Source organism: Paenibacillus sp. 19GGS1-52, assembly GCF_022369515.1.
Lineage (GTDB): Bacteria > Bacillota > Bacilli > Paenibacillales > Paenibacillaceae > Paenibacillus_AQ.
Map to the genome: position 1 here is coordinate 6170495 of NZ_CP059724.1, position 461373 is coordinate 6631867.

The 461373-nt window shown below is 45.9% G+C and carries 388 protein-coding genes, 1 tRNA gene, 3 rRNA genes, 5 pseudogenes and 6 riboswitches (2 of these 403 only partly in view); of the genes and pseudogenes, 85 read left to right on the forward strand and 312 right to left on the reverse strand.

All coding sequences use genetic code 11. The features are described 5' to 3' along the window. From H1230_RS28480 to H1230_RS28500, 5 genes are all read right to left on the reverse strand, one after another. A protein-coding gene (locus H1230_RS28480) for a DEAD/DEAH box helicase family protein (RefSeq protein ID WP_239713140.1) crosses the window boundary here: on the reverse strand, positions 1 to 2156 show its 5' portion. Its footprint begins 277 nt before the window's first position; the window shows 2156 of its 2433 coding nt (coding positions 1–2156); it begins with the start codon at positions 2154 to 2156; the stop codon falls past the left edge of the window. Continuing rightward, a complete protein-coding gene (locus H1230_RS28485) occupies positions 2140 to 2466 on the reverse strand; it encodes a nucleoside triphosphate pyrophosphohydrolase (protein WP_239713141.1) in 327 nt (108 codons plus the stop codon). Before H1230_RS28485 ends, H1230_RS28480 begins: the two co-directional genes overlap by 17 nt. Positions 2467 to 2654: 188 nt before the next feature. Next, complete coding sequence (locus tag H1230_RS28490) at positions 2655 to 3425, reverse strand: SWIM zinc finger family protein (protein ID WP_239713142.1); 771 nt, start codon at positions 3423 to 3425, stop codon at positions 2655 to 2657. A gap of 22 nt (positions 3426 to 3447) precedes the next feature. Further along, entirely contained in the window at positions 3448 to 6141 is a 2694-nt protein-coding gene (locus H1230_RS28495; protein ID WP_239713143.1) for a DEAD/DEAH box helicase, read from the reverse strand. 100 nt (positions 6142 to 6241) lie between these two features. Then, entirely contained in the window at positions 6242 to 7141 is a 900-nt protein-coding gene (locus H1230_RS28500) for an aminoglycoside phosphotransferase family protein (RefSeq protein ID WP_239713144.1), read from the reverse strand. Between the two features lie 108 nt (positions 7142 to 7249). On the opposite strand from H1230_RS28500, the gene H1230_RS28505 reads away from it, so the two are divergent. Beyond that, a complete protein-coding gene (locus H1230_RS28505; RefSeq protein ID WP_239713145.1) occupies positions 7250 to 8341 on the forward strand; it encodes a copper amine oxidase N-terminal domain-containing protein in 1092 nt (363 codons plus the stop codon). On the opposite strand, the gene H1230_RS28510 is transcribed toward H1230_RS28505, so the two are convergent. The 10 genes from H1230_RS28510 to H1230_RS28555 all read right to left on the reverse strand — a co-directional run bounded on the left by H1230_RS28510 (position 8306) and on the right by H1230_RS28555 (position 22925). Beyond that, positions 8306 to 9313 carry an HD domain-containing phosphohydrolase gene (locus H1230_RS28510; protein WP_239713146.1) on the reverse strand — a complete coding sequence of 336 codons (1008 nt, stop codon included), beginning with the start codon at positions 9311 to 9313 and terminating at the stop codon, positions 8306 to 8308. The genes H1230_RS28505 and H1230_RS28510 overlap by 36 nt on opposite strands. Before the next feature lie 68 nt (positions 9314 to 9381). Beyond that, positions 9382 to 9858, reverse strand: coding sequence for a GNAT family N-acetyltransferase (locus tag H1230_RS28515; RefSeq protein ID WP_239713147.1), 477 nt, complete (start codon positions 9856 to 9858; stop codon positions 9382 to 9384). A 145-nt stretch (positions 9859 to 10003) separates the two neighbouring features. After that, complete coding sequence (locus H1230_RS28520) at positions 10004 to 12364, reverse strand: beta-galactosidase (protein ID WP_239713148.1); 2361 nt, start codon at positions 12362 to 12364, stop codon at positions 10004 to 10006. A gap of 94 nt (positions 12365 to 12458) precedes the next feature. Then, on the reverse strand, positions 12459 to 14039 hold the full coding sequence (locus H1230_RS28525; RefSeq protein ID WP_239713149.1) for an ABC transporter substrate-binding protein: 1581 nt from the start codon (positions 14037 to 14039) through the stop codon (positions 12459 to 12461). 63 nt (positions 14040 to 14102) lie between these two features. Beyond that, positions 14103 to 15032 (reverse strand): carbohydrate ABC transporter permease, encoded by a 930-nt coding sequence (locus H1230_RS28530; RefSeq protein WP_154121790.1) that lies wholly within the window; start codon positions 15030 to 15032, stop codon positions 14103 to 14105. A 17-nt stretch (positions 15033 to 15049) separates the two neighbouring features. After that, positions 15050 to 15970 carry an ABC transporter permease gene (locus H1230_RS28535; protein WP_239713150.1) on the reverse strand — a complete coding sequence of 307 codons (921 nt, stop codon included), beginning with the start codon at positions 15968 to 15970 and terminating at the stop codon, positions 15050 to 15052. 278 nt (positions 15971 to 16248) lie between these two features. Continuing rightward, positions 16249 to 17820 (reverse strand): response regulator, encoded by a 1572-nt coding sequence (locus H1230_RS28540; protein WP_239713151.1) that lies wholly within the window; start codon positions 17818 to 17820, stop codon positions 16249 to 16251. A 27-nt stretch (positions 17821 to 17847) separates the two neighbouring features. Next, the gene (locus H1230_RS28545; RefSeq protein WP_239713152.1) at positions 17848 to 19587 is read right to left on the reverse strand and encodes a sensor histidine kinase; all 1740 of its coding nucleotides are present in this window, start codon (positions 19585 to 19587) and stop codon (positions 17848 to 17850) included. Between the two features lie 118 nt (positions 19588 to 19705). Next, positions 19706 to 22081, reverse strand: coding sequence for a beta-galactosidase GalA (gene galA / locus H1230_RS28550; RefSeq protein ID WP_239713153.1), 2376 nt, complete (start codon positions 22079 to 22081; stop codon positions 19706 to 19708). A gap of 160 nt (positions 22082 to 22241) precedes the next feature. Beyond that, positions 22242 to 22925 carry a helix-turn-helix domain-containing protein gene (locus H1230_RS28555; protein ID WP_239713154.1) on the reverse strand — a complete coding sequence of 228 codons (684 nt, stop codon included), beginning with the start codon at positions 22923 to 22925 and terminating at the stop codon, positions 22242 to 22244. Positions 22926 to 23106: 181 nt separating this feature from the next. Here H1230_RS28555 and H1230_RS28560 point away from each other — a divergent pair, with 181 nt between their 5' ends. Next, on the forward strand, positions 23107 to 23724 hold the full coding sequence (locus tag H1230_RS28560; RefSeq protein WP_239713155.1) for an NAD(P)H-dependent oxidoreductase: 618 nt from the start codon (positions 23107 to 23109) through the stop codon (positions 23722 to 23724). Positions 23725 to 23800: 76 nt separating this feature from the next. On the opposite strand, the gene H1230_RS28565 is transcribed toward H1230_RS28560, so the two are convergent. Then, positions 23801 to 24379 carry a DUF1003 domain-containing protein gene (locus tag H1230_RS28565; protein WP_239713156.1) on the reverse strand — a complete coding sequence of 193 codons (579 nt, stop codon included), beginning with the start codon at positions 24377 to 24379 and terminating at the stop codon, positions 23801 to 23803. 412 nt (positions 24380 to 24791) lie between these two features. Here H1230_RS28565 and H1230_RS28570 point away from each other — a divergent pair, with 412 nt between their 5' ends. After that, positions 24792 to 26516, forward strand: a complete 1725-nt coding sequence (locus tag H1230_RS28570; RefSeq protein ID WP_239713157.1) for a cellulase family glycosylhydrolase — start codon at positions 24792 to 24794, stop codon at positions 26514 to 26516. A 321-nt stretch (positions 26517 to 26837) separates the two neighbouring features. Here H1230_RS28570 and H1230_RS28575 read toward each other — a convergent pair whose 3' ends face one another. The 7 genes from H1230_RS28575 to H1230_RS28605 form a co-directional block, all read right to left on the reverse strand. After that, positions 26838 to 27554 carry a DUF554 domain-containing protein gene (locus tag H1230_RS28575; protein WP_239713158.1) on the reverse strand — a complete coding sequence of 239 codons (717 nt, stop codon included), beginning with the start codon at positions 27552 to 27554 and terminating at the stop codon, positions 26838 to 26840. 42 nt (positions 27555 to 27596) lie between these two features. Then, positions 27597 to 28250, reverse strand: coding sequence for a M48 family metallopeptidase (locus tag H1230_RS28580; RefSeq protein WP_239713159.1), 654 nt, complete (start codon positions 28248 to 28250; stop codon positions 27597 to 27599). Between the two features lie 35 nt (positions 28251 to 28285). Then, on the reverse strand, positions 28286 to 29083 hold the full coding sequence (locus tag H1230_RS28585; protein ID WP_239713160.1) for an ABC transporter permease subunit: 798 nt from the start codon (positions 29081 to 29083) through the stop codon (positions 28286 to 28288). 34 nt (positions 29084 to 29117) lie between these two features. Further along, positions 29118 to 29915, reverse strand: coding sequence for an ABC transporter permease subunit (locus H1230_RS28590; protein WP_239713161.1), 798 nt, complete (start codon positions 29913 to 29915; stop codon positions 29118 to 29120). A gap of 6 nt (positions 29916 to 29921) precedes the next feature. After that, positions 29922 to 30806, reverse strand: a complete 885-nt coding sequence (locus H1230_RS28595) for an ABC transporter ATP-binding protein (protein WP_239713162.1) — start codon at positions 30804 to 30806, stop codon at positions 29922 to 29924. Positions 30807 to 30827: 21 nt separating this feature from the next. Then, positions 30828 to 31451 (reverse strand): TetR/AcrR family transcriptional regulator, encoded by a 624-nt coding sequence (locus H1230_RS28600; protein ID WP_239713163.1) that lies wholly within the window; start codon positions 31449 to 31451, stop codon positions 30828 to 30830. A gap of 327 nt (positions 31452 to 31778) precedes the next feature. After that, the gene (locus H1230_RS28605) at positions 31779 to 34628 is read right to left on the reverse strand and encodes an S-layer homology domain-containing protein (RefSeq protein WP_239713164.1); all 2850 of its coding nucleotides are present in this window, start codon (positions 34626 to 34628) and stop codon (positions 31779 to 31781) included. Between the two features lie 395 nt (positions 34629 to 35023). Between H1230_RS28605 and H1230_RS28610 the strand changes: the two genes are divergently transcribed. Beyond that, positions 35024 to 36187 carry a YibE/F family protein gene (locus H1230_RS28610; protein WP_239713165.1) on the forward strand — a complete coding sequence of 388 codons (1164 nt, stop codon included), beginning with the start codon at positions 35024 to 35026 and terminating at the stop codon, positions 36185 to 36187. Positions 36188 to 36514: 327 nt separating this feature from the next. On the opposite strand, the gene H1230_RS28615 is transcribed toward H1230_RS28610, so the two are convergent. Continuing rightward, positions 36515 to 36889, reverse strand: a complete 375-nt coding sequence (locus tag H1230_RS28615; protein ID WP_239713166.1) for a hypothetical protein — start codon at positions 36887 to 36889, stop codon at positions 36515 to 36517. Further along, positions 36861 to 37121 carry a substrate-binding domain-containing protein gene (locus tag H1230_RS28620; protein WP_239713167.1) on the reverse strand — a complete coding sequence of 87 codons (261 nt, stop codon included), beginning with the start codon at positions 37119 to 37121 and terminating at the stop codon, positions 36861 to 36863. The genes H1230_RS28615 and H1230_RS28620 overlap by 29 nt, the downstream gene beginning before the upstream one ends. 241 nt (positions 37122 to 37362) lie before the next feature. Here H1230_RS28620 and H1230_RS28625 point away from each other — a divergent pair, with 241 nt between their 5' ends. Further along, complete coding sequence (locus H1230_RS28625; protein ID WP_239713168.1) at positions 37363 to 38544, forward strand: nucleotidyltransferase domain-containing protein; 1182 nt, start codon at positions 37363 to 37365, stop codon at positions 38542 to 38544. Positions 38545 to 38973: 429 nt separating this feature from the next. On the opposite strand, the gene H1230_RS28630 is transcribed toward H1230_RS28625, so the two are convergent. The 6 genes from H1230_RS28630 to H1230_RS28655 form a co-directional block, all read right to left on the reverse strand. Then, positions 38974 to 40770, reverse strand: a complete 1797-nt coding sequence (locus H1230_RS28630) for an ABC transporter ATP-binding protein (RefSeq protein WP_239713169.1) — start codon at positions 40768 to 40770, stop codon at positions 38974 to 38976. Between the two features lie 13 nt (positions 40771 to 40783). Next, entirely contained in the window at positions 40784 to 41242 is a 459-nt protein-coding gene (locus H1230_RS28635; protein WP_239713170.1) for a lasso peptide biosynthesis B2 protein, read from the reverse strand. Next, positions 41239 to 41538 carry a lasso peptide biosynthesis PqqD family chaperone gene (locus H1230_RS28640; RefSeq protein WP_239713171.1) on the reverse strand — a complete coding sequence of 100 codons (300 nt, stop codon included), beginning with the start codon at positions 41536 to 41538 and terminating at the stop codon, positions 41239 to 41241. Before H1230_RS28640 ends, H1230_RS28635 begins: the two co-directional genes overlap by 4 nt. A gap of 4 nt (positions 41539 to 41542) precedes the next feature. After that, the gene (locus H1230_RS28645) at positions 41543 to 42475 is read right to left on the reverse strand and encodes a phosphoenolpyruvate carboxykinase (ATP) (RefSeq protein WP_239713172.1); all 933 of its coding nucleotides are present in this window, start codon (positions 42473 to 42475) and stop codon (positions 41543 to 41545) included. Between the two features lie 123 nt (positions 42476 to 42598). Then, on the reverse strand, positions 42599 to 42724 hold the full coding sequence (locus H1230_RS28650; RefSeq protein WP_154121807.1) for a paeninodin family lasso peptide: 126 nt from the start codon (positions 42722 to 42724) through the stop codon (positions 42599 to 42601). A gap of 29 nt (positions 42725 to 42753) precedes the next feature. Next, positions 42754 to 44679, reverse strand: coding sequence for an asparagine synthase-related protein (locus H1230_RS28655; protein WP_239713173.1), 1926 nt, complete (start codon positions 44677 to 44679; stop codon positions 42754 to 42756). A 455-nt stretch (positions 44680 to 45134) separates the two neighbouring features. On the opposite strand from H1230_RS28655, the gene H1230_RS28660 reads away from it, so the two are divergent. The 5 genes from H1230_RS28660 to H1230_RS28680 all read left to right on the forward strand — a co-directional run bounded on the left by H1230_RS28660 (position 45135) and on the right by H1230_RS28680 (position 51435). After that, the gene (locus H1230_RS28660) at positions 45135 to 45656 is read left to right on the forward strand and encodes a hypothetical protein (RefSeq protein WP_239713174.1); all 522 of its coding nucleotides are present in this window, start codon (positions 45135 to 45137) and stop codon (positions 45654 to 45656) included. Positions 45657 to 45666: 10 nt separating this feature from the next. Beyond that, a complete protein-coding gene (locus tag H1230_RS28665) occupies positions 45667 to 47373 on the forward strand; it encodes a GMC family oxidoreductase N-terminal domain-containing protein (RefSeq protein ID WP_239717619.1) in 1707 nt (568 codons plus the stop codon). 225 nt (positions 47374 to 47598) lie between these two features. Continuing rightward, on the forward strand, positions 47599 to 49116 hold the full coding sequence (locus H1230_RS28670) for a spore germination protein (RefSeq protein ID WP_239713175.1): 1518 nt from the start codon (positions 47599 to 47601) through the stop codon (positions 49114 to 49116). Positions 49117 to 49125: 9 nt separating this feature from the next. Continuing rightward, complete coding sequence (locus H1230_RS28675; RefSeq protein WP_239713176.1) at positions 49126 to 50304, forward strand: Ger(x)C family spore germination protein; 1179 nt, start codon at positions 49126 to 49128, stop codon at positions 50302 to 50304. Between the two features lie 27 nt (positions 50305 to 50331). Next, positions 50332 to 51435: a GerAB/ArcD/ProY family transporter gene (locus H1230_RS28680; protein ID WP_239713177.1), complete on the forward strand. Its 1104-nt coding sequence runs from the start codon at positions 50332 to 50334 to the stop codon at positions 51433 to 51435. Here the strand turns inward: H1230_RS28680 and H1230_RS28685 are convergent. From H1230_RS28685 to H1230_RS28715, 7 genes are read right to left on the reverse strand one after another with little or no spacing between them, the layout of a single operon-like run. Beyond that, positions 51432 to 52259, reverse strand: a complete 828-nt coding sequence (locus H1230_RS28685) for an MBL fold metallo-hydrolase (RefSeq protein WP_239713178.1) — start codon at positions 52257 to 52259, stop codon at positions 51432 to 51434. The two genes, H1230_RS28680 and H1230_RS28685, sit on opposite strands and share 4 nt — an antisense overlap. A gap of 29 nt (positions 52260 to 52288) precedes the next feature. After that, on the reverse strand, positions 52289 to 53575 hold the full coding sequence (locus H1230_RS28690) for an MFS transporter (RefSeq protein ID WP_239713179.1): 1287 nt from the start codon (positions 53573 to 53575) through the stop codon (positions 52289 to 52291). Between the two features lie 18 nt (positions 53576 to 53593). Further along, complete coding sequence (locus tag H1230_RS28695) at positions 53594 to 54472, reverse strand: SMP-30/gluconolactonase/LRE family protein (protein ID WP_239713180.1); 879 nt, start codon at positions 54470 to 54472, stop codon at positions 53594 to 53596. Positions 54473 to 54490: 18 nt separating this feature from the next. Beyond that, positions 54491 to 55591, reverse strand: coding sequence for an alanine racemase (locus H1230_RS28700; RefSeq protein WP_239713181.1), 1101 nt, complete (start codon positions 55589 to 55591; stop codon positions 54491 to 54493). A 20-nt stretch (positions 55592 to 55611) separates the two neighbouring features. Then, positions 55612 to 56364 (reverse strand): SDR family NAD(P)-dependent oxidoreductase, encoded by a 753-nt coding sequence (locus H1230_RS28705; protein WP_239713182.1) that lies wholly within the window; start codon positions 56362 to 56364, stop codon positions 55612 to 55614. Between the two features lie 26 nt (positions 56365 to 56390). Then, positions 56391 to 56765 (reverse strand): Rid family detoxifying hydrolase, encoded by a 375-nt coding sequence (locus H1230_RS28710; RefSeq protein WP_239713183.1) that lies wholly within the window; start codon positions 56763 to 56765, stop codon positions 56391 to 56393. A gap of 41 nt (positions 56766 to 56806) precedes the next feature. Further along, entirely contained in the window at positions 56807 to 58687 is a 1881-nt protein-coding gene (locus H1230_RS28715) for a beta-N-acetylhexosaminidase (RefSeq protein WP_239713184.1), read from the reverse strand. 195 nt (positions 58688 to 58882) lie between these two features. On the opposite strand from H1230_RS28715, the gene H1230_RS28720 reads away from it, so the two are divergent. The 7 genes from H1230_RS28720 to H1230_RS28750 all read left to right on the forward strand — a co-directional run bounded on the left by H1230_RS28720 (position 58883) and on the right by H1230_RS28750 (position 68987). Beyond that, a complete protein-coding gene (locus H1230_RS28720; protein ID WP_239713185.1) occupies positions 58883 to 60289 on the forward strand; it encodes an extracellular solute-binding protein in 1407 nt (468 codons plus the stop codon). 179 nt (positions 60290 to 60468) lie between these two features. Further along, positions 60469 to 62199 carry a polysaccharide deacetylase family protein gene (locus H1230_RS28725; RefSeq protein ID WP_239713186.1) on the forward strand — a complete coding sequence of 577 codons (1731 nt, stop codon included), beginning with the start codon at positions 60469 to 60471 and terminating at the stop codon, positions 62197 to 62199. After that, the gene (locus tag H1230_RS28730) at positions 62177 to 63115 is read left to right on the forward strand and encodes an ABC transporter permease (protein ID WP_239717621.1); all 939 of its coding nucleotides are present in this window, start codon (positions 62177 to 62179) and stop codon (positions 63113 to 63115) included. The genes H1230_RS28725 and H1230_RS28730 overlap by 23 nt, the downstream gene beginning before the upstream one ends. Positions 63116 to 63241: 126 nt before the next feature. Beyond that, entirely contained in the window at positions 63242 to 64111 is an 870-nt protein-coding gene (locus H1230_RS28735; protein WP_239713187.1) for a carbohydrate ABC transporter permease, read from the forward strand. A gap of 91 nt (positions 64112 to 64202) precedes the next feature. Continuing rightward, complete coding sequence (locus H1230_RS28740) at positions 64203 to 65828, forward strand: extracellular solute-binding protein (protein ID WP_239713188.1); 1626 nt, start codon at positions 64203 to 64205, stop codon at positions 65826 to 65828. Between the two features lie 105 nt (positions 65829 to 65933). After that, a complete protein-coding gene (locus H1230_RS28745) occupies positions 65934 to 67730 on the forward strand; it encodes an NHL repeat-containing protein (protein WP_239713189.1) in 1797 nt (598 codons plus the stop codon). Between the two features lie 12 nt (positions 67731 to 67742). Beyond that, positions 67743 to 68987, forward strand: coding sequence for a DegT/DnrJ/EryC1/StrS family aminotransferase (locus H1230_RS28750; RefSeq protein WP_239713190.1), 1245 nt, complete (start codon positions 67743 to 67745; stop codon positions 68985 to 68987). A 92-nt stretch (positions 68988 to 69079) separates the two neighbouring features. Here H1230_RS28750 and H1230_RS28755 read toward each other — a convergent pair whose 3' ends face one another. The 12 genes from H1230_RS28755 to H1230_RS28805 form a co-directional block, all read right to left on the reverse strand. After that, positions 69080 to 70153: a dihydrodipicolinate synthase family protein gene (locus H1230_RS28755; protein ID WP_239713191.1), complete on the reverse strand. Its 1074-nt coding sequence runs from the start codon at positions 70151 to 70153 to the stop codon at positions 69080 to 69082. Then, complete coding sequence (locus tag H1230_RS28760; RefSeq protein ID WP_239713192.1) at positions 70153 to 71169, reverse strand: NAD-dependent epimerase/dehydratase family protein; 1017 nt, start codon at positions 71167 to 71169, stop codon at positions 70153 to 70155. The genes H1230_RS28755 and H1230_RS28760 overlap by 1 nt, the downstream gene beginning before the upstream one ends. Before the next feature lie 108 nt (positions 71170 to 71277). After that, positions 71278 to 71736: a hypothetical protein gene (locus H1230_RS31560; RefSeq protein ID WP_345773384.1), complete on the reverse strand. Its 459-nt coding sequence runs from the start codon at positions 71734 to 71736 to the stop codon at positions 71278 to 71280. Continuing rightward, complete coding sequence (locus tag H1230_RS28765; protein WP_345773385.1) at positions 71721 to 72593, reverse strand: hypothetical protein; 873 nt, start codon at positions 72591 to 72593, stop codon at positions 71721 to 71723. The genes H1230_RS31560 and H1230_RS28765 overlap by 16 nt, the downstream gene beginning before the upstream one ends. 151 nt (positions 72594 to 72744) lie before the next feature. Then, positions 72745 to 80685 carry a right-handed parallel beta-helix repeat-containing protein gene (locus H1230_RS28770; protein ID WP_239713193.1) on the reverse strand — a complete coding sequence of 2647 codons (7941 nt, stop codon included), beginning with the start codon at positions 80683 to 80685 and terminating at the stop codon, positions 72745 to 72747. Between the two features lie 426 nt (positions 80686 to 81111). Then, a complete protein-coding gene (locus H1230_RS28775; protein ID WP_239713194.1) occupies positions 81112 to 86433 on the reverse strand; it encodes a GH92 family glycosyl hydrolase in 5322 nt (1773 codons plus the stop codon). Positions 86434 to 86459: 26 nt separating this feature from the next. Continuing rightward, the gene (locus tag H1230_RS28780; protein WP_239713195.1) at positions 86460 to 88103 is read right to left on the reverse strand and encodes an S-layer homology domain-containing protein; all 1644 of its coding nucleotides are present in this window, start codon (positions 88101 to 88103) and stop codon (positions 86460 to 86462) included. 26 nt (positions 88104 to 88129) lie between these two features. Then, positions 88130 to 91579, reverse strand: coding sequence for a PA14 domain-containing protein (locus H1230_RS28785; protein WP_239713196.1), 3450 nt, complete (start codon positions 91577 to 91579; stop codon positions 88130 to 88132). Between the two features lie 506 nt (positions 91580 to 92085). Continuing rightward, positions 92086 to 93807 (reverse strand): methyl-accepting chemotaxis protein, encoded by a 1722-nt coding sequence (locus H1230_RS28790; RefSeq protein WP_239713197.1) that lies wholly within the window; start codon positions 93805 to 93807, stop codon positions 92086 to 92088. 133 nt (positions 93808 to 93940) lie between these two features. Continuing rightward, the gene (locus H1230_RS28795) at positions 93941 to 94675 is read right to left on the reverse strand and encodes a PIG-L family deacetylase (RefSeq protein WP_239713198.1); all 735 of its coding nucleotides are present in this window, start codon (positions 94673 to 94675) and stop codon (positions 93941 to 93943) included. Further along, entirely contained in the window at positions 94672 to 94983 is a 312-nt protein-coding gene (locus H1230_RS28800) for a DUF1806 family protein (protein WP_239713199.1), read from the reverse strand. The genes H1230_RS28795 and H1230_RS28800 overlap by 4 nt, the downstream gene beginning before the upstream one ends. An 18-nt stretch (positions 94984 to 95001) precedes the next feature. Then, entirely contained in the window at positions 95002 to 97389 is a 2388-nt protein-coding gene (locus tag H1230_RS28805; protein WP_239717623.1) for a GH36-type glycosyl hydrolase domain-containing protein, read from the reverse strand. A 107-nt stretch (positions 97390 to 97496) separates the two neighbouring features. Here H1230_RS28805 and H1230_RS28810 point away from each other — a divergent pair, with 107 nt between their 5' ends. Beyond that, positions 97497 to 98075, forward strand: coding sequence for a class I SAM-dependent methyltransferase (locus tag H1230_RS28810; protein ID WP_239713200.1), 579 nt, complete (start codon positions 97497 to 97499; stop codon positions 98073 to 98075). A 91-nt stretch (positions 98076 to 98166) separates the two neighbouring features. Here the strand turns inward: H1230_RS28810 and H1230_RS28815 are convergent, their stop codons facing one another. After that, complete coding sequence (locus tag H1230_RS28815) at positions 98167 to 99534, reverse strand: amino acid permease (protein ID WP_239713201.1); 1368 nt, start codon at positions 99532 to 99534, stop codon at positions 98167 to 98169. A gap of 183 nt (positions 99535 to 99717) precedes the next feature. Between H1230_RS28815 and H1230_RS28820 the strand changes: the two genes are divergently transcribed. From H1230_RS28820 to H1230_RS28835, 4 genes are all read left to right on the forward strand, one after another. After that, positions 99718 to 101517: a stalk domain-containing protein gene (locus tag H1230_RS28820; RefSeq protein WP_239713202.1), complete on the forward strand. Its 1800-nt coding sequence runs from the start codon at positions 99718 to 99720 to the stop codon at positions 101515 to 101517. 137 nt (positions 101518 to 101654) lie between these two features. Then, a complete protein-coding gene (locus H1230_RS28825) occupies positions 101655 to 101939 on the forward strand; it encodes a TetR/AcrR family transcriptional regulator (protein ID WP_239713203.1) in 285 nt (94 codons plus the stop codon). Between the two features lie 158 nt (positions 101940 to 102097). Further along, positions 102098 to 103873: an ABC transporter ATP-binding protein gene (locus H1230_RS28830; RefSeq protein ID WP_239713204.1), complete on the forward strand. Its 1776-nt coding sequence runs from the start codon at positions 102098 to 102100 to the stop codon at positions 103871 to 103873. Continuing rightward, complete coding sequence (locus H1230_RS28835; RefSeq protein ID WP_239713205.1) at positions 103860 to 105635, forward strand: ABC transporter ATP-binding protein; 1776 nt, start codon at positions 103860 to 103862, stop codon at positions 105633 to 105635. The genes H1230_RS28830 and H1230_RS28835 overlap by 14 nt, the downstream gene beginning before the upstream one ends. A gap of 135 nt (positions 105636 to 105770) precedes the next feature. On the opposite strand, the gene H1230_RS28840 is transcribed toward H1230_RS28835, so the two are convergent. From H1230_RS28840 to H1230_RS28900, 13 genes are all read right to left on the reverse strand, one after another. Next, positions 105771 to 107537 carry a HEAT repeat domain-containing protein gene (locus H1230_RS28840; RefSeq protein WP_239713206.1) on the reverse strand — a complete coding sequence of 589 codons (1767 nt, stop codon included), beginning with the start codon at positions 107535 to 107537 and terminating at the stop codon, positions 105771 to 105773. A 35-nt stretch (positions 107538 to 107572) separates the two neighbouring features. Then, complete coding sequence (locus tag H1230_RS28845) at positions 107573 to 109135, reverse strand: hypothetical protein (protein ID WP_239713207.1); 1563 nt, start codon at positions 109133 to 109135, stop codon at positions 107573 to 107575. A gap of 163 nt (positions 109136 to 109298) precedes the next feature. After that, entirely contained in the window at positions 109299 to 110057 is a 759-nt protein-coding gene (gene yaaA / locus H1230_RS28850) for a peroxide stress protein YaaA (RefSeq protein ID WP_239713208.1), read from the reverse strand. A gap of 198 nt (positions 110058 to 110255) precedes the next feature. Continuing rightward, positions 110256 to 110597 carry a cupin domain-containing protein gene (locus H1230_RS28855; RefSeq protein ID WP_239713209.1) on the reverse strand — a complete coding sequence of 114 codons (342 nt, stop codon included), beginning with the start codon at positions 110595 to 110597 and terminating at the stop codon, positions 110256 to 110258. 314 nt (positions 110598 to 110911) lie between these two features. After that, positions 110912 to 112078, reverse strand: a complete 1167-nt coding sequence (locus H1230_RS28860) for a DUF4317 domain-containing protein (RefSeq protein WP_239713210.1) — start codon at positions 112076 to 112078, stop codon at positions 110912 to 110914. 220 nt (positions 112079 to 112298) lie between these two features. Continuing rightward, a complete protein-coding gene (locus H1230_RS28865; protein ID WP_239713211.1) occupies positions 112299 to 112901 on the reverse strand; it encodes a class I SAM-dependent methyltransferase in 603 nt (200 codons plus the stop codon). Positions 112902 to 112940: 39 nt separating this feature from the next. After that, a complete protein-coding gene (locus H1230_RS28870; protein ID WP_239713212.1) occupies positions 112941 to 113510 on the reverse strand; it encodes an SF0329 family protein in 570 nt (189 codons plus the stop codon). Next, positions 113492 to 116572, reverse strand: a complete 3081-nt coding sequence (locus H1230_RS28875) for an EAL domain-containing protein (protein ID WP_239713213.1) — start codon at positions 116570 to 116572, stop codon at positions 113492 to 113494. Before H1230_RS28875 ends, H1230_RS28870 begins: the two co-directional genes overlap by 19 nt. A gap of 519 nt (positions 116573 to 117091) precedes the next feature. Further along, the gene (locus H1230_RS28880; protein ID WP_239713214.1) at positions 117092 to 119542 is read right to left on the reverse strand and encodes an InlB B-repeat-containing protein; all 2451 of its coding nucleotides are present in this window, start codon (positions 119540 to 119542) and stop codon (positions 117092 to 117094) included. Positions 119543 to 120996: 1454 nt separating this feature from the next. Continuing rightward, a complete protein-coding gene (rlmD, locus tag H1230_RS28885) occupies positions 120997 to 122568 on the reverse strand; it encodes a 23S rRNA (uracil(1939)-C(5))-methyltransferase RlmD (RefSeq protein WP_239713215.1) in 1572 nt (523 codons plus the stop codon). Positions 122569 to 122612: 44 nt separating this feature from the next. Beyond that, positions 122613 to 123503, reverse strand: a complete 891-nt coding sequence (locus H1230_RS28890; RefSeq protein WP_239713216.1) for a diacylglycerol kinase — start codon at positions 123501 to 123503, stop codon at positions 122613 to 122615. 202 nt (positions 123504 to 123705) lie between these two features. After that, positions 123706 to 124476 (reverse strand): sirohydrochlorin chelatase, encoded by a 771-nt coding sequence (locus H1230_RS28895; protein WP_239713217.1) that lies wholly within the window; start codon positions 124474 to 124476, stop codon positions 123706 to 123708. A 3-nt stretch (positions 124477 to 124479) separates the two neighbouring features. Beyond that, a complete protein-coding gene (locus H1230_RS28900) occupies positions 124480 to 124770 on the reverse strand; it encodes a YerC/YecD family TrpR-related protein (protein ID WP_154121874.1) in 291 nt (96 codons plus the stop codon). A gap of 435 nt (positions 124771 to 125205) precedes the next feature. On the opposite strand from H1230_RS28900, the gene H1230_RS28905 reads away from it, so the two are divergent. Further along, complete coding sequence (locus tag H1230_RS28905) at positions 125206 to 125766, forward strand: tyrosine protein kinase (protein WP_239713218.1); 561 nt, start codon at positions 125206 to 125208, stop codon at positions 125764 to 125766. Between the two features lie 140 nt (positions 125767 to 125906). On the opposite strand, the gene corA is transcribed toward H1230_RS28905, so the two are convergent. Then, positions 125907 to 126866: a magnesium/cobalt transporter CorA gene (gene corA / locus H1230_RS28910; RefSeq protein ID WP_239713219.1), complete on the reverse strand. Its 960-nt coding sequence runs from the start codon at positions 126864 to 126866 to the stop codon at positions 125907 to 125909. A gap of 181 nt (positions 126867 to 127047) precedes the next feature. After that, on the reverse strand, positions 127048 to 128340 hold the full coding sequence (gene ltrA, locus H1230_RS28915) for a group II intron reverse transcriptase/maturase (protein WP_239713220.1): 1293 nt from the start codon (positions 128338 to 128340) through the stop codon (positions 127048 to 127050). Positions 128341 to 128705: 365 nt separating this feature from the next. Here ltrA and H1230_RS28920 point away from each other — a divergent pair, with 365 nt between their 5' ends. Next, positions 128706 to 128852: a hypothetical protein gene (locus tag H1230_RS28920; RefSeq protein WP_239711185.1), complete on the forward strand. Its 147-nt coding sequence runs from the start codon at positions 128706 to 128708 to the stop codon at positions 128850 to 128852. Between the two features lie 97 nt (positions 128853 to 128949). Here the strand turns inward: H1230_RS28920 and H1230_RS28925 are convergent, their stop codons facing one another. From H1230_RS28925 to H1230_RS28980, 12 genes are all read right to left on the reverse strand, one after another. Further along, positions 128950 to 129852, reverse strand: a complete 903-nt coding sequence (locus H1230_RS28925) for a response regulator (protein ID WP_239713221.1) — start codon at positions 129850 to 129852, stop codon at positions 128950 to 128952. A gap of 3 nt (positions 129853 to 129855) precedes the next feature. Then, positions 129856 to 131145, reverse strand: a complete 1290-nt coding sequence (locus H1230_RS28930) for an ATP-binding protein (protein WP_239713222.1) — start codon at positions 131143 to 131145, stop codon at positions 129856 to 129858. A gap of 83 nt (positions 131146 to 131228) precedes the next feature. Next, positions 131229 to 131879 carry an amino acid ABC transporter permease gene (locus H1230_RS28935; protein WP_239713223.1) on the reverse strand — a complete coding sequence of 217 codons (651 nt, stop codon included), beginning with the start codon at positions 131877 to 131879 and terminating at the stop codon, positions 131229 to 131231. A 313-nt stretch (positions 131880 to 132192) separates the two neighbouring features. Beyond that, a complete protein-coding gene (locus H1230_RS28940; protein ID WP_239713224.1) occupies positions 132193 to 132843 on the reverse strand; it encodes an amino acid ABC transporter permease in 651 nt (216 codons plus the stop codon). A gap of 397 nt (positions 132844 to 133240) precedes the next feature. After that, complete coding sequence (locus H1230_RS28945) at positions 133241 to 134092, reverse strand: glutamate ABC transporter substrate-binding protein (protein WP_481857098.1); 852 nt, start codon at positions 134090 to 134092, stop codon at positions 133241 to 133243. 28 nt (positions 134093 to 134120) lie between these two features. Next, the gene (locus H1230_RS28950) at positions 134121 to 134849 is read right to left on the reverse strand and encodes an amino acid ABC transporter ATP-binding protein (protein ID WP_154121880.1); all 729 of its coding nucleotides are present in this window, start codon (positions 134847 to 134849) and stop codon (positions 134121 to 134123) included. A 313-nt stretch (positions 134850 to 135162) separates the two neighbouring features. Then, the gene (locus tag H1230_RS28955) at positions 135163 to 136155 is read right to left on the reverse strand and encodes an inorganic phosphate transporter (protein ID WP_239713225.1); all 993 of its coding nucleotides are present in this window, start codon (positions 136153 to 136155) and stop codon (positions 135163 to 135165) included. 13 nt (positions 136156 to 136168) lie between these two features. Next, complete coding sequence (locus tag H1230_RS28960; RefSeq protein WP_154121882.1) at positions 136169 to 136786, reverse strand: DUF47 domain-containing protein; 618 nt, start codon at positions 136784 to 136786, stop codon at positions 136169 to 136171. 203 nt (positions 136787 to 136989) lie between these two features. Next, positions 136990 to 138081 (reverse strand): DUF3048 domain-containing protein, encoded by a 1092-nt coding sequence (locus H1230_RS28965; protein WP_239713226.1) that lies wholly within the window; start codon positions 138079 to 138081, stop codon positions 136990 to 136992. Positions 138082 to 138365: 284 nt separating this feature from the next. Further along, a complete protein-coding gene (locus H1230_RS28970; RefSeq protein ID WP_239713227.1) occupies positions 138366 to 139142 on the reverse strand; it encodes a DODA-type extradiol aromatic ring-opening family dioxygenase in 777 nt (258 codons plus the stop codon). Positions 139143 to 139228: 86 nt separating this feature from the next. Beyond that, positions 139229 to 140059, reverse strand: coding sequence for an alpha/beta hydrolase family protein (locus H1230_RS28975; RefSeq protein ID WP_239713228.1), 831 nt, complete (start codon positions 140057 to 140059; stop codon positions 139229 to 139231). Between the two features lie 186 nt (positions 140060 to 140245). Continuing rightward, positions 140246 to 140449 carry a hypothetical protein gene (locus H1230_RS28980; RefSeq protein ID WP_239713229.1) on the reverse strand — a complete coding sequence of 68 codons (204 nt, stop codon included), beginning with the start codon at positions 140447 to 140449 and terminating at the stop codon, positions 140246 to 140248. A 182-nt stretch (positions 140450 to 140631) separates the two neighbouring features. Here H1230_RS28980 and H1230_RS28985 point away from each other — a divergent pair, with 182 nt between their 5' ends. Further along, on the forward strand, positions 140632 to 141294 hold the full coding sequence (locus tag H1230_RS28985; protein ID WP_239713230.1) for a DUF1129 family protein: 663 nt from the start codon (positions 140632 to 140634) through the stop codon (positions 141292 to 141294). Between the two features lie 37 nt (positions 141295 to 141331). After that, a complete protein-coding gene (locus H1230_RS28990) occupies positions 141332 to 142279 on the forward strand; it encodes a hypothetical protein (protein WP_239713231.1) in 948 nt (315 codons plus the stop codon). A gap of 62 nt (positions 142280 to 142341) precedes the next feature. Here H1230_RS28990 and ilvA read toward each other — a convergent pair whose 3' ends face one another. The 36 genes from ilvA to H1230_RS29165 all read right to left on the reverse strand — a co-directional run bounded on the left by ilvA (position 142342) and on the right by H1230_RS29165 (position 191700). Beyond that, complete coding sequence (ilvA, locus tag H1230_RS28995) at positions 142342 to 143604, reverse strand: threonine ammonia-lyase IlvA (RefSeq protein ID WP_239713232.1); 1263 nt, start codon at positions 143602 to 143604, stop codon at positions 142342 to 142344. A 158-nt stretch (positions 143605 to 143762) separates the two neighbouring features. After that, the gene (locus H1230_RS29000; protein WP_239713233.1) at positions 143763 to 145916 is read right to left on the reverse strand and encodes a methyl-accepting chemotaxis protein; all 2154 of its coding nucleotides are present in this window, start codon (positions 145914 to 145916) and stop codon (positions 143763 to 143765) included. Between the two features lie 327 nt (positions 145917 to 146243). Further along, the gene (locus tag H1230_RS29005; protein ID WP_239713234.1) at positions 146244 to 147557 is read right to left on the reverse strand and encodes an SEC-C metal-binding domain-containing protein; all 1314 of its coding nucleotides are present in this window, start codon (positions 147555 to 147557) and stop codon (positions 146244 to 146246) included. A gap of 287 nt (positions 147558 to 147844) precedes the next feature. Continuing rightward, the gene (gene purD / locus H1230_RS29010) at positions 147845 to 149110 is read right to left on the reverse strand and encodes a phosphoribosylamine--glycine ligase (RefSeq protein WP_239713235.1); all 1266 of its coding nucleotides are present in this window, start codon (positions 149108 to 149110) and stop codon (positions 147845 to 147847) included. Between the two features lie 18 nt (positions 149111 to 149128). Beyond that, positions 149129 to 150676, reverse strand: a complete 1548-nt coding sequence (gene purH, locus H1230_RS29015) for a bifunctional phosphoribosylaminoimidazolecarboxamide formyltransferase/IMP cyclohydrolase (protein ID WP_239713236.1) — start codon at positions 150674 to 150676, stop codon at positions 149129 to 149131. A 490-nt stretch (positions 150677 to 151166) separates the two neighbouring features. Continuing rightward, positions 151167 to 151784 (reverse strand): phosphoribosylglycinamide formyltransferase, encoded by a 618-nt coding sequence (gene purN, locus H1230_RS29020; RefSeq protein WP_239717628.1) that lies wholly within the window; start codon positions 151782 to 151784, stop codon positions 151167 to 151169. Further along, the gene (gene purM / locus H1230_RS29025) at positions 151784 to 152824 is read right to left on the reverse strand and encodes a phosphoribosylformylglycinamidine cyclo-ligase (protein WP_239713237.1); all 1041 of its coding nucleotides are present in this window, start codon (positions 152822 to 152824) and stop codon (positions 151784 to 151786) included. The genes purN and purM overlap by 1 nt, the downstream gene beginning before the upstream one ends. A gap of 221 nt (positions 152825 to 153045) precedes the next feature. Then, complete coding sequence (locus H1230_RS31475; protein ID WP_275591017.1) at positions 153046 to 153174, reverse strand: hypothetical protein; 129 nt, start codon at positions 153172 to 153174, stop codon at positions 153046 to 153048. Beyond that, a complete protein-coding gene (gene purF, locus H1230_RS29030; RefSeq protein WP_239713238.1) occupies positions 153158 to 154654 on the reverse strand; it encodes an amidophosphoribosyltransferase in 1497 nt (498 codons plus the stop codon). The genes H1230_RS31475 and purF overlap by 17 nt, the downstream gene beginning before the upstream one ends. Beyond that, positions 154639 to 156885 carry a phosphoribosylformylglycinamidine synthase subunit PurL gene (purL, locus tag H1230_RS29035; protein ID WP_239713239.1) on the reverse strand — a complete coding sequence of 749 codons (2247 nt, stop codon included), beginning with the start codon at positions 156883 to 156885 and terminating at the stop codon, positions 154639 to 154641. Before purL ends, purF begins: the two co-directional genes overlap by 16 nt. Continuing rightward, entirely contained in the window at positions 156863 to 157552 is a 690-nt protein-coding gene (gene purQ / locus H1230_RS29040; protein ID WP_239713240.1) for a phosphoribosylformylglycinamidine synthase subunit PurQ, read from the reverse strand. The genes purL and purQ overlap by 23 nt, the downstream gene beginning before the upstream one ends. A 5-nt stretch (positions 157553 to 157557) precedes the next feature. Continuing rightward, on the reverse strand, positions 157558 to 157803 hold the full coding sequence (purS, locus tag H1230_RS29045) for a phosphoribosylformylglycinamidine synthase subunit PurS (protein ID WP_019913657.1): 246 nt from the start codon (positions 157801 to 157803) through the stop codon (positions 157558 to 157560). Between the two features lie 174 nt (positions 157804 to 157977). After that, entirely contained in the window at positions 157978 to 158868 is an 891-nt protein-coding gene (locus H1230_RS29050; protein WP_239713241.1) for a phosphoribosylaminoimidazolesuccinocarboxamide synthase, read from the reverse strand. 368 nt (positions 158869 to 159236) lie between these two features. Continuing rightward, complete coding sequence (purB, locus tag H1230_RS29055; protein WP_239713242.1) at positions 159237 to 160532, reverse strand: adenylosuccinate lyase; 1296 nt, start codon at positions 160530 to 160532, stop codon at positions 159237 to 159239. A gap of 6 nt (positions 160533 to 160538) precedes the next feature. Then, entirely contained in the window at positions 160539 to 161738 is a 1200-nt protein-coding gene (gene purK, locus H1230_RS29060) for a 5-(carboxyamino)imidazole ribonucleotide synthase (protein ID WP_481857194.1), read from the reverse strand. A gap of 47 nt (positions 161739 to 161785) precedes the next feature. Next, complete coding sequence (gene purE, locus H1230_RS29065; protein WP_239713244.1) at positions 161786 to 162271, reverse strand: 5-(carboxyamino)imidazole ribonucleotide mutase; 486 nt, start codon at positions 162269 to 162271, stop codon at positions 161786 to 161788. 245 nt (positions 162272 to 162516) lie between these two features. Next, positions 162517 to 162618: riboswitch (purine riboswitch) on the reverse strand. A gap of 234 nt (positions 162619 to 162852) precedes the next feature. Beyond that, positions 162853 to 163287: a universal stress protein gene (locus H1230_RS29070; RefSeq protein ID WP_154122848.1), complete on the reverse strand. Its 435-nt coding sequence runs from the start codon at positions 163285 to 163287 to the stop codon at positions 162853 to 162855. Positions 163288 to 163339: 52 nt separating this feature from the next. Next, on the reverse strand, positions 163340 to 163603 hold the full coding sequence (locus tag H1230_RS29075; protein ID WP_154122849.1) for a DUF1294 domain-containing protein: 264 nt from the start codon (positions 163601 to 163603) through the stop codon (positions 163340 to 163342). Between the two features lie 113 nt (positions 163604 to 163716). Then, positions 163717 to 164964 carry an MFS transporter gene (locus tag H1230_RS29080; RefSeq protein WP_239713245.1) on the reverse strand — a complete coding sequence of 416 codons (1248 nt, stop codon included), beginning with the start codon at positions 164962 to 164964 and terminating at the stop codon, positions 163717 to 163719. Between the two features lie 41 nt (positions 164965 to 165005). Continuing rightward, the gene (locus H1230_RS29085; protein ID WP_239713246.1) at positions 165006 to 167144 is read right to left on the reverse strand and encodes a DNA topoisomerase III; all 2139 of its coding nucleotides are present in this window, start codon (positions 167142 to 167144) and stop codon (positions 165006 to 165008) included. Positions 167145 to 167252: 108 nt separating this feature from the next. Further along, on the reverse strand, positions 167253 to 168029 hold the full coding sequence (locus H1230_RS29090) for an acyl-[acyl-carrier-protein] thioesterase (protein ID WP_239713247.1): 777 nt from the start codon (positions 168027 to 168029) through the stop codon (positions 167253 to 167255). Positions 168030 to 168257: 228 nt separating this feature from the next. Then, a 5S ribosomal RNA gene (rrf, locus tag H1230_RS29095) occupies positions 168258 to 168374 on the reverse strand. A 79-nt stretch (positions 168375 to 168453) separates the two neighbouring features. Then, positions 168454 to 171383: ribosomal RNA gene (locus tag H1230_RS29100) — 23S ribosomal RNA — on the reverse strand. Positions 171384 to 171738: 355 nt separating this feature from the next. Continuing rightward, positions 171739 to 173296: ribosomal RNA gene (locus tag H1230_RS29105) — 16S ribosomal RNA — on the reverse strand. The 16S, 23S and 5S rRNA genes sit together here, the layout of an rRNA operon. A 400-nt stretch (positions 173297 to 173696) precedes the next feature. Then, complete coding sequence (locus tag H1230_RS29110) at positions 173697 to 174506, reverse strand: transglutaminase-like domain-containing protein (RefSeq protein ID WP_239713248.1); 810 nt, start codon at positions 174504 to 174506, stop codon at positions 173697 to 173699. Between the two features lie 14 nt (positions 174507 to 174520). After that, positions 174521 to 174601, reverse strand: a riboswitch (cyclic di-GMP riboswitch). Between the two features lie 75 nt (positions 174602 to 174676). Then, positions 174677 to 174757, reverse strand: a riboswitch (cyclic di-GMP riboswitch). A 117-nt stretch (positions 174758 to 174874) separates the two neighbouring features. Then, positions 174875 to 175534, reverse strand: a complete 660-nt coding sequence (locus tag H1230_RS29115; protein WP_239713249.1) for a class D sortase — start codon at positions 175532 to 175534, stop codon at positions 174875 to 174877. 19 nt (positions 175535 to 175553) lie between these two features. Further along, entirely contained in the window at positions 175554 to 175958 is a 405-nt protein-coding gene (locus tag H1230_RS29120; RefSeq protein WP_239713250.1) for a GtrA family protein, read from the reverse strand. After that, the gene (locus H1230_RS29125) at positions 175948 to 176931 is read right to left on the reverse strand and encodes a glycosyltransferase family 2 protein (RefSeq protein WP_239713251.1); all 984 of its coding nucleotides are present in this window, start codon (positions 176929 to 176931) and stop codon (positions 175948 to 175950) included. Before H1230_RS29125 ends, H1230_RS29120 begins: the two co-directional genes overlap by 11 nt. 44 nt (positions 176932 to 176975) lie before the next feature. Next, positions 176976 to 180800, reverse strand: a complete 3825-nt coding sequence (locus H1230_RS29130) for a glycosyltransferase family 39 protein (RefSeq protein WP_239713252.1) — start codon at positions 180798 to 180800, stop codon at positions 176976 to 176978. Then, positions 180797 to 182809 carry a glycosyltransferase family 39 protein gene (locus tag H1230_RS29135; protein ID WP_239713253.1) on the reverse strand — a complete coding sequence of 671 codons (2013 nt, stop codon included), beginning with the start codon at positions 182807 to 182809 and terminating at the stop codon, positions 180797 to 180799. Before H1230_RS29135 ends, H1230_RS29130 begins: the two co-directional genes overlap by 4 nt. A 147-nt stretch (positions 182810 to 182956) precedes the next feature. After that, positions 182957 to 184357 (reverse strand): NCS2 family permease, encoded by a 1401-nt coding sequence (locus tag H1230_RS29140; RefSeq protein ID WP_239713254.1) that lies wholly within the window; start codon positions 184355 to 184357, stop codon positions 182957 to 182959. 123 nt (positions 184358 to 184480) lie between these two features. Then, positions 184481 to 184580, reverse strand: a riboswitch (purine riboswitch). Positions 184581 to 184855: 275 nt separating this feature from the next. Further along, positions 184856 to 186397, reverse strand: coding sequence for a glutamine-hydrolyzing GMP synthase (guaA, locus tag H1230_RS29145; RefSeq protein WP_239713255.1), 1542 nt, complete (start codon positions 186395 to 186397; stop codon positions 184856 to 184858). Positions 186398 to 186612: 215 nt separating this feature from the next. Next, complete coding sequence (locus tag H1230_RS29150; protein ID WP_239713256.1) at positions 186613 to 188871, reverse strand: transglutaminase TgpA family protein; 2259 nt, start codon at positions 188869 to 188871, stop codon at positions 186613 to 186615. Beyond that, positions 188840 to 189736, reverse strand: a complete 897-nt coding sequence (locus tag H1230_RS29155) for a DUF58 domain-containing protein (protein WP_239713257.1) — start codon at positions 189734 to 189736, stop codon at positions 188840 to 188842. The genes H1230_RS29150 and H1230_RS29155 overlap by 32 nt, the downstream gene beginning before the upstream one ends. 2 nt (positions 189737 to 189738) lie before the next feature. After that, positions 189739 to 190281, reverse strand: a complete 543-nt coding sequence (locus tag H1230_RS29160) for a hypothetical protein (RefSeq protein ID WP_239713258.1) — start codon at positions 190279 to 190281, stop codon at positions 189739 to 189741. Between the two features lie 81 nt (positions 190282 to 190362). After that, positions 190363 to 191700, reverse strand: coding sequence for a polysaccharide deacetylase family protein (locus H1230_RS29165; RefSeq protein ID WP_239713259.1), 1338 nt, complete (start codon positions 191698 to 191700; stop codon positions 190363 to 190365). Between the two features lie 112 nt (positions 191701 to 191812). Between H1230_RS29165 and H1230_RS29170 the strand changes: the two genes are divergently transcribed. Continuing rightward, positions 191813 to 192481 carry a DedA family protein gene (locus tag H1230_RS29170; protein WP_239713260.1) on the forward strand — a complete coding sequence of 223 codons (669 nt, stop codon included), beginning with the start codon at positions 191813 to 191815 and terminating at the stop codon, positions 192479 to 192481. Here the strand turns inward: H1230_RS29170 and H1230_RS29175 are convergent. Next, positions 192456 to 193733: an MFS transporter gene (locus H1230_RS29175; RefSeq protein ID WP_239713261.1), complete on the reverse strand. Its 1278-nt coding sequence runs from the start codon at positions 193731 to 193733 to the stop codon at positions 192456 to 192458. The two genes, H1230_RS29170 and H1230_RS29175, sit on opposite strands and share 26 nt — an antisense overlap. 122 nt (positions 193734 to 193855) lie before the next feature. Here H1230_RS29175 and H1230_RS29180 point away from each other — a divergent pair, with 122 nt between their 5' ends. Further along, positions 193856 to 194806 carry a helix-turn-helix transcriptional regulator gene (locus H1230_RS29180; protein ID WP_239713262.1) on the forward strand — a complete coding sequence of 317 codons (951 nt, stop codon included), beginning with the start codon at positions 193856 to 193858 and terminating at the stop codon, positions 194804 to 194806. A 168-nt stretch (positions 194807 to 194974) separates the two neighbouring features. Then, positions 194975 to 195277 (forward strand): zinc ribbon domain-containing protein, encoded by a 303-nt coding sequence (locus H1230_RS29185; protein ID WP_239713263.1) that lies wholly within the window; start codon positions 194975 to 194977, stop codon positions 195275 to 195277. A gap of 99 nt (positions 195278 to 195376) precedes the next feature. Here H1230_RS29185 and H1230_RS29190 read toward each other — a convergent pair whose 3' ends face one another. Beyond that, positions 195377 to 196936, reverse strand: a complete 1560-nt coding sequence (locus H1230_RS29190; protein WP_239713264.1) for an IS1182 family transposase — start codon at positions 196934 to 196936, stop codon at positions 195377 to 195379. 389 nt (positions 196937 to 197325) lie between these two features. Here H1230_RS29190 and H1230_RS29195 point away from each other — a divergent pair, with 389 nt between their 5' ends. Continuing rightward, positions 197326 to 198654, forward strand: coding sequence for an IS3 family transposase (locus H1230_RS29195; protein ID WP_239712333.1), 1329 nt, complete (start codon positions 197326 to 197328; stop codon positions 198652 to 198654). Positions 198655 to 198755: 101 nt separating this feature from the next. Here H1230_RS29195 and H1230_RS29200 read toward each other — a convergent pair whose 3' ends face one another. The 4 genes from H1230_RS29200 to bcp all read right to left on the reverse strand — a co-directional run bounded on the left by H1230_RS29200 (position 198756) and on the right by bcp (position 205791). Then, positions 198756 to 200267 (reverse strand): DHA2 family efflux MFS transporter permease subunit, encoded by a 1512-nt coding sequence (locus H1230_RS29200; RefSeq protein WP_239713265.1) that lies wholly within the window; start codon positions 200265 to 200267, stop codon positions 198756 to 198758. Further along, complete coding sequence (locus H1230_RS29205; protein WP_239713266.1) at positions 200264 to 200716, reverse strand: MarR family winged helix-turn-helix transcriptional regulator; 453 nt, start codon at positions 200714 to 200716, stop codon at positions 200264 to 200266. The genes H1230_RS29200 and H1230_RS29205 overlap by 4 nt, the downstream gene beginning before the upstream one ends. Before the next feature lie 200 nt (positions 200717 to 200916). Continuing rightward, positions 200917 to 205200, reverse strand: coding sequence for a 2-hydroxyacyl-CoA dehydratase (locus H1230_RS29210; protein ID WP_239717631.1), 4284 nt, complete (start codon positions 205198 to 205200; stop codon positions 200917 to 200919). 126 nt (positions 205201 to 205326) lie between these two features. Continuing rightward, on the reverse strand, positions 205327 to 205791 hold the full coding sequence (gene bcp, locus H1230_RS29215) for a thioredoxin-dependent thiol peroxidase (protein ID WP_239713267.1): 465 nt from the start codon (positions 205789 to 205791) through the stop codon (positions 205327 to 205329). 102 nt (positions 205792 to 205893) lie between these two features. On the opposite strand from bcp, the gene H1230_RS29220 reads away from it, so the two are divergent. After that, entirely contained in the window at positions 205894 to 206946 is a 1053-nt protein-coding gene (locus tag H1230_RS29220; protein WP_239713268.1) for an LCP family protein, read from the forward strand. A 135-nt stretch (positions 206947 to 207081) separates the two neighbouring features. Next, positions 207082 to 208398: a glutamate-1-semialdehyde 2,1-aminomutase gene (locus H1230_RS29225; protein ID WP_239713269.1), complete on the forward strand. Its 1317-nt coding sequence runs from the start codon at positions 207082 to 207084 to the stop codon at positions 208396 to 208398. Between the two features lie 543 nt (positions 208399 to 208941). Here the strand turns inward: H1230_RS29225 and def are convergent. The 9 genes from def to H1230_RS29270 all read right to left on the reverse strand — a co-directional run bounded on the left by def (position 208942) and on the right by H1230_RS29270 (position 216698). Further along, on the reverse strand, positions 208942 to 209538 hold the full coding sequence (def, locus tag H1230_RS29230; RefSeq protein ID WP_239717633.1) for a peptide deformylase: 597 nt from the start codon (positions 209536 to 209538) through the stop codon (positions 208942 to 208944). 81 nt (positions 209539 to 209619) lie between these two features. After that, positions 209620 to 210912 (reverse strand): stalk domain-containing protein, encoded by a 1293-nt coding sequence (locus H1230_RS29235; protein ID WP_239713270.1) that lies wholly within the window; start codon positions 210910 to 210912, stop codon positions 209620 to 209622. A 103-nt stretch (positions 210913 to 211015) separates the two neighbouring features. Continuing rightward, positions 211016 to 211306, reverse strand: a complete 291-nt coding sequence (locus H1230_RS29240; RefSeq protein ID WP_239713271.1) for a hypothetical protein — start codon at positions 211304 to 211306, stop codon at positions 211016 to 211018. Positions 211307 to 211318: 12 nt separating this feature from the next. Continuing rightward, positions 211319 to 212203 (reverse strand): inositol monophosphatase family protein, encoded by an 885-nt coding sequence (locus H1230_RS29245; RefSeq protein WP_239717635.1) that lies wholly within the window; start codon positions 212201 to 212203, stop codon positions 211319 to 211321. 82 nt (positions 212204 to 212285) lie between these two features. Further along, the gene (gene fabI / locus H1230_RS29250) at positions 212286 to 213056 is read right to left on the reverse strand and encodes an enoyl-ACP reductase FabI (RefSeq protein ID WP_239713272.1); all 771 of its coding nucleotides are present in this window, start codon (positions 213054 to 213056) and stop codon (positions 212286 to 212288) included. Between the two features lie 138 nt (positions 213057 to 213194). Further along, positions 213195 to 214214, reverse strand: coding sequence for a UV DNA damage repair endonuclease UvsE (gene uvsE, locus H1230_RS29255; RefSeq protein ID WP_239713273.1), 1020 nt, complete (start codon positions 214212 to 214214; stop codon positions 213195 to 213197). Next, positions 214211 to 214528 carry a hypothetical protein gene (locus tag H1230_RS29260; RefSeq protein WP_154121061.1) on the reverse strand — a complete coding sequence of 106 codons (318 nt, stop codon included), beginning with the start codon at positions 214526 to 214528 and terminating at the stop codon, positions 214211 to 214213. Before H1230_RS29260 ends, uvsE begins: the two co-directional genes overlap by 4 nt. Before the next feature lie 32 nt (positions 214529 to 214560). Next, complete coding sequence (locus H1230_RS29265; protein ID WP_239713274.1) at positions 214561 to 215652, reverse strand: D-alanine--D-alanine ligase; 1092 nt, start codon at positions 215650 to 215652, stop codon at positions 214561 to 214563. A gap of 20 nt (positions 215653 to 215672) precedes the next feature. Continuing rightward, complete coding sequence (locus H1230_RS29270; RefSeq protein WP_481857099.1) at positions 215673 to 216698, reverse strand: amidase domain-containing protein; 1026 nt, start codon at positions 216696 to 216698, stop codon at positions 215673 to 215675. A 206-nt stretch (positions 216699 to 216904) separates the two neighbouring features. Between H1230_RS29270 and acnA the strand changes: the two genes are divergently transcribed. Then, a complete protein-coding gene (acnA, locus tag H1230_RS29275) occupies positions 216905 to 219649 on the forward strand; it encodes an aconitate hydratase AcnA (RefSeq protein WP_239713275.1) in 2745 nt (914 codons plus the stop codon). A 384-nt stretch (positions 219650 to 220033) separates the two neighbouring features. Here the strand turns inward: acnA and H1230_RS29280 are convergent, their stop codons facing one another. Continuing rightward, the gene (locus tag H1230_RS29280) at positions 220034 to 221806 is read right to left on the reverse strand and encodes a cellulase family glycosylhydrolase (protein WP_239713276.1); all 1773 of its coding nucleotides are present in this window, start codon (positions 221804 to 221806) and stop codon (positions 220034 to 220036) included. Between the two features lie 185 nt (positions 221807 to 221991). Next, a complete protein-coding gene (locus tag H1230_RS29285) occupies positions 221992 to 222735 on the reverse strand; it encodes an IclR family transcriptional regulator (protein WP_239713277.1) in 744 nt (247 codons plus the stop codon). 246 nt (positions 222736 to 222981) lie between these two features. On the opposite strand from H1230_RS29285, the gene H1230_RS29290 reads away from it, so the two are divergent. Continuing rightward, positions 222982 to 224010, forward strand: a complete 1029-nt coding sequence (locus H1230_RS29290) for an alpha/beta hydrolase (RefSeq protein WP_239713278.1) — start codon at positions 222982 to 222984, stop codon at positions 224008 to 224010. 83 nt (positions 224011 to 224093) lie between these two features. Further along, positions 224094 to 225230, forward strand: coding sequence for a Fe-Mn family superoxide dismutase (locus tag H1230_RS29295; RefSeq protein WP_239713279.1), 1137 nt, complete (start codon positions 224094 to 224096; stop codon positions 225228 to 225230). A 99-nt stretch (positions 225231 to 225329) separates the two neighbouring features. Here the strand turns inward: H1230_RS29295 and folE are convergent, their stop codons facing one another. From folE to H1230_RS29325, 5 genes and pseudogenes are all read right to left on the reverse strand, one after another. Beyond that, positions 225330 to 225923 carry a GTP cyclohydrolase I FolE gene (gene folE / locus H1230_RS29300; RefSeq protein WP_239713280.1) on the reverse strand — a complete coding sequence of 198 codons (594 nt, stop codon included), beginning with the start codon at positions 225921 to 225923 and terminating at the stop codon, positions 225330 to 225332. A gap of 52 nt (positions 225924 to 225975) precedes the next feature. Beyond that, positions 225976 to 226239 carry a YneF family protein gene (locus tag H1230_RS29305; RefSeq protein WP_239713281.1) on the reverse strand — a complete coding sequence of 88 codons (264 nt, stop codon included), beginning with the start codon at positions 226237 to 226239 and terminating at the stop codon, positions 225976 to 225978. 105 nt (positions 226240 to 226344) lie between these two features. Continuing rightward, positions 226345 to 228101 (reverse strand): annotated as a pseudogene (gene queG, locus H1230_RS29315) (tRNA epoxyqueuosine(34) reductase QueG). Between the two features lie 41 nt (positions 228102 to 228142). Beyond that, complete coding sequence (lepB, locus tag H1230_RS29320) at positions 228143 to 228760, reverse strand: signal peptidase I (RefSeq protein WP_239713284.1); 618 nt, start codon at positions 228758 to 228760, stop codon at positions 228143 to 228145. A 182-nt stretch (positions 228761 to 228942) separates the two neighbouring features. Then, positions 228943 to 229362, reverse strand: coding sequence for a GNAT family N-acetyltransferase (locus tag H1230_RS29325; protein ID WP_239713285.1), 420 nt, complete (start codon positions 229360 to 229362; stop codon positions 228943 to 228945). 479 nt (positions 229363 to 229841) lie between these two features. Here H1230_RS29325 and H1230_RS29330 point away from each other — a divergent pair, with 479 nt between their 5' ends. Further along, a complete protein-coding gene (locus tag H1230_RS29330) occupies positions 229842 to 230450 on the forward strand; it encodes a superoxide dismutase (RefSeq protein ID WP_239713286.1) in 609 nt (202 codons plus the stop codon). A gap of 166 nt (positions 230451 to 230616) precedes the next feature. On the opposite strand, the gene mutY is transcribed toward H1230_RS29330, so the two are convergent. Both mutY and acpS read right to left on the reverse strand, forming a co-directional pair. Continuing rightward, complete coding sequence (mutY, locus tag H1230_RS29335) at positions 230617 to 231933, reverse strand: A/G-specific adenine glycosylase (protein ID WP_239717639.1); 1317 nt, start codon at positions 231931 to 231933, stop codon at positions 230617 to 230619. 42 nt (positions 231934 to 231975) lie between these two features. Then, on the reverse strand, positions 231976 to 232380 hold the full coding sequence (gene acpS, locus H1230_RS29340) for a holo-ACP synthase (RefSeq protein ID WP_239713287.1): 405 nt from the start codon (positions 232378 to 232380) through the stop codon (positions 231976 to 231978). A 582-nt stretch (positions 232381 to 232962) separates the two neighbouring features. On the opposite strand from acpS, the gene H1230_RS29345 reads away from it, so the two are divergent. Further along, positions 232963 to 233781: an alpha/beta hydrolase family protein gene (locus H1230_RS29345; RefSeq protein ID WP_239713288.1), complete on the forward strand. Its 819-nt coding sequence runs from the start codon at positions 232963 to 232965 to the stop codon at positions 233779 to 233781. An 89-nt stretch (positions 233782 to 233870) separates the two neighbouring features. On the opposite strand, the gene nadE is transcribed toward H1230_RS29345, so the two are convergent. From nadE to H1230_RS29360, 3 genes are all read right to left on the reverse strand, one after another. Continuing rightward, complete coding sequence (gene nadE / locus H1230_RS29350; protein ID WP_239713289.1) at positions 233871 to 234680, reverse strand: ammonia-dependent NAD(+) synthetase; 810 nt, start codon at positions 234678 to 234680, stop codon at positions 233871 to 233873. Between the two features lie 116 nt (positions 234681 to 234796). Next, positions 234797 to 235231: a BrxA/BrxB family bacilliredoxin gene (locus H1230_RS29355; protein WP_239713290.1), complete on the reverse strand. Its 435-nt coding sequence runs from the start codon at positions 235229 to 235231 to the stop codon at positions 234797 to 234799. Between the two features lie 139 nt (positions 235232 to 235370). Continuing rightward, on the reverse strand, positions 235371 to 237089 hold the full coding sequence (locus H1230_RS29360; protein WP_239713291.1) for a two-component system sensor histidine kinase NtrB: 1719 nt from the start codon (positions 237087 to 237089) through the stop codon (positions 235371 to 235373). Positions 237090 to 237266: 177 nt separating this feature from the next. On the opposite strand from H1230_RS29360, the gene H1230_RS29365 reads away from it, so the two are divergent. Continuing rightward, positions 237267 to 238526, forward strand: a complete 1260-nt coding sequence (locus H1230_RS29365; RefSeq protein ID WP_239713292.1) for a BaiN/RdsA family NAD(P)/FAD-dependent oxidoreductase — start codon at positions 237267 to 237269, stop codon at positions 238524 to 238526. Between the two features lie 92 nt (positions 238527 to 238618). Here the strand turns inward: H1230_RS29365 and H1230_RS29370 are convergent, their stop codons facing one another. The 5 genes from H1230_RS29370 to H1230_RS29390 all read right to left on the reverse strand — a co-directional run bounded on the left by H1230_RS29370 (position 238619) and on the right by H1230_RS29390 (position 243845). Beyond that, on the reverse strand, positions 238619 to 239506 hold the full coding sequence (locus tag H1230_RS29370; RefSeq protein ID WP_239713293.1) for an anti-sigma factor: 888 nt from the start codon (positions 239504 to 239506) through the stop codon (positions 238619 to 238621). After that, entirely contained in the window at positions 239499 to 240080 is a 582-nt protein-coding gene (locus tag H1230_RS29375; RefSeq protein ID WP_239713294.1) for an RNA polymerase sigma factor, read from the reverse strand. The genes H1230_RS29370 and H1230_RS29375 overlap by 8 nt, the downstream gene beginning before the upstream one ends. Before the next feature lie 81 nt (positions 240081 to 240161). Next, entirely contained in the window at positions 240162 to 241439 is a 1278-nt protein-coding gene (locus H1230_RS29380) for an ABC transporter permease (protein ID WP_239713295.1), read from the reverse strand. Beyond that, a complete protein-coding gene (locus H1230_RS29385; protein WP_239713296.1) occupies positions 241418 to 242221 on the reverse strand; it encodes an ABC transporter ATP-binding protein in 804 nt (267 codons plus the stop codon). Before H1230_RS29385 ends, H1230_RS29380 begins: the two co-directional genes overlap by 22 nt. A gap of 280 nt (positions 242222 to 242501) precedes the next feature. Next, positions 242502 to 243845, reverse strand: a complete 1344-nt coding sequence (locus H1230_RS29390; RefSeq protein WP_239713297.1) for an MFS transporter — start codon at positions 243843 to 243845, stop codon at positions 242502 to 242504. Between the two features lie 345 nt (positions 243846 to 244190). Between H1230_RS29390 and H1230_RS29395 the strand changes: the two genes are divergently transcribed. Beyond that, positions 244191 to 244658 (forward strand): MarR family winged helix-turn-helix transcriptional regulator, encoded by a 468-nt coding sequence (locus H1230_RS29395; protein ID WP_154121041.1) that lies wholly within the window; start codon positions 244191 to 244193, stop codon positions 244656 to 244658. 98 nt (positions 244659 to 244756) lie between these two features. Here H1230_RS29395 and H1230_RS29400 read toward each other — a convergent pair whose 3' ends face one another. Then, the gene (locus tag H1230_RS29400) at positions 244757 to 245311 is read right to left on the reverse strand and encodes a GNAT family N-acetyltransferase (RefSeq protein WP_239713298.1); all 555 of its coding nucleotides are present in this window, start codon (positions 245309 to 245311) and stop codon (positions 244757 to 244759) included. A 125-nt stretch (positions 245312 to 245436) separates the two neighbouring features. Then, positions 245437 to 245727 carry a hypothetical protein gene (locus tag H1230_RS29405; protein WP_239713299.1) on the reverse strand — a complete coding sequence of 97 codons (291 nt, stop codon included), beginning with the start codon at positions 245725 to 245727 and terminating at the stop codon, positions 245437 to 245439. A gap of 201 nt (positions 245728 to 245928) precedes the next feature. Here H1230_RS29405 and H1230_RS29410 point away from each other — a divergent pair, with 201 nt between their 5' ends. Beyond that, the gene (locus tag H1230_RS29410; protein WP_239713300.1) at positions 245929 to 246408 is read left to right on the forward strand and encodes a GAF domain-containing protein; all 480 of its coding nucleotides are present in this window, start codon (positions 245929 to 245931) and stop codon (positions 246406 to 246408) included. Between the two features lie 96 nt (positions 246409 to 246504). Here H1230_RS29410 and H1230_RS29415 read toward each other — a convergent pair whose 3' ends face one another. The 3 genes from H1230_RS29415 to H1230_RS29425 form a co-directional block, all read right to left on the reverse strand. Next, positions 246505 to 248934: a glycogen/starch/alpha-glucan phosphorylase gene (locus tag H1230_RS29415; RefSeq protein WP_239713301.1), complete on the reverse strand. Its 2430-nt coding sequence runs from the start codon at positions 248932 to 248934 to the stop codon at positions 246505 to 246507. A 109-nt stretch (positions 248935 to 249043) separates the two neighbouring features. Continuing rightward, positions 249044 to 250147 carry a glucose-1-phosphate adenylyltransferase subunit GlgD gene (glgD, locus tag H1230_RS29420; RefSeq protein WP_239713302.1) on the reverse strand — a complete coding sequence of 368 codons (1104 nt, stop codon included), beginning with the start codon at positions 250145 to 250147 and terminating at the stop codon, positions 249044 to 249046. 23 nt (positions 250148 to 250170) lie between these two features. Next, positions 250171 to 251334, reverse strand: a complete 1164-nt coding sequence (locus H1230_RS29425; protein WP_239713303.1) for a glucose-1-phosphate adenylyltransferase — start codon at positions 251332 to 251334, stop codon at positions 250171 to 250173. A gap of 465 nt (positions 251335 to 251799) precedes the next feature. On the opposite strand from H1230_RS29425, the gene H1230_RS29430 reads away from it, so the two are divergent. From H1230_RS29430 to H1230_RS29440, 3 genes are all read left to right on the forward strand, one after another. Further along, positions 251800 to 252486: a response regulator transcription factor gene (locus H1230_RS29430; RefSeq protein WP_154121034.1), complete on the forward strand. Its 687-nt coding sequence runs from the start codon at positions 251800 to 251802 to the stop codon at positions 252484 to 252486. Further along, positions 252483 to 254123: a sensor histidine kinase gene (locus tag H1230_RS29435; protein WP_239713304.1), complete on the forward strand. Its 1641-nt coding sequence runs from the start codon at positions 252483 to 252485 to the stop codon at positions 254121 to 254123. The genes H1230_RS29430 and H1230_RS29435 overlap by 4 nt, the downstream gene beginning before the upstream one ends. A gap of 182 nt (positions 254124 to 254305) precedes the next feature. Beyond that, entirely contained in the window at positions 254306 to 254872 is a 567-nt protein-coding gene (locus H1230_RS29440) for an FAD-dependent oxidoreductase (RefSeq protein ID WP_239713305.1), read from the forward strand. A gap of 187 nt (positions 254873 to 255059) precedes the next feature. Here H1230_RS29440 and galU read toward each other — a convergent pair whose 3' ends face one another. The 9 genes from galU to H1230_RS29485 form a co-directional block, all read right to left on the reverse strand. Further along, positions 255060 to 255983, reverse strand: a complete 924-nt coding sequence (galU, locus tag H1230_RS29445; protein ID WP_275591033.1) for a UTP--glucose-1-phosphate uridylyltransferase GalU — start codon at positions 255981 to 255983, stop codon at positions 255060 to 255062. A gap of 21 nt (positions 255984 to 256004) precedes the next feature. Beyond that, the gene (locus H1230_RS29450; RefSeq protein WP_239713306.1) at positions 256005 to 256988 is read right to left on the reverse strand and encodes a glycosyltransferase family 2 protein; all 984 of its coding nucleotides are present in this window, start codon (positions 256986 to 256988) and stop codon (positions 256005 to 256007) included. A gap of 83 nt (positions 256989 to 257071) precedes the next feature. Next, positions 257072 to 259252, reverse strand: coding sequence for a glycosyltransferase family 39 protein (locus H1230_RS29455; protein WP_239713307.1), 2181 nt, complete (start codon positions 259250 to 259252; stop codon positions 257072 to 257074). 280 nt (positions 259253 to 259532) lie between these two features. Then, complete coding sequence (locus H1230_RS29460) at positions 259533 to 260345, reverse strand: phosphotransferase family protein (protein WP_239713308.1); 813 nt, start codon at positions 260343 to 260345, stop codon at positions 259533 to 259535. Between the two features lie 18 nt (positions 260346 to 260363). Then, positions 260364 to 260987, reverse strand: coding sequence for a hypothetical protein (locus tag H1230_RS29465; protein WP_239713309.1), 624 nt, complete (start codon positions 260985 to 260987; stop codon positions 260364 to 260366). Between the two features lie 92 nt (positions 260988 to 261079). After that, a complete protein-coding gene (locus H1230_RS29470; protein ID WP_239713310.1) occupies positions 261080 to 262186 on the reverse strand; it encodes a GerAB/ArcD/ProY family transporter in 1107 nt (368 codons plus the stop codon). Positions 262187 to 262417: 231 nt separating this feature from the next. Next, the gene (locus tag H1230_RS29475; protein WP_239713311.1) at positions 262418 to 263656 is read right to left on the reverse strand and encodes a Ger(x)C family spore germination protein; all 1239 of its coding nucleotides are present in this window, start codon (positions 263654 to 263656) and stop codon (positions 262418 to 262420) included. Continuing rightward, positions 263569 to 265119: a spore germination protein gene (locus H1230_RS29480; protein WP_239713312.1), complete on the reverse strand. Its 1551-nt coding sequence runs from the start codon at positions 265117 to 265119 to the stop codon at positions 263569 to 263571. The genes H1230_RS29475 and H1230_RS29480 overlap by 88 nt, the downstream gene beginning before the upstream one ends. Positions 265120 to 265274: 155 nt before the next feature. Further along, entirely contained in the window at positions 265275 to 265784 is a 510-nt protein-coding gene (locus H1230_RS29485; protein WP_239713313.1) for a DUF2569 domain-containing protein, read from the reverse strand. Positions 265785 to 265829: 45 nt separating this feature from the next. On the opposite strand from H1230_RS29485, the gene H1230_RS29490 reads away from it, so the two are divergent. Then, positions 265830 to 266147, forward strand: a complete 318-nt coding sequence (locus tag H1230_RS29490; protein WP_239713314.1) for an MGMT family protein — start codon at positions 265830 to 265832, stop codon at positions 266145 to 266147. Here H1230_RS29490 and H1230_RS29495 read toward each other — a convergent pair. From H1230_RS29495 to H1230_RS29535, 9 genes are all read right to left on the reverse strand, one after another. Further along, the gene (locus tag H1230_RS29495; RefSeq protein WP_239713315.1) at positions 266144 to 266845 is read right to left on the reverse strand and encodes a DUF1361 domain-containing protein; all 702 of its coding nucleotides are present in this window, start codon (positions 266843 to 266845) and stop codon (positions 266144 to 266146) included. The genes H1230_RS29490 and H1230_RS29495 overlap by 4 nt on opposite strands. A gap of 127 nt (positions 266846 to 266972) precedes the next feature. Further along, positions 266973 to 268751: a SulP family inorganic anion transporter gene (locus H1230_RS29500; protein WP_239713316.1), complete on the reverse strand. Its 1779-nt coding sequence runs from the start codon at positions 268749 to 268751 to the stop codon at positions 266973 to 266975. A 107-nt stretch (positions 268752 to 268858) separates the two neighbouring features. Then, complete coding sequence (locus H1230_RS29505; protein ID WP_154121020.1) at positions 268859 to 269185, reverse strand: ArsR/SmtB family transcription factor; 327 nt, start codon at positions 269183 to 269185, stop codon at positions 268859 to 268861. A gap of 114 nt (positions 269186 to 269299) precedes the next feature. Continuing rightward, positions 269300 to 269677: a hypothetical protein gene (locus tag H1230_RS29510; protein ID WP_239713317.1), complete on the reverse strand. Its 378-nt coding sequence runs from the start codon at positions 269675 to 269677 to the stop codon at positions 269300 to 269302. Positions 269678 to 269737: 60 nt separating this feature from the next. After that, positions 269738 to 271339 (reverse strand): phospholipase D-like domain-containing protein, encoded by a 1602-nt coding sequence (locus H1230_RS29515; RefSeq protein WP_239713318.1) that lies wholly within the window; start codon positions 271337 to 271339, stop codon positions 269738 to 269740. Between the two features lie 171 nt (positions 271340 to 271510). Beyond that, positions 271511 to 272686, reverse strand: a complete 1176-nt coding sequence (locus tag H1230_RS29520) for a pyridoxal phosphate-dependent aminotransferase (RefSeq protein ID WP_239713319.1) — start codon at positions 272684 to 272686, stop codon at positions 271511 to 271513. A 28-nt stretch (positions 272687 to 272714) separates the two neighbouring features. Continuing rightward, on the reverse strand, positions 272715 to 273011 hold the full coding sequence (locus H1230_RS29525; protein WP_239713320.1) for a putative quinol monooxygenase: 297 nt from the start codon (positions 273009 to 273011) through the stop codon (positions 272715 to 272717). Positions 273012 to 273035: 24 nt separating this feature from the next. Beyond that, positions 273036 to 273671 carry a nitroreductase family protein gene (locus tag H1230_RS29530; protein ID WP_239713321.1) on the reverse strand — a complete coding sequence of 212 codons (636 nt, stop codon included), beginning with the start codon at positions 273669 to 273671 and terminating at the stop codon, positions 273036 to 273038. Between the two features lie 37 nt (positions 273672 to 273708). Then, a complete protein-coding gene (locus tag H1230_RS29535; protein WP_239713322.1) occupies positions 273709 to 274137 on the reverse strand; it encodes a MarR family winged helix-turn-helix transcriptional regulator in 429 nt (142 codons plus the stop codon). A gap of 132 nt (positions 274138 to 274269) precedes the next feature. Between H1230_RS29535 and H1230_RS29540 the strand changes: the two genes are divergently transcribed. Then, the gene (locus tag H1230_RS29540) at positions 274270 to 275049 is read left to right on the forward strand and encodes a carbon-nitrogen family hydrolase (RefSeq protein ID WP_239713323.1); all 780 of its coding nucleotides are present in this window, start codon (positions 274270 to 274272) and stop codon (positions 275047 to 275049) included. A gap of 20 nt (positions 275050 to 275069) precedes the next feature. On the opposite strand, the gene H1230_RS29545 is transcribed toward H1230_RS29540, so the two are convergent. Continuing rightward, positions 275070 to 275966, reverse strand: coding sequence for a lipoate--protein ligase family protein (locus tag H1230_RS29545; RefSeq protein ID WP_239713324.1), 897 nt, complete (start codon positions 275964 to 275966; stop codon positions 275070 to 275072). A gap of 194 nt (positions 275967 to 276160) precedes the next feature. Between H1230_RS29545 and H1230_RS29550 the strand changes: the two genes are divergently transcribed. Beyond that, positions 276161 to 277042, forward strand: a complete 882-nt coding sequence (locus tag H1230_RS29550; protein WP_239713325.1) for a CHAD domain-containing protein — start codon at positions 276161 to 276163, stop codon at positions 277040 to 277042. A gap of 84 nt (positions 277043 to 277126) precedes the next feature. Here the strand turns inward: H1230_RS29550 and H1230_RS29555 are convergent, their stop codons facing one another. From H1230_RS29555 to H1230_RS29585, 7 genes are all read right to left on the reverse strand, one after another. Continuing rightward, positions 277127 to 277465, reverse strand: a complete 339-nt coding sequence (locus H1230_RS29555) for a thioredoxin family protein (protein WP_239713326.1) — start codon at positions 277463 to 277465, stop codon at positions 277127 to 277129. 23 nt (positions 277466 to 277488) lie between these two features. Continuing rightward, positions 277489 to 277899 (reverse strand): MerR family transcriptional regulator, encoded by a 411-nt coding sequence (locus H1230_RS29560; RefSeq protein WP_239713327.1) that lies wholly within the window; start codon positions 277897 to 277899, stop codon positions 277489 to 277491. 96 nt (positions 277900 to 277995) lie between these two features. After that, on the reverse strand, positions 277996 to 279189 hold the full coding sequence (locus tag H1230_RS29565) for a Ger(x)C family spore germination protein (protein WP_239713328.1): 1194 nt from the start codon (positions 279187 to 279189) through the stop codon (positions 277996 to 277998). Beyond that, entirely contained in the window at positions 279186 to 280277 is a 1092-nt protein-coding gene (locus H1230_RS29570) for a spore germination protein (RefSeq protein WP_239713329.1), read from the reverse strand. The genes H1230_RS29565 and H1230_RS29570 overlap by 4 nt, the downstream gene beginning before the upstream one ends. A gap of 27 nt (positions 280278 to 280304) precedes the next feature. After that, a complete protein-coding gene (locus H1230_RS29575) occupies positions 280305 to 282047 on the reverse strand; it encodes a spore germination protein (RefSeq protein ID WP_239713330.1) in 1743 nt (580 codons plus the stop codon). A gap of 144 nt (positions 282048 to 282191) precedes the next feature. Beyond that, positions 282192 to 282830, reverse strand: coding sequence for a ThuA domain-containing protein (locus tag H1230_RS29580; protein ID WP_239713331.1), 639 nt, complete (start codon positions 282828 to 282830; stop codon positions 282192 to 282194). Between the two features lie 49 nt (positions 282831 to 282879). Then, the gene (locus H1230_RS29585) at positions 282880 to 283602 is read right to left on the reverse strand and encodes an SDR family NAD(P)-dependent oxidoreductase (RefSeq protein ID WP_239713332.1); all 723 of its coding nucleotides are present in this window, start codon (positions 283600 to 283602) and stop codon (positions 282880 to 282882) included. A 231-nt stretch (positions 283603 to 283833) separates the two neighbouring features. On the opposite strand from H1230_RS29585, the gene ytxJ reads away from it, so the two are divergent. The 3 genes from ytxJ to H1230_RS29600 all read left to right on the forward strand — a co-directional run bounded on the left by ytxJ (position 283834) and on the right by H1230_RS29600 (position 285770). After that, on the forward strand, positions 283834 to 284160 hold the full coding sequence (gene ytxJ / locus H1230_RS29590) for a bacillithiol system redox-active protein YtxJ (protein WP_239713333.1): 327 nt from the start codon (positions 283834 to 283836) through the stop codon (positions 284158 to 284160). Continuing rightward, positions 284157 to 284399 (forward strand): glutaredoxin family protein, encoded by a 243-nt coding sequence (locus H1230_RS29595; RefSeq protein WP_239713334.1) that lies wholly within the window; start codon positions 284157 to 284159, stop codon positions 284397 to 284399. The genes ytxJ and H1230_RS29595 overlap by 4 nt, the downstream gene beginning before the upstream one ends. Positions 284400 to 285021: 622 nt before the next feature. Next, positions 285022 to 285191, forward strand: a riboswitch (cyclic di-AMP (ydaO/yuaA leader). Positions 285192 to 285317: 126 nt separating this feature from the next. Beyond that, complete coding sequence (locus H1230_RS29600; protein ID WP_239713335.1) at positions 285318 to 285770, forward strand: hypothetical protein; 453 nt, start codon at positions 285318 to 285320, stop codon at positions 285768 to 285770. Between the two features lie 37 nt (positions 285771 to 285807). Here the strand turns inward: H1230_RS29600 and H1230_RS31790 are convergent, their stop codons facing one another. From H1230_RS31790 to H1230_RS29630, 7 genes and pseudogenes are all read right to left on the reverse strand, one after another. After that, on the reverse strand, positions 285808 to 286455 hold the full coding sequence (locus H1230_RS31790) for a CPBP family intramembrane glutamic endopeptidase (protein ID WP_481857195.1): 648 nt from the start codon (positions 286453 to 286455) through the stop codon (positions 285808 to 285810). A gap of 477 nt (positions 286456 to 286932) precedes the next feature. Beyond that, positions 286933 to 287289, reverse strand: coding sequence for a nuclear transport factor 2-like protein (locus tag H1230_RS29605; RefSeq protein ID WP_239713336.1), 357 nt, complete (start codon positions 287287 to 287289; stop codon positions 286933 to 286935). Positions 287290 to 287473: 184 nt separating this feature from the next. Continuing rightward, positions 287474 to 287662: a hypothetical protein gene (locus H1230_RS29610; protein ID WP_239713337.1), complete on the reverse strand. Its 189-nt coding sequence runs from the start codon at positions 287660 to 287662 to the stop codon at positions 287474 to 287476. A gap of 62 nt (positions 287663 to 287724) precedes the next feature. Further along, a pseudogene (locus H1230_RS29615) lies at positions 287725 to 287826 on the reverse strand (DUF817 domain-containing protein); the annotation flags it as partial. Positions 287827 to 287899: 73 nt separating this feature from the next. Next, a complete protein-coding gene (locus H1230_RS29620; RefSeq protein WP_239713338.1) occupies positions 287900 to 288100 on the reverse strand; it encodes a helix-turn-helix domain-containing protein in 201 nt (66 codons plus the stop codon). Between the two features lie 11 nt (positions 288101 to 288111). Continuing rightward, positions 288112 to 288594, reverse strand: a complete 483-nt coding sequence (locus tag H1230_RS29625; RefSeq protein WP_239713339.1) for a DUF2975 domain-containing protein — start codon at positions 288592 to 288594, stop codon at positions 288112 to 288114. 215 nt (positions 288595 to 288809) lie between these two features. Next, positions 288810 to 289304, reverse strand: a complete 495-nt coding sequence (locus tag H1230_RS29630; protein ID WP_275591270.1) for an O-acetyl-ADP-ribose deacetylase — start codon at positions 289302 to 289304, stop codon at positions 288810 to 288812. Between the two features lie 195 nt (positions 289305 to 289499). Here H1230_RS29630 and H1230_RS29635 point away from each other — a divergent pair, with 195 nt between their 5' ends. From H1230_RS29635 to H1230_RS29665, 7 genes are all read left to right on the forward strand, one after another. After that, positions 289500 to 289829 carry an ArsR/SmtB family transcription factor gene (locus H1230_RS29635; RefSeq protein ID WP_239713341.1) on the forward strand — a complete coding sequence of 110 codons (330 nt, stop codon included), beginning with the start codon at positions 289500 to 289502 and terminating at the stop codon, positions 289827 to 289829. Between the two features lie 66 nt (positions 289830 to 289895). After that, a complete protein-coding gene (locus tag H1230_RS29640) occupies positions 289896 to 291461 on the forward strand; it encodes an MFS transporter (RefSeq protein ID WP_239713342.1) in 1566 nt (521 codons plus the stop codon). A gap of 659 nt (positions 291462 to 292120) precedes the next feature. Continuing rightward, a complete protein-coding gene (dgt, locus tag H1230_RS29645; protein ID WP_239713343.1) occupies positions 292121 to 293557 on the forward strand; it encodes a dGTP triphosphohydrolase in 1437 nt (478 codons plus the stop codon). Positions 293558 to 293620: 63 nt separating this feature from the next. Next, positions 293621 to 294250, forward strand: coding sequence for a hypothetical protein (locus H1230_RS29650; RefSeq protein WP_239713344.1), 630 nt, complete (start codon positions 293621 to 293623; stop codon positions 294248 to 294250). Between the two features lie 357 nt (positions 294251 to 294607). Beyond that, positions 294608 to 295147 carry an ATP-binding protein gene (locus H1230_RS29655; RefSeq protein ID WP_239713345.1) on the forward strand — a complete coding sequence of 180 codons (540 nt, stop codon included), beginning with the start codon at positions 294608 to 294610 and terminating at the stop codon, positions 295145 to 295147. Next, complete coding sequence (locus tag H1230_RS29660; RefSeq protein WP_239713346.1) at positions 295144 to 296643, forward strand: PIN domain-containing protein; 1500 nt, start codon at positions 295144 to 295146, stop codon at positions 296641 to 296643. Before H1230_RS29655 ends, H1230_RS29660 begins: the two co-directional genes overlap by 4 nt. Beyond that, a complete protein-coding gene (locus H1230_RS29665) occupies positions 296621 to 297043 on the forward strand; it encodes an ASCH domain-containing protein (protein ID WP_239713347.1) in 423 nt (140 codons plus the stop codon). The genes H1230_RS29660 and H1230_RS29665 overlap by 23 nt, the downstream gene beginning before the upstream one ends. A gap of 49 nt (positions 297044 to 297092) precedes the next feature. Here H1230_RS29665 and H1230_RS29670 read toward each other — a convergent pair whose 3' ends face one another. From H1230_RS29670 to H1230_RS29700, 7 genes are all read right to left on the reverse strand, one after another. Continuing rightward, positions 297093 to 297629 (reverse strand): GNAT family N-acetyltransferase, encoded by a 537-nt coding sequence (locus H1230_RS29670; protein WP_239713348.1) that lies wholly within the window; start codon positions 297627 to 297629, stop codon positions 297093 to 297095. Positions 297630 to 297652: 23 nt separating this feature from the next. Beyond that, positions 297653 to 298633, reverse strand: a complete 981-nt coding sequence (locus tag H1230_RS29675) for a hypothetical protein (protein WP_239713349.1) — start codon at positions 298631 to 298633, stop codon at positions 297653 to 297655. Between the two features lie 513 nt (positions 298634 to 299146). Then, the gene (locus H1230_RS29680) at positions 299147 to 300898 is read right to left on the reverse strand and encodes a TniQ family protein (RefSeq protein ID WP_239713350.1); all 1752 of its coding nucleotides are present in this window, start codon (positions 300896 to 300898) and stop codon (positions 299147 to 299149) included. A gap of 60 nt (positions 300899 to 300958) precedes the next feature. Continuing rightward, entirely contained in the window at positions 300959 to 303013 is a 2055-nt protein-coding gene (locus H1230_RS29685; protein ID WP_239717642.1) for a TniQ family protein, read from the reverse strand. A 16-nt stretch (positions 303014 to 303029) separates the two neighbouring features. Continuing rightward, a complete protein-coding gene (locus tag H1230_RS29690) occupies positions 303030 to 303932 on the reverse strand; it encodes a TniB family NTP-binding protein (RefSeq protein WP_239713351.1) in 903 nt (300 codons plus the stop codon). After that, a complete protein-coding gene (locus H1230_RS29695; protein WP_239713352.1) occupies positions 303925 to 306006 on the reverse strand; it encodes a Mu transposase C-terminal domain-containing protein in 2082 nt (693 codons plus the stop codon). Before H1230_RS29695 ends, H1230_RS29690 begins: the two co-directional genes overlap by 8 nt. A gap of 13 nt (positions 306007 to 306019) precedes the next feature. After that, complete coding sequence (locus H1230_RS29700) at positions 306020 to 306745, reverse strand: TnsA endonuclease N-terminal domain-containing protein (protein ID WP_239713353.1); 726 nt, start codon at positions 306743 to 306745, stop codon at positions 306020 to 306022. Positions 306746 to 306968: 223 nt separating this feature from the next. Between H1230_RS29700 and H1230_RS29705 the strand changes: the two genes are divergently transcribed. After that, positions 306969 to 307457 carry a helix-turn-helix domain-containing protein gene (locus H1230_RS29705; protein ID WP_239713354.1) on the forward strand — a complete coding sequence of 163 codons (489 nt, stop codon included), beginning with the start codon at positions 306969 to 306971 and terminating at the stop codon, positions 307455 to 307457. Positions 307458 to 307775: 318 nt separating this feature from the next. On the opposite strand, the gene H1230_RS29710 is transcribed toward H1230_RS29705, so the two are convergent. After that, positions 307776 to 308705: a S16 family serine protease gene (locus H1230_RS29710; protein ID WP_239713355.1), complete on the reverse strand. Its 930-nt coding sequence runs from the start codon at positions 308703 to 308705 to the stop codon at positions 307776 to 307778. 660 nt (positions 308706 to 309365) lie between these two features. After that, positions 309366 to 310202, reverse strand: coding sequence for a hypothetical protein (locus H1230_RS29715; RefSeq protein WP_239713356.1), 837 nt, complete (start codon positions 310200 to 310202; stop codon positions 309366 to 309368). A gap of 168 nt (positions 310203 to 310370) precedes the next feature. On the opposite strand from H1230_RS29715, the gene H1230_RS29720 reads away from it, so the two are divergent. Then, positions 310371 to 310748 (forward strand): ubiquitination-like system serine protease family protein, encoded by a 378-nt coding sequence (locus H1230_RS29720; RefSeq protein ID WP_239713357.1) that lies wholly within the window; start codon positions 310371 to 310373, stop codon positions 310746 to 310748. Positions 310749 to 310751: 3 nt separating this feature from the next. Here H1230_RS29720 and H1230_RS29725 read toward each other — a convergent pair whose 3' ends face one another. From H1230_RS29725 to H1230_RS29740, 4 genes are all read right to left on the reverse strand, one after another. Further along, on the reverse strand, positions 310752 to 312125 hold the full coding sequence (locus H1230_RS29725; RefSeq protein WP_239713358.1) for a HesA/MoeB/ThiF family protein: 1374 nt from the start codon (positions 312123 to 312125) through the stop codon (positions 310752 to 310754). A 57-nt stretch (positions 312126 to 312182) separates the two neighbouring features. Continuing rightward, positions 312183 to 313040 carry an E2/UBC family protein gene (locus H1230_RS29730; RefSeq protein ID WP_239713359.1) on the reverse strand — a complete coding sequence of 286 codons (858 nt, stop codon included), beginning with the start codon at positions 313038 to 313040 and terminating at the stop codon, positions 312183 to 312185. A 332-nt stretch (positions 313041 to 313372) separates the two neighbouring features. Beyond that, on the reverse strand, positions 313373 to 313915 hold the full coding sequence (locus H1230_RS29735; protein WP_239713360.1) for a hypothetical protein: 543 nt from the start codon (positions 313913 to 313915) through the stop codon (positions 313373 to 313375). Between the two features lie 74 nt (positions 313916 to 313989). Next, a complete protein-coding gene (locus H1230_RS29740) occupies positions 313990 to 314868 on the reverse strand; it encodes a hypothetical protein (RefSeq protein ID WP_239713361.1) in 879 nt (292 codons plus the stop codon). Positions 314869 to 315160: 292 nt separating this feature from the next. Between H1230_RS29740 and H1230_RS31795 the strand changes: the two are divergent. Beyond that, positions 315161 to 316150: pseudogene (locus tag H1230_RS31795) on the forward strand (transposase); the annotation flags it as partial. A gap of 497 nt (positions 316151 to 316647) precedes the next feature. Here the strand turns inward: H1230_RS31795 and H1230_RS29755 are convergent. The 7 genes and pseudogenes from H1230_RS29755 to H1230_RS29785 form a co-directional block, all read right to left on the reverse strand. Then, a complete protein-coding gene (locus H1230_RS29755) occupies positions 316648 to 316842 on the reverse strand; it encodes a hypothetical protein (RefSeq protein WP_239713362.1) in 195 nt (64 codons plus the stop codon). Positions 316843 to 317201: 359 nt separating this feature from the next. Further along, positions 317202 to 318485 carry an ABC transporter permease gene (locus H1230_RS29760; protein ID WP_239713363.1) on the reverse strand — a complete coding sequence of 428 codons (1284 nt, stop codon included), beginning with the start codon at positions 318483 to 318485 and terminating at the stop codon, positions 317202 to 317204. Then, positions 318478 to 319380 carry an ABC transporter ATP-binding protein gene (locus H1230_RS29765; RefSeq protein WP_239713364.1) on the reverse strand — a complete coding sequence of 301 codons (903 nt, stop codon included), beginning with the start codon at positions 319378 to 319380 and terminating at the stop codon, positions 318478 to 318480. Before H1230_RS29765 ends, H1230_RS29760 begins: the two co-directional genes overlap by 8 nt. A gap of 2 nt (positions 319381 to 319382) precedes the next feature. Next, complete coding sequence (locus tag H1230_RS29770) at positions 319383 to 320312, reverse strand: ATP-binding cassette domain-containing protein (RefSeq protein ID WP_239713365.1); 930 nt, start codon at positions 320310 to 320312, stop codon at positions 319383 to 319385. Between the two features lie 16 nt (positions 320313 to 320328). Continuing rightward, positions 320329 to 320724, reverse strand: coding sequence for a GntR family transcriptional regulator (locus H1230_RS29775; protein ID WP_239713366.1), 396 nt, complete (start codon positions 320722 to 320724; stop codon positions 320329 to 320331). Positions 320725 to 320783: 59 nt separating this feature from the next. Beyond that, positions 320784 to 321521 carry a hypothetical protein gene (locus tag H1230_RS29780; protein ID WP_239713367.1) on the reverse strand — a complete coding sequence of 246 codons (738 nt, stop codon included), beginning with the start codon at positions 321519 to 321521 and terminating at the stop codon, positions 320784 to 320786. Positions 321522 to 321997: 476 nt separating this feature from the next. Continuing rightward, positions 321998 to 322961 (reverse strand): annotated as a pseudogene (locus H1230_RS29785) (tyrosine-type recombinase/integrase). A 146-nt stretch (positions 322962 to 323107) separates the two neighbouring features. Between H1230_RS29785 and H1230_RS29790 the strand changes: the two are divergent. Beyond that, positions 323108 to 323719, forward strand: coding sequence for an HD-GYP domain-containing protein (locus tag H1230_RS29790; protein WP_239713368.1), 612 nt, complete (start codon positions 323108 to 323110; stop codon positions 323717 to 323719). 113 nt (positions 323720 to 323832) lie between these two features. On the opposite strand, the gene H1230_RS29795 is transcribed toward H1230_RS29790, so the two are convergent. From H1230_RS29795 to H1230_RS29825, 7 genes are all read right to left on the reverse strand, one after another. Beyond that, positions 323833 to 324297: a DUF420 domain-containing protein gene (locus H1230_RS29795; RefSeq protein WP_239713369.1), complete on the reverse strand. Its 465-nt coding sequence runs from the start codon at positions 324295 to 324297 to the stop codon at positions 323833 to 323835. 25 nt (positions 324298 to 324322) lie between these two features. Beyond that, entirely contained in the window at positions 324323 to 325243 is a 921-nt protein-coding gene (gene ctaG / locus H1230_RS29800; protein ID WP_239713370.1) for a cytochrome c oxidase assembly factor CtaG, read from the reverse strand. Positions 325244 to 325342: 99 nt separating this feature from the next. Further along, entirely contained in the window at positions 325343 to 325666 is a 324-nt protein-coding gene (locus H1230_RS29805; RefSeq protein ID WP_239713371.1) for a cytochrome C oxidase subunit IV family protein, read from the reverse strand. Between the two features lie 4 nt (positions 325667 to 325670). Then, entirely contained in the window at positions 325671 to 326297 is a 627-nt protein-coding gene (locus H1230_RS29810) for a cytochrome (ubi)quinol oxidase subunit III (protein ID WP_239713372.1), read from the reverse strand. Then, complete coding sequence (gene ctaD / locus H1230_RS29815) at positions 326294 to 328138, reverse strand: cytochrome c oxidase subunit I (RefSeq protein ID WP_239717645.1); 1845 nt, start codon at positions 328136 to 328138, stop codon at positions 326294 to 326296. Before ctaD ends, H1230_RS29810 begins: the two co-directional genes overlap by 4 nt. A gap of 130 nt (positions 328139 to 328268) precedes the next feature. Continuing rightward, positions 328269 to 329315 carry a cytochrome c oxidase subunit II gene (gene coxB / locus H1230_RS29820; RefSeq protein WP_239713373.1) on the reverse strand — a complete coding sequence of 349 codons (1047 nt, stop codon included), beginning with the start codon at positions 329313 to 329315 and terminating at the stop codon, positions 328269 to 328271. A 397-nt stretch (positions 329316 to 329712) separates the two neighbouring features. Continuing rightward, positions 329713 to 329901 carry a hypothetical protein gene (locus tag H1230_RS29825; RefSeq protein WP_019913840.1) on the reverse strand — a complete coding sequence of 63 codons (189 nt, stop codon included), beginning with the start codon at positions 329899 to 329901 and terminating at the stop codon, positions 329713 to 329715. Positions 329902 to 330487: 586 nt separating this feature from the next. On the opposite strand from H1230_RS29825, the gene H1230_RS29830 reads away from it, so the two are divergent. Further along, entirely contained in the window at positions 330488 to 330826 is a 339-nt protein-coding gene (locus H1230_RS29830) for a DUF4870 domain-containing protein (protein WP_239713374.1), read from the forward strand. Positions 330827 to 330928: 102 nt separating this feature from the next. Continuing rightward, on the forward strand, positions 330929 to 331885 hold the full coding sequence (locus tag H1230_RS29835) for a diacylglycerol/lipid kinase family protein (RefSeq protein WP_239713375.1): 957 nt from the start codon (positions 330929 to 330931) through the stop codon (positions 331883 to 331885). A gap of 199 nt (positions 331886 to 332084) precedes the next feature. Here H1230_RS29835 and H1230_RS29840 read toward each other — a convergent pair whose 3' ends face one another. From H1230_RS29840 to H1230_RS29855, 4 genes are read right to left on the reverse strand one after another with little or no spacing between them, the layout of a single operon-like run. Then, positions 332085 to 332663: a xanthine phosphoribosyltransferase gene (locus H1230_RS29840; protein ID WP_239713376.1), complete on the reverse strand. Its 579-nt coding sequence runs from the start codon at positions 332661 to 332663 to the stop codon at positions 332085 to 332087. A 46-nt stretch (positions 332664 to 332709) separates the two neighbouring features. Next, positions 332710 to 333015, reverse strand: coding sequence for a hypothetical protein (locus H1230_RS29845; protein ID WP_239713377.1), 306 nt, complete (start codon positions 333013 to 333015; stop codon positions 332710 to 332712). A 28-nt stretch (positions 333016 to 333043) separates the two neighbouring features. Beyond that, complete coding sequence (locus tag H1230_RS29850; protein ID WP_239713378.1) at positions 333044 to 333844, reverse strand: TrmB family transcriptional regulator; 801 nt, start codon at positions 333842 to 333844, stop codon at positions 333044 to 333046. A 36-nt stretch (positions 333845 to 333880) separates the two neighbouring features. Next, positions 333881 to 334663, reverse strand: coding sequence for a zinc ribbon domain-containing protein (locus H1230_RS29855; RefSeq protein ID WP_239713379.1), 783 nt, complete (start codon positions 334661 to 334663; stop codon positions 333881 to 333883). 412 nt (positions 334664 to 335075) lie between these two features. Here H1230_RS29855 and H1230_RS29860 point away from each other — a divergent pair, with 412 nt between their 5' ends. Next, the gene (locus H1230_RS29860; protein WP_481857101.1) at positions 335076 to 335807 is read left to right on the forward strand and encodes a GTP pyrophosphokinase; all 732 of its coding nucleotides are present in this window, start codon (positions 335076 to 335078) and stop codon (positions 335805 to 335807) included. 109 nt (positions 335808 to 335916) lie between these two features. Here H1230_RS29860 and H1230_RS29865 read toward each other — a convergent pair whose 3' ends face one another. Both H1230_RS29865 and H1230_RS29870 read right to left on the reverse strand, forming a co-directional pair. Beyond that, a complete protein-coding gene (locus H1230_RS29865) occupies positions 335917 to 336705 on the reverse strand; it encodes a hypothetical protein (protein ID WP_239713380.1) in 789 nt (262 codons plus the stop codon). A gap of 33 nt (positions 336706 to 336738) precedes the next feature. After that, positions 336739 to 339825: a DEAD/DEAH box helicase gene (locus H1230_RS29870; protein WP_239713381.1), complete on the reverse strand. Its 3087-nt coding sequence runs from the start codon at positions 339823 to 339825 to the stop codon at positions 336739 to 336741. 407 nt (positions 339826 to 340232) lie between these two features. Here H1230_RS29870 and H1230_RS29875 point away from each other — a divergent pair, with 407 nt between their 5' ends. After that, positions 340233 to 340907, forward strand: a complete 675-nt coding sequence (locus H1230_RS29875) for a hypothetical protein (protein WP_239713382.1) — start codon at positions 340233 to 340235, stop codon at positions 340905 to 340907. Between the two features lie 169 nt (positions 340908 to 341076). Here the strand turns inward: H1230_RS29875 and H1230_RS29880 are convergent, their stop codons facing one another. Next, positions 341077 to 343527, reverse strand: coding sequence for a glycoside hydrolase family 31 protein (locus tag H1230_RS29880; protein WP_239713383.1), 2451 nt, complete (start codon positions 343525 to 343527; stop codon positions 341077 to 341079). 171 nt (positions 343528 to 343698) lie between these two features. Here H1230_RS29880 and H1230_RS29885 point away from each other — a divergent pair, with 171 nt between their 5' ends. Beyond that, complete coding sequence (locus tag H1230_RS29885; protein WP_239713384.1) at positions 343699 to 344457, forward strand: TspO/MBR family protein; 759 nt, start codon at positions 343699 to 343701, stop codon at positions 344455 to 344457. Between the two features lie 194 nt (positions 344458 to 344651). Here H1230_RS29885 and H1230_RS29890 read toward each other — a convergent pair whose 3' ends face one another. The 5 genes from H1230_RS29890 to H1230_RS29910 all read right to left on the reverse strand — a co-directional run bounded on the left by H1230_RS29890 (position 344652) and on the right by H1230_RS29910 (position 348962). Continuing rightward, positions 344652 to 345032: a RidA family protein gene (locus H1230_RS29890; RefSeq protein ID WP_239713385.1), complete on the reverse strand. Its 381-nt coding sequence runs from the start codon at positions 345030 to 345032 to the stop codon at positions 344652 to 344654. Between the two features lie 78 nt (positions 345033 to 345110). After that, positions 345111 to 345776: an oxidoreductase gene (locus H1230_RS29895; RefSeq protein WP_239713386.1), complete on the reverse strand. Its 666-nt coding sequence runs from the start codon at positions 345774 to 345776 to the stop codon at positions 345111 to 345113. A 20-nt stretch (positions 345777 to 345796) separates the two neighbouring features. Beyond that, entirely contained in the window at positions 345797 to 347071 is a 1275-nt protein-coding gene (locus H1230_RS29900) for an MFS transporter (RefSeq protein WP_481857102.1), read from the reverse strand. Positions 347072 to 347175: 104 nt separating this feature from the next. Further along, positions 347176 to 348588, reverse strand: coding sequence for an ATP-binding protein (locus H1230_RS29905; protein WP_239713387.1), 1413 nt, complete (start codon positions 348586 to 348588; stop codon positions 347176 to 347178). Positions 348589 to 348695: 107 nt separating this feature from the next. Then, entirely contained in the window at positions 348696 to 348962 is a 267-nt protein-coding gene (locus H1230_RS29910; protein WP_239713388.1) for a hypothetical protein, read from the reverse strand. A 496-nt stretch (positions 348963 to 349458) separates the two neighbouring features. Between H1230_RS29910 and H1230_RS29915 the strand changes: the two genes are divergently transcribed. The 4 genes from H1230_RS29915 to H1230_RS29930 all read left to right on the forward strand — a co-directional run bounded on the left by H1230_RS29915 (position 349459) and on the right by H1230_RS29930 (position 354034). Next, on the forward strand, positions 349459 to 350358 hold the full coding sequence (locus H1230_RS29915) for an FMN-binding protein (protein ID WP_239713389.1): 900 nt from the start codon (positions 349459 to 349461) through the stop codon (positions 350356 to 350358). A 49-nt stretch (positions 350359 to 350407) separates the two neighbouring features. Further along, positions 350408 to 352294 (forward strand): FAD-dependent oxidoreductase, encoded by a 1887-nt coding sequence (locus H1230_RS29920; RefSeq protein ID WP_239713390.1) that lies wholly within the window; start codon positions 350408 to 350410, stop codon positions 352292 to 352294. A 293-nt stretch (positions 352295 to 352587) separates the two neighbouring features. Then, complete coding sequence (locus tag H1230_RS29925) at positions 352588 to 353037, forward strand: hypothetical protein (protein ID WP_239713391.1); 450 nt, start codon at positions 352588 to 352590, stop codon at positions 353035 to 353037. A 16-nt stretch (positions 353038 to 353053) separates the two neighbouring features. Further along, positions 353054 to 354034: a polyprenyl synthetase family protein gene (locus H1230_RS29930; protein ID WP_239713392.1), complete on the forward strand. Its 981-nt coding sequence runs from the start codon at positions 353054 to 353056 to the stop codon at positions 354032 to 354034. 465 nt (positions 354035 to 354499) lie between these two features. Here the strand turns inward: H1230_RS29930 and H1230_RS29935 are convergent, their stop codons facing one another. From H1230_RS29935 to H1230_RS29980, 10 genes are all read right to left on the reverse strand, one after another. Next, positions 354500 to 355384, reverse strand: coding sequence for a UbiA-like polyprenyltransferase (locus tag H1230_RS29935; RefSeq protein ID WP_154120938.1), 885 nt, complete (start codon positions 355382 to 355384; stop codon positions 354500 to 354502). Between the two features lie 18 nt (positions 355385 to 355402). After that, complete coding sequence (locus H1230_RS29940) at positions 355403 to 356725, reverse strand: aspartate aminotransferase family protein (protein WP_481857196.1); 1323 nt, start codon at positions 356723 to 356725, stop codon at positions 355403 to 355405. A gap of 102 nt (positions 356726 to 356827) precedes the next feature. Then, a complete protein-coding gene (locus tag H1230_RS29945) occupies positions 356828 to 358753 on the reverse strand; it encodes a peptidase U32 family protein (protein ID WP_239713394.1) in 1926 nt (641 codons plus the stop codon). 67 nt (positions 358754 to 358820) lie between these two features. Beyond that, entirely contained in the window at positions 358821 to 359612 is a 792-nt protein-coding gene (locus tag H1230_RS29950; RefSeq protein WP_239713395.1) for an energy-coupling factor transporter transmembrane component T family protein, read from the reverse strand. Then, positions 359605 to 360480: an energy-coupling factor transporter ATPase gene (locus H1230_RS29955; RefSeq protein WP_239713396.1), complete on the reverse strand. Its 876-nt coding sequence runs from the start codon at positions 360478 to 360480 to the stop codon at positions 359605 to 359607. The genes H1230_RS29950 and H1230_RS29955 overlap by 8 nt, the downstream gene beginning before the upstream one ends. Beyond that, positions 360456 to 361322, reverse strand: a complete 867-nt coding sequence (locus H1230_RS29960) for an ATP-binding cassette domain-containing protein (RefSeq protein ID WP_239713397.1) — start codon at positions 361320 to 361322, stop codon at positions 360456 to 360458. The genes H1230_RS29955 and H1230_RS29960 overlap by 25 nt, the downstream gene beginning before the upstream one ends. A gap of 29 nt (positions 361323 to 361351) precedes the next feature. Next, positions 361352 to 361903 (reverse strand): Gx transporter family protein, encoded by a 552-nt coding sequence (locus tag H1230_RS29965; RefSeq protein ID WP_239713398.1) that lies wholly within the window; start codon positions 361901 to 361903, stop codon positions 361352 to 361354. Continuing rightward, a complete protein-coding gene (locus H1230_RS29970) occupies positions 361887 to 362276 on the reverse strand; it encodes a NusG domain II-containing protein (RefSeq protein WP_239713399.1) in 390 nt (129 codons plus the stop codon). The genes H1230_RS29965 and H1230_RS29970 overlap by 17 nt, the downstream gene beginning before the upstream one ends. Before the next feature lie 145 nt (positions 362277 to 362421). Further along, positions 362422 to 363954, reverse strand: coding sequence for an HD-GYP domain-containing protein (locus H1230_RS29975; RefSeq protein ID WP_239713400.1), 1533 nt, complete (start codon positions 363952 to 363954; stop codon positions 362422 to 362424). A 490-nt stretch (positions 363955 to 364444) separates the two neighbouring features. Beyond that, the gene (locus tag H1230_RS29980) at positions 364445 to 365386 is read right to left on the reverse strand and encodes an alpha/beta hydrolase (RefSeq protein WP_239713401.1); all 942 of its coding nucleotides are present in this window, start codon (positions 365384 to 365386) and stop codon (positions 364445 to 364447) included. 453 nt (positions 365387 to 365839) lie between these two features. Here H1230_RS29980 and H1230_RS29985 point away from each other — a divergent pair, with 453 nt between their 5' ends. The 4 genes from H1230_RS29985 to sigJ all read left to right on the forward strand — a co-directional run bounded on the left by H1230_RS29985 (position 365840) and on the right by sigJ (position 369414). Further along, positions 365840 to 366271 (forward strand): YhjD family protein, encoded by a 432-nt coding sequence (locus tag H1230_RS29985; RefSeq protein ID WP_239713402.1) that lies wholly within the window; start codon positions 365840 to 365842, stop codon positions 366269 to 366271. Positions 366272 to 366510: 239 nt separating this feature from the next. Beyond that, positions 366511 to 367032 carry a hypothetical protein gene (locus H1230_RS29990; RefSeq protein ID WP_239713403.1) on the forward strand — a complete coding sequence of 174 codons (522 nt, stop codon included), beginning with the start codon at positions 366511 to 366513 and terminating at the stop codon, positions 367030 to 367032. Positions 367033 to 367316: 284 nt separating this feature from the next. Then, positions 367317 to 368504: an NAD(P)/FAD-dependent oxidoreductase gene (locus tag H1230_RS29995; RefSeq protein WP_239713404.1), complete on the forward strand. Its 1188-nt coding sequence runs from the start codon at positions 367317 to 367319 to the stop codon at positions 368502 to 368504. Between the two features lie 43 nt (positions 368505 to 368547). Continuing rightward, positions 368548 to 369414 carry an RNA polymerase sigma factor SigJ gene (gene sigJ / locus H1230_RS30000; RefSeq protein ID WP_239713405.1) on the forward strand — a complete coding sequence of 289 codons (867 nt, stop codon included), beginning with the start codon at positions 368548 to 368550 and terminating at the stop codon, positions 369412 to 369414. Positions 369415 to 369928: 514 nt separating this feature from the next. On the opposite strand, the gene H1230_RS30005 is transcribed toward sigJ, so the two are convergent. The 16 genes from H1230_RS30005 to H1230_RS30070 form a co-directional block, all read right to left on the reverse strand. After that, on the reverse strand, positions 369929 to 370807 hold the full coding sequence (locus tag H1230_RS30005) for a carbohydrate ABC transporter permease (RefSeq protein ID WP_239713406.1): 879 nt from the start codon (positions 370805 to 370807) through the stop codon (positions 369929 to 369931). Between the two features lie 32 nt (positions 370808 to 370839). Continuing rightward, positions 370840 to 371730 carry an ABC transporter permease gene (locus tag H1230_RS30010; RefSeq protein WP_239713407.1) on the reverse strand — a complete coding sequence of 297 codons (891 nt, stop codon included), beginning with the start codon at positions 371728 to 371730 and terminating at the stop codon, positions 370840 to 370842. Between the two features lie 36 nt (positions 371731 to 371766). Continuing rightward, on the reverse strand, positions 371767 to 373416 hold the full coding sequence (locus tag H1230_RS30015) for a type 2 periplasmic-binding domain-containing protein (protein ID WP_239713408.1): 1650 nt from the start codon (positions 373414 to 373416) through the stop codon (positions 371767 to 371769). A 201-nt stretch (positions 373417 to 373617) separates the two neighbouring features. Continuing rightward, entirely contained in the window at positions 373618 to 374784 is a 1167-nt protein-coding gene (locus H1230_RS30020) for a response regulator transcription factor (RefSeq protein ID WP_239713409.1), read from the reverse strand. Then, positions 374781 to 376511 carry a sensor histidine kinase gene (locus tag H1230_RS30025; RefSeq protein ID WP_239713410.1) on the reverse strand — a complete coding sequence of 577 codons (1731 nt, stop codon included), beginning with the start codon at positions 376509 to 376511 and terminating at the stop codon, positions 374781 to 374783. Before H1230_RS30025 ends, H1230_RS30020 begins: the two co-directional genes overlap by 4 nt. A 234-nt stretch (positions 376512 to 376745) precedes the next feature. After that, the gene (locus H1230_RS31800; protein ID WP_481857197.1) at positions 376746 to 376949 is read right to left on the reverse strand and encodes an SMI1/KNR4 family protein; all 204 of its coding nucleotides are present in this window, start codon (positions 376947 to 376949) and stop codon (positions 376746 to 376748) included. A 140-nt stretch (positions 376950 to 377089) separates the two neighbouring features. Continuing rightward, a complete protein-coding gene (locus H1230_RS30030; RefSeq protein ID WP_239713411.1) occupies positions 377090 to 377569 on the reverse strand; it encodes a DUF7668 domain-containing protein in 480 nt (159 codons plus the stop codon). An 84-nt stretch (positions 377570 to 377653) separates the two neighbouring features. Continuing rightward, complete coding sequence (locus H1230_RS30035) at positions 377654 to 378052, reverse strand: hypothetical protein (protein WP_239713412.1); 399 nt, start codon at positions 378050 to 378052, stop codon at positions 377654 to 377656. 237 nt (positions 378053 to 378289) lie between these two features. After that, the gene (locus tag H1230_RS31805) at positions 378290 to 378409 is read right to left on the reverse strand and encodes an HGGxSTG domain-containing protein (RefSeq protein WP_481857103.1); all 120 of its coding nucleotides are present in this window, start codon (positions 378407 to 378409) and stop codon (positions 378290 to 378292) included. Between the two features lie 96 nt (positions 378410 to 378505). After that, entirely contained in the window at positions 378506 to 378721 is a 216-nt protein-coding gene (locus tag H1230_RS30040) for a hypothetical protein (RefSeq protein ID WP_239713413.1), read from the reverse strand. A 13-nt stretch (positions 378722 to 378734) separates the two neighbouring features. Continuing rightward, positions 378735 to 379064, reverse strand: coding sequence for a helix-turn-helix domain-containing protein (locus tag H1230_RS30045; protein WP_239713414.1), 330 nt, complete (start codon positions 379062 to 379064; stop codon positions 378735 to 378737). Between the two features lie 560 nt (positions 379065 to 379624). Further along, positions 379625 to 380254: a hypothetical protein gene (locus tag H1230_RS30050; protein ID WP_239713415.1), complete on the reverse strand. Its 630-nt coding sequence runs from the start codon at positions 380252 to 380254 to the stop codon at positions 379625 to 379627. Next, complete coding sequence (locus H1230_RS30055) at positions 380255 to 381031, reverse strand: hypothetical protein (RefSeq protein ID WP_239713416.1); 777 nt, start codon at positions 381029 to 381031, stop codon at positions 380255 to 380257. It lies immediately after the preceding gene. Positions 381032 to 381277: 246 nt separating this feature from the next. After that, on the reverse strand, positions 381278 to 381511 hold the full coding sequence (locus tag H1230_RS30060; RefSeq protein WP_239713417.1) for a hypothetical protein: 234 nt from the start codon (positions 381509 to 381511) through the stop codon (positions 381278 to 381280). A 530-nt stretch (positions 381512 to 382041) separates the two neighbouring features. Then, on the reverse strand, positions 382042 to 382506 hold the full coding sequence (locus tag H1230_RS30065; protein WP_239713418.1) for an ankyrin repeat domain-containing protein: 465 nt from the start codon (positions 382504 to 382506) through the stop codon (positions 382042 to 382044). 23 nt (positions 382507 to 382529) lie between these two features. After that, a complete protein-coding gene (locus tag H1230_RS30070) occupies positions 382530 to 382769 on the reverse strand; it encodes an HNH/ENDO VII family nuclease (protein WP_239713419.1) in 240 nt (79 codons plus the stop codon). A gap of 119 nt (positions 382770 to 382888) precedes the next feature. Here H1230_RS30070 and H1230_RS31485 point away from each other — a divergent pair, with 119 nt between their 5' ends. Continuing rightward, positions 382889 to 383014, forward strand: a complete 126-nt coding sequence (locus H1230_RS31485) for a hypothetical protein (RefSeq protein ID WP_275591037.1) — start codon at positions 382889 to 382891, stop codon at positions 383012 to 383014. 153 nt (positions 383015 to 383167) lie between these two features. Here the strand turns inward: H1230_RS31485 and H1230_RS30075 are convergent, their stop codons facing one another. The 3 genes from H1230_RS30075 to H1230_RS30085 form a co-directional block, all read right to left on the reverse strand. Then, complete coding sequence (locus H1230_RS30075; RefSeq protein ID WP_239713420.1) at positions 383168 to 383566, reverse strand: hypothetical protein; 399 nt, start codon at positions 383564 to 383566, stop codon at positions 383168 to 383170. A gap of 19 nt (positions 383567 to 383585) precedes the next feature. Further along, the gene (locus tag H1230_RS30080; RefSeq protein ID WP_239713421.1) at positions 383586 to 385586 is read right to left on the reverse strand and encodes an RHS repeat-associated core domain-containing protein; all 2001 of its coding nucleotides are present in this window, start codon (positions 385584 to 385586) and stop codon (positions 383586 to 383588) included. 1026 nt (positions 385587 to 386612) lie between these two features. Continuing rightward, positions 386613 to 386831, reverse strand: coding sequence for a LexA family protein (locus H1230_RS30085; protein ID WP_239713422.1), 219 nt, complete (start codon positions 386829 to 386831; stop codon positions 386613 to 386615). A 236-nt stretch (positions 386832 to 387067) separates the two neighbouring features. On the opposite strand from H1230_RS30085, the gene H1230_RS30090 reads away from it, so the two are divergent. Further along, positions 387068 to 389968 carry a DNA methyltransferase gene (locus H1230_RS30090; protein ID WP_239713423.1) on the forward strand — a complete coding sequence of 967 codons (2901 nt, stop codon included), beginning with the start codon at positions 387068 to 387070 and terminating at the stop codon, positions 389966 to 389968. Between the two features lie 52 nt (positions 389969 to 390020). Here H1230_RS30090 and H1230_RS30095 read toward each other — a convergent pair whose 3' ends face one another. The 27 genes from H1230_RS30095 to H1230_RS30225 form a co-directional block, all read right to left on the reverse strand. After that, the gene (locus H1230_RS30095) at positions 390021 to 392000 is read right to left on the reverse strand and encodes a hypothetical protein (protein ID WP_239713424.1); all 1980 of its coding nucleotides are present in this window, start codon (positions 391998 to 392000) and stop codon (positions 390021 to 390023) included. Beyond that, entirely contained in the window at positions 391954 to 393129 is a 1176-nt protein-coding gene (locus tag H1230_RS30100; protein WP_239713425.1) for an AAA family ATPase, read from the reverse strand. Before H1230_RS30100 ends, H1230_RS30095 begins: the two co-directional genes overlap by 47 nt. Before the next feature lie 17 nt (positions 393130 to 393146). Continuing rightward, entirely contained in the window at positions 393147 to 393410 is a 264-nt protein-coding gene (locus H1230_RS30105) for a hypothetical protein (protein ID WP_239713426.1), read from the reverse strand. Positions 393411 to 393422: 12 nt separating this feature from the next. Beyond that, a complete protein-coding gene (locus H1230_RS30110) occupies positions 393423 to 394502 on the reverse strand; it encodes a hypothetical protein (RefSeq protein WP_239713427.1) in 1080 nt (359 codons plus the stop codon). Between the two features lie 940 nt (positions 394503 to 395442). Continuing rightward, positions 395443 to 395862 (reverse strand): prepilin peptidase, encoded by a 420-nt coding sequence (locus tag H1230_RS30115; RefSeq protein ID WP_239713428.1) that lies wholly within the window; start codon positions 395860 to 395862, stop codon positions 395443 to 395445. Between the two features lie 164 nt (positions 395863 to 396026). Continuing rightward, positions 396027 to 398417 carry a CARDB domain-containing protein gene (locus H1230_RS30120; RefSeq protein ID WP_239713429.1) on the reverse strand — a complete coding sequence of 797 codons (2391 nt, stop codon included), beginning with the start codon at positions 398415 to 398417 and terminating at the stop codon, positions 396027 to 396029. A 96-nt stretch (positions 398418 to 398513) separates the two neighbouring features. Beyond that, positions 398514 to 399407 carry a copper amine oxidase N-terminal domain-containing protein gene (locus H1230_RS30125; protein WP_239713430.1) on the reverse strand — a complete coding sequence of 298 codons (894 nt, stop codon included), beginning with the start codon at positions 399405 to 399407 and terminating at the stop codon, positions 398514 to 398516. After that, positions 399394 to 399711 carry a hypothetical protein gene (locus H1230_RS30130; protein ID WP_239713431.1) on the reverse strand — a complete coding sequence of 106 codons (318 nt, stop codon included), beginning with the start codon at positions 399709 to 399711 and terminating at the stop codon, positions 399394 to 399396. The genes H1230_RS30125 and H1230_RS30130 overlap by 14 nt, the downstream gene beginning before the upstream one ends. Positions 399712 to 400143: 432 nt before the next feature. After that, the gene (locus H1230_RS30135) at positions 400144 to 400401 is read right to left on the reverse strand and encodes a type II toxin-antitoxin system death-on-curing family toxin (protein WP_239713432.1); all 258 of its coding nucleotides are present in this window, start codon (positions 400399 to 400401) and stop codon (positions 400144 to 400146) included. Then, positions 400401 to 400547 (reverse strand): hypothetical protein, encoded by a 147-nt coding sequence (locus H1230_RS30140; RefSeq protein WP_239713433.1) that lies wholly within the window; start codon positions 400545 to 400547, stop codon positions 400401 to 400403. The genes H1230_RS30135 and H1230_RS30140 overlap by 1 nt, the downstream gene beginning before the upstream one ends. 191 nt (positions 400548 to 400738) lie before the next feature. Then, the gene (locus H1230_RS30145) at positions 400739 to 403567 is read right to left on the reverse strand and encodes a hypothetical protein (protein WP_239713434.1); all 2829 of its coding nucleotides are present in this window, start codon (positions 403565 to 403567) and stop codon (positions 400739 to 400741) included. A gap of 76 nt (positions 403568 to 403643) precedes the next feature. Further along, positions 403644 to 404246, reverse strand: a complete 603-nt coding sequence (locus H1230_RS30150) for a hypothetical protein (RefSeq protein WP_239713435.1) — start codon at positions 404244 to 404246, stop codon at positions 403644 to 403646. A gap of 141 nt (positions 404247 to 404387) precedes the next feature. Further along, positions 404388 to 405500, reverse strand: a complete 1113-nt coding sequence (locus H1230_RS30155; protein ID WP_239713436.1) for a COG1470 family protein — start codon at positions 405498 to 405500, stop codon at positions 404388 to 404390. 19 nt (positions 405501 to 405519) lie between these two features. Continuing rightward, the gene (locus tag H1230_RS30160; RefSeq protein ID WP_239713437.1) at positions 405520 to 406143 is read right to left on the reverse strand and encodes a hypothetical protein; all 624 of its coding nucleotides are present in this window, start codon (positions 406141 to 406143) and stop codon (positions 405520 to 405522) included. Between the two features lie 12 nt (positions 406144 to 406155). Further along, entirely contained in the window at positions 406156 to 406839 is a 684-nt protein-coding gene (gene cpaB, locus H1230_RS30165) for a Flp pilus assembly protein CpaB (RefSeq protein WP_239713438.1), read from the reverse strand. Positions 406840 to 406859: 20 nt separating this feature from the next. Further along, entirely contained in the window at positions 406860 to 407279 is a 420-nt protein-coding gene (locus H1230_RS30170; RefSeq protein ID WP_239713439.1) for a hypothetical protein, read from the reverse strand. Between the two features lies 1 nt (position 407280). Beyond that, positions 407281 to 407706, reverse strand: a complete 426-nt coding sequence (locus tag H1230_RS30175; protein WP_239713440.1) for a DUF4320 family protein — start codon at positions 407704 to 407706, stop codon at positions 407281 to 407283. A gap of 10 nt (positions 407707 to 407716) precedes the next feature. Further along, positions 407717 to 407956, reverse strand: a complete 240-nt coding sequence (locus H1230_RS30180) for a hypothetical protein (RefSeq protein WP_239713441.1) — start codon at positions 407954 to 407956, stop codon at positions 407717 to 407719. 25 nt (positions 407957 to 407981) lie between these two features. Continuing rightward, positions 407982 to 408860: a hypothetical protein gene (locus H1230_RS30185; RefSeq protein WP_239713442.1), complete on the reverse strand. Its 879-nt coding sequence runs from the start codon at positions 408858 to 408860 to the stop codon at positions 407982 to 407984. Between the two features lie 12 nt (positions 408861 to 408872). Further along, positions 408873 to 409748 carry a type II secretion system F family protein gene (locus H1230_RS30190; protein ID WP_239713443.1) on the reverse strand — a complete coding sequence of 292 codons (876 nt, stop codon included), beginning with the start codon at positions 409746 to 409748 and terminating at the stop codon, positions 408873 to 408875. After that, a complete protein-coding gene (locus H1230_RS30195; RefSeq protein WP_239713444.1) occupies positions 409745 to 411817 on the reverse strand; it encodes a TadA family conjugal transfer-associated ATPase in 2073 nt (690 codons plus the stop codon). The genes H1230_RS30190 and H1230_RS30195 overlap by 4 nt, the downstream gene beginning before the upstream one ends. Next, entirely contained in the window at positions 411814 to 412065 is a 252-nt protein-coding gene (locus tag H1230_RS30200) for a hypothetical protein (RefSeq protein WP_239713445.1), read from the reverse strand. The genes H1230_RS30195 and H1230_RS30200 overlap by 4 nt, the downstream gene beginning before the upstream one ends. A gap of 15 nt (positions 412066 to 412080) precedes the next feature. Then, positions 412081 to 412293 (reverse strand): hypothetical protein, encoded by a 213-nt coding sequence (locus H1230_RS30205; RefSeq protein WP_239713446.1) that lies wholly within the window; start codon positions 412291 to 412293, stop codon positions 412081 to 412083. Then, positions 412293 to 412697 carry a hypothetical protein gene (locus H1230_RS30210; RefSeq protein ID WP_239713447.1) on the reverse strand — a complete coding sequence of 135 codons (405 nt, stop codon included), beginning with the start codon at positions 412695 to 412697 and terminating at the stop codon, positions 412293 to 412295. Before H1230_RS30210 ends, H1230_RS30205 begins: the two co-directional genes overlap by 1 nt. A 616-nt stretch (positions 412698 to 413313) precedes the next feature. Beyond that, positions 413314 to 413784 (reverse strand): SMI1/KNR4 family protein, encoded by a 471-nt coding sequence (locus tag H1230_RS30215; RefSeq protein WP_239713448.1) that lies wholly within the window; start codon positions 413782 to 413784, stop codon positions 413314 to 413316. Between the two features lie 22 nt (positions 413785 to 413806). Continuing rightward, positions 413807 to 418960 (reverse strand): polymorphic toxin-type HINT domain-containing protein, encoded by a 5154-nt coding sequence (locus H1230_RS30220; RefSeq protein ID WP_239713449.1) that lies wholly within the window; start codon positions 418958 to 418960, stop codon positions 413807 to 413809. Between the two features lie 54 nt (positions 418961 to 419014). Then, positions 419015 to 422938, reverse strand: a complete 3924-nt coding sequence (locus H1230_RS30225; protein WP_239713450.1) for a DNRLRE domain-containing protein — start codon at positions 422936 to 422938, stop codon at positions 419015 to 419017. Between the two features lie 207 nt (positions 422939 to 423145). Between H1230_RS30225 and H1230_RS31810 the strand changes: the two are divergent. Next, positions 423146 to 423267, forward strand: a pseudogene (locus H1230_RS31810) (IS256 family transposase); the annotation flags it as partial. 175 nt (positions 423268 to 423442) lie between these two features. Here the strand turns inward: H1230_RS31810 and H1230_RS30230 are convergent. The 10 genes from H1230_RS30230 to H1230_RS30275 all read right to left on the reverse strand — a co-directional run bounded on the left by H1230_RS30230 (position 423443) and on the right by H1230_RS30275 (position 435850). Then, the gene (locus tag H1230_RS30230) at positions 423443 to 425584 is read right to left on the reverse strand and encodes an FtsK/SpoIIIE domain-containing protein (RefSeq protein ID WP_239713451.1); all 2142 of its coding nucleotides are present in this window, start codon (positions 425582 to 425584) and stop codon (positions 423443 to 423445) included. Between the two features lie 7 nt (positions 425585 to 425591). Next, on the reverse strand, positions 425592 to 425843 hold the full coding sequence (locus H1230_RS30235) for a hypothetical protein (protein ID WP_239713452.1): 252 nt from the start codon (positions 425841 to 425843) through the stop codon (positions 425592 to 425594). Position 425844: 1 nt separating this feature from the next. Continuing rightward, positions 425845 to 426951 carry a M23 family metallopeptidase gene (locus H1230_RS30240; RefSeq protein ID WP_239713453.1) on the reverse strand — a complete coding sequence of 369 codons (1107 nt, stop codon included), beginning with the start codon at positions 426949 to 426951 and terminating at the stop codon, positions 425845 to 425847. A gap of 12 nt (positions 426952 to 426963) precedes the next feature. After that, positions 426964 to 428817, reverse strand: a complete 1854-nt coding sequence (locus H1230_RS30245; protein ID WP_239713454.1) for a TraG/VirB4 family ATPase — start codon at positions 428815 to 428817, stop codon at positions 426964 to 426966. Then, positions 428783 to 430834 (reverse strand): P-loop NTPase family protein, encoded by a 2052-nt coding sequence (locus tag H1230_RS30250; protein ID WP_239713455.1) that lies wholly within the window; start codon positions 430832 to 430834, stop codon positions 428783 to 428785. The genes H1230_RS30245 and H1230_RS30250 overlap by 35 nt, the downstream gene beginning before the upstream one ends. Continuing rightward, positions 430803 to 433283: a hypothetical protein gene (locus tag H1230_RS30255; RefSeq protein WP_239713456.1), complete on the reverse strand. Its 2481-nt coding sequence runs from the start codon at positions 433281 to 433283 to the stop codon at positions 430803 to 430805. Before H1230_RS30255 ends, H1230_RS30250 begins: the two co-directional genes overlap by 32 nt. Then, entirely contained in the window at positions 433280 to 433597 is a 318-nt protein-coding gene (locus H1230_RS30260) for a hypothetical protein (RefSeq protein ID WP_239713457.1), read from the reverse strand. The genes H1230_RS30255 and H1230_RS30260 overlap by 4 nt, the downstream gene beginning before the upstream one ends. A gap of 7 nt (positions 433598 to 433604) precedes the next feature. Then, entirely contained in the window at positions 433605 to 434048 is a 444-nt protein-coding gene (locus H1230_RS30265) for a hypothetical protein (protein WP_239713458.1), read from the reverse strand. A gap of 21 nt (positions 434049 to 434069) precedes the next feature. Beyond that, entirely contained in the window at positions 434070 to 434789 is a 720-nt protein-coding gene (locus H1230_RS30270; RefSeq protein WP_239713459.1) for a metal-dependent hydrolase, read from the reverse strand. 80 nt (positions 434790 to 434869) lie between these two features. After that, entirely contained in the window at positions 434870 to 435850 is a 981-nt protein-coding gene (locus H1230_RS30275; protein ID WP_239713460.1) for a hypothetical protein, read from the reverse strand. 976 nt (positions 435851 to 436826) lie between these two features. Between H1230_RS30275 and H1230_RS30280 the strand changes: the two genes are divergently transcribed. The 3 genes from H1230_RS30280 to H1230_RS30290 all read left to right on the forward strand — a co-directional run bounded on the left by H1230_RS30280 (position 436827) and on the right by H1230_RS30290 (position 438325). After that, complete coding sequence (locus H1230_RS30280; RefSeq protein WP_239713461.1) at positions 436827 to 437804, forward strand: type II toxin-antitoxin system SpoIISA family toxin; 978 nt, start codon at positions 436827 to 436829, stop codon at positions 437802 to 437804. Between the two features lie 52 nt (positions 437805 to 437856). Then, on the forward strand, positions 437857 to 438048 hold the full coding sequence (locus H1230_RS30285; RefSeq protein ID WP_239713462.1) for a hypothetical protein: 192 nt from the start codon (positions 437857 to 437859) through the stop codon (positions 438046 to 438048). Positions 438049 to 438163: 115 nt separating this feature from the next. After that, positions 438164 to 438325: a hypothetical protein gene (locus H1230_RS30290; protein WP_239713463.1), complete on the forward strand. Its 162-nt coding sequence runs from the start codon at positions 438164 to 438166 to the stop codon at positions 438323 to 438325. 373 nt (positions 438326 to 438698) lie between these two features. On the opposite strand, the gene H1230_RS30295 is transcribed toward H1230_RS30290, so the two are convergent. The 20 genes from H1230_RS30295 to H1230_RS30390 all read right to left on the reverse strand — a co-directional run bounded on the left by H1230_RS30295 (position 438699) and on the right by H1230_RS30390 (position 452278). Continuing rightward, on the reverse strand, positions 438699 to 440687 hold the full coding sequence (locus H1230_RS30295) for a hypothetical protein (RefSeq protein ID WP_239713464.1): 1989 nt from the start codon (positions 440685 to 440687) through the stop codon (positions 438699 to 438701). 2 nt (positions 440688 to 440689) lie between these two features. After that, the gene (locus H1230_RS30300; protein ID WP_239713465.1) at positions 440690 to 441241 is read right to left on the reverse strand and encodes a hypothetical protein; all 552 of its coding nucleotides are present in this window, start codon (positions 441239 to 441241) and stop codon (positions 440690 to 440692) included. Between the two features lie 271 nt (positions 441242 to 441512). After that, a complete protein-coding gene (locus tag H1230_RS30305; protein ID WP_239713466.1) occupies positions 441513 to 442181 on the reverse strand; it encodes a hypothetical protein in 669 nt (222 codons plus the stop codon). Between the two features lie 215 nt (positions 442182 to 442396). Continuing rightward, positions 442397 to 442804 (reverse strand): hypothetical protein, encoded by a 408-nt coding sequence (locus H1230_RS30310; RefSeq protein WP_239713467.1) that lies wholly within the window; start codon positions 442802 to 442804, stop codon positions 442397 to 442399. 24 nt (positions 442805 to 442828) lie between these two features. Continuing rightward, positions 442829 to 443146, reverse strand: coding sequence for a hypothetical protein (locus H1230_RS30315; RefSeq protein WP_239713468.1), 318 nt, complete (start codon positions 443144 to 443146; stop codon positions 442829 to 442831). 34 nt (positions 443147 to 443180) lie between these two features. After that, complete coding sequence (locus H1230_RS30320) at positions 443181 to 443453, reverse strand: hypothetical protein (RefSeq protein ID WP_239713469.1); 273 nt, start codon at positions 443451 to 443453, stop codon at positions 443181 to 443183. 26 nt (positions 443454 to 443479) lie between these two features. Beyond that, a complete protein-coding gene (locus tag H1230_RS30325; RefSeq protein WP_239713470.1) occupies positions 443480 to 444280 on the reverse strand; it encodes a DNA adenine methylase in 801 nt (266 codons plus the stop codon). After that, the gene (locus H1230_RS30330) at positions 444216 to 444599 is read right to left on the reverse strand and encodes a hypothetical protein (protein WP_239713471.1); all 384 of its coding nucleotides are present in this window, start codon (positions 444597 to 444599) and stop codon (positions 444216 to 444218) included. The genes H1230_RS30325 and H1230_RS30330 overlap by 65 nt, the downstream gene beginning before the upstream one ends. Continuing rightward, positions 444554 to 446473, reverse strand: coding sequence for a DNA cytosine methyltransferase (locus H1230_RS30335; RefSeq protein WP_239713472.1), 1920 nt, complete (start codon positions 446471 to 446473; stop codon positions 444554 to 444556). The genes H1230_RS30330 and H1230_RS30335 overlap by 46 nt, the downstream gene beginning before the upstream one ends. Positions 446474 to 446601: 128 nt before the next feature. Beyond that, positions 446602 to 446832 carry a DUF6906 family protein gene (locus H1230_RS30340; RefSeq protein ID WP_239713474.1) on the reverse strand — a complete coding sequence of 77 codons (231 nt, stop codon included), beginning with the start codon at positions 446830 to 446832 and terminating at the stop codon, positions 446602 to 446604. A gap of 3 nt (positions 446833 to 446835) precedes the next feature. After that, on the reverse strand, positions 446836 to 448053 hold the full coding sequence (locus H1230_RS30345; RefSeq protein WP_239713475.1) for a replication protein: 1218 nt from the start codon (positions 448051 to 448053) through the stop codon (positions 446836 to 446838). A gap of 28 nt (positions 448054 to 448081) precedes the next feature. Beyond that, on the reverse strand, positions 448082 to 448291 hold the full coding sequence (locus H1230_RS30350) for a hypothetical protein (protein ID WP_239713476.1): 210 nt from the start codon (positions 448289 to 448291) through the stop codon (positions 448082 to 448084). 478 nt (positions 448292 to 448769) lie between these two features. Then, the gene (locus H1230_RS30355; RefSeq protein WP_239713477.1) at positions 448770 to 449444 is read right to left on the reverse strand and encodes a Rha family transcriptional regulator; all 675 of its coding nucleotides are present in this window, start codon (positions 449442 to 449444) and stop codon (positions 448770 to 448772) included. A gap of 202 nt (positions 449445 to 449646) precedes the next feature. Beyond that, positions 449647 to 449922, reverse strand: coding sequence for a hypothetical protein (locus tag H1230_RS30360; protein WP_239713478.1), 276 nt, complete (start codon positions 449920 to 449922; stop codon positions 449647 to 449649). Between the two features lie 74 nt (positions 449923 to 449996). Then, positions 449997 to 450194 carry a hypothetical protein gene (locus tag H1230_RS30365; protein WP_239713479.1) on the reverse strand — a complete coding sequence of 66 codons (198 nt, stop codon included), beginning with the start codon at positions 450192 to 450194 and terminating at the stop codon, positions 449997 to 449999. A 58-nt stretch (positions 450195 to 450252) separates the two neighbouring features. Continuing rightward, positions 450253 to 450456, reverse strand: a complete 204-nt coding sequence (locus H1230_RS30370) for a hypothetical protein (RefSeq protein ID WP_239713480.1) — start codon at positions 450454 to 450456, stop codon at positions 450253 to 450255. 132 nt (positions 450457 to 450588) lie between these two features. Beyond that, entirely contained in the window at positions 450589 to 450834 is a 246-nt protein-coding gene (locus H1230_RS30375; RefSeq protein ID WP_239713481.1) for a hypothetical protein, read from the reverse strand. Next, positions 450831 to 451226 (reverse strand): hypothetical protein, encoded by a 396-nt coding sequence (locus tag H1230_RS30380; RefSeq protein WP_239713482.1) that lies wholly within the window; start codon positions 451224 to 451226, stop codon positions 450831 to 450833. The genes H1230_RS30375 and H1230_RS30380 overlap by 4 nt, the downstream gene beginning before the upstream one ends. Before the next feature lie 596 nt (positions 451227 to 451822). Further along, complete coding sequence (locus H1230_RS30385) at positions 451823 to 452029, reverse strand: hypothetical protein (RefSeq protein ID WP_239713483.1); 207 nt, start codon at positions 452027 to 452029, stop codon at positions 451823 to 451825. 57 nt (positions 452030 to 452086) lie between these two features. After that, positions 452087 to 452278, reverse strand: a complete 192-nt coding sequence (locus H1230_RS30390; protein ID WP_239713484.1) for a helix-turn-helix domain-containing protein — start codon at positions 452276 to 452278, stop codon at positions 452087 to 452089. A gap of 164 nt (positions 452279 to 452442) precedes the next feature. Between H1230_RS30390 and H1230_RS30395 the strand changes: the two genes are divergently transcribed. The 3 genes from H1230_RS30395 to H1230_RS30405 all read left to right on the forward strand — a co-directional run bounded on the left by H1230_RS30395 (position 452443) and on the right by H1230_RS30405 (position 455039). Beyond that, positions 452443 to 452787 (forward strand): helix-turn-helix domain-containing protein, encoded by a 345-nt coding sequence (locus tag H1230_RS30395; RefSeq protein ID WP_239713485.1) that lies wholly within the window; start codon positions 452443 to 452445, stop codon positions 452785 to 452787. Positions 452788 to 452987: 200 nt separating this feature from the next. Beyond that, positions 452988 to 453839 carry an ImmA/IrrE family metallo-endopeptidase gene (locus H1230_RS30400; protein ID WP_239713487.1) on the forward strand — a complete coding sequence of 284 codons (852 nt, stop codon included), beginning with the start codon at positions 452988 to 452990 and terminating at the stop codon, positions 453837 to 453839. A 24-nt stretch (positions 453840 to 453863) separates the two neighbouring features. Continuing rightward, entirely contained in the window at positions 453864 to 455039 is a 1176-nt protein-coding gene (locus H1230_RS30405; RefSeq protein ID WP_239713488.1) for a site-specific integrase, read from the forward strand. A gap of 94 nt (positions 455040 to 455133) precedes the next feature. On the opposite strand, the gene H1230_RS30410 is transcribed toward H1230_RS30405, so the two are convergent. The 3 genes from H1230_RS30410 to H1230_RS30420 all read right to left on the reverse strand — a co-directional run bounded on the left by H1230_RS30410 (position 455134) and on the right by H1230_RS30420 (position 456458). Then, a tRNA-Thr gene (locus H1230_RS30410) sits at positions 455134 to 455205 on the reverse strand. 106 nt (positions 455206 to 455311) lie between these two features. After that, positions 455312 to 456085, reverse strand: coding sequence for a sugar phosphate isomerase/epimerase family protein (locus H1230_RS30415; protein ID WP_239713489.1), 774 nt, complete (start codon positions 456083 to 456085; stop codon positions 455312 to 455314). Between the two features lie 64 nt (positions 456086 to 456149). Then, on the reverse strand, positions 456150 to 456458 hold the full coding sequence (locus tag H1230_RS30420) for an MTH1187 family thiamine-binding protein (RefSeq protein ID WP_239713490.1): 309 nt from the start codon (positions 456456 to 456458) through the stop codon (positions 456150 to 456152). A 618-nt stretch (positions 456459 to 457076) separates the two neighbouring features. Further along, positions 457077 to 457308, forward strand: a riboswitch (cobalamin riboswitch). A 187-nt stretch (positions 457309 to 457495) separates the two neighbouring features. Between H1230_RS30420 and H1230_RS30425 the strand changes: the two genes are divergently transcribed. The 3 genes in view from H1230_RS30425 to H1230_RS30435 are tightly spaced (at most 55 nt apart) and all read left to right on the forward strand, a layout consistent with a single transcriptional unit that may run on beyond the window. Beyond that, entirely contained in the window at positions 457496 to 459481 is a 1986-nt protein-coding gene (locus H1230_RS30425) for an anaerobic ribonucleoside triphosphate reductase (protein WP_239713491.1), read from the forward strand. After that, on the forward strand, positions 459478 to 459993 hold the full coding sequence (gene nrdG, locus H1230_RS30430) for an anaerobic ribonucleoside-triphosphate reductase activating protein (protein WP_239713493.1): 516 nt from the start codon (positions 459478 to 459480) through the stop codon (positions 459991 to 459993). Before H1230_RS30425 ends, nrdG begins: the two co-directional genes overlap by 4 nt. Positions 459994 to 460048: 55 nt before the next feature. Beyond that, positions 460049 to 461373: the 5' portion of a ribonucleoside-diphosphate reductase subunit alpha gene (locus H1230_RS30435; RefSeq protein ID WP_239713494.1), read on the forward strand. 1009 nt of this gene lie beyond the right edge of the window; 1325 of the gene's 2334 nt are visible here — the first part of the coding sequence; the start codon lies at positions 460049 to 460051; the stop codon falls past the right edge of the window.

A 461373-nucleotide genomic window follows, 5' to 3' on the forward strand; every position in this document is an offset into this window, starting at 1 on the left:
ATATACTTATGAAAGAACGCTGCCATCTCTTTGGGCGTTACAGGCTGATTCCATCTTTCCGCGCCTCGTTCTAGCATATAGAGTAGCACTATCATTTTGTAGCTCTTGGTCATCACTGTTTTCTCAACATCCTGTAACCAAGCAGCATAACGGTTGTAGACGTCAGTCTCACGTCCTTCAAGCAGTTCAGCCCAATACAGAAACCCAACGTATGAACCAAATTCATTTCGGTAAGCTTGACTATTAGAGTGGCCATTTAAGTGCAGTTCAAGATAACTAGGGATACGCCCCAATTCCCATTTCAACTCCATAAAATCATGCTTCAGCTTTTCTCGATGAGGAAGTCGTTTACGACTCAGCTCTCTCAGTAAATTTACCACTCGGGTGTCCAACTGGATAACACAGCCGACTGGTGTCGTAGGTATGATGTCCTCCTGCTGTTTGCGATTATCATTCTCCATGTTGTCTGAGAACAGGCGTAGCTTAAGGTCGGCATTTCGATAGTTTCCGATCAGGTCAATAATGGTACAGTGCGTTTTCCCTTCAAATAGCCGGAGGCCCCGTCCTACTTGCTGAGTAAATATCGTCAAAGATTCTGTAGGACGCACGAAGAGTAAGGTATCCACACTGGGGATATCCGTACCTTCATTAAATAAGTCTACCGTAAAAATAATCTCCAATTCTCCGTTACTAATTCGATTAATCGCCTCGAAACGGGACATCTCCACAGTACGAGAATGCAAACTCAAAGCCGTTACTCCTCGTTTCCGAAACTCATCGGCCAAAAAATCAGCTTGCCTTATAGAGGAGCAGAAACCGATGGTACGGCTCTGTTTATGATGGCTCCATGCCTCATAAATCTTCAGTGCCTGAGATTCCTGAAGCTGTATATGAAGAAGCTGCTCTTCATCATAACGAGTGCCGAGCCAGCGTATTGTTGAATAATCCGTTTCATCATATATCCCGTAATATTGAAAAGGCGATAGCCATTGCAGTCGTATAGCTTCAATAAAATGAATCTGATACGCTACATTACCATCGCATAGAGCATACACATCCTTGCCATCCATCCGATCAGGTGTGGCCGTAATTCCAAGTAAAAAGGAAGGTTGAAAATAGTTGATTACCGATAAATAAGAAGAGGAGGCCGCATGATGAAATTCATCTACAATTATGAGATCAAAGGCATCGACAGAGAAGGATTCCCGATGTTTTTTCATACCAAGGGTAAAAATGGAGGCAAAGACGCAATCGGTATCGCCTTCCTTATGCTGACCGTTATACAACCCCATAGAGCGTCCCGGCAAGGTTCTCGCAAAAGACTGACGCGCTTGCACTAAAATCTCTTCTCGATGCGCAATAAATAGCACTCTCGCAAATCGGCGGGCAAAGAATGCAGCAAGATAGGTCTTCCCGAGTCCTGTTGCCATGACGACCATCGCTTTATCGTATTGTTCTTCCAGTATTCGTTCAAGCGCATCAAGCGCGGCTTCTTGGGCAGGACGAGGCATTAGCTTGTGCCCTTGCTCTATATCATCCTCTTCGGAAGTTCCCGGCATAAGTCTTGTTTCAATCTCTGCTTCTTCCATCTCCGTGATTCGACGAATCAGCTCCGGGTTACTTTGATGGTACCTCTGATATTCCTCTTCATACATGCTAATAGAATCGGTGTTCACTCTAAGCGTCGTTTCATTGTAGAAGTTCTCTAAGAACTTCTCAAGAGCCATCTGAAACGTATAAGGCTCCGCCTGTGCATTCATGGCCAGATTCCATTCATATCCGGTACGCAATGCTGAAAATGAAAAATTGGAAGATCCAACAATAAGCAGTCCTTCACCATTATCGTAATCGAACATATATGCCTTTGGATGAAAGGAGGTTCCTAAACTTCGCCATAACCTTGCCTCAATCCGATCATCTAATCCAATTAATTTCCTTAGCCCTTCGGGCTGAGTGATGTACAAATAATCGCCGGCAAGCATTTTCACCTCTGCCCCACGTTCCACCGCAGCCTGTAAATGCGGGGCCAGAAGCCTGACGCCTGATTGCATCAAAAATGAGGTCATAATATAAATACCGGAAGCGTTGCGCATTCCAGCAATAAGCTCGTCAGCCAAGTTATCCGTAATAAGCTTTATATTAAGCTTCGACGACATCGATTAGGAACACCCGATCAGAGAATCCTCCCCGTTTATTCGCCTTGTTCACACGAAGTTGTTCCAGATCGGCAGGAGTAGAACCGTGCGTCACCGCAAGCGCATGAATAACCTCCAGCATATCTGCCAGTTCTTCCAGAGCTTGCTCCTTACTTTCAGCAGCAAAATATTCCTCGTTCTCTTCGCGCAACTTGATACGCAACTCTTTAATATATTCCTGCTCATCTAGTATTCTGGAATGGAAAGTCTTGCCGTCTGCAGCAATAATAGTAGGAATTCCATCTCGGACCAATTTGTTATATGTAGGCATTTCAACACTCCTTATAATTGGAATTCTTTAGGACATATTTCCATAGTACTATTTTGCGGAAGAAAATAATATCCATTTATGCAAATAATAACGCGGACAGAGAATCCGCTATTCGTGGATATTGGCGCTTATTTGCTCAGATTTGGCTCAATAGCGGATTCTCTGTCCGCCAAATCTATTTGAACTCCCTACTTCCCCTTCTTGTCCGCATCCACGCCATCCCTCGCATCCATCTCTATCCCAAACACATCCGCAAGATCGGCGTCCACCATCACCCGGCGGCCTCTACCCTTCGAGGAAGACTTCGTAAGCATGGACTGTGATTTCTGCGTAAGCGATACGGAGATCAACTCCTCGATCTTGACACCCCGCAGGACAAAGAACAAGGCAGAATCCTCATCGAACCGTGCCCCAACGCCATACAGCGCTGCAGCCACATGCTTGCACATCTTTGCCGGATCGGGGCAGTTGCATGTCAGCTTAATCTCCTTCGGAGCAGGAAACAAACCTTTACCCTTCACCGTGAACAGCTCCGATAAGCCCTTTGGAAATTTGCCTGTCATCAGTTCCTGCAGCGAATCAATTTTTCCAGCACACTCCTTGACTAGCGTATCCCATGTTTTTGGCGAGAGCGGAGCAATTGTGATTTCAATCTTATAGGGCTTGGAGGTGCTGCCCTGCACAAGGGCTGTAACTTTGCCCGGCGTAATCTGCAAGTCGAGCACTGCGCCATGGCGAACATAGCTGCGTCCGCGCGCGATCCGGTTCACATAGTCGGAATAACTCTCCAGATTCTGGCTCCATGCCTTGCCCCACCAGGTGTTCGTTATCGCTCTGCCGGTGATCACAACGGGTGCGACAGCAGGATTTTTCTTGCGCAACTTCTCCACAGCTTTCTCGGCGTTTATCTTCTTCTGCGCCACCGGTACATATTCCGGATATTCATCATAAAAGGCCATGTTGGTTTCCCCCTCCCGAAGATTAGATGGTCAGCCTCATTAAATCCATGATCTGCTCGTTATTCATTTCCGTAATCCAGCTCTCCTGGATATCCGGTACAATCTCACTGGACAGCTTCATCTTATCTTCAATCATCAGGTCGATCTTCTCCTCGACCGTTCCCTGCGTGATGAACTTGTGCACAATGACATTCTTCTGCTGCCCGATGCGGAAAGCGCGGTCCGTGGCCTGATTCTCAACAGCGGGGTTCCACCAGCGGTCGAAATGGATGACATGATTAGCGGAGGTCAGATTGAGTCCAACCCCACCCGCTTTGATGGACAGCACCATAAACGGCACATATTCCTTCCCTTGAAATTCAGCGACAAGCTCCTTGCGCTTGCTTACCGCTGTCCCTCCATGCAGCACCAGTCCCTTATGCTGAAAGATCTGTTCCAGAAACGTCCGCAGTGATTCTGTAATTTCCTTAAACTGCGTAAAAATAATCACCCGTTCCCGCTTCTCATAGATCGTTTCGCAAATTTCCCGCAGCCTGGCGTATTTCCCGCTTTCTTCCTCGGCGTAAACCTGCTGGCCCAAATACTGGTCCGGATGATTGCAGATTTGTTTGAATTTCATGAGCGTGGCCAGCACAAGCCCTTTGCGCTGGATGTCTTCCTCAGTCGACTCTATCTTCTTCTTCAGATCCATTACAAGCTTATTGTACAATACGACTTGTTTTTTAGTCAGCGTCGCATAGGTTTTCATTTCGATTTTGTCCGGCAGGTCGGTAATGATCGATTTATCCGTCTTCAGCCTGCGCAGAATGAACGGGCTGACGACCTGCTTCAGGCGTGTATAGCCATCCACCGATTCGCGCATGCTCTTCGTGAATCGAGTGAATTCCTTGGCCGTTCCGAGCAGGCCCTTGTTCAGGAAATCGAATAGCGACCATAAATCGGACAAGCGGTTCTCAATCGGCGTACCTGTCATAGCGATCCTATAAGAAGCCTTGATCTGCTTCACCAGCTTCGTCTGCTTGGTGCCCGGATTCTTGATGGCCTGCGCCTCGTCCAGAATCAATGTATCCCAGACCCGGTTCGTGATCCACTCATATTTGGCTAACATACCGTAGGTCGTAATAAATAGCTCATTCGCTTCCAGACTTCCGTCATCCTCGGTGATTTCCTTATTCTCCGAAGGGTGATACACCCTATATTTCAACGATGGAGCGAATTTGCCCAGCTCGCTCATCCAGTTTCCGATTAGAGAGGCTGGCACAACCAGCAACGTCTTCTCTCGTTTCCGTGTGCGCATCACATTCAGCAGCGCGATGACCTGAATGGTTTTGCCGAGACCCATATCATCAGCCAGACATGCGCCAAGACCCAGCGACTTCATCTGATGAAGCCAATTAAGGCCCCGCTCCTGATATACACGCAAGTTGGCCTGGAAATCATCACCTGCCGAGGCAAGCGCTTTGACCTCCTCCGGGTGGGTCAAGGAGTGCAGCACCGCTGCAAGCCATTGTCCATTCGTTACCTCTAGCTCAACGTTCTCCTCCGAAATATCGAGCATTGTACGCGCGTTTAGTTGCAGCCGCATCGCATCAACCAAGCTGAGTCCTGATTCATCCATTAATTCATGGGCCTGTTCATAAGCTTGAAGCGCTTGTTGTAGCCTTTTATGGTTAACCTCTACCCATTTGCCTTTCAGGAAGGAAAGCCCTTCCTCTTCTGCCAGAAGTTTCCTTATCTCCTCAGCAGAGATGGCCTCACCGCCCAGCCATAGCTCAGCATCAAACCCTAATAACGCATCCGCATTCATATAGGAAGGCGGCTTGTCACCTACACTGACCGTTAATTTAAGGGCATTCGCTCTATTACTCCACCACTTCGGTATACGGCAGATCACACCCGCTTCCTCATACAGCCATATCTCTCTAAGAAACGTGTACGCCTCGCCCGCCGTCAGTCCAATGGGATAGAAAATATCTCCCGACTCTACCAGCTCTGCGATGAAGGTACTTGTCTCTGATGCTTTGTTAACTGTAGAGAGCAGCTCCAGGAGCTTCATACTATTCTCGCCGTACTCCAATAACGCGTTCTTAAGCGGCAAATGACGTGATTTCCCTTCTGCAGACAGCAGAGCGGCATAGGTTGACATGAAGGAGAAGGGATACTCTTCGCCCTCTTTTTTATTCTCCACCAGATGGAAATAGACTCGTCCCACCAGATGAACAGGATAATCACCCGCCCGGAATAACTCGGCAATATGCCCTTCATGCTGCTGTACTGTAAATCCAAAAGCTTCATGCAGCCTGTTCCAGGCCTGCTCCATCCAGCCATGATCCAAATACTGCGAGCCTGCCAAATAAGGCGCATTGGCCAACAGCATCTGTATTTCCTCATCTTCAAGCTCTGCCTTGGCTTGTCCTCGCAACACTTCAATGTCCGGATTCCGGGCCAGCTTCCTCACAAACGTGGCTGCTATATGCATGAGATAACGAAGCGAATCTGACGTTGCCTCTGTGTCTCCTATAAGCCCTAGTCTGAACCAGAATAATTCAGCATGCTGCTCATACTGCTTAAATATTTCTGTCAGTGCAACAAGGTCATTGCTATCGAGCAACTGATCACTTGCCTGCCAATCCAACTCAAACAGCCCACCTGGGTGAAGGATCGCCATGAGCTGTTTATTGCGGCTATCGCCCCGCCCTTCCGTATCCGTGATCATCTAGCATCCACTCCATGTATACGTATAGTATGCTCATTGAATTATTAGCTTCATTAAATTATTAACTTCAATTATAGCATACCGTCCTCATTCAAATCCCTCATACATACCAATCTGGAATAACTCTCTTAAACCCGTCATAATCCGCAAGGGCCACTTTACAGCGCTCCCTCATGCCTTCGATGTCAACTGCGCCATACGGGATCGCCCATACAATGGAGAACAGCGAGGAATAGGCCACATAAAGTGCCATTCTTGCCCAAAATTCCTTAGGCGGTTCCCCCTCGAAATAGCCATGAATTCTCCCTCTGGCAAAAGGAATACTCCGCTCTCTATCGAAGGCCTGCAGCTTATAGAACTCTTCCACATAGTCGCCGCTGTCGCAGCGGTTGAAATCAATGACGCCAATTTGATCTTGAGGGGTATAGATTAAATTACCAATATGGAAATCTCCGTGCTGATAGACCTTTTCGACATTGCTGAGCAGGCCAATATTCCCTCTAATAAAGGTAAGTGCGGTTTCATCCCCCTCTACACGATAGGGGCCGTTTTCATAATTTTTGACCCTGGCGAGGATTTTGGCCTGCATGTTAGCTTCCCAGTTGGACAGGTTGTTGAGATTCGGAATGGAGTGTATCTTCTTCTGCGCCTTTGCGGACTGAACACCTAACTGATATTGCTCTGCTTCAGACAACAACAAGATACGCTCCTCCAAGGGATGCCCTTCCACCCACGTGAGTAGCATATAAGTATTCTGTCCATCATTACATACTCCAAAATCAATCACCCGTGACATAGGAAAATCGAGCTGATTCACCCGTTCAATAAGCTCGTATTCAGCCTGCTTGCGCTCAAAGGCCTCGCGACTCGACAGCCGCAACAGCAGCTTCTGGCCCTCCCCAGCCTCGACATAGTATTTCTTATCACTCGACCAGCCTTTAAGCACCGGCTCGATCCTCGTCCACGCTTCACTATTCGGAATTCCGGTTATAGCGTCCATCCGACTCCATCCTCTCTTTCGTTCACTAAGCTTGACCTATATGCAACCTTTGCCTCTCCCCACTCGTTTGAGGACTGAATCCTATTGTTGAAAGGTTGATGACATCTTTTGACCAAAAAATCTATAATAACTGCCGCCCTCGGTACGATGCTGGTTGCGGCTGCAGTATTTCCTAATCCGGCTGCACTAGCAGCTGATACACTAAGTAGCCAACCTATAACAACCTTCACCCTTGCGCAGAAGAATTCCACTGCCCTTATGGTTAAGGGCTATGCTACCGTTCCACTCAAGGATCTGGCTTCTAGCCTCGGCTGGCAGATTACATTAAACTCCAAAGGGTTCTATGAGCTTAAAAAAGGCACTACAGTGTTGGCCCTCAAGCCAAATGAAGCGCAAGTTCTTCAAGGAACACAAGCAACGGTACTGCCTGTACCGGTACGCTTGGTCAATCAAAGATTATATGTTCCCGTTCGGGCTGTAACCATGCTGCTTGGTGCCGAAACTATTTGGGAATCCAGCACAAAAACAATTAAAATTGTCGCTAAGGGTAGCGAAGCAACAGCTCCACAGGTGCATTATACTTTTAATAAAGATATGGAAGGCTGGACTTCAGGCATCGCTGATCTGCCCGTTGACCATGGTCAGGCCGATTATCAGCTTAGAAGCGGAGTCGGAGTTATCCCGTTAACTGCTGCTACTGCAACCAGAGGATTTATGCTCAGCGGCATGAACCGCAGCGATGATCTGTTTATGTTCATCACCCGTACACTAGGTTCAACCGAAGGGATTACGCCCAATACGGACTACACAATCTCTTTAAGCTTTGATATGGCTACCAGCGAAGGCGGAGAGCAGATGGGTGTCGGTGGCTCACCAGCCCAATCCGTATATGTAAAGGCAGGAATTGTGAACACAGCCCCTAAAGTAATCGCGAATGACGCCAGTTCTACAGGAACGCCACACCTGGCCCTGAACCTCGACAAGGGTGTCCAATCCGTCGGCGGCAAAGATTTGCTGTTGCTAGGAAACGTCGAAAAGCCCACACCAGAATCAGCGGGCTATGAGCTAAAACATTTTGAACAGGAATTCTCAGTGAGCAGCAATGCGAGCGGCAAGCTTTACGTTATTATAGGCACTGACTCCGGCTATGAAGGCTTGACGAGTCTATACTACACCAATATCAACATCAGCTTTCACTAAGAATTCTTCCATAAACGACTCTACTAATTCTTCATTAAACTTAGTACCCTTTTGAGTCTGTAAATAAGCTAACGCATCCTCATGCGTCCAAGCTTCTTTATAGGCTCTTCTGCTGATTAAAGCGTCATACACATCCACTAGGGAGACCACTTGGGCTTCAAGTGGAATTTCATTTGCTTTTAAGCGATGAGGGTAACCCGTACCATCCCAGTTCTCATGATGAAACTCGACAATGGTTTTAGATATCTGCAATTCCTGTTGGAACAGATCGTCATCTAATTCATGAGAAATCTTGTTTAAGATATCGACACCAATCAGCGGATGGGTCTCAATAATGATTCGTTCATAGTACGTCAGCTTCCCCGGCTTGTACAATATACCTTCGGGTATCCCAGATTTACCTATGTCGTGCATAATGCTTGCATTGGTAACATGCTGCATATATTCCTCCGTCAACTGAAGATTCCATTTGCTATTGTGGACTCGAATCAGACGAGAAGTGAACTGCTGTACTCGAACAAAATGCTCTTCAATAGAAGGATCACGAATCTCGCAGGATATGGCCAAGACTCTAAATATTTCCGTTTGAATTCTTAATTTCCTTGATTCGGATACGTATATCCCCTCAGAGATATGTTCCAAGTTACGAAATACGCCGACATAATATTTAGTATTCTCAATCTCTATGGGGCTAATCGTACAATAAGAATGCCAGAGCGACTGATCCTTGGTAAGATTAATAAAAACACCTGACCATGATTGACCTTCTGCCAGCAATTTTTTCATACAATCATACGTTTTCAGTGGAGTATACCCAGATTTTAATATTCTTGTAGGTAAACCAATGATATCATCCCGAAGGTAACCGGTCTCCTGTTCAAACTTTTGGTTAATATCCAATACCCTATGATCCTCATTCGTTACGACGACTGCATCTCCCAAGAGGAGAAAATAGCTGATTCCACTTAACATAGACACCTACCTTAATAAACATATAGACTATGGTATGATACCTAAATTATTGTAGATATACCAGTAAACTAATTATATGACATCCACAATGTATTTCCAACTACCTCAAACCCCTGCTTGTACCAAAAATTCTTGGATCTTCCTAAACTGTATACATACATTTTCTGTTTGGGATGTTGTTCTTTGAGCCAGTCTATGAAATAGGCAGCATAACCCTGGCGTTCAAATTCTTTTAGAACATCCAAAGCTTCGATAAATATAATATTTGTTTTATTCTTAATATCAATATAGAAATCCTTCTCTAGATGTTTCTCATCCGGAGTGAAATAATCCTGTTCCGCTTTATGAATTAATGACTTCCCGCTAGCGTATTCCCAAATCACGGCATACCCTACCATCGTATCTTCAGCTTCAATTGCATATATTTCTTCAGGCAGCTCCGAAAGATCCTTTTCACTTAATTCTCTGGCATGATACCCGGATTTCAACTCACTCAATTGTGCTTTCATTTCTTGATCGAAGCGTTTGGTCGTAATTGTAGTCATTATTTATCTCCCTTTGCTTTATTACATCCTCCGAATACGATACAGCATTCAGTGGCTTCTGGGTACTTATTATTCACCGGAGGCAGCACAATAGCCGCCCTTTGTGTAAATGAACACAACTGGCGGCTATTGTTCAAACTACTAATTATCTTGAAATCACACTCGTTAGCGCTACTCGATAAACCGTTTCAGCCGTTATACTGTGGAACATAGCTATCTGTTCTCCCTCAAAATGTTGCTCCATCGCCATACCCGCATCAGCTACCACACTCATGACACCTTTGCGCAGCGGAGTTGTTTCCAGTACGATTTCACCCTGCTGCAGCACCTCCCGAAACCGGGATAGACCGATCTCCCAAGGCTGTCCGTTATAGAAATGGTCATGAAATAATTGTCCTCCCGCGAAGGCGTAACCTACATTACCTGTGTAATCGATCTTGAGAATAACTTCCTCCATGTCTTCCAAAATATTTCTATCAAAGTCGAGTGTGATTTTGTGATCATGAATACGGCCCTGCTTCAATTCAAGTTCCTGCTTGGGAACATGAACATGATAGCTGCTGAACATGCCGTCTTGACTGTGCTCCACGGAACATGCAGTGGATGCCGCAGTCCATGCTGGCACAGACTCCATTCCATCCGTATATTCCCTAAATGAGAAATCATTAAGTCCAGCACTGAATAGTTCAACTCCAGTACTTGTTCCGACGAGCGGGGCTTCCGAGAAAAGAATCCGTGTTGCGCCGTCGGTCTCCAATTCCCATAGGGTGGCGGCTTCCCTGAAGGTCATTACATAGAGGCGAACCTCCATGCCTGCCGTTTGCTTAATGCGGATTAGCGCGGAGCGGTCATGCGGTATACTCACACAGTATCCACCGTCCTCTTCTCTATCCAATTCCCCTGTATCCGTCTCTATGGCAGCTATACCTTGCGCAGCCAACAGGAATTCTCCGTCAATCCCTTCCGGCATCCGGAAGAAATAGGTGATCTGACTAGCAGACTCCATGACAGTAACTGGTTGAGCGGTGGCATAACGAAGGTTCAAGCTACCCATTGTGAAGTTAAAGGGAAACAAGATTGAAGCATTCTTAGAGATGGTCATGGATTGCTTCTGTGGAAATTTGATAATCTCATCCGTAAGCTCAATGACGAAACGGACATCTTCATGGGTATCCATTTCCACGTGATCCTGATAGTTGTTAATGAACACAAAACCGGATTTCCCATCCGTACGTACCGCATAACGCAAGGTTTCTGTGTTCTCCGGGGTAATATTCACCGCGCTCTCAGGCAGCACAGTCGCCAGCGGAGCAAGACGTGCACCGAACTGTCGCAGAAAATAATGCAAGGGACGCAGCAAGCCGTTCGATGCTCTAATCTGACCAAACTCTCCAATAGGAGCTTGGAAATCATAGGTGATACGTGGTGTTGTACTTTCATTGAGGTAAGCTAATGCGCCTACCGGATTTGTACCTCCGTGGAACATATAGTAACCAATAAAATTGCAGCCCCCGCCGATTTTCATCAGACTCATCGCGGCTACACTTTCCGGCTCCACCTGAAAGCGGGACAGATACCAGGTCTGCATCCCGCCACCCATTTCACAACAGGCAAAGGGGTATTTGGTTCTAGGGTACGGTGGAGCGAAATCTCCCGTACAAGCTACATCATCATGATAACTGACAAAAAGGTACTCTTGCGTCGGCTGCTGCTGCAGACTTTGCTCAGTAATACTCCAAGGGGTATAGGCGTAGCCGCCATACAATGGCAGCACCTCATCCTCCAGAAATGGCGCATCGCCCCAGCCTGTACTCGTGTAGAACGGGGCAATCATACCGGCATCTTCAGCGTATTGCTTGAGTAGACGCATATGCTCCGACCCTCCGCTGCCTCCACTCAGGTACTCGTCGCCTTGCTTCGCAGTCAGCTCCCATAAAGCGGCTGCAGCATTGAACTCGTTCTCCAGCTGAATGCCAATAACAGGTCCACCATCCTTGAACATCTGGCCTGTAGCTTGCTTACCGATCTCTTCGTACAGGCGACGCACATAATGAAGATAACCCGCGTCATTGGAACGGACATCGAATGAACGGCCGAATAGCCAATCCGGAAGCCCACCGTTACGAACCTCCCCATGACAAAATGGGCCCACGCGCAGAATGACATAAAGTCCATTACGAGCGCACAGCTCAACGAACCTGCGCAAGTTGCGATTTCCTTGCCAGTTGAACTCTGCCTCGATCTCCTCATGATGGTTCCAGAAGATATAGGTAGCCATAATATTAATTCCCGACATTTTCATTTTCTTGATTTCCGTCTCCCAATCCGCTTCTGGGTATCGGGAATAATGGAATTCGCCGCACATAGCGAAGTAAGGTTGTCCATTTAGCTCCATGTAATAATTAGTAAAGCTAAAGTGATCTCCCTGGGGATTACTTCCACCCAGTCTTAATGACGCGGGATAAATGTCTTTAGGTGAACTGCCTGCATGAATGGAATATTCCATGTCCGATGCTCCTTTTCGATCAAATTAAAAACAAGAAGAGCTGCCCCAAAGTCATCCTTTGGAACAGCTCTTGAGCTCGTGAGTAGGTAACCTTTTATTTATGGGTGGTCAGGAAGGCATCAACCTGAGTTTGCAGTTCTGTCTGAACCTTATCAATACCAGCAGCTTTCAACTGCTTGATCAGGTCAGCTTGACCCTTATCAACATCTGGAATCAATCCGTATTCCAACGGAATTGCATATCTAAGCATTACGTTGCCGATATTGGCTACTTCATTCTTCACGTTAGTATCATTGAAGACGAAGGTTTCCAGCGGGAAGTGATAAATGCTGGACTGCCAGCTGTTGAACATATCATCGGCTTCTACCGGATATGAAGCATCTTGACGGTTAAGCGGTGAGTTCCAGCCCCAGTTCGAGAAGCCAGTGTAGCCAGCGGCATTCGGACCTGCAGTATACTTGTCGTCACCTTGTGGAACGTAGTTCGTGCCTGAGATACCGTACATCGTCAAATCATGAATTTCCTTGTCATTCTGCAGAAGGTCAATCAGCATCAAAGAACGTTCAGCATTCTTGGAGGTTGCATGGATCGCCATACCATTTTGTGTAGAAATGGCTGCGATTTTTTTCTTGTCCGGTGTGATATCGGCAATAGCCAGCTCGATTTCTGGTTTGTCCCGACGCATTTCGGCTAAGTTAGCGGCAACCGTACCCAGGTTCTGTGCATAAGAAGACACTTTGCCTGCTTTAATATCCTGCCATACATCGTTTTTGTTGCTGACTACATTCTTGGACCATACGCCATTGTCTGCGAGATCCTTGTAGTAGGTGAGCAATTGTTTGTATTCAGGAGTATCGTAGATGTTGAATATTTTACCCGTTGTATCATCTAGATCATAAGCTAGTGGAAGCAGGTTAGCGTCAACTAGATTCCAGTTATTGTTCTGTTCCAGCGTTGCTTGGTCAAGCTCATGCCATTTCCAGCCGTCTGCTGCCTTGGCACCATAAGCGGTGATTCCTTTTTCATTCTTAGCAACCGTTTTCAAATAATTACCGTAGGATTCCAGGTTGGTAATCTCAGGAAGATTGTATTTCTTGCGAAGATCTTCGCGGTATAGAACCACTTTGTCGGTAACTTCAACATTGTTATTAGGAACCATGAACAGCTTGCCATCCACTTTTGCTTGTTCCCACGAAACTTTTGGCATAGCTTCCCAAGTCAGCGGCATGTATTTCGACAGCATATCATCTGTCAATTCCATGAATCCGCCTTTCAAGGCCTGGTCATTATAGAATGCCCAGTTAGCGGTGTAGGCGATATCAAAATCTTCATTTGCGGCAAACTTCAGTGGGTATTTCTGTGAATAGTCGGACCAGTCAAGGAATTCCACTTCAACGGTTGCATTGATCTTTGCTTTCAGTTTCGTATTCAGTTCAGCGAATACTTTGTCGTAGTCAGCAGGCTGACCACCGATCATCAGCATTTTTAATTTAACTTCTTTAGATGTGTCTACAGCTCCGGGAGCTTCCGTAGCTGCCACATTTTCTGTCTTCGTGTTGGTCTCGGCAGCCGTATTATTCGCATTATTGTTACCTCCACCGCAAGCACTAAGCAGCGTCGATAACATAAGAACGAAGGCCAGCGAAAACGTTAACTTCTTTTTCTTGTTGATCATGACGAGTGTTCCCCCTAATCAAGTGTTTTTTTAGTTTCTATTGATAACCAGGTTTCCCTGAGATCATCCTTTTACGGAGCCAAGCGTAAGTCCTGATACAAAATATTTTTGAATAAACGGATAAGCGACCAAGACAGGTCCAGTAGCCACGAGCGTCATCGCCATCTTCAAACTTTCGGTAGGCAGATCCATATTAACCACGACACCGGTCTCCATCATTGCCTTACGCATGCCATCCATATTGCCTAGCATTTTGTATAAATAGTATTGTAACGGCATCAGATCGGAATTAGAAATAAAGAGCAGCGCGTTATACCAATCATTCCAGTAGGCCAGAGCTATAAACAGTCCGATGGTGGCCAGTGCTGGCTTGGACAGCGGAACGATAAGCTTGCGGAAAATCAGGAAGTCACTGGCACCATCGATCTTCGCCGATTCATTAATAGCATCTGGGATGCTGCTCATGAACGACTTCATGACGATGATGTAGAACACATTCATCAGTAGCGGTAGAATCAGCACCAGAATCGTATCCTTTAAGTGCAGATTATTCACAATCATCAGATACCACGGTACTAGTCCTCCACTGAACAAGGTGGTGAAGAAGAAGAAGAAGGAGAAGTGATTGCGCCATTTAAAATCTCTACGGGATAAGACATAACCCGTCATAGCTGTCAGGAATAATCCGCACGATGTGCCGACAACGGTGACGAATATAGTCACGCTATAGGCTTTTAGCATATCGGCAGGATACTTGAACAGAAGGCTGTAGGCTTCGGTGGAGAATGCTTTCGGGAAGATCTGAAACCCATATTGGATAATCGAGCTTTCCTCGGTTAGAGAGGATGAAAGAATTAGCACAAATGGGAAAAGACAGAATAGGGCAAGCAGCGTAAGCGTTACATATCCGATAACAGAGAGCAGGACACGGTCCGCATGTTTGCGTTTGGCGCCCGCTGGCTTAACTTCTAAATTCGCAACCGTTGAACTCATAGTATGACCTCCCTTTCCTAGAATAAAGCTCGATCTTTGTCGTATTTACGCACTGCATAGTTAGCAAATATTATAGTTCCGAATCCGAGCAGCGACTGGTAGAAGCCTGCAGCAGCAGACATCCCAATTTCGTTCGAGGTCGTTAGTGACCGGAATACGAAGGTATCAATAACGTCTGTTGATGAGAACAGCAAGCCGTTGTTGCCGACCATGTTATAGAACATTCCGAAGTCTCCCCGGAAGATGTTTCCAATCGCTAGCAGAACCAGAATGATAACAGTAGGCATCAGATTTGGCACGGTAATTTTCATGATACGTTGGAAGATGTTCGCTCCATCAATCTCTGCGGCTTCGTACATTTCGGTATCAATACCAGTTATAGCTGCCAGATACATGATCGAACCATAACCTAGCGCTTTCCAAGCGGATACTACAACCAGAATGAAAGGCCAATACGAAGGTGTGTTATACACATCAATTGGAGTCATGCCTAGCCCTTTGAGCAGCACATTCAATGTACCTACATCATAGTTGAACAGGTTATACGCAATCGCCCCAACCACAACCCATGAGATAAAGTATGGAAGAAATATTGCGGTCTGAGCCAGCTTGCGGAACCATTTGCCCACTGCCTCAAATAACAGAATGGCGGCGAAAATCTGCAACACATTATTAACGACGATAAATGCGATATTGTATAATGCTGTATTTCGCGTTACACGCCAAGCGTCACCTGAATTAAAGAAAAATCGGAAATTATCAAGTCCGTTCCAGGGGCTCCCGAAGACACCACCTGTGTAGCTGTATTGCTTAAAAGCCAGTATGATACCTGCCATAGGTAAGTACGCAAACACCAGGAAAAATATCACAGCGGGTGTTAGCATGAGTAGCAGCGTTTTATATTTTTTTACATCACTCCAGAAGCCGTATCGGTTCATCTCTACTCCCCTTTCTTTGTCTCTACATGCTTCATTATAAAGGGGTAATCAGTGCCTGTGGATTCAGCCAAACAACTAAAAGCAATACTAATTCACCGATCGCGAATTTTTTCGAGGTTTATATACGCAAGAAGAAACGGCTTTGCCGTCCTTTTAGGGATGGTACCCGTTTCTTCGAGAAATATAAGGATAAGTTATCGTGTGAAGCATATAAATTCTTAGATTTCAAAAAAAAGGACCTGCGGTCTGCATATGACCGAAAGCCAGCTTGCCTATTTCTATATTTTGTTCTTCTTCCGAAACTCCCCTGGTGTCATGCCTGTTGTCTGCTTAAACTGCCGATTGAAGTAAATCATGTTCTTATAACCCATCCGCTCTGCAATCTCATAAATCTTCAGGGTTGGGTCCCTAAGCAGCTCGCATACACAGTTTGTCTTGCGCTCATTCACGTAATCGCTAAACGGCACCTTGGTTTCTTCTTTAAAGAGAAAGCCCAAATAATTTGGTGTGAAATCAAAATGTGCTGCGACCTCTTTGAGCGTAATCTTCTTCTCCAGATTCTCTTCTACGTAACGCATGATCTCATCAATCAGCTTGCGCTTTTGCCGCTGCCGCTTCACATACAGCAGTTCTGACAGCTCGAAGAATCTCCGTCTTAGCCAAGAAAGGATGTCATGAATCGTCTCGAATTGGAATAAAATATCCGGCTGGTGCAACTCCCACTGCAAGATCTCGTACAGGTTCTCGTTCTGCTGCTGGAGCGCTGCATGCAGATTGGAGGTGATACGAACGATTAACTCATACACATCTTTCTTCCGGGCTACTGGCATATCCCCATTAAACAGCTCCAGCAAATGATCGTCAATGGCTACCAGATCATATTCGATGATCGCTTCCAGCAAGTGTTCCACTGTTGTGTCAATACGCCCTCCTCGAGTATCCCGCGGAGACGACTCCATCGTGTCGCGAATCAGCCGGTTCTTGCCAAGCAGCCATTTGGCGCTAAGCGCCGCCTCTGCTAACCGATAGGACTCATGCAGTGCCGCATCATCATAGGCGTAGCGCCCTACTCCGACCGTAACGGTATATGCCGAAGCCTTCGCAACCTTCTGGATGAGTTCCTCCAGTTGATTCAGGAAGAGCTCCTTTGGAATGGCTGAAAGGAGGACAAACCGGGTCGGGTAGACCGCAATCAGAGTCCCAAGCTTCGCCTCTGTAGCGAAGGACTTAATAATCAAAGCAATCTGCCGGGTCTTAATCCGCGATTCCTCCTCAGAGAGATCCCGCAGCTTCCATTCCAGATCATCGATTTCCACGATCGCAACCGCTGAACCGCCGAGCAGGAGCGGATCGAGCACAGTTCGTAGATGTGACTCAGCTGGGCCCGGTGACTCGTCATCGAACCAACGAAGCAGCAGCTCTTCATTTACCAGCGACAGCGCCTCCGAGAAGGAGCGGTCCTTTTCCCTTTCCTGCTCCATCTTCTCGCAGAGCGAGCGTAACATCTCATATAGATCCTTATCTTCGACAGGTTTGAGCAAATAACCGGAGGCGTTGATCTGTATCGCTTCTTTAGCATAGCTAAAGTCCTCATGACCACTGATAAAAACAATCTTCACGTTCGGGTTTACAGCCTTCGCCTTACGTGCGAATTCGATTCCTGTCATAATCGGCATGCGGATATCCGACAGAATAATATCGATCCGTTCCTCCTCCATGACCTTGAGGGCAAGGAAGCCGCTATTCGCTGTACCCGCTACCTGGATGTCCATTTCGCTAGCAAGCACCCGGCGGCGCAGCCACTCCAAGTCTACGGCTTCATCGTCTACCAGCAATACGTTAATACTCACCCTAAGACCCCCTTCTCTTGATGTATTTCATGATGTGGTACTCTCGTCAGCATCGTTACGATCCCGAACATCCGCTGGAAAAAGAAGCTGTACAGTCGTCCCCGCTCCATAAATACTCGCGATAGTCACACCATACGCATCGCCATACCTTAGCTTTATCCGTTCATCTACATTCTTCACACCATAGCCGCCAGCCTGAGTGGGTCCTGTCATCAATTTTCTAACGGTCTCTGGACGCATGCCAATCCCATTATCAATCACCTTCAGCTCAATGCGGTCGCCTATCCGTTTTCCTGTCAAGCGGATCGCAATCGTCTCCCCAAACCAAGCATGCTTGAACACATTTTCCACAAAGGGCTGCAGAACCAGCTTAATAATCTGCATGTCCAGAATATCTGGATCAACATCGACATAGATGGTAAATGCATCGGCGTACTTTACTCGCTGAATTTCAAGATAGGTCTCTACCTGCTCCAGTTCTTTCTTCAGCAAGATGTACACGTTCCCCTGATTTAGCGTCAGTCGGTAGAAACGGGAGAGACCCTGTACCATGCCCGTTACTTTTTCTATCTCACCAAGGTTTGCCAAGCTATTGATCGTCGAAAGTGTATTATACAGGAAGTGGGGGTTAATCTGAGCTTGCAGTGCCTCGAGTTCCGCCTGCTTCTTCTGGATGCCCTGCACATATACGCTGTTGATCAGCTCCTGAATATTGATCGCCATGAGATTGAATGCAGCAGCAATTTGCACGAATTCATCGTTGCCGGAGAAACGTATACGCTTCTGAAAGTTACCCTCCTGGAATGATCGGACGAGACCTACAATCCGCGACATTTTCCGCCCAGACAAACGTGCAACGATAAAACCGATAAAAGTCATGACTATGAAGCTGATTGCGCACACTCCCAGAATGACCTTTTGCAGCCTGCCAGCATCTCTTGTCAAATACGTGTGAGGCACCAGGGTTTCAATTACGAAATCCGACCCTGGGATCTTCTCATGGAGACTTAAATAAGACTCTTGGGTATCTCCCTGTTCAGCCGTGCCGCTTTGGTATAGGGGGTCCCCTGTCAACTGATCTATCAACCGGAGTGTAACACCATCTTCTACCGGAAAAGCGGAGAAACCACCGAGCAGGTCACCCAAGGACGCCGTTATCCGGACATAGCCGATCACGGTCTTATAGTCACTGAAAGAGACTAGCCTACGAATATGTGAGATGTTGCCCAGTTTCTGGTCTGTATCAATCTGAATCCAGATATTGTCCCGCTCCGAATCCTTCAAGGCTTGGTACCATTTGGTGCCAGCGATATCTTCAAAGGGCAGAATGTAATAATCACTGTCCTTAATAGGTTCCTCCAAGTTGTCACCCGACACGATGTTCAAGTCACTATTCAACGTATAGAGCATGAAACGGATATTGTTCCCAAAGAGCTGTAAGGGCGATTTCAGCTGGGGAACGATCTCATCCATCATCGTGAGGTAGATATCGAGCCGATCCCCCTTCTTCTGGAGCGCACGCTGAAACGGCAGGCTGCCGAACAACGTATCCGACATCCGCTGGATTTCATCCATCTGATAGCGGATATTGTTCCTCGCCTGCTCCATACCGGTGCGGATATTCGTTTCGGCCATTTCAGTCCGTGACTCGGTCAGCATGGAATAAGAAATGTACCCAATAAGCACGTCCGTCAGCAGCACAAGAAGTAAATAGGGAATCATCATTTTGTAGGTGAAAGGCATAAAACGCTGCTTCTTGATCGCCATTATTGCTTACTTCCTCTATGTCGAATTTGGTATGTTTATCTTAACGTTCCGGGCTGCAGAAATAAATAGGAGACTGAACATTACCAATACCTCTTTCATAATTCCTGCTAAGCCCAGGCTACTGTGTCACATGCGCCTGCAGCTCTACTTCCGCTGCCACCAGCCCCGTTGAGACAGCCTTCAAGCGGATTGGACCTCCAACGTGCAGCGACTGAATGAGTGCCAGACACCTGCCGTTGAACGTTCTGCGAATCGTTGCCTTGTCCGGTTCATGACTGCTCGGGTTGCCATTGCCTACCCCAAGAATATGGCCTGCGCCTTCCACCTCGAACCTAATCTCGTTGTCGGCAGTCGGAACGAGATTCCCTTGTTTGTCCAGAACGGCAACACGGATGGGAATTGTATCGGAACCGTCTGCCGCCAGCGACTGGCGATCAGGAACCAATTGGATCTGATACGGCTGTCCAGCAGTAACCACCACTTGCTCGACAACTGGTTGACCGTCCTGGTTCCCGATCGCTTTTAACTCACCTGGTTCATAAACGACCTTCCATGACTGATGCTCTATCCGGTTCACCTGCTGCTCCCCCAGACTTCTGCCATTCAGGAATAGCTCAACTGTCTCGGTATTGGAGAATATCCGTACATCAATCACTTTACCTTCTTTCCCCTCCCAATTCCAATGCGGGAACACATGCACCAGCGGCTCATCTGTCCATACTGCCTGCATGTAATAATAGATATCTTTAGGAAATCCACAGGTATCCATGACTCCAAAATGCGAGTTGATGCACGGCCAGAGGTAGGGGGTGGGCTCGCCCCGATAGTCGAAGCCCGTCCAGATAAATACGCCGGTCAGGAACCTGTTCTGCACTACATCGCTCCATGCTCTCTCTGGACTGCAGCCCCATGAAGGAATGTTCGTCCCATATTCGGAACAATACCCCCGCACCGGATCATCCTCATAGATTCCCCTCGTTACCGTAAAGCTGGCACTTTCACTGCCAATCATCCGACGGTTCGGATGCTGTTCATGATCACGAATGTCCAGATGCTCTCGTTGTCCGTAATTGTAGCCCGTGATGTCAACGACATCCGTATAGCCCCCTTCATTCCAGCCATGATTCATCGCAGCTGAGGTTGGCCTTGTCGGATCAAGCCTTCTGGTTGTAGCCGCCAAGGTTTGTAAGATCCGGGTACCCCTGACGGTTCCTTCCAAGATCTCCTCGTTCTCCAGATTCCATATGATGACGCAAGGGTGATTACGATCTCGGTAGATTAGCCGCTCCAGCTGCGATAGACCATTCGGGGTGCTGTCGAGCTTGCGGTTCTCGTCCATGACCAGCAGTCCGATTCTGTCACAGATGTCCAGAAGCTCAGGCGTTGGCGGATGATGGGCACTGCGGTAAGCGTTAGAACCCATCTCCTTCAGCAGCTTAAGCTTATATTCGATTAGGCTGTCTGGAAGAGCTACGCCCACACCAGCAAAGTCCTGATGGTTGCAGGTACCTTTAATCAGAAGCGGCTCTCCATTCAGAAAAAAGCCTTCGCTCGCATCAAAGTGGATCGTGCGAATCCCAAAGATAGTCTCATACCGGTCCGTCTCCACACCAGCGGACTTCACCACTGAAATCGCCTTATATAGATAAGGCTCATCCGGGGACCAGAGAATGGGATGTGGCACCGTGAATGTCTGCGCAAGTTCCAGCTCACTATACCAATCGGCATAAGCCTGCACCTCTCCGGAGTGAACCAGGCTACTCCCTGCATCATAAATCTCCGTAGTGAGTGTGCAGTCTCTCCCTTGCGTTTCTTCATTACATATTCGGGTTCTGATATTCACAACAGCCTGTTCCTGATCAACCTCAGGCGTTGTAATATAAGTACCGTGCTCTGCTATATGCAGGCGTTCATTCTGCTGCAGCCATACATGACGATAGATGCCGCATCCCTCGTACCACCAGCCCTCGAATTCTGTAGCATCCACTTTCACCAGAATGACGTTTCTGCCTTCGGTTCCATACCGAAGCATATCCGTTAAATCATAGCTGAAGCTGCTGTATCCCCCTCTATGCTCGCCAAGCAAATGCCCGTTAACCCACACGGTGCTTGTCCCAGAAACTCCGTCAAAGCGAATCATCCACTTTTTCCCTATGCCTGCTGCCGGAATGTCAAAAGTCTTGCGGTATAATCCTACTCCTCCCGGCAGATAGCCGTGGCTGCCGCCTCTGGCCCCGAGCGAATCATCCTGCACGTACTGCTGTTCCACACACCAGTCATGTGGAAGCGCAAGCGGCGTCCAGTGGAGCGGCTGTGTATCCATGCCTTTATCGTCATAGGCGATATCCAGCCATTCCCCGTCATCCACGGAAGCGCAGTCGGTGATCCCACCTGTCATGCCTCCCTTGACCGAATGCGGAATGCGAATATCTCCATGATGGAAATTCCAGTGGTCATCGAACAAAGTTTTCTTTCTCGTATATACAGGATTCATTTCATGCCGCCTCCTACTAGACTATATACATATTGTATTTGAAAAAAGTCTGAAATAGTTAGCACAATGCTAGGGTTCGATAGCACTATATGAACATAGGGATAAGTCCAAGTGCAAAAAGAGCAAAGTTCAGGCCCTTGTTTCGGTCTGAACTTTGCTCTTATACCTCAAAAGAGGTAAAAAACACATCCTTGAGAATCGTCTTCGCTTTCTTTAAACCACGAGGATCCAACTGTTGAAGCATCTCTACGATTTCATTCATTTCCGCAGATTCTATAGCTTCAAAACCTTCCTCTACGGAATGGCTTAACCGTTCTGCTTCAGCTTGCGTAGCTGAGAACTCTGGATTAATCCACGACGCTTCCAGGGTATCCTCAAGTCCTCTGCTCACAAACAACAATTCTTCCACGTTGTATTTCTGCAAAAAATGATTTATTCCTACATTCATGCGCTTATGTAATGCTTCATGCAAATGAAAAATCTCTTTACCCAAGGGAGTTGTACGAAAATACACTTCTTTTTTATTATCTGGCAGAAACTCTATGCTTAGGATTTGTTTAAGCAGCAATTTCCGGGTAACTTTGGACACGCTGCCTTTAGGAATTCCAAATTTCTTCGAAATGGTTGTTCCATTTACCGGCTCAAGCTGGCCAATGGCATCTATTACATGAAGCATCATGACTGTAGAATCCTCAAGGAAATTAAGAATAGCAGGATTACTGCAGTTCTGTCGCAACCACTGCTTCTCTTCGTCATCCTCCATTTGAAACCGTTTCTGAAACTTGGGTATAGTATCCATCACTTTTTTTATTAAACTATCTTTGTCATCTGAAGAATGAATCATAGAACGATCTCCTTATAAGCTCAACTTATCTATATACATATGTTATCCAGTTTAACAAGAAACAAAAGATAAATAAAGTTTCTTGGAAACAATATTGACAAAATAGAAGTGTCGGTAATATTATATCCTTAGAAACTATTTAGTATCCAAGAAACAATAAAACGAAGAGGAGCTTTTTAATATGAAATTCTTAATTGTCTTCGACCATCCGTACGGGGCTTCCTCCTCTGAGAATACTCCACACCATAGAAGTTATTCCGCTGCCCTATTGGCCGCTGTTATGCGTGGACTCAGCACTAAGGGTCACACATCTGATCTCATTGATCTGCATGCTGACGGATTCAACCAGGTTACCTCGGCCGAAGAACTTGCCGCATGGCGGCAGCAGAAGACCAAAGATCCCCTCGTAGCTTCTTACCAAGAACGACTTATAGCTGCGGATCATATAGTCTTCATATTTCCGATCTGGTGGGAATCCATGCCCGCGCTTACCAAAGGCTTCCTCGATAAGGTATTTGTAAAAGGTACGATTTACGACGAGCCTAAGCCAGGACGTCCCTTCGTCCACATGCTTCCGAATAACAAGGGGGTCTCCCTGTTGACGGTAATGAGTACGCCAGATTTTATCTATCGCTGGGTCTTCGGCAACCCCATTACCAAGATGTTATTCCGCGGAACCTTTCGCAAGATGGGTATCCATAAGCTTCGCTGGTACAATTATACGGGGATGTCGAGACGCAGTTTAGAACAACGAATGTTATATCTAACAAAAACAGAGCAACGCTTCGCACGCTTATAACTCCTCTCAACAAAAAGAAACGGCCTTGCCGTTCTTAATATGGGCGGCACCCGTTTCTTCGAGAGATATAGTCAATTCAATTCGGTGTGTCACTGGAACTATTGGTTCCTGTTTGCTCATCGAGTTTGTTTTCAATTTCGGCAAGGCGATGATCAATTTTGTGTAATAACCTCTGAATAGCTAAATTCTCTTGCTCAGCCTTGAAATTGATCGCAAAATCCATAATCGATTCTTGCTTATCTCTCGCAGCCTGGCGATTCTGGCTCATCAGAATGACCGGGGCTTGTAAGGCGGCCAAACATGAAAGAATCAGATTCAACAGAATAAACGGCGATTTATCAAAATGAACCGTAAAACCAATGATATTCCAAACCATCCATAACAATAAGAAAGAAATAAAAATAATAATAAACGGCCAGCTACCACCAAACGAAGCGATTTTATCTGCAAGTCGCCCCGACCAACTTGTCCCCTTCGCTTGCTCTTCATCCAAATGGGCTTCAATATCACCCTTGTATTCCTTCACCATTTTGGTAACCCGTCTAATGTGTACTTCACTCAGTTTTTTTCCCGGAGCCACATTTAGATCTTCAACTACGTTTTTCTCATCTCTCATTAAATCTGTTGTTAATTTCCCATCCTGCTTAGCTGACATTTCCTCACCTCGCGCTTCTAGTTTATCATTATTTGTTTCAATATCTACCTACTGTGTTTAAGAGTAATTACCAGATGCTAATCACACATGAATTAAAAAGGAGCGACTTACTATGAACCTATTGCTAATTATCATAATAGTTATACTATTATTTGGTGGCGGCGGATTTTTCTACAGCAGAAGAAGATAAACAAACGATTATAATGCCAAAAGTAAGCATAAAGCATTCCTCACCTCTTTCATAGGTGGAGAGTGTTTAAGCTTACTTTTTTTGTTTTTATTAGAGTTTCTTAGATACAAACACTAATTATTGCCTGATTTTACCACTAATTGTTAAGGTATTCTCTGAGAAAGCTCTGTGATATCTTATAAAAAGTAAACGCTTTCAATAATATTTAAAAAGGAGAATATAATGACCCAACGAACTCTCAAATCTTTGTTTTCACTGGCCCTAGTCGCTGTCCTTCTACTCTCATTGTTTCCATCCAGTATTGCTGCAGCAGCCTCAAACCCTAAGCAACAACCTAAAGTGGCTTCTAAGAGCAAAATTCAGTCCTATGTTGATGATATGCAGCCTGGCTGGAACCTCGGCAATACGTTCGATGCCACGGGTGCTGACGAAACCTCGTGGGGAAATCCGCGTGTTACCAAAGAGCTCATTAAACAGATCGCCAAGCAAGGTTACAAAAGCATCCGGATTCCCGTTACATGGGATCAGCACATAGGCGCTGCTCCTGCGTATACGATAGATCCGGCATACCTGAAACGTGTAGAAGAAGTCGTTGGCTGGGCGCTCGATGCCAATCTCTATGTGATGATTAACCTCCATCATGACTCCTGGCTATGGGTAAGCTCCATGGAGAAGCAGCATGATGAAGTGCTGGCGCGTTATAATGCGGCTTGGACCCAGATTGCCAACCAATTCAAACAGAAGTCCAACAAGCTGATGTTTGAGAGCATCAATGAACCACGTTTCTCTGAAGGGGGAACCGTAGATGAAGCGAAAATGGAGCAGATGCTGAAGGAGCTCAATACATCGTTTTATCAGATTGTCAGAAAGTCCGGAGGGAAAAATGCGGTGCGCCCGCTCGTCCTGCCGACACTTCAGACCTCTCCTACCCAAGATAGAATGAACAGTCTTTATAATACGATCACAGAACTAAACGATCCCAACCTGATCGCTACCGTCCATTACTATGGTTTCTGGCCTTTTAGTGTCAATATTGCGGGCTACACTAAGTTTGAAAAAGATACTCAAAATGATATCACTCAAACCTTTGATAATGTCTACAATACGTTTGTCGCCAAAGGTATTCCTGTGATTGTAGGTGAATACGGACTGCTTGGCTTCGATAAGAGTACAGGGGTCATCGAACAGGGCGAGAAGCTGAAGTTCTTCGAATTCCTGACCCACTATCTCAAAGAAAAGGACATTACCTCCATGCTGTGGGATAACGGCCAGCATTTCAACCGTCTGAGCTTCAAGTGGTCAGATCCTGAGCTGTATAACGTAATGAAAGCAGGCCTGAAGGCTCGTTCCTCCAATGCGGAAAGCGATCTGATCTATCTGGCTAAAGGTACCCCCATCCATGATACCAAGATCAACCTGAGCTTAAACGGAAACAAACTGACTTCCCTGAATGTAAAGGGCAAAGCACTGAAAAAAGGCGCGGACTATGCACTAAACGGTGAAGTTCTGACGATTAAAGCCAGCGCACTGACCAAACTGACGGCAACAGGTACTTTAGGCGTTAACGCCATTCTGACAGCTAAATTCAACAAAGGCACGGACTGGAATTTCAAAGTAATTCTATTTAACACGCCAATACTAAGCAATAGCGAAGGTACGACAGATGCCTTTACTATTCCAACAGCCTTTAACGGTGATCAACTGGCTACTATGGAAGCTGTGTATGCTGCTGGAGGCAATGCCGGCCCACAAGACTGGACTTCCTTCAAAGAATTCGGCAATACCTTCAATCCTTCCTACGATACCCATGAGATTAAGCTGCTGCCCGCCTTCTTTAATGAGGTGAAGGACGGCGAAGTGATTCTCAAATTCCACTTCTGGAGCGGCGAGGTTGTTACGTATACGATCACGAAGAGCGGAGCGAGTATTGTAGGTAAAGCTTCCTAACGATATGCAGTGGATAAGCTGAAAGACAGCAAAAGGCATTCTCTAAGGGAAATACTTAGAGAATGCCTTTTGCAGGCTCTGCCTCAACATTAGTAAGCACACACATTTTGATATAGCGGGAAATTCTCCCTCTAATCCTGACGTTTGGGGGCTCCAGATCGGAATAGCGGGAATTACTCCCTCTAATATGTGGGATTCGGTGCTAAACAGACTTATTCCCAATATTTAGCGGGAGAAAATCCCTATAATCCTCAATTTCGAGCTTTAATCGGACAATTAGAGGGAATTTTTCCCTTTATATTCAAATAAAACCCAATCGAATTACCCTAAATATGTGTTATACCCGTAGATCAGCGTAACCAACAGCACCGCAACAAGTATACCCGGAAGAAGATTGGCCACCTTCACTTTGATGATCCCCAGCAAGTTCAACCCTATCGCCATGATCATAATGCCGCCAACCGCGGTCATTTCGGTGATGCAATCATTCATTAAGACATCGGGCACGAACCGGGTGATCTGTGTCGCCAGGAGCGCGATCGCCCCTTCATAGACAAAGACGGGAATGGCGGAGAACAATACACCCATCCCGAGCGTGGAGGTCAAGATGATGGATATGAATCCATCCATGATCGCTTTCGTGTACAGGATATCATGATTCCCCTTAATCCCACTGTCCAAAGCACCAAGAAAACCCATTGCTCCCACTACGAACACCAGACTGGCCGTAACAAATCCCTGTGCGATACTCCCCGGCTCATTGGAGCCCACTCGCCGCTCCAGCCAGTGACCCGCACGGTTGAATTTATCTTCGAGGTCAATCCATTCACCCACGACGGCCCCAATGACCAGACTCAGAATAACAATTAGGAAATTCCCGCTTTTGAAGCCCATTTGTATGCCCAGAACAATAATAGCCAAGCCGATTCCATTCATAACCGTGTTCTTCATACTGTCAGGTATCCGGCGCAACAGCCTGCCGAGTAAAGTCCCCAAGATAATCGCAATTCCGTTAACTAAAGCCCCCAGTAGAACCATTGCCAGTAACTACCCCCATTTTATCTGTATACCTATTGATTGTTACAGTGTCATCGCTTCCCCATGTCTGGCCAGAAAGTCTTGCTTCTCTTTATAATCCGGCATAATGCTTCCCAACCGTCTCCAGAACGAGCGATCATGATTCATATGCAGCAGATGACAGAGCTCATGGATAATCACATAATCAATCACTTCAACGGGGGCCATAGCCAAACGGTAATTGAAGGTGAGCTTCTTATCTGAGCTGCAGCTTCCCCATTTGGTTCTAGATTCGACCACCTCAATGGATTTGGGCTTGACTCTCAGTTCTGCTTGATAATCTTTAATGCGTTCGCCTACAATCTTCTTACACTTGGCAAAATAGAATTTCTTGAGCTCTTTCTTCAGCTCCTCTTCCGATAACTCACCCGTCTGGATTAACTCATGCAGCAGATACTCCTTGCCCAGATACAGAAACTTCCCCTCATCCTGATATTCTTTGGCTTGTGGGGTTGCGCGGGCGGCCTCAAGGATCTGGGATTGCTCCAGTATCCATTTTCCGTGCTTTCCCACCACGCTCATAATCATCTCTTCACTTGCTTCTTTGGGAGCTTTAACCGTGATATGCCCTACCGTATCCAATTGAATGGAAATCTTCTTGGCATTTCCGTACTGAACATTAAAGCTTATCGTATGATTCTCAAATTCAATCTTCATGCACACCATCGTTTCTATAAAGTTATGTTTAACCCTTACACATTCAAATCTCTTGTTCGGAAAAAGGTATAGGTCACCAAGAACAGCACAGCAATCATCGCCACCGACAACACGACAAAAACAACATCCAACCCTCCGCCATACATCACATTTTTCGCTTCAAAATATTTAAAGGGCGTCATATATTTCAAGCTGGCCAGCTTATCATTCAAATCGATAGCCATCGATAACACGAACGTAAGCAGCAGTATTCCAGTAGCTAATGAGGCCGCTGAGTTGGGTTTCTTTTTGACCGCTGCAAGGGCAGTCCCAATCCCCATAAACAATAGCTGCACAATAAACATACCCAGCATCGTCATCGTGATATCTCCAGCAACCGCTTCACCTTTGCTATATTGCCCTACTATGATTATGGACGAAACCAGTGTAACCACATTTATGATGACGATATTCACGAATGCGGCCAGCAACTTGGCAGTGATGATGTTATTTCTGGACACAGGCTTTACGAATAAAAATTCCGAGGTCTTATCCCGCTCTTCCTTAGAGAGGATGTTCGCTCCCAGCATAGCCGCATGAATAGTAGCCATTAATAACAGATAGAGGTAGAGGATTCCATAATAACCGCTGGCTTTGTCTAGGTCCAGGTTGCCAATACCCAGTATAGCTTGCAAGGACTTCGGCATCTCTGACATCATACCACTCATGGATTGACCCGATGACGATAAACCAGCATATTTACTCATTCCTGAAACCACCATCAAGAACACACCTATGCTCCAAAATAGTAGTGATTTACGATTGGCTCTCATTTCTCTCCAAAATATATTCATTCCCTACCCCCTCCTCTTCCCCCACTATCCTGAGCTAAACCGTATGAATATCCTTGTTGGAATACACGATATAACTAACTGCAATCGCAATCACAATAAGGGCCAAAGCTACAATCAAATACGTTGTTTCATAGCTCGAATTCAGCAGAATATAGGCCGTATCTACATATTTAAAGGGAGAAATATAGCGCAGGCTCTCCTGATCTGCTGTTCCGCCAATCATCCCAATAAAGTAGAATGCAAAGACCGTGGCCAGTGAAACCGTCAAGACGGATTTAATCTTCCGAACGACGACAGAGATCACTATTCCTAACGCCAGAAAGATAAGCTGAACGAAGAACAGCGATAGGCTGAGCAAAATGAATGTTTGCATACTATAATTTTCCACCTTAACTTGGGAGGCCATCATTAACGCAGCAACACCGTACACTATATTAGTCAGGACCAAGGATACAAATGCAGCTGAGAGCTTAGCAGTAACAATGGTTGTACGTGTGACTGGTTTGGTTAAGAGGAAATCCGCCGTTTTTTCCCGAACCTCTTTAGAGACAATCGAAACCCCTATATTCATCGCCTGAATGGCTCCGATCAGCATAATAAATGTTAAACCATACGAGTAGAACCCCAGCAGTGTAAATAAATTATCCAAGTTCATGCCTAATGCTGTTCTTAGGGACTCCGGATAGCCTTCCAGCAGTTTCGTGAAGTCCGCCGCATCCTTAGCAAATGTGGGGAAGATAGACATAAATAACACCATAATCGCGATTAGTGATATTGACCAAGTGATCGTGGACTTACGGTAGGCTTTTAACTCATGCCAAAAGATATTCATAACGTTCTAGGCCTCCTTTACATAGTAGTGCATAAAGATCTCCTCCAGGTCCGGCTCTTCGATCCATACGTTGGCGATTTCCGTTTCAGCAATTTTTTTCAACACGATATTGAGGTTGCCTTTAAATAGGAAGCTGACGCTGTTACCCTCCACCTCTAATTTACTCACACCCGCTACATCAAAGTAACTCTTATCCAGGTTAGATTTCGTGTGAATCTTGAATTTCTTATAGTTGTTTTCTTGCAGGGTACTAATCTTCTCCACCGTAACGATCTGACCTTCTTTAATGATTGCGACCCGACTGCATAACCGCTGAACTTCACTTAAGATATGGGAGGAAAATAATACCGTCGCGCCTTTTTGATGCTCGATCTCCAGCAATTCAAAAAATTTCTGCTGCATCAGCGGATCTAAGCCGCTCGTGGGTTCATCCAGAATAATAAGCTTCGGCTCATGGAGCAACCCTTGGACAATCCCTACCTTCTTTTTATTTCCCAAGGATAAATCATCAATTTTCTTCGTGAGATCCAGATCCATGATTTCCGCAAGTTCCTTGATTCGTTTCGTACAGTCCTTTTTATAGAAGCTGGCTGAATATTTCAACAGGTCGATCACCTTCATATTGTCGTAATAGAACACTTCAGATGGCAAATAGCCGATCTGCTTCTTGATTTCCGGAGCGAATTCAATACAATCCTTACCAAAGATCTTCGCATTTCCGCTGGTTGGATAAATTAATGACAATAAGGTTCTGATGGTCGTCGATTTCCCGGCACCGTTGGGGCCAATGAAACCAAAGATCTCGCCCTCTTCGACATTAAAGCTGATGTCTGTAATCCCTCTGGACTTGCCATAAGTTTTGGTCAGGTTATTAATTTCGATTACATTCATGATCTGTTCCTCCCTTGATTCCTATTTATAAAAAGCATTTCTCAAAATCTCGCTATAACTATCCATTTCCGCTGTGATTTCCTCTATCTTCATTTGATCCAGTGGAATAGTTGCCACTTTATCCTGCAGATGATAGGCGAAGCCCTCCATGGTCCAAAAAATAATCTGCATCGTCATCGTGATGTCGATTCCCTCTTTGAATTTAGAATAATCAATATCTGCAAAAAATTCTTTGTAGCCCTGATCCAATAATTCTTTTTTCCTGCGCTCTAAATCCACTTTGACTTCACTGGCATCTTCGGGATAGGCCGCCTTGATAAAATCGAAGGCATCGGGATATTTTTGAAAAAGACCAAACTTAAGGATGGCCACCTGCCTGTAGCGAATGAAAATGTCATTTTCACTCCAATCGATCTTGGCTTGTATTTCTTCGAGCAGCATTTCCATAAAATGATCGTACAGAAATAAGTACAGGTCCTTCTTATTATTAAAGTAGTGAAATAATAACCCCTTTGATATTTCAGCTTCCTTCACAATTTCATTTGTAGATGCATTTTGATACCCCTTTTTGGTGAACTCCTTCAGGGCTGCATTTAATATTCGATCCTGCTTCTCCGGGTGTAGATTTAGAAATTTCGCAAACAATGGATTCACCTCGCGATAGTATTGACTACTCTGGTCAAAAACATTGTAAATCGATTGACCCTAGTGGTCAATAGCTAAAATGGGGTTGTCAAAAGTGACGCTCGAAGTCGGGTGGCTTTCACTGGCCCATAACCTGTTATACCTGTTATATTTGTTATATCTGTCATCCCTGTCATCCCTGTTCAACCCGCAACTCCCCCGTTGATACAGCTCTCAGACGGATTACACCATCTTCCTGTACATAATGAGATACTCATTTAACTGCACATAAAAGCCGTACGGAACCACAGTGTGGCGTTCCGTACGGCTTTTATGTGGGTTGAACCTTTATTCCATATATTTCTTCATAAGATTATAAATAATAACGGCCGCTTCCGCCCGAGTGGCGCTTTGTTTAGGATTTAACATCCCATTTCCGCTGCCAGTGATAATTTCTTCGCGGAGGATCGCTGCAATGGATGCTTTGGCGTATGCTGATACTTTGGAAGCATCCTTAAATTCATCCAACTCATGGACTGATAGTGTAATCTTTATTTTGCCTGATTTCTGCAAGGCTCTCGCCACCATAACCATTAAATCTTCGCGTGTGATTTCTGCGCTCGGTAGGAACTGATTGTTGCCCATTCCAGAGATGATATCGTTCCCCTTCGCAATCGCTATGGCTTCACTATAATAAGCATTAGCTGCTACATCGGTGAAATTGCTATTGGCTTGTCCCTGCAGCTCCAAACCCTTAACCAACAATAGAATGAAATCTGCTCTTCTTATTGCTTTCCCCGGTCCAAAAGATGTTGCCGAAATTCCTTTGATAATCCCCTTGCTGGCCAACTCCTCAATGGCTTGCTGCGCCCAATCATATTTACCGGCAACGTCACTAAAGGATGGGTTTGCTGGTGCAGGAGTTATAGTCGGCGTTACTATTGGTGCTGCTGTAGAAGATACTGCCGGTGATGGTATTGGCGTTTTTGTGGGTACTGTTGTGGATACCACTATCGGTTCTGGTATTGGTGCTACTGTTGGTGTTGGTGTTGTTGCTGAAACGACATCCGAAGCTACTGATTCTCCCGCTCCATTCACTGCAGTGACTTTATAACTATACGTAGTTGAGGCGGATAGATTGTCATCCAGGTAAGATAGCTCAGTCACGGGTACGGTGTTGCACAGTACAAAATCCTCGCTGCCGGCCTTGGATCGGTAAATATTATAACCTGTTGACTCAGCAGTAGCATTCCAAGTCAGTGTGATACCGCTTGACTTTCCGGCACTAGCCTTAAGTCCGGTCGGGGCAGCGGGAACGGCTGCGTTAGAAGTGCCTTTGCGAATTGTGTAAGAATCTACCTCCGTCATAACGTCCGTCGCTGGATCAATCTTATAGGTACTGATGGACAAACTTTGGTTTGTAACGCTGACATGGGAAAAGCTTGGTGCATAAAACTGTTCACGCTTAGCAGAGTATGGTTCTGGAACTGCTTTTAAATCATAATATTTACTGCCGCTGGCCGAGTTCACCGTAACATACAAGGTTCCGGTTGGGTTAACTACATCCCCGTTCTCATTCAGCTGCTGGTCCTTTTTCGGTACATCATTCTCCATTTGATAAGTCCGAACATAGCTATGGTCGTGGCCCATCAGAACAACATCAATGTCGAGTTCATCAAAAACTTTAGTCAGCGAAGCTCTCAAATCAGTTATATAGCCTTCTGTTGAATGATTAGCAGCGCTGTAGATCGAATGGTGGAACATAACTACTTTCCAGGTAGCATTAGGAGTGGCCGCTATCGCTTCCTGCATAAAAGCTTTGTGACCAGTTCCCACGTTATTGTTGGTATTCAACATCATATAAAGGGTATTCCCGTGGGTAAAGTAATAATCACCGCCTGCATCAGTAATTCCATAGTCCGTTGACTCATTGGGCTGGTTATAATGTTTCATATAATTAATGTTGTTATCGTGATTTCCTGAAACTGTAGCCAGGGGATACCGTTTCAGCTCAGCAGGTGAGAAAAACCCGGAATATTGGACCTCGTTGTCAGCTACATTAACCTGATCTCCTACAGACATCAAAAAGCTTGCGTTAGGGTATTTGTAGATGGATTTAGTTAACGTATCTTGCCAGCCCGTTGTGTCTCCGGCGACATTCTCACTGCTGCTCGCCCCGATTTGCGGGTCTCCATACAGCAGGAAATCATAGGCAGCGGATTCATGCGTGGTGAAGCTATAAACCGAACTCCATTCCTCCCCGTCACTAACACGGTATACATATTCTGTAGATTCCTGCAGGCCTGTTACGGTTACTTTATTGGAGGCAAGAGCGTCCGTCCCAACCGCTAAAGTACCGGTAAAAGTCTCATGCATATCTGGGAATGCCGCTGTGGTCATGTCATTCTTCTTCGCAATTTGCACTCTGCTCGCGCTTGTTGAAGATGTATTCGTTGGTACCCAGGTAAAGTTTAATTCCGTAGCATCTCGCCCCGGAGTCATGACCAAATCAGCGACAGAATTGACAATGACCAAAGCCAGTGTGGCGGTAACGCCTTGGTAAGCAGCGGTCAAAGTCACACTTCCCACGGAAGTCTCTGGGGCCACCAATAACATACCATCTACTACTTTTACATCCAATGGTTTGGAACTTGTCCACTCTACATCATCTGTTAAATCGACCTTGCTGCCATCAGCTTTATAGCGAAATGCCTCCACCACTGAATTTTGTCCTGGACGTAGCTGCTTCTGCTCTGCGTTAAGCTTCAGAAAATAAACCGCGGAGTTGCCTCCGATAGTCGGACTGCCATTCAATGGATCTGCATAATCTCCTCCTGACCAAGCAGCTTGCGGAACAAACTTATATTGGACCACACCTCCAGTATGATTGAGGTCTTCCGTTGTCAACTTGTAAGAAAACACGTTCTGTTCAACATCATCTACATAAACAGAGCCCGTTGCAGTCATCGGGCGAAATGCCTTCCAATCCGCGAAATTACCATTAATGTACATCTCACTTTTCGTAGAGACGGTTTGTACTGTAACCGTCCCATCTTCTTCAAACACTGGACTACTTACAGCTGTGCTCTCCTCTGCCGCCTGAACCGATAATACTCCACCTTGTGTAAACAGACCTGCAAATAAAATCACGATCAGTGCCATTGCGAATAACTTGTGAATCTGAAACTTAGTAACCAAATCCTCATCTCCCGCCATTCCATATTTTTGATCTATAAAGCTGACTTTGCAGTGGCATAACGTTAATCCCATGCTCTGTTGCGTTCATGAAGATCATCTTATGTATCGCTTTAGGGCAAACGTTTGCATTAAAAGACATGCTCCTTGATTTAGATTAATTCGTATTTATTCGCTACATGTTAAACATTTGTCAGTTTTGAGTAAATGTGTTCTAAAATTCACATTCCATTCTCATCTTAATGCTCTATTTGTTAACTATTGAAATCTAAATCTCCTGATCAAACGTAAGGCACAGAACGTGATTTAATATTCATTTTACAAAAAAATGAATTAGCACTTACATATCCTGCCTATAGTAGACAAGTCTTGATTTGATAACAGGAGTGAATTTATTTATGACGAAGTCTAAATGGCTACCGCGAGGTATCATCGTAGGTTTGTTGCTGGTATTCTCTGTATTTCTATATATGCTCAATGCAAATGGACCTCAATCTTACTTACAACAAAGCGGCAGCTCCTACCTTAAATATGAGAAAGCCACAATCATAAAGGTCGCTAGCGAAACAGTTGAGCAGGATGAAGTTTTGGGTGGCTTATATCGGGGGTCACAAATGTTGGAGGTCCGAATCCTCACGGGTGAGCATAAAGGTGAACTTCACACCATCAAGAACTTTCTAAGTGACCGCTACAATGTATACGGCAAAGCAGGAATGAAAATAGTGGTATGTGTAGAAACAGCCAACCCCAGCATGTATGAGGTACGCGTGTACAGTTACTACCGTGCGCCTACGCTATATTTCTTCGCGTTTCTGTTCATTGCCATCATGTGGGCCATTGGTGGAAAAAAAGGGTTGAAATCCGTCGTCGGACTAGCGTATACGATGATTTGCATCATTTTCTTTTTCATTCCACTGCTGCATCACGGATTCTCACCTATTCTGGCCTCTGTAATCATGGTGATTATTACGACCTGCGCGAACCTCTTCTTGATTCATGGCTGGAATTCGAAATCTGTATCGGCCGTCATTGGAACTACAATAGGGGTTGTATTTGCTGGTTTGGTCTCCAGCGTGGCCGGAGCTTTCGCTCATATATCCGGATTAAATTCGGAGGAGGCTGAAACGTTAATTGTCATTGCCCGCGATACCCATATGCAGGTCAAGGATCTCTTGTTCGCCGGAATCTTAATTGCTTCGCTGGGAGCGATCGTAGACGTAAGCATTTCCGTTTCTTCTTCCATCCATGAGGTGTATACGGTAAATCATTCGCTACGGAAGAAAGAATTGTTCAGATCAGGAATTAATGTCGGCCGTGATATGATGGGAACGATGTCGGACACCCTTATACTTGCTTTTACAGGCAGCTCCTTACAGGCATTGATACTGATCTATTCCTATCGTGTCCCTTTTACGCAACTGACTAATATGGAGATGATCGCGATTGAAGTCATTCAGGGGTTGTCCGGAAGTATTGCCGTAGTATTGACTGTCCCTATCGTCGCATTTATTTCATCCCGGCTTATTCCTCTGATGAACAAAACGTTGTCTACGACAAAATAAGAAGAAACTCTGGTTCGTTTCTGCCTGATCGTTCAAGAGCGAGCCGATTGGCAAGTCCGGTTAACGGATCATTGTTTTCGAACTATCATATTGGGTATTTTCGTTGATCAGCATCCATACATCTTCTCCATTAGTATGCCGGAAGCGACACTCCATTTCAAAGGAAGGCCGTATGCCTGTTCAGCTGTTATTTGACAATGGCTCGTGCCTTTGCCAAGTCATCGGGATGGACGATGTTCTTTATTAGGCGAAGAAATTAGCCAGTTAAAAAGTTGTATTAAAAGCATTCAGTTCCGTAGATACATCCCCGAACCCAAGAAGGAAGGATCACTCCATACCTTGGAAGGCGGAAAAGAAGCGGGGATCACTGGCTCCATACTCCGTTTTTTTCCAGTATCCGAGCTGCTCTCCAGATTGAATTGATAACCTTGATAGGTATCCTTCGATTTCAAAGGGTATAATCAATCCTACGATCAATCTTCGGAAAGGAGTGTTAAACAGCCAATTCATCTCTGTCGTCTCATTATTTTTATAGGATTGCATGAGAACGTCAAGATTGAAATTTGGAGACATCATATTACCCAAATATTGAATAATCTGCGTCGGATCATCCATGTCCAATACATTTCGGTATACTAGAATGGCTGACAGCTGGATTGGCATTGCCCGCTCATTAGCAAGGATATGCAGCAGCAATTCCACCGCTTGAGACCCTAGATCGTATACTGGCAATTGAAATGTCGTCAAAGAGAGACGAATCGATCTCCTTGGATACATCATCGATGCCTATGACGGCTGCATCCTCAGGAACCCTGACATGCAACACCTTAAAATGATTGATCAATTCGATCGCCATCAGATCATTTACCGCGATCACGGCTGAATACGGGAGTCCCTGTTGCACCATGGACACTGCAATCTCATACGTGTTCATTTGCAGGACATCATGGAACCCGTCTTGGTCGTTCCCTAACTTATACTTTTGGAGCGCTTGGCCAACATGATGTTCCTTCGCCTTTTGAGAGATACTCTTTCATTCATATTCACCCACTAATGTTGTATGCATGATTGGAATTGACAATTTTCTGTTAGCGATGTTACGCTCACAGTACGTTCGAGCGTTCTTTAAACAGAACGAATTCTATCTTGTTTGGATACTAAGAAGGAGAGTTCCTATGACTGACCGGTATGCTCTTGATAAAGGGCGCTTATCTTCGGAATTATTGCTTCTACTTACGCTTCTTGCCACGGACAACATCGACGAGACAGCGGGTCAAGAGCCGGAACTGTTCGCAGATATAGACTGGGAGCTGTTTATTCAACTAACCTTGCATCATCGCGTATATCCATTCTTATATCCCAAGCTTAGCCGTATGCGTGAAGAGTGTGTGCCTACCCTGGTTATCCAGCGGTTGAAGAACGAATACCGCCGCAATACCGTGCAGATGCTTCAGCTTAGTGGCGAAATGGGGCGAATTGGCGATGAGCTGGCTCGCTTGAATATACGCTCTTTGTTTCTGAAAGGGCCCGTACTTGCTCTAGATTTATATGGAGACATCTCACTCCGCACCTCGCGTGACCTCGATTTCATCGTGCCCTTGGAACAACTAGCCGAAACGGAAGCACTGCTGGTCCAGCTCGGGTATGTAAAGGAAGAGGAATTCGAGACTATCTTAGGAGATTGGAAATGGAGACAGCATCATACGACCTTCAATCACTCCGTAACTACTATCAAAGTTGAAGTCCACTGGAGATTGAACCCAGCGCCTTCCAGAGAGCCTGATTTCGATGAGCTATGGACACGCGCGAGGGCAAGCAGTCTCGGGCGGAATGTCTATTATCTAGGCAAAGAGGATCTGTTCCTGTTCCTGAGCGCTCACGGAGCCAGACACGGCTGGTCAAGACTGCGCTGGCTGCTAGATATTAAGCAGTTGTTAGCGCAACAGCCAGAGCCTGGCGCGTTGATCCAGCTCCTTCAGCGGTATCATTATAGCAATATGGGGGGTCAGGCTCTGCTATTGGCGGCCGCTTTACTAAAGGCACCGATAGATCCCGCCTTGTCAGGCTTGACAGATAGCCCTAAGGCCCATCGGTTGGCAGAGCTTTCCATGTTCTACATTGAGCGTTTGGTCAACCTGAATAATCCTCCGTTGGCGCCGGAAGTGGAGCGGCATTACAAATATTATCAGCCAGCGATTCTAACGCGTCCGCAGCAGCTCCTGTACGTACTGGGATTTCTGTATCCCTATGCGGCGGACGCAAAGACACTGCCACTGCCTCAGCCGCTGCATTTTTTGTATTTCCCGTTGCGCCCCTTTTTATGGGGCTGGAGAAAAGCGATTGGTGAGGACAAGTAAAGCTTGCTCCACTATCCATGGATAAGTTCGATCAGAATCGTCCGGACTGAAAAGCCCCTATTCACTCGGAATCAGGCGATTTGAGAGTTTGGCGGACTCGAGGGACGCTATTGATTCAGTTTCTTCCCAAAAGAACCTGTTTTTGATTCAATAGCGTTTCCTGAGTCCGCTTCCTGTTTCGTTCACCCCCTCAAAAGGGAAATAGCGGCTCTACAGTCCGCCTGGGTCGAACTGCAAAACTTTTTTTATAAGATATTGTCTCAACGCGGTGAGAAACAGAAGTTTTCGCCATATCAAGAAGAAAACGAGTGAAATTCTTATCTTTCAAGTAAAAAGGCCCCTTCTCTTTTCGGATGAATCCGTAAGAGAAGGAGCCTTTTTGCTGCTCGGATATGTGTTTTTCATTAGATAAATTAGAGTTTCGCCCTTCTACATAGCCTCATTTTGACTGCTTAACAATCGGCTAAACATCCCGCCCTTTTCTAAAGCTAGTCCTGAATACAGACCCTGCTGTACAACATGACCATCGTCAATAACCAAAATCTGATCCGCTCCCCGGATTGTAGATAGACGGTGGGCAATCACGATAATCGTTACGGAGTGCTTCAACCGATCCAAGGCTTCCTGAATTTTCTTCTCGTTCTCCGTGTCCAGCGCACTCGTCGCCTCATCCAGAACCAATATGGAAGGCTTGCGGATAATCGCCCGCGCGAGTACGAGACGCTGCCGTTCCCCACCAGACAGGCGAATACCCCGGTCCCCAATTAGCGTATCTAGTCCCTGCGGCAGTGCACGAACAAATTCAGCAGAAGAAGCGAACTCCAAGGCTTCCCATAGCTCTTCCTCGCTCGCATCTGGTTTAATCATGGTGAGGTTCTCCCGAATGGTAGCATTATAAAGGAATGGGTCCTGTGCTACATAGCCAATTGACCGTCTGTAAGACAGAAGCCGCTCTCCCGAGATCGGTTTGCCGTCGGCCAGAATCTCCCCTGATTCCGGCTGCATAAGTCCCATAAGCAGATCAACAAGCGTGCTCTTCCCTGCTCCCGAACGTCCAACTACAGCCGTCATGCGATTGGCGGGAATAAAGACATTTACCTGCTGCAGCGAATAATGCGGCTCCTGCGGATGATAACGGAAATCGACATCCCGCGCTTCCAGACCCCGCTTCAGCGTCAAAGGGACAATGTGCTGCTTGCTTTCCTCCTCACTACGTTCAGCGGCCTGCTGGCATTCTTCCTGCAATTGCTGCAACTGTTTAAACGAAGGAAGAACCGAAGACAGCTGCTCCATCAAGGACTGCAGCGTAGCGAAAGTCGGCCACAGCCGGGCAAAGATCAGGATGACCAGCAACAGATGTGGACCCTCTGCATGCATAAACCGGAAAGACACGAAGATAAACACGGCGATCAGCAGTGTAGATGACATTTTGTACAACAGCTGGGAATTGGAGCGCATCCGTGTATAATCAAGCTGCTCCTGCTTGACCTCCCCAGTGAAATCATGAAGCCAATTCAGTCGGGAAAGCTCCAGATTGTTGCTTTTGATATCTTTGATACCGTTCAATTGGTCCGTGATTCCACCCAAATAAACTTTACCGAGTAAGGAACTGCGGCTGCCCAGCTTTCTGGCCTTACGGATAAATCGGCGGGAGAATACGGATAGCAGGACCGCACAAACCAGAACGGAGAGGGTCATCTTGGGGGACAGCCAAAAGGCGAAGCCAATTTGGACTAGGGTGAACAGAAGCGAAGTAATAAACTGCAAGAAACTGCTTATGCCTGCGAGCACTCTCGCCAGTTCCGTTGTCATCATATTGATCAGGTCCGAAGTCCGTTTTTTGAGAAAAAAAGACCACTCGGCCCGCAATAGTGCGCTGTATACTTCATACCGCAGCTTCCGGCCATAATTCTGCTGAATTTCTACGTTGCGGATCGCGACTGACCGTGAGATCACATTCTGGCAAAGGGCGATCAGAATGTAGACTCCAAGCACAAGCAGAAGCGCCGTGGACTGTGGCAGCTCTGTGATAAAATCAAACATAGGTAAATTATAACCCGCTCCTGTACCGCCAAGCTGAATGCCCGCCATTGCCAGCATGGGCACGAGCAGCAGAATGGCCGAACTTTCCAGCAGTCCGCTGATGAGCATGCCTAACATATTAAGGTACAGTTTAACTCCAGACAAAGCAAACAGCTGGCGGATGTAATAGATTATTACTTGCATGGGCACACCTCGATTACTCGGCTTGTAAGACTTTTGCAAACTTCTCCACAACGACAAAACCCTGCATCATATCGTCGCCAGAGACATAATAAGCCCCACTGCGCAGCCAAGCATGCGCAATCATTTGGCCTTTTACGTCTCTCGCAACCCCCAGATACAGTGTGCTTTCTATTCCGCGCTTCTCTAGCATGTCCAGTCCGGCCACCGCTCTGACCATACAAGTACTCTTCCAAGGCGTATATCTGCTGATTATTCGAATAGCGCTAGTAATATGCTTAATACTAGTAATATCGCTGTCTTTGGAGACCGAAGAGGTCTCATTAGACTTTAGACCGAGCCTCGTCGCGGTCTTGGAGAACGGAAACAATAGCTGAATTCTCGCCAAGGTCAATCTCAACAAGGCTTCTGGAATCAGCGCCAACACAGCTTTGTCATAAGTTAACAGCCGACGAATGCGCCGAAGCGTACTCATGGCCGGCTGACGAATTCGATAAGATCCTCTTCCAGCAAATGCTGCAGGAAGGAAAACACATCCCGCTCAGCAAGTTCGGCCGAAACTTCAAAATTGTCCTTAATGGTCTCTACCACGAGGCTAACAGGAGCAGGGGATGCCAGCGCATTCCAGATCTCTCCGCCAACCTCTCCAAGGTTATAGTACTTTCCGTTCTTCACATTCAGCATAACCTTCTCACCGTCCATGTCGCTGGCAATATTGCCAGCCTGTTGCACAAGAACAGATTCGAGGGACAACATATTTGTATTGTTCATTGATTTATCTCTCCTCCACTTGATTATGGATCGTTTCAAGAACAAGCGCAGCTTGCTCCGGAGCGCTAAAGCCCTGCTCTGGCCGGGTAAGCCGATAAATCGGCAATCGGTTGACGAATGAGGCGATCAGGCTGAAATGCCATTCCATGATACCGAGGTGACTCACGACATGCTTCTGATACGTATGATTAAATATCGTATGGAATCGTTCCATTCCTTGGATAGGCTGTACAGTTATTGGACTGTCAGACGAAACCGCTAATTCGAATACACCGGCGAGCGGCAACGGTTCGGCGTGAAAGCGGTCATGTACCGGAACTGCGAATTTAGCTTCTCTTTGGAAAAGCGGGCGATAAGAGGACGAACTCATTCCCAAATAGTCCAAGCTTTGCTGCCATAACTTCTGCTGCGGATAGCCTGGAACTGCTAACGGATGTCCATTTTGCACCATAACGGGAATAACGTCGTCGCTGATAAGCCGGTAGTTCTGATCCATTAAATAGGAAGCGAGTGTCGATTTGCCTGCTCCGGAACGGCCCACCAGCGCGTAGGCTTTTTTATCGATGACAAGCGCACTACCGTGAAGGGGGAGAACTCGTCTTTGCATAAGCAGAATCCCCATACAGCTTCCCAGAATAAACAAACGAATACAATCCTCGTCAGCATGGGCAGCGGGTGATACCACTATTGTATTGCCGTCTTGAACAGAAAAAATAGCTGTATCCTTGATCTCGAACATGACTTCGTTACCCAGCAACCCTAGACTGAGGGAAACCTTAGGTATGTTTGCCCATCGCTCAGCCAAGTCCGCTTGAATGACTGATATGCTGCCGATGAGTCCTGGTTGATCGGTTAAAGGAAGTTCCGGCAATGGTAATTCACTATAAATTTGTAGACCAAAGGCTTTATAGGCAAGGCGCTGAACTGTATTGACCATACTGTTCACTCCATATTGTCAATTTCACCCGCTATCTTCCACGGATGATGTATAAAAAGAAAACCCCCATCCCCCTCCCAACATGCTTAGGGGGATAAGGGCGGGGCCGGACTAACGGCCATTTTACGAGTAGTGTACAACTTCAGTTGGATCAGCCTGGAAAGAGTCAGCAATTCTTTCTCCTGGTCCAGCCATAGTCATTTTGATATCAAGAACTTCCAAAGAAGGCGTGTTATATTCTTTTTTCATTATTTTCACCTCCCTTCAAGTGTGATCTGTCAGGACATACGCTTCAGAAAACGATAAAATACAAGTCCTCGTGATAGAAGGCGGAAGTCTGTACTATAAATCATAGTGGGATCAGGCTTGCTGCCAAGCCGTTCTAGACATCTAGCAAGATCTACATGGTTCAAATAGGACGATGCACGGGGATCTCTAATCATTTCTTTTAGCTCCCTAAGGAAAGAGGGCCACTCCGGCATCATGCGGTGAATCCCATCCGCCCCCTGCAACCCGCGCCGCTTACGATTCATTCTGACCTTGTCCGGAAGTCGTCCCTTCATTGCCCTGCGAACTAAGGAACGGTCTACTCCGTTCTGAACATATTGTTCTTCTGGCACAGACAGACAGAAACGGATCACACGCAAATCATTGGTGGGATCGCGATCCCATACTCGATACTTCAACGACAGCTTGGTGGCGACGGTTCCGTTCACATTCCAAATATGCGGCTGCTCAAAATGATCTTTTCGAATACCATAGATCGTCTGCGAATTCTCACTATCCATGTTAAATTCCCTTAGTCGTTGATTCACGTCCGTTCGCTTAGCGAAGTCGGGATGAATTAGTTTGGGCAACGGATTGGGCCTCTTAGACAACAGCCGAGTAAGAGATGGAAAAACTTTCCCGCCGACAATCTGCAGTACCTTTTTTCTGTCCGCATTCATGGACTGATTATATTGCCTGTACTCCTGATAAAAGGAGGGCCAATGTAGCTCACGAATCAGCTTGGCTTGATAATCTAGCGCAGTGCCCCAGGAAATGCTCCAATTCCCTCTTTGTCCGCTAAGCAGAACACCGATCCCCTTCATTTGCGCCTGCTCGAAGATCCCTTTAAGCCAATAGGAGTTCTCAATGAATTTGTAAGGCATCTCCATGATATCCAACCATTCATCAATCTCGGAATAAGGGCTTAGCTTGGGAAAGTTCAGAAAGTTCGACTCAATATTCCCCACATGATCGATGGTCTCTTGGATAAAGGGCCGTTCATCGGCCACTCGATTGGATAGATTGAAATCGGTGAAAGTGTCTACTGGATAGTAACTGAATGTATGTAATGGTTTCCTGCGACGATGAAGCTCTTCGGCAGCGAAGCTGACGACCGAACCAGAGTCCAGTCCACCACTTAAATTGGCACCAACTGCAAGGTGAGTACGAAGCCTATCTCGCACGGCTTGCCCAAGAACTTCACGGAAAGCCTCCTCGTATTCACCGTTAGAACTTAGACGAAGTTTTTGCGTATGCAGTGTGTAATATTGCGAGAAAACAATCTTCTCATTGGTGATAGAAACCCAATGCCCCGCAGGAAGCTGTTCGATCGATTGATAAACGCTCGAGAAGCAATTCAGGGTATCAATTCGACCTTCGATCGCTAGAAACTCGGATGCCCACTCTTCGTTAAGCTGTTTGCTTACACCCTGCAGGGTCAGTAAAGGATGAATGACCGTACAGAACGAGAACAATCCGGCGGAACGGTGAAAATAGAGCGTCCGGCTGCCGGAGAAATCTCTGGCCCCGAAGAGAGCACCCTTTCTTTCATCCCAGATCATAAAGGCAAAGTCCCCAACCAAATGAACCGGTGTCTGATCTCCCCATTTCTCATAGGCCAACAGGATCAGTAAGCTGTCTGGTATCGTTCTCCTATCTTCATAGGGTACCTGAAGCTGCTCGAACAATTCGTCTCGGTTATCGATGATAGCGTCAGCTGTAATGGCCAGCCCCCGTTCGGCATCGTAAAAGGGTAGCGACTCGTCCAGAGACTGCGGTGTGATCCACTGGGCATGGCAGCCGAAGAAGATACCTTTCTTCTGCCAGACACTTGTCTCATCGGCCGGATAACGCTTCAACTCTTGCATGAGCTGCAGCCCTTGTTCGGGATCAAGGATATGCTGCTGTAGATGATAGATACCCGCGATTGCGCTCATTTCAGATCCCCACCTTATATGGAAAGCTGCCTTTCGACAGCTTCTTTGAAAAGACCCCGATGGGGACTTCCTTAGTTCTTAATTAAGAACACTACTTACTATATAAGATAACGTTCTTACTAATAAATGTGAATTCTACCTAAGAATACTTTTATGTATCCTTTAGCGTATTGCCATGAATGTGCAAATGTGTTATGCAACTTTTTGATGATCCGGTTTGTATCACAGTGTCTGAATAATAACTCGGTTGAATAGATATAATTCAGGCGAAATTCTACTGGCAGACTAGAAATCTATTCGTTAAAGGAGGAATTATTATACACGCAGCCCATACCTATGCCGCAACCGTCGATGCCCAAACCTTTACAACGTTCCTGGCGCTTGTCGAAGCGATCGTTCCAAACACAGCGATGCCTTGCGATTACGGGGAAGAGCGATCGGCAGGTGCAGTTGATTTGTGCATTCATGAATATATGATCTGGGAACTCGATCACAGTCTTTCGCTTACATTAGGATTGTATCTGACCGTCGTCCCCCTATCCACTTCTACCGCTATGATGCTCAATGCAGGTGCAGCTGAATTCGTTGCCTCGGGACAGGCGCAGGATACTCTTAACTACTCGATTTGGGGGTGCAGTCCGTTCTCCTCGCTTTCCCCGGCTGATCGGATTCGGGTTCTCGCCATGCTGGAACAATTGAAGGTCGATCTTGGAACCTTACCTCCTCCATACCGGGATGACGGAGGTCTTGTCAGGTATATGATTGATTTTCTCAACAGGCAGACGATGTTCGGGAATTACTCGGAGTGGTCGGCTTACGGGACGACCCGGCTTAGGACGCCGACCGAAAGAAGGCTGGAATATTTCCCGCTCAGTTGGAGACAGGTGGGCTACCCTGGAGTTGTTCCCGGCTATCGCGCCCTTCTCGGTTATTTGTTGACTATCGAGCGAAAAGGAGGGGAATCTACCATTGGATAATTCAGAGTGTATGTTCGATGCTGACGTAATCGTCATCGGGTCCGGCGGCGGTGGCGCTGTTGCGGCCAAGGAACTCGGAGAAGCAGGATTGAAGGTACTGGTACTGGAAGCCGGACCTTGGTACGGCAACAAACAATGGCAGAATCCGAATCGTGAGCGTGGCGGGGAATGGAGCTCCGATTATAACGATTTGGATGTGGGGATCTACAAGAAGATCTACAATGCGTATGAGAACAACATGAACGATGGGGTGTCCGGCGTTTTCCGCTTTGGGCCTGCCGATCGCCGCCGTACGCCTTGGCACCGGGTCATGCGCCAGAAGGGTGACATCTGGCAGGTATCCGGAGTAGGAGGAACGACCCAACATTATTGGACGCAGTCGCCACGCGCTTTTCCCGTTGCGATCGACAATATTTGGCCGATCAGCTACCGGGAGCTGATCCCCTATTATGAGAAAGCCGAAGCCACGCTGCCCGTTCAGTTCTCGCCTACAACGCCCAAAGAAGAACTTTTTTATTACGGTGCTCAGAAAGCAGGTTGGCAGCTGAATCCAACACTTAATGTCACAACTCCGGGTTATCGTCCCAATCCGAATGCCATCCTACCTACTAACGAACATCTGATGGATCCCCAATACTCGTTAGAGCAGCTATCCAATATGGAAGGATGTACCTTGAAGGGCAATTGCGTCAACGGATGCTCCGTCGGTCCTTCGGTGGACAAAATTGCCAAACGGAGTACCTTAGTCAGCTACGTTCCACTCGCTCTCAAAACTGGAAATGTCGCGATTCGCCCCAATTCCTTTGTGATCAAAATCTTAACGGCGCAAGATCCCAAAGAAGGACTTCGCGCGACAGGCGTACAGTTTCGGGATACGTGGACGGGAGAAATCGGTGAGTTAACAGCCAGAACAGTCGTCATGGCCGCCGGCTGCATCGAATCGCCACGCCTGTGGCTGAACTCGGGGTTACCCCATAATGAATGGGTGGGGAGAGGTCTGACCAATCATTGCTTCGACTGGGTTGCGGGCGTTTTCGCTGAAAAGGATCTTATGAGTATTATGGGCATGCCGTCTGTCTATCCATATGTAGGTCATACTTCAGGAGCCAGAGTCGATATTCCCGGAATCGGAATCTTCCAAGTCTCTTGCCTAAGCCCAGGTTTAATGTCCTATTTGACCTACGGTTTCAGCGAAGCGGGATATGACGCCCTTAACCCGCCCGAACCGGGGGCGCCGTGGAATATTCGCGGACGGGTCGTCGGTCCTCAGCTGAAAGAGCTGATGAGGAATTATACCCGAACGATGAGCATGCTGCTTCTTACGGATGACGAAACACTCTACCGCAACAGGGTAGAGGTCGATCCACTCCTGAAAGATGAGAACGGTCCGATTCCGGTCATTTATTATACCCCTAGCCCCAAGACGCTGCAAAGGCGCGATCAACTGGCCAGATATGCTTCTCAAACGCTGCAGCAAGCCGGTGCCAAACAGATTATTCGTTCGGATACACCCTTCAGCTTCATGCTCCATCTTGAAAGCACGATGCGCATGGGGTATGTCACTGATACAAACTGCGAGGCTCTTCAAGTTAAACGATTGTTCATTGCCGACAACAGCGTTCACTTTAACGGAATCGGCGGTCCGAATCCGACGCTGACGACGCAGGCGCTGGCCACTCGAACGGCAGAGAAAATCGCCACCAAGTATTTTGCTTAACTGCCCGTCGAGACAGCATAATATAGGATTGATCCTGATAAAGCGACTATAAATAAGAAGACGATGGCCTTTCCCACAACTCTCATGCTACACTCTCTTTTCGCAATCATGTGTTTTGTTATGCAAGAAGTATGCTCGGCGTCCATAAAAATATACCCTTTGACCCACCTCTCTCCGAATAATCCAATAGTGGATGGGAAAGGTTAAATTGGAAAGGGGTGGCGTATGAAATCGAAAAAAGGAGTATCGGGGCCATTTGAAAAAAAACTGAAGGAACTTAATTATACAATCGAATCGAAGATTGGCGACAATTTGGATGACAACGAATTAACTATCAAGCAATTGTTCGCCAATTGTTCCGATCTTGTCGTGCGTAGGCTGCATGTATTTGGCTCAATCCCTGGCATGGCGGTTTATCTCGAAGTCTTGGTCGATAATCAGCTTTGGGACGTCGGTTTCTTGGAGCCTTTGATGCTGCATGAACCTGTTTCCATTGATAGCCCTCTTAAGCTCTATGAACAGCTGAAGTATAAGTTAGCTTCTATCGTACAGCCCCGTATCGCCATGAATATGAATGAAATTGTGCAACGCATCGTCAGAGGAGAAGTCGTCTTATTCGTTGAATCCTTCACGGAAGCATTCTCCTTTGGACTCAAAGACAAGCTGCATCGCCAGCTGGAGGAACCGGCTTCTGAGGCGGTCATTCGGGGACCGCGATATGGATTTATCGAGAAGCTCGACATCAATCTTGCCCTCATTCGCCATCGAATCCGGACACCCCTACTGAAGACGGAAAAGCTCTACGTAGGAGGACTTTCCCAGACTGACGTGGCGATTGTCTACATTGAGCGTATCGCCCCACAGAGCATAGTCGAAGAGGTGAAGAAACGATTATCTAGCATCGATATGGATAGTGTACTGGAATCCGGCTATATCGAGGAATTGATCAGCGACCATCCCAATTCGCCCTTTCCCGTCATGCAGTCGACCCAACGGCCGGATTTGGTTTCGGGTTCCCTGGTGGAAGGTAAAGTAGTGCTTCTCGTAGACGGTTCGCCGATGGTTCTCATTCTGCCCATTACGTTCTGGTTCGGGTTTCAGACGGCCGAGGACTATTATATGAACTTCATATTCGCTACGATGCTGCGCTGGCTGAGATATCTATTCGCTTTTTTTGCGCTTGCGCTCCCTTCCTTATATATTGCGGTTACGACCTTCCATCAGGAAATGATTCCGACAAGTTTGGCCTTGAGCCTTGCAGCGGCGCGGGAAGTCGTGCCATTTCCGGCAATCGTGGAGGCTTTGATCATGGAAACTACCTTTGAAGCGCTCCGCGAGGCAGGAGTCCGTCTTCCCCGTCCCGTCGGCCAGACCATTAGTATCGTGGGTGCGCTTGTCATCGGACAGGCTGCCGTTCAGGCAGGCATTATTTCCGCTCCCCAAATCATCATCGTATCCATTACGGGAATCGCCTCTTTTCTCATTCCCAACCCTGGCATGAGCCAGGCAATTAGCCTTATAAGGTTTCCGCTTATGCTGTTCGCGGCAACTTTTGGCTTATACGGCGTTGTAGTCGCCTTAATTGCCGTCTTGATCCATCTGGTGAATCTGGAATCCTTTGGCGTCCCCTACATGACGCCGATCGCACCGTTTAGCTTCTCGGGATTGACGGATTCATTGTTCCGAGCCCCCTGGCGGATGCTGTTAAAGCGTCAGCATCATACAAAGCAACGACTGGAGTGAGCAAAGAAAATGACCAGAGCTTTAATGGCCTGTAAATGCTTGGCTATTCTCGTCTTTCTTGGGTTGATAACCGGCTGCTGGGACCGCAAAGAAATGGACGATCTTGCTTTGATCATGGCCAGCGGATTCGATATTACGGATGATGGACAGATCGAAGTTACCTTGCAGATCGCTCTTCCTACGGGAATTCCGAGCGCCGTGCAGACCGGGGGGAGCGGCAAAAAATCAGTCGTCGTTCTCTCAGCCAAAGGCAGTAGCGCGTCGGAAGCTGCGGGGCGATTGCAGCAACAATTGTCTCGGATCCTCTATTTCGGACATAGGGGAGTCATCGTGTTCGGAGAAGAATACGCTCGACATGGCCTAAATCAGGTACTGGATGCGTTTAGCCGGTTACCCGAGAGCCGCTACAATGGTTACGTGGTGACGTCTTATGGCAGCACAGCCAAAGAAATTTTGAACCAACCCTATCAGCTAGAGCTCATTCCGAGTATCGGCATCAACAAAATGCAATCAAGCAAAATGGGATTCTCCGTCAAAATCGACCAATTTCTAGATGCCTTGTCCTCGCAAGGAAGATCGCCGGTTACCTCCGCCATTAGGATCCTTCATAAAGACAGCGATAAGGAAACGTTCTCGATTGACCGAGCTGCCGTTTACCTGGGTAACAAATTATCCGGATTTCTGGAACCCGATGAATTGAAACTATTGCGTTGGTGGATAGGGGAAACCCAGCAGGTGAAGTTCACTATACAATTGGAACCGGAAGAAGCAGATTACAAGGGGACATTAGGTGTCGAATTACTACAAAGCGGCATAAAGATACGGACTGCTGTGAAGAATCCAATTCCCGAAGTATGGGTCTCATTCCATGCTTTGGTTCGAGCGATCGATAATGATACGAAACTAGACCTGAGCAGTAGCAATATTATGAAACGAGTAGAAACACAATTGTCGAAACAAATTCAAACCGAAATCGAGAGCATGTTAGTACATGTACAAAAAAATTTGAAATCGGATATCTTCGGCATTGGAGAGGAAATTCATATTGAGCATCCTTATGCTTGGAAAAAAATAAGAAGTAAATGGACCGACATTTATCCCCTCGTTCCCGTGACCGTCGATGTTAACATCGACATCGAACGAACGGGCAAAACGCAAACACCCGTGCATATAAAAAAAACGGATTGACCATCAACCGGAGGAGGGCTGTTCACGATGAAGATGAAATTGACGGGTATACAGGTTTTCTGGATGATCATGATCATGGACTTGGGTATGACATTGGTCATGACGCTCACTCCAAGCCTGCAGGCCGCGAAACAGGACGCGTGGCTTTCTATTATCGTTGCTGGATGCATCGCGTTGCTGGTCGCGTTGCTGGCAACACAGGCTGCACACCTCTACCCCGGACAGACTTTAATCGAATACAGTCAGAAGATTCTCGGCACGTGGCTCGGCAAAGCTGTGATTGTAATTTATTTGGTTCAATGGTATACGATCATCCCGATTGTTCTCCGCCAATTCTCCGATTTAGTCCAAATCAAGCTGCTTCAAGGGACGCCCAAAGAGGCGATCCTACTCCTGATGGTCTTGTTGATCGTCTACGCGACTCATGGAGGGATCGAAGGCATCGGCCGCTGCAGCGAGTTTCTGGGGCCGATCATACTGTTCATGGTCTGTCTTGCCCTGGTCGCGAGCACCAACAACATTCACTGGAAAAATATCCTCCCAGTCTATGCGGACAGCGGAATGATGGGAATAATGGGCGGTGCGCTGGCTCCAGCCTCTTACCTCGGCCATTCCGTCGAATATCTCATGTTCGCATCATTTATGAGTCAGCCGCGCAAAGGAGCACCTTACGCATTCGGGGCGGTCATGACCGCGACTTTCTTTGTAGTGATAACCACGATGATGGTCATCTTCACTATAGGAGTTAATCTTACTCCTTCGATGTGGTACCCTTTTTTCGAAATGACTCAAAAAATCTCATTGTTCGGTTTTATCGATAATTTCGACGCGGTTCCAGTCGTGATATGGATCGCCAGCGTGTTCATCAAATTGTCCGTGTATCTCTTCATTGCAAGCTATGGAACCGCGCAATTCTTGCACGTCCGCAACTGGAGGAGCATGCTCTGGTTCATTGCCCCAGTTATTTTTGTATTTGCGTTAATCCCCCAAAATGTTACGGAGGCAACAACGCATTATTTAAATCATTACTGGGTGCCATTTGTGCTGCCTGTTAATATGATCATTCTGCCCTTGCTTTTGGTTATCGTTGGAAAATGGAGACAGCCAAACAGATCAACTCCGGCATCTTAAATATGCAGGGTCAGCCCATCATAAGCTGTAATGAAACCCAACCTCGCAGCGTGCGGAGCAAGGTCATCATGTATCACTTTTCCATTATGAGAGAAATGATTAATCACAAACTGGGTCTGTTGATCCACACATCCCTGTCTGAGCATTTTCTCTTTGATTTCTATAATATTAGGAAGTCCCAAATGCCCGTGTTCCCAAGGCGTTAATCCAAATGTACAATCCAAACTCACCAAATTAAAAAAGGTTTGCTCCAGATAATCAGCAGTTTGTGGCGGAAACATACCTGTATCATGCCCATAGAGCAGCCTCTTCCCATCCTTCTCTATGCAATAGATGTAACAGTCTTCATTGGGCATGTGGTCGGCCAGTAGCGGAGTTATCGTATACGCTCCTATAGTAAAGGGTACAAAGAGTTTCACCTGTACAGGCGTAATATAATCCTCAATATGATCTATACCACTTCCATCCATGGCCTGCTGCAGCATGCTACTGATTGTGCTGTTGCCATATACGCAAATGTTGGGCACCTCCCCAAAATAGGCATAAGGCTCAGCTTTCAAGATCATATCCGCCGGATAGAAATGATCTTCATGAGAATGAGTAATCAGGATATGCCCAATCGCTGAGAAATCGAGATTATATTGCAACGTATGATAGTAGGTGTCCGGTGGCATATCAATGAGTAGGCAGTCATCAATTATACTTTGTGAGCGAGACCGGATATTCTTGCCCCCATATTTTCTGGCCTTCTCACAGGCTGCACACTTGCAAAAGAGAGCAGGCCATCCATCAGCAGCGGCAGTGCCTAAATATTGTATTTTCATAAGAATCCTCCTTCTATGGGCTATTCCCATCAACTTTGTTTAGTGAAATTCCGCCACTTATTACTGGAGATCATACAGATCACTGCCCCTACTGTGGCCATAATACACCACGATGATCGGGTAATCCCCCAACCGAATTGCTGAGCGATTGCACCGACCCCATAACTCGAAATAGCACTTCCCAAATAGGTTGTCGAATTCAGCATCCCTGAGATCGTGGACACTCTTCTGCTTTCACTAAAATATAAGGGGACCAAACTGACTAGCATTGAGTTTACACCGAGCATCGCTGAGGTGACTATTCCGAGCATAATCAGTGAAATCAGCAAATTGTCCTGCCCATAAATGATCAACATCAGCAGAGCCAGTACTGTTACAACAAAAAGAAAGGCTGCAGTGACTAATTCATTCATAAATATTTTTCTATTGAAATAATTAGATATATAGACACCAGCAAGATTAATAATGGGCAGAACCATGGTTAACCTTATTGCAAGACTCGAACTCGTGTTAAACCCTTCTGCAAGGTAGGTTGGCAGCCACGTCATAATCCCATCCTTCAAAATGCCATGAAGCATCGCCCCGATGGAAATCATCAGTAACCCTGAGGCCAGAAATACGGTGTGAAACGACGTCTTATGAACAAGAGTGTTTCTCCCGACTGCTGATTGGAAATCATCTTCCTCTGCGAACCCATCGCTCTCCGCCTTATATTCGAGCTTTGATATGACTACATACCATATAACTGCTACGGGAAACATAAGGATAGCAGCCAGGATAAATACCATCCGCCAGTTAGAATATTCAATGAGCATTGAACACATAAAGTAGGTTAATAAAGTTCCCGCGGGTACGGTAGTGGAGAGGTTAACAAAAGCTTTAAAGCACTCCTTGCGGGGCAATCGATCGGAGATCAGTCTGGCAATAGGAGACCAGGTTAAGGACTGCATAAGTCCGTTCAGGGACCATAACACAATCATAGCTTCATAGGATGAACTGACCCCCATGGCTAAATTTAATATGGAGGATGTTGATACACCTATAAAAACGAGTTGCTTCGGTGCTACCTTATCACCTAGAATTCCGCTGATAAACTGGCCGATCCCATAGGCAAAGAAAAATACTGCTCCCACTAAGCCTAGCTCGGACTTAGTGAAATTCCCGGCGATAATCATCTCGCCCATACTTGCAGAGAAATTTAACCGACCTACATAAGTCGAGACGTAAGTAACCCAACTAATGAAGAACAACATTCTTATGCTTCTAGCATCAGCAAGCTTTTTAGGATTGTAGGCGGCAACCATAGCGTTCTCCATTCCATCGCCCGTCATTAACTATAATTTGTAGACATGCGCAGGCATTCCACTTACACCGGGAGTATATCTGAATATGCCGCCTGCAAGCGGCTCTCTCAGCAACTGCTCCTCACTGAGGTTAACTCTTGCTGATGTAATATAAAGCTCCTCCCACTGATCTCCTCCGAAACAGCATGAAGTCACCTGAGAGACAGGCAGCAAGACCCTCTCCAGACACTCACCTAGGACGGGGTTCCAGCGGCTGACACAACTTCCTCCCCAATGAGCCACCCACAGCATTCCCTCTCTATCCATAGTCATCCCATCAGGGAAACCTTGCCCGGGCGGGATATGAAAAGCTGTACGGCGGTTCTCGATATTTCCGCTGTGGACATCATAATCGAAATGATCTACGCGGCCGGTTACGGTATCAATATAATACATGGATGTTGCTTCTGCATTCCAGGCTAGGCCATTGGAGCAACCGACCTCTGTAAGCATCCTGAGGACCTTTCCCTCTCTGTCCAAACGGTAAAGAGCACCGAGAAGATCATCACCTTCTATTGGCATGGTCCCGGCCCAGAAGCGTCCAGCCGGATCACACTTCCCATCATTAAAACGGTTCTCTGGCCGGTCCGATTCAGGATCGGCAATAAACTCGAGCTCCTCACTCTCCAAATCCAAGAAGTAGAGACCGTTCTGCAGAGCACAAATCAGTCGCCCATCCTCCGCAGGCACAATAACACCAATTCGGTCGCCGACCTGAATCACCCGACTTACTCCCGTACCGGGAGTGAACAGATGAATACATAGTCCCTCGATATCTACCCACACAATCTGCTTGCTGTCCGGCAGCCACAGTGGGCCTTCACCCAGCAGCGCCAGTTCCTCCACCAGCAATTCCGGTTGATTAGCCAAGCATAAGTCCCCTCTCTCTTACTTTACTTTCCCTCTTGCCGCAATCGGCCATATTTCCTGAACCAGATCATCCTGTACAATGTTTAATTCATCCAACATATTAACTACAGCACAGCAATGAACGGGAATGATCTCCAGCTTGTCTCCAACCTTGAGCCCCTGTTCCGAAGGCGGCAATACCAGTACCCCATGTTCTTCGTTGAACCAGGATACGTTAATCTCTGGGTGTCCAATGACGTAACCACGTCCTGTTCCTAAGACGGAGTCTTCTCCGTCCATCGTGAACACTTTGGTTCCTCCATCGATGACCGCCCGATCGGGAGCAGGCCGGCTGATCACGGTTGCCAGGACGCTCAAAGCACATTGCTCTATCTCAAGCGCCCCAGCTTGGACCTGTGTTAAATCTCCGAAAACATAAGTGCCGGGGCGAATTTCTGTGACCCCCTGCATCAATGAAGCGAAACGGCTCACCGGGGTCGATCCCCCGCTGACCGTTTCAATAGGAAACCCGCAGCCACGCAAGGTATCTGCCGAAGAGGACGCGACCGCAGCTTCATGTACCGCGATGCTCTTCCGTTCCTCATCCGTTTGTGCATCATAAGAATGACCGGCGAACTCCAGCACTCCGGTCACCACAATCCCTTGGAGCGGGGCAAGAGCACCAGCCAGCCGTTCCAGGCTTTCTCCCGGCTGTACTCCCACTCTGCCATAGCCGGGATCAATCTCGATCCATATATTAATCACCATGCCCGCTTTCAAAGCAGCTTCCGATATGGCTGAGGCCACTTCATAGCTATCGCATGCCACGGTGAGCTTCACACGTTTAGCAAGCTGGACTAACCGTTCCAGCTTGGATTGGCCGACAATAGGATACGCAATTACAATATTGTTAATCCCACCGTCCGCCATCACCTCGGCTTCTCCAAGCTTGGCCACAGTTACACCTACTGCCCCAGCCTCTACTTGCAGGCGGGCAATTTGTGGAGTTTTATGTGTTTTGACATGCGGACGCAGTGTAATTCCGGCCTCGTCCGCAATGGCTTGGTAACGGTTGATATTAGCAAGCAATTTCGTACGATCAACAATAATACAAGGTGTGTCCAATTCGTATTTATTCACAGCTTTTCTCCTCTCCTTCCTCAGAATGCCAGCTGTCCGCCGTCCACGACAATACATTCACCATGAATGAAAGCTGCATCGTCCGAAGCAAGAAAGGCGAATACTCCGGAGATGTCTTTCGGTTCACCAACACGGCCTAGTGGAATATGGCTGTGGATATAATTACTAACGAACTCAGGGTCGTCAATCGCCTCTGACATCGGTGTCTGAATGTAACCCGGACATACGGCATTCACTCGAATTCCCGCAGCTCCCAATTCTACCGCCATCGTCTTGGTCAGCAGAATAATCCCACCCTTCGAAGCATTGTAATGCGCATATTTGGCTTCACCAACTAGACCATTCGTGGAGGACATATTAATAATGACACCCTTGCCCCGCTCTTTCATCCGGCGAGAGACACGCTGTGCGACATAGAACATACCGCTCAGATTGACATCAATCATTCTCCGCCAATTGTCATCCCTGATATCTAGGAAAGACTCTTCCCAAGCAACACCAGCATTATTGGCAAGAATATCAATGACGCCACGCTCCTGAACGATACGCTCAACAACATCTTCTACCTGATCAGGCTGAGAGACATCAAGCACTTGGTACGAAACAGAATAGCCTAATGCTTTGAATTGTTCCTCCGTCTTGAGCAGCAGCGATTCCTGAATATCCGCTAGGACGACATGCGCGCCTTCTGCCGCGAAGCGCTCGGCAATCGCAAGTCCGATACCCTGGCCTGCACCTGTCACAAGCGCTGTATGATTTACAAATCGTTTCATTAAAAACCTCCACCTTCCCGTTACCGTTACTCCGCCTTGTATGCAATAGCGTCAATTTCGACCTTAATTCCGTCCAAGCCGGCTTCCACACAAGTGCGCGCTGGGAAAGGCGTCTTGAAGTAGGTTCGATAAACCGCATTAAACCGCTCGAAGTCAGCAAGGCTGGCTAAATAGACACTTACTTTAACGATATCATCCATCGTGTAGCCACCCGCTTCTACAATCGCTTGTATATTATCCAGCGTCAGCTTCGTTTCATCTTCAATGTTGCCACTCCTGATGCTTCCCTCTATATCCAGTGGCCCTTGCCCCGAAACAAACAGCATATTTCCAGCAGCGATTCCTTGGGAATACGGACCACTTCCGACAGATGCCCCTTTTGTACTAATCGCTTTTCTCATGGCTTTTCTCTCCTAACCGTTGATTAATATTAATAATCCGTTTACTGTGAAATCCGGCTTGGCGTCGGCATATGTTTATATAAATAACAATCGACGAGGCCTTCCTGGCCCTGATGCAAAAGCCGCTTCTCTTCGAGTTCCTCCAAACGGTCGACAGTACCCGCAAGATAAGCGGATATCCGCGCAATAGCAGTGTTCAGACTCATAAACAGGCCACCATAACGCAAATCGATAATATCCCAACCAAACGCCTTGTTCACCACATGCCAGCGTTCCAAATGATATGAACGGAGCCGCTCAACCCTTGCCCGAATTTCCGGAAGCAACTCCCGCACAATAACCTCAAGTTCCTGCTTATTTCCGCTTAGGTAAGCGTCCGTAATTCGAATGCCCGCGTCTGCCTTCAGAGCAAGCACACTACACAGCCGTTCGAGCACTTCAAACACAAAGCCGTACTTGCCGTTACGAGTAGCATACAGGGCCATCTGCTCCTGAAGACTTGTATAATGTCCGGCCATATCCAGTCCACGTAAATTCTCATCGAACAAACCCATCATTACATTCTGCCAGAGCATATAACGAGAAGGGTTATACGTCTCGTGATTGCCTAGCTTGATTCCCGGCGGTTCATCTACGTTCTTGATTGCCATGAAGTCTTCCATTCTGGCTCCGGTGCAATAATAAAAACGTCGACTTAACTTGGCTTCATCGAAATCTTTAGCATATCCATGTTCAGCGAACAGCTGGAGACCGAGCAGCGCAGAGAACCAATCACACTCTGTTCCATCATCTCCCCACAGGGTGGCGATCACCTCTGTTACCCCTTCACGTTTGCACACATTCAGCGCTGCATGGGTTGAATCAAAGGTAGCTCCGTAATTCAGCACATACCCCTTCCAGTTCCAGATGCCTCCAGCGAAAATCGGCGTCGATCCAAATCGTTTATGCCGGCGAATCCATTCCGTATAGAAATCCTCGTCATAATGGTAATAATCCCAATAAACAAATTGGACGTTATCGGGCATCCCTTCAATAACCTCGTCGGAGATGATACAATCCTTATCATAATAGTCCCCCTTAACCGAACCGGCACGGAAATACATGTCACTCCACATCATAGGGACCAATCCCAGCCGTTCAACAATCTCCATAACCTTGTTCAGATGAACATTCATAATGTCAAATTTGGAATGCAGCCCGTTCTGAACCAGATACTCGCCAAGACCCAGTTTCCAGGCCTCGTCCATTCCGATATGAATACGCTTGGAGCGAACCGAATCCGATGCAGCAAGAAGCATCTGCTCAATAAATTCATAAGTACCTTCATGGCCGACCAGCAGGGTCTCATGATCATCGCGGATATCAGCAAATGCATTCCACTTCAACACATCCGCCAAATGGCTGAGCGTTTGAATACATGGAATCATTTCGATGCCGAATTGATAGGCATAATCATCCATCTCCTTGATCTCATCCTGTGTATACCGTCCTCTCATATACCCGAAGTACGGCTGCTCCTTTAAATCAAAGCTATCCTCGGTATACAGCATGATCATATCAAGACCCATTAGTGCCATTCGCCGTAAAAAATCTTTTACCGATTCGCTGCGAATGACCGCCCCTCCCTGAGAGACATCAAACATCGGTCCGTTCATTTCAAATTGCGGCTCTTCCTCAATGTGGAATATACTTTCGCTCCGCAGGGCTTCCACAAGCAAACCAAGAGCCCGGAAGAAATGAATTTTTCTATTAAAATAAATGCGTAGGCCGTTCCTATCGGCTTGAACGATAATCCGCGAGTCTGCATGGCGAATGACTTCTACTACACGGCCTTCACTTGTGAGCTCAATACCTGCTTCAGTGGCCAACTCCTCCAACCCTTCAGCTAATCCGTCCAAATCACCGGCAAACCATAATTTCAATTTAGAAACCTCCTTTTTCTATATACTGAAAATTAATTTTGCTCATTGAATACAAAATAATATAGCACCCAAAACTTAAGGATGTCAACGCATAAACAGGCATTATTGTTCCAAACCTGTACCAAATACCGCAGACATAATATAATATGACTATCTAGACAACATTTTTTGTCCACTGAAATTGGAGGGGTATGGTTGATTAATAAAGAATTCCGATATATTGAACTGGCAGGAATTTTACGAATGGAGATTCTGTCCGGCTTTTTGAAGCCCGGTCAATTTCTTCTGCCCGAGAAAGAGCTCTGTCAGGTATACAGCATCAGCAGAAACTCATTGCGTCAAGCCTTGGATTTATTAACAAATGAAGGGATTCTTATTAAAATGGTCGGCCGGGGCACGATGGTAGCCAAAGACCTGGACATCACGAAACATGAAACTAATGTTCTCAATATCATCTGTCCTCAGCATTCCTCATACGTTATAAAGGCCCTTCCCATCTTAATCGAGATGTTTAAGGAACATTATCCCAATGTTGAGTTTCGGCAGTTCCAAACAGAGTTGCGCAATGAACAGCTGTTAAAGGATTTATCCGGTTTCGGAATCCGCGCCGACCTTGTCATTATGAGTGATAATGATATGCAGCGAGTCCCGCTGGATGAGTTTCTGCCGTTGGAGGACATCATGCCAGAGCAGGACTTTAACAATGATCATTTGGTGAATGTATTCCGCCATCGAGAACGGTTGTACGCCGTGCCCCTCACTTACTCCCCGATCTTCCTGGCCTGCAACCCAAAGCTGTTTGCGGATAATGGTTTGGAAATGCCGACAAAGGATTGGAGCTGGGAGCAGTTCGCCGAAGCAGCAAAGCGTATGACCCGAGACTCTAATGGGGACGGATTAAATGATATATATGGTTTAGGGTTATCCTCATCCTTGTACCGCTGGCCTGTGCTGGCCAGAAAGCATAGCTACTTGATGAAACAGGAAGCCTCTGGCCAGCTAAATACGGATGGACTCGCGGAATTCCTCGAATTTATTAGGAATTTGATTTATAAAGACGAAATTTCCCCGAACATCGCTATGAATGATTGGGAGTTGCTAGCTCAGCTGTTTGATGAGGGGCGTTTAGGGATGTTCCTGACTACGACACTCACCACAAGTATGCGCAACGAGAACTTTCCGGTAACCGTTATTCCGCTGCCCAAGAGTCCACTAGCAGTTAAGGGCAACCTCACGATTGCGAACGGGATGATGATTCCGCAGACTAGTGGTAATCCAAATTTAGCTAAGCTGTTTGTACAATTTTCGATGCGATTGGACTTTCAGGTGCGCATGGCTAGAGAAGCCAAATTCCTCTCCATCTACCCTCAAGTGAACGAAGAAGTATGGACAGAATTGGAACTTAGAGCACTGGGTCTGAACGAAGATAACCCGGAGCAGCTTTTCTTTATGAATGAAATCCTGCCTGATTCGACAGTAGAAGTTATTTCCCAAGAGATGGTTAAATTCTGGGCAGGCTTTGAGACGCCCGTTGAATTGACTGCAAGATTGAGAGATATATTCATAACGAGTGATATCGTTTCCAAAGAAACCGCGAAGTAACAATGCGGTTTCTTTTTTTATTTAAATGTAAATTTAATTAACATTGATTATTGACTTTTAGCAATATTATCGTGATATAATGGAACCTGTACTAAACCTATACCATTAGATTCCTTTATTATGTTATATTATCTATCACATGAATTGCAGTTGTTGTAATCGCGAAGGAGTGACCTCAGATGAACATTAGCAAATTAGCAATTGTAAATGAGCGGTCCGTTCGCTTGCGAAGATGGCAGTATGGCGTTAATGCATTCGAAGGGTATACAGCGGAGATCCTGCAGCAGCTTCGAATTCCCTTCCATAGCTTTGAGTCGCTGGATGAAGCCTTGGCTTATCGACCAGACCTGCTAATCGCCGCCATTTGCGAAGAAAGTGCAGAGAACGGCAGGAAGTTGAAATCCTATGCAGAGAATGGAGGCACGGTTATTTCTTATGCGGGGTTAAACGGTCTGGCTAAGGAGCTGGGATATCATGAAGAACGCCCTCTCGGGGTAGGATATGCGTCACTTCCAGAGTTCAGCGATACCCCGTTGCGATCTCTGTCAGCCAAGCCTTGGAGCCCACACACCGGAGGTCAGCCCAACTTGAAACAGACGGGGCTTCTGCATAAGGATAGCCCGGCGGGAGTTGAGTGTGGGCCTGCCCTGCTATCCATCCCCGTCGGCAAAGGATCGATTGAGCGCTGGTCAGTGAATATCCCCGCTTCAATCGTTGCCCTACAGCAGGGAACAGGACCTGTCTACGATGATGGTTCAGCAGCACCGGATGGAACGATTCCCATAAGAGAAGACATTCTAAAAGCGGATGACCGCTGTGCCATGGACTGGGAATATGACCGTCTGCAAACCCCGACGGGCATGAGCTACTATGCTTATCCCTATGCGGATTGGTGGCGACAAGTGCTGATCGGGCATCTGATCTCCATCAGTGCCGCCAAAGGCACCTCCCTTCCGTTCCTTGATTATTGGCCTGATGGGATTCCAGCCGTATTGGCCATCTCCCATGATAGCGACTTGAATATAGACGTGCACGCCGAGACAACACTGAGATTACTCCGGCAAGAAGGCATCCGAACTACTTGGTGCATGCTGGAGCCCGGTTATTCACCGCATTATTACGAAGAAGTGAAAGCCGATGGCCACGAGATTGCGCTTCATTACAATGCCTTGGAAATAGACGGCGGAATTTGGGGGGAGGAAGCCTTCTATAAGCAGAGTCAGTGGTTGAAGCGCTCCGCTCAGCTTCGAACAATTCCTTCCAATAAGAACCACTATACCTGCTTCGAGGGTTGGGGAGATTTATTCCACTGGTGCGAACGCAATGGGATTGAAGCGGATCAGACCAGGGGCCCGAGTAAAAAAGGAAACATTGGCCTGATTTTTGGTACCTGTCATCCCTACTTTCCGATCAGCGATTTCACCGAAGGCAACCGTTTCTATGATGTACTGGAGATCGGCTTCCTCAGCCAAGACTTGAACCATCCAGATTTGTATGATTCCAGTGTTGTCGATCCGTTTCTGAATACCATCCAAGCAGCCGAAGGAGTTGCACACTTTCTCTTTCATCAAGCCCATATTCACAATTATGAATCGGTCAGACAGGCAGTACATGAAGTAGTGGATGGAGCCAAGAAACGCGGCTTCGCATTATGGACGATCAGCGAGATAAACAACTGGGAGCGAGCGCGTCGGAACTTGTGGATCGTCGGTATTGATGATGCCGGATATCCCCTTCTAGAAGGAGCCGCATTACCGCAGCCAACGGCAGTTTATGTACCTGTGACCGTCAACGGTCCATCAGACGATGGAATCTATGAGCGCAAATTCGGAGTTAAATGCAGAAAATATATAGTGGGCGAGAGGGGGATTGAAATTGCCGAAGAAAATGACCGCAGTCAGCCGGTTTAATTCAGAACATTCCACCAAGTCGTTGCGAACGAAGCTTTGGAGTGAGCGGTATATTTTCCTGTTGCTCCTGCCCGGATTAATTTATTTTTTAACATTCAAAATCATCCCCATCTTCGGTAATGTGATTGCCTTCCAGGAGTTCAACCCCTTTAAGGGAATATGGGCAAGCGATTGGGTAGGATTCGCCAATTTCAGACGAATATTTGAAGACAGTGAAGTGCTTCGGGTGCTGCGCAATACATTATATATTTCCTTTATGCAGATCGTATTTGTCTTTCCGGCTCCGATTCTCCTGGCCATCCTGCTGAATGAGGTAGCTAATGAGAAAGTCAAAAAATTCATTCAATCTATCGTCTATTTACCCCACTTTTTTTCCTGGGTCGTTATTATCAGTATCTCCATGATCTTTCTGAAGCCCGAAGGCATTATCAATCAGGTGCTGCAAAGCTTCGGCTATGACTGGGTTTCGTTCATGACCAAACCACATCTATTCGTCCCGATTGTCATTGTAGAGCTCATATGGAAGGAAACAGGCTGGTCAACAATTATTTTCTTGGCTGCACTTGCTTCAATTAATAATGAGCTTCTGGAGGCGGCCGTCATGGATGGGGCTAACCGCTGGAAAAGAATCTGGAGCATCATCATCCCCTCGATCAGCGGAACCATTATCATTTTGATCATATTGCGATTGGGTACAGTACTTGATTCCGGCTTCGAGCAAATCTTCCTGATGCTTAACCCCTTCAATAAAGAGATTGGAAATGTACTTGATACCTTCGTCTACGAGAAAGGGATCAAGCAGAGCGATTACAGCTTCAGTACTGCGGTAGGTCTGTTCAAGGGCGTTGTCGGACTCGTCTTAGTCTTGGGGGCTAATCGCATAGCCAAGAGATTCGGCCATGACGGATTATTTTAAAATATAAGAATTTATATGCTCCACGCAATAATTTATCCTTATATTTCTCGAAGAAACGGGTGCCGTCCATATAAATGACGAAGCCGTTTCATCTTGACATCAACGCTGTGGAAGGGAGTGTCAACTATGCATTATAAGACAAGGTCTGACAAATGGTTTGACGTGATTAATTATATTTTTCTGGGCTTAGTAGGACTATGTATGATCTTTCCCCTTTTGTATATTTTCTCAGTCTCCTTCTCTACTATGGAAGATTTTGTGCAGAGGGATATTATTTTATGGCCTTCCAATTGGGACCTTGGCGCTTACAAGTATATCTTTGCTACGAAAACTTTTGGCCGAGCAATGCTCGTCAGCATTTGCCTTACCGCAGTGGTTACCTTCTTCAATCTGTGCATGACAAGCACGATGGCTTACGCCATCATACACCGCTTCACCGGTTCCAAACTGGTCCTCCGTATGGTTGTATTCACACTGTTATTCTCCCCTGGTCTGATCCCAAGCTATTTGATGGTACGCAACCTAGGACTAATCAATACGTACTGGGCGTTAATTCTTCCAGGAGCGATCAGCACCTTCAACCTCATTGTCATCCGTCAATTTTTCCAGGGCCTGCCTAAGGAACTTTTCGAAGCAGCCAATATTGACGGGGCTAATGAATTGCAGATTTTCTGGCGAATCGCCTTGCCTTTATCCAAACCGGCATTAGCCGCCTTCACCTTATTCTATGCTGTGGATGCCTGGAACGCTTACTTCAATGTCATCTTGTATATGAATGACACGACAAAATGGACCATTCAGGTCGTGCTTCGGCAGTTGGTCATCGTCTCTCCACCAGACAACAATTTGTTATCCAGCCTGCTGCGGGATCCGCCTCCGTCGCAAACCATTCAAATGGCGGCTGTGTTGATAGCTACACTACCTATACTGGTGATTTATCCATTTCTACAAAAGCATTTTGCTAAAGGGGTGATGCTCGGATCAGTGAAAGGATAGGAAGTTGACGGGACGGCAGATGGATTGAACTGCAAGGCCATGCGTGGGGTTAAACACCCGATAGACACTTAAATACGGAGGGGATCTACTAATGAAAAATCTACAAAAGATGATATTTCGTTCACTTACTCTGATTCTTGTATTGACTACGGCAGCATGTTCCTCAGGCAATAATTCGGAGAGTTCCCCTTCTAGCAATACTAACGCCACTGCCGTACCGGCAGGAGACTCCGCGAAATCTAACGAGAAGTACACCATCTCGATGATGGACATGACCTATGGTAAGATCCCGCCGAGTGATGGAGCCGCTGTGCAGCAAATCAATGAGAAGTTTAATATTGATTACAAACCGACAATTGTGCCTTATGACGGATATCTTGAGAAGATGTCTACTACTATTGCCGGGGGTGACATGCCTGACATTCTCGGAATCGAGGAATATGTAGCTGCCGGTTCCCTGCAAAAGTGGGCGGATCAAGGCGCATTCCTGAAGCTGAACGATTATATCACCAAATATCCGACTCTTGCTTTAATCCCCCCTGAAATCTGGGCCGCAGTAACTAATAAGGATGGAACCATCTGGGGCATTCCCCGCTATTATCCTAACACTCCGACTCAGAGCTGGGCGATTCGCCAGGACTGGCTGGATAACCTCAAATTAAAGGTACCTACCAGCTATGAAGAACTGGCTGCCGTTGCCCTGGCCTTCACCAACGACGACCCGGATCAGAACGGTAAAGATGATACGTATGGGTTGGTCATGAATCCAGGAGGTCATCCGAACTATGGAATGGGTGCCTATTGGGATATAGATACCTGGTACCACAAGGATGCAGACGGCAACTTGATTCCAGGTTATATCGGCGAAGGCCGCAAGGAAAGTGTAGCTCTGTTTGCTGATCTGTATAAGCAAGGGGCGATTACCAAGGGTTTCGGCGCCAACGCAAGTATTGAGGTCGGACAGGCCGATTTCTATAACAACAAAGCCGGTATCTACGTGGCCGGAATTCGTGGAATGGACGCCAATCTGGCCAACTCCTTGCTTTCCGTTGCCCCTACTGCCAAATTATCTGCAATCCCGCCATTTAAAGCGCCGGATGGTACACAGGGTTTCACCGCACAACGTGGATACTACCGGATTACCGTTCTGAATGGTAAGCTAGCCGGTGATGAAGGCAAGATCGACCGTATCCTTTCCTTGATAGACTTCGGGCGCACCTTTGTTCCGATAGATGAACAAAATCCTGATAATGAAATTTTTGATTTCCGCTCCGGTAAAGTCGGCACAGGCTATACCAATGAGAATGGGGTGAACACCTTTACCGAGCCGGATCTAGGCTTGATGCCATCCACCTACCTTCCTGACTCCGTTATGTGGGCTCCAAGTGTGCTCGATAACAAATATGCAGACACCCAAACCAACCCGCTTTTAAAGCCCATTGTCAAGGAACTCGAACAACAATACGTCGACTATGAACAGTATGTAGACCCAAGTTATTTCGGCTACTCCGCAACTCTTAACAGCGGTAAAGGTTCGGATGCGGTGAATAAAGTAATCGACACGCAAGTGAAAATGATGATGGGGGAAACACCGCTCTCAGACTGGGATAATATGGTCAATAAATTTCTGAGCAGTGGCGGCTCCGACATTATTAATGAAATGAACGAAAGCCTGAAAGGCAAAGAAATGATTGGCTATAAAAATATGAGCAAATAATCAAGGCGGAATCTTCTATTTCGCTGCCGCTTTAATGGACCGACAACCCAAGGCCCTTTGTAGGCCTTGGGTTGTTCTTATTCCTTTAAGACAAGGGGGCTTATCGTGAATCAACCCTTATACACACACGTAGGGCAGCCTTGCCACAATTTTAATATTCTGGCAACAACAGTTCTAATAGACCCGCTGGACGGCCGGGAGAAGCTGGTGCTCTCCAATTACGCCATGGGCGAAATCGGGAATCTCATTCTTATCGATACGCTGACAGGTGAAAGCGAAAGCATCAGTCTCCCTGCCGGTCCAGGGGCCTGGGGCTTGGTAAACTGGCACAACGAGAAGCTGGTAGTTGGTACCTGTGTGGATCAGGCTTATTTGCATGTTCTTGATTTGCATACGCGGAAATGGGCTCAGACCCTTGAGTCTCAGGGCGAGGCCTACTTCTGGACAATGACACTCGGCTCCGACGGGAAAGTCTACGGAGGTACCTACCCTGGATGTTCCTTGATGCAATACGATCCGCAGGACCATACTCTAGTTAACCTTGGCCACTTGACCGACAACGGAAATAATCAGTATAGCCGTCCCGTTTGGGGAGAAGCTCCCGGTTATATTCTCGTCAATTACGGATATGATACCTCCGGAATGAAAGCCTATGTGATCAGCGATGGACAATTTATCGATTTTGGCGCTCCGGGTGAGCAGATCAAATGGGTTACAAGCAGCCTTATTTGTACGGAGCTTGAAGACAAGCTTGCCTATTACGATGCAGGCAGTCTGCTTCTAGTACACGGAGCTGTCCCAGAACAGCAGATTCCCCGGCTGACCCTTACCTTATCCAATGGGCAAACTATTCCTATTAAACCATTAAGCGACAACCGCTTAGCTGGAGTACGAGGACAAGAATATTTCATCACTAAAGCTCCGGCATACTCTCATTCTCATGGTTATACCGAGCTTGAGGCGGTCGAATTAAAGCATATACCCGTGGATGCACCCTCTACAGCTATCTTCACGCTGCAATCCGATGGCCAGGGGCTGCTGTGGGGCTCCAGTGGATTTGGCCAGACGATCTTCAGTTTCAATCCCGCAACCGGCACCTTCTGGAATTCGCCATCTGTGTGCAATGCTGGGGGCGAGGTATATGGAATGAGGTTCATGAATAACCGATTGTTTCTAAGCGCATATGTAGGCGGTGACCATGTAATATATGATCCCTCCAAGCCTTGGGATCAACTGAATAACGTTAATCCCCGCACTCTGCAACCGGTAGCGCCGGAACTTATTCGTCCTGAGGGAAGAAGTGTGCTCGGCCCCGACGGAGGATTCTGGACAGGCTGGTCTGCCCAATATGGTGTATATGGCGGCGGCCTGTCACGGGTTGACCCGGCTACACTTGAAGTCGAGACCTGGTATGATCCTGTACCAGGGCAGCAGGTTTCCGCTCTGGCGGCTGACGAGAAATATATCTATTTCACAACCAATGGTGGGGCCAGCGGATTAGCCCCTCAGCAGGTGCACAGCCGTTTCGTGGTTTGGGTCCCAGGGAAAGGATCGGTCCATGAAGAGATATTCCGCGAGGATCAGGAAGCGGGCAACGCGATGGTTACTCTTGGTGGCAAGGTGGCTTGTGGCGCTGGAGAAGAGATCCTTATCTTCGATCGTCAACAACAGAAGTTCGTTATTACCCTATCGCTTAGAAAGAGATGCCAATGGCTCGTAGCCATTGATGATCGGACAGCAGGCGCTTTCTGTGACGAAGAATATTGGGAGATTGATGTGGAGACGGGCGCTCAGCACTTCGTATCCCGTCTTCCGGGCTCTGTAAGAGCTTCGTCCCTACACGACGGCCAACTTTATTTTGCTGTGGGCTCAGACTTGTATCTATTAAACAGATCATCCTAGGAGGGGTAAGATATGTTAGAAAATTTAGCGATCAACGGTGGACCACAAATCAAGACAACGCCATTTGGAACAGGTAATCGGTTCGGAGATGCAGAGCTACAAGAGCTAAAAGAAGCACTGGAGCAAGGAACGCTGTTCTATCATTATGGTCATAAGGTCAAACAGTTTCTGCAGAAGTTTAACGAGATGTACGGCGTAAAATACAGCGTCGCGACTTCCTCGGGTACTGCGGCGATTCATGTTGCTCTAGGAGCGGCAGGAATTACTGCCGGAGACGAGGTCATCACCAGCCCGATCACGGATCAGGGCACAGTCATCGGCATTCTGTACCAGAACGCGATTCCCGTATTCGCGGATGTTCTTCCGGATACGTATAATTTGGACCCCATTTCGCTCGAGGCATGCATTACTGAACGCACCAAAGCGATTGTAGTCGTTCATCTGGCTGGTAATCCCTGTGATATGGATGCCATCATGGCCATCGCAAACAAATATAACCTAAAGGTCATCGAAGATTGCGCACAAAGCTACCTTTGTTATTACAAGGGGAGGCTGACCGGAACCATTGGTGATTACGGTTGCTTCAGCACGAATGATTTCAAGCATATCTCCACCGGAGATGGCGGAATGGTAACGGTAAATTCGGGACAGGAGGAAGACTATTCCATTACCCATGCCTTTGCCGACAAAAACTACCAGCGTTTCGATCACGCAGTGAGTCGGGATATTCATCATATCGCTCCCAACTATCGTATGACTGAGCTGCAAGGCGCTGTAGGCATCGCTCAGTTGGACAGGCTGGACTGGATTTGTACAACACGCAACACATACGGAACAATGCTGATAGACGGTCTTTCCGGACTTGCCGGCATTTATCCGCCGAGAATCACTGAAGGCGGAGTAAGCTCCTTCTGGTTTTTTCTATTTCGTTTGGATACAGCTATGCTAAAAGGCTCCGTGGACGATTTTGTGGCAGCATTAAATGCGGAAGGCATTTCTTGTGTGCGAGGTTATATTCCCCAGCCCGTGTACCTCCAGCCTCTATTCCAAACAAAGGAAGCTTATCCGGGAACAAATTATCCATTCAATCTCTCAGAGGTTTCCTACGAGGAGGGCATTTGCCCACAAGCCGAGAACGTTCTGCAATCTTCTGTCCGCATGGGGATCAGTGAATTTTATACCGTTTCCGATATCGAAGAGATGATTGCCGCCATTCGAAAAGTAGCGGCTCATTTTATAAAGGAAGGGTTCAACTAAAATATTTAATAATCCGCCAAGTCTATTTCTCAATAGGACCTGGCGGATTTTCTTGTAAAGCGCGATATAAGTCTTAGATTACGCACCTGGGGTTAGTCCTGAGCGAGCCATTCCTTAAGGTGAGCGGTGACGAATTCGTCATCATGAAGATGCGGGTACTGGCTATAGACCCGATCAATTTCCTCTGCTTGCCCGGGTGATAGAATTTCATCAGGATTCAAGCACCATATGCCTTTTAACAAACCTTGTCTCCTTAGCACCTCATGAATACCGGGTATACAGCCTTCAAAATGATGTGCCGGATCAAAAAAAGCAGCATTGGAATCTGTCACTTGAATGTTTCGGGTTAACCATTCCTTCGAGATGGCTTCATCGTTTCGTATCGCTTTGATTTCTTCTAATAACTCCACCGCTTTATTCGTCCATACCGCCCAATGACCAAGCAATCCCCCTACGATAGTTTTTGCTATGATCCTACCATTCACTTCAAACCGATAGGTGGTAAGCAGGTCCGTAATAATGTTGTCATCATTCCCTGTATAGAGGGCAATTTCATTCCATCGGCTTGAATTGCACACGGCTCGCACCACATCGATGGTCTGATAGCGATTAAATGGCGCCATCTTGATCGCAACGACCCCCGGGATCTCCGCGAACCTGCACCAAAACTCATAGCTGAAGATTCGGCCTCCAACCGAAGGCTGCAGATAAAACCCGATAACCGGCAACTTCTCTGCTACTTGCTCCGTCCGTTTGAGAATATCCTCCTCACTCCAATCGATCAGTCCACCCATGCTAAGTAGCGCCACGTCATAACCTAGCCCTATCGCAATATCCGTCTCCTTTAACGCTTGTTCCGTAGGTCCGCATATCCCCGCGACTTTGATAAAGGGACGCTGAAGTCCGGCCTTAGCCACCTCTTCCGCAGCCATTCGCAACACCGTCTCATACAGGTTGTGCTCCTTGTCGCGAATCTCGAATTGGGTCGAATGCACACCGATGGCTATTCCGCCGGCTCCTGATGCTATATAGTAGCGTGTTAACGCCCTTTGATGCCTTTCATCAAGCCTGCGGTTTTCGTCCAGAGCCAGAGGGTGAGCCGGAATAACAAGGCCCTCGTGCAGGGCACGCAATAATTCAGCAGATAATGTTGTTTCAACTTTCATTAGAATTTCCCCTTTCGCTCTTGGAAATGTGTAGGCTTATTCAGGATTTTCCCGCCTTGTCGAATCCATTCCGCCGTCCAATCGATCATTTGCAGCAAAGAGACACTGGGATAGCCAAACAACTGGTGCGATTTAGCCGCATTGTTCAATAACGCAGTCTCTGACTCTGTGCCTTCGAATATAGCGGCTTTGCCAAAACGCTTGGCAAATTCAGACCCTGCCCAGCGAATGGACATTGTCTCAGGCCCAGTAATATTTATTAGGTTCGGCGGGCTAGTGCACTCTGTTAAACACCGAAGCGCCATAGCGTTGGCATCCCCTTGCCATATTACATTTGCAAAACCCATGGTCAAGTTTATCGGACGTCCTTCATAGACTGCCCGCGCTAGCTCTAATAGAACACCGTAACGCAAATCAATGGCATAGTTTAATCGATACATTACCATAGGAGTCCCATTCTTAAGGGCATGATATTCGAAGATCCGCTCCCGTCCTAGACAGGACTGGGCATATTCTCCAATCGGTTCGGGCATCACGGACTCATCCGCCCCGCCACTACCGATAGTAGTAAACGGATAAATATTCCCGGATGAGAACACAACGATGCGAGAGTCTTTATACTTTTCAGCGACCCTGCCCGGCAAATAAGTATTCATCGCCCAAGTAAAGCTTTCTTTACCTGTCGTACCAAATTTATTTCCCGCCATATAGATGACATTCTCAACATTCGGCAGACGCATCAAATCCTGATCATTTAGCAGATCACATGCAATGGTCTCGATTCCAACATCCTCCAGCTCACGCCGCGCCAAGTCATCCGAAAATCTGGAAATTCCGATTACCCGCTTGGACAGGCCACCTTCCAGGATCGCATTCCTCGCGAGCTTGGCTAAGCTCGGCCCCATCTTGCCTCCCACACCCAATATGGCAATATCACCCTTTACCTTCGCCAAATCATTGATCAAAGCGTTCGATGGTTCAGCCAGCTTTGCTTCCAATTCCGTAACTGTTATCACCCTTGTCACCCCTTCCATATGTGTTCCTGTATCTATCATACTGAAAGATTTCATATAAAGACAGGTCTTTATGTAGTCTTTAAATAGATACAAAACGGGGTGACCCGTTCAGAGGGCAAGATCAACCAAAAAGGAAAACCGAAAGATTTGACGGGGTCTTCCTTTAGGCGCTTTTTCCATTCCAGAGATTTCTACAAGGCCGTTATCAATCCAGAGCAGGAGCAGCCGATGCGCACTTCGTACTGTTATCTCTAACAGGAAGGCCAAATCATGAACCTTATATTCATATTTACCATAACGGGCCATTTGACTTAGAAGCTTGCTAAGGTAGGCACTCGTCATTCCCGCCTCTTCCGCTTTTCTCATGAGTTCTGCATCCACAGGGGGCAATACCTTGTGCATAGAATCCGCCATTTCGAGGGGTCCAATCAGCGTCTGGTCTTCCCTGACGATAAAGCAGGTATTTCCTCCGGCTTCCTTGGACTTGCGAAGCGCAACCCTTGCGTGCGTGCCGGCTTCATTTGCCGAAATTCCAAATCCAATACCGATGCTTAAGGAGATCCCCAAAGATTTATTAGCTTCCTTGCCAAGAGGAATCGTCTTATACCCCCTGTTTCTCTCTCAAATATCCCCCGAGTAGTGAAGAAGAGGTACTCATCTCCTCCAATCGGCGTTAAATAACCATCCAGCGATTCAACGTACCCCAGCACCATTCTGTGGATATCCAGCTTCAACTTCTGAACCTCATGTTCACTGTTATGCTTCATGACCAGCCTGCCAAAATCATCCACATTAATCATGCCAACCACAATTTGCAATTCCTTCCCACGGCGCGATTCAGTAGACAAAAGCGCCCGTTCTAAGGATACAACAATATCCTGATCCGACGGCATCAGCCATTCGTTCGCAACCTGAAGCTCTGTCAATTGCTGTGCCACACGTTCTACTCCGGTTAAAGCCATAGAGAAACCTTCCCCTTCCGACTGCTTGCGGTGAAAAGCAAGAAGCTCTTCAGGCGCTGAATAAGCCGGCCCATCATAAACAACCACTTGAATATGATCCAGCTCCAGATCACGCAGTGTAGAGGTAACCATAGTTTTGGTTAGCGTGTCTACGGATAGGCTGCCTTTCAGTTTCCCCAATGCCATGGAATGAAAAAGCGCCTTAAACAAAGCTGCCCCAGTAAGTGGAACATAATGTATAGGTATGGAAGTTGATACCGCTTCTTTCACTTTCCAATGCGCCAGCGCTCCTGACAAAAGGATCACCTCAACCTCCTTGCTCATCTGCTCGGCGAAGAGTGCCGCTTCTTCCTCATCGCTCACGATCTGCACAATCGGATCGAAAGTCGGGAACGACTGGACCATACGCATTATTTTTCCAACCATGACTGGTGTACCGATAATTCCGATCTTAATTTGCATTGATATGTATCATTCCTCTGCCCTTCAGGCTTGAACTTCTATTTCCATTATATCGAGCGATGCCGAACTAGTACAACTTGAGCAGTAACAAAAACAACAGCCAAGGAAACGTTCCCTCGACTGTTGTTGTATTGAATGCTTAATTTACATCTCACTTGTTGTAAACAGTGTATATAAGCACTGCGATTTCAGCCCTTGTAGCATTACCCAGCGGGTTGATGCGGTTGCCGCTTCCCTTTATGATGCCCTCATTTACAAGATTTGAAACGCTGGTTCTAGCATACGAAGCAATCTTTGCAGAGTCGCTGTATCCTGCGAGTACAGCGGTATCTCCTGTTACAGACAACTTACCTGCTACATTAAGGGCGTTATTAACCATAACCATCATGTCCTGCCTCGTGATAGAGGCTTTCGGATTAAACGTGTTGTCCCCCACTCCTTCTATTACCCCTAATTTTCTAGCGATCCCTACGGCTTCATAGTAATAATCCTTTGTGCTTATGTCATTGAAGTTGGCATCTACATTCGCGCTGAGTCCAAGTCCGTTGACAAGGAGCTTTATAAAGTCAGCTCTGGTTATGTTTGCTCCCGGTGCATAAGTTGTATCAGAAGTACCCCTAATAATCCCCTTTGATGCAAGTACGGCTATTTGATTCTCAGCCCATTCATACTTAGCTGTGTCTTTGAATGTCTTGTGTACAAATGCTACTGCATACGTGCTAAAGTGTGTAGTCGTAAATGTAATTTTGCCTGAAGCAGGGTCATACCTTCCACTTGGAACAGCTGATGTATGACCCAAATCATCCACATACCACACCACAATATGCTCTGCATCTTTCAATTCTTGAGCCGTAGGGGTATAGTCCATAGATACGGTCACCGGAGCTTCAGAATTGTTCCAAGCCACCGTTTTCCCATCGACCAGGACTGTAAGTTCAATCACAGGTCTGTCTCCTATTACCGCCTGCAGTTCTTTGCTCATCTTCGACTTATCCGCATGTTCTATGCTGAGTTCTATATAAGCAGCATTTCCTATGGAATTCTGAGCCAGCATATTTGAAGGGACCGTTAGGGTGCCATTAGGCGTTTCTATTTTTATCCTTTTATCTGCTCTGGCTGCTGTAAGTGCATTTGCAGGCAACTTCAGCACATATTTTGCAGCTCCGTCTACCTTGCCAACCTTAATAGTTATAGTTCTTACACCGCCGTTATCCTCATTAACCTTATTAAATAGTTCAGCAAGCTGATCTGACGTAAATTCAACATTTACTGCACCGTTGGCATCTAAGTTACCTTTTTCAGCAACGGCAATATTGTTATTGTTGTTGTTGTTGTTGCCATTGCCGTCGTCATCTGTACCATTTGGCGTATATTCATACGCACCTAAATCAGGTGCACCCACTCTGCTGCGCCCCAGGATATCAACAATCGGCGCATTTTCAATTACCCCTTTGTTAATACTGTCGCTGCCCGAAGTTACATCCAGAATATTAGCAAATATCCTCTGAGCCTGTTCATAATCATCTGTTGCGCCAGCGATTGAACCTTTAAAGGTTACATTTCCCGCGAACATATTGGTGTATCTGTTATTAGTCTCCGCTGCATTTTCGGCTGCCATAAATTCATTGATCGGCATTACGCTAGAACCGAACTGGGCATTAGCAGGAAATGTTGTGTAATCATACATGTTATTCTTGAATGTGTTATCAACTACCATATGGGTTGTTGACTGATCGGAATTTGTTCTTATGGTGTTGTACTGATAACCGATAATCACCGGCTGTACATTCCCATCAACAGAGTTATATTCCTGTGTACGGTCATTATAGAAGATGTTGTTCTGGAATAGGTTATTCCGTACGTTCCAATCCATATACAAATCGTTCGCCCAGCTGTTGTAGAACGTATTGTTAGTCACTGTGAAGCCTTGGATACCCACAAGGATCAAGCCGTATTTAGATTCAGAGAACACACTGTTCTTAATTACAACATCAGTAGATTGAATATCGTAATTGTCACCAGCATAGAACTGCATGCCGCCGCCAGGTGAATCCGAAACTTTAAGGCCATCAAATACAAGGTTGGAACTGTGGCCTATATAAGCACCATGGTCTGCCTGGCTCTTTCTGGTCTGGCCGATATCCCATATATTGATGTCTTTGAACTGAGAATTTGTAGTACCGTTAATCAATAAGCCCTGTACACCAGAAGTGATCTCTTCCGGAGTATCAATATCCCAGATGTTCAGATTCTTCAATACAAGGTTGTCACTGTCCAGAGTCCAGATCCCGGCACCTTTGAAACCTGTAATATAGAGTCCTTCAATTGTAATGTAAGAGCTGTTGGTAATCTTCGTCATGAGCTCATCTGTAGCTGCTTCATTACGATCTTCATAATTATCCTTGCTTGTAAAGATAGGGCCGGGAAGCGAGCCATTTATTAAATCAAGAGGGTCGTTTGGATCCGTACTGGCCTTGATGATAATAGGTGCATCAGCAACTCCATGTTTGTCATTAATATCATACCGTCCGGTGTAAATCCCTTTATGAACAATGATGGTATCACCCGAATCGGCTGCGTTAATGGCTTGTGCAAATGTCCGGAACGGATGCTCTGCCGTACCGTCACCACTCAACGATCCAGCATTGTCGCCTGCCAGGTGGATGGTCTTTAGGCTGTATGGTGAATAATAAGCACCTACGTCCTGACCCAAAGTCGTGTAAGGCGTTCCTGCATAATCCATTGAAGGAGCCGGAATATCCTTGGTAGAACCATCTGCAAAGGTGTCGGAAATTGATTTCACACCGTTTCTCGCTGCAGGACTTCCCTTCGCAAGATTGAAATCACCAGTTACCGCATCTTTGAACATAGGATCTCCAATATGTCCTCCTGTTTCATCCCCGTTTGCAACAGTCTCCGTAAAGGTTTGATCTGCATCATAGAAATGGGTGATCTTCTCGTCTGCAGCAGCATCATACAAATTGTATTCAGAGATGAATCCCGAATTCTTATCGATGGCATTGAATGCCCCCTGACCTCTGGAGCTTCTGGAGAAGATATTGTTGATAATATCAAGATTAGCAGCATGCCCATCAGCTTGTGTTACATCAATGCTGTATCCGCTATTATTATAGAAGGTATTGTTAAAGATGAAGAAACTGGATTCACCTGTTCCCAGAACTCCCTTTGCCGAATTGGTGATCAGGCAGCTGTTAAGGTTCAGGGTAATTTGGTTGTTAGCTTCGATGGCACTGGCACTTGCATGATCAACCTTGGTCTGGGAAATAGTTACCGGGCTCACCTTATTAGCGCCATCCAGAACTATGCCTTTTTCCACATGATTCAGCTTAACCTTGTTAATGGTCAGATCAGAACTATCCAAGGCGCGGATACCTGTTGTTACATTTGTAATCGTTAGATTGTTCAAAATAGCTTTCGGAGCCGCATTCAAAGTGACTGCTGTGTTTCCCTCTCCGGAATTTACTGTAAAACCCTCAATAGTAACTCCAGTTGCGGTGTCCAATATAATGTTACCATTCAGAATAACGGCTCCATCTGCTGAGATTACATACTCATTTACTTCCTGTCCCGATCGGTTGGCCAGCGCTATGTTCTCATTATAAGTGCCTGCTTTGACAATAACCCGTTCCCCATTCCTCAAAACATTCAGCGCTGCACCTATCGTCTGAAACGGTGCCTCCGCTATTCCTGAGTTTGCATCATCGCCGGTCGAAGCATCCACATAATAGCTCACCTCGACGGCTGTCGCTGCATAGGCACCAATGTCTGAAGGAATCTTCCTGGCAATTCCGTTGATATCCTTAGCCGGAGTAACAGCATCCGTAATCCCTGCACCTACAGCTGGACTCAGCTTATATATTCTGTAATCCCTTGCCCTGACGTTGATGAATTGAGCAGGTGCTTTAACTGCATGCGCCTCTGTAATTGCATTCAAGTCTGTTTGGGCTATAACATCCGCATTGTATAGATTATAATCAAACTCGTTATTTGCGTAGCTTTCTATCATTGTAGAGAATATATTATTTTTCAAACTATTGCCGGTGGAATCGGTACTGAAGTCAACGTCTTTCACATTTCCATACAGCGTATTATTGTAAATCTTGTTAGTAGTAGATTCAGTGGTTAAATAAACAGCCGTCTGTCTATCTGTAATGACGTTGTTTGTAATGGAACTATTCACACTATTGTTTAAAAGAATAGCATCCGCAGCTTTCGGGGCAAAAATATTATTTGTGACCACTGCCCCATCTGTTTGTTTTAAAGTTAAAGCTCCATGAATATGGCTGCCGTCAATGGTTACTTTCTGACCGGACAACGAAATATTACTGGCAAAGGTAAGATTGTTCATAGAGACGGCTTTATCCACCGAGCCTATAACATTCACAGTCCCCTTTAATATCACTTCGCCATTATACGGCGTTACATAAACATCTCCGTCTCCGGCTGATGCTGCCATATCAATGGTCTCGTTAGCCTCATAGCTACCCGCCATAATCTGGATATTTTTAGCTCCTGCATTCACTGCAGAAGTAATAGAAGGATATGGATGTAAAGGTGAGCCGTCTACCGTTCCGGTATTCCCCCCTACAAAAGCAAAGGTTTGATCAAAGGCATAGGCTCCGGCTTCGTTCTGTGTCCTTGCATGCCCGGTTATGTCGGCTGTTGGTGCCGTAATACCAGAAATAATGCTTGCATCCGCCGCACCGATTGCAGGGTTCGCAGCAAATATAATTCGGGCATCATTTAACACATTTGCAAAAGTGACCTCACCGGACTTCCCGTTAACTTCAAGCGCTCTGCCCTGATTGGCCCATGCCGTTGCGCTCTGCAGTTCAGCCAGTGTAAGGACGGGGCCTTCTCCTCCACCAGCGTAAGTAACTCTTTCCGAACCGGCAATAGAGTAGACGTTGTTATCGAATACAACATTCTGGGAAGCGTCAACAATGGATTTCCCACCCTCAAGCTGTGTACGGATAGGTTTGGTAAATATATTATTTTTGAATACTAAATCCGTTGAAATGTTAATTGGAGCAGCTACAGGATCGTATGTGCCCTGCACCGGGTAAATATCATACCTCCCGCTTCCACCACCAGCATCGTACCTATCCGCAAAAGTATTATTGTAGAATAGAAGATCCGTGCTTCTGCCCCATAAGTTAATGCTGCGAGCTGCTCCGTAAATTACATTGTTGAATATCTTCCCATAGCTGCCCGCTTGTTCCCTGACCTCCTGGAAATACAGTCCCCAGCCATCATTGGAAACTATGACATTATTGGAAAACTCTAAATTACCAAAGCCGATATTCACCAAATCTCTTGTTGCAATGGCCGTGCCAGTGTTCTGGAAACGGTTGTGGGTAACTGTAATGTTAGAGCTGGCCTGTCTGCCTGCCGTATGGTTATCTATCCGCACAGCTGTACCGCGGGACCCATTCTGTGAGGCATTCGGGGCAAAGGTCAGACCTTCAATGTGGATATACTGGCTATGTCCCAGATATATAATATAATCCGGATTCTCCGACGTTAAGACTACCTTTTCATTCTGATAGCTCTTGAAGCTAATCGGTTTGTCCGCAGTACCTGCATAGGTCTGCAAAACAATAACACCGTTATACGTGCCTTCCCTAAAGTACACAGTATCCCCTGCTTTCAATTTAGCAATAAGGCTACTAGATACTGTTCGCTTAGGGCTGTCTATGGTTCCCAGATTAGAATCGCTTCCATTCGGAGAAATATAATAGTCATTCATAATAAAAGCCTCTGTACTAAAGCTCCATGATACATCCGCCGGGAGATAATTCCCGTTCGTACTCATCAGATTTTTCTTTACAGTAACGTTATAAGTAGCATCGAAATTCAGCAGAGTCTCTGGAGTAAAGGTAATCGCAGTACCTGTTCCTTCATCTAGTATGTTGAAACTGCCAGGTACAGGTACCGTATTCCCGTCAACTACTGTTGTAACAGCAATATTATTGGAGAGATTGCCGTTATCCGCATTTACTCTTTCCGATAAGGTGATCTCTATAGCAGAGTTTACTGTTATACCACTCCCCTGCGGGGTCTGATTTACGATATAGAAAGCCGAAGAATCTCCTCTGTATTCGTACGCACCGATATCGGTTGTACCCAAGCGGCCTCTGCCATCACGATCAAATACTGGGGCGTTCACATCCGTTCCCATATTGATAGCGGCACTTCCTAATTGCAGGTGATAGTCTGTAGCACTCACAAACAAAGGATTGCCAACTATACTATTGGCCTCATTCACAGGTCCCCCCGTCCCTAAGCCGGTACTGGTACTGTCATATAAGTTATAGTCAACCGTATTATTAGATTCGACATCAAAGAAGTAAACGGCCTCACCCACTGTTACAATTGCAGCAGGACCTTCCGCCCTGAAGATATTGTTTGCGATGGTATCGCCAGTATCTGTTCCATTCAGGATAATATTTGCTCCATCACTAGAATGGGAAACAAATACATTGTTCATGATAAGCGTATTGGTAAAGCTACCATCCTCATTCAGGATGCCTTTGTTATTGTCGAATATATTATTGTAAATTCTATTATCTGTGGAATCCTTTAATAGAATACCTTTTTGATCAGGCTGAGTGAAGGTATTATTATAGAAACTTGATCCTTTGGTATTGCCGGAGATTTCCATTCCGTAGGTTGCTGTTGTAACCGTCGAACCGGAGATGTCGCTATTGATCAGACCGTCTGCCAGAAGTGCGGAACTTCCGCTGCTCGCCAGCGATAACCCTTCAATTGTCACATTGGCAATATTTATTAGAGAAATGGCCGGACTTGGGCCACCATCGATGCTGACTACACCTGTACCCAGCTTTTGAATCGTAATGGATTTGGTGTCTGGTGCACCGGTTCCTGTAATCGAGAGATTCCCCGCATAACTGCCCGGTTTAACAAGTAGTGTTACGCCCGGCACAATCGCTGCATCCGCATCTTCTAGGTTGTTAAATGCAGTGGACTCACTTAAACCGTCCCCACTACCCGCAGCATTTGCATCTAAGTAAAAAACCTTGCCATACGTATACGCGCCAATGTCGGGAGGGCCTAATCGCTCATTTCCGTCACGGTCATTTTGCGGCATACCTGTAGGGGTGCCCGCATCAGCACTGGGGCTTCCTTCTTTTAGATGGTAATCCGAGGCAGCTACAAAAGTATCTGCAGCTGTGGCCACAACATCTGTGCCGGAAGTTTTAAGGCTATCACTTGTAACGCTGTTATACCCAACAGTATTACCCGCACCCAAAGCAATAGCTGGATTTCCCAAGAAGATATTATTAGTTATGATGCTATTTTCATAGGTTCCACCGTAAAAATGTTCGCCAGCGCCTGCAAACACATTATTGCTGATAATACTATTTGTTGAGGTACTTGATTCAAAATGTAGAGTCCACCACTCTGTAAATATGTTGTTCGTGATCGTTGTATTATTTATTCCATAGCCGTAAAAGGAATTATCAGAACCTTCAACATAGTTACTATCAATCACTAAATTTTCATTGTCAGTGTTAAGGTAAAAAGCAGCATAAGTAGTACTGTTGGCGCCAAAGTAACTATTTTGAACTTTAACATTTTTCACTCCGCTTATTCCTGCTACATAGCTATCACCTGACTCAGGTGTACCGCCAAAGGCAAAATTAATATTGCTAATATTTATATATTCGCTGTTCGTGACACTAAGTGTGAAGTTCTTCCAGAACGGAGCATTTACATAAGCACTACCCGTTATATTGGTCCCAACTTCTCCGCGAATCGTAATCGGAGCATTTGTGTTTCCCGTTAAACCGTTCAGAACAAGTGCTTCTGTATATTCACCCGCTTTAATGACTAGCGTATCACCGGACTGTAATTGTGAAACACCTTTTGCTAACGTTAGGTAGGGTGCATCAATGCCTCCAGTGTTGGTATCCACTCCGTTATTGGAGACATAATACGTAGTACCCCCGCCTGTGTCTTCTGCAAGCACAATCCCCTGTGGCATGACTGTAAATATAGACATGATAACCATCAAAACCGCAATTAACCCGTTGAAAGTTTTCCTCATCTTAGAACCTCCTACTGTTATTTTATTTTCTGCATGCTGAAAACTATTTCTCGACTTTGAATTGAAAGTAATATAGCACCCCGAACTAACCAGTGTCAACGAGGAATTGTTCCAAACCTATACCAAATTTGAGTCCGATTGTCATGAAACTTAACATTTATTATTGACATATCTTAATATTATCATAATATATTGGTATTGGTACTAAACCTATTCTATTTATTTAATTAATTTTTTATTTTATGTAACTATATCTGACATTATGATTCGTGAGAGTTTCATTTGAAAGGGAGTGGGGAACAAGTGAGCGATAACTGGAGGTTGGCTAAAAGAAGCGCTCGAATACGGTTGATGGGCACACAAAAAAAGTCAGTCTCCTATAACTCGAAGACTGACTTTTTTCTAGTGCTCATAGCTTTAAAGTGCTTAGTTCACCTTGGAAAATTTCATCTTATCCAAGTTACCTACATACATTAGGCTTGATGTAGTCGAACCCGTAAATACGACACAAATAGTTTGTTTACCGGTCAACAATTGACCAAGGGCTGCGGCGGCTGTTTTGTAGGTTCCCCAGCCGCTACCCGTATTCGGCAGGTTAACCGTACCGATGATATCACCATCTTTATTGTTCAACCTGATTTCTGCTACGACGTTTGCAGGTGCTTTTTGGGAAGGCGCGTCGTAGACAAACTCAACATGATTTTTACCTTGAGTTCCGAAATCAACATCATTGTAAGTAATCCACATTCCAGTAAAAGTGTTCTTGACCACCGTTCCCCCGTTATTTGCTTCGGTGCCTAAAGGTTTGCTATTAAACGTGTTAACAGCCGCTGTCCATTCAGTCTTGTTCTCAAGCTCTACGGTCACATCAGGGTCCGGCACCTCTGCTCGTAATGAGAAGCTGGCGTTATCGAAGTTGCCGATGTATTTAAAAGTTGAGCTGGTCGTGCCAGTTAATACGAGATACACGTCTTGAACACCGGTAAGTGTCTCAGTCAAGTCACCGATGGCCGTTTTGTAGGTACCCCATCCACTGGCTGTCGGTGGTGTAGCAATCTTGCCGACTAACTTACCGTTTACGCCGCCGAGTCGAACTTCAACTGCCGAATCGACTGCACAGTTTCCGCTATTGCTTGCATATTCGATGGACAATTGATTAACACCCACGCTGCCGAAGTCCATCCCTTTGTAAGCAAGCCAAGCTCCGTTAAATGTATTCGCAACCTGTTTTCCACTCTTTCCGCCTTCCGTTTTCAGCGGAGTATTGCCGTTGTCCGTATTTAGATCGGTTGACCACTCATCGTAGGTTTCCAATTCCAAGGCTGCAAAGTCGTTTCTAATCTTTTGGTATCCGAATGTAAGACGATCGAAGTTGCCAATGTAAGGAAGCGCACTCGTCGTGCTGCCCTTCATGACCACATACAGTTTTTGGTTACCGGTTACTGTTCTATTCAATTGGGCTTCTGTGGTGATATACGTCCCCCAAGTGCCGCCCGTATTCGACAGGTTGACCGTACCCACAAGTTCACCAGTGAGACTTCCCAATCTGATTTCGAGTGTGCTGCCTGCCGGCACTTTATTCGTAGGCGCATCATATTCAACCGTAATACGGTTTGCACCTGTAGTGCCGAAATCATAATTATCAAAGGCAAGCCATGCGCCATCAAACGTGTTCTTGACAACCGTTCCTCCGTTATTTGGTTCGCTGCCTAACGGATTGTTATTAAAAGTGTTGTTAGCCAATGACCACTCGCTTCGGTTCTCAAACTGCAGCGTCAGGCCGTCATCTACAGGCTGATCATCACCGGGTGCATCCGGTTTATCTACCGGCAACGGCAGCGGCTCAGGCAGTTGTTCCGGATCTGGCTGTGGTTCTTCAACCGGTGGCTTCGGCGTTGGATCAAGCACGGGTTCCGGCTGCAATTCAATCGGTTCCGCCAGCCAGAGTGAATCATATATATTGCCGTTGTATGCATCCACCAAGTAGATATTCACCTGATATTTGCTGGCATTCACATTGTATAGCTGTGCAAGCTGGAAGCTGCCAGTAGTGACAGGTACAGCCGTAGACATCACTGCACGTTTATTCCCATCCATAAATTGGAAGACCGCAACAGCTGAATCCCCATACGCCCCTTTTAATGTGCCTGCAACATTGACTACCATATTCTCGCTTCGGTTAACCTCGCCTGCCTTGAGATCATAAACATCCCACTGTATGTCCGAAGTATAGGCAGCATTCGACACTAGCACTTGCCCAGCCAAAGTGTTCAAGGTCTTATTGGCCTTGACTCTCACCTGTACTTTGCCTGCCTCGTAATTCAGCGGACCCACGGTCTGCGGAATCACGGTGGCTGGCTTCCAGTTCAGACCTCCATCTGTGCTGTATTCATAGTCGGCTGCTTGATCGAAGCCCTGCACAGGCGTCCATCCGAAGGTATTGGCTTTATCATCCACTATAGGCTCAGTTGGGGCACCCGGAGTGGACATCTTCTTCACTGCTTCGAGGCTGAATTCGAAAGCGATATCCGAGCTGGTTGCATTCGCCTGATGAACCTCTGCAGACAAGACGTTAGTCCCTTTGACCAGATAGGCCGGATCAATTATATATCCATTCCGATCCCGCTCATCATTAACGGTTGCACTCGCAAGAGTCTCATATTTCACTTCACCAGATGCCATGTTGCTGCGGATAATCTCATGACCGTTCAAGTACACTACGGCTCCATCATCACGAATCAGATTGGCATCCAGTTCGAGAATACCCTCCACATCGTCTACCTCAAACGTTTTTCTGAAATAGGTGGTTGGGTACTTTTTATTTCCATCTGGTCCATAGCTGACCTTTGTCTTCACCTTGCCCAGATTGTCATAACCCAGCATGGCAGGCCCGGAAGCCCAAGTGCTGTCATTATATTCCGCTGTTGTCCAGCCATTGCCTGCAGACAGGCCTTTGTCTAGATATTTCCAGTTCGATTGTTCGGCAATCAGTTCTTGATGGACCAGCTTGTTATCGATCTCTGCTGTGTAATCCTTTGTTGGCGGTGCCGCGCTTGGGGTTGCACCCCAACTGGTATTTGGCACTGCATCCATATCAAATTCCAAAGTACCGCCTGCCATAATATCATCGTAATTGATCCAGGCTTGATTGAAGTCCTTGCCATTCAGCTGCGCAGATTGAATAAAACGATTGTCACTGGACACATGATCGGCCTTGATCGTAAAGGTCTTGCCGTTGTCCAAATGCAGCTTCATCTCCGAGAAAATAGGGGACCCGATCACGTAATAGGGACTTCCCGGGTTCCCAGGGAACAAGCCCATGGCACTATACACAAACCAGGAGGACATTCCGCCTGCGTCGTCATCCATGGATTGCAGATATCCTTCCGGATCATCACGGTATACGCGGGATTCCATCGGATAGGCATAAGGCCCATGGTTATGGTATTTCTGCGTTACGACTTCAGTCGTGTATTCCCGTGCATAATACTGGGTCAAATAAGGAAAGCCCAGATAATCGAATAGATAAGGGGCATTCAAATCCGGTTCATTGATCGCCATATATTCGTCAATAGCGAAGAAATGCTGCAACTCTTTCGCCATTTCTCTCTTACCGCCCATTAATTCAGCCAGTCCGTAAACATCCTGAGGCACTGACCAGCGATATGTCCACAGGTTCCCCTGATAGGCATACTTGTCGACCGCTGTAACATCTCCCTTGGCTACTGTAGTTGCATTGGGCGTGAAGAAACCTCGTTTGTCTCCGTTCTCGTCCACTTGATCTGGATTCCATAGATCTTTATAGGACAAGGTAAGATCCTTATATTTCTCATACGTTTCTTTATCCCCGATCATTTCGGCAAGCTTCATTGGAAAATAAGCACTATCTGCTTTTTCCAGCTTACCAGAAATATCTGTCTCACTGATCGAGAAATTGTCTGCATCTACAGCCATTCCCTTAAGTGCTGCATACACATCAAAGTCGGTAAACCCTTTCGCATAAGCATCAAGAATTACTGCACCATTGAACTCATTTCTCACAGTCGGACTCGGCCAGTAACCTGCCCCCCACTGCGTATACGAACCTCTGGTATCGTACAAGTCTACCAATGACTTCACCATATTCTCATATTTCTGCGGCTCCAGCAGTGAGAACAAGGAATATTTACGGAAATCATCCCAGGTTGTCCAGCCATTGTAATACTCAAAATCATCACCTAGTTCTGAAGCTTGGCGAATCGTAGTCTCATCTCTTCCGGCCTTAAACGTACCATTGGAGCTGGTCACATTATTCGGGTGAAGGAAAGAATGATACAGCTGTGTATAAAAAACAGTCTTGTTCTCTTCATCCGCATCCGTAATCTCAACCTTGTTTAGCAACTGACTCCAAGTGTCTCTCGACTTATTATGCTGCGCGTCGAAATCCCAATCTTTAATATCGTTATTACGTTCGATTTTGGCCTGATCCACACTAATCGTCGAGAGACCGACTTTGGCTTGAATCACTTTATTGTCTTTCGTATTGAAGTTTACCCACACTCCGCTGTTCGAGCCAGTACGGCTAGCTACCGTTCCTACCGCATCACCCTGCCAAGAGGAATAAGAGTCAAAGTCATGATCGAATTGAATGGAGTAATACATTGTGTAGTAGCCATTTCCGCACACATTTTTCGATTGGATCATGCCTGTAATTTCATTATTGCTCTCCACTTTCAGGTTGGCATCTACCATTCCCGCGTAAGAGTTGGACAGATCAATCAGCACAGATCCAGTATCCACCTCTGGGAACGTGTAGCGATGGAAGCCAATATTGGCTGATGAGGTAAGTTCAACCCCAATGCCGGATGCGAGCTTCACGCCATAATAACCTGGAGAGGCTTGTTCGGTGCTTTTGTCGTACTTCTGCTTATACTCATTGCTGTTCTTCGTAAAAGAGCGGGTTTCCGGCATCATCAGGATGTTGCCGCCTGCACCGCTACAGCCTACGCCGCTAAACCGCAGATGCGAGAATCCTTTTAAATATTTGTCTTGATAGTAGTATCCACTAAAGGCTCCCCCATCACTATCCGGACCAAGCGCTACCAAGCCGAACGGAGTTGTTGGCCCCGGATTCGTCTGACCGTTGTCGCCTAGCGTGTTAATGAATGGGTCTACATAATCCACAGGCTGCAGATTAGTTGCTGGATATGCAGGGGTCTGCGTAGATTCCACCCCGTACACTTCCAGTTCATACAAGCGAGCCGTATTATTGTCGTATGCTGCCTTATCGATATATAACCTGATGTACTGGGCAGAGAACACTGGCACATGCCGATCAACGATCGTCTGCACATTATTTGTTACCACATCGACATCTACCCAGGTTTCACCATCCACACTCTTCTGCAGACGGAAATCCTTGGTATTCCAGAATGGGCTATTGCCCGATTCACCGATTGCAGCATTCTTCATAACCCATTCGTTAATATTAAAAACTTGGCCCAAATCCAGCACTAACCATTTCTTTTTAACACTGGTATTGTCGCTCCACTTCGTATCGTTCTTGCCATCGACAGCGAAGCTCGCAGCTTCATTATTGTTCGTCTGCCCCGAAGCTGTCACCTTCGCATTCAGAGCCACATTTCGAGTTGCCACATCCTGTATAGAGGAGTCAGAAGCCGCCGAAACGGTATCCAAGGCTAACGGATTCAACATGCTGCTATATAGGAAGATTACTGTCATCACTATTGAAATAAGCTGTTTCCTCATTACGATTGGGTCCTCCTTCTTATGTTTTATAAAGAACCGTTCGGCAACAGCCGATTGATCATGACCGCAACTTCAGCCCGGGTAAGCAATTTCTGCGGATTAAAATGAGTACCGTCTCCCTGAATCAATCCCTGCGACCAGGCTTTATTTACAGATGCTGCGGCCCAGGCAGCAATCTCTTTCACATCAGTAAATGAAGGCTCGCCTTTCCCTGACTCTGTAAGAGTAAAGTATTGTACTGCACGAACAAGCGCGACCACTGCTTCTTCACGTGTAATCTTATCATTCGGTCTGAATGTGCCGCCGTACCCAGAAACAATACCTAGTGATGCGGCTGCAGCTACCTGTTCGGTATAGTACTGATTAGCCGCCACATCCGAGAATGGATTTACTGCGGCTTCAGTCGAAACCTTCCCCGTCCAGCCGATGGTCCGCATAAGCATGGTGGTGAATTCGGCACGGGTTATACTCCGATTCGGCTCATAATGCTGCTCATCCACACCGTTCGCGATATGTTTGGCCGCCAGAGACTTCACAGACTTTTCTGCCCAATGTCCCGCTAAATCTATAAAGGTCTTATTAAATTCAAGAATCGTATAATAGGAAAAGTGCTCCGCTGTGAAAGTAAAAGTACCACTGTTAAGGGTGCCTCCTACATACTCAACTTTATTACCATCCGCATAATAGACACCAGCAAGATCAGTAGAGAGTAATTTACCCTGTTCTTCCGTCAATTTCATAGTAACTATTGCGGGCTTGACCAAATTATGAATATCGAGGGTCTTGTTACCAGAGATAACTTGGATAACAACAGAGAGGATCACTCCAGTTGAAGAATAATCAGAGTTCGACTGAAGTGATTGTTGAACAACACTTTTCGCTTCATCCGTCCAGGCTGTGTTCAGAACAAGGCGAATCCGTGATTGCAGTTCGTCCGTTGCAGAGATGGAGCCTGCCGGGAAACGAACCGTACGATCTCCGGATGCGATGATTAAATCTAAATTCTTATCCTTAAGCTCTACTAATGATTTCGTTGGGAATTCCAGTACACTACCAGAGTTGCTGGCAGCTACTGGCAGCTCGATGGTTACTGAAATGCTTGCCTGCAGTATGGCTTTAGCCATTGTTTCGCTGCCGATGAGATAACGTCCATCTTTGGCTAGTTCTGGCTGAAGGATAGTGTCGACAGCTTTACCGGCATCGGAAGGAATTGCTGCGCTCGCAGGAACAGTTACGCTTCCGTCATTCGAACCCGTTGCCGGCGGAGTTGACGTTGGTGTTGGAGTCGGTGTTGCCGGCGGATCTACCGGTACCTCTCCATTAGGGTTTACTACCGAGAACTGTTTGGTTTGCGTTGAGTTGCCGCTGCCAACAACTACCTCATACACCCCAAACGGAGCAAAGTCCTCATTTGTCGGAATAGCTACACTAGTAGCATAGCTATTATTTGAAGGTGTTATGGCATCAATATAAAGAAGTGTCTTATTGGGCCTTACAATCTTAATTACAACATCGTTGGCATCGCTCGCAACCGTCCCGGAAATCTGCATTGCATCGCCGCGAACGACTTCCTTCGCACTCAAATTGAGCGTGAAGGAAGCTGCTGCGTAGCCGGAAACTGGTGAGAGCATGAACAACAACGCCAGAATGGCTGCTACATATTTTTTCACCGTATTCAGTCCTCTCTTTCTTTCCGCTATTGCAGCAGAATAGATTTCGCCAGTTGGAGCGGTGTGTTTAGATCATTATTAAATTGATCAAGTACAAACACTTTCACTTTATATTCCGTTCCTGTTTCATTGAAATATTGAGAGATTGTGATCTTGCTTTGCTTAAGCGGAACTGCATTCATGAGAATAGGCGTATCTCCCTTTAACAGTTCAAACACCACATAAGCGGCACCACTATATTCGGCCAACTGCTCGGCCGTAACGTCTACTTGTATTTGATCAGTTCTCTTTATTTGGCCTGTAATTGAATAGGTGGTGTGAATATTGTTCACGGTGAACGGCTTATCCGAAACCAGCGGTGAACCGGCGGCAATTCCAGAAGCTTCATCTGCTATAACGCGTACCCTTACCGCGCCCACTGGATAGTCCTTATCTTCTAGCAGCTGTGGATTCTTAGTTGCAGGCAGCCATTCCACTCCACCGTCTACACTGTACTCGTAATCGGATAGCTTGGAATATCCAGGGACATTCGTCCAACCGAACGTGTTATGTCCATCGTCCACTACGGGTCCAGTCGGTGCCATCGGTACCGTTCCTACGATGCTGGCAGTCGAATTGTCCCGCTTATCAACGGCTTTGACGGCAAACTCGTAGTTCTCAGCCACAGTAGTCTCGACCGTATAGTTGTATTTCTCTTGGCCCTCTGCTGCCGGAACATATACGCTCCAGTTCATACCCATTTTCCCGTTGACTTCATAAATTCTAAACCCTCTAACTCCGTCCTCTGCATTAAGGTCCTGCGGTTTGTTCCAGGATAGAACGGTCTTGCCATCATTGGCCTTGTTCGCTACCAACTGCTCAACAGGCTGCGGCTTATCATCATTTCTGACAATCGTATAGGTATCAAACGGCGTAGCCTGACCCGATTTATATGAATCAATGGTGAAGCTGTTTTCCGTCATCCGAACGCCCGAGTAGATCGGAACTTTCGGTTGCTCATATACCGCCGCATAATATCTGTCTACTCCGTCTTTGAGATCGTAGTACTTGGTACCTGCTGAATTGTTAATCATATAGAGCGTACCGTCAGGATTGAGCGCATTGCCCTTCTCATCTGTCTTTACATCCGCCACTGGCTTGTTGTCATACATCTGATAAGACCTCATAAAGGTATGGTCATGCCCCTGCAGCACTACATCGATCCCCAGTTCATCAAAAACAGGGTAAAGGGTTTGTCTCATCGCCAGAATGTCGCTGTCCAGCGCATGATTGCCGAGTGAATAGATCGCTTTATGGAAAGCGACAACCTTCCACTTCTTATCCGTTTGAGCTACTTCCTTCTTCAACCATTCAATTTGTTGTCTAAACGACTCCTTCTGACGATCATCCCAGCCAATATCCATGGTATTCAGCACCATAATATGGGCATCGCCGTAGTCATACGAATATACGCTGCCCGGTGGTAACGGATTCTTGATGGAATCATTTGGATAATTGAAATGGTAGTAATAGTTATCGTTGTAAGGTCCTTCGTGATTGCCTACGGCCGCCATCAATGGCAGCTTCATCAGCAAATCTTGCGGTTTCCCGAAGTAATCAAGCCATTGCGATTCAAGCGAACCGGCATCCACCTGATCACCTGTCATCACTAGAAACTTGGAATCCGGGTAATGCTCCAGCCCTTGCTTAAGGGTATTGGCCCAGACTACATAGTCCTGTGTGTTGGAACCTTGTGAATCTGTCATATAGAGGAATTCATAATTCTTCTCATTCTCTGCTTCCGTCGTAAAGCTACCAGCCTTACTCCAGTTCCCCTCGTTGCCCACTCGGTATTTATAAGCGGTACCCGGGGTCAATCCATCCACCAATACCTTATGGCTGATAAATGATCCCTTGGTTGAACTCGTGATGTTGAGATTTAATACCTTGGTTTCTTCCGGCTTTCCTGTGAAACGGATCGTTCCTGAGGAACCGAATTCCTGATCTGCTGGCACAACCTCTACAATGCTTTCTATGATATTGGTTGGTGCACTTTCCGGCTTCTCATAGGCTGTATACCAGGCAAATGAACGATTCGTTTTCGCACTTCCATTGAATGACATCGCAATGGCGATCGGCGAATAATCCGCTACATCATTAACCGGATTAAGTCTGAAGCTGTCTATAGCTTTCTCATTGGCAAATTGCAGTCCGGCTTGTCCATCATACGAGACATGCACATTTTGACTCGATGTGATCGGAGTTGCCAAATTCATTATAAGAACAGATGGATCTACACCCAGCTCCACACTCAGAACCTGAATGGGCTGATTATCTGCTGTAACGGTCAGGTGATCCGACAAAGTGGCTGGCAATTCCTTCAATGCAGAAGCCATGGCCAGCATTATGCTCGTTCCTTTTTGCAGAACACTGCCTGCAACGGGTCCTGTATACTCCTTGGGCAAGTAGAAAGCTGCGCTTGGCACGATTTCTTTAGTCATACTTGGCGTAGACCAGCGCAGATATAGATTGGAACCCCCCATATCTTCAAAATATTCAATTTTGAAGTTGTATTTCTTCCCACCCTCCAGTGAGATGGAGTTACTCGCCAACTCCTTATCCCAATCATTCACCCAGTGGTCAATGACGAGCTTATCATCAATCCACAGACGAAACCCGTTGTCACCAATGATGTGAAAGGTATATGCATCTGTCTGTGGCGGCATAATCTGTCCGGTCCAACGGGCATTAGCATGATCTTGTGAACCCGTCCAGCTCTGCAGCACCGGGTCCAGATTAGTAAAATTAATTTGTGGGTCTATCGTCGTCGCTTTATAGTCACCAAATCCAAAATCACTATTCCCAGTGTAATATTCACCAAGCAAGCCCTGTCCTTGCACCGCTAGATCTGTATTCTCAGGCTCTGAGTATCCATAAGCCTGAAATTCGTAGATATTGGCAGCATACAAACCAGTCGAAACATCCACAGCTCCTGGATTCGTGATATTGAGTTTGAAATATCTTGCTGTAACCGGTGCTTCCAGATCATGAGTTGTTGTGCCATAAGTATTATTGGTAACCGTAACTACAGGTGTCCATGACACATCATCATCGCTGGTTTCTATGGTGAAATCCCGGGTGTTGTTACTGTCCGGTTCTCCCGCCGCACCCGCATGAGCTAGTACAAACTGGTGTACCGTAGCTTCAGCACCTGTATCAATCTTCAACCAATAGGGGTTCTCTTCAGTAGGTAAATTTGAATTCCCTTCGTAACCCCATTTACCGCTTGCTATATTTCCGTCAATGGCTCGAGATGGGGCATATGCTTCAGACACGTAACCATTCGCGGTTGCAGTTACTCCAGCCGCAGCAAAGACGTTCGTATACACAGTCTCTGCATTAGCCGGCTGGACCGGAACATAACCTGCAGAAAACAACGAAGTCAAAAGCACGACGGTTGCAAGCACACGGGTTGTCAGTGCGTTACTCCTTTTCACTTCTTTATTCCTCCTAATGAATGTATTGATTTCATTAGAACAATATAGGGTCTAAACTAGATTCATTCAATTCATGCATTGTAAATTCAAATCAATTCTATGTTAATTCGCGAGGGGAATTCTCGTCTTCGCTGTAGATTTCATTTAGTTAACGGCACCTTCAAATCTCGTTACTGATTATATATGTAATAAAATGTATAATTTTAGGGGGAGGCTGTTGCCTTGTAGTAGCTCTGGAATATTCAATAAAAAGCAGTCCTGCCAACAATAAAATCGCTGAATCAAAATTCCCGAATGAAAAGCTGCCCACAAAAATAGAGCCTAGTCCAATTGTTAGCTCAGTGTATAAATTCGACGTTTATTCCCTATTAATGGATGAATAAATATTCAATAAAATGAAGATATTTTTGTATTTTTATCCTTCCACAACGTAAAAAAAGAGCAATAAGAACCGGAAGCTACTTAAGCTCCTGATTTTCTCATGCTCTTTTTTGTTGAATATTCCCTTAAACTTTAAATCGTTCCACCAAAAGATTTAGTTCACCCGACATTTTCTCCAACAATTCCACAAATGTCGAAATGCCTTTCATATCTTGAACCTGATCCTCAGCCGCCATAGATACAACCTGCACTCGTTCTGTAGTCTGTATAGAAATGAGTGCCGACTCCGCTACCGAAGCCTCAACCTGCTCCGAACCTGCTGCCACTTCCTGCGATACGGCTGAAACCTCCTGCGCCTGTTCGCTCACTTTTTTCACTTCATTTATTATCCGCAGGAAAGATTCTCTTGTGTCACGGACAATCGATACGCCATGTTCAATTTCCTTACGTTCCTGCTCCATCGCTTGAATAACCGAGCCCATTTCTTGTTCTATCTCATCTGATACTGTAGAAATAGTATTTACCGAAACTTGAGACTCCACAGACAATTTGCGGATTTGATCCGCTACTACTGAGAACCCTCTTCCATATTCACCAGCCCGAGCGGCTTCAATGGCTGCATTTAGGGCAAGTAAATTCGTCTGTTCGGCAATATTCCGGATAACACTAACCATCTCTCGCACTTCATCCGTACTAACGGATAATGCCTGCAGTTTTCCAGAGGTCTGATTGGAGTATGAGGTGATCTCTTGCATCTGTTGGATAATATGCGTTATATAGGCTTCACCTTCTTCGGCAGCGACCGCAGTGATCTGAGTAGAATCGGCCACTATTGCTGTTGAATAGGCTATTTTCTGAATTCCATCACTTACCTCCTGCATGGAACGTTCCACTTCATTTCCTCTAGCTACCTGCACTTCAGCTTGGGAGGCTGTTTCCTTCATTTGTTCTGAAATCTGGATGCTGGCCGCGCTCACCGACTCCGTGGATAAACCGATTTGCTTGGAGGCTGTATAAATATCTTTCGAAGTATGACGGATCACCCCGATCATGATATTTAATTCGCTAACCATTTGGCCAAAAGAGACGGATAATCGTCCAACCTCATCCTTTTGCTTCACTTCCAATTGCACGGTGAGATCACCGTCCCTTACTTTTTGCATATTTTCGGTTAATTCTTTAATAGGCTGAGTGATATATCGTGAGAATAAATACGTTAGGGCAGAGGTACCTAGGATGAACAGTACAATAATCCAGACAGTCCGACTCCGATTGTGCTGCATGAGTTCATAAATACTGGACGCATCAAAGTCTGCACCAAGAATGCCAATCATATTTCCAGCTGAATCTTTAATAGGTAAATAAGCGGAGAGGAGTTCACCATACGTCGCATCTTGGTAAAGATCGCCGATCTGTGTTTGTTGGTTATCAAAGGCTTTGACCAACAGCTCTGAAGGCTCAGGTTCGTTTTGTCCCAATGGGGAAAAATCAGCAGCGGCAGAATCCAGCGGCATTCCATCTACTATGTATGTATATTGAGTTTTTCCGTTGTTTTCCGCTTTGGCCATTGTATATAAGTATTTTAAGCCGTTCACTTCACGGATATTGCTAAGCTTCTCTCTAAGCTCTTTATAATAATTATTTTCGCCCGACTCTGGATTAATCGTTATGTACTTGGCCATATCTATTTCTTTCAGTGCATTTTCACCAATTTGTTGCGCTTGCAAGCCTATAGACTTCTGCACCAGATTCTCAGATGAATTTAAGAAAATCAATCCCAATAATGAACTTGTTACCAATAGTAAAATAGTGAAAAATAACATCATTTTTAGACGCAGACTTCTCATTAATTCGCTCCTTTTCCTTCTACATCAAGACTTTCAAACAAGTATAACTGCATTTTCAAAAAAAGAAAGAGCCTAAGTGAAGGATTTTTACGTCCTCCTCAGGCTCTTGCTCCATGCAGCTCTGATAACTTCCCTAGTATTGCTCGACGCAGGTCGCTACAAACAAATCATCCTGCTGCTGCGTCATAGTCGCTCTACTGCCTTTTAAAAAATACTCATATCTCCCGAATTTCGCCAATGCTTCCTGATCGTCCTGCCATACCCACTCATCAATTTCCGTCTGGCAACGGTGGTCGCGAAAGGCAGCCAGCTTGGCCTCCAAATGGGCAAATACGTCGATTTTGACGACATCCTGTCGAGTATAGCCGAATCCTTCCGGGTGCTCCATCGTATCGCCATAACTGATGAAATATAAAGACTCTTTACGCCCGGTGATCTCCGCTGCGGCAGTCGCCGCTTTGCCGATCGCGCAATGATCCGGATGTCCGCCAAGCTTCTCATGAAAAGTAAGGATAACGTCTGGATTCACTTCGTTGATAAGCTCTGCAATCCTGTTGGTTAATTGGACTTCGTCGGTAAACTCCACTGTTTTGTCGCGGATATCAAAAAAAATAAGCTGCTGGATGCCCAAGCTATCACAGGCACGGCGCAATTCCAGTTCACGAATGGCTGGCATCGTTTCACGGTTGATGTAAGCCGGATTGCCCATACGACGCCCCATTTCGCCTCGTGTAGCGCTCACTAGCGTAATGTCGACTCCCTCACTAGCGTATTTCGCGAGTGTGCCTCCGCAGATAAAAGTTTCATCATCAGGATGAGCAAACACGGCCAGCAGCTTCCGAGTTGTTGCTTTATGGGTCTTGTTCATTCCGGAAACGGCTCCTTTCCCAAATGCAGAGCGACGTTCATTCGCCCCTTATCGTCATACCCGGCTAATAGCAGACGACCCTGTCCATCCCGTTCATAGTGCGTGAGTGCTTCCATCCGCAGCCAGCCCAACTCATCGAACCGCAGAGCTACCCGAAATGAATCTTCCCCGGCAATAAAGGCTTCCGTAACCTTAACCTTGTAATTGCGGACAAAGACAAAGGAAGTCGCCTCGCTGTGAATATAGACTTCTTCGCCAACGTAGGCCTGAAGTTCAGCCTCCACTTGGTTCCTGCTTATTAAGTTCATTATGATTGGTTTCCTTTCTTAACCATTCAGGGACGGGATTTTGACCAGTACGCTATATTCTGCACCTGCTGTCAAATCCTTGATGATCCCATCCACAATATGATTGCCATTGACATACACTTCAGTTTTTTCAACGCCTGATTCGCGCTTGATGTCGATATGCAGTTCTGCACCTCTAAAGGTACGTTTGACCGTGACCTCTTGCCATTCCGAAGGAAGCTGTGGATGGATCTGGATGCCTGCTTCATTCCCTTTTAATCCAAATAAACCATCGATCAGACAGCGATACACCCACGGAACCGTGCCTGTATTGAACAAATGACTGGAGCGCCCAGCTGTATTGGGATACTGTCTATAAGCACCACGATAATAATTGGGTATAAACACAGGCAACTGGCCTCGTCTGATCACATCCGCAGGGTCTGGTCCTGGAAGCATCTTTCGCAGCAGACGATACGCATCATCTTGCTCTCCCACTTGGTACAATGCATAGATATAAAAGGCTGCAGCATGGTTATAGACAGCTCCATTTTCCGCCGTTCCCGGGAACTTCTGTGTAACTCGGCCCACATCCTCCCGCATTGCAGTGTAAGCTGGGGCCAGTTTCTCAACACCATAAGGTGTCTCTAATTGCTCCTCAACCGCCTGCATTAATTTCTTCTGCTTCACTGGATCGGCAGCACCACACAATAGTGCCCAGCCCTGAGGATTTATGAAGATACGACCTTCCTTATCGGTGCTAATGCCAAAGACAATATTGTCATCCGTGATTCCACGCGCGTACCATTCGCCATCCCATAAATATTTGTTAATGACCACATTCGTCTCATTCGCAGCCAAGCGGAACCTGTTGCTGGTTTCCAGTTGTTCACTTTTCTCGCAAATATCAGCCCATATGATAAATGCATAAGCCGAAGCCATCGTCAGCCAGCCGGAAACACCTTTTCCTTTATAACCAACCATATTCATCGGGTCACACCAGTCGCCTTGATCGATAAAGTTCAAACCCCGTTCATCTCTCGCACCCATCAGCCAGTCCATCGCCCGATTGATGTGTTCGAATACGGAAGCCACTTCCTCACCATCCGCAAAAGGGACCTTTTCATACAGAATGGTATAATCATTCGTTTCATCCAAATAGGTACTTAGGCAAATAGGCAGCCACACACAATGATCCGTATGAGGAACCTGATTAATATATTTCAACTCCGCCGCTTCATGCAAAATAATACCATCCGGCATGGCACCGCTTGCATTTTGCTGGCTTAACGCTGTCACGAATGCTGCTCTGGCTATCTGTGGCTTAATATAGCTCATGCCCATATTGTCTTGCAGGTAGTTCCGGGTTTGGGGATCCGTGGTAAGACGGTTGGTTTGACCATGATAATACATTTGCCGCGGCAACCAATGGTTCACAAAATTGTCCAAGTCAGCATCCGGCGTCTTGATCTCAATACACCCTCTGCCTTCCCTTATGTATTCTGCATATTCCCGTTCAGCTTGGACAAAACCATCCTCACCACTCGCATTTCGATCTACGAACAAGCTTTGGCGGATCTGCGCAATCTCTGCTTCGTCTTTAGCTGGACCAAATATAAACCGATAGGCCTGCTCTTCACCTGGCTCCAGATGCAATCGATATTGCAGAACCGCAACCGGCGATTCATAACGGGATTCTCCTTTGGACAACACTTCATTCTGGATCGATGATGGGGAGGTAATACCGCCTTCTCCTTCAAAAGCCTCTTGGTTCACTTCCCAGGCGGAAGGCTCTTGATCTGCTAATAGGAAAGTCTTGTCTTTCAACAGCTTAATCTTAGCGTAATCCTGATATTTCTGATAAGGTGTAATCGCAGAAGCTACAATCCCCTGCAACTCTTGCTTATACTCACCCGATTGATTCATCCAGGACATATAACCAATGGTAAAATAGGGATAGATGCTGATGTTCCGTTTCGTTTGCGAAAGATTTGTGACTTTAACCCGCCATAGTTCCATGGCATCCTCTTTAGGTAGACTCAGAGTCATTTCTATACCAATACCATCGCTTTCGATCTTCCAGACTATATTATTTTTGCCTACAGCAAAGGTATATTTATCAGGTAATGTGCGAACCGGCTCATAAGGGACAGAGAACACTTTCCCATTCTCTTCATCCTTCACATAGACAAAACGGCCGGGATGATGCGCATAATAAGGCTGCTCCGGTTGCATAAACGTCTTCGCTTCCAAATTTGGCGCATACGAATATTTGGCAGGTTCCGGCTGCATATACTGAGCTACAGCATAGCCGCGACAGTTCATATGAATCATCATCTTCTCATTCCATAGAAATCCCGAAGCCTTGGGAAGGCTAGTAGGACTCAGCAGTTCATAATATTCATTGTCATCCGTTGCTCTTATCATCATCGTGCCTCTCTTTCTTCATTTAACTTATCATCTTTGAATTATACCTTATCTCCACTATGACTGTCATAGACAAGGTAGCTAATTCATCGTAAGGAGCGACAAATATGATCATATTCCCAATCATTCCGTGGCTGATCTCCAGCGTGTTCTTCTTATCGATGCTGTCCATTGTAGCCGTCAGCTGGAAGAATGGAATATCGCCGATGCCCACCTCAAGACCTGTACGGAAGGCGGTTATACAAGAGGTGAACCGGATTCCTGGATACGTAAACGTTGTAGAAGCCGGCTCCGGCTGGGGAACGCTGGGTCTGGATGTCATTCGCCATTGTCCAGGAAAAAGGCTGACAGGTATTGAAAATTCCAGCATCCCCTTATGGTCCTCCCAACTGCTAGCCCTGTTTGGTACACGTTGGCTGCACGCAGCGAACAGTCGGGATAAGCTCCATGGAAGGCTTCGTTACCTACGCGGGAATATTTACAGCAGCTCATACGGTCATGCGGATATCGTCCTCTGTTATTTGTTCCCTGGAGCGATGAAGCAGTTGGTGGACAAGTTCAAGCATGAACTGTTGCCTGGTGCGGTGGTCATCAGCGTCTGCTTTACCCTTCCCGGCATGATGCCTGTCCGCACAGTAACTTGTAACGATACTCTGCGGACCAAGGTGTATGTGTACACTTTTTAAACTACTATCCACACAAAAAACAAGCAAGCTCAGGAATTAACCTGAATCTTGCTTGTTGGGATCTCTATAGTTCAACCTTGTTGTTCTTCCTCTACTCTTCAACCTTCTGCCGTTTCCCTATGCCGAAGACATAATAACCCACAATGACAATCAGGAGGAAAGTAGCCCCAACAATTAATGATGTATGCGTATCCGGGTTGAACCACATTCCAACCAACACCAGCGACAAGAAAATGATCGTAATGTAGTTGCTGACAGGGAAGAATAAAGACTTAAAGGGATGATCCTTCATCTCATCCTTCCGTGCCTTCCTGAATCTAAATTGACTGAAGGCCAAGGCCAACCACGGCACCATCCCCGGAAGAATACTGGCACTGTAAATATACAGAAACAGCTTGGAGTCAGGCGCGATGTAATTAAATAAGACGCCCAATAACAGCAAGGATATGGTAGTAATGATACTATTTCGGGGGACACCACTTTTCGATACTTTCCCGAAGAACTTAGGAGCTTGTCCATTTTTGGCCAAGGTATATAGCATTCTCCCCGCACTGTAAATCCCGCTGTTGCAGCCCGACATCGCTGCCGTGAGCACCACAAAATTGATGATGCCTGCAGCAGCTACAATGCCTACCTTGGCAAAGGTCATCACGAAGGGACTGCCGTTCTCGCCCACTTCATTCCACGGATAAATGGTGACAATGATAAAGATAGCACCCACGTAGAAAATTAATATGCGCCAGATAATATTTTTGATCGCTTTTTGCAAAGTGACTTTAGGATTCTCTGCTTCACCGGCTGTAATCCCAACTAATTCTATGCCCTGATAGGCAGCCGTCACGATGCAGAGGGCAAACAGAAATCCCTTCAAACCACCTGCGAAAAAACCGCCATGCATATAAAGGTTCGAGAGCCCAATCGGCACCCCGCCATTCCCTAAACCGAAGAAAATCATCCCTGTTCCCACAACCAGCATAACGCCAATGGCGACAACCTTGATCATGGCGAACCAAAATTCAAACTCCCCATAAAATTTCACTGCCGCTAAATTCGCCGCTGCAATAATCCCTACACCCGCGAGCGCAGGCAGCCATTGCGGAATGTTCGGGAACCAATAGCCCACATAAATTCCAATCGCCGTAACCTCCGCCATCCCTACCGTTACCCATAGGAACCAATAACTCCAAGCGGTCAGGAAACCGGCCAACGGATGAATATACTTATGGGCAAAAGTAGCAAAGGAGCCCGTCACCGGTTCAAGAACCAGCATTTCCCCCATGATTCTCATCACAAAAAACATAATAATCCCAGCCAGCAGATACGCCAGCAGCACAGAAGGTCCAGCCCATTGGATTGTACTTGCCGAGCCCATGAACAAGCCTACACCGATGGTGCCTCCAAGTGCGATCAGTTCAATATGCCGCGCCTTAAGTCCTCTAGTTAGTTGTTTTGTTTCCAAAAAAACGCTCCCTTTCGTGTGTGTAACACCTATCATAATATGTAAGTATATCAGACTGCTGTGACATTCATTAACGCATTGCAGAATTACTCCGCCGAATCAGGTATATGCTTACTTTATTTGCAACTTTTTGGAAAATAAAACGTCTACATTGAAATAAGTAGCCTAAGGAGGACAACGGAAATGTTAAATATATTCAAAGTCAGCAGATGGATTAGTCTGACCGTTGCAGCATTTATATTGACTACCCCCATCACGCTTTACGCCGCGGGAACAGAAACCACCCAGCCTGTCAACACGAATACTACGCTGCCAGTCAGCGCGAACGAACGTCTGGTGCTTGATCCTGGGTTTGGCTATCAGAGCATTTGGGAACCGCTTGCCAAACAGCTGTACGCCAAAAGTCCAGTGAAGGCTTATCTGCCAACCCGCTTACCGGACTCCGATTGGAATTATTACGCCATAACAAGCAGTTTGCTAGAAGATGGATACCAAGTTGATGTTCATAAAAGCACTCAACTTCCTTCTGCGGGAAGCACTTTGCCATCCTCCACTACAGCACCTAATTCAGGCCCACTTCTGTTCAGTCTCTCTGCCGGGAAAGCATCGACACAAGGAACCGGCACCATTCTCCTACAGCAAAAGGGAGGCTGGAATTTCTATGCCGACCCAGCGGCCGCTGGGAAAGAGAATGACAAGCAGCAGCTAGTCCAGGCTTTTGCTGGTGCAACCAAATTCAGCATTCCGTTCACCGATGCCAAAGGCACGGTACAGGTAACAGGCTCTGGTACAGACAGAGTTTACTCCGCCTATTGGACTTATGACAACAAGACAGGATATACGTTCGAGAGCAGAACTTCCCTAGCTGACTTTATCTCCCTGTTGTACAGCTTCAGACCTGTTATTAATCTACTGGACAGCGCCGATGTGATATTGCTTCCACTGGAGAATGAGTGGCTTATGGGCATAGGTCGGACCACCGCCTTCCATTCCAAAATGAACCAATCAACCACGCTGAGCAGCGCACCTGCAATCATTAAAGGCTCCGTTTACCTGCCGCTCAAGAATATCGTACAGTTTATACAAGGGAATATGCAGTATGTTCCCGACGAGAACGCCATTCATTTCTCGGAGAACGGCTACGTCAATCCATTGAAGCTTAATCTGAAGACAGGGGCGGTCTATAGCCAATCCAAGAAGGTCGCCACAATCTCTGTTCAGAATAAAGGCGGCACTGTTCTGGTTCCGTTAAGCTTTCTACGGGATCAGTTCGGTTTGAAGCTTAGCTACAACAGCAGTACCAAGAAAGTGCTTCTACAATACAGCACTTGGTTCGCAAATTATCGTGTTCAGGAACAAGCGACCAAAGCGGAAGCGACCCTTACTGTACTCAGTCAAGGAGGCCCCCCGTTTGTATATGAGAACAGCAGACTCGGTTCGACAGGCTCATGGAACTACCTAGGAAACAAGCCCCCGCAAGGGTATAATTCTTTAAAATATACAATTTATGAGGTTACCATCCCGCTGCTTCCCGGAGCTAACGCATTCGTATATCGTGATCATGCGAAGAAAACAATGATTGATTCCATCCCTATTACTGCAGATTTGTCGCCGGCAGATATCCCCTTTACCCACAGTGGCAATGTGCAATACGATTCACTGAAGATGGATCTTAAGCTGACATCAAATGGCGGCAAAGTCTGGCCGTCCGGTTATGCCGAAGCCTCTTCCTACGTCGATCTCAGCGGTACTATTCTGCCGGGCAGCCCCGATTTCGCCGCACTGCGTTTAACTTACCATAAAGTTAATGGCGCAGAGAGCCCCCCTGTCTCATTTCCCGTGGCTGATAACGGCAGCTTCGCCTACCGTTTCAAGCCTGACCAAGGCCCTGGGACGTATGTAGTTACCGTCTACAACCCGCCGGAATCGCTCTCCAAAGGTGATCTGGCCGGCATTGTCTCCTTTGTTGTTGAAATGAAATAGATTGGTCTGGACATTCCAGCATAAGAACCCGAACCATTGAGATTTCAATGCTTCGGGTTCTTTGCTGAAAGCTGAACTATAAAATCGTTGATCACGTGCCACTAGTATATATGAAGTGAAAGAAAAACCTTATCCCCATGGCGATTTACGAAATCAGCTTAATAGAAGCTGGCATTCAACTTATTAACAAAGATGGCATCAAAAGCTTTTCCTTGCGCAAGGTCGCTGCAGAATGCAGTATCAGCCACACCGCCCCCTACAGCCATTTTAAAAATATAGACGAGTTGATTACTGCCATGGGAGAGCATGTAACGGAGCAATTTATGGATACACTGCGCACATCTGTTCAAGGAAAAGAAGGCAGTCATGAGACCGCCAAAAAAAACGGTCTGAAGAAAAAGCATATTATGAAGAGGCTTTAGGCCACTAATAAAAAGCCTGCCATAAACGCAGGTTCAATTCAGTGATGTAAAGTTCAACCCTATGTAACAAAAAATTAAAACACGGGGCTCCACTGGCTGTTTATTATGGTATAATCGCGTTGATTTGTTGAGTACATAAACAGAAATCAGGTGATTAGATGTTCGAATTAAAGTGGTTATGGCAGAACCTGGAAGGAAACCGGACGCGGTACATTCTCGCACTTTGCCTCTCGGTAGTGGGCTCATCGCTCACGATCGTGAATCCGTACATAAGCCAGCGCATTGTCGATACGTTCATCGCCGGAGATCACGCGCAGCAGAATCTCACACAAGAACGAGGGCTATTGATCGCACTCTGCCTGGGTATGATCGGCTTTTCCCTCCTTCGTACGGGTCTTGCTTATTTGACAATGATGCAGTATGAGCATTCCTCGCAAAACATGCTATACCGCATCCGCATTTATCTGTACAACAAAATCCAGGGACAGGATATGCACTATTACGACCATAACCGTACTGGTGACCTCATGACCAAGATGACAGGCGATCTGGACATGGTAAGGCACTCGATGGCGTGGATTATCAAGACGATCATCGAATCGGCAACGATTTTTATTGCTTCAGTTATCTACTTCTTCACTATTGATGCTGTACTGACACTGTGGCTGCTCATCCTTTCGCCCCCGATTTTCATTGTGGCCTACATCTTTGCGAAGCGCGTCCGCCCGATGTATATCGACCTTCGCGAACGGCTCTCGCAGCTCAACTCCACCACGCAGGAAAATATCTCTGGCAACCGTATCGTCAAAGCTTTTGCCCGCGAGGAGTACGAGATTGAGAAATTTGCCGACAAAAACGCCAACTATTCCAAAGCAAACAAAACGGCTGCGCTCGTCTGGCTCGATTACTTTCCTTACCTGGAAACCTTCGCTCAAGGTTTTAACGTGATCCTGATGATTGCCGGCGGGCTCTTTGTCATGAACGGCCGCATCACCTTTGGCGAATTCGCTGCCTTCTCTTCATTGATCTGGGCTGTTTCGAACCCCATGCGCAACATCGGCATCATCATCAATGATATTCAACGCTTCTTCGCCAGCTTGGCCAAAATCGTGGATATCTATTATGCCCGGCCTAACATCGTCAATGAGCATAAGTCCATCGGCAACCGCCGTTATGATGGCCGCATCGAATTTGATCATGTCAGCTTCAAATACGACAGTGCGACGGTACTGGACGATGTCAGCTTTAAGGTTGAACCCGGTGAAACCGTGGCTATCATGGGCTCGACGGGATCGGGCAAGACGACAATCGTTAACCTAATCCCACGTTTATATGATGTGTTCGAAGGGCATGTGTTAGTGGACGGCGTAGATGTACGTCAGCTAGAGCTCGACGAGCTTCGCGGAAACATCGGCGTGGCAACTCAGGACGTTCTCTTGTTCTCGGATACAATCGACGGAAACATCTCTTTTGGTGACCCTGACCTCCCGGAAGAGGATACAGTAGAATATGCACGGCTGGCTGACGCGCATGAATTCATCATGAAGATGTCCGAAGGCTATGACACTATTGTAGGGGAACGCGGAGTGGGTCTCTCCGGTGGGCAGAAGCAGCGTATCGCGCTGGCCCGCTCCATGGCGGTCCGCCGGCCTATCCTGATTCTGGATGACACGACCTCTGCCGTTGATCTTGAGACTGAACAGCATATTCAGAAAAGTCTGCGTGAGCTTGATTTCGCCTGCACGAAGATCATCATCGCACAACGTGTATCCACTACCGCGAAGGCCGATCGTATCCTCATCATGGAAGACGGGCGTTTAATCGAAGAGGGTACTCATGCCGAGTTGCTGGCAAAACGGGGTTATTACTACGAGGTGTTTATGCTGCAAACCGAGGGCATTGGAAGGCAGGTGATCGCTCATGGCAAGGAATAAATTCGATATTGATGAGAATCTGGAGTCCCCCTTTGACATCAGACACTTCCGGCGTGCAATGGTATATATCAAGCAGCAGCAAAAGCCCATGGTTATCGCTCTTGTGCTTAGTACCCTTTCGGCGGCGGCGGCACTGTCTGCACCGCTCATCCTGCAGCATGTCGTTGATGTGACGATTCCCGAGAAAGCCGTCCTTGCACTTTTAGGCTGGTCAGCACTAATGCTGGTAACTATCGTGGTCAGCGTTATATTCGCTACCATCCGCTCACGCATCATGACTCGCGTCGGGCAGGACATTATCTCCGAGATTCGCATGGATCTGTTCAAACATTTGCAGGAGCTGCCTTTTAAATATTACGATGACCGCCCGCAAGGCAAGATCCTCATTCGAGTCGTAAACTATGTAAACGCGGTATCGGATGTGTTATCCAATGGTATCATCAACTTTATTCTGGAAATTGTGAATTTAATCTTTATTGCTGCATTTATGTTCGCCGTCAATGTTCGGCTCTCGCTGATTATTCTTGCAGGACTGCCTGTCTTCCTCGGCATTATGCTGATTATCAAGACCCGGCAGCGGCGAGCATGGCAGGCTGTGTCCAACAAAAGCTCCAATCTGAACGCCTATATGCAGGAGAGCATCAGCGGCATTGGTGTGACACAAATCTTCTCCCGCGAGCAGCGCAATGAGGGTATCTTCACTGGCCTCGCTGCCAATTTCCGCAAGGAGTGGATAACGGCTGTACGTTACAATGCCCTTATTCCGTTTACAGTCGATAACTTAGCTACGATCGTTACATCGTTAATTTATCTGATAGGCTTATTGGCACTGGACCCCAAAGATGTGACCTTCGGCGTCATTCTAGCGATGAGCAGCTACGCCGCTCGTTTCTGGCAGCCGATCCTGAATCTATCGAACCTGTACAACAATTTCATCAACGCCGTCTCTTACCTGGAGCGCATCTTCGAAACGCTGGATGAGCCGGTTACCGTCAGCGATATTCCAGAGGCAAAGGAATTACCACCCGTTCAGGGCGATGTGACCTTTGACAACGTGACCTTCGCCTACGATCCGGGGCACAACATCCTGGAGAACCTCTCCTTCGATATCAAGGCAGGAGAAAGCATAGCCCTGGTAGGACCGACAGGCGCAGGCAAAACAACAGTCGTCAACCTAATCTCACGCTTTTACAACCTTACTGGCGGCAAGATTCTTATCGATGGCCAAGACATCTCCCAGATTACGCTGAAATCTCTGCGCAGCCAAATGGGGATTATGCTGCAGGACAGCTTTATTTTCTCCGGCACTATCCTGGACAATATCCGCTACGGCAGACTGGATGCTACCAAGGAAGAAATCATCGCTGCCGCGAAGACGGTATGTGCCGACGAGTTTATCCGCGAATTCGAGCAAGGTTATCTGACAGAGGTCAACGAGCGCGGCTCGAAGCTGTCGCAGGGGCAACGCCAGCTCCTTTCGTTTGCACGGACGCTGCTGGCCGACCCGCGCATTCTCATCCTGGACGAAGCTACCTCGTCCATCGACGCCAAGACCGAACGTCTGCTTCAGCAAGGCCTCAATGAACTGCTCAAGGGACGAACCTCGTTCATTATCGCACATCGGCTGTCCACCGTGAAGAACTGCGACCGCATCATGTATGTGTCTGACAAAGGCATCGCGGAATGTGGTACGCACGATGAGCTTATAGCGCGTCGGGGCTTCTACTATAGACTCTACACAGCACAGAAGATGGAGGCATAGAGCTTCTTTCTAGACTAAGGAAGATTCTTGGGCACAAGACGAACCCCCGATTCCAGAGCGGAATCGGGGGTTTTCTATTATTTGCACTTGGACCGCCGCTTCTCTGGCCTCCATATCCCCAAATTTTCATAGAGATTAATCTATCGCTGTCCAGATATTTAGCGCACGCGAGCGGATCATAATATTCGTGTGATTTCTATATAATCTCAAACGGTCTGCACACTCCGGACTCCACAATAGAGCACTTCCAGCCACTTCCAGCAAAGAAAGCCCAAGAAACTGAGATTCGTAGCCCCTTTCAGACCCGAGCCTATCTACAATTTCTAATAGGGTTTCCGGTTGCCAATACCCTGTGCTGTCTTTTAAATTATGCGCAACCTGCTTATAAGCATCGCCTAGAAGATATGGTTGAGATGAAATACAATTCATCATTTTATTTAGATAAACGGCTGTTCCCTCGGCGTTATTCCAATCAATTACTGCTATATACAATTTCATCACTACTTGCTGCAAAGTCTCATCGGTAGCCAGACTATCGATCAGGTTCAGATACAAAGGTATAAGATTCATACGTGTGTACCGGGGCAATGACGTCAGTCTGTCTGCAAATTTCAGGAGGCGCTGCAAGTGAGGTACATCTCTCTTAGTATTGGCATTCCACTCCTCATTGATTGGAGCACTAGCCAACTCTTTAAATACAGCAGTCACCACCTCATTGACCTTGCCGTCGCGGCAGGTTTCAGTGAGCGTGTTCATGGCAGCATTCCATCTGGTGCTGTCTTCCAAATTCGTAATAGCCTTTGCCGTAGCAGTGGCAATGGCTTCTTCATTGCCGTTTGTCCACTGCATCATACAACTGAAAGCATGTCTGCCAACATCCGCATCAGGATGACTGGAAATTTCGATAATTAATGCTAAATAGCGCGGTCTATAGTCTAGCGGAAGTTCATTAGGCCGCTCAGACAATAAACTTTGTGCGATATCACTTTGTGAATAAGAAGCCATGGAACTTAACATATCCCACCCGCGTTCATCATCCAGAAGCTGTCTCGCCGCATGTCCTATGGCAATGATTACATCCTTGTGTACGTTTGTTTTTCCGAACTCGTTCATCAATAGCGGAAGGCTGTCACTGCTTCTATAAGCTCCTAGTAACCGGACAACCTCTTTCCTGACAGTGATCCGCAGCTTGTCCCGATTTAACAGCTCTTTGAGCATTGAAGTCAACAGCAATGGATTCACTCTTCTGATGCATCGAGGTATCGAGTACATAGCTACACGGGCTCTGTCTCCATCCAGATGCTCCAGCAGAACGGGAAGTGCTCGCCCCGGTTCTTCCGTGAGTGAAAGGGCATGAAGTGCAGCTTCTACTACAGCTACTTCCTTATCCTGGATAAGCTCCAGCAGCTTATCCGGACCAAGGTCAGGCATATTTGCCATGATCTTAATAACTCTTGCGCGCTCCGCAAGGCTGCGCTTGGCATCGAATGCTATTTTTTCTAATAAGGAGCTTAGAGCTTGTTGCTGACGTGGCAGCCAACGGTTAAACCCGTCTGCAGCCGGCACTAGATAGATCGTTTTGCCCGATAGGAATCTGCCCTTAATAACAGTACCCGCAATAAACGGATCCAACCATTCCTGACGCTTCCGATGCAGATGCAGGAACACTTCATAGATTGTAATGAACGATTTATCCAACGCCAGTAATTCTTTAACTCTTTCATCCCGTGTGGTGTGAGGAGCAAGCCAATGTCTGGCCGCCCGTACAGCTATAGAATCTGTTTTGGCCCTTGTTGCTTCCCTTAACAGATTTTGAAGCTTTGTGATGCCGTAACCTCTTTTGCCGAATGAATTAGCCAGGCTAATTACCAGATTGTAGTCTTCTCTTTGGGTGGCCTGCATAACTAATGGATAGATCGTGTCGAAGATAATCTCTGCTATCCCCGGGGGATATTCTCCTCTAAGGATGGCAGGGACAGCTGTCCATTCTGCTTGGCCAGTTTCTGGATCGTGTTCAAGGAGAACTTGAAGAGCTCACTGTGTGGATGCAAGGCATTATGCCGTAGAATTGCAAATGCTAGGTGCTGAACGGCAAACTTTGTAGAATGCGAAGAATCTCTGGCATCAATAACACTGTCTACAAGCAAAGTAAGTTCTTGCAGATTCGTATCCGTAAACACAGATGCAGGACTATCCGAAAGCTCTATAAACACTGCACCTCGAACAGGGTCTTGGTCATTTTTGATCCGGTCCAAGAACACTAGTGTCTCATCCATACCCTGTCTTGATAGAACCGTACTCTTAATCAGCTGCACAAGTACCATTGCGCGTTCGTCTGCGCTGGATGCACGTGTGGCTTGTTCGAGCTTCTCTCTTGAATGATGAATAGAACGGCAAGCCATAATTCTAATTGTTCTATCCCGATCATCACGAATTTCACGGAGGCCAAGCATCCTAGTGGCTTCCTTGTCACGTAATGCATGGGGTAATACATACAGTAATCTTTCCGGAAAAATGCGCTCTTGGCGTTTATCTTCTTCATACACCGCATCAAAAATCACTTTGCGATTAGAAGGCGCAATATGATGAAGCAATTTCGCTATATGTATAGGGTAATCTACGAGTAATTTGGCTAACTCGGTCCATTGATCTATAGATAAATATTTACTTCTTTTTAGAATGCCCTCAGGAATACCATGAGAGATCAGATCGCTGCGTGACTCCGCTCGTATCAGCAGTTGATACACCCTATCAGGATTTAGACGAACTAAAGTGCTAAGCTGTTTTTTTAACGCAGGATGTATGATGTCCATGGGTCCATGATTCATCGCACATTCTAGCATCAGATCTGACTTAAGATTGCATAGAATCTCCATAGCTGAAGAGAATCTCCACCATACATAGCCCTTTTCCCTGAGTGGTGTGCTTTCTAATGTCGTCTTGAAATACTCTGCAACCGCATCAAGGTGCCGGCCGGCTAATTTGTTCCAGTCTCGTATGGCATAGCTGATCTCCGCAAGCCACTGACTAACCGTGTCCTTAGAGCATGCCGGTAGTATAATGACGGCTTCCTCCGCTCCCCACCGGTCATACAGCAAAGGCAACAAACGCTCCGCCAGTTCTCGACGGTTTATATGTGAAACACTGCGTAACAGCTTGCGGCGGCAATCCTGTGATAAATCGGGGAGCTCACGTTCAATATCAGCATCTGAAGCCGTTTTAGCCAAAAGCCCTGCTGCCATATTTCGGATGCTTGCCAGGGGATGGCGCAGCGCTGACACAACAACATTAGCATCTTGTGTTACATCAGCACCGGTTAATGCAAGACGTGCTTCATAAGCACCATCCTCCAGCAATAAAGACAGCAATCCCGAATACTCGGTTGATCCCCTATGATCATGGCCCAGAATCGCTACTTTTTTTATTCGGTCCGAATATCCCAGTGAATCTAGTTCTTTAAGCAGGCTCTTTTTGTCCATTGGATCTTTTTTGATAATCATAAGTCCCCTCCTTCACCTGTTCTTCTCTCATTCAAGCTTTATTCTCCACATCACGATTCATCCCCTTTAATAAATCTATAATTCCACACCGGGATAGGGTGCCGACAAAAAAAGGTAACCCGGATGTAGTTACTTCACCACTTTCCAGGTTACCCGTAATGCATTACTCTATTTTTCCGCGTTTTTGTATAAACACATAGGTACTCTCATCCGACAGCTCTTCAACAAAGCTGTGATCCATTCCGTCAAAGCGTTTGATATCCTCCACGCAGCTAATCTGCCGCTCGGCCATGAAGCGTACCATTTCACCTCTGGCCATCTTGACCTGTGTCCCTTTCTCAACTACCTTGCCGCCGATCTCCTGCCCGAATACAACACTAACCATTCGAACATTCCCGTCCAAATAGGGGGAGATGCACTTGCTGTATTCCTTGGAGGCCAGATTCAGAATGCAGTCGCTCTCCGAGCACAGCTGATCCGCCAGCTTCCTGTTCCAGAACTCATAGAGGGAACCGAAGCCCGGCCCGGCCAGCTTAGCCTGCATCTCCAGTCTGTACGGAACAACCCCATCGAATGGCCGGACGATCCCATAGAACCCGGACAATATCCGCAAATGCTGCTGAAGATACTCCAGTTCGTCCGTTTGAAACACACCAGGCGCCATGTACTGGTATTGAATACCCTCGTAGGCGAAGATGGCCGGCGTCAACTTGCGGGTTAAATCCATATTCCGAATCCGCTCCACATTCAGCGCGGTGATGGCATCATTGCATTTCCATAGCGCTTTTGCTTCTTCATCATTCAGCTTCTTCAATAAGGCCAGAAGAGTCTCAGACTCGCTTAGGAATTGCGGTATCTGGCGGTAATCCAGGAAATCCGTATCCGTCTTCATCTTCTTGGCAGGCGATATAATAATTCTCATGCTGCTCCCTTTTCTTGCCCCCGCGGGGAAATTAAATGTAACCTTATCCTATCACAACTTCACACTTATAGGCTCTGGGTAAGTTATGAGCTTCTGGAGTAGGGTTCATTATTGTTCATACATATTTTTATGAAATTAGGAGTTTCCCTGAATTCCGCTCGGTTATTTGGAAGTTACTCTACACCAACAGTTAAGGAGTTAAAGGAAATCTGCACGTGCTGGTGTAAAAGCGTCCAGCAGGATGGCATCATCCTCCAGTGGGATGCAGCCATGGAGAACATTGGATGGAAAATGAATGCTGTCGCCCGCTTTGACAATTTGTACATCTTTTGTTTCACCATTATCGATCATAAACTGAAAGCTGCCCTGTATTACATAAGTAACCTGCTCATGTACATGCTTGTGCAGTGGGATTTCCCCTTCCCCAGCTTTCGCAAACATCACTTTGGCATACATAATCTGAGCGCTGTGGGCCAGCACTTTCCGGGTTGTATTGCTATCTACTGTGTCGACTTGAATATCTTGGTCTTTAAAAAACATGAATCCTTCCTCCTAAAAATTTTGTCAGCGTCACTTCACTGCGTTACTTCGTACATAACTCGCTTCGTAAGCATATGCTTACTTGTTATGGAGCTTAGCTTCTTATGATCCATAGAACATTAATATAATTTTACTAAATCGATTTAGTTATAGCTATCTAATGATTCCGTTCAATTTCCGAAGCCACCGTTGCTTGCAGCACCGCCTCAAATAACTCCAATGAAAAATTGTGGCTAATGCATAAAAAATAGCCCTCTCCGTCTATCAGACAGATTGGGCTGATTCAGCTTGAATTACTATTTTCGGCTCCGAGACTATAACGTCTCTGTACTAAGCGTAAATCCTTCAATTACCGCGTCTTCGTCAATCTCAATCAGAATGCAGCGTTTCCCTTGATAATTCACCTGCTTCACATACTTCAGATCCTGTGGGCTGATCGATATCGAGGCTACCTTTGTATCGATCTTGATCGATTTCGAAGTGAATTTAGGCATCACGCTGCTCGCCTTCATCTCATAGTGCTTATCGTCGACGATCTTTTCAAACGCGCGTTCCACCTTTTCCATCGTCACGTTCTCTACGCCGCTCACTTTCAGCACGCGTTCCACATCCCGGTAATCGAGCTTCGGGGGTTCTTCCTCATCCTCGTTGGTTTCGATGACCTGATGGATTTCCTCGTACACCTGTGCGAGGATGCCTGCGTCGAGTTGTTCGCCCGTTATTTCCTTCACGATATCTTCGAAGATGGATCTCTCTTCCAGTGCCGTCACGGATCTCTCTGCATTCAAGACCTGCTCGATGAAATGCGGGTTCGGATCATTCGCTCTCCCCGTGCAATACAGAATTCGGTTCACATCGGAATAGTTGTCCGTCACACTTGGATAAAAGAACCCTTGCTCCGGCGTACTTAACTTAATGATCGGATCAACCATGACATTGTATTTAAACTCTCTCTCCACATAATCGAACAAGAGCGTTTTCCGTTGCTGCTCCGTGGAATTCACGCTGCACAGAATGAACGGATGCGCGAACATCTCGTTCTTCTCACTCTCTTCGGCTTCGTCATTCCTGCCCTTGGTCGGCCGGGAGTATTGTCCGCGAACGAACGTGACTACCATATCCTTTTCATACTTGGCATCCACTAACATTTTGTCTACGAGCATCAGCATCAGGTCCTGCCATTCGTCTGGATCACCTGTCACTAGACCTTGGTGAAGCATCACCTGCGAAGGCTCCTCCGCTTCCTCCAGAAACTTCAACTCGAACAGCTTCTGATCCAGTTCGCCGGTCAGCAGTTTTCGGAAATTGCCCATGTAGAGTTCCTGCTTCTCTCTGTCCAGCATGGCAAACGGCTGCCGCTCACAATGATAGACCTCGTTGGTTTCCTTCATAATATACACATTGAGAATGTCGTACAGATTCAACAAATCGTGATCCATTTTAAATTGCTTTCGTATATGTGCGGCTTCTTTCTTTATCATAGTTCGTGACACAGCTCCTAGGAAGTAAAGTAGTTTTATCAGTATAAACGATATAAAAACCCTTCGCCAGAAGGGTTTTATTGTTATTTCTGTTTAGTTCCGTTTTAAACTAGGCACGCCTAACCCTTTGTAGATGACAACATATTAAATAAGATGTAAATCACTCTCCTTACGGAGAGCACCAAGCAAAAACAAAAACTTTTTTCACTAACGGCAGTAATTATTTGTGAGAATCAAGAATAAACATAGAGGCATCTTGTCCCATGAATATTTTACTTCCAGTATAAATCGTTGTAGATTTAATATTCGTGTACCCAATTCCCCTCATAATGTCTGCCAGCTTTTCTTGATCAAATCCGTTATGAACCCTATCTGAAACTATCTCTTCATTCTTATCAAAATCAACAATCAGTAAATGTCCACCTTCATTAAGAACATCATATAATCTGGATAAGAGTAACTCAACATCATCAATATGAAGTAGAACCTGAGCCATAAAAATATAGTCAGCATGAATATCCGATTGGTTCTCTTTTTCAAAATCAAAGCATAATGTCTCTGCATTCTGAGTATTAAGATCAGAGATTTTTTGCTTTATTTGGCTAATCATATTTGGAGAGGTATCCAGAAACAGCATAGAATTAAATTCACTCAGCAGATTCATACCAACAAGTCCGGTTCCACACCCAAAATCAATAGCAGACTTACTCTTAGCATCCACCAAATATTCCCGAATGGCATCTGATGATATCTTTGCGATGTGGATTCTTTCAGAATTGTCATAGCTATTGGCTATCATTTCGAACTTATCCGTATTTCCCATTATGATTCCTCCATTCCGCCTTGTCATCTAAAACCTCATTCATAACGTACTACGCCGTAGTTCATAAAAAAACTGCACAATCGGATGCTTTATCTTCATCTTTTCGGTCATGTTTAAAATCCGCTTTTTTCCAACTCGTCTATCCACCAAAGCTAGAATATTCAATAAGATCTCATTGCTCTCTAAGCTTTCCTCTATAGAAATGGCTAAAAACTTATTAGCTATAACGATAAAATCCGATTTACTTAATGAGGACTGTGCACTCAAAAGCTCTTTTGCATATGCTGATATTTTTCTGCTTCTTGCAATGATTTGTAGACGATCCTCTGGAATTACTCCCTTGGTATCTTTTCTAACCTCTTCAATTTCTTCATTGCTAATCGGGATTTGGATATCTGGATCATTCTTGATTTCCAGCTCCGTCTGATACCATTTGACTAAGGTAGTTGTATCAATCATATTGAGTACATTCTTTTTATCTACCGCAATATAACAAATCCCTGTTTTATCAGGTAAATAACGGTAGCCAGTTGCACGGTACTGGACCCTTCCGTATAACGCAGGACAGAGAAAACTCTCTAGCTGTTGCTTCAATTTGCTCCAGGACATGTACCCTCCAAAATCGCCTCTATTTCTGACGCAGGCATAGGTTTATAAAAGAAATACCCTTGAATCTCATCACACATATATTTATTGAAAAATTCAAACTGAGATTCTGTTTCAACCCCTTCGGCAATCACATTAAGGTTTAAATTTTTAGCTAATTGAATGATAGTCTTTGCTATAGCTTCATCTTTGTTACCTGTTGAAATGCCCCGTACAAACTGCATGTCAATTTTGATTCGATCTACAGGCAATGACTTTAATCTGCTTAAAGAAGAATAACCTGATCCGAAATCATCAACTGAAATGGTCACTCCTAGCTCCTTCAGTTCATGAAGCACATGGACAATATAGTCATCTCCATCAGCCGCAGCGCTTTCAGTTATTTCCAATTCAAGATATTTCGATTCCAAACCAGTTTCACTAAGTGTTCTGTCAATAATGCTGAGTAGATTCCGATCTTGGAACTGTACAACGGATAGATTCACTGCCATTCGTATAGGCGGTAGCCCCAGAACCTGCCACTCCTTATTCTGTCGGCATGCTGTCTCGAGAACCCATTGGCCAATGCGGATGATCAGTCCGGTTTGCTCTGCCAAAGGAATAAATGTAGCCGGTGAAATCATCCCTAAATCCGGATGATTCCAACGGATCAAAGCTTCAAGACCCACGATTTCTTTTGTTAATACACTAACCTGTGGCTGATAGTAGAGCACTAATTCATTTCTTTCCAATGCCCTATACAGACTGTTTGTCAGTTGCGTTTTTTTCAACACTTCTTCTTTCATGGCTAGTGAGCATACGGTGTACTGATTCTTCCCCTTTTCTTTCGAAGCATACATCGCCAGATCGGCATTTTTAATCAACTCTTCTGTACTTTCGCCATCTGCAGGATATACTGCAATACCCGCACTGGCCGTAATGAAAAATTCCTGGCCTTTGACAATCACGGGCAGAGCAATCGCTCTCATGATCTTTTCAGCAATCTTTCTAATGTCTTCTAATCGATTAATTTCAGTAAGCTTTATCAAAAATTCATCTCCACCAAAACGCGAAACCGTATCATGTTGTCGCAAACACCCAGATAGCCTACATGCCACCTGTATTAGCATCTCATCTCCACCAAGATGGCCTATGGTGTCATTGACTGATTTAAAAGAATCCAGATCAATGAAAAGAACAGCAATGAGATTATCGGTTCCCCTAGATGATTGGATCGACTGTTCCAACTGTTTCTTAAACAAGGTGTAATTTGGAAAGCCTGTCAAATCGTCATAAAACGCCATATAGCCGATTTCTTTTTCGGCTTCCACCTTTACCAGCGCATCTGACAATAAATTGGCCAGTATTCTCAGCAACTCCTGATGATTTTCCCCCAACGTCCTTGCCACCTTGACTGATGCTAAGAACAAAAGACCCAGGATTTTCCCTTTATTTCTTACAGTAATGGAGATCAGCGACTTCATCTTATGATCTTTGAACATTTCTTTTTCTGCTCCAGCTTCTGGTGGCAGCATTTCCACGTCTGTTATATTGACCACGTCAGTGTTTAATCTCTCGTTCATCCACCAGGGGAATCTTTCTCCGGTCAACTTTGGAATGATATCAATCCCGGATTCAACGCCTTCATTGCACCATTCATAAGTTTTTTGATGTTCAGTTAAACTAATGAAAAAAGTTCGATCTACTTGAAAGTGCTCTCCACTCAGCTCTAACAACTTATTAATTTTTTCATCCAAGTCTAATTCTGTAACCTTAACAAAGTCACCAGAAATTTGAGAAATCATCTTCTGAAACCTGATTTGAACTTCATTTTCTTCAAGACGTTGGATGTATACCCGGTTGACAAAATAGGCCAGCCAAAGGGTTATACTTAAAATACCAATCCTAGCAAGATAATCGGAACCATCAACCGGGACCATTGCTTTCGGCACTCTCACCCAAATATATATTTGGGTAGCTAGAATTGAAACGCCTACCCAAAAAATCATAAACCGTTTATTGAAAAGAACCGACAGCATCACAATAATAAAGGGTGCCGCCCATACCGTGATACTTGCAGAATCAATAAAGTTAATCGCGATCAGAAGGATGGATACTAACATAATAAAAATAAATAAGAATTCTTTGAGATCTGCATTCATTGGTAGAAATTTAATGATTAGTAATACTGCTCCTATAATAAAAAAGAAAAAACTAAATAATAAAACAGAGTTGAAATTGGGAAGTTTTTGATTGAAAAAATACTGTGCTGTAAAATTCAACATCCCTCCAATGATATACACAAAAGACATGATATTAATGAATTTATCCATGTTGACTTCACTTAATATCTTCCCTGGTTCAGCTCTATCACTTTTTTCTTGACCCATTAATCCATACCGTTTAATGGCATAAAAAATAGCTGTTGTGGGTAAAAGCACAATCACAGGTGCCATTTGAGGAACTGTAAACGATGTATATGTATTCACAATCACATCTGTCATGGATCCCAATATCATGGCTATGCTATATGAGGATATAAAGAGATAGGCCTGCTTTTTCTTTACGGGGTCTTTCGACTTTTTTCCCCAATTCCAGAGTACCACCAACCCCGCAAGGGTAAAAAAAACATAATATAGGTTAAAATACAGATCGCCCCAGCTGTTCGCCGAAACATTAACCCAGCCCATCGCAGTATTAATCAGCTTGTACTGTCCCTTTGCTATATCACTATAACCAAAAGCAAAAACGTTCACTACCGCTGGAAAATACAATAGCACATAAAGCCATTTGTTTTTCAGAATTTTGTTCTTCTCTGTCAAAATAAGAAAAAAATGCAGTAGTAAACTATATACGGTTCCCCAACCCAATGAAGTCAATCTGCGCCAAAATAAAGCAGTCTCATAATCCTGTGCCGAATTGGCAATAGAAAAACAAAATGCCCATATCGAAAGTGATAGACAGGCTGCAAAAAAGAGTCGGTTTAACATGCTTTTAGGATTGATGGATATGATGTATATTCCCAAAATAAAATAGATGGCAAAAGCAATAAAAAAAACTAAAGAAAAAACATATGATAATGACATTATTGAGTCCCCCATTCCCCGCCGCTGAGTATGCTTGTCAGAGAGAAGTCTTAATTATTACGACTATACATACATTTCGGCAAAATATGAATTTCTATTAACACCAATTGTTTGGTTTAATAATACTTAAAAATGCAAATGGGGACGTAATTAAAGCTTACGTCCCCATTTCGTCCCTAACCTACCCTTTCACTACTCACAAACCCTTTGTTCAGCATGAATAAACTCTTGCTAAAAAAGAGGAAAAGACTGATGGACATAAAATATAAATTCACAATACATGTAAAAAACACTTCATTTTGATTGGGTGAAGCAGATAAGTATTGGAATGGAAAAATCACAAATGTTTTCTTGCCCTGCATGCAGCTGTCTGAGAATCGAAAACGGTCGTTCGCGCTTACGTTTTGGTGTGTATGTTAGCATGGTTGGCCGTAGTTGTCAGCAAATAAAAAGGAAAACACTAAAAATGCGGTAAGTACTGAATTAACAGTACCTACCGTATTTAAGTAACTTGAACGACTACTCTATATCTAACGAAAGACCAAGACTGATATTTAGCATACGTAAAACCATGAGTAACGACTCAAATCTCGTAGCACTAGCATTTGGTTTGAATGAACCATCCATTGCACCTTCTACAATACCCATATCAGATAACGTATCAATCTCAGCCTCTGCCCAGTGACCCGCAACATCATTGAACTTAGCACTTTTTACTAAAGTAGTATTGATTACTTTTGAAAGCATAGCCACTATTTCCGCTCTGGAGATCGTTTGATTCGGTTTAAATGTTCCATCCATGTAACCCTTTATTATCCCGTTTGATTCTAATATAGCAATTGCATCTGCCGCCCAATGGCCTTTGGTATCCTTAAAACTGGAATCACCTTCTGACTTTAAACCCAGTACTTTAACTAATATTGTCGCAAACTCTGCTCTAGTTATCGTAGAATTTGCATGAAATGAAGCATCCGCATACCCCTTAACGATCCCAAGTTTAGTTGCTAACTCAATTGCTTTAGCTGTTGGGGAATCTTTGGGCACATCCTTAAATGTTACTGCAGTTGCGTAGATTGTTTTTTCTACTAGAGCCTTAATTACATCGATATTTACCTTCTCGTTGTAGAATGGCTTAAGAGTTGGTGTTGGTACAGGCGTAGGTATTACAGTTGCTGCAGGCGTTGCAGTTGGAACTGTTGGTGGTGTTGAACCGCCACCGCCATTGTTGGATGAGTTATTAAGCGTCCATTTCGCATACAACGTCGTATTGCCAATCACCTTTTCTGTGGCAAAGTCCCACGTATTCGTTAGAGCGGATTCCTTATACCAGCCCCCAAAGCTGTAATTTGCTTTCGTTGGTGGAATTGGTGCAGTGATCGCAGTGTTATAGTCAGCGTTCACATTCGCTATTGCGCTGCCTCCGTCTACTTCAAAGCTGACTGCGTAGTTAATTGGCGCCCACTTTGCATACAACGTCGTATTGCCAATCACCTTTTCTGTGGCAAAGTCCCACGTATTCGTTAGAGCGGATTCCTTATACCAGCCCCCAAAGCTGTAATTTGCTTTCGTTGGTGGAATTGGTGCAGTGATCGCAGTGTTATAGTCAGCGTTCACATTCGCTATTGCGCTGCCTCCGTCTACTTCAAAGCTGACTGCGTAGTTAATTGGCGCCCACTTTGCATACAACGTCGTATTGCCAATCACCTTTTCTGTGGCAAAGTCCCACGTATTCGTTAAAGCGGATTCCTTATACCAGCCCCCAAAGCTGTAATTCGCTTTCGTTGGTGCCGTTGGTGCAGTGATCGCAGTGTTATAGTCAGCGTTCACATTCGCTATTGCGCTGCCTCCGTCTACTTCAAAGCTGACTGCGTAGTTAATTGGTGCCCACTTTGCATACAACGTTTGATCCGCTGTAATGACGTTTGTTGCAAAGTCAAATAGTACTGTCAGATGGGTGTCGGTGTACCACCCTCCAAACGTGTAGTACGTCTTGCTAGGAGCGGATGGCAATTTAGCATGACCGTTTTCGAACACAGTCTGAGCATCTACTGTCGACCCCTCACCACTATCAAAGCTTACTGTATATACACTCAACAGTTTTTTAATTTTGTTATGATCAGTATCAGCCACATACACTGTGCCGTCACTACTTACAGACACACCACGCGGGTAACTAAATCCCCCCGATCCAGTGATGTCTTCCCATATACTGCTTCCGCTCAGCAGTTTTTTAATTTGGTGATTAACAGTATCAGCCACATATACTATGCCGTCACTGCTTACTGACACACCATACGGATAATTAAATCCCCCCGATCCAGTGATGTCCTCCCATGTACTGCCTCCACTTGGCAGTTTTTTAATTTGATGATTATAAGTATCAGCCACATACACTGTGCCGTCACTGCTTACTGACACACCACGCGGATAGAAAAATCCTCCCGATCCGGTGATGTCTTCCCATGTACTGCTTCCGCTCGGCAGTTTTTTAATTTGATGATTATAAGTATCAGTCACATACACTGTGCCGTCACTGCTTACTGACACACCCACCGAATAGGAAAATCCTCCCGATCCGGTGATGTCTTCCCATGTACTGCTTCCGCTCGGCAGTTTTTTAATTTTCTGATTATTAGTATCAGTCACATACACTGTGCCGTCACTGCTTACTGCCACACCACACGGATAATTAAATCCCCCCAATCCGGTAATGTCTTCCCATGTACTGCTTCCGCTCGGTAGTTTTTTAATTCTATCACTATCAGCATCAGCCACATATACTGTGCCGTCACTGCTTACTGCCACTCCCGCCGGAGAGTTAAATCCTCCCGTGATATCAAACCAAGCTTTGGATGCTGGTGTTGCATAGGCAGTTCCCACTCCTATAAAGATCTGGATCATCAGAAGGAAAACCAGTACGAAACTCATCAGTACTGCGGTTATTCTCTTCCTGGTGTGTACGTTTTTCATATTTTTCAACGCCTCTCCTAATTCAAATATTTTTGTTTCTGCTGTCAATTAATACTTAAATCCAAGTCATATTTGTAATCATATTAGTAGGACTATCTATATAACCAAATAACCCCATATAGATGCTTGATTTAAAACCGTTGTCGTCCATATTTCCACGAGTAAGCGATTCAACTTTTCACAATATGTTTCAAAATAGATTTCGCGATATCTCTACACGTGCCACTCACACATATTGATTTCTCCCCCAAGCGCAATCAGTCCCAACATTATTCAACCTACCACCATCAATATCACTGAGATGATGGAACCTCCTTCTTTCACCCATGATAAGCATTCCATTTCCTCATTCAATTTTATCTTCCTACTCCTAACTAAGACCAGTATAGCAAACCCCAATGACAACAGAATGACAACCTTGGACAGAATAAAAGCCCTCGGGAAAGGCCCTCTGACCTACCTCAGTAACGGTTTAATAACAGGAAGAATACAAAAGGATGAATCAAAAGAATGGTTAGTGAAGAAAGTAAGTGAAATGAAGAAAAATGAGGTTTTTGGGAGATTACTCAAAAGTGGCTTGTTTCAATGAAACATTTTGTACCTGGGAAAAAGAAAAGCCGAGCGAGAAACTTATTTTGATGGATGATGAACTTTGAAGGATTACAAACATGAATTTGAGTAGACAATTTGTCTAAGGAATATACCCTTTTCTCTTGTGCGTGATACTATGTGAATTTAGATTTAAATTCAGGATTCCTTCCCCCTACTCCCTTTTTCTCCAAAGAAAAAAAGAGGAAATACTTTTCTCCTTTTTTTGTCCCTACTATGTTCAAAATGAATAAACCCCTGCTACAAAACAGCCCTCAAACCCGCATTCCGCAGTTGCCCGAATAAATAAACTCTTGCTACAGACACAGGAAAAGGCTTAAAATTCGCAGCTCCCTCCTCCTCCTGTTCCAATCGCCCAAACCCACGTCCAGCAAGGCATCTCAGCCTTTCTCTCGCCTTTTTCTTCTCTATGTCAAATAGCTAACCATCTGCCGTCAGAGCAGGAGAAAACATAGGTGAAGTGCTGGGGTTAGGAAGAATTAATCAGAGTAATTGATCGATTAAAAAATCCGAGGAAACACATGAGATAAGCTTAAAAGCTGGAGGAAAAGATTCGAGGAAAATATGGAGAATGCAGGTGTGGCAAGGGATTCCAGAGGCTAAGCAAGTAAAAAAAGAGAGAGGAAAAAGGTATGAGAAGAAAGGATTTGGGTGATGAGGCGGGGGGTGGGCTGAGTAAAAGAAAGATAAAAAACCGAGCGAAATACAGGAGGAAATCCTGAAAATCGGTCGGCTCTGCGGAATCGTATGGATCTGGGTTTACACCGTGCTCCATTTAGCGATTTGATGGTTTTATTACGACTTTATTCGATTTTTAGCACGAGTTTATTTGTAATAGCAGGGGTTTATTTGTTGGCTACAACATTCCTCACCAACAACGCCACCGACTCCACATGCACCGTCCACGGGAACATATCCACCGGCGTCACCTCGACGGTTCTGTATCCGCCATCCTCCAACACCCGTAAGTCCCTTGCGAGGGTGGATGGATTACAAGATACATACACCACCCGCTCCGGCTTCATCGCTAGAATGGTCTCTAATAGCCGCGGGTCGCAGCCCTTGCGAGGCGGGTCTACCACGATTACATCGGCTGTGATCCCCTGCTCTTTCCAGTTCGGGATTACATCCTCTGATGCTCCTACCTCGAATACTACGTTACTCATGCCGTTTAACAAGGCATTAGCGCGGGCATCTTCAATCGCTTCTGGCACGATCTCCACACCGTAGACCTGCTTGGCATGCTGCGCTAGGAATAACGAAATTGTACCAATCCCACAATAAGCATCGATTACCGTTTCATTACCTGTAAGTCCCGCATACTCTACGGTTTTGCCGTAAAGGACCTCGGTCTGAGGCGGATTCACTTGGTAGAAAGATCGGGCGGAAATAGCGAATTTCACGTCGCCTATATAGTCATAGATTACATCGTTATCCCAAAGGGTACGTGTAAGGTCTCCAAAGATTACGTTCGTCTGCCCAGTATTCACGTTCTGGCAGATGCTTGTTACAGCCGGGAGTGCACGGCGAATTTCTGCGATCCATTCGTCAGTGTGCGGCATACGGTCACCGTTTGTGACGAGTACAATCATCATTTCACCGGTGCGGAAGGCGACCTTCACCACAACATGGCGCAGCAGGCCTTTGCCGGATTCTTCGTCGTAAGCTGAGATTCCGAGCTTGCGGCCGATGGCTTTCACTTGGCGAAGAACGTCATCATTACTCTCATGCTGAATGAGACAGGTCTTCATATCTATGATCCGGTGACTACCTCGGGCATAGAATCCGCCGACTAAGCCGTCTTCGCTGGCGCCAATTGGCACTTGGGCCTTGTTGCGGTAACGCCAAGGCTCAGTCATGCCGAGCGTAGGCCGGACAAGAATGCCAGTCTGAGCCACCTGTTCTCCCGAAGCAAGTGAAGTTCCAGAATGCAGTGGAGTCTCCACTACGTTCGCCGTCTCCGAAGCATTCCCCGTGCTGCCGTTAGCCTCTTGCCGACTACCAACCAGCGTTTCTGCAACGGTCAGCTTGCCGATCCGCTGCAGGTTGTCCACCACCAGTTGGCGTTTCCACGCCAGTTGGGCAGAATAGTCCATATGCTGCAGCTGGCAGCCGCCGCACTGGTCATAGATCTCGCAGGGCGGCGCGATGCGGTCGCCACTTGCTTCTACTATTTGCAACAGCTTGGCGTAGCCGTACTGCTTCTTCGTCTTGAGCACCTTGGCCCGGACCTTTTCACCGGGCAGGGCACCATGCACAAAAAGAGTATAGCCTTCAACGCGGCCTACCCCTTCGCCTTCGTGAGTCATGCCGATAATATCGAGCATAACCTCGTCATTCTTATTTACAGGCAGTCCGGCTACAGGCGCCGTGCTCTCCCGGCGGCTGGTGCTGCGGCTACTGCGGTGTTTACTCATTATTTAAAGTTCACTTCTTTCATTATCTTCATTAGTAATGGTACTTAATTATTCTGGGCAAAAACCTGCAAATGATGCGGAAGAACCTGGAAGTAACCAGGCAGAGTGCCGCCTAACTCACCATCCAGGTTCAACTGAACTGGCCCTGGAGAAGTAACTTCCATCGCATCGGTGCGGAAATGGATTACTTTTTTATCCTTTAAATGCTTGCCACTCAGGGCCAGCCTAACTAAACGGATGAACTCGGGAAGAGTACATTTCTTGAGCGCAATAACATCGAATAGTCCATCATCGATACGAGCATCGGGAGCAAGCTTCTCAAATCCACCTACTGAATTCGTATTGGCGATTAGAAACAGCATGAACTCGCCATGAATCATCTCCTGCCCATTGGCACGGATCACTAGCTCCTGAGGAGATAAGCTGGCCATTTTCTCAATGCCTTTTAAATAATAGGCAAGCTGGCCCATCATTGTCTTCAGTCTGCTGGGTACTTCGTAGGTTAGCTCAGTCAGACTGCCACCACCAGCTATATTAATGAAGTAACGATCGTTGGCTTTGCCGAGGTCAATCATACGCATCTCATTGCGGAGAACTAGATCACAGGAATCCTCCCAGTTCTTTGGAATACCCATGGCCCGCGCGAAATCATTGGTTGTGCCGAGCGGCAATACGCCAAGTGGGGGAAGATTCGGCTTCTCCGCCATACCATTAATAACCTCATTCAATGTACCATCGCCACCAGCAGCTATAATCATATCGTAACCACGTTCTACCGCATCTGCAGCCGCTGCTGTGGCATCGCCCTCACCAGTTGTTGCATGGCAGGAGGCTTCAATACCGCCTATATCAAGCCGGTCCAGAATATCGGCGAGCCGCTTCTTCATTTCTTCCCGTCCAGAAGTGGGATTATATATCAATCTCGCAGTTTTCATTTACCGGAACGCCACCTGTTTTTATATTAGATAACCTAACTAATTATACTCAATTCAGTGCCCCACAATCAAATATCAGTGAATTGCGTTGGCTTTACTATCCTAATTCGGTAGCATTAACTTTATGTGTATGCGGCAACCACCAGAATAAACACGGCGAAGTCGCTATCTTTTCTGAAGTTATGATGTTGCAGTAGGTGCTTCATCCTTCGATTAGCACCCGTTGCAGGAGTGTCTCAATTTGGTGTTCTATCCAATGCGGCAGCAGCGGATGTGGTAAAAGAGTCTGGCCGGAATACGCATAGGTCAGCCCTTTTAGTTTAGCGGGGATCACATTCTTAGTGAAATAGCCTTCACTCAAAAAAAGCGGAGCCACCAGTACATCATAGCCCTGCTCTTGCCAATACTCTACTCGGCTTCTAATATTGTCCGGATTCAACAGACCATAATCGGCAGCCGCGATTCCACTCACTTCACGCACGCGTTCCGCCAATGAAGAAATGCCCTGTTGCCAGCGTTGCCGGAAGCCTTTGTGCACACTGCCATGCCCTACAAGCAGAATCATCTCCCGCTCTGGTTCCTTGGACAGCTCGCGAATCTTATCCCAGATCATGAAGGCAATATCCGGGTCATCATCAACCGGATAGCCATAATGAACTCTCGCCTTTACCGTGAACCGTTCAAGATCTGTTTCTCGTTCAGGCTCAGGCTTTGCGCCGAGCGCATATTCTATTTCATCCACATGGGTACTGCCCGAAGAAACAAACAACGGGATCACTAGTATATCTGTGACCCCCGTTGTTTCCAGCTCATCTATTCCATCTTGAATCAAACGGCCTTCTACCAACTCCAAAAAAGAAACCGCCACGGGAATTTCTTCCCGCAGCGACAGACCGCTAACGGCTTCCTCAACGATCGAAACCCAAGTTTCGTCGCGGGAACCGTGACTGATAATAAGTACGCCCGGCTTCACAGATTATCGTCCCAGACGTTCTAGCGTTAGTTTATAACCGTCATTACCATAATTCAGGCAACGCTTCACACGTGAAATGGTCGCTGTGCTCGCTCCTGTTTCTGCTTCGATCTGGTTATAGGTGGAACCTTTACCCAGCATACGTGCTACTTCGAGCCGCTGCGAGAGTGATTGAATTTCGTTCACTGTGCATAAATCATCAAAGAAGACATAACATTCTTCCATATTTTTCAATGTCAAGACGGCTTCGAATAATTGGTCAATACTTCTATCGTCTAGCTTTTTCAGCTGCATAGTATTCATCCCCTAAAAGTATTGTCAGCATTAGCTACCCATAATTAAGCTTCGTACAAAACGGACCCACGAAACATAAACTTAATGTGACTATCTTGCCTTAACTATATTGTACTGGAGTGCTTTTTTCAAGCATTAACGGTTTCACGCTGTAATGAGTGAAAATCACGGACAACCGTCCACCACAGGCGTACAAAAAAGATATGTAATCTAATTCCATTCTTCTATTTGTGGTCCATTTGCCGACTTTCCTATAGTACTACATAAGCACTGAAAATCAAGTATAGACACGCTTTCTTCACTTCCGGTAGCACTATGGGCAACCGCCCTTTTCCGCACCTATCCCGATAAACCGGGCATTCGTCTATACCTTATGTTCGCCCATGACATACAGTAAAGTAAACCACTAACCCACTAACGAAGGAATGTGATATTATGCCTGATCATTACTACAATCATTCCCGCCGGGGCCATCGTTCGCTGGCCGAGCCGTTTAATACATCACCCTATCCCGGCATCAGTCCATACGTGCAGGCGCCAATCCCTGGGGAAACTGGAATATTCCCTGCTTATGGAGCAGGAGCTACCAGTACTGCACTGGCAGTACCTGAAGCAGCCGAAGCTGTAACCTCCAAAGCTGGCGGACTGCTTGGAAATCTTGGCGGACTCGGCAATCTCGCGAATATGGATCAGCTTAAAGGTTTTATCGACCGTATGGGCGGTATTGACGGAATCGTGAGCTCCATGGGCAAGGTACAAAAGGTGATGTCCGGCTTTCAGCAAATGGCGCCTATGGTCAAGCTCGTAATGGGCGGCTTCGGTAAAGGCGCAGCCGCGGGCGCATTGGCAGCAGGGGCTCTGGCAGCTGAAGAAGATGCAGCTCTGTATAAACCCAATCGCCGTAAAAAAAGACGCTCTACACCGCAGCGCCGCAAGTCTTCCCCGCCAAGTCGCCGGCGTTCCACTCCAACCTCTGGCAAGCGCCGCCGCAAATAAGCGGTGGCGTTTGCCAGATATACTTACGCTCCTCATTTCCTGCGTAAATGAATGCATAACAGCGTATGCCAGTTGGCATACGCTGTTATTTTTGCAGCAGCAGCTTGGGAATATTGCCTTTCAAGCCGCTTTCGAAACCCTTACTTAAACCAGCCGCTCCGCCGAAACCATCGAAACATGCCAGTACCTAACCCGAGCATTAGCAGTAGCACCCCAAAGTAACCATAATGCCAATCCAGCTCAGGCATCACTCTGAAGTTCATCCCATAAATCCCGGCAATAAGCGTCAGGGGCATGAATACCGTGGTAATCACAGTTAGTGTCTTCATTATGGAATTCATCCGGTTGGAATTGAGTGAGATGTAGCTATCACGCAGATCGGCAGTCATTTCACGGTCGACCTCGATCATATCCGTTAGCTTCAATAGATGGTCATAAATATCGCCAAAATAGATCCGTTCCTCACCATTGCTCTGAACATGCTGTGAATTGACAATCCGGTACATCAAGTCCCGCATCGGCACAATCGTCCGACGCAGCTTCAACAGCCGCCCACGTACATCGAATACCTGTCTCATCAGATCTTCCACCGACTGACTGCTGCCTCTGCTCTCCAGATCAGCCAACTCATCTTCAATGCTGTAGAGGCTTGGAAAATACTTATCTACCAGTTTATCCATCACTCTATAACCTGCAGCCATCGGCCCACCCGACCATCCTTTGCGGCTATGTATTTCACTTTTCACCTGTTCCCAGGCTTCATTCATCTCTGTTTTTTCCTGATGGTGGTAAGATACCAGGAATTTCTCACTCAGGAACAGGTCAATCTCTTCCGCCTCAAGCGTGCGGTCATTCAAGGCATGTAGGACGAAAAATTGCACATTCTCATAATAATCGAGCTTCGGACGCTGCAAAATATGCATACAATCTTCAATTGCCAAAGGATGAAAATGAAAATACTGGTCTAGCAGTAATGTCTCCTCTTCCGTAGGTGTAGAAAAGTCTGCCCAGATCCAGGCATACTTGTCCAGTTGGATATCCATCAGCGGCATTCCCAATAGAACCTCACCCTTATGTGTTACCGCCATAGTACGTATCATAAAATAGTTCCTCCGTTTTATCGTATCCCACACCTTCATTGTACCGCATGTCGCCTGTTCTTCCCAAATCAGCACCGAATCTAGAGTAAAGGGCTGGCCTGACCAGCCCCTCCTCATCAAACCGTACGTGAGGTTTTCCCTCATACGGCTTTCCGATGTTCGTCATTCATGGGCATACAGTTTACAATAGCGTTTTAAGTCCATACTGGACGGCAATATATCTAACCTCTTTCAGTGAACCCATCCATCTTCTACGTTGTCTTTTCTTGGCATACCACCGGGTTAATCGCTGCAAAATATACCAGTCCAACTTGGCTAATCTCTTTTGGCTGTAGTTCGTGTAGTAATAATTTCTCCATCCTTGGATCTTTGGATTGAGCCATTTCACCTGTTCCGCAAACGATTTCGAGCGCATGCTCGGGGGAGCCAATCTTTCTTTGACCACCTCTCGAATGCGTTCCTCTGCCTTTTTCGTTAGCCACTGTTGTGTGGTGTAGTACACCTTGCCTTGGGATGTTTCTGCTCTCGTTTTTCGGTGATGCATCCCCAAGAAGTCGAATCCTTCGTCTCCCGTCCATAATCCTACAATGCGGGTTTTGGTCGGGTGTAGGGTTAACTCCAAACGCTCCATGATTTTGCGTATGAGCTCATACGCATGTTCGGCGTCCTTTTTCGTTTTGCAAACCACTACAAAGTCGTCTGCATACCTCGTGAGTTCCCCTACTCCTTTCCCGTGTTTCTCCCACAATTGGTCGAAGTAATTTAGATAGATATTCGCAAGGAGCGGTGAAATCACGCCTCCTTGCGGAGTCCCTAAATCCGAGCGTCTTACCGTTCCTTCTTCCATAACTCCCGCTTGTAGCCACTTCCTCATTAATTTCAGTATCCGCCTGTCATTGATACGCATTTGCACCAATTTCATAAGCTTTTCTTGATTAATGTTGTCGAAGTAGCCTTGGATATCGACGTCGACTACCCAATTTCCTTTGCGGTTGCAGGCTTTACGAATACGTTCCAACGCCCCTTTAGCACTTCGTTTCGGGCGAAAACCGAAGGATACTTCCTCAAAGTCGGCTTCAAAGATGGGCTCAATTACTAGTTTGGTTGCCATCTGTAGGACTCGATCGCGCACAGTGGGTATACCTAATGGCCTTTGCTTGCCATCCTTCTTCGGGATATAGTGTCGCCGTACAGGTTGCGGATGGTAGTTGCCTTCTTTAAGCTCTCGCTCACAGGCCTTGAGAAACGGTATTTCTCCTTGTTCCTCAATATCTGCTAGCGTCACGGCATCTACTCCTGCGGCACCCTTATTGGCTTTCACTCGCTTCCACGCTTCGCACAGTACATCCCACCGATAGATCTTGTCATACAATGCATGGAATTTACGCTTTTTGTTCGCCTTGGCCGCATGACCTAGCTTTTCTTGGAGTTGTTGAACTTTTTCCTTGGGTGTCGTTAGCCGGTTGGCATTCACTCACTCGTACCTCCTCCAAAAGCATAAACAAAGCAGGGCTCCTTCCCTCCCTAAGGTTATGTTGTCCTTAGGTTCTTCGGTACTATGAGCCCCTCGGACTCCCTTCCCACAGACGGTTCACTTCGTCTTTTGGACTTATAGAGCGTCTCTTTACGGATTCCTAAAAAAAAAATTCGTGTGGGGGAGGGTCTCCCCAGTTCACTGCATTATCTTTCAAACCCATGCCGTTCCCTATACGCCGGAGGATTCTTCACTGCTGCTCCAAGTTCTGCACAGTTTCCATGGCCTTCGTCTATATTCTCGAGACTCGGCACCCTCTTTTCCCCTTTGCAGGGCCTTTTTGACGACGCGGCAGGATTCACTTCATGTTGCGGCCTGGATTGTCGCTCGCCCTGTCTCTGACAGGTACTTTTGTCGATGCGCTTTTACACACAGATTTCTCCATGCGCAAGCATCCTAGCTACCAAGGTGGCTTGGCCCCTCCTTGGGTTGGACTTTCACCAACTAGATAATGCGTGCCTCTGGGCACGCAGAACAAAAAAATAACCGCCAGCCCGCTGATCAGCGGCTCCGGAGGTTCCATTACTCAAGTAGCTATGCACTTCGTCTTTACCGCCCAATCCCTTCCTGCAGCTCCAAATGCAGAACCTGCAGAAATTTCTTGATATTCACTTTGACCTTGCCGGATTCCCGACCCAGCTCAATTTCCTTCATCTTCAGACGCACCTCTTCGAAATCGAAATAAAGCGGTGCATAATGCTCGAACTTGGGGTTTCCGTAATCCGTTAGTCCGATGGCTGCCAGATTGGTCAAACCCGCAGTTAGCGCACGGCGCAGGCGTTGCTCAATAGCTTTAACCTCTTTGGCAGCTTCAGCGGGATCACTTTTATAACTTGCAGCGGCCATTTCGTATAATTCTTTGAGCGGTGGCAAGCTGCCCACATCCTCTTTGGCCGACATCAGCTCCATAATCGTGATAATATCACGACTGCCACTTTCGCTGATCATGCCTATGTTCATCAGAATCGGCTGGATAACTTCCTTCACCGAACGTTTGAATGAAGCTGTCGGCGGAGCGCCAAATTGCAAACCCTCCAGCTTGACCAGACTGGACTTAATCTCCTCCAGATAACGATTAATGGCATAACGCTCATTTACTTTATGCAGTACCGATTCCACTTCAATCTTGTTGATCGGCTTGCGGATAAAGAACTCAATCCCGCTCCGGTACGCCCGACTCACCATATCCCCGTTCTCGATCTGGGAGATCATTACGAATTTGGAACGGCATCCTTGAGCCTGTAGAGAATTAATGGTCTCAATCCCATCCTGATCAGGCATCAGCAGATCCATCAGTACAATATCTGGACATTCACTAAGAATCAGACGGACTCCATCTTGTCCATTTTCGGCCATACCCGTCACTTCGCCAAGACCACTATCTTCGATAATATGCTGCAGCATTCTTCTTGCGGCCCCATCGTCATCCACTATACAGAAAGAAAGCGGCATTCTCTATTCCTCCTTCCGCAGCTTAGCCGTCAGTATTATAATCTGAAACATTGCTCCACCTGTGTGGGACGCCTGGCCGACCACAATCTCCCCCTCAAACAAATGCACAATATCGCGGACATGCGAGAGGCCAATCCCAGTTGCTGCTACACCTTCATCATCGAACTTTGTGGTAAACCCTGGCTCAAATAGCAGCTCACGGTCACGATCTTTGATTCCTGAACCACTGTCAGTAACGGAGAATATGGTGGTTTCACCTTTTTCATAAGCATCAAGGGACACTTTCCCTTTCCCTTTAATCACTTCAACCGCATTGGCGGTAAGATTGTTAAGCAGCGTCAGCAGAGGAATATAGCTTGCGGTGGTATAATCGGAGGTTATATTAACATTGAAGGTGATTTCTTTGCCCAACATTTCGGCATATTTGGTATTACTCTTTACTGCAAAACGGAGGATTCCCGAAAGCGGCATATCGCCAGTAACTTCACGGTCAACAAGCTTGACCAGACCCGCTAGAATGCGCTGTGAATCCTTCTTCACCTCGTGAATCTCCTGGGTAATATCCAGCACCTGTCGGCTGTACGATTGAAGTCCTTCTCCCTTGAGACCACGGTACAGTTCAAAGCTGTTTAAGGTTACGTTCTCCAGCGTCCCTATCGACTTTTTCAAATAGAACACCTCACCATACAACCCAGAACCGAAGCCGAGCATCTGCTCCATCCGCCGATTCTGTTCCGTCTGGGCAATCCGCAACTGGCTGACAGAAATACTGCTATACACTCCGGTAGTAAAATATGTGCGAATTACAGCAATAGCCATCAGATAAGTCCACTCATTCAGTTGAAAGGAAGTCGAATCCAGTACAATCAGCCGGGTCAGCAGCTCCATTTCATTCGATATCAGGTCGATCAACGCCGCAACACCACCCAGTACAAGCGGATGGAAGGTATCCAGCCGGCTTTTGATCAGATTCATCAATACTGCGAATACAATATAATAAACCATAGCTGAAAAATGGCTGTTCATACTCTGTAAGAACGTCAGGCTACTGTCTTCCATAGCGTCCATACCGGTGCGGAACAGCAGTACTACGGTGCCTGTCACAAGTCCGGTACTCACATAAGGAAGCTGCTTCATTAGCAGTAAGAATAGCAGAAAAGCGCTGCTGCCCATAGCAATCCGGAAGATATCACCATCAAATGGATTAATCTTGAATTCTCCAGCTACTGCCGTTCCGGCGGCGACCACGAAAATCTGCATGTATTTATTTTTTAGAATCGATTGTCCCATCATCACTGCTCCTGCCAAGAGATGTTGACAACTATACTACCATAATGACCATTGATTTCATACGCACGCCTACTACCTCTTATATCTCAGAGCGTTTTAGTCTCCAGCCTTCTGGACAACATGGATAGCAGGAAGTTGACGCTAAAATAGATCAGGGCAACGAGCAGCAATGTCGGTATCGCGTAACTATACCCGTGTCCAATCACAATGTTTGCGTTATGCATTAGCTCAGGAAGTGAAATAACCACAGCTAGAGAAGTATCCTTGAGCAAAGAAATGAATTGACTCACTAATGGTGGAACCATACTGCGCAACCCCTGCGGAAGCACGATATGCCATAAGGTCTGAAAGTTGGTCAACCCGGAGGAACGTGCCGCTTCAATCTGCCCCTTATCGACCGAGGTTAATCCCCCACGCACAATTTCAGCAATCATCGCCGCTTCGAATATTGTTAGTGCTGCGATGGCTGCCGTAATGAGCCCCAGCTTAATGCCAACCTCCGGCAGCGCAAAGCGAATAAAGAATATAATCAAGAGCAACGGCAAATTCCGAATAAGCTCTACAATCACGAACATAATCGGCGACAACACAGGGATTGCCGAGTAACGAATCACACCGACTATACAACCAATTACAAAGCTGAGTATGATTGAAATAACAGCAACGATAAGCGTAATGTACAAGCCATCCAGTAAAAACTTCAAATTATCGGCGGAGTACGCACCTGCAAAATCCATATAATCCCTCCTTAATGCTTTACATAGCAAAGTCTTGAAATATTATGATTTATATTATCACTGCGTGAAGTCTTGAGCTTCCGATCGCTGTTATCCTCATATTTCCTGATTTGAACCGCCTCTCGCGGTAGAAATCTGAGGATAGCATATGCTTTCGATGTGAGCTTTCTTACAGAAAGCTTTCGGGCGAACGCTAACGCTTCTACAGCTCCAAGCCTTCCCTCCGTTATTTGTATCACTAGAATTCAAAGCTTTGCCAAGCAAAGCTAAGTTCGCAAGCAACTATCGAAGGCTTCGCCAATTAAGCCTTCTCTTAGTATTTACGCTGCAGCCTGCGCTCCCACACTCTCATCGCGTAACTGAGCGGCAGTGTCAGCACCAGATAGAACATCGCTACGAAAATGTAGGTGTCGAACGTACGGTAGGTCTCCGTTGAGATCCCGTCCGCAAAGTACATCAGATCAAGGCCGGCGACAAGCGTCAGCACAGAGGAATTCTTAATTAGGTTAATAAACTGATTGCCTAGTGGTGGAATAACCAGCTTGATCGCTTGAGGCAAAATAATATACAACATCGTCTGTGCGTAATTCAGTCCAGAGGAACGTGCAGCCTCAGTTTGACCTTTAGGAACAGCCATGATCCCGGCGCGAATAGCTTCTGCGATAAAGGCTGAAGTATAGACGGACAGGCCAATGGTCCCAGCTATAAAACCGTCAAGTGGAAAGCCTAAAGCCGATGGGCCGTAAAAGAAAATATACACAACGAGCAGTAGCGGAATATTACGAATAAACTCGACGTACCCTGTTCCGAACCAGCGCAGCCCCTTGACTGGGGTAATGCGAAATATGGCGATCAATGCTCCCAGCAGAAAGCTACCGCAGAGCGCCAGCAAACTGGACAGAATCGTATGATAAAAACCTTCCAGATAGGCGCCGAAATGATCGGTCAATATCGAAAAATCCATAGGTGTCACCTCCCCTTGCCTCAATATAAGTCTGTCGTTCATGCTTCCTTCAAACCATCTAAGGTTTTACTTTTTAAAATTTCACGAAAGGATGGAGCGGGTTTATACCGCTCCATCCTCTCGCTACTGCTTATGAGAATAACAAACTATATAAGATGAACTAAGAAACTTAAGAATAGGCAAAAGTAACGGAGGGGAATTTTGGAACTGTAGGAGCGTAGCGACCGCCTTTGTCTCCGGATTTCATCCGCTAACAGCGGTATAAATCAAGAAATCAGGAGACAACAGCGGCCGGAAGTCCAAACATTCACCGCAGTTACCATAAAAGCCGATTTAGGAGAATCTTAAATTCAACTTATATCGATGAAATTCTGAAGAAGCTAATTGCCCTTACTACTTATTTCGCTGGAGCTTTACCAATCCATTTGGTGTAAATAGCATCATAATCGCCACTCGTTTTCAGTTCAGCCAGTGTATCATTAACGGCTTGAACAACATCTGTATTACCTTTTTGTACAGCTATTCCATAAGGCTCGTCGCTAAACGGTTCACCCACAACTTCATAACCTGGATCTTGAGCAGCCATTCCGTACAGAATGGAGTCATCGGTAGTCAGTGCATCCCCTTGTCCGGCTTTCAGGGCACTGAATGCATCCTGGTAGTTATCAAATTCCAGTACAGTGATACCCGGTACCTTTTCTTTAATGTTTTTGATTGAAGTTGCACCTTTGGAACCCAGTACCTTTGTATCCTTCGTTACATCCTGGATACCGGTAATAGCACTGCCCTTTTTCACTAGCAACGACTGCCCAGCCTGGAAGTAAACATCCGAGAAATCAACTTCCTTCTTGCGCTCTTCCGTAATAGTCATCGTAGCAACAACCATATCGATTTCACCGTTATTCAGCATCGGGATGCGTGTCTTCGAAGTTACTTCCTTCAGCTCGATCGCATTTTCGTCACCTAGAATATGTTTGGCGATGGCTTTGGATATGTCGATATCGAAGCCTTCCACTTCACCGGAGCCTGGATCTTTCAGCCCGAACAGCTTTGTATCATATTTAACTCCGACCAACAGCTTGCCACGTTCTTTAATCTTGGCGATAGCTTCTGAAGTGGTCTCCCCTGCAGCCGCATTACCATTCGTAGCAGTATTATTAGCAGCGTTATTGTTGCCACAACCCGCAATCACGAATAAAGCAGCAACCATCATCACACTTAGCAACTTCCAACTCTTTGTCATTTTCATTCTATTTCCTCCCCGGATTCCTATATTTTTAATGGCTTAATACACGGCTGAGAAAAGTACGTGTCCGCTCTTCACGCGGACTGGCGAAGAATTGCTCTGGCTCTGCCTCTTCGACGATTTGACCCTGATCCATAAAGATGACCCGATCTGCTACCTCGCGGGCGAAGCCCATTTCGTGAGTAACGATAACCATCGTCATCCCTTCATTGGCCAGTGTGCGCATAACGTCCAGCACTTCGCCGACCATTTCTGGGTCAAGCGCTGATGTGGGTTCATCGAATAACATGATCTTCGGCTTCATGGCCAGGCCTCGGGCAATTGCGACCCGTTGCTGCTGTCCACCAGACAGCTGGGACGGATAGGCTAGCGCCTTCTCGGCAATGCCCACCTTCTCCAGATAGGACATTGCGATTTCCTCAGCTTCCACCTTGGATAGTCCAAGCACCTTAATAGGAGCTAACGTAATATTATCGATCACCTTTTTATGCGGATACAGGTTGAAATGCTGGAATACCATGCCGATCTCTTTGCGCAGCTTGTTAATATCTGTCTTGCGATCATTTACAGTGATATTGTCTACGGTTAACCCACCGCTCGTAATTGTCTCCAGCCGGTTAATACAGCGCAACATTGTGCTCTTACCGGAGCCGGAAGGACCTACCACTACAACGACTTCCCCTTCCTGAACATGCAGGTCAATTGTTTTCAGTACATGAAATTGTCCGTAATGTTTCTCTACCTGATGAAAGTCGATCAACGACAGGCCCCCTTCGCTATAAAATGTATATCAGCACCCTCTGTTAACTTTGGTAACACTTAAAACACACCTTACCTTAGAGACTATATAAAACTACATAATCCTACCGACAATCCAATTTATTCATGTCATTTTCTTTTCAAAGCGTGAGATATTTCATTTTCTTTTCGCTCCGATTAATGTTTTTTATCAATTCGTTGTAACTTTTCATGACATTATGTCTCCAAATACAAAAAAAACGAGTAACGCCCCAAAGTAGGTCGTTACCCGTTTCTCTTAGAAAAAGTATAAAGGCTAACATTGTTCAGCCTTCTTAGAATATGATCTTAAATATGACTCCGGCCAGCACCGCGCTGAGTGGAATCGTTATAAACCAGGTAATTACAATCCGTCCGGCTAATCCCCATTTCACTGCAGAAAAGCGTTTGGCGGAACCTACACCCAGAATGGCAGAAGTGATGGCATGCGTTGTACTAACTGGCAGATTCAACAGCGTGGCCGAGAAAATAACAGATGCTCCTGAGATATCCGCTGCAAAACCGTTGATCGGCTCGATTTTGAAAATCTTCGTGCCCATCGTCTTAATGATCTTCCAGCCCCCAATAGAGGTACCAAGCGCCATCGAAGTAGCCGCTGCAATCTTAACCCACAGTGGAACTACATCCATCGATTTCAAATGGCCTGAGGTAACCAAGGCAAAGGTGATAATCCCCATCGCCTTCTGGGCATCATTCGTCCCATGTGTAAAGGATTGAAGCGCAGCTGTAAGAATCTGCATCGAACGGAAGCCTTTATTCACTGTATGCGGACTTTTCTTGGCGAAGATCCACTTCAGGATGGTCATTATTATATAACCTACAGCAAATGCAATCAGCGGGGATAGAATAAGCCCCTCGACAATTTCAATAAAACCACTCCAGTTGATGTGGGCCGATCCGGCGCCAACATAAACTGCACCAGCCAGCGCACCAATCAAAGCATGGGATGAGGAAGAAGGAATTCCGAACCACCAGGTGACCAGATTCCAGATAATCGCCGCGATCAGCGTTGCAATCACGATATTAATTCCGTTATCCAGCAAGGTTGGATCGGTAATGCTTCCACCAATCTTTTTGGCTACGCCTGTAAAGAGCAAGGCTCCGATAAAGTTCATAGAGGCAGCCATAACAATAGCCGTGCGTGGCTTAAGTGCCCGCGTGGAAACTGAGGTAGCGATTGCATTAGCCGTATCATGGAACCCATTGATGAAATCGAACGCAAGTGCGAGAAAAACAACAAAACCTATCATAAATAATGATGTTTCCATATTCCTGGGCCCCTTATGAGTTACGCATGATGATCGATTCCAGCATGTTGGCTACGTCTTCACATTTATCCGTGGTCGTCTCCAACCGCTCATACAACTCTTTGCGCTTAATGAGCTCAATAGGGTCTTTTACTTTTTCAAACAAGGCTTTAGTACAAATACGCAGCACATCATCACCTTGGTTCTCTAGTTCATTCAGACGGATCGTATACTCACGAATGGCCAACAGCTTCTTCTGGGAGAGCAGATGAATCGCTTTTTGGATTTCATAGGCGCACTGCCGAAGAATCTCCGCGAACTGCATAATATATTCATCCGCTTCCAGCAGGTTATACATATAGAAACGTGAGGCTGAAGCCTCCAGGCCATCCATGACATCATCCATGCTGGTAATCAAATCCATAATGTCGTCACGTTCGAGTGGCGTAATGAATGTCTTGTTCAATTCCTTAATCACCGTATGCGTGTAAGTATCGCATTGGTTCTCGTACACCTTCATTTGTGTGGCGAATTTCTCCACATTATTACGAAGATCGCTTATATTCTGGGCAAAGTAATCCGCAGCTTGGACAATCGTATCCGCCATATTTTCCAGCGTCTCAAAGAATATGTCCTTTTTTCTCAACTTCATTGTTTTAAACCCCTTCACATAAAATTACCGTGATAACTCGAAGTCACCCATATGTAAAAAGCATGAAAATGAATGACAACCCCTGTTATCTTATCATATTCGTACAAGGGATAGAAGCAAAAGAAACGAACTTTTTACGCCTTATTAACAATTCCCTGTATCCAGGAAAATAATCATGTATTCCGCTTCGTTGTTAATATTCCCTAAGTTGTACTTTCTGTCTGGCTATACACTACATGACTGCTAAAAGAAGGTGAATTAGGGACAATGAGAATATGAGTTATACCAGGGTACATAAAAACCTCTTTTCCATCCTTCACGAACCTAATCACATCATCCGGCTGGCGCGACCACCTGCCCTTGATGACCTGTCCGCGCTGAAAGAGCAGTGCCTCTCCACCCAACTCCACATCAACTTGAAGTCTGCCCACATCGTCGAGCACTTTATGATCTGCACCCATCACTATAACATTGGCAGCTTCCACCGGATTGTCGTTATTGAGATCCAAATGTGGTTTACCATTCACTAGGCGCTGGTAGGTACGCCGCTCCGTATCATATTTGTAGCCAACGGTATAGCTCTTCAGCAGAAAGTTCACACTGAACTCTTGCGCCGTTTCTCCGTCTGTAGGTATGTAATCAGGATTGTTAAACAGATATCCAGGAACTGCAGTATCCTCTGCGAATCCCAGCTTCTGTGCACCTTCCCGAAGCTTCGCTGAATTGCTGTATAGATTATGCGGCGCTTTGCGGGTCTTATCCCGCCAGAAGTACGCTCCAGCACGACCAATTTCGTCCATATCCTCTTTCTTCTGCTTTTGCAAAATAGCGTACGCTGCCGGACTGCCCCCGGCATGTACGGTTATACCGCCATAGCTCTCGCCAATATCGAGCAGATAAGGTCGGATGCTGCGGATCGGGCCGATCTTAACGATCCCGGGATGGCTTTGAAAAATCCCGATGAGCCGTGTAATCCCGCCTTCCGCAAGAACCTCATACAGAATATCCGCTTCACTTATACCGGATTGCGGCCGAGCCGCAGGGGCATTATTAATCATAATGGATAAAGGACGAGGAAGTGTTGCTTCAGTAACCGGAAGCCCTGTTAAAGTTGATACGAATGGCGTCGAAGGCACCACTGTAGGTAATGGCAGGCTTGAAACCGTTGGCTGCGGAACCATCGTAGGCTCGCTCGTTGGTGCAAGAACCTCAACAGCCTCCTTTGACCCACAGGCAGAAAGCAGCAAAGTCATAAGCAGAATACCGGATATAAGACGGGAAGAAGATCGTTTCATAAACTTTTGTTCCTCCTAAAATTTTATGGAGCTTAACCTCCACTGAGTTGCTTCGCAATAGAACTACTTCGTAAGCATATTCTAAGTTTTGTGAGCATTACTTCTTGAATTGGCTTCGTACAAAACTACTTCGAAAGCATACTCTAAGTTTTGTGAGCTTAGCAGATGGCTTCTTCCATTTAATCACAGCCTGTCCCATTTGTCTTGATCCTGTTGTCCCTATCCATATTAAAACAGGGTACAGCCCGTTATTATCCGGCTGCACCCTGCGATATGATATCTAATTAGTCTAACATCCAGCAATTCAGGCTAAGCGTTCCGTATTGATAGGCCTGAATCATCAGTTGCGCGCGCTTGCCTTCATCCGCCGTTCCCATGGCATAGAAGAGCGGTACAAAATGTTCTCTTCCGTATGAGGGGACAGCATTGCGCGCGTGTGGCGCCCTTGCCTCATACGCAAAAAGTGTAGGTAAGTCCCAAGTTTGCAATCTTTCCGCAATCCAGGCATCGAAGTCCTGCGCCCATACTTCAGGCTGATCCTTGTCACTAAGCAGCCGCAGATTGTGGACCAGACCTCCGCTTCCGATAAAGAGTATTCCTTCATCGCGCAGCGGAGCCAACATCCGACCGATGTTGTATTGCTCTTCAGGAGATCGCAAAGAATCAACGGATAAAGATACCACTGGAATATCTGCTTGCGGGAACATCTTCTGCAGAATGACCCAGACTCCGTGATCTAACCCACGTCCCAATACAGGCTGAGAAAATAAATTGTTACTCTTAAAGAGTTCGGAAATCTTGCGACTGAGTACAGGATCGCCCGGGGCGGGATAGGTCAGCGTGTACATTTCTTCGGGAAACCCGTAGAAATCATGCAGTGTCTCGTGCTTGGCGTCTACCGTTAGCAGTTGTTCCGGACAATCCCAATGTGCCGAGAACACTACAATTCCACGAGGCACTCCAAGATCTTGACCTAGCCGCTCCAGAAAACGGGTATACTCGTTATCCTCAAGGGCGAGCAATGGGGAACCATGCGCGATAAAAAATGCCGGTAATTTCATCGATGCCAACCTCCATAACCCAGTATATGGTGAGCACCTTTATTTTACCGCTTCTTTCGTATTAATGCGAGTGGTAGACAAGCCTCTTAGATCATCCAATTTTGCCATTCCTCCTGCTGGTGCTCCTGCTGGTTCATCCACTCTCTCGTCCGCTTAAGCAGCTGTACTTGGGCCGGGCCCGATGAGTAGGTATGATCGGCTTGAAAAATGATTTCTTTGTCACAGCGCCCCTCAGGTCGTGTCCAGAATAACTTCTGGTAGAGAAAAGCATAATCGACCGGAATGACATCGTCAGAGGTTCCGTGAATCACCAATATATCTCCACTGAATTTAGAGGCTTCCTGAAACGGCTGAAAGGCTGCCAGAGAGTTAAAGTACACTGGTGTGAACAAGTAGCCCGCATGATCAGCAGAACCGCTCTTCACGGAGCGATCATACGCATCCCGTCCCACTATCTTTACGATATCATTAAAAGGATAACCTACGGCAGACCATAACACGAGATTCTTTACTCGGCGGTCACGGACACCTGTCAAGAGCGCAACTGCTCCGCCCAGACTATGGCCGATCAGAGTTACACGCTGGGGATCAATATCGGCGGAGCTAATTCCATAATCGAGCACCGTACGGGTCTGAGCAATCATAGATTCCATATCCTCGGTGCCATAATTGCCGCTGCTCTCTCCGCAGCCAATATAATCAAACCGAATGACCATATATCCGTCTTCTGCCAGCTCACGGGCAGCCTTGACAAAAATCCGGTCTGCGCCAATACGGTTGCCTACAAAGCCATGGCAGATAACGGCCAATGGTACTCTATCCTTGCAGCGTCCGGAAGTCCCTTTTTCTTTAATTGGGTAATGTATGCTTGCAGTCAATTCTTCTCGGTTATGCCGGATTATGATATTCCGTTCCATTGCCGTATCCTCCTTATAATGGTAGATTATTTCAATTTAATATAATTCCGATTAATTTAGTATGGATTATATCTTTATTATACGGTTTACGATATTATTGTCAACAAGCTACGGCTATTTTCAAGTCATGCTAAAGACCCCTTTCGTTCCTGAGAACAAAAGGGGCCGCGAATGCGAAAGCTTCAATCAGTCGTAGCTATCGTGAAACATATCATGGGTTTTCTGTCTGCCTTCCCAATCCTTCAGCCATTCCTCTGGGGACCCCGCTTTAGAGTCCCATAAGCTGAAGCCATCCGAATTGCCCCAATCTCCCACTACATTGGTTGGTGCAGGCTCGAAGCCGTCGCCCATGAATTTTCCTGGCTCTTCTCTTTTATCCTCATGTTCCATAACGCTCCCTGCCTTTCCCAAAGCTATATTTAACAAGCAACAACATTATCAGTGTTCACTCTTATATAAGGATTATGCATTAGGAATTGAAATCCATCTCCTTGCACAGAGTTGCCATGCAAACGTATACTCTAGGTTAAAGAGTATTTCGATTAACAATAATGGAGGTTTATATCTACACTATGAAAGCTAAAGAAATGATAAAAGAAAACAACACACTGCGCGAACAGATGACGCCCTTTAACCGGTCGTATTTTGAAGATATGATCATTGCCATGCGAGCCAGCCGTGTGGACTCCATTCAGGCAGAAGAATTGCTGCTGGATGCCGCAAAGCACCTGCTGCGAGAGCAGCGTAAGGGCAAAAACGCCAAGCAGACGTTCGGAGAGAAACCCGAGGATTATTTCAGAGAAATTATGAGCAGCAATCCCGCACGTCCCATACGAAGCAAACTGAATTATTACTTCATGATCCCTACAACAGCCCTAACTTGCTTCTTCGGCATTTTGGCAATTGCCGGACTGTTATCAGAGTGGAGCAGTGGCTCAACAGGTATTTTTGGCAAAATCAGTCTCTTTACTATCATTGCAGTAGGTGTAGGTTCCATAATATTAATTGAGTTGCTGATGAGATGGATGAAATCATTGGCAGACGACGACGCCCCCAAACCTAAATCCTTCGATATCAAAGGACTTGGGATCTACATCGGAATCGTAGTCATCGCAGTCTTTGCTGGAAAGTTTCTCGATGCACTATTTCCGATCATCATAATCTCCCCGTGGGTAAGCCTGATTCTCTGCCTTGTCGGAGGGGGATTTCTAAAGTTTATATTTCTCAAGAAGTAGATTTATAATCTATTCCAATAGACAGGAGGCCATTTGCATGAACAAGAAGCAATCTATTCTTTGCACCACGATAGCTGCACTGCTGATGCTGCAGACAGGGCTAGTAGGGGCAAGCCATGCTGAGGCTGCTGTCAGTCCGCCTACGAATAGCGCTGGTGTATCGGCACTAACAGCCAACAGTACTCATGCCGAAGCCGTCTACAAGGCTGCCTTGCCACTGTTATCCTCTTCTGCCAAGCTGCCTCAAGCCATTAAGTACTTGAACGCGAATATGTATGCCGTGGGCTCGTACCATTCGACTCAGTTGACACTGAAGCTGGAGAACCTGCACAAGGCTGCACTGAAAGCTTGGGAAAGTAAGTTCAGCACTAGCGAGGTTCAGCGGAGTCTGACCTCCATTTATAAGGCAGGGGTAAGTATGAGTAGGCTTGCCGAAAGTACAAAAGACGCTTCATTGCGTACCTTGCTACAAAGTGCCGACGAGAGCGGATATAAGCTTGAGACTGCTGAAGGTTCTTTTTTTCCAGTAATTGATTACGGAGCTTACCGCAAATATAAATTGTATGTTACGAAGGACGTCAGTGATTACATTACGATAATGGCTACAGAATCCACCCTTCCGTCCTCCAAGGATAACGGACTCATTATTGCCTGGACCGAGGTAGCTGCACGAGCGTTGTCCCAGGAGAAATTTATCCGGAATTATCCGAGCTCCAACCGTATTTCGGCAGTAAAGTCCTTATATGCTATGTATGTAGCCAACACCTTCTACGGTCAAAATAACACTCCGCTATTTCATTATGATAATTTGGAGATGGATTTGGAGGCTCAGAAAGCCTATATCGGAATTCTGACCAAGGATAGCAGCAACAGCCCATTTTTGCAGAAGCTTGAAGGCTTCATGAAGCTGTTGAAGGAGAATGGCTATAAATCAGATGATCAGGTCAAGGCATATCTGGACAAAGAAGTGCCTCTTACAAATTAACAAAAAAGCGCCTCTCCTTCATCAGGAGAGGCGCTTTTTTGATATTAGGGCTGTATAAGAGATTAAATAAGCATATTAAAGAGGTTCATATCCTTGTTGATCTCCACATAATCTACACCTTTTTCCTTCATCCGCTCGACGAGCGGGGCGTAGGATTCCTTGGATAGCAGCTCGATGCCAACAAGTGCCGGCCCGTTCTCCTTATCATGCTTCTTGGTATACTCGAAGCGGGTGATATCATCATCAGGTCCCAGCACCTCAGCCAGAAATTCACGCAACGCGCCTGCCCGTTGTGGAAAGTTGATCATGAAGTAATGCTTTAAACCTTCATAAATAAGCGAGCGCTCCTTGATCTCTTGCATGCGGTCAATATCGTTGTTGCCACCACTGACGATACAGACAACCGTTTTGCCAAGGATTTGTTCACGGTACATATCCAGCGCGGCAACGGGCAAAGCACCCGCGGGTTCAACAACAATTGCGTTCTCGTTATACAGCTCCAGAATCGTAGTACAGACCTTTCCTTCCGGTACTTTAACCACATCATCCAGAAAACGTGAGCATATATCGAAGGTCAACCCACCCACACGCTTCACGGCAGCACCATCGACGAATTTGTTGATCTCCTTCAGTGTTACCACTTCTCCACGCTGCAATGCTTCGCTCATGGAAGCCGCGCCTAGGGGCTCGACTCCAATAATCTGGGTCGCAGGGCTAACCGTCTTCATGTAGGTGGCAACCCCAGCGGCTAGACCACCCCCGCCAATGGTCACGAATACGTAATCTGCTGGAATATCTAGACTTTCCATAACCTCCATTGCAATCGTTCCGTTGCCTGCAATAATTCGTGGTTCATCGAACGGGTGGATCAACGTCATGCTATGGTCGATACAAGCCTGCAGTGCTTCCTCATAGGCGTCATCGAAGGTGTCACCCTTCAGAATAACCTCAACCTGCTCACCGCCAAACCGCCGGACCTGCTTCACCTTTTGGTTAGGGGTCGTACTTGGCATATAGACCTTGCCTTTAATACCTAGTGCTTTGCAAGAATAGGCAACACCCTGTGCATGGTTACCTGCACTTGCGCAGACAATCCCTTTGGCTCTATCCTCTGCGGACAGACTGCGAATCATATTGTAAGCACCACGGATTTTGAATGAACGGACAATCTGCAGATCCTCACGCTTCAAAAAAACATTGCAGCCATATTTGGCCGACAATACTGCGTCACGCTGCAGTGGAGTCCGGACAATGACCTCCCGCAGCACATGATGGGCCCGCACGATGTCTTCCATTCCTACAATCCGGCCTTCGCCTTCTCTCATATTCATATCGCCTCACTGTCTCTATCTAATCATTTCGCTTCTTGTAACATACTCTTCCGCGGACATTTTTTCAAGCATTGTCCTCCACACACAATACAAAACCGGCCTTAACTGCTGCTAGCAGCAAGACCGGCTTAACAGAATCTATATTCATTAACTTAGACTTTGAATCTCTTGACGGTCTGCAATAGTTCAGCCGAAGTGTTCTTAATTCCATCCATCTCACTGACAATACTGCCCGATTTGTTGATGATCTGCTCGGCTTGGGCCGCAATACTACCCGCTCCTTCAGCACCCTCATTAGTAGCAATGCTGGTCTCTGAGATCGCCGAAAGCATACTCTGAATCGAAGCGAGCAGCTGTTGAGAGGTCGCACTGAAATCAGTCACCAGATCCTCTACAAATTTAGCATCCTCGCTGTATCGCAGTCCCGTCTCCTGCATCGTATCATAATCCTTCAGTACCTGCCTGTCCATGAACTGCAGCATGCTCTCAGCTCCCTCGACCAGGTTGGATACTGCACTAACAACAGATTCGGTTACCCCCTGAATTTCAGAAACCGTATCTCGCGAGTTCTCAGCCAGCTTGCGGATTTCATCAGCAACAACAGCGAATCCTCTACCCGCATCACCCGCACGGGCTGCCTCAATCGAAGCATTTAGCGACAACAGATTGGTCTGGGATGCAATATCCAGGATCGCACCGGATAACGCATTGATCTGTGAGATCGACTTGGACTGTTCAATTGCCTGGCGCAGCTTCTCTTCGCTCTGCCCATAAATTTTATCGGCTTGCTGCCGTGAGAGAAGAGCCACTTCTTTAAGTCTTTCAGCACGTTCATTGATTTCCTTGGCCGCTCCAGCACCGTCCTGAGCTCTTTGGGCAATTCCGCTAATTGCATTTTCAATTTCAATCGTACTAGCGTTCATCTCCTGCATAGAAGCAGCCGTCTGCTGCATCCCAGCCGACAACTCCTCCGTAATTGCAGAAATATCAGAGATGCTCTCGTCTAGCACAAATATATTTCGCTCTGTATTATCAACTGCGTCAGAGATATTATGTGAATTCCTCACGATGTCCAGAATCAGGTTTTGCTGCGAAGAGATCATACTATTAAAGCCTTCGGCCAGAACCCCGATTTCTCCCTTCGCTGTCACCTGAGCCCGTACTAACAAATCACCTGTCATCGCCGTCTTAAAGGAGGCTGTAAGAATTGGGATTTGCTTCAGGATGTTGTTCGAGACAAAATATAGAAGTATAGACATTAATACAATAGAGGCAATGATGGAGAGAAAGAAGATCAGTTGGAATAGATGAAGCGCCTGTTCTGCATCCCCCTTAGGTACGATTAACGCTACCGACCACTGTTTATCCACCGCAGGCGCATAAGACACATAACTGGCTTCCCCGTCGATATTCGTCTTAATGACACTAGAGCCCCACTGTACCATCTCATCATTGAGCGCTTTCCATTCTGCCCCAAGGTCTCCCATCTTTTGCAGCAAAATATAATCAGGGTTAGGATTATAAATAAAAGTCCCCGATTTGTCGATCAAGACCGCATAGCCGCTACCTTTGTAGTTAAAAGAACTAAGCGCCTCCGTGATCTGCTCGGTTGAAATATCAGCTCCAGCCACCCCGATCAGCTTGCCAGAATCGTCCAGAATCGGAGCACTGAGACTGACAACCATTTTGCCAGAACCAGCATCAATGTAAGGGTCTGTGACCGTAAGCTGCTTACTCTTGGCCGCGGTTGCATACCAGCTGCGCTCCTTCAGGTTAAAGTCAGCTGGTGGCTCGAACTCATCCTGTGTAATCACCTTATTGGCAGCATCCAGACCTACATACACATTGAGCAGGTTCTTATTGGAGCCTTTGATCAGATTCAAAGTTCGTATTAGATCACCATATCCACTGGTCGTCTTAACCGTATCCGAAGATGCTGCCTGTACAATGAAATCCCGTACATAGGCATTCGCATTCAGAAGCTCTACGCTATCCTCTGCAGGCTGCAGCAACTGGTTTATCTTTGCATTGATATTCCCCTTCTCATACGTCAGCGAACCGTTCAGATCATCAACAATAATTTTCTTGGCATTGCTATAGATGACTACCGACACAATTATGAATATTGCAACTACTGACAAAATAACGGATAAAAACAGCTTGCCACGAATACCCATATTCCTAAAGGAATGAAGCACTGCCTGAAATCTGGAGGATAGCTGTGCTGCTTTCCCTTTCGACGCTGTCTTATTGTCCGGACGTAGCCCGGTCTTGACCTTCTTTTTGGTACTTTTCTTCTCTGCCATAGGGCTCCCCGCCTTCAAAATAAGATATTTATTAACGAATGTTCTCTCTATTGATTCGTTCAATTTCGACTTATTTCTTCAAATTACTGCTTTATCCCTTTAGCGTTTCACACCGAGCTGTGAATTAACTGTGACCATGTCAGGTATTTTCAGAAAATAACGCATTTAAACAAACATTTTTGTATAAGAAGGGCGGTATTCTACTCTGAAATTCCCTCCAAATCAGGTTTTCCTATAAATACCATGTCAGGTTTCGTGCCGCAAAACGATGCAAAAAAAGCCTAGAAGAAAAATCTCTTCAAGGCTCTCTGATCTATATATTTATAATTATTGTTTCAACAGCCATTTCAGCAGATCCGGCACACTCGCCCAGAGGCGGGAATGCATAATAACATACTCAATAGCTTCATTATTGTCACCCATTCCAACATAATCTGGGAGGTTGTGCGGCAGTCTTTTGACCCCAAGAAGGTACTCTGGCACATGCTTGTTCACATTCCGTGCTACACGGTACAGCATCTTCAGCTGGGAGGTAATTCCATTCTTTTTATACTCCAACACAATCCGGTCATAGGCAAAAGCTGCGGCCGCATCATCCTTGCCGTATTGATTCAGCACCCGTTCTGCCTCGGCCAGCTTATTGCCATAGAGGTAAACAGCGGCCAGCAAGTAACGTGCACCCGTATTATCCTCGGAATTGAGCACCAGAATATTCTCCAGTGTCGTCGCTGCTTCTTCCGCATTCCCACCAAACCAGCAGGATTCCGCATAGCTTTTGCAGATTCGGATGTAAGAACGGGTCTCGTAAAGACCCCAGAAATGCCCTTTGTTCTCCGCAAAAAAGAGTTCACCTAACTCACGTTCTCCCGCTGCGATACCCGCTCTTAAAAAAGTACGCGCTTCGTGCTCATTGTCGGATTCTTCAGCCAATAAGAGATAAGCATCAGGACTGTCAGGATAGGCCTCTAATGCTGCTTCAGCCAGCTGTATCCGTCGTTTTGAAGAAGTCGCTTCCTTGGCCTTGTGCAGGTAGGCCTGCTCCTGATCCTTGGGACTGCCTGAAGGATTCAGTGAGAGTACTTCATCGTCCTCCCCGCTCATCCCATACTCCTCGACATAGTTAAGCATTTCCTTAACTTTCCGTGAAATGGTCGCCGTTGTGATCTCATATTTAAGGGCAAGCTCGGCTTGTGTAGTCAGGAATCCGTACTCTTCAGACAGGATATATTCGATCGCTGCACAGAAGGAGCCCATTTTCTTCACAGCAGGTTTCGTCTTACGGGAATAGCCGTTCCAGAGGACCAGGGCTTCAAAAATAATCTCCTTCTCGTAGTCGGATCTCATGCTCTCGATAAGATGCAGAGCTAGCTGCTCATGCGCTGGATGCTCCCATTTCAGATCACGCGATGCCATTTTTCTCAATTTGACAAGCGTCAGCTTACTTTCGGAACCTCCTGCGGATTCCGGTGCAGCCTGAATGAACTTGGATTCGACAGCCATAGCCTCTTGAGCTGCTGCCTCCTCTGAAGTTACCAGACGCAATATCGATTCTACTGCAGACGATTCCTTGTCCAAGCAGCATTTTTTATATTTCTTCCCGCTTCCGCATGGGCATAAGTCATTTCTTCCAACCTTACTCAAAAGTAATTCCCCCTTAAATCTGTAACTAGCCCTACACCCTAAGCGCATCGCTAACGAACTATAAGTATCATTTCCCGGCTCGAGACATTCTATATAAATAAAGCTCAGCGGCCGGTCTAATGGATCACCATTTAAAAAAGGCCTTTCCATGATCGGAAAGACCCTTTATCTGTATATAGCCGCACATTTTCCCCCGTACGAGTTGTATTATAGCACTTCTTCTATCACTTGTCAGTCCTTTTTTAGGACTTATAGCGTAAAAAAACACTAGAAACAGTCCTTTGTCCTCATACCAAAGCCTTCATAGCAATGTCGCTGCGATACTGCTTCCCGGGAAAAGAAATCCCCTCTGCACTGACGTATGCAGCTTCACGTGCTTCAGCAATACTTGTACCCAGTCCAACGACTCCGAGCACTCGACCGCCGTTCGTTACCCAGCTGTTATCTATGCCGCGCGCCGTACCTGCATGGAAGATCAGCCCTCCTTGGCTGTCATCCAATCCAGTAATGGGCACACCCTTAGGATATGGACCAGGGTAGCCTTCCGAAGCCAGCACTACACATACTGCTGCTTCTTCACTCCAGACAATCTCAATATCTGCAAGCCGGCCTTCAACCACGGCCAGAAATATTTCCAGCAAATCGCTTTTCAGCCTAGGCAGCACGACCTGAGTCTCTGGATCACCAAAACGGGCATTAAATTCTATCGTCTTCGGCTTGCCGTCAGGAGAGATCATCAACCCGGCAAATAACACGCCGCTAAAAGGACGGCCTTCTGCTACCATCGCTTTAGCTGTAGGCTCTATTATAGTCTTCACCGCTTCAAGTATAATAGCATCGGCAATATGCGGCAGTGGCGAATACGTACCCATTCCGCCCGTATTAGGTCCCTTATCACCATCAAAGATCGGCTTATGGTCCTGGGCTGCGGCCATCGGCCGCACGGTCTCGCCATCTACAAAGGCCAGAATCGACATTTCCTGTCCGGCCAGAAATTCCTCAATGACCACTTGGGCACCCGCTTCACCAAACACCTTGCTGACCATTATATCACTTAGTGCCTGCTGAGCTTCTTCCTGTGAATAGGCTACAGTAACGCCTTTGCCTGCTGCCAGACCATCTGCCTTGATAACAATCGGCAGTTCCTGAACGCGCAAATAGGATAGCGCAGCTTCATAGTCGCTAAACTTCTCATACGCTGCTGTCGGAATATTATATTTGTGCAGCAGATCTTTCATAAAGGTCTTGCTGCCCTCAATTTCAGCTGCATTCTTGCGCGGTCCAAACACGGGAATTCCCTGTGCTTCAAAAGCATCGACGATGCCGGCCGCGAGTGGATCATCTGGTCCGATTACAACGAGGCCAACTTCCTTCGCCTTGGCAAAGGCCGTTAAGCGGTCAAACTCAAATACGCCAATTGGCACACATTCAGCAAGTGTCGCAATTCCGGCATTGCCGGGAGCGCAGTAGATTTTACCTGCGCCCTGGCTTTTGGACAGACTCCAGATGATGGCATGCTCCCGGCCACCTCCGCCAACCACTAAAATATCCATAAAATCCTCCCCAGCATTCTAGTGTTTGAAATGACGGACGCCGGTAAAGACCATAGCAATACCATATTCATTAGCGACCTTAATGGATTCTTCGTCCTTGATGGAGCCTCCTGGTTGAATTACAGCAGTGATGCCTGCTTTGGCTGCCATTTCAAGCGTATCGCCCATCGGGAAGAAAGCATCCGAGGCCAGTGCAGCACCCTTCGATTTCTCACCCGCCTGTTCAATCGCGATTTTGGCCGCACCCACACGGTTCATCTGTCCAGCGCCTACGCCAACCGTCATATTATCGGCAACCAGCACAATCGCATTGGACTTCACATGCTTAACCACTTTCCAGGCAAACAGCAACTGCTTCAATTCATCTTCCGTAGGCTTGCGGTCAGTCACAACCTGAAGCTCGTCCGGATTCACGGAATGCACATCGCTTTCTTGCACAACCATACCTCCGTCAATGGAGGTAACGATAAGGCTGCTCTTGCGTGCCGCAGCTGTGCTGAGGTTGCCCAATTTAAGCAGACGGATATTCTTCTTCTTCGTAAGGATTTCCAGCGCTTCGTCAGTAAAGCCTGGAGCCAGCACGATTTCCAGGAAAATGTCCTTCAACATATTTGCTGTGTCAGCATCAATGATCCGGTTGGCTGCGACAATCCCGCCAAAAATAGAGGTAGGATCAGCATTGTAGGCTTTTTGATAAGCCTCATATACACTTGCACCTACGCCTACTCCACACGGATTCATATGTTTAACGGCTACTACAGCGGGCTCTTCAAATTCCTTAACGATCTGCAGCGCTGCATTGGCGTCGTTGATATTGTTGTAGGACAGCTCTTTGCCATGCAACTGCTCAGCGGCTGTCAGTGTATCCAGCGCAGCCAATGGCTTGCGGTAAAAAGCCGCCTTCTGATGCGGGTTCTCGCCATAACGCAGATCCTGAATCTTCTCATAAGTTACTGTATAACGCTCCGGCAGCGGGTCACCGAGCACATTGGCCAAATAATCAGCAATCAGGGCATCGTAAGCCGCCGTATGACGGAACACTTTTGCCGCAAGTTGTTTGCGTGTTTCAAGCGTGGTGTCCCCACCGGCGCGTACCTCTTCAAGCACCTTGGCATAATCGCCCGCATCAACCACCACACTTACAAAAGCATGGTTCTTCGCCGCAGAACGCAGCATCGTCGGTCCGCCAATATCGATGTTCTCGATAGCTTCTTCGTACGCAACATCCGGTTTAGCGATCGTTTCCGCGAACGGATACAGGTTTACCACGACTAGATCGATGTAGTCCAGGCCAAGCTCACGCATTTGGCGCGTATGCTCCTCGTTGTCGCGAACTGCCAGCAAGCCTGTGTGTACAGCAGGATGCAGCGTTTTGACACGTCCGTCCATAATTTCCGGAAAACCTGTCACATCGGAAATTCCGATGACTGGTACGCCTTCTTTAGCCAATAGTGTACTCGTTCCGCCTGTGGAGATAATTTCTACGCCCAATGCAGACAACTCGCGGCAAAAATCCACGATGCCCTGTTTGTCCGATACGCTGACCAGCGCTCTTTTGATACTCACTTTGAATAGTCCTCCTCCGGGTTATACGTGCGGTTTTAATGGTGTTTAATGTGGTGAAGTGTTGAAACAGCCTTGGAAATCTTTTACAGGAAAGATAACACCCGACTAAGGCAAGTGACTCTTTACAAATAGTTAGAGGGAAATTCTCCCTATAATTTGAGCTTCTAGGGTCTAATTAACGGTATAGCGGGAATTCCTCCCCCTAATATGTCTGAATCAACCCAAATTCAAGAAATCCCCGGAATTTAGAGGGAGAACTTCCCACTAATCTATAATCTTATCTATTAATCGGCTAATTAGAGGGGAGTTTTCCCTTTAATGTAATTCACATCGGGAAGCTAATCCGTTGTTGTATAAGCTTTCTCGTCAAATTTCCGGCTTAGCTTCCGACAGCTAATGACCTTAGTGAAATATTTCCCGAGAAATATCGGAACAGGCCGAGCTTGGGAGGTGGATGTCGATTAGTAGCTCACCTAAGTCTCAACATTGTTCACTTTTCGCGAATAATCGTCTTTCTTCCAACTAACTCAATTCTTCCGGCAGCAAGCGCAGCAACCACTTCTGGATACAGCTCATACTCCACCTTATGAATCCGATCCGCCAGCGAAGCAGCCGTGTCATTATCTTCTACAACTAGGCTTCGCTGGGCAATAACCGGTCCGGTATCCATGCCTCCATCGACAAAATGTACGGTTACTCCTGTCAGCTTCACGCCATAATCCAGCGCTTGGCCCATCGCATCTTTACCCGCAAAAGCTGGCAGCAGCGAGGGATGAATGTTGATAATCCGTCCGGCGTACGGTATAAGCAGCACCGGCGTAATGAGCCGCATATAACCGGCCAGCACAATCAACCCAATCTCCCGACGCTGCAACTCAGCCACAATCTCAGCCTCATAAAGCTCACGGCTGGCGAAATCTTTGGGGCGCAGCAGAAGGCTGGAAATCCCAGCATCCTCTGCACGTTGTGCTACAGGCGCCTCCGGCTTGTCCGAGACAAGCAGTTCAATACTTCCGCCTCCCAGCAGACCTTTCCGCTCAGCAGCTATCAACGCAGCAAAATTACTGCCCTGCCCGGAGGCAAAAACAGCGATTCGACTCCACTGCATCACACTTCCGCTCCCGTAAAGGTAACCTTGTGTTCGCCTTCCTTCACCGTGCCGATCAGGTACGCCTCTTCTCCACTAGCTATCAGCAGCTCAAGCGCACGTTCTCCATCTTCAGCAGCAACCACTAACACAAGGCCAACCCCCATATTAAAGGTGGTGAACATATCCCGATTACTTACGTTACCTTTACTCTGCATCAAACCAAAGATTGGCAGAATCGGCCATGAACCGTAATTGATCTCCACATCGACACCCTCAGGCAGCATGCGCGGAATATTCTCAATAAATCCGCCTCCGGTAATATGAGCCATCCCCTTCACCGAAAGCTGTTCCAATAGTGTCAGTAAGGGCTTCACATAAATCTTGGTTGGTGCCAGCAGCACATCCACCAATGGCGCTCCAAGCTCTGGCAGCACATCGTTAAGATTATAGCCATCTTCCTCCAACAAAAGCTTACGTACCAACGAAAATCCGTTGCTATGCACACCGCTGGAAGCAAGGCCAATTACCGTATCGCCAGGGGCAATATTCGCTCCTGTTACCAGCTTGGCTTTGTCAGCTATGCCAACTGTGAAGCCGGCAATGTCATACTCGCCAGCCGAGTACATACCTGGCATCTCCGCTGTTTCGCCACCGATCAACGCGCAACCTGCCTGATGGCAGCCTTCGGCGATTCCAGCTACGATAGCCTCGATTTTCTCAGGTATTACCTTATCGCACGCAAGATAATCAAGGAAAAATAAAGGTTCTGCGCCTTGTACGACAATATCGTTTACGCACATAGCTACCGCATCGATGCCAATCGTGTCATGGCGATCTGCCGCGAATGCGATTTTGAGCTTCGTGCCTACGCCATCGGTTCCCGACACGAGTACTGGCTCATCATACTTATCTTTATTCAGACCGAACAGTGCTCCGAATCCGCCTAGCTCTGTCATTACCTCAGGACGGTAAGTACGCTTTACGTGTTTCTTCATACGTTCTACCGCTTCGTTACCAGCCGCAATATCTACTCCGGCATTTTTATAAGCTTCCGACACTATTGGACACCTCATTTATTATGATTTAGAGCGCGTTTGCGGGGCAGTAGGGATTCAAAAGTGGTTATAACCGTCATTACGAAGAATGTTTGGACTTCCGATCGCTGTTATGCTCTAATTTCTTGAATTTAAATACCACTATGTGGTTGAAATTAGAGCATAAAGGCGAACGCTATGCTTCTCCATTTCCAAAATTCCTCTCCATGACTCCAACCACCGGTTCAAATCTGCTGCAAGCCGCAGTGCGCGCCTTGCTTCGGGCAGCAAGCCCTCGGCGCTTTGGCACAGCCAAGCGCCTCCTTAGCGAGTGAAGCGTCTCCTGTATTTGCTACGTCAGCAACTACATCCATCTTTTTCTTCCCCGCCGAAATCAACCTGCGTCGGGTAATCATTATCGAAGCAGGACAGGCATAAGCCACCTTTATAATCACCGCTGTTACGTCCGGCGATGGAGGTGATCAGTCCCTCTGGCGAGAGGAAAGCCAGAGAATCCGCATTAATTTCAGTACACATTTCCTCAATGGACTGGTACGAAGCAATCAGCTCACGACGGTCTGGTGTATCAATTCCGTAGAAGCAAGGATTCTTAAACGGCGGTGAAGTAATCCGCACATGTACCTCAGCGGCTCCGGCTTCACGCAGCAGATTGACGATCCGGCGCGAGGTGGTGCCTCGCACAATGGAATCATCGATCATGACAACACGTTGGCCTTCAACGACACTGCGCACGGCGCTTAGCTTCATCTTTACGCCTTGCTCACGCAGCTCCTGGCTCGGTTGAATAAAGGTCCGGCCCGTGTATTTGTTCTTAATCAGCCCAAGCTCATAAGGAATGCCTGTTTGCTCCGCATAGCCGATCGCTGCTGAAATACTGGAATCCGGTACCCCGGTTACAAGGTCAGCATCCACGAAGGCCTCAAGAGCCATTCGACTGCCCATCCGTTTACGTGCGGAGTGCAGGTTCGAGCCATTCATGTCACTGTCCGGGCGAGCAAAGTAGATATACTCCATCGCGCACAGCGCTTTGCGTTTCGGTTCAGCAAACCGATCTTCTACAAGACCATCCTTGTCCAGCACGAGCACTTCACCCGGCTCAATATCACGGACCAGCTTCGCCCCGATAACTTCCAGCGCACAGGACTCCGAAGCGAACACATAGGCTTCTCCAAGCCGTCCCATCACAAGCGGGCGCAGCCCGTGCGAATCAGAGGCAACAACCAGCTTGTCATTGGTCATCAGCAGAAAAGCGAACCCGCCTACCAGCTGTCGCAACGCATCCTTGGTCGCTTCAACAAAATCCTTTTGCGAACGCGCAATGAGATGCGCTAGCACCTCGGTATCACTGGTCGTCTGGAAGATTGAACCCGCTTGCTCCAGCTCCTTGCGAATCAGCGGTTCGTTGACGATGTTACCGTTGGTAGCAATTGCCAGGTCGCCGTCACGATATTTGAAGATAAGCGGTTGCGCATTGGTCAAGCGGCTATCCCCGCTGGTGGAATAACGCACATGACCGATGGACATGTCTCCGATCAACGAAGCGATTTTGTCCTTATCGAATACTTCCTTTACCAATCCCATACCGCGGTGATAGTTGAAGTCGCGACCGTTTGCTACACAAATGCCCGCACTTTCCTCCCCGCGATGCTGTAAGGCATGCAGACCGTAGTAAGACATAGAAGCGGCCTCTGGGTGTCCGAAGACCCCGAAAACGCCACATTCTTCTTTTAAGGTATCAAAAATATCTCCCGAGCCCGTTCCTTCATTGTAAAAGTCGCCGGTCCACAGGATGGGTTCCGCCTGCTCTTTCCCGGTCTTTATTTCATAAGACATGGAATGGCATCCTCCCAGATGAATTTCAATTCTGCGATAGGCTCATCAAGTACGGACGCGCCGTCCAGATTCACCCGCAGTCTATCTCCACCTACGGTTCCGATAATTTCTACTGGAACACCGCCAGCAGCAATCGCCGCTTTCAACTCTTCCGCACGATCAGGTGCTGCTGTAAGCACAATCCGTGATTGGCTTTCACTAAACAAAGCTACATCATGACGCAAGCCACCTGCAGAAAGATCTATGCTTGCTCCAACACCACCACTAATACAGCTCTCTGCAAGTGCTCCTGCTAGTCCACCCTCAGACAAGTCATGCGCCGAACGCACCAGACCACCGCGAATCGCGCCAAGTACTGCTTGAAGCAGTTTTTTCTCAGTAGCCAAATCGAGTGCCGGAGGGCGACCTTCTGTTAAGCCATGCACAGCATATTGGAATTCACTGCCGCCAAGCTCTGCCTTGGTTACACCGAGCAATAGAATAGTATCACCCTCTTGCTTGAAAGCTTGAGTCGTAATATGATCGGTGTCCGTCACCAGACCTACCATACCAACAACCGGCGTTGGATAAATGGCTCCTGAAGCATTTTCATTATACAGACTGACGTTTCCACCGATAACCGGCGTATCGAGCACGCGGCAGGCTTCTGCCATACCGTCAACAGCACGTTCCATTTGCCAAAAAATCTCTGGTTTCTCCGGGTTGCCGAAGTTCAGATTATCTGTAATTGCCAGCGGTTCAGCACCGGAGCAGACAATATTGCGTGCCGCTTCGCTGACGGCAATCCGTCCGCCAACTTCAGGATCAAGATAGACATAACGGCCATTACAGTCCGTTGTCATTGCCAAGCCCTTACGTGTACCGTGGATTGTAACTACTGCTGCATCGGAGCCGGGACGAACTGCCGTGCTAGTCCGCACCATGTAATCATATTGATTGTAGACCCATGCTTTGCTCGCAACGGTAGGAGAACCCAGTATCGTGCGGAGTGCGCCGCCCAGATCGGTAACTTCTTCATAACGCAGCGTATCCACCGATTCATTCTCTATATAGTAAGCAGGAACTGCTGATGGCTTGTCATATACCGGACATTCATCCACCAGAGCTGTTACCGGCATATCGCCAACAACTTCACCATGATGGTACAACTTCAGGCGTCCGTCATCCGTTACCTTGCCCACTTTGCAGCAAATGACGCCCCAGCGATCAAAAATCTCCTGCGCCTGTGCTTCATCCTTAGGCTCAACGACGAAGAGCATCCGTTCCTGTGACTCCGACAGCATCATTTCGTAAGGCGTCATGCCTTCCTCACGTTGCGGCACTTGATCCAGATACAGCTCCAGGCCATTCCCTGCTTTGCTGGCCATCTCGGCACTGGAGCAAGTCAGACCGGCTGCGCCCATATCCTGAATCCCAATTACGATACCACTATCAATTAGCTCCAGACAGGATTCCATAACAAGCTTCTCCATGAATGGATCGCCCACCTGGACCGCCGTCCGATTGGCTTCTGATTCTTCTGTGAGTTCCACTGAAGCGAAGGTAGCACCATGTATGCCGTCTCGTCCAGTAGGTGGTCCTACGTAATAGACCGGATTCCCTACACCTTTAGCGACACCACGCTGGATTTTATCATGATCAATCAGTCCTACGCACATCGCATTTACAAGAGGATTACCATCGTAGCTGTCGTCAAACATAATTTCGCCACCAACCGTTGGAATCCCGATACAGTTGCCATAAGCTGCAATACCGGACACCACATGCTCAAACAAATATTTTGTCCGGTCACTTTCCAGTTTCCCAAAACGCAAGGAATTCAGAATGGCTATCGGTCTTGAACCCATGGAAAAAATATCACGGATGATCCCGCCTACACCAGTAGCTGCGCCTTGAAAAGGCTCTACCGCTGATGGATGGTTATGGCTCTCAATTTTGAAGACAACCGCTTGGTTATCACCAATATCTACGATCCCTGCACCCTCACCAGGTCCCATTAGAACACGGGGGCCGGTTACCGGGAAACGTCGCAGCAACGGCTTCGAGTTCTTGTAAGCACAATGCTCGGACCACATAACACTAAATACACCGATTTCTGTGTAATTTGGCTTGCGTCCCATGAAAGAGGTGATCAGCTCATACTCGCTGTCCGACACGCCGAATTGGCTGTAGATTTTGAGTTCTGCGATTTGCTCTGCGGTCGGTTCTTTAACGGATACTTGCTGAGTCATATTGATCCCTCCATGTCTTCAGTATGGATGTAAACATCCGTTTGCCGTCTTCTGATCCAAGCAACAGGTTAGCCGCACGCTCCGGATGGGGCATCATGCCAACTACATTGCCTTGAACGTTACTGATACCAGCAATATCAGCTACAGAACCATTAGGATTGTCGCTGTATGTGAACACGATCTGATTATTAGCCTTCAATTCTGCCAGTGTCGCTTCATCACAATAATAGTTACCTTCACCGTGAGCGATTGGAATGACAATTTCTTCACCTTTAGCATAATCAATTGTAAATGGGGTTTCATTATTAACGACCTTAAGCACCGTGTCATGACAGCGGAATTTCATGGAGCTGTTACGAAGCAATGCGCCGGGAAGTAGTCCAGCTTCCGTAAGAATCTGGAATCCGTTGCAAATACCGAGCACGAACTTGCCTTGCTCTACCGCCTTCGCAACTTCAGCCATTACCGGAGCAAACTGGGAAATCGCGCCGCAGCGCAGGTAATCACCATAGGAGAAGCCTCCTGGGACAAGAATACAATCAAAAGCCGACAGATCTGTTGCCGTATGCCACACATATTCGACCGGTTCGCCGAGCGTGTCCTCTACCGCCTTATAGCAGTCAATATCACAATTGGAGCCTGGAAAGACAAGTACAGCGAATTTCATCTTGATTAGTCCTCCAATTCGTAGCGGTAATCCTCGATCACCGTGTTGGCTAGCAGCTTTTCGCACATTTCCTTAAGACGGCCTTCCGCTTCAGCACGGTTATCCGTATCCAAAGTCAGCTCCATATATTTACCGATACGCAAGCTTTCAACTTCCTGGAAACCTACAGAATGCAGTGCCCCTTGCACCGCTACCCCTTGGGGATCGAGCACACTTTTCTTGATGGTGACATATACCGTCGCTTTTAACATACGCTTGTTGTTCCTCCTAAAAGTTTTGTAAGATACGCTTCATTGAATTATCTTCTTTCAAAACTGACTTCGAAAGCATAGGCTTGGTTTTATAGAGCTATACCTCCATTGATTTACTTCGCAATAAAACTTGCTTCGAAAGCATACGCTTAGTTTTTTACAGTGGAATATCGTTTATAATGACTTGCCGGTAAGACGATGATAGATGTCCAAATAACGGCGAGTTGTTTCTTCAACTACTTCAAGCGGCAGCGGGTCTGGCTTGCTATTTTTATCCCATGTGGATGCTGAAAGGTAGGTTCGGACCGGCTCCTTATCCATACTATCAATCTCGATATCGAGAGCATATTTATCCTTAGCCCAAAAGCGTGAGGCATCCGGGGTAAAAATCTCATCAATCAGAATCACCTTGCCGTCCAGCAGGCCGAATTCAAATTTGCAATCAGCAAGTATAATACCATGCTCGGCGCAGTACTCTCTGGCAAAAGCGAACAGTTTCAGGCTTTTATCCTTCAACTCCTGGGCCAGCTCAGCGCCAATTAGCTCCTGCATTTTCTCAAACGGGATATCCTCATCGTGACCCACATCATTTTTGGCCGCTGGGGTGAAGATTGGTTGTGACAGCAGCGCGTTTTTGCGCAAGCCCCCAGGAAGCTCGATGCCATTCACCTTACCCGTTTCTTCATACTGTCTCCAGCCCCCACCAGTGATACATCCGCGCACTACACATTCAATATCAATGCGTTCTGCTTTGCGTACGACCATAATGCGGTTCTTGAGTGCCTCTCTATCCTTAATGACGTCTCCGAGCAGATCCACATCAATATGCACGACATGATTCTCCATTAGCTCCTTAGTCATTCCGAACCAGAACGCACTCAGCCGGTTAAGGACATTGCCCTTCTCCGGCACTGCCGGATCAAGCACATAATCAAACGCAGATATCCGATCCGTAACAACGATCAATATCTGGTCCCCCAAATCGTATAGCTCACGAACTTTCCCTTTATAGAGCAGCGGCGCATTGATGAGTTCCACTGCAGTGGATACGGCAGGGTGTGTCATGACCTTTCCTCCCTTGAACTAATGATCTTGCTTTATATACTTGAGCTAAAAAGCTGCTGTGCATGTAGCTGTTCTACGCTTCGCAAGTAGAATTGAAATAACCCTCTGGTCAGTAAGCTCCACTTCGAGAATGTTTGGACTTCCGATCACTGTTATGGTCATGTTTCTCTGATTTAACCGCAAATTGCGGTAGAAATCTGACCATAAAGGTGAACGCTAGCGCTTCTCCAATTCCAAACCTTCTCTTCGCTAATCTTTGACCAACTGTATATCTCCATTCTGCAGCTTACGCTCCAGAACAAACCCTGCCCATTAACCAACGCTCGTATTATTTTACCGTTCCTTAGTTCACCAATAACTTACCTTTATTAGATGAGTTCCAGCTTGCGGAAAATAGTGTCCACATGCTTCAGGTGCCATGTAGGGCTGAATGCATCGTCAATCTCTTCTTGGCTAAGCAGATTGGTAATCTCAGGTGTAGCCTCTACGATAGTACGGAATTGGATCTGTTCCTCCCAAGCCTGCATCGCACGCGGCTGGACAGTATCGTATGCCTGCTCGCGGCTGAGACCTTTATCGATCAGCTTGGTCAGGATGCGGCCGGAAAAGGGAACGCCGAACGTGCTGTTCATGTTGCGCTTCATATTTTCCGGGAATACAGTCAGGTTCTTCACGATGTTCCCCAAACGGTTCAGCATATAGTTCAGCAGCATTGTCGCATCCGGCAGGATGATACGTTCTACCGAGGAATGTGAAATATCACGTTCATGCCACAGCGGCACGTTCTCGTAAGCAGTAACCATATGACCGCGAATGACACGGGCCAGACCAGAAATGTTCTCACAACCGATTGGGTTGCGTTTATGCGGCATCGCGGACGAACCTTTTTGACCCTTAGCAAAAGCTTCTTCTACTTCGCGGATCTCACTTTTCTGCAAGGCACGAATTTCGGTTGCGAACTTGTCCAGTGAAGTAGCTACCAAAGCCATTGTCGCCATATATTCGGCATGACGATCACGCTGCAATGTCTGCGTGGAGATGGGTGCCGGGCTTGTACCCAGCTTGCGGCAGACGAATTCTTCCACAGACGGGTCGATGTTGGCATAGGTGCCGACTGCGCCAGAGATTTTGCCGAACTGTACACCATTCGCCGCATGACGGAAACGCTCTAGGTTACGCTTCATTTCCTCGTACCACAGTGCCATTTTGAGACCGAAAGTAGTCGGTTCGGCATGTACCCCATGTGTGCGACCCATCATCGGGGTATCCTTGTAGGCAACAGCTTTATCCTTGAGGATCTCGATGAAGTTAAGAATATCCTGCTCCAGAATCTCATTCGCCTGACGCAGCAGATATCCAAGTGCCGTATCTACTACATCCGTAGAAGTAAGCCCGTAATGCACCCATTTACGTTCCGCACCGAGACTTTCGGAAACTGCGCGGGTAAAAGCGATCACGTCATGGCGGGTCTCCTGTTCAATCTCGTCAATGCGTGCGATGTCGAATTTGGCATCCTTACGCAGTTTAGCCGCATCCTCATGCGGAATTACTCCAAGCTCTGCCCAAGCTTCACAGGCACACAATTCCACTTCCAGCCACGCGTTAAATTTATTCTCTTCGGTCCAAATGGCCCGCATCTCAGGTCTGCTATATCGTTCGATCATAGGTGGTCAGTTCCTCCAAAGGTTAGTTTGCTCTACCCAGGACAATCCGTCTCCGGTATCCTTGCAGAGCAGGTTAATATGGCCCATTTTGCGGCCTAGCTTACTTTCTGTCTTGCCATATATATGAAGCTTAGGTGAAATCCCCAGCCGATTTGCTTCTTCATCTGCTTTACTTAAGACCTCAATCGTACCCTCCAGATGCTCTCCGAGCACATTTACCATGACCACTGGGGTCAGCAGTGAGGTATCGCCGAGCGGCAAGTTGCAGATGGCCCGGACATGCTGCTCGAACTGTGAGGTCACACAAGCATCCATAGTGTAGTGACCTGAATTATGCGGTCGGGGAGCCAGCTCATTCACGAACAATTCTCCGTCCCCCGTGACGAACATTTCCACCGCCAGCAGTCCAACAGCGTTCAGTCCGGATATTAGCGTCTCTGCCAACTTGCAGGCCCGCTGTTGAATGTCCTCCGGGACTCTTGCAGGCACAATGGAAACATGCAGGATATTGTTCACATGGATATTCTCGGCAGGCGGGAAGCTCTTCACCTCGCCTCCAGCACTTCGCGCAGCAACTACAGAAATCTCGCATTGAAAAGCGATGAATTTCTCCAGCACCAGCTCCGGCTCATTCGCTTTGTCGGAACTGGATTCTGGCACCAATTGCCGAAAGGCTGTGCCCAGCTCTTCTTCGCTGCGAATGACGGCTTGTCCCTTGCCGTCATAGCCCCCTGTAGCTGTCTTCAGCACACAGGGTAGTCCAAGCTCGGCTGCCGCGCGCTCAAGCTCCGCAAGGCTGCCGACCTTCCGGTACGGGGCGACGGGCACGCCCGCTGCCTCGATGGCGGCTTTCTCGCGCAGCCGATGCTGCGTCGTATACAGCAGCGCGCTGCCCTGCGGCACGTACGACTCCTCCGTCAGCAGCGCGGCCACGCCTGCATCCACGTTCTCGAACTCGTACGTGATGACGTCTGCGCGTTGCGCCAGCTCCCGCGCCGCGGCCCGGTCATCATACGCCGCAATGATTTGCGGCGTAACTTGCCCGCAGGGCGCATCCGGCGCGGGGTCCAGCGCCACGAAGCGATAGCCCATGGCGCTGCCGGCTAGCGCCATCATACGCCCGAGCTGCCCGCCGCCAAGCACGCCGACAGTCGAGCCGGGCAACAGCGTCCGGACGGCATTTGCCTTTTCTGCCTCCGCCTTCAGTCCACTTTCCTGGCGAATCACTCCTGCCACTTTCAGCTCCTCCGGTCTCATAGACTGTCGCTGCCTTCCAGTACTTCATCGCGAATTGCATCACGCCGTAATTGCACCCGGCTCTGTACTTCAGGATCGAAGGCTCCGATGATCTGTGCTGCCAGCAGTCCTGCATTTACGGCCCCAGCGCGGCCGATGGCTACCGTAGCTACTGGAATGCCACCAGGCATCTGTACGATCGAGAGCAAGGAATCCAGACCGTTTAAGGCCTTGGTCTGTACAGGCACTCCAATGACTGGCAAAATCGTCTTCGCCGCTACCATTCCTGGCAGATGCGCTGCTCCGCCCGCTCCAGCAATAATAACGCGGATGCCGCGGCCCGCTGCTGCTTCTGCATATTGGAACATCAAATCCGGTGTCCGATGCGCGGATATTACTTTTTTCTCATAAGACAGATCAAGCTCCTCCAGCACCGCACAAGCATGCTCCATCGTTTCCCAATCTGATTTACTGCCCATGATGACAGCCACCTGCACAGACATGATTTGACCTACCTTCCGTTACTATGAATGAATACTTTTTCTGAGTATGCTCCTAATTATCTACTTGCTTAGCTTCCCTTAAAATCGAAAAAAAAGCCCGATTTCCAGACGCATTTTGCTGCGGGAGATCGGACTACTGAAGGAAATAAGAGATAGTTATCCCGCACGGCCTCTTAGCCTGCTGGCATAAAGCGCGGAAAAGCGCACAGTGCAGCAGCCCATTACCTGGGATGGCTCTGTCGCATTCTATCAATCCATTTCCTCGTAGTCCGGCAATTTACGGTTCCCGGGTAGAAACTTCCGGGCCATATCCCCGGTTTTATACGAGCTACTTATGACTTCAGTTTAACAATGCCCTACACTCGATGTCAACTTAAACACGAACATTGTTAAATTCACTTTATTAATTGTTCGCTTTTGGGCACATTCACTTTCTTTATAGCGACTAATTGTTCGGATAGCGAGCCGTTTCCACTTAGTTCCAGCCTTAAACACCACAATGTCATCCTACTTTTGCAGTATACTGCCTCGAAAGAAAAAAAAGGGGAACGCTTAGCAGCGCTCCTCTTCTATACTCTATACTATTTCACTACCAATACAGGAATACGTGCACTCTGCACTACGTTGTGACTCACGCTACCCAGAACAAATTCACGAATGCCTCCAAGGCCGCGGCTACCAATAACAATAACATCAACATCATGTTGTTTGGCATATTTCAGAATCACTTCAGCAGGTGAACCCTGTAATAGCTCCACTGCAGCATTCAGACCTTCTGATTCCAAACGGCTTTTTACTTCCTCAGTCGTCTGTACTGCCAAATCATAATATTCCTTGTTCACTGAAGCCGGCAGAGGCGCGAGCGCTTCCCCGATAAAAAACCTTGGGAATTCAAATGCATGTACGACATGTAATGAAGATCCTGGGGTTACCTTAGCCAGCTCAATTGCGCGCTCCAATGCTTGATTGGATGCCTTTGAACCGTCGTAGGCGAGCAAAATTTTAGAGAATAACATGTACGCCACCTCATCTTCTGTTTTGTATGAAAATAATGGATTGATAATGCCATTATCTTAAAAAATAACTATAAAGTAGAACATTCAGCAGCAGCAGCAGCGGAATTCCGATTCTAAAGGACGTATGTCGCGTCTTGTGGCGCTTGCGGTACATGGCGATCAATACACCTAACGCTCCGCCTATGGTGGCTAGCAGAAAGAGTGTTCTCTCCGGCACACGCTCCCGCCTCTTACGGGCTTTGTTCTTGTCCTCGGACATGACCACATACCCGATAATATTAATAACCACGAACCACAGCATAACAACCTTGATCATTCCTTCTTAGCCCCTCCTCCGTGCATCTACCTACTTCATATTATATTACCCTTTTGCACAAAAAACCAATATTCCTCACATTCTCTGCAAGCATCCGTGTCTAACTTCCTATTCTATCGATTCGTTTCCCGCATCCATACCCATGATAATACCGCAGCCAAAGCAGCAGCTATTCCCCCCAGCCAGAACCCTCCTGTCAAACCATACACAGAGCTCATCCATCCTGCTACAAACGGCCCTGCCGACATCCCTATCGCATAAACAGCCTGATAAAACCCCATAGCCGTAGCACGCTTATAAGGAGCTATCCCCGCTACCGATTTACCTAGCAGCAGTGGAAAAATCAAGCCCTGCATAAAGCCGTTGCCCACCTGTGTTATGCACAGCGCCGCAAGCGTTGGCATTGCTGGAATAAGCAAGGTGAAGATTGCACTGCCTGTAAATCCCAATAAAAGAGTCCCCCGGTCACCCAGCAGCTTCCCGAACCAGCGGGAGCCATAAAGTGTTGCGATGGCATGGGGCACCATAAATGCCAGCGTCAGCCAGCCCAAGCTTTCCTTGCTCGCACCGAGGCTCAGTGCCTGATTGGGCGTATAGCCAAACATTGTAATAAATAACACGCAGTGCGCAAGAACAGACAGCAGTGATACTTTTACAAGCAGTGGCTCTTTAATGACAACAGCCAAATCCTTAATTTGTATCGAGCTCTCCCGTTTCTCAGGTCTTTGATCAGGCAGACGTAGTGCAAGCAGAAGCGCCACAATGGCTACGATCCCGCCGATCAGGAAAGGCGCATTCCAGCCCCAATGGTCGACCATATAACCACTGATCATCATACTCGACAGTTGGGCAATTACAGTTGTAAACTGCAACATCCCCATCGCTCTGCCAGCTTCCTCTTTTGGAAAATATCCCGCAAACATCACGCTATACACGACCCATGCCGATGCCGCAACACCGGACAAAGCTCGCGCTGCCAGGGCCCAACCTGGATTAACGCCCCATATAAACAGAAAACAGCTTCCGCCGCTGGCAATCAACCCTAGATAAATAAAGGGGCGCCGCCGGTTAAGATAATCAGAGCCAATGCCGATCGGCAGGCGAAATATAATCTGCATCAGACCATAGACCCCGAGAACCATCCCTACCATAAAATACGATGCACCCAAATGCTCTACGTAAGGCGAGAGCACCGGAACATAAATATAGGAAGAGAACCAGAACATAAATACAATTATCAAAAAGAAAAATCGGCTATTTCCCTTCCCCTGTACAGGTTCTGCCGATTGTAACGAACTCATCTGCTGCTTCGCCACCAGTGTATCACCTGCTCCATCCATCATTAGCCAATATTGGCGCAATTTTGATCTCTGCTTCACTTACTTTAGCAGCAATACTATCCCTATTTCCCCTTTTGCTGTCCTTCCATAGCCGCCTTCAGCAGTTCACCCAGATTGGACCCAACACTTTCAGGCTTGCTGTATTGCTGTACCAGCTTCTGTTGTTCCCGCTTATTGATATGCTTGTGATCTTTATCCATAGTTTCTGTAATACCACAACCTAGACACTGGACGAATAGACCCGCTTTGCCTTCTTTTAACTCCATTTTTTTATGACACTGCGGGCAGCGACGGTTCGACAATCTCTTCTCTCCGGCACGGGTATATCCGCAGTTATCAGCAGGACACATCAACAGCGTGCCGCGCTTGCTCTTTTTTTCCAGCATTCTCGTTCCACATTCCGGACAATGGCTGCTGGAGACATTATGCGGCTTATATTCCGCTATACTAACCTTAACACCTGACACCAGCTCCTGTGCCATACTGCGAATGCCTTGCAGAAAAGGCCCCGGCTGACCTTGACCACGGGCGATCTTTTCCAGATCTGCTTCCCAACGTGCCGTCAGATCCGGTGTACGCAGCTGTGGGGATACCAGCTCAATCAGTTGCTTGCCTTTGTTTGTAGGATGGAGTAGATTTCCTTGACGTTCAATCGTGTCGGAGCTTACCAGCTTCTCAATAAGGTCAGCCCGTGTTGCCGGTGTTCCTAGCCCGTACTTCTCCATCTGCGTTAGCAACGACGCTTCATTGTGGCGTTTCGGTGGTTGAGTCCTTCCTGCTTTAACTATACAGCGGCGAATTTTCACGATTTCCCCTTCAACAAGCTCCGGTAGCTTAATAGAGCTGGCTGCTGGCTCGTCTGTCGAACTGCCATCTTCGTTATCACTGCTCATATCTCCACCATATACCTCGCGCCAACCTGCCTCTCTTACTGTAGTCCCCTTCACATAAAAGCTTTCGCCCTCTACGCTTACAGTTACAGCTACAGTATCATAACAAGCTGGCGGATAAAACAGACTGATAAAACGCCGAACAATCAGATCATACACCTTTCGTTCCTCCGAGCTTAACCCGTTTAATAACACCGTCTGCTCCGTAGGAATAATCGCATGATGGTCACTTACCTTGCTGTCATCCACGATCCGTTTGGTGATGGGCAACTGTTTACGAAGAAGAGGCCGCGCTAGAGAGGCATAAGGACCAACTCCCACACTATCCAGCCTTTCCTTGAACGTTTCTGTCATATCAGAAGTAAGATAGCGGCTATCGGTACGTGGATACGTAACCAGCTTATGCTGCTCATACAAACGCTGGAGCAGACTGGAGGTCTGTTTTGCCGAAAAACCGTGCTTACGGTTGGCATCCCGCTGCAGCTCAGTCAGATCATAAGCGAGCGGATGAGGCTCAATCTTCTCACTTTTTTGCACCTTGATAATACGCCCACTTTGCCCGCTGAGCTTATTACTCATACTTGCTGTCTTTTCTTTATCAAAAATACGTCCATCCCCATTAGTTCCCCGCCAACCCGCTTGAAATTGTTCAAAATCAGCAGTTATCGTATCGAAATCCTGTGAATGGAAACCAACAATCTCGCTCTCGCGATCCATAATCATTCCTAGAGTAGGTGTCTGCACTCTTCCCGCTGAGAGGGGTGCGCCATACTTGCAAGTTAAAGCCCGGGTAACATTAAGTCCGATCATCCAATCCGCTTCTGCACGGCAGCGAGCCGATTCATATAGACGGTCGAACTCCTGCCCAGGCTTTAGTGCTGCGAATCCTTCCTTAATCGCCTTATCCGTCTGTGAGGAAATCCACAGCCGCCGGAACGGCTTTTTCCAGCCCGCCATATTTAATATCCAGCGCGCCAATAGTTCTCCCTCACGCGCAGCATCCGTGGCAACAATGAGTTCCTCAATATCCTGCCGTTTCATTAGCTGTTGTATTGCCTTATACTGTTGACTTGTTTCCCGAAGCACCTTCAAGTTCATTCGCTCCGGTAGAATTGGCAGATCCTCCAATGCCCAAGTCGCAAATTTACTATTGTATTCCTCAGGCTCCGCCAAGCCGACCAAATGACCTAACGCCCAGGTTACCACATATTTAGGACCTTCTATATAGCTCTTCTGTTTATCCTGGCATCCCATTACTCGCGCAATCTCTCGCGCCACTGATGGCTTCTCTGCCAATACTAATATCTTCATAACGCTCCCCTTTCCATTTCGAATTCATTATAGCATCAAGAAGAAACGGCTTCGCCGTCCTTTGTATGGACGGCACCCGTTTCTTTGAGAAATATAAGGATAATTACTCTATTGAGTTCTTTTCACATCAACGTATGCACTCGTTTTAAACAACAAACAAGCTTCAAAAAAGACAGTCCCGCCACCCTGCCCGCGTACAAATACACCTTCACTCGTGACAGGAGATCTACAAATACTGATTTCATCTCCAAACATAGCCTCTTGTATGTAAGTTATTCTAAAGCGCTGAAGGTCAGACACTTCCCATTCATTTAGTGATAGCACGTCACAACATAAATCTCCAAATCTTGCATTATTCAAATGATTGTTATTGTCGAGTCCACTGTATCTTACTTGATATTTGTATACCTCTTCCATATAAAGCCCAGAGGGTATCACAACTTTATTTGGCATTGAACCTACTGAATCACCATGATAGTGCTCCACTTTTATGGGTAAGGCAGTGGGTCGGAGTATTTTCCGCTTATCGATATCTACCAGAGCCCAGATCGAGCGTGCGCTTGCAACCTCTATACTACTGCTGTCGAATATTCTGTAATCTCGCTGCCACAAAGCACCTTGTGTACCTTTACTCCATGTGCGGATGGAAAGGAGATCATTTTGTCGAGGAGTTCTTTGGAATTCAAGATCAAGAGTGATCATCATCCAGCCCATTCTTGCCGCCAGCATCTTCTCTAGGCTTAAGCCCAATCCACTTACCGCTGAATCTGCCACACGTTGCATCATATCCAAAATGAAAGATAATTTCCCATTAGACAGATAATCTGTGTCACTCGCATGAACCATATGTTGTTCCGTCCACACAAGTTTAGTGTTGTTATCCATTATTTATCCCCCTTAACAGTTTAAACTCACACGGCTTACTTGAAGTATCCACAATATGCTTACACTATCCACATTAATTTGGGGAGAACTCCAGAAAATATAAATTTATTAACATGTGGATAAGTATTCTAAATTAAGTGTTTTCTCGAAACTTATCCACAAAATTCATATAAGCTCTATTTAGACAGAAAAAAGCCACTGTTGAATGAATCAACAGTGGCTTTATTTGCTTGGCAACGTCCTACTCTCCCAGGACCCTTCGGTCCAAGTACCATCGGCGCTGGAGGGCTTAACGGTCGTGTTCGGGATGGGTACGCGTGGAACCCCTCCGCTATCGCCACCAAACGGGCATTTATAGCTAAATGCACAGGCTTGAATCGCCTGAAAACTGAATCCGAATCGAATTTGCGTTTCTTGCTTGTTTGTGGATAAGCCCTCGACCGATTAGTATTGGTCAGCTCCATGCATTGCTGCACTTCCACCTCCAACCTATCTACCTCGTCGTCTTCAAGGGGTCTTACTAATTGGGAAATCTCATCTCGAGGGGGGCTTCACGCTTAGATGCTTTCAGCGCTTATCCCGTCCGTACGTAGCTACTCAGCCATGCTCCTGGCGGAACAACTGATGCACCAGCGGTACGTCCATCCCGGTCCTCTCGTACTAAGGACAGCTCCTCTCAAATTTCCTGCGCCCACGACAGATAGGGACCGAACTGTCTCACGACGTTCTGAACCCAGCTCGCGTACCGCTTTAATGGGCGAACAGCCCAACCCTTGGGACCTACTTCAGCCCCAGGATGCGATGAGCCGACATCGAGGTGCCAAACCTCCCCGTCGATGTGGACTCTTGGGGGAGATAAGCCTGTTATCCCCAGGGTAGCTTTTATCCGTTGAGCGATGGCCCTTCCATGCGGTACCACCGGATCACTAAGTCCGACTTTCGTCCCTGCTCGACTTGTAGGTCTCGCAGTCAAGCTCCCTTATGCCTTTGCACTCTGCGAATGATTTCCAACCATTCTGAGGGAACCTTGGAACGCCTCCGTTACTCTTTAGGAGGCGACCGCCCCAGTCAAACTGCCCGCCTGACACGGTCCCCGTACCCGATGAGGGTACTAGGTTAGAACCTAGATACGATCAGGGTGGTATCCCAACGTCGCCTCTGCAGAAGCTTGCGCTCCTGCTTCTTAGGCTCCCACCTATCCTGTACAGATCGTACCCAAATTCAATATCAAGCTGCAGTAAAGCTCCATGGGGTCTTTCCGTCTTGTCGCGGGTAACCTGCATCTTCACAGGTATTAAAATTTCACCGGATCTCTCGTTGAGACAGCGCCCAAGTCGTTACGCCATTCGTGCGGGTCAGAATTTACCTGACAAGGAATTTCGCTACCTTAGGACCGTTATAGTTACGGCCGCCGTTTACTGGGGCTTCGGTTCACAGCTTCGGGTTTAACCCCTAACCGCTCCCCTTAACCTTCCAGCACCGGGCAGGCGTCAGCCCGTATACTTCGCCTTACGGCTTCGCACAGACCTGTGTTTTTGCTAAACAGTCGCTTGGGCCTTTTCACTGCGGCCCCCTCGGGCTATTCACCCTACCGAGGCACCTCTTCTCCCGAAGTTACGAGGTCATTTTGCCGAGTTCCTTAACGAGAGTTCTTCCGCGCGCCTTAGAATTCTCTTCTCGCCTACCTGTGTCGGTTTGCGGTACGGGCACCTTCTCCTGGCTAGAGGCTTTTCTTGGCAGTGTGAGATCATGACCTTCGCTACTACAATTTTCGCTCCCCATCACAGCCCAGCCTTAACGATGTGCGGATTTGCCTACACATCAGCCTCACTGCTTAGACGGACACTTCCATCAGTCCGCGTCACTACCCTCCTGCGTCACCCCATCGCTCATAGCGGATTACGGTGGTACAGTAATTTCAAACTGTTGTCCTTCGACTACGCCTTTCGGCCTCGCCTTAGGTCCCGACTTACCCTGAGCGGACGAGCCTTCCTCAGGAAACCTTGGGCTTTCGGCGGATCAGATTCTCACTGATCTTTTCGTTACTCATACCGGCATTCTCACTTGTATACGCTCCAGCACTCCTCACGGTATACCTTCAACGTATATACAACGCTCCCCTACCCCAGATACAATGTATCTAGCCATAGCTTCGGTGGTGTGTTTAGCCCCGTTACATTTTCGGCGCAGAGTCACTCGACCAGTGAGCTATTACGCACTCTTTCAATGGTGGCTGCTTCTAAGCCAACATCCTGGTTGTCTGTGCAACTCCACATCCTTTCCCACTTAACACACACTTGGGGACCTTAGCTGATGGTCTGGGCTGTTTCCCTTTCGACAATGGATCTTAGCACTCACTGTCTGACTCCCGGTAATAAGTATATGGCATTCGGAGTTTGACTGAGCTTGGTAACCCTTGCGGGCCCCGCACCCAATCAGTGCTCTACCTCCACTACTCTCATACCGAGGCTAGCCCTAAAGCTATTTCGGGGAGAACCAGCTATCTCCGAGTTCGATTGGAATTTCTCCGCTACCCCCACCTCATCCCCGCATTTTTCAACATGCGTGGGTTCGGGCCTCCAGTGCGTGTTACCGCACCTTCACCCTGGACAGGGGTAGATCACACGGTTTCGGGTCTACGCCCCCATACTATGTCGCCCTATTCAGACTCGCTTTCGCTGCGGCTCCGGCTTCTCACCTTAACCTTGCATGGTAAACGTAACTCGCCGGTTCATTCTACAAAAGGCACGCCATCACCCATAGATCGGGCTCTGACTTTTTGTAAGCACACGGTTTCAGGTTCTATTTCACTCCCCTTCCGGGGTGCTTTTCACCTTTCCCTCACGGTACTGTTTCACTATCGGTCGCCAGGTAGTATTTAGCCTTAGCAGATGGTCCTGCTGGATTCATACGGGGTTTCACGTGCCCCGCACTACTCGGGATCCGTCTCGGAGAGAACACAGTTTAGGCTACAGGGCTTTTACCTCTATCGCGGGCCTTTCCAGACCTCTTCGCCTACCATATTCCTTTGTAACTCCATGTGAGACGTCCCACAACCCCTAAGAGCAAGCTCTTAGGTTTAGGCTGTTCCGCGTTCGCTCGCCGCTACTGACGGAATCACTATTGTTTTCTCTTCCTCAGGGTACTTAGATGTTTCAGTTCCCCTGGTCTGCCTCTACATACCCTATGTATTCAGGTATGAGTAACTGTGCATTACCACAGCTGGGTTTCCCCATTCGGACACCCCCGGATCAAAGCTTGCTTACAGCTCCCCGAGGCAGTTTCGTTGTTCGCCACGTCCTTCGTCGGCTCCTGGCGCCTAGGCATCCTCCGTGTGCTCTTATTAGCTTAACCAATGCTCCGGTGTTTCGCTTGTTTGCTCATCTTGTTTTGAATGTTGCTACCGGATGACTCCGTTCGCAGATCATTCAAAGCCAAAAGTCGCTTCACAATCAAAAACCTTCGCTAAGCCATAATACACTTTCGCTCGTTTACACAAGCGACAGATAAAATGTTCTAAAACGCAAATTCGTTTCGGTATCCAGTTTTCAAGGATCAAGTTTTTGTTCGTCCTTACAGACAAAACAAAATTGAGAGCTTCAACTCTCAAAACTGAGCAACGAGTGAGTGTGTGCAAACCCTAAGGGCTCACTAGAAGCCTTGCGGCTTCTGTTCGAATGTTTCCGTTACAGGAAACGATTCTCCATAGAAAGGAGGTGATCCAGCCGCACCTTCCGATACGGCTACCTTGTTACGACTTCACCCCAATTATCTACCCCACCTTCGGCGGCTGGCTCCCTTGCGGGTTACCCCACCGACTTCGGGTGTTGTAAACTCTCGTGGTGTGACGGGCGGTGTGTACAAGACCCGGGAACGTATTCACCGCGGCATGCTGATCCGCGATTACTAGCAATTCCGACTTCATGCAGGCGAGTTGCAGCCTGCAATCCGAACTGAGACCGGCTTTGTTGGGATTCGCTCCACCTCGCGGTTTCGCAGCCCTTTGTACCGGCCATTGTAGTACGTGTGTAGCCCAGGTCATAAGGGGCATGATGATTTGACGTCATCCCCACCTTCCTCCGGTTTGTCACCGGCAGTCTGCTTAGAGTGCCCACCATGATGTGCTGGCAACTAAGCATAAGGGTTGCGCTCGTTGCGGGACTTAACCCAACATCTCACGACACGAGCTGACGACAACCATGCACCACCTGTCTCCTCTGTCCCGAAGGCCGCCGCTATCTCTAGCGGATTCAGAGGGATGTCAAGACCTGGTAAGGTTCTTCGCGTTGCTTCGAATTAAACCACATACTCCACTGCTTGTGCGGGTCCCCGTCAATTCCTTTGAGTTTCAGTCTTGCGACCGTACTCCCCAGGCGGAGTGCTTACTGTGTTAACTTCGGCACCAAGGGTATCGAAACCCCTAACACCTAGCACTCATCGTTTACGGCGTGGACTACCAGGGTATCTAATCCTGTTTGCTCCCCACGCTTTCGCGCCTCAGCGTCAGTTACAGCCCAGAAAGTCGCCTTCGCCACTGGTGTTCCTCCACATATCTACGCATTTCACCGCTACACGTGGAATTCCACTTTCCTCTTCTGTACTCAAGCCACCCAGTTTCCAGTGCGACCTCAGGTTGAGCCCAAGGTTTAAACACCAGACTTAAATAGCCGCCTGCGCGCGCTTTACGCCCAATAATTCCGGACAACGCTTGCCCCCTACGTATTACCGCGGCTGCTGGCACGTAGTTAGCCGGGGCTTTCTTCTCAGGTACCGTCACTCTTATAGCAGTTACTCTATAAGACGTTCTTCCCTGGCAACAGAGCTTTACGATCCGAAAACCTTCATCACTCACGCGGCATTGCTCCGTCAGGCTTGCGCCCATTGCGGAAGATTCCCTACTGCTGCCTCCCGTAGGAGTCTGGGCCGTGTCTCAGTCCCAGTGTGGCCGTTCACCCTCTCAGGTCGGCTACGCATCGTCGCCTTGGTGAGCCGTTACCCCACCAACTAGCTAATGCGCCGCAGGCCCATCCCTCAGCGACAGATTTCTCCGTCTTTCATCCTCTTCCCAGGTGGGAAAAGGAATTATCCGGTATTAGCTACCGTTTCCGGTAGTTATCCCAGACTATGGGGCAGGTTGCCTACGTGTTACTCACCCGTCCGCCGCTAAATCCTGTTGAAAGCAAGCTTTCAACAAAACTCCGCTCGACTTGCATGTATTAGGCATGCCGCCAGCGTTCGTCCTGAGCCAGGATCAAACTCTCCAATTTGTATTGAAAAGAGCGATTGCTCATTTTGAAACCTCTGACGAGAATTTACATTCTCAACCGACAAGTTTACTCCAGCATAAATGCTGTGAAACTCATCTTCTTTTGGATTTTACTTTCGTAAAATCCCACTCACTCGTTGTTCAGTTTTCAAAGATCAAGTTCTCGTTGTCGGCGTTTAATGTCTCACCAGCAACTCTTATAATATATCATACGGTGTTTAGAAAAGCAAGCTTTTTTTATTTCTTGTTAATTCAATGTGTTTCGCTTGTCCGCTCTTCCAACAGCGCTCACTTATAATACCCTATCTACTAGTATAAAAGCAACCCCTAATCAAAAGAAAAACAACCAGCTTAATTATTAAGCTGGTTGTCTATTTGTTCATATAGTAATTCAACTACTCTTAGTAGTATTTGACTGCCGTATATTTAGTAGAATTCTTAATCAGATCTACGGTTTTATTGCTCTTAACCAATCCAGCATCTACTGTTGTATCAATAGTCACCCATTTGCCATTAAGAAGGACTTCATTCCAAGCATGGTATTGAGTAACATAAGTGGAGTTTCCCATGACCAATTTAGCTGGTATATCTACACTACGTAGCATTGCTGCAAATAATGAAGAGTAATCATAGCAAATGCCTTTTTTGCTGGCAAGGGTATTATCAATGTTAGGGATATAGTCAGTTGTTACATTGTTAGCCAGTGAATAATCGTATTTCACATTAGCAACGATGTAATTATAAATTGCTTTAACCTTCTCTTGATCCGTTGTTTTGCCTTGTGTAAGTTGTTTTGCTTTAAGAATAGCTTTATCAGAAGAACTCCATTTAACATTCTGAACAGAGCTTAAATATACTGCATTTGTATCATTCAAGGATAAGTCCACTACTTCAGAATATAGAGCTTTGTATTTGTTACCCGTTATGTTCTCAAGAACTGAGACTTTATAGGATCCATTACCTTGTTGCAATGGGAATTCTTCAGCTTGTCCAGAAGCATAAAGATTATAAGTGTAGCTGCTGCTGCCTTTGGTAATCATAAGTTTGATCCGTTTGTCCTTCGGCACATCATATTGAACTCCAATAATGCCTTGGTTTAACTGCGATGTATTGAGCCAACCCGTTTCTGTGCCAGCAGCTTGAGCTGAAGTTATCTGAACAGAAGTAGCCACTACAAATATCGCCAATAACATAAGATAAAATTTCTTCAATGATAAAACCCCTTTTCGGTAGCTGGCTGCCATCCTGACGGGAAGGCCCTTTAGCTTTGCGTCCCTATCTTTCAATAGGTTTGCCGTTATCGTAAAAGCTTTATCTGTCCTTAAACATACTAGAAATAATGGTAGAATTAGACAAAAAATAAACAAAAAAAGCCTCTTCATTCGGTAGCTGGCTGCCATCCTGACGGGAAGGCCCTTTAGCTTTGCGTCCCTATCTTTCGATAGGTTTGCCGTTATCGTGCTTAGCTTTTATAGTTATATACTACCATATTTACGCGTAGATTCAAGACCTATAGTGCTAGATTTCCAAAATTTTATAATAAATTTTTGGAAATTTCTATTTTATGACATTAAGTGTGTTAGGGTAGTTTGGCTTGTACAATTAGACGGTGTGTGGGATTTACTAGTGGGTCACACGTGATCAGCGTGAGAATCTTGTCCTTGTTGTTCCCGTTTAACACAGATACATCCGTAGGTTCGACGATAGAAATTTTGTATACTTCATAGTTGTACGCTTGTTTGCTTGTCTTCACGGTGATAATATCTCCTACTGCAACCTCATTCAATCTATTAAACAATCTGCCTGTCGTTCTGGCTCTATGTGCTGCTATTGCGGCATTGCCAATCTGACCGATAGAAGTTGTTTCCTTCATATGTGTAGCTGCGTGCTTCATGTTGGCTTTCGTCGCCCCTTCAAGAACAGGCAACAACAGATTGATCTTATCAATTTCGATTAATGCAATTACTTTCCCCCCAAGCACAACTTCAGGTTCCGCCTTTACAGCAGCATCACTCGGAGGCTGCTCATCCAATGCAGATTCTTCTGAGAGCAGTTGGGTTACCTCAGCATATTTACTTTTCAGATCAGGGTCAACCGTTGCTGGAGCACTGTTACTATAACTCTGTTCCGCCTCATCTAATAGTTTCTGCTGCTGCCAGTCGTTATACCATTCATTAGCTTTGGGGAACAGCATGACAAGTATTCCTGCAAGTATGACTAAATAGGAAAATTTACGCATGATATTCACCTCCCTACTTTTAGAAAACCCATTTCCGGCTTCCGAAGAAATTGATGATTACAGTGACGAATGTAACTAATACCTTCGAGATCAACACTTGAATACCAAGTTTATCTGTTAACAAATGCATAAGCAGCAGGGATATTCCCAGTACAATCAGGTTCAGTACGATAAACTTCAGCAACTGCATTCGGTCGAAGCTATCCTTTTTCCCCCGATCACTGTCCCGAAAGGTTACTTTTTTATTCAAAATAAAGCTATTGGCCGTGCCTGCACTATAAGAAATAACCTGTGCCAGGGTGTATACCAACCCAAGTGAGTTCAGAAGTGTAAAGATTGCAAAATCAATAAGGGTATTCAGCAAGCCAACAGCATTGAATTTCAGGAACTGAATCACTCCTGCGCGAAGCTTCTTATCTGACATAATCGTTTCCCTTTCGGATGTGACTATGATCTTGCTCTACATCAAGATAGCCTTTAGTCTCCCGCACAATATACAACGGTCTGTCCTTGGATTCATCATAAATGCGGCCGATATACTCGCCGATGACACCGAGCAGCATGAGCACGATACCATTGAAGAGCAAATTAACGCCTACAATGGAGGCCCAGCCCGGAATGGTCCAGGAGGTGAAGACTCTTTGAAATAACACAAAAAATAAATATAGGAAACTGGAAAATGACAGAAAAAAACCAATATAGGAGGCAATCTTCAGCGGCTTGTGCGAGAAAGAGGTGATTCCGTCTAGCGCGAAGCGAATCATTTTTTTGAGTGGATACTTTGTTTCGCCAGCAAATCGTTCCTCACGCACGTATTCCACCATAGTCTGTCGGAAGCCCACCCAGCTCACCAAACCTCTAACATAACGATTCTTCTCTTTGAGACCACGTAGAACATCGCATACTTTACGGTCGATGAGTCGAAAATCCCCCGTATCCGTGGGAATGTCCACACTCGTCATGCTACTGAGCAGCCGGTAGAAGATCTTTGCCGTGACTTTTTTGAAAAGGGTCTCTCCATGACGCTTCAGACGTTTCCCGTAAACAACTTCGTAGCCTTCCTTCCACTTCGCGATCATCTGTAAAATCACCTCAGGCGGGTCCTGGAGATCTGCGTCAATAACAACAACAGCGTCTCCCTCAGCGTAATCCATACCGGCTGTAATCGCTACTTGATGCCCGAAATTACGGGAGAAGTCGATTAGCTTCACATTCTCGTCCCTGCTGCTGATCTCACGCATGATCTCAGCCGTATGATCACGGCTGCCATCATTAACGAAGACCAGCTCATAAGAGTCGTCGCTTTGATCCATTACTTTTTTTAGACGATCATACGTATGTTTAATAACTTCCTCCTCATTAAACATGGGGACAATTACACTGTATCTGGCTTTCACCTTTGTTCCTCCTAAATTTTTATGAGCGTCTAGTCTAACCCTCCTTAGAAAACCCAAGAAGGGAACCAACGCAGCATACTCGTCACATAACTACCGCTGACCTCCATGCCCGACAGCACGGGATAAAATGCTACAAAGAGCAGCGCTGCCAAAGCAACATAAGCATACCGAATGTATTTGGCTCGTGGGTATTTATCGTCAAGCAGCTTCATCATATATACAATACCAAGAATCATAAACGGCACCATAGCAAAATAATGGTAAAGGAACGTCTCGCGCGGGACCAGCATCCAAGGAACATATTGCGAGAAAAAGGCAATCCAGATCATGTACAAGGTCTTATCTTTACGCTTTATCGTAAGCCAAAGCGTGCTGAGCATCGCGAAGATCCCCGTCCACCAAATAAGTGGATTTCCCATGGTCACAATACTGCTGACCTTACCTGTCGGTAAGCCTTCATCGCCGCTGAAGAACCAGACTGGTCTTTTCATAAACGGCCATTCCCACCATGATGAGGCAAATGGATGTGTAGCTACAAGCTGACTGTGATAGTCATACATATTGATCTGGGCATCAATTAACCTTTTTATAGTAAAACCTTCCGGTGAGGCGGTTAGTACAGGAATAAAGGATAGGCTGTAAATCCCTATCGGAATGAGCACAAAGAAGACAAGGCAACTGAGCAGTGTGATGATTGTGTTCTTCCAGAATTTCCCTCTTGCATCGCGACAGGCAATGATCAATTCCTGATCCTTGAGCTTGCCCTCAGCCAATACATGCCCCGCCGCCCGGTATTCTCTATAGCGTTCAAAGAGGACCAATGCCAGTATGATCGCCAATCCGGCTCCGCCGTATAGTACAATCCATTTCGAGGCCACTCCGATTCCGAAGAACAACCCAGACCAGAAAAGCGGAACCAGCGTTTTTCTTAATGTAGTCTTATAGAAATTCAATGTGTGATAACGCTGCATGAAATAGAACATCAACATAATGAAAAATACGCCGTAGACATCTATTGTAGAAATCCTTGTCTGTGTAAAATGCATAAAATCCAGAGCGAACAGTCCTGCTGCAAGAATAGCATACTTACTCTGCTTGAATAAGCGCAGGGCCATTACATAGATCAACGGCAGCATAGCAATCCCAAACAGTGTACCCATAATGCGCCAGCCAAAAGGAGTCACCCCAAACAACTCCATCCCTACTGCTATCAGCAGCTTACCGAGCGGTGGATGAGTGTTCTCATAGGGAACAATACCGTGTGTGTATTCATAAGCTGTACGGGCATGATAGATCTCATCAAAATAGGTTCCGTTCATAAAACCTGAGTATTCCGGTATCAATGACTGCTCGTCGAACAAATTCGCCGATGTTCCTCTTTTGGGAGCTCCATCAGTATCAGGTGTAACACTGGCAATCGGGAGTGGAATCCGGTTTCCACCCTGCTCGTATAAAGCCATTTCATTTAAGGTGAAGCCTGGTGAGTTCACCGTAAGTTTCACGTATCTAGCTGCAACGTTCAGCGGCTGACTCTTCCATATAAACACATTTCCAACATCCTCATTCACATCCAAGGGACTGCTCCATGCATCCGGAGATTCACTAAATTCCAGTCTGAACTTGCCGGTGCCTACGCCTCCAAATACATTTACGCGCTCCAGCTGTCTGCTCTGTCCCAGATCCAGGTAGAAGCTCTCACCTTTCGTGGAGGGCTCCCATAGAGTTTGCGGAGATTTGGTAGAACCCAAATTATATAAAGCAAGGGCCGCGTAAATTGCGGTTATGGCAATGATCCATATCCAGTCCTTCCGCTCAAGCTTCATCTTCACACCCTTGCCTCTTTCCTGAAGTGGCCGGATTCCCTCTACGACCTCTACATCTTTTTCATAATTCTGCACCCGTGTAAAAGGCACTGGAAGAAGCTTAATCTTATTGCGGATATATACATCGTACCCGATGTAAAGCATATATACCAACAGGGCCAGATTAGCGATAGCTGTGACCAAAACGATTCCATCCGAGGGTGGATTGTCACCAGCGTTAAGATGGGCCAGCGTGAAGCCCACATTAATATATTGCGTTAAGCTGAAACCAAGAAACAGGGTTAGAAATCTGCGATCCCGGTTCTGTATATAAGTGAACAAACAGAGGATCAGTACCGGATACATATAACGCTCGTGCATTTTAGTACCTAATACAAAAACTGTTACGATCAGAACCATTCCGATAAAATAGGATTTTGACAATTCCAGCCGATCCTTCTTGAAGGAATAGAATGCTGCTAGAGCTACGGCCACCAGGATAAAAATAAAACCCCACACACGGTACGTAATGCCGAGCCAAGTCAGATCAAGCGCTGACCACATGGGGTCTGTCAGTGCATATAGGTTAAATGCATTGACTGTAGAATAAGGGTAAGAGGACAAGGTTCCTTTATACAGATTAATTAGTCCACTTAGACCTCCATTATTCCAGAAGAAGGGTGCAGCCAGCAGGCTGAATATACCCAACCCGTAAAGAGCGCCGACGGCAAGCTGCTTCCAGGCCCGGTGATGATAGAAAGCAAACAACAGTACGGGTGTAAAGATCAGCGCCTGCGGTTTAATTAGTGTAGCCAGAGCAAACCAGATGGCTGAGCGAACGAAGGATTTGTTCGCTGCCCCTTGAATGCTAAGCAGCAGGAAGATCAGAAAGAATGAATCTGCTTGTCCCCAAGCGGCTGAATTAATAAGCACAGCCGGATTGAACAGAAACAGTAGCATTAAACCAAAAGCCATACCGGAGCCAAGTTTTTTACGTCCCACTTGATAAATCAAGTACCCCAGCACCAGATCGGAAAGAATTGCCGGCAGCTTGAACAGCAAGTTCTCCCCACCTGTGCCATGCGCAAAGCCAAATACACCACGAACAAGGCTGAGCAGATACAATATGTACAAATACCCTGGTGGATAATCGGCAAAATAGCCTGCTTCGTAGAACTTCCCAGGTCCCACATCAACCAGCCGCTGCCCCCAAGCTATAAATGTATTCATGTCATTCTGATAACCCTGCGCGGTTAGACCCAGCCATATCCGCAGGATAAAAGCCAGGCCAATAGCAACACACAGCCATCTTGTATAGATATTCTCCGTCCGTCCCAGAAACTTCTCACTGCGAAGCGCTCTATTGTACAGCACAGCGAAAAAAATACTGAACAACACCGAAATCAGCAACAGCTTTGCCGGCGATACTTTATGAGGGGTATCCGCTGCATTGCTACCAGCATCCGGGGCTGCTGCAGTATTAACCAGTGAAACTACATTCGCCCCTTTGGGGGCAGCATCCAATCGTTCTACGGACAGATCATCGAAATAGGCTTTGCCCTGGATCAGACTTGCATAGCCGCCAAGGGCTGCACCAATTGATATTTCTGACTGGTCCGGTCCAGTCTGCCCGATGAATTCAAGATACTGCCAATCTCCGGCCGTATCCACTGTGCTGGGATAACCCCCACCGACTCCGACGACGAATATATTAGCACCAAACCCCTCGCCTGCCGTGCTAACCACCTTGGTATAACCGGATATTTTATAATAACTATTCGGAGTAACTTTGATATTCTGCACCCATTTCAGATGATTGGGTTCAAGATTCTCGATCACTGCTGCTTTACTGCCGGAATGAACTACCTCCGATTGTACCGACAATATACCGGAGCTGTCTCCGGATATCCACATGTCCTTGGTCCAGTTAGACGGGTTATCCTTATCACCCTCCTCAAAGCCAGAGTTTAACAATAAATTTCCATCTGCATGTATGCTCGTCACCGGAAGTATAAACAATAACAGCATTACAACGATCATTGCGGCCGCACGTGTATTTTTAATCATCGTTCCAATTTCACCTCGTCAATGTTAATCCAGCCCGTCCCGCCGGTTATATAAATCTCCGCCTGTTGATTCTGTTCCAATCTAAACGCCGGAAGCGTAATTGCATGGTATGTATCTCCGGGCGTAATTTCAGCTTCCGCAAGTACACTATCCTTCGTCCGTATCCCCAGCCTTCCTCCTTCATTACCAGCGCTGGCCATCGCGGATAGCTTATATTCACCAGATTCCTTGGTGATGAAGGATTGTGTAATACTTTTTCCAGTCCCCAGATCAAGATAGCCCAGATAACTGCCCTTATAGGAATTATTGGTGGCAACCCCCGTCCCTTCCGTAAACCTCCAGCCTGATTTCCCTTCTTCAAAATCTCCATTCACAAAATCAGAAAGCATTGGCTCAGGCTCTGCAGGGTCGCTGGAAGTGATGGCTCCGGCTGCTGCGCTCTTTGCGATTACCACAGTATAGTTGGCAAAGTGTTTAATCCTATAATTCTCACTTTCGGCAGGAATAGCGTCCCCATTCCCAAAAATATAAGCCGCTGACTCTCCCGGAACGATGTTCGGATAACCAAATACATATCTGCCAAAAGAAGCTACCTTCTGAAACGCCTCTCCTGGATTAACATAATTAACAGTCTTCAAGAAATCATGCGGATTTACTCGCTCATAAAAAAGCACATAAATATAAGGCATGTTAACCTCATCTGTGACGTAGATCTTCCCTGTACTCTCCTCTGAAGCATACTGTATGGCCTCACCAATTGATTCATAGAAGGCAGGTCCAATGGTTTGAGGGAAATCGCGGAAATAAACGGTTGTAAATAAAATAAAGAAAAGGCTGAAGACAGCTGCGGAAAGAATGCCGATAGCTTTCAATTTGTGGCTTAACCACATAAAACCTGCAACAACCAGTAAGACCAGCGGGTAGAAAATAACATTAATCCGATTGATATTTACATCAGTAATAAAGGTCATTAGCACGGCAACCAAAAGCCAAATCAGTACGACCGCCTGCCCCGTTCCCCATTGATCACGTTTTCGCACCGCTTTTATCAACACCATAAGTCCGATAAGGGCAAAGGGCAAGGCGATAGGGTAGGCATATCCATAGGGTGAGATTGAATTCCAGGGCAATCCGTCGCTCCCGCTAAGCAAAAGCTTAATAAATGCAGTGAAATTACTTGAGGCAGTATGTACTATTTGTCCGCTGAAAACAGATGATACCTGATCCATACGCGGCATTGTCAATCTAGGGATAGAAAACAGCAGAGTTTCGACTCCCGGCAGCTTCAAACGGTTGATGATTATAAATATAAGAATAGGCAGAGCCAGTAATATAAACAGTGCAATGTTCCACAGAACAGTTCGGAAATGTATTGCTCTTCTATACAATAGAAGAATTAAGGTACCTAAGGCAAATATCGGGACAAAAAAGTAGGCCGTTCCATAAGCATACAGCGAAAGAGCCAGCATCATGCTAAAACCGTAGGACCATTTCGAGTTTACTAATGATTTTAGAAGAAAATAAACGGCAAGCAGGATCAAAGTGGGAAATAAATTCGACTCCAGCGCCCATCTCGACATCATAATATGCCAGGGATTAATTGCAATGAAGAACATGGTGGCAAGGCCAGCCCCTCTGGAAACAAACAGCTGTCTAGCCATCAGATAAAATATTACCATCCCCACTAAGCCCATAATTAGGCTAACTGCCCGTATGGACATTGGGGTCAGACCAAACAGCAATATAAAAGGCATGGATAGGTAGGCATAAAGCGCATTTTGCCCACTGCCCCAAGCAATGAGATGTATGGGCAGATGAATGCCATTCCGATCCATTCCGAAATGAAGTATAGCGTAAGCGTCATAACCTATGGAGGCTTCATCCTGATTCAACCCTGGCGGAATAGACCCTAAATACAAAATTCGAATTACAGCTCCCAGCAGAAACAATAGCAGCGGCCAAGGATTGCGCTTAATGTAGTTATACCCACTATTTAATCTGCTGGACAACCTAATCACCTCTTCAACAATATAATCTAAATACCAGACATTGAAAAGGCCGGAACAAAGGTTGCCCCAGACTAATTCACGGCTTTAGAAACAAGAAAACGGCCCCTTCAGTTATGAAGGAGCCGTGGATTACTATTGTGCTCAGGCTTAGCCCTGACTGCCGATAAATACATAACGGAGAATAATCAGGACGGCGAGCAGCCACATCATCCAGTGGATATCGTATTTCTTCTTGCCGCCAAGATTGGCAACACAAGCGAGAATGACATAAGTGACGATACCGAAGGAAATACCATTAGCAATGTTGTAAGTGAATGGCATGATTACAAAGGTCAGGAAGGCCGGAATAGCTACAACCATGTCCTCAAAGTCAATTTGACGAATGGATTGAGCCATCAGTACACCCACAATAATCAAGGCTGCTGCAGTTGCAGAACCCGGAATAAGTGCAGCTACAGGAGCGAGGAACAGAGCAAGCAGGAAGCAAACCCCTGTTGTTACAGCTGTCAGGCCTGTGCGGCCCCCTTCAGCAACACCAGCTGCGCTTTCTACGTAAGCTGTTGTTGTGGAAGTACCCAGCATAGCACCACCTGCTACAGCGACTGCATCCACGAACATTGCTTTACCGACACGTTTTTTGCCTTCTTCAGGGTTCTTCATAATACCCGCACGTTCAGCCGTACCTACCAATGTGCCGAATGTATCGAACAATTCTACAAAAGTAAAGGTAGCAATGGCCGAAATAATACCTGTGTGCAGGATGCCGTCCCAGTCAAATTCCATAAAGTTCAATTGCGTAAAGTCAGGAACCCAAGGGGATTGCGGGCTGGATAAAGCGCTGAAATCAACTGCGCCCATCAGGATAGCAACTATCGTAGTGCCCAGAATACCGAATAGAATTGCACCGCGTACATGCAGCACCATCAGGATAGAAATCAGCAACAGGCCGATAATTCCCAGTTGAACGTTTGTGTTATCAAGACTACCCATATGGATAACTGTTTCAAAGGATAGTACATCTGTGAACTTGTTAGCAGCGATGTCATTGCCGGCTTCGACACCAATCGTCATCAAGCCGCTGTTCTTCAAGCCGATAATCGTAATAAACAAACCGATACCTACCGTAATTGCATGCTTCAAGCTATCTGGAATAGCCGTTAATAGTATTTGCCGTATTTGAGTAATGGTCAGCAGGATAAAGATCAATCCCGAAATGAATACTGCTGTCAGACCCATTTGCCAACTGAATGGATGATCTGTTGTTGCAGAGGACAGAACTACGGAAGCAAAATAGGCGTTAAGACCCATACCAGGCGCCAAAGCTACCGGAAAGTTTATGAACAGGCCCATCGCAATAGTGAAAATACCTGCTGCCAGCGCTGTAGCCAAAAATACCGAATACCAGCCCATGTCAATACGGCCAAAAGCTGTCAAAGTGTTAGGATTAACCGACAAGATGTAAGCCATCGCCATAAAAGTGGTCAAACCGGCCATAATCTCTGTACGTACTGTGGTGCCATTCTCTTTCAACTTGAAAAAGCGATTCAAATTGTTCTCCCCCTAAGGTGTTTTGGTGTCTGACAGCAACAAAAAAAGCCGGCATCTTAGTAGATAGCGGCTCAAAAAAAGAGTAGCTTCCTTGTAAACCAGCGACAAAAGTCGAGAGTCTATAGGTTTGCTCTTCTTAATCGTAGCCAGGCCATTACGGTGACCTCGTAGAGACTTCCAGGCCAATCCCCAGAATTATACGAATAGTTGTTGTTGTTGTGCTTTATCATTTTAGGTGGACATGACATGACTTGTCAATGGTAAATGCGAACATTACACGTCAGGTTCTTGAGAACGTTCGTAAAACGGACATTTTTCCTGTGTTCCTGTGATTTGAGCTCGAGGTTCACGGTATTTTCCAGGAATGAGAGGGAAATCTCTCTTCTTATGGTTATAGATGGATTAAGTGTGAACCCATAAAATTCTAATGATTCAAAAAAAGCCTGAGAATGCTCTACACTCAGCATTCCCAGGCTTACTTAGTTTATTCGGAATTTGCTATTCCCACTCAATGGTTGCAGGCGGTTTCGAGGTAATGTCATAGACGATACGGTTGACGTTCTCTACTTCATTAACGATACGCACTGAAATTTTCTCAAGGATATCCCACGGAATACGCGCCCAGTCAGCGGTCATGCCGTCGATGGAGGTAACGGCACGAATGCCTACGGTGTAGGAATAGGTACGGGCATCACCCATAACGCCTACACTTTTCATGTTAGGCAATGCGGTGAAGTACTGCCAGATCTCACGATCCAGTCCAGCCTTGGCGATTTCCTCACGCAGAATATAGTCTGAATCCCGCACGATGGTAAGCTTGTCCTCCGTAACTTCGCCCAATACACGAATGGCAAGTCCCGGACCCGGGAAAGGTTGACGCCAAACGATGGCATGTGGCATTCCCAGCTCTTCACCCAGTTTGCGGACCTCATCCTTAAACAGCGTATTCAAAGGCTCAATCAAACTGAACTTCATATCTTCCGGCAGACCGCCCACATTATGATGTGATTTGATCGTCTGTGCCGTTGCTGTTCCGCTCTCTACGATATCAGTGTACAGCGTACCTTGGGCAAGGAAGGAGAAATCCCCCAGCTTGGCTGACTCTTCATCGAAGCAGTAGATGAACTCATTACCGATAATTTTGCGCTTCTGCTCAGGATCATCGACTCCAGCCAGCTTACTCATAAAGCGATCGCGTGCATCAATCTTCACTACGTCAATATCAAATTTGCCGACGAACGTTTCCATTACGCTCTCTGCTTCACCCTTGCGCAGCAAACCGTGGTCAATAAACATACATGTTAATTGGGCACCAATGGCCCGATGGATCAGCATAGCCACTACGGAAGAATCAACCCCGCCGCTAAGTGCGCAGAGTACTTTTTTGTCCCCGACTTTGTCCTGGATATCTTTAATCGCTTCATCAATAAAAGATTCCATGGTCCATTTGCCTTCACAGTTACAAACCTCATACAGGAAGTTAGAGATCATTTGGTTACCATGTACGGAGTGTTGAACCTCTGGATGGAATTGAACAGCGAAAAACTTCAGTTCATCATTACTCATTGCTGCAATCGGAGCACTTTCGGTTCCAGCATCCAGCTTAAAGCCCACCGGAAGCTCTACGACATGATCGCCGTGGCTCATCCATACGGTCTGGCGGCTCTCTAGTCCAGCAACCAGTTGAGCCCCTTGTTCAAAGTCGATATCGGCTTTGCCGTATTCACGTTTGGAGGAACTCTCTACCTTGCCACCCTCCAGCTGTTGAGCCATAAGCTGCATGCCATAACAAATGCCAAAGATTGGCACTCCTAAATCATAAACGGCTGGATCTACATGTGGCGCATCCTCAGCATACACACTGCTAGGACCTCCGGAGAAAATAATACCCTTCGGCGAGAGTGCTTTGATCTTGTCAATTGGCGTATTGTACGGCAGCAGCTCGCTGTATACCCCTAAATCCCGAATTCTGCGCGCGATAAGTTGATTATATTGTCCTCCAAAATCGAGAACGACGATTATTTCATTTGGCTTATTCATTACGTGCCTCCCTTGATTATTGGATTCATTATACTCATGGATAATTCACACCGTCAAGGAAAGGAGATCACGTTATGCCTAAGCTTTTTGGGTGATATCTGCGAACAATATTAATCTTTCTACTCTGATCAAAAAGGCGGCTGGGTCCGATTAAGGATAGTATCCGCTTCCATAGATCATTCTGAGCTTGAAAATGGGGGTTACGATCACATCCATCAGCTCAAACGAAATGTGATCGCCAGGCATTCCCGCATAAAGGCTGCCGGATCGGAGACGGCAGCTACCCTGCCCTTGCTGTACGCCAAGGCTTCATAGCGGCGTACAAACTGCCGGACGGCTGCGTGCAGTCCGGCATCTTCAATCGGCAGGGAGGCGACGTACTCCCTGCCCGTTGCCCCGGGCGGCGGCGGGCCGTAGCGCGCCGCCAGCCCGTGCCAAGCCAGAGAGGCCGCGCGCAGCTGCCTCTCACGGCTGCCCGCCCTGCTGCTGTGCGCCGCCAGCAGCAGGGCTAGGCTCCGCCGCCAGCGCCAGGCGGCGGCGGGCAAGAGCAGCGCCGCGGCGAGCGGCGCTGTAGCGGCCCCGCCCGCCTGCGGCAGGGCGGGCAAGCCGCCCCGCGCACGCGCAGCGGGCGGGGTGGCACTCGGCGGCGCGGCTGAAGCCGCCGCGGGGAGAGCAGGCGGCGCGAATCCAGATGCGCCGCCTGCGCCAGGCGTCGGGTCAAAGGGAACCCAGCCCGCGCCAGCAAAATAAACCTCCACCCAGGCGTGGGCATCGCCCTGGGTGACAGCATAACGCTGCGGCTCGGAGCCCGCCTCCAGTGTTCCTGGCCCGTAGCCCTGAACGTAACGGGCTGGAATACCCGCGCTGCGCAGCAGTATCGTCATTGCAGTAGCAAAATGTACACAGTAGCCCTGTCTAGTATCAAATAAGAAGTTATCTACAAAATCGGTTCCTGACGGTGGGATCAAAGTGTTCAGGGTATAAGAATACCGGCTCCGCAAATAATCCCGAACCGCGACTGAAGCATCATAGCGGTTCTCGGCAGGAGCTGTAAGCTGCTCGGCCAGAGAGGCAATCCGCCTGGGCAGTGATGCGGGCAGCTCTAAATACTCACTTGTAATGGCCTGCGGATCATAACCGTTCAGGGTGCGTAGAACCGCCGGATTGCTCTCCGGCAGCAGCGCCTTCACAGTATACTCTGTCACTCTTGCCGAGCCTGTAAGATCCGGCAGGCGAAAGCTTTCTTCCCCTTTATTGGCCAGCACATAACCAAGGCGGCTGCCATCAGCCAGTTGAACAGCCAATACATCCTTTATGGTCCCCGCATTGAATAGAGGAAGCCCACCGGATGAAGGAACAACAAATTGTATCCGCTGAACCAGCGTCCGCTCTCCCTCAATACCCTCCACGGATGTTCCCTTCATCAGGAGACTGGATAGATTAAGCGGAATGTATTCCTCTGCTGCCTTGATCCAGCGGCGTCCATCATAATAAGCCATGCTTTCTCCGCGCCAATAGGTGGGGACGCTGCTCACAGCAGTAAAGACAGGTTCAGTGCTGCGTGACAACGGAACTCCGAGCTCTCCACCGTCTGAACTGTAACCCGTCGTTCCAGTCTGGAGTCCCTCCACACGTTCTGGAAGATGCCCTGAAGTCCATTCCTGCAGACTGCTAAATGCCGACTGCAGTGAAATGGGGGCTACAGGTCGTGAACCATAGAGTTGCTCACCCAACCAGGCCGTAGTTGTCACAGCAACGGCAGCGGATAGTGCCAGACCTCCCCAACGAGCATAAGGTATCCTATTGCTATGTGTACGTTCTCTAAGATGCAGCAGTCTGCTCATCGCTTGCATCCAGACAATCAGGCCTAACGATATTATGATATTCATCGTTGTATTTAGGCCAAAGCCCATATCCAGAACAAGTAAATAGACCATTGTTAACACCGTAAATAGCAACGTACTCCCCCGATAAAGAGCTAGCTGCTGTACTGAACATACCAGCAACCCCCAGCCGACAATTAATATCAGTTGCCTGCTATCTCCACTAAGCTGGGAAACCTGTCCCGAGAGAAGCGAAATGGCATCATTCGTGATTCCTGCTAAATAACTGTTGACCCATCCTATTCCTTCTTTAGCGGCACAGATATAGAACCATGTCAGGGTAATGATGAGGATTTGGTTGCTTAGAAGAAGCCAAGCCGGAAGCTGAAACATTCCCCACAGCAACAGTACTAACGCTGATATGATCAATGTTACGAGCAGTTGTGCAGTGTCTGCTTGCGATGTAGAGCGGTATAAGGGCAGCAGCCATTGAATAAACAGCCCCATGATAGGCAAAGAGAACAGCAAGCGGTAGTAGAGGGGCGATTCCCCCTGTTTTCCGACAGGACTGTTCTCTATGGGAAGCGAACTCTGCATCTCTCCAGCACTCTGAATTCTACTACCGTAGAGTTGGTTTCCCGGATAACCCATGGAACTCAACCTCCTTGTACCTTGAAGCCGGCAACGCGGTATCCAGACGATATAAACGTGCTCCAAGACGCTTTAGGCTGTCGCCAACTGATCCTTTTACGGACTGCCGATAGGCTTGCGAGGTTACACTTCCATTTACTGGAGGTGAATCAGCCTGCAACATAGTATCACTCGGCTGTAGATGAGCTTGTGCTGGTGTATCCACAGTTCCTGGCGCCGGGCTGTCCCAGACATAGTAAAGATCAACCTTCACACCTTGCACCAGAAAACGGGCGATGACCTTGGCGGATTCCTCCTCCAATTGACCAGTGATAACGGAAACAGTCATTCCGGGTATCCAGCTCCGGGAGGCATCCTCCAGCAACTGCGTTAAGCTACGTGTGCTATCCGGAGAAATTCCCGTCAGGAAATCCAGCACTCTGCCCGGGATTTTGCCCAGGCCTTCATGTCTGGCTGTACCTTCTGGCCAGCCCCCGCTAAACAGTTGAATATAAGTGCCAGTTCGTTCGGCAGAGAGCATAAGTCCCAACGCCGTCGATACTGCTTTTTCAAATGCGGGTATCGTATCGCCTCTATAGCCCCGTGGCGTTAAGACGCCCGGAGGGATTTCATAGCTTTTAGGGCAATTAGCTAGCACCACACAGGTCATCTGCCCTCTTTCCCGCTCTGGCACCCTAGTCTGCAGTGTTCCCCTCCGGGCACTGTTCTTCCAATGAATTCGACTCTGCGGATCACCCGGCGCATAATCACGAATGTCCAGAGCTTCTTCACCAATGCTGCGTCCTCTCTTAGAAGCCATATCCCCTCCAGAAATAAAGCTGCTATCTGGCAGTACATCGCCAAAGTACAACGGAGCTGGTAGCACCTTTAATACCTCGTTGCCCTCGGGCTCGATTCTACCTGTGAACCAGCCTGGCAAGTCCCCCAAGTGACTCTGCAACCTTGCAAATGATGAATGCCCCGCGGCATTCCTTCCAAGGTGTAGGTATAACCAAAGGAACGCCTCAATCCAGGAAATAACAGCTCATGGTGGCTGGTGCCACTCCAATAATCGACAATGGTCATCCATGGAAGCGGAAGCCGCCCATGGAAGCTGACCTCTACCTTCACTTGGAGTATATCTCCGGCTGCAGGCCGGGCTGGAGTAACTGTCCGAACCAGCTTTACGCTCCGTGGACCAAACAGCTGCAGTCCCAGCCCATTAAGCATAAACATTCCAAGAGCTATCAGGAGGAACAACAATGAGGCTCCCCCGCGCCAAGCATATAAAATACCGATTATACCTGTCACGCTCAACATCCGCAGCCATTCACCCAGAGCCCGACGGCTTCGCGGTAAGGTCACACTTCTCACATTCTTGGTATTCTTTTTCTTGTGCTGTTTCCGTTCATAGAGAGAGGAGGAGAACAATAGGACACTTCCTTTGGTTAATAGACTTATTACTGTCTATTCTTCCCATGAAAAAGAGTGCCCAGACATGGATTGGTTTCTTCAGAGCGACTTTACTCTGCGCTCCTTCTCTGTGACGCTTATATTTAGCGGGGGATGACCCGCAATCTCCAGCAGATCCCGCAGCGATACCCAGATCGAACTACCGATCAGCTCCACTCTCGCAGCTTTCGCCTCCTGCACACCGTCAGCACGGTATAAGATCAGCTCCTTGTTCCCTATATTTGCTGTGACAGCCGTCCCGTTCCAATTGACCTTCCCGCTACGGTTTACGGTGTCCCAAGTTATTCTGCCACCGAGCCGTTCAATAACAGCACGAAGCGGCACCATGTATTGTCCTTTACTAATGACATATTCCCCCGGATTCAGCCTGGTTTCCAGCTTGCCAACCTCCAGAACAAGTGGTTTACCCGGCTCAAACAGCTCGGCATTAGGAATGATATTTGAAGCGATCCAGGCCTGCGTAGGTGTAGATCTTTCCGCATCTTTAGTTTTCGGAGATACTCTGAACTGCACAGGCTTCACTTGATCGTCCAATATATCAAACACATACCCGGCTGCCTTATAACGTTTAATAATCTCAGGCAGTGCTTTGGCACTTTCTGTATGACCTCCACCATCATGCAGCAGCAGAACAACCTTGGAGGCTGTTAATCCCATAGTCGCCTCCTGTAAAATTTCTGAAGCAGGCACTCCTTTTCGCTTGGAATCGCCGCTATCTACCGTCCAATCTGTAACCAAATAGCCTGCTTGCTTCAAGAGATAGAAGTAGGTATTATCAAAATGACCGAAGGTGCCTCCAGGCGCACGTATCAACTGCGGGCGAACTCCGGTAATGCCCCGGACAATTTCTTCCGTACGCTTGATTTGACTCCAAAACGCGGTAAACCCTTTATATAATTCGGAGTAATTATGATTGTACGTATGATTGCCTATAGCATTACCCTGCTCCCAAATGGCGTTAATCCACTCAGGATGGCTCTGTGCCTGGTTTCCAATGACAAAAAAAGTAGCCCGCACACCCTCCTGCTGCAAAATCTCCAGTACTTTGGGGGTAACATTACTAGGGCCGTCGTCGAAGGTGAGATATGCCGTTTTTGGATTGGATGTTTGCGGTTCAGCACTTGCTTGCGGGCTTGGAGTCATCGCGATGGCTGGAGTAACTCCTGCAGGTGCAGTTGGCAAATGTTGCGTCACTGCACCGGGAAGTTTATTCTGAAAAGAAAGAGATTCTACGCTTGCAGCCTGCAGAGGCTGGATCTTCCAAGCACCCAAATATTCACCTGCACCCCAGCCTGACATAACGATGAGTATTACTGCCATAACAAGCAAACCGCGGATCACGATCCGGCGGCTGTGTTCGCTTTTTTTCCTAATCATCTTCTCTACCTCCAGCATTCTATTGGCATAAAATCCTTTTGGTAGATTGTATGAAGACAAGCTTCAAATTAGAATAAATAAGGCATCTGCCTCTTGGAGAGTGACGATCTTTATGGAAATGCTGAATTGGATACAGGAATTATTCGCCACATACGGATATAACGTGATGTTCTTCGGCTTGCTGCTGGAATTCGTAGCGCTCCCCTTTCCCGGTGAGACTACAATGGCCTTTGCAGGGTTCCTTTCTTATACCGGAAGGCTGGATTTCATGACGCTGATGGCCGTGGCCTATGCAGGTACTACAGTCGGGATGACGGTCACTTATTTCGTTGGCCTGAAGGCCGGACTCCCCTTTATCCAACGCTACGGCAGATGGTTTCTGTTCTCACCCGCCAAGCTTGCGAAGACCCAAGTCTGGTTCGAGAAATACGGCAGCGTTCTTATCTTCATCGGCTATTTTGTCCCAGGTGTACGCCACTTCACTGGTTATTTCGCTGGCATTATCGCCCTTCCTTTCCGTAAATTCGCTTTATATGCCTATAGCGGAGCGTTATTCTGGGTGTTGCTCTTTCTGGGCATCGGACGGGTATTCGGACCGCAGTGGATGGGTATTTTTCACCTATTCGAGCTCTACTCCAAGTGGATTATCTCTGGCGGAGCGCTGATTGTTGCAGTGATTGTTATGTACCGCTACCGCAAGCGCCTAACCTCCCGCTTTCTCCGACGCAAGGCTGACTTGGAGCTGAAAACAAAGGTTAAAGAGACTTCCAAGGGACGGTGAAGCTGCTGTCCTTCTTTCGGCGCACCCAAGTATATCCCCCCAGCAGCAAAGTAATCGCGACAACTCCCGCACCACCAGCGAATCCCAACATCCGCGGTTCCACTGCACCTAATAGCCAGCCCGTAACCAGCATCGATAGGCCCATCAATGTATTGCCTACTGCTGAAACTATCCCAAACAGGACTGGCTGCAGCGCAGGCGGAGTCTCTCTCATCAGCAGGGTATCCAAACAGGCATTGCCTACTCCACCAGCAAGTGAGAGCGCAATGTATAGAAAAAAGGCAATCGTAAAATTAGAGGCAGTACTAATGCCCATTAGCAAGAAGCCCTCCATTAATAGTCCTGTTAGTGCAACAAGGAGGAGACCCCGCTTTAAATAACGTCCGGCAAAAAAGCTTAGGCTGAGTCCGATACCAAGCGCCGCGTAAAATGCCCCTACTCCGATATCCCCGGCATGAAATACCTGTATCGCATACACACTGATGAGTACGTTGTCTAAACCATTCGTAAGCGGCACAAGCAATTCATACCCAAGCACAATCTGCAGCGTAAGACTGCCAGCAATCAGAAACCCTATGCTTTGCCACACCCCACCTCTTGGGTGCTTCGCCCCCTTAATGAGCGTTTTGTCGGGAGTAATTATTAGAGTCTTCTCCTCTTCTGCAGCAGAATTTGCTTTGAAGTCAATACCGTAGATTAGCAACGCTGCCACCAGAAATGATGCTGCATTCATGATAAAAGCCATCTTCGGACCGAACCATAGTGACACCACGCCACCAGAAAAAGCTCCCAGAATCAGTACACAGCCTGTCATAAGCTGCTCCAATCCGTTAACCGTAAGCAGCGCATCGCGCTTCACAAGCAGCGGAATGGTCGATTTACGAATGGGATTATAAATGGCTTCACCAGCCGCCAGCAAGAAACTCCCTGCATACAGTAACCACAGCTTATTTTCTCCATCTACCCACAGAAACGATAGCGCTACCGGCACCCGTAAAATATCAGTTGTCATCATAATATACTTCCGTGGTAGCTTGCTGCCGAGCATTCCTCCAAGTGGTGCCAGGAACAAATAGGGCAGCATGCGTACACCAAGTGATATGCCTACTGCCATCCCCGATCCGGTCAGATGCAGCACCAGAGCCAGCATAGCAATCCCACTAAAGCGATCACCAATTCCGTTGATCAGTCCAGCAGTGAATAGCCGGGTATATCCCCGACGATTTGTTAGAATTGCTGTAGCATTTCCCATCCATATAACCCTCACAATCTAATTATATAATTGTCTAATTAGATGTTAGTCGAATTTAATGCTTATGGCAATGCTTTATTTTCTTATTTTTGCTAAGATTACAGAAAAGGAGGATTTCCCTTTTGAAAATAGACCGCTTGCTCTCCATTGTCATCCTGTTAATGAACCGCCGCCTGATTCAGGCTAAAGAGCTTGCCGACATGTTCGAGGTGTCCGTACGCACTATCTATCGTGATATTGAAAGTATTAATGGAGCCGGAATTCCCGTGGTTACCTATCAGGGTGCGAATGGCGGAATCGGTCTTATGGAAGGCTATCGTCTAGATCGTAATGTTCTGACAGACCGCGAGCTGGCTGCTATTTTTAATGCCCTGCAAAGTGTCTCTTCTTATACTGGAGCTGAACACACCTTGCTCATGGAAAAGATCAGCAGTGTAATCCCGCCCTCACAAACCGCCGCGTTCCGCAGCAAAACTACACAGCTCATTGTCGACTTCTCCCCCTGGGGCCTTCAAGGTCCACTGGAAGAGAAGCTGGCGATTCTGAAAGAAGCACTCGAGGATAGTGTTGCTGTATCCTTTGAATATATTAATGCCGCTGGGGTGGCAAGCCTGCGTTCAGTAGAACCCTATACACTTGTGCTTAAGGGACAGGCGTGGTATTTATATGGATTCTGCGCACAGCGTGAGGACTTCCGGCTTTTTAAGCTACTGCGCATGAAATCGCTTGTTAAGGAGAACAGGGAATATATACGCCAGGATTTCCCTTTGAAAGAGCTCCCCTGGAGCTCTCAGTGGCAGAGAGATGGCGGGCAGGCCCGGGCAGTGCTGCATTTCAACCCTGAAGGCAAGCATCTCGCCGAGGATCGCTTCGATTCTACTGAGCTGCTGCCCGACGGAAACGGTGGGTATACCCTCACAATCGACTACCCTGAGGACGGGTGGCTGTATGGCTTTCTACTCAGCTTCGGAACAGCTGTCGAAGTGCTGGAGCCAGAGCATATCCGGCATAAGATCGCCGAGCTTGCTGCAGGAATTGCTGCCAAATATACGGAATCAGCAAACCAAACCTAAAATGCGAATTTCTCTGCAATTAACAATAAACCTGACGGAATGCCGTCAGGTTTGTTGTCTTATAATGAACTTACTACGGGCTGCACTACTTTGCTAAACGAAAAGTATACTTTCATGCAGTTTAGCTGACGGAACTGACTCGTAAAAATGCTAAGGAGTGTGCTGGATATGGAGCAAGAACAAGCACAGCAAGAAGAGACGTTATTGTGCCAAAGCTGTGGTATGCCGATGCATGATGGAGAATTATTGGGAAGCGATGCTGATGGAAATAAGATTACAGAATACTGCATGTATTGCTATGAAGCTGGAGAATTTAAGCAGCCCGATATCACACTGCAAGGCATGACCGATCTCTGTACCGGCTACATGGTGGAGGAGGGAATGGAAGAAATATCAGCCCGCAAGGTGCTTGCTGATACGCTACCTCTTCTGAAGCGTTGGAGTAATGCAACTGGAAGTATCGGAATGTAAATAAAAAGGGGGCTGTCTCAAAAGTAGATTTTCTACGAGCAGAGACAGGCCACCTTCAATTTCAAAAGCATAAAAGTCAACAGAGCAGCACACCTCCTGTTATTGGAGGTGTGCTGCTCTATGTTTTTGGTCTATGGCTGCTCGCTTCAGTAAATTGTGGGCAAGCGAAAGCCACCCGACCTCAAGCGTCACTTTTTCCATGCCGCGAAGCAGAAAGCGCCGGAAGCCCCGGTTATTTTTCAGTTGTCCAAATACACTTTCCGGTTCCGTCATTCGGCGTACGGCCAGGGCGTAACCTTCCTCACTTCGCAAGATCTCCCGAGCCTGCTTTTGGTAACGCAGTCGTTCCATACTAACAACCACTTCCCTATCTCCAGCTGCCTTCGTGCAGCGTTCCTTCAACGGACAGCCCTCGCAGCTCTGACTTCGGTAATGACGTTTGTGAATTTCATATCCACTCTGTGAGATTTCCTTACTTTCTCTGCGGAAATGCAGCATTTCCCCGGCGGGGCACGTCCAGTTATCCTCGGCTGTATCGTATGTCCAGTTCTCGATTTTACCAACATTCGCTTTCCAGGCTTTGCTCTTTTCCTTGTGGTAGCTGCCGTACTTCACCACCGCCTGAATCTCTTTCTTTTCCAGATAGGCGTAGTTTTCTTCGCTGCCGTAGCCTGCATCCGCAATGACTGTCTTGGGCAGTTTTCCGAGGATCTGCTGCGCTTTTTCCATATGCGGCTCTAAACAGCGGGTGTCGGTCGGTCTTTGGTGTAAACTGTAGGCTAAAATAAATTGGTTTTCGGTCCCGATTTGCACATTGTATCCCGGTTTCAGCTGGCCATTTCGCATGTGGTCTTCTTTCATCCGCATAAACGTTGCATCTGGATCTGTCTTACTGAAACTGTTCCGGTCACCAAGGAGCTTTTGGTATTGTTCGTACTTCAGCAGTCGGGGAAGCCAATCCTTGCGCAGCGTCCGAACAGCTTTTTTTAAGGGCTTGTCTTTCGGTTTTTGGGCCAGCTGAGCTTCGAGCTTTTGCACCACCTGTTCAAGTTTCACGCTGCTCACTTCGGAATCTGTGCCGAGTTCAGCCAGGTCTTTGCCTGAATTCTCTTGTTCTTCCTGTTCTTCTGCCGTTTCAATGTCAGCGAACAGGGCCTGCACCTTATCTTGCAGTTTGACTTTGTGTTTACTGACGGCTTTCCCCCAAACAAACGTGTAGCGATTGGCGTTCGCCTCGATTTTGGTTCCGTCCACAAAGTAATGCTCTAGGGAAACGTATTTTTCGTCAGCCAGAAACTGAAGCACGGCGGTAAATACGGTTTCGAGAACGTTCTTCATCCGCTGGGAACGAAATCGATTCAACGTCCGAAAGTCTGGCCGCTGCCGACCGGCGAGCCACATGAAGGGGATGTTCTCCCGAATGGATTTGGCGATTTGGCGAGAGGAATAGATGCGCTGCGTGTAGGCGTAAATAATGACTTTGGTCAGCATTTTAGGATGGTAGCTGTCACGGCCACCACCTGGGTAGGCCGCGTCAAAAATGCCGTCGTCCAGCCGGTTAACGGCGGCATTGACGATACGAACGAGGTGATGTTCTGGAATGTCGTCCTCTAAATCCATTGGCAAGCAAAGTTGGTCCATGGTATATTGAATGTACAAAAGAAACCTCTCCTTGATTTAAAATGGTTGGTCGCACTTCCATTTTAACAAAGAAAGGTTTCTTTTTTTATGATTTTTAGAAGGATTGTAGATACGAGTCCCGCTTAAACAGCGGAGAGGACGGAACGATTGTGGAAAAGCGATAGCGTTCGCCTTGGTCTCCGGATTTTCACCGCTAAGGGGAATGAAAAAAATCTGGAGACCACAGCGATTGAAACAACGGTCCGTTCGCGGAGCGTCCTCACAAGCGCAATGTCTATCTGACTCCAAAAAAGAGCTGTCCCAAGCAGCCATTTCTACACTGGTACCCATAGACTGGACACTTTAAAAAAAGGTGTTCAAGCTGTGGGTACCTTTTTGTATACTGAAAGAACAGCGGAGGGGATTAAATGAGTAAGAAGCGATTTACAGAAGAAGAACGTGAACAGATGTCAAAGAACAGATACGTCGTTAGAGTGAGTGACAAGGCGATAACCTATGCGGATGAATTTAAGCAGTTATTTATTGACCAATACATGACAGGCAAAACCCCAAGAGAGATCTTCGAAGCTCACGGATTTAACGTGAGTGTAATGGGTATGAAGCGAATCGAACAGTCTGCTGACCGCTGGAAGAAAGCCTATGAACAAGGAGGGATTGTAGGACTATCCGACTCTCGAAAGGAAGCCACTGGGCGTCCTTTGCAGCGGGAGCTATCCCCGGATGAAGTCATTGCAAAGCAAGAAGCGAGGATTAGACTGCTCGAATCTCAAGTCGATTTGTTAAAAAAGCTAGACACGAAAGAAAGGTTGCTGGTAGCCAAAGGAATGAATCTAAGCAAAACTAAGTTATTCGAACTCATTAAGAACGCTGTGGATCAAGGTCTAGGACGTATGACAGGCTACATTTGCAAGTTGCTTAACGTTTCTCGTTCGGGATACTATAGCTACTTAGGTTCCGCAGATACACGCTTGGAGCGAACTCGTTCAGATGCTAAAGCGGGAGACTACATCAAGAAGGCTTTCCACCGAAGAGGATACAAGAAGGGCTCGCGCTCTATCAAGATGGTTCTAGAGAACGAGTTTGGCATCCTTTATAACCTGAAGAAAATCCGCAGGCTTATGAAGAAATTCAACATCGTATGCCCGCATAGAAAACCTAACCCCTATAAGCGTATGGCGAAGGCTACGAAGGAACATCGGACCCTTCCAAACCGTCTGCAAAGGGATTTTAAAAAGGGTATTCCGGGTCTGGGGTTGCTTACCGACATCACCTATCTCCCGCATGGTCGCTCGGAGATCGCGTATTTATCGACCCTGCTAGATGCCTCGACGGGCGAGATCCTCTCTTACAACGTATCTAACCGGCTCACATTAGATATTGCCACGGACACGATTGACGCTCTCATGAAACAAAAACGTGTGAAGTTACACAAAGATGTCTTCATCCACTCCGATCAAGGCAGCCATTACACGAGTCCAACCTACCAAGCACTGCTGAAGAAGTATGGGATAGGTCAGTCGATGTCCAGGCGTGGGAATTGTTGGGACAATGCCCCTCAAGAATCATTCTTCGGCCATTTAAAAGATCATGTGGATCACCGCAGTTGCCGATCTTTACAAGAGCTACAGTTTGAAATTGATCGCTATATCCGTTATTACAACCACCACAGATATCAATGGGGTTTAAAAAAGATGACCCCTGTTCAATACAGGAATCACCTATTGTTAGTTTCCTAATGGTTCTAAACCACTCTTTTTTCAAGTGTCCTTGACTAAGGGTCCAGATTATTCATGGCTTATGGGACAGCCCCTTTTTTCAAATGACTCTCAGTCTGACTTTATACATTAGCCTGCTGTGGCTTAGTTTCCTCAGTCTTGAGGAAATCCGGCTGTGGCGAGGTCTTCTTGATAAATAAGGAAAGTACCAAAGCAAACACCGTTATCCAAGTGGCCACAGTAAAGGCATGAGCAATCCCATTTATCGTGGCTTCCTGCGTAAGCTTAAGCATTGCCACCTTGTCCGTCTTGGATACCGCACCGCTCAATACTACATCATCAACGTAACTATTCTTTCGATTACTCATCAAACTGACGAACAAAGCCATCCCAAGCGCCCCGCCAACCGTCCGGAGTGTGTTGGACATCGCTGTACCATGCGTGCTTAGGCGCTGCGGCAACTGATTCAACCCGGCAGTTACAATAGGCATCATTAGCATTGACATGCCAAACATTCGTGCCGTGTAAGTAAGAATTAAATGGGTATACGTTGTACTATCTGTAATCTGGCTGAACTCCCACGTAGTTACGGTAGTGATAACCAGCCCAATCACAGCCAGCCATCTGGCGCCAATCTTATCAAATATAATACCTGTAATCGGAGACATAATTCCCATCAGAATAGCCCCTGGCAGCAGCATAAGCCCAGATTCTATAGGCGTGAAGCCGCGGATGGTCTGTAAATAGATCGGTAGCAGAATCATGCCTGAATACATCGCCATGGTAACGATGATATTGATCACTGTTGTCAGTGAATACATGTTATAGCGAAAAATACGGAATTCAAGCAACGGGGTTGTAGTCTTGAGTTCTCGCACTACGAACACAATCAAAGAAACAACACCCAGAATAAGGCAGGCGATTACTGTTGTGCTACCCCAGCCGTCGGTTCCAGCATCACTGAAGCCGTAGAGCAACCCGCCAAAGCCCAGTGTAGAAAAAATGATACCCGGCTTATCCAGCTTAGGAGAGGTTATCTTCCCTACATTCCGCATCGTCTTCATACCCAATAGGGTAGAAAAAATAGCCAGTGGCAGCACGATAAAGAACAGTACCCGCCAGGAATAATTCTGTACGACCCAACCCGAAAGTGTAGGACCAACTGCCGGGGCAAAAATCATAGCAACCGCCATCAGGCCCATCGCTTTCCCACGTTCTTCAATCGGGAAGATCTGCAGGAACACAATGTTCATTAATGGCATCAGGATACCGGCACCGACTGCTTGAATCACTCTTCCGACCATGATCGTTTCGAAGCCAGGTCCGACTCCACAGATCAGCGTACCTATAGAAAAAAGGACCATTGCCGTAATAAACAGCTGGCGGGTTGTAAATTTCACCACCAGATAGGCACTAATTGGCACAAGCACCCCATTAACAAGCATGAAGCCGGTCGTTAGCCATTGCGCTGTATTGGCGACAATGTTCAAATCCTCCATCATTTTGGGCAATGCGACATTCATTAGTGTCTGATTCAATAGGGCCACAAAGGCACCGATGAGCAACGCCGCGATAATGGGTCCTCTGCGTATTGTCTTGGTGTCCACAGCAGCGTTGGCAGTTATTGTACTCATAGCTTCTTTTTCTCTCTCCCTTGTTCTAATATTTCCACAATGTCACCGTGTATCCGCAGTAGTTCTCCGACATCCTCCAACGAAATATTCGTTAACGGCAGCAGATGCGTTCTAAGAGACTGTTTGCTTCTTTCCCGTATATCTCTGCCCTTATCGGTCATTGCCAGATTGTATATACGCCGATCGGTTTCTGAGCGTTGTCTTGTGATCAACTCGGCCCTCACCATTCGGTCAACTACGCCACTTGCCGCGCTGTTCCCCAAATGCAGCAGCTCTGCCAGTTCCGTAATTCCAATATCAGGATAGACGGACAACTTACGCAGCACTATCAATTGGGTAGGTGTAATGTCCAATTCTTCAGCGTCTTTCCACAGCAACTGCTGAAAGGCATGACTGATGCGGCGGAAAGAGGAAACAATTTCATCGAGCTGTTGCTCATTCTCCTTCAACGTCCTTAACCTCCATTAGTTTATAGCTTAATCATTAATACTTCGCATGCGAACTATTTTACTATTTACCTATTTATTCGTCAATAGTTTGCAGAAACTTTCTGAAATTAAAGCATTTTCTATAGGTTGAAAAGATATAAAGAGGGGACCAAGCTGTAACTTGGTCCCCTCTTTATTAGGTTTATATAGCTATATCAGTTTCATACTCCGCTGCTGGCACTCTCCAGAATGGTTTGCGACAGAACGCTGAGCGTCTCTGTGGTGGATGACTTCGCTCCATTTTCCAGCCCACTGGCAATTGACATCATCAGCTTGATCCGGTTATTCTGGTTCACCACGCTGACTCCGGCATCATAATCGATAGCGACGATATTGGCACCAGGGTACAGTTCCTTCAAGCCCTTGATCATTCCCCGCCCTGTAATATGATTTGGCAGGCAAGCAAACGGCTGAATGCAAGCAATATTGTTCACACCATTATCCAGCAAATCCATCATCTCTGCCGTCAGGAACCAGCCTTCGCCCATCTGATTTCCAACAGATACCAGCCGGCTGGCTTTCTCAGCAAGTCCATAGATATTTTCTCGACCTTTCGCCAAACCTGCTTCTTCAAGCGCAACCTTAATCGGCTTACGATAGATTTCTAAATAGGAGATCAACATAGGATTGATGTACCCTAACCGTTTACTTTTGCCGAATTGATCTGCCTTATAGATCGGATTATAGATGCAATAAAAGATAAAATCGAGAAAATCGGGCATCACCGCTTCTCCACCCTCAGCCTCTATCATCTCGATAATGCGATTGTTGGCATCCGGGTGGAACTTGATTAGAATTTCACCTACAATACCTACTCTCGGCTTAACTACAGCTCTAACTGGCAACTGGCAGAATTCCGCAACGATCTCGCGGATCAACCGTTTATATTCGCGGAACGAGAAGGTAGACAGACTGTTCTTGCAGCGATCCATTCCTTTGCGGAACAGTGCCTGCGCACTTCCAGGAATAACCTCATAAGGTCTGAAACGATTTACCATCCGCATCAAAAGATCACCATAACAGACGGCTGTAATCAGTCGGTTGGCCAGCTTAAGATTAATGCGGAAGCCCGGCTGATTCTCCATACCGGAGGCATTCAGTGAGATGACTGGAATTTGTTCCAGATTGGAATCCTTTAACGCTTTACGCAGCAAAGAGATATAGTTGGTTGCCCGGCAGCCCCCACCAGTCTGCGACATAATAACCGCGGTGCGATTTGGATCATAATTACCGCTCTTGATGGCTGACAGAATTTGTCCAATCGTTACAATCGCTGGGTAGCAGGCATCGTTGTTGACATATTTCAGCCCTTCCTCAGTCTCCTCCGGCCCGGTTGTCTCCAGAATCTTCAGGCGGTATCCGGCATCGCGGAAGACCCGCTCAATTAACTCGAAGTGAATCGGCGACATCTGCGGAGCAAGAATGGTATAGGTTTCTTTCATTTCCTTCGTAAAAATCACGTTTGCTTGCGTCTTATACAGCTGCTTCGGCAGCACTTTGCCTTTTTCACGCTCATGCATTGCTGCCAGCAGTGAACGCAGACGGATACGTGCGGCCCCGAGATTACTGATCTCATCAATTTTGAGCAAGGTGTAGACCTTATTATGACGCTCCATGATTTCCTGAACGGCGTCACAAGTAATTGCATCGATGCCACAGCCGAAGGAGGTCAGCTGAACCAGCTCCAGATCACTTCTACCTGCCGCGAGTCGGGCCGCACGGTACATACGAGCGTGGTAGGTCCACTGATTAACAACCCCTACATCGCCTTCACTATGATCCAGATGGCAAATCGAATCCTCTGTCAGCACTGCGAGTCCCATCCCCGTAATTAAATCCGCTACTCCATGGTTAATTTCAGGATCAGCATGATAGGGATGACCGCAGAGCAGAATTCCTTTGGTGCCTGTTTGGGTTAGAAATGCTAATGTTTCTTCCCCTTTGGTACGCAAATCGTTCTTGGCGCGATCCGCTTCAGCAAGACCCGCCTGCACTGCAGCTGCTATCTCTTCTTTGGGAACCTTCGTGAATGTTTTGGCAAGGACCTTGGTCAGTGCTGCAATATCATCAAAGGTCAGAAACGGGCTGACCAGGGGAATCCCGCTTTCTTTTAGCCCATCCATATTATTGCGAATGACTTCCGGGTAGGAAGCTACGACAGGACAATTAAAGTGATTCTGTGCTGCGTCATCTTCTTTTTTCTCATACACAATCGCCGGATAAAATATAAAATCAACACCCTTGCTAAGCAGACTCTGCACATGTCCGTGAGCCATCTTGGCTGGGTAACAAATCGATTCCGAGGGAATGGTATCCATACCACTCTCGTAGAGCTTCTTGCTGGATTTCGGTGACAGTACGACCCGGTAGCGCAAAGTTGTAAAGAATGAATGCCAGAACGGATAATTCTCAAACATATTCATAGTCCGCGGAATGCCGATAGTTCCCCGATCCGCCTGAGCTTCCGGCAGCGCCTCATATTCGAAAAAGCGTTCGTATTTGTACTGCATCAGGTTCGGCAGCGTGTTCTTCTCTTTCTTTCCCCCTGCACCGCGCTCGCAGCGGTTTCCGGTGACATGAAAGCTCTTATCCGGGAAACGGCTGATGGTCAGCGCACAGTTATTGCTACAACGGCCACAACGGCCCGGGGACACTTCGTATTTAAAAGATTCCAACTCTTGCGGTCCCAGCAGTTTACTGGTGCCGTTAACTCCCGCATTCTCTCTGGCGATAAGCGCGCAGCCATAAGCACCCATAACCCCGGCAATATCCGGTCGTACCACAGTTCTGCCCGTCAGATTCTCGAAAGCGCGTAGTACGGCCTCATTATAAAAAGTCCCGCCTTGCACAATAATATTCTGTCCCAGCTCTTCGGGGTTGCGAATCTTGATTACTTTCTGCAGAGCATTCTTGACCACGGAATAAGCAAGACCTGCCGATAAATCGGCGAGAGAGGCCCCTTCCTTCTGTACCTGCTTCACTTTGGAATTCATAAATACCGTACAGCGCGAACCCAGATTGACGGGTTTGGTAGCCTCCAGTGCAGACTTGGCAAATTCCTCAATACCAAGATCAAGTGCAGAAGCGAAGCTCTCCAGAAAGGATCCACAGCCTGCCGAACAGGCTTCGTTCAACATCAGACTGTCGATGGCACCGCCACGAATCTTGATGCATTTCATATCTTGTCCGCCGATATCGAGAATAAAGTCTACTTCTGGCATGAATTTGGAAGCCGCCTTGTAATGGGCCACCGTCTCCACTTCACCACCATCCGTACGAAGTGCGGCCTTGATCAGTCCCTCACCATATCCGGTAGCATAGGAACCAGCGATATGGCAGCCTTCCGGCAATATTCGATAGATTTCTTTCAAGGCTTCGTTGACAGATTGCAGTGGATTGCCTTTATTGCTTCCGTAAAAAGTATATAGGATTTCATCAGATGCACCCGTAACCACTAGCTTGGTGGTGGTTGAACCCGCATCAATCCCCAGATAACACGGGCCTTGGTAGAGGGCCAACTCAGACCTAGGTGCCGTGGCTTTGCCATGGCGCAGCCGGAATTCAGCCAGGTCGTCAACTGTAGCGAACAACGCTGGCAGCTCGGCATCCTCGGCACTATCGGCCTTAAAGTCTACCGCCGCTATCCGGTCTAACCAGTCAACCAGCGGCAAGGACACCGGATCTGCAGGTGATAACGCCGAGCCGATCGCCACAAAATACTGTGAGCGTTCCGGGAACAAGATGTCACTTTCCGCCAGCCCCAGCGTCTCGGCAAAGCGCACACGCAAGCTCGGCAAGAAAGTGAGCGGCCCGCCCAGGAAAGCCACCTTGCCGCGAATCGGACGGCCGCACGCGAGGCCGCTAATCGTCTGATTGACGATGCTCTGAAAGATCGAGGCGGCTACGTCTTCGCGGCGCGCCCCTTCATTCAGCAGCGGCTGTACATCGCTTTTGGCAAATACGCCGCAGCGGGAAGCTATAGGATAGATTCGTTCATGCTTCTCAGCTAGCGCATCAAGCCCAGCGGGATCAGTCTGCAGCAGGGAAGCCATCTGATCGATGAATGCACCTGTACCGCCCGCACAGGCCGTATTCATGCGCTGTTCGATGCCTCCGCTAAGATAGATAATCTTGGCGTCTTCTCCACCCAGCTCAATTGCCGTATCACACAATGGAATGAGCTCTCTGATTGCCTGCGTACAGGCAATTACCTCTTGAACAAAAGGAACCCCGCCTAACTTAGATAAGGATAAGCCCGAGGAACCGCTTACAGTAAGCGTGGCTTCCCTCTCTGGATATCTGTCACGGACATCCGACAGAAGAGAGAGCGCCGCTTTTTTTATATCGCTATAGTGTCTTACATAATCCTGATAAACAATAGTTCCTTGCTCCATAACAACCAATTTGGCTGTAGTTGATCCGATATCAAGCCCAATACGCAGCATCATCACCACTAATCACCATGCCTTGCTCCAAATTTTAAGTAATATGAGGCAACTATATCATGAGTGAGCCTTATAAAAGCTGTTAGAAATGTTACAGACATTTACAATTATTTACTAACACAAATGTTATTTACTAATTCCTTCTAGGGCAGTTGCAACATGCCCTTTAACCCGCACTTTTCTCCACGCTTCCACTAATACACCCTGCTCATCAATTAGAAAGGTAGAGCGCACGATACCCATAAACTCTTTGCCATACAGCTTTTTAAGCTGCCATACCCCAAACATTTCACTTACTTGATGATCCTCATCAGATAGTAGCGGAAAAGGTAATTCATTCTTCGCTATAAATTTGGCATGTGAAGCCAAGTTATCTGGGCTTATTCCCAGAACCACTGCGCCCCGCGCTGTAATCTGGTCATGGGCGTCGCGGAATTCGCAGGCCTCTTGCGTACAGCCCGGAGTCATATTTTTGGGATAAAAATACAGGATAATCTTCTGGCCCCGATACTGGCTTAAGCTGATTGCCTGTCCGTTGGAAGCGGGGAGGGTAAAGTCCGGTACTTCTTGTCCAATGTTGAGTTCGTTCATGCGTTTGTCTCCTTAAGTCTATGGATTATTATTCCTAAATTGCTTGTATCCCTAAAAGAAATTATAATGTAGAGAATGTGAATGCGAAAGGAAGAACGAGAAATGCCACCACGAAATAAACGGCACGCAAAAGCCGGAAAGTCGAAGAAGAAACCACTGCTTTGGACACTCGCTATTATTCTTCTCCTAATTATCGGCTTCATAGTTTACTATTTCAGCGCAATTTACAATCAGCTTGACAGTATGCAAAAGGAAGGTGAAAACTCGCCCTTTCAGAATGTAGAAACTGTCGATGTGAATACCCCAGATCCTCCAAAGTGGGAAGGTACGGAGCCCGTTAATATTCTGCTCATGGGTGTGGATGCCCGTGGTGTGAAGAAGGGTGAAGTTCCGCGCTCGGACACAATGCTGGTAGCCTCCCTTGATCCGGTAAAGAAGAAGATTCATGTATTCTCCATTCTGCGGGATACGTACGTATCTATTCCTGATCACGGTAAGGACCGCATCAATACGGCGATTACACATGGACCCAACACGGCGATGCAGACGGTAAGCGATCTGCTAGGCATCCCGATTCAATATTATGTCTACACAGATTTCCAAGGCTTCATTAAGCTGGTGGATGCTGTAGGTGGTATTGATTATGATGTTGAGAAGGACATGCTATACAAGACTATTGCTGACGGCCCGGAATACGACATTGATCTAAAAAAAGGCTTCCAGCATCTCGACGGCAATATGGCGCTGCAATATGTACGCTTTCGGCATGATGCTACCTCCGATTTCACTCGGACCGAACGTCAGCGGGGCTTCCTTAGCGCTGTTGCGGACAAGGTGAAGAGTACTACTTCACTTATCAAGCTGCCTAGCATCCTTGGCGAGGTCACGCCTTATATCGATACCAACCTGTCGGTAAATGATATGTGGAAGCTGGCGAACGTAGGTTACTCCAGCACCATGAGTGGCAGTGCGCAAATTCCACCGATGGATCTGCTTGTGGAAGAGAAGACTAGCGGTGGCTCTGCTGTAATTGGCGTAAGCAGCGAAGATAAATTACAGCAATTCGTGCAGGACACTTTGAGCGATCCTGTTCCCTCTGCTTCCCCGGAAGCTTCGGCAGGTAGCAGCGCTAACGATACTACTGGAGCAAACTAAAAATTATATAGCACGAGTATGATTAGAGTTGAATAATACCGTACTTGCAACAAGACGGGCGGACAGCGGAATTCACCGCTAGTTCGCCCGTTCCCTTGAGTATGGACAAGAAGAACAAGAAAGGATGACTATTACATGAACCGTTCTACATCAGAGAAATTATATCAGGAAGCCCTTTTGCATATCGTTGGAGGGGTCAATAGTCCCTCACGTTCCTTCAAAGCTGTCGGCGGCGGTGCGCCTGTATTTATGAAGCGGGCCAGCGGATCTAACTTTTGGGACGAAGATGGCAACCGCTACATAGACTATCTGGCAGCCTATGGACCGATTATTACCGGACATGCTCATCCCCATATCACATCGGCGATTATCGCGGCTGCAGAGAATGGCGTTCTTTACGGCACACCAACACAGCTCGAAATCACGCTGGCCAAAATGCTAAAAGAAGCTATTCCTTCCATGGATAAGGTGCGTTTTGTCAATTCCGGTACGGAAGCTGTAATGACAACCATCCGTGTAGCGCGCGCCTTTACTAAGCGCAGTAAGATCATCAAATTCGCCGGTTGTTACCATGGCCATTCTGATCTTGTGCTTGTAGCCGCAGGTTCCGGGCCGTCCACGCTAGGTATTCCCGACAGCGCGGGGGTTCCCAAGAGCATTGCGCAGGAGGTAATTACCGTTCCGTTCAACGATTTGGACAGTCTGCAGGAAGCGCTGGAGAAATGGGGCGAAGATGTTGCGGCTGTTATGGTAGAACCGATTGTCGGCAATTTCGGCATGGTTATGCCACAGCCCGGCTTCCTAGAAGGCCTCTGCAAGCTGACTCATGATAATGGCTCACTGGTTATTTATGATGAAGTCATTACAGCTTTCCGCTTCCACTACGGCTCCACACAGACCTATGCCGGACTGGAGAACCATCATGATATTACGCCTGACTTGACCGCGCTTGGCAAAATCATCGGAGGTGGACTGCCAATCGGTGCTTACGGCGGTCGCAAAGACGTGATGGAACAGGTAGCCCCACTTGGACCCGCTTACCAGGCCGGTACGATGGCAGGAAATCCAGCCTCCATCTCGGCAGGTATTGCCTGCCTTGAGGTGCTACGCGCTGAAGGTGTATATGACGAGATGGCACGTCTTGCCAACCGTCTGGCAGACGGACTTCAGGAATCAGCGGACCGCCATGGCATTCCGCTGACCATTAATCGCATCCGCGGCTCCTTCTCCACCCATTTCTGCGATCACCCGATTACAAATTACGAGGAAGCTCAGGATACAGACGGCGAAAGATTCGCCAGCTTCTTCCGGCATATGCTTAACCGGGGGATCAACCTGGCCCCGTCCAAATACGAGGCTTGGTTCCTGACTACGGCGCATACGGATGCAGATATTGATGCTACGCTGGAAGCGGCTGAGGAGTCCTTCAGTGCCATGGTAACGGAGCTGTAGGATGGCCCCATGAATCTGTCGCTGCCAGGCACCAGAGAAAATTCAACGGATGTCAAATCATTCGGTAGCGGAGGCGAGACCATAAATTGCATTTGGACCCGCCCTCCGCCGCTAATGGCTTTGCGTTGCTGGATCAACCCCAAAAGCTGTTCATCAATCTTAATTGACGCTCCGTCTACCATACATAAATATAACAACTATTACCAGTATCGCCGCCAGCCGTATCCATAAAGAAACGCCCCCAAAAGCTAGAGAAACTATAATGAAACTTATTATTATCGCTGCTTGGGCATAAATATACTTTTTAAAAACATGCTTTCGAATCCTGTAGATAAACGTAAAAAGTATCAGTATTGCCAATAATATATAGATGGTGGTCATCATGTATGTATCGCCCATATAATCCCCCTTATGTAAGCAAAGCTCCCGCATTCAGTCGCTATGATTAATGATTGTATCACTATTCGTATGTAACCTATAAATTCTTATCTTTCAAAAGAAACGGCCATTCTCCCACATCGGGACAACGGCCGTTAACTTTGGTTATTTACTCCTCTGTTCATACAGACTTCGGATCTCCACACCCTGCGGCAGCTTGAATGGATTCTCTTTATTGATCCGATCAAAAAACATAATGCCATCCAGATGATCTATTTCATGTTGGACAACGATAGCTTGGTAGCCCTTAAATCTCAGGACAACCTCCTTGCCATCCAGATTATAAGCCTTCAGTTTAACTGTTTCATACCTCGGTACAAAACCATGTATCGGGCGGTCAACGGACAGACAGCCTTCGCTTTCCGGCAAATAAACCATGGACAGTGAATGACTGATGATTTTGGGGTTAAACAGAGCATATTCGACAATATTCCCCAACGCATCGGTCAGATACATCGCGAACATCCGCTGCGTTAGACCAATTTGATTCGCAGATATCCCTACGCCAGAGCGCAGCTTGTATTGGGTTGAAATCTCCGAATTCTGGCTATTCTTTAGGAACTGCATCATACATTGCAGCGCCTCGTGTACCTCCTTCTGCGGGGGAAGCTTAACTGGTTCCGTTACAGTACGGAGTACAGGATGGCCTTCCCGTACGATATCATCCATTGTAATGATATAATCGGCATTAAATTTAGCAATCAACAACATTCATCCACCTTTGCCTTGCAGGCTTAATTTAATATGAACAGGGTTATGCGTATTAATATTAGAATATGCTGCTTATAGATTTATGAAAGCTGTCCGCAGTTGGCTGCTATAATTCACATCAAAACCAAGACCTGTAGCCAGTGCAGCGAGTGGTAAGTAGGTTTTATCCTCTTTGCCGACCTTTTGCAGAAATGCTGGTGTATCAATCGCTACATTTGCCCCATTTACCTTGATGAACTTCGCGCCGATTGTAATAACGACTGTCCGTCCACCGTAGATAATCGTTGCACTGGAGGTTTTGTTATCCCACTTCCCGGTTGCTCCTACTGCATTCAGAACATCTTTTAGCGCCAAAAAATTCTGGCCGTTCTTAAGAATCGGCTTATTGGGGGTGTTCAACTCTACCCCTTTTACAACAATCGCCATCGGTGCAGCCGCAGATGTCATCGCGGTTACTGCTGGTGTACGATACGCTCCCCATTGCAGCTCAGCAAACACTCGCGCGATCTTCTCATATCCCAACTGAGTCGGATGGAAATCTGGGTCGCCTGCCCCAATAATATGTGTCAGCGAACCCTCCACACCTGCGAACTGTGCCGCTACATGAGCTACCAGCACTGGCGCATCCTTCTGGTTCACACTTGCAGCGGCACTATCCACTACAGCTGTTAACTGGGCTGCTGCAGTCATCAGCTCGCCATAAGCCGCGCCAACAGCAATTCTGGGAGCTGGCTGATATTGATCGGCCAGTATAATGGTCGCCTGTGGATTTACCGCTCGGATATTCCCCAATACAGCCAACACATTAGTATTGTAAGTAGCTAGCCGCTGTTCCAGCTGGGTCTGGAAATCATTGTCCGCAAGCTCCTTCGCCTGCAAGAATAGGCTGCTCACATCATTTCCGCCAATCGTAATGGTAATAAGATCGGCTTCTGTAAGCTCCGCTCTCACCTGTGGAACTAGAGCTGCAAACTGGGCAATCCGTGGATCAGGAAGCCCTGCTTGAATTCCGTCAGGGGTTGTCGCCGTGCCCTCTCGGATGGCTTCCGTATAATTACTTAATCCGGTTGTAGTCAATCCCAGAATTCCGTAATTGCTCAGCTCGCTTCTGCCATGATACCAGCCTTGCGTAAGCAATCTCTCGGCGTATCCGTAGGGCTTTGTGCTTTCCGTCATTCCCGGCTCATAACCGGCTGTTATGGAATCCCCAAGCGCTACGATGCGAAAGACATCCTGCTGTGGGCTTTGTGTTACAGTCGCCGCTTCTGCCGCGTTAGCCGACCCAGCACCTGCGCTTATCAGTACAGAGAATAACAGCAGACTACTTGCGCCAGCTACCAGAGTCTTTTTATAAAAGTTCAGCATCGTATCTCTCCCCATTCGTAATAATTCTATTCTACCATTCCGGCCAGCTGTGCAAAAGAGCGGTTCCCGTATCCAGGAAACCGCTCTTCAGTATGATCCGTGGTTATTCTTGATCCTTGCCGGATTTCATATCCTGTGCTTGGCTAGAAATACCTTTCAGGTCAGAATTCCCACGAGTACGTTCCAAATACTTGTCGTACCGGTCATCCAATTCATGACCCATCTTACGGTAACGCCGCGTCTCTTCCACAATGGGATCAAGTGTGGTCTGGATACGAATTTCATATTTGGGTGAAATTTGCCGAATCTCCTTGGCCGTCCGGTCTTCCTGCTCCATCTCGCCATCTTCCAGCAGTTCGCTCAGCTTGCGCTCCAAATCATCTTTTTCGCTCATGCCAGTAACCTCCTACAACTTATATCCGGTTGCTTCAGCATCCACCAGGGATTTCACCAGATAATCATGAATACGTCCATTACTTGCTACTATATGACGCGTACCGATATCATACGGTCTTCCCAGTGTATCCGTAACCTTCCCGCCTGATTCTAAGATAAGCAGTACGCCCGCTGCACAATCCCAAGGGTTCAAGCCGACTTCCCAATAACCATCTACCCGACCCGCGGCTACATAGGCCAAATGCAGTGCAGCAGAACCGCCTGCGCGTATACCGCGAATCTGTGGAAGCATGCTTTGCAGTCCCGCCATATTCACTGGCTGCGCAAATTCCCGATCTGGAGGAAAGCCCATAGCAATCAGGCTGTCTCCAAACTCACTTTCCACAGAAACCTGGGTAGGAACCCCATGCATGTAGGCGCCTTTTCCTTTTTCAGCAACGAACATTTCGTCCCGAATAGGATCATATATAACACCGACTGTTAATTCACCTCGCACCACCAATGCAATAGAGACGCAGTAGAACGGAAATCCGTGCACGAAATTGGTGGTGCCGTCCACAGGATCTACAATCCATAAAAAATCGTTCTCCCGGACTTCTTCCACTGCTGCTGTAGCCGCAGCTGCGCCTGGTGCAACACCCTCTTCTCCGAGAATAGCATGATCGGAATAATGTGTCAGAATCAGCCTGCGGATCATCTGCTCCACGCCCTTGTCCACTTCTGTAACAAGATCCTGGGCTGATGTCTTGGTGCCGAGTTCTTTTACCTGCCCCTGTCTGCTCTTGATCCATTCCCCGGCCTTGGCAGCAGCGCTAATAGCAACAGCTGTGTATCCCTTGCCACTAACCACATAAGGTTCCCTTTCATTCTTGTTATTAGGATCTATAGGACTCATCTCTTCACTCCGCTTTCTTAGAAATAATCGCCATCTCCAGGTCACTGCCATTCCTTGCACAGTGGACTCCACAGCATGAACGTTAACCGCCGATGATGTGGTAACCTCCATCGACATAAATCACTTCTCCAGTAATCCCGCGTGACAGATGACTCATCATAAACATCGCCGTATCTCCAACTTCCGCCGTATCCGTTCCCCGCCGCAGCGGTGCCTTTTCCTCTACAATACGGAGAATAGTGTTGAAATCACTAATTCCTTTTGCCGACAATGTACGAATTGGCCCTGCTGATATTGCATTCACACGAATATTGTCAGGTCCAAGATCACTTGCCAAATAGCGGACTGAGGCTTCCAGTGCCGCCTTAGCTACACCCATCACGTTGTAATTACGCAACACACGCTGCGATCCCATATAAGTCATCGTAAGGACTGATCCACCCTCTGTCATTAGAGTATGCAGACGCTGTGCTACAGCAACCAGTGAATATGCACTGATATCGTTCGCCAGTGCAAAGCCAGCACGAGAGGTATCGGCAAAACGCCCTTCCAGATCTTCGCTCTTCGCATATGCAATACTATGAACAATACCGTGAAGTACGCCGAAATGCTCCTTCAGCTCTACAGCAAGATTGTCAATATCAGCATCCACTGTTACATCGCAGGGCAGGATTACCGAATCTGGGAGAGTCTCTGCCAGCTTACGCACCCGGCTTTCTACTCGTTCGTTCTCATATGTAAATGCAAGGCGTGCTCCTTGTTCAGACAAGCTTTTGGCAATTGCCCAAGCGATACTGCGGTCATTCGCCACGCCCATAACAACAATATTTTTGCCCGTGAGCAATTCTCCCATTTCCTTAACTCCTTATAAAAGTTTCATAGAGCCTAAGCTCTACTCACTCCTCAGTTTCATTCAACGTACCCTATTTCTGGTTACTTATCAAGTAAAGACTAACCCCGTGTTTTGAAGATAACCTCATATTATCCTAGTTTAAGGTTCAATATTAACGCTAGCTCCATCTAATAGAGTAATTCCGTTGCCCGCTTGCGCCAGCTCTTTCAGCGCCTCCATTAATTCGAACAAGGCTCCGTCTTTCGACTTCGCTTCGAGCATCGCATCAACCGCAGGAGTGTCAGCCGCAATACGCTTCAGAAAAGCGAGCAAGGGCGCAGGCTCTACTCCATCCGCATGACTCCGTGGCTCAGATGGGCTGCGAGGACTTGAAACGTGAATTTTAGGCGGCAAAAACTCTCCCGCTTGAACATCCTTCAGCGCTAGTGGAGACTTCCATGTTCGTTGAATGTCGGGCCAGAGCTCCCACGGAAGCTCCCCTTCATTGTTCACCCATTGGTGGTGAATATCCAGCACCATCGGCAGGCCGAGATTCCGGCTTACAGCCAGCGTCTCCACTGCATTAAATGTCTTGTCATCATTCTCCAGCGTAATACGTTCCTGCAGCTCTGCGGGCAGATCAGCAAAATGCTCCTGAAACCGCGCCGCTGCCACAGGCTTGTCCCCATAAGCACCGCCAATATGAATATTATTCTTAACGGTTGCCTTTAGTCCCATGGCGTTCAGCATATCTGTATGGTGCCATAAATCCCGAATAGAGCTATCCAGCACCTCGGGACGGGGTGTACTAAGGGGTGTACTAAGGACTGTAAAATGATCGGGATGAAAGGATACCCGCAGCCCATGTTTCTTGATATATTGTCCCACTTCGGCAAACTCCTCAACCAGCGCCGCAAAAGGATTCCAATCCTGCAAATCAGGGTGCGTCGCGAGCGGAATCAGCTTGGAGGTGAGACGGTAAACCTTAATCTCAGAAGCAACATTGTGCTTTAATAGACGCAGCGTATTATGCAGGTTCATGCGGGCGATGTTCTCCAGACGACGCAGCGCAGCTTCGCGGTCGTCCAGCTTCTTGAAAGTGGCCATTGTCATCGTCTTGGATGGAGAGCAATCCTTGATAACAGTGGACATTGCCACATAACCGAACCGCACAATCATCTCTGTTCCCCAAAAAACATCTCATAAGCCAATGCAGTCTGCACTCTGGATTCTTCTTCATTCAGCTTACGCACCAGATCCATCTCTACAGCGGTAACCTCATGTCCCTGGAAATTGATTTCGGCGATCGAAGCCGATATCTTAACAATGGCGACGGCAACATTCTCAGGGGTATAAGCAATTACCTTCTCCCCGGTCGGATACACACGGAAACCTTGCTTCACCATTTTGGTGCGTCCATACTCCAACAGCTCGTACAACTCCTGCTCATTCTTAAACTTACAGATCGAATTGAATTCCATTTGAAAACCCATCTTTCATCTCTCCTTTCTTGGCCCATTACAAACTATTCGTTATCGTACTTCAAGCTTTGTCTGTAATCATATCGCTCCAGTGCCAGCTCAATCATACGGTCCAGCAGAGCGCTATAGGATAAACCAGTCTCACGCCACAACAGTGGATACATACTGTATGGAGTGAAGCCTGGCATCGTATTGACTTCGTTAATCAGAATCTTGCCGTCAGACTTGCGCAGGAAGAAGTCCGCCCGTGTAATTCCGCTACCCTCAATCGCCCGGAAAGCCGCTATCGCCGCATCACGCAAATGGTCAGCAACCTCGGAATCTACAGGTGCCGGAATCAGCATTTGCGATTTGCCATCCGTATATTTTGCAGCATAATCATAATATTCTCCGGAAGAGACGATTTCACCCGGAACGGAGGCCTCAGGTTCATCATTGCCAAGCACACTGACCTCCACCTCACGGGCATCCACGAATTCTTCAATAATTACCTTGGTATCATAACGAAAAGCGAAATCGACAGCCTTGATCAGACTTTCCTTGTCATTAGCTTTGGAGATGCCTACACTTGAGCCCAGATTGGCAGGCTTCACGAATACCGGATATCCCAGCTTATCCTCTACATCGACAATAAGCTCGTGACTCTTACGTTTCCAGGCGCTTACATTAAAATAACAGTACTCGCATTGATCCAGACCGGCTTCTGCGAACAGCTTCTTCATCACAACCTTATCCATTCCTGCCGACGAGGCAAGAACGCCTGCCCCGATATACGGAATATTCGCCATTTCGAACAGGCCTTGAATTGTTCCATCTTCGCCGTACGTACCGTGCAGCAGCGGGAACATCACATCTATTGTCTGCTCTCCACCGGACAGTCCACTAAACACCGCGTTCAGAGCAGAACTCATATCCTCAGAAGCGTCGGCAAGCTTAAGCAACTCAATTCCGCTGAAAGGGGCTCCTAATATCCCCCCAACTTTCCACAGTCCTTGCTTGGAAATATAAAAAGGTACAATTTCGTATTTAGCGTAGTCAAAAGCGTTCATGACTGCAAATGCCGTCTGCAGCGATACTTCGTGCTCTCCGGATTTGCCTCCGTATACCAGTCCTACGGTCAATTTTGTGTTCCCCATATCCTTAACCTCTTCCTCTATTATAAATAGTCGTTAATATGAAAAAAACGGTATACCGTTCTGTCGGTCCACGCGTAGGAATCCCGATAATCCCAGAAGCGGTGACGGCTGCTAACCGTACGTGCATTTACCAGCGGCATGCCGCCAGCATCAAAAGCCGTAACGATTGTGCTGTGCTGATAGAGGCCATTGCCATCCCAATCATATTGGATGACATCACCGAGCATCAGTTGCTCCGGGCGTTCCATGACTTCAGCGCGCAATCCATGGCTGCGGCTCCCGCTCAAATAGCGCTGCAGACTGTCTGAAACTGCCCAACTGAAGCTCCACCATTCCTGTGCACCATTGAAGCCTTTGTACCACCAGCCCGTTTCTCTTTTACCAGTATAGTTGATAGGTGCTTCCCCTGCAAAGAGACATTGGGAGACATAATTAGTACAGTCTACGTCAAAAGTTTCGAACTCGGGATTGCCGTCTTTCCACCAGCGGTCGGCATATGCAGCCGCCTCCTCGCGACGGTAACGAACTTCCCTAGAACCAGCAATCCCGCCGAATATATTCTGATTCAGCAAAGGCTGTGAGGGCTGCGGAGCCGGTACAACCTCACCCCATTTGGAGAATCTCCCTGACGGCTCAACCTGAGCCCGCGGCATAGAGCTCCTTTCAGGTATGCTGCGCTCTACAGCAGCAATCTCCCAGCCATCGCCGTCCCGTACAAACGTCAGCCGCTCCGTCTCAATGGTATCCTCACGGTGGTTCAGGCCGCCTTTTTCATAATAAAGTGCGCTGTGCAGTGCCACCTCGGCTACTACCTCGGACGGAGTCTGCCGAACAGTTCGCAGCGTTCTTACTCCCGTCTCCCCGCGCAGCGGAGTGATACCTCGCTCCTTATACCATTCAGCAAGGCGGCGTGAGCGTTCCCCTTGTTCCAGCAAAAAGCGCGGATCTTTGACAGCAGAACGACGCGGCTCAGACTTAGGTTCCACCCGTCCCCTGTTTAATTGATCTACATAGACATATAAACTTTGCTTCCATTGTTGCTCCATTATTCTTACCGCCCCTTCTTCCCCCTGTTTGGCTGCTATCCTATGTATATGAGGGAAAGGTTGCAGCTATACAGATAGAATTGGGCAGGCGAAATATGGGTCTCAAAACAGGAAAAAAAACTTTACTACCCTCAATGTAACCGTTATACTTAAATAACATGCAATATGAAATTGAGTTTCAACAGATGAAACAAGGAGGCGCAAATATGCCAAGCAAGGATCATTTTTCGCTGGCCCGCACCCTGGAATCCGGCGGCAAAACTTATCGCTATTTCCATCTACAATCCCTTGAAGAACAAGGGGTGGGTGATATTTCTTCCCTACCATTTTCCATTAAAGTATTACTTGAGGCTGCTGTCCGCCAATACGACGGACGGGCGATTACTGAAGATCACGTGAAACAACTGGCTGGCTGGTCAGGCGGCATCGACCGCAATAAAGAAATCCCATTTATCCCGGCCCGGATCGTGCTGCAGGATTTCACCGGAGTACCCGTGGTAGTTGATTTGGCAGCTATGCGCGATACCGTTAAAAAAGCAGGCGGCGATCCCAAGAAGATCAATCCCCTCGTACCTGTTGACCTAGTTATTGACCACTCGGTTATGGTTGATGCTTTCGGCACTGCGGATTCTTTGGATTACAATATTAATGTTGAATTCGAACGCAATGAGGAGCGCTACCGCTTCCTACGCTGGGCGCAGACTGCCTTTAACAATTTCCGAGCAGTTCCTCCATCTACAGGTATCGTGCATCAGGTTAATCTGGAGTATTTGGCTTCCGTAGCGACTACCAAGACTACTGACGGCGAAACTGTAGTCTATCCCGATTCCCTTGTGGGAACAGATTCCCACACCACGATGATCAACGGTCTTGGTGTTGTGGGCTGGGGCGTGGGCGGTATTGAAGCAGAAGCAGGCATGCTGGGTCAGCCGTTGTATTTTGTCACACCAGATGTGGTGGGCTTCAAGCTGACAGGCAGCCTGATTGAAGGCGCTACGGCAACCGATCTGGCACTGACCGTAACGCAAATTCTTCGTAAAAAAGGCGTCGTCGGCAAATTTGTCGAATTCTATGGCCCCGGCCTGTCCAACATCAGTCTGGCTGACCGTGCTACCGTTGCCAACATGGCCCCGGAATACGGAGCTACTATCGGTTTCTTCCCTGTGGATGACGAAACGCTGAATTACCTCCGCAGCACTGGACGTCCGGATGAATTGGTGGCGCTGGTAGAAACCTATTACAAAGCACAAAACATGTTCCGTACTTCAGATACTCCGGACCCGCATTTCAGCGATGTCATCGAGCTTGATCTGGCGTCTGTTGTTCCGAGTTTGGCTGGACCGAAGCGTCCCCAAGACCGAATTGAACTTACGCACATGAAAGAGAACTTTGAAGGCATTATCCGTACACCGGTAGACAAGGGCGGCTATGGTCTTAACGATGAGAAGATCGCTCAGGTTATTGAAGTGGAGCATAAGAACGGCAGCACCAGCAAGCTCAGCACTGGCGCAGTTGTTATTGCTGCCATCACGAGCTGTACTAACACTTCCAATCCTAGTGTAATGCTTGGAGCCGGTATATTGGCTAAGAAAGCTGTCGAACGCGGACTGACTAGACCCGGTTATGTTAAGACAAGTCTGACTCCAGGATCGCTGGTCGTTACAGAATATCTGCAAAAAGCAGATCTGCTGAAGCCACTGGAAGCACTGGGCTTTTACTTGGCTGGTTATGGCTGCGCTACCTGTATCGGCAACTCCGGCCCACTGCCGGATGAAGTCAGTCAGGCCATCACGGATAATGATATGACGGTCGCTGCTGTAATATCCGGTAACCGTAACTTCGAAGGTCGTGTGCACGCTCAGGTAAAAGCGAACTATCTGGCTTCACCGCCGCTAGTTGTCGCTTATGCACTGGCTGGGACAGTTGATATAGATATGCAGACTGAACCTCTCGGATATGATCCACAGGGAGAACCTGTCTTCCTGAAAGACATTTGGCCTACTTCGCTTGAGATTCATGAAGCCATTGGCCGCTCTCTGAGTCCTGAGATGTTCCGCCGTAAATATGAACATGTATTCACCGCTAACGAACGCTGGAATGCTATTCCTGTGCCGGAAGGCGAATTATATGAATGGGATGACAACTCCACGTACATCCAGAATCCACCTTTCTTCGAGCACCTAGAAGACGGTCTTGACGATATTCAGAATATTACGAACGCACGCGTACTGGCACTCTTGGGCGATTCTGTGACGACAGACCATATCTCACCAGCCGGTAATATCACCTCATCCGGTCCGGCAGGCGAATATCTGCGCGGACATGGTGTTGAGCGTGCAGACTTCAACTCCTACGGCTCGCGCCGTGGTAATCATGAAGTAATGATGCGCGGTACATTTGCCAATATCCGTATTCGCAACGCCGTTGCTCCAGGTACAGAAGGTGGCGTAACGACCTTCCTGCCAAGTGAAGAAGTCATGTCAATCTATGACGCTTCCATGCTGTATCAGTCTGCTGGACAGAATCTAATTGTTATCGCTGGTAAAGAATACGGTACTGGCAGCTCACGTGACTGGGCCGCTAAAGGCACGCTCCTGCTTGGTGTCAAAGCCGTTATAGCTGAGAGCTTCGAGCGGATTCACCGCAGCAATCTGGTCGGTATGGGTGTACTTCCGTTGCAATTCCAGGAAGGCCACGGCTGGACCAGCCTGGGACTGACTGGACGCGAGACGTTTGATATTACCGGACTGGATAACTATGTGTTACCAGGACAGGAGCTTACCGTCACCGCTACCCGCGAAGATGGTACGAAGTTCGACTTCCCAGCCATCGCCCGACTCGACAGCACTGTTGATATTGATTACTACCGCAACGGTGGTATTCTGCAGACTGTACTTCGTCAGATGCTGGCGGATGCCACAGCTACAGAGACTGCTCTGCCCGTAGAGTAACTTTCGCATTAAGTACAAAACTTAACAAACGAGCCAATCTCCAGATTATTGGAGACTGGCTCGTTTTCGTTTTTGATCCGTAGAGCGACCTGTGACGAACTCCGTACTATAAGGAGCGAACTGAAGTTGATCATTTAACATGAATTTCTGCTGTTAATATGATCAAAATACCTCTTAGAAGCTAATTAACATGAATTTCTGCCTCTATTTTGGTTCTAGAAAGCTGAATTCCGGCATTCAGAGAAAAATAACGGCATAAAATGTAGTTATTTTGTAATTTAAGCATGAATCCAAAGATTTAACAGCATGAAATGCCGTTAAATCAAACAAGCCTCCGGAGACTAGCAAAGCTCAAGTATGAAGAGATCTATAATTCCTTTTAAGTTAGGGCTCAATTCCATAGATCAAGCTGCCTTTATAATAAGCCGTGATCCGGTCCCAAGGCAGATAAGAATCATGTTGGGCATCAAAGGAATAATCATTCGCTCTATTATAGGGACTCCAGTCATTTTTGTTAAAACGCAGCTTCATCTCACCCGTTGTCTCACCGGGAAGCAGCTTGCCCGCAGTTGAAGGAAACCCAATCTCTACGTATACATCCGCTCCGTTTCGCGGAGCAGCAAGCGCAATAAATCTTCCGGTAATGTTGGCATTCCCAAGCTTGGCATAATCCACATAAAAGGACTGTTCCTTTATCCCCTCCGCCGTATACCAATAACGCAGCACGATATCACTAAGAGACAGTGAAGCAGAACCTTCGTTAAGCAGCTCCATATTGGCGTGAATAGATTTGGCATCTGCCCCAAGCTCACTGCCTTGATAAAGAAGTGAGACCTTCAACCCTGTGATATCTCTACTGCTGGCTCTCGGCAGTGATATCTTCTGCTGATCTGCAGCAGGAGTTGCCGTTGGCTGCTGTATTGGAGCTGAACTCACCCGGGCAGTTGACATAGGCACATTCACCGAAAGTACAGGATTACTCACCTTCCCGCCAGCTGATATAGACTTATTCATTATAGGAGTCAGCATTTTCTGTTTAGCCGCGTTCCACGTTGTCCAGTCATCCTGCAGCAGACCACCGGTATCTCCACTATTCGGATTCAGCGTCCAGTAGGTCCAATATAGCTTATTGTTGGCAATATACCGTACTAAGGCATTCTGCCACTTTCCTTCTAGGGAAACGGTATCAACTGCCCGCCCACCGAACTCACCGATAAGCACCGGAGCAATTCCTTGCTTATGAATATACCCCCAGTTGGCATCCCAAACTGCGCTCAGATTAGTCGGGAAATTGGCCGCATGGAACCAGGACTGATCCGACACGCCAGGTCCATAATCATGAGGCGAATACACAACACGTCCGTCTATCTTAAGCTTAACCGGATACGCCGCGACACCCTTCAGGTTGCCGCCCCACCAACTGGAGCTCGTCTGCCCCTTTACATTCTTCTCTACTCCTTCAACCAATATTAGCCACTTACTGTTAACAGCACCAATCGCATTGCCTGCCCGCTGGGCAGCAAGTCGCCAATCCGTGCGGGTATCCCCTGTGCCCCAGCTCGCCTGGCCATGCGGCTCATTATGCAGATCTGCACCAATGACAGTCGAGTTGCCTTTGTAGCGCTTGGCAAGCATCGTCCAGTCCTTAATCCAGCGCTCCTCCGAATAAGCAGCAGTATACCAGAGCTCTGACTGTGCGCCAGAATCCGGACGATGCCGATCCAAAATAATCTGTATACCACGCGCTCCGGCCTTCGTGACCAGCTTGTCCATGATCTCAATGGGCTTCAAGCCTTTGAGATCTGGATTTTTGCTGTAATCCACTCCATTTACTACCGAGGTGCTGTTAAACATTTCATTACTGAAAGGCAACCGAATAAGGTTATACCCTTGCTGCTTGACCTGATCGAGCATGTCATTCATGGAGCGACTCCACAGGCCGTGCGGGGCGTAATTCGCGGTCTCAAAACCAAACCAATTAATCCCATTAAAAATCGCCTGAGTCCCTCCAGCATCCAGGATGCGGTTCCCTTCTGTATGATAAAACCCTTTTGCACTCGCTGCTGAAGTTACTGGTGCTGTAACGCCTCGAACCGTTCCGGCCACCAGAGCAAAAAGGATCACGCTAAGCCAAATTCGATACATGGATCTCCTCATAGAATAAGCCCCCTCATATATGAATTACCCAATCCATCGGAAGTCAGCCGTTATTTTCGTAGAAATCTTCCCTTAAGCCGTTTCAGCGAGAAAGAGAAGGATAATTTATGGCGTGAAACTTATAACTTCTTCTCTTTAGAAAAAAGAAAACGACCCCATCTATCACAGGATCGTTTGAGCTACAACTACGGAATCATCATGCCCATTTCACTGGCGGCTTCGTTCAGAACTGCTGCGTACTCGACCAGCGTCTCCTGGGAAAGCCTGCTGACTGGACCCGAAAGGGATAAGGCTGCCACTACATTTCCGCTGCGTCCGGTAACGGGAACGGCCACCGCTGCCGCACCAGGTTCACGTTCCTCAAAGCTGGTCGCATAACCCTGGTGGATAATCTCTTTCAACTGTGTTCTATACACTTCTCGTTCGATGGAACTCGGCCAGCCTGGTCCTTCCAGCAGTTCGACCAGCACTTCCGGTGGAGCATACGCGGCCAGAACCTTGCTTGAAGCACCAACGGACAATGGCAGGCGCGCACCGATCTGTGCTACCCGCCGAATCGCCTGCTGGCTCTGCACGGCCTGAATGCGTACACGCTCAATGCCATCACGTAAATAAAGACTAACCGTCTCTCCCAGGCGGTCGCGCAATCGTTCCATAGCCGGCAGCAGCAAAGCAGCTGACTCGTCAAAGGCAGGCAGGTGCATTGACAACTCCCAGATGCGGATGCCTAGCCGATATTTCTCCGTTGCTGCATTGCGGATAAGAAAACCCTTCTCCTCCAAAGTAGTCAGCAGACGATGTACAGTACTCTTATGTAAGCCAATCTGTGAAGAAATCTCCGTTAACCCCAAATCACTAGTCCGCGTAAAGCAAAGCAATATATCAAGCGCACGGTCTACCGCGCGTACTGTCAGTTTGCGGTCCTCCACAGTAATTCCTCCCCTTTGTTTCACCAAATGAAACACGGTTACAATATTATTTATAATTAGTTCTATCTTAGTGCAAAAGTCTACGCAAAGTCCAGCAGATTCACAGAGTGGAAAGGAATGGGTGGCAGTTTACATTTAGATTACAAAAGGACCTAATTCATTGACTTTGTAAGGGTATAAACATACGATTAAATATATGAATTACTTAGCCTATGCTCAATAACTAAACTTTTAGGAGGGGACCTTATGGATCTCGCACCATCCCACACCAGTACACCGGTCTCCCGCCAACCCAAAGAGCAAAAGTCCGGCCTGCCGATACCACCGACCCAGCTCTCACTGCGGACGATCCGCATTAAGCATATTATCGTAGCTCTGCTGTTATCCGTATTTTTCTTTTTTGTATTCTGCTTCATCGCCCTGCATGCCTATATCGCCTGGGTCCTGTCTAATCCGACTGTCGCCCCACTATATTCCAATCCTTCAATGGCCAAGGGTCTACCCTATGAGAATGTGACCTTTCCGGCAATTGACGGCAGCCGGACCTTGCAGGGATGGTACATTCCAGTCAAAGGAGCTACCAAAACGATCGTCTTCAGCCATGGCTACGGCGCTAATCGCGAGGAAACATGGGTACCGATGTACGATCTCGCTCACTATGCGCACAGCCTGAACTTCAATGTCGTAATGTTTGATTACGGCTTTGCCTCCCAGACCAATAAGGATATCGCAACCGGTGGCAAAAAAGAATCCAAGCAACTGCTTGGCGCCATTCAATTCGCTAAGGAACGCGGAGCAAGGCAGATTGTGGTCTGGGGTTTCTCCATGGGTGCGGGCACCGCATTGCAGGCAGGACTGGTGACAAAAGACGTCGATGCCATGATTCTGGACAGTACCTTTTTGCTGGAGCCTGATACGCTCTATCACAATATTAAGCATAATATTAACCTGCCCCGTCAGCCTTCCCTAGAGATTATGGAGTTGCTCTTCCCAGTGCTGAACGGCACGGGCTTGAATCAGATTCCTTATTCTAAAGTGAAGAAGGAGGATTATCCTTTCCCGATTCTATTCCTGCACGGCACCTTGGATGAAAAAGCACCTTACCCTATTGCTGAAGAGCTTGCAGCAAACCAGACCAACCCGTACTCCGACTCCTGGATTGTAAAAGGCAGTCATCATGAGCTGCTATTCCGTGAGCATCCACGCGAGTACTTGCGGCGCGTTTCCGCTTTTCTTGGCAATGTGGCTTATGCGAAATCCCAAGAAACAAAATAAAGAACCTCCCAGACCCTTCATAAGCTTCCTTAGCCGTTCATATAATGGACTGTTGAAGACTTATGACGGGAGGTTTGCATGTAATGCTATATGTATACGGACCGCTGCTGCCCTTGCGTATTCTAGAAGAAATCGTATTCTGGAAGACTCAAGAGAAAGAGCATACCGAGGTTATAAAAGCGCTCGTGCCTAACTTGGAAGAGCCTTATGTAAAGCTGTTAAATGAATGGGCAGTCGTCTTTGGTGCTACAGAGCAAGCGGCAAGAAATTTGCTCGAAGCTGCACTCGCACCTGCACCTATGCCGCACTTAGTACTTATTGCCGAAACCGAGCAATTGCTGCATATTGCCTGTGTTCAATCGCGTGAGTTCGTCCGCCAGCTATATGCCTTAATGGAAGGCAGTGCTGCCGTGAATGCGCAGCCTTTGGCCGGAGTTGTCATCCTGCATATTATTCGCGAATCAGAGTATTTTCTAGCCGTTCTCGAAACACTCACTACTCCCGGTCAGCTATCTAGACTAGCAAGTCTTTACACAGAGAATGATGAACTACCAGCCTACACATCCACGTTATCCGAAGTTCGGGAGCTAGCTTCCGTACCCATTGGTGGTCACACCTTGCCTCCATTACCTTATGCTTATAATGCACTCGAACCACATATCGACGAGAAAACGATGAGAATACATCACGACAAGCATCATCAAAGCTATGTAGATGGACTCAATAAGGCTGAGACCAAACTGGCTGAAGCCCGTAAGAAGGGGGACTTTGACCTCGTTAAACATTGGGAACGGGAGCTTGCCTTTAATGGGGCGGGGCATTATTTGCACACCATCTTCTGGAATGTAATGTCTCCGCAGGGTGGTAGACGTCCAACCGGAGCGCTGCTTGCGGACATTGAACACAGCTTCGGAAGCTACGACAGCTTTAAGCAGCAGTTTAGTGAAGCGGCAAAAAACATAGAAGGCGGCGGCTGGGCCATACTCGTCTGGAGTCCGCGCAGCCATAGACTGGAGATACTTACAGCAGAGAAGCATCAGAATCTCTCACAGTGGGATGTTGTTCCCCTATTGGCCCTAGATGTCTGGGAACATGCTTACTATCTGAAGCATCAGAACAATCGTGCCGACTATATTAAAGACTGGTGGCAAGTCGTCAATTGGCCGTATGTGTCCGAGCGTTACGCCGCTGCCAGTAAGCTGATCTGGCAACCCTACTGATAGGAACACACAAAGTGAGCGCATAATGCCTATTTCCAAAATCCGCAGCAAAGAACCCGCCCTTCGCTATTCTGAGGAGAACGGGTTCTTTGTTATATGCTAATCCTTAATTAAAGTCAGAAACTCCGCCCGAGCAGCGGCATTCTCACGAAAAGCACCTCTGGCTGCCATCGTTACTGTCTTGCTGCCAGGCTTCTTCACTCCGCGAGCACACATGCACAAATGCTCTCCCTCTACAACAACCATAACACCGTGGGGTCCAAGCACCTCTGTCATAATATCCGCGATCTGTGCCGTCATCCGCTCCTGCACCTGCAAGCGGCGGCTTACCGCTTCTACCAATCGAGCCAGCTTGCTAAGTCCGGCGATACGCCCACTCGGAATATACCCGATATGCACTTTGCCGAAAAATGGAGCCATGTGATGCTCACATTGACTGTAAAAGACAATATCCTTGACGATAACTAGCTCTTCATAGGACTCATCAAAGGTTACGCCGAGCGCCTCGCGGGGATCTATCGAATAACCGCCGAATATCTCCTCATACATCCGCGTGACACGCGCTGGCGTTTCCAGCAGTCCCTCGCGTCCGGTGTCTTCCCCGATTAATTCTAATATTTTCTCAACGTGATACTCGATCTGCTCACGGTTCTTCGAAACCTCATCGTTTAAGTAATCCTTGATGTCCCCCATGAAATCTCCCCCTTCCGCACCCGCGTAAACATTCTATCTATATCGGGATCGGTTACTTGCTGCTCTTACGGTTATGTCCTTGACCTTTACCAGTCGCTGGAGCGCGACCTGCCGCAGGATTCTTGGTCTTCATCATTTGCTGAGCACGCTGCATTTGCTTGCCGTTCAGGTTATAACCCATTTGTTTAGCAACCTTTTGCAGCATTTCAGGATCATTCTGCATCGTAGTCATTTGTCTGCGCAAATAATACACACCAATGAAGAATCCACCGATCAGACCCACGACCAACGTAATAATAGGTAATGCAATGTTCATCTAATGTCCACCTCTGTACTCTATTGTCTACAACGCCTTTTTGGCGCGCGAATCTATCATAGCATTTCAAGAACTGGACAGCAATTGTGAAAAATTCACACAGCGTTAGAACAGATACGCTCCCGCTTCGTTTCCCTTTGCATGCTCAGCTTCAAGCTGCAGCAGACGGCTTTTGATCGCTAAACCTCCAGCATAGCCAATCAAGGAGCCACTTGCGCCAATCACTCGGTGGCAGGGCACAATTATTGGTATTGGATTACGGTTGTTCGCACCCCCGACGGCACGCACAGCCTTAGGATTGCCTATCAATAGGGCAATATCTTTATAGGATGCGGCTTCTCCATAAGAAATGGTGCATAGGGCTTCCCAAACCTGCAGTTGAAATGCCGTCCCTCGCATATCTAGTGGAAGTTCGAAGCTCTGCAACCTTCCGGCAAAATAATCTTCAAGCTGCACTTTGGCTAACGCAAATCGCTCTTCATCGGCACATAACTCGGCAGAGCCAAAACGGGCTTTGACCCATTTCTTAATATCCTCCTGAGTGTTCATAAAGCTCCCAAATTCCAGTAAACACAGCCCGATCTCTGTTGTACACAGCGTGAGTGGTCCGATCAAGGATTCTAATTCACTATAATATACGACCGTTTCAATGTTACTCTCCGCCAAGATGTTCATTCTCTTGTTTCCTCCCGCTTAAGCAGCTTGTCCTGTGCCCTGTGCAGCATTTGCTGAACCGTAAGGTCTTCCTCTCCCAAAAGTGCCTGTTCCACTGCTGACAGAGCCTCTTCGCCACCAATGCGTCCCAGTGCCCAAGCTGCGGTACCACGCATCTCCGGGCGAGGCTCCTGCAGTAGAATTTCTGTCAGTTTCGGCACAGCGCCAGCCTCCTTGAAATTGCCTAAAGCGATGATCGCATTGCGCTGCATCGGCTTCTTACCTCTCCAGGCTGCTGAGCTGCTGCCGAACTTCTCCTTGAACTCACGGTTGCTTAACTCCAGTATCGGCAGCAAGAGCGGCTTGACGATGTCGGGATCAGGCAACAGCTGAGGTCGGTGATCCCAGTTCTTCCCGCGGTTATGCGGACAGACAATCTGGCAGGTATCACAGCCGTATAGCCGGTTGCCGATTTTGGTCATGTGGTCCTCACTCAGGAAGCCCTTGGTCTGTGTAAGGTAAGAAATACAGACCTGTGCATTAAGCTGTCCCGGACCCACCAGCGCTCCGGTAGGACAGGCATCAATACATTTCGTACAGTCCCCACAACCTTCCTGCACAGGTACATCTGGAGGGAAGGGAATATTTGTCACCATCTCGCCAAGATAGATCCATGAGCCCCATTTGGGAGAAATGATGGCACAGTTTTTGGCACTGAAGCCAATCCCTGCACGTTCAGCTACCGCCCGGTCTACAAGTACGCCCGTATCGACCATACTCTCCAGCACGGCATCCGGTACTCGCTCGCGGATGAAGCTCTCTAGCTTAGCCAGTGCCTCACGCAGTACATGATGATAATCCCTACCCCAAGAAGCACGGGCCAAGATCCCTCTGCGGGCACCCGGTTCAGATTTGGGGGGATTCTGCATTTTGGACGGATAGGCTACGGCAATGGCAATAATGGACATCGGGTCGCCTGACTTCAGAGCGGGAATCGTCCGTTTATTCAGATCTGGTTCCTCAAAGCCGGATTCATAACCCTGATCCCGGTGCTCCTGCAGGATGTTTTTCAAATATAAAAATGGCTCTGCCGTAGCAAAGCCAATATCATCAATGCCCAGTGATGGCGCAGCCTCTATAATTTCAGCTTTGAGGTTGGCCCACTTCGAAGGCGGGAGTGCATAGGTTGACTGAGAATCATTGTTCATTCCGCCTTCTCCTTTTCATATAATATCAAGAGGCTTTTCGCCTACAGTGCATTCAGTTTGGACAATGGCCACCAAATATAATCCACTCTTCCCACAATACTGTCTCCTGGAACGAAACCGAAATAACGGCTGTCCTTGCTGGCTCCAGCATGTCGGTTGTCACCCATCACAAAATAGCTTTCTTTCGCTACGGTCAGCGCAGCAAAATCAGGGTCCTGAATCTCGGTATCGATATAAGACTCGTCAACTACTTTGCCGTTCACGTATAGTTGGTGTTTCTGTACTTCAACAATATCACCCGGTATGCCAACGACCCGTTTCACTAGATATTCCTTGTGGTCTAGACCCAAGCTTGGATCATGCAGAACAATGACATCCCCTCGCTTCGGGCTCGTGAACGTCAGTGTAATTTTATTAATAAACAATCTTTCGCCTTCTTGCAGTGTCGGCTGCATAGATTGGCCTTTGACCGTTGATAGATTGAATACAAAAATATTAAGCAACGACATCACTACAAAAACAGCGGCAGCGATAATTAGCCAATCCTTCATAGCCATGAACCATCTCTGCCCTCGTGCGATTTTGGAGGCTTTGTGTATGACAGATCTTTGCTTCTGCTTGCGGCTTCGCATGAATGGTTCTTCAAGTTCCTGACTCATATGCCACCCTCTTGCTCTCTCGTTAATGAATTAGTCTTATAACAATAGAAAAGCATATCTCCCAGCCATTTGCAACGGACTTGGGATGATATGCTTCAGTATAATGGAACAGACTATTCAGTCGCTATAGTTCTCTACTCAGTAAAATGTTTCCGCTTACGCAGTACCGAATTTCTAACAAATTATCCGACAATGCTGAGCTTACGTACCGATTTAAAAAGTTGATTCTCATCATAGCCCATAGCTTCATACAGCGGTAATGCAAAAGAATTATGCTCATCGACGGCGACAAAAATACCAGTAACCTTGCGCGATTGAAACCTATTCTCCATGGCCGATACAAGACTTCTACCGACTCCTCTGCGGCGATAATCGGGATGAACGGCAATACGGAAATAACAGCCGTGGTTCTTCTCGATCGTGCCGATTAGCACACCAACAATCTCTCCTTCTTCTTCAGCAACTACAATGAGATCTGAATCCCATGAAAGCTGCCTGGAGAAAGGCTCGATGGTGTTCTCGAAACATTCTTCCGAAAGTGCGGTCTGCAGCAATTCAGTTACAGGACTAACGTCGCTTAATTGAAAGGAACGTACGTGCATTCTTTAAAGTCTCCCTTTTCTATGGCTTAGAATTTTACAAAAAGAAGGAGTTCCCATAACACTGTAGAGACGTAAAAAGCATCAAAAAACGAGGAATACCTGCTTTTAAATCTATTAAAGCATACTTTTCTCGTGATATCATCACTTTTCTTTTGTAAGCGCTTGATATGAAGCGTTTACATTTGATTTCGTCACAATATTTCTTTAATAAGGAAACATTTCGGGTATAAACATCTGCAGCCCATGGAATTCCATAATGTTAACATAGATTTTACAAATGAGAAGATCATGTTGACAAAAGTGACTTTTTAAACACTTTAGTTTGTTTAATGTTGCATTATTGTTCCAGATACGGTTTAATAATAGTATCCTATTGGATACATATCCCATAGCCCAAATCGGAAATAAGGGATTTTGACGTTCAACTGGCCAAAATTCTTTATATAAACAATTCTACTAATCTCAGGAGGGATTTTTCCATGGCATTTCAATTACCGGCACTTCCGTATCCGAACAACGCTCTCGAACCGCACATCGACGCATTGACGATGGAGATTCATCACGACAGACACCATAACGCATATGTGACGAACCTGAACGCCGCGTTGGAAAAGGCACCCGAATTGCAAGACAAAAGCATCGACGAATTGCTTACTGACCTGAATGCTGTACCGGAAGCTATCCGTACCGCTGTTCGCAACAACGGTGGTGGGCATGCTAACCATACCCTATTCTGGGAAGTTATTGGACCTGATGGCGGCGGCGCACCTACTGGCGCATTGGCTGCAGCTATTGACAGTGAGCTTGGTGGCTTTGACAAGTTCAAGGAAGCTTTCGCAACTGCAGCAACTACCCGCTTCGGCAGCGGCTGGGCTTGGCTGACTGTTAAAGACGGTAAATTAGCGGTAACTAGCACACCTAACCAGGATAACCCGATCAGCGAAGGCGCTACTCCGATTCTCGGACTTGATGTATGGGAGCACGCGTACTACCTGAACTATCAGAACAAACGTCCTGACTATATCAAAGCATTCTGGAATGTAGTGAACTGGGAAGAAGTCGGCAAACGCTACGAAAGCTCTAAATAAGTAGTTATGTCTTCGCCTTACTAACGTACGGCAGCCCATTTATTGTATAAGGATATAAATAACAGAAGGTATCTCTGCAGCCGGAAGGGGCTAAAGAGATACCTTCTGTTTGTGTTATTCATATAAGAAATAGCAATAGCGTAAAACCTATTAATAGGCTGAATAATTACTGTGGTTTACCTTCGAGTTCAGCAAAATATAGATTTAGCAGCTTCAGAAAAACGTTTGGAAAAGCATAATTAGCCATATCCTCACGGTTAATCCAGCGGACAGCACCGCTATCCTCCGGGCTCTCATTCCCGTCCGCAAACAACTCCACCGGTGTGCCGTCGAGGAACACTCCGGATTCGAGGTACAGGGAATCCTCGCCCTGTACCCCTGCTTGCGCCGCTGTATTAGCAGCGCCTGCGAGCAGATACGCAGCCCGTCCTTCTGCAGCCAGCGGCTGCAGAAGGACCTCCACTTCCCTGCAGCGGTACACCTGCAGGGTCCACACGATATGGCTGAATGTATGCTCCGCAGCCATCCAGTGCGCTTCCGGCCGGGCGGAGAGCCCGGCCGTCCGCAAGGACCGGCGCAGCCGGTCGAGCGCCGCGGCCTCTGGCAGCCGCGCGCTCGGCGCGGCGCCGGAGGCAGGCGGCGCCGGCCAGTGCGGCAGCTCCCACATGCGGGCTAACAGCCCGCTTTCTGGCCGCTGCCGGATGAGCACTCGGCCCGCGTGAGCACCGCGGCCCTCGATCAGGGCCGCCAGCCGCTCCTCCGGGCGCGGCGGCTTGGCCTTGGTCTTGACGGGCAGCGAGGTCTCGCAGCCCGCCAGCCGTGCGGCGCAGTGCTCCATCACCGGGCAAGGAAGACAGCGCGGTGATTTCGGTGTGCACACAAGTGCGCCAAGCTCCATCAGCGCCTGATTGAAATGCATGGCCTCCCCCTCCGGGATCAGCTCAGCCGCCAGATGCTCCATCTTCACACGGGTAGGTCCCTTGGCGATATCATCCTCAAGTAGGAAGTAGCGCGAGAGCACCCGCATCACATTGCCATCTACAGCTGGCTCCGGCTGGTTAAAGGCGATACTGAGAATAGCTCCTGCAGTGTAGGGGCCTACTCCCTTGAGGCTGAACACCGCCTCCCTGTCACTGGGAACCTGACCACCATATTGCTCTTTGACCTGCTTAGCTGCATGCTGCAAATTACGGGCTCGGGAATAATAGCCCAGTCCTTCCCAGCATTTAAGCACGTCCTCCTCCGGTGCATCAGCAAGCGCCTCAACAGTCGGAAAACGCTCAATAAACCGATTGAAATAAGGGATCACTGTGTCTACTCGAGTCTGCTGCAGCATAATTTCAGAGATCCAGATATAATATGGATTGCGGTGGCGGCGCCAAGGCAAATCCCGTTTCTGCCCCTGATACCACTCCAATAAATTACGGCTGAAAAATAATTTCACTTGCTGCTGTTCTTGCTCATCCTGCTCTTGCTGTGTCATCATTATTCTCCTTGCCTCTTTATATTCGTCCCAAATTTCCATTTATGCTATGGAAGTGACCTGCTCCACCACAGCAAAAGCTGAGGCCAAATCGCGGCCATGTGTGATCGTTAGATGTATGGTGTACTCTCGGCCCTCCGGCATATTCAGCCGTTCCCAGGCCTCGCCCAACAGCACAACCTCTGGTTTACCCAGTTTATCCGGCAAGATCTCGATGTCAAGAAAACCGACTGCCCTGCCGATTCCGCAGCCCAGTGCCTTAACAACCGCTTCCTTAGCCGCAAATCGTCCGGCCACGAATTCCGCTTGTTTCCCGCTCCGGCGTTCGGCAAGCTGATGTTCTCGCTCTGTCAGAACACGCCTGATAAATTTAGTACCCTGACCCCTATTTATTAGTATTGATATTCGCTCAATCTCCAGCACATCATGCCCGATTCCGTAAATCAAAACTCCACGCTCCTTATGGCCATGTATCCTTTACTGCCGCAATAATGGTATGATTATACAAAGATTGTTCAAAAATCTGCTATTTATATTCAGAATTATATCCATAAATGAGTAAATTCAGATACAATTAAACCCAAATGATACGGATGCCCGACCTTTATCAAGAGTCAGGTGACTTTATTTATTTAACAGCATTTCATGCTGCTAAATCGCTGAATTCATCCTTAATTCTTCAATTAGCAGCAATTTATGCCGTTATTTTCCTCTGGATTTGGAGAATCAGCTTCCCAGAGCCCAATTAGAGGCAGCAATCTAAGTTAAATAGCTCTAATTAGTGTGTGATTCAAATTAGCAGCAGAAATGCATGTTAATTTTATCCATTTTCATTTTTATTAGAATGATATGGAGTTCATCAGGCTGGAGCAGACGGAGCCCTCCAGAACTATGCTAGCCGTGCATAATGCTTTCTGCTATCTTAAAAGAAAACGCAACGGAAGTCTATTCACGCATCTCTAGAACGGAAGACTCTCCGCCGCTCCGCTTCATTTTCCCAAGATATTTTATGAAAGGGGATTGATCCCTATGAGTCGAAACTTTGAAATACCAGCAGGAGAGGAAGCTGTTCTGCGGTGTTCGCATTTCCCTGCCCAAACTGAGGCTAAGAGTCTCATTGTCATTGCACACGGTTACAAGGGCTTCAAGGATTGGGGAATGTTCCCTTACGCAGCAGAAGCGCTCAGCCGCGAGCATGAGGTCATCACGTTCAACTTCTCGCATGCCGGAATCGGCGAGGATCTGCAGAATTTCACCGAACTCGAGAAATTCGCCCGCAACACATACCAACGTGAACTTAAAGATATGAAGATCCTGCTCTCCTACCTTAGCCAGCATCATAAATTTGGCAGCCTGCCGTTATTCCTACTAGGACATAGTCGGGGCGGTGGAGACTGTCTACTGTACGCACTTGATCATCCTGGCGAGATCACCGGAGTGATCACCTGGAACGGTGTTACCAGTCTTGACTTATTCACTGAAGAACAGAAGCAGGAGATGAAGGAAAAGGGACGGACCTATGTTCTTAACGGCCGCACCGGTCAGCAAATGCCGCTGGATGCTGTTATTATTGAAGACTTGGAACAGCAGCAGGAACGCTATAATATTCTGGAGCGGATGAAGACCTCCGTCTTCCCAGTCGTCTTAATTCAAGGCAGTCAAGACGGCGAGCGGCTACGGCAAGGTTCAGAGCTGTTAACGCTTATCCGGCCTGATATTAACTGGATACAAATTCCGGGTGGCAATCATACCTTCGGCACCATTCATCCTTTTGCCGGGCCTACCCCACAATTGGAGCAAGCTATTCAGGCAACCGAAGAGTTCATCAGCCAGACTCTTGCTAAATAAGTTCAGTACATCCATAGCACAACCAAAAACCGCCGCAATGATCTGCATTTAATCACAGATCATGCGGCGGTTTGTGTTCTGAGCAAACTCTAAATGCCGGGTATTACATTGCGCTTATGCGCCGTTCTCCGGTAAAAGCTCTCCAGCTTCTCTGCTACCTCAGGACTGACTTGCTTGCCCTCCAGATAGTCACTGTTATCATCATAAGTAATGCCAAGCTCGATTTCATCCGTCTGTCCTGGCCATAGTCCCGCTGTTGGAGCCTTGGTGACAATATCTGCAGGCACTCCAAGATAAGCAGCCAACTGGCGGACTTGACGTTTATTCAGCGAGGTCAGAGGTGTGATATCCACAGCACCATCGCCCCACTTGGTGTAGAAGCCCGTAATCGCTTCAGAGGCATGATCCGTCCCTACAACGAGCAGGTTATTCTCAAAAGAGAGCGCGTACTGCATAACCATCCGTGTTCTCGCCTTAATATTCCCTTTGCCTTGATGCGTCATATGACGATGCTGGCCGAGGACCTTCAGTCCTTGCTCGACCTCAAGCGCCATTTCATTGACGGCTTCCTCGATATTGGTCTCTACCTTATGAGTTAGTCCAAAAGCTGTGGCTACAGCATAGCTATGCTCGATATCCTCCTGTACACCATAAGGCTGGAATACGCCAAGCGTAATATACTCTTTACCCTCCTGCGCTGTCAGCTCGTCCGTAGCTCGTTTGCACAGACCCGCTGCTACCGCGCTGTCCACGCCTCCACTAATGGCGATCAAAAGTCCCTTTGCACCTGCCTGCAATACATATGCCTTTAAGAAATCGACTCTCTTTTGTACCTCTGCCTCAACATTAATGGTTGGCTTTACACCAAGGGCAGCAATAATCTCTTCCTGCAAACTCACAAACTACACCCCGTTTCATCAGTCTGATTCATATGAAATATTATATCCTATACCAAGAAAAAAATCTCGCTACAACCGGATTAGCGGCTGCTGCGAGATTATATGAAATACAGTTGTTACTGGCAGATACGATTGAATACATCCTTCAGCTCAGCAGCAATTTCAGCAGCTGAACGATCCTCAACCCCATGACGCTCGATAAAATGCACGAGTTCTCCATCCTTCATCAAAGCGATCGAAGGTGAAGACGGTGGATAAGGTGCAAAGAATTCACGTGCTTTAGCCGTAGCTTCTTTCTCTTGACCTGCAAATACCGTGAACAGATGATCTGGCGTAAGTTCATTCTGCAAGGCCTGGGCAACACCTGGACGACACTGGCCTGCTGCACAACCACAGACGGAATTGACAACAACAAGTGAAATTCCTTTAGCGTTAGGAAGAGCGGCTTCTACCTCTTCTGGAGTCTTAAGCTCCTGAAACCCGATGCTTGTCAGATCATCACGCATTGGCTGAACCGAATCTTTCATATATTGATTAAACGGGATGGACATTTTTCTGCACTCTCCTTTACACTTTTAATAGATAACATTACAGCAGCACTTACTAACTTTATTATACATGCATACTCTGTGAAAGCAAGAGATGCAGCATGGGGCCTTCAATGTGTCTAACCCTGTGCTTCCAACCGGATCACTCCACAACGGAGAACTCGACCCTCTCCTCCTCATAAGGGAAGGAAACGGTGAATGCTGTGCCCACGCCTTCTTCTGATTCCACGATAATCGTACCATTATGCCGCTCAACAATACTTAGGCATAAAGATAATCCAAGGCCTGTCCCTTGATTTTTTGTTGTGAAAAAAGGCACAAACAATTTCTTGCGTTGAACTTCTGATATCCCGCTCCCTGTATCTCTAACAATTAACTCTACTTTATCAAGCGTTCTGCGCGTTTCCAGGGTCAACACACCCTTAGCACCCATCGCCTCCATACCATTTCGCCCCAGATTAAGGATCAACTGCTTTATTTCCCTTACATTCAAATGCAATAACGGCAGTGAAGGGTCCAGGTTTAATTCGACACTTTGACCACGAAGATTAGCATCCGCCCATAGCAGTGGACTGAGCTCTTCTATAATATGATCCAAAAGCACCTTTTCCTTCACCGAAATACGACTCTGCGCCAAAGAGAGGAAATCATTAATGATGCTGTTGGCTCGGTCCAGTTCCTCCATGACGATCTGGTAATACGAGTTCAGCTCGTTCGGGCTCTTCTCCCTCATCAGTTGCAGAAATCCGCGTACAACCGCCATCGGATTACGGATTTCATGGGTGATGCCAGCCGCCATCTGTCCGACCAAGGTCAGGCGTTCCACATTGTCCAGCTCGCTGCGCATTTTCTCCTCTTCCGTTATATCTTGAACAATCACCACAACCCCACCCGGCAGACCGGTGATCCGCTGCGGCAATGGTGCCATAGTAATATGATAGGTTCGTGCTTCATGAGTCATTTTTTCACTACAGCTTTGGTTGTTACTTACGAAATTACCCAGCCGTTCACATACCTGCTCATGAATTCCCTTACTAAGAAATTTCCCAGCCGGCTGGCCTAATAGAGCCTCTCTCGTCACATGTGGGAAATGATTATGGAGCAGTTGCAGCATAAATTCATTAAGTCCGGTTACTATTCCATGTTCATCCAGTGACATCATGCTAAGCGGCATCACATTGGTAATCTGCTGCAGCTTTTCGGACTCCCATTTGAAATTTTCGGAGATGCTTTCCATCTGTTCCTTGATCTGCAGCCTGTCCCAAGCTGTCTCAATAAAATAAATAAATACCCCGCCCAAAGCGATGGTGAGGAACAGATATACAATGAGTAAGAGCTTGTCCCCAGAGTGTGTCTCATAGATATCTTTCCCACCTAGAATGGGCACAAGCGAAATAAAAAGCATGCTTGGGAACAGAACCATCCAGAGCATGCCAATCTTTTCAATAACCGTACCTTTCTTGAAGGGTCCTGCCAATCCAAACAGTAGGGGATACAATAAGATTCCTGTATTCAGTACCATGTTGCTTAACCCTGAAGGCTCAGAGAACATTACATTACAGAACAGAAAAAAAACAGACAAACTAAAGCCTGAACGATAGTTGCCATATAATATACCAATATAAGCTGGCAAGATCGCCAAGTTTAAATAGACAACACCAAATAAAGTCGTCGACAGCATAGAACAAAGCGTAATGCTCAGTGCACAGCCGATCAACAAAAAGGTCTGGTCATCCGGGAACCTGCGGCTTCTACGAGTCATATGACCCTGGTCCAACCACCATTGGAAAACAAATAGAAAGGAGGACGCTGCCGAAATTTGCAATAAAGTATCCTTAACCGCACCAATAATTGCAATCACACCCCAAATTGGACAAATTACCCTTTATTCTTAGATTAAAACATACAAGCGCTTTCTTTACAACGTTAATAATTAATAAGTTAACATAGCTGTTTATGCCGATATAAACGTAGTCATTTTGCTATTATTACGGAATGCTATAGAATATTATTAAAGACAAATTTAGGAGCATGATGAATGATGTATGACGTAATTGTTATTGGTGGTGGCTCTTCAGGATTAATGGCCAGCGTATCCGCGAGTCAATCTGGCGCAAAAGTTCTCTTGATCGATAAAGGTGATACTCTGGGGCGTAAACTTGGAATCTCTGGTGGAGGGCGCTGCAATGTCACCAATGCTAAAGAAATTGAGGAATTAATTAAGCATATACCAGGGAATGGACGCTTTCTGCGCAGTGCTCTGGCCTCTTTTAGCAACAGAGATATTATAGATTTTTTTGAAGGCATGGGTATCAAGCTTAAGGAAGAGGACAACGGCAGAATGTTCCCGATATCCGACAAAGCTAAAACAGTTGTTGACGCCTTAGTTAATAAGATTCGTTCGCAAGGAGTTCATATCAAAGTGAATAGCCCTGTTAAAGAGGTACTCTACCAGGATGGGTCCGCCAAAGGGGTCCGACTAAGATCTGGAGAAATATTTAATAGTAAGTCGGTCATCGTTGCCGTTGGAGGTAAATCTGTACCTCAAACTGGTTCACAGGGAGATGGTTACGCGTGGGCTGAACGTGCTGGACACTCCATAACGGAGCTTTATCCTACTGAAGTGCCGCTTACTTCCAATGAATCTTTTATAAGAAACAAAGAATTCCAGGGACTTTCTCTTAGAAATATAAGCTTATCTGTCTGGAACCCTAAGGGGAAAAAGATCATTGAGCATGAAGGTGATATGCTTTTTACGCATTTTGGAATTTCCGGTCCTACCTCTTTACGTTGCAGTCAGTACGTAGTCAAAGCATTGAAGCAGTTTGATGTTCAGACTGTATTAATAACATTAGATATGTTTCCAGAAAAAACAGTGGATGAGATTTACAGCGACACTTTAATTTTGGCCAAAAATGAGGCAAAGAAAGCGATCAAAAATGTGTTAAAGGGCTTGTTGCCTGAGCGGATTATCCCTATACTGCTGAGTAAATCAGAGTTAAATGAAGATATAACCTTTAGTAATATCCCCAAGCAGGCTTGGCTAAATTTAGCCAAACTAATTAAGGCCTTCCCTATTGAGGTCAACGGCACCTTATCCATCGAACAGGCTTTTGTTACCGGTGGAGGTGTTAATTTAAAAGAAATCGATCCCAAAACTATGGAATCGAAGCTGACGAAAGGCCTCTTTTTCTGTGGTGAGATCCTTGATATACATGGTTACACCGGAGGTTATAACATTACCGCGGCTTTTACTACAGGGTATACGGCGGGAATTAATGCTGCAGCTATTGAATAGCCTTTCTTCTAACCCAAACAGCATGACCCTGCGAAGCATTGCAGGATCATGCTGTTTTATTTTAGCTATTCGTTCATTCGTTAAGTTCAACTCTATCCTTCTATCTTGGCTAACAAAATCATTTTTCCACGCGGCTGATCTCCTTGGCCGTCTGGCTCCAGTGTGATAGCTACCGTATCATAGTCTTGGGGATCAAAGGTGTAATACATTGCGCCTGTACCCTGTGAGGACAGGAATGTGCCTGCGCTTTTCTTGACATCCCCTTTAATGAGCCACACTTGGAAGGCCTCGTTGCCGCTGAGCTCGGGAAGTTTCTCTGCCTGCACTAGCAAGTGTGTTCCTTTAGTATCAATCACAATCGTCGCCAGTCCTCGAGCTACAATATCCTGTGTAGCTGGGTCCAGTTGAACCACTTCGTCAACCTTTAGCTCTTGAGACGGTGCGCCAGCCAAGGCCAACTGCTCCTGCAGTCCAGTCAGATCATTAGCTGATGCTGCCAGCTCCGTCCGCAGCCCACTGATATCCCGCTGAAGTGCTGCCGAATAAATGGTCAGTGCCACAGCCACGACCGCTAAGCCTGCACATACCATGCGCAGCCGATTTCTGCGCTTGGAAGGAAGTCTATGTCGCTTCACTTGAGGAGCAGGGTCAGGAATGTTTGGTGCAGCAGATATCTCATGCTCCTGTACAATTTCCAAGGCGTCTCTGGCACTGTTATCGTCATCTGCTTTGCTTATTTCAGCAGCTCTATCAGTAGCCAGCACACGCCCCAGCACTCGGTTCTTCATACCGTCCGGAGGTGTTACTTCAATTACTGCCAATGGCAGCATATCAATAATCTTCTTCAGTTCCTTCAATTGCAACTTGCAGTCCGCGCAGCCGGACAGATGCTCCTCAAACTGCCGTTGCTCCTCTGCATCGAGACCGCCAAGCGCATAGATCTCTGCCCATTCACAGAATTCATCCTGAGTTTTATCCATGATATCCTTCCCTCCTTCCCTCAACTACTAGGCGCTTCTTCATCTGCTTCAGGGCCAATCGCACACGGCTCTTGACCGTTCCAAGCGGAATATTGTAGCGTACCGAGACCTCCTGCTGCGTCATGCCGCCATAATAGATGGAGTCAATAACCTGCTTTTGATCCCGGCTAAGTTCAGCCAGAATCTCCCGCATATGCTGTCCCTCGCTCTTGACCTCCACCTCCGCTGCTGTATCAGCCAGCTCATCAGCTATGGAATGCAGCGTTGCATCTTCCACAGGAGTACTCCTATCCCTGACCGATTTCCGACGCAGCATATCGATGGCAATATTTCGCGTTAAGGCAAACATCCAGGTGGTAAGCCTACCTTGTGCCTCATCAAAGCGCTCACTATGGGTCCAGACACGCAGGAACAACTCCTGCACAACTTCTTCTGCAGCCATCGCGTCCTGAACAATTCTATAGGCAAAAGAGTACACCGTTTTCTCATAGCGGTCATAAAGCCACTCCAGTGCCGCAGAGTCCTTGTCTCCGATTTGTTTCATTAACTCTCTGTCATCCAGAGCTTCTGCCATAAGGGAACCCCTCTCATTATTCTCCCTCTATATTAACCTTCGCGGGAAACTTTGAAGAGGATTGCTTTTATCAAAAATAATTTATCTCTCTAGACGGATCGTGCTAAATACCTTGGCAACCATGAATCCTATCATACCGCCGAAAGGAATAAAGAGTATTAGACCCCACCAATCGTATATAGAAAAACATACCACTGCGGCACAGATTACCGAGAACGGCATCAACAAGATAGGCACTGCACGGGAACCCGCTTCGGCTTTCTGTTCCTTGTTGAACGGTAAGATACCGATATAATCATCTCCTACAAATGTCCGCCAGAATGAGAACAGCCAATTGGCCATGAGGGATGTCAGAATAAGGAGCAATATCCACTTCAGCCCTGCGGGAACAATAAGAATAGCCATAGCTGACACACTGGTGAAGCTTGCATAAAGCTTCAAATTCGCGGGATTACGGATAAGCGCTTTGATGGCAGCGGCTGAAAGTCTGCTCTCCGGTTCCTTAGAGGACAACAGCGGCTGCGATCTGCGGAATATCCAGGGTTTATAACGTGTTGGACGCGGCTTACCCAGAACACGGCGCAGCATTAAGGCCGCAATTTTCATCCGCTGTTTGTAATCCTCACGTACATCATTCATAAAGGTTCCACGCAGCCGTAAGCGATAACGAACAGCCAGACCCGTAACAACTGCAAACAAAAGAGCAGCTACCCACATAAGAGCCGGGTAGTCATTCCAGAGCAACACCACTTTGAAATAGATGACACAGGGCAGGACTATCGCCGGAATCTGCCACAACCAGCGCTGCCAGCCTTGTCGCTGTACTTTCACGATATGAGCCAGCAGCTTGATGCACCAGCCACAGGTAATAGAGAGGACCAACAACGAGAGAGCCGCCTCTGAACTTAAGCCATACCCCCTAATGATAAAGGGCAGCAGCAATCCAATGACAACAGCTATCTTCAGCGCAGTTACGACAAGGCTATAGATAGTGCCCCGCAGTATAATCGCCCTGATCCAATTCTCTCGCTGCCTGAGAAATAACAGGTCCCCTTCCAGCAGCAGGAGCACCATCCCCCCTGTAGCTAGCAGCAGCACAAGCAATATGGGAATGATCATAAACGGTATAGACGTACTCCAAGCTGGAAGATCATCTACCCAGAAGCCGTAGTAAAAACGTCCGCCTAAGAGCCCACCTGGGATAATAATGTAGAGTAGCACCGTCCAATCTGCCGCCGTACGGACGATGGCACTTTGCTCGCGCCAATGCGAGATCAGCCGACGCAGGAATAGCCGTGGACCTGTTGGAAAAGCAAACGACACACGTTCCCGATCACTCATGTCAATTCGTCGAAGCAATCAAACAACGACGCCTCCGGTAATCCGGCGATGGATCGGATCGTCTCCAGATTGCCCGAAGCGGTCACTTTGCCTCCGGAGATCAATACAAAATCATCGCAAATTTTCTCAGCGGTATCCAGAACATGCGTAGACATCAACACGCCAGCCCCACGCTTGCGCTCTGCCTGCAGCAGCTTCAAGAAATCCTTGGTGGCACGGGGATCCAGCCCTAAAAAAGGCTCGTCCACAATATAAACATCCGGTTGGACCAGAAAACCGAGCATTAGCATCATTTTTTGCTTCATCCCTTTAGAGAACCCAGCAGGGAGGTCATTGCGCACATTTTCCATTCCGAACTGCTTCAGCAGTCTCTCAGCAGTTTCCTCAAATGCTTTGTACTTCAAACCATAGGCTGCTCCCGCCAAATCCAGGTGCTCCCAGAGCGTCAGGTCCTCGTAAAAAACCGGCTGCTCCGGTACGTAAGCGTAAGACTTATTAGCTCCACCCAGCGTTACCTTAGCCTTGGCATGCTTCAGCAGACCGAGCAGCGTCTTGATTGTTGTGCTTTTTCCGGCACCATTCGGCCCGATCAAGCCTAGCAGTTGGCCACGCCGCACCTGAAATGAGATATTAGTAATGCGTGGATCGCCTGCTTCATAGCCCGCTTCATCAATGGTAACATCTAGGACGATATCATCATCTTCATCTTCATCTTCATCTTCCTCATCGTCTTCGTCATACACCACATCTTCTATTTCATCCTCAGCGTTAAGCTCCTGTGGTTCCTCTGTCTCTTTCATACTACTCCATCTCCTACATATATATTGTTTGTCTCAGCCTATGGTGTTTAGTACAAGGTTAGACAGTAATGCGATCATATCATCCTCAGCTATCCAGCGCTATTACATGATAGTACTATACGGTACTATTCGCAAAGATGGGAACTGAATTTTTCACAAAATGCACAGATATTTGTCCAAAATAGCTTCAACCTAAAATAGCAAAGAGCTGTATTCAACATTAGATTGAATATCAGCTCTTTATATAAGACATACTTGCCAATCTGTAGCAACCTCTGCATCAAGGAGTTGTCTGTCCAACCAGCTCGCTTGGGTACAGAATTATTGCCCCCTTCTGGAGTTTGGCAACCGCTTCGTCTTTCCTCTCAATTCCGCCCCGTAGGAACAATAATATCACTCCAATCAGCAGTGTAAGCATTCCTGACAGAATGAAGGCTGGTATAGGTCCTGAAGCTGTCACTAATGCCCCACCAGCTACCGGTCCGAGAACAACAGCCGCACTTGTCAGACTAGCTATGGTTCCAAATACACGGCCCGTGTACGCTTCTGGGGTCCGCTGCTGCAGCATGGATTGAAAGGGAATAAAAGCTAAGCCCGCACCCACTCCGGCAAGTAAAAAAGATCCGAACAAGGCTATATTCAACCAAAGGCCCGCTTCAAAATAAGCAGTTGCTAGAGCTGCACCAGTAAAGACGGCTCCCATAATCACTGCACCTATTCCCATAAAGACAAGTGGACGTTTACCACTACCCATCCGTCCTACCACCAGTGCCGACAGCAGTGTTCCCAACCCACTAGCTCCCACGCACCAGCCCAGTAGATCTCCGTTAATGCCGGGTATGATCCTGAAGAGCGTCACCAATTGTGAATCGGCTATCTGCATGACTAGCAGTACAGAAACCAGCATGACAATTCCGCTCAGCACCGCAGGCATTCCAGCAATTACACGTAAACCAGCGGCCATCTCCTCTCGGAAAGATTCTTTTACGGGCAGCTTCCCTGCACTATTCTCTACGCGCTCTTCCTTGAACATCCCAATGCGCGGGATGCCCAGCAGAATTACCGCCGACAAGAGATAGGTTGCGGAATTAATCACATAACATGCGGAAATACCGAACCCTGCCACCAGTAGACCCCCAAGAGCTGGGCCGACGATTTTGGTGATTTGCTCTATGGAGGAGCTGAGTGCAACTGCACTATCCATTTGCTCTGGGGGAACAAGCTCCTTGAGCTTGCCGCTTTTTGCCGGAGAGAACAGTACATCCATAACACCTTTAGCCAACAGCAACATATATACCTGCCATAGCGAGCCGGCAAACACCAGGCCAGCCACGATTCCAACACGAACGAGATCCGAAACAATCATCAGCGTCTTGCGGTTCACCCGGTCACTTAAGTAGCCAGCGAACGGTCCGCCCAACAGCATTGGCACTGCCATACATAATGTTAAAGCCGTAATTTCCCACGGTGTTGCATTCCATTTCAAACCAACCATCGTCAGCAGTGCTAGCAAATATAGCCAATCTCCCACATTCGACACAAGCTGTGCTGCCATCAGCAGTATAAAAGGCCGGTTAGCCGTTAACTTTCCTGCTGAGACCTCATGACTCTGCTTTTTGTTCATAACACTCACTCCCCTGTTCTGCGTATAACCTCTGACCTTATAGTAAAATATTGGGAGGTTATATTCATCGGGCCGGAGGTGTAAAGGGTACCGGTGCTAGGGGATGATCTCGCCCTCCGTTCAGGGGCGGAATTGGAAAATGGAGCTATATTTATAGCTCTCAAAAAATTGTTTGATTTTTAATAGTTAAAAGTGTGCTCATTGTGACAAATCACATGTCCATCGTTCTTTCTTTGCCGTATTGTAAGGTTATATTAGGATCGCTGCACAGGGACCCTTGCATTTATGGCAATGACATTAGACCGTGCGACGAGTTCACACGATTACGATAAAGGTGGAGAAGCAATGATACAATCATATGAACGTGATACTCAATTAACACTACATTTGTACCGGGTATTCGCCAAGTCTTTCAAGAGCATCAACGAACATGCCGTTACCGGCAGCAAGATCGAAGGCTTCAATCCGACAGCTTTCGCTGTTATGGAAGTTCTGTACTATAAGGGCGCACAGCCTATCCAGCAGATTGGTGCCAAACTACTGCTGCAGAGCGGTAATGTCACTTACGTAATCGACAAGCTTGAGGAGCGCGGCTATCTGCAGCGCAAACCTTGTCCAAGCGACCGCCGTGTGATATTTGCGGAGTTGACTACCGAAGGCGAACGTCTGATGAACGAAATGTATCCGAAGTATTCGGAACGTCTTGACCTTGCCTTCAGCGGACTTAATGATGAAGAGAAGGAACAGATGATTATCCTGCTCAAGAAGATGGGCCTACAAGCTGAGAAGTTGTCCCCACTTCCTCGTAAGTAAATCGGTTATAAGACTTTTATACGAAACTGTAATAAGTTAAACCCCAGCAAGTCTCCGATTGGAGATTTGCTGGGGTTTATTTGGTCTATAAGCTTTCCTCATCGCCACTCTTGGCGCAGCAGCGCATACAGATCCACATCCTGAAAACCAGACGGTGTATGACGGTACTGCTGCAATAGGCCTTCCCTCTGAAACCCAAGTACGCCCACAAGTTTCTGAGCGCGGACATTGTCCGGATGGCAATAAGCTTCGATCCGATTCAGTCCCATCGTTATGAATCCATATTCCAAAACCAGCTCCAGCGCTTCCTTCATATAACCGCGCCCCCAGAAGTCAGGCGATAAATCGCAGCCGATTTCACCCCGATAGGCTCCCGGCAACTGCCAGCTATTGTAGCCACAGCTACCGATGACTTCACCTCTAGGCCCCACTATACTCCAACGGAGGTTCTCCTCTTCCAGCGCCATTTGAGACAAAAGAGCAATCAGCTGTTCCGTCTCCGTTATGGAAGACAAGGGTGGAGCTCCCAGCCACGGAGCAACCTCCGGATGACTCCAAATGCGGAATAGTGCTGCCGCATCCTCACTCTTCATAATGCGCAATTCCATTCTTCGCCCGGTCAGTGTAGGTATTGCCCCATTACATAGGAACAAAGCTTTCGCCCCCTTTCAGCTTATTAATTATACATCAATTGAGAGCAAGCCAAATAGCGCCTGAAGCAGATAGTTAATCATCACCTGCTTCAGTCGCTGTCCTGTTACGACTTCTATTCAAACGGCTAGTTTGATGCCTTAATCGGCTTAATTACCTCTGTACATAACACTTGAAGCTTGGCCTGAATCGCTTTGAACTCTTCAATTCCTGTGCCTGTAAGACTGTACGCCTCACCATGGGCGCTCAGAAAGTTCTCCTGAGTTAAGCGTTCCAGCTCCTGCTTCACTTCGCGTTCCGCTACTCGGTATCCTAAATTCTCTAATTCAGGCTGCATCTCTAACAAGGTCAAATCCCTTTCATGTGCACAATATAGCATATGAATTCCTATGAACATGTTCTGTACATCGGCGCGCATGGCCCACCCCTTTCAGCTCAAAGCCTTAGGTATTTATAAAAAATATTACCCTCTGGGTGAACCCCGGAATCACCACATGAACAAATTAATCATCCAAGCCTAATAAAATATCCAGTCTTGACTTCCCCTGCATAGCTGTACTATGTTGTTATTTATAGATAATTGTTCTAACTGACTCAACGTACAGGAAGGTGATGTAACATGTTTCAAGCTATGCCTTACGATGGAACACGCAGTGAGCAATTTGAAGCTGTTCTAGTCCAACTCGGGGCCCTAATGAAAGATGAGCCCAACGTTATAGCCAATCTGGCGAATGCTTCTGCGCTGCTTAAACACTCTTTACCCGATACCAATTGGGCAGGTTTCTATTTATTTGACGGTAAAGAGCTTGTGCTTGGCCCTTTTCAGGGATTACCCGCGTGTATTCGAATTCCGTTAAACCGCGGAGTTTGTGGAACAGCGGCAACAGAGCGCCGCACACTTGTAGTGGGTGATGTGCATGCTTTTCCAGGACATATCTCCTGTGATGCTGCCTCGAACAGTGAGATTGTTATCCCACTACTTAAGAATGACCAACTGCTCGGGGTAATGGATATTGACAGCCCGCTCAAGCATCGCTTCGATGATGATGAACGTCGGTTTCTTGAACGGTTTGCTGCTATGGTGTCGGAGGTTATCTAATCCGCACTACTCTTGTTCAAAATAAAAGGAACGGCTGCTCTTCTCCCAATTCCGGAGAAGATGCAGCCGTTCCTTTTTGCTATTCAGGTAAATCCATTACATCCGGACAGGACTAATATTCCAAATCTCAGCAGCATATCGACTGATTGTATTATCGCTGGAGAATTTACCCGAATGGCCAATGTTGATAATCGACTTCTTCAGCCATTCCTTCTGATTGCGGTAAGCTCGGTCAATTTCAACATGGGTCTCGACATAGCTAGCAAAATCTTTAAGTACGAAGAACTCATCATTGTTCTCGAGCAACGACTGATAAATCGGTAGGAACTCCTGGGTGTGTGAACCAAATGGCCCTGTAACTAGCTGATCCAGCACTTCCTTTACCCTGCTGTCACTATTATAGATATCACGTGCATGATAACCACCATATTGATAGTAATCAAGCACCTGCTCCGCCCGAAGACCAAACAGGAACATGTTGTTGTCCCCCAGCATTTCATGCATTTCCACGTTGGCACCATCCATCGTACCGATGGTCAAAGCTCCATTCATCATAAACTTCATATTCCCGGTACCGGAGGCTTCCTTGCTTGCAGTAGAAATCTGTTCACTAACATCAGCCGCCGGAATGATCTTCTCTGCGAGAGAAACCGAATAGTTCTCTAAAAAGAAGATGCGGATCTTACCCTTTACATCCGGGTCTTTGTTGACCACATCGGCAACTGTATTAATCAGTTTAATGATCCGCTTCGCCAAGTGATAGCTGGGAGCTGCCTTTGCTCCAAAGATAAACGTACGCGGCACCATATCCATCGAAGGATTATCTTTGATCTGATTATACATATGAATAATATTCAGCACGTTCAGCAGTTGACGTTTATAGGCATGCAGTCTCTTTACTTGCACATCGAAGATAGAGTCTGGATCTACCAGCTCACCATGCTTGCTGCTAATGTAATTAGCAAGTTTCTGCTTGTTGCGGCGTTTAATACCGGCGACCTGCTCCTGAAATGAAGAATCCTCGCAGTATTTGATCAGACCAATCATTTCCTGGGGATGATGAATCCAGCGAGTACCGATTGAATCATTGATCAGTCCAGTTAGCTCCGGGTTGGCATGCTGCAACCAGCGCCGATGGGTAATGCCGTTCGTCTTGTTGTTGAAGCGGTGCGGATACATCTCGTTGAATAGCCGCATTTCGCGTTTCTGCAATATTTCCGTATGCAGTGCCGCTACTCCATTAACGCTATGACTGGCGACAATGGCTAAATGAGCCATGCGAACCTGATCATCATGAATAATCGCCATCTGGGTAATCCGGTCCTGATCGCCTGGATATTTGCTCATTAGCTCTCCGCAGAAACGGGCATTGATCTCTTCAATGATGAGGAAGATACGCGGCAATAGCTCCTTGACCATCTGAATCGGCCATTTCTCAAGCGCCTCACTCAGAATAGTATGATTCGTATAAGATACCATTCGGTTCGTTATTGACCAGGCCTGCTCCCATGCTATTCCATGATCATCCATCAAAATCCGCATCAGTTCAGGGATGACCAGTGTTGGATGCGTATCATTGATATGAAGAGCGACTTTGTCTGGTAAAGATTCATAAGGAAGCCCGAGCTTGCTAAAAGTTCGTAGAATACTTTGCAATCCCGCGCTACAGAGGAAATATTGCTGCTTCAAACGAAGCAGTTTACCTTCGTACTGTGAATCATCCGGATACAGAAACTCAGAAATGGATTCTACAGAACGTTTGTATTCCAAAAATTTATGATAGTCTGTTCCAGCTAAAGAACCAAAGGTTTGAGCGGGCTGAGTGATGGACTCTGCACTCCAGTTACGCAGTGTGTTCACATGCCGTCGGTCTGCACCGATTACGGGCACATCGTAAGGAATAGCACGGACCGCCTCATAATCTTTATGTTCAAACGTCAGATGTCCATCTACTGCATTAGTCTCCACATGTCCCCAGAATCTTACTTCTACCTGCTTGTCTTCACGGCGCACTTCCCATACATTAGGATTCTGCAGCCAGTAATCGGGCAGTTCCACCTGATACCCGTCAACGATCTTCTGCTCGAATAGGCCGTATTTATAACGTATACCGCAACCATGCCCCGGATATTGCAAGGAAGCCAGTGAATCAAGGAAGCAGGCGGCCAACCGGCCAAGACCTCCATTGCCAAGTCCCGCGTCAGCTTCCTCCTCCTCAATATCAAGCAGACAAAAGCCAAGCTCAGACAAGCCCTCACGTACAACTTCCAGCACACCCATATTCAGCAGGTTATTGCCCAGAAGTCTACCGATCAGAAACTCCATTGAAAAATAGTATACCTGCTTGTCCTTATCGGCCTTGTACTTCTGATTGGTATTCGCCCAATTTTTGCCGGCATTCTCGCGGATCATGTTGCCCAAAATGTTGTAGATATCGGCGTTCGAAGCTTCTTCGAGCGGCTTGCCCAATTTTCCGATGAGTGTTTCGCGGAACACTTGTTTAAAAGTTTCTTTATCGTTAAACAACAGCTGGTTCCTCCTGACAAACTCTGTATTTAGAAACGCAATGGACTTATCATTTGGAGTTCAGGTGAACTACAGAATGACTTTAGTTCACCTGAACTAAAATTAGCTGTTATATCTTGCTGCTCTTAGCGATGACGAATGGACGTTTGCTATCCCCGACCAGTATGCGATCCTTACTCAAATGCACATCTTTATCCATAATGACATTCTCAATGATGGCATTCTCTTCAATTATGCATTTCTGCATAATAATAGAGTTAGTAATCCTGGCTCCCTTTCGCACCTGCACTCCTCGAAAGAGCACACTGTTCTCCACTGTTCCGGCAATAATACAGCCGTTAGCGAGCAGCGAGTTGCTGACATTGGCGCTTTCGAGGTAGCGGGTAGGGGCCTCATATTTTATCTTAGTCTGCACTGGATTCTCTTTAAACAGACCGAAGTAATTATCCTGCTGGAGCAATTCCAGACTATTCTTATAATAGCTTTCCAATGAGTTAATAACTGAGTGATAGCCCTTATACTCATATCCGGAAATTTTGAATTTATGTCTGTTCTTCTGGATAATATCCCGGAAAAAGTAGCTCTCACCATGAGCGATGCAATACTCCACCTGCTCCAGAAACAGCTTCTTCTCCATAATAAAAATATCCAAATACAGATTGTGGTGGTCTTTCTCATGATGAATATTTGTTACTTTATTCTCTTCATCCACTTCAACCCGCAGGCACACATCATGCTCCGGCTGAAGCTGATCGATTTTCTTATACACTAGCGTAACATCTGCCCCCTGCTCCATATGGAACTGGTACAAATCCTGAAAATCAATGCTGTTGATGTGCTGGGTACCGGAGAAGACAATATATTTAGCCGCAGCCCGCTTAAAGAAATCCAAATTGTTATGATAATGCTGCAGATCTCCAAGCGATGTATCCGTTGGATCGTTCCAGTCTGGCGGCAGGATGAAGAGTCCTCCATGCTTACGGTTCATATCCCAGGACTTACCGTCACCCAGATGATCCATCAGTGAACGATATTTACGACGGACGAACAGCCCAACGCTCTCCAAATCTGCCCGCATCATGTTAGAAAGTACAAAGTCAATCAATCGGTAGCGGCTGGCAAAGGGTACGGCTGCGCCGCAGCGAAAATAGGTTAACTCATTTAATTTATCCAATTCATGGTCAAGATTGATTACCCCCATGAGTTGCTTCATCAGAATCCACCGTCCTCTACTGGTTATATGGTTTTGGCTGCAACAGATTTCCGCTTTTGACTACGATTATCGACCAGTAGAATTTCGTTTTCATTCTCCCGTTCGACGCCGATTTCCATATAATCCTCGATTACCGTATTCTCACTAATAATCGCTTTATGAATCTTCACATTCTTCCCAATCTTGACCATTGGCATAATAACCGAATCCGTAACCACACTACCTTCACCCACTTCTACGCCGTAAAAGAGAACCGAGTGTTTCACATCGCCATATACCCTGCAGCCTTCATTAATGATACAGCTGGTTACATTGGCTCCCGGTGCAACATATTGTGCTGGTTGATTCGGATTGCGGGTGAATATACGCCAGTTAGGATCATTGAGGTTAAGCGGAGGATTATCGCTAAGCAGATCCATGTTCGCTTCCCATAAGCTGTCTACCGTACCTACATCCCTCCAATATCCTTCAAAAGGATAAGCATACAGAGACATGCCGTCTTCCAGCATCAAAGGAATAATATCCTTGCCAAAATCATGTGAGGAGCCCGCATTCTCGCCATCTTCCAATAAATGCTTGCGGAGAACATCCCATTTAAAAATATAAACTCCCATGGAGGCCAGTGTACTCTTAGGCTTCACTGGTTTCTCATCAAATTCGTAGATTTTCAGATCTTCATCTGTATTTAATATTCCAAAGCGGCTTGCTTCTTCTAATGGAACATCAATCACAGAAATTGTGCAGTCAGCATTTCTTTCTTTGTGGTACTGCAGCATAGCATTATAGTCCATTTTATAAATGTGGTCACCCGAAAGAATCAGGACATGCTCGGGATCAAATTGATCTACAAATTTAAGGTTTCGGTAAATCGCATCGGCCGTTCCCCGATACCAGCTGCTTCCGTTCTCCCGTTCATGTGGCGGCAATACAAATACGCCGCCATTCTTACGGTTCAAATCCCAATCGCTGCCTATTCCAATATATGAATGCAGCACAAGCGGCTCATACTGAGTCAGCACGCCTACTGTATCAATACCTGAATTGGTACAGTTACTTAAGGGGAAATCGATAATTCGATAAGTCCCCCCAAAATAAACAGCGGGCTTGGCAATGGATTTGGTTAATCCCTTCAACCTTTTCCCTTGGCCTCCCGCCAATAGCATAGCTACCATTTCTTTTTTCTTCATGGAAGAGCCTCCCTTGAACTTATGGGTAGTGAAGCAAAACATAACTGGTTGAATGAATGATACAGTGTAATACGGACTCCAAAGTAGATATTTAAAAATGAAGTAAACAGAAAGAAATAATAATGGGTAGGAACCTTAATCAGGTTAACAAACGGGGGAACATACAGATTCGGGACATGTTACCGAATAGGGAGACAGCTCTCCAAAATCGGGATATTATCCTTATTGTAAAGTGTTCTAGAGCTGCCGTCAAAACCCTTTATCACTGGATCATAAAACTCCTGTTTTTTTGTTATGGTTCCTTATTAATCAGATAAATCCTTCTTATTATTAGATTAACCAAAATGATGAGAAATGAAAGATTTTTATTCCCTGAATGTTAAAAACAATGCTCTAGTCTTCAGCAAACGTTCAACCGTGTGTGTCATAATGTAACTATCTATTACTGAAAATGGAGGAGTCCGAATGAAAGCTTCCCAAGGTGTACGACTGCTGCTCGTAGATGACGAGCCTCATATCCTCCAGTTCCTGGAACTGGGTCTGATAAATGAAGGATTTGAAGTAAGAACTGCCCCTGACGGATTAACAGCGATAGCTGTCGCTGCAGATTTCAAGCCGCATGTCGCAATTCTGGATGTGATGATGCCAGGCATGGACGGCTTCGAGCTGTGCCGCTACCTCCGCTCGGAAGAGGCTGAACTTGCCGTCATCATGCTTACCGCAAAAGACGAGATAGATGATCGCGTAAAGGGATTGTCTATTGGTGCTGACGATTATATGGTCAAACCCTTCAGCTTCGACGAGCTGCTGGCCCGTATTCAAGCAAGGCTGCGCAATCAGTTTCCCGGCCTGCTCGGGGAGGTTCGTTGTGGCCCCTTCCGAATAGATGGTCGAAGAAAAGAAATCCGCCATAAGGAAGAGGTGCTTGAGCTCTCTCCTACGGAGTACGAACTGCTGCAATATCTGGTTATTAATCATGGCCTTGTACTCAGCAAGCCCATGATCCTCGACAAGGTATGGGGCTATGACTTTGGCGGCGAAGAAAATATTGTTGAGGTCTATATCCGCTCACTCCGTGAAAAGCTCGGGGATAAGGAACACCGGATCATACGCACCCTCCGTGGGGCTGGCTACAGGGTGGATTTTGTATGATTGCCCGTACAACGGGTTTCTTCCGACGGCTGCCTGCGCCACGTTCCTTACGCAAGCAGTTGCTGGCTATCTCCCTCCTTATTCTTTCAGGACTGCTCCTGCTAATCGGAGTACTGCAATATATTCTGATGCGGGATTTCATATACAGCAACAGAGCCGAGTCCATGGAAACACAAATGCGGTCGGTTCCACGCGAATTATACTACACCATTCTTAATTTCTCAGAGGATGACACAATAAATGGAAGCAGCGCTGTGGATAGTACCAACAATAACAACAGCGCTGCGGAATTCAGTCCTCCAAGTGGGGGAAGTACAACCGGGAACGGCTTTAATCCCAAGAGCGACAGCACCACCAACAGTGGAGGCGCACCGGGCAGAGGCGGGGATAAACGTCCACTCCTCCTCGATGCCCATACAACGATTGCTATCTATAGTTCAGATGGCACCTTCCGCGATTTCCAGCAAGAAACGCTGTCAGATACCGCTGCCCCAAGAATGACCAATGAAGAATATAACAAGCTGCTGCAGAACCACACAACAGATAGAGCAACCGGAGATTATAAGCTTATAACGGCAGAAGACGGCAGTGAACACTTAGCCGTATTCATGAATCTAGGCAGACCCGGGAATTCCAAGCTATTGCTGCAAATGAGTGTGAACACAGGACCCTTGACCGATGTGATTATGCAGCAGTTGCTTATTTTCGCAGCATTATCCGTAGTTGCTCTACTGGCGGGTCTCTTCATGTACCTGCCCGCACTGCGAAAGACACTGATTCCTTTATCCAATATGGGTGAAGCTGCTCAGATCATCGATGCTGGAAATTTAGATGTGCGCTTTCCTGTTGAACAAGGGCAAACCGAGATCGATAAGCTGTCCCAGTCTTTTAACGGTATGCTGGAACGGCTTGAAATATCCTTCCACAATGAACGAGAAGCCAAGGAGCAAATGCGCCGGTTCGCAGCAGATGCATCGCATGAGCTGCGAACTCCGCTTACTTCCATTCACGGTTTCCTGGAAGTACTGCTGCGGGGAGCCGCTGACAACCAAGAACAACTGTACAGCGCCCTGCGCAGCATGCATGGTGAATCGAAGCGAATCAACAAGCTGGTAGAGGATCTGCTATTGCTAGCTCGGATGGATGGTGCTCCACAGCTGCGGGTTGCGAATCTGCTGATTGGGGAAGTCATCGCTGAAATGAAGCCAAACCTGCTGTTGCTTGCCGGAAACCGCAAGGTCACCTTCGATATCTCCTATGGCATACGTGGTATGTACGACCCTGATAAAATCAAGCAGGTTATACTCAATCTATTTCATAATGCAGTACAGCATACGGATGCAGAACAGGGTGTTATCCATCTCTCCTTGCATGCTCGGGATACCCATGCAGAACTGATCGTCCGTGATAATGGCTTTGGTATCACCGCCGAGCATATCCCACATGTCTTTGACAGATTCTACCGCAGCGACTCTTCACGCACTCGCAAATACGGAGGCTCGGGACTGGGTCTATCCATTACAAAGTCCATCGTAGAGGCCCATAGCGGAGAGATTAGTGTGAGCAGCACGCCCGGTGAAGGCACCGTCTTCCTGGTTTCCCTTCCTTGTCTGAAAGGATTAGCTAAAGAGCTGTAACCAACGTTATAATAGTAAGTACAACTTCATAAAACAAGGCTTATGCTTACGAAGTGGTTTTATTGCGAAGTGATGTCAAAGAAGCAGATGCTCCATAAAACAAGGCTATGCTTACGAAGTGGTTTTATTGCGAAGTGATGTCAAAGAAGCAGATGCTCCATAAAACTTAGGAGGTTAAATGTATGTATGAGATCGCTATTATTGGTGCTGGCCCTGCTGGCGCCAGCGCAGCTTTATTCGCCGCCAAAGCAGGCAAAAAGACGCTCTTGATCGACAATGACAAAGGCATGACTCGTAGAGGATGGTATGAGAATTATTACGGAATCTCCGAAATAGGGGGACCCGATCTGGTTGAGACCGGACATAAACAAGCGGTGAAGTTTGGTGCGGAGCTAGTATCGGAACAGGCCGTTAAGCTCTCTCCAAGCGGCGAAGGTTTTGTTATTGAAAGTGAGAGCGGCACAAGCTATGAAGCCAAACATGTGATTCTTGCCACCGGCGTCCTGAGTGATCTGGCAGCCCTGGCTGGCGTAGAAACAAAAGATGGCACAGAACCAAGAATCAAAACAGTGATCGCTGTAAATGCAGAAGGCAAAACTAACATCGAAGGCATTTGGGCCGCCGGCACCGTAGCCGGAGTAAGTGTACATGCCATCATTACTGCAGGTGACGGTGCCAAGGTTGCCATTAATATTATCAGCGAGCTGAACGGTGCACGATTTGTCGATCACGATGTTCTGAAAGCATAATGACTTGATACCTCCGGAAGCGGACTCCCTAGAGTCTGCCTTCCGGATTTTTTTTGCCTTTAACTAAAAAGTAATAAAGCAAAAGGCTGTTTCAAATTAGCAGGGTCTGTAGACCCTAACAATTTGGAACAGCCTTATAGATTTGCGAAGCTATGAGCCCGCCTGTAGGAAGATTTAGCCGATACGATTACTTCAACTGGAATGAGTAGTCCAGACCTGGCGATTCTTCTTCAGAGTCCTCTTCCAATTCGGCGACCAGCTTCTGTAAATAGGGCAACAGCAGTGGACGCAGCTCCTCCCGCTGCAAGCCGATTTCCAGCGTAGCTTGAATGTAACCAAATTTGTCACCGATATCATAACGTTTGCCAATCAGATCAAGAGCCATCAGCCCTTCGCTGCGACATACTTCATGCAAGGCATCCGTCAACTGATATTCACCGCCAGCCCCACGTTCCAGCTTAGCGAGTACCGAGAATATCGAAGGCTGCAGGATATAACGCCCCATAATCGCATTCTCCGACGGCGCTGCCTGGGGGGTTGGCTTTTCAACTAGTCCGCTCACCTCATGTACACCATTCAGGGAACCCTTGGAAGCGATAATTCCATATTTATTGACCTCTTGTCTAGGAACCTTCTGGACACCCACAATCGTCTTTTCTGTCTGCTCATACAGTTTCATCATTTGCGAAATCGCCGGTGTTTCCGAGACCATAATGTCATCGCCGAGCAGAACTGCGAACGGTTCATCGCCGATAAACTGTTCGGCACAGAGGATGGCATGTCCTAGGCCTAGTGGTTCTTTTTGCCGGATATAATGTATGGTTGCCAGTTCACTGATCGCCCGCACTTTGCGCAGCAGATCTAGCTTCCCTTTTTCCAGCAGAACTTGCTCCAGCTCTACCGACTTATCAAAATGGTCCTCTATCGACTTCTTGTTGCGTCCTGTCACAATAATAATACTCTCAATTCCAGACCGGACCGCTTCCTCCACAATGTATTGAATGGCCGGCTTGTCGACAATTGGCAGCATTTCCTTCGGTTGAGCTTTGGTTGCCGGCAGGAACCGAGTGCCTAGTCCAGCAGCAGGGATAACAGCCTTTTTGATCTTCACGATGGATCACTCTCCTGCACTTTATTTATTGAGATGGGCTACACGGCGCTCCTGTACATCCTGCTGCTTCTTTCCTCCATAGAACTCCTGAACGATATAGAGTGGACGACCCTTGGACTCATCATATATCCGTCCGACATATTCGCCCAGTATTCCCAGCATGACCAGCACAAAACCGTTGAAGGTGAGTGTAATGCCGATCATCGACGCCCAGCCCTTAACGGCCTCGTCCGTAAAGATCGCCAAGTAGAACACATACATAAGGTACAGAAACCCGGATGCGGACAGCAGAGCTCCTAGATATCCGGCCAGCTTCAGCGGTTTATAAGAGAAAGAAGTAATGCCATCGAGCGACAGCTTGATCATACGCTTCAGCGGATATTTGGTTTCTCCGGCCAGACGTTCGTCACGTTCGTATTCAAGCGCCTTCTGACGGAAGCCAACCCAACTAACCAGGCCGCGTACAAAGCGATTTTTTTCCGGCAGCCGCTTAAGCTCATTCACTACTTTACGGTCCATGAGACGGAAATCGCCTGTATCCACCGGGATGGAGATATCCGTTGAATAACGCAGCACTCTGTAAAAGAGGCTAGCCGTCCACTTTTTAAATAAGGATTCACCATTACGTTTAATGCGTTTGGCATAGACAACCTGATAGCCATTTTTCCATTCCTCGATCATTTTGAGAATCAGCTCTGGAGGGTCCTGCAGATCCGCGTCAATAATGACTACTGCCTCCCCCAGTGAATAATCCATTCCTGCTGTGATCGCTACCTGATGCCCAAAATTACGAGACAGATCAATCAGCTTTACACTCTCATCCCAGTAGCTGTACTCCTCTATCATTTGCGCACAATTGTCAGTACTGCCGTCATTGACGAAAATAAGCTCATAGACCTCACCGGTCGTTCCCATCACTTTCTTGATCCGCCGATACGTTTCCTGAATAACTGCCTCTTCGTTAAACATCGGTATAATAATGGAATAGCGCACTGTAATACTCATGAGCAGCTCCTCCTCTAATTTGTAATCATGAAGCGCGCTACAGCTAGGCTTGAAAACGCGCTCCCGGATAATTAAACACTGTCTTAGTTCAAAGTAATTTCGTATAATGTACCGCTGCTAGCACCCGATCCCTGCCAATCCGCTGCGGGAACCTCCGTTCCATTCTCCGTAATCCAGGTTGTCAGTTCAGAGTTGCCGCCACGTCCGCCACCCATACCGCCACTCGATACCAGGAAGTATTTCACTTTCCCACTCTCAACCAATGCCTTCAGCGTATCTGTGGTATATACCGTATCCGAAGCATTAAAGCCGTTCAGAATGACCACTGCTGCGCCTTCATCGATGATATAAGGGCCTGCTGTACTATAATCCATAGCTGCGAACAGGTATTTCTCGCCAGTATTATGTTCCTGCAGATAGGTCAGCAAATTCTCATTGACCCCTGCAGAGCTATTTGGGCCCATGGCGCCCTGGCCGCTAGGTGCTTGGTTAGTGGCAGCTTGACCGGTAGCAGCTTGACCTGTTGTGCCTTGACCGAACCCGCCTCGAGCGGCTCCACCTTGACCTCCGCCCCCCATACCACTACTGCTGCTATCAGGTCCTGCTGCCGGAGTCATACTGTTCAGTCCATAAGTTATTGGAGTGATTGCCCAGTAGAGTGGTCCAATTAACAAGACCAATAATCCGGCAACACCTAATGCATGCATGAATGGCTTTTCTTTTCCTTTCAGGACAATCAGCAGCAGGGCAACAACGATTCCTGCAGCCAGAACACCTATGGACCAACCGCTGCCGATGGTATCGTCATAAGGATGAAGGATGTACCACTGGAAGACTGCAGTGATCAGCGTTGCCGCTGGCAGGAGCCAGGATAACCAGCCTGTTCGTTCCCGGTATAAGCTCCATAGCTGTGACCAGCCTGCACCAACCAGGGCGGCAATCGGCGGAGCCATCATCACCAGATAATATTGGTGGAAGAAACCTGCGATACTGAAGAAGCCCATAATTGGCACTAGCCATGCTAGCCAGAATAATGCTTCTTTATGCTTTTGCGTAAAGTTCTTTCTGCGCAAACTGGCGAATAGTCCGATACAACCGAACAATAAGAAGGGTAATAACCAGCTGGCCTGACCCGACAGTTCTTTCTGGAACAGTCGTAATGGACCCGCAGTTCCTGTATTAAACATTCCGGAACCACCACCGCCATTCATGCCGCCACGGGTTCCTAGGCCTCCATCTCCGCCATCAAATTGTCGTCCTCCAGCATCCGTTCCATTACTAGGCATCTGCCCTTGCATTCCGCCGTCTTCGGTGCCAGTTGCTGTGCCGCTCACCTGACCTGCAGTCCCTCCGCCACCATCGGTTCTGGTGCCATCGGTAGCCGCTTGCCCACCTGTTCCGTTCATGGCTGGCATTTCGCCATTCATTGAAGGGAAGTTGCCTGTCATGCCACCACCACTAGCGCCTGTACCACGATCGCCGGTCAATCGGGAAACCCCATTGTAACCGAAGGCAAGATTCAGTACAGAGTTAGTACCACTGCTGCCCATAAAAGGACGTTCACTTGCAGGAATTGAATCCACGGTCACTGCCCAAGAAAGAGTGACCACTACTAATAAAATCGTGCTTGCTGCCAGTACAGCTATTTTCCGTTTCCAATTCACTTTAGCTGCCAGGATATAAAATAGATAAAAGGCCGGTAGTACCATATAGGCCTGCAGCATCTTCTCATTAAATCCGACGCCGATCAGTGCGAATGCGGCAAGCAGACTGCTTATTTTGTTGGATTTTGTTCCTTTGAATAAAAACCATGCAGCCAGTAAAAGGGTGAATACGAGCATGGCATCAATGTTGTTCGTGCGGCTGACAGCCGCTGCCACTGGGGTAGCTGCCATAGCTAATGCGGCTAAACGTGCAGCGGTTAGACCGAAGGTAGGCTTCACCAGCAGGTATACAAGCAATACCGAACCAACCCCGCCTAACGCCTGCGGTAGAATTACGCTCCAGCCATGCAGTCCAAAGATCAAAGCGAAAATAGTCTGAATCCAGAACGTTACCGGCGGCTTATCCACCGTTACCGAACCTGCAGAATCGAGTGAAGCGAAGAAAAAGTTATGAAAGCTTTGCATCATGCTTCCTACTGCAGTCGTATAATACGTATTTGCATATTGATCATTCCAAATTCCATAACCGTACAGAAAGGCTGCAAGCAGCAAGATGACCAACAGAACCACATCTGAACCCATTTTCTTGAATAATCTCATATCTCTCCACTCCTATCCATCTATAAATCTATAATTCCGGCAGTTATGCATCCCCGGTTCAATCTTTCCATAATTGTATTATTGCACCCGTACCTTAACTCACAATGAATGCGGGCTGAATGTTTGCTGAAACAAATGCCCTGGCAGGACAACCTCCATATCAACGCAAAAAAAGGCTCCATGGCATGGAGCCTTAGCTATAAACACAAGAAAAACTGCGTACTCCTGGGAGTAACGCAATGTATGTACTCCTGCAGCACTATTTCCTTCTACTCTCTCCTTAACTGGCAGGTAGGGACTGCAGACGTTTACGAATTTCTTTAACAAGCTGTTCCTTCTCTTGAAGTGGAAGCCATTCCACCAACCTGGCAGCAGCTACCGGCAGAATCCACCGATCAATCTCTACGTTAGAATGTCCCGACAAGCGGATATATTCCCGGATATATCCTTTAGTTAATCTTTTTCTAACAATACCTATCATTAGTTTAGTCATGAGTGACGCTCTTGGCGGCATCGCTCCCATACTAAACATAACAACCGATCGCGCGGCATCTCCGGCTGGCTCTCCCGCCATTCCTGTCATCCAGTCGATAATCCATGTCTGTCCATCCATTAGCACATTGTCAGGATGGAAGTCCCCGTGACATAAGTGTTGTCCTTGTGGCAGCTTCTCCAGATGGGTTAGAATAGTGGATTTCTCAGCTCCGGTTAACATAGGCGCCTTTATGATACAGCTCCTTAACATTTCCTTCTGCTGTCCGATGTCTTGCGCTGCCTCAAGCTTATGCAGGCTGTAGTGCAACTCCGCCAGCTTCTGGGCGTACTCGCGGGTTCTCCAAGGCTTCTCGCTCATCACCTTCAATAGAGTAGGACCATGAATTTGTTGAAATACAATGCCTTTACGCTCTTCAATGGTTACGATTTCTAAGGGCTGTGGCGTACTTATGCCCTGTGCATGCACGAATTGACTGGTAGCATACTCGCGAAGGATATGCTCCTCCAGTACATCCTCCCGGTACAGCTTCACAATGGTCTGATCTTTATGTTCCCAAATTTCAGCGGTCCGGCCTTCTCCTATAAGCTTCCCATTCATGTTATTCCTCCAATTCGCTTAGACCAACGCAGTGCGGAAAAATTCATGGTATATATTAATAATCACAATAAGTATAGCCAGTGACTCATTTACAGAATCAACCTCCAAAGAGTGATTGGCGTCATCGATGCGATAGACTTTAATATTGGATAAACCGCTAATCTCTCCGGAATGCTGTTCAGTGAACAGGGGATCACTGCTCCCATAAATAAGGCTGCCCCGACTCTGTCGAATCAGAGGCAAGGTCTCAGGCAGAGGAGTCAAATATAAATGCTCTGTCTGCTTCTGGATATCCAATGCTTCCGCTATCTTCCCTGCCACAACCGTTCCTATACTTTTGCTGATGAATAAAAAATGCTCATACTCTGGTAAAGAGGTTATAGCTCCCATACATTCTTCGACAACGATGCTCATTTCCTCACGCTTAAACTCTGCTCTGGCAATCTGATAACCGTATTCCAGCAGCAGAATATCACAGTTATACTCCCCGGCAGTTTTGGCCGCATACTCCAGCAATGGACGCTCTGCCGAATAATTTTTACCTGGAAAAATAACCACAAGCACCTTAGAACCCTGTGAAATATGCTTATGTCTAACCTCTCTGCCCCAATAGGAAGGCATCACGATGTAGTTGACACTCAAGTGAATCTCTCCCCTCAGCACAATACTTGCTGCAAACTTTTCTATTATTATAGCTATTCAATCTAGACTTTGGAAGCCGTTATTCGCCAAGTCTACTGCTGTGGTGTTGGCTGCTTCTGCTTGCCTTTTCTGATAGTAGTCTCGGCGCAAATCCATAGCAACACCGGAATAAATATCTGAAAGGGCAACGCATATATCTTATATATATGATAAGCAAAATATTGCATTTCCATAATATCTTTGTATATAAACCTGGACAAGTATACCATGATTAATCCTATCTGCAGCACCACAGAGCGATAGCTCTTCAGATTGAAGACTTTAGCGACTCCGTTACACGTTACATATAAACATAAGCTGACTTTGACAAAGGAAGCGGTCACAAAGATAATGGCTGCTGATCCCTCAATCCTGGTTAAGAAGTCACCTATATTAATTCTGCTAACCGCAACGTACGAAGGGAAATATAAGCTTGATAAGATATCGGGACCAAGCACCAATAAATTACGTACGGATACTGCAAGAATAATCCAACCGGCAATGAGCATTCCGCTTAATAGTACCCGCTTGGCCGATCCTTTATGCGGAAGAACCGTGAAGGCGCCCAGAAATATTACAATTTCAGCAAATGGAAACGTAAAGGAGCCCATCATATCGCTAAAAATCACTGGCCAACCGTTATCAAGTAACGGTTTCAGGTGATTATATTCGTACCTGGGTATAGATAGAATCTGGATGATGATAATCACGATAATGGAGAATAGCAGCAGAAATTTTGAGCTTCTCCCCAGAACTTCAAGCCCCGCCTTAACCACCCAGATGCAGAGCAGTCCGATACATAAAATAGGTGCAATCATTGGCGTTTCAGTTAGGGCTACAGTGGCACTGAATTCCCCATAATTTCTAAGCACAAGCGCACCCAGGTGCAGAGAATACCATATGTACAAACAAGAGAGAATTCTCCCGAACAGGCCCCCAAACACGAGGATCAGCATATCATAGAGATCCTTGCCCGGAAAAAGAACATGGAATCTGGCGTACATGAGCATAAGAGGAACCGCCAACGCTATAGCAAGCAGCAGGGCAATCCAACTGCTATTGCCTGATTGTCCTGCCACTCCCATGAACAGTGAGCTGCCGATAATAAACATGATAACAATACTAATGGACTGTCCCGCCGGTATAATCTCTTTTCTCATGCGCTACCTCCCTTCTGGAGTGTCTTCTATAATAATTTTTTGACCCAGCTTACAATTATAGGTGAAGGACTAGGAATCGGCCACTTCATGGCCATTGCAAAAGCAATGAAGAAAGAAATAAGGCACAAGGCCGAGCATATATAGAAATCCCGCTTCAGCCCCTGCTTCAGCAACCCGTAAGGATCGGTTAGGACGATGAAAATATATACAACTATCACCAAAAAGACCATTTTAATCTCCCCGCTTGATAGATCTTGAAGTTTTGGCACTGCTATCGATGATTATTTTGCAGGTAACATCTATATCCATATCCACAAATGTCTCTTCCCAATCCTTCTTAAGCTTCTTCCAGGCCCTCGGCATATTCTGATGAATAATTTCTCCATATCCAAAGATATCCGCATGATATTCATGCTGCAGCTTATGGATTACAGAGACTATATTTTTTTGTAATTCATCCTGGGCTCGCTTCTGAATAGCTTTCTTGTTCTCCAGAGTGGAGAAGCCCTCCGCTGTCATAACCTCATCCAGGTTGGTATGTGATACTATATGAATCTTCATTTGCAGCCGGCCATTTACCCATCGGGGCTTTAGTTCTGTTCTACTGGTTAAAACCTCCAGCGAATAGGTTGGAACACCCGCCTCGTTATCAACGGCCAGCACGCCTCCGGTAACTTTATTAGTAGCGAACAACAGATATCTACTCTCTTCACCACTAAGTTTGCCTACCATTTTGTCCTTGACGAAGATAGCGGTGCCGTACACTCGTTCATTTTTTTGTCCTGCTTTTTCATATATATAGATAAGCGGTGCTATTGCATATTTTCCCGAGGTCTCCAGCTTGTCAATGAAATCCCAGATCTCTACCACTGGAGCCGTGCTGACATGGTGTTCATCACGCATCATTTGGGCGAGCTCAAAGGACATGATCGATTCTGATACGCTGTTCAGATTAAAGAGGGATCGAGCATTCTTCTCTGTAGATACAAATACATAAACATCCGATCTTGTTTCCGTATCTCTGCTATACCAATCAATAACCTTGATAATACCTTCCCTGGCAATCTCTTCACTGAGGATTATCGCCTTAGCATGGCTCCAGAACAACTTCTTCCCAGTCAAAGAGATCATATTCCGGACAATTTCAAACATCGTCCCCCCTGAAAGACTGACTATCTTGAAGCTCGCCTGATTCTGCTGCATTTGCCCTTTGGTATCGAACAGCTCTGCAGTCAGTAATAACTTGCCATCCTGTTCGTTCTTGTCAATGGCTACGCCCGCAACAATCGACTTCTCTTCAACCTCAGAATAATTCCAACAGCCTGAAAGACTAGGCAGCATGAACAATGACATCATGAACAACAACCATCTTCTCCCTGTGGTCATGGTCGTCTTCCCTTGTTCTTCGATGCCATTCTCTTCATATTGCGCGCCCCAATCATCGCCGGACGTTGATGCATATACCACCATGGCGCCCTGATCACTGTATCTTTAATATCCTGTGGCCGGATGGTACCAACTCCAAGCATATAGGGAACTCCGAAGGAACGCAGGCTCATTAAATGGATCACCAAACCAAGTAAGGCGAAGAAGTATCCATATATACCCATAAAAAAAGAAGCAAGCAGCAGCAATATCCGTACTATGATCAGAGGGCCTGTCAACCGTGGATTTAATAACGTCGTTATTCCTGTCAAACCCACTACGATAACCATGGGGGCACTGACAATCCGCGCATCCACTGCTGCCTGACCCAACACCAAAGCGCCTACAATACTAACAGCCTGGCCAATGGAGGTGGGAATCCGTGCCCCAGCTTCACGCAGAATCTCAAATATGGTTAACATCAGTACTGCCTCTACAACGGTAGGAAAGGGCACCGCCAGTCTGGCGGTGGCAATACTGAGCAGCAGCATGGTAGGGAGCATTTCCTGGCTGAAAGTGACCAGAGCTACATAGAGAGCCGGGATACTTATTGACATAAATGCCCCTATTACCCTTAAGAATCGATTAAACGAGGCATAATAATAATTGATATAATAATCCTCACTCGATTGGAAATTCTCTACAAATACAAAGGGCAGTGTCAATGCAAAGGGACTACCTTCTATCAGTACGGTAATTCTACCCTCCATCATTTTACTCACCACAGAATCCGGCCGTTCAGTACTTCCAATCATCTCGAATGGCGAATATGGCTCATCTCGAATTAATTCAGATAAATATCCAGTATCTAGAATATGATCGATCTCAATCCGTTCGAGCCTACCTTGCAGTTCTTTAAGAATATCCGGTGAAGCCAGACCTTCCATATAACAAATACAGATTTGTGTCTTAGAGCGTGTTCCAATATCGCTAAAGATAAATTTCAAATCGGAATTCTGCAATCTGCGGCGGATGAGTGTCAGGTTGACAAGCAGCGACTCCGTAAAGCCATCACGCGGGCCTCGTACAGCTTTATCAGTCATAGGCTCAGTGATAGCCCGTGTTTCCCAACCCTGTGCATTAAGATTCAGCGCACCAGCGTAGCCATCCAACAGTAATAAAGTCTTTCCTGCTACAACAGCGCTAATTAACTCCTCCAGATTTGTAGAAACTATCACATCGCTAATATTGACGACTTGGGTGCGGATTCTCTCCATCAGTTCAGCTGGTTTGCTAATATCGACTTTGGTAAAATCAAAGCTCGTTACCGGTCTGATAATCCCCTCTTGAACCAGCTCTCTGTCAATCATCCCGTCAATATAAATTAAGCTACAGCGGATCTTGTCGCAGTGCATATTGTTTATCACTCTTATTTTGAGAGTTCCATCGTTGTTGAATATTCGCCGAAACAGGCCCAAAGTTTCATCCAGTGACGTACTCAGAGTCTGCGCAGTTTCAGTCTTACTCAGCGTACTGGTGCTATTCGCTCCAGTGGGATGATTATCCACAGTAGTCACTCCTGTCACAGTAGCTTTCCTTGAGATTATCCCCCGTACCTCTCACTCCTATTCTCCAAAAGAAGAAACAACTTCGCCGTACTTTATACGTGTGAACCATATATAAAAAAAGAAGTCGCCATAGGCGACTTCCCTTATAATGATTCTTAATGTATAAAAGTGTTATGTACTCTCTTAGAACGTATGAAATAAGGGATCCAGATTGCACAGGAGACGGCAAGTCTTCCAATATCCTGTGTAGAGTTCCCTTCGTCTAACGTCTGCAAAACTTCGATATTTGCCATCAGCACATAATCGACAATGAGTACAAGCAGATTAGTAACATAATAAAAGATAGCCCAGCGAGGAAAAGTAGATTTCTTCTGATACAGCAAGACCAGCAGAAAAATGGAAAACAGTACGAATACAACATTAGCTACAGATTCAAAGATAAGCGACGGCTTCCACATCGAATCATAGGCAGGAGAATCCGGTGAAGTAAGCGCGTCCCATATTTCCGGTTTAAAGGACGGAATCACATAATTGAAGATCAAAGCTATAATGCGAAATATCGATACATAAAGGCCGATCTGCACCAGAATCATCCAGCCTCCCAAACCGCTAGGTTTGTTCGGAACAATTTCCATTCTCTCGTTGCCCGGTATCATCGTCCCCATCTTACGCACATCCTCTGTTATATTTTTGATGAAAGGAGCTCCACTATGAAACCATTTACAGAAAAGGTTATCCACATCATACAGTCTATTCCTGAAGGGAAAGTTATGACTTACGGAGGGATCGCCCGTACCGCAGGAAGCCCAAGAGGAGCTCGACAGGTCGTTCGCATTCTTCATTCTATGAGCCGGCTGCATAAGCTGCCATGGCATAGGGTCGTTAATGTAAAAGGCATGATTTCCATCATGGACGAGGAATCCAGTTCACTGCAGAAGCTATATCTGCTGGGAGAAGGTATACTTTTTGATGAAAAAGGCGCTATAGACCTAATACAATATGAGTATCACCCTGTACCCACCGATTAAGCTCTGCGCTTCTTAGGATGTGGCCCTCTTTCTCTGGTGCTCAGACCGTTCAGCAGAAAATACATCGTAGCGTAAATAACAAGCAGCACGAAGGCTATAAACAGGCTGAAAAATACCGACTGCCGGTTTAGGCTATCCAGAACTAGCTGATACAGTTGGTGTCGGTCCGTCAAGACGTCCCAACTGTTAAGTCGGTACACCCGGCCGAGCAATACGCCATAACCACCCAGTGCACAAGCAACCAGTACAAATACCCATGAGAGCAGTAGACTGCTTTTGCGGTAAATAACACTTTGGAACTGGTATAGGGAAAAGAATCCAGTTAACCAGCCGCTCCAAGTGAACAGCAGCAGAGTGACCAGATCATACCAATAACGGCTTTGAATAGTACCTCCTACAATGTACTTACCCTTTCCTCCCGATAAATGCACCAAATCCGTCATAATATATGGAGAATTCGGAAAAAACAGTAACCAAGCTATTCCTAATGGAATTAGCAGTAGTCCCCAAATCCTCTTTTTGTCCAGTTCATAAGCCGCCATGGAGAATAAAAAAGGAATCCAGGCCAGAAATAAATTCCAGATAAGAAAGGAAAAATAAGTGTCGGTTCGCAGCGAAACCACATAATATACCGCCAGCGTAGCTAAGGACAACCCCACCAAGAACAGGAATACCTTCGGATAATTCAGTTCCTTCATTAGCAATATTCTCCTTATCATTAGAATACCGTTGCATTAGTCCATTCTAATCTAAAAACCCGAACGCAGGAAGCGCCCGGGTTGATCATGGCTATACAGTTTCTGAAGAAAGGGATATAGGATTTGCTCAAATGCCACCGCTTAGCTCACGCACTACTACAGGCTTCGAAATTACCTTTAATCCGCGCAGACTTCCAGCCTCATCCAGACCAGAAAGTGCTTTACACTCCCTGAAGGCAGAATGGGTACACCCGATACACTTGTTATATTCAAGTGCACTAAGCGCTACATTAATGGCTTCTCCAGTATGGTCATAAAATTGCGCCGCGCCTATGGTTTCATATAATCCGGTTTTTTTGAGCAGATCTAGCGGCTGAGACTGAATATCGGAAATCATTAATTTCCCTCCAGTTTTCTGCAACTGCTTCATCAGTCCTGCCAAATTGGCTTCTCCGGTCGTATCCATGAACGGAACCTTTCCCATACGCAGCAGAATAATATTAGGTTGATCGGGACCATAACCTGGCATCGTATTGTCAAATCTGTAGGCTGCCCCAAAGAATAATGGCCCCTCCACATTATAAATTCCAATCTGCGGGCAATCATGGCTCTCCGAAACCATATGTGCACCCACCTTAACCGAAGTTGGATCGGGCAGCACTTTGGAGACCAGATGAACCTCACCCATCCGTTTCACAAAGAGAATTACGGCAAGAATAAGTCCTACTTCGACCGCCATAGCCAAATCTGCAAACACTGTTAATAGAAAAGTGATTAACAGTACCAGGGAATCTCCAGTCTTGATCTTAAGGAGTTGAACAAATTGTTTGCGTTCACTCATATTCCAGGCGACCACCATCAATATTGGAGCCATGGCAGCCAACGGAATATTTGAGGCATAAGGAGCAAACAGCAGAAGAATAAGAAATACAACTAAACCATGTACAATCCCGGATACAGGAGATACAGCACCACTTTTGATATTCGTAGCTGTTCTGGCGATGGCCCCTGTTGCGGGAATCCCCCCGAACATCGGTGCGACGATATTAGCAACACCCTGACCAATCAACTCACGGTTACTGTTATGTCGAGTGCCTGTCATTCCGTCTGCAACAACGGCAGACAACAACGATTCAATTGAACCAAGCATGGCGATCACAAAAGCTGGCCGAATTAGAGTAACGATACGATCCCAAGTGATTACTGGAAAGTGGAAGCTTGGCAGTGTATTGGGAATGGCTCCATAAGCTGAACCAATAGTCGTCACCTTACCGCTGAAGAACAACGCCGCCAGCACTGTAGCACATAAGAGGCCAATCAGCGATCCGGGAATTCTTGGTGCGAACCGAATCGTCAGTATTACAACAATTAGACATATCGCAGCCGTTAGAATACTGTAAATATTAATAGTCGATATATGAATACCAATCTCTTTCATATTGTCGATAAAGCGCTCATGCCGTTCCATGTTCTTCAGCCCCAGAAAGTTGGCAACCTGTCCACTGAAGATGATCACGGCAATCCCAGCAGTGAAGCCAATGGTTACCGGTTTGGGGATAAACTTGATCAACACTCCGAGCTTTAGAACCCCCATCAAGACTAGGAAAACACCCGCCATCATCCCAGCAATCAGCAGATTCTCATAACCATATTGCATCGCAATTGCGAAGAGTATTGGAATAAAAGCACCTGTAGGTCCACCGATTTGAAACTTGGACCCGCCAAGCAGTGAAATTAGAATACCAGCCACAATAGTTGTGTAAATTCCATACTCCGGCTTCACACCGGAAGCAATAGCAAATGCCATCCCTAGTGGAATGGCAATAACGCCGACGATTGTCCCTGAAATAATATCCTTGCGCAGAGAAGCAATGTTGTAGCCTTTATAACGGCCCCACCCTGTCATGATCTAACCTTCTTTTCTTTAAATATCTGATTATTTGAATATAAGGTAAATATTACTCCTGCTTGTCGCTCTTGTCAACGTCAAAATGACATTCATGATTTCCAAATTCACTCACTACGAATGCTTTCAAGCATAGAAATAGCACTTACGAGGTGATTATCAAATATTTGCTTGGCTACAGCCAGAAGGTCTTCAATCAGGGGGTCGCGGAGGGAATAAATAACAGTAGTGCCTTCCTTAACTGTGGCTACAACATTCTTGGCGCGTAATACAGCTAGCTGCTGGGATACTGCTGATCCTTCAGAACCGAGTATTGCCTGCAGTTCATTTACGTTCTTATCTCCTTCACTCAGTAGCTCAAGGATGCGAATTCGCATGGGATGAGCCAGTGCCTTAAAAAATTCCGTCTTAAACTGCTGAATTTCGCTATTCATGGACTCTGCTCCTTATTGCTTTACTTCTGATTCTATTAGCTATCATAGCATAGCCGCAGCGGTGGATAAACCTCACCTCCAGGGAAGACAGTCGGGGGAATATCCTATTTTAGCTCAATGGACTAGCGGATATATCTTGACTGCCTTGGTTTTCAACTCTACAAAAACTCCCAACCGCATGGGCTCGCCCAAGCTCTCAAACATCAATAGACTATCGCCAACCCGCAAATATCCCGTACCGTCTTCTTCAAGATTATCCAGGATACCGATGAAACTAACCGTATCTCTTTCCAGGTGAATATGATACTGATCGCTGTCTGACGGCACAATATCTACCCAGCGCATGAACAGCTCTGCAAGCTCAAATTCCACCTCACACTCTGCACCAGGCTCCACATGAGGCCCATACCAGCTGCCCTTGCCCTCACCGTATTCCGTGACAAAGAAGACCTCATTTTTGCTCAAGCCGATTTTAGAAATAATTATTTTCATGTCATAAGCTCCATCTATAAAGTTATACCGATCATTATACATGAAGTTGGACTTCTGCGATCAAGTGTAGGTTTGGGTCGCCTTATTCAGGTATGTACTGGGATGAAGCCAGGGATGCTTGAAGAATTCCTTCTTATCCGTGATTTTTCTGGAGACACCAAGGTCATAATCGATCATCGATTTCACTTTGTTTGCAAAGGCTTCGCCTTTGACTAGCAGGCCCAATTCAAAATCGTGGCAAGCGCTTCTTTCATTGATATTATAAGAACCATGGAACACTGCCCGCGATCTGTGGTCATAGGAGATTTTCCAATGGGAGAAACGGCCTGTTAAGCTATAATCGTAGAAAGATACACCATTGCAAAAAGGCGTGTACATATTACTACGCACTGCCGCACGGTTCGTAGGGTGATCATTAACCAGCAGCGGGTTGCAGATCGATAAGTGACCCGAACAGTCTGGACCCAGCTCACCCAGCCGATCCCAAAAAGCCTGATCGATCAGATAAGGATTCACAATGACCGTCTCCTCGGCTGCATAAGTGATTAAATCCAGATAATACTGCTGCATCAGATTGACCGAATTGCCCGGAAAGCTCACAAAGAGCGTACATTCTTCCTCTCCGCAATCATAATTCACATCTGGGTGGTAAAAGACCTCATTCGCCTCAAAATGATCGCCTCCAAGCAGTATCCATCTCGATTGAAATATGACATTCAGCGGCAACGCCGCAGCTCCGCGAACCCGAAAGCAACCGTCATGCCACTCCTCCACTTTACCGGGGATTCCAACTATTTTTCCGTCTATACTTGCTATAGATGATTCCTTCAGAGGCGTTCCATATGTATATTGGTCACCGATATTCAAACTGCCGATAATTGAGGTTATGCCATCGATGATCATAAACTTTCGGTGGTCAATAACATTCAGCCCGGAGATTTCCACATCCTTCTCTACTGTATCCTGCAGAAACAAGATATTTTCGGGGACACCCTGCTGCTTCAAAGCCTCCCGCTTCATACTCCATCCCACAGTAGTGTAACAGGAATTGGACGTATTCAGCAGTTTAGCTCCTGCCGCTTCCAGTCGAGCAGAAATTTTGGAGAATTCCCCAAATTCCAGATTGTTCCCATAGCCTAAAGCTGTGATAGTGTAATTCACCATAATCCGGACCTGCACACCACGTCCAAGCGCACGAAGCAGTTCTTCGGCAATAAGATTTCCGGAAATATCGTTAAAGAACAGCATCACGGACAGATGAATATACCGCTCTGCTTTTGCGATTTCACTCAAGAGCATCTCTAGACACTGTGGACCATTCGTATACGGATCTACACAGTTATTCTGGGTCGTCTGCGGAGCAAGCGCTCTGAGCTTACCGGAATCGAGTCTGCTCACGGCAAAAGCAAGCTGTTCGAGCATAACCTGACTGAAGCCGGGCAATTGCTGCAACTGCTCAGCTTCAGTAATTACGCCGCCAAGTTCCTGCCGATATGCGCGAGCAGCCTCCCGATCCATCATCTCTGTAATTTTCTCTGCTGCTTCGCCGGCTTCCGGCTCAATACTGCGTAGTGAACCACCGGATAAATAATAGTTCACGTAATCAATCATATTCTTCTGTGAGCGGTCATCCCACTCCGAAATCGGCAACTTGTTCTCCATATGTAAGGACCTCCGTTTATTCTTATTAACATCGTTAAGCACTAACCCAATTAGGGCTAAACTTAGATACCCAAGATGTGCTTCTTATAAACGGGTCACCACATTTTCGCACAAAAACAGGGTGTTCCAAATGGTTCTTGGAACACCCTGTATCAGCGACAATTGTTATTCCTAAGCAAAGAGTTTAAGCCTGCCGATTCGCTCCACGGCTTCTGTCAGCCGTGATTCATCGCTCACCAGACCTACCCGTACATAACCTTCACCGTATGTACCAAAGCCGTTGCCTGGTGCCACAACAACATGCGCCTGCTCCAGCAGCAGATCCGCAAAGCTCTGCGAGGTGTATCCTTCGGGAACTGGCAGCCAGGCGAAGAATGAGCCGCCAGGCGCCACAGCATTCCAGCCAATGTTCCGCATTCCGTCGATTAAGATATTCCGCCGGTTCTCGTAGCGAGCCACCAAATCTTCGACACATTGCTGCGAACCGAGCAGCGCTTCCGCCGCTGCGGCCTGCACTGCACCAAACAGGCTGACATACATGTGATCCTGCAGCAGATTCAGGCTCTCGATTACGCTGGAATTCCCTACGGCAAACGCCACGCGCCAGCCGGCCATATTGTACGTCTTAGATAGCGTGTATATCTCGATGCCGTTCTCCTTAGCTCCTGGCGTCTGGAGATAGCTGATCGGCTTATGACCTTCATAGCCAATAGCAGCATAGGCGAAATCATGCACCACACAAATATTATGCTGCGCAGCAAAATGAACAGTCTCCTGAAAAAAATCCTCCGTTGCTACCGCTCCGGTTGGATTGTTCGGATAATTCAGGAACATCAGCTTCGCCTTGGCAGCAATATCAGGGCTTATATCCGTGTATGACGGCAGATAAGCATGCTCCGCTGTCAGCGGCATCATCTCCATGATGGCCCGCGCAAGCTCAATCCCTGACCAGTAATCAGGATAACCGGGGTCCGGCACAAGCGCCGTATCACCGGGATTCAGGAGACACTGCACGACCTCGACCAGTCCGGTTTTGCCGCCAAACAGGATTGCTACCTCACTGTCAGGCTTTAAGTCCACCCCATATTCCCGCTTGTAAAAAGCCGCCACTGCTTCCTTAAGATAACTGTGACCGCGAAACGGTGGATACTTATGATTCAGAGGGTCAGCCGCTGCCAACTGCAGTGCTTCAACAATATGATCCGGTGTAGGCATATCAGGATTACCCTGTCCAAGGTTAATAACATCATGCCCTTGTGCTGCTACTGCAGCAGCCTTGCCGACCAGTGCAGCGAAAAACTGCTTGGGCAGGTTATTTAACAGTTCAGACGGCTCGAAAATATTCACTAGCGCTGGCACCCTCTTTTGGAAAAAGTTACTTGTTGATCTGTTCGCCGTTATATACCTTAACGTCGAGCGGTGCAGTCAAGAATTCGCCTGCTTTGGCTGCGAAGGCTGTAAAATGACTGCTTGTATTGTGGCTGGAAACCGCTTCAGAGTCAAGCCAAGTCTCTACCATGATATATACATTCTCTTGTTCTGCATGATTGTAAAGGTCATAAGAGAGATTGCCCTCTTCTGCATGAGTAGCTGCAATCAGCGGCTTAACCTCTTCTAGAAACTGCACTTTGAGATCGGGATTAACATGAAATACAGCATGAATAATAATCATTGTCTGTGTATCCTCCTTTATTTTTTACTTCCACTGAGCAATTTTATCAATAGGTAAACGAACGGATTCATGGCCCTCTTCAGCAGCTTTACCAAGCGAAATCAGCATAACTGGAATGTAACGATCTTTATCCATACCAAAGGCTTCTGCGATTTTATCCTTTTCGAAACCGCCGATAGGATTTGTGTCGTAGCCATGCGCACGGGCAGCCAACATCAATTGCATGGAAGCCAGAGCGGAGTCAATCAGCACGGTGTCTTTGTTAGCTGCTGCTGGCAAGGTGGAGAAATGGCCGGCTAGTCTAGCCAATTGATTCTCTTTGACATCGGCAGGCATAAACCCGCGCTCAACAGCAGCACCGTATATTTCTTCAGCGTAATCGAAGTTGTTCAAATCTCCAAACACGGCAATCACTGCCGCTGAGGTCTCTACCTGCGTCTGATTAAAGCGGGCGAGCGGTGCGAGTGTTGCCTTTCCTTCTGCACTATCAATCACGAGGAAGCGCCAAGGCTGCATGTTCACTGAAGAAGGAGCAAGTGTGGCTTCCGTAAGAATCTGGGTCATTTCCTCTTTGCTGACCTTGACTGTTGGATCATATTTACGAATGGAGCGGCGACCTGTAATTATTCCTGTGAAATCACTGATTTGTGTAGTACTCATGTGTTATTCTCCTTTATTATATAATTATAGGGTGCGGCTACAGCAGATTAATATTATGCTGCAGACGGTTAAGCATATCTATAAGCACTGTCTGTTCCTGATCATCGAAGCCTGTGAGCAGACTACTGATAAAACGTTTCTTCTCTTCTCTGTATGAGGTTACTTTACCCCGCCCCTGCTCTGTAAGGGAGACGAGCGTGACTCTGTTATCGGCTGGATTATTACGACGCGTTATCGCCCCATATTCTTCCAGACCCTTCAGGTGCCGAGTAATGGCGGCAGCGTCAATATCGATTTCCTTCTGCAGAGCGATTTGGCTGATCTCATCAACCTGAAATAACTCGTGGAGAAGACGAAGGCGAGTAGGACTGATGCCCGCACATCGTTCAAATTTAGGAGCGATCCCTTTGTTCAACGCCTGCAGCAATTCAAAGATGCGCTCTTCCTCAGGCTGATATTCGCTCAAAATCAACCTCCTCATTCGTAATGTATTGTGCAAAATTATATTTATAAAAATTATACTATACCTAATTACTTGACCCGTCAACCAATATTAAAATATTAAAGAGAGATTGTCAAAAACACAGGAGGATTATTTATGAGAATATCCCTTATCCAGCTTGATATCGCGTTTGGCAATCCCGAGATTAATTATGCTGCTGCGGAACGTAAAATTCATCAGGCTGCCGCTGAGCAACCCGATTGCTTGATCCTTCCTGAGCTGTGGACTACCGGCTATGATTTGCCCCGCCTTGGAGAGATAGGTGATCCTGAAGGCAGGATTACCAAAGGCTTCATCTCCACCTTGGCGAAACAATATAATATCAACATTGTGGCAGGCTCCGTGGCGAGCAAAGGGGCCACAGGGATAACCAACAGCATGTTCATCTTCAGTCGCCAGGGAGAACTGGTCGGTGAATACAGCAAGCTGCATCTTTTTCGGCTGATGGATGAAGATCAGTACTTGCAGCCAGGCGAGGCCAAAGGATTATTTACGCTCGACGGCACGTTATGCGCAGGTCTGATCTGTTATGACATCCGCTTTCCGGAATGGGTTCGCGCGCATACGGCGCAAGGTGCCGAAGTGTTATTCATCAGTGCGGAATGGCCGCTGCCAAGATTGTCTCACTGGCGAGCTTTGCTCATTAGCCGCGCTATCGAGAATCAGTGTTATGTCGTAGCCTGCAACCGTGCAGGCAGCGACCCTGCCAACACTTTTGCCGGCCATTCCATGATTATTGATCCTTGGGGAGACATCATCTGCGAAGCTTCCGAAGGTGAAGAAATCCTTAGCGGCACCCTTGATTTGCCGAGAGTACGGGAGATTCGGGAGCAAATCCCCATTTTCTCCGATAGAAGACCTCATTTATACTTTTAATTGTGTACCGTTCTTCACTGCTACAGGGAATAACGCTCCCGCAGCATCCCTGCGGCTTCCACAACCCGCAGGTCCGTATACTCTAGAGCATAACCTGTATCCTGCCGTAAGGCGGCTGAGGACATGAGCTCTACACCACGGCGGGCTAACGCTTGCCTGATCCCTGTGGCAAACATCCCGACTGTGTCTGGTCCGCCGAGTTCTTGGAGTCCAGCAATGGTCTCCGGACTTACCCGCGGATAAGATAACGCTTGCTCTCCGCCAGCGGCATCCTCATAGAAGCTGTGGATAAGTTCTCCACGCGCTTGTCCGGAGCCAGCGACTACAACAAAAGCATGGACAAAATAGGCGTTACTTTGCCGCCGTTGGGCAATACCGCAAAATTTCCGGCCGCCAATCGCCAGATCGAATTCGCCAGGACAATAGGAGCCTTGGACCTCACCTGCTACGATTTGTGCTGCAGCCTGCGGGTGGCTTACAGCTACTGCTTCGGTAATCAGAGAAGAGAGCAGCCGGAAATCATCGTGAAAGTCCAGCTTCCCGCGGCTCTTCGGGAGAATCAGGGAAACATTGACGACCCCTGCATCGAGTGGTACTGCTGCGCCGCCTGAGTGCCTGACCGCTGTGCGCAGCCCGCTTCGCTCAAGCTTAGCCATCGCCAGAGCGGCGAAGGGCAGCTTGCTGTCCCGCAAACCTAAGGCCACGCCCCCAGGATGACTCCATAGATGCAGCGATGGCGGGGCAAGCCCTGTGCCGATATCCCTGCAGAGCGTCTCTTCGAAAGCAAAAGGGATCAGCAGATCTCCACCTGCTCCGACCACTTCTTCTATATTCTTATCAATTAAATGCTCAAAGAGTGCCATAACCTCTGGAAGCTCTCTCCTGAGCGGCTCCCCATTAAATGATCCACTAATCATCAACAATACCTCCAAGTACCGATCAAATTCGTCTTCCCTTACCCTAGTTACATTGTACCCGATCTGCCACTCGTCCATTAAGCATTTGATATACCGCTATGATAACGCTATCCTTAGAGTATATTACGAATTCCCAAGCGAAAGCTTAAGCGCTAGAGGTTCATGCTATACACAACTTTTAGGAGTGATGCTGCATGACAATGGAACAGCTATCCAAGGACCGGAGCAAGACCAGACAATGGGAGCAAGCGCTCAATCTGCTCTACGTTAACTTTAGGGATTACAGCAAAGAAACACTCCGAACATTCGACAGCGAAGACATTCATCAGGCTAGAGTGAATAGTCGGAAGTTGTTGACGCTACTATCCATTCTTGATCCGCAGCATACTTCGGGACTCTACCCCGTATTCAAGCAAGCCCAGAAAAGACTGGGTAAGGTGAGAGATACGGATGTGCTGATTGACTCCTTCAAGAGCAGACGCAAGCTAGCCAAGGAAGACGGAGACACAAGAACCGCAGAACTATTGGAAGCTGTAATTAAACACCAAAAGGACAAGCGTAAAGACTACCGCAAGAAGCTGGCGGAAGAGCTGCCGAAACTGACGGGCAAGGATCTGGATGGACTGTGGAATGACTTCTTGAGCGGACAGCTTGAAGATCTGGTAGCAAAAAGAGATGCCAATGTTGTTATGCGCGAGCTTGAGGTAGCCTATGAACAGAAGAAAAAAGCCTGCAAAACTATATTCCAACAGGATGCCGAATCTCCAGAGGCTTTCGACTCCCTGCACCAGCTACGGATCGCTGCCAAGGAGCTTCGCTACACCGCCAGCGCAGCTGCCTTTGCACTGAATCAGAAATTTCATGCTCATGAAGAGATATACAAGAATATTCAGGAACAGCTTGGGCTCATTAATGACAAACGGGTATGGTTGGATACGCTAAACTCGATCGGACGCGATGAACTAGATATTGGCAAAAAAACATGGAGCACCTTCACAAGTACCTTGAGATCTGAAGTGCTCGATGCTCTGCATCAGAACGATGTCGTCCATATTGCTAATAGAACAAAAAAATAACTAGGAATTATCCGTTTATCCTCAGAACTAATAAAGGCAGGAAGTCGCATAGAGTTTATGCTTCTTCCTGCCTTTCACTGCTTATTAAAGAATGCTTGGTGCTTGAGCATATTTATTTAATACCCCTTGGTAGACTGATTTCGGACGTAATCCGACCAATTTTTCCATAGGTTGTCCTTCTTTAAATACAATAACCGTAGGCATGCTCATAACACCAGCCTCTGCTGCCAGCTCTGGCAGATCATCACAATTCACCTTTAGAATAGATACAGTATTCCCATATTCCTGATGAAGCTCCTCCAGCAGAGGCAACAGCACCTTACAAGGGGGGCACCATGGTGCCCCGTAATCTACCAGTACCGTTCCGCCACCTTGCAATTCCGCCCGCAGCATATCGGCGGTGTCCACATTTATAATAGCCATGTAACATTCCTCCCTACATCATCTTAAGGGCAGGCACACTTCGGTGATAACCTGGTATCAACCTCCTGCCCGCTATCACTTTGCTCCTGTTCGTGCAGTATGGCTGCCATGCGCTGCTCTAAATTCAGCTTAATCTGATTCAGCTGCAGGAGCTGCTTTTCAATATCGGCAAGCTTAGTCTGGTATAACGGCATCACTTCCGCACAGAAGGCCTCCTTGTTCTTCAGGACACAGTGCAGGAAGCCAGCAATCTGCTCCGTGGACAGACCCAGATTTAAATATAGCTTGATCGTTTCCACCGTTTCGACTGCAAGCGGTGAGTACGTTCGGTAGCCATTGGCTTGACGAATCGGTGTAATCAATCCCTGACTCTCATAATATCGCAATGAACGGACGCTCACGCCCGTTTGCACTGCAAGCTCACCTATTTTCATGGCATTCTCCCCGGGGTTCATGAGAAATGGTTTACAGCCAGTATAAACCCTGACACCAGTGAGAGGGTCAACACTTTTCTTCCAGAGTATCCACCTTTATTCAGCTGCTGTACCCGAGGCCCCATACTCTTCAATATTCAGTATCACCTCGTAGGTAACCGGAAGCGTGCTGAAAGTTTGATCCCAATCTTCCTTGACCTTTTGCCATACAGCAGGATGCTGGATATGCAGGCTGGTCCCAAATCCACCGACGTCTGCATGCAGCTCATGCTGCATTTTTTCCACAGTAGCTTTAACAATTTGTATCAGCTGTTTTTGCAGCGCTATTTCATCCTTCTTCACATAAGCTTCGTCCAATTTCACCTGACTTGCGGAGAAGGTCTCCGCAAATCTCCCTCTAGACTCTATTTTAACGTGAAAAGAGATCTGCTCTCCCTCCACCTTAGCTTTGATTGTACTGCTTGCAGATTTGACCTCATACGTAATTAGTCTGCCATTATCGGGATCGTAGGTCTTGAGCACACCGCCTTTCCCTTTGCCTGTCAGCCAGACTGCACCTTCCAGTTCCGACTCATCCAGAAAACCGCTTAGCTTTCCAGTCTTGCCATCAATAATCCCTGCTCCCGCAAATTTCGGTTCCTTACCGGCAGCAACTACATTTTGCACCATAAAGCTTGTCTTTCCGTGCAATGGACCCGCTGCTTTAGCAATAGATACCGGCTCCCATATTCTCATATTCCGGTCACGGTTATTAAAGATACCTTTAATGACAAATGATGGGACTTGGCCTGGCAATGCATCCTTGAGAACATCTCTGGCTTCCCCCTTGCTGACCAGCAGCATAACACTGGGACGAATATCATTATCGCGACTGAAAAAGTCTATTAACTCCGTAAGCTTCGTTGAACGCGCCAGCTTCTCTCCAATCACAATGATCTTTAGGTGATTCCCACTCGGCGGACGGTTGGTTCGCAGCGAAAGCTCACGCATGGCCTCAAAGATGGAGTCTCCTGTTTCAGTCATATTATTGAAATTTTTGGATTGTAAGCTGCTCGTTTTGGCACTTGAGGCGGGTTGAGGAATAACAAACTGGTATGTGCAAGATATTTTATTGCTCTTCGGATAACTACCACCCTCACGTTCAAATTCAGCTTCAGTTCCGGTCTCATCCGCACTGTCTAGAGCAACGCCTACCTCCATATTCAAATCCTCAATCGGCGAACTGCTCCAGCAGCCACAGAGTAGCAAACACTGGGCAAGCATCACTATAACTACGCTCCCACGCTTCATGAATGGACTCTCCTAAAATGCGCGATGATCAGCAGCAGCAGTGGCAGAAGCCCGAATAAACCTAGCGCCCAATTCCCTAGCCCCGTCCCAAAGGCGAATAACCCATTAAGGTTAGGTGGAACCTCGGCAACGACATAGACTAGCGGCAGCAGGACAAATAGGCAATAATGAAACTTCTTGTTCAGGATTTGGGATAACCCTAGGGCCGCACCATAAAAAACAATACAAAACGTACAAAAAATCTGCATAATCCAAATCGCCAGCAGCAGCGATTCAAACCGTTCGAAGATGAGATATTCCACCTCAAAGCTGCGTATAAGATCAATGAATGGCCACGTTCTTGTAACCACTCCGTCCACCGAAAAGGCCCCAATGGTCATGACAACGGCAACCAAATAGAAGAACATAGAGATCAGCATTCCAACTACAAGTACCCTCATAGCCTTGTTCGGTTTAGCCAGAAAAGCAGTGAGAAACAACATGGCTTCCCCCGCATTATAAGTCAGCGCCGTGGGCTTAACAGCTTTCAACACGGGACCTAGTCCTTCTCCTAATACAGGTCGCAAATTGTTTATATCGAAAATCCCCAGACTGAGCAGACAGGCTCCTAAGAAAATCCCCCACGTAATCGGGACTATCAGCCTGCACATCCGAGATATCGCATTGATTCCTCCGCGGCATAAATAAATAGCCACCCACATGAATATGGCAGCAATTGCCCATAAAGGGGTTCCCTCCAGCAGAAAGAAACTGGTTACCTCCTGTACCGTACGCATTTCGAAGCTGGCAATACATAGAAAATATGCAGCAACAGCTACGCTTAACAATATACCCAATGGCTTGCCAATAATCTTCCGGCTGTATTGATAGAAAGTCTGACCTGGAAAGCGCTGGCTGAGCTTTACTATAACAGCACCTAACAAAGTGGAGATCAAGCCACCCAATATTACAGATATCCAGACATCGGGAACTCCACCCGCCTGAACAATTGTCCGGGGAAGTGTCAGCACGCCTGCTGCGAGCACATAATTCACCATAATGATCGTAGCATGAATGGTTGTTATTCGATCCTTTGCTTGGGTGTTCATTCCCATAACCTCCGTTGCCCGATTTTCTTATCCTTTTCTTATAGGACCCTTCGGTTTCAGCAGAGCCGGCCGACGCTTCATGAATTGCAGCGGCACACGGACTACAAAATCTTTCCAGTCGCGCATCCGGTACGGTACCGTAAGGCTGATGTACGGTACCCCAAAGCTCTTCAGCTTGATTAAATGGCTGCTCAACAGCAGAAAGAATAATACAACACCATACAGTCCGAATAGCGCTGCGAAGAACATCGCAGCGAAACGTAGATACCGCAGTGTAATACCGGCACTATACATAGGCATCGCGAAGGAGGAAATCGCCGTGACTGCTACAACAATGACCAGAATCGGACTAACAATTCCTGCTTCTACGGCGGCTTGACCAATAATCAAGCCGCCGACAATCCCCATGGCCGGACCAATCGGCTTCGGCAGACGCAAACCGGCCTCTCGCAATATTTCGATAGATATTTCCATAATCAGAGCCTCAATCAGTGTAGGAAAGGGCACACCCTGCCGGGAACCAATAATTGAAATAACCAGTTTGGTCGGAATCATTCCAGGATTGAAGGATAGAAAGGAGATATACAGGGCTGGAGCAAACAACGAAACTACGGCTGCAAAAAAACGTAGGATGCGGAGTAGCGAACCTGCAAACCAGCGGTCATAATAATCCTCTGGTGATTGCAGAAGCATCCCAAAGGTAACCGGCATAATCAAAGCAAATGGTGTACCATCCAGTAAAATAGCAGCCCTTCCCTCTAGCAGTGCTGCCATAACACGGTCAGGTCTTTCTGTATTCTGAAGCTGCTGAAAGGGACTGAGATAGTTGTCTTCAATTAACTGTTCTACATAGCCCGATTCTAGGACATCATCTATATCGATAGTGTGAATTCTTCGTTTAATTTCCTCTATAAGCTCCTTGTTGGCGATATCTCTGATGTAGGTCAACACCAGTTCCTTCTCAATTCTTTTGCCGACGGTAAAAGAAATCATAGCCAGTTCGGTATTTTGCCCATGTCGCCGTAACATAGCTGTATTATCACTAAGTGTCTCGTTAAAACCGACTCGTGGGCCGCGAAGGAGTGCTTCGGATATTGGCTCCTCGCCCCCTCTTGTTCGGCCCTTTGGTGTACCCAGCACGATGACCTCTGCTAAACCCTCGACCAGCAATACTGCAGATCCGAACAATACCTTCTGAAGTGACATCCTCAGATTAGTGGTATATTCGATTTCCGAAACCAGCACAATTTGCTGAACAATAATGTCTTTGAGTAATTTAGCTTCAGGAACAGAAGTCATGCCTTCAAAGGGCAACGCTGCATTCATTAAAGGCTTCAGAATATTGCGGTCCATTACATCCTTGTCAGTAAGACCATCTACAAACAGCACCGCTGCCTTGATCTGCAAGGCTCCGATACGCAGTTCTCTCACATTCACATCTTCCATATCAGCACTTATCCCTTTAAACTTGCGCAAATCCTCTTGAAAAACCCCACTATAGGTCGTCGAGTGAACGGTTTGATTCGCTTCAGTTGCACCTTCTGCAGTAGTTGCTTCCTTACTTCCAGAGACAGATCCGCCGGACTCCCCATCACTCGGAACCCCTCCACCTTTACGGCCTTCAGCTCGGACTCCCCGCGTACTTATCTGCCCCTCTTTTACTCGGATCAAGTTCATTAAACGTGTTAGAGCTACTGGGACAGCGAATATCATTAGCCCTTGAAAGAGCACACCCCAGCCGGGAAACAAACCCGTGATCATATTCCACATCTGATATCGCTCCCTCAAATAACCGTTACCCTATTTTGACCGAAGCTGGATAATTCATGCACGATAAACAAAAGCGGATACCATCCTGTTAAGGACAGTATCCGCTTCAGCAGAAACTTATAAGAGCTAATATGAAGGGTGAAGCTAGCGAAGCAAGGCCGCGGCCCAAAGTCCACCTTGCTTGATCATCTGTCGGAAGGGCTCTACCGAGAAAGACGGCAAATGATGCCCAGGCATCAGATAGACTACCCGTCCCAGACCGAACTCGTGGCACCAGGCTGCCGGTCTCAGGGCACCGTCATGCGGATACTCCGCCAGGATGGTCGTCTCAAAGTGGGGCTGCATCTCGAAATAATACGGCTCATCCTGGATCACAAAATCTCCAATCCCCTGCATAATCGGATGTTCCGGCACCGGGATCGACATATGAAGCGAAGTATATTCCGGGTGATGAGTGAAATAACCCCCCAGCATGACGCCAAGCTCCTGATTCCGCTGCAGCGAGATCCCATTGTGTACAACAAGTAGTCCACCCCCGCCAGCCACATAAGAGAGCAATGCGCTGCTGTGCTGCGGGGATATTTTGACATCAGAGAATTCCGTATAGGCAATTACCAGCTTATAATCGGATAACGTATTCTTATTAAGCAGGCCATAATCCTCTGAAGATTGCACCTCTATCTCACCTGCAAAAATCTGTTGAAATTCATGATCCACACCGGCAAAAGGATGGTATTTAGCCTCTGTGTAGCTGCCCAGCGCCAAAGCTTTTATTGTAGACAATTCATCCACGCCCTTCTATTGTCATTTCAAAGTAAATACAGAAACCCTGTTACCACGGCCAATGTTTGCCGTCCAGATCGAGATAAGCAGGCTCTTCGCCAAGGTAATCCTTATGTTGCTGCACGAGATTCATAATCTTATTAGCTGACACCTCAGGTGATATCGGCGCCTCTTCATTCTTATGCCCATTCATATAGGTCTGCAGCCAGCCGGGGTGAAACACCATGACCTGACCGCCCAAGCTTTTCAAATGATTATGCAGCAAGGAGGACTGCATATTAAGCGCCGCCTTGGACATGCAATAGCCGTACATGTTGATTCGCTTATTGCTCGCTATGCTGCCAGCCTCTGAGGAGATGTTGACAATGAGTTTATCCTTGCCTTGCAGCAGCAGACCCATCAGCGCATTGCTGACTCTCAAAGACCCCAGTGTGTTCACATTATAGATTTGTGCCATTGCTTCATCGTCCATATCAACGAGCATGGTGGCACAATCTGCTTTATGAATAATGCCGGCGTTATTGATAATAATATCGACGTGTCCCGTACTGCCTGCAATGGCTCGTGCCGCGTGCTTTACACTGTCACTATTTCCTATATCCAGGGGAATCAGCTTTAAATTATCTGGGTATTGGGATTTAAGCGCATTCAGTCGTTCTGAATCTTCCATATATTGACCTGCAAATACAAAGAACTGATTCTCCAGTAACCAACGTACAATAAATAATCCCAGACCTCGGTCTGCACCGGTAACACAAGCGATCCTTTGCATACTCTTGAACTCCCTTTCCTGTGGCTAAATACAGGTGTACCTATCTTCCATCCCCCTCACCTTAGCATGTGACATCTGTTTTTTCAACGCCATTTCATTACTCATTTCTGCTCGCTTATCCAAGCAGCGAAGAATCTTTTTTTGATTTAATTTTGAACTATGTTACAATTATGATAACAGTTGCTAGCAACACAATTGTTAGCAAACAACTATTCCAGGAAGGTGATAACTTTGTCTATCCAACAACTCCATTCTCTGGAGGATCTGCATCAATATGTTGAGCAACCGGGTAAGAAACTGCTCTTCAAACACAGCACTACCTGCCCTATCAGCGCGAAGGCTAATCAGGAGTTTGAGGCCTTTCTAAAAGATACAGATACTACGGCAGCCATCGTCCTTGTCATTGAGGATCGCCCTGTCTCTACACAAATCGCTGAGGATTTTGGCATTAAGCATGAATCTCCGCAAATCTTCCTCCTTGAGGATGCAGAGGTCCGCTGGAATGCTTCCCACTGGAAAATCACGCAAGATGCTATCAGAGCGGCTGTTAACTCATGAGCGGGCAAGTCATAGTCTACTCCACAGCAGGCTGCAGCGACTGCAATTTGGTCAAACAACTACTCACCGAACAAGGGGTTTCCTTCGAAGTGAGAGATGTCATGACCAGCACCGTTTACCAGGAAGAAGTTGAGCAGCTCGGCTTCATGGGCGTGCCCGTTACTGTCTCCGGAGATCAAGTGGTTAAGGGATTTAACCTCCCTGAGCTCAAGGTTCTTATCGAAACAGTAGGTAAATAATTCAACTGCTGAATCATTCATTACATGAGTTCATTTTGCAAGAAGAAACGGGAGCTGTCCTTAATATGGACAGCTCCCGTTTTGTTGTTGTAATGACATTGTTTTATTAGTATGCTCCAAGTCAACAGCAAAAAACCCCAAAGGACATCCTCTGCGGCATGCTTACGGTCACACTACACTTATTCACTCCATAATCGACTCCGACTCTCACATCAGCTCGGTGGAAACAGATGTAATCATACTCTCCGACAGGATCGCTTGTAAAACACGAAGGATGCCAAAATAATGCTTAAAGAAAACTAATTACAATAAAGGTAACGCTTACTTGAGGTCTAATCTCTTATTTTCGCTCATTTCCTCGTCTTTATATCCATTAGCGATTAATCGTTAGTATTGTGATTTATTTCAACTTAAAGGTTAATCCTGGTAATTTCCCTACTTACGACCTGTAAATTGAGAAATGGCGCATTTTAGAGAAAAATGGCCGATAATTGATGAAATATATATATTGGATCACTTCCGTCACTGCTTCCACCGAAATTTGCGCAATATCGAACTATAAAGAATGCTTTTTTTTTTTACAAAAAAATCCTAAAAGGGTATGATTCGATTTGAAATCATTATTGAATGCACGCTGAATTCCCGCCTCGCGGGAAACGGGGGAACCATCAGGCCGCAGGGTCTACTTGGGGTGAATCCAAAAGAGACGATATTGTTATAGTCTCATTAAGGTAGGGCGACTCTCACCGTCCGAATCCGACAGCTAACCTCGTAAGCGTAAAGAGAGAGATCCTTGATCCGCCACGCTTTTGCGCAGGTTTATTTATGCCTGTTCCCAAAAACCGCAGGCAGAGGTCCTCCTCTGTCTGCGGTTTTTGGGTTGCATAAATTCTTGAATTCAGAAAGGAACGTGCCCCTATGCCAGACCCATTACCTACAGAATTAGCTTACAGCCCCACCTTTACCGAATACGTTCAAAAGTACTCCGGTGCAGTCCTCACCCTAAGCACCTTGTTGTTAGAAGCATCCACGGATGCGGAGCAGATTACGATCAGCACCTTTGCAGAGCTCTACAAATCATACCGACGGGCTGAATTGAACCCTCAATTATTCCCCATTCTGGCGTACCGGAGCTGTATTCGTCAATGCGCAGAGCTAACTGCAGGCCGAGTATCCCTTTCTGCCAAAGACCTGACCTGGGATGAGCAGATTGTAAAATCACTGTGGTATGGTATGAAGCTTACCTTGCCTGAGATAAGCACCATTCTCCAGAAAAGTGTACCACTGGTGAAAGCACAGCTTAGACACGTGCGGGAAGAAATGGCTGCTCAAGGAAACACTTTGCCAAATACCAATCTGTCAGCTGTGTAATTAAATTGATTTCAGCCCAAGCCATGATGATTTGTTCTCACATATAGATTTGAAAGTAATCTATAATCGCATGGCTTATTATTGGGGTAAGGATATTATGATTTCTCGTGTAGAGATATACAAAATAGATATGCATATAGAATAACTGAATCATATACATGCGATTAGTAATTAAATATTCCATAAAGTTCATCTTAACCATACTCATTTGAAACGGAATGTGCATGAAGGCAAATAATATTCCGATCAGTAGGATCGCTGCATATTTATTACTGATTAAGCCAATGACTCGGCTCTGGATGTATCCTCTAAATATTAACTCCTCAGTTAATGCAGTGAACATGAATATAACCAAGAACTCCAGCCACAGGTTTGCACCTTCTAACTGTAAGTTTCTCTTATGCAGGATTAGATCTCCAATAAGCCAATATGTAAACGGTAGACCACCAACAATACCCAGAACGATTGAAGATGTTATGTTTGAGGGGGTTAACCCGATAGTTTGTATCCTCTCCCTCCTTGTCTTCAGTAGGAATAGCAGCGGAGATAGTTCGAGAATACTAATACATATATAGATCACCATTTTAAATATTAGCTCGTTTGAAAAATTTACGCTGAACCGATCTATATAATCCGTCCTGTACTTTAATAAACCAAATAAATAAATTACCATAGCAATGTACATTAGATAGAGTAACGCATAAATCCCTGTCCGTTTATTCCCTTTATCCTGTGGGTAATTCTGAAATTCCACTCTAGTAAAATACTTTACAATGCTCTTCAATGAGAATCATCCTAACTTTAGCGAATATTCAACAAGCTTTGAACTATTCAAAATTCTATCATTTAATTCCATAATAATACATTATTTCACGAATATATCACAAATAAGAGCCGCAGCAACCTGCTACGGCCCCTCAACAATAACTCCCCGATAATCACCAACGCGAAGCCGATGCTGGAGAGCCTCGCGGTAAGCCAGACTGTTGTACTACGCCTTCGCTTCTGCGAAAGAGGGGAAGGCGAGTATCGCCATTCCTTCAATCTGTGGACCCTCAATCACTTCATGCGGCCATACGCAAGTGGTGTAACCGGATGACCTACCAACCCAGCGGGTGCCTTCTGTGAATAGATCTGAAACTCTGCAGGATCACGGGTTAGTTCATCCTAGAAAGCGGATGTTCAGCCGCACAATTTCACCTTTCTCGACCGTAAAGTGATGGTCAAACAGCAGTGGATCAGGCAGTCCTGTTTTGTCAAAAGAACCCTCTATCTTAGCCGTGACAATCGTCTCATCGCTGCGCTCAATATTTTGCACAACCTTAGTGATCTCGTATTTGAGCTCAGCAGCAAAGACATTGACGTTGCTCCACTCTTGTATTTCAGCTATACCCTTATATGCACGTTTATCATCCACAAGAACGGCATGGTCTGAGAAGTTGCTCACAAAAGCAACCTTATCGGGATGATTGGTAGTATCAAAGTAAGTGGCTACTGGCTGTGATAGCTTGGTAAGCATAATATCTCTCCTTTATTTTGGTATGTGGCACGAAATCTTTTTGTTAACTACATATTCATCATAGCTTTCATAACTTGACTACATCACGTCATGTTATGGGCTTCTCTCTATATTTATTTTAGTAATGCACGCAAAAAAAGCCACGGCATTAGCCATGGCTCCACTGTTCGTGATAGGTTGCAATTCAACCTTTTTTCTTGCCCCCATGCATAAACTTCCAAAAGGCCCGGCAACCGCCTAACAATCCGATTCCAAGCAAAAGCGTCTGCAGGACACCCAGCCACGTCGATTTCTCTGAAGGAATCAAAGTGCTGATTATAATTAGCAGCGCTGATGCTACAAACATTACGGGTAACTGATACTTTTTATTCAAGCTAACACTCCTTAAGCCATAATTATCATTCTACCATAAGAAGATGCGGCTCCTCATCTCTATTACCGGCTGTCTTTAACTTGTTTAAGCTGGGCAACAATAATGACGCTAATGATGACCGGAAGGAACCACGAACTGATCTTACTGAACCCTACCAGTTGCCAGACAAGGACGTCAGCCACCAACGAAAATCAGGCATGAAATGGCAGCCAAAATGCAGTAGTTGTACTATTGGCCTCATCTGTATTCTAAAATATCACCAGGCTGACATTCCAAAGCCTTACAAATCGCCTCTAAAGTGGAAAAGCGAATCGCTTTTGCCTTTCCATTTTTCAATATGGACAGATTGGCCATCGTTATTCCAACCCTCTCCGAAAGTTCTGTAACACTCATTTTCCTTTTGGCTAGCATCACATCAATATTGATTATAATCGCCATTGTTATTCACCTCAGACTATTAAGTCATTTTCCGATTTTATATCTATGGCTTCTTGTAAAAGCCTTTGAAGAACGGCCGCGAAGACTGCAATCACTAAGGAGGCAAAAATCAGGAGCATTCCGATGACTATGATGCCTGGGGCATCGTCTTTCTCCGCCATCAGATAGAAGAGCGGCATGCCTACAACATACAAGCAACTGAAGGTGATTGCACTGTATTTTATATTCTTTAAAGCTCGTACAGATAATTCCGAGAAAGCTTTGTTCTTGTCTATATAGCTTAAAAGTTTAAAAGCTTGATACAGAGCAAAGTAAAACGGTAACACCGATGCATACAAATCGAAAAAAACGAGGTATTTCAGATAAGTATAATCTGGATACAATTCCACTGCATAATTAGCTATCCCAGGCACCAAAAATATGCACAGAGCAAGAACCGGAATGCCAATAAGAATAAGAGCTATCTTTAAAAAGAGTGTCGTTCCTAATTTCATTAAAAAGCACCTCACTTGTTTATTGATGAGTTTAGATTAACATATTTTTATCGTTTATCAATATATTTTAATTGAAATACAATGTATATAGATTGTTTTTCACATCCTTATACTCACAAAAAAACCCAGCTGCAGCTAGAAAACTGCGCAACTGGGTTTACAACTAGATAACAAAAACGCTTAGGATCATCAAATTCATCAGTATATCTTGTGAATCAAAATCTCTTCAATTCATTCTTGTATAATTCAAAATTTTCTTCATCAAAACATACAAATACTACCTTCTTAATTCTTGACTCTTTGTTTAATAGGTACTTGGATACTTCTTCTACCGCAATAATACAGGCTGAATCTTTTGGGTATTTATATATTCCTGTACTTATATTTGGAAAAGCAATACTTATGACCTTTTTAGATTCCGCTTGTAATAGTGAGTTCTTATAACAATTTCTTAGCTTCTCTTCCTCATTGTTACTTCCACCATTCCAAACAGGACCAACCGTATGAATGACATATCGACATTTTAGGTTGCCACCAGTTGTTGCTACAGCTTCTCCAACTGCACAACCACCCCGTTGATTGCGGATCTTAATACACGCTTCCAATATTGCTTTACCACCAGCTTTATGGATAGCACCGTCAACACCGCCCCCACCCATTAAACTAGTGTTAGCTGCATTGACTATTGCATCCATTTCGATTTTTGTTATATCTCCTTAAATCAGTTGAATTATTGAGTCTTTCAAGATTAATTCCATGAATATCCTCCATTTCGCCAAGCCCATCCTCAATCTAAGTCTTTATTTCAGTATAATACATTATTTCCCTTTAGAAAGTTACAAACTCCAAAATAATCCATTGACATGTGCACACGGATGCATATAATAGAATCAGGCGGTGAGATTATGAAGCTCAATTATGATCCGAATAAATGCAAGAAATTGATTGAGGACAATATTGATATTGAATTCTTCAGAGCCATTTTCGACCCCGTCCGAAGTGAACTGTTGTTATTCCTTTCAGCTAATGGGGAAATGACTATTGGAGAAATAGCAGAACATTTTCCGCAGAATCGTTCAGTGATTTCTCGTCATCTGGATTTCATGAACCGCTTTAAAATTGTACAGAGAAGAAAAGAAGGCCGGGAAGTTTACTACAAAGCAAATAAAGAATTCATTGTCGATACCTTTGAAGTGACAGCGAATAATATGAAAGCACTCATGAATTTGCTATAGCGGGTGCTTTTCATTTTATCATATACGTGCATTTGTGTGCACAAGAACATGAAGGGGGTTTTTAATATGGAACAATCTATTCGAAAATGGTGGGTTTTAATCACAGTTAGTTTAGTTGTATTTATGGCCATGCTGGACATTACAATTGTGAATGTAGCATTACCGGAGATTCAGAACAATTTCTCATCCGATTTCTCAAATCTGCAATGGGTATTGAATGCTTATACTTTAGTGTATGCTGCGATGTTATTACCTGTCTCGAAATTAGGGGATATCATCGGGCGTAAAAAGGTATTTTTATTGGGATTAGGCATCTTTGTGATAGGTTCCCTGGCAAGTGGTTTAGCAAGCAGTGCTCTTTGGCTGAACATTTTCCGGGGGTTCCAAGGAATTGGTGGAGCCGCAATGATGTCTTTGTCACTAACCATTCTTACATCATCATTTCCTGAGAAGCAAAGAGGACTTGCCTTAGGGATCTGGAGCAGTGCGGTTGGTCTTGCTATTTCAGGGGGGCCGCTTATCGGAGGTATTTTAGTGGATAGTTTGGGTTGGCGATCCATCTTCCTAGTTAATATCCCTTTTGGTATTTTGGCTATCCTATTCGGAATATTTTTCATAAAGGAAAGTAAAAGAAATCGAAAAGAAAAAATTGATTTTTCAGGATTTGCGTTAAGCACTGCATTGATTTTCACTATAATATTCGCCCTCATTCAAAAGGAAATGCATGAAAATTATTTGTGGACGGATTGGCATATTTTAAGTTTATTAGGTTTATCGATCCTTTTATTAATTGCTTTTATTATGACAGAAAAAAATGTTAAACAACCCATGATCGAATTGTCCATTTTTAGAAATCGGTCCTTTAACGGAGCCAATATTGCGGCTTTTGTGTTAGGAGCCGGTTTGTATGGCGGATTCACCTACCTAACCATTCTTATGCAAAATTATATGGGCTACTCTGCCTTTGAAACTGGAGTTAAAATGCTGCTGATTAGCGGGTTTACCATGATATTGGGTCCTTTGGCTGGGATTATTTCCGGAAAAATCGGCAATCGCTGGTTGATTAGTGGTGCACTATTTATTGGAGCGATTGGGATCCTTGTTATTCGTCATACGATCAAAGTCCCTTTTGAATGGAGTTATTTAATGCCCGGGTTTGTCCTTTTAGGGATTAGTAATGCTTTGGTCAATCCGCCAATTTCTAATGCTGTCATGAGTTCTGTTGATAAAAAACAGGTGGGTATGGCTTCCGGTATTTTAAATGTATCTCGACAAGTCGGCATTTCATTTGGTGTGGTCATGCTAGGAATTAAGTTGACGGAAGGTTATAACCATTCATTAGATAAACATATTATGGAGATTCAAACTATCGATTCAGAATTTAAAAATCAAATGCTCGATGTTTTTCATAAAACAGGAGCTTTTGCTGGCTCACGCATTTTTGACAGTAAACAAGCTGAAGCATTCAAACAACTGCCAGCTTTTGAGGACATTAAGAATATTGTTTTTAGTGCTTTCAACGCGGGCATGAAAGATGTGAGCTGGCTTATTGCCATCTTTTTGCTTATTGGATCATTTGCAAGTGCTATTTTGATTAAGAAGAAAAGGAAACCTGAGTTGGAGAACAACTAATCGATAACAATTGAAATGAGATTAGTAGGGTTGCCTGTGAGGGCTTATGGAGCACTTGACCCCATATACAAAAAAACCGTCCTTTATATTTCAAGGACGGTTCTCGTTAGGTCTGTCTGTATCTCCCGATGTGAGTAACCATTATAGTTGAGACTAAAAAGCGCCGAAATCGGCGCTTTTTTTATGTCTATTTGAGAAAAATGACAATTATAGATAAGATTCGTTGTGTTTTTATTATTTATAATCTGGATAATTCGTGGTGGATGTTTAAAACACTTGGCTCAGTTTAGTTTCTAACAATTGAGAATACATAGTCAATGCAAAAGTCTTGAACCAAGTATCCAATCCAAATAGAGTGCTGCGATAACTTTTTGGGTCTGTTCATTTTGTCATAGAATTTTATACCGCGTTACTATATTGTGATAATGGTTTATATAGTGACTTAGAGATTGTATTTTTTGGGTAAATCAATTATTTTAGTCACTTTGAATGTTTAATGACTAAAAGTATTTATGTCAACCTTTGAAGAGGAGCTTTTATTAAACCTTTCTTAGGTCAAATTGCTTCATTTTTGATTAAATCATATGGCATCAAAGGCCACACTTCATTTTACAGAAATTCAATGAAGATATAAGATATGGATAAAAGGAGAAGTAATAATGTCTAACACAAAAATGAACTGGAACAGTCTTCTTAGTGGAATTCGCCTAAGGGACGGAAAAGTTAAGGACAGAATATCATATAATGAATACGATTTAAGAAACGACTTTGACGACGATTACTCCAGACTTGTTAGTAGCTCTGCTGTACGAAGACTACAAGATAAAGCACAAGTCTTCCCATTAGATAATAGTGACTTTGTGCGAACTAGATTAACTCATTCTCATGAGGTATCAACAATAGGTAGATCCTTAGGGATCAGTATAGAAAATCGTTTAATTAGTGACAATTTACTTGATATTGAGCATAAAGGTAAACTAGGTTCATTACTTGCGGTTGCTGGACTCATGCATGATTTAGGAAATCCTCCTTATGGACACTTTGGAGAAGCTGCAATACAAAAATTCTTTTCAAACTGGTTTGAAAAAGAGGGGTTAAAGTTCAGAAAAATATTAGGGGAACAAAAATGTGCTGATTTTACGAATTTCGAAGGTAATGCACAAACTTTTAGATTAATATCCAAATTAAATAATCTTTTTGATGAATACGGCTTCAACCTTTCGGCTGCTTCACTAGCTAGTATACTGAAATACCCAAGATCATCAATTGAGGGCAATAAAGATGATGATACAAGAAAACAGAATAATTATGGAGTCAGCTATAAAAAATTTGGATATTTACAAGCTGAAACTGAAAGATTTGATGCGGTAAAACATTACACCGGTATTAGTATTCATAGACATCCTGTTACATTTTTATTAGAAGCGGCTGATGATATTGCTTATGCAGCTGCAGATATAGAGGATGGATGTAAAAAAAGAGTTCTTGATTATGAGATAATTAAGGAAAAGCTAAGTAAGCATCTTGAAAAAGGAACTGAAGAAGAAAAAGAAATCCTATCTTCTTTTGTTGCTTCCTATAAAAAAAACTGCGAAGAAAAGCGTTCAGATAGACTAGATAATGCGGTACAAAATCTTAGAATTAAAGCTCAAGGATTTATGATTAAATCAGTTGTCAAAGAATTTTTATCGAGACATAATGAGATTTTAGACGGAGATTTTGATCAGGACATAATTATGGCATCCGAGGCGAGAAACGTTCGTAAAGCAATGAAGGATATCTCCTATGTAATTTTTGACAATAAAGAAATTGTATTGAGAGAATATGCTGGAGGAAAAGTTATTCATGGACTACTTGAAATGTTTGTTGCGTGCGTCGTTTCCGAAAAACGAAATGATCCAAAAACTGAAGAAGGAAAACTCTATTTATTGATATCGGGAAATTATAAAGATATAATGAACAAATATTGTTTTGAGAGAGATGGCGATCATCCTAGTGTTTACGATAGACTGTTACTAGTAACAGATTTTGTTTGTGGAATGACTGATTCATATGCCCTAGACTTCTATAGAAGACTGACAGGAATTACTCTTTAGGAGGGGTTTATTATACAATCCGAAGTCATTATTAAAAACTCCTTGAATAGAATCACCCAAATAATGAATGAATCGACAGAAGTTTTAAACTTGTTTAATTGTTTGAATAAAGTAGGGGATATTATTATTGTAGGAGGCGCTTTAAGGGATTTCGCATTCAAAGATTCTCCTCGTGATATTGATATAATTATAGACAACAACAATACAAGGGAATTTGAAAATGTCTTTAAAGAGTTTGATTTTTGTAAAAATAGATTTGGAGGATATAAAATTTCATTAAACAATATAGATTTTGATATTTGGTCAATTTGTGATAATTGGGCCTTTAAAGAAGGGATTCACAATTCAAATTTTTCCAATATCTCAAAAGGAACTTTTTATAATTTTGATGCTATTGCTTTTAATATGACAACTCATGAATTGGACGCTGATATTTTTATTCAATCACTCTCTGAAAACCTGTTAGATATTACGCTTGAAGAGAATTTCATTCCCATGAATCCCACTCCAGAAATTAATGTGCTTCGCGCCTTCAGGATACGTGAAGTTTGGGGGTTGGATTTCTCGGAAAAAGTTTATAACTATATTTCGAATTGGTATACAGTGACACCAAAACCTGAAGAGAAATTAAAAAAAGCAGAATTAAAACATTATGGAGAAATTAATAATAATAGAAAGTATGAATTATTTTAGTTCATTTAAAATAGCAAAATCAAAAGTTATTAAAAATTTCAAATTAAAGGAATAGATTTCCCAAGCACCCCTCCTTTTCTTATTTCATATGCCTCATACATAAACCAAATTTACTTAAATTAATATTTAAAATCCCCTTCTGCTGAAATGGCGCAAGGGGATTTTGCTATGAATCGGTGAAGATTCATTTCTGTTCAATATCGTTCCCTGATAATTTAAAAACAAACAACAAAACATTTCTCTTTTCATTATTTTTTGGAGTGTTTTGACGTTTGCAAATGAATAAAAATTCCAGATCCACTCTAATCATGGTATAATTTTCTTGCATAGTTAAACCTCAAATAGGAGATGTCCTTCTTGAAAAAACTAATTTTCATAGGTGGTATTCATGGTGTGGGAAAAACCACTATTTGCAATGAAATTGTTAGTACATACAGCTTAGATTTTTACTCTGCGAGTGAAATCATATCAAATGCAAAAAAAGAACAATTTTCTTCAAGCAAACTTATCCCTGATATTGAGGATAACCAATTTTATCTCATTGAGGGTATTAAAAACGCTAAATCTGTTCACCAATATTCACTTCTTGATGGTCACTTTTGTTTAATAAATGACAAAAGAGAAGTATCAAAGATCCCCGAGTTTGTATTTGATGAAATACATCCGGTTGCTCTTATCATTGTAATAGATGAGATCAGCACAATCATAAAACGATTAGAAAAACGTGATAGCAACACGTACGACGCCTTATTTCTAGAGAAATTTCAATATGAAGAAATAGAATATTCAAAGCTTTTAGCAAATAGGCTGAATATCCCTTTACAAATTTATAATCAGGCTATTGATTCGAGAAATCTACTTCATGAATTTATCACTAATTTGGGAGTGGGAAAATGAGAGTTCTTCTTGATACGAACATTGTCATTCATCGTGAAACAAGTAACGTTCTAAAAAGTGATATAGGAATACTTTTTAGATGGCTTGATAAGCTAAAGTATACAAAATGTATTCATCCTTTAACAGTGGAAGAAATCAGTCGTTATAAAGATGATAAAGTTGTAAATTCTATGATGATTAAATTAGATAGCTACCATGTACTGAAAACAGAGGCTCCTTGGAATGCACAAATTGAGGAAACATCAAAAAAATACGACAAGAATTCTAACGATAAAAACGATACAAAGCTACTGAATGAATTATTAACCGGTCGTGTCGACTTCATTATAACGGAAGATAGAAAAATCGCTTTAAAATCGATTGATCTTGGCCTTTCTGACAAAGTTTTTACGATCGACTCCTTTTTAGAAAAAGTAACTAATGAAAACCCTGACCTAATTAATTATAAAATTCTTTCAGTAACCAAAGAATTTATAGGAAACATCAACATTAATGATAGTTTTTTTGATAGTTTAAAAGAAGATTATCCGGGATTTGAGAAATGGTTTAACAAAAAATCTGATGAGATGGCTTACGTTTGTTTAATGGATGGAAAAATCACCGCCTTCTTATACTTAAAATTAGAAGGGGAAGAAGAAAACTATACCAGCATTTCCCCTCCTTTCTCTAAAAAGAAAAGATTGAAAATTGGAACATTTAAAGTTATCCTTAATGGCTACAGACTCGGAGAAAGGTTTCTTAAAATAATTTTTGATAATGCAATGAGGTTTCGAGTAGATGAGATATATGTCACTATTTTTGATAAAAGAATGGAACAGATAAGACTTATAAATTTGCTTGAAGATTTCGGCTTCAATAGTCATGGAACAAACAATGGGACAGAGTTGGTTTATAACCGTGATTTCCAAAAAGCATTTGATGATCTTAATCCTAAATTTACATTTCCGTATGTAAATGCAAACAAAGAGGTTTTCATCACTCCTGTATATCCTGAATATCACACAAATTTATTCCCTGATTCTATTCTAAGAACCGAATCACCTGCTGATTATATTGAGAATGAGCCCTATCGAAATGCAATAAGCAAAACATTTATATCTAGATCAATAGAAAAAAAACTAAACCCTGGTGATATCATTGTTTTTTATCGGACTGGTGGCTATTATACAAGTGTTGTAACAACAATAGGTATTGTTGAAAGTGTTATAACTGGCATTACAGATCCGTACCAGTTCATATCCTTATGTAAAAAGAGAAGTGTTTTTAGCGACAAGGAACTTTGGGAGTTTTGGAACTACAAAAAGAGTAAGCCTTTCATTGTGAATTTCTTATATGCTTACTCCTTTCCGAAAAGAATTAACATGAAAAGACTAATAGAACTAGGGGTCATACAAAACGTTCATTCTGCACCTAGGGGATTCATTAGAATATCCTATCAGAACTTTAAAGACATCATTAGGGAGGCACAAATCGATGAACGTATTATTATCAATTAGACCGGAGTTTATTAAAATGATTTCATCTGGAGAGAAAAAATATGAATTTAGGAAAACAATCTTTAGACGGAATGATATCAGGAAAGTAATAGTTTATGCTACAGCCCCCGTCAGTCGTGTGGTTGGTGAATTTGAAATTGAATCTATTCTATTCGATGAAGTACATTCTTTATGGGAGGAAACAAAATTGCACGCCGGAATAGATAAGAAGTACTTCTTTGAATATTTCACTGAAAAGGAGAAAGGATACGCTATTAAAATAAAAAATTACGAAGAATATTCTAAGTCGAGGAAATTGGATGATGTTTATCATTCAGTACCACCACAATCATTTGCTTACATTGACGAAACCAAAACAGAAAGCAAGTTGGGAATCCAACAGATCTCAGCTTTATTGTAATTATCAGTTGCCTCATTTACTTTTTCCAGTAGGTGGGGCCTTAATTTATTTATTTCTCTACTAAAAACCCATTATATACATACTCTATGGAATCTTGCTTATAATAGTCCTTTAATACCTGTGTTTCTATAAAGTTATAGTTAATGATATGGTTATCAAACATTTTCTTTCTATAATGAGATATAGTAATTATTGGTTTTCTTGTTTTCAAAAATTCAAAGCACTTTTCAAATAGTTCTGAGCCGATTCCTTGATTACGAAAATCCTCATGGATTCTAAATGTACAAATTTTTTTCTCATATTTTGTTTTTTTAAGAATCGCCAATCCAGATAACAAAGCTTGGGAATGGCCCTCAATCTCAGATAAGACTATAATTATCTCTCTCTTCCCATCTTTCAACTCTACTTCTGGAATCACAACATTATAAAACCAATTTTCAAAATCAGGATAACTTTCTGTCAAGTCTCTTAGATAATTGTATAATTTATCTTTAGCCCTCTCACCAACTTCATTTATCATAAAGTGTCTTAATACTTCAGGCTCGATTTCTGATACTTTATAAAAAGTATGCTTTATGATTTTCATATAAACACCTCTTTCCCCACTACCTATAAACCAATTATTGAGCTTAACCAGTTACCTAAAACCCCTCCCATAGCCCCTAAGACAATAACACCTAACGTATATATTAACAAGATTTTTCTCGTCCCTTTTTGATATTGAAATCTAGTCAAATCTGTAAAATCTTCAACATACTCTGACACCTTGAACTTGTTTATTTCTGTATCAAAAATCCTTTTCGCTTTGCTTTTTATATGATAGGCGATAATATTCTGATTCGTCCCTTCAATATAACTTTTCCAAAGGTCACTTTCCAGCATTCTGCTATTTATTTCTTTTCCATGATGAATAATCATGTCATTTGCATTTCTTAAAATCAAATAATGAACGGCCAATATTTGAAATTTACTTCCTTCATTAAACTTTTCTCTCAATTCTTCGCTGCAACTTCGAATGTCATTCAATCTAAAATCTATTACTTCAGTATTTGTAAATTGATTACTAAAGAAGCTAACACCTTTAATTTCATCATTAATTAAATGTACTAGTTCTTTGTTGACTTCTAATCGTATTCTAAAATAATATCTTGATATTTTAGTTGGAGTGATAGTATTAACCTTTAGCTCTATTATAGTCCCGGGCGTTATCTTACTTCTTTTAAATTCACTCACTTCAACCTGATTGTTTATTTCCAAAGAATAAATGAAGAATTCGGGCTTTCCTTCTATCCCATTAACTAATAATTTTTTCGGCTCTCCATCAGTCGTAGTAAAGTTCTCATTAAAAATTGCGCTAGCTAATCTGTTATTTGATATTACACTTCCTAAGTCCTTTACCTGTTCTTTTTTTAAAGGAAATGGCGCATATAAATAAACGCTTTCTATATCTACAATATCCTCGATAAGCAAACCAAAATCAAAATAATACTTTTTTTTATTTTCACCTTTTTCCCAAAGATTCACATGAACAGTTGCCTCTTTGTTTAAGCTCTCATTTTTTGTCGAGTACCACAAAGCGAAGCTTCTCATTTATTTTCTATCCCCTTTTATTAAGAAAGATGGTTTGGGATGAGTATCTATTGAATCTATGTAATATTCTTCTAAACTCATATTATTATACTCGTATAGCAAAGTAAATCGAATGTCACATTCTGTAGCTCTTTAAAATAAAAAAACTCACAGAAACCTATTTACGCATCAATGTGACCAGAGTACGGTCTAGTCCACTCCTACAGTCAACATGATGTAAATAAAGGCTCTTGCAAGTTTCTCTTCAAACAATTTACCCCTACTTAAAATACAATTCCCGCATTACTTCTAACGACGCAGTTGTTTTTAAAGCCTCTGGTTGGTATCCTGTCGCTTAAGGAATTTATGGGTTTAACTCGTTTATTTATACATTCCTCATTGAAACTGATGCTTTGCATTTTTCCTTATGAGCATCAACAAACCATGCCGGCAGTTCACCTTACTACGTTCATAATCCGTTCTTTATATCCCACACAAAACGAAAGCAATTTTTTTAGTTTATCCACTTCAAATTCAACTAATCTCTGTCCTGCAACTCCGTATATATTCATTTATTTCTGGAGCCACCGCACAGAGATATGATTGTTTAACTTTAAGCTGTTTATATATGTCCTTAGAAAAAACTTTATTACAAATGCTCTGTGCGAATAAATCATCAATCATTTTGTACCATTTGTCTTTTCTTTTCTCCAATCGAAGGGTCTTCTGCTTTTCCTTCATTTCTTTAATATAGGCAGTAAACCCCCATTTGGAAACTGTTGCTGACGTTATTCCAATTTGCGAAGCTATACTCTCTATTGTAATCGTCACATCTGCTGATATATATTCGTCACAACACTGAACAAGCCTTTCCCAGCATTCAAGTTTGGGCAATCGCTCTTTAGCTGGTCTCTTTAGTTGTATTAATTGTCTCATGATATCGGGATGAAGACGATGAATCAAATAATGATATTTATCTTTCCAGCAAGTCCATTTTTGAATATCGGTTAAACACATATTTTTGATCACAGCTTTAGCAAAAGATGCCAGCAGATCTTCTTCTACTGTCACTGACCTAAAATCAAATAAATCACGAACTTGAAAGTAAGCAACAATCCTCCCACAAGCATTCAGTGGGAGCCCTGATATTCTTTGAAACTCCGCTAGGCTAGATGGCTTAAACTCCTGTAAGAAACGATATCCTTTTGCAAAGTAACTCTTTTCCTTGACTTCCCCATCTCTATTGAGGCCATATTCACAGCCGCAATCCAAACATGCCACATGGCGCTTTAGGTAACTCCCATCATCATAAACTTTCGATAATGTCCCGGTTCTCACAATTGATTTATCTGTTCCATAAGATATACACCATGGGGATAAACACACAATTTCTAATTTCTTTGCGTTACCTTTTATAATACTTTTTTTGAAAGAATCAGGAATATTGATATTAAAAAACTCAGAAATACTTAGGTTATGATCAAATAGTATTTTTAGTATTATGTTCAGATGAAGTTTTCTACGTTGTTTTAATGTTCCGCGAATATACTGCAGAGCGGAATCCAAACGAAGATTATATGATTCTAAAACCTTTTTAAGATTAGCCCGATTATACACCGGTTCTTTATCATTAACGATGTAAAGTAACTTTAATCCAATTTCCCTCTCTTCAGTTGGTGGCAGAGAACAGTCATAGATTAAGTCTGCCCAGGCTAAAAATAGCCATTCTTGTATGATCAGTACATCATTGTTAACATTACGATCATTAATATCTTCACTTAAATTCCCAGAGCAGTGTGGGCATACAGTCGGGCTAAGTAATTGATTAACATCTATCGTGTGCCCACATTGCTGGCAACATTCGCGCAGATAACGGGAATGTTTTATACAGCAATTAATCCCATGAATTCTCCACAATGATCGTATATAAGCTTTCTCACTTAAACAATTAGGACAGAAATGAATTTCGCTCCGGATAATTCCTTTAAAAAAACGAGATTTTTCTGCTATCCCGTCACAATTAAATACATGGTGAAGGTTATTAAATGTGCCCTTATATAGTTCGTTAGCCGAAACATTGCAAAGAAGTGCTAATCGTTCAATATCAAATACTGAGTTTGGAAGTGTATCTATTAAATGCATATCACCCCTTTGAGGGCTAGGCATACCCGGCTTCCTACATTTATTCCAAAGGTTTAATATGGATATTCCGTTATCCAAAGAAAGACGTACTAAATAACTAGTTAGTGATTCATCAGATTCCGGACAGAATTGAATTGAAAACATTCTCGCATCACCACTACTGTTTTTATTAACAGTATTTCCATTTTAGCTAGAAAGAATGCTTTATACTTCAGTATTCTTCTGGAAAATCTCAATCTCCTCTATGATCATATCTTTCAATCTTTTGTATCCTACTACATGAATATATTGAACTCCCAATCTTCGAGCAACAAGTGACACGTTGAGCTTTGAATATATAGTAAATGTGTCTCTAACAACACTTCTTATTTGGAGCCTTTTGTTAGTCTCTTGCACTTGTGCAAGAAATTCATCATAGTCTTTAATAATTCGAATAATATAGTTAAATAAGCCTGGGAAGCGATATGCAATATACTCTCGACCATGCTTTAGTACCTTATACACATCTTTAAAATGAAACAATGCTTCCATTTCTCTTCGCTTTACAAGCTCATGATCGAATAGTTCTCTCAATCTTCTCTCTTGCTTGTTTAAGTGAGCGGAAAGCTGTAGTTCTATCTGCTGCCTTATCACTTGAACTTGTCCATGCCTTCTCAATGTAGCTTCAGAAACATTAAGCGTAGCAGCCACTTGTTCTATAGATATATTAATTTCAGAATCCACTAGATTAACCAACCCCATCTCAACTACTTCGTTAATTTTAGTATATTTTTTAAGCGGTTTTCTGAGATTAGATGGCTTGTTGATTAGGTACTTTTGTACTTCTGTATCTGCATAATAGTAACTATAAGTTGCAAGTGACCACCCATATTTTTCTTTCAGATTTTTATATCTAAATTCAGGGTATCTGCGCCAATCAATATCAACTGTTTTAAAATAATCGATAACGTCTCCATTTATAACCTCTAGTTCACTTTTAAATAATTGACTAATTCGTTCTGGTAACAGCTTCCGATAAGCTAAATACCCGAATACCTCACTGACATAGAATAGGTTCTTTCTTAATTTTGAAGCTACTTGGCTTCTTGTTCTCCCCTCCGAAGCCATCTGCGAAATCTTTAAGATCATATTTATTTGTCCATGAATTTCATCCCATTGATTCGTAATGGGATGATAACCGTACTTCATAAAACAGTTGAGACAAGTATAGTAATAAGGGTACCTCACCTTTTCTTCCCGATTTCTGCTTTCTATTCGCTCCTTACTAAGGTGCATTTTTATATTTTTCTTCTTATGATTGTGGCACCATGGTGCAAGACACTCTGAAGATAAAAAAACCTTCTGCTGTTTAATAATTGAATTAAGATATTTTGAAGGAACTTCTATACATGCGAACTCTTCGACAGATAACCCAACTGCTCTCAAGACATGTAATACCTCCTGTACTCTTACACGCTTAACTACTCGATTACTTTTTATCAATAAAATTAGTGTTTTAATTATATTCATACTAAGATGACTCACTTTTTTTCGACAGTATATTTGTTGTTGACCTTGTGCAATATACAATAGCTTTATAGCTAAATTTTGCTCCATAGACAATCCGTTTTGTTCGCATGCAAGCACTTTATTGTCAAAAAGTAAGAAACGCCACTCGTCAAAGTATTGCTTTTGTTTTCTGTATACATCATCGTCAACCGGGACTTTTTCGTAATCATCAAGGAGAGAGTTGTTGCAGCATTGATTCGAACAGAAGGGATCAACTAGAATATTGTCCGAATGGTTGATCTTTTTTCTGCAGTGACTACATTCCGATTTAAGCTTCACTTCATGTATAGGACAAATATCAACCTCTTTAATTTGCCATATCAACTCAAAGACGTTTTTCTCCTTAACACATAAAGGACATATCCTTCGTACGTTGGTTTGAAGAACATCACGAAGCATAGTCGCGGCTGTATCGAAGTCTTGATAAGGATCACTAAAGAATTTAGAGTAAAGCTTCATACTGGTCATATCGTCCAGTTCTGCTATGGCTACACCGAGCAGCAAAGCCATCTTCTCTCGGTCAAATATATGCAAATCATAATCAAATCTCGAAAACTTAATATGGCTCCTAGCTTCTTCATTACTACAACCTATTTTTTTCCACACATCTTGTGCTTCACAGCCATTTAGATACGTCATCTTGAGAATAAAAGAAGTCAGGGATTCACCTGACTTTGGCTGAATACATATTTTAAAATCCCTATTCATCATATTCAATGAATACACCTCATATTTCTGAAGGGGGCGTTAAATGGTCTGAGTCACGGTATAAATTGTAACTGGCTTTAGCGAGTATACTAACGGTTAAGTTTGCTTGTGAAAGCTCCTTGAATTCTGGCTCGAATACGCCTAACAACCTGTAAGCCTCAATTATGATGGAGTGTAAATAACCAATTCTCCCCTGACAACATTCATGAAGAAAAGCCGAAGTCTCTTCGCTATCCAGAAACAATGGCGATGGGGGTTGAATGGCTTCCTCAATTTTTCGCAAAAGTAACCGGAAATTATCATCTAACGTTTCGAATCGGCTAACTGTGTCTCTTCCAAATCTTCTTATATATTCATCTTCCATAGTCCTCAACACTTCAATCTGAGGTGTCCCCATGCACACTAGACATACTTGTCCCTCATTTGTTAAATCTTTAAACATTTCCATAGCTTCTTGATTATCAAAACGCTTCGTACGTAAAATAAAATTCATTTCGTCAAATATAATCATTTCTGTCCTTTGTGCACGCAAAAGCGTCAAAGCTTGTTCCTTTAAAAAGTTAACACGTGCATCAGACCTAATGATCGGAGCCTTCAAACTATTAAGTATTCTCTTATAAAAATCTACCTGAGTAAACGGGTAGGGCAATTTAACATGTAAAACCGGCATAGCTGTGATTTTCTTGTCATCTACTTTAAATTCGTAAGATGGATTTCTTCTCACATACCTTTTACCGATTTGAGTTTTCCCAACCCCGGATAAGCCTGTCAATAATAGATGTCTTGGGTCTTCATTCTGTTTCCCTGCCTTTAGATGAACTCTCATTGAATCAAAACGATCCCAAATCCGATTGACCTCCTCGTGACGTATAAACAAATCTGCTATACGCTCAACCAACTCCGATACTTCTTTTTTACTCATGATATTTCTCCTTTCTCTTTTCCTCTGCTACCATTGCAACTTTAAGAAGTTCTTCACGCCGTGATATCTGTTCAACCTGTTTGTTCTGTTGTTGATCAGCATACCGTTTAGTTATACTAATTTGAAAGGCACCTTCCATTTTTCGCAATTTTTTCAGTGTTTTCTTATGCTTTTGACCTGCTTCAATTTCTTCTTGTATTTTCTCAAAAGCCCTACGGACCTGTTTCCTACCTGGAATAGTCTTCATATTATCCTTTTGTGTTTTTCTGTGTTCTTCCATCATTCTTTTATAAGTGAATCGGTTTACACCTATCAACTCTTCATATGGAGGAGAGACGCATTTGAGCTCCAGAAATTCTTCTTTTTTGGGGTGCAGCAAGTATATTTTTGAGATATCGTCGATATCATATTTCACCACATACTTCACTGTTCTCTTTGCAATAAGATCCTTTTCATCCTTATTTTTATAAATTTTATTTTCCCATCGAACACCATCCCGAGTGTAGGGTTTTTTTGAAGTCAACAAGAAATCGATTTTGTACTTATCTTCATCTTGCCGTTCTATCCAATCTGGGTATCCATCCTCTTGTATGCCAGCCCGGTATTTAAGGAGCGGCGTAGGAGTTAGGGAAAGTGATAACCCTTTGTGTTGTTCGATAGGATAAATATCAGTAAGAAATATGTTCATAATTCTTCGAATTTGATTAAGTGTAAGGCATGCATCTGCTTCTGAATTTATATCTCCTCGCATAATCGGATTACTTTTGGTAGTTCCCAAAAGCTGATGAATTAATTTCGTATTAATTGTCCGGAAGAGTCTTTCAATAACAGCTCCAAAATGTGGAACCTTTACTGGTCTATGCATAATTTCTGATTGTAATGTTTCGTTAACAAGTCGTTTGATGTCAGTTCCTTTAAAATCCAAACCGTTATCAACATAGATAATATTAGGAATTCCAAATGCTTCCCAATCATTTTCCGTACCATATGCAACTTTATTATCTTTAACAAAAACACCGTGTTGTATGGCCTTACGAACAATATCCATAGAGGGGGGTTCAAATGAAATGTATACACACCAAGGCATGCGGCTGAAAACATCGATGCCTAATGTAATCCAAGGCCTTTCTACTACGCCAGTAACCTCATCTATTACCATAAGATCAAGCCGTGTATGATCAATTTGAATAATATCCAAAGGGCCCAGAGCATCGCGATTTGCGTATCCTCTTGCAACCTCATCATATATTTTTTTTGCATTTCTCAGATCTCGATAGGTTTCTTTCGCCTTATCATCAATCCGATTTATAATATTTCTTATAGTTGAATAACTTATTTCCTCTTCACCATCTTGGTCACACTTTCTATTTATCCTCTCCTCAATATTTGAAATGGATATACGCTGCTTGGTAAGATAATGATTTTCAATGACATCTTTCAAAATTTTTATTTGTCCTTTTGTTTTCCTCACATATAAAATATCTAGTATGGTTTCAGTATGTTTTGGATCACATATAATAAGTTCCATGTTATCCTTCCGCCCTGTATAACCCTTTCCCTTTTGAGATACTAGGCCCTCTAGTCCACCATTCTCTGTATTGTTTTCTGCATTTATGTAATCTTGTTTATATCTCAACAGTGTTGATCTCACAACGCCTTGTTTGTTGATAATTCGCTCCAGCAATGCTTCTTGTGACATGTTATTAATAATTTCACCTGGAACCGAAAGGTAGTCAAATTTATCATGAAATTTGTTTAGTGCTCGAATATTCCCCTCCTTTATTTGGTCTAGTAATATAAGTGGTAAAATCATTTCAAACCTAGCACTAACTTCCTCTCGCTTCTTTTCTGATATAGTAGCTAAAGCTTTAATGTTAAGCTTAACCGTCTTTTGCTTACGCAAGCTTTCACCCGGAACATAGGTTGGATGATTAATTAAACTTATAACACTCATTTTTTGATCCTCGCCGTCAGTTCGACGAAACCAAACGTGTGGTGGATCTATAGCAACAACCTTATGAGATTTTCCATACAATGAGAACTCCGAATACACCCTTAGATTAGCGCTAGGCAATATAAGTTCCTCCTTAGAAACTGATTGGCGAAATATAATTTCCTTGATTAAACATCACTACCGAATTTGAGTTAATAACTTCGCTGAAGTCAACGTTAAAAACTCCAATTGCAATCAGGTGATTAATTAAAGGAATCAATGCTAACGGATCTATATTATCCTTGAACATTTCTGCCAACCTCCTAATTTGACAGCTCTCCAAATAAATCAACCTTTGTGCTATTCTCTCTTCCCACTCTAAGTAATACTTCCGTTGACGTAAAAACCTTTTTAGATGTCTCAGATTCCGAGTATAAACATCTGGTAATTTTTTTGGGTAAATGACCTCATACAACCAGCCTTGCAATTGGGCGTATTCCTCACAATAACGATTGATTAATTGCAATTTAGCATCCTTGTTAGCCTCTTCTTCACTTTCTTTTATTTGACAGAGTACTGGGACAGATCCATGCTTAAAGAATAATACATCAGGAACATGAGACCACTTTTTCCCATCTTCATTTTCCACAGTAACTTTTACTGGCTGCTCATAATACCGGATTACCTCTCTATCTAATTCTAAGTAGTAATAAAATAACCGTTCACCTAGGGATTCGTAATTGACAGACCGCTCCAATTTGGGGCTATAAAAACTACCAATAATATGTGGATGGTTATGACTGTTACGATTATTCACCTTCCTCTTGGGCTCATACAACCCATCTTCCACTTTCCAATTTGCTTGATAACGCCACTCCAACTTAATTCCCCCTATAATAAACAATAATATCCGTTTTCCGATTATTTATTATTATATTATAGATAAAAATCACAATAATAATCAATCCTGAATTGAAAATTATTTTTTTCTGCTGATTTTTAAATATTTCTTTATTTCATCTATTCCAAAACGTGAAATTTCATGTTTTAACCTCATATTGAAGTTATAATAAGAAGTATAGTATCGAGGGAGGGTCAAAGACGTGAGGATTGGGGTAAGGATAAAGCAACTTAGAAAATCTCACTCAATGAGCCAAGCTACCTTTGCTTCCCATATAGACATATCACAAGGTACGTTGAGTGAAATAGAACGAGATAAGTTCTACCCTTCAGTGGAAACTGTGGTTTCGATTAGTAAAGTATTTGGAGTTAAAACCGATTGGTTATTACGCGGAGATAATGTTTCTGGAGATTTAGGGATGCTAGAACCCTACGGAGAACAATTCACTCAAAAAATATACAATTTAATTAGAGACGCTATACTTAAAATTTCAGAAGAGATAAAAGAAGATGTTAACACTGCAGGCCTATCTTCTACATTGATTAGTGATATCTGGTCCTCAATGTACAACACTTCGTTAACACTTGAAGAAATTGATTTACTAAATGAGTATCGTTTGTTATTACCAAAAGACAAGAAAGAAATCCAAGCAATTATAGCCCTTAAGCATACTATGCACGAATATACGTAGACATATTATCAAATTAATATATTGATTAGATAATATATTAATTAATTAATTAATTAATATATTAGTCCTCTGATATTCTTCAGTTAAATAATCTTCGGAACAAATCCTGCGAATTCATAGCCTGAGTGAGAAAATTAATTCAGCTTTCGTTATTTTTCCCAGATCAGGTCGGTCAACACATACGATGAATCGTGACTCCCTCTCAGGGAATCTGTGCTTAAAAAAGTTTACACAGTATTATTGACAGATCCTCCTAAACTCCTAATAATTGCCGTAGCTCAATTATCTACCTTATCCAGCAGTGAAAATATGCTTACTTTATAAGTTATTTAACTTTTCTAAGAAACTAAGTGCTTCTTCAATATTCTCGATTGGTACCAGTTGAAGATTCAATTGATGATTCTTCAAAATTTTCTTTGCGTCTTTATAATTTTTAAAAGGCACTAAACAGTATTGAAAGCCTTTTTCGTCTGCCATAATAAGTTTCATTTTCAGTCCTCCGATTTCTCCTACATCCCCTTCAGCTGTAATTGTACCTGTTCCACAGATTTTATTATTACCAACGAGATCTTGAGCACCAAACTGTTGAAGCAACTCTAATGTCATCATAAGACCTGCTGAGTTTCCGCTATAACCTTCTAAACTCTTGAGTACATCAATAGGCAGTTTTTTATTAAGTACTTTACCCGCCACTTTCACAGCTATATTTTGAGATTCTAACATCATTTTTTTTCTCAAAATAAGGCCTTCCTCATTGATCTCTTGGTTCTTCTTGGTTGCGAGGGAATAGAAATTCATATACGCATAAGAAGTATCAAATTCCAAAGATGGAGTGCTGCCATCCTCAAATGTAAAGGTTTTTTCAAAAATCTTTTTAAGAGCGTTTTTTTCTTCAAAACTTCTGTAAAGTCCCTTCTCTAAACCAAGGCTACTTGAACTATTGTTAGTATAAAGTGAGTGAAAATGATTGTTCCTATTATTTGAGTATTTTGAATTAATAAAAATCGAATCTGAAAATGCACCACCAGATAGTACAATTTCTCGGTACGAATAAGCTTGTATATAAAAAACAAATACAAGGATAACAGTACTGAAAAAGAGGCAAAGGGGAATGAAAAATCTTTTAAGATCAGAGAGCTTTTTTATGAGAACAATTGCTTTTGATGTTGTGATTAAAAACAAGATTAAAGAGAAGGTTGCTAATACGAGAAAAATAATTGATAGATAATCATGAATAAAATCAAACATAAAGTTCCTACTTTCTAATTTTATTGTTATAGGCTCCGGCGGTTATGTATAAGTGTCTATCCAGGATAAGAACTACATTTACTTTGAGAATCGGGAAGGCACAACTGTAATCTGCTAGAAACATCCATCTTACTCATAGAAGTATGCAAGCAACAGGTGCTCTTTCTGCGAATTACAGTGGTGTCTCAGACAGTAAGTAGTCTGAAATATGCCGATAGCAAAACAGCTACTGTTATTGCCGAAGTTCCTGTACTTAAACTGTCAGAAAACTGATTTCTTCACTACTGTAAAATCACCCAATGAACCCGCCGCGTTTGTCTCTCTCCGAGAAGTTACATCAGGTGCTGCAACAACGTCTTAACGTAGCTCTCTCTTAAAGAGCTGATGCACTAATGAACTTCAGACATTTACAAAGAGGGCTCCTAATTAAGTTTCCACTACATTATTCAACTCACTATCCTCATCCACCAACCTTCCTGTTTTCCAGCTCAGGATTGATTCCACACTTGTTGTCTTCCTCTCCATAAATAACTGGAATCTATTTGATCAAAAGGAAGTTGATAAACGAAGTGTTTATAGAGATATCCAAGAAGAGTCGGCGAAGTGCACAGTTGAATAGTCTGTTTGCCCTTAAGCCTAGTCCTTTAATTTTAAGTGCTATTAATCCGTTTCTTGATTCGAATCATTATAAACAGGGAATTTATTAGCATATGTTTTCTTATACCAACTCATAGCCTTTTCTTCTTTTTTTACAATCCAAATGTTTTCTATGCGATAGCCAATTAGTAAATGATTTAGGCCCGTAGCAAAAAGCCAAATCACAAAGATTAAGATAGTGTAGACATAGATGTACACTTGATATGGAATGAGTATTCCTGGATCATCTACTAAAAAGATTTTTTTTGAAACTACTTCACATAAAGTAAATAAGCTTATGCCTCCGGCTACCATTGTGAATCCTGTTATGGTTACAAAAAATACTCGGAAGCACTCGCATAGTAATTGTAGTACAGGATTTAACCGGTCTATTCTATATTTCCAGTCATAATGTTTATACAAAAGGGCTCTGTATTCTTTAATTTTAGATGAAAAAGATTCTTGCAAAGCTAAAAATGAGCTCCATAAAAAATCATGGGTTTCTTTAGAAGGTTGGTTTTTGTATTCCGTATATGCACCTTTCAAGGCACTAGATTGAGCAATAATTTGTTTGTTAGATTCTAGAAAAAGAGGTGAAGTTGCACCCTCAAGCTTTTTAATAAACCTAGCAAGTCCCCTCATCTGGGATTCATGATGCTTTTCTTCAAAAATAACTTCCATTTCGGAAAACATTGGTCCACAAACATCTTTCAAGTTCATTTCTGTTTTGGTAAGGAAAATGTCGTGTAGTTTCTGAGAGCGATTTAAGAAATATGTTATAAACCACCCCAATACAACCACGATTGCAGATACTAACGGAATTAAATCTTTCATTGTGTAGCCCTCAGCTAATTCAGTCACACTTATCTCTCCCCGACGTGTATATTAATCATTTAAATGATATTTGGAACTTTTTTGGTGAAGTTTAAACAGAAGGTCTGCCAACAATAGAATTTTTATGTGAAGTCTCTTTTAAGAGCCAAATTAAGCTATAATGATCTTTAAATCAATTGATTTGGAGTGGAAACAATGAATCTGGTAAAGGCATTCTTTCATTTTATTTTCAAGATATTTAAAACTAAGTCTGTTGAAATTAAGCATGTCCAGCGTCTGTCAGCGTTTGATACTGTGCTGATTAAGCCATCTATAGAAGCTTCTAACGATCTTTTGAAATATGGCACTATACTAATTGTTAAAGATGGTTCTATCCAGAAATGGGCTCGTTTTATATGTCCCTGCGGGTGTGGGCAAAAACAAGTGATTTCACTACAAATTAGCCATTCTCCTCACTGGTCATTAAATACGATTGGAGAAACTGTCACTTTGCATCCATCTGTACATGTGAATGGTGCAGATGGATGCGGAGCTCACTTCTTTATTCGAAAAAATCAGATTGAGTGGGTATAGAATTCAGGGCCAAACCAAATCAAGAAACATGGGCATATCACCACTACCTAGAACATCGACTTGCCCACATTTGCACGTTTTCTTTCTGGATGTAGAAGAAAGATGGACTTGATGATTTCCGAAATCATAGATTAACCCTGTTCGATCTGATTCGCGAGAAAGACCAGTTAGTTTATTTATAAGCTCAGCGGTTGCTAAAGAAGCAATAGCAGTGGTATATGCAATTACTGCTGGGTCGGCTTCTGCCAGTTCCGCCGCATATCCTTCACGAACAAGATTATCTCGTTCTTCCTTGGTTTTTGACTCCATCATCATTTGGTGGGGATTTACAATTCCTAAACAGAATAAACATGCACTCCCTGGTTGAACGATTGTTAATCGCCCCAATATATCATTCAACACTTCATTTTGAGAATCAATACGAACTCCCATGTCAAAGAGAGGGATATAGTATCTGAGTGAGATATCAGAGAGAATTGATCTTCCCAACTGGTCATCTGTGCATCCAAAAATAATATCGCAGTCACGCAACGTTTTTGCAATTTCTATGTCTGTAATTCGAGCGTTATAATGTAGTACGTTGGTTCTTAGACCAATTCCCTCTATCATATTCCCCATAATGTCAACCTTAAATTGACCGATTTGATTACGCGCAGCTCCGTGTATTCTCGTCAGATTTGTTTCTGATAAGGTGTCATCATCATAAATACTGATCGTTCCTATACCCAGTCGGGATAATTGTTCTATCATTGGCGATCCAGTTCCACTTGCACCTACGACTCCAACGTGTAAACTTTTCAGCAAATGTTGCATATCTTTCCCGAAGGCTCTGACATTTCGATCAAATGCGGATAAATCAAGATCTGAACGACCAGTAGGAAAGAAAAATTTGTACTGGGGGCCAATGATTCTGATCATATCCAAGGGCAATGAATAAACGTCTCTTACCTCATTTTGCAACCATACACGGCCTGTAATGCCGTCAGGAGAATTCAAAAGGAGACTGCCATGGACTTGCCCTGGAACCCTTATATTAGCTGGTCTAAAAAGCTCAGGTTCCTCCCTATCGTCTTCTTCTGAATATTCAAGATATCCTCCAGGGTGCGAATGTACCCAGAAAAAACAATATTCCTCTTTAGCAGCCTTTTGAAAGGCATGTGAATAAACTAGTACAGGTACTCGGATATTTAGTGGTGATTGCTCTAATACTTCATTAGATTGTATTGGCCGAATTTCCTTTACTAAGAGTCGTGTTTCAGCTACAGTTATTGATTTTTTGCAAAAAACAATAGCTGCTTGTTCAACAGAATCGTCAGTAAACAGATGTCTGCATAATTGTGTGTATTCTCTTTCTGAAAAAGTCAGAGTATATCTCATGTTTCCCCCCCCTTTGATGGATAGAGAGGCCCTAAAAGAGCCTCTCACAAACTTGAATTATTCACCTTTTCGTAAAGCTTCAGCAATAAAGGTGAAGTGTGCGCGCAGTCCTCCTACGACTGGGTTCCATGTACCTGGGTCACGATGGCGGGAAAACCGTTGCCAGTTGCATCCTAAGTATGGCTCATTACTCACAGTTGCAGGAGCTTGCCCGTTCTTTTTATGGACAGCAGGATGAACCCAAAACATATCCATTTCAGCAGTTGGGAATCCCGCGGGGATTTTCAATAATAACTTAACGCTTTGAGGTGTGTAATTCTCTCCCAAATCAAAGTTAGGAAGTACCAAGTAGGTTTCGTTTGGATTCATCGGGTTACGATGAAGTTCGTACTGATAACCTTGCGCCGTCAGATAGCTAATTTCGCGCTGTGGTAATATGGCTGTAGCGTCTAGAAGAATATTACCGTTGTTAATATTGCTTTTCATGGATACAAACTGAGCATCTGTGATTAAATAAACGACTTGATCATCTGCTATCTGAATATCAGCTCTAGCGGTAGGGATCATAAACAAAGCATATTCCATTGGAATGTTAGCAAGTTGTTTGATTTCACGCCCCGTCATAACATGCTTTGGTGCGGTATAAGTTACAGCATCAATAATAATAATGACATCGGGATTGAATCGATGTTTAAGGAAGAAGGTCATATCATCGATTAAAAGTATTTCTCTTTCGTCGGGGATGAGTTCACTTTCGTCGGGACCCTCAACTTCTAGATGCAGGTCGTAATCATCCGTATCAGCTACAGCAAGCTGCTTAATTGCAGTCCCGGTCATACTGAGTTGATACAATTTATAGTCTATAGACCCGATTGTGATATGAATAGCATATTTACTTACATTATTTGTTGTCATTATGAAGCCCCCTTGGGTTTATATGATTCTATTTAATTCAAGCAAGTAACAGTTACAAGAGTCGAGAGATTTTGAATGTTGGCGAATACGGCTAATTTTGCTAAAGAGTTAAATACCTTAGGAATCATTGTAAAGTTCACTTATTGGTTTAAAGATATTTTGACTTTTTTTCATTATCGTTTCCCCTTTGTAAATTCATAATTATCACACCAGTTAATCTCCTTCACAAAACCAGATGAATCAGATGGCAAAAAAATATATTTTAATCCTCATTCTTTAAAAGGAACTCACCATCCAATTAGCTCTTCTTTTAAAATGGATGGTGAGATTTCTTAAAGAATTGAATAATAAATGAATTGTTTTCCTCCACTAGGAGCAGGTACTTCCTTCCTGCTCACCATTCCTAAATCCACTAAGGTTTTTAGTCGATTGTTACAGCTAGTTATAGCAATAGAAAGCGAATCAGCAATTTTATTCGTATCAGAGATTTCAAACTCAATTACCTTGCTCAAAGTATCTTTTAAAGAATCACTGCATTTACCGATTAAGTACCATTCTGTTTCATTAGTAACGAGACAACATTTATCTACCTTACTTAAGGCAGCATCAATATTTTCTCTAACCAAATCACTTAGACCGGTTAATATGATATGTCTACCTCGAAGCTCTGCAGATAAGCGGATTATTAAAATAGATACGATTTCACTTGCACAAGAGAAATCGATTCGTGAAACTTCAGTAAAGTCGAGTATTAAAACAGAATGAGTTTGTGCCAGGAATGAATTCAAAATGGATTCTCTGATTTCTCTTCCTGCTTCTCTACCCCATAATTGATCAGTATATTGTGAGCCGATATTAACTTGAAATCTTTCCATAAGCAATTCTCCTTCACGAATCTAAGTGAACCAGGTCACAAATAAAATATACATCACCTTTATAGGCTTGTCAACTATCCGATGATAAAACTTACTGTGGTTCCAGTAATTGGTGATTCGTCCCAGACCATCTTTCTCATACTACTATTATCAGTATTCCATCCGTATATACCTCTGTTGGAATGTATGAATAATGTTGCTCTTCTATCTTGTGCACCTTTTAACAAATTCGGGAATCCATTTCCACGAGTGATATCATCTTGGATACTTGAGCGTCCTTTTAATACTTCTTGAATAGCATCAGAATCAGTCATAGTTACAATGCCTGGAACATCTGCATCTAATAAACTCTGATGTATCCCTACTCCAGCATCACCAATAGCCCACGCTAAAAAATGTGTTCCATCCCTTCTTTTGTAGGCCTGTCTACAAAGCACTCCACGTTGCGGGGTCCTGCTATGTTGACACACATTTTGGACCATTTCAGATATAAACGTGGACATGTTGCTTTGTTCTGCTTCGTCGTATTCATGTTCTTCCATCCATCTTCCAACTTCTTCAGTAATCATTCTAATATCACGTTCACTGTCAAAAAAAGTTAAATGCCCACCTGAACTCCTATTATTTTTATAGCCATCCAAAATATTTGTTGGCTTTTGGATTTCAATAAAAGGCTCCTGACTCTCGATTAAATTGAATCCAGCGTAATACATATACTCGCCGGCTTCTCTACTAGGGAGAACAACTCTTGAGCAAATCCTAAAGTGATTATATAAATATCGACATGCCCCAATAATGCTGATCATTCCAAATGGATCAATGAATGTAACCTCTAATAAATTAAATTCTATTAACGAGTGACGCTGAATTTCAAGTAAGGATGATTTTATCCTATTACAAAGATCTGGAAAGTAAATATATGTATATTTGTTTTCTAACTTTATTGTATACATTTTTGTCCTGTTACTCCCTTTCTAACCATCATTGGAAAAAGCATATGTATCATTATAGCAAAATTTACAAGGATATACTTCAATCTTTTTACCGATTATACTCCTGTTCTTTTGATTTTTCTATGAAAGGAATATACCTCTTTTGATGCTCTATTAGCTTGCACATGATGATATTCCTATTTCCTCTACAACGCTTTTTGGACAAAAAGTCTCACGTTAATGGCCTTATAATTCCCTGAAATAATTGAAAATCTTAAAAGGTTAAGGTTATTGTCGAAAGCCATGGTCTGGATCTACTGGGCATTACCAAAGCCCCGTTGTTCAGTCTCTGGAGGAGAATCACTATCTATACATTGTCTTTAATCCGCTGATCTCAAATCGGCTTAGGAAGTCCAACCTTCGCAAAGTAAATCCGGATGCTGCTGACGTTTACTTTTCAGCAGAACTTTACTATAAAGAAGAATTCGAGCCTTTCAAGAAGAGAGGTATCCAGCTGCTTTATCTGTGCTATCTAACGAGACAATACGAGTCTCTTCCAAAGATGTGTGTGTATAGACAAAGCTATAATTTCAAGCAGTGTTAGATCAAGTTCCCCTGCTTATAAGGTGTATTTGGGGCTATGTATTCTAATATTTCACTTCAGTTTTTAAATGAGTTTCCAACCTCAAATTCAGTTTTGTAATCTGATGAAAATATACTCAAAGCTAAAATGAAAGAGTTGCTTTCATCAAAATGTAGGCGGTCCCAGGACTGGATACCAACGCTTTCAACGGGTTACTGAATGCGGCTAAAATAAATCCATTTCAGCGAACTATGTATGCAAGTCACTTGGTCAATCTGAATGTTCTTATTTGCCTTATTCTCCAGTACCAAGAGCACCTTGCTGGATTGGAACAGAATATAGATGCCTTGGCTGGAGAAATAGAAGAGTATGATTAAATTCAGTCAATCCTAGTATTGACCATGAAATTGTGGCAACAATTTTATCGGAAATCGGAGAAGTCGACCGATTTGATCATCCTAAAAAGCTAGGCGCCATTGCAGGTATTACCTGAGTGTTTTTGCTTCGGGTAAGTTTACAGCAACTCGAAATCGGATCACAAAACGTGGTTCCAGACAGCTTCGATATGCGCTGGTTTTGGCTGTCCAGTGTGGTCTAATTCACTCTCGTAACACACGAATCGAGGAGTTTTACGGTCGAAAGAGAAGCGAAGGAAAGCCGATTAAAGTAGCTCTTGTTGCATGTGCCAATAAGCTAGTTCATTGGCTGTATGCCATCTGAATAAACAAGAAGACGTTCCGTCCAGCCTAATAAAAATATTGGTGCAACCTTCCAATACACATATTAAATTGGATGGTTATTTTGACATACTTATTTTTAATATACCATATCTTTTATAATCACTTTACTGGGAACCTTAACAATCTATTAGCTGGTATAGCTTAATGTTGTTCTCGATCTAATACTATATTGTTTCTCAGTCAGCAATTTCCCCCTCCAGTATAATATTTATTTTCAGTCTAATGGTTTATCTCTTTAAACAATACAAACAGCCCAGATGCAGGAAATCGATTCATCAGGACCGCTTTAGAAGCAATTTGATTTTTCCACTGATGCTAAAAATATATCTTATTGATTACGGCCAAATATTCATTACCAAATTCATGTAATACACAATTATATTTGTAAGATTCACAAATATAATGTCACCTGACACTCGCTTCAACCGCAGCTAAACCTATTATCAACTGTATTAAACCCTGCCACAGAATCCCTTCTTATTGGCTACGCTTATTATTTCTGCCAAAGGTTACGATGGTCAGTACCATACCAACAATGCTCATACCCGTTAGAATCCCTTGCGCGAAATCCATCAGAGTGCTCCCGTTAGAATGAATAATTCGACTCGCTGTTAGCGTAAGCAAAGAGGCCAAGAACAGCATTGCTACATTTTGTTGATGTTTTTTATTCATTATTTCCACTCCTTCATAAGGGTTTTCGAGATGCAAACTCTGAATGGTTACTCACAAGCAAGACCTTCAACTTTAAATCCATAGAATACACTTCACAACATTATTGTCCTAGGATACTAACAAAGCAATGATTTATCCGATTTATAATTGAATATTTTTTAGTATCATTATCAATCCAACTACGTACTGACATAGTCACCATTCATTCGATCCTTATTGGGAACGAACCCTTGATACATCAACACTTTTGGTGTACCAAGGGCTCAAAGTTGTCTCAACAATATGTTGTAAACCTGTCTCAGTTATCACATAAAACAGTCTCAACTATAAAGGTTACTCACACCCGACTACTTCAAGCCTTAAATCTTATAAGCCTTCATCGCTTTTCTAATCTCTTTAATAGTTGGACGCTTGCCGTACATCAGTACGCCGGTACGGTAGATCTTGGCGGCCAGCCAGCCGAAGATGAACGTGGTGACTAGAAGGATAAGCAGCGACACTATGATTTCCCAGATAGCTACATCACCTATACCTATGCGCAACAGCATACTGAGCGGGGAGGTGAACGGAATATAGCTCGCTACCTTGATGAGCGTCGTATCCGCGTTGGAAATACTAAACAGCGGAAGATAGAAGTTGACGAAGCCCAGCATCAGAACTGGCATAATAGCTTGCCCCAAGTCTTCGGTACGGCTGACAATCGAACCTACAGCTGCATACATCAAGGCATACAGGAAGTAGCCTAAGATATAGAGAACCAAGCCATACAGTAGAATGCTGATATCTAACTGACCTAGATCCAGATTAAAGTCTGTCAAGATGGTAGCGTTATGCGGAAGCAGCAGATTGGCAGCTACAGCTGCGGCAATAACAGCAATTTGCAGCAATCCGACCAGGAAAATACCGATCACCTTGCCGAACATCTGTGTTAAAGGCGAGGCGCTCGTAATGAGAATTTCCATGATCCGCGAGCTTTTTTCCGAAGTAATCTCCGCGGAGATCATATTTCCGGTCATCGTGATAGACATAAAGAACAGAATCAAGAGAACATATACAATTACATAGTTAATAACGGGTGGTGCTTCTTTTGTTGCTTCCCCACCATTGGCTCCAGCGCTAAGCTGCTCTGTGCCGATTTGTACTGGCGCAAACATGGCAGCTACCTGCTCCTGAGTCAGCTTGTCACCCACGATAAGCTGTGTATTAGCCTGCTGCAAAGCGCTCTGCAGATAGACCTGCACATCCCCCTTTAGCTCCCCACTTTTACTATGGTAAGTGACTGGCGGAACCCCATCTCCTGTTGGTGCAGCAAAAGTAAGATAACCTTCTACTTTCCCATCATCCAGTGCCTTCTTCAAGTCTGCATTATCAACAGAAGCATACTGATTCACCGTAACCTTGGCCAGACCTTCAGGTGGAATGAAAGCTTTCAGCAATTCAGCCGTTCGATTTCCTTCTTCGGCAATAACACCAATCTGAGTAATTTTTGTTGCCGCGTCATCACCCTGAAATAATTTGATCATATAAGGAACGTTCATCCCAATGCTAAGCAGCAATACGAGAATTAAGGTTGTAATCATAAAAGACTTTGTTTTCACTTTATTCTTAAAGGTAAAGCTGATAATGGTCCCCATTTTATTCATGAGATTCACCCACCGCTCTGATAAAGATTTGGTTTAACGTTGGTTCTTTGATTTCAAAATGCTCCACTTCGCTCTGCCCAATCGCCAGCTGCAAGATGCGCTGTGCTGCGGCAATGTCGCTAATGCTTAGCAGATAGCCCTGTTCCTGCCGCTCAACAGCGCTCACGCCCGTGATATCCTCCAGACCGGATACTTCCCCAGCTGTACGAAGCAGTACCTCTTCACGAGGGTAACTATTCTTAATCTCACGGATATCCCCCTGCACAACAGTATTTGCCCGATCCAGAATGGTAATCTGGCGGCATAACTCTTCAACATGCTCCATCCGATGAGTAGAGAAGAGAATACTTGTACCTTGGTCCCGCAATTCCCTAACCGTATCCTTAAGCAGCTCCACATTAACCGGGTCCAGACCACTGAAGGCTTCGTCAAGGATCAGAATTTGCGGCTTATGAACAACCGCGGCGATAAAGCCCATTTTTTGCTGATTCCCTTTGGAGAGTTCTTCAATCTTCTTATTGTAATATTCCGGTACGTCAAAACGGTCCAGCCAATAGCGCAGGCTCTTATCTGCCTCGCTGGTAGACATCCCGCGCAATCGGGCCAGATACACGATCTGATCACTGACCTTCACCTTCGGGTATAAACCCCGTTCTTCCGGAAGATAACCCATAATCTGCTGAAGCCCACTGTTAAACGGTTTGCCGTTATACAGGATTGTCCCTTCATCCGGGTAGATCAGACCAAGCACCATGCGCATGGTTGTCGTTTTCCCCGCTCCGTTAGCCCCAAGCAAGCCGTAAATCTCTCCTTGGCCCACACTGAGGTTAATGCCGTTTACAGCGGTCTTGTCACCGTACTGCTTCACTACACTTTCAAGCTTCAAAGCTTCCATCTTCATACCCCTCTCATCTGATCAATCAGAATCGGACGATGTCCCTGTGTCCATAAGCTCAATATTTCATCCAATTCCAGACTGCGACTCTTAATAACCTTTACGCCTAAAGAATGAATGCGTTCCTCGATTTGGTGAAATTGTTGTGTAATAAATGAAGCTACCCCAGGTGTTTCCATAGCAAAGTTCAGTGTGCCCGGCAATTCTGCCGCCAGGTCGGCTAGTTCCTCTTCATCATTAGCGTGAATCCATACCTCACTCCATAAACCGAAGAGACTATCCTTCTCCGCCATACCGAGCAATTGCCCCTGATGCATGAGCACAATATAATCAGCAAGCCGACGAACCTCCTCCACAATATGGGTGGATATAATGATCGTTGCGTTGCTCTCATCCATATACCTAGACAGCGCCTCAATCATAATCTTCCAGGCAAAAGGGTCCAGCCCCGAGGAGGGCTCATCCAGCAACAGCAGACTTGGACGTGCCGCAAGTGCGGCGGCTATTTCGAACTTTCGGCGTTCACCCTTGGACATTTTGCCAAGCGTTATATTACGAGGCACTTCAAACTTAGCAAGCAGAACTTCAAGATAAGCAGTATCCCACAGCGGGTACCAATAGCTCCGAAACTTGGCCGCATCCTCAGCAGTCCAGTGATTCTCCTCTGTGAGCGAGATTTCCGGCACATACGCAATGGTTTGGCGAAGCTCCAGCGGCAGGCCACTCTCATGTTTGTTTTCGAACCAGTGTATCTCGCCTTCTTCGGGATTCGACAACTGCATCAGCATATGCAGCAGTGTGCTTTTGCCAGAACCATTCTGTCCTACCAGTGCAGTAATATAGCCTTGTGGCAGATTTAACGTTAATGGACCTATCGTCTTGTTACGCCGCTCTTTACGTACATTCCGCAGTTCTATTGCCATCTGAACCATTTCGTGCGCCCACCTTTCATTCCAGTCCTTTGTACTTGCGCTCTACAATTTCCTGAAAGATCTGTTGTAGCTCCTCTTCACTGCACTGAACCGACCGCGCAACTTCTACTGCACTCTCAAGTGCCTTACGAACCGCATCCTGTTTGTAACCTTCCATCGCACCATCCCCTACATGAGAGACAAAGGTACCTGTTCCTTGCCTTGTTCGCAGCAGGCCTTCATTCTCCAGATCCTGATACACTCGGCGGACTGTAATGACACTGCATTTCAGATCTGCGGAAAATTCACGGATAGAGGGAAGCAGTGTTCCTTCTGTAATTACTCCACTTATAATTAGCGATCTGAGCTGCGTCTCAATCTGATGGTAGAGCGGCTCAGCACTATTTTCATTGATTTGTATCGGTATCCACATGATTTACATCCCGCCTTCCACTCTGCCATGTCGGATGACCATTCTGCCAGTTGGATTCATCATATAAGGTCCCGGCTCTTTAGCCGATGTATAGTCCATTTGGAGAACAAATGAACGGATATCATCCCCAGCAGCAGCATTCCCCACATGAGCGGGGACAACAATCCCCATTCCTGCGAATAGGAGATACTATAGAGGAACAAGTTGCCTCCAGCCAGCCAGATCAAGAGTGTACTTCCCATAGAGAGCAGCACAATCAGTAAGGTAAGCCAGAAGTACGCTCTGCCACTAACCAGTAATTCCATACTGATGTATATCCCAGTCAGCACTAACCCAAAGCCAACCCAGCTCAAGACAAAGGACAGGTATGAAGACAAAGACAGCTCTATCCTCAATTGACTGCTAATAACATACATTAAGCTAAAGAACAGCCCCCCATTCAGAACGAAAGCGAGAACAGCCTGAAATTTTCTTTTACATAAAATAACGGCGGATGGGATAGGCATACTTCGAAAATACGCTAGCGTCTTTGTGTATGGGTCCTCGCTCCAATATTTCATCGTACGACGGGAGAAGGTAAAACCCAACATCGGGATTAACGAAACCAGTAAGAAATCAACAAATAACAATGACCCGGTCGTCTCATTACTGTCCAATACGTCATCCACAACCATTCCTGTCAATAAAGCCAAGTACCCCATAAAGAGGATCGAAAACAGAAAGGTCCACAGCAGTCTCAGTTTGTCACCCCGGAAATCCCCTTGAACCATGAACCAGGCATCCTTTAATGTCCTCATGAATCAACCTCGCTTTACAATTTCTCGTGTAGTAAACAGCGATACATTTAAGAATCCGTTCTCTGTGCTTACTGTATATATCTATATACACAGTATATGTCCTTTATTTTCCATCGTCAATCCCCAACACTCTAAAAAGAACAGAAAAACCGGACACTAATGTGCCCGGCTCGTAAGTTCCGTATGAATTATGTATGGATAGCTTCAGTATCATTCGCGAAAAAATGGTAACAACTAAGAGAACTCCAGTAATGATTGAGGGTGCTGAAATACGGGTATTAATCTGAAATTCGACAATAACGTGTCGAAAAATATCATTAATGTCGTACAATATCACTTATACGACATTTATAACGACGAAAATGAGTATATTTCGCATTTATGCATAAATTTTACCCTCCTAGTATTATAGGACATTTGTATAATACTGTATAGTTATAAAATGAGAAAATAGTGATATTCTGTCTGATTGTGTCTTATTCAATAAAAGCACGCAGGCTATCTTCTACAAAATCTGGAGCCGCCTTTTGGATTTGTTGAACGGTGTGCAAGTAACGCTGAGTTGTATTGATATGAGAATGTCCAAGATTCTCCTGTACCTGTTGAAGAGAAGCACCTTGCAGTAAGGCAAGCGTCGCATTGGTATGCCGCAGCCAGTGGGGAGTCAGTTTTTTATCGATGAAGCTGAACTCGCCGGCATTTTTAATAATTCGCTCCACCTGTCTTGAAGATAACGGGAACATCAGAAGCTCGCGATCCGGATCACCGTTTTCCGCAAGTGAGTTTGATAATTGGGAGTATAGTTCCCAAAGAATAGCAGGCACTTTGATTTCTCTCCGTTTACCGCCCTTAGCATTCGCAATAGTCAACCAAATCGAGGTTTCAAGTGGATCTGTATGAAAATCCCCCATTTCATTGCAGTTAGCTCGGATACTCGCAACCCTAACATGACAAGAGTTAGCCCAATCAGATAGTTCCGCAAGCTTTGTTTATGCAATTCGCGGAGTAAATCACCCACTTCTCTTTTGGTTAAGAAGTTCCGTCTGCTGGTAATTGTAATCGTGGGTATTCGGACGCTAGCTGTAGGGTTTTTAGTGAAAAAGGCAATATGCTGATCACTTCCCCATTTATAAAATGATTTTAAGGGTGCGAGAAATGCGGCGATGCTCGCCGGAGCAAATTGCTTCGGATAGCTGTTCCCCCTTGAATTAGAAATATTTTATAGGCTTCAATTTCCTTCCAGGTTACATCCTTTAAGGCCGTATTCGAGATGAACTTACGAAAGGCGATGATCGCCCGCTCATAATTTCGTCGTGTATTTACGTTTCTGCAACAGGTCGCCAAAAACATTTGGACGATTTGTTCATCACTGTTCGATGTCTCATCATGGTCTACTAAAGCTAGTTGAAAACAATTAGAAGTCGTCCGCTCTGTGCTCATTCCATTACCCCTTCGTCGTTATAAATGTCGTATAAGTGATATTGTACGACATTATTTTAGCGCTTTTGTTCCTTTTTTTTATCATAATGTTATTTTATGTAATGAAATTTGTAAGAATACGCGAGAAATAGTAAGGAGGGAGAAGCTTGGGGGAGTTAGCAGCACTGGTAAAAAAGGTACAAATTGCTCTATCGGAAGAAGCACATGTGAGCGTATGGATGAATTTCCTGCGAAATAAGCATCCAGAGACCCATCGCCATTCCGTTAGAGTTGCCATTCTGGGGGAAGAATTGGCCATTTCGATTAAGCTTAGTGAGAAAGACAAGAATAACCTTGTGCGAGGGTGCTTTTTGCACGATATCGGGAAATCATTCATTCCTGTACATATACTGGATCAACAAGAACCTCTTTCTGAAGAGCAATGGAACATTTTGAAGCTGCATCCTTTGCTTGGTGCGGAAATGGCTAAAGATTTTCCAGGTATTAATAACAGTATTACTGATGTTATCCGCCACCATCATGAGAGGTGGAATGGAGCAGGTTATCCAAACGGGTTACAAGGAAATGACATTCCCTTCCTCGCACGGATATGCTCTGTTGTTGATGCTTATGATGCCATGCAATCCTTTCGCAGCTACCGTGAGCGAAGCTCAATAGAGCAAGCAAAGAATGAATTAAGAAGTGCCGCTGGAACACAGTTCGACCCTAACATCGTGGATCAGTTTCTTATGCTAACCGATCAACAGCTAACTTTATAAACTTGAGCTGTCTTGCAGAGGGGCAGCTTTTTTTGCATCTTCCAAACCTCAAAGTAGCCTGTGACCCGTTGCTCCACTTCGGAACAAAAGATACACAGGCTGAATCCTCTAGCTTAAGCGCCCAATATGACTTCCCAAACCGGCTTCGTATGTCCACCTGGATACATCATATAGAGCAGCACATACACCATAACACCCGTAATGGCAGTTACAAACCAGATCATCGATGTGATTCTGCCCCATTTGCGGTGTTTGGCATATTTCGCTTTAAATCCAAGCGTTAGTGTGGTCAGGCCGAAGACAGCTGCCACCGTTGCCAATACAATATGGAAGATTAGAAACACCTGATAAATCGTCTTTAGACTATCCGGCCCCCCCCATTCCGTATTGCCCACGAACAGTGTTCTTGAGACGTAGACAATGAAGAATAGCATAGCCGCGATCGCCGCAGCAATCATCGTCTTCTTGTGTGCTTCACGCTTGCCCTTAATAATGAGTCTCCAGCCTATCGCCACCAACACCGCACTGAGTACGATGAAAAATGTACTGATCGTTGGAAACAGTGTGAAAATATCCATGATTATCCTCCTCGACAGTCACCAGCTAAACCCGAGTCAAACTGCCTCCCTCCATTTCGGAGGATGGCATGGATGCTTCCGCATCCTCTTGCCCGTTCTCTTTTTTATACCAATGATAGAACACATAAGCAAGCATAGAGGCAAAAATAAATTCCTGAATGAATTTCATCGCAATGCCTCCGACCTGCTGATCCACCTTTGGGGACATTAATCCGAAGAATGTCGGGCCTCCAAAAGCTTGAAGCAAGGCTGCAGGATTGCCTGCTACACAATAGCCCATTGCCCGCGCCCATGTGTCCGGATCACTATACGTGGCATACAGTGGATGATCCGCAAAGATGATCAACCCGCAGGCAGGCGTCAGCAGCACCATATTCAAGAAAATAAAACCAATCTTGCCCAATCCATCAACCATCCGGTGCTCCGGCAACGGATTAATCAATGTCCACCACATCAAGGCAGATGTCAGAAACAATACAGCATAGTAGCTGCGGTGAACTGCAAAATGCAGCATCACATAGTCATGAACAACCGGAATATGGTACAGAGAGAATAAGCCATTGAACAGGAGTGCAGCCACAATAGGGCGAGCGAGAAAGGATAAACGCTGCAGTGGATTAACTCTTAGCGCAGCCCGCCATATAAAGTCCGGAATGCCCAGCATGATCAACGGTACGGCTACCAGATAGGACAAGGCCATACTGACCATATGGAACGAAAACATCAAATGCCCCAGCAGGCTAAGTGGACCTCCTTGAGCCAGATAGAGGAATATCATGCCACATACGAACAGCCCTCGTCGCCAGAGAGGCACAGAGGTTGATCCAGGAAACCACCCGGCTAGCGGACCGATCAGCACAAAATAACCAGCAACCAGAAGCAGCATCACTGCCAGAAAGAGCGGACTCCACAGATCAATAAAGCTAAAATATTCTAATCCCAGCATGGCCTAAGCCTCCTCGCGGGCGTTCTCTTGGTAGGGATTGCACTCAGCCTTCCAAAATCAAAAAAAAGGGGGCATCGCAGCCCACCTCTATCTTCTAGCTTAATCCCACCAAACCCAATACAGCGACATTACAATACAGGTGCCAGCGATAAAAAATCCACCCAGCATGAAAATAATTGGCAGCAAATGTCCCTTGTCCTTCAGATGCATCCAGAAGCCCATCTGCAGAATCACCTGCAGCACTGCCATTACCAGCAGGATAATAACAGCAAAGGTAGCATTGACACCGCCAGCCGCCACAGCGGCAAAAGCAATTAGTGTCAGGACGACGGAGAATATAAAGACCGCCATATGCCGCTGCGGCCCTTCATGACGGTGGCGATGCTTAATTCCACCCTCTGGCGAATGCTGATCTGTCGTCATGGCCTTAGCCCACCTTTCCGAGAAGGTATACGACTGTGAAGATGAAGACCCACACCACATCGATAAAATGCCAGTATATAGCCGACACATACACTTTAGGTGCAGTCACCACCGTCAGCCCCTTGCGGGACATCTGTAGGATCAGGACGGAGATCCAAAGTATCCCAAAAGCTACGTGAGCACCGTGAAAGCCGACCAGTGTATAGAATGCGGAGCTGAACGCACTTGTCGTCATTCCGAATTCCTCATGCCTAATATATTGACTAAACTCATAGATTTCAAGAATAAGGAAGCCTAACCCGAGCGCCACGGTAACCAGCAGCCAGTTGCGCAATAATGCTGGGCGGTTTCTATGCATGGCTTGAATCGCAAACACACTAGTCAGACTGCTCACCAGCAAAATAAAGGTTGCTGCCGCAACCAGTGGCAGATGGAACAGCTCATTAGCAGTAGGTCCGTCATTTGTCTGATTGCGCAAGGCCAGGAAGGTGGCGAACAAGGTGCCGAAGAGCACGGCCTCGCCGCCTAGAAAGAGCCAGAAGCCCAGCACCTTGTTCCGGCCCTCCAGGGTCGCCTTTTCCGGTTCGTAGGGAAGAGCATTATTAGCAGCTTCTGCGTGTGGCGTTGTCATATCTGCTCACCTTCCAGCTCTTCGGGTTCAATATGCCAGCCCTGATCGTCAAACAATGATCTCATCAGCATGGACCCGAATGTAATAAGAAGACCGATTGCCGTCACCAGATAATGATTGAACATGAAGCCGACAAAGTCGCTTTTGAATTCATCCCGACTGAACATAAAGCCAAGTCCGGCGATAAAGATTCCGACTGACATCAAGAACGGCAGTATAGTTGCTGATGGCATATGAATCGAACCCACGGGTTCTGCCGGAGTCATCCCCGTGTGACCCGCTGTTTTTTCTTTCCAAAAAGCATCAATACCGCGCACGAGCGGCGTCTGCTTAAAGTTATATTCTGGCGGCGGAGAGGGAATAGACCATTCCAGTGTCCGTCCATCCTCCCACGGATCAGCAGCAGCATCAGCTGGCTTTCTGAAGGTGAGGACGATATTGGTCAGGAAGATAATCATGCCAACACCCATCAGAAATGCACCGATCGTACTGACCAGGTTAAGGACATCAAAGTGCTGATTCGGCAAATATGTGAATACACGGCGCTGCATGCCCATCAGACCTAGAAAATGCTGTACAAAGAAGGTCAAATGGAACCCCAGGATGAAGGTCCAAAATGTCCACTTGCCTAACTTCTCACTAAGCATACGCCCGAACATTTTCGGCCACCAATAGTGCAGCCCCGCAAAGAGTCCAAGCACCAAGCCACCCACTATAACGTAGTGAAAATGCGCTACAACGAAATAAGTATCATGAAACTGGAAATCTGCAGGCGCGGAGGCCAGCATGACACCCGTTACTCCACCCATCGTAAACGTGGGGATAAAGCCAACAGCGAACAAGTTCGGTGTGGTAAAGCGTACTTGCCCGCCCCACATGGTAAGCAGCCAGTTAAAAATCTTGATCCCTGTCGGAACAGCGATCAGCATCGTCGATACGGAGAACAAGGCATTCGCTACAGGTCCCAATCCCGTCGTGAACATATGATGCGCCCAGACCATGAAGCCAAGAAAGGCAATCAGAATGGTCGCGAACACCATCGAGCTATACCCGAATAAGCGCTTACGAGCGAAAGTGGGAATCACCTCAGAAATAATTCCGAAAGCAGGAAGAATAAGAATATATACTTCAGGATGACCGAATATCCAGAAAATATGCTGCCAGAGGATCGGGTTGCCCCCCGCGCCAACCTCGAAGAAATTGGCTCCGATAATCCGGTCGAAGGTAAGCAGTACCAGCCCCACTGTAATTGCGGGAAAAGCAAACAATATAATCGCGGAGGTTATAAATGTAGTCCAGGCAAACATCGGCATGCGCATAAAGGACATTCCCGGTGCGCGCATCGTAATGATCGTTGCCAGAAAGTTAATGCCCCCGATCAGGGTTCCGAGACCGGCAATCTGTAGCCCAATCGTGTAAAAGTCCACCCCATGTGTAGTGCTGTAAGTACTCGTAGACAGGGGTGTATAAGCAGTCCAGCCTGCATCGGGAGCGCCACCCATAACCCAGCTGAGATTAAGCAGAATGCCGCCGAACAGAAAGGTCCAGAAACCGAGCGCATTCAGAAAAGGAAAGGCTACATCACGCGCGCCGATTTGCAGCGGGATAACCGCATTCATAAGTGCGAAGATAACCGGCATGACACCAAGGAAAATCATCGTTGTGCCATGCATCGTAATCAGCTCGTTGAACGTCTGGGCATCCAGAAAGGTATTCATCGGCTTAATCAGCTGGATGCGGATCAGGATGGCCTCAAATCCTCCGATTCCAAAGAACAATCCCCCAGCGAGAAGGTACAGAATCGCTATCTTTTTATGATCGACGGTGGTGATCCAATCCATCAGCCCGGTATGTCGCTTGACGCTGTGGCCATGCCCTAAAGGCTTGGAAGGATTTAAGGTATGCGCTGCTTGAGCCAAGGTTCGTCCCCCCCTTATTAAAAATACTACTATTCTCTAATTGGCTAAGTTGTCAGTCCAGTTTATAGTTCGCCAGATAGGCAGCGATGCCGTCGATCTCCGCATCACTCAGGCCCAGGTCTTTGGGGTTAGGCATCAGGTTGCCAGGCTTCACACTCTGTGGATCATGCAGCCAAGTCTTGAGGTTCTCTTCTATGGGAGCCCCATCAACACCCGTATCATCATTGAGCAGAATACCGGCAATGGCTTCACGTGAACCGATCCCGGTCAGGTTCGGACCAACAGCTAGGCCCTGATCCCCTACCGCATGACATTTCAGGCATTGGTTCTTAAACGTCTTGGCAAGCTCCGGATCTTCCGGCAGAACAGCCACCGGTGACTTCATGGATGCTATCCACTGGTTGAAGGCGTCTTCACTGACCGATTTCACTTTGAATTCCATAAGTCCATGGGAAGGACCGCACAGCTCGGCACATTTGCCACGGTAAACGCCTTCATTAGGCGCACTAAAGCTGAAACGATTAATGGTTCCGGCAGGGTTGGTATCTATTTTACCGGAGAGGGAGGGTACCCAGAAAGAATGCAACACATCGGCCGTTGTCAATTCAAAAGCAATATCCTTCCCTTTCGGAATAACTAGATCCTGCGCGGTCTTCACCCCGTAATCGGTATATTCGAACTCCCACCAGAATTGGTGGCCGGTTACTTTTACCTTAATTGCATTTTTATCATTGGCATGATCATTTCCGGCAGCAAATACCGCCTTTACTGTTGGAATAGCCAGCACCACTACCAAGATGAGTGGAATAACCGTCCAGAGGACTTCCAACTTAAAGTTTCCTTCAACCTGCTTAGGGATCTCCTGTTGCCCCGGCTTTCTGCGGAAACGGATGATTACATAAGCTGCAATCGAAAAGACGATCAACAGTACAACGACCATGATAGTGATCGACAGCTTCATAAGTCCCAGTGAGGTTTCCGCTGCAGGTCCTTGTGGTCTAAGTACTGACAAGTCCTCTCGTCCGCAGCCAGCAAGAATAAGTCCAAAAATAGCGGTCATGGGGAGGAGTCGCTTTACAGCCTGCCACGTTTTCATCATTAATCTACCCCGCTTTTCCGAATTCGTAGATTCCTGTATTTTTTCTGTCAATTATAATAATCACTCTTAATATAAGTTTATAGGGGTGTTTTGTCAATCGTTCACAACTAGTTCACAAAGACTTTGTAGAATTGTAAAAAGCTTGTCAAATATGAATTTAAGAACGCTTTCAGAAAGTACAGAGTTCTGGTATAATCATATAAAGCGCTTACAATTGTAATTGTGTCTATAAATTCATTTGACTAATCAGCTAGTGCTACTACGCTTATTTAAGGTTGCGCACAAAAAAAACCGATTCCAATGACAGCACGCTGTCCGGGCACGGTTTATGAGAATCCTCATGGATGTTAGCTCAGAAATGATGAGTAAGAAAAGCAAGGGGCAAGTCTATCTGTATTTAGGAGACGGATGAGTTCATCCTTACCAACTCATGCTCTACGACCATGGTCAGTTCTTCTTCATAACCTCCCGTAATCCGATACTTCCGGACATACTCCTTTACGAACTTCTTCGGGTCTTTGGGCCGGAAAATACGTGTCATTTCCCGTAGACTTTCCTTGACTTCGTTATGACCTTTACTTGCCATGATCAGTTCCCTCCCAAAACATTAAAAATGAATGCTCCGTTGCAGAGAATGCATGATGAAAAGTGCGCCGTAACTTCGAAATGCAAGTAAGTATCCTTTACACATACGTGGCTTGCATTATCCGCCAAAATAATAGATCCATGAACTGAAGATTTGGAAACATCATCTTGCCGGTGAAGCAGGTTCGTCGTGATTTGGGCTGTGCGTTGTAAGATGACTATTGAGTAGATCACCTTGACAATATAGTTACCCGAAGAGCCTCTTACTGAATCACTCCTTTCGGGCCTTATCGTTATATTGTATCATATTCCGGCCTAACTTCCACCTTTCCTGATAAAATGTATTATTGGATTTTTTTTATTTTAGCAAGCAAACACGCAGGCACAAGACTGTTATATATATATCGGAAGATATTTAGGAAGACTGTAGTCTTCCAACTATTAGCCTATATATGGTTATTTAAATCTACATACTTTGTCCGGGCTAATCATAGGCTTCTAAGGAAGAAGGAAAGCCCGGTTGCCCAGCTACAACACCTGACTTAAGTCATCCCCTTCTTCTCCATGCCACAAGGAGAGTGAGCTACTTGTCCCCTTTCAGATCATCTACTGGATTACCCGATAATATTGCGGGTGCACTCTGTTATTTCTTCCCTTTTATTGGCGGTGTCATCTTTCTTGCCCTTGAGAAACGCAGCCGCTTCGTGTTGTTCCATGCGCTGCAATCGCTAATTGCCTTCGGCGTATTGATGGTCTGTCATGTCTTGACGGCAGTCATTCCCTTACTAGGCCCGCTGCTTGAGGTAATCCTCTCCCTAGTTGGCTTGACCGTGTGGCTGCTGATGATTTACCATGCTCTAAGTGGTAGATGGTATAAACTGCCTTGGGCCGGAGAGTTTGCTGAAAGCCAGCTGCGCCATCTGTAAAGGCAAAGCTTCTCCCTCTTAAAAAGGATTCCCTTTTGTCCCTTCACTCCTTACAATGGAGACAGGACATCCATTGTACATTCAGAGGTTGGAGGAACAACCATGTATTTATTTATCATAAATCCCCGCTCCGGCGGCGGAGCAGGGCAACGCACCTGGCTGAGCGTTGAGAAGCTGCTTAAAGAGCGTAAGGTTTCCTATGAGAGCTTATTTACTCATAGCGCAGACGAAGCAGAGCAGTTGGTAGCCGAGCGACTGTCACGTCAGGAGGATTGGACTACAGCTGTCGTCATCGGTGGTGACGGTACCATCCACAGCGTGCTGGGGGCCTTGCGGCACAAGCGCGTACCACTGGCAGTAATTCCCGCTGGCTCCGGCAACGATACGGCCCGCGGCTTCGGCATCCCCCTTACGCTTGAGGCAGCGCTGGAAGTTGCGCTCAGTGATTGTTATCTCGAGTCTGATCTTCTCTCCGGCGCGGACGGATTGACCCTGACCGCCGTGGCCAGCGGCTTCGACGCCCAGGTGTCAGAGAATGTGAATACCAGTTGGTACAAACGCCTGTGCAACGCCATTGGTGCCGGACAGCTGGCCTTTATCATCGGCATCTTGCATACGCTGATGACCTTCAAGCCCTGCCGCGTGAGCGTGGCCTGCGATGGAATAGAGCATGTCTATGAGACGGCATGGCTCGTCTCTATCTGCAACCTGCCTAACTACGGCGGTGGGCTCTTGATCTGCCCGCAGGCGAAGGTCGATGACGGCCACCTCGACGTCTGCGTAGTCCACGGGTGCAGCCGCTGGCAGTTGCTGCGGCTGTTCCCGACGGTACTGAAGGGCAGGCATGTGACGCTGCCCTTCGTGTCCATGCTGCGCGGACGCAGCGTAGCCGTCACCTTCGCGCAGGCGCGGCACGCCATCGGCGACGGCGAGAGCCTCGGCACCGAGCCGCTAGCGGTGCGCTGCGAGCCAGGGGCGCTGCGCGTGCTCTCTCCGCAGGCCGTGAGCAGCGTTCTGGCTGCGGGCGGCTCTGCAGCATCCTGCCAAGCGAGCGGCTAGGCAGGGGAACCCGAAACTGAAGCAGCGGCCGCTGGACTTGTTGCTTCAGTTTGCGGAGCGTTGGTTTGTCCACTAACGTTATTTGGCGTTAGTGTTAAGTTACTGTAAAATAATCGTGACCCTGAACAGCAAAAAAGCAAGCTTCCAGAAATTAGGAAGCTTGCTTTTTTGCTGTTACATCCTTGCTTCCGTTAAGAGATTACTCCTCTTCTACGAATGAGATTACTCCATCCTCCAGCGAGGCGATCCGTACGAGCGACTCCACGCGGTACCCAGCTTCCTTCAGCAGCCGATTCCCCGGCTGAAAAGCTTTTTCAATCACAATTCCGATTCCGACAACCGTGCCTCCTGCCTGCTCCACAATACGGGCAAGACCGAAGGCTGCCTCACCGTTCGCCAGAAAATCGTCGACGATCAGCACCCGTTCGCCAGAGGCAATAAACTTTTTGGAAACCGTAATTTCGTTACTTTCTTTTTTCGTAAAAGAATAAACTTTCTCCACAAAAATATCTTCCGTCAGAGTCAGCGATTTCTGCTTACGGGCAAAAATTAGTGGAACCTCAAGCTCCAGTGCTGTCATAATCCCCGGGGCAATCCCCGAAGACTCAATGGTCAGCACCTTTGTAATCTCTTCACCGGCAAAACGGCGGGTAAACTCGCGGCCGACCTCACGCATCAGAAACGGGTCCATCTGGTGATTCAGAAAAGAATCCACCTTGAGCACTCCTTGACCGAGTACAATACCTTCGTTAAGTACCTTTTGCCTCAATAACTTCATATGTGCTCACTCCTTCGCCCCCGCAAATGGACCCATTCTTCCTATGCTACAACCCTGTTGGCTTCTGCGGCAACAAATTACCAACGATTGTTTTGAGATTATGATCCTCTTTATAATCGTCTTTGCCATTATCGTAACTAGTGATGCGGATCTCCGAGAACGGATCTCCAGGATTCAACGGCTTAAATATCAGTTTCTCCCGATCCTCCAACCTCACATTAAACTTCATTTCCTTAAACATATCGATTAGCTGAGTTTCGCCCGGCGTTTCTCCATCATCAAGAAAAAGTAGGCCGCGTAAAGGCTTGGGACCATCTGTGTGCTGCACTTCAAAATGAACGATACATTCCATGCTTGTCACCTCCCTAAATTAGTTTACTTCATTCTTCCTCTTCATCCTGCATAATATATTTACCATATATATTGTTGTAACGCTCGCCATAACGCTTCTCCAGCTCGGCTCCCATATCCTGCTCCAGCTCAAACAGCACCATTTCCTGTGTAAAGTGGTTGAGCAGCAGCTCGATCAACACGGAATGCTCCGTTACCACCGCTTGTGCTGTTCCGTCCTCATAACGCATGCCCAGCATACACCAGCTGCGGTCAATCACGAAAGAGAACTTTCGTCCGTCGCTCCGCCGCTGCTTGTCTCCTAAAGGGGGCCAGGTTGGATAGGCAGCAGGAACAGCATTCCCACCGTCGAAGGCCCAGAGCAGCTTAACCCCCCGCAACTCAGCCTGTTCAAGCTCACTGCGCAGAAGCGAGGCTTCCTCCCGCCACACATCCACTACAATTTCCTGCTCGGCCAGATTTAGCTGACGAACCAAAGCACCAAGCACATTGCGATCGCCTTCCACATTATAAAAAGAAGGACTGACTGGTCCACCACGTGGCATTTCACTTTCCATATAGGCAAGTGAGGCTTGAACTCGGCCGGAGATCATGGTAGCCAGCTCATCCGGATTCAGCACACTATAGCGCGCAGGCTCTCCTTCTCCACATCTTACATATCCTTGTTGAGTCAAGCGTTGAAGCGCCGCATACACATTAGACCTTGACACTCCAAGCTGTTTGGCTACTTCGTAACCCGAAGCCTGACCTTTAGTTGCCAGCTCCACCATGATTTTGGACTCCATCTCTGTGAAGCCCAGATTACGCAGATGCAGCAGCAGCTGTTCCATTCTTGTTGTCCCCCTAGCTGACTGTATAACTTTACCCTAGATTTGCTCTGAGCCGCAGCGAGAGCACCACAACGAGCCTTTAGGCAGATCCGCCCGGCAAATTTGGCATTTCACCAACTCCCGAACTCCGCCACTTTCGCTGTCCGCAGCTTCTTCAACATGTTCAGTTGCCTGCCAGTCCCGAATACGCCGGTCAAGCTCAAGCTGTCTCTCCCGCTCACGTTCCAGCTCATCAGCTTGGCGTCGCCCACGTTCGGAATCTTGGCCGTTTCCTGTATAATCCTCAATAGGCAGCTCATCATCCGATTCTAGAACGTCAGCATAACCAGCTGGCTGTTCCGGTCGCATGGCCAGTTCCTTCTCCTCATCCGTTAATTCGTCCGCACCGTAGTATTGGTCTTCGTCCTCATCTGCAGGCATTACATGTACGGTAACTGGTGTAGGCGGAACCTTTCTTGAAGTGACCGGCTCCTCCAGCTTCCGCCCGCAGTTCGGACAAAAGTTGGCATTCAGAGCAACAACATACCCGCATGCACAGAGGCGCTCATTCTTCAGCTCGGCAATTCGTGAGCGCAGGGCTTCGATCTTCTCCTGCAGCTTATTGCAGGTACGTGACAGCTCTACCATTTTTCCTTCGGCCACAGACATATCTCTTGAACGGTATCCCTCGTAGAAAAGCTTTCCCATTTTTACAAATTCAATTTCCATCTCACGCTCGATATCGGAAATATGGCCATTCAGCTTACCGACCTCTACGGAATTTTGCGCTTTTTCGGAAACTCGATTGGCACCATCTTTGATACGTTGGATTAAATTCATTGTAGTTCCTCCTTCTCCACAGTAAGAACAGGGTCAAGTAACAGCCCCAAATCCTAATTAAGGTAACTCACTATACGCTCCGTCTGTAGCGGAAACGTGTTACTATCATACCAAATGTATCACACAGATTCATTATTTGTCGTTCCGTGTCATAATGTAACAATGATTATGGCGAATCTTACCGGTAGATGGAGGCTTCCCCACCAACAAATAATGACATAGCCTGTTCTTAGCTTTATGTGCAGTTATACGTCTTTCCTATAAGAATGTTTCCATGAACTTTGTGCTGCGCTTTCTGCCGCCAACAATCTCCAGCTCGAACACTTCTTACGTTTGAGTCTTATTTTGCTTCTGGAGCTCCATATCGGTTAAACTGGTGTAGTCACCAATAACGAAATTCGGGAGAGTACCAGTGGAAGAACATGACAGCACACAACCTGCACTTAATCAGCTACAGATTCACGTTAAAGATCTGCAGCAGTGGCAGGGCAATGAGGATTTTGCCAATCAGGCTGAGGAATTCAAGGCACTACCGGCGCTCTATCGCCACGCTCTAAATGACCTGCAGAATAAGATCGATGTTATCAAGACCGAATGGCAAATCCGCGATGGCTTCAGTCCGATTGAGCATATCAAATCCCGGATCAAGGAGCCCAAGAGCATCCTGCAAAAGATGCAGCGCAAAGGTTACGAATTCAGCCTTGAGAATATGGAACTACACATACACGATATTGCCGGCATGCGGATTGTATGTGCATTCGTCAAAGATATATACCGTCTAGTAGATCACCTAAGTGTACGCGAGGATATTCGTGTACTGGAGATTAAAGACTATATCGCTTTTCCCAAGCCTAACGGATATCAAAGCCTGCATGTTATTGTGGCGATTCCGCTCGTCCTGATGGAGGGAACCCGCTGGGTGAAAGCCGAGATCCAACTGCGCACTCTGGCTATGGACTTCTGGGCAAGCATGGAGCATATTCTGTATTATAAATTTGATAAGCAGCTCCCTCCTCATGTGGCGGAAGAGCTGAAGGAAGCCGCAAGGGCTGCCGATGAACTGGATCAGAAAATGCTGCGCCTGCGCCGTGAAATTCTCGAACTCACCGAGGGAGATAGTTTTGGCAACGGACATAAGCAATAGTTAAATTGTCTGCTGTTTCTCATACAAAATAAAAAGGCAGCCCTGCAACAGCTCAAGCTGGAACGGGACTGCCTTTTTGGATTGCCTTCTTCTGAAGAGTTGAGCTGGATCACCGCTTGTGCGAATGGCCCGCTCTTCCCGCAGCAGCGTGAGCCACACGCTGCATAATCAGATTCAAACCCTCCTGAGCTCTTGTGGTCTTAGGCAGCAAGGCTCCCCAATCCTCTGTTGCAACCGCTACAACGGACAGAGAAGGGAAAGGGCGCGCCTCTATCTCATGGAATAGGGGGCCAGGCTGGTGAAGTGAGCCTTCAGCAGCAGCTTCCGCCAGCCATTCACCTGAAGAGACTGCCGGACCTTTGCGTTCCAGTCGAGCCAGCTCTGCCGCCAACCCACTAGTCTGCGGTGACCCCACCTCATCAGCAGCCTCATTTTCTTCTTCGGCCCATAGACTAAATATACCGTCCAGAAGCTCTGCTTTGGTTAACCCTCTAAGCGCGAGGGCCAGCAGGGGTTCCTCTGCCAGTCTTTTCTTGACCTGCTTCAGCGCTTCCTCCTTGTCGCCACCTCCAGCTTGATCAAAGGATGCGTGCGCAAGCTCGGTATCGGTAGGCAGGAGCTCCAGTTCGTTAAATCCGCTCAAGTGTCCCTGAAGCAGCGCGTACATTTCATTAGGGCTGAGCGCCAGATGCCGCAGCACTTCCTGTCTTCTTGTAGCCGGCCAGACCGGAACCTTCAAAGAGAGAGGTTGGCCTGCCTTTGTTCCCTGCATAATAACAGGAGCATCACTGCTGTTTAATATAGTCTGTGGGACCACCGCTTTCCCGGATAGCGGTATCCATGACGCTTTTAACACACCGGGGATGACTTCCAGCCGTAGCTCCAACTGTCCACTCATTTGTAAATCCCTCCTGTAACTCATATCTTCCCTTTACATCCAGTCCTGGCCCTGCAGCTCAATAAGCTCCTTGAGTTCATGATTGGACATTTCGGTCAACCAAGTTTCACCGGAGCCCACAACCTGCTCGGAGAGACTCTTTTTACGTTCAATCAGCTCGTCAATCCGTTCCTCCAGCGTTCCTTGGCAGATCAGCTTGTGAACATGCACATTCTTATTCTGGCCAATCCGGAAAGCCCGGTCTGTTGCCTGATTCTCAACTGCCGGATTCCACCAGCGGTCATAATGGATCACATGGTTCGCCCGCGTCAGGTTCAACCCTACTCCCCCAGCCTTAAGAGAAAGCACGAAGAATGCGGGGCCTTCCCCCTCCTGAAAAGCATGGACCATCTCATCGCGTTCCCGCTTCGGAATTCCGCCATGCAAGAATAGTGGAGCTGAGCCGTATCGCTTGGTCAGTCGGCTGACCAGCAGTTCGCCCATCGCCACATATTGTGTGAAGATCAAGGCAGACTCCCCAAGCTCAGCAATGTTGTCAAGTACCTCGAACATGACTTCCATTTTGCCGGATTGTTCGTTGCGCTGACCGCGTCCTTCCTCTTTCCGAAAGAGCTGAGGGTGATTACAAATCTGTTTCAGCTTCGTCAGAGAAGATAGAACAAGTCCGCGGCGGGCCATTCCTGAGCGCTCACCGATCACACCGAGCATTTCATCTACGACTCCCTGATACAACGCAGCCTGCGTTTCCGTCAAAGGACAATAAGACTTCAGCTCCAGCTTCTCCGGCAGATCCTTGGAGATATCCGGATCGCTTTTGAGGCGGCGTAGCAAGAATGGTGATACCAGACGATGCAGCTCCCGCAGCCGTTCTCCGCCTTCCCCAGAAACATACCGCTGGCGGAAGGAATGATAAGTGCCCAAATAGCCTGGGTTTAGAAAATGAAAAATGGACCAAAGCTCACCCAGCCGATTCTCAACTGGGGTGCCTGTCATGGCAATACGATGCGGTGCCGACAGCTTCATAACGCTCTGCGCCTGCTTGGTGCGATGATTCTTGATGTACTGTGCCTCATCCAGCACTACTGTGGACCAGTGGATACCCGCTAAATCCTCACTATCTCGGCCCGCCAAATGATAGGTGGTTAACACAATATCATGGCTGGCTGCCAGATCCATAAAGCTTTCTCCGCGCATACGGCGCCCACCATGGTGAATATGCACTCTAAGTGAAGGGGCGAAACGCTGCAGCTCTCGCTGCCAGTTGCCCAGCAGTGAGGTCGGGCACAGAATCAACACCGGGCTCTGCGCTTCCTCGGGAGGAGCAGTCAACGCACGGTCGAGCAGGCAGGTAATAACCTGAATCGTCTTGCCCAAGCCCATATCATCAGCTAGACACACCCCAAAACCCAGTCCGCTCAGGGCAGTCAGCCACTGATAACCCCGCTCCTGATAAGGTCTTAGGGTACCGTGCAGGCTATCTGGTACAGTGCGTGCCGGAAGATTGCGCAATACATCGCCGCGCATCAGCGAGGCCAGCAAGCCGGACGTTTCCATGCCGGTAACAGACATACCCTTCCAGAGTCGGTCATCCCCATCCTCGGCTTCCAGCCGCATCCAGTCTGCTGCGGACATTTCTCCGCTTTCATGACGCTTCATATATTTAAGAACCTGACGAATTTCCTTCGGATCTACCTCAATCCATTCCCCACGGAAACGTACAAAAGGCACGCCCGCCTCAACTAAGGCATTCAGTTCCTCCTCAGTGATTGAGGATTCTCCAAGTGACGCCTCAATACGGAATGAAATCAGAGCTTCCATACCCAGAGCCACTGGTGCAGGACCCTCTGTTCCAATCTCCAGCGGCTGCATCTGCATCTTCATGCCAATCCGGCGGCGTCCCTCGCGGCTCCAGCGGGAAGGCATCTGCACCGTTATTCCCCGGCTGGTTAATTCCTGCACGCTTTCCTTCAGAAAGTAATACAGGCGCTGAGGTTCCAGATCAACACCATCCGGAGCCGGCACAGACAGCGCACGCTGAATATCCGGCGATACTTTCGCAGCTCGTCCTAGTACTGTAAGAAGCTGCTGCTGAATGTTACGGTAGCGTTTCCCCCACAACGTGAATTCCCGTTCCTTACTGCTCCAGACCGATTTTGCCGGAAGCCAGAATTCGCCTTCTTCTCTGCTCTCTGCCCAAAAGGTTAAACGCCAAACCTCGCTTTCGTCTCCTGGCGGCTCGAGACGTAAGCCAAGTCCCAACACTCCGCTCCGTGCTTCCTCTGTCTGGGAATGGGGCATTTCATTGCCCGCCGTCTCATTGACGGTGGTGAGCAGCTCTGTTACCTCTGCCGGAGTCCCCTGTACAGGAATATCACGGCTGCCCGTGAGCAGACTATTCCACCATAGCTCCGTCAAAGGAGAGCGACCACGGCGATAATTAACCTTATACGGTGTCAACTCACCTTCGATGCCTGCGATAACCCGCTTTATCTCCGCACTCATCACAGCCTGTAAAAAGGAATACAGCACATATCCGCCAGCCTCTTCACGCGAAGACAGATCGCCAGCTTCTGCAGTATGGGTACCTAAGGCAAGTACCGGCATGGATGCTGCCAGCTGTAGAAAAATTTCCTTATCCTCGGGGTTGCGAAAAGCAGGAGACCAGCAAGCCGTAGCTGCCTGTTCCCCCCCACGGCGGCGCGATCCCACGGGACGCGGTGGTAAAGCTCCCGGTGTGATTCCTCCTTTGCCCATTAATTCCAGAGCAAAGCGGGCTACAGCAGCCCAGTAACGCAATTCACCGCCTGGCTCCACTCCCTGACTCAAACATAACGATTCATCCCAGGACAACAGCAGTTCAAAAGCATCCTGAGGCACCAATGCCAATCCTTCAAGCGTTCGCCCAGGCAGCACACGCCGCACCGGTTTTCCTTCTACAGGAGGAACCGGATATTTCACTTCCGCCAAACGCAGCGCAGCACCCGTAAAAGGACGCAAGCCTCCCCGTAGCTCCAGCCTCTTGACCACACGGGTCCAGGCATCTACCTTCGGCTCTGAAGTTTCGCCGGAGAAGCAGAATAATACGTCCCCTAACCATATTGCATACAGATGCTTTGTCATCGGTGATCTCCTGTCTTTTAAGCAAGTAAGAAGAAATGGCTTTGCCGTCCTTTCATGGACGGCATTCGTTTCTTCGAGAAATATAAGGATAAATTATCATGTGAAGCATATAACTTCTTATCTTTTAAGAAGAAATGACCTTGCCGTCCCTAATGGACGGCATTCGTCAAATACATTTTGAAGCTATCTATAAATGAAACGGACGTCCTAGAAACCAATGCAGCACTTGGACGCTCCTATATTTCCAAATGGATTTATCTTCATCTCTTCATCTTATACGAAAAAGCCCTGATTTAAAAACGTTTCTGCACATTTTCTGTAGATTTTAGAAGAAAAAAAAGCGATTCCCTAGAGTTAGGCCTCAATCCTATGCTATAATTGAGAAAATTTTACAGGTGGTGTGATTAATGAAGCAAGAAACGCCCATCATTAAAAGCAAACATTCCTTAGTTATCGCACTGACGCTTCTTACCGTAATGATTGTATTTAGCATCCGATACCCGGAGCCTGATACTCTGCTCGATGCTCTGTTGCGTTCCTTAGGCATCCCATTATATTCACGACCGGCTTCTGAAACCGGATTTCACATCTCAGGTATCTTCCTGACTGTTCTATTTATCTTTGCCCTTTTCTATTTAAATAAAGCAATCTCTAGACATCGGCTTGTACTCTTTTTTGCTGCTTTTATATGTTTAAGCAGTGCTCCAGGCTGGCTAGTTATCGGTTATCAGCATTATTTTGCATCCGGCATCTATGCGGTGGAGCTTGACCCACATCAGGTTAGTTGTAACTATGTATGGATTGAGCAGCAGTTTAGCGGCAACTGTCAGTTATCCATCAAGAACCACAGCAAGGATACAATAACAGTTCAGGCTGTATTGGAACTCCCGCTTGCCTCCTATCACCCCGTAGCTCAAGAGTCCATCCTACTATCTGACCTTGTACTGCAGCCTCGTACAGACAATTCATTTCATAAGGAGTTCAAGCTTGCCTTAACAAGCAAAGAAACATTTAGTGGGCAGATGAAGGGAACATTTAAGATCACCCTCAGTGACGGACAGCATGTCAGGGCTTGGAAATAATCCTAAAGTAAGCGCGAGAAGAAGAAACGGCTTTGCCGTCCTTATATGGACGGCACCCGTTTCTTCGAGAAATAGAAGGATACATTCTTGCGTGAAACTTATAAATTCTTATATTTGAAAGAAAAGAGCGGCCCTTTTGCAGGACAGCCCTTTCCCCCAGCATATTGAATTAGTCCTTCACCGCACTAATCATGAACTCTCCACCCTCGGGAGCGTCGCCTACCTGCACAATAATTCCACCCTTGTTCCCCTTTCGTACCCATCCTTCGCGGCCAGCCTCCAGTTGCTCCATGCTTAGCTGTGTAAGTCCGCTTACAGCAGCTATTGTAAAGAACGGATAACAGAGAGCAAACCGCAACACCTCTCTATGCGGCTCATAATCACGAAGCGGATAGGACCAGCTCAGACTCAGACTTTCTTCCTCACCCATTGCTTTCACAGCCAGCTCAGAGTAACGACCTCTCCTATAGCCAAAGCTGTGCCCGTCATCCTCATACAAGGTAAAGGTAGCGTTGAAACCTACCTCAGCCTTCGCTCCATAAAGATGGATAATGACCAGCTCACCCGTCTCTTCCAGCGCATATTGCTTCAGCATACCTTCCGCTATAAAGCTGCCAGCCTTAATGTACATAGGCATAATATGTAGCGGTGCTGCAGCCAGGATGTGACGTCCTCCTTCATTAACTGCTCCATCCCAGTAATCAATCCATTGTCCCTCTGGCAAATAGACGGAACGGTGATCGGTGTCCGGGCGGTATACGGGTGCAATCAACACAGATTCACCCAGTAAGAACTGGTCACACAGATTACTCACATGCGGGTCGCGTGGATACTCCAGCACGAGCGGACGGATCACTGGCATTCCAGTCTGCTCCGCCTCATGAAACAGGTTGTACAAATGTGGCATCCAGCGGTAACGAAGACCGATGAATTCACGCAGGATTCCTTCGACCTCTTCTCCAAAGGACCAAGGCTCCTGACGCATCGTACCGATTGAGGAGTGATTGCGGCAATACGGGAAAAAGACACCCATTTGTGTCCAGCGTACCAACAATTGTGCTGAGGTATGGTGGGCAAAGCCGCCGATATCCGGCCCTGAAAAAGCTAATCCCGACAACCCCATATTGAGCACCATCGGGATGGCCATCGCCATATGCTCCCAGAAGCTGCGGTTATCTCCTGTCCATACAGCTGCATAACGTTGAATCCCCGCATATCCGGCTCTTGTCAGTACAAAAGGACGTTCACCCTGCAAATGCTCTGCCAAGCCCTCATAGGTGGCCTTGGACATCATCATGCCATAAAGATTATGATATTCTTCGTGTGTTACCGGACGGCCATTGTTAAAGTGCATCACATCCAGATCCATTGTTTTAGTATCGTTAAATACAGCTGGCTCATTCATATCATTCCAGATTCCCTGAATCCCAAGGTCCGTATAATATTTATGGAGATCGCCCCACCATTCAGAGGTTCGGCTATCACTGAAGTCAGGAAAAGCGCTAATTCCCGGCCATACCTCGCCAAAGAATATATCCCCCTCCAGCCTGCGGCAAAAATGCTTATCCAGCACACCTTCCTTGTACACCTCGTAATTGGGATCTTTTTTCACTCCCGGGTCCACAATCGGCACAATTCGCACCCCAAGCTCCAGCAGCTCAGCCATCATCTTCGCCGGCTCTGGAAAGTTAACAGGATCAAACGTAAATACCCGGTATTCGTCCATATAGTGTATGTCGAGATAAATAACATCGCAGGGAATTCGCTTCTCGCGGAAGGTTCGCGCCAGCTGCAAGACTTCTTGCTGGTTCATATAACTGTAACGTGACTGATGATAACCTATGGCCCATTTTGGCGGAAGAGCGATCCGTCCGGTTAGTGAGGTATATCGTTTCACAACATCCTTCATTTCGGGTCCATTGATAAAATAAATATCCAAAGCCCCGGTAGCGCAGCCAATCGTAAAGGCCACCCCATGGGAACGCATATCAAACTCACTGCGGCCCGAGTTATCCAGAAACAGTCCGTAGGCGAGCTCGTCATGCATATGAATGAGCAGCGGAATCGACTCATAGAGGGCTTCAATTTCCGGTAGATGCGGTGCGAATACATCGGTATTCCAGTTCGTATAGTGTTCCCCGCGCTTATCGAGAAAGCTCGATTTCTCACCCAATCCATAAAAATGCGAATCTGGCTGCATATCGTATTCAGCATGATTAGCACCACGCGGATTCCAGCTAGCCAGGTTCTGCTGCATAATAACCCGCCCCTGGATATTCTCCACCCGGATAATGAATGATTTCTTCTCCAGAAACAGAGTGATCGCACTGGTCGTGAAGATCAGTTGCTCCTCCGTCTCCTCCACCGGGAATAAATGCGGAACACAGCTCTCAGCCAGCACTGCTGCTGTCGTTGTTAAATCAGGCACCTGATCACGAAATACCTTCATTCGGAACATGTCATCACTCAAAAAAATAAATACAATGCCGCCGCACTCCCCCCGGCAGATATAGATATTCTCTGAACGTTCCCAAGAAACTATACTGCCAGGGGTATTCCAAGTTTCCTTTATTACCATCGGACCCATTTTCTCGGGACGAATCGCTTCGCTGCTCTCCATTAACCTTCCCCCCTTTGGCTTTAACCGTTGCTAATATTACATATTACCCTGCAGCGTAGGTAACCTATCCCTAAGGTTTATGACCTGTAAGTCATTTATTTGCAAAAATAGTCTTAAGTCACACCAAAGCGGGTATATTCTATATATGACTACGCTTAAGGAGTGAATGATGTGAGCCGCACTAATCCTTTTAAATGGTGGAATCTGCTGTTCTTTCTCGCCATGATTGTTGTAAATGTACTCTCAGTAACCCTACCTTTGGGTGGGAATAACACCGCTGAAATTTCGGACATGTATTATACTTATTTAACACCTGCCGGATACGCTTTTTCGATCTGGTCACTGATCTATCTACTCTTGGCCGGGTTTGTCATTTATCAATTCCGTCCAGCAACCGGTTCCAGGAATTCAGTAGAGTCGATCGGCATCTGGTTTATCCTCAGCTGTATCTTTAATATGAGCTGGCTCTTCCTTTGGCAGTATTTGTACATCGAGCTGTCGTTGATTGCCATGATATTAATGCTGTTAACACTTATTATGATCTATCAGATTTCACGACATATCCTAAATCCTACCCGAGGTGAGAAATGGCTAATTCGCTTACCCTTCAGCATCTATTTAGGCTGGATTTCTGTAGCCACTATCGTTAACGTCAGTGTGGTTTTGGAGAAAAATAATTGGGACGGCTTCGGCCTTAGTGATCCCACCTGGGCTGTTATAATGCTCTGTGTAGGCACCTTGCTTGCAGTGGCAGTCAGCTACCCTCATCGGGATAGCGTCTATCCACTGGTATTCGTGTGGGCTTACATTGCCATTGCACTGGAACACAAAGATGCCAGCAATGTCTATATAACCGGTCTAGTAGCCGCAGGACTCCTGCTTCTCTATAGCCTCTGGCTGCTCCTGACTCCACGCCGCAATAGGTACTGAATTTGTCTGACAAAGACACGCAAATAGGGAGCCGCAGCTTTATTGCTGGGGTCCCTATTTGCATCCTTCATCTGCTGCTCTGCTTACTTGACTGCTTCAACAGTCAGGTGTTAAAAAGAAATATCCCCCGTTGCTCAACTTGCATGTTGAACCAACGGGGGAAGTTATGAAGCCTATGTCTAACATCTAATATCTTATTTCTTGCGGGCTACCGCTTCAATTTCCACAAGTCCGTCTTTAGGCAGACGCGCAACCTCAATGGCACTGCGGGCAGGATAAGGTTCTGTAAAAAAAGTGCTGTAAACTTCGTTAACGGCAGCAAAATCATTCATATCCTTAAGGAATACCGTTGTCTTCACGACATGATCCAATGAAGCTCCAGCCTCTTCGAGGATAGCCTGAATATTGCTGAGGGCCTGACGGGTTTGCTCCTGCACGCCTTCTGTCAATGCGCCTGTCTCCGGGTCCAGTCCTAGTTGACCTGAAGTGTATATCCAATTACCAGTAGCCACTGCCTGACTATACGGGCCGATGGCACCAGGTGCTTTTGTTGTAGCGATCTGCTTTTTACTCATATTTCTGATCCTCCCCAAATTGTGTACATTTCTTCACTACCGACATTGTACGACTAGCGCTCCGCCAAAAGCAACTTCCTAACGTTCACCAATCACGTATATAACATCATTCGTATACATATGTACACCATGGGTATCTGCAAGCGCGATATTCACCATTGCCCTGGCCACTATTGCTGCTGGTATCCCCCGGTATTGGGCTGCCTTGCCAACCATCATGAAATCTAGTGCTTTCATCACCCTAGTAGCGATCCGCTCGCCCAATCTGAACTCCTCGCGTTTACCCAGCAGCAGGGAAGGCCGAAACAAATGCAAGCCTTGAAAACCTACAGCAATTAATCCATCCTCAGTCCGTCCCTTGGTTCGGGGGTAGAAGCTGCGCGATTTCGCATTGGCTCCCATCGAGGACACGGCCAGAAACTGCTTCACTCCATGATCTTTGGCAAGCACAGCAGCCTCCAGCGGATACTGAAGATCCACGCGCTCGAATTCACTTTGCGAGCCAGCCTTTTTAATAGTGGTACCCAAACAACAAAAGACAGCATCCACACCCTGGAACTGCTCCTTATGTTGTGAAAGCTGCTCCCAATCCACCACGGTTTGCTTTAACTTGGGATGTTCCAGCGCCAGTGGACGCCTCACGAGCACACGGACCTCAGCCCAGCCCGCACGACTTAGCAATTCCTCCGTAAGCGCACTACCCACCAAACCGGTGGCTCCTAGTACCATTGCTACCCTTGACATGGAAAAACTCCCTTTCACTTCTATTCATCTCTGAGAATACGACGACCCTGCAGCAGCACCAATGCAATCATCAGGATTCCAACGACCAACTGCATACCGTAGACTTGAGTCCAATGCGGCCAGTGCTTGATCACTTCGTAAACCCTGCCTCCAATAAGAGGACCAAAAAAGGACGATAAACCCGTGAGCGCCGCATACATGGCCATATACATCGGACGCTCCTTCTTGGGTGTGTCTCCGATAAGAAAATTGAAAGCCAATTGGTTGAAACCGCCTACTCCGACACCAAAGACAATATGCGCTGCAAAGAGCACAAGCAGCATTGGAAGAACGGACAACAGTCCCCAAAGTAATGAAGAAAGCGCAATAATTGGCAATGTCCAGAACAGCAGCCGCTTATTGCTGTATTTGGCATTTAGATTGCCCCAGACATAGAAGCTCGCCATCATAAAGAGCGTCTGGGCCACATTGAGCAGTGATAGCGTTTCATAATTAATATGCAGCAGTTGCAACATGACATAGGAATATAAAGGAACAGTCACGTTCTGCAGCAGCAGCCAAGCGGCGAGGAACAAGGTCGACTTCATAAACAACTTATCATGGAGCGGCTTCTTAAACATGGGCAGAAACTTTATCTCTTCGGATTTCTCAAAAGGAACATCTGGATAGAAGAAAAATACAACCACGTTCATCATCGAGAAAATCCACACAACAATATAAAGGATAAGAAAACCATGGCCCCCAGGATAACGGTCCAGAATAACTCCGCCACCATACAAGACCAAACTTCCCAGAGCGTTCAGAAGGGTATTCCGAATCCCAAAATAACGCCCCCGAACACGCGAGGGAACAAGATCGCTAATCACCGAACTCCACAGCACACCACTGACCGTGTTGACAATAAAAGCCGTAGTGTACAAGCCTATAAAGGCAATAACCCAATATTGATGCGGAAATATAAATGGAACAAGTCCTGTAGAACCCCAGAGCACCCTCTGCAGGCCGATAAAGGTGACCATGGCCCATTTGCGGCTTGGCAGTTTTTGAATTAGAAAGGCTACACCTATCTGCGCAATATTAACAAGGGTCGTCAGTGCCAGAACAAAACCAATCTGACTTGACGTAGCTCCTAAATATAACAAGAATCCTGTCAGGAACTGCCCTTGAAGCAGTACCTGAAAGATCGTTGCCGGGATTCCCTCAAATGTAGCTATCCGCAAATTCTTACGATGTATTGAGGCTTTACGACTAAGCTTCGGACGGCTAGTCGACGGCCTCCTTCTCATGATGTTCATACGGACTATAACACTCCTTCGATGCGGCTTTGGCTTCATTCTACTCAGCATCACTCTTCTGTCAATACGCCAAAACCACAAAAAATGTTGGAGTCTTTATCCACTTACTTTGATGTGACTTCAAGGGGTAAATAAAGAGAGAATAAGCTCCCCTTTCCTTCCACGCTCTTCAAAGTAATAAATCCACCGAGAAGTTTGGCCAAATCATTGCTGATTGACAGCCCTAGCCCAGTCCCGCCATACATTCGGCTAATTGTACTATCCGCCTGTTGAAAGGCCTCAAAAATAATCGTGTGCTTCTCTGAGGCAATCCCGATCCCACTGTCCTGCACGTCAAATACGACCCAGCGCTTGTCTACAACTCCTACTCTTTTCTCCTCTACACGAATAACCAGCGAGATGTGGCCAACCTTCGTGAATTTAAAAGCATTAGAGAGCAGATTGCGAAGAATCTGCTGTACTCGTTGCGGATCTGAAGTTAACGTTAACGGTACATCTTCATTTAGAGCAATATTAAATTCCAGCCCCTTCTGTCGGGCAATGACACTAAACTGCAATGCAAGGAGCTCCGGTACTTCACTAACATTCAATTCCTCATTTAAAATATCCAACTGCCCAGCCTCTACCTTGGATAGATCCAGGATATCATTAATAAGCATCAGTAGATCCTCACCCGAACGATGGATAATCATTCCGTATTCAACCATCTCATCCTCACTGAGGGAGGAATCCTTTTCTTCAATTAACTGCGATAAATTAATGATACTGTTAAGTGGTGTTCTAAGCTCATGCGACATGTTCGTCAGAAACTCGGATTTATATTGAGAAGCCTTCATTAATTGCTTCGCTCTTTCTTCCAGCACAATTTTATTCTTGTGCAGCTCCTCGGTCTGAGCAGACAACAATTTGTTTGCCCGCTGGATCTGTTCGTTGCGCATCATTTCCAGCTGGAAGTCGCGGATAATAAGTGCAAACAGCATACTAAGAATTAAACCGGCCGGGAAAGTAACCGGCATTATTTCCGTTATGTACTTTTCATCAGGTATAACGCCGAAAGCAATAATATTAAGTGCATTGACTAGATTTACGACGAGTATTATAGTGAGCCCTTTTTTCACTATAGTTAAAGAAGAACGACGTACCCAGAAGCTGAGCGCTGCGCAGACAAACCCCAGAATGGATAAATTAAGAGTTCCTACTACCGCAGCTTCGTTAACCCCGAAGGTTAATCGAGCTAGCCCGGTGCCAACACCTATTATTATAAGAATAAAGGGTTGTGGAAAGGCCAAAGTAGAGATGATCAGCGGCACAAACCGCAAATCAAAAATCACATGCTCATCCAGTCTATAGCCAAAAAACATACTGCTCCATCCCGCGAATATCGTCAAAAGCACCCAGCAAATCTTCTTCATCTGCTCAGGTGCATTAGTGATCGTAAATTTATATATCAAATTTGCCAAATAGGCTAGGGTAACTAGTACGGCTGTATTCACGAAAAATATTTTTAGATATTCCATAGATTCGCTCCTGTTACACATAGTAAATTGCAATTCTTATCCACCATATTACCATAATAATAATAATTCAAATCTACAAAACTCTCGTTACAGAAAAAAAGCGCAAATCAGATACGATTTGCGCTTTTTTTCTGTAATGAGAACCAGGGTCTTATGGGATTCCAACTCCGTTTAGGTATGGCTCCCATAATGTCCCCTTGCCTCAGTGCTGCAGTATCCTCTTCAGGGCCAAAATCGGCTTCTGTCCACGTCTCAACAGCCGGAAGCATATAGTACCGGGGATGGTAGGTGCAGAACATGTCTCCTTGCTGTGTAAGCACCCGATCAGCGTTGATTTCAATAATCTTGCCTGCCACCACATGAGATTTGTACATAGACATCGCCTCTCCTTAGAAATGTCATTACCCTGCCTTGAGGCTTTATGTTCAGCAATTATTAGGAGCTAAGCTCTTTATATTCTTTCTTTTATATTACCCAGCTCTATTTTGAGTGAATCTATTTCCCACATGCTTACTTTCAAGTATTAAGTCACTTTTTGTCACATAATAGTCTATAAAATTAGCTATCAATATATTTTCAAATTTGATATGATCCATATGTAAAATAATTTATCATCTTTTTAAGTGATTATTTTCACATGTCTTTCCTCCCTCCTTGTGCTAAAATGCCATCGAAGAAGAACTGAGATAATTAAATTTTTTCTTATTGTATGCCGATATATGTCATATGGTTGCTACAAAGTGGGGCTTTACACCCAAAGCAAAGTGACAAATGTCATTTATAAAGTGATTTTTATCACTTCCATTTACTATTAAAATGTTTTACATTTTAATATATATATTTTAAACTATTTTTGGAGGTCATATCAAAATGAAAAAAGCTTCTGTAATCTTGTCGAGTGCCCTATTACTTGGTGTACTCGCTGGTTGTGGCAACAACACAAACAATGCCCCAGCCGCAACTAATGCTCCAGCTGAAACAACTGCTCCAGCTGCTAATTCCGGCAATGCTGCAACAGAAACAGCAAAATACCAAGATGGTACTTACTACGGAACTGCTGCAGCTGATGCAAAAACTGGCTGGGAAACTTTTGTTCTGTTGACTGTAGAGGGCGGTAAAATCACCAAGGCTGACTGGAACGCGTTCAGCGTAACTAATGCCGGCGATTTGAAGAAAAAAGTTTCTGAAGATGGCAAATACGGTCTGGTATCTCAAGGTGGCGGTCAAGCTGAATGGCATGAACAAGCCGCTAAAGCTGAAGCATTCCTGATTGAGAAACAAGATCCAGCAGCAATCACTGTTAACGCTGAAGGTAAAACTGATGCAATCTCCGGAGTTTCAGTTGGTGTAAATGATTTTGTAACAACTGCTCAAGCTGCTCTTGCTGCTGGTCCAGTACAAGCTGGTCCTTTGAAAGATGGCGGTTACCATGCAGAAGGTGCAGAATTTGACGCCAACAACGGATTCAAATCTACTGTCGACGTATCTGTCGTTAATGGTAACGTTGTAGCTGCTAAATTCAGTGGTGTGAATGCTGCAGGCGACGATAAGAAACAATATTCAGCAGATGGTAAATACGGTATGAAAGCTGGCGGCGGATCTGCTGAATGGCATGAAGAGATCGCTAAAGCTGAACAATACTTTATTGAAAACAACGGCGCAGCTCCTACAGTTGATGCTGAAGGCAAAACCGATGCAATCTCTGGCGTAAGCATCAATGTTGGCGAATACTTTACACTGGCAGAAAAAGCACTCGAAGGCGCGAAATAATTATTCGCAATCCTCTTGCAGCTAATCAGATGAATGAGGTGAGTTTCTTTTGAAAAAAATAGTCATTTTGGGTGGCGGCTACGGCGGCGTACTCACGGCTAAGAAACTAGCAAAGAAATTTAAGAACAACAAAGAAATTGAAATCAAGCTTATTGACCGAAATCCTTACCACACTCTATTGACTGAGCTGCATGAGGTTGCTGCTAACCGCGCTCCAGAGGATTCGATCAAGATTGATCTCAAGAAAATATTTGCTGGTCTTAAAGTCGATGTTGTACTGGATGAAGTCACTAACATTGATTTCAAAACTAAAAAACTTACTTCCGAAAAAGCGACCTATGCTTATGATTACCTTGTAATCGGTACAGGCAGCAAGCCAACATTTTTTGGCATTCCCGGAGCAGAAGAAAACACTCTTTCCTTCTGGTCATACGATGATGCTGTTGCGCTGAAACGTCAAATCCGTGATATGTACACGTTGGCAGCTAAGGAAAAAAATGCAGCGGTTCGCCGCTCCATGTTGACGTTTGTTGTTGTAGGCGCTGGATTTACCGGTGTGGAATTAATTGGCGAAATGGCCGAAAACCGCGATGAGCTCTGCAATGAATTCTTCATCGATCCTTCCGAGGTTCGTCTGATCGTGGCTGATATGGCTCCTAAGGTTCTACCAATCCTGCCTGATAAGCTCATTCAGAAAGCTGAAGCTCGTCTTCGCAAGCTGAATATAGAGATCGTTACAAGCGCAAAAATCACTGAAGTAGGCAAAGGCAGTGTTGCTCTCGGCGAGAAAAACATTGTGGACGCACACACGGTAGTTTGGACAGCCGGTGTTGAAGGTTCTGAACTTGTAGGCACTTTGGGTGATAATGTTCAACAACAAGGTCGCAAACGTATTGTTACGAATGAGAACCTGGAAAGTGTGGATCATAAGAACGTTTACGTTGTTGGGGATAATATTTTCTTTATTCCTGAAGGCGAAACCCGTCCTGTCCCACAAATGGTTGAGAATGCTGAACAAGCCGCTCCGGTAATTGCTACCAACATTGCAGCAGACATCAATGGAACTGCTAAAAAAGCGTACAAACCAGGCTTCCACGGCACCATGGTTTCTATCGGCAGCCGTTACGGTGTAGCGAACGTTGGCCTACCAGGCAAGTTCTTTATGCTTACTGGCTTTATGGCGATGTTGTCCAAGCATTTTATTAATATGTTCTATCTTTCCCAAGTTGTTGGATTCAACAAAGTATGGACGTATATGATGCATGAGTTCTTCCATGTCGAGAACCGCAAGAGCTTCTTGGGCGGTTATTTCTCCAAGCGTTCACCTAACTTCTGGATTGTTCCACTTCGCATGCTGCTCGGTGGCATGTGGCTCTATGAAGGTATCGATAAGTTGAAGAAGATTTGGGAAGATCCGGATAAGATTTTCCTAATTCCAGCCGCACCTTATGCTACGGACGCCGCTTCGGCAGCCAGTGTAGCTGTCGATGCAGTTAAAACTACGGTAGATGCTTCTTCCGCAGCATCAGCAGTTAGTACTGCCAAAGAAGCTGTAGTAGCATTGCCCGTACCAGGATTTGTATACAATACTACTAACTGGTTCATGGATCTAATGTTCTACAATAACGATGGAAGCTATACCTTCTTAGCAAAATGGTTCCAAATTGGAATGGTCTGTGCAGAAATCGTATTTGGTGTAATGCTTATCGTTGGTTTGTTCACAGCAATTTCTTCTATAGCAACCATTGGTATGGCTGTTATGATCTGGTCTACAAAAATGGCTTCAACTGAAATGTTATGGTACACTGCTGCAGCAATCGCTACAATTGGTGGATCAGGAAGCGTGTTTGGCTTAGATTACTACGTCCTCCCTTGGCTCAAAAAGCAGTGGAAGAAAATTCCGCTCGTAAGGCGCTGGTACTTGTACACCGACTGACATTAATCCCTTTGTCACATTATTCATGACTTGATTAGTTAATCATATAATTAATTAGTGTAGAAACAATGTTGTTACAGCCGAATATTGATGTACTTAAGAGTAATGTGTCCCTAGGACACATTACTCTCCTTATTTAAGAAGATGAAAGCATACACTTTATGTCATGCTTTGTTATTATAAACTGGCGTCAGCTATAATAGAGCGCTACTATTTTTCTTAACAAATGGTTTTGTAGGGATAATCAGGGGTATGGTTTCTTCCGGCAAAACCGACAAGAAGGAGAGAATCTTGTGAACAGACAACTCATTGAAGATACCTTCCGGTTGTTGCAAGCTGAAATGTCTCCGATTGCCGGAATTCAGCTTCAGCTCTCTCCGGCGGGATTTGAGCAACTGCTCTCGGTACTGGAACGCCATGATCTGGAATATAACCGCAAAGTTCATTTGCTGGGTATTCACACCATTCTTACCTTGGCTGCAGAACGCCATATGGAATGTGCTCCACATCATCCTGACCTTACCCGGAACATTTTGGATGGAGACTATCTATACAGCTTTTACCTGCAGTTTGCAGTAAAGTACCGGGAGCTTGACCTGGTTGCTTATTTGGCTCCTTCGATCAAAAAAATGCAGATCCGACGGTCAAATGGAGACTTTGCGGAAGAAAATCCGGCTGCTGGAATGGAACAATTCCTGAACCAAGAGCGCAGGCAACAGAACCGCACAAGCAAAGCTATTTGACAGGTGGGAACTATACATGAAGTTGCACGAGGCCTTGAATATAGATCTGAATGAAATCAATCGTGAAATCGAAAACCTTGTAGCACGGGATAAAGACGTACCTAAGAAATCTCAGCTGGCACAAAGTGTTCTCGAACTCGTCGCATCTGGCGGCAAGCGTCTTAGACCGCTTATGGTTATCGTTGGTAGCCGTTTTGGACGCAAGCCTACGGGACGCAGAGCGCTTCAATTATCCGCTGCTGCAGAATTTATTCATGCCGCCTCCCTTATTCATGATGATATCATTGATGATGCGGAGCTGCGGCGGGGTGGACCTGCCCTGCATACCAAGACTGGCATTTTATCTGCGGTTCATATTGGCAACTACATGTCCGCCCGGGTCATTGAATTATTAAGCAAGCATACCGGAGACAAAAACCGTTATGTACATGACTTATCCTCTGTTGCCACTGCCCAGCTGTGCTTGGGTGAGTATCAACAAATGGAACATGCCTTTGATTACGATATTACAATGGACCAGTATTTGGAGAAATCACGCAACAAAACAGCTCTACTCATGGCTACCTGCTTGCGTGTAGGCGCACTGTCCTCCGAAAGCACTGAGGAGGTTGCCAATCTGCTATATGCCTTTGGAGAAGCCTTGGGAATGTCTTTTCAAATCCAGGATGATCTGCTCGACTTCACACAATCCACTGAAGTGCTCGGCAAACCCGCTGGCAGCGATCTTCGCCACGGCCAGGTAACCTTGCCTGTACTTTATGCACTTCAGGATTCTGAGCTAGCCTCTGACATCCGTAAGATTGGTCCTGATTCTTCTGATGCTGAGGTCATGCATGTGCTGAATCTGATCAACCGCAGCGATGCTTTGGCCCGGGCTGAAGAGATCAGCCAAGACTATCTGGAGCAGGCCGCTGGTATTGTTGAGCAACTCTCTGCCTATCCGGCACATGCCGATCTGGAGACGCTGCTGCAGTATTTTGCAGGGCGTGATCGTTAAACTTGTGCTTGCAGCCCTACACTCAAGTTGTAAATAACAAAAAAGCGGATACCCCATATCATGGGTCGTATCCGCTTTTTTTGTATGCTTTATGTTTTATGCTTTACGCTTTATCTTTATACGCTTTGAAGGAAAGCAGCATAGCGTACTTTCCCTTGCTCTTCCCTGTCCACCCCCGTTGGGTAGGCTGGGTTGTCTTTTGTGGTTAGCCCTTGCATATCAGGTTAGGACGGAACGGAGAGGAATTTTGGAACTGGAGAAGCGTCAGCGTTCGCCCGAAAGCTTTCCGTAGGAAAGCTCGCTTCGAAAGCATATGCTATCCTCGGAATCCTACCGCGAAGGCGGTTTAATTCAGGGATTCCGAGGATAACAGCGAAGGCGGTTTAATTCAGGGATTCCGAGGATAACAGCGATCGTAAGTCCAACATTCCGCGCAGTGCAGCCTCTCCTAACCTCCCCCCTCAACTAGCTAACATAAAAATAATCAACCAGCGTACACAACAATATCACCATACTGATCACCTGATTCAGATTATAAGAAGCCACCTTCATCATCTTGCGATTCGAGGGTTTAATAATCTTATGCTCCGTCATTAGGAGCAGCGTTGCGATACCGATCCCCACCAGATACATCCAGCCAAGGTCTCGCCATAAGTAGAGGAACAGCAGCAGCATAACCATTATGAAATGCAGGCCCTTCGAGATTAGTAGAGCATTCTCCAAACCGAAGAAGCTCGGGATGGACCAGAGGCCATGCCGCCGGTCAAAATCAATATCCTGGGTGCCGTAAATGATATCAAAGCCAGCGATCCAGAGCATCACGACTGTACCAATAACAAACGGTGTAAAAGCGATGTTGCCGGTCACGGCGAACCAAGCGCCAATCGGTGCTGAGGCAATAACAAAACCTAAGTAAAGATGGCTGAGAAAGGTAAAGCGTTTCGTGTAGGAATAACTAGATATCAGTACGATCGCCACTGGCGACAACAGCAGGCAGAGCAAGTTCAGCATGCCCGAGGCTACAATAAACAAAGCATAGTTGATGATGACAAATAGGACGACTTCTTTCTCAGCAAGCAGCCGCTGCGGCAGATGCCGATGCGCCGTACGTGGATTCTGTCCGTCAAAGGTCCGATCGACCAAGCGGTTAAAGGCATTGGCACCATTACGTGCTCCGATTAGGGCTATGAGTCCCCACAGCATTAGATGGCCTGATGGCCAGCCTCCTGCCGCCCATACCATCGATATGATCGCAAATGGCAGCGAGAACAGGGTGTGGGAGAACATGACCAGTTCGCTGAACATTTTTAGTTTAAGCGCCGTGTGTTTAAAAGCATTGAATATAGCCATAGCAATCTTCCTTTTTGTTCATTTCCTGATATCTGCGGATGCTTGAAGCAGTACTTCATTCAGTACAGTAATCATACCATCAATATCTGCGTCTGTAATGATCAGTGGCGGCTGAAAGGCCAGTACATTGCGGTTTATCCCGTTTTTGCCGATCAGGTATCCACGGTCCTTCATCTCTTCCAGCACATAATCGGTAAGCACTGCTGCATCAGAAGCACCTATACCTATTAATTCCATACCCAGCATAAGGCCGGTTCCCCGTACATCGGCAATCAGTGCTGGATAACGTTCCTGAAGAGACTTCAGGCCTGCCTTCAGTCGATCCCCCAGCTGTGCTGCACGCTCTGGAAGCTGCTCATCCCGAATATAATCAAGCACAGCGAGTGCGGTAGCCGCAGAAACAGGATTCCCACCAAAAGTAGAGGCTGAAGGCCGGTTTAGTGAAAGTGCAATTTCGTCCGTAGTTGCGAAAGCCGCAACCGGAACTCCATTGCCCAGAGCTTTTGCCATACTTATAATATCTGGAACTACATCGAAATGCTCCATGGCGAACATAACGCCTGTACGGCCGAAGCCCGTTTGAATTTCATCCGCAATCAGCAGTACGCCATATTGGTTCAGCAGCGCCTGTACCTCACGGAAATACCAGGATACTGGCATGATCATGCCTCCATTACCTTGAATCGGCTCCACGATCATTGCTGCTATCGAATCCCCTTTTTCTTTCAGGACACGTTCCAAGCTCTGCAAAGACCGCGTCGCAGCCTCCTCTAGGGTAAGCTCAGGGTGATATGGCCGCTCGATAAAAGCAACATCCTCATCCAGATACTTATCTGTTCTCCACATCGGCAGTCCGGTGACACTCATCGTTAGATTCGTACGTCCGTGCAATCCACTTTCCAGCGCGATAAAACCTTTGCGTCCTGTATGCATTCTCGCCAGCAGCAGAGCACCTTCATTGGCTTCGGAACCGCTATTCACGAAAAAAGTCCGGCGCAAATCTCCAGGCAGCAATTCTTCAAGCCGCTCGGCCAGATCCACACTAGGCTGGGTTAGATACACAGTCGTCGTATGCTGCAGCTGCTGCAGCTGTGCGATTGTCCGCGAGGTAATGGCCGGATTACAATGACCACAAGCCACTACGGATACTCCGGCAAAAAAATCGGTATACTCCTTACCCAGCTCATCATAGACAAACTGCATACTTCCACGTACCAGCTGTGGCGAGTTTTTGTAAAAGTGCACGGTACACGGATAGAAATATTGCTTGCGCTTGGCAGCGACTGCTTCTCTTCCAATAAACTCTTGTTGTTCCAAAACGGTTCCCTCGCTTTCTGGCATAAAAAATATTAATCTGTCCAATACTTTGTGAAAATAATAACTTATTAGTGCGATAATTACTGCTTTACTCAATTATATACTGCTTATTTTAAATTTAAAGCATTAATTGAATTGCAGTGCGCCTAAGGTATAACCAGCATAGACAGGCTTCAATCCGCCCAGCATATCCTCTTTATCATTAGAGCCATTGATTGCATGCTGATAAGAAACAATAATATTACGCAGTTGCTCAGTACTATAAGTTGCTCCTTCAATACGGAAGCTGGAAATGCCCAACCCACTCATCTCAGCCAGCATAGGCAAATAACAAAGCTCCTTGGCGAACAACAGATGGTTGCGGCCGTACTGGTCACGATAGACTGGATTCTCACCCTTATCTGTTTTTAATACCAATACCTCATTGCTTACAAAAAGGTTATCTTCCTCACCTATGGGCTCCATCACCTCGGTATTCTCATACAAGTCATGCTCCATATACATCAGCGCCGGTGTGCCGTGCACGATGACTTCCAGCGGTAGATCGGTCAGCGAGGTAAAAGCAGCAAAGTGCTCCATCGTCATCTCTGGGGATACTGTAATTTTGCTCAACCCTAGACTCGTATATAGGGTGGCAGACAGATGATTATATACGTTCAGATTGGCATCCCCGATCATAGGGTACCCTGCGGTTTTGTAACGACGAATCGCACCCAGATTGGTAACCAGCAGCCCGTCAATAGGCAATCGTTCTCCACTCAGCAACTGATCATATTGATCGAAGTGCAGCTCTGTCATCATCCGCGGCATCCCGAGATAGAGCTTGGTATTCCCTTTTAGGTTTCCTAGTATTTTGATATCCCGTTTCGTAAAAGGTTGGTCTGGCTCAAATACATCACCCGGCAGGTATAAATGTTCTACTCCGAGCTCCAGCACCAATCTGGCCTGCTCCATGTTATTCACACGTACCGCAAGCTCCGGCTTCACTCTCTCCGCACGCTTCTCTTTCCCCAATCGTTCCCGCAGCTGCTGCACACGTCCCTCAGACAACTCGCGTTCTTCCGTTGGTGTACTGAATACTTTTCCCGTACTATAGAACTTGCCTGTACCCTCGTAACGACGGTTAATGTTGGTTAGTCCCGGCTTGCCAAAAGCATAGGCTGTGGAGAAGTCACGCTTGCGGTTATTAAAGAGCTCCTTAGAACCAACAGTGCGGTCAAAGCCCAGCGGATCTTCAATGTAACGGTCAATCGCCTCACTATAGCTGTTAGCCAGCGAAACCATAAATTCCTTGTCGCGCATCCGGCCTTCAATCTTGAAGGAAGTAATGCCTGATTCGATCAGCTCAGGAAGATACTCGTACATGTTCATATCCTTTACTGCCAGCGGATATTCCGCCGGGAACACATAGCCTTCTCGCTTAATCCGGTAATCCCACCGACATGGCTTCATACATTTGCCCCGGTTGCTGCTCATGCCGAATACCTGAGAGCTAAAATAACAATTCGCGCCGTGCACAGAACACATATCACCATGAATGAAGTATTCCAGCTCCATACCGCTCTGCTGCCCCAGCATCTTCGCTGTCTTCAGATCCATTTCGCGTGAGGTTACCACCCGGCTTACTCCCAGATCTCGCAGTGCATGCATCATCTCCAGGTTGTGCACATTCATCATTACCGAGGCATGAATAGGAACGGAAAGCTCCATCTCGCGAATCAGTTCAAGCACTGCCATATCCTGCACAATCAGCGCATCCGGACGAGCACCATCGAGAAAACGCAAATACTCGCGGGCCTCTTCCACATCGTCCTCACTGAACAGATTGTTGACGGTAACATATACTTTTTTATCAAGGCGATGGGCGATATCAAGGGCCTCTACAATTTCCTCGTGAGACAGGTTATATCCCTTGCGCATCATTCTCATATTGAGTACTGGACCGCCAAAATAAACGGCATCACAGCCCGACTGTACAACTTCCTTAAAAATATCAAAGGTGCCCGCCGGAGCAAGCAGTTCGATCTCTTTGCCATTAAAATAACGTGCCATTCTTGTTGCCTCCTAAAAGTTTTGTAAAGCATACGCTTCACTGTCTTCACTTCGTACAAAACTACTTCTACACTAACGCAACTGCAACTCCCATAACGACAAACATCATCACAAAAACAGTATCAACAGCGTCCCACCTCAACCGATGATACTGACTGCGCGGTGCATCCATACGGAAGCCACGGGCCTCCATGGAATAGACCAGATCCTGTGCGCGCCGGAACGCGCTGGTAATAATGGGCACCAGCAGCGAGACGAGCATTCGCCCCTTTTCCTTCAAGGGCAGCTCATTCAGATCGGCACCGCGAGACGCCTGTGCTTTCATAATGATCTGCGCCTCATCGAGAATCGTAGGAATGAAACGTAGCGCAATGCTGAGCATCATCGTAATACGGTCCGGCGACAGCCCAAGCTTTTTGAACGGGGACAGTATGCCCTCCAGACCCTGATTGAGCTTCCCAGGCGTTGTAGTGAAGGTAAGCAGCGCCGTGAAGGTAATGAGGAACAGCATGCGAATGACCGCAAATGACCCCAGCCGCAAACCCCCATCATAGAGTGAGAGTGAACCAATGGACAGCCAGACTGAACCTTCCTTAACAGATAGCAACTGCACGATAAAAATAAATAACATCAAGTAACGCAAGGGCTTGGCCGCTTTGAGAAAATATTTAAGTGGAATCCGTGTGGACAGCATCACGGCAATTGAAAATAGAGCCAGCAGCGCCATCGCCATCCATGAACGGGACAGCAGTATAACGGCTACGTATAATAACATTCCGGTGATTTTAGCCCGGGCATCCAGCTTGTGCACCCATGACCCAGTCTCGATACTGCGGCCCAGCAGCAGTTTATCATTCATGCGCAGCCCTCTTTCCTGCGGGTAGTGAGGCTATAAGCTCAGCCAAACTTTCAGGGGTTAGGCGGGGGTTCTCGCCGTCCAGGCCGAAGCGATCAGCGACAGCTCTCCAGTAGCGAAGAGACTGCGGCACGGTTAGCCCGCACCGCTCCAGAATAGAAGGATCAGCAGCAAGCTCTTTGGCACTTCCCTGAAAGGCAGTGCTGCCTTCATTGAGTACAATCCAGCTGTCTGCGTAAGGCAGCAGCTCATCCATCCGATGCGTCACGATAATGATCGTCCGGCCTTGCTCCCGGCATAACCGCACCAGCAGCGCAATTAGCTCTGCGCGGCTAATCGGATCAAGCGTTGCGGTGGGCTCGTCCAACACAACAACATCCGGTTCCATCGCAAGCACTGAGGCTATGGCCGCCTTACGCATTTGACCGCCGCTTAACCGAAAGGGGTTGCGGTCCAGCAGTTTTAAATCGAGGCCCATATCATTCATGGCCTTGCGAGCCCGTTCTTTGGCCTCATCCAGACTCATCCCGAAATTAAGCGGTCCGAAGCAGAGGTCCTTCTCTACCGTCTCTTCGAACATTTGCTGCTCGGGGAATTGGAAGACCAAGCCCACCCGGCGGCGCAGCGGCAACAGCTTGGGTGACTTCTCACCAGCCTGGATAGTAACATCGAGTACTCTAACCGTACCTTGTGTCGGCTTGAGAATTCCGTTAAATAGCTGCAGAAGCGTCGATTTGCCAGAGCCCGTTGCACCAGCAATGCCCACGATGGAACCCTGCTTAATACTGAGATCAATGCCATGCAGCGCGGTCTGCTTCCATAGACTCCGCTCAGCGTAGGTATAGCTTACTTGCTGTAGTTGTATGGCCATAACGTGTCTATTAGCTCCTTTTCACTGGCGGGAACATCAATCTGTATACCCCGTTTCTGCAATTCACGGGCAAGACCCCAAGCATAAGGCTCCTGTAGGTGACAACGCTCTAGAAGCTCCGCATTCAAGAACAGCTCTGCCGGCGTAACATCTGCAACCAAACCGCCTCCTTGCAACGCAAGCACCCGATCCGTTGCCAAAATCTCATCCGCATCATGGGTAATCATCAGGATCGTATACTTCCCTTCCGCACGCATATCGTGCAGGATACCCATCAGTTCATCACGGCTCCCCTCATCCAACATGGAAGAGGCCTCGTCAAAGATGACGATGCCTGGCTCCATGGCTAGAATAGACGCGATTGCTACACGCTGTTTCTGGCCCCCCGACAGTTCTCCCGGGTGTTTGGCCAGCAGATGATCTACTCCCAACCGCAATGTGTAAGAATGCAGACGACTCTCCATCTCCGCATGCGACAAACACAGCCCTTCCAGACCAAATAATATATCTTCCTCAACGGTCGCCCCGATAAACTGATTATCAGGATTCTGGAATACCATCCCAATGCTTTGCCGGATATAACCAATCGTTTCCTCTTCCAGCTTTTGACCACAGACTACGATCTCTCCCGCGCTTTTAGGCAGCAAGGCGTTAAGCAGCTTAACAAGCGTAGACTTGCCGCAGCCGTTCGGGCCCACAAGACTTACCCACTGTCCCTGCGGTATGGATAATGTAATATTCTGGAGAATGGGATGTTCTGGATCATACCCAAAGGATACCCCCTCCAGAGAAATTACCGTTTGGCCCTCTTCCGAATCTTGACCCTTGGACGTTTCATTCATGCTAGTCATCCTCCCGCTGCTGTGACCGGTCAGTCCAGAAATTCTTCAAATATCGATATTTTGGACAGCGATGCTACCAAGTAACGAACGGCAAAGCCGACAGCAATCCCTGTTACCACCCCGGTGATGAGCAGAATTGGCAAATAGTATAAAATACTCAGTGAATTAAACACTAGGGATGCCGCCAAAAGCTGGCCGGTATTGTGCGCCAATCCACCGGCAATACTGATACCGATGACGCTGAACTTCTCGCGGCCCCACCGTACCAGCAGAAACATTACGACAAAGCTGAGTAACGAACCGGATAAGCTGAAGAGCAGACTGGAGAAAGTACCAAGCAAAAATGCGGTAAGCAAAGTCTTCAGAATAACCAGCAGAAATGCGTCACGTCCGCGCAAGAAGAAAATACAGGTCAGAATCATAATGTTGGCAAATCCCAGCTTTGCGCCAGGCATCAGCCCCATCCCCACTAACGGTATCTGTGCTTCCACAATGCTCAGTACTACAGCCACTGCAGCAAAAATGGCAATGATTACTGTTCTTTTTAAGACTGTTGCTGATTCACTACTGGACATAGGCATCTACATCATCCTCCCCCGATACACTAGCGATCTCCACTAATACTCGGTGCGGCAAACAGACAATGGTCTGTTTGGGCAGGGTAATAAAACCAAAACCAAGGCATATCTTATCGGGGCAATCGGCATCATACATTTCAATCCCGTAATCATGCACCTTCAAAATGTTATAGCCACGTTCTGTGCGGATCTCAACTGTTTGTTCTTCTTCTGTAAGCTTTACTGTTCGAAATAGCTTGCCGTCTACCATCACATTGGCTACACGATTCTTGCCAGCCCCACCTTTGTCTTCATTGTCCGAAAACCACTTCGGTAAGAGAAAAGCGAGCGCAGCAACCAAGACGATGGAAATCAGCAGCACATCTGCGCGTTTCATAGAAATCTCCCTTATTTTTTAATTAAAATCCAGACTTATTAATTATAACGGTCTCCATTCAATCCTTCAATGAATGTAGTCGTTAATTGTCGTTTTTAAAGACCAGTTCACAAAATAGGCACGCAAACCTATAACACCTTACATTTCATCCAGCTTGTCCCGGATACTCCGTCTTGTTTGATTTATAACTTTTCCCGAAATAGCCTAAGAATAATCCAGCAAATTCAGGATCCCATTGACTTCCTCTTCCCTGCTCCAAAATGACCAGTGCACGATCGTGAGGCATTCCTTTACGATACGGACGATCTGAGGTCATCGCATCATAAGCATCAGCAACCGCGATAATTCTACCGTGAAGAGGAATCTCCATTCCAGCCAGACCATCGGGATATCCTTGCCCATCGTAACGTTCATGATGCGACCTTACTCCTGCGAGATAGGGTGTCATTTTCTCCACAGGCTCAATCTGACGCAGAATATTCTCACCCAGCACAGGATGACTCTTAATCTGATCGAACTCTTCATCTGTAAGCTTGCCTTCTTTGAACAGAACGCTATCCCGCACGCCTATTTTACCGATATCATGCAGCAAAGCTGACTTCCGCAGGTTATCCAGCTTTTGACCGTTCATTCCTGCCAACTGCCCAATAATAACTGAATATTCCGCTACGCGCAGCGAATGTCCCGCCGTATAGGGGTCCCGGGCATCCAGGGCAACGGCCAATGTTGTAAAATAGCTGTCGAGCAACTGTCTATTCTGCTGCTCTCTGGCCTGCAGACCGCGCACCATCATGTTAAATCCGGCAACCAGCTTCGAGAACTCATCCGAATACTCATCCTGTACCTGTATTAGTCGGCCGTCTTTTACGTTATTCATGGCTTTGTACAGCTCATTAATAGGATGCTGCACACTCTTGGTCAGAAGCCAGGCGGCGATAGAAGAGAAGAACACGCCAAGCAGAAGCACCATACCCGCCCAAGCCCAGTAGCTGTGCAACCCGCCTACCCTTCCAGTGCTGATATTGTCTAGACGAATGTTTGTGGCCATGATAAATAGAAAAAGTGGGAAGGTCCCAATCAGCATACAGCTGACCAGAAATTTGGGGCGTATCGGCACAAATACATGTCCTTCAAGCGAGAAGTCTACATTATACATCTTCACAGCCCGATTTCTGAATTCCTTTATTAACGGAACAATGGCAGAGCAAGTCAGAAAAAACTCAATCAGAGCATGCATGCAGGCTATCAACACAGCTCCCGCCAATGCCAGTAACAGATAGGAATAGGGAAAGTTGATCCAGCCGGTGTAAATCATCCAGGATGTCATCCCCACAGCAGGCAAAGACAGACCTAGTAGATGGGGACCTAGAATCCGGTATACCGCACTCCTCGGTAGCCGGTGGGTATGCAGATAGGCCTGCTCCAGCATAACAAGTGAGGGCTCCCGTTCCTTAAGCGCGCTCCGGATAGGTTTCATTTGTTTAATAAATACATTGATTTCCATTACAGCCATGATCAGAAACGAGATAAGCAACACTATAATCAAACGATAATATTCCAATGCAGATATATCCAGTGAGGAGAGAAGCAATACACTTCCTACCGCGATTACAGCGACAATGGAGCCGAACAAATAATTGCGAATTTGCTTCTTCAAAAATGCTGCGTATAAATTCATCTGTTCCTCCGTTTCCAGCCTCATACCAGTTCATATAGGATTTGTATTTTGAATATAGTTGTGTTATAATTAATCAGTATTTGATTTTCCGTATATTTATCCCCATCAAGAAGATGTCAAGCCGATTGTTACCTTAAATACTTTTATCGGCATTTTGGACACAGAATCTTACGTTTTCTTGCAGTACTCTTCCTTTTTATGAGATTAAATTCAAACATAGCATTCCGATTCACACTGGCGCGGTCAATGGAGCCGCAAGGGCAAAAGAGAGGTAGGGCTTTTGTCGTATTGGAAGGATTATTCTCGCCACACGGCTGCTGGAAATAAACTAGGAATTATTACACCCGTTATCACGAACGGCGGGGGATTAAATATATCAAGAAAACATGGTTGAGCTGTCCTTTATTAAAGGATGCTAACCATGTGTGGAAAAATATAAGAGCCCGATAACCGCTTCTAGCGGATATCGGGCTCTGTCTACGTTTCAGGGCTATACTACATAACGGACAACAAAACTACTCACTCTGCTTACATAACCAGCCTTATCCGTATCATACGCCAGACCGTGCCCTGCCTGTGGGACTATGAACTTCTCCTTGGGACTGGGGCATGCCTCGAACAACTTATCCAGCATCGTATACGGCACGAAGGTATCCGTATCCCCGTGAATAAACAGAATGGGCACCTTAGCCTTCCGTACCTGCTTCAGTGCAGACGCTTCACCGAAGAAATAACCAGCCTTCAGTCGGGTGACCAGACTAGCGCTGTGTACGAAAGGAAAACTAGGCAGCCGGTACATACGTCGCAGTTGGTAAGACAGCTGTTCTTTAACTGAGGTATAGGCACAATCGGAAACTATGGCTTTTACTTGTGGCGGCAAGGCTTCACCGGAGGTCATCAGCACCGTAGCTCCACCCATAGACACCCCATGCAGCACAATTTGTGCTTCCTGCCCTGTTTCTTCTATAACATATTGGATCCATTGTAAATAATCACGACGCTCCGGCCAACCAAATCCAATATAGTTCCCTGCACTTTCCCCATGCCCTCTGGCATCGGGAATCAGCACATTATAGCCCAGATTCTCGTAATATAATTTTGCACAAGCACCCATATCTTTGCCTTTACCGGAATATCCATGGGCAATAATAGCGGTACGACCTGCTGCACGCTCAGAAGTTAGTAAATAACCTCGCAGCTTGAGGCCTTCATGTGAAAGGATATCTATATTCTTGAAACTCTGGCGAGTGACCCACTCTTGCCCTTCTCCCCAAGAAGCACCGGCAACTGGAGTCTCTACCTTTAAATCCGGAGTTTGACTCAGAAATTTCTTGGGCGCTCGTTTAATTGCAACGCCGTAGAAAAAAAATCCAGCGTATGTGACTGCCCCGGCAATAATGAGAATAACCGCAATAATATCCACGAGCCACATCTATACTATCACCTGTCCTTCCTTCTAACATTCTAGTCCCCTTTTATTTCAGCATAGTATAACACGGCATTGGCGCGAAACAAAAATAGTATAAACGTTTGTGCTCCCTCCAACAACTAAATGCTAAAAAAGCGCCAAAAGGCGCTTTCCGTAAGGCTTTTATTTTATTCTATAACATCTGTATCCAGCCAAGCATGGACACCCATAATGGAATACTTAAGAACAAACCAAAGATCAGACCACGTTTAAGACTTCCCTCATAATTCATTACAATTCTCCCCTTCATTAGGTCAATAGAATCATTTTTATTATTGCAAATTTAATATAAATTAATTCTTTTCCATACGTTGTGAATAATGTCACAGTTAATCCTTTGTTTATAAATTCCATTGATTAATTTTCGAACATTAGGTTACAATACGAATATACGTTCCTATTTAGGTGGTGATATTCGTGCACAGAGCGGAAAGCAGAGACAGCATGCTGGTCAAATCTTATGTATTGCTTCCACTGATTTTGTCAGCTTTTGAGCGTGATGCGACCATTATTTCCACAAATTTACGGACACCCGCTCCCTATCTGGAAGTCCTGGATTTAGCGGCAGCTGTAGCTACTGTTGACTTAAGAGATGTGCGTACTGAAATGAGAACACGCGGAATCAAAGTGTATGATCAACAAAGACTTGACGTAGGCATTGAAGCCAAATTCATATGCCGGGGCTACCATGAACGAATGCTGCTGTTGAACGACATTATAGCCGCTCAAGCGGCCATTCATATGCGCAGATACCTAGGGCTCGATATTTCAGCTTTCAAGAGCTACGAAGAACAGTATCGGCTGAAGTCGGACCCCTCCGAGGCATCAATCACGCCCCCTACCAGTTAACAGTACAAACAGGCCTTGCCATGGGAGTTAGCAAGACCTGAAGGCTATACCACAAAACACCGGGGGGTGTTTGATTTATTTAATATATCCCGCTAACCTGAAATTCAGCTGATTATTAAATTAAAATCACATAAAAATAAGAAATCATACTACTTTGCCTCGACCCGTTAAACAAATGGAATATATATGTAATTTATGGTAAATTCATTATAATGAACAAAACAACAAGGAGGGCCATTATGCGCAAGTTCCTAGGGTTGCTTAGTACCGTTATTCTTTCGTTCGCGTTAATTACGGGCTGCAGTCAAGCTGCGTCAGATACTGCAGAAGTTGACGATGCTGTTAAAGCCGCAGAGAACTACAAAAATGTGGAGTATGACATTAACGCTTCTGAGAATATACTGTCCGAAACATCCATTCAACAACGAAATGAAGAGATTCAACCTTTTTTAACGGAATCCTTTTATGAAAAGGCAGTCAATACCGGTTACACAACTTTACCTCTGAAAGTCTCCTATAAACAGAAGCTTTCTGTAAAACCGGAAAACCTGCAATTCAAGCTGGAAGAGCAAAAGAAAGATATTGTCGAGTTGAACTATACCGTGGACCTTGTATTGTTGGATCAAGGAGGCAAAGAAAGTCAACGTGTCCCTATGGAGGGTATATTGACTCTGTTTGAGGTGAATGGGCAGTGGCTTGTACAGGGAGATCGATTTGATAATCCTGCATTTAGGAAACTCATTGAAACAGTGGACAAATGAACCGCAAGGTTTGTTTGTCGTAGCTTGCAAAAGCTCGAATTCCGGCGATGTTTGCCCTTCCACTGCTGCCGTTCATTTTCCCTAATCTGTAGCAATGAAATTGCCCCTTGGAGCGCTTATGACTTGCATATTCTTGTTCTCTTCCCTATTGGTCTACAAGAAACTAAGAAACTATAAAACGAACATTATATCCCACTAAAGAATTTGCCGGTTTCTTTATACTGTCACAAAAACATACGCTATCTCGTTTTATGTGCAGACCAAGATAAAGGGAGTGGCGATTCATGAAAGAGTTTACTTGCATTGTTATTGGAGGAGGCTATGCCGGAATCCATGCAGTGAAAGAAATAAAGAAAAACTGGAAGAATGAAGAAACTCATCACGCTTTGCGGCTTATTCTTATCGACAAGAACCCGTTCCATCTTCGCAAAGTTTTATTGTTTAAACCCGCTGCTGGAACCGAAGATATCCGTGTACCTTTCGAAAGGCTGCTCCCCGAAGGGGGAGAGTTCATACAAGGAAGTGTGACCAAGATCGACCCGGGACAGAAGCGAGTAATATATCATGATGCCGAAGGAAAGGAACAGTCACTGGACTACGAGTTGCTTGTTCTAACAGCGGGCAGTGTAGTACGTCGGCCTGAGCCCGATCAAGGTGGAATAGCGCTTACGGATCTGGAGGCCGCGCAGAAAATAAGGGAAATATGGCGTGGGAATTTACAGAAGGCTGTAGCTGAAACTAATGATAAAGAACGCCGTCGATTGATGACGATTGCCATTGCCGGAGCAGGCATCAGTGGCATTGAAACTTCTGCCGAGTTGGCCTATGGGGTTCATGAGGATGCAAAGCAGTTGGGCTTAGACCCTGCTGATGTGCAGGTCATTTTGGTTAATGCCAACAAGCGGCTTTTTCCAAATGGGCCAGCCAAGGTCGGACAGAAGCTGCAGACCTCGCTGGAATCCTTCGGGGTATCCGTTGTTCATGAGAGCAAAGTATTAAAGGAACAGGAAGGCATACTGGCTTTATCCAACGGTGACAAGATTCCCGTCGGGCTTTGTATCTGGACACTGGGGCTTATACCCAATCCCCTGCTGCCAAGCATCGGGGTAGCAGTTAATTCAATGGGATATGTCAGCGTAGACGCGAGCTACCGGGTGCAGGGTGTCAAAGGAGTATACAGCATCGGTGATTGCGCACGTATTGAGGACCCTGTAAGCGGAAAAACGGATGGAAAGACATGTAAGGAGGCCATTGCACAGGCGGTGAGACTTGGGAAAATCATCTCGTCGGATCTTGCCGGACGTCCGGCTCCCTCTCATAAAACCTATATGGATTTCTTCTGCTTTGGTTTGGGTCCAGAGCAGGGGATGGTCTGGACACGCCAATGGGGTATAGATCTGCTTATTACCGGTAAGCTAGGCTATAGATTAAGAAAATATACGTGGGATATGGCCAGTATGGTAAATAGATAACACCTGAAATTAGCTGAGCAATGCATAAGGATGGAAACCTGAAATGGAAAAAATATATATGCAATATAAAAATCTACTATTTACCCTTGCTTATCAACTAACAGGCTCTGCAACCGATGCGGAAGATGTGGTACAGGACGTATTCTTGAAAGTGAAAGCTCTTGATCTAAATTTGGAATGCCTGGCTGAACCGAAAGCCTATCTCTGCAGAATGACTGTAAATCGCTGTCGGGATATGCACAAATCAGCTCGCAAACGGCGAGAACAATATTTTGGAGAATGGCTTCCTGAGCCGATTTCGACCGCTGGTGATGAGCTCTTTGAATCGGTGGCCCGTGAAGAACTGCTCTCTTATGCCATGTTGGTACTGCTTGAACGACTGTCGTCTGCAGAACGTACGGTCTTTGTTCTACGGGAAGCGCTCGGCTTTAATTATCCAGCTATAGCTGAGCTCATCGATAAAAGTGAGTCCAATTGCCGCAAGCTTATCAGCCGCGCCCGGAGCAAGATGGGGATCATAGACGATGAGACTTTCTTAAAACTCGAAGCGGAAAGCGAAGAATGGGTTCACCGATTTCTAAGTGTTCTGGAACAGGGCAACATAGACGGAGTGATAGCTATGCTCCACAATGATGTGGTATTGATCTCCGATGGAGGTGGCAAAGCAAATGCCGCGGTCCACCCTATCGTTTCCCGTGATTACGTAGCCAGATTTCTTATTGGCCTAAGTGGCAAGAAACCTCTTTACGAGCAAGGAATACAAGTGGAATTGAAAATAATCAATGGGCAAACCGGACTGACCATCCATTCAAATGATGGCCTCACAACGGTTGTGCTAATGCATGTTGAGCGTAATCTGATTCAAAACATTTATTTCATCAGGAATCCCGATAAGCTTTTGCATATATAAGAACAGCCAAAATCAGAGTAACACAAGCTCGCTGGGCACTAAAAAAGAGGACACTGCATTCCATCCCATAAGCTTTTCTTCTATTTAATAACGTGATCCTGCCAAGCATGCACACCCATAATGGAATACTTAAGAACAAACCAAATATTGTACCATGTTTGAGACTTTCCTGGTCATTCTTACAATGCCCCCCTTTATTAGGTAAATAGAATTATTTATATTATTACTAAAATAGGCCTTGCCATGGGAGTTGGCAAGGCCTGAAAGCTACTATTACAAAATACTGGGGATATTTGGTCTATTCAATATATATCTCTAACCTGAAAATCAGCTGATTATTACAAGAAAGGTTCATTAAAAAATGCGGAAAAGACTACATGGAATTTCTTATCCCTCTAACCGTCGCTGTCTTTGGTCGGATACAGATAATAATCGTCACCGTCACGAAGTATAACCGGATCTGCCCAATAGCCTGGAAATATATGATTACAAATATTCCCCTTAGATACTCTCCTTATTCTTTAACCGAACCTAGCGTAATACCGGATACAAAATATTTCTGCAGGAACGGATAAATCACCAGAATAGGCAGCATGGTCACTACAATTTTGGCAGCATTGAAGGTGCGCTGGGAGAAATTAATCAAATCTTCCGAGCGGGTTGTCGCTGAAATGACCGGTTGGACCACGAGCTGCTGAATATAGGTCTGCAATGGAATATTGCTCTGCTTGTTCATCAGAATCATACCGTCAAAGAAGGCGTTCCAATGATTTACGACACTGAACAAGGTCACTGTAGCAATTGCCGGCAGCGCCAGCGGAACGGAAATCCTAAGCAGCATCCGCCAAGGTCCTGCACCATCTACAGTCGCAGCTTCACTAATCTCTTTGGGTAAATTCCTAAAGAAGTTCATAAGCAAGATTACATTAAAGATTGGAACGGCAGTTGGCAATGTCAACGCCCAAATCGTGTCGATCAAATGCAGATTCTTGATCACCATATACCACGGAATCAGTCCACCATTGAACATCATCGTAAATACAATAATCCATATATAGAAATTTCTGCTCTTGAACTCCGAACGCTCCTTAGCCAGCGGGAACGCCATCAGAATGGTCAATGCAAAGTTTATCGCTCCACCAATTAATACCCGCTTCACCGAGACCGCAAAAGAGTCAAAAAAGCGATGATCACTTAACATGTACTTATAAGAGTAAAACGTGAAATCTACCGGAAACAAGGTAACCCGACCGGCCGCAGCTGCCGATTTCCCGCTTAAGGAGAGCGAGACAATATACACCAGCGGCAGTAGACATAGTAATGTAATGAATGACATCAGCAGTAGCAATAGAATATCGGGTGCTTTAATACGCTGTTTGGCTGAAGGCAGCATGGAGATACCTCCTTTCCCTGCAAATAGTGCGACTAAAAGATACGATAATTAGCATACTTGGCGGCCAGCCGGTAGGAGATGAATATCAGCACAAAGCCTACCAATGATTTCATGCTGCCGACAGCCGTAGCCAGACCGAATTGATACTGTACCAATCCAATCCGGTAGACGTACGTATCAATAATGTCTCCCGATTGATAGACCAGCGGATTGTAAAGGTTGTATATCTGATCGAAGCCAGCATTCAGTACCTGACCGATATTGAGTGTAGTGATCAGCACAATTGTAGGCAGAATGCCAGGCAAGGTGACACTCCATATTTTGCGAAGCCGCCCGGCTCCGTCTATTTCTGCCGCTTCATACAACGATGGATTAATGGCTGTCAGCGCTGCCAGAAAAATGATGGCATTGAAGCCGAATTCCTTCCACACATCGCTTAGCACCACCACAATCGGAAACCAGAAGTTGCTTCCCAGAAAAAAGACCGTGTCCCCAAATAGGCCCTTTACTATCTTGTTCACGATCCCTTGAGCAGATAGCATATCTGTTAAAATCCCCGCCAGGATGACCCATGACAAGAAATGAGGCAAATAAATAATCGTCTGGAACCAGCGCTTACTTCGGTTGAAGACCAGCTCATGCAGCAGCAGCGCGGTTCCTACGGGTACAAGAACCTGCATGATCATTTTTAAGATAGAGATGTATAGTGTATTGAACAAGATCCGCTTGCTATCGTCTAACTGGAACATGTAGATGAAATTATCGAATCCTACCCACTTTGAGCCTGTTATCCCTTTGACGGGAATAAAATCCTGAAACGCAATGGCAATACCGAATAAGGGGATGATGCCAAAGATGATGATAAACACCATACCCGGAGCAAGCATAAGATGATATTGGAGCGCGTTGCTTTTCTTCCCCATGTCTCCCCTCCATTCATAAATATTATTGTGCAGCATTTACTTATTGATCTGCGCCTCAACCTCTTCTGTAATCTGGTCACCGCCCTGTGACTTCCACTTCTCTACAAAGCTGTCGAAATAGTCTACAGACTCGGAGCCCATAATAATCTTCAGCATGGTTTCGTCTTCCAGCTTCTGAAGATTGGCCCATTTCCCCCGCATCGTATCTGTCTGATCATAGAAGACACCCTGCTTCTGGCTAACGCCATCTCCGGCCAGGATTAAGGCGCCTGTAAGGAACGCATTGCGCTGCGACCAGGCAGCCATATCTTTCTTCGGTGTTTCTTTATCCTTTAAATAGGACTCATATACCTGCTTAGCTTCACCCTGAAGCGTATCGACTGCCGCACTGCCGTCAATAACGGATTGAACAGCCAGTGCCTTTTTCTCTTTGTCATCATAGTTGCTGAGCAGCAGTGTAAAAGGCATATTCATCCATTGATAAGGGTCCATCTCCACGATCCCTTCTCCCTGCAGTTGGTCGATATCAAACTGCATATTCAAGGTTTTCAGCACCGCTTCAGGATGCTCATAGCCCTTACGGACAACAAGGTAGCTGGCACTTGCCGCAGCCAGATGTGTATTCATCTTGCCTTCTTTGCCTTCTGGTGCCAGATACGCAGCCCATTCCGCCTTAGAATCCTGACTCACCGCATCGTTGAGTGGAGAATACGGCAGCCACCAAGGACCGAAAAAGATACCGGCTTTACCGCTGACAATAAGCTCAGTAGCCTGTTCCGGCTTTTTCACGGCAAATTCCTTATCGATTAATCCCTCTTTAACCATATCCTGCAGCTTGGCGAGCGCTTCCTTCATCTGAGGCTGGATTGAGCCGTATACTACCTTTCCTTGCTCATCCTTCACCCAGAGCTCCGGATAGGCGTCGAAAGCACTGAAGATCGTATCAAAGCCATATTGACTGTTGCCGATATTGACAATCTGCTGGGTGCCGAGAATACCTGACGCTCCCTTCTTTTTCTGGAACGCTTTGGTCACCGCAATGATATCATCCAGCGTCTTCGGCGCTGGCAAATTCAGTTCATCGAGCCAATCCTGCCGCACCCATAGCAGATTTTCTGCATCAGCTCCGGGACTGACATTTGGGAAGGCTCTTAGCTTGCCGTCGAAGGTAGCTGAGTTCAGGCTGTAACCGTTCGTTGAGTCATAAGCTGCCTTTAAGCTTGGGGAAACATAATTCTCATAGACCCCGGTCAAGTCCTCCAGCATATCCGCATTGACCAACTGAACCAGCTGTTGCTTATCAACTACTATGACATCGGGGAGGTCCCCACCCGTGAGACTAAGGCTTACTTTCTGTCTGTACGCATCGCCTGAGCTTGTCGCCTGCCAGTCATCGACGTATTTGATATTCAGTTTTTCCGAAAAATAACGGGTCAGCTCATTATCCTCCACAGTCGATCCACTGGGCAACTTGGGATCCACGGCCGCCTCTTTGCCTATACTGATCGTCACCTGCTCCGCCATTGGAGCATACGGGTCCTGCTTCCCTACCGCTGTCTCTGCATTGTTTTTCCCGGCATCGGCGTTATTTCCGGCATTGTTAGCGGTATTGTCAGCAGCATTGGAGCAAGCCGATAGTACCAATATAGAGCCCAATAAAAGCGTGGTCAGCTTTCGTCTTTTCATTGTTGTCTCCCCCTGTAGCTTATTGAGTTTACAGCTAAAGTATAAAGTCAAACGCTCCGAATCCGGGTTAGAAACACGTCCCTGGTTTGAGGGTTATTGTATCCGCTTTCAAAAAAGGGTTGCAGCTATCTGACCATTTTCGGACGGTCACGCACGAAATTCCTACTTCAACATGTTCTAGAGGAAAGAAACCGCTTTGCCTTACCCTCTCCCCTCTGAATTCTCCCAGAGGTTCTGTTGCAATGGATTCTGAGCCCGATATGCGGACGGAAGCAGCCCGTACTGCTTCTGGAACATTTTACTGAAGTATTTCTCATCCTTGAAGCCGACCTGCTGGGCGATACTATAGATGGGTTTGCTGCTCTGCAGTAGCAGTTGGCGTGCCTTGTAAAGGCGCAGCTCTTTTACATAATCCTGAAAGGCCTTACCGGTAACCCCCTTAAAGCTTTGACTGAAATAGGTCCGGCTCATATTGGCTACATCTGCTACTTCATTTTGGCTGAAATCAAGTTCTTCTTTGGCGTGCATATATTGAACCGCTTGAAGAATACCATTAACCACTTCCGTGGTATGCTTCTCGCGGAACAGCAGGTTACCCAGATAATCACGTTCCTCCTGCATTACCAGACGCCAGTCCTTCCAACAACGACTCTGTTCCAAGCGCGAAATCCAGTGCAGTGAACGCTCTAGGGACAGCAACAGATAACCTGTCTTTAACAGCACGGGATAGACGATATTCTTCAGCAACGGCAGCGATAGCCGGAATAGTGTGGTCTGTTGCATCAATTGCTCATACTGCTTATTATCATAAATCCATTTCAGATCTTGCCATAATAATTGACAGGCTTCTGCGGAAGACTCCTCCATGATATCCCTCTGTGGAAGTTCCACAGTCAAGGAGCCTGAAGGCTCGCCGATAAGATCAAAGAGGGCATCATAAAACGACTTGGATTGCAGTGAAGTTTGTTTTGTCTCTACACGACTGCTGGCTTTGTTCTGGACACTCATCGCAATTCGTTCCAGAACCTCGTCCATGACATCCGTCTCCAGATCATTTTTAACTACATAATCTATTGCTCCCATCCGGATCGCCTGCTGGGCAAAGGCAAATTCCTCATGACAGGACAGCACAACAACCAAAGTCGCAGGATAGTGATTCTTCAGTTCCTCCATCAGCTCGAAGCCAGACATTTCCGGCATCATCAAATCGGTAAAAACAATATCCGCCGGTTCAACAGCCATACATTCCAGCGCCTTGGACCCATTCATCGCTTCCGATATGACTTTCATCCCGTATTTCTCCCAGGGCATCATTGAAATCAAGCCCCGGCGTACCAGCTTCTCATCATCAACAACCAGTACCTTCATAATGCCCCATCCTTTCTAGTATCCGGTATAGTGATTGAGACCGTGGTCCCGCCCTGCTCCGTGCTGACCATTTCCAGTTTACTGCGCCCCTCAGTGAAGCTGTTCAGACTGCGGATCACATAATTAAGCCCTATGCCCATGCCCGATGAATTACGTATTTCCTTCTCTCCATGCAGCATATCTTCAATCTGCGCGTCGGTCATCCCTTTACCGTTATCCCTAACCTCGATCTGTATGCTGTCCAGCCTCATCTGTGCACTCACCACAATGACCCCCCCCGTCTCAGGGAGCCCATGGTAAAGAGCATTCTCAACAATAGGCTGCAATATAAACCGCGGCATAGACACATCCATTATTTCCTGCGGAATCTCGTAACGCACATCAAATTCGTAATCATATCTAATTTTCTGCAATTCCACGTAGTCTTTTAAAGTCTGTATTTCATCATGAAGCGCCACAATCTTTCCCGATTTAGCCAAATTATATTTCAGAACCTTCGTAAATAGCGACAGGAAACGGTCTATTTCGTGCTGTCCATTCATACGGGCCAGCCACTGTGCTGTGTTTACCGTATTATACAGAAAATGAGGGTTAATCTGCGCCATCAGCTTCTCCATCTCAATTTCCTGCTGCTCCTTGACCTTGTTCTCTACCTCAACAATCAGTTCCCCGATCTGATGATGCATTCCGTTAAAACGGTCTATGAGATAATCGAATTCCTTAAGCCCGGTCATGGGCAGGCCCACATGCGCCCGTCGATTCGTCAAATCGCGAATCCCCCGGTGTATTCGCTGCAGCGGGCCAAGCACCACCTTCCAGATCCGCAGTGCCAGCAGCAAGGAAATCACCAGCGCTAGGCCAGCCACCAGCGAGAAGCCCACTAGCCAGGTCCTGCTCTCACGGTGATAGTCCCGCTTGCTTATAAAGACTACCAGATTCCAGCCTTGCTTCGCCGTCTCCTCGAATGCATAATATTCCTTTTGCTGCTGGTTATGGTATACACTCCCTTCCGGGAACCAATCCGGCTTGTCGCTATATAAAACTACACCATTCTTGTCAGTCAGCAAATGGAACGCATTCATTCCATACTGCTCCATATTCAACACCTGCTGCAGCACCTTCGAATTCGTCTCCACGTATGCATAAAGGGGGTGTTCCGGATCACCCATCTTGCGGACAATGGAGAATACCGGGGTATCGTTATATTTATATAGAGTTAAATGCGGACTATTATAGGTGATGTCCCCCCGGGCAGCCATCACGGGAAGCGCTGTCAATAAAGGCTGTTTGTCTCTTGTAAGGAGTGTTTCGTACATCATGCGCTCCTTCTTGCTGTCATAATAAAACATTAGGCCCGTATTCAAATTGGAAGCATTCAACAGATTGATATTTCGCTGAATATCAGTATTGAGCTGGGCAGCCTCAAAGGAATCTGCCGTCTCCAGTAGCTGTTCCATGTCCTGTCCGACGAATCCTTCAAAAGACATCTGCTGCGATACGTCATACAGATTATTCAGGGTAGATTCCAGCGTCTGCAGCACTCGCTGCAGATTACCCTCAATTCCTTTTTCAATTTTATTATCCAGAATAGAGGAAATGGAATATAAGGCTAGGGTTCCTGTCATAATCAGCGGAATCATAGCGCTGGTCAGCAGCGTCCAGTACATTTGGCCTCTCAGCGTATCCCCGCCGAAGGACCTGCGAAGGCTTCCCGTCTTTCTGTTCATGTCTTCATCCGCTTTCTTGTGGAGGTATGGTATCCAGCCTGTAGTATATATAACATTATATTGGTAAAGCAACAAAAAACGCGGTCTCCGAAAATTGGAAAATCCGCGCTAGATATTGTGTTTGTTCAATCAACGGTTAAATACACGCTGAAAAAATGGTTTATAAATGTAATATATATAAGATACTCGAAGAGATTTTTGTACTTGGTTTGTTTAACTTGGCGGTCATCATAGTCATAAACGAATAGATTTTTTCCACTCACTACCGGCAGTAACAGAATATATAACTGTAAAAGCAAAATAGCCGCCACCAAAAGCCTCAATAAACTTCTTATAATCTTCTGGTAAGCTAATTTTCAACTGATCTTCTACAGCTTCAAGCTCGGCTGTTGTTCCAACAGGGTCTGCATCAAGTCCGAACCATATTGGTTGGCCGATGTCCTAATAAATCTTGTTTCATTTATGACCATTTCTTATGCGTACAGTAATTCGAGAAATCTTTATACGGGTATTAAGCAGCTTATATGTGTATTGATTAAACCTTGAAAGGCATGAAGCCAGTCAAGGTTTATAATTATTTACATTACATGGATATTATCTATTGCAATGCTGTCTTCTTGAGTATTAACAGTTGCCGATAAAGTTAAGTCACTTTTTTGATTATCAAACCACAATTCATATTCAACTACATATTCGGAAGTGCGTCCAACTTGAATAATGATAGCCGATTTAAAATCCTCTTCAGTAGGAAAGAAGGGCTTTCCTCCATAATCTTCAATTGCAAAGATAATCTCTTCTTTTGTTAATCTGCCATTCTCACCTCTAGAAACTATCAGGTCATACTCACCATTAACTAATAATGTAACTAATTCATGGAGTTTTATCAGAATCATTTCTTCATGAGCCAAACTTATCTCCCCCTTCGATTCCCTTGGCATTCTTGTAACTGTATTAGGTTCCGAGCCAAAATCTTTCATAAAGGTAAGCATATAAATTACTATATTGCTTTTTTCCAACACCAAATTTTTGGTCCCAATAAACGAATAGATTGGGTTCACTCAATCCCTCTTCATTTACATGACCATAGCAACCCCCAGCCCGATTGATTCTTATATTATTCCATTCACTACCGAAAGGAACATTTACTTATAAAACTCTTCTATCGAGATTACTTCAATAGATTTGCAATAAAAATCAATAAATTGAAATCCATCATTTTCACCATATCCGCTGTCATCATGCACATGATAACGCTGGATACTAACCACTCCCTGTTCCTTCATATCATGAATGATTAAACCACCTGATAAAGGGAAAGATGTTGCATTTCTAATCGTTAAATCATCTATATCATAGTATCTAAACCTTATTTTGAATGGCTCCTTTGTTTCCAAAAGGATAACATGAAAGGTGAGATCAAGCGTTCCAAGATAACTGTCCTCATAATCGGTTTCAACATTATATTCAATTTTTACAATTCTCTCGTATACCCACGTACCACGAAGAGTATTTTTTATCATTTCTATATTTTTTATATGCATTATTTAATACCTCCCGCATCAATCTTTAAAAATTATATTTCTTTAATGCTTTTTCCTGCATCTTGATAAATGTATTCGTGTAAATGTGGTGGATTAGGATGATGCTTTGCATTACCATGATCGCTATAATCAATCCTGTACGTTTGCTTACCAGCCTGATCATAAATCACTCGGGAATTTTCGATCTGACCACTTGAACCTAATCGGCATTTTTATTTCCTTTCAACAGAACTGGATTCAGCGGTCCCTTACTTTACCACCATGCATTCTGCATCTAGCGTTTTTCATTGGCATATTACCACAGCAAGTACCTTGTCGTGTCTTTGCTCCGCATATTGCCGTCTGATCTTTCATCATGGTTGTACTCTCCTCGTTACTTGCATGGAGTTCGTCTGTTTTGTATCCTTCGACAGACTGACCGGCGGTTATCAGGACACAATGTCAGACAAGTCATTATTGCCCGTTCCCATCGGGCGGAAATCGTTTCACTAATTCCACCTTCAGAAATTGCGCATAGCTGTCCAGTATCTCCTTCTCCGCAAACTTGTCAGTCGGGAAGCGGAACTCATGTAGCTTTTGCAGTCGGGTGGTAAACGCCTTATACTCGTCACGCTTTACTATCCCTTGCACCCACAGTGTCAACCCTCGTTCGTTGACTTGCTTCCGCACACCGCCGATAAACTCATATGTTTTCTCGCTCATCAGCAGATATGGATGACAATGGAGGTAATTCGGCAAGTTCTTTGATGTGCCGCTCAATCGACTTGGAACTGCATCCGACATCATGGGCAATCGTCTCGATTGTGGGATAACACAGCGCCTTATCGCTCATATAAGCGATTAAATCTATCAGGATTAATTTCTCATACGCACTCAAGCCGATACACCGTAGAATCTTCAGTGGTGCTTTGATGTAGCCGTTGTGGTGGGACGTGAACTGATTAGCCCGGCTCACTTCGTCCATGTACGTATTGGCAGCTTGGCTGCTCTTTTTCAGCCATAAGTCATTCATTTTCATTACCCTCCTCCTTAGTGTCCCGCCGCTCAGCGGCTATGAAGTCAGGAAGGCGGCTAGCCTGAACGTATCCTTTACCTGTGTATGTAAACTGCTCGTCAGCAGAGTTCTTTCTTACGCTGTAACAATCGCTTTAATCGTTAGATGAGTTGCGGACATAATCAAAATTCGATTTAGCCGTCCTTACTATCAATGGTCGTGTCATCTATCTTAGAAGTTGCAATACCTTTTCATCCTCTCTATCGGGGCGGTATACTTTACAGTTGCGATGGATTTTAGAAAAAACCGCAGAAAACGAAGATAACAAAAAACAGGTCAATCATGGTTGTAACTGACCATAATCTACCTGTTCAATGTAACGGAATAGCGTTATTTAGGGTATAAAATTCAAGCATTGATGTACGTACAAACGAAATGGCTAAATCTTCATATAAGTATTACATGGGTTAAGTCTGTTATTGGTTGAATGATGGGTTAATTCGGCACTGGGTAGCCCCACAATAATAATTGCACGAAGACAAAAGCAAGACCTAACCACCATTTGTGTCATTTACTTCTTAACTAAAATATTCATTTACTACCGCAGTTAATTGGTCGTTTCCTAACTCAATGTTAGTCAAATAATAAATGAAATAATCTTCTACTTCACTTTGTTTGAATAGACTCAGATATTGAAATGCAAGTAGTGTAGTATTGTCTATTCCATAATCATCTTCCAATTTTGTTTTTACATATTGAATTACTTGATTAATAAATCTATTGTCTTTTGTCTTAAAAAGAACATTAAGAACGAATGTCATCTCATCCTCGTTCTCTAGTTCAAAAATCTCACGCATCTCATTCTCATCTAATTCTTCTTGCAATAGCTCTTCCTTAACCAAATTAAATATTTTCAAAGCCTCTAATTCATCATTATAATAATCTTCCCAAAAACTTAGATAAGCAAATTGCTTCGGTAATAAAGCTGCACTATTATTGGGCTTGTTCCACAATATCCAATCAGAATTTACTTTCTCGGATACAATGTCAAATAAAGAGACTGAATAAGGCACAACTTGTTTTATATCATTTTCCAATCTATATAGTTCCTCGCCGTTTATGCTTGTTTCCACAGAATAAACCATATATTTTATATTTATTGATAGATTCTCTTTTTTCTCTAAATCCTCTTTAAGACGTACTCTCATTTATCTTACTCCTTTAATATTAAAATCGACATCCTGTTCAATTATCCAGAATAGGTCGTTTTCATTTGCTCTGAGATTCTTAGGTTTGGATACCTTCAATTTTATATCAAACGGGCTAATTCCTCCTGTTTTCTGATTTTGATAAAAATGAACTTCTCCCTTTCCATACGGAGTTTCATACTGTTGCTTTGATGTCATTTTAGCCCAATCTTCTATTTTATTACCGTCACTAGTTAATATCCCTCGAGCCTTATCATCCCATAAATCCTCGCCCTTAATGATGACATCGGAGTTAGATAAAACATCTTCTTTAAGAAGTGATTGCTTATACTGTTGATGTTTATAAATGTCACTAGCTTCACCCGCCCCCTCAGCATCACTCGCAAAATGCTGCAGGTCCAATTTCAGTCTACCCGGTCTAGGGGCGCTTGTCACAATTTCAGGTACGATATCGGCTACCTTACTCGCGGTCGATCCTACTTTAGCAGCATCCGTTGTGACAGTTGCTGCTTCGACTGTTTTTTCGACCTTGGAAGCTGTTGCTACTGCTTTGAGTTCTCCCGCTCCTACAAAGAACGATCCGATCGTCAGCGCGCTCTCCGTGAAGAATTTCGCTCTGCTTCTTGTATCGGCACTGTCTCCCGTTACATTCTTGCTCCATTCTGCACTGATCGCTCCACCGATGGCTTTCCCTGTTTCGATCGGGTGGGCGACTGCCTGGCCCAGTCCTTTTACGGTCTCTATCGGATGCGCTACCGCACTCGCAATTCCCGTCACCGTCGATTTACCGAAACTCCATGCCCCCTCTGCAATCCCTACCGTCTGATTAATGCTTCGGGCGAGTGGCGTGTCTTGCTTACGCGTGATATCCAGGCCTCTCTTGGCTTCGCTCAGGATATTTTTTGCTGAGGCTACAACTGCTTGGCCGCGTTAACCACTGCTTTGGTCGCACTTACAGTAACCGCTTTGGCGGTGCTTACTACGGCTTTCGTCATACTGGACTTATGCTTGTAGATAATGGTGTTACGTCCTCAGAGCCAGGTAGCACTGGCTCTGGTCGCTTATATACGCGACAATATCGACGAGAATCAGCTTCTCATACGGACTTAAGCCGTAATAGCGATGGATTTTATGCGGCAGGATGGTATATTCTTTGTGATGTCCTGTAAAGTTGCTCTCTTTGGCAACTTCGTCAATGTACGCATTAGCGGCTTTGTTATTCTTAGTCAACCAGAAGTCGTTGTACTTCGTTTTCATATGCAATCCCTTCCTTCTTGTGCTGTTATGCCGCCACTGGGTGGCTAGCCTAACACGTATCCTGACCTGTTTATGTAAACTGGTCGTCACCAGATTGTTCTTGCACTGTAGTCATCGCGGCAAGTAACCCATTCGTTGCGGACAATTTGCAGATAAGTCCTGACAATATTAATTGTCGTGCTATCCACCCTAGAAGATGCGATATATTACCTTCTCATCTTCCCTATCGTAGTGGCGAATATTACAGTTGCGATTGATTTCAAAAAACTGTGAGAAAGCGAAGATAACAAAAAAACAGGTCAAACATGGTGTTATCTGACCATAATCCACCTGTTTAGTCTATCGCCTTAGCGTTATTAAGGTTACATATTAAAGCATTAATGTGCGTACAAACGAAATCAGAATTTCTTTATACGGGTATTATATGGGTTAAGTGTGTTATTGGTTGAATGATGGGTTCATTCGGCACTGGGTAGCCCCCACCAAAGAAAAAACCTTGAAAGGCATGAAGCCAATCAAGGTCTCTAACTTTATCTAAAATACTGAGTAACATCATAATTTGAAATTGTTTTGGCTAACTCGATAGGGGACAAATCATGATTATTTTTTTTATGTGCGTCTGCACCAAAAGATAACAGAAGTAGAATCACTTCACCTCTCCCCCTCGAATTAAATACTGCACGAAACAAAGGAGTATTTCCATGAGAATCCTTCACATCAACATTAGCTTTATTATCTAATAATTGCTTGACAACTTCCGGCAAGTAATTTTGGGAAGCATAATGTAAGGGAGTGTATCCTAGATTATCTTGTGCATCTACGTTTGCCCCTCTTTCAATTAGAAATTTTGTAATTTCCGTCAAATTATCAATTACTGCATGAATAAGGGCAGTTCTTCCATCTTCGTCCACGATATTAATATTCTCACCAGATTCAAGTTGTTGTTGTAGTAATTGGATATTTTCAGTTAGTACAGCATCAAAAATTTTCGACATTTTATCTACTCCTTTTTTTGAGTTTATGGCATTTCATGCTTGTGACTCCGATTAGATATTGGGTCTTCAATCTGATACTTATCCGAATTGTTCATTCGGTCATTAAATTCTTTTTGTGTTAATCCTTGCTTCTTAGCTTTTTCAACTTCTCGCCAATGTTCATTTCCCGGCTTGTATCCTAAATCATATTTACCCTCAATTGGCTTACCTGTATTCGGGTCAATAAATTTCCCGTCCTCGGTCTTAGGAGCACGATTTTCCACTTCTTGTCTGACTCCTTTTCTAATATACGGCCTTCTAAGATCTCCCGTCCCCCCAGCATCACTAGCAAAATGCTGCAGGTCCAATTTCAATCTACCCGATCTAGGAGCGCTTGTCACCGATGAGACAACTTCCGGTACGACATCAGCCACCTTACCCTACAAAGAACGATCCGATGGTCAGCGCGCTCACCGTGAAGAACTTTGCTCTGCTTCTTGTATCCGCATTGTCTCCCGTTACATTCTAGCTCCATTCAGCGCTGATCGCTCCGCCGATGGATTTCCTTGTTTCGATCCGCCTTGAGAATAATGAGGAATTGAGAGACGGAAATAGGCACTAAGTTAACCTTATCAAAAAAAGAAAACCTTGAAAGGCACTAGGCCAATCAAGGGTTGAAGGGTTAGAATTCTTCCAATGAAACTGCTTCAATAGAAACACAGTAAAACTCGATAAAGTTGTATCCATCATTCTCACCGTACCCACTGTCATCATGAACATGAAATCGTTGACTCGGATCCCATCCTAACTCATTTTTATCATGTACTATCAAACTTCTTGTCAGATAAAGATTTGTTATTTTTCTTACACTGAGCTCAGAAACATTTGAGTAGCTCATTTTCAATTTGAATCGTTGACCAGTTTCAATAACCAAGACTAGAAAAGAAAGGGTTAATAAGGTCGTGTAATTCTCTTCAACGTCAATATTCACAGCGTAATCAATTGCAATTATTTCCTTATAAGTCCATGAACCAAGAGCGCTTAACTTATCTGTTATAGTCTCATAATTTTTTATAACCATCTAAATCGTTCCTCCCTCATTAATCAACAAACTTTATCTTGTTTGTTCCTTCATCAATTTCGCCTTGTCTCAGTCTACCTGTGGAAGGATCCATAAAATATTTTGTTTCTGTTTTACTTTTCCATGCATCTTGATAATTGTATTCATGCATATGTGGATCTGTGTGATGAGCAGAATTCCCATGGTTAGTATAATCAATTCTATATTTTTGCTTGCCAGCCTGATCATAAATCACTCGGGAATTTTCAATCTGACCACTTGAACCTAATCGGTTAAAATCAATCCGATCTCCTGGTGTTCCCTGAATAGGTGCATAATTATTTTTGTAGTACTCATCAGGTAAAAACGGTTCTTTAGCAAAGTCATCTACTTTACCCAAATCCTCAGCATCACTCGCAAAATGCTGCAGGTCCAATTTCAGTCTACCCGGTCTAGGGGCGCTTGTCACAATTTCAGGTACGATATCGGCTACCTTACTCGCAGTCGTTCCTACTTTGGCAACATCCGTTGCGACAGTTGCTGCTTCGACTGTTTTTTCGACTTTGGAGGCTGTCGCCACTGCTTTGAGTTCTCCTGCCCCTACAAAGAACGATCCGATCGTCAGCGCGCTCTCCGTGAAGAATTTCGCTCTGCTTCTTGTATCGGCACTGTCTCCCGCAACATTCTTGCTCCATTCTGCACTGATCGCTCCGCCGATGGCTTTCCCTGTTTCGATCGGATGGGCGACTGCCTGGCCCAGTCCTTTTACCGTCTCTATCGGATGGGCTACCACACTCGCAATTCCCATCACTGTCGATTTACCGAAACTCCATGCCCCCTCTGCAATCCCTACCGTCTGATTGATGCTCCGGGCGAGTGGCGTGTCTTGCTTACGCTTGATATCCAGGCCTCTCTTGGCTTCGCTCAGGATATTTTTTGCTGAGGCTACAACTAGCTTGGCCGCGCTAACCACTGCTTTGGTCGCACTTACAGTAGCCGCTTTGGCGGTGCTTGCGATTGCTTTCGTCGTACTGGCTACAGCTTTGGCGGTGCTGGTTAATGCTTTTTTTGCCGAGGTTACTGCGGCTTTTGCTGTAGTCACTACTGTGGCTTTCGCCGTGGTTACGGCTGCCTTGGTCGCTTTAGCTGCACTTACCACTGCCGCTTTCGCTGTACTTGTCACTGCCGCCTTGACCGTTCTCACCGTGGCTTTGGTCGCGGTAACAACTGCCGACTTGGCTGTGCTCACTGCGGCTTTGGTCGAATTCACTGCCGCTTTCGCTATAGTCACCACTGCTTTCTTGGCTGTGCTCACTGCGGCTTTGGTTGTGCTTACCGCAGCTTTCGCCGTGGTTACTACTGCCGACTTGACTGTATTTACAATTGCTTTGGTCGTGCTGACCACAGCCTTCGCCGTGGAGACTGCTGCTGACTTGACTGTGCTTGCGACCGCTTTCGTCGAGCTTACTACTGCATTTTCGACACTACTTGCCGCCGCTTTCAATTTACCGAATATACCATGACCCGTCGGATCTACGAATTGAATCGGATCATTCTCAGCATACGTATATAAGTTCAAGCTCAGCCGATTTTTCTGTTCACCCCAATAGCTGTCTTCGGAAATGAATCTTCCGGTATACGGATCGTAGTAACGCGCCCGCAGATAGTACAATCCAGTCTCTCTGTCGAAAAATTCGCCTCCATACCGGATTGGTTCTTCTTTGGTCTCAATAGTCAGCGAAGAATTGCCGAATGCATCATAATCATACTGGTTGACGATTGCGCCATCCTTCGTCACCGTCTGCACAACGTCACCGTGTTCGTTATACAGGTAGTCGGTCACTTGACTCGCCTTATCAAAATGCGCAATGTAGTTAATCCCCCGGATATAACGGTTGAGCATGACGCCGCTCTCGCCCGTCTCCAGAATGACATGCTGACAGTCATACGAGTAGTTCGTTGTCTGGGCCTTATACCCGTCTTTTGAGCTGCTGACTGTCTTCTCCCGCCGCAGTCCATCTCCGTCATATTGATAGGTCAAAGTAACCCGATTTCCTGCTTTTACCTTGACTGAACTTTTCAGCCGGCGGCCCTTCTGGGCATTGGTGACTCCATCTTAGGAACCCGCCACGAAGCGCAGGAAGAAACTGAAACAACTAATTTACTTGAGTAAAGGGTAGAAGAATGGTAGAGGTCTCGCAAAAAAACAAAAAAGCGCAGCCCCGAAAATCCAGAAGCCGCGCCACATATGGTGTTTAAAGATGCTGGTGAAGGGAATTGAACCCCCGACCTACGCATTACGAGTGCGACCCAGCAGTGGTTTATAAGGTTTTGCTGAGGTTTGTAGGGCAGTAAATAACGTGTTTTTCGCGTATAGTTACTTCTAAAGTTTTATTGATATTTGCTTGTCGTTAGAAGATCGGTTAGAAGTTTTGTTAGAAGAAAAACAGCATTGCAATGCTGCCTTCCCACTAGAATATCACAGATGAAGCAGCTGCTTTACTCAACACAACATAAGGAAGTCCGGGTATTCCTCTGGTGGATATTATTGTAACGGTGCCCAGTACATTGCTTCCTCCGAAGGTACCGCTTTATACTTGGAATTTCTTGTAATAACACGTTCATGGTAGAAGTTATCTTTACAGGTCGCACGCACCGTCCCTGTTCTCTCTCTTCCTGAGTAATTCGCTGCTTATGTTCTGGTAACATCATCCTGCTACAATCTCATATACTTTCTAATTTCTTAGTCATGATATCTGCACTCCTTAATAATACTGCCAGTAATCCATATTCCCCTGCGTATTCGTTTGCTGAGGCTGCCGTGTGTCTCCCTGTGACAATTTTCCTGCTGGATCTTCTCTTTCCCAGCCTTCCAAGATTAATGCGCTCTCCGTTGGAGTTCCGGGCTTCCACTCAAGATAATTTTGCTCAAGAAGTTCCTGCATCCCTTCCCTGATCTTGGTTGGCGTTCATCCGCTTTTGGTCTCCAACTCTTGTAGTTTTGGCATATGTCCATGATGGCCCAGATGAATGTGTCATGATCATTAACAACTTTCGGGCAGTATCACTAAGCATGAAGTATCACCCTTAAGGCTCTAGGTGAGCTCTCTTTGCGTTCTATGTATCCCTTCTTCTCCAACCTTTCAATATATCCAAATACCGTCGATTTTGACGCCAGTCCCATTTCGTCAGCAATTTCCTGAACAGTTGGAGAGAATTTCAAATGATCATAAAGTGTGTTTATTGCATTCAGAGCTTCGTTTTCTCTTTTCGTTAATTCAATCATGCTATCGCCTCCTTCTTCACCGGCTGCCAAGCAAGGATACTCGCAGTCAAAAATACACGAGGTAATTGAGTAGCAATCAACTTTCAAAATAATTTCGGAAATAAGTGAAGTTCGTAGTTCTGTTTTCACATAAACTATTTAAAATATTTTTCTTTGATATGATGGCCTTACTTCGTTGCAAAAAAATCTGGGTTATACTATAATAGTCCCAGATTATAAATGGAAGGAGCATCACTTTGTCTGAAAACAATAAGAGGTTCATCATCGAGTCCTCAGACATCCGCAAACAGTTAATAAAAGAACACGTATTGAAATATGGGTCCAATACAACAGAATGGTTCAATACAAAGAGTGAAACCATAATAAATCAATATGTCGCTGAACTTCAAAAAAGATATCTAAACACTCCAGACAACCTATCTGATTTATCATCTGCGAGTGAAGTATTCAAAAAACTTAACAGTATAGATTGGGATTTTCCAGAAAATGATACTTCTTACTTGACCCATGACATACACCCTTACCCTGCAAAATATATCCCTCAAATACCATGCAATATGATTTCGGCCTTGAGTCTCCCAGGAGATATAATTTGGGATCCTTTTGGTGGTTCAGGAACAACAGCATTAGAAGCTTTATTATTAAATCGTCGATCTATAAGTACCGATGCTAATCCATTAGCAAGTATTATAGGACAATGCAAGACGATTACTTTGACGGATGAAGAACAAATTGAACTACAGTTATGTAGACAATGGCTATTTGATATCGTAGAAATAGATAATGATTATTTAGATATGAAAATACAAATACCCGATATCCCAAATATAGAAAAATGGTTTCATCATAATGCTATTCAAGAATTAGCATTAATAAAAGGACTCATAGAAAATCTTTCTCCTAGCTGTAAAGTTATTGCTCAAGTTGCTTTATCGAGGACTGTTTCAAAAGTTTCTAATCAGGAAAGTGAAACAAGGTATGCTAGTAAACCAAAAGAATTAATTAAAAAAGAAACCCTGCGCTATTTTATTGGAGATTTGGATACAGTTTTTTCAAAAGTACACGCATGTAGTAGTCTATTACAAGGTAAAAAGGCAAAATTTAGAACGTATGATTTACGAGAACAACTTAACCAAAATAGTCCTATTTTGGAGAATCAAATTGATCTTATTGTTACTTCGCCACCTTATGCGAACGTAACAGACTATCATCTATATCACAGATTTAGAATGTTTTGGCTGGGTTTTGATCCTGTCAAGTTTGGAAAGGTAGAGATTGGCTCACATTTACGCCATCAAAGAGAGAAAACTGGGTTTGAAGACTATATGTCTGAGATAACTCCCTGTTTAGAAAATTGTTTTAAGGCTCTGAAGCCCGGACGATTTGCAGTATTTGTGGTTGGAGACTCTGTATTTAATAAGATTTTATATAATACTGCAGAAGCATATATAAAAGAAGCTACACGATTAGGATTTGAATACATCGGTTTAATATCTAGAAACTTACCAACAAGCCGCAGATCATTTCAAAGCCATGCTCGAAGAGCAACAAATGAATCAATTGTCATCTTAAGAAAACCTGTTAAAGACATAGAAATACAATTGCACGAAGCACCCTACAAACTTTGGGCCTTCGAGAAAGAACTACTGCAACGTGAAATCCAGAAACTTTCTCCTAGAAATTTAACACAGTCTGGAGAAAAGGTATGGTCTGCTACTGTAAATTGCTTGAATTTAGACAAAGCAAAGAAGCTTACATTTATTCACAAAGTGACCTCTTCTGAAATTCAACCTTTGGCAACATGGCAAAGTATCGTAGAAAACGGCGATACTTTAGAAAATCAATCTTTGCGTAAAGAATCCAAATATGCAACTCATGGTATTCATGAGTATAAAGGAAAGTTTTACCCTCAATTATGTAAAAGTCTATTATCTTTATCTAATTTAAAGGAAGGAAGTACCGTCCTAGATCCATTTATGGGTAGTGGAACTACTATCCTTGAATCCTATCTTTCAGGTTATAGAGCCTATGGATGTGATATAAATCCCTTAGCTCTCAAAATTTCCAAAGCAAAAACAGAAGTCCTAAGGATGAATCCAACAATATTATTAAATACATTAAAAACCTTCTTGAGAACAATAGAACATGAAGATCCATCAACTAATTCTAATTATTTATACGGTCATCTAGACCCTCAGGCACATGCTGAACTTGAAAGCTGGTTTCCTCAAAGTGTTATTAATAAAATAGGTATATTATTCGAGAAAATTCACAAAATACCTGATAATCGTATTACAAATTTTCTTGAAGTTATAGTTAGCAATTTAATAAGAGATATATCGCAGCAAGAACCCAGTGATTTACGAATAAGAAGAAGAAAAGAACCTTTACTTGATGCTCCGGTGATAGATATGTTTAAACAAAATTTAAAAAAACAAATTTCCAAACTTGAAAGCTACTTTAATTCTGTAGATTACTCTCCTTCTTTATTTTCCAAATCCAATATATGGGCAGGTGATTGCAGAAAAATAGACAGTTTTACCTCTCATGGACTTACTGAGGGAACTATTGATGCTGTAATTACTAGTCCTCCCTATGCAACTGCATTGCCCTATATAGATACCAATAGATTAAGTCTGCTTATATTAATGAGTTTGTCCTCTAAACAAAGGGATCCTATCGAAGAGGATTTAATAGGAAGCAGAGAAATAAGAAACAAAATTAAAGGCGAATTAGAATATCGTATTGAAAGAGGAATATTTGATAATATCACCTCTACATATGCTGTTGATATTATTACTGAAATTTACAAATTAAACAAAGAATCTGATGTGGGATTCAGACGTAAAAATATGGCATCTTTACTTTATAGTTATTTCTCATCAATGACCTATTTTCTTGATAATATGCATTTTTTACTCAAGGAAAAAGGGTCAGCATTTATTGTTATAGGTAACAATACTACAAAAGCGGGTGGCAAGGATTTGATAATCGACACTGCAAAAATGTTGATTGAATCTTCAGAACAACTTGGCTTTTCGATTGAAGATAAATTCTCAATTACAGTAACTGGGGATAATAAGAAGAATAGCAGTAAATTAATAAAAGAAAATACTGTTCTTTGGTTAAGAAAATAATAATAGGAGTGATGTTTGTTACTTTTGTTACTAAAACATCACTCCTATTATTCTATATTTTCTCAAATAGCATCGGTAATAATCCCTTTGAATCTCCACTACCTATTATCTTCAAACGACAATCAGAAACTTGTTTAATAGTGAGCAAATCTATATGTGCTGCTTTCCTACGATATTTTCTGTTTATTGATTCTAAAGAAATTCCTAGTTCATCTCCCCAAAAATTTATGTCTTGGGAATAATGACTTATTCCTAAAAGATAATTATATATACCCCCATTTTTTTTATCCGTAGTTTTAAAGAAATGTGCTAACTCTCCAAACATTAATGTTCTCTTGTTTTTTATATACTCATAAGATTTAGTATCTGTCTTACTAGAGGAGGTCAAATAAACATTAAACAGAGAAGATTCTTTGAAAGGAATCATAATCTCATGGTTAAAAAAGTATTCTACCGCTCTACAGTACTCTAATACCACAGGACCCCAATCAACGTCAGGATCTTCTCCACATTTCTCATTTAAATCCTGAAACAGGAGTTCAGCCATACCTAATAATGTTTGACATTCCTTTGAAAAATAACTCCAAGTAGAGGGAAATATATAATTTTTCAAGTTATTTTTACATTTCTTTAATTCTTGAGGCTTTTCTGTTACTAATTGCTCAGCAAGTCTGTGAGCTTCATCACTTCTATTTATAATCGAAATTTCATTAATATCAGTCTCCAGTACATTTTTTAATCCTACTAGAGAATTATCTTCAATTAAGTTCCAAAAATCAATAGAAAAATCATCAAATCCATAACTCATATTATTTGGAGATACAGTACGAAGCGATAAGCTTGCTTTATCATTAGTTATCAGTCTATCATTTAAATATTCAGTGTCATTTCTTAGAAACAACTGTCCAATTGGCTGATGATTTAGAGAATTTCGGAAATTTTCAAAGTATCCCAACATTTTATATTTTTCTGTATTTGCATCTTTTCGTTGGAAATATTTAACGTTTTTCACATCACAAATCACAGTGAAGTTTGAAATACCTTGCACATTTATTAATAAATCAGGAATTCCTCTAAAGTTTGCCCCATCCTCATATTTCCATAAACTTTGAACAAGACTTGAATTCTGATAATAAATATTAATTTCGCAATCATCAGTAACAATTCTTGTCACTGATTCTCGACCTCTTTGATCTAGTGGGAAAACAACTTTTTTTAAGTTATGCTTCTCTAATCCTTTATTAAAAATAGAATTAATCATCATAGATAGGACCCAAATTTCAAAAAGCTTGTCCCATACTTTAGAACTAGAACCAAATAAAAGGACTAAATTATCAATTCCTTCATTTTCTATTGATGTCCAATGAAGAGATTTAAACCATAGGATTATATTCGAAATTTTTTTATAATCCTTGGTTTTGCCCTGCTTATTTCTTGATTGAGTCATGCTAATAAGTTGATTTAAATTTATTTTCATATATTTACTTTTTACAATCACCATCATTACAGGATGATGGAGCATATTGGCACATTCTTGAAGAAATCTTTTTTGTAATACAAACTCCCCTGATTCGTTGGGCAATGGTAATTTTTTCAGTATATTATAAAACCAATAAATAACTTTGTATAGAAATGCATTCTCAGGGGTTTCATAATTTTCAGCTGAAATAAGACAAGGATAATTCTTCAGAGTAGCATTATTCCATTTATTTGATACATATTCTGAAACAATTAAAGACCCTTGAATTTTCCCAACAAACTCTTCTCTGATAGGTTCATAGGTAGAAGAGAATATAGAATCCAAGGTTCCTATAATCGCCTTGAAAGATACCCATTTTGCCAAGAAAAATCTTGTTTTAATATAATCTAATGAATCAATATTAGAAATATTTAATGATCCCAAGAATAACTGAGATTTATGGATTAAAGGATCTGTGTCCCTTCCGAAATAAGTACTGAGTAATAATAGAGATTCTTCAATAATCCTATATCTCTGTTCCTTCGTAAAATCCCCATATTCTTTGGACATCATCTTTTATTCCTTTCAGTTCATTAGGAATAGCATTTATAAATGCCAACTGGGCCTCTTCTGAAATTATTGTAGAGTCTAATTGTGCTAAGAGTTTTGTTGAAATTGCCCATACTATCGTCGGTAAAATTTCAGTATCACTATCCAATACTAATTTCAATAAAAAGGCTTTTTTAATATCAATTATCTGCGCGGTTCCAACCGATAATATAGCAGGACTATTATTTCCATCACCGAAACGCAACAAATGAATTATAGAATCAATTTTATCAAGAGCACTACTCACTCCGACTTCAGCAATTTTTTTATCAAGAATTTGTTTATTAATACTAGTCAAATCCAAAACTTCTTTTATCGCTAGATCCAAAGTAATTGATCTTTCTCTAGCTAGCATTTCCTCAGTTTTAGGAATATCTATAGCGACAAAATGAAATCTTCTTGCAAAAGCTTGAGAAAATGAATTCACGTATGATTTATCAACAGAGTTCATGGTTCCAATAATTCTAAATTTTTTAGGAATATAGAGTTTCTGATTCCCCTTATATTGATGCGATAATGAAATCGATTGATTACTAGTGCTGCCTAAAACAGTGAAAAACTCACCAAATGCTCTATCAATTTTACAACGATTAATTTCATCAATTAATAGCCACTCCGCTTGCGGCTCTAATCGATTTTCTTCATGCCTTGATATTTGATGACAACATTCTATTATACTTTTTGTAATATGACCATTTTCAGGAACTATCTGTTCTTTACCTTCTACTATCTCTAGCGTTTTCCTTCCAACCAGATCATATACTGTCCACTCTATATTAGCCGTGCTTTCAACTAGCCTAACATTAAACAATTGCTCGCTAATTACCTTTGCCAATGTAGTCTTCCCAGTTCCAGGTGGGCCTTCTAATATTACATTTCCCATTATTAATCCGTAGTAAATAGAATAAATACTTTCAGAAGAAATAGCAAAATTTTGTGAAATTTCACGGATTTTTCCCTTCAAATCATCATTTGAAAGCAAGTCTAAACGATCATTTTGAACTGTGAAAGACTTACTATAATCATTTTCGATATCAGTTGTTGAACAAAATCCATCTCTCTCAAGTTGATCAAGAAAAACTTGTTCTGGCATATGTATCACTCCCACTATTAAATTTCTTCTATAGGTCTTCTCAAAATACGAAACTGTTCTAAGAGAATTGTATCACCACTCTGAATAGCCTTGAAAATTAATTTATCTTGATTTCTAAAAATGAAAAGTTCATTGATATGATCATCATTTAATGTAAGTTCCTCTTTAGTTTCATAAATATATACTGGCGTTAAAGGTCTAGAAGGATTATTAATTTCGTTTGCTTTTATTAATTGGTTCGCCTTAATGAACTCAGAAGTAAGATCAACATTATATTCCAATATTAAAACCTCCTAATAGCTTATCTTACCATGAGAACTCCTAAATTCTTCAACTATTTTAAATGCTACTGTCCCATCTTGAAGAAAAGAAGGATAACCATTAATTTTATATATTACATTCTCCTTAAGTCCTGATACAGGATTACTCCAAACTACTAAATCATTGATCTTAAATTGGGCCCCATATATAGAAAAGAGCAACAATGTCCCAGTAGTAGAATCATACTTAGAGTTGGAAGGAAGCTGCCTTATTAAAACTGGTTGCTTTTCAGATGGTAAATAATTATTGTAATTCCCAGGTAACTTAGAGTATGCATAAGCCCATTTCCATCTATCATTCCATGTTATCGGTAGGAACTCTGGAGGATCTAACAATAATTTGTCTACTATACTTTTTCGGTTTGCAGCTAATACTAAGATTCCCTTCCTTTGTCCATTTATCCAGACTTGCTTACAGCTTATAATGACTCCTGTAGAATGAAATAAATTAAAAAAAGCATCGGGATTTTTTCCTGGTGGTAGTGATAAATGGGGTGTTTCCCTAGACTCAATAATTTTTTTCGCAAAATCAAATATGTCAGTATGATCAGGCTTCTGGTATAATAATCCTATTTCCATTTCAGAAATATACGCTTGTTGCTGATCTATTTTTTCTAATTGCTTTAATGTTTGTATTGTTAAAAGTAAAGGAAGAACTTTATTATCTATTCTTTCATCAAATCTCGGTTTTTCCAGAGTAGAATTTAATACTTGGAATCTAATAATATTTATTAACATGAAAGTTTCCATATTAATTCTACCTGATAATAATAAAAGAGCAGGTTCTGTATAGCGATATTCCACATTTGAAGTATTCACCCATGCAGGACTTACTTCCGTTTTTCCAAACCGATATTTATCAACTTCTACTTTATATGCAACTCCAAGATGAGAAATTGGAGTTGCATACGTATTCTTTGCTGATTCTAATGTTACTTTAAATAAACTAGATATCGCCTTAAAAACTTCATCTGAATATCTATAGCTAATAGCTTTTATAAATTTGCCTGCACTTTCTGCATATGTCGTTCTTGACCGGTCAAATATCCACATGTTTAGAACTCCGATCTTTAATGAAAGTTAACTTAGTTAAGTGGAATTATAGCATATTATTCTAATTTAGGGAGAGGAACGTAATCAGTATTATTTTTTGAATGAATTCTAGTGTCCCGATGTATTCTATCCAATTCTCTTTTACGTTGTTGTGCTTCCGTCATCCGGCAGATCTCCTTAATTGAAATATACCTATGACTCATGATTGACTTAGGTTTTCTCGCTCTGACGCACACCTCTAAAATACCTTGAGAAAATATATCACTGGCAGCCAAAGATCATAATCAGCTCCAGCGATATATTTTCTCCAGGCATTTTCCATTGTAACTTGATCTTTAATATAATTTCTTTTTTGCAATATATTTAGGAGAATAGGAGAACGGATTCTTAAACTCTCTGACATCTCTAGAGCTAACTTTCCAAACAATTTAAAGGTTGCAGGCTTACATCCATGTTTCAGTTCCAATATTTTCGCTCTAGAAATCAATATCTTTTATGAGTTTTTAAATAGCATCTTTTCATTGAAATTGTGTTCTTCGATTACATATGTCTTTAAGGCATTACGTCCATAACTATATTTTTATTCAGTGTTTTTTTCTGTTAAGAATCGAATCAAAAGATATTCAAGTTGCGCGCGACTTTTAATAGTGTCCATATTTGGCGACTCCGTCCAATTAAGTTATATTTATATTAGCGTGTTTCCTATTTCATTTGGAGTAATTAACTTTTTTATTATGAGCTTTCTCTTTTTTGTTCCTACTCAACCGATAATTCTATATTAATACACAAATAATAAACTCTAACTTCAAAAAAAATAACCCTGCCAGCCTAAGCTAACAGGGCGCTTTTGCCAATTCTTTCGGACTACACATCGGTGCTTCCGATCAGTGTAGTTTCACATTAACATGATTGTAACAATCTGTAAATCGACAATTCAAAGTCATAATCCGACAACGATCCCTAGCAGCCCCAAAGTTAGAAACGGTGCCAATGGTACAGAATGCTGAACCTCCATAGACAGCAGCTTTCTCCCTCCTAGGTACAGAAATACAAATATGCACATCAAAAATAGTACCACTATCGTTCGTTCCAGACCGACGCCCAATCCAAGCAGCATAACCAATTTCACATCACCGGCTCCCAAGGATCGAGGGCTAATCATGAAGATCAGGAAAAATACTGAGCCTGGGATCAGTCCCCATATATATTCCGGACTACACAGAATCCTGAACACAAGCAAAACTAAAATCGCAAGATACGTCAGCTTATTGGAGATTCGCCTCTCCGTAATATCGGTGTAACTGAACCAGCAGCAAAGGATGAGTAGGCTCGCGGTCAGCAGCATGTTTGTAATGGCCATCCCTTTATACTCCTAGATCCGGGAAGATCAGGTGCAAGCCACAGAGAATTATCGCTTCCATCAGCATACATAAGTTAGATATCATGATTTCCTCCTTCATGAGAGCCCTTACGGTACTCAGAAGTAAAACCCCACCGCGAACGATGGGGTTAGCTACATTATATTTAGTTTGTCCGTCTTACATTCTGCACATCATCATACATACTGCCATAAATCTCTACTTGCTTCGTAATACAAGTTAACAAGCCACTCATTCCTGCAGGATCGGTTGAAATTTTGATTCGGTAATAGCCATCTGAAGCAATCACCGAGGTCATGTATTTGCGGCTCTGATAGGATTTGCCGGAATCGGAGGTGATCTTGGTCAAAGGCAATTCCCAGGTGGCGGTATTGCGGTCACCACTGGTCTTTTCCAGTTTGACTTGGCGCTCAATCTTCCAGTTCGGATCATAGAAGGTAGCGTACACCGCATCAGGACCGTAGTAGGCTCCCCCAATCTGATATGCAGTTCCTTCCAGGCCAGTAGGTATTTTGGTCTCCCAATTTGTGGTGTAGGTTGTATTTACTTTTAGCTCGATGCCATAACCAGCCCGAGTGATTTCATTGGCAGCCTTCCCGCTCTTTTTGGCGTAGGGGATAATCTCCCAAGATCCCCGGCTCTCACGGTCAGACTCTCTGGGGTGATTGAGATCTGTCGCTATGCCTTGCTTGGTGTTCACTTCTGCAGAGATTTTCAGTTTTTCCTGGTAAGTTACAGGAGTGCGGCTCCAGTTAGGGTCACTATAATCCGTATACGAATTTGTGAAATAATGAATTTTTCCATCTGCTGTAGTATAGCTTGAAGTATAATATTTCGTAGGGTAACCAGTGATCACAGGATAGGACACAGACCATTCTCCAGCAGCTTCAGGTTGATTACATTCACTCCCACTTCCAGAAGTCCCTGAGACAACACTACAGCCTGTCGTCACAATATTATTGCTCCGGTTCTGATCAACCTTTTCCTTCTCAGGATCTACAGAGAGAGTAAGATTATGAACACCTGTCGAGTTTCCCGTCCAATTAAAAGGACCCACGGTTAGGGTCTGACCTGCAGCAAAAGATTTTCGCGTCTCATAGATCTTACTGGCGTTATCATAGAAGCGAATGAGCACATCATTCTGACCAACCGTACTGTCATTCTTAACTTTTCCGGTAATGCTGGACTGACCACCCATGGTTATGGAATCCGGCGAAGCCGTGATCGATACGGCAATCAGATCAGCCTTTGGAGCCGCACGTTCAATCATCCATTCACCATGAAGCGTATTGTTATTGTAGGACTCTGCTGGTGACTCTAGCGCCCGATCCTGATGGACCGGATTGTTAATCGTAGTATCCACTTTGACATAGTATTTTCCCGGATCATCACCAATCTCGACTTTGCCAAGCATGTAATTGAATTCACGTCCATTCGTAATCGTCGCTGGAAGAGAGCTGTACATCGAAGCCAACGAAAACTCTGCAGCAAGCACACCGCCGATCTTGACTGCAGCATTCATAGGCATCCCCCGCGTATTCACGTAATCGGAAGCCATAATATCATCACCGTCATACCGGAACTTCACCGAGAGTTGGCCACCGTCTGTGAGCGTCAGTTTCGTAGGCACAAAATCCAACGCCTGTTCATCCGGAAGCGTAATACTCTTAATTGCTGTCCGACCATAACCATCATCCACGATGATATCTACGTCTTTGCCAAGGACTTTTGAGATATCCTTCGCATTCACACTTACATTGCCGTTATAGATTGCTTCATTGGTGTGAATCAATTTCCCATCTGTTAAACTGACTACTTTGGACAAGTCTGGAAATGCCCCCTTAGGGGCTGCGATGACCCGCACGTCCCGCTCAGAGTATCCATAGGAAGAAAAGGCGACCTTTAATGCATCTCCCTGGGATACTGTTAATTTAGGCCAAGGGGAAACATCGTAGAGAGCTCGGTAAGAGTCAGCGTTGATCTTTTGAGTGCTGGTGAACTTGATGCCCATGCGCGGGACAATGCCGGATGTGCGGAGGAATGGAAAATTAGCCCGGACAGTATAGTAATACTCATGGCCTGTTGTAAAAATAGGATCATTGGCCGTTTGAACAAACTGATCATGGAAATACTGACGCTGTTTGGTTTCAATAGATTGACCCGACCAAATGGAGTCAAACAGATCACCAAGTGCTGCCGTACTTTTAAAGACCAAGCCAAATCCATTCTCTTTGCTAAAGTTTTGTTCGGCTGGTGTTTTTTTTACGTTAAACACATCGTAATTAGGGACTATTCTCGTCTGGCCATCGGCGAAAGTGAATAATCCCGCCCATTGATAGAGCTGCCAAGGGTTATCAACCACTCTTTTATCAAGTGCTGGAATATATCCAGCAAACCTAGAGCTATCCTCGGTTCCATACTCCCATTGAACATATTTATAGAGCATTGGCGTTCCCGCTGCTGACACACCTTGCGCAATCATTATCACGCTGATTATTACCACCAGTAAGATATTGCATATCCTGAATATCTTCATTGCAATCTCACCTTCCAAAGAATATTTTAGACCTTTGCATAAAAAAAAGCCTGCCGCTTATAGCGATCAGACCCTTTAACAAAGGTATTACTGTAACTACTTCAAAGCTTTAAATAATTGAATAACTTCCGTCAATGTGGAGCCGCCGTTTCCTCCTCCAAAGACGATCACATCGTTTGTAATGGTTCCAAAAAGTTCAGTCATATCTTCATTGAAATTCGTATCCAGATTTATAGCGTAAGATTCCCAACTGTCCCCGTTAGACTCAGGCTTTGAAATCACTAAATCTCCAGCATTCTTCCCTATTGGAAATGAGTAACTTTTACCTGGCTCAAGTTTAGTTAAGGCTCCCGTGGCTGTCCCCTTACTGCCAGCTGCACCTTTCGGCAAAGTGAAAGTCAACTTTCCATTCACAATCTTCATGTTATCGACAAACAGAGCCTTACCCAGCTCAGTCTCACGAGGCCACTCAAACCCGACTTTAAACATATTATTGCCACCCGCAGCAGGCGTAGCCGAAGGACTTGGACTCGCTGTTGGTGTTGTCGATGCTCCTGTCGTGATCGTCACCAGACGCTTCTCTTGATTCCAACCGACCTCTGCACCGACCGCCTCTGAAACAAACCGCAAGGGTACATAGGTACGGTTCTGCTGCAGACGGGCGGGCACATCCAGTTTCTTAATGACAGAATCAACCGTTACGGTATCGCTGTTAATCTTCATCAGGATTTTCTTTATTCCTAACTCAATGGTTACGGATCGGTCGAGGCCATAGCCCACTTTCGCCCCCAGCGCTTCGCTTACGAACCGGATCGGGATCATCACTCGGTTGTTCTCATAATACGGCTTCGCGTCTGGGAACTTCACCGCTGTTCCATTGACCTGTACCGAAACCGCGACTTGAGCTGCGGAAGCAAAGCTTGCCGTCAATCCCAGTACCATTATCATCGCTAGAAACGTGCTACCTACTCTCATTCTAATCCGATTCATTGGATTCACTCCCCGTTTTAGTCTTCATTTGTTGTATGGTCTGCAGCAACATATTTAACATCCCTTGGAATTCCTCTGAGATATTCGTGATGTTCTTCTCGTTATCCCCTAGTAATTGTCTCCATTCCGGACTCCAGAAATAGCGACTCTCATCTTCATTCAGACGATGTATGGCTTCACGAATAGCCTCTGCTCTATTGGAATTGTGCTTATCACAGTAATCTTGTAGAATCTTCTCCGTGGCGGCATCCAGTCTGATCGGAATCGATTTGCTTTTGGGGTTCGTTGAAGGAGGTCTACCCATTTTCGAACTATTCAGAACAATCACCTCATTTTATGATATACGTATAATTTAATATAACGAATACCATTTGTAAAGAAATATTTCCCATTTATAATACTGAGCCCCCTCCCTCCTCTCCCCCACCGCGCGCTATACGACTAAAAAAAGCCAAAATAAAAAGCCCCTCAACGGCGCTTGGCTCTCAACCTATTCATAAAATTTACTGAGACTAACGATTATCTTAATTCTCCTTTCTTCGGTATTCTACAGTACCAAGCATACTTTATTTATGCATGGTAGACGTATGTAAAAAGTATGATATTTTAAATTTTTGTAGGAGTTCTTTTCTAACCAGACCGCTAATGGATGGATGTCCATTTTTTGGGTTGCCACTTTTATTGCAACGTTAAAGAGTTCCTCTGGATCTGCATCAAGTTCGTATCCATTAATCCCTTAAAATACATAAGTAGCAAGGACTCCAGTCCTTTTATTGGCATCAAAAAAACAATGGGATGAAATTAAACCATCCAGCAAAACAGCAGCCTTCAAAAACAAACCGGGATACTGCTCCTCTCCGAATATAACACTAAAAGGCTTTTCGGAAATGAAGTTAAGATATCCCGGTTCTCTGATTCCAGCCAATCCATTGGATTCGGCCAGCTCTGAATCATGTATTTCGATGATCTGGTGAGGGGTAAGTTGAATACACATCAGTTTTTAGCCAACTTGTCCAAGGTTTTTCTGTATTTCTTCATTCCCTTTTTCGCCAGTTTCAGAACGACAGCATCCGAAGCCACTGGTTTTTTTTCATCATGTTTTTGATCAATCATCTTCCCATCCTCCTTATTCTCATCCATCACAGTTCCCCCCAGATTTGGCTTGGTAAAGTTTTATATATACTTGAAGGTAAAGTGATGACATCACAAGCTTTATATAATTATAGCATTTCAAGCAGAATCGGCAACTGGCCCCCTTCTTCTTTCGCCATCATCGTTCAACAAAAAAACTGACCGTCCAGAAAAGAAGACGATCAGTTCATCTCAAAGTCCTAAATCCCCGAAGCCAGCGTAAACGTGAATTGTGAGCGATACGTACCCACCCGCAGCCCTGTTTTGGCTCCGGCTTGGTACGTACTTCCGTTCCCCGCAGAAACTACTTCTACTTTGTCCGGTACCCGTAGCATATAACTCATCGGGATCTGGTATTGGCCCATCCCATGAAAATCCTCGGCTCGTGCCAACACCACCGGCTCCGCGTTAAATACATAGTTTCCGTTAAGGCTTAAGTTGCCATCTTGTCCAGCGAGTGTTGTGGAATTGGATACATCTACACTTAGCGCTGTTGAAGGCATCTTAACGACTAAATCATTCGTTCCCAGGCTATTGTCTACCACTGGGTTACTTATGAAATCCGTTACCTTTAACGTGTAGTTCCAACCTACCCCGGTCCCCCGGCTATCCTCGATCACAGAATTAGTGACACTGTTAATGACTTGATACTGGTTTGTCGTACTAATGGTTACGGTGTCCAGCAGCAGTCCATTGAATTGAGAAGAGAACCCACCACTTAGAACGGTGAAATTAATATCCTCAGATCCAAGAGGGCTACCCCAGCTCGGGTCCAGTGTTGGTACCGGTGTAGTTGTCGGGGCTACCGTTGGCACCGGCGTAGCCGTTGGAGTTACTGTTGGCACTGGTGTGGCTGTCGGGGCCACTGTTGGCGTCGGTATCGCCGTTGGCGCTATAGTCGGCGTTGGTGCTACAGTCGGCGTCGGGGTAGCCGTTGGTGCAGGCACAACCGTTACCGAATCTATAATCTCAGTAAGCTGCTCATCCGTCGTTTTATTAAGAACGGTAACTGTTACAGAATGTGTGCCCTCAGTGAGGGTGACGGCTCCCTTGTAATCTATGATGGTTCCGTCAATATTGATTTTAACTTTTGTTGTGTCAGAGGGAATAGAACCTGTATCAATCGTAAGTACATTGCCCGTTACAACGATCTTCGGATACCCCACAGGAACTACTATGGGCGTGTTTATAATATTTTCAGACAATATCGGACTGTAGTTTGTTCCATCCCCAGATCGGGCTTGGAACGTTACGGAACCAGATTGTGTGATAAGTACTGGTGCGGTGTATCGATTCCATGTTACTCCTGCGTCCAGCGAGTACTCCTTAATCGTAATTCCTGGATCAGCACCGAAATCTACTACAGCGATAGTGTTATTAAACTTATCTTGCGTTTGTGTCAACATAGGAAGGTTTAACACTACAGACGGTACAAAACCCGTAGGGTATATATTCGATACGCCAGCAACATATGCCGCCGATCTGAACGAATACAACTTACCCGTGGTAGTGATTCCGAAAACTTCCGCTGCTGAAGTACCATTATCAACAGAGAGTAGACCTGCAAACTTATCGGAGTTAGCAGTAGACACGGGTGTAAAGTTCGAAGCCGTACTCCAACGGATGATTGAACCGTCAGCTTTCAAGGCCCACGTTACACCCAGGCCGTTAATGATATCTACTACGTCTGCCACTTGATTAAGATCTCCACGAATTCGTTGAGGCGTCAGCCCTATAGTACCCACCACTCCAGCGGCGTTGCCTATATTACCACCGAATGCATATACGTTACCATCCGATTTCAGGTACCAAATTGTCTTACTGGCATTTGAACCGACAACCTTGACCACTCCAGTTGCCGCGATCGTTGTTGGCGTGGTATTAAACGTTATCGTACTTGCATAAGGGTTAGAATCGGTCATGCTCGCCCCCCAGTAAGACAATGCACCGTTATTTAATAAGGTATATCCCGTGTTCGAGTCCATTGGCGCCTGAGGGGTCTTATTGGCTTGCCAGTAGTAATCATGCTTAAACCACTTCTGAACCTTAGATAAGTCGAAAGCAGAAGCTACAAACGTGGCTGTTGCCCCCGTATTTAGTTCGACTGGTACAAACTCCTCTTTCTTATACGCTGGCCACATGGGATCTTTAGCCGTTAGGCTCGAAAGAGTGTAATACGTCCCGTTAATCTTGAAATATCTCTTTTCCGTAAATTCCGTAATCACAGTTGCTCTGTAACCACTAACCCACTCATTTCCTACATCATCGTAGTTAGAATATGCCCCCTTAAAGAATCCTAGATCGAAGTTAGTGGCACTGGTGAACGCGGGAATGTTCGTGATCTGAGCAGGTCTCGCCAGAGTCTGCGGAGTCAGATTTAATGCATTGTTCCCGACAATGTATGCTTTAGTATCTGTAACGAATAATGCAGTCGGAGCTGCAAGGTTGTACAGTTTTTTCACCCCTGTAATGGGGTCGCCAGAAACAGGGTCTACCACTTCGGCAGGAACGGTCATATCTTGTTTCGTACCTATACCTAGCTCTCCTGATGCGCCTTGGCCCCACGCCCACAAGGTTCCGTTTTCCGCTAGACCAAAATAAGCCCTCTTCGCGTAAACGTACTTACTCTGACTCGATATGGCTACAGCATCCACAAATTTCATGTTGGATAACTTTACTGGAGTGGCAACATTAGTATAAATATAACCATCTGATCCGAGGTAATACGGCGCTGTAGCCGCACTCTGACGCTCGCCGTAAATCATCTTTTTGATGGTGGCTGTGTTTGTCGCCTTCGTCATTACATTGTCTTTCATCGAATAATCTGTTCCGTCTCTCATGTGGATCGTGTAATCCACATAATCATCATCAAGGTAATAAGAACCCATTATCGAATGCCCTATAGTTACGTTAACTATATCATTTACCGTCGCACCTTCTGCTTTTGTTCCCCACGGAACAAATATCCCCGTGGCGAAAAGTAATGCGGCTAGTGATGCATTTAGTATTCTTTTTCGTTTCTTAACCACTAAAAATCCCCCTCCATTAATACTGACTTGTTTAGATTCCTGACGCGGCCATCGTTAAAAACCACTTATTAGCCCCTTATAGTCCTGCTGTTGCGGTATAAGTGAATGTAGAGGTATACGTTCCCTGTAGCAAACCTACATGCTGACCATTACTTCCCGTTAATATTTTTGGAACATTCAAGGTATAGGAAACTCCAAATTGATGGGTTCCAGCCCCTTCGGAAGGAATAACCCCAACGATCCGGGCATCCTCCGAGGATAGCACCTGATTAACCGCCAGCTCTCCTTTGGCTGCCTGGAAATCAATGGGGGTCCCCACAATCGCATTCGTATACTGCGTCGAAAACGATACGGAAGATGCCGGAATGACAAACGTTACTGCCTGTCCACCTACCATTTTAGTCAGTGTAAAATCAGTGGCCCGGAGGACGACTCCCCAACCCGCCGCCGTACCGCGTGCATCCAAAACATACAGATTGCTAGCGGCGGCCGATGTTTGGTTTTGTTTTACATCCAGCGTAATATCGGTAAAGATCGGTTTCGTTTGTGTCATTTGCAGTCCGGCCCCAGTGACTACGACTTCCGATTCATCCACATTGGCCGCATCTGCTGCAAAGGCAGATGAAATTGGGAGCATTAGAACCAGTGCCGTCAAAAAAGTGAATACTATTTTCTTCATGTTATCCTCCTTGTATCGTTCAATTTCATTCACAACCAGAAAGCAGTTCTTTCAATTAAAGAGGCACCAACTCCCTTCAGTTTGAGCGAAGTTCAAATGAAACAAAAAATGCAAACCCCATGTCATTGGAATTTGCATTCACTATAGGTGTTGTTCCTGCGCCTTGTGTTCCATGGCGGGTTGCACGGTAGGTGTCTCTTCGTCTTCATTCTCTTTTTTGCGTTTCCATAACAACAGTAGAAGCCAGAACAGCAAAACAAAGAATAGAATGATGATCACCATGATGATGATCAGTATCCATTCATGTAACAGCAACCAGTCCCAAAAGGTCTGCGTTACCTCGATTTTCCCAGCTGCCGTCAACGACTCCTGGGAGGCTCTGGATTGTTCTGAAGACACGTTAAAGGAGAATGTCCGGCTAATCGTCTTACCTGAGAACGTTGCCTCGTAAGTTACCTCATATTCCTCCGGCAGTAGCAATTTGTCTTCAATGATGTAGACCATATCTGCTGTTGTGCCTGCATAGATGGAATCGGCAATATAATCCTGCTGAAACAGGACTTGCCCTTGGCTGTCCTGCACTCTGATTTTGCCGGTTGGTTTCTCAAGTATCGTGCCGCGATCACTTAATTTAATCGTCAATCGGGAATGACCGGTACTGATATAATCATGCTGAAAAGCATCAATACTCATGTCATGCTTGGCCTGATCTGGCTTATATTCCAGGACCATTTGTACTCCACTTCGATTGACCACATCGATGGCCACCGAAGCCTGCTGCCCCTGCGTATTGGTTTCATGTTCTTCGGCCTTGATCAGTTCTTCGGCGGCGATCACTCCCACGTATTGTCCTGGACGAATATCTTCCGGCGCGGTCAATTGGTAGGTAAAGCTCCGCTCTTCTCTAGGCTCCAGGGTGACTTCCTGAGCCCCTTGCGGATTCACCCACGCTCCCACCAGGGATAACTTCTGTTCCTTCTCAGAAAAACTTCGGCCCCCATTCTGCGCCGGAAGCGCATCTGCTGGATAGAGCTTAATTTGTAACGGCTCGGCCTTTGCGTTCCGAACCAAGAACGTGTACTCTCTTGAATCCCCCGGCTGAACCTGATCTTTGTAGTACCCCCGGCCCTCTTCCACGGCCTTGACCGGGGACAAGACAAAGGAACTGTCAGCACTGGCTACGCTGGACAGCCACAAACAACAAATGAACACCATACTCAACATTGCCAAGCTTTTTCTAACCTTTATCTCCATATGAAAACCTCTATTCTCTTTAGATCCCTGACACAAGGGTAAATGTAAGGTTAGCGCTATATTCACCGGCCATTAGCCCCACCCGTTCTCCGGGCGAGATACGATCCGTGCTAGTAACCTCGGCCACCTCAATGAGCGAGGGCAGATCCACCTGCAGCAGCAGATCGGCGCTGTATATCCCGCGCCCATATCCTTCCGTCGCCTCCAGAACAACTTGGGGAGCACCGGAAGCAAATACCCCCGAACCGGTAGTGATCCCGTCTGAGCGTTGCTCTGAGGTTACCCCAGACACCTGGTATGAAGCGTACCCTGCGGGAATTCTCGCCTGGATATTTCCTTCCTGCACCGTGTGCCGGATCGTGAAGTCGTCCAAAGACACGACATATTGCCATCCAGAGTCGCCCTGATATTCGATCTCTAGTTTCATCGACTGTGTGAACTGAAGCTTTCCGGAAACATCCAGCCTGACCTGCGCCGGATGACCGGCGACACGCAAGCTGCCCAGGGGATCGGCATAAACAGCGTAGGTGGCCGACATGACCGTTTCCGGAGCCTCCACAGTAGGTTTCTCATTCTCAGCATGAGTCACCGGAGCACTCCCGATGAGCATGAACAGCCCTAACCAAAGGTACAATCGCTTCATACGTTTCCTCCTCTACGGAAGAAGTGTGCCTGCAGGCAGCAGGTAGACCTTCCCCGTTTCTTGAAATTCCATCAGCAATCCGGCTTGCTGCGGAGTCACCTCAAGCACTACCACGGCGGGAATCAAGCTGCCGCCGTCTGTCGGATCGGGAACCTTCCCTTCGGCGTTCAGCCGTTTCACAACTTTTAAGCCTGCCAACTCCGGAAGGACCATACGTTTGGACTGCCCAGTCGCCGTATCCGTGACATAGGCAAAGGCATCCACCCGAATACCGGGCTTGACCTCGTCCCCTGAGGACAAAACCAGATCCGTCTTTACCCCGATTTGCCGCATGCCCTCCTTCAAAGAGACCGCAGCCCCCATGCCGGAAGTTGCTGCCGTAGTGACCAACGTCTTGCGAATCGGCGCTCCCTGCATGAAGCCATACTTAGAAGCGTAGGCATCACTGAAATCCAGCTCATCTGCTGTTTCCAGCGCATCCTCTGGTACCTCGCTGATCACGACCTCGCGGAATTTCAATTGATCCTTGGTGATCGGCATGTAGGGATCAATGGTAGTCTTAGCGACAATAACCTGCTTCGTCTGCACTTTCTCGGCAATGTTCTTGTTATTCAGTTGAAACGCAACCAGCGCAAGGATCAGTCCGAACAGGACGATCAATGCGCTGCGGGTGTATTTATTCCATAACTTTTTCAAAGGCTTGATCCTCTCCCTCTTTATTTGTAGATACTCTCATAGGGAATATTGCGGTGAATGGTAACCGGATAGGTCACGCCAGGGATGGCAAAAGAAACATGAGTCCGAAAGACCACATCGATCCAGGGAACATCACTTGAATCATAGGTCAGCTTCAGTTCAAAGCTGCTGTCTTTCATGATTGGATTCTCCAGGGCAGAGCTCAAATGCAAGGACTGGATAAACGCTTCTCTTGTCGCGGCTCGCAGCGTGTTCTGTTCCAATTGAACCAAACCTTGCTGGGCGTCCGTTACGATACCGGACCGGATAATCCCCGCGTCAATGGCATGCTCGATCGCTCGGCCATTGGAGTCATAGACACTGTCCACGACCAGAAAATCCATAATCAGCACCGTCAGGATCAGGCCGAACAGGATCGCTCCGCATACCTTGATCCACATGCTACTCCCCCGTCCTGTAAAATTTGTGCGCTAGGCCGGACACATGAACTTGAATCGGCACCGTATAGTTCACGCCGACCGCTTTCAGCGCAAACACGTTGTACTCCCGGATCGCTGTCACTTCCAGGAGATTGCCGCGCTGGACCGGCTTCGGTGTGGCGGTAAAGGAAACCTTTGCCGGATTCATACCCATACTTTGGAGCAGCCCATCGAAACTTGTCCGAGTCGCTTGGTCTGCTCCGTTCTCCACCTTCATGACCTGGAGTACCTCATTTGCTGCGGTGCGAAGATTGGACCGGATCATCACATACTGAACAATGGTCACGGCAATGAGCGCAATAATGAGCACAATGAGCAGCAGAAAGAAGATGGAAATAATCCCATCTCCGCGCTCACTCCGACAGAACTCTTTCCATCTGCGCTTCATGATGTGATCCTTAATCAAGTGAATTCATCTTGCCAAAAATCTTATCGACGACGAAGGTATTAATCTGTGCCTTGAACAACAGATAGACCGCGATGAACAGCAACAGCGTGATCAGGATACCAATAACCCATTGCATCGCGTCCCCGCGTTCATCCTTGCGAAAATGATCTAATCGGGAGGCAATCGTTCCTGAAGTATTCACCACTACCTGTTTTGTACCTTCAACCATTTTCTTCATCAACTTCTTCATTTGTAATTCATCCTCTCATTTTGGGTTATAGGGAATTAAAGGCTCCGAACATCTGGATCAGCATAAAGAAAAAGAACACTACCACATGGACAATCACCATTCCGTAGAAGAGATTCATCTTCCCTGGATTGCCTCGGGTGCGTTCCTTCAGCGCAAGCTTGCTTAAGCTACGCAGATCATTTTTGACACTATTCAGATCTTCTTCTGCCTCGTGAAACCCCTTCTCGGCCACCACATTGACGACCGACACAAAATCATACACCACCGGTACATTGACCTCTTGAGCAAACACCTGTAAGGCATCCTTCTGCGACATCGTGCCCATATTCGCCACCAAACGCTTTAAGAGCGTGGACAAGGTCGGTCCGCAGCGTGTGCTCACCTCTTGAAAAATCACATTCAGCGGTTTGCCGACTTCAAGAGCCGTAATCATTTTGCTGATAAGAAACGGCAAGTCCGCAATCAACTGATTTTGCCGCTGCAGGTAAGCCGCAGGGATGCGCCGCATCTGTAGCCAATAAAACAAAAACGAGAGCACCGGACCCACGGCAGCAAAAAAAACCTGCTGCACCATCCCTGCCAACACAAGTGCGAAGCCTCCCGGCAATGCTGCTTGTACGAGTGCTTTCGCCAGGTGAAATTCATAACTTTCCGGGTACCCCAGCATCGCGTACATTTCGCGCTGTTTGCTGCTTCTTCGTTCCCCTTGGCCTTTTGTCAAATGATCTGCCACCGAACGAACAATGGCATTCTGCTGCATCCGCAGCCGTTGTCCTTCCGATTGATTAACCAGCGATGCCAGATTCACCAGTTGCTGCTGCCGCTGGAACCCGGGAATCAATAGCCGAAGGATCGGTATACCGACGATCAGCGCTGCCAAGCCATAAAGAATGGATGTAATCATGGTTCACCTCCTTTACAAATCATCCAGATTCAGCCGCAACAGCTTATCCTTCTTCCATAGTCCAATCATCACCGACACGATCATACTCGCCAGCAGCAGCTTGCCGATGCCGGTCTGCAAAGTTGTCGCCGCTTTGAATTCTGCCACCAGCTGGCTCTCCAGATACCCAAACAGGAAAGGGAAGATCAGGCTGATGCCAAAGACCACAAACGGCTCCATGCGCTTCTTTTCATTCTCCAGGTCGATCTCTTGCAACAGTTGCATATCGGAAGCCATATCCGTAATGCTCTCCCGGATGCCTTCTACTGAACGGGCATGAAACCCGTCCTTGTTCCCGGCCATCACCTTCTCACAGAAGTCATCGAACTTCTTGAACTGCACCGCCTGTTTCATTTGATCCAGCGCCGTGGGAACATCCAGACCGATTCGCAGCGACACGAACATCTGCTCAAACAAAGGGACCGTCACGCCACTCATCATGGACAGTGAGGTCTCCAGTGACTTTTGCAGCGACTTGCAGTCTCTGAACTTGGAAGACAGCAGCCGTAAATTGGCCGGCAGATTCATGAGCACTTCTTTTCTACGGTTGAACTTCACCGTCGAAATGATCATCTTGGGGATAATGATGCCCATGGCGACCCCCACACCCACAAACCAAATGTTAGCTGTCCAGTAGGCGACCCCAGCCCCCAAGCCGAAGGAGATCCCGAGAATTTGCACATAATTACGCCATTCCAAACGAATGCCTGCCGCTTTTGCTTCCGCCTGAGTTTTTTCAAATCCAAAAGCGATCCGTAGCCTTTTGGAACGACTGGTGGCTACCGGAAGAAACGAGAAAATGCCAAAGGAGATCAGCAAGCCTGCGATCAACAGCAGAATGGACATCATATCGCCCTCAACTCCTTTACCTCACACCAGCGCCGAAGGTCTTCCTGCGCCGGATCTTTCAAATAGATTTTTTCTAGCAGCGCCTCCGATTGGATCTTGCCGACCCGAACATGACGTTTCAGGCTGTAATCGTATTTGAAAATGGGGTTGAGTATCGGCTCTTCCGTTCCTCGGTAACCCACTAGCTCAGACAATTCCGTGACCACTCGGGCTCCATTACTGAGTTTCTTCTGAAACAGAATGAGGTCAATCGATCCGGAAATTTGACTGGCTGCGGCTGGGGTATTCCCGTTCAGTTGCAAGAACCGTGTGGCTGCTTCCTTGGCACTGTTGGCATGAATGGTTGTCCAGATCGAGTGCCCCGTGTTCATACCAATTAGGCTTTGCTGCGCCGCTGGTTCATCCCGAATTTCTCCGATGCACATGAAGGTTGGCTTCAGTCGCAAGCAGGCTTTGATCAGTTTGGCGATACCGTAGCTCTTCTTCTCATCCTCCACTTCTTTGACCAGAAGCGAAGGCAAATTCGGGTAATTCATATACTGCGTCTTGCTAGCCAGCATCATTTCCTCGGAGTCCTCAATAGAGATAATCCGGGTGATGGGCTCCACGCACATTGGCAGGCGGATCAGCTGCGTGGTTTTTCCGCTATTCGTACCGCCGCCAATCACGATATTGGCTCCCTTAGGAACGATGAAATGCAGAAAATCCGCAATCTCCTGCGAGATGTTCCCATACTGAATACACTGCTCATCCGTATACACATCCGGAGGGAATTTCCGGATACTAATGAGCGGTGCATTGGCGCTAATGCCTTGAAATTCTTTGGTGTCTGCGACTACACATATGCGAAATCCCCGGTAGTTGGCATCCACAATCGGATCAGTGCTGGAGATGGGTTTCCCGATGGGCATGAGCATCTTGTTGATCACTTCATAGAGATGGGCCACGCTCTGAAAACGGATGTCCGGACGATGGACATCGATGCCGTCCTGCTCCACGATCACTTCATCCGGACCATTGATTTCGATGGAACTGATCTTGGGATCATCCAGAATCTCCTGCAGCACACCGAGTTCTGTAATCTCCTTCTGTACCCATTCCACCGCCTCACTCAGCGGAAGGGTTAGGGCATATTCACTTTGCTCCCGGATTAAATCCGAAATATAATAACGGATTTTTTGACGTGAGGGTTCATGCGTCAGGGACTGCACGTATTCATCCAGGTGATCTCCCTGCAGCCGGAAACGCACGAAGTTCAGCAGACTCTCCAGCTTCTTGGCATCCCCTTCCGATAACTCGGTATTCAGAGGCTGGATGGAAATCTGTACATTCAGATACTCCAGGGGTTCAATGATGCCTACCGTTTCATTTTCGCGACTAAGGTATGGCCCTTTCCGTTCCGAGAGTTCTTTCGGCTCCAGCTCCTTCCAGTGCTTGAGTAGATCATTGAATTTAGTATAAATAGGCGCTTCGTCTATGTTCACGTTGGTATCGACAGTGAACAGAAACAGCCGTTCTCGCTCTACCGCGAACACTTCAATCAGGCGGCAGTAATGAGTATAGTTGCCGACGAAATCAATAGCATCCGCGCTGTAAAGTACTGCCGCATCTGAAGTCCGAAGGGCAAAGTGAGTGGTCGGCTGAATAAGTGTGCCTTGTGTCACCAGCAGAATAACATCGTAATCGGCTTCCAGCAGCTGGCGCAGCACCACCGGTGCGGAAATCAAGGTTTGGTTCGAGGACAACTTACGAATCACCGGTGACTCTGGTTGAGCCCGCGGATTCACCAATACATAGTCCACACCATTCCGCTGCACCATGTACTCATGCACAGGCTTCAGTGCTTGCCGGTCCAGATCCAGCAGGAATTGATCCATGGTTCGCTCTTTGTGGAGATCTGCAATTTGCTGATCAAAGGTATAGGCGATACGCGGCAAGCCGACACAAGGCAATTCAGCCACGACAATGCGCTGATCTTTGGGAAAGGTGCGAAGCAGTTTCATTACGCCCTGAATCGCATCCCCTCCTCCTAGATTCGCGAAGGCAATCACCTGTGCCTTGCGGGTCATGATCTGGCCTCCGTCTCGCCCCGGTGACAATTCCCCCGGTACACCCAGCCTTTACCTGTTTTTTCTAAGGTGGCGTAGGTGGCTCTGCCCCCCACGTGGCTGTTGGGCTCACCAATTTGAATGATCTTGTCTGTCCAGCAGGCCGGAGGCAGCACATTCAGAAAGTGATCAGCCATTTCCTCATCGACCACATCACCGATCTGAAGATAATCTTCCAGATCCCCTGTCCAGTTTGCATAGGTTTTCATTTGATGTTCACTCCTTCATTGTGCCTGATACGTATCTACGGTGTTCCATTTCCCATTGGTGTACACTTCCACAGTGACCTGGTTGTTGTAGTGCATGCCATCCCCCACAGTCATTCGCGACAACCAGATCCGTTCATTTCCGGTGTCCTTTTTAAGGTTATCCGTGTGTGATTGTTGCAGCGTGGGTAAGGCCTTCAGCTCAGCAAGGCTGTACTTTTTCCCCAACATTATTCCCTCCCCATCGTGTCCTTTAATGCTCTCCAAGCCGTAAGCAAAGTGCTCACTGCCTGATCTTGGCCGTGCCAATACAGGTTTTCTTTCAGGCTGCTGATTTGGGTGTCAAAGGCCTCCCATTCGCTTCCGTCGATCACGGGCTGTGACTCCTGTTTATATTCTTGCTGCGTGACCACTGATGAAGAAATAGCTTGCCGAAACGCCTCTTCCAGCGTTCCTTTCGGGAGACTGAGTTTGACCTCTCGCAGCACACCCACATCCCGCCAATCTAGTGATCGGCGTTTGCCTTCACGGTTAAAGGTGTAACCTTGCTCCTCCAATAAAACGACCCAGCGCCGCAGTGTGCTGACCGGCGTATTCAACATTTCTCCTGCTTCTTTAAATCCAATCTCCTGCACAACACTCTCCTCCTCCAACGCAAAGGCCGCCCCTTGGATTGCCGGGGCGGCCTCTTTTTGTGTTCTTGCATGATCTAAGATTACCTCATTATTTCAAGGGAAACGTATACTAAAAGTACGTAAAAAGTATGGTTTATTGGATTGATGATCATTAAGTACAAGACATTGGAATGACCGTTATTAAGCTCCCATGAAGGTATAAACCGAAAATCAGACGATTTTCCCAACTGAATTTAGCTGTGAAAAGCGTTTAAAGGTGGTATAAATAAACAAGTGGACAGTGTTCGAATTATGAATCCCACACAACCTCGGGGCATCGATCCTATAACCGGACGAACTTTACCTAATTCTTATGTGTTGTTGGTTGAAAAATGTGTTTATTCGGCACTGGATAGCCCACAAAAAAAGAAACCTTGAAAGGTTCGAAGCCAGTCAAGGTTTAATGTGTTAGTTACCTTGGACAAAAATTCAGAAACTGGAGTTCCAAATTCATTTGAGTTTTTATCTTTTATTTTATTTACGAGTTGAATAACGATACTCTGAATTCTAGTTTCAGAGTTTGAAATGGATTAATTCGGCACAGTAACCACCAAATTCCCAATTTGGATCAGAAAAATCATTGCAACATTTGTACGAAATCTGAAAAGCTTTGAGCTATGTAACTAGTTGTAACAGTATTACCCCTTTCTTTTTCCGCAAATACGACAATGGGAACATCTCCACCACTATAATCAAAACAAAACATATTTCCTTTCTCATCAATAGCGAAAGGAAAATGGTTCTGTGGTAAGGTATATCTTACTGAGTTGTATATATCTAAAATATCAAGTTCGTCAAAAGCTAAAAATGTCAATAGAAATCCGAAAATTATTATATTACCATTTACAACTATGGTCTTTGAAGATGGCTCTCCACCCTGAAACTTTATAGCTATATTAAGATAATCAATTGGAAAATGTATACAAAGTTTATTTTCAACCACTCTTATTGTCTCTATTTCAGCAAAGCTATATTCTGTTTTCCATTCTATATTTCCAAGCATCTTCTCACCCTCTAATACTAAGTATTGGTTGTGGATGATAATCATAGGATTACCACCCACTTTAAAACTACTTATTCCAATTTATTGTATCTTGTGACCAATAAGTGATCCAATTAGGATCATCAACTTGGCTTGATTGAATAATTTCACCAGAATCGTTCCTTCTAGATACATATCCTCCCTCTTTATGATAATTCCCTGTGACCGGAGCATTATTTTGTCCTTTTCTTTGGTCTACCCAATCAACAGTTCCTGCAGGTTCGTTTATTGCCTCACCAATCCGCTTGTCATTCCATCCGCGTTCAGTCATTTGGTCAGCAATACTATTACCACCTTTTTTAACAGGCTCTAAACTATAAGAAAAAGGTAGACCATCATAACTATTGATTTTTCCCGTGCCCCCAACCGCACAATTATGCACCCAAACCCCAAGGTCCGATACAAAGTAGGAGTTGAAATCTTTGACTTCAAAATTGTACACCGTCGTTTGCCGCGGCGCTTTCTCGATCTCGGTAATGGCCAGTTTGGAACCTTCACTGGAAACTAGCAAATCTCCAACCTTCAGCTCTTTTACCAGTGTCCATCCCTGACCGTTCAGCCAGAACGGATGCTCTCCCGTTACCTCGATAATCTCTTCCCCGATGTGGATCGTATAGATCTGGTCGGCCTGTTTCTGGAACAGTCCCACGACTTCTTTATAGGCTACTTCTCCGGTTTCATCATCTTTGGAGAGGACCCTGTCTCCGATCTCAATCTCCTTGATCGGTTTTTCACCTTGATCCGTAAGCACTTCCGTTCCTTCAACGAAGCAATTGCATACGCTACTGACGGCCTTCTTCACCGAAGACACCGCGTCGGATACATCATCCACTTTATTTAACGATCGAAGCGGAGCGCTCCCACTAGGAACGAAAGGAATCGCCGCTGCGGCTACATCCAGACCTATATAACCTGCATTTGCCCAACTCGGGTCTTGTACAAACTCATAAGCGTCATAAGCAAGGGATGCCACGTCAAAGATTACATCAAAAATATGTCCGCTTGGATCCACGTAAATCAGTGGGTTGTTCACCACATAGATATACGGGTTCTGGCTATCCGGATGGTTAATCCGTCCTTCCCACGTATCCTCGGTGATGAATCGTCCAATACTTGGATCGTACCACCGCGCTCGCAGGTTCTGCAAGCCCGTATTGGTATCCCAGTATTCGCCGGCGTACCTGAAGGGATTACTATACTGGTCTGCCTCTTCGGTGACCTTAGGATTTCCCCAAAGGTCATAGTCGTAAGTGTTCAAAAGCGTCTGATCCTGCTTGTACAAGTTCACTACGTCACCGTGACCGTTCTCCAGATAATACCCTACCGTACCCCATTGGTTCTTCATGCTGATCAGCTGATAGCCGCGCACATATCTGGCTTTAAAGCTAATGGTGCTGCCAGAAACACTGCCTTCGGCGATCATATTCTCGCCGTCATAATAGAATCGGGTAGTGCTGCCGTTATTCTTCTCCCGCATCAAGCCATCGCCGTCGTATTTATAGGTGGTGACGACTCCGTTGCGAGTGACCGATTTCAACTGGTTGGCCTGATCATAGGTATAATCCATCGTGTCCGTGTGCAGGCTCGAAGCCGTCGACAATTGCACCGTCCGATTGCCCTTCACATCATAGCTATACTGTTCATTGGCTTCGCTGCTGGCGATGATCCGGTCCAACTCGTCGTAGCCAAAAGTTTCGGTTTGGCCGTTGGAGGTCCGCTCTGTAATATTCCCGTTATTATCATAGGTATAGCTGTATTGGTTCAGGATCGTGCTGCCTTTCAGATGTTTCATACCCGTCAGACGACCAAACCCGTCTTCATAGGCATACTGGGTAATTAGGCCATTGCCATAGGTGATGGTATCCAGCACGCTGCCGGTATACGTATATTGGGCTTGCGTTGCTTCAGCGCCGGTGCTGCTTTCTTTCAAAGACACCTTCGTCATGCGGTCATCATTGTCATACTGGTATAGCGTGATCGCTCCAAAAGGGTCAGTCATGCTCTTACGCGTGCCAGATTCGTTATATTCGTAGAGTACCGTTTTGCTGTCCGGATACGTCACTTTCCGCAGCGTGGAATCCCGGTTGTACTGGTACTGTGTCGTGCCCGTCTCATCCGTCATCGACTTGCGTAACCCATTCTTGTAATAGGTGAAGCTAGCCGTCACCGCACTGCCTGCAGAGCCATAGTTCCAAGCGGCTAATTGGTTCCGCTCGTCATACGTATGCAGCGCTGGATTGCCCAGCCGATCGGTACCGTCCGTCAGGTTTCCATTGTCGTCATAACCATAGGTTTCGGTACCCTCGGTAGTGTCGGTTTTGGAGATACGCTGACCCAGCTCATCATAAGCATACGACGTTTGAATCTGTCCGCCGATAGATTTGCTCGTAGTCTGCCGCAATTTGTTGTAGCCGTAAGAAGAAATTTGCTCCTGTCCGTTAATGGTCTGTTTCAGGTCACCCAGCAGGCCTAGACCATTGCCTTGATAGGTCTCCTGATTGCCATTCCCATCTGCAGACGACACCCGGAACGGATCCTGTCCGACCTCATAGGCCGTAGACCGCTGTAAAATGTCACTCTTCGTAGGGTCGCTGTTCAGTTGTTTAGTGCTGGTCATGCGGCCTAATTCATCGCTGGCCGATTCGGTCGTGGCACTGCTAGTCAGTGTGATTGGTGATGTAGTCGTAACCGTTCGCAACATATCATTGAAGGAAGCACCCATCTCAATATTCATGGGCGAGATGCCAGATTTGACGCGCCCGACGTTGTCATAGTCGTAGGTGGTCGCACGATCCAGTGCATCCTTCACAGTAATCACTTCACCTAACCCATTATACAGGTACGACTGCTTCGTCACCGGTGTATGGGTAGCCGTTGTGCTGTCCATCACCGTATTGGCGGCGGGGGCTTTCACCTCACGGATGCGGCCGAGGCCGTCGTAGATACTAAGAGTTTTATTGCCCTCTTCGTCTATCCCCTGGGTGGTATAGGTCTGGTCTGTCGTGTTATAGGTATAAGAAAAGGTCCGTTCCGGCTTGGCCGATTCGCCGGTGATCATCGACGATCTTATGGCAGTCACGCGTCCGACCAGATCGTATTCCGTCTCATATTTACGGCTGGCGACGGCAGTGGTGCCCGCCTTAACCGCGTTGGGATCCAGATAACTCTTCTCCCAGCCTGTACCCGGCGTGTATTCGTATTTCTCTTCAACGGTGCGGGTCGTCCCGTTCTTGGTGACCTCTTGCTTCACACTGACCGGGAACAGACTGTTGCTGTCATAGGTATATGTGGTCAACTGATTTTTGCTATCCTCCAGCAGTAGCTTGGTCGTCAAGACATTTCCGTACGTATCATAGGTATACTCGGTGGTGTCCGTCTGCTCTGTTGTATCCGTGGCTGAATTCTTATATTTCTGCTCGGACTTGGTAACTTCCGGCTTCGCCATGGAGACTGTCTGGATGAACTTTTGGGTTACCGGACTGCCCGTTGTCAACCCATAGGTCGTTTCCTCACTTACCGGAAGGCTGTGGAACGTGCCGTGATACGTATACGTGGACCGATAATTTTTGGGGTCGGTATATGTCAGCACATTGCCATAAGCATCATACGTATACAAATTCTCGGTGTAAGTGGATTCCTCGCTGCCATCGATGCTGTAATAACTCTGGCGAATGGCCGTGGCCAATTCACGCAGCGCGTCATAGGTGTAGCTGGTGGATTCTTTGTACTCCCCCTCTTGTTCTGCCGAAGAAGATGTTAGTAACTGCTTATTATTATAAGTCTTGCTCTCTATCAGCCGGTTCTGCGAAGGGGTTGCCGTGTCGGGATCGGTAAAGGTTCGCATGCTGTTGGTAACCGTGAAGCCGGTTGACAGACTATCCGGATTACTCTCCCCGGTCACGCCGTAGCCGGAGAAGTTTTTACCCGTTTCATACGTGTATTTCGTATATTGCGTCTTTTGCGCGGTTCCTGTTGGACCCTTGAGACTGTCATAACGCTCGGCTATTCGGTAAAATTCCAGATATCCATTCACGCCTAGGAACTTCTTCTGCGCGGCGGTCTCATAGACATAATTGCTGGATGCGCCGGTCGGATAGGTAACTTTGCTCAGCAGTTGATAGGTTAGTGAACCGTTCGGCTTGGTCGTATCTGCGGTTTCATAATCAAATGCTGCAGTCTTGGACGTGTAGCCGTACGAAGTGGTCCGCTTCTGGTTATTGGCACTGTTGGTGCTGTCGATATAGCTAAAAGAATCCACTGAAGCCAACTGCATTTCATTTGTTTGGCCAGCAATGGCTGTTTTGTTGTACACCAGCTTGCCGGTCTTAGTACCGTCGATCGGGTACATCACAGTCACCGTGTTGACATCTGGATACGAGAAGCTAATTACCCGGTTGGCGCTGCTTGTAATCGATTGGATGACTGGGATACTCGTCCCGCCAAATATGGGCTGGGAGATATAGGCTACCGTGACCTCGTTGTTATACGCGTCCCGAGTTCCGATCCACTTGCCAGTACTGTCAAAGTAAGTGATGGTATTTCGCGTATCCGTCAGTTGATACGCTGCACTTAATCCACCGATGGTACTCGTGGTGGTGGCAAAGGCTACATCCTGCAGCGGATAATCCTCAAGGGTGCGGGCCGTCCCGGTTCCGGTAATCCGGTACACGCTGCCGTCCGTAAAATGCAGGAATAATTGCCCCCCATCTCGCGTCTCCACAGAAGGGAAAGCGAACGACCAGCCTGCTCCAAGGTTGTACCGTTTCTCATTATGTGTGTTCTTGTCCGAAGTTGAATCATTTGTATATAAATAGGGACTTCCGGTATTCGTCGTGACGGCCTTCGGATTGGTGAGATTACTGTCCCGCGAGTTATAAATCCGGGTTAGGGATACATCGAGGCCGTTACGGCCTGGAAACACCAGATCGGTCGCCGTTAGGGTCAATGCACCCGTCAGATTAGAGATTTCTTCACCGCCGGAAATCCCATTATTAGGCGTGTTGGCAGAAATGTTATACAGAGACTTCATCGTGTCCAGATTGGATAGGGTTACGGAATTGTTAGCGGTATCTGCATAGACCTTGACTGGCTCCGGGGCAATGACCGGAAACAGCAAGACTGCGGACAATAGAACGACTAACCCTCGCTTGAGCCGTGAATAGGTAAGAGATCGTATTTTCAAAAGTTTTCCCTCGCTTTATGGGTTAGTGGGTGTTTGCAAACGGTGAATAGCTGATCAAGGCTGCGTAACTTTAAGCTTGGCATTATCAATAAACACATTGCCTTGACCGCCTACCCCTGTTCCCTTCAGTCCGATCATGTACTTGATATAGACGGCACCGGCGGGCGCAACGCCATGTAATTCGAGGGGATTGTAATTGCCGGAAGCCGTACCGGTCTGCTCGATCCACCCTAGCGAATTCCCGCTTCCGTCAAAGAACTGTACCGCTAACACGCCTACTGCGCTGGAAAGATTCTCTGCCTTATAGTTCGCGCTAAGCGCATACGTTTCTCCTGCCCCAATGCCTTTCGTTTGGTGGACGAAAGAATAGGCACCTGTGGGCAAAAGACTCGCTGAAAGCTTGATCGCTGAAGCACCTTCATAGGCATCGGATACAGGCAGGAACACCACTGTCGACCCTGGAGCTGTATACGTTCCCCATTCAATGAGTTGTCCGCTCTTCGTGCGTTCAAATCCCGGGTTCCAGAGTAAATTATCATCCGTGTATTCGAGAGTAATGGCATCTGCGAACACGGTTCCCGACGCGTTGGCATTTAGGGCTTTAACCTTGACGTACACCTTGGCATAGACGGTGCCCGCCGGAATCCAGCCTTTCTTTTGCAAAGTCTCATAGGAGGTCTTCACGCCTGTGGATTCTTGTTCATAGCTGCCTAATACCGTCAGATCTCCCGAAAGAAATTCGACAGACAGCACGGCGGAAGCCTGAGACAGCGCCTGCTTGTACACTTTGCCGCTTAAGCGGAAGGGTTGGTTGCCCGTTACCCCCACCGTTTGATACACAAAATCACTTTGAGACTGCGGAAGCTGGCTGACCTCTAGTTTGAGGGCTTTGTTCCCTCTGCTGACTGGCAGATCTACCGGCTCGAAACTCGCCGTGCTGCCTGGAACCGTGTACATATTCCACCCATAATGAGGATCCGTTATTCCCGGCGCTGTTCCCGGTGTATGCTCCGTAACCTCAAAGCTTCCATTGATGACTAAGTTTGTTCCATTGGTATCGGGTTGTTCATCCAGCTGCCTATGGGTCAGATTGCCAGCAGAATCATACGTGAAAGCTATTCCGTCTCCATTCTGCAGCAAAATATAATTCAGTCGGGAAGCCGCGTCATACGAATATTGGGTGAATTCACGCTCAATCGTATCGAGAATCACACTGTGCTCAATATCGTATAAGGTCTCGTCCGCTCCCGATTGTGTGCTGGTCGCCAGTTCGATGGTGTTGTAATTGTCTCCTCTTTTCATCGTGGCGTAAGAACTGCCAAGATGTGGCGTTACCTGCTTCGGAAGCGATAAGCTTTGCGCCGCCCGGCTCCACTTAAAGGTAATAAAGTCGCCGGCCACACCTGACAATCCGGCAAAATACAAATTCCCCTGCGCATCATAGCTGCCCGAACCATACAAGGCCTGTTTGCCTTCGGCTAGTGCGCTGTAAAACATATCAATTTTCTTGCTGGTGGTCTGCATGGTGTAGGCTAATAGACTTTTTTGATTTGCCGTGTTGCGCAAGGCGCCAAAGACCACAGAACGACTGCCATCATAAACGCTGAGAAACCAATCACGATCCGTGGTTGTGTATTGATTCTCATCTACCGCTTGTTCCCCTGCCCATGTCCAGTTTCCTGCACTAAATGTCGCCTGCTTGTAACGAATACCTAACCCTGTGCCAGCATCTCCAGCATTCCAGGCCACGTACAGATTTGGGGCTCCATCCTTCACCGCTTTGCCGTGATCGATGGCCGAAGGCGTATGTTGAAAATCAATGGACGGCCAAGTGGGAACGCCTTTGGTTCCACTGTCTAACAGGACTGCAGCTGCCAAGGTTCCCACCGCACCGGATGCTGAAATATCGATGCGGTTATAGACCGCTCCGTTGGTTGAAGCGGTTGTACTATGTTTGGAGCTCACAATGTGAACGGTCCAGCCTCCACCCGTGAGTGCCCGGTGGGCCACCAGATCTGGAACGTTCATGGTGACATCCGTAGATATCACAACGGGAGTACTCAGTGTCCAACGGTGCGCGGTAGTGTTATAGGTTCCACGGACATATTTGATCCCACCGCTTACGGATGTATAGGCTAAATGAAGATAGTTGTCCTGATCGATATACATTGAACCATTGGCAGCTCCGAGCGCATGGGTGCCTGAATGAAACCACGTATTTTCCTCTGGCTTCATGCCGTCTAGGCGGAAATCCCCACCATCACGGACAAGCATCCACTGATAACCGTCGGATGTATAATCGATTTTCTTTTGATTAAATGATGTTAAGGAATCGGCGCTTGAAGTAACTCCATTCCAGGTTTGATTCGGCATGGTATAGTGAAGCGTCAACGACGGATGCTGTGTTGCAGCACTGGTATTTGCTGACACATATTTCTTCACATTCGGTGCTGTTATATTATCCGCCTGCAGTTCAATACCGTAGTTAGGGTACAGTCCATTAACCCACTCCGATACCAACTCTTTGAGATAAAAGACTTGAGCACCTTCACCTACAACAGCAACGGTACTGTAAGCCAATCCGTCTATATTCGCGGCATAGACAGGCTGGTTATTCCAGTTCACTGTATTCTCCTCCCATGTTCCCGTAACTCGTTGGGCTTTAACTTCCGTGGATGCATTATACTGATACTCCGCTGTCTGATTCAGCGTAAGATAAGCATCCAGCACCGTGTACTCCCCAGCAGGGATCTGACTCAGATCGAACTGCAGCAGGGTACGGAAATGATTGCCGTTGACATCCTTGCCCGTATACAGACGTGGGTCTGTTCCGTAGTTTCGATCCGGTTCATGAGCATTTAGCGTCGTATCCTTCGTTTCATTGTTGGCAGACTTCAGAACGACGGTTGGATCTAATGTTACCGGATAGACCAGCCCACTTAAGTCCGGCAGCAGATCCAGATAGGTCTTGCCTTCGACATTCCGCAGCGTTTGGGGAACATCGCGGTACGTTCCGACCGCGTCGATCAACCATGCCGGTTCGATCTGTAATTCTCCCAACTGCAATTCCTTGCTGAGTCCACTAGATACCTCATAACTGAAGGAGGACGGTGCGGCTTTGGAAGCCAGGAGGATGGATTCCTTCATCCCATTAGCCATTAACTGCAGGGTCACATCAGTTGCCGTCCAAGCCGATGGATAACGAATCAGCGAATTCCCATATACATCCTGCTGAACTACCGCTCGGCTTGAACTGGCGCCTACAGGAACGAAGGATAGACGGTCGCTGCCTTTTCCAATTTCATAGCCTTTACTGAACTGCTTGCTGATCCGCACATCGAAGGGGACTTGAAGGGCACGGAAGGCATCTTTGTTTAGCTTGGATAATTCCGGACTCAAGCGTAGCTTGCCCTTGCTGTCGGTCGTCTCTGGAACAGGTACTTCAGGCAATGCATCACGGGATAAGGGAACATCCAGTTGGTTCGCAATTTCTGCTTCGTCTGTCAATAATAGAGAGATGTCCTGCCAGTCTCCTGTCTTATCCTGATAATGTAGTGCTTCGGTACTAATGATGGTCTCATAGGAGTCATCTTGGAGTTGATAGGTTTTCGTATTGGAAGTTCGTTCGTCTGGTAATTCTAGCGAGGGTGAAGGTTTCGCTGGAAGGGGTTGTTTAACATACACAGCTTGAGTGACAGTAGAGTCTGAGCGATACATTAAAGATTGTGAAGTGTCGGTTGATGCGTTCAATGAACTGGGATCGACATTATCCGTCTTCGTCTCTAGCATCGGCGATGCGTACTCCTCCGTCGGATGAAGGAAATCCACCTTCGCGCTAAGAAGTGTGTCTACTGTCGAAGTGGAATTTGCAGAAATACGATTAGAGCCTTCTTTACCTGCTGCAAACATAGAACCGGATAGAACTTGAAGGGTTAAAAAAAGCGCCAGTGCAATAGAAATCGACTTCTTATGCTGCATGTTACGTATTCCTCCCAAATTTAGTAGTGTCTTTTTCATATCGGTAAACAAATAGAGGTTTACGCTTCTGTCAATAAACACAAAGTATCAATTTTAAAACAATTCTTGAATAATTCGACAAAGTCTCTTATATAATGACAATAACCCACATTTTTCTTGTGAGAATTTCATGTAAAACCACCAAAGAACAAGTCCTCCAATTTTTAGCTTAGCATGCGGAATAAACTGAAGAATCGCAGAGTTCAGGACACCTCACCACCTGTTTAAACAATCTGTCTGGGTTCTCTCAAGCGATTGTATCCTACTACCCTCAAACTGAAATCCAGAAGACTCCTTTTCTGATCAAAAATAGACTGTATTTTCTAGTTCCCATTCTAGTTCCCAGTTGAAGTGGCAATTTATCATCAAGAAAAAAGCCCATAACCACGCGGGTTTTCGACTTTAAAAAGTGGGAACCAGAAACGGGAACTAGAAATCTATTGATCTGACCTTATTCATATTCATTTAATAAAAATCGTTGAATTTGCTCCTCATCCCAAGCCAGCGTATATCCCCCTTTGGTGCTTGTCGGGGAAGTAAAAAATCAAGTTTCACCAGTTGACTCATCAACTGCAGCACCTTCTCTTTACGTATACCAAGTTCTTGCTGCAACTCAGCAGATCTAGCAGAGCCCGTTTGGCAAATCATCCGCTGCATTCGAAACAGCAGTTCATCATCACTCTCCCGGACATCGGCCATCCAAGGCTTCAAACCTGTTTCCGGATCATACTCAGGTGCGACCTTTCCTTCATTGCTTAGTTGTTCAACATAGGTTGCTGCCGTCACATAGTCAATGTTCAGAGCATGCTGCAGCAGCCTACCGGATACACCGTTATGCTCCCGCGCCAAGCGAATCACCTGATCGTACACACTCTCGTTTATAGGTGGCTCTTCTTCCTCCAGATCCGTCCACTCTCCCAAGGGGATCACACTTCCCGGTGTCGGTCCGTCAGATTCAGCTTCCACCTCCAATGGCTCTTTGTCTTCCTCATCGGATATTACACTAAGCAAAGAAGAATCCCCCTCTGCTTCTGCTTCCGGATCTGTTTTTTGCAGCCGCACTTCATTTCGCCAATAGCGCTTTAATGCCTCAATATAATGAGTCGTCTCATCATCATCCGCGCTGATCGCTGCTGATTGGAATCTTTTCTGCCCACCTCCATTCAGCATGCAAATGCCATCTCCTGCACCGAGCAGATGCGGCCCTCCTGTATCCATGACGGTCTTGAAATCGTAAACACTCAGCAAATGAAAGGCTACTCGGGACGGTAGATTGGACTTAATGACACCCGTCACGACATCCACGCTGGGACGCTGGGTACCCAAGATCAGATGAAGCCCCGCAGCTCGTCCCATTTGGGTCAGCCTCTGCACGGTTTCTTCCACATCATTCCGGGCAATGACCATCAGGTCCGCATATTCATCAATCACGGTGACGATGTAGGGTATCTGATCCTGGGGATGATTCCGGTTATACTGCAGCAAGTTCCGTACACCGGCTTCAGCAAAGCACTTATACCGCTTTTCCATTTCCACCACAAGTTTTTTGAGTGTCAGTGCCGCCCGCTTCGGATCAGTGACCGGCGGGGAAATCAAGTGCGGTAAGCCGGTATACATCGTAAACTCGACCATCTTGGGATCGATGAGCAGAAACTGTACTTGCTGCGGAGAACGCGCAGTCGCCAGCGAAGTGAGTAACCCATTGATAAACACGGATTTCCCCGAGCCGGTAGCCCCGGCCACCAGAAGATGCGGCAATTTCGCTAAGTCGACCAGCATCGGATTCCCTTCCATGTCTTTCCCAAAGACCAAGGGCAGCTGTGCCTTTTCTGCAAATTGCAGCAGATCCCTGGACATGTCACTCATATAGACAAACGCTCTTTCCTTATGCGGGATCACAAAGGCCGCTGCACTGGGAAACGTCGAAGAGGCGACGGCAAAACTGCGGTCATGTCCGATATGGTTCGCCAAATCATCCCTCTTCTTGACCAGATCACTGAGCTGCAGACGGGCAGGCAGACGGAACGAAATGGTTTGCAAGGTTGGCCCCGCATCGATGGACAAGATTTCTGGGGGTTCATCCATTTTGAGTCCCGCCAGCTGTACGGTATTGAAGATAAGTTCTGAAGCCTGCTCTGCTGCTAAAAGTGAAGAGGAATGGGGTCGGGGATTCGGCGGGAATAGAGCGTAGGGCCCTCGTTGGGCGCTATGCTTCTCTTCCCGCAAAGTCAGCTTGTGGTCCCATTCGCCATGTTGAGGTGCGGTGGGTATGGACTCCACACCTCCGGCACTCGGCAGTGTAGTTAGCGAAATGTCCGCTGAGTATTTCTCCGGTCTCCATTCCCGGTTTCGAATCATTTGCTGCAGCTGTGCAAGTCTCGGCCACAAGCGATCTCTGTGCTTCCAAGCTATGACCGCGACATGGGGCAGGCCTACAATACATACCCACAAGGTGATCGCATACCGAAGCACCGTATGTGCCAAATGGCTGAGTTCCGGGGCAGGCTCCAGGAACAATACGATCACACTGCCCAGCGCAGCAATGGCGCTCAGACGATTCACGAACTGTCCAAAAGTTTCTTTTCTCGGTGGATCTGGAGTGCTCACAGTGGTCTCAACTTCCTTTCATCATAGTTTGGAGTAAGTCTCTCAGTTGCTGATTAAACCGTGCCGCATTTTCTTTCACCAAGGGCCACCACGCATCCGACTCGTCAAACACAAAATGGTACGCTTCATTCAGATTACGCAGCAGCATAATGATCAAAAATACGCCTAGCGCTTTGACGAACCAGGTCGGTAAACCATTGCTGCCTTTCTTGTAAAATACCCACAGTAATATCGCAATAATGACTACCGTTAAATTCATTTCAACCGCTCCCCGCTACTAACAATTTGAAGTACTTGGATACCCCGATCCACCATCCGTTATCGGCGGCATAGTAACCACGCGGATTATCTTTGGCCGACAGCCACTGAATCGGATCTCTTCCGGCAGGAAGATCCTGTGACAGCTTAGTAATCGTATTCGCAGCAATCTGCGCCGATTCTCCGGTCGAGAGTTGCGCCCCTTTACCTTTGCACCAACATCCATAAACATTCCACGGATTTCGGATAATCTCGGAGGCATGGTTATTGTTTCTCGGCACAAAAGATTGCTCTTGTCCGGTAATGGCAATCAGCAGATAGGGAGATACATTTTTAGTTCGCCCCGCGTCATCGATCATCTGCAGCAGACTGCGATCAGCCAGCGCTGATTTTCGCTTCTCCAGAAACTGCAGCATGCTATCCATATTTAAAGACTGATATCCCAGCTCACTCGGCAAGCTTGGCATTTCCGAACCTGGAGGAAATACATACTCCAATGGATCAACGGGTACCCCGTTCAGCTCCACTTGAAAGTGTAAATGCGGTCCCGTAGAGCGTCCGACGATGCCTTGTCCGATTTTGCCAATGAACTGACCTTTGCTCACCTTGTCACCCACGGACACGTTCATCTGAGCAGATAGATGCCCATATGTGGTCACCAGCCCGTTGCCGTGATCGATCATAATCGCCTGACCATACCCGCTGGCTACTCCAGCCAACGTCACCGTACCTGCTGCCATAGCATAGACGGGCTGCAACTCAGTGTTCGCGGCTCCATTCGCAATATCAATGCCCTTGTGCATTCGGGTTGTCCCAAACAGATCACGCAGCGCAAACGAGGAAGATACCTGACTAAGAGTCGGCACGGGCCACATATATGCAGAACCATCTTCATCCAACTGCACGGGAGCCATCCAGCCATATTCGCCTGCTGTTTGTGGTTTATAGCTATCGGCATCCGAGAAAATCATAACTGGCAAAAATACAAATAACACAATCAGCGCCGCGAGTCCAAGGAAGATCAGCACCAAGCCGATTCCCGGAGAACTTAGCGCTGAAATCAGCCCGATGATTTTCTTGATGTCTTTGGCCTTTTTAACGACTTCCATCTGCATTCCCTCCTATCCTGCGGTTTTCAGGCCCCGCGTTTTGTACAGGACATGCTCTTCCGGAGGGACATGCATAATCAGTTCATCGTAGCGTTTGTGATTCTCCAAAATGTAGCGCTGTGTCCCTTCATTCTGAGTAATGAGTTCCTGTATCTCGTGTGGCAGATCCGCGTGGGAGGACAGTAAACGTACCGCCGATTGCTCCATGTAAAAATACACGCGCACACTGGTGTTTTCCCACATGCCGACTCCAGCTGCGGTATCCAGCATTATGGCTGGGGAATTTCCTGCCAGAATCATCATGCCATTTTGCTTCCGAATCGCCGTGTACCAGGTGAAGACATAACTGCGCAGTTCCGGATTTTGCAATTGCCGTTGACCTTCGTCCACCAACACAGCAGAGAAATCGGCTCCGGCAATTTTAAGCAGATGAATGTTAGCATTGACCTGTTCAAAGGCCATCGACATTTTGATTTGCGCTTGCTTAGCCGATTCATCCTTTTTGGACTCGTCCGCCTCGCCGGAACCGACCCGATAGACCACGAGTGGCGCTTTCTGATGAAAGCTGGAAGCCTCTTCGATTTGAAAAACATCATCATAAATCCCGATAAAATAGATTTTGATCTTGTCATACAAGCTTTTGGCATCGGCATTACTACGAGCAGCCTCTTCAATTTCTCTAAACACCGCATGAATCGTCGGCCTCGGTCCGGTGGGAGCATTCCAGGTTGCTGGAGTTTTCTTCTCAATCCCTGCGGCATGGTAGATTCTGCGGATGGCTTCTCCCACTTCAAAGATTTCCGAACGGGTTAAGTTCTCCCCCAGCAGCGAGAAGGTGCGCACACCGCTTTTTTCAGCCATCTTGTACCGGGAGCGATTATACTGCACACATTCCTCGTCAATTTCGGTGATGGCAGGCATGATCGTCAGCGGTTCAAAATAGCGACCTTCTTCGGTGGTGTGATCAATATATACGCCTCCCACATACTCACAGAGTTCACGCCATTCCCCGTCTAAATCAAACACAAAAACATGCACGCCTTCTTCCAACAGTGACACCACCAGTGCCTTGAGAAAGTAACTTTTCCCCTCCCCCGTCTTGCCGAACACGGTGACGTTCTGCGCCCGGGGATCATCCGGATCACACAGATTGACAAAACAAAAGCCGCCGTCCTCAGTCCGGCGACCAAAATATAGTCCTTCAGCATCGGAGAACGAGCCTCGGGTCATCGGGTAGGTGCGTGCTGCGACAGAGTCTGTCGTGACCCGCCCATAATGGGTTTTGTTAAAAAATTCACTGTGATCCCCGTAAGGATCAGTTGCAGGGGCGGTTTGCCGCATCGCCTCACTCTGCTCACGCTTCAATTCATTCAGCTTCCCGGACATGTTATCGAACCAAAGCTTCAGCCCCGCCTCTGCCGCCTCAATCTGATGCAGCTTCGGTGCGGATAACGTCAAGAAGGTTTGCACCTCCACCAGCTTGTGGTCATTCGACAGGGTGGAGTCCCGCAAGGCCAAAATGGTTTCTTTGGCGGCAATCTCCGCATTCCGCGCCGGATCAGTTTCGCTCTGATCGTTGATGCTGGCCGTTAATCGGTTCAGCTTGTATTTCATCCGGGTGTTGAATTTGATATCGCTTTGCGCATACCGTATCGTCTTGCGCAAGCTAGCCCCAGCATGGGTAACGACTCCATCCAGCTGATCCAGATACCCGGCAATAATCTCTGGTGGATATTCCTGAACCATGAGGACCCGCACGTAATGAGCGGACTTTCCATCCTTTCCATCCAGCATGTTCACCACCACATGCCGGGGCTGTTTCATCCACCGTTTAACTAACCGATTCGTATGTTTGAGCAGGCTCATGGGCTGTCTCCTCTCTATTTAGCAATGAGTTCAGTCCTATACGTTTCTCCGGATCAAGCGCTAAGGGCCTACCTTGGTATAATCCATATGCTGCTGCTGGAAAATACGGATAGACTGCCGCATAGCACTGCTGATATTGCTCCTTGAGCAATGAAGCCATCTTGGAGGCCATTTCCGGGGTACTCTGGTTCAGCCAGAACTCGCCCTCCCAGCATGAGGCCGCGTCTGTAAATCGCAGCCAATGGTGATAATCACAGTCCATGACCGCGACGGAACGATACCGCTGCATCAGTGCCTCCCGTTCAGGATAGTTCCAGGGGATCTCGGCAATGACTAGCCCGTCTACTGCTGCGCGGCTCTGGAGTAGTTGCTCCAACTGCTGTAAAGATGGATAACCTGTTGGCGTAAACAATAGCCAATCCGCTGCCTTGCCGGACCCGATTTCCCATGCGTCTAGCTCCGAAGGTTGTTTTAACGGATTGAGCACCGTCCTGGTTCCCCGATCGGGCGATATATCTACAATGCTCACTCTGCTTCCGGAAAGGCTTGCCGCCACCCCAAGATTCGCAGCCAGAAAAGACTTGCCGCTCGGCACGGGGGAGGTTAGCAGCACAATGCCTTGGAGCCCCTTGGGGCCGGTAATGGACAAAGTTTGCTGCAGCCCCTCCTCTTCAGTTAACCCCTTCTGCTTAGGCTCCAATGCGATTGCTGGAACTTCACCTTTTCGGGTTCGGAAATTGTGCCAGCCCACACGGCAGCTCCGCGCCCAGTTGCGGAAACGAGGAAGAATAACATGTTTCCATTTTGTCCGGAGAATGGAGAACCCTTTTTTGCAGCTTTGCAGCCACTTAGCCATCGGCCATCTTCTGAGCTTCAGCTTGCTCAGCCCAAACGACTCGGGAATCCCTTCCTCTATCACCAATGGCGCGGGGGGAGCTTTCTCATTAATCTCAGGGATTCCCTCGGCTTCTGTTTCGTCTCCCTCGGGTTCACCCTGCATGAATTTGACTAGTGATGGGCTAAATATCGAGCGCTCTTCAGCTTGCCCTCCCACCTCAACCTCCTCCTGCTCTTTCTGCTGATCTGACTCCTCAAATTCGATAGACAGGCTGGGTTCAGCCCATGAGCCTTCATCCATTTTCCAAGCTTCCCAAGTGGTCCGGTCCCACCAGCGTCCCAAGATCTCCGGCAGTGAAAATCCGGATAATAGGGTTGTGCTATGCCCTCCATGAGAAGTGAGTGTATTGAGCACGCGATCTTTTTTCTCCTGCAGTTCACTCAGCAATCGGAACCGCTTCAGCTCCTCCGGATTCAGGTCTGCCGGTTCATCTGCTCGTTCCCTGACCTTGATTTTGGATTCTGAGGTGGTGAGGGTCAGCGTATATTCACTGCGCAGCGCCTTCCCAGTTCGGGCCAGCCGTTCCCACATCTCGATCCGGTTCAGCTTCATTTGCTGGATGCCTTCACTTGCCGCCGGACGATTTCGTTTCTGATTCCATAAATCATGGCGGACATCCGGGATCTGCTCTGCCGAGATTTGCGCAGAGAAGCCTTCCTGCACAAGCGCACGCAGAAACTGTTCAAACCCGCCGATTCGCGTCCGTTTTTGCGCAAATACCGCCGTTTTCCACGGGGCCGCAGTTAATGAGGAAACCACATGCAAGGTCTTCCCGCTGCGGTACAGCCAGCCGTCTTCCTCCACCCCAAGGAAGGAACCGAGGTCTTCCCCGGTTCCTTCCTTTTTTTGTTGTACATCATGGATGTAACGCTTCAGGCGATACGGCCACTTGAGCATATGCCCGAGCGTACTCACCATGAAGATCACTACAATCCAGGTCATCTTGAACATCACCGGGAACGGGACCAGAAAGGGGAAGCCCCCGATCACCAGCGTCGTTCCCACAATCCAGCCGATATCTGTCAGGGACAATCCTAAAAACTGTACATCCTCACGGATATCGCCCATAAAGCTAGCCCGCAGCAGCTCATCTTCCCGTTCCTGCTGATCCTGATCCATTGCCTTTCACCTGCCCTTTGTCTTTCGGTTTCCCAGCGTCTTGAGCTTTCTCCGGGGTTCCTGCTGTTTTTGCCTTCTGACTTTCCTTGATCCGCTGCTTCTCATGCCGATGCAGCATTTCCTTTTGCAGTTTTTCAAAGCTTCCCATATCCAGTCCATCCAGTGGCGGTTGCCCATAGTTGACCGGTACGCGGTCCTTAATGACATAGACCGCACCGTCTTTGGCACGCCAGTAGGGGATGCGGTCTTTCCGGTAACTGTCATACGCCTTCTGAAATTCACTCAGATGTTCCTCGGGGACATAGACATGAGACTCGTCGTTAGCAAGTTCCAACACTTCCACCAGCCCCTTCACTGAACCGGATCGTTCCCATGCCTCCACCATGGTGGCAGCAAACCGAGAGTGGCGCGGGAAGTTATATCGGATCTTCCGGGTGGTCTGGGCCAACATCCCCTCCAGCACTTCAGTGGCTTCTTCCAGATAATCATCCGGCAACCATAGTGCCCCCTGCTCCAGCAGCAGTTCTTTGACCCATGGGTATTCATCGGCGCGATCCTGCAGTGCATGGTACGCCGCCGAAGCTTTGCCTTGGGGCAGTTTGGCCTGGGTATACAGCGGCAAGGCTTCTTTAATTTGTTTCACCGCTTGCTCGGCTTCGGTGGTGTCTTTCAGCATCGTAATTTGTGGTGCACTATTCAGATCCACAAAAGCTCCATCCTTGTACATACCCTCACGTATAGCAGAGACATCAAACCCATCCTGTTCCAGCTGCGGCAGCATATCGAGGGTATGACCGGCCAAAATCAACTCGCCGGTACGCTCGTCCCACTGTACATCGTCTTGGTATTCTTTCTTCAGGGTACTTAGCTTCTTCGTCAACTGTTTGCGCTGGGCAACAGGAGCCTGCAGCAGGGAAACACTTCGAAAGCCTTCCTCCCCCAGAACTGTGGAAATGTTCAGCGCCGATGATTTGATTTCCGACTCCCCAAATGCCAGTTCATGCTCGATATCAACATGGACCTGACCGCCTTCTTCCAGCCACTCTTCCGGCTCATGATAGGCGATCCCTTGCACCGATTCGGACAGCCCTCCGCTGAGACTGGATACCATTTTGTCCCTGCCGACACTGCGCTGGGTACGCATGCGTTCCGCTGCGTTCTGCATCCGTTTACTGGCCTCCTGCATGCTCAGCGCCTTCTTTTGAACCCCTTCCGAGCCCATTCGCTTGCCCATGGAATCGAGTGAAGTGGATGTTCGTTCTCCCCATTTCCCCATCGACTCCACCACTTGGGCTCCATTGAGCGTCATCGGGTTTTGGGTGGCCTTCATCAGTGGCTTTAACCAGAAAAAGAAGAAGAAGACCAGCAAGGCCAGCGCACTGAGGATGGCGAAAATGATCGGCGGAATCCCAATTGCAGCCGAAAAGCCGGTTCCCTCACCGTAGTCCGTTTGCATTTTGACAAAAATAGCCCAATGTAAACCACAGATCAGGCCGACTAGTAAGGTCCGCAAATACAAATTCGCATACCCGATCATCGTCTCCAGTTTCCCTGTATAAGCAGATTGGGTAATCCACAGATTCACCAGGATGGCCATAAACATCAGCACCAGCGTTTTGAGTACCGCTACCACATACAAAGGCAGCACCACCAGTAACAAATAACTGAGCAGACTAAAGATCCCTCCGCTTGTGGATACAGTAAGCTCACCCAAGGTTTGCGCCGCATACGAGGCTTCCGTAATTCCATCCGAACCGACAATCATCGCTTTTAAAATCTGCTGACCCTCTAGCCCCTCATAGGCAATCCCGCTGGTGCCAATAATGCCCTCGAACATCTTGCTGGCCATCCAGTTGATGCCGACATTGGCGATATTCAGCACCGTCAATGAGAAATAGGTAGCGACAAAACAAATGAAAAAGACCTTGAGCAAACTGCCCAGGTCCTTTTTGCCTTGAATGATTTTAAAGGTCAGCCACGAAATCCCGATAAAGAGTAACACGAGACCAATGATCATAAACAGAGACCAGCCCGACTGCACCATGGCAATTTCGGCAATTTGCGGCGTGAACAAGTAGCTTTTGGCAAAGGCATCATAGAGGGGAGACATCAGTTCGTCCACCAGCAAAACAATGAGTCCTTCAATGGCATCTTTGATCAGCTTGCCGGACATGAGATCCTTAAACGACTGGATCATATCATCGACTTTTTGAATCATGTCATCTACCCAATCGGGTATATACCAGCTCGTTTCTCTCTCCGCAGGTTCCGCTGTGCCAGGCGGTGCAATTGTCGGCGTAGGTAGTGCAGAGGCCAGTTTTACCGCGCTGCTTCCTGATGGTTGTGTAACCTGACTGGATGATGCCTGAACCGTTACATTCAGCAGGCTGGTTGTCATGCTGAGCAACATCAACAGTATGACTGCCAGCACACGAATACGCCTCTTCAATCTCCCCACCCCCAGATAGCCATATAATCATAAAACTGTGACAGCACAGTAAATACCGAGCCGGTCATGAACAACAAAATCAGCAGCAGCCCCACCGCCATCCGCTTCCAAAACTTTGTATCCTTCAGACTTTTAGCCCCCCGGCTTGCCAATAACAGGAAAGCGAAAAACCGGATCAGCCAGTAGGATAAGGCGAAAACACAAAGAATCGTTCCTGTGGCTCCGGCCAAAACCAAAAGCCAGTTCAAATTGTCCACCACATCCGGATCGACGATATACATTTTTTTCATTTTCGAGATATAATCGTTGTCCATCGCTGAATTAGCCCCTTAAGTTGCGAAGATCTGGCTGGATAAACGAGGTCGACTTATCACCTCCAAGATCCTGTGTAGATGTCCAGGTGTATATATTTTCAAGGAAACTAAAGAAGGCTCCGCTGATGAAGAGGAATACAATAAATACAATCAGACCCGCTTCAATCCAGAACCACTTATCCTTGATGGTGCCTTTACCTGTACTGATCTTGACTAGTTTGATAATGACTCGGACCACCACAAATATCAGCGTGGCAATCGTAATTAAAGAGATGAACAAGCCAATCGGTGTAAATACAAAGTCCAGTCCGTCCAGCACCTTCCAGTTGAACTTCATCTTCTCCTTGATCTTGGTGATCGGATTATCCTCAGCAGCATAGGCCATCATCGGCATGATAAACATGCAAAAGAGGACCATCATCACAAGGGTCCCTGTCTTCTTTATTTTCATTTTTTCTCTTCCCTTCTGCTTTCAATAGAATGTAATGAGCCAAAGTGCGATACTACTCACCCAACAACATCGGGCAATCCACCGCTCGGCGGTACTGCCGTTTCGCAGGATATTCAGCGCCACTTTAAGCCGTGGCATGAGCACGGAACGAATACCCTCCACCGTCACTGCGTCCCCCGCTAAGTGCGACCACCACCCGGCTAGCAGGCCTAAGCCGAGCGCTTGGAACAGAACGGGCTGCGTAGCGGTAAACGAGACCACGCCAACGCTCAAGACAGCGGCAAACTCTGGACTATGGATAATCCCGCGATGCTTGACAAAAGGCATCACCAGCATGGCAACGCCTGCCAAAAGCGTGAGCCAATGCAGGCCGTAAAGTTCATATCCCGCAATGAAGAGCAGTCCAAGTCCACTCAAGAGGAGCATCCGCAGACGGGATGCCAAGGCTAGGACTAGACCGCCTGCTAACCATAGCCAGGGCATCGGCTGCTGCAGGATAAACCACAAGATCCCTATGCCCACGGACAGACCGGATAATCCCTTCAGTTGTTTCCGTGTCCTTGCCGAGAACTGGAGCTTATTACTAACCGTACTGGTCTTATGATCCAGATCGGGCAGCAGTCCGCCGATCCCCGCAGCCGAAATCAATACGGCAGCAGGCACCATGGGCATCACTGGCGTAACATAGAGCACTGCCGAACCCGCTAAAATGGCCAGCCCTACATGTCCTTGTCGATTCATTTGATATCACCCCCTTTCCGGGAACAGCACAAATAACCGCTTCAAGTGTTGAAGCAGTTCAGGTCTTTCAATATTCAGATTTAGAAGAACCGACTGAATCCTCGCTTCTTCTGCTTTTGTAAAATCGGGGATAGGAGGCCTTCCAGCAGTTCGTCGGTACTTGCCTGGGGCTGAAAGGGATCTGGATGATTCGGGAGTGCAAATACCGGTCTGCCGCTTAAGCATCCCGCCACCATCTCCCGATTGGGCTCATTCGCCAGGGGCAAAGCAATCCGCCAGTATTCCTGCGGCACACGGCTATGTTCCCGACAAAAAGAGATTAGCTCCTTCACTCGCCATTCACTTCCGGAACCCACCAACACCGGCAGACTAGCTTGTACAAACAGATCTGCCTGCTTGGTGGTTTGCAGGCTTCCCAAGTCCAGCACGGTATAGCGGTAGTCGTTCATGAGCGATCCGATCCAGTACTCGGATACCTCAGCTTTATAGAGGGCGACATCGTTCAAGTCATAACGGGGATGATTAGAGTAATTCCCCTCCTTAATGTATTCCAGAAAGGAGAAACACGGACGGCCCCCGCCTTCCCACACCGCCACTTTGGTTTTAGCATATCGAGCCAAATAGTGAGCGATGAGCAGCGCTGTATGTGTACTGCCAGCTCCTTCAAACACACTGCCTACGGCGATAACGATCCTTTCTCTTGTTCTACTGAAGTTCATTTCAGGCAATGCGATCCCCTGAGGCTTTGCCTCCACTAGTTGATGGACTTCGAGTAGCTTTTCTTGCCAGCTCTCGTCCATCCATACGTCCGAAGCTCCTAAAGCGGTCCAGCTTCTTATGGCTGTAGATGACAGACTGTTCGCCTCACTAATCACGACAAACTTTACGGGGATTTCTTCCGCTAACGGCAAGATGCTTCGGGCTTGATCTTCATGGATCAGGATGCATTCCGGCATCAGGATCAAGGAGCTTTCTTTGACTTCTTCCAACGTACCACATACATGAAATTTAAAACGGGGATCACTGATTTCTGGTCTTACGCCAACAAGTATAATATGCAATGATGTCCAACCTCCTCTGAACAATATGTCTACTGTATGATCATAGCTTGTTTAAACTACCGAAAAGTTCAAAGAACGTTCTGAAAAAGTATGGGTTGTGGAACCTCAACGCCTGATATGCCAATGAACTCACAATCATGATTACCTCTCACACCTCTTCTCTGAAAGGCAAAAGAGCCACTCGAAGGCAGCTCTTGGACAAAATGTCATGAGAATATTTTTAAGGAAGAGACTGAGGTAGCAATCCCGAATCCGCTTTTAACGTCGTCGACCGGAATAGCTGAACCAATAAGATACTAACAATGAGAGGGCATACGAGTGGGCATATAGTGTGGCCTATAATGAAATCAGGAATTTATATGATGGTATAAACCCACAGATTAAAAGATAGCTTATGCTTTAGTGCTTGAATTAACTAGGATAGTTCATGCCAATGCGATTTTGCTATCTCTGGGCAAAATCGGGCAGACCTATAGCAGGGTTCAGCTACAGCCAATTAGGCAGGTAGCTTAAGCTACTTAAGGATGTCAAATAAGGGTTTCTTTTTTAGAGCTTGTTGTTAAACGAACACGACGTTTTGCCCGAAATACTCTTGCCGAATTCGATACACTACCTCACCCAGCGTGCGAGGTTTGTCCTACTACTTCCACTCCTGACGTTGTGATTCCAAAAAGGATGACAAAAGCTAAAAACTTCATGCTAACTAAGCGGGTCTTTGGGTTCTTAAAAACATGATTTACATATCGTTCCTGACAAGCTAAAAATAGCAAGTCAAATAATAGGTCGTCCATATTGTAAGAGTCGGACTAACAGGCAGGTGTGTATAAGGTGACAATCTTTGCATGTATGGAGTAAGATAATCTTTGACTGACTTAAGATTATTTACATAATGAATACTTTGGATTCAGACCTCTAAGTTATAAGAGATTTTTAAAAATAGGATAGCTGTTTAAGCTTACGAGGAGGAGTAATAACATTGTGGATCTGGCTTAAAGGTTCAAAATGGGGCAGGATCGTAGGAATTTCTATTGCAGTGACTTTTTTAGCCATCTTGCTAGGATGGGGGTACCAACATATTAATTGGACAACAGTGAACCCATGGATCTACAAAGCACAAAAATTTTATAAAAATGGGGGTGATGTATACTTCGGTTTATTCTTCACTACATTCATCATTTATCTAATTTATGAGGTCCTGAAATTTCGCAAGGATCCAGAGCGATTCACTGAAGATGTCTGGAAAATCCGAAAGACATATTATGTGATGTACCTGGTACTTGCCGCAACTGGTTTCATAGCGGGTTATCTAAGTTTTCGAGATTGGAAAACAATGACACAGTTAACCGCTTTCGTTGTGTTTGTAGACTTGGCCGTATTTCAAACTCCCAGCATCACTAAGATATGGAGTGCTGAATTCCAACATCGAGGGAAAATTGAGAAGGTCATTGAAGGGAACGTTGAGTTCATTAACTCTACAGCCATTAAATTCCAAGCCTTTTCGGATGTTATCAAGCAAACAGAGTCTTATTTTTCACCGATTACTGTGATTCCTCAGAACTGGAATGCCTATCAAAAAGAATTAAAACAGTACGTAGGTTTGTACACAAGTAAATTCCGGTTTCGATTAGAGCTATTTCCGTTTAAAGTAGAAGTAGATGAAACTCATACCAAAGATAACCTACGAAATGCTTTGAATCGTTTAGAGATATTATTCTTTCATGAAATTGATGACACTCCTACAATAGGAAATGAACCTAGTTATAGAACATGTGTTGTGGAAAAACTTATGAGTGGCGAAGGTGTTGTTTTGGAAACGGATAAATTAGTTATCGTTCCTATTTTTCAGAAAAAAAATTTGTTGATTGGACTTCGATCCAGTGATGGTTCAAAAATTGACGAAATAGACATTACCAATATCATTAATTTGAGCACGATTTTCCACTGGTACCTATAGTTTGAAATGTGGTATAATAAGATACTGCTATATTCAAAGGAGGAGATTTGCAATGGTTAAAGTGACGGAAAGGGTACCTGGCAAAGTGCAACGAATGCAAAGAGATGCACTCCCCGGGAGAGCCAGCAGTAATGCAACTCTAACTAACACAAGCAGAGTATTGGAAACTAAGGTTTCAATTGCTACAGGCTTTCAAGAATTGCGGGATATGAACCGTAAGGCACTTATAAGTTTAAAACTTTAATATATTCAACTATAAATGACAACAGGTAAGGGGTACCCCCTTCCTGTTGTTTTTTGTTTATCATATTTCTCCTTTCCCATGGATAGAATAATAACATTTCGTGGGAGAGCGAGTGATGTCCATGGTTGAAATACGAAAAGGTAAAGGATATCAAAGGAAATATGAATCTAAAATACCTCTTATCGGTCGTCGTCAGGTTGAAGATTCATTAAATGCATTAAAAATTTTGCGTTCGAACACTAGAAAATTAGGAAAGAAACGAATACGAAACAGTTAATAGTCGAATTGACTGTGATTTCAAAGTGAAAATATGGATCATGTTGAAAGTGAAGAGAACGATTTTATCGTATGTGGAATAAAAGATAACTAAGCAGTTCCAGAGTGAAGGGGTTTATTAAATTTTAGTAGGAGATAGTGTGAAGTATCTCCTTGATGAAATAATCAAAGTAAAAGTATAAAGAGAAAGGCGACATTTTGTTCAATATTGAACAAAATGTCGCCTTTTTTTATTTGAGGAAAACTATAACTTTATAAAACGCAGGTTTTTCTTTAGCCTCGACGAATTCAGAGATCATCTTTTTTGTGAGTTAGCCCTACAGGCGGTTTTTTAATGTTCACAAATCGAGTCAAAGTTCAGTAAAGTAAGGTTTTCATTTCATACTGTAAGTTACTATTTTTGCAGCGAATGGATCTTTAATCTCCACATGAAAACTCGCAGAAACCTCCAACTCCACATCCTTGCTGCTCAAGTATTTATACGCCTCGTCTTTCGTCATTTCAACCTTTAATTGATTTATAATAGGAATCCAATATGTTCCATTTTCAAAATAATTATCTATGTCTTTGTTTAATTTTTCATCACTCTGTTGACCTGTTTTCACCGTACAATTTGAAAAATGAAAAGAAATACAATTTTTATTATAGTATAGAGAATGAAAAGAACTAATTGATTCGGTCTTATTCATATTCTGTTCGAGTTTATCAATTCTTTCTAAGAGTTCTTGATTTTCTCCATAATAAAGAAATTTATTCTCTCTTTGTATACTTGGAATGAGCATATCGAAAGGTATTTCATCTTGTTGTCCCTCTAAAGTATCGATAAGCAATTGTAACTTGTTATTATTCGATATGTTTAATTCTAGTATTGGTACTTTGTGCTTATCTAATTCATAAAACAATTTGTTTTCTATATTCTTGTACATATACTGTTTAAAGTCATCAAATCTTGAATGCTCATCAAAAAATTCACGAGGAAATTTTGATGTAAAAAAAGTTATTTCCCTTAAGCTTTGTGAGTCACTTATAGTGCTAAGTTGAACTATAGGATGGTTGTAGTAGGCTTTTTTAACTGATGATATAAATAGATTTATGTTTATTTTTTGCTGATTGGATATGACGATTTTACTCAGTTGAATACGTTTATAGACCTCTCGCATTTTTACACCAAATAGACGTAACTCTTCTTCTCCTTCTTTCAAATCTTCTTCCATCCATAAGATGAACTTACGGAACTCCTCCTTATAAACAAGAGATAATTCTGCTTTATTATAATAAGTTAAAAATGAAAATAATTGATCCTCAACAAAAATATCATATGAATTCCTTTCGACATCCCGATCAGAATGATGAACAAACATACTATTGAAAAGAAAAAACTGTTCAACGGTTGATCCCATAATTATTGCTTTCGCTTGTTTAATTGGAAAAACTTCCCATCCATCAAGTTCGCTTTTAACAGGCATATAGTACTTCCAGCTATCAGCCGAGAATAACTTAATGTAAGTTAATAAGCTTACCTTTCCTTCGCTTGACGCACTAAGATATGAGGCATACACTATTCGATCAGATTCATTTATAAGAGGTTCTTTGAATGCTAAATAATACAGGTAAGCGGTGATCGTATAGTATATACTCCCTAAGTAATCATATTGAGTTTGATTTGTAAACTCTTCGTTCACCAAAGAACTCAGATCTATGAAAATTTGTTTTTGTTGCTTATCAATACATATTTTAAAAAGATTCAAAATAGTCTTAATATAAACTTGGTTTTTAATTTTCTCATTCGCACCAATGTTATACTTTAAGAGAAATACATCTTCAAACAAACGATTGATAAGTTTGCTTTTTTCAAGCTCTGTAATATTTACATTTTCTACAAGAAGAGTGAGATACCACGAGTAATATTTACTAACTTCAATGTTTGGTGAGTATTTATCGTGATTCCCAATACTTCGAAAGTAATGCGATAATACGCCTAAAACATCCATCCCCATAATATCCTCAAGCCTGCTCGCATTCTTAATTTCATACATAAAATGCCTTAAACTCTCGCTCATATCTAGAACATATCCCCCACTTTCATTTTTTTTTGAATTGGAGGACATACATATTTTATATATATTTATTAAATATTTCGCCGCTTCCTTGAAACGTCTCTCTTCTAAAAGCATTATTATTATTTTATTCAACTGAAAAGACAAGTCTTCTATTAATAAAGAATGTTCAGGTTTTTCGCTATTTTCCAAACAGATTGAAACAATATCAAACCATAAATCAGAATTCTCCTCAAATAAAGCTCTATCTCGATCCCTTATTGCATCGAGCGTATGATAAAATAACTGATTAAGATAATTTTTCATATTCACACCTCACTTTTCTGTTCCAGTTCTATTGATTGTTTAACCTTATTCAATATGTAGAACTTGATGCCTTCCTTCGTATTCTGACTGCTTGTAAGCATACCCAAAATCGTATGTAGCAAGTGAACTATCAACAGCACACTTCCTATAAGGAGAATGCATGCTCCTGCTATACTTTCAGTTATCACAAAAATATAATTAAGAGGAACTAACGACAATCCCAAAGCTATCTCATCCCAAAAATTCAAGGGTAACTTAAACTTCTTCTTAATAGTTATATTAGTGCTTAAATACTCAGTCAGTCTGAATCCATAAATACGTTCCTTATTGAAACCCACAATTATAGCTAGGATGCTAATGGAGGACATAATTAATGCAGTTTGAACTTGCCATAAAGTGATCAGTATGACTCCGGGGTTCGCTATAGGAAAAACATTAAACCATTGACATATAATACTCATAACCCAACCCGTTATTCCCAACACTACAACAATTCCAAATACGGTTCCCAAATGAAATATTCGTTGCGGGATAACTTGAATCTGTCGACTCATAAAAACTTCCCCTCGCTAAAGTTATTACGTACAATACAAATAAATATCATTTCTTCCACCTAAAACTATCTACTAAATAAGGAAATATACGAAGAATTGTTAATGATACAATTATAGCTTTATTTCCTAAACTTAAATATCTTATTATTACATATCTAGAAACTCAAGTTTCTAATCATTCTAAAAAACTATTTTGTTAAAAACAAAGAAGCCATCGCTGGGTATGGCTTCGGAGCATAAATAGAATCACTTTGCTTCAAACTCTAATGAATTACACAATTCGCAGTGATTGTGCTAATAAAATCAGCGCAGTCTTTTTCACCGAGTAGTATTTAGCCCGATACCAGTTGAATTTGATCATTAGATAATCGTCCAATGCTTCTTCACGGCAAAAATATTTAGATTCGATTAACATCAACTGTTCATAATTCAAGCTACGCAAAGCGCGTTCCACCGGGTACATTTGCCCTTCAACTTCCCACAGTTCATCTTCCAGCTTGTCTGCCTTCTCAAACATGTTCATCACCGCTTGTTCCGTGGAAGATTTAGCAAAACCGGATCTCGCGCTGACCCCAGTAGGGTCATAAGCAGCCGTTACCTTAGGTTCATGAGGCCGGAGCTGCCGCACCTCGATTTCCAACCATTTTTTGCGTTTGGTCAGTTGATAATATTCTTTCAACCGGTACTCCACGATGCTTACATACTGCTGTCGGATCGCTATAGGAATATTCAGTTCGATCTGTTCAACTTCAGGCGACTGAAATTCATTGCATGTAGATTTCCCGGACTTGTCCAAGTATCTTTTAATGATCTCCAGTTCCTGCAGCAAGGCAGGCGATGGTTTGTTCTTGCTTCCTTTCTGCAATCGCTGATACCTGGCATATAACCAGTCCACCGGAACCGATGAAATATTAAGTTCTGTAACTTGAAAGTTCTTCAATTCTCCACACTCCCCCCTGGGTATGTTCTCTGTCTCTCCCAACTCGAAATCCCAAGTACATTGTTCAAAATCTTTATGACATACGCTGCACTGAAAGGAATTCTCTCCTACTTCATAGCACCGATTGCCGCAATGAAGGCAAATCATTCACCGTCCCCCCTTTGCGTACTCTACTTGGACAAAAATCACCTAAATCATTGTCATTCGCATTCGGGTTAATCCTTCTTTTCCAGCTCCGCTTTGGATAAGAGTTGAACATCTGGACGAAATCCGAAGGCAGCACTATGATCGAACTCCACATGACCTGAACCATCAATCTTCGTGATCACATGAGGTGCCTTCCAATCAAAATCCCGGTTGCATCCACCGCTGCCTGAATGAATAATAAGTACAGTGTCACCAACGTTAGCACCTAAACGTTCTACTTCTTCGCTGATCTCTTGCGCTTCATAATGCGCTTCATCGATCTGATGCGTTAACAGACGATATGTTTTACCTGCAGGCGATCTCACCTCGTACAGATCGGGCCTTCCTCCCCGATGATAGTAATCCAGATAGATGATTCCACCCTCAAGTTCTTGACCAGAACATGCATGTGCAGGATCAATAATTTTCACTTTCATACCGCTTACCTCCCCCCCTATGGTCTAAGCCTTCATCATTTCATGTGGCAACAGCTTTCCCTTAATCTCGGGATAGGCATCCGTACGGTCATACAGTGCAACATACCGATGCTGCGTATCTGGTGAACCTGCGCCAGCATTGGCGCTAAAGAGAAAAGCTGATGGAGCTTCAGCATGAGGTGTACCCAAGATAGGCACGCCGAGCTTTTGACAACGCGTCTTGGTTAGAAGGATGGCAAAGGAATAACCCTTGCCTTCCCAACGCTTGGAACGCGGAATGTAATACGGCAGACCGGATTGCAGCACTTCTTGCTTGTTATACCGCCCTTGTTCGTTTGGCATAGTACTCCTCCTTCATTTTTTGAATGGCCCTGTATTAGCGCTTCACCCAGGCAAATGCGATCTCGCCGCGTCCCGGATCTTCCACCACATAAGCCACACCTTTGGTCACATACGGGTTAGTAGTGATCCGCAGTGATCCGAAGGAGGTTTGTATGGACTCGTATTTGGCGATGACCGCATCCGGACACACGTACATTTTCAGGCGGTCAATGCTGCATCCCTTACTTGGGGATATCAGTGGCCGGATGGCCCTGTTAATCATGTCCATGGCGCGAGGATGAATAGGCTTAGTGGAGAGCTGGCTCATGGTACAGATCCCTCCTTCCCAAAAAATCAAAATAGCTGTAACTGCCCCACCTGCACGGCCGCAATGGGGTTGATCCAGAGGACTTCCGTCCGGCTTGCCCCGCCCTCAGCCTTGACGTTCTTCACCTCTCTGTTCCAATGCGAAAGTTTACGATCATACATTGGATGAGCATACCCGCTGAGTAGCACAGGTCCCGGATGAGCATCCAACGCCTCCAGTAATTCTTTGTGATCAGCGTCTGTCATTTCACACCTATAACTCGTGGTGGTTCGTGTACTTTGGATGTACGGTGGGTCTGCGTAGATCAGCACTCCTGGCCGTCTATAGCGCTCCAGTAATGTTAAAGCGGTCTGACATTCGATCTGCACGCCTTGAAGCCGCTCTGCAACCGCATGAATCTTCTCTGGAAAAGCAAGCCACTCTTTACCAGGCAAGGGTCCATTACGCTCAATCATGCTTCTCCAGCCGGTACGGTGCGCGGTCTTGCCCCCTCTGCCCTGCCACAGACGAACAACCAGTCGCCGTGCACGCTCCAACTCATCCGCATCCGGCACGTAGCTCTCGTAGTATTCCTGCCTAGCGTGCGGTGTCCACCGAATCACATGCGCAAGCTCATCCGGACGTTCTCGGATCACACGGAATAAATTAACGATTTCGCCATCGATGTCATTCACGGTTTCCAGTTGGCTGCGTTCCTTGGTGAACAGCACCGCACCGCTGCCGAAAAAAGGCTCCACATACGTGATGTGCGGCGGCATGTGACTAATAATCCAGTCTGCCATGCTCCATTTGCTTCCGGGATAGTGCAGAATTCGCTGTACTTTCATCACCTGTCTCCTTTCCGGGGCTAAGATGCCCAGTGTTTGTCTGCCCTCTCCAGCTGTAGCCGGGGTAGTCTCTCTCAAAAATGAACTTCCGCAGTTGTTCATCCGTTCTGCTGTTGATTAGCTCCAGCGTAAGTTCACAAGGCCGTCCTTGATATTCCGCAAATCCTACATAGTCCCGAGCGATCTTCAGCAGATCCTCACGTAGAAACTTTCGTAGAAGGTCGCGGATCTCCCGGCTGTCGGCGGCAGTCAACTTGCCCACAGGCAGCAAGATCAATGCACCACAATAGTCATAGGCTCTACCTGCGGAACCACCCACACTGCATTCCAGCTCAGTTCAAAGGAAACTCCTGCCTCTGCTTCCGCACCCGCCAGCAACACAACATTGCCCATTTCCTCCGCTGCATCCTTCGGCACCGCATTCCCGATGTACTCTCTCGCTTTAGCATCCGAGCAGCCTTCCAGTTGAAAGGGTCTTCCGTCCGGAAGGAATTGCGGGAAGCTCTGCAGCATCGCCATTTCAAACGTGGTTAGTGGTCGGTGCCACGTCCCATCTTCGGCAATAATAATCATGATGCACCGCTCGTCCGGTTCTGGAATTCTTGGATCAGCAACTGCAGCAGCCCCGGAATGAATATCTGCCGTGCCTGTGACTGTCTTGGCCGGATTATCCCAAGCCTGCACACCCATGGTGTCCGCCCGAGGGGTACACTTCATTCTGGGGTCCGCAATACTAGAGGCCGATTGCATAATCCGTGAAGCGCCCCGGATCGTTTTGGAGGCTTTATCCCATACCTGCACCCCGTAACAATCCGGCTGCAGCATCGTCTTACAACGCGGATCAGAGATAAGTTGAGCACCGCTTTGGATATCCGTATCTCCGGTGACCGTCTTCGCGGGTTCCTGCCAAGACTGCATTTTGAATTGATTCGTATATCGGCCCACTCGATCGTTCACCCTTGAATCCGAGATCGCTATCGCTCCACTTCCAAATCTGGTCCCTGTCACACAGGGGGCCGGCTCATCGTCTCTCACAACCCGATAAGCTGCGGGGTGGCGACTGTCACGCTCCGATAACCTGGGGTCGGCAACACTCAAAGCTCCATTGTTCGCGCCTGTCGCACCGGTTACACACGGCGATTCTTCTTCCCATCTCACCAACCGGTAAATCGTCGAGTATGTACCTCCTCCCAGGTTCATGCGCGGGTCTGAAATAGCGGCAGCACCGTTACTTCGGCCGACTCCAGCCCCTCCGGTTACGGTCCGACTCGTTTGGTTCCAACCCTCCACCGCCCAGGCTCCACTCCGGGGTTCGTGCAGCAAACGGTATTTCTGATATTCAAACGTGTTCAAGTCCCGCCAATACCCACCTGCAGGGATGGCCATCAACTTCTCCCATGACTTCCGTGCAAGCTTGGGCATTCGATTAAGGGGACCTCCAGCTACGGTATCTCCCGGAAATGGCAGAGGTCCAATGATATCCCCAATGGTGCGCAGGGGTTTTCGTTCCGGATAATAAATCACGTTCGGAATCTGTGCTTCATGCCGGGCCATAATCAGGAAGCGAACACGGTTTTGTCCAAGCCCACCGATTTCCCCAAGGTTGTGATCTGCACGGATGCTGACCGCGTAGCCATATTTCCGAAGCAGTTTCTTGATCTGTTTGAGTAGCTTTTGGCCTCGGGTATTGATTCTCGGGACATTTTCCATTTGAATAATTGCAGGTACGCTGCCCCCGTATTCGTCGCAAGCTTGCAACGCCAGTTCCAGCCCACTAACCGTTAGAAAGTTGAGGGCCTGATATTTATCCGAGTTGGCTTTATCCTGTGGCAACAGCCCACTCAGCCCCTTACACGGCGGGGAGGTAAAGAGGAAGAATGGCACCTGCTGTCCAAAGGCCAGCCAGAGATCCCAAGGTGTCATTTCTCGCCAGTTCGCTGGCGGCTGTTGCCCATGCCAGGCTGCATATTGCCACCTGCGGAACAAATCCATCACGACTGCTGTCTTCTCACCTGTTATCAAATCATGATTGCGGCAAGCCACCGGATCGCTGTCAATCGAACATAGCAATTTGAATTTATACAGCTTGCCCCCGTACTCGACTTGAGATTGTAGCAATCCTGATGATTCCCCGCCGATGCCACCGAATAAAACAGCTGCCGTCTTGTAATGAATGGTGTTTTTCTGTTCCAAATGGATTCTCCTTTGATCGCTTCTCTACCCGTAATAAGAGAGCGTATGTTCTGTGAAAACGCCATAACTCTCCAGCTCTGGAACCTACTTCTCCTCCAAAGTCCAATGGGTTTATGTTGATCTATCCACTACTGGCAGTTCACAAAGCGTGTAGTCCCCTTCTTCTTGTGCAACAGTTCCAATTGATCTGGCGTGGCACGCAACACCAGCCAATTTTCAGGAGTCAGCCGATGCAGACTGATCATTTGCTTTTGCCGCCGTGTAGGCCGTAATCCCCGGTTCCTTTTCGATTCTTTGGCATTTTTCATAGTTGCTCTGACTTCCCTTCCGTTAGTTAGAACACGAAGCCCTATTCCCATGTTCTATTTGATTTCCCCAGCGTAAAGCCTCTCCATTTGACCTTGATTTTCTTGTTTTCGCTTCTCATCGGCTTCAGCTCTAGCCAAATATTCAGCGATCATTTCCTCTTGCATAGCAATTTCTGCAGCCGTAGGAGGTTGAAGGGGCTGCGTATAGATTTCAATCTGAGGCTTTCCCCTTCTGCCGCTCTCGTTCCGCGAATCCCCGTATTTCTTTGGCTTTGCTGGAGGCACCGAGGATTCAGATTCTTTCTTGGGTTGATTTGTATCCATGCCTCCTCGCTCACGGTAGCCTTTTAGAATGCCACTGACGTATCCTAGATTCCGTTTGTCTGGACCCAGTCGATAGGCCGTTCTCATGGCTGAGTGCAGCCATTCTCCTCCGTAAGTGTCGAACAGGGTTTGCAGATCCGTAACGTCAAACGAATTAACCCTGCCTCCTGCCAAGAAGTTGTTTTTGTAATCTGTAGAGACGATTTCAAAAGAGTACTCATTCTTCAATACAGCTGCAGGCTCACTTGTACTTGTAGTTCTTGTAGTAGTAGTTCTTTTAAACCTAGCTTTAATACTAGCTTTAGAAACGCTGAACCCGTTGATACGACTGGGATAATCGCGTCTAACGGTTCCCCTTTTGGGAACTGCTCGGTTCCCTTTTTGGGAACTGGATTGTTCCTTTTTCGGGAACCCGATTCCTTTTTCAGGAACTTGGTACCCTTTTGAGGAACTCGGTTCCTCTTTCGGGAACTCGGTCCCCTTTTCGGGAACTTGATCCCCTATTTGGGAACTCGGTTCCTCTTTCGGGAACTCCGTTCCCTTTTTGGGATTCGACAGCTTCAGCAAATTGGGTGAAGGTCGAGCCAAATTCAAATTAATCAACTCATTGAATTTTTTCGTAGAACTAGACACAGTCTCAATCGTCCACTGATCGTAATGCTTATTGAGTTGGAAAATATTCATAACTTTATCCCAAAGGATGATGTTCCCTGTGACTAAACCATCTAAAACTTCACGTATATGATTTTTACGAATACCGGATTCCTCAAAATTCTTCAATTCCGGAATGATTGCCGATGGCTTCCCGCATCCCCAGCTCAGAGTCAGTATAAAATCAATGACATCTCGCTGACGCTGAGAAAACTTCCGCCGGATCAGCTCTCGGTGTATTTCATGCGATATTCGTATGTGTGCATCCGTTGGCTGAGGATTAACACTGGAATCCACGGCATCCCCTCCTACGATCCTATTCGGCTTAAATAGCCCGCTCTCGTTTCGTTCTCTCTTGCCACTCCCGATTCAATCCGCAGCCTTTGGCGGGTATCTCATAATGTCTGCGCCCACAAACAAAGGAAACATAGTTGCCAGTTGCCTGCTCGTAATACACGCCATTCAAAACCCTAGGCGGCGGCTCTATCCGGTTATCCATCACATCAAACAAGTCCATTTGCTCCAGAAGCTTCACCGTTCAGTCCTCCCTTTCGAGGTTAAATACTGAACGCAAAATTGCGCTGAGTGGCAGGATTGCGCTATCGAAACTTTCATGAGATAATCACTTCACTAATTGGATGGGTGTATAAGCATGGGTAGTGCTTATGCACCTTTTTTTATATTCATTTCGCATAATGTTCTTTACCAGCACGTGATGTTGCAGTAGGCTACGTTCAAACCAGATGGTTGCCAGCAGTGGTAATGTCATGTCTTCAGGCAAGGGTTCCTCACCTCCCTCTATTCCTTAGTACTGAGCGCAAAAGTGCGTTCAGTCTCTCTCCCGAGCTCAGCGCAGAAATGCGTTCTCTATGGCTATGAACATTGAGCGCAATGTTGCGTTCATCCTGTGATGAGTAGGAGATGCTTAACGAAAGACTGCGTTCAGTCGGCTGGACGCATAGAATCGTTCAGTGCATGAAGGCCTGACAACTGAGCGCTGAGCAGCGTTCAGTCTACGGTCTCCAAGCTCCCACATAGTGCAGCGCCTTCTCCAAATCCTCTTTGCGGATATCCCTGTAACTGGAAACCTCAAATTCGGTATAGATTGCTCGATATAATTGCCTATAGACTCCCGGCCTCCGGCTTGGAGAATTAGCCAACAATATCACCCTGTGCCCAATGGCAGCATGCAGCCTCTTCTGCTCCACGGTTTTCAGCGTGACCTCCTTGAATACGTGGTCCAGTTGTTGCTCCACTTCCTGTACGCGTTCCTTCATTTGCGTAAAGGCCTCTTCGCTAATGAACAAAGGACTCGCTGGCGCCGAAGCAAGCGCTTGTAACTGGATTTCCATTTGATTGAAGGCGGCAATATAGTCTTCTTTGAACCTCGCCGCTTCACGGCCGGTAAAACCTGTAATCAGGAACACAAAGCCATCACGAGTCACTTTGTAATACGGATTCTTTCTTCCCGATTTGTCCATATACTCACTTAGCGCAAAATTGCGTTCAGTAAATTCGGGACTACATTCAATTGTTTTAATGCTTCTTAAAATATCCGCATGACGCTTGCCGAACTTGTCCGCAATACTCCGACTGTCTGTCATGGCTTGTCCATTCTCCACATAGACAAAATGACTGCTCTCTTCCTGGTTTGCTGCAAGCGAATGAACTTTAAGTCCGTTTGTCATTAACATCCACCCTTCTAATGTAGTTCTCATGAATCCAATGCCTTTCTATACATAGGGATGGGATCTCCTTCCTTCTATGGCGGATTCCGCGACCTTCCCGGCACTGACCGGTAGGTTTCGGCTGGTATCCCTCCAGCCATCATCAGGCGGTTATTCATCGTAGAGGCCAGTGAGCACAGCCAAATGTGTCAATTGGCTACCTTCAGCCCTTCCGCCTCACAGCGATCGCATCGGTCCATTCCCACGCTTCCGGTTGTTCCGGATTTGGAATTCGTTCGTAAATGTTGTGGTAATCAGCCTCAGCCACAGTTTCCACACGGTATTCCATCCGTCTTCCGATTTGATCTTTGCCTCTGAAATACAGATGCTTCCTGTCGTCCGACACGACCTTCACAATCGCAGAGATATGTAACCAGTCTTGCAGATATTCAGCAGCTGCTCTCCCCGTAATCACTGGCAGTGAACTCCTATTTCCCATATATACACTCCTTGCGTTGTTAGATGATTTATGATATTTCTGTACGAATGCCTATCCCTACCATCAAAGGCTGTTTAGTCAAATGATCTTTCATAGATTCGTGCCGCTTCCTGAATCGTTTTAAAGTCAAATTCGAAATATACAGCATTTGTAACCTCTTTGATCCGCTCTTCAGACCAGCCTTTACGCTCCAGAGCCGCGCGGATATATCCAAGGCAAGCATTATTGCTCCATTGCTCCATATTGCCTTCCTCCTTTGATTTGTGAGACATTCAGAGGCCTCCCCTTTTGTCCCGCATTAAAAATCAAACTAGCTTAAGCTAGCTAGATCTATCTCAATGAATCTGTAGCTCTTTCGTCACTCAAAAAGATATAGGGATAGTCATGGGATACCACCCTAAACCCTGGATAGCCCCGTGCAAAATACACTTCAAGCTCTCGCTCAAATACCTCTGTATCAACCGACTTTATGGCCCAAATCCGTTCACCAACCATACTTTTGGTTAGTGGCTTATCGTTTACTAAGGACTTCACATCTCCATCCCCGTTCTCTTCATTGGGCTTAGCGCAATTTTGCGTTGAGTGGTTACACACAGAGCTCCTATCCTTACATCGAACTGGACGCAAAATTGCGTTCAGTATAAATCCGCAGCTTATCCACCTCACCTACAAGGAAACACGCTGCTTCACTAAGTCCAGAATGTCTTCCGGAAGATCTAGAATAATTGTCCGTAAAAGGTGAAGATCTTCCACCGCTTTTCGATGCTCTGGATCATCAGTCAAAAACTTTGTAACATCGGCCAAGGCGGTAAGCTGCATATATCTGGTGGACAGCGCTTCGGCAAACTCTAATTTATTCCCCTTACTCTTCTGACACCCTCCAAATGAAGGGTCATTCGTAAACAAAGTCACCTTGAATCACACCTTTGTTGCAAATTAGTTGGACTTGCTGTTATGTACTCCTTCACAAGCCCACGCTTTTTCAATTCCTGACCGTAACCTCCTTCAAAAAGCCGTTTGAGTATGGACGAAATACAACGATTTGTGATGGCTTCCAGACGTTTGAGTTGCTGTTGATAGACTTGTGGGTTGTAAACGTCCTTATGCTTTTTCAGTTCCTTGATTTGCTCTTGCTTCAAGTACATGTATTCAAGCCGTTTAAACTCCATTTCGTAATGCAGTTGAATGATTTCCTCTTCATTGGCCTTTACTTCTGAGAACAAAGAACGCCGTTGATCCTTAATTACATCGATCTCTTGTGACTTCTCCACCAGCCGCTGAGCAATGCTATATAACTTCCCCATGGTCCCTACTCCTGTTCCTCTATTAATGACTCCAAAGCTCTGCTTCAAGAAGTGGAGGCAACTCAGCAAGATATACATATACATCCCACTTATAATTGAAGTCGAATTAGGACCTCATACATTGATGGTTTAGACTGAACGCAATTTTGCGTTAAGCTGCATTGGGGTATACTCTGGCAAAATTCCACGGTGCTTAAGTACTGGTCCCTATCACTCTCAAATAACCTCTTTACTATCATTTAGATCCTTCTTTCATTATTTGCCTAACTGCTGGAGATACAGCAGTTAGGCAAACTGGATACGTCGAAGACTTCAGCTTATATAGCTGGTGACTTTTTACATACAGGCGCGTTCAAGCTTTTTGAGCTCAATGTTCAAATAAAGTTTTTTAACTTAATGTCACTCACCGGAGCCGTATAATAACTCATTCCGTTCCTTCTTCAATTGTTAATTTCACTGTCTACGAGTAATAACACATCTCAATATCCATTATCATATTAAAAATCCCCAACTCTTCTTCTCCCTTCTATTTGATATTTATCCATGTATGATATAGTTAAAAGTAGGGCATGATTGTAGTGCTGAGGAGATTGTTATCACTGCCGTACATAATGTGATCTGAACCAATTTAGGAAATCGCCCCAAATAATACGTTTTTGGCGTTCACCACCCAGTTCATACACCGGACACCCATGAATAGATACCATTTCGTATGCCTGGAATTTGGAAACCTTCAACCGTGTTGCCAGTTCCGGAACGGTGATAACATCCGTCTCGGAAAAGGGTTTGCTATCCTGTTGCATGTCTTGACCTCCTTCTGAATCATTTTTTAGCAGTGAATTCAACTTTACGTGTATTTTTTAATTAAAAAAATTTCCAACTGGCTCCTTTAATACAGCAGCAATTATCTCTAATTCACCGGTGCTAATGGGCCTTTTACCATTTTCTTTCATATTATAATTCGAAATTGTCAATCCTGTATGCTTTGCAACAAATGTTTGAGTAACACCTTTTGATTTCCTAATGTCTCGAATTTTATTATGCAACTCCAATTTCCCCACCACCTTATTCCACGTAAAGTGTAACTCTATGTGGCTGATTATATATTCACTAAAAGTGAAAGTCAACGCTTATTTCAACTTCTTGTGTAATATGTTTAACGTAAAGTGAAAAACAGATATCATAGTTATTAAGTTAAACTACTGGTGGTGTATCTATGAGTTTAGGACAGCGATTAAAAAAAGAACGGGAGCGTAAAGGCTGGTCTCAACTTTATGTAGCCGAGAAAATCGGAATCACAAATACTGTGCTTTCTAACTATGAGCGCGATTACCGCGATCCTGACACTGTGACTCTTTCACAGATTGCTGATTTGTACGAATGTGACACGGACTATTTATTAGGTAGAACTACCATACGAAAAAAAGAGGAATTCAACCTTTCCTTTTTTGGCGGCCCAAAGGGATGGACAGCGGATGAGCTTGAAGAAGCCGAAGCTGCAGTACGCCGGTATCGGGAAATGAAAGAACGTGCATCTAGAGAAGCAGAGAAAAACAAATAAAAAAACATATCCAGGGAAACCTGGATTTTTCTTTTCTAAAAATAAGAACATACATTCTTTTTATTGAATTTTTATGATATGTTATATTATGTATATAAGTTAATTGTAGGCCAGTTTAATGGTGTAAAAAGAAAAGCCATTAGTGGCTTTTCTTTTTACACTAAAAACGGAACACACGTTCCTGTTATGGGGGAATTGAAATGGATTTATCAAAATACTTTAAGACTCCACTGGAGCAATCAATTGAGGATGTTTACGTGGAAAATAAACTACTTAATTCTTGGGATTTGACTATCGATAATCTTACAGCTATTTTCAATGTAGAAGTCACAAATACAAAGTCACAAGCATTCTCAGACAACGAACAACGGATTATCTTTCTTTCCAGCAATGACATACCTGATAAACAACGAAGAAGTTTCTTCCATGAGTTAGGTCACATTGTCCGTCATTCAGGTGATCAGCGCAACATGCCGGATCTTTTCCAGCAAATGCAGGAAGCAGATGCTGAGCGATTCAGCTTGTACGCTTCTATCCCCTTCTTTATGCTGGAGAAGTTGTCTCTTCCTAAGTCAGGAAAGCATGCAGCGGGTTATATTGGGTCCATATTCCATATCCCTCCAGCATACGCTATGCGACGTTTAAGACAAATTCGCGAACGGATTTCCGGAACTGAGTACCTATCCACCACCAGTACATATATTGCGGCATCTCGAAAAGCGAACCCTTCATACTTAGTAAGTACGCATCCTGTCATTAAAGGAATGTATGGGCTAGACGATCTCTCCCGCCCTCACACCCTTGTCATAGAACAACGCGGAGGATTCGACTGGGAGAAGCCTTTGTACATTGAAGTCGATCATTCCATAAAAAGCGTCGATCCATATTCATACTCACTTCGAGACGGTGCGGTAGTATATTCAGGAGACCTTTCTATTGCCCATGAACGAGCTATGACGATAGATATGAAAAGAATCGCCACAAGGTATGGTCAGGAAGCAAACAGACTCTATCTACCAGTGGAGGCTATGGATGATGCGCTTAATTTTTAGTTCGCAATTTTTTAGGGGGTTATTATGAGAGGGCACATAGCAAAAAAAGGAAAGAAGTATTATATCGTTGTAGATTTTGATAAGGATGACAACGGCGGAAAACGAAATCAAAAATGGCTCTCCGGGTATGAGCGAAAAAAAGATGCTGAAAATGCAATGCCAGATATTCTTTCAAAGCTGAAGAATGGGACATATGTAGAGCCGTCGAAAAAAACCTTTGGCGAGATTATGGAAACCTGGCTAGAGGATAAAAAAACATCAGTGAAATATGGGACATGGAAATCTTACGAGTGGCTTGTTCACAAACACATTATCCCTCATTTGGGAAAGAAGAAAATGGCGAAGTTAAAGCCACAGGATCTGCATGATTTTTATCATAAAACACTACTTAAGACTCTATCGGTTGGATCGATCAAGAAGGCTCATGTACTGATCATGGACGCACTTAACCGAGCGGTAACATGGGGAGAGATTCCACACAATGTAGCATCTACCGTGGCCTTGCCTCAAGGGAAAAAGACAAAGTTTCAAGTGTGGAATGAAGAACAACTAAAGATATTTTTGGATGCCGCTACTGATAATCAATATTTCGTTGCTTTCGAACTTGCAGCCTCCACAGGCATGCGACAAAGTGAGATATTGGCTCTTCGATGGGTAGATACTGATCTACAGACCAAGACCATATCCGTTCGACAGGCCTACACACTGGCTGAGAAGGGCCATGAAATGGATGATACAAAGAATGACAGTAGCATACGCTCCATCGCCTTATTCGAAAGCACAGTGCGTCTATTGACCCGTCATAAAGATACGCGTGAGCAGGAGCTAGAAAACAATGAAATTCACAAGGATTCTGGCTTGGTTATCCAGACCAGTATCGGTACACCATTAGGACCACGCCTCTTAATGCGGCATTATTATCGGATACTCAAGCAGATTTCTGAGGGATATCCATCATTCCCAAACATCCGATTCCATGATCTCCGGCATACTCACGCAACCTTGCTCCTAAAGGCCGGTGTTCATCCCAAGATCGTCCAGGAGAGACTTGGGCACTCCTCTATCAATGTTACCTTGGATACTTACTCTCATGTACTGCCAAATCTGCAGGAGGCGGTCCTTCGGGGCATTGGTGACTCCATCTTAGGAGGCCGCCACGAAGTGCAGGAAGAAACTGAAACAACCACTTTACTTGAGTAAAGGTTAGAAGAATGTTAGAAAATCAGCATTTTCAACAAAAGTGGCGCGGCCTCCGAAATCCCGAAAAGCCGCGCCACGATTGAGTTCTTAAAGATGCTGGTGAAGGGAATTGAACCCCCGACCTACGCATTACGAGTGCGTTGCTCTACCCCTGAGCCACACCAGCTTGAACAAGGTGTTTTTCTGTCAAACAAGCTAATTATACTGCGTTCAACAGAAAACACAACCCTATTTCAAAAGATAAGAATTACTATAAACATTCAATATCCGTCTTAGAGCAGGTTACGTTTACGGAAAAAGTCCAGTGACTCCTTGGCGCTCTCTAGTGAAGAGGAAGCATATGTTTCCTGCTCTACCAGATAATAAAGAATTCCGGCTTGATCGGCAATTTCGAAGATGCTGTTAAAATCGACTGTGCCCAGTCCCAGATCGGTTTCCTTATGATCGGCTCCGAAATCTTTAATATGGACCAGCGGTACGCGGCCTGCGTAACGGGAGACGTACTCAGCCGGACTGGCTCCGCCCACCTGCACCCAGCCCAAATCGAATTCTGCTATCATATGCTCCGCTGGAATACGTTCCAACCACAGGTCGATAATGGCTTGACCGTTTACCTTTTTAAATTCAAAGTCATGGTTATGATAGCCATATTTCATTCCTGCCGCCCGAACCAGTTCAGAAGCCTTCTCAAAAAAAGGAATCAGCGCAGTCACATCGTCAAGGGTAGGATTCTCTGGCACAGGAGAGCCTGGAGTGATGATATATTGAAGTCCGACCTCTTGGGCATATTCGATTTCCTTGGATAATGCGGATTGCATGTTGTCCAGACTGCTGAAGTCCAGACCCACATGTGCAGAAGGCGCAGCCAGTCCAATCTCATCAAGGGTTTCGCGTAATTCCTTAGCTGACACACCAAAATATCCGGCAAATTCGACCGCTTCGTAGCCCATAGCTGCCACCTTACGCAAGGTGCCTAGAAAGTCCTTTTCGGCTTCGTCCCGCAGAGTGTACATCTGAATACCTACCTGTTGCACTTTTTTAGCCACGCAAGACCACTCCTCTATTGTTAAAAAAGTCTGAATTTCTTCACTTTTAGACTGTGATAGAATACTAGTTCTCCAGCAGCTTGCGCTCCACGGATTCCAGCTTTCCGCGGCTTGTCGAAGTCTTATCACGGCGGTCGTCAATCTTGAGTGAGGTGGAAACACGCTGCGCACCGGCAGTGAAGGGTGACTCGTGCAGCGCTTCTACCGCTGCCAGAATACGCGGAAGCGGTCCCTCGATAATCGTACCCATAGATGTAAGCTCATACGTAATACCTTCTATCGTCTGCAATACACGCTGCATATCGGCAACATAGCTGCTAAGACTGGTACTGCCAGTTCCAATCGGAATAACGGTTACTTCAGCAATAGCCATTAGATAACCTCCCACAAGTTTTATGGAGCATTTGCCACTCTGATTAACTTCGCAATAAAACTAGCTTCGAAAGCATACGCTTAGTTTTGTGAGCTTAACCTTCAGAACTGCTTCGTACAAAACTAGCTTCGAAAGCATACGCATAGTTTTATGGAGCATGTGAACTACTACCTCTATTGTAACAACTCCTAGGCTCACTCACAAATTACGTGACAGCTATCCCGCCCCTCCTCTTCTACTGCAATTGACTCTCACAAATTTCTATAGCTTGTTGGATTTTATCCAACATTGCTGACCTCTGTTACATTCGTTAGAAGTGGCTCCATACGTCTTTTAACTACTTAGGTTATGGTCAAGAACTGAATTATAGTGTTGAGCCCTGTATATTTCACTCTTTGAGATATCCAGTGCCAGGCGCACTGCAATTATGGACTCTTTGTGCCATATTTTCGGACAATTTATGAATCATTTCAGCGGTTCTTGTGGATCAATTGTGGATGACCTGTGGACAGCCTGTGGATCAATTGTGGAGTACTGGAGATGAAGTCGCTTGCGGCGCGGGTTTCCTAAAAAATTGTTTACAAACACTATATATTGGGTTATCTTTATCAAACGACAACAAAATATAGTGAAACAGGTGCTCTGATCCTTGATGAGAATCAGAGCTTAATAGGGAAGTGCGGTGAGAATCCGCTGCGGTCCCGCCACTGTAACCGGATTGTTCTTCGGAGGTTTAGCAAGCCTCTGGGACAGCTTCTACCGGCATTCGCCACTAAGGGACAACACCCCTCGGGAAGGCGCCGGAAGGTACGCCGGAAGCCAGGAAATCTGCCTGTTTCTATCGACACCAACGATCTATACCTGCGAGGAACAGGAATGGTGTCCGCATGCGGCCTACATAATGAAGACCACTGCAAATATCCTTTGTGAGGATATTTACGCTACGCATCCGGGCATTTTCTGCCATCCTCGGCAGGAGATGCCTTTTTATAATGTCAGAAAGTTTTTCTTATATACCGAGGGGAGAGAGCAATATAATGACGCTGTTGGAGAAACGGCTAGGCGGTGCGCAACATGCACAGGAGGTTCTTTTGGAGGAAGTTATTCATTTAGGACGTGACATCATCGACAGCTCGGATTTGGATATGCTGCGTGAGAATGCCAATTTGAACGGGGAGAGCTTCTCCGGTAAAATGAGCAAGTTCGGCAGTGAATATTCCAAGTGGTATGCCCGCAACTTCACTATGCCACCACAATTGGTACAGGCGATTGAAGAGAATGTCGTATATGTGCACGATCTGGATCAATACGCCATTGGAACGACCAACTGCATTTTCATCCCGTTTGAGCGGCTTCTGCGTGAAGGCTTCAATACCGGCAACGGCAGCGTCCGCCCTCCGAACTCCATTATGACGGCTATGTCATTGGTAGCTATTATTTTTCAATCCCAGCAAAATGCCCAATACGGTGGTGTATCCGCCAATAAACTGGATTACGATCTGGCTCCTTATGTAACCAAAACCTTCGCCAAGCTATTCCGCAAGGGTCTCGGCTACTTCGAAGAAGGACAAGCCGGTGAGCATCTTGGTGAAATTGCCATGAGTCGGACCGATCTGGCCGAGCTGTATCCAAGAGCCTTCCGCTATGCGCTGAAGGAAACGGAAAGCGAAACCCTTCAGGCGGCCGAGAGCATGATCCATAACCTGAATACGATGTCCAGCCGCTCTGGCGGGCAAATTCCGTTCACCAGCATTAACTACGGCACCTGTACTTCACTTGAAGGTCAGCTTGTGATCAGCTCTTTGCTGACCGCAACCATGAACGGACTGGGCAGCGGTGAAACACCTGTATTCCCAATCCAAATCTTCAAATGCAAGCAAGGCGTTAATCAGCAGCAGGGCGAGCCCAACTATGAACTGTTTCTCAAAGCAGCGGAATGCTCAGCCCGCAGACTCTATCCTAACTTTGCTAATCTGGACGCTCCTCTCAACATGCAATATTACGATCCAAGCAATCCGGATACTGAATTTGCTACGATGGGCTGCCGCACCCGGGTGCTCGGTGACCGCTTCGGCCGCAACCGCTGCTCCGGCAAAGGCAATTTGTCCTTTAATACATTAAATCTGGTTCGACTCGGATTAGAATATGGCATAGCCACAAATCGCCGTACCGTGGCTGACGAAGCTGGTTTCTACGACGATCTGAATCATTATATGGAGATTGCACTGGAAGGTCTTCTCCACCGTTACCGTATCCAGGCCGCACAAATGGCGAAAGCTTCCGACTTTATGATGCGTGAAGGCGTCTGGGAAGGCGGCGAGCTGCTTGCTCCCGATGACACCGTAGGTGATCTATTGAAGCACGGTAGTCTTTCACTCGGCTTCATCGGCATGGCGGAATCCATGAAAGCCATGTACGGCAAACACCACGGTGAGGACATGGAAGTCCATGCCAAAGCGCTGGCTGTCGTGCGTCATATGCGGGAATTCTGCGACCGGAAGAGCGAAGAACTGAACCTCAATATCACCCTGTTCGCTACACCAGCCGAAGGTTTGTCCGGTAAATTCACTAAAGTTGATCGTAAGGTACTCGGTACTATTACTGGTGTAACCGACCGCGAATATTATACGAACTCGTTCCACATCCCTGTATATTACACACTGGCGGCTGCTCAGAAGATCAGCCTGGAAGCTCCTTTTCATGAGTACTGCAATGCAGGTGCTATTTCTTATGTCGAATTAAACGGAAATGCCCGCAGCAACCCGGCTGCTTTTATCAAAATCATTAAATATGCGCTGGAGCAGCAAGTCAGCTATTTCAGCATTAACCACCCGATCGACCGCTGCTCTGGCTGCGGCTACGAAGGTGTTATCGGCACCAACTGCCCTTCCTGCGGTGTGCATGAGAGCGCGGTACATATCCGCCGTCTACGCCGGGTTACCGGATATTTAACTGGGGATTATCAGACCCGCTTTAATGCCGCCAAGCAAGCTGAGGTGCGCGACAGAGTTAAGCATCTATGAACATTTGCGGCTATTATCCAGAGTCGATTAACGAGGGAGAAGGCCTGCGGGCCGTCCTCTTCCTCAGCGGCTGCCGCCACCGTTGCCCCGGCTGCTTCAATCCGGAGACATGGAATTTCAACTACGGTGAAGTCTTCACTCTAGCGCGTCAAAATGAGATTATTGCGGAGATCGCCGCGAACCCTTTGCTCGATGGCTTAACATTGGCGGGCGGCGACCCTTTCTTTTCAGCGATGGAGGCCGTGGAGTTCATTCATAGACTCCGCGCCACACTGCCAGCTTTCCCGATCTGGATTTACAGCGGCTATACGTACGAAGAAATTACTGCCCTGCCCGATTCACCGGAGTGGACGCTGCTCCTGCAGTGTCAGGTGCTGATTGATGGACGCTTCGTCGAAGAACTGAAGGATACTACTCTGCCCTACCGGGGAAGCACCAACCAACGCATTATTGACGTTCCGGCCAGCATAACTGGTTCGGAGGTCATTCTTTGGCAGCCGTCTGCGCTCTAATAGATCAATTTTTGATATTCATAATTAAGTCCAAATCAGAAAGGATGAACTACCTATGCCACAGCTCGTAGTGAAACCCGATAACCGCCAACTGGCTTTTGATGAGATCCGCCTTTCCGTATACGCCGACCGGGTCTTGTCCGGTCTCGATCACCTAAGCAGAGAAACGCTGCTGCGCGGTGTGCAGTCGAAATTGCGTCGTGAAGAAGTCAGTGGCGAAGACATCAGCAGTGCTTTTACGATGAGTGCGCTAGAGCTGGTAACGAAAGAAGAGCCAGACTGGAAGTTCGTCGCTGCGCGTTCCCTCCTAACTACCCTTTATAAGAAAGCAGCCGTCAACCGGCGCTATAAAGCCTATCCAGAGGAGCCTTATGGTGAGCTGTACCCGCTAATTACCGATCTCGTCAAAAAAGGGATTTACCGCGAAGAATTACTTTCCCACTATACCAAAGAGCAGATTGCTGAATTGGGCAGCTCTATCGACTATACACGCGACCTGCTGTTCGATTATATCGGACTGCTTACGTTGTCTGACCGTTATTTGGCGCATGATTTTGAAGGACGCGTGATGGAGCTTCCGCAGGAACGTTATATGATTATCGCCATGTACCTGATGCACCGCGAGCCGGTAGAGAAACGTATGGATCTGGTAAAAGAAGCCTACTGGGCGATGAGCAACATCTATATGACCGCAGCTACGCCAACCATGTCCAATGCCGGTAAAAAGGTCGCCGGACAGCTGTCCAGCTGCTTCATCGACACGGTGGATGACTCGCTGGAGGGTATCTTTGACTCCAACACAGACGTTGCCCGTCTCAGCAAAATGGGCGGAGGCATCGGCGTCTATCTCGGCAAAATACGGGCGCGCGGCTCCGACATCCGCGGTCATAAGAATACCAGCTCCGGCGTCATCCCCTGGATTCGCCAGCTGAACAATACTGCTGTCAGCGTGGACCAGCTCGGTACGCGTAAAGGCGCGGTAGCGGTCTATCTGGATGTGTTCCACAAAGATATTCTCGCCTTTCTTGATCTCAAGCTGAATAACGGCGACGAGCGGATGCGCGCGCATGACGTGTTCCACGGCGTTTGTCTGCCTGATCTATTCATGGAAGCTGTCGAATCCCGTGCGCACTGGAATCTTTTTTGCCCACATGAAGTGAAGAAGGTTATGGGCTGGACCGATGAGAATGGCCGTCCGCTGGGACTTGAGGATTTCTACGATGAAAAACTAGGTCAAGGGGCCTTCCGCGATAAATATGCCGAAGCTACCGCTAATCTGGAGTTATCCCGTATCACTGTCCCGGCCATCGATATCATGAAACGGATTATGAAATCGCAGCTGGAGACCGGTACGCCGTATATGTTCTACCGGGATACCGT

Excerpts from the sequence above, each read along its gene's own strand:
- H1230_RS28485 (WP_239713141.1), bottom strand. The coding sequence starts at position 2,466 with ATGCCTACATATAACAAATTGGTCCGAGATGGAATTCCTACTATTATT.
- H1230_RS28490 (WP_239713142.1), bottom strand. The coding sequence starts at position 3,425 with ATGGCCTTTTATGATGAATATCCGGAATATGTACCGGTGGCGCAGAAG.
- H1230_RS28495 (WP_239713143.1), bottom strand. The coding sequence starts at position 6,141 with ATGATCACGGATACGGAAGGGCGGGGCGATAGCCGCAATAAACAGCTC.
- H1230_RS28500 (WP_239713144.1), bottom strand. The coding sequence starts at position 7,141 with ATGGACGCTATAACCGGAATTCCGAATAGTGAAGCGTGGACGAGGATC.
- H1230_RS28510 (WP_239713146.1), bottom strand. The coding sequence starts at position 9,313 with ATGTTAAGTGGAATCAGCTATTTTCTCCTCTTGGGAGATGCAGTCGTC.
- H1230_RS28515 (WP_239713147.1), bottom strand. The coding sequence starts at position 9,858 with ATGACTACAATTACGACCAAACGCTTCGATCAAGAAATGAAAGCACAA.
- H1230_RS28520 (WP_239713148.1), bottom strand. The coding sequence starts at position 12,364 with ATGGAATATTCCATTCATGCAGGCAGTTCACCTAAAGACATTTATCCC.
- H1230_RS28525 (WP_239713149.1), bottom strand. The coding sequence starts at position 14,039 with ATGATCAACAAGAAAAAGAAGTTAACGTTTTCGCTGGCCTTCGTTCTT.
- H1230_RS28530 (WP_154121790.1), bottom strand. The coding sequence starts at position 15,032 with ATGAGTTCAACGGTTGCGAATTTAGAAGTTAAGCCAGCGGGCGCCAAA.
- H1230_RS28535 (WP_239713150.1), bottom strand. The coding sequence starts at position 15,970 with ATGAACCGATACGGCTTCTGGAGTGATGTAAAAAAATATAAAACGCTG.
- H1230_RS28545 (WP_239713152.1), bottom strand. The coding sequence starts at position 19,587 with ATGGCGATCAAGAAGCAGCGTTTTATGCCTTTCACCTACAAAATGATG.
- galA (WP_239713153.1), bottom strand. The coding sequence starts at position 22,081 with ATGAATCCTGTATATACGAGAAAGAAAACTTTGTTCGATGACCACTGG.
- H1230_RS28555 (WP_239713154.1), bottom strand. The coding sequence starts at position 22,925 with ATGATTCATTCTTCAGATGACAAAGATAGTTTAATAAAAAAAGTGATG.
- H1230_RS28560 (WP_239713155.1), top strand. The coding sequence starts at position 23,107 with ATGAAATTCTTAATTGTCTTCGACCATCCGTACGGGGCTTCCTCCTCT.
- H1230_RS28565 (WP_239713156.1), bottom strand. The coding sequence starts at position 24,379 with ATGTCAGCTAAGCAGGATGGGAAATTAACAACAGATTTAATGAGAGAT.
- H1230_RS28570 (WP_239713157.1), top strand. The coding sequence starts at position 24,792 with ATGACCCAACGAACTCTCAAATCTTTGTTTTCACTGGCCCTAGTCGCT.
- H1230_RS28575 (WP_239713158.1), bottom strand. The coding sequence starts at position 27,554 with ATGGTTCTACTGGGGGCTTTAGTTAACGGAATTGCGATTATCTTGGGG.
- H1230_RS28580 (WP_239713159.1), bottom strand. The coding sequence starts at position 28,250 with ATGAAGATTGAATTTGAGAATCATACGATAAGCTTTAATGTTCAGTAC.
- H1230_RS28585 (WP_239713160.1), bottom strand. The coding sequence starts at position 29,083 with ATGAATATATTTTGGAGAGAAATGAGAGCCAATCGTAAATCACTACTA.
- H1230_RS28590 (WP_239713161.1), bottom strand. The coding sequence starts at position 29,915 with ATGAATATCTTTTGGCATGAGTTAAAAGCCTACCGTAAGTCCACGATC.
- H1230_RS28595 (WP_239713162.1), bottom strand. The coding sequence starts at position 30,806 with ATGAATGTAATCGAAATTAATAACCTGACCAAAACTTATGGCAAGTCC.
- H1230_RS28610 (WP_239713165.1), top strand. The coding sequence starts at position 35,024 with ATGACGAAGTCTAAATGGCTACCGCGAGGTATCATCGTAGGTTTGTTG.
- H1230_RS28620 (WP_239713167.1), bottom strand. The coding sequence starts at position 37,121 with ATGAACACGTATGAGATTGCAGTGTCCATGGTGCAACAGGGACTCCCG.
- H1230_RS28625 (WP_239713168.1), top strand. The coding sequence starts at position 37,363 with ATGACTGACCGGTATGCTCTTGATAAAGGGCGCTTATCTTCGGAATTA.
- H1230_RS28630 (WP_239713169.1), bottom strand. The coding sequence starts at position 40,770 with ATGCAAGTAATAATCTATTACATCCGCCAGCTGTTTGCTTTGTCTGGA.
- H1230_RS28635 (WP_239713170.1), bottom strand. The coding sequence starts at position 41,242 with ATGAGTACGCTTCGGCGCATTCGTCGGCTGTTAACTTATGACAAAGCT.
- H1230_RS28640 (WP_239713171.1), bottom strand. The coding sequence starts at position 41,538 with ATGAACAATACAAATATGTTGTCCCTCGAATCTGTTCTTGTGCAACAG.
- H1230_RS28645 (WP_239713172.1), bottom strand. The coding sequence starts at position 42,475 with ATGGTCAATACAGTTCAGCGCCTTGCCTATAAAGCCTTTGGTCTACAA.
- H1230_RS28650 (WP_154121807.1), bottom strand. The coding sequence starts at position 42,724 with ATGAAAAAAGAATATAACACGCCTTCTTTGGAAGTTCTTGATATCAAA.
- H1230_RS28655 (WP_239713173.1), bottom strand. The coding sequence starts at position 44,679 with ATGAGCGCAATCGCGGGTATCTATCATCTACAGCAGCATATCCTTGAT.
- H1230_RS28665 (WP_239717619.1), top strand. The coding sequence starts at position 45,667 with ATGTTCGATGCTGACGTAATCGTCATCGGGTCCGGCGGCGGTGGCGCT.
- H1230_RS28670 (WP_239713175.1), top strand. The coding sequence starts at position 47,599 with ATGAAATCGAAAAAAGGAGTATCGGGGCCATTTGAAAAAAAACTGAAG.
- H1230_RS28675 (WP_239713176.1), top strand. The coding sequence starts at position 49,126 with ATGACCAGAGCTTTAATGGCCTGTAAATGCTTGGCTATTCTCGTCTTT.
- H1230_RS28680 (WP_239713177.1), top strand. The coding sequence starts at position 50,332 with ATGAAGATGAAATTGACGGGTATACAGGTTTTCTGGATGATCATGATC.
- H1230_RS28685 (WP_239713178.1), bottom strand. The coding sequence starts at position 52,259 with ATGAAAATACAATATTTAGGCACTGCCGCTGCTGATGGATGGCCTGCT.
- H1230_RS28690 (WP_239713179.1), bottom strand. The coding sequence starts at position 53,575 with ATGGAGAACGCTATGGTTGCCGCCTACAATCCTAAAAAGCTTGCTGAT.
- H1230_RS28705 (WP_239713182.1), bottom strand. The coding sequence starts at position 56,364 with ATGAAACGATTTGTAAATCATACAGCGCTTGTGACAGGTGCAGGCCAG.
- H1230_RS28710 (WP_239713183.1), bottom strand. The coding sequence starts at position 56,765 with ATGAGAAAAGCGATTAGTACAAAAGGGGCATCTGTCGGAAGTGGTCCG.
- H1230_RS28725 (WP_239713186.1), top strand. The coding sequence starts at position 60,469 with ATGAACATTAGCAAATTAGCAATTGTAAATGAGCGGTCCGTTCGCTTG.
- H1230_RS28730 (WP_239717621.1), top strand. The coding sequence starts at position 62,177 with ATGACCGCAGTCAGCCGGTTTAATTCAGAACATTCCACCAAGTCGTTG.
- H1230_RS28735 (WP_239713187.1), top strand. The coding sequence starts at position 63,242 with ATGCATTATAAGACAAGGTCTGACAAATGGTTTGACGTGATTAATTAT.
- H1230_RS28740 (WP_239713188.1), top strand. The coding sequence starts at position 64,203 with ATGAAAAATCTACAAAAGATGATATTTCGTTCACTTACTCTGATTCTT.
- H1230_RS28750 (WP_239713190.1), top strand. The coding sequence starts at position 67,743 with ATGTTAGAAAATTTAGCGATCAACGGTGGACCACAAATCAAGACAACG.
- H1230_RS28755 (WP_239713191.1), bottom strand. The coding sequence starts at position 70,153 with ATGAAAGTTGAAACAACATTATCTGCTGAATTATTGCGTGCCCTGCAC.
- H1230_RS28765 (WP_345773385.1), bottom strand. The coding sequence starts at position 72,593 with ATGCAAATTAAGATCGGAATTATCGGTACACCAGTCATGGTTGGAAAA.
- H1230_RS28770 (WP_239713193.1), bottom strand. The coding sequence starts at position 80,685 with ATGAGGAAAACTTTCAACGGGTTAATTGCGGTTTTGATGGTTATCATG.
- H1230_RS28775 (WP_239713194.1), bottom strand. The coding sequence starts at position 86,433 with ATGAGGAAACAGCTTATTTCAATAGTGATGACAGTAATCTTCCTATAT.
- H1230_RS28790 (WP_239713197.1), bottom strand. The coding sequence starts at position 93,807 with ATGAGAAGTCTGCGTCTAAAAATGATGTTATTTTTCACTATTTTACTA.
- H1230_RS28795 (WP_239713198.1), bottom strand. The coding sequence starts at position 94,675 with ATGAACAAGACCCATAAAGCAACAACTCGGAAGCTGCTGGCCGTGTTT.
- H1230_RS28800 (WP_239713199.1), bottom strand. The coding sequence starts at position 94,983 with ATGAACTTAATAAGCAGGAACCAAGTGGAGGCTGAACTTCAGGCCTAC.
- H1230_RS28805 (WP_239717623.1), bottom strand. The coding sequence starts at position 97,389 with ATGATAAGAGCAACGGATGACAATGAATATTATGAACTGCTGAGTCCT.
- H1230_RS28810 (WP_239713200.1), top strand. The coding sequence starts at position 97,497 with ATGATCATATTCCCAATCATTCCGTGGCTGATCTCCAGCGTGTTCTTC.
- H1230_RS28820 (WP_239713202.1), top strand. The coding sequence starts at position 99,718 with ATGTTAAATATATTCAAAGTCAGCAGATGGATTAGTCTGACCGTTGCA.
- H1230_RS28825 (WP_239713203.1), top strand. The coding sequence starts at position 101,655 with ATGGCGATTTACGAAATCAGCTTAATAGAAGCTGGCATTCAACTTATT.
- H1230_RS28830 (WP_239713204.1), top strand. The coding sequence starts at position 102,098 with ATGTTCGAATTAAAGTGGTTATGGCAGAACCTGGAAGGAAACCGGACG.
- H1230_RS28835 (WP_239713205.1), top strand. The coding sequence starts at position 103,860 with ATGGCAAGGAATAAATTCGATATTGATGAGAATCTGGAGTCCCCCTTT.
- H1230_RS28840 (WP_239713206.1), bottom strand. The coding sequence starts at position 107,537 with ATGCAGGCCACCCAAAGAGAAGACTACAATCTGGTAATTAGCCTGGCT.
- H1230_RS28845 (WP_239713207.1), bottom strand. The coding sequence starts at position 109,135 with ATGATTATCAAAAAAGATCCAATGGACAAAAAGAGCCTGCTTAAAGAA.
- yaaA (WP_239713208.1), bottom strand. The coding sequence starts at position 110,057 with ATGAGAATTATTATATCGCCTGCCAAGAAGATGAAGACGGATACGGAT.
- H1230_RS28855 (WP_239713209.1), bottom strand. The coding sequence starts at position 110,597 with ATGTTTTTTAAAGACCAAGATATTCAAGTCGACACAGTAGATAGCAAT.
- H1230_RS28860 (WP_239713210.1), bottom strand. The coding sequence starts at position 112,078 with ATGATAAAGAAAGAAGCCGCACATATACGAAAGCAATTTAAAATGGAT.
- H1230_RS28865 (WP_239713211.1), bottom strand. The coding sequence starts at position 112,901 with ATGGGAAATACGGATAAGTTCGAAATGATAGCCAATAGCTATGACAAT.
- H1230_RS28870 (WP_239713212.1), bottom strand. The coding sequence starts at position 113,510 with ATGTCCTGGAGCAAATTGAAGCAACAGCTAGAGAGTTTTCTCTGTCCT.
- H1230_RS28875 (WP_239713213.1), bottom strand. The coding sequence starts at position 116,572 with ATGTCATTATCATATGTTTTTTCTTTAGTTTTTTTTATTGCTTTTGCC.
- H1230_RS28880 (WP_239713214.1), bottom strand. The coding sequence starts at position 119,542 with ATGAAAAACGTACACACCAGGAAGAGAATAACCGCAGTACTGATGAGT.
- rlmD (WP_239713215.1), bottom strand. The coding sequence starts at position 122,568 with ATGAGTAAACACCGCAGTAGCCGCAGCACCAGCCGCCGGGAGAGCACG.
- H1230_RS28890 (WP_239713216.1), bottom strand. The coding sequence starts at position 123,503 with ATGAAAACTGCGAGATTGATATATAATCCCACTTCTGGACGGGAAGAA.
- H1230_RS28900 (WP_154121874.1), bottom strand. The coding sequence starts at position 124,770 with ATGCAGCTGAAAAAGCTAGACGATAGAAGTATTGACCAATTATTCGAA.
- H1230_RS28905 (WP_239713218.1), top strand. The coding sequence starts at position 125,206 with ATGCCTGATCATTACTACAATCATTCCCGCCGGGGCCATCGTTCGCTG.
- corA (WP_239713219.1), bottom strand. The coding sequence starts at position 126,866 with ATGATACGTACTATGGCGGTAACACATAAGGGTGAGGTTCTATTGGGA.
- H1230_RS28920 (WP_239711185.1), top strand. The coding sequence starts at position 128,706 with ATGTTGCGGCCTGGATTGTCGCTCGCCCTGTCTCTGACAGGTACTTTT.
- H1230_RS28925 (WP_239713221.1), bottom strand. The coding sequence starts at position 129,852 with ATGCCGCTTTCTTTCTGTATAGTGGATGACGATGGGGCCGCAAGAAGA.
- H1230_RS28930 (WP_239713222.1), bottom strand. The coding sequence starts at position 131,145 with ATGATGGGACAATCGATTCTAAAAAATAAATACATGCAGATTTTCGTG.
- H1230_RS28935 (WP_239713223.1), bottom strand. The coding sequence starts at position 131,879 with ATGGATTTTGCAGGTGCGTACTCCGCCGATAATTTGAAGTTTTTACTG.
- H1230_RS28940 (WP_239713224.1), bottom strand. The coding sequence starts at position 132,843 with ATGGATTTTTCGATATTGACCGATCATTTCGGCGCCTATCTGGAAGGT.
- H1230_RS28945 (WP_481857098.1), bottom strand. The coding sequence starts at position 134,092 with ATGAAAATGACAAAGAGTTGGAAGTTGCTAAGTGTGATGATGGTTGCT.
- H1230_RS28955 (WP_239713225.1), bottom strand. The coding sequence starts at position 136,155 with ATGGAAACATCATTATTTATGATAGGTTTTGTTGTTTTTCTCGCACTT.
- H1230_RS28960 (WP_154121882.1), bottom strand. The coding sequence starts at position 136,786 with ATGAAGTTGAGAAAAAAGGACATATTCTTTGAGACGCTGGAAAATATG.
- H1230_RS28965 (WP_239713226.1), bottom strand. The coding sequence starts at position 138,081 with ATGAAACGATCTTCTTCCCGTCTTATATCCGGTATTCTGCTTATGACT.
- H1230_RS28970 (WP_239713227.1), bottom strand. The coding sequence starts at position 139,142 with ATGAAATTACCGGCATTTTTTATCGCGCATGGTTCCCCATTGCTCGCC.
- H1230_RS28975 (WP_239713228.1), bottom strand. The coding sequence starts at position 140,059 with ATGGAACGGAATATCATAATCCGGCATAACCGAGAAGAATTGACTGCA.
- H1230_RS28980 (WP_239713229.1), bottom strand. The coding sequence starts at position 140,449 with ATGGAACATGAGGATAAAAGAGAAGAGCCAGGAAAATTCATGGGCGAC.
- H1230_RS28985 (WP_239713230.1), top strand. The coding sequence starts at position 140,632 with ATGAAAGCTAAAGAAATGATAAAAGAAAACAACACACTGCGCGAACAG.
- H1230_RS28990 (WP_239713231.1), top strand. The coding sequence starts at position 141,332 with ATGAACAAGAAGCAATCTATTCTTTGCACCACGATAGCTGCACTGCTG.
- ilvA (WP_239713232.1), bottom strand. The coding sequence starts at position 143,604 with ATGAGAGAAGGCGAAGGCCGGATTGTAGGAATGGAAGACATCGTGCGG.
- H1230_RS29000 (WP_239713233.1), bottom strand. The coding sequence starts at position 145,916 with ATGGCAGAGAAGAAAAGTACCAAAAAGAAGGTCAAGACCGGGCTACGT.
- purD (WP_239713235.1), bottom strand. The coding sequence starts at position 149,110 with ATGGATATTTTAGTGGTTGGCGGAGGTGGCCGGGAGCATGCCATCATC.
- purN (WP_239717628.1), bottom strand. The coding sequence starts at position 151,784 with ATGCAGTGGAGTCGAATCGCTGTTTTTGCCTCCGGGCAGGGCAGTAAT.
- H1230_RS31475 (WP_275591017.1), bottom strand. The coding sequence starts at position 153,174 with ATGGATGTAGTTGCTGACGTAGCAAATACAGGAGACGCTTCACTCGCT.
- purF (WP_239713238.1), bottom strand. The coding sequence starts at position 154,654 with ATGTCTTATGAAATAAAGACCGGGAAAGAGCAGGCGGAACCCATCCTG.
- purL (WP_239713239.1), bottom strand. The coding sequence starts at position 156,885 with ATGACTCAGCAAGTATCCGTTAAAGAACCGACCGCAGAGCAAATCGCA.
- purQ (WP_239713240.1), bottom strand. The coding sequence starts at position 157,552 with ATGAAATTCGCTGTACTTGTCTTTCCAGGCTCCAATTGTGATATTGAC.
- purS (WP_019913657.1), bottom strand. The coding sequence starts at position 157,803 with ATGTTAAAAGCGACGGTATATGTCACCATCAAGAAAAGTGTGCTCGAT.
- H1230_RS29050 (WP_239713241.1), bottom strand. The coding sequence starts at position 158,868 with ATGACACACCCTGCCGTATCCACTGCAGTGGAACTCATCAATGCGCCG.
- purB (WP_239713242.1), bottom strand. The coding sequence starts at position 160,532 with ATGATCGAACGATATAGCAGACCTGAGATGCGGGCCATTTGGACCGAA.
- purE (WP_239713244.1), bottom strand. The coding sequence starts at position 162,271 with ATGTCTGTGCAGGTGGCTGTCATCATGGGCAGTAAATCAGATTGGGAA.
- H1230_RS29070 (WP_154122848.1), bottom strand. The coding sequence starts at position 163,287 with ATGTTATTCTCTAAAATTTTGCTCGCCTACGACGGTTCAAAGGCATCC.
- H1230_RS29075 (WP_154122849.1), bottom strand. The coding sequence starts at position 163,603 with ATGATCAAGGTTGTTATGCTGTGGTTCGTGGTTATTAATATTATCGGG.
- H1230_RS29085 (WP_239713246.1), bottom strand. The coding sequence starts at position 167,144 with ATGAAGATATTAGTATTGGCAGAGAAGCCATCAGTGGCGCGAGAGATT.
- H1230_RS29090 (WP_239713247.1), bottom strand. The coding sequence starts at position 168,029 with ATGGATAACAACACTAAACTTGTGTGGACGGAACAACATATGGTTCAT.
- H1230_RS29115 (WP_239713249.1), bottom strand. The coding sequence starts at position 175,534 with ATGCGTAAATTTTCCTATTTAGTCATACTTGCAGGAATACTTGTCATG.
- H1230_RS29120 (WP_239713250.1), bottom strand. The coding sequence starts at position 175,958 with ATGTCAGATAAGAAGCTTCGCGCAGGAGTGATTCAGTTCCTGAAATTC.
- H1230_RS29130 (WP_239713252.1), bottom strand. The coding sequence starts at position 180,800 with ATGATTAAAAATACACGTGCGGCCGCAATGATCGTTGTAATGCTGTTA.
- guaA (WP_239713255.1), bottom strand. The coding sequence starts at position 186,397 with ATGAATAAGCCAAATGAAATAATCGTCGTTCTCGATTTTGGAGGACAA.
- H1230_RS29150 (WP_239713256.1), bottom strand. The coding sequence starts at position 188,871 with ATGGGTTATCCGGGAAACCAACTCTACGGTAGTAGAATTCAGAGTGCT.
- H1230_RS29165 (WP_239713259.1), bottom strand. The coding sequence starts at position 191,700 with ATGATTAGGAAAAAAAGCGAACACAGCCGCCGGATCGTGATCCGCGGT.
- H1230_RS29170 (WP_239713260.1), top strand. The coding sequence starts at position 191,813 with ATGGAAATGCTGAATTGGATACAGGAATTATTCGCCACATACGGATAT.
- H1230_RS29175 (WP_239713261.1), bottom strand. The coding sequence starts at position 193,733 with ATGGGAAATGCTACAGCAATTCTAACAAATCGTCGGGGATATACCCGG.
- H1230_RS29185 (WP_239713263.1), top strand. The coding sequence starts at position 194,975 with ATGGAGCAAGAACAAGCACAGCAAGAAGAGACGTTATTGTGCCAAAGC.
- H1230_RS29195 (WP_239712333.1), top strand. The coding sequence starts at position 197,326 with ATGAGTAAGAAGCGATTTACAGAAGAAGAACGTGAACAGATGTCAAAG.
- H1230_RS29200 (WP_239713265.1), bottom strand. The coding sequence starts at position 200,267 with ATGAGTACAATAACTGCCAACGCTGCTGTGGACACCAAGACAATACGC.
- H1230_RS29210 (WP_239717631.1), bottom strand. The coding sequence starts at position 205,200 with ATGCTGCGTATTGGGCTTGATATCGGATCAACTACAGCCAAATTGGTT.
- bcp (WP_239713267.1), bottom strand. The coding sequence starts at position 205,791 with ATGAACGAACTCAACATTGGACAAGAAGTACCGGACTTTACCCTCCCC.
- H1230_RS29220 (WP_239713268.1), top strand. The coding sequence starts at position 205,894 with ATGCCACCACGAAATAAACGGCACGCAAAAGCCGGAAAGTCGAAGAAG.
- H1230_RS29225 (WP_239713269.1), top strand. The coding sequence starts at position 207,082 with ATGAACCGTTCTACATCAGAGAAATTATATCAGGAAGCCCTTTTGCAT.
- H1230_RS29235 (WP_239713270.1), bottom strand. The coding sequence starts at position 210,912 with ATGCTGAACTTTTATAAAAAGACTCTGGTAGCTGGCGCAAGTAGTCTG.
- H1230_RS29240 (WP_239713271.1), bottom strand. The coding sequence starts at position 211,306 with ATGAGCGAAAAAGATGATTTGGAGCGCAAGCTGAGCGAACTGCTGGAA.
- H1230_RS29245 (WP_239717635.1), bottom strand. The coding sequence starts at position 212,203 with ATGAGTCCTATAGATCCTAATAACAAGAATGAAAGGGAACCTTATGTG.
- fabI (WP_239713272.1), bottom strand. The coding sequence starts at position 213,056 with ATGGGAGAATTGCTCACGGGCAAAAATATTGTTGTTATGGGCGTGGCG.
- uvsE (WP_239713273.1), bottom strand. The coding sequence starts at position 214,214 with ATGATTGTGCGGTTCGGTTATGTGGCAATGTCCACTGTTATCAAGGAT.
- H1230_RS29260 (WP_154121061.1), bottom strand. The coding sequence starts at position 214,528 with ATGGGTTTTCAAATGGAATTCAATTCGATCTGTAAGTTTAAGAATGAG.
- H1230_RS29265 (WP_239713274.1), bottom strand. The coding sequence starts at position 215,652 with ATGGGGAACACAAAATTGACCGTAGGACTGGTATACGGAGGCAAATCC.
- H1230_RS29270 (WP_481857099.1), bottom strand. The coding sequence starts at position 216,698 with ATGGAGCAACAATGGAAGCAAAGTTTATATGTCTATGTAGATCAATTA.
- acnA (WP_239713275.1), top strand. The coding sequence starts at position 216,905 with ATGCCAAGCAAGGATCATTTTTCGCTGGCCCGCACCCTGGAATCCGGC.
- H1230_RS29280 (WP_239713276.1), bottom strand. The coding sequence starts at position 221,806 with ATGAGGAGATCCATGTATCGAATTTGGCTTAGCGTGATCCTTTTTGCT.
- H1230_RS29290 (WP_239713278.1), top strand. The coding sequence starts at position 222,982 with ATGGATCTCGCACCATCCCACACCAGTACACCGGTCTCCCGCCAACCC.
- H1230_RS29295 (WP_239713279.1), top strand. The coding sequence starts at position 224,094 with ATGCTATATGTATACGGACCGCTGCTGCCCTTGCGTATTCTAGAAGAA.
- folE (WP_239713280.1), bottom strand. The coding sequence starts at position 225,923 with ATGGGGGACATCAAGGATTACTTAAACGATGAGGTTTCGAAGAACCGT.
- H1230_RS29305 (WP_239713281.1), bottom strand. The coding sequence starts at position 226,239 with ATGAACATTGCATTACCTATTATTACGTTGGTCGTGGGTCTGATCGGT.
- lepB (WP_239713284.1), bottom strand. The coding sequence starts at position 228,760 with ATGAGTCAGGAACTTGAAGAACCATTCATGCGAAGCCGCAAGCAGAAG.
- H1230_RS29325 (WP_239713285.1), bottom strand. The coding sequence starts at position 229,362 with ATGCACGTACGTTCCTTTCAATTAAGCGACGTTAGTCCTGTAACTGAA.
- H1230_RS29330 (WP_239713286.1), top strand. The coding sequence starts at position 229,842 with ATGGCATTTCAATTACCGGCACTTCCGTATCCGAACAACGCTCTCGAA.
- mutY (WP_239717639.1), bottom strand. The coding sequence starts at position 231,933 with ATGACACAGCAAGAGCAGGATGAGCAAGAACAGCAGCAAGTGAAATTA.
- H1230_RS29345 (WP_239713288.1), top strand. The coding sequence starts at position 232,963 with ATGAGTCGAAACTTTGAAATACCAGCAGGAGAGGAAGCTGTTCTGCGG.
- H1230_RS29355 (WP_239713290.1), bottom strand. The coding sequence starts at position 235,231 with ATGTCCATCCCGTTTAATCAATATATGAAAGATTCGGTTCAGCCAATG.
- H1230_RS29365 (WP_239713292.1), top strand. The coding sequence starts at position 237,267 with ATGATGTATGACGTAATTGTTATTGGTGGTGGCTCTTCAGGATTAATG.
- H1230_RS29370 (WP_239713293.1), bottom strand. The coding sequence starts at position 239,506 with ATGGATAAAACTCAGGATGAATTCTGTGAATGGGCAGAGATCTATGCG.
- H1230_RS29375 (WP_239713294.1), bottom strand. The coding sequence starts at position 240,080 with ATGGCAGAAGCTCTGGATGACAGAGAGTTAATGAAACAAATCGGAGAC.
- H1230_RS29385 (WP_239713296.1), bottom strand. The coding sequence starts at position 242,221 with ATGAAAGAGACAGAGGAACCACAGGAGCTTAACGCTGAGGATGAAATA.
- H1230_RS29390 (WP_239713297.1), bottom strand. The coding sequence starts at position 243,845 with ATGAACAAAAAGCAGAGTCATGAGGTCTCAGCAGGAAAGTTAACGGCT.
- H1230_RS29395 (WP_154121041.1), top strand. The coding sequence starts at position 244,191 with ATGATACAATCATATGAACGTGATACTCAATTAACACTACATTTGTAC.
- H1230_RS29405 (WP_239713299.1), bottom strand. The coding sequence starts at position 245,727 with ATGCGCGCCGATGTACAGAACATGTTCATAGGAATTCATATGCTATAT.
- H1230_RS29410 (WP_239713300.1), top strand. The coding sequence starts at position 245,929 with ATGTTTCAAGCTATGCCTTACGATGGAACACGCAGTGAGCAATTTGAA.
- glgD (WP_239713302.1), bottom strand. The coding sequence starts at position 250,147 with ATGAAGCAACTCATGGGGGTAATCAATCTTGACCATGAATTGGATAAA.
- H1230_RS29425 (WP_239713303.1), bottom strand. The coding sequence starts at position 251,334 with ATGAAGAAAAAAGAAATGGTAGCTATGCTATTGGCGGGAGGCCAAGGG.
- H1230_RS29430 (WP_154121034.1), top strand. The coding sequence starts at position 251,800 with ATGAAAGCTTCCCAAGGTGTACGACTGCTGCTCGTAGATGACGAGCCT.
- H1230_RS29435 (WP_239713304.1), top strand. The coding sequence starts at position 252,483 with ATGATTGCCCGTACAACGGGTTTCTTCCGACGGCTGCCTGCGCCACGT.
- H1230_RS29440 (WP_239713305.1), top strand. The coding sequence starts at position 254,306 with ATGTATGAGATCGCTATTATTGGTGCTGGCCCTGCTGGCGCCAGCGCA.
- H1230_RS29450 (WP_239713306.1), bottom strand. The coding sequence starts at position 256,988 with ATGAGTATTACAGTGCGCTATTCCATTATTATACCGATGTTTAACGAA.
- H1230_RS29455 (WP_239713307.1), bottom strand. The coding sequence starts at position 259,252 with ATGAGATTATTCAAGAAAATGGGTTCAGATGTGGTTCTGTTGGTCATC.
- H1230_RS29460 (WP_239713308.1), bottom strand. The coding sequence starts at position 260,345 with ATGAATGGGAAGCTTATAGGAGAAGGCCGGACCGCTGAAATTTGGGAA.
- H1230_RS29470 (WP_239713310.1), bottom strand. The coding sequence starts at position 262,186 with ATGAGAAAAGAGATTATACCGGCGGGACAGTCCATTAGTATTGTTATC.
- H1230_RS29475 (WP_239713311.1), bottom strand. The coding sequence starts at position 263,656 with ATGGTGGTATATGCATCAACGTCCGGCGATGATTGGGGCGCGCAATAT.
- H1230_RS29485 (WP_239713313.1), bottom strand. The coding sequence starts at position 265,784 with ATGGGGACGATGATACCGGGCAACGAGAGAATGGAAATTGTTCCGAAC.
- H1230_RS29490 (WP_239713314.1), top strand. The coding sequence starts at position 265,830 with ATGAAACCATTTACAGAAAAGGTTATCCACATCATACAGTCTATTCCT.
- H1230_RS29495 (WP_239713315.1), bottom strand. The coding sequence starts at position 266,845 with ATGAAGGAACTGAATTATCCGAAGGTATTCCTGTTCTTGGTGGGGTTG.
- H1230_RS29500 (WP_239713316.1), bottom strand. The coding sequence starts at position 268,751 with ATGACAGGGTGGGGCCGTTATAAAGGCTACAACATTGCTTCTCTGCGC.
- H1230_RS29505 (WP_154121020.1), bottom strand. The coding sequence starts at position 269,185 with ATGAATAGCGAAATTCAGCAGTTTAAGACGGAATTTTTTAAGGCACTG.
- H1230_RS29510 (WP_239713317.1), bottom strand. The coding sequence starts at position 269,677 with ATGAAAATAATTATTTCTAAAATCGGCTTGAGCAAAAATGAGGTCTTC.
- H1230_RS29515 (WP_239713318.1), bottom strand. The coding sequence starts at position 271,339 with ATGGAGAACAAGTTGCCGATTTCGGAGTGGGATGACCGCTCACAGAAG.
- H1230_RS29525 (WP_239713320.1), bottom strand. The coding sequence starts at position 273,011 with ATGATTATTATTCATGCTGTATTTCATGTTAATCCCGATCTCAAAGTG.
- H1230_RS29530 (WP_239713321.1), bottom strand. The coding sequence starts at position 273,671 with ATGAGTACTACACAAATCAGTGATTTCACAGGAATAATTACAGGTCGC.
- H1230_RS29540 (WP_239713323.1), top strand. The coding sequence starts at position 274,270 with ATGAGAATATCCCTTATCCAGCTTGATATCGCGTTTGGCAATCCCGAG.
- H1230_RS29545 (WP_239713324.1), bottom strand. The coding sequence starts at position 275,966 with ATGATTAGTGGATCATTTAATGGGGAGCCGCTCAGGAGAGAGCTTCCA.
- H1230_RS29550 (WP_239713325.1), top strand. The coding sequence starts at position 276,161 with ATGACAATGGAACAGCTATCCAAGGACCGGAGCAAGACCAGACAATGG.
- H1230_RS29555 (WP_239713326.1), bottom strand. The coding sequence starts at position 277,465 with ATGGCTATTATAAATGTGGACACCGCCGATATGCTGCGGGCGGAATTG.
- H1230_RS29560 (WP_239713327.1), bottom strand. The coding sequence starts at position 277,899 with ATGAAAATAGGTGAGCTTGCAGTGCAAACGGGCGTGAGCGTCCGTTCA.
- H1230_RS29565 (WP_239713328.1), bottom strand. The coding sequence starts at position 279,189 with ATGAAGCGTGGGAGCGTAGTTATAGTGATGCTTGCCCAGTGTTTGCTA.
- H1230_RS29570 (WP_239713329.1), bottom strand. The coding sequence starts at position 280,277 with ATGAACACCCAAGCAAAGGATCGAATAACAACCATTCATGCTACGATC.
- H1230_RS29575 (WP_239713330.1), bottom strand. The coding sequence starts at position 282,047 with ATGTGGAATATGATCACGGGTTTGTTTCCCGGCTGGGGTGTGCTCTTT.
- H1230_RS29585 (WP_239713332.1), bottom strand. The coding sequence starts at position 283,602 with ATGCAAAGGATCGCTTGTGTTACCGGTGCAGACCGAGGTCTGGGATTA.
- H1230_RS29595 (WP_239713334.1), top strand. The coding sequence starts at position 284,157 with ATGAGCGGGCAAGTCATAGTCTACTCCACAGCAGGCTGCAGCGACTGC.
- H1230_RS29600 (WP_239713335.1), top strand. The coding sequence starts at position 285,318 with ATGCCAGACCCATTACCTACAGAATTAGCTTACAGCCCCACCTTTACC.
- H1230_RS31790 (WP_481857195.1), bottom strand. The coding sequence starts at position 286,455 with ATGTACATTGCTATGGTAATTTATTTATTTGGTTTATTAAAGTACAGG.
- H1230_RS29605 (WP_239713336.1), bottom strand. The coding sequence starts at position 287,289 with ATGCTTACCAAGCTATCACAGCCAGTAGCCACTTACTTTGATACTACC.
- H1230_RS29620 (WP_239713338.1), bottom strand. The coding sequence starts at position 288,100 with ATGGCGATTATAATCAATATTGATGTGATGCTAGCCAAAAGGAAAATG.
- H1230_RS29625 (WP_239713339.1), bottom strand. The coding sequence starts at position 288,594 with ATGAAATTAGGAACGACACTCTTTTTAAAGATAGCTCTTATTCTTATT.
- H1230_RS29635 (WP_239713341.1), top strand. The coding sequence starts at position 289,500 with ATGAAGCTCAATTATGATCCGAATAAATGCAAGAAATTGATTGAGGAC.
- H1230_RS29640 (WP_239713342.1), top strand. The coding sequence starts at position 289,896 with ATGGAACAATCTATTCGAAAATGGTGGGTTTTAATCACAGTTAGTTTA.
- dgt (WP_239713343.1), top strand. The coding sequence starts at position 292,121 with ATGTCTAACACAAAAATGAACTGGAACAGTCTTCTTAGTGGAATTCGC.
- H1230_RS29650 (WP_239713344.1), top strand. The coding sequence starts at position 293,621 with ATGAATGAATCGACAGAAGTTTTAAACTTGTTTAATTGTTTGAATAAA.
- H1230_RS29660 (WP_239713346.1), top strand. The coding sequence starts at position 295,144 with ATGAGAGTTCTTCTTGATACGAACATTGTCATTCATCGTGAAACAAGT.
- H1230_RS29665 (WP_239713347.1), top strand. The coding sequence starts at position 296,621 with ATGAACGTATTATTATCAATTAGACCGGAGTTTATTAAAATGATTTCA.
- H1230_RS29670 (WP_239713348.1), bottom strand. The coding sequence starts at position 297,629 with ATGAAAATCATAAAGCATACTTTTTATAAAGTATCAGAAATCGAGCCT.
- H1230_RS29675 (WP_239713349.1), bottom strand. The coding sequence starts at position 298,633 with ATGAGAAGCTTCGCTTTGTGGTACTCGACAAAAAATGAGAGCTTAAAC.
- H1230_RS29680 (WP_239713350.1), bottom strand. The coding sequence starts at position 300,898 with ATGTTTTCAATTCAATTCTGTCCGGAATCTGATGAATCACTAACTAGT.
- H1230_RS29685 (WP_239717642.1), bottom strand. The coding sequence starts at position 303,013 with ATGATGAATAGGGATTTTAAAATATGTATTCAGCCAAAGTCAGGTGAA.
- H1230_RS29690 (WP_239713351.1), bottom strand. The coding sequence starts at position 303,932 with ATGAGTAAAAAAGAAGTATCGGAGTTGGTTGAGCGTATAGCAGATTTG.
- H1230_RS29710 (WP_239713355.1), bottom strand. The coding sequence starts at position 308,705 with ATGTTTGATTTTATTCATGATTATCTATCAATTATTTTTCTCGTATTA.
- H1230_RS29720 (WP_239713357.1), top strand. The coding sequence starts at position 310,371 with ATGAATCTGGTAAAGGCATTCTTTCATTTTATTTTCAAGATATTTAAA.
- H1230_RS29725 (WP_239713358.1), bottom strand. The coding sequence starts at position 312,125 with ATGAGATATACTCTGACTTTTTCAGAAAGAGAATACACACAATTATGC.
- H1230_RS29730 (WP_239713359.1), bottom strand. The coding sequence starts at position 313,040 with ATGACAACAAATAATGTAAGTAAATATGCTATTCATATCACAATCGGG.
- H1230_RS29735 (WP_239713360.1), bottom strand. The coding sequence starts at position 313,915 with ATGGAAAGATTTCAAGTTAATATCGGCTCACAATATACTGATCAATTA.
- H1230_RS29740 (WP_239713361.1), bottom strand. The coding sequence starts at position 314,868 with ATGTATACAATAAAGTTAGAAAACAAATATACATATATTTACTTTCCA.
- H1230_RS29755 (WP_239713362.1), bottom strand. The coding sequence starts at position 316,842 with ATGAATAAAAAACATCAACAAAATGTAGCAATGCTGTTCTTGGCCTCT.
- H1230_RS29760 (WP_239713363.1), bottom strand. The coding sequence starts at position 318,485 with ATGAATAAAATGGGGACCATTATCAGCTTTACCTTTAAGAATAAAGTG.
- H1230_RS29765 (WP_239713364.1), bottom strand. The coding sequence starts at position 319,380 with ATGGAAGCTTTGAAGCTTGAAAGTGTAGTGAAGCAGTACGGTGACAAG.
- H1230_RS29770 (WP_239713365.1), bottom strand. The coding sequence starts at position 320,312 with ATGGTTCAGATGGCAATAGAACTGCGGAATGTACGTAAAGAGCGGCGT.
- H1230_RS29775 (WP_239713366.1), bottom strand. The coding sequence starts at position 320,724 with ATGTGGATACCGATACAAATCAATGAAAATAGTGCTGAGCCGCTCTAC.
- H1230_RS29780 (WP_239713367.1), bottom strand. The coding sequence starts at position 321,521 with ATGAGGACATTAAAGGATGCCTGGTTCATGGTTCAAGGGGATTTCCGG.
- H1230_RS29795 (WP_239713369.1), bottom strand. The coding sequence starts at position 324,297 with ATGGATATTTTCACACTGTTTCCAACGATCAGTACATTTTTCATCGTA.
- ctaG (WP_239713370.1), bottom strand. The coding sequence starts at position 325,243 with ATGCTGGGATTAGAATATTTTAGCTTTATTGATCTGTGGAGTCCGCTC.
- H1230_RS29805 (WP_239713371.1), bottom strand. The coding sequence starts at position 325,666 with ATGACGACAGATCAGCATTCGCCAGAGGGTGGAATTAAGCATCGCCAC.
- H1230_RS29810 (WP_239713372.1), bottom strand. The coding sequence starts at position 326,297 with ATGACAACGCCACACGCAGAAGCTGCTAATAATGCTCTTCCCTACGAA.
- ctaD (WP_239717645.1), bottom strand. The coding sequence starts at position 328,138 with ATGGATTGGATCACCACCGTCGATCATAAAAAGATAGCGATTCTGTAC.
- coxB (WP_239713373.1), bottom strand. The coding sequence starts at position 329,315 with ATGATGAAAACGTGGCAGGCTGTAAAGCGACTCCTCCCCATGACCGCT.
- H1230_RS29825 (WP_019913840.1), bottom strand. The coding sequence starts at position 329,901 with ATGGCAAGTAAAGGTCATAACGAAGTCAAGGAAAGTCTACGGGAAATG.
- H1230_RS29835 (WP_239713375.1), top strand. The coding sequence starts at position 330,929 with ATGTATTTATTTATCATAAATCCCCGCTCCGGCGGCGGAGCAGGGCAA.
- H1230_RS29840 (WP_239713376.1), bottom strand. The coding sequence starts at position 332,663 with ATGAAGTTATTGAGGCAAAAGGTACTTAACGAAGGTATTGTACTCGGT.
- H1230_RS29845 (WP_239713377.1), bottom strand. The coding sequence starts at position 333,015 with ATGGAATGTATCGTTCATTTTGAAGTGCAGCACACAGATGGTCCCAAG.
- H1230_RS29850 (WP_239713378.1), bottom strand. The coding sequence starts at position 333,844 with ATGGAACAGCTGCTGCTGCATCTGCGTAATCTGGGCTTCACAGAGATG.
- H1230_RS29855 (WP_239713379.1), bottom strand. The coding sequence starts at position 334,663 with ATGAATTTAATCCAACGTATCAAAGATGGTGCCAATCGAGTTTCCGAA.
- H1230_RS29865 (WP_239713380.1), bottom strand. The coding sequence starts at position 336,705 with ATGAGTGGACAGTTGGAGCTACGGCTGGAAGTCATCCCCGGTGTGTTA.
- H1230_RS29870 (WP_239713381.1), bottom strand. The coding sequence starts at position 339,825 with ATGACAAAGCATCTGTATGCAATATGGTTAGGGGACGTATTATTCTGC.
- H1230_RS29875 (WP_239713382.1), top strand. The coding sequence starts at position 340,233 with ATGAAGCAAGAAACGCCCATCATTAAAAGCAAACATTCCTTAGTTATC.
- H1230_RS29880 (WP_239713383.1), bottom strand. The coding sequence starts at position 343,527 with ATGGAGAGCAGCGAAGCGATTCGTCCCGAGAAAATGGGTCCGATGGTA.
- H1230_RS29890 (WP_239713385.1), bottom strand. The coding sequence starts at position 345,032 with ATGAGTAAAAAGCAGATCGCTACAACAAAAGCACCTGGTGCCATCGGC.
- H1230_RS29895 (WP_239713386.1), bottom strand. The coding sequence starts at position 345,776 with ATGTCAAGGGTAGCAATGGTACTAGGAGCCACCGGTTTGGTGGGTAGT.
- H1230_RS29900 (WP_481857102.1), bottom strand. The coding sequence starts at position 347,071 with ATGAACATCATGAGAAGGAGGCCGTCGACTAGCCGTCCGAAGCTTAGT.
- H1230_RS29905 (WP_239713387.1), bottom strand. The coding sequence starts at position 348,588 with ATGGAATATCTAAAAATATTTTTCGTGAATACAGCCGTACTAGTTACC.
- H1230_RS29910 (WP_239713388.1), bottom strand. The coding sequence starts at position 348,962 with ATGTACAAATCTCATGTGGTGGCAGGCAAGATTATTGAAATCAACGCT.
- H1230_RS29915 (WP_239713389.1), top strand. The coding sequence starts at position 349,459 with ATGAAAAAAGCTTCTGTAATCTTGTCGAGTGCCCTATTACTTGGTGTA.
- H1230_RS29930 (WP_239713392.1), top strand. The coding sequence starts at position 353,054 with ATGAAGTTGCACGAGGCCTTGAATATAGATCTGAATGAAATCAATCGT.
- H1230_RS29935 (WP_154120938.1), bottom strand. The coding sequence starts at position 355,384 with ATGGCTATATTCAATGCTTTTAAACACACGGCGCTTAAACTAAAAATG.
- H1230_RS29940 (WP_481857196.1), bottom strand. The coding sequence starts at position 356,725 with ATGCCAGAAAGCGAGGGAACCGTTTTGGAACAACAAGAGTTTATTGGA.
- H1230_RS29945 (WP_239713394.1), bottom strand. The coding sequence starts at position 358,753 with ATGGCACGTTATTTTAATGGCAAAGAGATCGAACTGCTTGCTCCGGCG.
- H1230_RS29950 (WP_239713395.1), bottom strand. The coding sequence starts at position 359,612 with ATGAATGATAAACTGCTGCTGGGCCGCAGTATCGAGACTGGGTCATGG.
- H1230_RS29955 (WP_239713396.1), bottom strand. The coding sequence starts at position 360,480 with ATGGCCATACAACTACAGCAAGTAAGCTATACCTACGCTGAGCGGAGT.
- H1230_RS29960 (WP_239713397.1), bottom strand. The coding sequence starts at position 361,322 with ATGAATGAAACGTCCAAGGGTCAAGATTCGGAAGAGGGCCAAACGGTA.
- H1230_RS29965 (WP_239713398.1), bottom strand. The coding sequence starts at position 361,903 with ATGCCTATGTCCAGTAGTGAATCAGCAACAGTCTTAAAAAGAACAGTA.
- H1230_RS29970 (WP_239713399.1), bottom strand. The coding sequence starts at position 362,276 with ATGAAACGCGCAGATGTGCTGCTGATTTCCATCGTCTTGGTTGCTGCG.
- H1230_RS29975 (WP_239713400.1), bottom strand. The coding sequence starts at position 363,954 with ATGAATTTATACGCAGCATTTTTGAAGAAGCAAATTCGCAATTATTTG.
- H1230_RS29980 (WP_239713401.1), bottom strand. The coding sequence starts at position 365,386 with ATGTGGCTCGTGGATATTATTGCGGTTATTCTCATTATTGCCGGGGCA.
- H1230_RS29990 (WP_239713403.1), top strand. The coding sequence starts at position 366,511 with ATGCGCAAGTTCCTAGGGTTGCTTAGTACCGTTATTCTTTCGTTCGCG.
- H1230_RS29995 (WP_239713404.1), top strand. The coding sequence starts at position 367,317 with ATGAAAGAGTTTACTTGCATTGTTATTGGAGGAGGCTATGCCGGAATC.
- sigJ (WP_239713405.1), top strand. The coding sequence starts at position 368,548 with ATGGAAAAAATATATATGCAATATAAAAATCTACTATTTACCCTTGCT.
- H1230_RS30005 (WP_239713406.1), bottom strand. The coding sequence starts at position 370,807 with ATGCTGCCTTCAGCCAAACAGCGTATTAAAGCACCCGATATTCTATTG.
- H1230_RS30010 (WP_239713407.1), bottom strand. The coding sequence starts at position 371,730 with ATGGGGAAGAAAAGCAACGCGCTCCAATATCATCTTATGCTTGCTCCG.
- H1230_RS30015 (WP_239713408.1), bottom strand. The coding sequence starts at position 373,416 with ATGAAAAGACGAAAGCTGACCACGCTTTTATTGGGCTCTATATTGGTA.
- H1230_RS30020 (WP_239713409.1), bottom strand. The coding sequence starts at position 374,784 with ATGAAGGTACTGGTTGTTGATGATGAGAAGCTGGTACGCCGGGGCTTG.
- H1230_RS30025 (WP_239713410.1), bottom strand. The coding sequence starts at position 376,511 with ATGAACAGAAAGACGGGAAGCCTTCGCAGGTCCTTCGGCGGGGATACG.
- H1230_RS30035 (WP_239713412.1), bottom strand. The coding sequence starts at position 378,052 with ATGCATATAAAAAATATAGAAATGATAAAAAATACTCTTCGTGGTACG.
- H1230_RS31805 (WP_481857103.1), bottom strand. The coding sequence starts at position 378,409 with ATGATGAAAGATCAGACGGCAATATGCGGAGCAAAGACACGACAAGGT.
- H1230_RS30045 (WP_239713414.1), bottom strand. The coding sequence starts at position 379,064 with ATGAATGACTTATGGCTGAAAAAGAGCAGCCAAGCTGCCAATACGTAC.
- H1230_RS30050 (WP_239713415.1), bottom strand. The coding sequence starts at position 380,254 with ATGAGAGTACGTCTTAAAGAGGATTTAGAGAAAAAAGAGAATCTATCA.
- H1230_RS30060 (WP_239713417.1), bottom strand. The coding sequence starts at position 381,511 with ATGAAAACGAAGTACAACGACTTCTGGTTGACTAAGAATAACAAAGCC.
- H1230_RS30065 (WP_239713418.1), bottom strand. The coding sequence starts at position 382,506 with ATGTCGAAAATTTTTGATGCTGTACTAACTGAAAATATCCAATTACTA.
- H1230_RS31485 (WP_275591037.1), top strand. The coding sequence starts at position 382,889 with ATGAGACAACTTCCGGTACGACATCAGCCACCTTACCCTACAAAGAAC.
- H1230_RS30075 (WP_239713420.1), bottom strand. The coding sequence starts at position 383,566 with ATGGTTATAAAAAATTATGAGACTATAACAGATAAGTTAAGCGCTCTT.
- H1230_RS30085 (WP_239713422.1), bottom strand. The coding sequence starts at position 386,831 with ATGATTGAATTAACGAAAAGAGAAAACGAAGCTCTGAATGCAATAAAC.
- H1230_RS30095 (WP_239713424.1), bottom strand. The coding sequence starts at position 392,000 with ATGATGTCCAAAGAATATGGGGATTTTACGAAGGAACAGAGATATAGG.
- H1230_RS30100 (WP_239713425.1), bottom strand. The coding sequence starts at position 393,129 with ATGCCAGAACAAGTTTTTCTTGATCAACTTGAGAGAGATGGATTTTGT.
- H1230_RS30110 (WP_239713427.1), bottom strand. The coding sequence starts at position 394,502 with ATGTGGATATTTGACCGGTCAAGAACGACATATGCAGAAAGTGCAGGC.
- H1230_RS30115 (WP_239713428.1), bottom strand. The coding sequence starts at position 395,862 with ATGGCCATTACAAACATGCTGCTGACCGCGAGCCTACTCATCCTTTGC.
- H1230_RS30120 (WP_239713429.1), bottom strand. The coding sequence starts at position 398,417 with ATGAAGATATTCAGGATATGCAATATCTTACTGGTGGTAATAATCAGC.
- H1230_RS30125 (WP_239713430.1), bottom strand. The coding sequence starts at position 399,407 with ATGAATCGGATTAGAATGAGAGTAGGTAGCACGTTTCTAGCGATGATA.
- H1230_RS30130 (WP_239713431.1), bottom strand. The coding sequence starts at position 399,711 with ATGGGTAGACCTCCTTCAACGAACCCCAAAAGCAAATCGATTCCGATC.
- H1230_RS30135 (WP_239713432.1), bottom strand. The coding sequence starts at position 400,401 with ATGTGTATTCAACTTACCCCTCACCAGATCATCGAAATACATGATTCA.
- H1230_RS30140 (WP_239713433.1), bottom strand. The coding sequence starts at position 400,547 with ATGGATGAGAATAAGGAGGATGGGAAGATGATTGATCAAAAACATGAT.
- H1230_RS30150 (WP_239713435.1), bottom strand. The coding sequence starts at position 404,246 with ATGAAGAAAATAGTATTCACTTTTTTGACGGCACTGGTTCTAATGCTC.
- H1230_RS30155 (WP_239713436.1), bottom strand. The coding sequence starts at position 405,500 with ATGGAGATAAAGGTTAGAAAAAGCTTGGCAATGTTGAGTATGGTGTTC.
- H1230_RS30160 (WP_239713437.1), bottom strand. The coding sequence starts at position 406,143 with ATGAAGCGATTGTACCTTTGGTTAGGGCTGTTCATGCTCATCGGGAGT.
- H1230_RS30170 (WP_239713439.1), bottom strand. The coding sequence starts at position 407,279 with ATGTGGATCAAGGTATGCGGAGCGATCCTGTTCGGCCTGATCCTGACG.
- H1230_RS30175 (WP_239713440.1), bottom strand. The coding sequence starts at position 407,706 with ATGAAGCGCAGATGGAAAGAGTTCTGTCGGAGTGAGCGCGGAGATGGG.
- H1230_RS30180 (WP_239713441.1), bottom strand. The coding sequence starts at position 407,956 with ATGAAGAAGTTGATGAAGAAAATGGTTGAAGGTACAAAACAGGTAGTG.
- H1230_RS30185 (WP_239713442.1), bottom strand. The coding sequence starts at position 408,860 with ATGATTACATCCATTCTTTATGGCTTGGCAGCGCTGATCGTCGGTATA.
- H1230_RS30190 (WP_239713443.1), bottom strand. The coding sequence starts at position 409,748 with ATGATGTCCATTCTGCTGTTGATCGCAGGCTTGCTGATCTCCTTTGGC.
- H1230_RS30195 (WP_239713444.1), bottom strand. The coding sequence starts at position 411,817 with ATGACCCGCAAGGCACAGGTGATTGCCTTCGCGAATCTAGGAGGAGGG.
- H1230_RS30200 (WP_239713445.1), bottom strand. The coding sequence starts at position 412,065 with ATGAAAACCTATGCAAACTGGACAGGGGATCTGGAAGATTATCTTCAG.
- H1230_RS30205 (WP_239713446.1), bottom strand. The coding sequence starts at position 412,293 with ATGTTGGGGAAAAAGTACAGCCTTGCTGAGCTGAAGGCCTTACCCACG.
- H1230_RS30215 (WP_239713448.1), bottom strand. The coding sequence starts at position 413,784 with ATGATTATCATCCACAACCAATACTTAGTATTAGAGGGTGAGAAGATG.
- H1230_RS30225 (WP_239713450.1), bottom strand. The coding sequence starts at position 422,938 with ATGCAGCATAAGAAGTCGATTTCTATTGCACTGGCGCTTTTTTTAACC.
- H1230_RS30235 (WP_239713452.1), bottom strand. The coding sequence starts at position 425,843 with ATGAATTTAACGGTAGTCATTATTGCGATATTACTGTGGGTATTTTAC.
- H1230_RS30240 (WP_239713453.1), bottom strand. The coding sequence starts at position 426,951 with ATGGAAGTCGTTAAAAAGGCCAAAGACATCAAGAAAATCATCGGGCTG.
- H1230_RS30245 (WP_239713454.1), bottom strand. The coding sequence starts at position 428,817 with ATGAGCCTGCTCAAACATACGAATCGGTTAGTTAAACGGTGGATGAAA.
- H1230_RS30250 (WP_239713455.1), bottom strand. The coding sequence starts at position 430,834 with ATGGATCAGGATCAGCAGGAACGGGAAGATGAGCTGCTGCGGGCTAGC.
- H1230_RS30260 (WP_239713457.1), bottom strand. The coding sequence starts at position 433,597 with ATGGACAACGATTATATCTCGAAAATGAAAAAAATGTATATCGTCGAT.
- H1230_RS30265 (WP_239713458.1), bottom strand. The coding sequence starts at position 434,048 with ATGAAAATAAAGAAGACAGGGACCCTTGTGATGATGGTCCTCTTTTGC.
- H1230_RS30270 (WP_239713459.1), bottom strand. The coding sequence starts at position 434,789 with ATGAATCGACAAGGACATGTAGGGCTGGCCATTTTAGCGGGTTCGGCA.
- H1230_RS30285 (WP_239713462.1), top strand. The coding sequence starts at position 437,857 with ATGGTTAAAGTGACGGAAAGGGTACCTGGCAAAGTGCAACGAATGCAA.
- H1230_RS30290 (WP_239713463.1), top strand. The coding sequence starts at position 438,164 with ATGTCCATGGTTGAAATACGAAAAGGTAAAGGATATCAAAGGAAATAT.
- H1230_RS30295 (WP_239713464.1), bottom strand. The coding sequence starts at position 440,687 with ATGAAAAATTATCTTAATCAGTTATTTTATCATACGCTCGATGCAATA.
- H1230_RS30300 (WP_239713465.1), bottom strand. The coding sequence starts at position 441,241 with ATGAGTCGACAGATTCAAGTTATCCCGCAACGAATATTTCATTTGGGA.
- H1230_RS30310 (WP_239713467.1), bottom strand. The coding sequence starts at position 442,804 with ATGAAAGTGAAAATTATTGATCCTGCACATGCATGTTCTGGTCAAGAA.
- H1230_RS30315 (WP_239713468.1), bottom strand. The coding sequence starts at position 443,146 with ATGCCAAACGAACAAGGGCGGTATAACAAGCAAGAAGTGCTGCAATCC.
- H1230_RS30320 (WP_239713469.1), bottom strand. The coding sequence starts at position 443,453 with ATGAGCCAGCTCTCCACTAAGCCTATTCATCCTCGCGCCATGGACATG.
- H1230_RS30325 (WP_239713470.1), bottom strand. The coding sequence starts at position 444,280 with ATGAAAGTACAGCGAATTCTGCACTATCCCGGAAGCAAATGGAGCATG.
- H1230_RS30340 (WP_239713474.1), bottom strand. The coding sequence starts at position 446,832 with ATGGGAATAGGGCTTCGTGTTCTAACTAACGGAAGGGAAGTCAGAGCA.
- H1230_RS30355 (WP_239713477.1), bottom strand. The coding sequence starts at position 449,444 with ATGACAAACGGACTTAAAGTTCATTCGCTTGCAGCAAACCAGGAAGAG.
- H1230_RS30360 (WP_239713478.1), bottom strand. The coding sequence starts at position 449,922 with ATGGGAAATAGGAGTTCACTGCCAGTGATTACGGGGAGAGCAGCTGCT.
- H1230_RS30365 (WP_239713479.1), bottom strand. The coding sequence starts at position 450,194 with ATGTCTCACAAATCAAAGGAGGAAGGCAATATGGAGCAATGGAGCAAT.
- H1230_RS30380 (WP_239713482.1), bottom strand. The coding sequence starts at position 451,226 with ATGGGGAAGTTATATAGCATTGCTCAGCGGCTGGTGGAGAAGTCACAA.
- H1230_RS30385 (WP_239713483.1), bottom strand. The coding sequence starts at position 452,029 with ATGCAACAGGATAGCAAACCCTTTTCCGAGACGGATGTTATCACCGTT.
- H1230_RS30395 (WP_239713485.1), top strand. The coding sequence starts at position 452,443 with ATGAGTTTAGGACAGCGATTAAAAAAAGAACGGGAGCGTAAAGGCTGG.
- H1230_RS30400 (WP_239713487.1), top strand. The coding sequence starts at position 452,988 with ATGGATTTATCAAAATACTTTAAGACTCCACTGGAGCAATCAATTGAG.
- H1230_RS30405 (WP_239713488.1), top strand. The coding sequence starts at position 453,864 with ATGAGAGGGCACATAGCAAAAAAAGGAAAGAAGTATTATATCGTTGTA.
- H1230_RS30420 (WP_239713490.1), bottom strand. The coding sequence starts at position 456,458 with ATGGCTATTGCTGAAGTAACCGTTATTCCGATTGGAACTGGCAGTACC.
- H1230_RS30425 (WP_239713491.1), top strand. The coding sequence starts at position 457,496 with ATGACGCTGTTGGAGAAACGGCTAGGCGGTGCGCAACATGCACAGGAG.
- nrdG (WP_239713493.1), top strand. The coding sequence starts at position 459,478 with ATGAACATTTGCGGCTATTATCCAGAGTCGATTAACGAGGGAGAAGGC.